Annotated in this window: 408 protein-coding genes, 9 tRNA genes, 3 rRNA genes, 10 pseudogenes and 1 riboswitch (1 of these 431 running past the window's edge); of the genes and pseudogenes, 176 read left to right on the forward strand and 254 right to left on the reverse strand. The window is 54.4% G+C overall.

Annotation, left to right across the window (positions count from 1 at the left end):
* The 3 genes in view from KW808_RS07545 to tyrS are tightly spaced (at most 45 nt apart) and all read left to right on the forward strand, a layout consistent with a single transcriptional unit that may run on beyond the window.
* Nucleotides 1–557 carry the 3' portion of a hypothetical protein gene (locus KW808_RS07545; RefSeq protein WP_003858673.1) on the forward strand. The gene continues 58 nt to the left of window position 1, outside the view, so the window shows 557 of its 615 coding nt (coding positions 59–615); its start codon lies off the left edge, out of view; the stop codon is at nt 555–557.
* Nucleotides 558–602: 45 nt separating this feature from the next.
* Entirely contained in the window at nt 603–782 is a 180-nt protein-coding gene (locus KW808_RS07550; protein ID WP_003861608.1) for a Trm112 family protein, read from the forward strand.
* Between the two features lie 27 nt (nt 783–809).
* Nucleotides 810–2,072 (forward strand): tyrosine--tRNA ligase, encoded by a 1,263-nt coding sequence (gene tyrS / locus KW808_RS07555; RefSeq protein WP_034983722.1) that lies wholly within the window; start codon nt 810–812, stop codon nt 2,070–2,072.
* A gap of 100 nt (nt 2,073–2,172) precedes the next feature.
* Here tyrS and KW808_RS07560 read toward each other — a convergent pair whose 3' ends face one another.
* A complete protein-coding gene (locus tag KW808_RS07560) occupies nt 2,173–2,640 on the reverse strand; it encodes a universal stress protein (protein WP_003861612.1) in 468 nt (155 codons plus the stop codon).
* A gap of 980 nt (nt 2,641–3,620) precedes the next feature.
* On the opposite strand from KW808_RS07560, the gene KW808_RS07565 reads away from it, so the two are divergent.
* The 14 genes from KW808_RS07565 (at nt 3,621) to xerD (ending at nt 21,040) form a co-directional block, all read left to right on the forward strand.
* Nucleotides 3,621–5,145, forward strand: a 16S ribosomal RNA gene (locus KW808_RS07565).
* Nucleotides 5,146–5,555: 410 nt separating this feature from the next.
* Nucleotides 5,556–8,639, forward strand: a 23S ribosomal RNA gene (locus KW808_RS07570).
* 115 nt (nt 8,640–8,754) lie between these two features.
* A 5S ribosomal RNA gene (rrf, locus tag KW808_RS07575) occupies nt 8,755–8,871 on the forward strand.
* The 16S, 23S and 5S rRNA genes sit together here, the layout of an rRNA operon.
* Nucleotides 8,872–9,001: 130 nt before the next feature.
* Nucleotides 9,002–10,294 (forward strand): tetratricopeptide repeat protein, encoded by a 1,293-nt coding sequence (locus KW808_RS07580; RefSeq protein WP_003863789.1) that lies wholly within the window; start codon nt 9,002–9,004, stop codon nt 10,292–10,294.
* Between the two features lie 11 nt (nt 10,295–10,305).
* Nucleotides 10,306–11,292 carry an HAD-IIA family hydrolase gene (locus tag KW808_RS07585; RefSeq protein ID WP_003863788.1) on the forward strand — a complete coding sequence of 329 codons (987 nt, stop codon included), beginning with the start codon at nt 10,306–10,308 and terminating at the stop codon, nt 11,290–11,292.
* Between the two features lie 3 nt (nt 11,293–11,295).
* Nucleotides 11,296–11,460, forward strand: coding sequence for a hypothetical protein (locus KW808_RS07590; RefSeq protein ID WP_003856298.1), 165 nt, complete (start codon nt 11,296–11,298; stop codon nt 11,458–11,460).
* Nucleotides 11,461–11,501: 41 nt separating this feature from the next.
* Nucleotides 11,502–12,323: a TlyA family rRNA (cytidine-2'-O)-methyltransferase gene (locus KW808_RS07595; RefSeq protein WP_003856296.1), complete on the forward strand. Its 822-nt coding sequence runs from the start codon at nt 11,502–11,504 to the stop codon at nt 12,321–12,323.
* Nucleotides 12,323–13,285 carry an NAD kinase gene (locus KW808_RS07600; protein WP_003863787.1) on the forward strand — a complete coding sequence of 321 codons (963 nt, stop codon included), beginning with the start codon at nt 12,323–12,325 and terminating at the stop codon, nt 13,283–13,285. Before KW808_RS07595 ends, KW808_RS07600 begins: the two co-directional genes overlap by 1 nt.
* An 81-nt stretch (nt 13,286–13,366) precedes the next feature.
* Nucleotides 13,367–15,148, forward strand: a complete 1,782-nt coding sequence (gene recN, locus KW808_RS07605; RefSeq protein ID WP_003863786.1) for a DNA repair protein RecN — start codon at nt 13,367–13,369, stop codon at nt 15,146–15,148.
* 59 nt (nt 15,149–15,207) lie between these two features.
* The gene (gene steA / locus KW808_RS07610) at nt 15,208–16,401 is read left to right on the forward strand and encodes a putative cytokinetic ring protein SteA (protein WP_003863785.1); all 1,194 of its coding nucleotides are present in this window, start codon (nt 15,208–15,210) and stop codon (nt 16,399–16,401) included.
* 9 nt (nt 16,402–16,410) lie between these two features.
* Nucleotides 16,411–17,376: a copper transporter gene (locus tag KW808_RS07615; RefSeq protein ID WP_003863784.1), complete on the forward strand. Its 966-nt coding sequence runs from the start codon at nt 16,411–16,413 to the stop codon at nt 17,374–17,376.
* 401 nt (nt 17,377–17,777) lie between these two features.
* Nucleotides 17,778–19,442, forward strand: a complete 1,665-nt coding sequence (gene pyrG, locus KW808_RS07620) for a CTP synthase (RefSeq protein WP_003856281.1) — start codon at nt 17,778–17,780, stop codon at nt 19,440–19,442.
* A 15-nt stretch (nt 19,443–19,457) separates the two neighbouring features.
* Nucleotides 19,458–20,129, forward strand: coding sequence for an NUDIX domain-containing protein (locus tag KW808_RS07625; protein WP_003863783.1), 672 nt, complete (start codon nt 19,458–19,460; stop codon nt 20,127–20,129).
* Entirely contained in the window at nt 20,126–21,040 is a 915-nt protein-coding gene (gene xerD, locus KW808_RS07630; protein WP_499652979.1) for a site-specific tyrosine recombinase XerD, read from the forward strand. The genes KW808_RS07625 and xerD overlap by 4 nt, the downstream gene beginning before the upstream one ends.
* A 16-nt stretch (nt 21,041–21,056) precedes the next feature.
* Here the strand turns inward: xerD and KW808_RS07635 are convergent, their stop codons facing one another.
* Nucleotides 21,057–22,589 carry an ATP-binding cassette domain-containing protein gene (locus KW808_RS07635; RefSeq protein WP_003863781.1) on the reverse strand — a complete coding sequence of 511 codons (1,533 nt, stop codon included), beginning with the start codon at nt 22,587–22,589 and terminating at the stop codon, nt 21,057–21,059.
* 451 nt (nt 22,590–23,040) lie between these two features.
* On the opposite strand from KW808_RS07635, the gene KW808_RS07640 reads away from it, so the two are divergent.
* Together KW808_RS07640 and KW808_RS07645 are read left to right on the forward strand one after the other, a co-directional pair.
* Entirely contained in the window at nt 23,041–23,913 is an 873-nt protein-coding gene (locus KW808_RS07640; protein ID WP_003856274.1) for a ParA family protein, read from the forward strand.
* 83 nt (nt 23,914–23,996) lie between these two features.
* Nucleotides 23,997–24,962: a segregation and condensation protein A gene (locus tag KW808_RS07645; protein WP_003863780.1), complete on the forward strand. Its 966-nt coding sequence runs from the start codon at nt 23,997–23,999 to the stop codon at nt 24,960–24,962.
* Nucleotides 24,963–25,171: 209 nt separating this feature from the next.
* Here KW808_RS07645 and KW808_RS07650 read toward each other — a convergent pair whose 3' ends face one another.
* Complete coding sequence (locus KW808_RS07650) at nt 25,172–25,735, reverse strand: GNAT family N-acetyltransferase (RefSeq protein ID WP_003856271.1); 564 nt, start codon at nt 25,733–25,735, stop codon at nt 25,172–25,174.
* A gap of 237 nt (nt 25,736–25,972) precedes the next feature.
* Here KW808_RS07650 and KW808_RS07655 point away from each other — a divergent pair, with 237 nt between their 5' ends.
* From KW808_RS07655 to der, 5 genes are all read left to right on the forward strand, one after another.
* On the forward strand, nt 25,973–26,842 hold the full coding sequence (locus KW808_RS07655; RefSeq protein WP_003863779.1) for a sulfurtransferase: 870 nt from the start codon (nt 25,973–25,975) through the stop codon (nt 26,840–26,842).
* 21 nt (nt 26,843–26,863) lie between these two features.
* On the forward strand, nt 26,864–27,442 hold the full coding sequence (scpB, locus tag KW808_RS07660) for an SMC-Scp complex subunit ScpB (protein WP_011014356.1): 579 nt from the start codon (nt 26,864–26,866) through the stop codon (nt 27,440–27,442).
* A gap of 99 nt (nt 27,443–27,541) precedes the next feature.
* Nucleotides 27,542–28,504, forward strand: coding sequence for a pseudouridine synthase (locus tag KW808_RS07665; protein ID WP_003863777.1), 963 nt, complete (start codon nt 27,542–27,544; stop codon nt 28,502–28,504).
* Nucleotides 28,501–29,211 carry a (d)CMP kinase gene (gene cmk, locus KW808_RS07670; protein ID WP_003863776.1) on the forward strand — a complete coding sequence of 237 codons (711 nt, stop codon included), beginning with the start codon at nt 28,501–28,503 and terminating at the stop codon, nt 29,209–29,211. Before KW808_RS07665 ends, cmk begins: the two co-directional genes overlap by 4 nt.
* Complete coding sequence (gene der, locus KW808_RS07675; protein WP_003863775.1) at nt 29,208–30,839, forward strand: ribosome biogenesis GTPase Der; 1,632 nt, start codon at nt 29,208–29,210, stop codon at nt 30,837–30,839. Before cmk ends, der begins: the two co-directional genes overlap by 4 nt.
* A gap of 82 nt (nt 30,840–30,921) precedes the next feature.
* Here der and KW808_RS07680 read toward each other — a convergent pair whose 3' ends face one another.
* The 3 genes from KW808_RS07680 to KW808_RS07690 all read right to left on the reverse strand — a co-directional run bounded on the left by KW808_RS07680 (nt 30,922) and on the right by KW808_RS07690 (nt 32,992).
* Nucleotides 30,922–31,590 carry a pentapeptide repeat-containing protein gene (locus KW808_RS07680; RefSeq protein ID WP_003863774.1) on the reverse strand — a complete coding sequence of 223 codons (669 nt, stop codon included), beginning with the start codon at nt 31,588–31,590 and terminating at the stop codon, nt 30,922–30,924.
* Between the two features lie 74 nt (nt 31,591–31,664).
* Nucleotides 31,665–32,165, reverse strand: a complete 501-nt coding sequence (locus KW808_RS07685; RefSeq protein ID WP_003863773.1) for a GyrI-like domain-containing protein — start codon at nt 32,163–32,165, stop codon at nt 31,665–31,667.
* A gap of 11 nt (nt 32,166–32,176) precedes the next feature.
* Complete coding sequence (locus KW808_RS07690) at nt 32,177–32,992, reverse strand: class I SAM-dependent methyltransferase (RefSeq protein ID WP_034983724.1); 816 nt, start codon at nt 32,990–32,992, stop codon at nt 32,177–32,179.
* Between the two features lie 83 nt (nt 32,993–33,075).
* Here KW808_RS07690 and KW808_RS07695 point away from each other — a divergent pair, with 83 nt between their 5' ends.
* The 3 genes from KW808_RS07695 to zupT are packed head-to-tail and all read left to right on the forward strand — an operon-like array spanning nt 33,076 to nt 37,243.
* Complete coding sequence (locus KW808_RS07695) at nt 33,076–34,632, forward strand: ABC transporter transmembrane domain-containing protein (RefSeq protein WP_413540401.1); 1,557 nt, start codon at nt 33,076–33,078, stop codon at nt 34,630–34,632.
* 20 nt (nt 34,633–34,652) lie between these two features.
* Entirely contained in the window at nt 34,653–36,398 is a 1,746-nt protein-coding gene (locus KW808_RS07700; RefSeq protein ID WP_003863769.1) for an ABC transporter ATP-binding protein, read from the forward strand.
* Between the two features lie 38 nt (nt 36,399–36,436).
* A complete protein-coding gene (gene zupT / locus KW808_RS07705) occupies nt 36,437–37,243 on the forward strand; it encodes a zinc transporter ZupT (RefSeq protein WP_003863768.1) in 807 nt (268 codons plus the stop codon).
* On the opposite strand, the gene KW808_RS07710 is transcribed toward zupT, so the two are convergent.
* From KW808_RS07710 to KW808_RS07730, 5 genes are all read right to left on the reverse strand, one after another.
* Nucleotides 37,240–38,790 carry a cation:proton antiporter gene (locus tag KW808_RS07710; RefSeq protein WP_003863767.1) on the reverse strand — a complete coding sequence of 517 codons (1,551 nt, stop codon included), beginning with the start codon at nt 38,788–38,790 and terminating at the stop codon, nt 37,240–37,242. The genes zupT and KW808_RS07710 overlap by 4 nt on opposite strands.
* 444 nt (nt 38,791–39,234) lie before the next feature.
* On the reverse strand, nt 39,235–39,423 hold the full coding sequence (locus KW808_RS07715) for a hypothetical protein (protein ID WP_003863766.1): 189 nt from the start codon (nt 39,421–39,423) through the stop codon (nt 39,235–39,237).
* A 66-nt stretch (nt 39,424–39,489) separates the two neighbouring features.
* Nucleotides 39,490–39,563 (reverse strand) — tRNA-Pro (locus KW808_RS07720).
* A 106-nt stretch (nt 39,564–39,669) separates the two neighbouring features.
* Complete coding sequence (locus KW808_RS07725; protein WP_003863765.1) at nt 39,670–40,059, reverse strand: YchJ family protein; 390 nt, start codon at nt 40,057–40,059, stop codon at nt 39,670–39,672.
* Between the two features lies 1 nt (nt 40,060).
* Nucleotides 40,061–41,200, reverse strand: coding sequence for a bifunctional alpha/beta hydrolase/OsmC family protein (locus KW808_RS07730; RefSeq protein WP_003863764.1), 1,140 nt, complete (start codon nt 41,198–41,200; stop codon nt 40,061–40,063).
* Nucleotides 41,201–41,434: 234 nt separating this feature from the next.
* Here KW808_RS07730 and secA2 point away from each other — a divergent pair, with 234 nt between their 5' ends.
* From secA2 to KW808_RS07755, 5 genes are all read left to right on the forward strand, one after another.
* Nucleotides 41,435–43,726, forward strand: a complete 2,292-nt coding sequence (gene secA2, locus KW808_RS07735) for an accessory Sec system translocase SecA2 (protein ID WP_003863763.1) — start codon at nt 41,435–41,437, stop codon at nt 43,724–43,726.
* A gap of 139 nt (nt 43,727–43,865) precedes the next feature.
* On the forward strand, nt 43,866–44,297 hold the full coding sequence (gene odhI, locus KW808_RS07740; protein ID WP_003856253.1) for an oxoglutarate dehydrogenase inhibitor Odhl: 432 nt from the start codon (nt 43,866–43,868) through the stop codon (nt 44,295–44,297).
* Nucleotides 44,298–44,454: 157 nt separating this feature from the next.
* Nucleotides 44,455–45,213, forward strand: a complete 759-nt coding sequence (gene ftsR / locus KW808_RS07745; RefSeq protein WP_003856252.1) for a transcriptional regulator FtsR — start codon at nt 44,455–44,457, stop codon at nt 45,211–45,213.
* 8 nt (nt 45,214–45,221) lie between these two features.
* Nucleotides 45,222–45,857, forward strand: coding sequence for a bifunctional nuclease family protein (locus KW808_RS07750; RefSeq protein ID WP_003863762.1), 636 nt, complete (start codon nt 45,222–45,224; stop codon nt 45,855–45,857).
* A gap of 178 nt (nt 45,858–46,035) precedes the next feature.
* Nucleotides 46,036–46,611 (forward strand): MerR family transcriptional regulator, encoded by a 576-nt coding sequence (locus tag KW808_RS07755; RefSeq protein WP_003856248.1) that lies wholly within the window; start codon nt 46,036–46,038, stop codon nt 46,609–46,611.
* Nucleotides 46,612–46,693: 82 nt separating this feature from the next.
* Here the strand turns inward: KW808_RS07755 and KW808_RS07760 are convergent, their stop codons facing one another.
* The 6 genes from KW808_RS07760 to KW808_RS07785 form a co-directional block, all read right to left on the reverse strand.
* Nucleotides 46,694–47,206, reverse strand: a complete 513-nt coding sequence (locus KW808_RS07760; RefSeq protein ID WP_003863761.1) for a DUF1707 SHOCT-like domain-containing protein — start codon at nt 47,204–47,206, stop codon at nt 46,694–46,696.
* 106 nt (nt 47,207–47,312) lie between these two features.
* The gene (locus KW808_RS07765) at nt 47,313–48,704 is read right to left on the reverse strand and encodes a hypothetical protein (protein WP_003863760.1); all 1,392 of its coding nucleotides are present in this window, start codon (nt 48,702–48,704) and stop codon (nt 47,313–47,315) included.
* 124 nt (nt 48,705–48,828) lie between these two features.
* Nucleotides 48,829–49,677: a hypothetical protein gene (locus KW808_RS07770; RefSeq protein ID WP_003863759.1), complete on the reverse strand. Its 849-nt coding sequence runs from the start codon at nt 49,675–49,677 to the stop codon at nt 48,829–48,831.
* Between the two features lie 56 nt (nt 49,678–49,733).
* Entirely contained in the window at nt 49,734–50,798 is a 1,065-nt protein-coding gene (locus tag KW808_RS07775) for a hemolysin family protein (protein ID WP_003856239.1), read from the reverse strand.
* The gene (locus tag KW808_RS07780; RefSeq protein WP_003863758.1) at nt 50,795–52,177 is read right to left on the reverse strand and encodes a hemolysin family protein; all 1,383 of its coding nucleotides are present in this window, start codon (nt 52,175–52,177) and stop codon (nt 50,795–50,797) included. Before KW808_RS07780 ends, KW808_RS07775 begins: the two co-directional genes overlap by 4 nt.
* A 70-nt stretch (nt 52,178–52,247) precedes the next feature.
* Nucleotides 52,248–53,594: a DEAD/DEAH box helicase gene (locus KW808_RS07785; protein WP_003863757.1), complete on the reverse strand. Its 1,347-nt coding sequence runs from the start codon at nt 53,592–53,594 to the stop codon at nt 52,248–52,250.
* Nucleotides 53,595–53,749: 155 nt separating this feature from the next.
* Between KW808_RS07785 and KW808_RS07790 the strand changes: the two genes are divergently transcribed.
* Nucleotides 53,750–54,007, forward strand: coding sequence for a ferredoxin reductase domain-containing protein (locus KW808_RS07790; protein ID WP_231107909.1), 258 nt, complete (start codon nt 53,750–53,752; stop codon nt 54,005–54,007).
* A complete protein-coding gene (locus KW808_RS07795; RefSeq protein WP_230622936.1) occupies nt 53,988–54,491 on the forward strand; it encodes a siderophore-interacting protein in 504 nt (167 codons plus the stop codon). The genes KW808_RS07790 and KW808_RS07795 overlap by 20 nt, the downstream gene beginning before the upstream one ends.
* Nucleotides 54,492–54,605: 114 nt before the next feature.
* Here KW808_RS07795 and gnd read toward each other — a convergent pair whose 3' ends face one another.
* Complete coding sequence (gnd, locus tag KW808_RS07800; protein ID WP_003863756.1) at nt 54,606–56,060, reverse strand: NADP-dependent phosphogluconate dehydrogenase; 1,455 nt, start codon at nt 56,058–56,060, stop codon at nt 54,606–54,608.
* Between the two features lie 140 nt (nt 56,061–56,200).
* Between gnd and KW808_RS07805 the strand changes: the two genes are divergently transcribed.
* The 4 genes from KW808_RS07805 to KW808_RS07820 are packed head-to-tail and all read left to right on the forward strand — an operon-like array spanning nt 56,201 to nt 58,792.
* A complete protein-coding gene (locus tag KW808_RS07805; RefSeq protein ID WP_003863755.1) occupies nt 56,201–56,665 on the forward strand; it encodes a PaaI family thioesterase in 465 nt (154 codons plus the stop codon).
* 17 nt (nt 56,666–56,682) lie between these two features.
* Nucleotides 56,683–57,267, forward strand: coding sequence for a class I SAM-dependent methyltransferase (locus KW808_RS07810; protein WP_003863754.1), 585 nt, complete (start codon nt 56,683–56,685; stop codon nt 57,265–57,267).
* A gap of 41 nt (nt 57,268–57,308) precedes the next feature.
* On the forward strand, nt 57,309–58,052 hold the full coding sequence (locus KW808_RS07815; RefSeq protein ID WP_003863753.1) for an ABC transporter ATP-binding protein: 744 nt from the start codon (nt 57,309–57,311) through the stop codon (nt 58,050–58,052).
* Nucleotides 58,049–58,792, forward strand: a complete 744-nt coding sequence (locus KW808_RS07820) for an ABC transporter permease (protein WP_003856226.1) — start codon at nt 58,049–58,051, stop codon at nt 58,790–58,792. The genes KW808_RS07815 and KW808_RS07820 overlap by 4 nt, the downstream gene beginning before the upstream one ends.
* A gap of 1 nt (nt 58,793) precedes the next feature.
* Here KW808_RS07820 and KW808_RS07825 read toward each other — a convergent pair whose 3' ends face one another.
* The 9 genes from KW808_RS07825 to KW808_RS07865 all read right to left on the reverse strand — a co-directional run bounded on the left by KW808_RS07825 (nt 58,794) and on the right by KW808_RS07865 (nt 68,822).
* Nucleotides 58,794–59,669: a MurR/RpiR family transcriptional regulator gene (locus tag KW808_RS07825; protein WP_074495288.1), complete on the reverse strand. Its 876-nt coding sequence runs from the start codon at nt 59,667–59,669 to the stop codon at nt 58,794–58,796.
* The gene (gene phnE, locus KW808_RS07830) at nt 59,647–60,495 is read right to left on the reverse strand and encodes a phosphonate ABC transporter, permease protein PhnE (protein WP_003863751.1); all 849 of its coding nucleotides are present in this window, start codon (nt 60,493–60,495) and stop codon (nt 59,647–59,649) included. The genes KW808_RS07825 and phnE (KW808_RS07830) overlap by 23 nt, the downstream gene beginning before the upstream one ends.
* Nucleotides 60,492–61,298: a phosphonate ABC transporter, permease protein PhnE gene (gene phnE, locus KW808_RS07835; RefSeq protein ID WP_003863750.1), complete on the reverse strand. Its 807-nt coding sequence runs from the start codon at nt 61,296–61,298 to the stop codon at nt 60,492–60,494. The genes phnE (KW808_RS07830) and phnE (KW808_RS07835) overlap by 4 nt, the downstream gene beginning before the upstream one ends.
* Complete coding sequence (gene phnC, locus KW808_RS07840) at nt 61,295–62,101, reverse strand: phosphonate ABC transporter ATP-binding protein (protein WP_003863749.1); 807 nt, start codon at nt 62,099–62,101, stop codon at nt 61,295–61,297. Before phnC ends, phnE (KW808_RS07835) begins: the two co-directional genes overlap by 4 nt.
* Nucleotides 62,102–62,134: 33 nt before the next feature.
* Nucleotides 62,135–63,187, reverse strand: a complete 1,053-nt coding sequence (phnD, locus tag KW808_RS07845) for a phosphate/phosphite/phosphonate ABC transporter substrate-binding protein (protein ID WP_003863748.1) — start codon at nt 63,185–63,187, stop codon at nt 62,135–62,137.
* 40 nt (nt 63,188–63,227) lie between these two features.
* Nucleotides 63,228–63,887: an HAD family hydrolase gene (locus KW808_RS07850; protein ID WP_230471393.1), complete on the reverse strand. Its 660-nt coding sequence runs from the start codon at nt 63,885–63,887 to the stop codon at nt 63,228–63,230.
* A gap of 197 nt (nt 63,888–64,084) precedes the next feature.
* Nucleotides 64,085–66,376 carry a bifunctional hydroxymethylpyrimidine kinase/phosphomethylpyrimidine kinase gene (locus KW808_RS07855; RefSeq protein WP_003863747.1) on the reverse strand — a complete coding sequence of 764 codons (2,292 nt, stop codon included), beginning with the start codon at nt 66,374–66,376 and terminating at the stop codon, nt 64,085–64,087.
* A 7-nt stretch (nt 66,377–66,383) separates the two neighbouring features.
* Nucleotides 66,384–67,190 (reverse strand): hydroxyethylthiazole kinase, encoded by an 807-nt coding sequence (gene thiM, locus KW808_RS07860; RefSeq protein WP_003863746.1) that lies wholly within the window; start codon nt 67,188–67,190, stop codon nt 66,384–66,386.
* Nucleotides 67,184–67,291: riboswitch (TPP riboswitch) on the reverse strand. (Overlaps the previous gene by 7 nt.)
* A gap of 127 nt (nt 67,292–67,418) precedes the next feature.
* Nucleotides 67,419–68,822, reverse strand: a complete 1,404-nt coding sequence (locus tag KW808_RS07865; protein ID WP_003863745.1) for an NAD(P)/FAD-dependent oxidoreductase — start codon at nt 68,820–68,822, stop codon at nt 67,419–67,421.
* Between the two features lie 421 nt (nt 68,823–69,243).
* Between KW808_RS07865 and KW808_RS07870 the strand changes: the two genes are divergently transcribed.
* Entirely contained in the window at nt 69,244–70,560 is a 1,317-nt protein-coding gene (locus KW808_RS07870) for an SAM-dependent methyltransferase (RefSeq protein WP_003856209.1), read from the forward strand.
* 11 nt (nt 70,561–70,571) lie between these two features.
* Here KW808_RS07870 and KW808_RS07875 read toward each other — a convergent pair whose 3' ends face one another.
* Nucleotides 70,572–71,960: an MFS transporter gene (locus KW808_RS07875; protein WP_003856206.1), complete on the reverse strand. Its 1,389-nt coding sequence runs from the start codon at nt 71,958–71,960 to the stop codon at nt 70,572–70,574.
* 271 nt (nt 71,961–72,231) lie between these two features.
* Nucleotides 72,232–72,708, reverse strand: a complete 477-nt coding sequence (locus KW808_RS07880) for a phosphoribosyltransferase (RefSeq protein WP_003856205.1) — start codon at nt 72,706–72,708, stop codon at nt 72,232–72,234.
* A 339-nt stretch (nt 72,709–73,047) separates the two neighbouring features.
* Here KW808_RS07880 and KW808_RS07885 point away from each other — a divergent pair, with 339 nt between their 5' ends.
* The 5 genes from KW808_RS07885 to KW808_RS07905 all read left to right on the forward strand — a co-directional run bounded on the left by KW808_RS07885 (nt 73,048) and on the right by KW808_RS07905 (nt 78,243).
* Entirely contained in the window at nt 73,048–73,620 is a 573-nt protein-coding gene (locus KW808_RS07885) for a manganese efflux pump MntP (RefSeq protein ID WP_003863744.1), read from the forward strand.
* Nucleotides 73,621–73,670: 50 nt separating this feature from the next.
* The gene (locus tag KW808_RS07890; RefSeq protein WP_003863743.1) at nt 73,671–74,669 is read left to right on the forward strand and encodes an arsenic resistance protein; all 999 of its coding nucleotides are present in this window, start codon (nt 73,671–73,673) and stop codon (nt 74,667–74,669) included.
* 67 nt (nt 74,670–74,736) lie between these two features.
* Nucleotides 74,737–75,222, forward strand: a complete 486-nt coding sequence (locus tag KW808_RS07895; RefSeq protein WP_003863742.1) for an RNA-binding protein — start codon at nt 74,737–74,739, stop codon at nt 75,220–75,222.
* A 620-nt stretch (nt 75,223–75,842) separates the two neighbouring features.
* On the forward strand, nt 75,843–76,508 hold the full coding sequence (locus KW808_RS07900; protein ID WP_034983738.1) for a DNA alkylation repair protein: 666 nt from the start codon (nt 75,843–75,845) through the stop codon (nt 76,506–76,508).
* Nucleotides 76,509–76,854: 346 nt separating this feature from the next.
* Nucleotides 76,855–78,243, forward strand: a complete 1,389-nt coding sequence (locus KW808_RS07905; protein ID WP_003863740.1) for a SulP family inorganic anion transporter — start codon at nt 76,855–76,857, stop codon at nt 78,241–78,243.
* 61 nt (nt 78,244–78,304) lie between these two features.
* Here the strand turns inward: KW808_RS07905 and KW808_RS07910 are convergent, their stop codons facing one another.
* The 5 genes from KW808_RS07910 to KW808_RS07930 form a co-directional block, all read right to left on the reverse strand.
* Complete coding sequence (locus KW808_RS07910) at nt 78,305–80,038, reverse strand: DUF262 domain-containing protein (protein WP_003863739.1); 1,734 nt, start codon at nt 80,036–80,038, stop codon at nt 78,305–78,307.
* Between the two features lie 259 nt (nt 80,039–80,297).
* Nucleotides 80,298–80,957 carry an LGFP repeat-containing protein gene (locus KW808_RS07915; RefSeq protein WP_003863738.1) on the reverse strand — a complete coding sequence of 220 codons (660 nt, stop codon included), beginning with the start codon at nt 80,955–80,957 and terminating at the stop codon, nt 80,298–80,300.
* Nucleotides 80,958–81,160: 203 nt separating this feature from the next.
* Nucleotides 81,161–81,352 (reverse strand): hypothetical protein, encoded by a 192-nt coding sequence (locus KW808_RS07920; RefSeq protein WP_003856198.1) that lies wholly within the window; start codon nt 81,350–81,352, stop codon nt 81,161–81,163.
* 3 nt (nt 81,353–81,355) lie between these two features.
* Complete coding sequence (locus KW808_RS07925; protein ID WP_003863737.1) at nt 81,356–82,108, reverse strand: YceI family protein; 753 nt, start codon at nt 82,106–82,108, stop codon at nt 81,356–81,358.
* Entirely contained in the window at nt 82,108–82,455 is a 348-nt protein-coding gene (locus tag KW808_RS07930) for a hypothetical protein (RefSeq protein WP_162176051.1), read from the reverse strand. The genes KW808_RS07925 and KW808_RS07930 overlap by 1 nt, the downstream gene beginning before the upstream one ends.
* A gap of 193 nt (nt 82,456–82,648) precedes the next feature.
* Between KW808_RS07930 and KW808_RS07935 the strand changes: the two genes are divergently transcribed.
* A complete protein-coding gene (locus KW808_RS07935; RefSeq protein ID WP_003863735.1) occupies nt 82,649–83,047 on the forward strand; it encodes an RNA polymerase-binding protein RbpA in 399 nt (132 codons plus the stop codon).
* Between the two features lie 236 nt (nt 83,048–83,283).
* Here KW808_RS07935 and KW808_RS07940 read toward each other — a convergent pair whose 3' ends face one another.
* Genes KW808_RS07940 through KW808_RS07950 form a run of 3 tightly spaced genes read right to left on the reverse strand, consistent with a single transcriptional unit; the run spans nt 83,284 to nt 86,330 of the window.
* A complete protein-coding gene (locus tag KW808_RS07940; protein WP_003856192.1) occupies nt 83,284–84,096 on the reverse strand; it encodes a polyprenol monophosphomannose synthase in 813 nt (270 codons plus the stop codon).
* A 32-nt stretch (nt 84,097–84,128) separates the two neighbouring features.
* Nucleotides 84,129–85,766, reverse strand: a complete 1,638-nt coding sequence (lnt, locus tag KW808_RS07945; RefSeq protein ID WP_003863734.1) for an apolipoprotein N-acyltransferase — start codon at nt 85,764–85,766, stop codon at nt 84,129–84,131.
* Nucleotides 85,767–86,330 carry an FxsA family protein gene (locus KW808_RS07950; RefSeq protein WP_003856190.1) on the reverse strand — a complete coding sequence of 188 codons (564 nt, stop codon included), beginning with the start codon at nt 86,328–86,330 and terminating at the stop codon, nt 85,767–85,769. It abuts the gene before it with no gap.
* Nucleotides 86,331–86,577: 247 nt separating this feature from the next.
* Here KW808_RS07950 and KW808_RS07955 point away from each other — a divergent pair, with 247 nt between their 5' ends.
* Genes KW808_RS07955 through KW808_RS07965 form a run of 3 tightly spaced genes read left to right on the forward strand, consistent with a single transcriptional unit; the run spans nt 86,578 to nt 87,799 of the window.
* Nucleotides 86,578–87,387 carry a hypothetical protein gene (locus tag KW808_RS07955; RefSeq protein ID WP_034983451.1) on the forward strand — a complete coding sequence of 270 codons (810 nt, stop codon included), beginning with the start codon at nt 86,578–86,580 and terminating at the stop codon, nt 87,385–87,387.
* Between the two features lie 2 nt (nt 87,388–87,389).
* Nucleotides 87,390–87,605, forward strand: a complete 216-nt coding sequence (locus KW808_RS07960; protein WP_499651905.1) for a hypothetical protein — start codon at nt 87,390–87,392, stop codon at nt 87,603–87,605.
* A complete protein-coding gene (locus KW808_RS07965) occupies nt 87,572–87,799 on the forward strand; it encodes a hypothetical protein (protein WP_499653003.1) in 228 nt (75 codons plus the stop codon). Before KW808_RS07960 ends, KW808_RS07965 begins: the two co-directional genes overlap by 34 nt.
* Here KW808_RS07965 and KW808_RS07970 read toward each other — a convergent pair.
* From KW808_RS07970 to KW808_RS07985, 4 genes and pseudogenes are all read right to left on the reverse strand, one after another.
* A pseudogene (locus KW808_RS07970) lies at nt 87,796–89,013 on the reverse strand (IS3 family transposase). The gene KW808_RS07965 and the pseudogene KW808_RS07970 sit on opposite strands and share 4 nt — an antisense overlap.
* Before the next feature lie 251 nt (nt 89,014–89,264).
* A complete protein-coding gene (locus KW808_RS07975) occupies nt 89,265–89,444 on the reverse strand; it encodes a hypothetical protein (RefSeq protein WP_003859976.1) in 180 nt (59 codons plus the stop codon).
* 58 nt (nt 89,445–89,502) lie between these two features.
* Nucleotides 89,503–90,021 (reverse strand): hypothetical protein, encoded by a 519-nt coding sequence (locus KW808_RS07980; protein WP_003859978.1) that lies wholly within the window; start codon nt 90,019–90,021, stop codon nt 89,503–89,505.
* A 486-nt stretch (nt 90,022–90,507) separates the two neighbouring features.
* Nucleotides 90,508–90,864: a transposase gene (locus KW808_RS07985; protein WP_003859980.1), complete on the reverse strand. Its 357-nt coding sequence runs from the start codon at nt 90,862–90,864 to the stop codon at nt 90,508–90,510.
* Between the two features lie 35 nt (nt 90,865–90,899).
* Here KW808_RS07985 and KW808_RS07990 point away from each other — a divergent pair, with 35 nt between their 5' ends.
* Entirely contained in the window at nt 90,900–91,058 is a 159-nt protein-coding gene (locus KW808_RS07990) for a hypothetical protein (protein WP_499653007.1), read from the forward strand.
* 167 nt (nt 91,059–91,225) lie between these two features.
* On the opposite strand, the gene KW808_RS07995 is transcribed toward KW808_RS07990, so the two are convergent.
* On the reverse strand, nt 91,226–92,533 hold the full coding sequence (locus tag KW808_RS07995) for a lipase family protein (protein WP_003859982.1): 1,308 nt from the start codon (nt 92,531–92,533) through the stop codon (nt 91,226–91,228).
* Between the two features lie 38 nt (nt 92,534–92,571).
* Here KW808_RS07995 and KW808_RS08000 point away from each other — a divergent pair, with 38 nt between their 5' ends.
* Complete coding sequence (locus KW808_RS08000; protein WP_003859983.1) at nt 92,572–93,357, forward strand: ferredoxin-like domain-containing protein; 786 nt, start codon at nt 92,572–92,574, stop codon at nt 93,355–93,357.
* Here the strand turns inward: KW808_RS08000 and cbiE are convergent.
* Nucleotides 93,323–94,603 carry a precorrin-6y C5,15-methyltransferase (decarboxylating) subunit CbiE gene (gene cbiE, locus KW808_RS08005; protein WP_499653052.1) on the reverse strand — a complete coding sequence of 427 codons (1,281 nt, stop codon included), beginning with the start codon at nt 94,601–94,603 and terminating at the stop codon, nt 93,323–93,325. The genes KW808_RS08000 and cbiE overlap by 35 nt on opposite strands.
* A gap of 75 nt (nt 94,604–94,678) precedes the next feature.
* On the opposite strand from cbiE, the gene KW808_RS08010 reads away from it, so the two are divergent.
* Entirely contained in the window at nt 94,679–95,167 is a 489-nt protein-coding gene (locus KW808_RS08010) for a Fic family protein (RefSeq protein WP_003859987.1), read from the forward strand.
* Between the two features lie 196 nt (nt 95,168–95,363).
* Here the strand turns inward: KW808_RS08010 and KW808_RS08015 are convergent, their stop codons facing one another.
* Both KW808_RS08015 and KW808_RS08020 read right to left on the reverse strand, forming a co-directional pair.
* Entirely contained in the window at nt 95,364–96,104 is a 741-nt protein-coding gene (locus tag KW808_RS08015) for an SDR family oxidoreductase (RefSeq protein ID WP_003859989.1), read from the reverse strand.
* Entirely contained in the window at nt 96,101–97,240 is a 1,140-nt protein-coding gene (locus tag KW808_RS08020) for a M24 family metallopeptidase (RefSeq protein WP_003859991.1), read from the reverse strand. The genes KW808_RS08015 and KW808_RS08020 overlap by 4 nt, the downstream gene beginning before the upstream one ends.
* Nucleotides 97,241–97,269: 29 nt before the next feature.
* Between KW808_RS08020 and KW808_RS08025 the strand changes: the two genes are divergently transcribed.
* Nucleotides 97,270–97,911, forward strand: a complete 642-nt coding sequence (locus tag KW808_RS08025; RefSeq protein WP_003859992.1) for a trypsin-like serine protease — start codon at nt 97,270–97,272, stop codon at nt 97,909–97,911.
* Nucleotides 97,912–97,915: 4 nt separating this feature from the next.
* Here KW808_RS08025 and KW808_RS08030 read toward each other — a convergent pair whose 3' ends face one another.
* The 11 genes from KW808_RS08030 to KW808_RS08080 form a co-directional block, all read right to left on the reverse strand.
* Nucleotides 97,916–100,705 carry a DEAD/DEAH box helicase gene (locus KW808_RS08030; protein WP_003859995.1) on the reverse strand — a complete coding sequence of 930 codons (2,790 nt, stop codon included), beginning with the start codon at nt 100,703–100,705 and terminating at the stop codon, nt 97,916–97,918.
* 25 nt (nt 100,706–100,730) lie between these two features.
* Entirely contained in the window at nt 100,731–101,675 is a 945-nt protein-coding gene (tatC, locus tag KW808_RS08035; protein WP_003856179.1) for a twin-arginine translocase subunit TatC, read from the reverse strand.
* Between the two features lie 193 nt (nt 101,676–101,868).
* Complete coding sequence (gene tatA, locus KW808_RS08040) at nt 101,869–102,216, reverse strand: Sec-independent protein translocase subunit TatA (RefSeq protein WP_003859997.1); 348 nt, start codon at nt 102,214–102,216, stop codon at nt 101,869–101,871.
* A 120-nt stretch (nt 102,217–102,336) separates the two neighbouring features.
* Nucleotides 102,337–103,320 carry a helix-turn-helix transcriptional regulator gene (locus KW808_RS08045; protein WP_003859999.1) on the reverse strand — a complete coding sequence of 328 codons (984 nt, stop codon included), beginning with the start codon at nt 103,318–103,320 and terminating at the stop codon, nt 102,337–102,339.
* A 2-nt stretch (nt 103,321–103,322) separates the two neighbouring features.
* Nucleotides 103,323–104,297 carry a helix-turn-helix transcriptional regulator gene (locus KW808_RS08050; RefSeq protein ID WP_003860001.1) on the reverse strand — a complete coding sequence of 325 codons (975 nt, stop codon included), beginning with the start codon at nt 104,295–104,297 and terminating at the stop codon, nt 103,323–103,325.
* A gap of 24 nt (nt 104,298–104,321) precedes the next feature.
* Nucleotides 104,322–105,734, reverse strand: a complete 1,413-nt coding sequence (gene pafA, locus KW808_RS08055) for a Pup--protein ligase (RefSeq protein WP_230622938.1) — start codon at nt 105,732–105,734, stop codon at nt 104,322–104,324.
* Between the two features lie 41 nt (nt 105,735–105,775).
* On the reverse strand, nt 105,776–105,970 hold the full coding sequence (locus tag KW808_RS08060; RefSeq protein ID WP_003856167.1) for a ubiquitin-like protein Pup: 195 nt from the start codon (nt 105,968–105,970) through the stop codon (nt 105,776–105,778).
* Between the two features lie 267 nt (nt 105,971–106,237).
* Nucleotides 106,238–107,782 (reverse strand): depupylase/deamidase Dop, encoded by a 1,545-nt coding sequence (gene dop, locus KW808_RS08065; RefSeq protein WP_003860003.1) that lies wholly within the window; start codon nt 107,780–107,782, stop codon nt 106,238–106,240.
* Nucleotides 107,783–109,366 (reverse strand): proteasome ATPase, encoded by a 1,584-nt coding sequence (arc, locus tag KW808_RS08070; protein WP_011265753.1) that lies wholly within the window; start codon nt 109,364–109,366, stop codon nt 107,783–107,785.
* Between the two features lie 32 nt (nt 109,367–109,398).
* A complete protein-coding gene (locus KW808_RS08075) occupies nt 109,399–110,235 on the reverse strand; it encodes a tRNA (adenine-N1)-methyltransferase (protein ID WP_003860005.1) in 837 nt (278 codons plus the stop codon).
* A 45-nt stretch (nt 110,236–110,280) separates the two neighbouring features.
* Nucleotides 110,281–111,543: a M18 family aminopeptidase gene (locus tag KW808_RS08080; RefSeq protein WP_003860006.1), complete on the reverse strand. Its 1,263-nt coding sequence runs from the start codon at nt 111,541–111,543 to the stop codon at nt 110,281–110,283.
* A 98-nt stretch (nt 111,544–111,641) separates the two neighbouring features.
* Here KW808_RS08080 and KW808_RS08085 point away from each other — a divergent pair, with 98 nt between their 5' ends.
* Both KW808_RS08085 and KW808_RS08090 read left to right on the forward strand, forming a co-directional pair.
* The gene (locus KW808_RS08085) at nt 111,642–112,478 is read left to right on the forward strand and encodes a RecB family exonuclease (protein WP_003856159.1); all 837 of its coding nucleotides are present in this window, start codon (nt 111,642–111,644) and stop codon (nt 112,476–112,478) included.
* 213 nt (nt 112,479–112,691) lie between these two features.
* On the forward strand, nt 112,692–112,952 hold the full coding sequence (locus KW808_RS08090) for a HigA family addiction module antitoxin (protein ID WP_003856157.1): 261 nt from the start codon (nt 112,692–112,694) through the stop codon (nt 112,950–112,952).
* Between the two features lie 152 nt (nt 112,953–113,104).
* Here the strand turns inward: KW808_RS08090 and KW808_RS08095 are convergent, their stop codons facing one another.
* From KW808_RS08095 to metH (KW808_RS08120), 6 genes are all read right to left on the reverse strand, one after another.
* On the reverse strand, nt 113,105–114,316 hold the full coding sequence (locus KW808_RS08095) for an MFS transporter (protein ID WP_003860007.1): 1,212 nt from the start codon (nt 114,314–114,316) through the stop codon (nt 113,105–113,107).
* Between the two features lie 428 nt (nt 114,317–114,744).
* A complete protein-coding gene (aspA, locus tag KW808_RS08100; RefSeq protein WP_003856153.1) occupies nt 114,745–116,325 on the reverse strand; it encodes an aspartate ammonia-lyase in 1,581 nt (526 codons plus the stop codon).
* Between the two features lie 110 nt (nt 116,326–116,435).
* Nucleotides 116,436–117,281, reverse strand: coding sequence for an ATP phosphoribosyltransferase (gene hisG, locus KW808_RS08105; RefSeq protein WP_003860009.1), 846 nt, complete (start codon nt 117,279–117,281; stop codon nt 116,436–116,438).
* A 16-nt stretch (nt 117,282–117,297) separates the two neighbouring features.
* Nucleotides 117,298–117,570, reverse strand: coding sequence for a phosphoribosyl-ATP diphosphatase (locus KW808_RS08110; protein WP_011897259.1), 273 nt, complete (start codon nt 117,568–117,570; stop codon nt 117,298–117,300).
* A 74-nt stretch (nt 117,571–117,644) separates the two neighbouring features.
* A complete protein-coding gene (locus KW808_RS08115) occupies nt 117,645–118,340 on the reverse strand; it encodes an HAD family hydrolase (RefSeq protein WP_003860010.1) in 696 nt (231 codons plus the stop codon).
* Between the two features lie 65 nt (nt 118,341–118,405).
* Nucleotides 118,406–122,071 (reverse strand): methionine synthase, encoded by a 3,666-nt coding sequence (metH, locus tag KW808_RS08120; protein WP_003860011.1) that lies wholly within the window; start codon nt 122,069–122,071, stop codon nt 118,406–118,408.
* 107 nt (nt 122,072–122,178) lie between these two features.
* Here metH (KW808_RS08120) and KW808_RS08125 point away from each other — a divergent pair, with 107 nt between their 5' ends.
* On the forward strand, nt 122,179–122,751 hold the full coding sequence (locus KW808_RS08125) for a hypothetical protein (protein ID WP_044395104.1): 573 nt from the start codon (nt 122,179–122,181) through the stop codon (nt 122,749–122,751).
* A gap of 22 nt (nt 122,752–122,773) precedes the next feature.
* Here KW808_RS08125 and KW808_RS08130 read toward each other — a convergent pair whose 3' ends face one another.
* Both KW808_RS08130 and KW808_RS08135 read right to left on the reverse strand, forming a co-directional pair.
* A complete protein-coding gene (locus tag KW808_RS08130; RefSeq protein ID WP_003860013.1) occupies nt 122,774–123,802 on the reverse strand; it encodes an ArsO family NAD(P)H-dependent flavin-containing monooxygenase in 1,029 nt (342 codons plus the stop codon).
* 8 nt (nt 123,803–123,810) lie between these two features.
* Nucleotides 123,811–124,158, reverse strand: coding sequence for an ArsR/SmtB family transcription factor (locus KW808_RS08135; RefSeq protein ID WP_003860014.1), 348 nt, complete (start codon nt 124,156–124,158; stop codon nt 123,811–123,813).
* 80 nt (nt 124,159–124,238) lie between these two features.
* Between KW808_RS08135 and arsB (KW808_RS08140) the strand changes: the two genes are divergently transcribed.
* From arsB (KW808_RS08140) to KW808_RS08150, 3 genes are all read left to right on the forward strand, one after another.
* The gene (arsB, locus tag KW808_RS08140; protein ID WP_044395107.1) at nt 124,239–125,351 is read left to right on the forward strand and encodes an ACR3 family arsenite efflux transporter; all 1,113 of its coding nucleotides are present in this window, start codon (nt 124,239–124,241) and stop codon (nt 125,349–125,351) included.
* Between the two features lie 16 nt (nt 125,352–125,367).
* Complete coding sequence (locus tag KW808_RS08145; RefSeq protein WP_003860016.1) at nt 125,368–125,790, forward strand: arsenate-mycothiol transferase ArsC; 423 nt, start codon at nt 125,368–125,370, stop codon at nt 125,788–125,790.
* A gap of 75 nt (nt 125,791–125,865) precedes the next feature.
* Nucleotides 125,866–126,507 carry an arsenate reductase ArsC gene (locus tag KW808_RS08150; protein WP_499651885.1) on the forward strand — a complete coding sequence of 214 codons (642 nt, stop codon included), beginning with the start codon at nt 125,866–125,868 and terminating at the stop codon, nt 126,505–126,507.
* A 169-nt stretch (nt 126,508–126,676) separates the two neighbouring features.
* Here the strand turns inward: KW808_RS08150 and KW808_RS08155 are convergent, their stop codons facing one another.
* From KW808_RS08155 to KW808_RS08165, 3 genes are all read right to left on the reverse strand, one after another.
* Nucleotides 126,677–127,057 carry a hypothetical protein gene (locus tag KW808_RS08155; RefSeq protein ID WP_003860020.1) on the reverse strand — a complete coding sequence of 127 codons (381 nt, stop codon included), beginning with the start codon at nt 127,055–127,057 and terminating at the stop codon, nt 126,677–126,679.
* A 24-nt stretch (nt 127,058–127,081) separates the two neighbouring features.
* Entirely contained in the window at nt 127,082–128,344 is a 1,263-nt protein-coding gene (mshC, locus tag KW808_RS08160) for a cysteine--1-D-myo-inosityl 2-amino-2-deoxy-alpha-D-glucopyranoside ligase (protein WP_003860022.1), read from the reverse strand.
* Nucleotides 128,345–128,552: 208 nt separating this feature from the next.
* Nucleotides 128,553–129,434 (reverse strand): undecaprenyl-diphosphate phosphatase, encoded by an 882-nt coding sequence (locus tag KW808_RS08165; RefSeq protein WP_003856127.1) that lies wholly within the window; start codon nt 129,432–129,434, stop codon nt 128,553–128,555.
* A gap of 55 nt (nt 129,435–129,489) precedes the next feature.
* Here KW808_RS08165 and KW808_RS08170 point away from each other — a divergent pair, with 55 nt between their 5' ends.
* The 6 genes from KW808_RS08170 to KW808_RS08195 all read left to right on the forward strand — a co-directional run bounded on the left by KW808_RS08170 (nt 129,490) and on the right by KW808_RS08195 (nt 135,460).
* Nucleotides 129,490–130,428, forward strand: a complete 939-nt coding sequence (locus tag KW808_RS08170; RefSeq protein WP_003856126.1) for an aldo/keto reductase — start codon at nt 129,490–129,492, stop codon at nt 130,426–130,428.
* A gap of 37 nt (nt 130,429–130,465) precedes the next feature.
* A complete protein-coding gene (locus KW808_RS08175) occupies nt 130,466–131,491 on the forward strand; it encodes a hypothetical protein (protein ID WP_193352737.1) in 1,026 nt (341 codons plus the stop codon).
* 11 nt (nt 131,492–131,502) lie between these two features.
* Nucleotides 131,503–132,618: a quinone-dependent dihydroorotate dehydrogenase gene (locus KW808_RS08180; protein ID WP_003860029.1), complete on the forward strand. Its 1,116-nt coding sequence runs from the start codon at nt 131,503–131,505 to the stop codon at nt 132,616–132,618.
* 851 nt (nt 132,619–133,469) lie between these two features.
* Nucleotides 133,470–134,279 carry a hypothetical protein gene (locus tag KW808_RS08185; protein WP_034983451.1) on the forward strand — a complete coding sequence of 270 codons (810 nt, stop codon included), beginning with the start codon at nt 133,470–133,472 and terminating at the stop codon, nt 134,277–134,279.
* A gap of 183 nt (nt 134,280–134,462) precedes the next feature.
* A complete protein-coding gene (locus tag KW808_RS08190; RefSeq protein WP_499651892.1) occupies nt 134,463–135,050 on the forward strand; it encodes a DDE-type integrase/transposase/recombinase in 588 nt (195 codons plus the stop codon).
* A complete protein-coding gene (locus KW808_RS08195) occupies nt 135,044–135,460 on the forward strand; it encodes an integrase core domain-containing protein (RefSeq protein ID WP_499651894.1) in 417 nt (138 codons plus the stop codon). The genes KW808_RS08190 and KW808_RS08195 overlap by 7 nt, the downstream gene beginning before the upstream one ends.
* 193 nt (nt 135,461–135,653) lie before the next feature.
* On the opposite strand, the gene KW808_RS08200 is transcribed toward KW808_RS08195, so the two are convergent.
* From KW808_RS08200 to metH (KW808_RS08220), 5 genes and pseudogenes are all read right to left on the reverse strand, one after another.
* On the reverse strand, nt 135,654–136,088 hold the full coding sequence (locus KW808_RS08200) for a hypothetical protein (protein WP_003856120.1): 435 nt from the start codon (nt 136,086–136,088) through the stop codon (nt 135,654–135,656).
* A 16-nt stretch (nt 136,089–136,104) separates the two neighbouring features.
* Complete coding sequence (locus KW808_RS08205) at nt 136,105–136,638, reverse strand: YbhB/YbcL family Raf kinase inhibitor-like protein (RefSeq protein ID WP_003856119.1); 534 nt, start codon at nt 136,636–136,638, stop codon at nt 136,105–136,107.
* A 46-nt stretch (nt 136,639–136,684) separates the two neighbouring features.
* A pseudogene (locus KW808_RS08210) lies at nt 136,685–138,477 on the reverse strand (ABC transporter ATP-binding protein).
* Nucleotides 138,478–138,801, reverse strand: a pseudogene (locus tag KW808_RS08215) (ATP-binding cassette domain-containing protein); the annotation flags it as partial.
* Nucleotides 138,797–142,099, reverse strand: a pseudogene (gene metH / locus KW808_RS08220) (methionine synthase); the annotation flags it as partial. The pseudogenes metH (KW808_RS08220) and KW808_RS08215, both read right to left, overlap by 5 nt.
* Before the next feature lie 107 nt (nt 142,100–142,206).
* Here metH (KW808_RS08220) and KW808_RS08225 point away from each other — a divergent pair.
* On the forward strand, nt 142,207–142,779 hold the full coding sequence (locus tag KW808_RS08225) for a hypothetical protein (protein WP_044395104.1): 573 nt from the start codon (nt 142,207–142,209) through the stop codon (nt 142,777–142,779).
* Between the two features lie 22 nt (nt 142,780–142,801).
* On the opposite strand, the pseudogene KW808_RS08230 reads toward KW808_RS08225, so the two are convergent.
* Nucleotides 142,802–143,827, reverse strand: a pseudogene (locus tag KW808_RS08230) (ArsO family NAD(P)H-dependent flavin-containing monooxygenase).
* 8 nt (nt 143,828–143,835) lie between these two features.
* Nucleotides 143,836–144,183 carry an ArsR/SmtB family transcription factor gene (locus tag KW808_RS08235; protein ID WP_003860014.1) on the reverse strand — a complete coding sequence of 116 codons (348 nt, stop codon included), beginning with the start codon at nt 144,181–144,183 and terminating at the stop codon, nt 143,836–143,838.
* Between the two features lie 80 nt (nt 144,184–144,263).
* Here KW808_RS08235 and arsB (KW808_RS08240) point away from each other — a divergent pair, with 80 nt between their 5' ends.
* The 3 genes from arsB (KW808_RS08240) to KW808_RS08250 all read left to right on the forward strand — a co-directional run bounded on the left by arsB (KW808_RS08240) (nt 144,264) and on the right by KW808_RS08250 (nt 146,529).
* Nucleotides 144,264–145,376 (forward strand): ACR3 family arsenite efflux transporter, encoded by a 1,113-nt coding sequence (arsB, locus tag KW808_RS08240; protein WP_044395107.1) that lies wholly within the window; start codon nt 144,264–144,266, stop codon nt 145,374–145,376.
* A gap of 16 nt (nt 145,377–145,392) precedes the next feature.
* Entirely contained in the window at nt 145,393–145,812 is a 420-nt protein-coding gene (locus tag KW808_RS08245; protein WP_499651898.1) for an arsenate-mycothiol transferase ArsC, read from the forward strand.
* A 75-nt stretch (nt 145,813–145,887) separates the two neighbouring features.
* Nucleotides 145,888–146,529: an arsenate reductase ArsC gene (locus KW808_RS08250; protein ID WP_499651885.1), complete on the forward strand. Its 642-nt coding sequence runs from the start codon at nt 145,888–145,890 to the stop codon at nt 146,527–146,529.
* A 169-nt stretch (nt 146,530–146,698) separates the two neighbouring features.
* Here the strand turns inward: KW808_RS08250 and KW808_RS08255 are convergent, their stop codons facing one another.
* From KW808_RS08255 to KW808_RS08270, 4 genes are all read right to left on the reverse strand, one after another.
* The gene (locus tag KW808_RS08255; protein WP_003860020.1) at nt 146,699–147,079 is read right to left on the reverse strand and encodes a hypothetical protein; all 381 of its coding nucleotides are present in this window, start codon (nt 147,077–147,079) and stop codon (nt 146,699–146,701) included.
* A gap of 24 nt (nt 147,080–147,103) precedes the next feature.
* Complete coding sequence (gene mshC / locus KW808_RS08260) at nt 147,104–148,180, reverse strand: cysteine--1-D-myo-inosityl 2-amino-2-deoxy-alpha-D-glucopyranoside ligase (RefSeq protein WP_499651900.1); 1,077 nt, start codon at nt 148,178–148,180, stop codon at nt 147,104–147,106.
* Nucleotides 148,177–148,362, reverse strand: coding sequence for a hypothetical protein (locus tag KW808_RS08265; RefSeq protein WP_499651902.1), 186 nt, complete (start codon nt 148,360–148,362; stop codon nt 148,177–148,179). The genes mshC (KW808_RS08260) and KW808_RS08265 overlap by 4 nt, the downstream gene beginning before the upstream one ends.
* A 208-nt stretch (nt 148,363–148,570) precedes the next feature.
* The gene (locus KW808_RS08270; RefSeq protein ID WP_499653056.1) at nt 148,571–149,395 is read right to left on the reverse strand and encodes an undecaprenyl-diphosphate phosphatase; all 825 of its coding nucleotides are present in this window, start codon (nt 149,393–149,395) and stop codon (nt 148,571–148,573) included.
* A 111-nt stretch (nt 149,396–149,506) separates the two neighbouring features.
* Between KW808_RS08270 and KW808_RS08275 the strand changes: the two are divergent.
* The 6 genes and pseudogenes from KW808_RS08275 (at nt 149,507) to KW808_RS08300 (ending at nt 155,473) form a co-directional block, all read left to right on the forward strand.
* Nucleotides 149,507–150,443: pseudogene (locus KW808_RS08275) on the forward strand (aldo/keto reductase).
* Nucleotides 150,444–150,480: 37 nt separating this feature from the next.
* Nucleotides 150,481–151,503, forward strand: a complete 1,023-nt coding sequence (locus tag KW808_RS08280) for a hypothetical protein (RefSeq protein ID WP_499651903.1) — start codon at nt 150,481–150,483, stop codon at nt 151,501–151,503.
* A gap of 11 nt (nt 151,504–151,514) precedes the next feature.
* Nucleotides 151,515–152,630 carry a quinone-dependent dihydroorotate dehydrogenase gene (locus KW808_RS08285; protein ID WP_003860029.1) on the forward strand — a complete coding sequence of 372 codons (1,116 nt, stop codon included), beginning with the start codon at nt 151,515–151,517 and terminating at the stop codon, nt 152,628–152,630.
* A gap of 850 nt (nt 152,631–153,480) precedes the next feature.
* Complete coding sequence (locus KW808_RS08290) at nt 153,481–154,290, forward strand: hypothetical protein (RefSeq protein WP_034983451.1); 810 nt, start codon at nt 153,481–153,483, stop codon at nt 154,288–154,290.
* A gap of 2 nt (nt 154,291–154,292) precedes the next feature.
* The gene (locus tag KW808_RS08295; RefSeq protein ID WP_499651905.1) at nt 154,293–154,508 is read left to right on the forward strand and encodes a hypothetical protein; all 216 of its coding nucleotides are present in this window, start codon (nt 154,293–154,295) and stop codon (nt 154,506–154,508) included.
* Complete coding sequence (locus KW808_RS08300; RefSeq protein WP_499651907.1) at nt 154,475–155,473, forward strand: IS3 family transposase; 999 nt, start codon at nt 154,475–154,477, stop codon at nt 155,471–155,473. Before KW808_RS08295 ends, KW808_RS08300 begins: the two co-directional genes overlap by 34 nt.
* 299 nt (nt 155,474–155,772) lie before the next feature.
* Here the strand turns inward: KW808_RS08300 and KW808_RS08305 are convergent, their stop codons facing one another.
* The 4 genes from KW808_RS08305 to KW808_RS08320 are packed head-to-tail and all read right to left on the reverse strand — an operon-like array spanning nt 155,773 to nt 160,214.
* Nucleotides 155,773–156,207, reverse strand: a complete 435-nt coding sequence (locus KW808_RS08305) for a hypothetical protein (RefSeq protein ID WP_003856120.1) — start codon at nt 156,205–156,207, stop codon at nt 155,773–155,775.
* A gap of 16 nt (nt 156,208–156,223) precedes the next feature.
* A complete protein-coding gene (locus tag KW808_RS08310) occupies nt 156,224–156,757 on the reverse strand; it encodes a YbhB/YbcL family Raf kinase inhibitor-like protein (protein ID WP_003856119.1) in 534 nt (177 codons plus the stop codon).
* Nucleotides 156,758–156,803: 46 nt separating this feature from the next.
* A complete protein-coding gene (locus tag KW808_RS08315; RefSeq protein WP_003862337.1) occupies nt 156,804–158,603 on the reverse strand; it encodes an ABC transporter ATP-binding protein in 1,800 nt (599 codons plus the stop codon).
* Entirely contained in the window at nt 158,604–160,214 is a 1,611-nt protein-coding gene (locus KW808_RS08320; RefSeq protein WP_230622939.1) for an ABC transporter transmembrane domain-containing protein, read from the reverse strand.
* A gap of 153 nt (nt 160,215–160,367) precedes the next feature.
* Between KW808_RS08320 and KW808_RS08325 the strand changes: the two genes are divergently transcribed.
* Both KW808_RS08325 and KW808_RS08330 read left to right on the forward strand, forming a co-directional pair.
* Nucleotides 160,368–160,453 (forward strand) — tRNA-Leu (locus KW808_RS08325).
* A gap of 591 nt (nt 160,454–161,044) precedes the next feature.
* The gene (locus tag KW808_RS08330; protein WP_003862331.1) at nt 161,045–161,656 is read left to right on the forward strand and encodes a GNAT family N-acetyltransferase; all 612 of its coding nucleotides are present in this window, start codon (nt 161,045–161,047) and stop codon (nt 161,654–161,656) included.
* A gap of 299 nt (nt 161,657–161,955) precedes the next feature.
* Here the strand turns inward: KW808_RS08330 and meaB are convergent, their stop codons facing one another.
* Genes meaB through KW808_RS08345 form a run of 3 tightly spaced genes read right to left on the reverse strand, consistent with a single transcriptional unit; the run spans nt 161,956 to nt 167,107 of the window.
* Nucleotides 161,956–163,047 carry a methylmalonyl Co-A mutase-associated GTPase MeaB gene (meaB, locus tag KW808_RS08335; RefSeq protein ID WP_003862329.1) on the reverse strand — a complete coding sequence of 364 codons (1,092 nt, stop codon included), beginning with the start codon at nt 163,045–163,047 and terminating at the stop codon, nt 161,956–161,958.
* Entirely contained in the window at nt 163,040–165,253 is a 2,214-nt protein-coding gene (scpA, locus tag KW808_RS08340; RefSeq protein WP_003862325.1) for a methylmalonyl-CoA mutase, read from the reverse strand. The genes meaB and scpA overlap by 8 nt, the downstream gene beginning before the upstream one ends.
* A gap of 3 nt (nt 165,254–165,256) precedes the next feature.
* Entirely contained in the window at nt 165,257–167,107 is a 1,851-nt protein-coding gene (locus tag KW808_RS08345) for a methylmalonyl-CoA mutase family protein (RefSeq protein ID WP_003862323.1), read from the reverse strand.
* Nucleotides 167,108–167,347: 240 nt separating this feature from the next.
* Between KW808_RS08345 and KW808_RS08350 the strand changes: the two genes are divergently transcribed.
* Nucleotides 167,348–168,112 carry a TVP38/TMEM64 family protein gene (locus KW808_RS08350; RefSeq protein ID WP_170844366.1) on the forward strand — a complete coding sequence of 255 codons (765 nt, stop codon included), beginning with the start codon at nt 167,348–167,350 and terminating at the stop codon, nt 168,110–168,112.
* A 94-nt stretch (nt 168,113–168,206) separates the two neighbouring features.
* Complete coding sequence (locus KW808_RS08355; RefSeq protein ID WP_003862320.1) at nt 168,207–168,806, forward strand: hypothetical protein; 600 nt, start codon at nt 168,207–168,209, stop codon at nt 168,804–168,806.
* A gap of 310 nt (nt 168,807–169,116) precedes the next feature.
* Here the strand turns inward: KW808_RS08355 and KW808_RS08360 are convergent, their stop codons facing one another.
* The 3 genes from KW808_RS08360 to KW808_RS08370 all read right to left on the reverse strand — a co-directional run bounded on the left by KW808_RS08360 (nt 169,117) and on the right by KW808_RS08370 (nt 171,809).
* A complete protein-coding gene (locus tag KW808_RS08360; RefSeq protein ID WP_003862318.1) occupies nt 169,117–170,415 on the reverse strand; it encodes an SPFH domain-containing protein in 1,299 nt (432 codons plus the stop codon).
* A 53-nt stretch (nt 170,416–170,468) separates the two neighbouring features.
* Nucleotides 170,469–170,897 (reverse strand): NfeD family protein, encoded by a 429-nt coding sequence (locus tag KW808_RS08365; RefSeq protein WP_003862316.1) that lies wholly within the window; start codon nt 170,895–170,897, stop codon nt 170,469–170,471.
* 66 nt (nt 170,898–170,963) lie between these two features.
* Complete coding sequence (locus KW808_RS08370; protein ID WP_003862313.1) at nt 170,964–171,809, reverse strand: DUF3097 domain-containing protein; 846 nt, start codon at nt 171,807–171,809, stop codon at nt 170,964–170,966.
* Nucleotides 171,810–171,855: 46 nt separating this feature from the next.
* On the opposite strand from KW808_RS08370, the gene KW808_RS08375 reads away from it, so the two are divergent.
* Nucleotides 171,856–172,641 carry an Rv1486c family protein gene (locus KW808_RS08375; protein WP_034983747.1) on the forward strand — a complete coding sequence of 262 codons (786 nt, stop codon included), beginning with the start codon at nt 171,856–171,858 and terminating at the stop codon, nt 172,639–172,641.
* Here the strand turns inward: KW808_RS08375 and KW808_RS08380 are convergent.
* The 3 genes from KW808_RS08380 to KW808_RS08390 form a co-directional block, all read right to left on the reverse strand.
* Complete coding sequence (locus KW808_RS08380) at nt 172,638–173,750, reverse strand: ferrochelatase (RefSeq protein ID WP_003862309.1); 1,113 nt, start codon at nt 173,748–173,750, stop codon at nt 172,638–172,640. The two genes, KW808_RS08375 and KW808_RS08380, sit on opposite strands and share 4 nt — an antisense overlap.
* A 73-nt stretch (nt 173,751–173,823) precedes the next feature.
* Entirely contained in the window at nt 173,824–175,767 is a 1,944-nt protein-coding gene (locus tag KW808_RS08385; protein WP_034983748.1) for a DIP1281 family NlpC/P60 protein, read from the reverse strand.
* 508 nt (nt 175,768–176,275) lie between these two features.
* Entirely contained in the window at nt 176,276–176,776 is a 501-nt protein-coding gene (locus tag KW808_RS08390) for an Rv1476 family membrane protein (RefSeq protein WP_003862307.1), read from the reverse strand.
* Between the two features lie 365 nt (nt 176,777–177,141).
* Here KW808_RS08390 and can point away from each other — a divergent pair, with 365 nt between their 5' ends.
* The 3 genes from can to KW808_RS08405 all read left to right on the forward strand — a co-directional run bounded on the left by can (nt 177,142) and on the right by KW808_RS08405 (nt 181,522).
* A complete protein-coding gene (gene can / locus KW808_RS08395; RefSeq protein ID WP_170844367.1) occupies nt 177,142–179,961 on the forward strand; it encodes an aconitate hydratase in 2,820 nt (939 codons plus the stop codon).
* A gap of 187 nt (nt 179,962–180,148) precedes the next feature.
* On the forward strand, nt 180,149–180,715 hold the full coding sequence (acnR, locus tag KW808_RS08400) for a TetR/AcrR family transcriptional regulator AcnR (protein WP_003856101.1): 567 nt from the start codon (nt 180,149–180,151) through the stop codon (nt 180,713–180,715).
* A gap of 48 nt (nt 180,716–180,763) precedes the next feature.
* The gene (locus tag KW808_RS08405) at nt 180,764–181,522 is read left to right on the forward strand and encodes a glutamine amidotransferase (RefSeq protein WP_003862305.1); all 759 of its coding nucleotides are present in this window, start codon (nt 180,764–180,766) and stop codon (nt 181,520–181,522) included.
* Here the strand turns inward: KW808_RS08405 and KW808_RS08410 are convergent.
* On the reverse strand, nt 181,515–182,180 hold the full coding sequence (locus KW808_RS08410) for an NAD(P)H-binding protein (RefSeq protein ID WP_034983751.1): 666 nt from the start codon (nt 182,178–182,180) through the stop codon (nt 181,515–181,517). The two genes, KW808_RS08405 and KW808_RS08410, sit on opposite strands and share 8 nt — an antisense overlap.
* Nucleotides 182,181–182,200: 20 nt before the next feature.
* Nucleotides 182,201–182,455: a PLDc N-terminal domain-containing protein gene (locus tag KW808_RS08415; RefSeq protein ID WP_044394473.1), complete on the reverse strand. Its 255-nt coding sequence runs from the start codon at nt 182,453–182,455 to the stop codon at nt 182,201–182,203.
* A gap of 55 nt (nt 182,456–182,510) precedes the next feature.
* Between KW808_RS08415 and KW808_RS08420 the strand changes: the two genes are divergently transcribed.
* The 3 genes from KW808_RS08420 to KW808_RS08430 all read left to right on the forward strand — a co-directional run bounded on the left by KW808_RS08420 (nt 182,511) and on the right by KW808_RS08430 (nt 187,095).
* A complete protein-coding gene (locus KW808_RS08420) occupies nt 182,511–182,780 on the forward strand; it encodes an ACT domain-containing protein (RefSeq protein WP_003862300.1) in 270 nt (89 codons plus the stop codon).
* 10 nt (nt 182,781–182,790) lie between these two features.
* Entirely contained in the window at nt 182,791–184,179 is a 1,389-nt protein-coding gene (locus tag KW808_RS08425) for a PFL family protein (protein ID WP_003862299.1), read from the forward strand.
* A gap of 237 nt (nt 184,180–184,416) precedes the next feature.
* Nucleotides 184,417–187,095, forward strand: coding sequence for a cation-transporting P-type ATPase (locus KW808_RS08430; RefSeq protein ID WP_003862298.1), 2,679 nt, complete (start codon nt 184,417–184,419; stop codon nt 187,093–187,095).
* Here the strand turns inward: KW808_RS08430 and KW808_RS08435 are convergent.
* Entirely contained in the window at nt 187,092–187,583 is a 492-nt protein-coding gene (locus KW808_RS08435; protein ID WP_034983753.1) for a DUF1990 domain-containing protein, read from the reverse strand. The genes KW808_RS08430 and KW808_RS08435 overlap by 4 nt on opposite strands.
* Before the next feature lie 348 nt (nt 187,584–187,931).
* Between KW808_RS08435 and KW808_RS08440 the strand changes: the two genes are divergently transcribed.
* From KW808_RS08440 to KW808_RS08450, 3 genes are all read left to right on the forward strand, one after another.
* Complete coding sequence (locus KW808_RS08440; protein ID WP_003862296.1) at nt 187,932–189,296, forward strand: HIRAN domain-containing protein; 1,365 nt, start codon at nt 187,932–187,934, stop codon at nt 189,294–189,296.
* A 1,211-nt stretch (nt 189,297–190,507) separates the two neighbouring features.
* On the forward strand, nt 190,508–191,059 hold the full coding sequence (locus tag KW808_RS08445; protein WP_003862295.1) for an Ltp family lipoprotein: 552 nt from the start codon (nt 190,508–190,510) through the stop codon (nt 191,057–191,059).
* 408 nt (nt 191,060–191,467) lie between these two features.
* Nucleotides 191,468–191,725, forward strand: coding sequence for a site-specific integrase (locus tag KW808_RS08450; protein WP_230622940.1), 258 nt, complete (start codon nt 191,468–191,470; stop codon nt 191,723–191,725).
* A gap of 219 nt (nt 191,726–191,944) precedes the next feature.
* On the opposite strand, the gene KW808_RS08455 is transcribed toward KW808_RS08450, so the two are convergent.
* The 4 genes from KW808_RS08455 to KW808_RS08470 all read right to left on the reverse strand — a co-directional run bounded on the left by KW808_RS08455 (nt 191,945) and on the right by KW808_RS08470 (nt 196,342).
* Nucleotides 191,945–193,576 carry an ABC-F family ATP-binding cassette domain-containing protein gene (locus KW808_RS08455; protein ID WP_003862292.1) on the reverse strand — a complete coding sequence of 544 codons (1,632 nt, stop codon included), beginning with the start codon at nt 193,574–193,576 and terminating at the stop codon, nt 191,945–191,947.
* Between the two features lie 65 nt (nt 193,577–193,641).
* A complete protein-coding gene (locus tag KW808_RS08460) occupies nt 193,642–194,637 on the reverse strand; it encodes a hypothetical protein (RefSeq protein ID WP_230622941.1) in 996 nt (331 codons plus the stop codon).
* Nucleotides 194,612–195,061 carry an NEW3 domain-containing protein gene (locus KW808_RS08465; RefSeq protein ID WP_230622942.1) on the reverse strand — a complete coding sequence of 150 codons (450 nt, stop codon included), beginning with the start codon at nt 195,059–195,061 and terminating at the stop codon, nt 194,612–194,614. The genes KW808_RS08460 and KW808_RS08465 overlap by 26 nt, the downstream gene beginning before the upstream one ends.
* A 96-nt stretch (nt 195,062–195,157) precedes the next feature.
* Complete coding sequence (locus KW808_RS08470; protein ID WP_231640524.1) at nt 195,158–196,342, reverse strand: sialidase family protein; 1,185 nt, start codon at nt 196,340–196,342, stop codon at nt 195,158–195,160.
* Nucleotides 196,343–196,543: 201 nt separating this feature from the next.
* Between KW808_RS08470 and KW808_RS08475 the strand changes: the two genes are divergently transcribed.
* Nucleotides 196,544–197,131, forward strand: a complete 588-nt coding sequence (locus tag KW808_RS08475; protein ID WP_003862290.1) for a hypothetical protein — start codon at nt 196,544–196,546, stop codon at nt 197,129–197,131.
* A 72-nt stretch (nt 197,132–197,203) separates the two neighbouring features.
* On the opposite strand, the gene KW808_RS08480 is transcribed toward KW808_RS08475, so the two are convergent.
* The 7 genes and pseudogenes from KW808_RS08480 to KW808_RS08510 form a co-directional block, all read right to left on the reverse strand.
* Nucleotides 197,204–197,617: a metal-sulfur cluster assembly factor gene (locus KW808_RS08480; protein WP_003856083.1), complete on the reverse strand. Its 414-nt coding sequence runs from the start codon at nt 197,615–197,617 to the stop codon at nt 197,204–197,206.
* Nucleotides 197,618–197,642: 25 nt separating this feature from the next.
* Nucleotides 197,643–198,092 carry a Fe-S cluster assembly sulfur transfer protein SufU gene (gene sufU / locus KW808_RS08485; RefSeq protein ID WP_003856080.1) on the reverse strand — a complete coding sequence of 150 codons (450 nt, stop codon included), beginning with the start codon at nt 198,090–198,092 and terminating at the stop codon, nt 197,643–197,645.
* The gene (locus tag KW808_RS08490; protein WP_003862289.1) at nt 198,092–199,357 is read right to left on the reverse strand and encodes a cysteine desulfurase; all 1,266 of its coding nucleotides are present in this window, start codon (nt 199,355–199,357) and stop codon (nt 198,092–198,094) included. Before KW808_RS08490 ends, sufU begins: the two co-directional genes overlap by 1 nt.
* Nucleotide 199,358: 1 nt before the next feature.
* Nucleotides 199,359–200,117 (reverse strand): Fe-S cluster assembly ATPase SufC, encoded by a 759-nt coding sequence (sufC, locus tag KW808_RS08495; RefSeq protein ID WP_003862288.1) that lies wholly within the window; start codon nt 200,115–200,117, stop codon nt 199,359–199,361.
* 123 nt (nt 200,118–200,240) lie between these two features.
* Nucleotides 200,241–201,419 carry a Fe-S cluster assembly protein SufD gene (gene sufD / locus KW808_RS08500; protein ID WP_003862287.1) on the reverse strand — a complete coding sequence of 393 codons (1,179 nt, stop codon included), beginning with the start codon at nt 201,417–201,419 and terminating at the stop codon, nt 200,241–200,243.
* A gap of 5 nt (nt 201,420–201,424) precedes the next feature.
* Nucleotides 201,425–202,870: a Fe-S cluster assembly protein SufB gene (sufB, locus tag KW808_RS08505; protein ID WP_003862284.1), complete on the reverse strand. Its 1,446-nt coding sequence runs from the start codon at nt 202,868–202,870 to the stop codon at nt 201,425–201,427.
* Nucleotides 202,867–203,581 (reverse strand): annotated as a pseudogene (locus tag KW808_RS08510) (helix-turn-helix transcriptional regulator). Before KW808_RS08510 ends, sufB begins: the two are co-directional and overlap by 4 nt.
* A 312-nt stretch (nt 203,582–203,893) precedes the next feature.
* On the opposite strand from KW808_RS08510, the gene mptB reads away from it, so the two are divergent.
* From mptB to KW808_RS08540, 6 genes are all read left to right on the forward strand, one after another.
* On the forward strand, nt 203,894–205,669 hold the full coding sequence (mptB, locus tag KW808_RS08515; RefSeq protein ID WP_003856069.1) for a polyprenol phosphomannose-dependent alpha 1,6 mannosyltransferase MptB: 1,776 nt from the start codon (nt 203,894–203,896) through the stop codon (nt 205,667–205,669).
* 6 nt (nt 205,670–205,675) lie between these two features.
* Nucleotides 205,676–206,698 carry an ABC transporter ATP-binding protein gene (locus tag KW808_RS08520; protein WP_003862280.1) on the forward strand — a complete coding sequence of 341 codons (1,023 nt, stop codon included), beginning with the start codon at nt 205,676–205,678 and terminating at the stop codon, nt 206,696–206,698.
* A gap of 8 nt (nt 206,699–206,706) precedes the next feature.
* Entirely contained in the window at nt 206,707–207,513 is an 807-nt protein-coding gene (locus tag KW808_RS08525) for an ABC transporter permease (protein WP_003862278.1), read from the forward strand.
* 119 nt (nt 207,514–207,632) lie between these two features.
* On the forward strand, nt 207,633–208,658 hold the full coding sequence (locus KW808_RS08530; protein ID WP_003862276.1) for a COX15/CtaA family protein: 1,026 nt from the start codon (nt 207,633–207,635) through the stop codon (nt 208,656–208,658).
* Between the two features lie 115 nt (nt 208,659–208,773).
* The gene (locus KW808_RS08535; RefSeq protein WP_003862275.1) at nt 208,774–211,125 is read left to right on the forward strand and encodes a TOTE conflict system archaeo-eukaryotic primase domain-containing protein; all 2,352 of its coding nucleotides are present in this window, start codon (nt 208,774–208,776) and stop codon (nt 211,123–211,125) included.
* 504 nt (nt 211,126–211,629) lie between these two features.
* Nucleotides 211,630–212,598 (forward strand): quinone oxidoreductase family protein, encoded by a 969-nt coding sequence (locus KW808_RS08540; protein WP_003862273.1) that lies wholly within the window; start codon nt 211,630–211,632, stop codon nt 212,596–212,598.
* Between the two features lie 70 nt (nt 212,599–212,668).
* On the opposite strand, the gene KW808_RS08545 is transcribed toward KW808_RS08540, so the two are convergent.
* Complete coding sequence (locus KW808_RS08545; protein ID WP_230622944.1) at nt 212,669–213,601, reverse strand: heme o synthase; 933 nt, start codon at nt 213,599–213,601, stop codon at nt 212,669–212,671.
* 852 nt (nt 213,602–214,453) lie between these two features.
* On the opposite strand from KW808_RS08545, the gene tkt reads away from it, so the two are divergent.
* The 5 genes from tkt (at nt 214,454) to pgl (ending at nt 221,144) form a co-directional block, all read left to right on the forward strand.
* Nucleotides 214,454–216,547, forward strand: a complete 2,094-nt coding sequence (gene tkt, locus KW808_RS08550) for a transketolase (protein ID WP_499651924.1) — start codon at nt 214,454–214,456, stop codon at nt 216,545–216,547.
* Between the two features lie 167 nt (nt 216,548–216,714).
* A complete protein-coding gene (tal, locus tag KW808_RS08555) occupies nt 216,715–217,797 on the forward strand; it encodes a transaldolase (RefSeq protein ID WP_003856053.1) in 1,083 nt (360 codons plus the stop codon).
* A 104-nt stretch (nt 217,798–217,901) separates the two neighbouring features.
* Nucleotides 217,902–219,446: a glucose-6-phosphate dehydrogenase gene (gene zwf / locus KW808_RS08560; protein WP_003862267.1), complete on the forward strand. Its 1,545-nt coding sequence runs from the start codon at nt 217,902–217,904 to the stop codon at nt 219,444–219,446.
* Nucleotides 219,447–219,460: 14 nt separating this feature from the next.
* The gene (locus KW808_RS08565) at nt 219,461–220,420 is read left to right on the forward strand and encodes a glucose-6-phosphate dehydrogenase assembly protein OpcA (RefSeq protein WP_003862265.1); all 960 of its coding nucleotides are present in this window, start codon (nt 219,461–219,463) and stop codon (nt 220,418–220,420) included.
* Nucleotides 220,421–220,436: 16 nt separating this feature from the next.
* Nucleotides 220,437–221,144, forward strand: coding sequence for a 6-phosphogluconolactonase (gene pgl / locus KW808_RS08570; RefSeq protein WP_003862263.1), 708 nt, complete (start codon nt 220,437–220,439; stop codon nt 221,142–221,144).
* Nucleotides 221,145–221,350: 206 nt separating this feature from the next.
* Here pgl and solA read toward each other — a convergent pair whose 3' ends face one another.
* The 33 genes from solA to pyrR form a co-directional block, all read right to left on the reverse strand.
* Nucleotides 221,351–222,493, reverse strand: a complete 1,143-nt coding sequence (gene solA, locus KW808_RS08575) for an N-methyl-L-tryptophan oxidase (RefSeq protein ID WP_003862261.1) — start codon at nt 222,491–222,493, stop codon at nt 221,351–221,353.
* A gap of 14 nt (nt 222,494–222,507) precedes the next feature.
* Nucleotides 222,508–223,656, reverse strand: coding sequence for an ornithine cyclodeaminase family protein (locus KW808_RS08580; RefSeq protein ID WP_003862260.1), 1,149 nt, complete (start codon nt 223,654–223,656; stop codon nt 222,508–222,510).
* The gene (locus KW808_RS08585; protein WP_003862259.1) at nt 223,653–225,011 is read right to left on the reverse strand and encodes an ammonium transporter; all 1,359 of its coding nucleotides are present in this window, start codon (nt 225,009–225,011) and stop codon (nt 223,653–223,655) included. The genes KW808_RS08580 and KW808_RS08585 overlap by 4 nt, the downstream gene beginning before the upstream one ends.
* A 423-nt stretch (nt 225,012–225,434) precedes the next feature.
* Nucleotides 225,435–225,668 carry a preprotein translocase subunit SecG gene (gene secG, locus KW808_RS08590; RefSeq protein ID WP_003856037.1) on the reverse strand — a complete coding sequence of 78 codons (234 nt, stop codon included), beginning with the start codon at nt 225,666–225,668 and terminating at the stop codon, nt 225,435–225,437.
* A gap of 104 nt (nt 225,669–225,772) precedes the next feature.
* Nucleotides 225,773–228,532 (reverse strand): phosphoenolpyruvate carboxylase, encoded by a 2,760-nt coding sequence (ppc, locus tag KW808_RS08595; protein WP_040072736.1) that lies wholly within the window; start codon nt 228,530–228,532, stop codon nt 225,773–225,775.
* Between the two features lie 185 nt (nt 228,533–228,717).
* Nucleotides 228,718–229,497, reverse strand: coding sequence for a triose-phosphate isomerase (gene tpiA / locus KW808_RS08600; RefSeq protein ID WP_003862254.1), 780 nt, complete (start codon nt 229,495–229,497; stop codon nt 228,718–228,720).
* Nucleotides 229,498–229,572: 75 nt separating this feature from the next.
* A complete protein-coding gene (gene pgk, locus KW808_RS08605) occupies nt 229,573–230,790 on the reverse strand; it encodes a phosphoglycerate kinase (RefSeq protein WP_003862252.1) in 1,218 nt (405 codons plus the stop codon).
* 216 nt (nt 230,791–231,006) lie between these two features.
* Entirely contained in the window at nt 231,007–232,011 is a 1,005-nt protein-coding gene (gap, locus tag KW808_RS08610; RefSeq protein ID WP_003862250.1) for a type I glyceraldehyde-3-phosphate dehydrogenase, read from the reverse strand.
* A 488-nt stretch (nt 232,012–232,499) separates the two neighbouring features.
* Nucleotides 232,500–233,483, reverse strand: a complete 984-nt coding sequence (whiA, locus tag KW808_RS08615; RefSeq protein ID WP_003862248.1) for a DNA-binding protein WhiA — start codon at nt 233,481–233,483, stop codon at nt 232,500–232,502.
* Between the two features lie 9 nt (nt 233,484–233,492).
* Complete coding sequence (locus KW808_RS08620; RefSeq protein WP_003862246.1) at nt 233,493–234,518, reverse strand: gluconeogenesis factor YvcK family protein; 1,026 nt, start codon at nt 234,516–234,518, stop codon at nt 233,493–233,495.
* A 16-nt stretch (nt 234,519–234,534) separates the two neighbouring features.
* A complete protein-coding gene (rapZ, locus tag KW808_RS08625) occupies nt 234,535–235,464 on the reverse strand; it encodes an RNase adapter RapZ (RefSeq protein ID WP_003856023.1) in 930 nt (309 codons plus the stop codon).
* Between the two features lie 21 nt (nt 235,465–235,485).
* Nucleotides 235,486–237,576, reverse strand: coding sequence for an excinuclease ABC subunit UvrC (gene uvrC / locus KW808_RS08630; protein WP_003862243.1), 2,091 nt, complete (start codon nt 237,574–237,576; stop codon nt 235,486–235,488).
* 7 nt (nt 237,577–237,583) lie between these two features.
* Entirely contained in the window at nt 237,584–238,165 is a 582-nt protein-coding gene (locus KW808_RS08635) for a PH domain-containing protein (RefSeq protein WP_003862241.1), read from the reverse strand.
* 86 nt (nt 238,166–238,251) lie between these two features.
* A complete protein-coding gene (gene ribH / locus KW808_RS08640) occupies nt 238,252–238,731 on the reverse strand; it encodes a 6,7-dimethyl-8-ribityllumazine synthase (RefSeq protein ID WP_003856018.1) in 480 nt (159 codons plus the stop codon).
* A gap of 11 nt (nt 238,732–238,742) precedes the next feature.
* The gene (locus KW808_RS08645; protein WP_003862239.1) at nt 238,743–240,011 is read right to left on the reverse strand and encodes a bifunctional 3,4-dihydroxy-2-butanone-4-phosphate synthase/GTP cyclohydrolase II; all 1,269 of its coding nucleotides are present in this window, start codon (nt 240,009–240,011) and stop codon (nt 238,743–238,745) included.
* Between the two features lie 10 nt (nt 240,012–240,021).
* Nucleotides 240,022–240,657: a riboflavin synthase gene (locus KW808_RS08650; RefSeq protein WP_003862237.1), complete on the reverse strand. Its 636-nt coding sequence runs from the start codon at nt 240,655–240,657 to the stop codon at nt 240,022–240,024.
* The gene (ribD, locus tag KW808_RS08655; RefSeq protein WP_003862235.1) at nt 240,658–241,644 is read right to left on the reverse strand and encodes a bifunctional diaminohydroxyphosphoribosylaminopyrimidine deaminase/5-amino-6-(5-phosphoribosylamino)uracil reductase RibD; all 987 of its coding nucleotides are present in this window, start codon (nt 241,642–241,644) and stop codon (nt 240,658–240,660) included.
* Nucleotides 241,645–242,304: a ribulose-phosphate 3-epimerase gene (rpe, locus tag KW808_RS08660; RefSeq protein WP_003862233.1), complete on the reverse strand. Its 660-nt coding sequence runs from the start codon at nt 242,302–242,304 to the stop codon at nt 241,645–241,647.
* Between the two features lie 45 nt (nt 242,305–242,349).
* A complete protein-coding gene (locus KW808_RS08665) occupies nt 242,350–243,873 on the reverse strand; it encodes an RsmB/NOP family class I SAM-dependent RNA methyltransferase (protein WP_003862231.1) in 1,524 nt (507 codons plus the stop codon).
* Nucleotides 243,870–244,817, reverse strand: a complete 948-nt coding sequence (fmt, locus tag KW808_RS08670; protein WP_003862229.1) for a methionyl-tRNA formyltransferase — start codon at nt 244,815–244,817, stop codon at nt 243,870–243,872. The genes KW808_RS08665 and fmt overlap by 4 nt, the downstream gene beginning before the upstream one ends.
* Nucleotides 244,818–244,836: 19 nt before the next feature.
* Nucleotides 244,837–245,346 carry a peptide deformylase gene (def, locus tag KW808_RS08675; protein WP_003856004.1) on the reverse strand — a complete coding sequence of 170 codons (510 nt, stop codon included), beginning with the start codon at nt 245,344–245,346 and terminating at the stop codon, nt 244,837–244,839.
* Between the two features lie 108 nt (nt 245,347–245,454).
* Entirely contained in the window at nt 245,455–247,521 is a 2,067-nt protein-coding gene (locus KW808_RS08680; protein ID WP_003862227.1) for a primosomal protein N', read from the reverse strand.
* A 26-nt stretch (nt 247,522–247,547) separates the two neighbouring features.
* Entirely contained in the window at nt 247,548–248,771 is a 1,224-nt protein-coding gene (gene metK, locus KW808_RS08685) for a methionine adenosyltransferase (RefSeq protein ID WP_003862225.1), read from the reverse strand.
* Between the two features lie 107 nt (nt 248,772–248,878).
* Nucleotides 248,879–250,141: a bifunctional phosphopantothenoylcysteine decarboxylase/phosphopantothenate--cysteine ligase CoaBC gene (gene coaBC, locus KW808_RS08690; RefSeq protein ID WP_003862223.1), complete on the reverse strand. Its 1,263-nt coding sequence runs from the start codon at nt 250,139–250,141 to the stop codon at nt 248,879–248,881.
* A 197-nt stretch (nt 250,142–250,338) separates the two neighbouring features.
* On the reverse strand, nt 250,339–250,626 hold the full coding sequence (gene rpoZ / locus KW808_RS08695) for a DNA-directed RNA polymerase subunit omega (protein WP_003855993.1): 288 nt from the start codon (nt 250,624–250,626) through the stop codon (nt 250,339–250,341).
* Between the two features lie 91 nt (nt 250,627–250,717).
* Nucleotides 250,718–251,290, reverse strand: coding sequence for a guanylate kinase (gene gmk, locus KW808_RS08700; protein ID WP_003855988.1), 573 nt, complete (start codon nt 251,288–251,290; stop codon nt 250,718–250,720).
* Nucleotides 251,291–251,297: 7 nt separating this feature from the next.
* Nucleotides 251,298–251,618, reverse strand: coding sequence for an integration host factor, actinobacterial type (gene mihF / locus KW808_RS08705; protein ID WP_003862221.1), 321 nt, complete (start codon nt 251,616–251,618; stop codon nt 251,298–251,300).
* Nucleotides 251,619–251,823: 205 nt separating this feature from the next.
* Nucleotides 251,824–252,660, reverse strand: coding sequence for an orotidine-5'-phosphate decarboxylase (gene pyrF, locus KW808_RS08710; RefSeq protein ID WP_003862219.1), 837 nt, complete (start codon nt 252,658–252,660; stop codon nt 251,824–251,826).
* Nucleotides 252,661–252,665: 5 nt separating this feature from the next.
* Nucleotides 252,666–256,007 (reverse strand): carbamoyl-phosphate synthase large subunit, encoded by a 3,342-nt coding sequence (gene carB / locus KW808_RS08715; RefSeq protein WP_003862217.1) that lies wholly within the window; start codon nt 256,005–256,007, stop codon nt 252,666–252,668.
* 5 nt (nt 256,008–256,012) lie between these two features.
* Nucleotides 256,013–257,194 (reverse strand): glutamine-hydrolyzing carbamoyl-phosphate synthase small subunit, encoded by a 1,182-nt coding sequence (carA, locus tag KW808_RS08720; protein ID WP_003862215.1) that lies wholly within the window; start codon nt 257,192–257,194, stop codon nt 256,013–256,015.
* Between the two features lie 129 nt (nt 257,195–257,323).
* Nucleotides 257,324–258,667, reverse strand: coding sequence for a dihydroorotase (locus KW808_RS08725; RefSeq protein ID WP_003862213.1), 1,344 nt, complete (start codon nt 258,665–258,667; stop codon nt 257,324–257,326).
* Between the two features lie 52 nt (nt 258,668–258,719).
* Nucleotides 258,720–259,658, reverse strand: coding sequence for an aspartate carbamoyltransferase catalytic subunit (locus tag KW808_RS08730; RefSeq protein ID WP_003862210.1), 939 nt, complete (start codon nt 259,656–259,658; stop codon nt 258,720–258,722).
* Nucleotides 259,659–260,237, reverse strand: a complete 579-nt coding sequence (pyrR, locus tag KW808_RS08735) for a bifunctional pyr operon transcriptional regulator/uracil phosphoribosyltransferase PyrR (RefSeq protein WP_003862208.1) — start codon at nt 260,235–260,237, stop codon at nt 259,659–259,661.
* 308 nt (nt 260,238–260,545) lie between these two features.
* On the opposite strand from pyrR, the gene KW808_RS08740 reads away from it, so the two are divergent.
* The 4 genes from KW808_RS08740 (at nt 260,546) to KW808_RS08755 (ending at nt 263,263) form a co-directional block, all read left to right on the forward strand.
* Nucleotides 260,546–262,072: a TIGR01777 family oxidoreductase gene (locus KW808_RS08740; protein WP_003855978.1), complete on the forward strand. Its 1,527-nt coding sequence runs from the start codon at nt 260,546–260,548 to the stop codon at nt 262,070–262,072.
* Nucleotides 262,073–262,139: 67 nt separating this feature from the next.
* On the forward strand, nt 262,140–262,619 hold the full coding sequence (locus KW808_RS08745; protein WP_003855977.1) for a YbjN domain-containing protein: 480 nt from the start codon (nt 262,140–262,142) through the stop codon (nt 262,617–262,619).
* Nucleotides 262,609–263,073, forward strand: coding sequence for a YbjN domain-containing protein (locus KW808_RS08750; protein ID WP_003862204.1), 465 nt, complete (start codon nt 262,609–262,611; stop codon nt 263,071–263,073). The genes KW808_RS08745 and KW808_RS08750 overlap by 11 nt, the downstream gene beginning before the upstream one ends.
* Before the next feature lies 1 nt (nt 263,074).
* Complete coding sequence (locus KW808_RS08755; protein ID WP_003862202.1) at nt 263,075–263,263, forward strand: hypothetical protein; 189 nt, start codon at nt 263,075–263,077, stop codon at nt 263,261–263,263.
* A 478-nt stretch (nt 263,264–263,741) separates the two neighbouring features.
* On the opposite strand, the gene nusB is transcribed toward KW808_RS08755, so the two are convergent.
* The 8 genes from nusB to KW808_RS08795 form a co-directional block, all read right to left on the reverse strand.
* Nucleotides 263,742–264,398 carry a transcription antitermination factor NusB gene (nusB, locus tag KW808_RS08760; protein ID WP_003862200.1) on the reverse strand — a complete coding sequence of 219 codons (657 nt, stop codon included), beginning with the start codon at nt 264,396–264,398 and terminating at the stop codon, nt 263,742–263,744.
* A 66-nt stretch (nt 264,399–264,464) separates the two neighbouring features.
* Nucleotides 264,465–265,028 (reverse strand): elongation factor P, encoded by a 564-nt coding sequence (gene efp / locus KW808_RS08765; protein ID WP_003855973.1) that lies wholly within the window; start codon nt 265,026–265,028, stop codon nt 264,465–264,467.
* Between the two features lie 84 nt (nt 265,029–265,112).
* On the reverse strand, nt 265,113–266,204 hold the full coding sequence (locus KW808_RS08770; RefSeq protein WP_003862198.1) for an aminopeptidase P family protein: 1,092 nt from the start codon (nt 266,202–266,204) through the stop codon (nt 265,113–265,115).
* Nucleotides 266,205–266,270: 66 nt separating this feature from the next.
* Entirely contained in the window at nt 266,271–267,368 is a 1,098-nt protein-coding gene (gene aroB / locus KW808_RS08775; protein ID WP_003862197.1) for a 3-dehydroquinate synthase, read from the reverse strand.
* 71 nt (nt 267,369–267,439) lie between these two features.
* The gene (locus KW808_RS08780) at nt 267,440–268,012 is read right to left on the reverse strand and encodes a shikimate kinase (protein ID WP_003855969.1); all 573 of its coding nucleotides are present in this window, start codon (nt 268,010–268,012) and stop codon (nt 267,440–267,442) included.
* A complete protein-coding gene (gene aroC / locus KW808_RS08785; RefSeq protein WP_003862196.1) occupies nt 268,002–269,225 on the reverse strand; it encodes a chorismate synthase in 1,224 nt (407 codons plus the stop codon). Before aroC ends, KW808_RS08780 begins: the two co-directional genes overlap by 11 nt.
* Before the next feature lie 78 nt (nt 269,226–269,303).
* Entirely contained in the window at nt 269,304–269,717 is a 414-nt protein-coding gene (locus KW808_RS08790; RefSeq protein ID WP_003862195.1) for a prepilin peptidase, read from the reverse strand.
* A 38-nt stretch (nt 269,718–269,755) separates the two neighbouring features.
* A complete protein-coding gene (locus tag KW808_RS08795; protein ID WP_003862194.1) occupies nt 269,756–270,061 on the reverse strand; it encodes an ArsR/SmtB family transcription factor in 306 nt (101 codons plus the stop codon).
* 54 nt (nt 270,062–270,115) lie between these two features.
* Between KW808_RS08795 and KW808_RS08800 the strand changes: the two genes are divergently transcribed.
* From KW808_RS08800 to KW808_RS08810, 3 genes are read left to right on the forward strand one after another with little or no spacing between them, the layout of a single operon-like run.
* Nucleotides 270,116–271,192, forward strand: coding sequence for a FecCD family ABC transporter permease (locus KW808_RS08800; protein ID WP_003862193.1), 1,077 nt, complete (start codon nt 270,116–270,118; stop codon nt 271,190–271,192).
* Nucleotides 271,193–271,205: 13 nt separating this feature from the next.
* Entirely contained in the window at nt 271,206–272,165 is a 960-nt protein-coding gene (locus KW808_RS08805) for an ABC transporter substrate-binding protein (protein WP_003862176.1), read from the forward strand.
* Nucleotides 272,162–272,917, forward strand: a complete 756-nt coding sequence (locus KW808_RS08810; protein ID WP_003862174.1) for an ABC transporter ATP-binding protein — start codon at nt 272,162–272,164, stop codon at nt 272,915–272,917. Before KW808_RS08805 ends, KW808_RS08810 begins: the two co-directional genes overlap by 4 nt.
* A 27-nt stretch (nt 272,918–272,944) precedes the next feature.
* On the opposite strand, the gene KW808_RS08815 is transcribed toward KW808_RS08810, so the two are convergent.
* From KW808_RS08815 to aspS, 7 genes are all read right to left on the reverse strand, one after another.
* On the reverse strand, nt 272,945–273,775 hold the full coding sequence (locus KW808_RS08815; RefSeq protein WP_003862173.1) for a shikimate dehydrogenase: 831 nt from the start codon (nt 273,773–273,775) through the stop codon (nt 272,945–272,947).
* A 16-nt stretch (nt 273,776–273,791) separates the two neighbouring features.
* Complete coding sequence (gene mltG / locus KW808_RS08820; protein WP_003862171.1) at nt 273,792–274,961, reverse strand: endolytic transglycosylase MltG; 1,170 nt, start codon at nt 274,959–274,961, stop codon at nt 273,792–273,794.
* The gene (ruvX, locus tag KW808_RS08825) at nt 274,958–275,506 is read right to left on the reverse strand and encodes a Holliday junction resolvase RuvX (RefSeq protein WP_003862169.1); all 549 of its coding nucleotides are present in this window, start codon (nt 275,504–275,506) and stop codon (nt 274,958–274,960) included. The genes mltG and ruvX overlap by 4 nt, the downstream gene beginning before the upstream one ends.
* A 211-nt stretch (nt 275,507–275,717) precedes the next feature.
* On the reverse strand, nt 275,718–278,384 hold the full coding sequence (gene alaS / locus KW808_RS08830; RefSeq protein WP_003862167.1) for an alanine--tRNA ligase: 2,667 nt from the start codon (nt 278,382–278,384) through the stop codon (nt 275,718–275,720).
* Nucleotides 278,385–278,498: 114 nt separating this feature from the next.
* Complete coding sequence (locus KW808_RS08835; RefSeq protein ID WP_003855936.1) at nt 278,499–279,878, reverse strand: replication-associated recombination protein A; 1,380 nt, start codon at nt 279,876–279,878, stop codon at nt 278,499–278,501.
* Nucleotides 279,879–279,931: 53 nt separating this feature from the next.
* Nucleotides 279,932–281,131 carry a phosphotransferase family protein gene (locus KW808_RS08840; RefSeq protein WP_003855934.1) on the reverse strand — a complete coding sequence of 400 codons (1,200 nt, stop codon included), beginning with the start codon at nt 281,129–281,131 and terminating at the stop codon, nt 279,932–279,934.
* A 190-nt stretch (nt 281,132–281,321) separates the two neighbouring features.
* Nucleotides 281,322–283,136: an aspartate--tRNA ligase gene (gene aspS / locus KW808_RS08845; RefSeq protein WP_003862165.1), complete on the reverse strand. Its 1,815-nt coding sequence runs from the start codon at nt 283,134–283,136 to the stop codon at nt 281,322–281,324.
* Nucleotides 283,137–283,380: 244 nt separating this feature from the next.
* Here aspS and ypfJ point away from each other — a divergent pair, with 244 nt between their 5' ends.
* Nucleotides 283,381–284,274: a KPN_02809 family neutral zinc metallopeptidase gene (ypfJ, locus tag KW808_RS08850; protein WP_413540397.1), complete on the forward strand. Its 894-nt coding sequence runs from the start codon at nt 283,381–283,383 to the stop codon at nt 284,272–284,274.
* Between the two features lie 51 nt (nt 284,275–284,325).
* On the opposite strand, the gene KW808_RS08855 is transcribed toward ypfJ, so the two are convergent.
* The 3 genes from KW808_RS08855 to KW808_RS08865 are packed head-to-tail and all read right to left on the reverse strand — an operon-like array spanning nt 284,326 to nt 289,544.
* Nucleotides 284,326–287,004, reverse strand: coding sequence for a DEAD/DEAH box helicase (locus tag KW808_RS08855; RefSeq protein WP_080708836.1), 2,679 nt, complete (start codon nt 287,002–287,004; stop codon nt 284,326–284,328).
* Nucleotides 287,005–287,034: 30 nt separating this feature from the next.
* Nucleotides 287,035–288,894, reverse strand: coding sequence for a YhgE/Pip family protein (locus KW808_RS08860; RefSeq protein WP_499651950.1), 1,860 nt, complete (start codon nt 288,892–288,894; stop codon nt 287,035–287,037).
* Nucleotides 288,894–289,544 (reverse strand): P-loop NTPase family protein, encoded by a 651-nt coding sequence (locus KW808_RS08865; protein WP_003862155.1) that lies wholly within the window; start codon nt 289,542–289,544, stop codon nt 288,894–288,896. The genes KW808_RS08860 and KW808_RS08865 overlap by 1 nt, the downstream gene beginning before the upstream one ends.
* 93 nt (nt 289,545–289,637) lie before the next feature.
* Between KW808_RS08865 and cssR the strand changes: the two genes are divergently transcribed.
* From cssR to KW808_RS08890, 5 genes are all read left to right on the forward strand, one after another.
* Nucleotides 289,638–290,234, forward strand: a complete 597-nt coding sequence (cssR, locus tag KW808_RS08870) for a transcriptional repressor CssR (RefSeq protein WP_003862153.1) — start codon at nt 289,638–289,640, stop codon at nt 290,232–290,234.
* A complete protein-coding gene (locus tag KW808_RS08875) occupies nt 290,218–290,934 on the forward strand; it encodes a hypothetical protein (RefSeq protein WP_003862150.1) in 717 nt (238 codons plus the stop codon). The genes cssR and KW808_RS08875 overlap by 17 nt, the downstream gene beginning before the upstream one ends.
* 91 nt (nt 290,935–291,025) lie before the next feature.
* A complete protein-coding gene (locus KW808_RS08880; RefSeq protein ID WP_003862148.1) occupies nt 291,026–292,141 on the forward strand; it encodes a CE1758 family FMN-dependent luciferase-like monooxygenase in 1,116 nt (371 codons plus the stop codon).
* Between the two features lie 26 nt (nt 292,142–292,167).
* On the forward strand, nt 292,168–292,848 hold the full coding sequence (locus KW808_RS08885) for an FMN reductase (protein WP_003862146.1): 681 nt from the start codon (nt 292,168–292,170) through the stop codon (nt 292,846–292,848).
* Between the two features lie 361 nt (nt 292,849–293,209).
* The gene (locus KW808_RS08890) at nt 293,210–294,559 is read left to right on the forward strand and encodes an L-serine ammonia-lyase (RefSeq protein WP_499651954.1); all 1,350 of its coding nucleotides are present in this window, start codon (nt 293,210–293,212) and stop codon (nt 294,557–294,559) included.
* Here the strand turns inward: KW808_RS08890 and KW808_RS08895 are convergent.
* The 3 genes from KW808_RS08895 to KW808_RS08905 form a co-directional block, all read right to left on the reverse strand.
* The gene (locus tag KW808_RS08895) at nt 294,556–296,244 is read right to left on the reverse strand and encodes a glycerol-3-phosphate dehydrogenase/oxidase (protein ID WP_034983767.1); all 1,689 of its coding nucleotides are present in this window, start codon (nt 296,242–296,244) and stop codon (nt 294,556–294,558) included. The two genes, KW808_RS08890 and KW808_RS08895, sit on opposite strands and share 4 nt — an antisense overlap.
* 68 nt (nt 296,245–296,312) lie before the next feature.
* Nucleotides 296,313–297,602, reverse strand: coding sequence for a histidine--tRNA ligase (gene hisS, locus KW808_RS08900; RefSeq protein ID WP_003862140.1), 1,290 nt, complete (start codon nt 297,600–297,602; stop codon nt 296,313–296,315).
* Nucleotides 297,603–297,647: 45 nt separating this feature from the next.
* Nucleotides 297,648–298,289 carry an MBL fold metallo-hydrolase gene (locus KW808_RS08905; protein WP_011014510.1) on the reverse strand — a complete coding sequence of 214 codons (642 nt, stop codon included), beginning with the start codon at nt 298,287–298,289 and terminating at the stop codon, nt 297,648–297,650.
* A gap of 130 nt (nt 298,290–298,419) precedes the next feature.
* Here KW808_RS08905 and KW808_RS08910 point away from each other — a divergent pair, with 130 nt between their 5' ends.
* From KW808_RS08910 to KW808_RS08920, 3 genes are all read left to right on the forward strand, one after another.
* Nucleotides 298,420–299,262 (forward strand): peptidylprolyl isomerase, encoded by an 843-nt coding sequence (locus KW808_RS08910; protein WP_003855913.1) that lies wholly within the window; start codon nt 298,420–298,422, stop codon nt 299,260–299,262.
* A 560-nt stretch (nt 299,263–299,822) separates the two neighbouring features.
* Nucleotides 299,823–300,365, forward strand: a complete 543-nt coding sequence (locus tag KW808_RS08915; protein ID WP_003862136.1) for a putative Ig domain-containing protein — start codon at nt 299,823–299,825, stop codon at nt 300,363–300,365.
* A gap of 199 nt (nt 300,366–300,564) precedes the next feature.
* Complete coding sequence (locus tag KW808_RS08920; protein ID WP_003862133.1) at nt 300,565–300,840, forward strand: hypothetical protein; 276 nt, start codon at nt 300,565–300,567, stop codon at nt 300,838–300,840.
* A gap of 96 nt (nt 300,841–300,936) precedes the next feature.
* Here the strand turns inward: KW808_RS08920 and KW808_RS08925 are convergent.
* The 4 genes and pseudogenes from KW808_RS08925 to KW808_RS08940 all read right to left on the reverse strand — a co-directional run bounded on the left by KW808_RS08925 (nt 300,937) and on the right by KW808_RS08940 (nt 306,858).
* Nucleotides 300,937–302,245, reverse strand: a pseudogene (locus KW808_RS08925) (ISL3-like element IS31831 family transposase).
* Nucleotides 302,246–302,385: 140 nt separating this feature from the next.
* Nucleotides 302,386–304,668 carry a RelA/SpoT family protein gene (locus KW808_RS08930; RefSeq protein ID WP_003855910.1) on the reverse strand — a complete coding sequence of 761 codons (2,283 nt, stop codon included), beginning with the start codon at nt 304,666–304,668 and terminating at the stop codon, nt 302,386–302,388.
* Between the two features lie 27 nt (nt 304,669–304,695).
* Nucleotides 304,696–305,253 (reverse strand): adenine phosphoribosyltransferase, encoded by a 558-nt coding sequence (locus KW808_RS08935; protein ID WP_003855909.1) that lies wholly within the window; start codon nt 305,251–305,253, stop codon nt 304,696–304,698.
* Nucleotides 305,254–305,256: 3 nt separating this feature from the next.
* The gene (locus tag KW808_RS08940; RefSeq protein ID WP_003859904.1) at nt 305,257–306,858 is read right to left on the reverse strand and encodes a periplasmic substrate-binding domain-containing protein; all 1,602 of its coding nucleotides are present in this window, start codon (nt 306,856–306,858) and stop codon (nt 305,257–305,259) included.
* 254 nt (nt 306,859–307,112) lie between these two features.
* On the opposite strand from KW808_RS08940, the gene KW808_RS08945 reads away from it, so the two are divergent.
* Nucleotides 307,113–307,328 carry a helix-turn-helix domain-containing protein gene (locus tag KW808_RS08945; RefSeq protein ID WP_003859902.1) on the forward strand — a complete coding sequence of 72 codons (216 nt, stop codon included), beginning with the start codon at nt 307,113–307,115 and terminating at the stop codon, nt 307,326–307,328.
* 14 nt (nt 307,329–307,342) lie between these two features.
* Here KW808_RS08945 and secF read toward each other — a convergent pair whose 3' ends face one another.
* The 8 genes from secF to KW808_RS08985 all read right to left on the reverse strand — a co-directional run bounded on the left by secF (nt 307,343) and on the right by KW808_RS08985 (nt 315,617).
* Nucleotides 307,343–308,554 carry a protein translocase subunit SecF gene (gene secF, locus KW808_RS08950; RefSeq protein ID WP_003859900.1) on the reverse strand — a complete coding sequence of 404 codons (1,212 nt, stop codon included), beginning with the start codon at nt 308,552–308,554 and terminating at the stop codon, nt 307,343–307,345.
* Nucleotides 308,555–308,556: 2 nt separating this feature from the next.
* Nucleotides 308,557–310,470, reverse strand: a complete 1,914-nt coding sequence (gene secD, locus KW808_RS08955) for a protein translocase subunit SecD (RefSeq protein WP_003859898.1) — start codon at nt 310,468–310,470, stop codon at nt 308,557–308,559.
* 288 nt (nt 310,471–310,758) lie between these two features.
* Nucleotides 310,759–311,124, reverse strand: coding sequence for a preprotein translocase subunit YajC (gene yajC, locus KW808_RS08960; RefSeq protein ID WP_003855900.1), 366 nt, complete (start codon nt 311,122–311,124; stop codon nt 310,759–310,761).
* A gap of 48 nt (nt 311,125–311,172) precedes the next feature.
* Nucleotides 311,173–312,264 carry a Holliday junction branch migration DNA helicase RuvB gene (ruvB, locus tag KW808_RS08965; protein ID WP_003855899.1) on the reverse strand — a complete coding sequence of 364 codons (1,092 nt, stop codon included), beginning with the start codon at nt 312,262–312,264 and terminating at the stop codon, nt 311,173–311,175.
* A 6-nt stretch (nt 312,265–312,270) separates the two neighbouring features.
* Nucleotides 312,271–312,891 (reverse strand): Holliday junction branch migration protein RuvA, encoded by a 621-nt coding sequence (gene ruvA / locus KW808_RS08970; protein WP_003859897.1) that lies wholly within the window; start codon nt 312,889–312,891, stop codon nt 312,271–312,273.
* Between the two features lie 39 nt (nt 312,892–312,930).
* Nucleotides 312,931–313,596 carry a crossover junction endodeoxyribonuclease RuvC gene (gene ruvC, locus KW808_RS08975; protein ID WP_011014519.1) on the reverse strand — a complete coding sequence of 222 codons (666 nt, stop codon included), beginning with the start codon at nt 313,594–313,596 and terminating at the stop codon, nt 312,931–312,933.
* A gap of 147 nt (nt 313,597–313,743) precedes the next feature.
* The gene (locus KW808_RS08980; protein ID WP_003859892.1) at nt 313,744–314,499 is read right to left on the reverse strand and encodes a YebC/PmpR family DNA-binding transcriptional regulator; all 756 of its coding nucleotides are present in this window, start codon (nt 314,497–314,499) and stop codon (nt 313,744–313,746) included.
* A 269-nt stretch (nt 314,500–314,768) separates the two neighbouring features.
* On the reverse strand, nt 314,769–315,617 hold the full coding sequence (locus KW808_RS08985; RefSeq protein WP_003859891.1) for an acyl-CoA thioesterase: 849 nt from the start codon (nt 315,615–315,617) through the stop codon (nt 314,769–314,771).
* Between the two features lie 108 nt (nt 315,618–315,725).
* On the opposite strand from KW808_RS08985, the gene KW808_RS08990 reads away from it, so the two are divergent.
* The gene (locus tag KW808_RS08990; protein ID WP_003859889.1) at nt 315,726–316,202 is read left to right on the forward strand and encodes a DUF3817 domain-containing protein; all 477 of its coding nucleotides are present in this window, start codon (nt 315,726–315,728) and stop codon (nt 316,200–316,202) included.
* Between the two features lie 38 nt (nt 316,203–316,240).
* Here the strand turns inward: KW808_RS08990 and KW808_RS08995 are convergent, their stop codons facing one another.
* From KW808_RS08995 to KW808_RS09075, 17 genes are all read right to left on the reverse strand, one after another.
* Nucleotides 316,241–316,705: a hypothetical protein gene (locus tag KW808_RS08995; RefSeq protein WP_003855892.1), complete on the reverse strand. Its 465-nt coding sequence runs from the start codon at nt 316,703–316,705 to the stop codon at nt 316,241–316,243.
* A complete protein-coding gene (locus tag KW808_RS09000; protein ID WP_003859886.1) occupies nt 316,702–317,787 on the reverse strand; it encodes a glycosyltransferase family 4 protein in 1,086 nt (361 codons plus the stop codon). The genes KW808_RS08995 and KW808_RS09000 overlap by 4 nt, the downstream gene beginning before the upstream one ends.
* Nucleotides 317,788–318,753 carry a phosphatidylinositol mannoside acyltransferase gene (locus KW808_RS09005; protein ID WP_003859883.1) on the reverse strand — a complete coding sequence of 322 codons (966 nt, stop codon included), beginning with the start codon at nt 318,751–318,753 and terminating at the stop codon, nt 317,788–317,790. It lies immediately after the preceding gene.
* A gap of 22 nt (nt 318,754–318,775) precedes the next feature.
* On the reverse strand, nt 318,776–319,435 hold the full coding sequence (pgsA, locus tag KW808_RS09010; protein WP_003859882.1) for a phosphatidylinositol phosphate synthase: 660 nt from the start codon (nt 319,433–319,435) through the stop codon (nt 318,776–318,778).
* Complete coding sequence (locus KW808_RS09015) at nt 319,435–320,073, reverse strand: ATP adenylyltransferase (RefSeq protein ID WP_003859881.1); 639 nt, start codon at nt 320,071–320,073, stop codon at nt 319,435–319,437. Before KW808_RS09015 ends, pgsA (KW808_RS09010) begins: the two co-directional genes overlap by 1 nt.
* Nucleotides 320,074–320,080: 7 nt before the next feature.
* On the reverse strand, nt 320,081–322,141 hold the full coding sequence (gene thrS / locus KW808_RS09020) for a threonine--tRNA ligase (RefSeq protein ID WP_003859880.1): 2,061 nt from the start codon (nt 322,139–322,141) through the stop codon (nt 320,081–320,083).
* A 270-nt stretch (nt 322,142–322,411) separates the two neighbouring features.
* Nucleotides 322,412–323,620, reverse strand: coding sequence for a Dyp-type peroxidase (locus KW808_RS09025; RefSeq protein ID WP_003859878.1), 1,209 nt, complete (start codon nt 323,618–323,620; stop codon nt 322,412–322,414).
* Nucleotides 323,621–323,646: 26 nt separating this feature from the next.
* Nucleotides 323,647–324,195 carry a copper chaperone PCu(A)C gene (locus KW808_RS09030; protein WP_003859876.1) on the reverse strand — a complete coding sequence of 183 codons (549 nt, stop codon included), beginning with the start codon at nt 324,193–324,195 and terminating at the stop codon, nt 323,647–323,649.
* A gap of 15 nt (nt 324,196–324,210) precedes the next feature.
* Nucleotides 324,211–324,807, reverse strand: a complete 597-nt coding sequence (copC, locus tag KW808_RS09035; protein WP_003859875.1) for a copper-binding chaperone CopC — start codon at nt 324,805–324,807, stop codon at nt 324,211–324,213.
* A gap of 377 nt (nt 324,808–325,184) precedes the next feature.
* A complete protein-coding gene (locus KW808_RS09040) occupies nt 325,185–326,228 on the reverse strand; it encodes a transposase (RefSeq protein ID WP_499651965.1) in 1,044 nt (347 codons plus the stop codon).
* A gap of 38 nt (nt 326,229–326,266) precedes the next feature.
* Nucleotides 326,267–326,680 carry a hypothetical protein gene (locus KW808_RS09045; protein WP_006285365.1) on the reverse strand — a complete coding sequence of 138 codons (414 nt, stop codon included), beginning with the start codon at nt 326,678–326,680 and terminating at the stop codon, nt 326,267–326,269.
* Nucleotides 326,681–327,016: 336 nt separating this feature from the next.
* Nucleotides 327,017–327,089, reverse strand: a tRNA-Gly gene (locus KW808_RS09050).
* A gap of 33 nt (nt 327,090–327,122) precedes the next feature.
* Nucleotides 327,123–327,197, reverse strand: a tRNA-Val gene (locus tag KW808_RS09055).
* A gap of 10 nt (nt 327,198–327,207) precedes the next feature.
* Nucleotides 327,208–327,278, reverse strand: a tRNA-Cys gene (locus KW808_RS09060).
* Between the two features lie 41 nt (nt 327,279–327,319).
* Nucleotides 327,320–327,392: transfer RNA gene (locus tag KW808_RS09065), tRNA-Gly, on the reverse strand.
* Between the two features lie 33 nt (nt 327,393–327,425).
* A tRNA-Val gene (locus KW808_RS09070) sits at nt 327,426–327,500 on the reverse strand.
* 33 nt (nt 327,501–327,533) lie between these two features.
* Nucleotides 327,534–327,606, reverse strand: a tRNA-Gly gene (locus KW808_RS09075).
* A 347-nt stretch (nt 327,607–327,953) separates the two neighbouring features.
* Here KW808_RS09075 and KW808_RS09080 point away from each other — a divergent pair.
* Nucleotides 327,954–328,025, forward strand: a tRNA-Val gene (locus KW808_RS09080).
* A gap of 100 nt (nt 328,026–328,125) precedes the next feature.
* On the opposite strand, the pseudogene KW808_RS09085 reads toward KW808_RS09080, so the two are convergent.
* Nucleotides 328,126–328,419, reverse strand: a pseudogene (locus tag KW808_RS09085) (anion permease); the annotation flags it as partial.
* Between the two features lie 109 nt (nt 328,420–328,528).
* Here KW808_RS09085 and KW808_RS09090 point away from each other — a divergent pair.
* From KW808_RS09090 to KW808_RS09130, 9 genes are all read left to right on the forward strand, one after another.
* On the forward strand, nt 328,529–328,888 hold the full coding sequence (locus KW808_RS09090; protein ID WP_003859871.1) for a glycerate kinase: 360 nt from the start codon (nt 328,529–328,531) through the stop codon (nt 328,886–328,888).
* Nucleotides 328,889–329,163: 275 nt separating this feature from the next.
* Nucleotides 329,164–329,463, forward strand: a complete 300-nt coding sequence (locus KW808_RS09095; protein ID WP_003859870.1) for a hypothetical protein — start codon at nt 329,164–329,166, stop codon at nt 329,461–329,463.
* Between the two features lie 38 nt (nt 329,464–329,501).
* The gene (locus KW808_RS09100) at nt 329,502–330,200 is read left to right on the forward strand and encodes a pyrimidine reductase family protein (protein ID WP_003859868.1); all 699 of its coding nucleotides are present in this window, start codon (nt 329,502–329,504) and stop codon (nt 330,198–330,200) included.
* Nucleotides 330,201–330,245: 45 nt separating this feature from the next.
* Entirely contained in the window at nt 330,246–331,502 is a 1,257-nt protein-coding gene (aftC, locus tag KW808_RS09105) for an arabinofuranan 3-O-arabinosyltransferase (RefSeq protein ID WP_193352738.1), read from the forward strand.
* Nucleotides 331,499–331,909 (forward strand): peptide-methionine (R)-S-oxide reductase MsrB, encoded by a 411-nt coding sequence (msrB, locus tag KW808_RS09110; protein ID WP_003857328.1) that lies wholly within the window; start codon nt 331,499–331,501, stop codon nt 331,907–331,909. The genes aftC and msrB overlap by 4 nt, the downstream gene beginning before the upstream one ends.
* Nucleotides 331,910–332,391: 482 nt before the next feature.
* On the forward strand, nt 332,392–333,201 hold the full coding sequence (locus KW808_RS09115; protein ID WP_034983451.1) for a hypothetical protein: 810 nt from the start codon (nt 332,392–332,394) through the stop codon (nt 333,199–333,201).
* 2 nt (nt 333,202–333,203) lie between these two features.
* Nucleotides 333,204–333,419, forward strand: a complete 216-nt coding sequence (locus KW808_RS09120) for a hypothetical protein (RefSeq protein WP_499651905.1) — start codon at nt 333,204–333,206, stop codon at nt 333,417–333,419.
* Nucleotides 333,386–334,012, forward strand: coding sequence for a transposase (locus KW808_RS09125; protein WP_499651972.1), 627 nt, complete (start codon nt 333,386–333,388; stop codon nt 334,010–334,012). Before KW808_RS09120 ends, KW808_RS09125 begins: the two co-directional genes overlap by 34 nt.
* Complete coding sequence (locus KW808_RS09130) at nt 334,009–334,380, forward strand: integrase core domain-containing protein (RefSeq protein ID WP_499651974.1); 372 nt, start codon at nt 334,009–334,011, stop codon at nt 334,378–334,380. Before KW808_RS09125 ends, KW808_RS09130 begins: the two co-directional genes overlap by 4 nt.
* Nucleotides 334,381–334,571: 191 nt before the next feature.
* Here the strand turns inward: KW808_RS09130 and hemQ are convergent, their stop codons facing one another.
* The gene (gene hemQ, locus KW808_RS09135) at nt 334,572–335,270 is read right to left on the reverse strand and encodes a hydrogen peroxide-dependent heme synthase (protein ID WP_003859864.1); all 699 of its coding nucleotides are present in this window, start codon (nt 335,268–335,270) and stop codon (nt 334,572–334,574) included.
* Between the two features lie 281 nt (nt 335,271–335,551).
* On the opposite strand from hemQ, the gene KW808_RS09140 reads away from it, so the two are divergent.
* Together KW808_RS09140 and KW808_RS09145 are read left to right on the forward strand one after the other, a co-directional pair.
* A complete protein-coding gene (locus KW808_RS09140; RefSeq protein WP_003859862.1) occupies nt 335,552–336,169 on the forward strand; it encodes a DUF3000 domain-containing protein in 618 nt (205 codons plus the stop codon).
* A gap of 10 nt (nt 336,170–336,179) precedes the next feature.
* Entirely contained in the window at nt 336,180–337,391 is a 1,212-nt protein-coding gene (locus KW808_RS09145; RefSeq protein ID WP_003859860.1) for a ribonuclease D, read from the forward strand.
* Between the two features lie 61 nt (nt 337,392–337,452).
* Here KW808_RS09145 and dxs read toward each other — a convergent pair whose 3' ends face one another.
* The 4 genes from dxs to dut form a co-directional block, all read right to left on the reverse strand.
* Complete coding sequence (gene dxs / locus KW808_RS09150) at nt 337,453–339,351, reverse strand: 1-deoxy-D-xylulose-5-phosphate synthase (RefSeq protein WP_003859858.1); 1,899 nt, start codon at nt 339,349–339,351, stop codon at nt 337,453–337,455.
* A gap of 149 nt (nt 339,352–339,500) precedes the next feature.
* The gene (locus KW808_RS09155) at nt 339,501–340,739 is read right to left on the reverse strand and encodes a class I SAM-dependent RNA methyltransferase (RefSeq protein ID WP_003857336.1); all 1,239 of its coding nucleotides are present in this window, start codon (nt 340,737–340,739) and stop codon (nt 339,501–339,503) included.
* Between the two features lie 76 nt (nt 340,740–340,815).
* Entirely contained in the window at nt 340,816–341,694 is an 879-nt protein-coding gene (locus KW808_RS09160; RefSeq protein ID WP_003859857.1) for a DUF3710 domain-containing protein, read from the reverse strand.
* A gap of 97 nt (nt 341,695–341,791) precedes the next feature.
* On the reverse strand, nt 341,792–342,241 hold the full coding sequence (gene dut / locus KW808_RS09165) for a dUTP diphosphatase (protein ID WP_003859855.1): 450 nt from the start codon (nt 342,239–342,241) through the stop codon (nt 341,792–341,794).
* Nucleotides 342,242–342,306: 65 nt separating this feature from the next.
* Between dut and KW808_RS09170 the strand changes: the two genes are divergently transcribed.
* Nucleotides 342,307–342,858, forward strand: coding sequence for a DUF3093 domain-containing protein (locus tag KW808_RS09170; protein WP_003859852.1), 552 nt, complete (start codon nt 342,307–342,309; stop codon nt 342,856–342,858).
* 71 nt (nt 342,859–342,929) lie between these two features.
* Here KW808_RS09170 and KW808_RS09175 read toward each other — a convergent pair whose 3' ends face one another.
* From KW808_RS09175 to KW808_RS09185, 3 genes are all read right to left on the reverse strand, one after another.
* Nucleotides 342,930–343,139, reverse strand: coding sequence for a hypothetical protein (locus KW808_RS09175; RefSeq protein ID WP_003859850.1), 210 nt, complete (start codon nt 343,137–343,139; stop codon nt 342,930–342,932).
* Between the two features lie 194 nt (nt 343,140–343,333).
* Nucleotides 343,334–343,627, reverse strand: a complete 294-nt coding sequence (locus KW808_RS09180) for a DUF4193 domain-containing protein (protein ID WP_003857344.1) — start codon at nt 343,625–343,627, stop codon at nt 343,334–343,336.
* 150 nt (nt 343,628–343,777) lie between these two features.
* The gene (locus tag KW808_RS09185) at nt 343,778–344,620 is read right to left on the reverse strand and encodes an inositol monophosphatase family protein (protein ID WP_003859848.1); all 843 of its coding nucleotides are present in this window, start codon (nt 344,618–344,620) and stop codon (nt 343,778–343,780) included.
* A gap of 69 nt (nt 344,621–344,689) precedes the next feature.
* Between KW808_RS09185 and ppgK the strand changes: the two genes are divergently transcribed.
* Nucleotides 344,690–345,442 (forward strand): polyphosphate--glucose phosphotransferase, encoded by a 753-nt coding sequence (ppgK, locus tag KW808_RS09190; protein ID WP_003859845.1) that lies wholly within the window; start codon nt 344,690–344,692, stop codon nt 345,440–345,442.
* Nucleotides 345,443–345,931: 489 nt separating this feature from the next.
* Nucleotides 345,932–347,416 (forward strand): RNA polymerase sigma factor, encoded by a 1,485-nt coding sequence (locus KW808_RS09195; RefSeq protein ID WP_003859843.1) that lies wholly within the window; start codon nt 345,932–345,934, stop codon nt 347,414–347,416.
* Between the two features lie 814 nt (nt 347,417–348,230).
* Here the strand turns inward: KW808_RS09195 and KW808_RS09200 are convergent.
* The 4 genes from KW808_RS09200 to KW808_RS09215 all read right to left on the reverse strand — a co-directional run bounded on the left by KW808_RS09200 (nt 348,231) and on the right by KW808_RS09215 (nt 352,274).
* Nucleotides 348,231–349,568, reverse strand: a complete 1,338-nt coding sequence (locus KW808_RS09200) for a DUF418 domain-containing protein (RefSeq protein WP_003859841.1) — start codon at nt 349,566–349,568, stop codon at nt 348,231–348,233.
* A gap of 85 nt (nt 349,569–349,653) precedes the next feature.
* Entirely contained in the window at nt 349,654–350,193 is a 540-nt protein-coding gene (locus tag KW808_RS09205; protein ID WP_003859840.1) for a hypothetical protein, read from the reverse strand.
* Nucleotides 350,194–350,325: 132 nt separating this feature from the next.
* Complete coding sequence (locus KW808_RS09210; protein ID WP_003859837.1) at nt 350,326–352,038, reverse strand: DEAD/DEAH box helicase; 1,713 nt, start codon at nt 352,036–352,038, stop codon at nt 350,326–350,328.
* Nucleotides 352,035–352,274 carry a DUF3039 domain-containing protein gene (locus KW808_RS09215; protein ID WP_003857359.1) on the reverse strand — a complete coding sequence of 80 codons (240 nt, stop codon included), beginning with the start codon at nt 352,272–352,274 and terminating at the stop codon, nt 352,035–352,037. Before KW808_RS09215 ends, KW808_RS09210 begins: the two co-directional genes overlap by 4 nt.
* A gap of 57 nt (nt 352,275–352,331) precedes the next feature.
* On the opposite strand from KW808_RS09215, the gene KW808_RS09220 reads away from it, so the two are divergent.
* From KW808_RS09220 to galE, 6 genes are all read left to right on the forward strand, one after another.
* Nucleotides 352,332–352,829 carry a DUF3099 domain-containing protein gene (locus tag KW808_RS09220; RefSeq protein ID WP_034983773.1) on the forward strand — a complete coding sequence of 166 codons (498 nt, stop codon included), beginning with the start codon at nt 352,332–352,334 and terminating at the stop codon, nt 352,827–352,829.
* Complete coding sequence (locus tag KW808_RS09225; RefSeq protein ID WP_003859833.1) at nt 352,822–354,351, forward strand: DUF7782 domain-containing protein; 1,530 nt, start codon at nt 352,822–352,824, stop codon at nt 354,349–354,351. Before KW808_RS09220 ends, KW808_RS09225 begins: the two co-directional genes overlap by 8 nt.
* Nucleotides 354,352–354,364: 13 nt before the next feature.
* The gene (gene dtd, locus KW808_RS09230) at nt 354,365–354,799 is read left to right on the forward strand and encodes a D-aminoacyl-tRNA deacylase (protein WP_003859832.1); all 435 of its coding nucleotides are present in this window, start codon (nt 354,365–354,367) and stop codon (nt 354,797–354,799) included.
* Between the two features lie 126 nt (nt 354,800–354,925).
* On the forward strand, nt 354,926–355,921 hold the full coding sequence (locus KW808_RS09235) for a sigma-70 family RNA polymerase sigma factor (RefSeq protein ID WP_003857368.1): 996 nt from the start codon (nt 354,926–354,928) through the stop codon (nt 355,919–355,921).
* Nucleotides 355,922–356,337: 416 nt separating this feature from the next.
* Nucleotides 356,338–357,024, forward strand: a complete 687-nt coding sequence (locus KW808_RS09240) for a metal-dependent transcriptional regulator (protein WP_003857371.1) — start codon at nt 356,338–356,340, stop codon at nt 357,022–357,024.
* Nucleotides 357,025–357,030: 6 nt separating this feature from the next.
* Entirely contained in the window at nt 357,031–358,020 is a 990-nt protein-coding gene (galE, locus tag KW808_RS09245) for a UDP-glucose 4-epimerase GalE (protein WP_003859828.1), read from the forward strand.
* Here galE and KW808_RS09250 read toward each other — a convergent pair.
* Nucleotides 358,017–359,150, reverse strand: coding sequence for a DUF4192 domain-containing protein (locus tag KW808_RS09250; RefSeq protein WP_230622947.1), 1,134 nt, complete (start codon nt 359,148–359,150; stop codon nt 358,017–358,019). The two genes, galE and KW808_RS09250, sit on opposite strands and share 4 nt — an antisense overlap.
* Nucleotides 359,151–359,494: 344 nt before the next feature.
* Between KW808_RS09250 and KW808_RS09255 the strand changes: the two genes are divergently transcribed.
* The 3 genes from KW808_RS09255 to KW808_RS09265 all read left to right on the forward strand — a co-directional run bounded on the left by KW808_RS09255 (nt 359,495) and on the right by KW808_RS09265 (nt 364,232).
* A complete protein-coding gene (locus tag KW808_RS09255) occupies nt 359,495–360,454 on the forward strand; it encodes a proteasome assembly chaperone family protein (RefSeq protein ID WP_003859825.1) in 960 nt (319 codons plus the stop codon).
* A 123-nt stretch (nt 360,455–360,577) separates the two neighbouring features.
* The gene (locus KW808_RS09260) at nt 360,578–363,118 is read left to right on the forward strand and encodes a DEAD/DEAH box helicase (RefSeq protein ID WP_170844368.1); all 2,541 of its coding nucleotides are present in this window, start codon (nt 360,578–360,580) and stop codon (nt 363,116–363,118) included.
* A 130-nt stretch (nt 363,119–363,248) separates the two neighbouring features.
* Entirely contained in the window at nt 363,249–364,232 is a 984-nt protein-coding gene (locus tag KW808_RS09265) for a hydrogen peroxide-inducible genes activator (protein ID WP_003859821.1), read from the forward strand.
* Nucleotides 364,233–364,345: 113 nt separating this feature from the next.
* On the opposite strand, the gene KW808_RS09270 is transcribed toward KW808_RS09265, so the two are convergent.
* Entirely contained in the window at nt 364,346–365,449 is a 1,104-nt protein-coding gene (locus KW808_RS09270; protein WP_003859820.1) for a DUF2189 domain-containing protein, read from the reverse strand.
* 112 nt (nt 365,450–365,561) lie between these two features.
* On the opposite strand from KW808_RS09270, the gene hrpA reads away from it, so the two are divergent.
* Complete coding sequence (gene hrpA, locus KW808_RS09275; RefSeq protein ID WP_003859818.1) at nt 365,562–369,470, forward strand: ATP-dependent RNA helicase HrpA; 3,909 nt, start codon at nt 365,562–365,564, stop codon at nt 369,468–369,470.
* 41 nt (nt 369,471–369,511) lie between these two features.
* Here the strand turns inward: hrpA and nrdR are convergent, their stop codons facing one another.
* Both nrdR and KW808_RS09285 read right to left on the reverse strand, forming a co-directional pair.
* Entirely contained in the window at nt 369,512–369,964 is a 453-nt protein-coding gene (nrdR, locus tag KW808_RS09280; protein WP_003857385.1) for a transcriptional regulator NrdR, read from the reverse strand.
* Between the two features lie 106 nt (nt 369,965–370,070).
* On the reverse strand, nt 370,071–370,493 hold the full coding sequence (locus KW808_RS09285) for a hypothetical protein (RefSeq protein ID WP_003859815.1): 423 nt from the start codon (nt 370,491–370,493) through the stop codon (nt 370,071–370,073).
* Between the two features lie 339 nt (nt 370,494–370,832).
* On the opposite strand from KW808_RS09285, the gene lexA reads away from it, so the two are divergent.
* The 3 genes from lexA to KW808_RS09300 all read left to right on the forward strand — a co-directional run bounded on the left by lexA (nt 370,833) and on the right by KW808_RS09300 (nt 373,637).
* Nucleotides 370,833–371,594 (forward strand): transcriptional repressor LexA, encoded by a 762-nt coding sequence (gene lexA / locus KW808_RS09290; protein ID WP_003857389.1) that lies wholly within the window; start codon nt 370,833–370,835, stop codon nt 371,592–371,594.
* 304 nt (nt 371,595–371,898) lie between these two features.
* Nucleotides 371,899–372,678, forward strand: coding sequence for a transcriptional regulator SugR (gene sugR / locus KW808_RS09295; protein WP_003857391.1), 780 nt, complete (start codon nt 371,899–371,901; stop codon nt 372,676–372,678).
* Nucleotides 372,675–373,637 (forward strand): carbohydrate kinase family protein, encoded by a 963-nt coding sequence (locus KW808_RS09300; protein WP_003859812.1) that lies wholly within the window; start codon nt 372,675–372,677, stop codon nt 373,635–373,637. The genes sugR and KW808_RS09300 overlap by 4 nt, the downstream gene beginning before the upstream one ends.
* Nucleotides 373,638–373,699: 62 nt before the next feature.
* Here KW808_RS09300 and ptsP read toward each other — a convergent pair whose 3' ends face one another.
* A complete protein-coding gene (ptsP, locus tag KW808_RS09305) occupies nt 373,700–375,397 on the reverse strand; it encodes a phosphoenolpyruvate--protein phosphotransferase (RefSeq protein WP_003859810.1) in 1,698 nt (565 codons plus the stop codon).
* Between the two features lie 416 nt (nt 375,398–375,813).
* On the opposite strand from ptsP, the gene KW808_RS09310 reads away from it, so the two are divergent.
* The 4 genes from KW808_RS09310 to KW808_RS09325 all read left to right on the forward strand — a co-directional run bounded on the left by KW808_RS09310 (nt 375,814) and on the right by KW808_RS09325 (nt 380,107).
* Nucleotides 375,814–376,608 carry a DeoR/GlpR family DNA-binding transcription regulator gene (locus KW808_RS09310; protein ID WP_003857397.1) on the forward strand — a complete coding sequence of 265 codons (795 nt, stop codon included), beginning with the start codon at nt 375,814–375,816 and terminating at the stop codon, nt 376,606–376,608.
* Nucleotides 376,605–377,597, forward strand: coding sequence for a 1-phosphofructokinase (locus KW808_RS09315; RefSeq protein WP_003859809.1), 993 nt, complete (start codon nt 376,605–376,607; stop codon nt 377,595–377,597). Before KW808_RS09310 ends, KW808_RS09315 begins: the two co-directional genes overlap by 4 nt.
* Entirely contained in the window at nt 377,594–379,660 is a 2,067-nt protein-coding gene (locus KW808_RS09320) for a fructose-specific PTS transporter subunit EIIC (RefSeq protein ID WP_046552185.1), read from the forward strand. The genes KW808_RS09315 and KW808_RS09320 overlap by 4 nt, the downstream gene beginning before the upstream one ends.
* A 177-nt stretch (nt 379,661–379,837) precedes the next feature.
* Complete coding sequence (locus tag KW808_RS09325; RefSeq protein WP_003857409.1) at nt 379,838–380,107, forward strand: HPr family phosphocarrier protein; 270 nt, start codon at nt 379,838–379,840, stop codon at nt 380,105–380,107.
* 680 nt (nt 380,108–380,787) lie between these two features.
* On the opposite strand, the gene KW808_RS09330 is transcribed toward KW808_RS09325, so the two are convergent.
* The 3 genes from KW808_RS09330 to hflX all read right to left on the reverse strand — a co-directional run bounded on the left by KW808_RS09330 (nt 380,788) and on the right by hflX (nt 384,253).
* Nucleotides 380,788–381,315, reverse strand: a complete 528-nt coding sequence (locus KW808_RS09330) for a GyrI-like domain-containing protein (protein WP_003859806.1) — start codon at nt 381,313–381,315, stop codon at nt 380,788–380,790.
* 78 nt (nt 381,316–381,393) lie between these two features.
* Nucleotides 381,394–382,683 (reverse strand): uracil-xanthine permease family protein, encoded by a 1,290-nt coding sequence (locus KW808_RS09335; RefSeq protein ID WP_003859804.1) that lies wholly within the window; start codon nt 382,681–382,683, stop codon nt 381,394–381,396.
* 40 nt (nt 382,684–382,723) lie between these two features.
* Nucleotides 382,724–384,253, reverse strand: a complete 1,530-nt coding sequence (hflX, locus tag KW808_RS09340) for a GTPase HflX (protein WP_003859802.1) — start codon at nt 384,251–384,253, stop codon at nt 382,724–382,726.
* 174 nt (nt 384,254–384,427) lie between these two features.
* Here hflX and KW808_RS09345 point away from each other — a divergent pair, with 174 nt between their 5' ends.
* Together KW808_RS09345 and KW808_RS09350 are read left to right on the forward strand one after the other, a co-directional pair.
* A complete protein-coding gene (locus KW808_RS09345) occupies nt 384,428–385,177 on the forward strand; it encodes a hypothetical protein (protein ID WP_003859800.1) in 750 nt (249 codons plus the stop codon).
* Nucleotides 385,178–385,372: 195 nt separating this feature from the next.
* Nucleotides 385,373–385,912: a hypothetical protein gene (locus KW808_RS09350; RefSeq protein WP_003859799.1), complete on the forward strand. Its 540-nt coding sequence runs from the start codon at nt 385,373–385,375 to the stop codon at nt 385,910–385,912.
* Here the strand turns inward: KW808_RS09350 and dapF are convergent.
* Genes dapF through KW808_RS09365 form a run of 3 tightly spaced genes read right to left on the reverse strand, consistent with a single transcriptional unit; the run spans nt 385,909 to nt 388,293 of the window.
* On the reverse strand, nt 385,909–386,742 hold the full coding sequence (gene dapF, locus KW808_RS09355; protein ID WP_034983780.1) for a diaminopimelate epimerase: 834 nt from the start codon (nt 386,740–386,742) through the stop codon (nt 385,909–385,911). The genes KW808_RS09350 and dapF overlap by 4 nt on opposite strands.
* 5 nt (nt 386,743–386,747) lie before the next feature.
* Complete coding sequence (miaA, locus tag KW808_RS09360; protein WP_003859797.1) at nt 386,748–387,653, reverse strand: tRNA (adenosine(37)-N6)-dimethylallyltransferase MiaA; 906 nt, start codon at nt 387,651–387,653, stop codon at nt 386,748–386,750.
* Nucleotides 387,654–387,672: 19 nt separating this feature from the next.
* Nucleotides 387,673–388,293 (reverse strand): hypothetical protein, encoded by a 621-nt coding sequence (locus KW808_RS09365; RefSeq protein WP_003859796.1) that lies wholly within the window; start codon nt 388,291–388,293, stop codon nt 387,673–387,675.
* Between the two features lie 176 nt (nt 388,294–388,469).
* On the opposite strand from KW808_RS09365, the gene KW808_RS09370 reads away from it, so the two are divergent.
* Both KW808_RS09370 and KW808_RS09375 read left to right on the forward strand, forming a co-directional pair.
* Nucleotides 388,470–389,831, forward strand: coding sequence for a DUF349 domain-containing protein (locus tag KW808_RS09370; RefSeq protein WP_003859794.1), 1,362 nt, complete (start codon nt 388,470–388,472; stop codon nt 389,829–389,831).
* On the forward strand, nt 389,832–390,857 hold the full coding sequence (locus tag KW808_RS09375) for a GNAT family N-acetyltransferase (protein WP_003859793.1): 1,026 nt from the start codon (nt 389,832–389,834) through the stop codon (nt 390,855–390,857).
* A gap of 326 nt (nt 390,858–391,183) precedes the next feature.
* On the opposite strand, the gene KW808_RS09380 is transcribed toward KW808_RS09375, so the two are convergent.
* Together KW808_RS09380 and miaB are read right to left on the reverse strand one after the other, a co-directional pair.
* Nucleotides 391,184–391,855 carry an Rv2732c family membrane protein gene (locus KW808_RS09380; RefSeq protein ID WP_003861637.1) on the reverse strand — a complete coding sequence of 224 codons (672 nt, stop codon included), beginning with the start codon at nt 391,853–391,855 and terminating at the stop codon, nt 391,184–391,186.
* Nucleotides 391,856–391,916: 61 nt separating this feature from the next.
* Nucleotides 391,917–393,497, reverse strand: coding sequence for a tRNA (N6-isopentenyl adenosine(37)-C2)-methylthiotransferase MiaB (gene miaB, locus KW808_RS09385; protein WP_003861639.1), 1,581 nt, complete (start codon nt 393,495–393,497; stop codon nt 391,917–391,919).
* Nucleotides 393,498–393,838: 341 nt separating this feature from the next.
* Here miaB and gluA point away from each other — a divergent pair, with 341 nt between their 5' ends.
* The 4 genes from gluA (at nt 393,839) to KW808_RS09405 (ending at nt 397,327) form a co-directional block, all read left to right on the forward strand.
* Entirely contained in the window at nt 393,839–394,567 is a 729-nt protein-coding gene (gluA, locus tag KW808_RS09390; protein ID WP_003861640.1) for a glutamate ABC transporter ATP-binding protein GluA, read from the forward strand.
* A 117-nt stretch (nt 394,568–394,684) separates the two neighbouring features.
* The gene (gene gluB, locus KW808_RS09395) at nt 394,685–395,572 is read left to right on the forward strand and encodes a glutamate ABC transporter substrate-binding protein GluB (protein ID WP_003861643.1); all 888 of its coding nucleotides are present in this window, start codon (nt 394,685–394,687) and stop codon (nt 395,570–395,572) included.
* A 121-nt stretch (nt 395,573–395,693) separates the two neighbouring features.
* Nucleotides 395,694–396,380 carry a glutamate ABC transporter permease GluC gene (gluC, locus tag KW808_RS09400; RefSeq protein ID WP_003857434.1) on the forward strand — a complete coding sequence of 229 codons (687 nt, stop codon included), beginning with the start codon at nt 395,694–395,696 and terminating at the stop codon, nt 396,378–396,380.
* A gap of 125 nt (nt 396,381–396,505) precedes the next feature.
* On the forward strand, nt 396,506–397,327 hold the full coding sequence (locus tag KW808_RS09405; RefSeq protein ID WP_462574637.1) for an amino acid ABC transporter permease: 822 nt from the start codon (nt 396,506–396,508) through the stop codon (nt 397,325–397,327).
* 32 nt (nt 397,328–397,359) lie between these two features.
* Here KW808_RS09405 and recX read toward each other — a convergent pair whose 3' ends face one another.
* From recX to KW808_RS09425, 4 genes are all read right to left on the reverse strand, one after another.
* Entirely contained in the window at nt 397,360–398,007 is a 648-nt protein-coding gene (gene recX, locus KW808_RS09410) for a recombination regulator RecX (protein WP_003861647.1), read from the reverse strand.
* A gap of 43 nt (nt 398,008–398,050) precedes the next feature.
* Nucleotides 398,051–399,181, reverse strand: coding sequence for a recombinase RecA (gene recA / locus KW808_RS09415; protein ID WP_003857444.1), 1,131 nt, complete (start codon nt 399,179–399,181; stop codon nt 398,051–398,053).
* Between the two features lie 274 nt (nt 399,182–399,455).
* The gene (locus tag KW808_RS09420; protein ID WP_003857447.1) at nt 399,456–399,671 is read right to left on the reverse strand and encodes a DUF3046 domain-containing protein; all 216 of its coding nucleotides are present in this window, start codon (nt 399,669–399,671) and stop codon (nt 399,456–399,458) included.
* Nucleotides 399,672–399,728: 57 nt separating this feature from the next.
* Nucleotides 399,729–400,448 (reverse strand): hypothetical protein, encoded by a 720-nt coding sequence (locus KW808_RS09425; protein ID WP_230622949.1) that lies wholly within the window; start codon nt 400,446–400,448, stop codon nt 399,729–399,731.
* Between the two features lie 155 nt (nt 400,449–400,603).
* On the opposite strand from KW808_RS09425, the gene bioY reads away from it, so the two are divergent.
* Genes bioY through KW808_RS09440 form a run of 3 tightly spaced genes read left to right on the forward strand, consistent with a single transcriptional unit; the run spans nt 400,604 to nt 402,542 of the window.
* A complete protein-coding gene (bioY, locus tag KW808_RS09430) occupies nt 400,604–401,209 on the forward strand; it encodes a biotin transporter BioY (protein ID WP_003861651.1) in 606 nt (201 codons plus the stop codon).
* Nucleotides 401,210–401,241: 32 nt separating this feature from the next.
* Entirely contained in the window at nt 401,242–401,934 is a 693-nt protein-coding gene (locus tag KW808_RS09435) for an energy-coupling factor ABC transporter ATP-binding protein (RefSeq protein WP_003861653.1), read from the forward strand.
* Complete coding sequence (locus KW808_RS09440; protein WP_462573876.1) at nt 401,931–402,542, forward strand: energy-coupling factor transporter transmembrane component T family protein; 612 nt, start codon at nt 401,931–401,933, stop codon at nt 402,540–402,542. Before KW808_RS09435 ends, KW808_RS09440 begins: the two co-directional genes overlap by 4 nt.
* A 76-nt stretch (nt 402,543–402,618) precedes the next feature.
* Here KW808_RS09440 and KW808_RS09445 read toward each other — a convergent pair whose 3' ends face one another.
* The 4 genes from KW808_RS09445 to pgsA (KW808_RS09460) form a co-directional block, all read right to left on the reverse strand.
* Nucleotides 402,619–403,449 carry a PspA/IM30 family protein gene (locus tag KW808_RS09445; protein ID WP_003857458.1) on the reverse strand — a complete coding sequence of 277 codons (831 nt, stop codon included), beginning with the start codon at nt 403,447–403,449 and terminating at the stop codon, nt 402,619–402,621.
* 229 nt (nt 403,450–403,678) lie between these two features.
* Nucleotides 403,679–404,002 carry a helix-turn-helix domain-containing protein gene (locus tag KW808_RS09450; RefSeq protein WP_003861658.1) on the reverse strand — a complete coding sequence of 108 codons (324 nt, stop codon included), beginning with the start codon at nt 404,000–404,002 and terminating at the stop codon, nt 403,679–403,681.
* A 57-nt stretch (nt 404,003–404,059) separates the two neighbouring features.
* Nucleotides 404,060–404,578, reverse strand: coding sequence for a CinA family protein (locus tag KW808_RS09455; RefSeq protein ID WP_003857462.1), 519 nt, complete (start codon nt 404,576–404,578; stop codon nt 404,060–404,062).
* A 15-nt stretch (nt 404,579–404,593) separates the two neighbouring features.
* Nucleotides 404,594–405,199: a CDP-diacylglycerol--glycerol-3-phosphate 3-phosphatidyltransferase gene (gene pgsA, locus KW808_RS09460; RefSeq protein ID WP_003861660.1), complete on the reverse strand. Its 606-nt coding sequence runs from the start codon at nt 405,197–405,199 to the stop codon at nt 404,594–404,596.
* A 193-nt stretch (nt 405,200–405,392) separates the two neighbouring features.
* Here pgsA (KW808_RS09460) and KW808_RS09465 point away from each other — a divergent pair, with 193 nt between their 5' ends.
* Complete coding sequence (locus KW808_RS09465) at nt 405,393–405,680, forward strand: YciI family protein (RefSeq protein ID WP_003857466.1); 288 nt, start codon at nt 405,393–405,395, stop codon at nt 405,678–405,680.
* 175 nt (nt 405,681–405,855) lie between these two features.
* Here the strand turns inward: KW808_RS09465 and KW808_RS09470 are convergent, their stop codons facing one another.
* From KW808_RS09470 to dapB, 7 genes are all read right to left on the reverse strand, one after another.
* Nucleotides 405,856–406,965 carry a TerC family protein gene (locus tag KW808_RS09470; RefSeq protein ID WP_003861662.1) on the reverse strand — a complete coding sequence of 370 codons (1,110 nt, stop codon included), beginning with the start codon at nt 406,963–406,965 and terminating at the stop codon, nt 405,856–405,858.
* A 386-nt stretch (nt 406,966–407,351) separates the two neighbouring features.
* Nucleotides 407,352–410,231, reverse strand: a complete 2,880-nt coding sequence (locus tag KW808_RS09475) for an FtsK/SpoIIIE family DNA translocase (protein WP_003861665.1) — start codon at nt 410,229–410,231, stop codon at nt 407,352–407,354.
* A 218-nt stretch (nt 410,232–410,449) separates the two neighbouring features.
* The gene (locus KW808_RS09480) at nt 410,450–411,085 is read right to left on the reverse strand and encodes a TIGR03085 family metal-binding protein (protein WP_003861666.1); all 636 of its coding nucleotides are present in this window, start codon (nt 411,083–411,085) and stop codon (nt 410,450–410,452) included.
* 94 nt (nt 411,086–411,179) lie between these two features.
* The gene (locus KW808_RS09485; protein ID WP_003857476.1) at nt 411,180–413,336 is read right to left on the reverse strand and encodes a ribonuclease J; all 2,157 of its coding nucleotides are present in this window, start codon (nt 413,334–413,336) and stop codon (nt 411,180–411,182) included.
* Between the two features lie 2 nt (nt 413,337–413,338).
* Nucleotides 413,339–414,244 (reverse strand): 4-hydroxy-tetrahydrodipicolinate synthase, encoded by a 906-nt coding sequence (gene dapA / locus KW808_RS09490; RefSeq protein ID WP_003861670.1) that lies wholly within the window; start codon nt 414,242–414,244, stop codon nt 413,339–413,341.
* A gap of 200 nt (nt 414,245–414,444) precedes the next feature.
* Complete coding sequence (gene thyX / locus KW808_RS09495) at nt 414,445–415,197, reverse strand: FAD-dependent thymidylate synthase (RefSeq protein WP_003861673.1); 753 nt, start codon at nt 415,195–415,197, stop codon at nt 414,445–414,447.
* A gap of 51 nt (nt 415,198–415,248) precedes the next feature.
* Nucleotides 415,249–415,995, reverse strand: a complete 747-nt coding sequence (dapB, locus tag KW808_RS09500; RefSeq protein ID WP_003861674.1) for a 4-hydroxy-tetrahydrodipicolinate reductase — start codon at nt 415,993–415,995, stop codon at nt 415,249–415,251.
* 180 nt (nt 415,996–416,175) lie between these two features.
* Between dapB and KW808_RS09505 the strand changes: the two genes are divergently transcribed.
* The gene (locus KW808_RS09505; RefSeq protein ID WP_003861676.1) at nt 416,176–416,877 is read left to right on the forward strand and encodes an AMIN-like domain-containing (lipo)protein; all 702 of its coding nucleotides are present in this window, start codon (nt 416,176–416,178) and stop codon (nt 416,875–416,877) included.
* Nucleotides 416,878–416,989: 112 nt separating this feature from the next.
* Here KW808_RS09505 and KW808_RS09510 read toward each other — a convergent pair whose 3' ends face one another.
* From KW808_RS09510 to KW808_RS09525, 4 genes are all read right to left on the reverse strand, one after another.
* Nucleotides 416,990–419,251, reverse strand: a complete 2,262-nt coding sequence (locus KW808_RS09510; RefSeq protein ID WP_003861678.1) for a polyribonucleotide nucleotidyltransferase — start codon at nt 419,249–419,251, stop codon at nt 416,990–416,992.
* Between the two features lie 242 nt (nt 419,252–419,493).
* Nucleotides 419,494–419,763 carry a 30S ribosomal protein S15 gene (gene rpsO, locus KW808_RS09515; protein WP_003857482.1) on the reverse strand — a complete coding sequence of 90 codons (270 nt, stop codon included), beginning with the start codon at nt 419,761–419,763 and terminating at the stop codon, nt 419,494–419,496.
* 173 nt (nt 419,764–419,936) lie between these two features.
* Nucleotides 419,937–420,887: a nucleoside hydrolase gene (locus KW808_RS09520; protein ID WP_003857483.1), complete on the reverse strand. Its 951-nt coding sequence runs from the start codon at nt 420,885–420,887 to the stop codon at nt 419,937–419,939.
* Between the two features lie 89 nt (nt 420,888–420,976).
* The gene (locus KW808_RS09525) at nt 420,977–422,002 is read right to left on the reverse strand and encodes a bifunctional riboflavin kinase/FAD synthetase (protein WP_011014798.1); all 1,026 of its coding nucleotides are present in this window, start codon (nt 422,000–422,002) and stop codon (nt 420,977–420,979) included.
* A gap of 31 nt (nt 422,003–422,033) precedes the next feature.
* Between KW808_RS09525 and truB the strand changes: the two genes are divergently transcribed.
* Nucleotides 422,034–422,927 (forward strand): tRNA pseudouridine(55) synthase TruB, encoded by an 894-nt coding sequence (gene truB, locus KW808_RS09530; protein ID WP_003861683.1) that lies wholly within the window; start codon nt 422,034–422,036, stop codon nt 422,925–422,927.
* Nucleotides 422,928–423,278: 351 nt separating this feature from the next.
* Here the strand turns inward: truB and KW808_RS09535 are convergent, their stop codons facing one another.
* The 9 genes from KW808_RS09535 to rimP form a co-directional block, all read right to left on the reverse strand.
* Nucleotides 423,279–423,932: a 4'-phosphopantetheinyl transferase family protein gene (locus KW808_RS09535; protein ID WP_003861685.1), complete on the reverse strand. Its 654-nt coding sequence runs from the start codon at nt 423,930–423,932 to the stop codon at nt 423,279–423,281.
* Nucleotides 423,922–424,728, reverse strand: a complete 807-nt coding sequence (locus KW808_RS09540) for a metallophosphoesterase family protein (RefSeq protein ID WP_003861687.1) — start codon at nt 424,726–424,728, stop codon at nt 423,922–423,924. Before KW808_RS09540 ends, KW808_RS09535 begins: the two co-directional genes overlap by 11 nt.
* 83 nt (nt 424,729–424,811) lie before the next feature.
* Nucleotides 424,812–426,125, reverse strand: coding sequence for an MATE family efflux transporter (locus tag KW808_RS09545; protein WP_003861690.1), 1,314 nt, complete (start codon nt 426,123–426,125; stop codon nt 424,812–424,814).
* Entirely contained in the window at nt 426,112–427,110 is a 999-nt protein-coding gene (locus KW808_RS09550) for a DHH family phosphoesterase (RefSeq protein WP_003861692.1), read from the reverse strand. Before KW808_RS09550 ends, KW808_RS09545 begins: the two co-directional genes overlap by 14 nt.
* A 5-nt stretch (nt 427,111–427,115) precedes the next feature.
* Nucleotides 427,116–427,565, reverse strand: coding sequence for a 30S ribosome-binding factor RbfA (gene rbfA / locus KW808_RS09555; protein ID WP_003861694.1), 450 nt, complete (start codon nt 427,563–427,565; stop codon nt 427,116–427,118).
* 207 nt (nt 427,566–427,772) lie between these two features.
* The gene (gene infB, locus KW808_RS09560) at nt 427,773–430,805 is read right to left on the reverse strand and encodes a translation initiation factor IF-2 (RefSeq protein ID WP_003861696.1); all 3,033 of its coding nucleotides are present in this window, start codon (nt 430,803–430,805) and stop codon (nt 427,773–427,775) included.
* Nucleotides 430,806–430,922: 117 nt separating this feature from the next.
* Nucleotides 430,923–431,261 carry a YlxR family protein gene (locus KW808_RS09565; protein ID WP_003861698.1) on the reverse strand — a complete coding sequence of 113 codons (339 nt, stop codon included), beginning with the start codon at nt 431,259–431,261 and terminating at the stop codon, nt 430,923–430,925.
* A gap of 197 nt (nt 431,262–431,458) precedes the next feature.
* Nucleotides 431,459–432,457: a transcription termination factor NusA gene (gene nusA, locus KW808_RS09570; RefSeq protein ID WP_003861701.1), complete on the reverse strand. Its 999-nt coding sequence runs from the start codon at nt 432,455–432,457 to the stop codon at nt 431,459–431,461.
* 33 nt (nt 432,458–432,490) lie between these two features.
* The gene (rimP, locus tag KW808_RS09575; RefSeq protein ID WP_003861703.1) at nt 432,491–433,027 is read right to left on the reverse strand and encodes a ribosome maturation factor RimP; all 537 of its coding nucleotides are present in this window, start codon (nt 433,025–433,027) and stop codon (nt 432,491–432,493) included.
* 54 nt (nt 433,028–433,081) lie between these two features.
* Between rimP and KW808_RS09580 the strand changes: the two genes are divergently transcribed.
* The 5 genes from KW808_RS09580 to KW808_RS09600 all read left to right on the forward strand — a co-directional run bounded on the left by KW808_RS09580 (nt 433,082) and on the right by KW808_RS09600 (nt 439,710).
* A complete protein-coding gene (locus KW808_RS09580; protein WP_034983788.1) occupies nt 433,082–433,900 on the forward strand; it encodes a DUF4439 domain-containing protein in 819 nt (272 codons plus the stop codon).
* 421 nt (nt 433,901–434,321) lie between these two features.
* Nucleotides 434,322–435,848, forward strand: coding sequence for a peptide ABC transporter substrate-binding protein (locus KW808_RS09585; protein WP_170844369.1), 1,527 nt, complete (start codon nt 434,322–434,324; stop codon nt 435,846–435,848).
* A gap of 178 nt (nt 435,849–436,026) precedes the next feature.
* Nucleotides 436,027–436,953: an ABC transporter permease gene (locus KW808_RS09590; RefSeq protein WP_003857497.1), complete on the forward strand. Its 927-nt coding sequence runs from the start codon at nt 436,027–436,029 to the stop codon at nt 436,951–436,953.
* On the forward strand, nt 436,946–437,980 hold the full coding sequence (locus KW808_RS09595) for an ABC transporter permease (RefSeq protein WP_003861707.1): 1,035 nt from the start codon (nt 436,946–436,948) through the stop codon (nt 437,978–437,980). Before KW808_RS09590 ends, KW808_RS09595 begins: the two co-directional genes overlap by 8 nt.
* Entirely contained in the window at nt 437,977–439,710 is a 1,734-nt protein-coding gene (locus KW808_RS09600) for a dipeptide ABC transporter ATP-binding protein (protein ID WP_003861710.1), read from the forward strand. The genes KW808_RS09595 and KW808_RS09600 overlap by 4 nt, the downstream gene beginning before the upstream one ends.
* A 91-nt stretch (nt 439,711–439,801) precedes the next feature.
* On the opposite strand, the gene KW808_RS09605 is transcribed toward KW808_RS09600, so the two are convergent.
* Nucleotides 439,802–441,568, reverse strand: coding sequence for a proline--tRNA ligase (locus KW808_RS09605; protein ID WP_003861711.1), 1,767 nt, complete (start codon nt 441,566–441,568; stop codon nt 439,802–439,804).
* Between the two features lie 87 nt (nt 441,569–441,655).
* Here KW808_RS09605 and yaaA point away from each other — a divergent pair, with 87 nt between their 5' ends.
* On the forward strand, nt 441,656–442,393 hold the full coding sequence (gene yaaA, locus KW808_RS09610) for a peroxide stress protein YaaA (protein ID WP_003861712.1): 738 nt from the start codon (nt 441,656–441,658) through the stop codon (nt 442,391–442,393).
* Here the strand turns inward: yaaA and KW808_RS09615 are convergent.
* From KW808_RS09615 to cobA, 3 genes are all read right to left on the reverse strand, one after another.
* Nucleotides 442,390–443,136, reverse strand: a complete 747-nt coding sequence (locus tag KW808_RS09615; protein WP_003861713.1) for a vWA domain-containing protein — start codon at nt 443,134–443,136, stop codon at nt 442,390–442,392. The genes yaaA and KW808_RS09615 overlap by 4 nt on opposite strands.
* 19 nt (nt 443,137–443,155) lie before the next feature.
* Complete coding sequence (locus KW808_RS09620; protein WP_003861714.1) at nt 443,156–444,259, reverse strand: magnesium chelatase ATPase subunit I; 1,104 nt, start codon at nt 444,257–444,259, stop codon at nt 443,156–443,158.
* A 175-nt stretch (nt 444,260–444,434) separates the two neighbouring features.
* The gene (cobA, locus tag KW808_RS09625; RefSeq protein ID WP_003861715.1) at nt 444,435–445,187 is read right to left on the reverse strand and encodes a uroporphyrinogen-III C-methyltransferase; all 753 of its coding nucleotides are present in this window, start codon (nt 445,185–445,187) and stop codon (nt 444,435–444,437) included.
* A gap of 54 nt (nt 445,188–445,241) precedes the next feature.
* On the opposite strand from cobA, the gene KW808_RS09630 reads away from it, so the two are divergent.
* Nucleotides 445,242–446,666 carry a protein adenylyltransferase SelO gene (locus KW808_RS09630; protein ID WP_003861716.1) on the forward strand — a complete coding sequence of 475 codons (1,425 nt, stop codon included), beginning with the start codon at nt 445,242–445,244 and terminating at the stop codon, nt 446,664–446,666.
* Between the two features lie 51 nt (nt 446,667–446,717).
* Here KW808_RS09630 and KW808_RS09635 read toward each other — a convergent pair.
* Both KW808_RS09635 and mqo read right to left on the reverse strand, forming a co-directional pair.
* Nucleotides 446,718–447,637 (reverse strand): annotated as a pseudogene (locus KW808_RS09635) (VOC family protein).
* 226 nt (nt 447,638–447,863) lie between these two features.
* Nucleotides 447,864–449,366, reverse strand: coding sequence for a malate dehydrogenase (quinone) (gene mqo, locus KW808_RS09640; protein WP_038584494.1), 1,503 nt, complete (start codon nt 449,364–449,366; stop codon nt 447,864–447,866).
* Nucleotides 449,367–449,763: 397 nt separating this feature from the next.
* On the opposite strand from mqo, the gene KW808_RS09645 reads away from it, so the two are divergent.
* The 3 genes from KW808_RS09645 to KW808_RS09655 all read left to right on the forward strand — a co-directional run bounded on the left by KW808_RS09645 (nt 449,764) and on the right by KW808_RS09655 (nt 453,178).
* Complete coding sequence (locus KW808_RS09645; RefSeq protein ID WP_003861718.1) at nt 449,764–450,780, forward strand: alpha/beta hydrolase; 1,017 nt, start codon at nt 449,764–449,766, stop codon at nt 450,778–450,780.
* Between the two features lie 138 nt (nt 450,781–450,918).
* The gene (mtr, locus tag KW808_RS09650) at nt 450,919–452,316 is read left to right on the forward strand and encodes a mycothione reductase (protein ID WP_003861719.1); all 1,398 of its coding nucleotides are present in this window, start codon (nt 450,919–450,921) and stop codon (nt 452,314–452,316) included.
* A 130-nt stretch (nt 452,317–452,446) separates the two neighbouring features.
* Nucleotides 452,447–453,178, forward strand: a complete 732-nt coding sequence (locus KW808_RS09655) for a hypothetical protein (protein WP_003861720.1) — start codon at nt 452,447–452,449, stop codon at nt 453,176–453,178.
* Here KW808_RS09655 and map read toward each other — a convergent pair.
* The 4 genes from map to KW808_RS09675 form a co-directional block, all read right to left on the reverse strand.
* Complete coding sequence (map, locus tag KW808_RS09660; protein WP_170844370.1) at nt 453,175–454,050, reverse strand: type I methionyl aminopeptidase; 876 nt, start codon at nt 454,048–454,050, stop codon at nt 453,175–453,177. The genes KW808_RS09655 and map overlap by 4 nt on opposite strands.
* 61 nt (nt 454,051–454,111) lie before the next feature.
* Nucleotides 454,112–455,980 carry a penicillin-binding transpeptidase domain-containing protein gene (locus KW808_RS09665; RefSeq protein ID WP_034983790.1) on the reverse strand — a complete coding sequence of 623 codons (1,869 nt, stop codon included), beginning with the start codon at nt 455,978–455,980 and terminating at the stop codon, nt 454,112–454,114.
* 54 nt (nt 455,981–456,034) lie between these two features.
* The gene (locus KW808_RS09670; protein WP_003861723.1) at nt 456,035–456,667 is read right to left on the reverse strand and encodes a response regulator; all 633 of its coding nucleotides are present in this window, start codon (nt 456,665–456,667) and stop codon (nt 456,035–456,037) included.
* Nucleotides 456,664–457,797, reverse strand: a complete 1,134-nt coding sequence (locus tag KW808_RS09675; RefSeq protein ID WP_003861726.1) for a sensor histidine kinase — start codon at nt 457,795–457,797, stop codon at nt 456,664–456,666. The genes KW808_RS09670 and KW808_RS09675 overlap by 4 nt, the downstream gene beginning before the upstream one ends.
* 110 nt (nt 457,798–457,907) lie before the next feature.
* On the opposite strand from KW808_RS09675, the gene KW808_RS09680 reads away from it, so the two are divergent.
* Nucleotides 457,908–458,867 (forward strand): ABC transporter permease family protein, encoded by a 960-nt coding sequence (locus KW808_RS09680; RefSeq protein ID WP_034983792.1) that lies wholly within the window; start codon nt 457,908–457,910, stop codon nt 458,865–458,867.
* A gap of 15 nt (nt 458,868–458,882) precedes the next feature.
* Nucleotides 458,883–459,575 carry an ABC transporter ATP-binding protein gene (locus tag KW808_RS09685; protein WP_003857536.1) on the forward strand — a complete coding sequence of 231 codons (693 nt, stop codon included), beginning with the start codon at nt 458,883–458,885 and terminating at the stop codon, nt 459,573–459,575.
* 593 nt (nt 459,576–460,168) lie between these two features.
* Here the strand turns inward: KW808_RS09685 and ispG are convergent.
* On the reverse strand, nt 460,169–461,350 hold the full coding sequence (gene ispG, locus KW808_RS09690; protein WP_003857537.1) for a flavodoxin-dependent (E)-4-hydroxy-3-methylbut-2-enyl-diphosphate synthase: 1,182 nt from the start codon (nt 461,348–461,350) through the stop codon (nt 460,169–460,171).
* Nucleotides 461,351–461,373: the final 23 nt, after the last annotated feature.

Raw genomic sequence — 461,373 nt, forward strand, 5'->3', positions numbered from 1 at the left:
CTATTGCAACGCTGATTATCGCGCTGCACTTAGTGATCGGACTCGGAGCATTTTGGCCTGTTGTCGCCATCGCCGGATACGGCGCTGCGGTGGCACTTACACCTAAAAACCCTCCGAAGAAGGAACTCCCTCCGGTTCAGGCAACTCCCGAGTTAGATAGCCCGGGTCTGCTTGCAGCTAGGTCTCAAGAACTCGTGAGAACTATGTATAGCCACGGTGCTGCAGCACCAGCGATCGAAGCGATTAAGAGGCTAGACAGCTCACTGCAATTGGTCATTGGTAACTGGACAAGCCTGACCAATTTTCCCGAGCACCAAGTCACCATTCGCTCAATTATCAACCAGTACATCCCAGGCATTATCGACGCTTACCTGAAGATCCCCACCCGCAACGATCCTCGGGCGGTCGAAGACCTCATTGAATCCTTCGACCTCCTGAACTCCGAGACGATGAAGATCTTCAATGCGATCCAAGAACAAGGCCTTAATAACCTTGAAGATCACGGTCGCGCACTGCGCATGCAATTTGGTCAACTGCCAGAAGAATTCCGGGAATAGCCACTCAATGCAGTTAAGTTTTTCCTGCCCGGTAGGATGGTCCGTATGAGTCTTGATCCACAGCTTCTTGAAGTCCTGGCCTGCCCAAAGGACAAGGGCCCACTTCGATATCTGGAGAGCGAACAGCTCTTGGTCAACGAACGCCTCAACCTGGCCTATCGCATTGACGACGGAATTCCGGTGCTTCTCATCGACGAAGCCACCGAGTGGACCCCCAACAACTAGAAGTACATCAAGGACATTTTTAACACCATGAACATCATTGACGAACTCTCCTGGCGCGGACTCATCAACCAGTCCACCGACCTTGAGGCCCTTCGCGAGGAAGCTTCAACCCCCATCACCTTGTACTGCGGATTCGACCCAACCGGTCCATCCCTCCACGCAGGACACCTCGTTCCACTGCTCATGCTGCGCCGTTTCCAGCAAGCAGGACACAACCCAATCGTGCTCGCAGGTGGCGCAACCGGCATGATCGGCGACCCCCGCGATGTCGGCGAGCGCACCATGAACTCCGCAGACACCGTCTCTGATTGGGCGGAACGCATCTCCGGTCAGCTCAGCCGCTTCGTTGATTTCGACGGCGAGCATGCAGCCCGTCTGGTCAACAACGCCGAGTGGACTAACGAAATGTCCGTAGTGACCTTCCTCCGTGATGTAGGAAAGCACTTCTCCCTCAACACCATGCTCGCCCGCGACACCGTCAAGCGTCGCCTCGAGTCCGACGGCATTTCCTACACCGAGTTCTCCTACATGCTGCTGCAGGCCAACGACTACGTTGAACTGAACAAGCGCTTCGGCTGCACCCTGCAGGTAGGTGGCGGTGACCAGTGGGGCAACATCGTTTCTGGCGTTGACCTCAACCGTCGCGTCAACGGCACCTCCGTCCACGCAGTGACCGTACCTTTGGTCACCGACTCCGACGGCAAGAAGTTCGGCAAGTCCACCGGCGGCGGAAGCCTCTGGTTGGATCCGGAAATGACCAGCCCATACGCTTGGTACCAGTACTTCATCAACGCATCCGACGCTGACGTGATCCGTTACCTCCGCTGGTTCACCTTCCTCACCCAGGAAGAACTTGCAGAGTTGGAAGTTGAAGTTGCAGAGCGCCCATTCAAGCGCGAAGCACAGCGTCGTCTTGCACGCGAAATGACCAACTTGGTTCACGGAACCGAAGCAACCGAAGCAGTCGAGCTTGCTGCTCAAGCACTGTTCGGCCGCGCAGAACTCCGCGACCTAGACGAAAAAACTCTCGCTGCATCCGTTTCTGAAACTGCAGTTGCAGAAATCAAGGCAGGGGAGCCACGCACCATCATAGATCTGCTCGTAGCCAGCGGACTTGCTGATTCCAAGGGCGCAGCAAAGCGTGCAGTCAAGGAAGGCGGTGCGTACGTAAACAACGAACGCATCGAATCGGATGATTGGGAGCCTTCCGCTGAAGACCTTCTTCACGGTTCATGGCTAGTACTGCGCCGTGGCAAGAAGAACTTCGCAGGAGTTCAGATCCTCGGCTAATAATCGCTGAACTGATTGCGGTTTTTCATTTGTCTGACTTCTGGAAAACCAAAAGGAGGGGTGAGCACCAAATTCTGGTGCCCACCCCTCCTTTTAGCAATTAATCCCTCGTGGTGTTCACGATGTAGAGATCGCAGTTAGCTGCTGCCGCGACATTACGGGAGATGCTTCCGAGAATGCGTTGCAAGCCCTGGGCCTTCTTGTTCCCCACAACAATTGCATCAGCATTGAGGTGCTCCGCCTGCTGAACCAAAACTTCAGCAGGCTGTCCCTCAACAGCAATCGCCTTGACCTGGAGCGTTGGCCAAGAGTTGCGCAAAATAGCAGCCACAGATTCAGCGGCTTCCTGAGCAGCTGCAGCCTGACCATCGGCCAGACGCTGGTAAGCATCGGAAGTCTTAACTGCCATGTTTCCGCTCTTAGCGGTCTGCATCGCTACAACAGAGCTGATGCTGTACGCAGAAAATACGTAAAGTTCTGCGTCAAAGCTGACCGCGAGCTCGGCAGCCTTCTCTGCTGCGGTAAGCGCAGTCTGGCTTGAATCAACGCCAGTAATGATTGTCTTCATGGTGCGGTATCTACCTTCCAGGTTGAATAAGGATGGAAACTGAGTTTCAGCTCACATCTTACTATTGTCCGAATGTCTAGTCATAGTCTTCGGTTCAAAAATGCTCTCAGAAGAATACTTCTAGTTTTTCGAGCGTTTGACTGGAAGCCTCTTCTTGAGGGGATTGGCGACGCGTATATCCCAGTAATGATGTGACGGATTCCAATCTTGGTATTGATCATCCCATATCTTTTGAGCGCATATGGGCGATTGATATGATCATTTAAATGATTGCATCGGCATAGCGCTGTCGACGCCTGGATGAGTAGGATTCGAAATCTTTGAGGCATGTTCAATCTAGATTTGGCCGACTTTTGCTGTCTCATGATCATGTGCGTGCAGGGGTCTGCGTTGAAATCGTGTTTAACCTGCAGGTTTGTTCTTGCGCGAGGGGCTGTGTAGATTAATTCGAGTCGCCAGGACAGCGCAGGAACTTCTGCACGGAAGGGAAAGCACATCAAGGTGACACGGAGATTAATTCGAAGTTGACTTCAAATTTTGAATGAACTACGATGAATCTTCAGCTGCTAAAGAGATTAAGGTGCAAATATTACCTCGATTTCCTAGTGTGCGTATGTTGTTTGAGAACTCAATAGTGTGCCATTTATTATTTTTGTCACTACCACTTTTAACCCCTTGAGGGTTTTGGTGGTGGGTCATGCCGGGTGGTGGATCGCCAATATTTATCCATCACTGTAAACAATAATCTTATTGTTGGCATGATGTTGTGGGTCTGCTTGTTCCCCGTCAAGGGACTAGGCCCACATGAAAGACACGATGATCCTTAATTTGGGTTGTGGTGTTTTTTTAAATCATTATTTTTTGATAATGCCAGTAACACCCCATTCTCCAACTGTCACCTTGTGTGTGGTTGGTGGGGGTGTTGTTGTTTTTGTCAGGTGTTGGGCTTTTCACGGCCTAAACAATCTTTTTTATTGTTTTTTGTGGAGAGTTTGATCCTGGCTCAGGACGAACGCTGGCGGCGTGCTTAACACATGCAAGTCGAACGCTGAAACCAAATGCTTGCATTTGGTGGATGAGTGGCGAACGGGTGAGTAACACGTGGGTGATCTGCCCTACACTTTGGGATAAGCCTGGGAAACTGGGTCTAATACCGAATATTCACACCACCGTAGGGGTGGTGTGGAAAGCTTTATGCGGTGTGGGATGAGCCTGCGGCCTATCAGCTTGTTGGTGGGGTAATGGCCTACCAAGGCGTCGACGGGTAGCCGGCCTGAGAGGGTGTACGGCCACATTGGGACTGAGACACGGCCCAGACTCCTACGGGAGGCAGCAGTGGGGAATATTGCACAATGGGCGCAAGCCTGATGCAGCGACGCCGCGTGGGGGATGACGGCCTTCGGGTTGTAAACTCCTTTCGCTAGGGACGAAGCCTTATGGTGACGGTACCTGGAGAAGAAGCACCGGCTAACTACGTGCCAGCAGCCGCGGTAATACGTAGGGTGCGAGCGTTGTCCGGAATTACTGGGCGTAAAGAGCTCGTAGGTGGTTTGTCGCGTCGTCTGTGAAATCCCGGGGCTTAACTTCGGGCGTGCAGGCGATACGGGCATAACTTGAGTGCTGTAGGGGAGACTGGAATTCCTGGTGTAGCGGTGAAATGCGCAGATATCAGGAGGAACACCAATGGCGAAGGCAGGTCTCTGGGCAGTAACTGACGCTGAGGAGCGAAAGCATGGGTAGCGAACAGGATTAGATACCCTGGTAGTCCATGCCGTAAACGGTGGGCGCTAGGTGTAGGGGTCTTCCACGACTTCTGTGCCGCAGCTAACGCATTAAGCGCCCCGCCTGGGGAGTACGGCCGCAAGGCTAAAACTCAAAGGAATTGACGGGGGCCCGCACAAGCGGCGGAGCATGTGGATTAATTCGATGCAACGCGAAGAACCTTACCTGGGCTTGACATGGACCGGATCGGCGTAGAGATACGTTTTCCCTTGTGGTCGGTTCACAGGTGGTGCATGGTTGTCGTCAGCTCGTGTCGTGAGATGTTGGGTTAAGTCCCGCAACGAGCGCAACCCTTGTCTTATGTTGCCAGCACATTGTGGTGGGTACTCATGAGAGACTGCCGGGGTTAACTCGGAGGAAGGTGGGGATGACGTCAAATCATCATGCCCCTTATGTCCAGGGCTTCACACATGCTACAATGGTCGGTACAGCGAGTTGCCACACCGTGAGGTGGAGCTAATCTCTTAAAGCCGGCCTCAGTTCGGATTGGGGTCTGCAACTCGACCCCATGAAGTCGGAGTCGCTAGTAATCGCAGATCAGCAACGCTGCGGTGAATACGTTCCCGGGCCTTGTACACACCGCCCGTCACGTCATGAAAGTTGGTAACACCCGAAGCCAGTGGCCCAACCTTTTAGGGGGAGCTGTCGAAGGTGGGATCGGCGATTGGGACGAAGTCGTAACAAGGTAGCCGTACCGGAAGGTGCGGCTGGATCACCTCCTTTCTAAGGAGCTTTATTAACCCACATCAGGCTGTGTCTGGTTGGTGGGTTGTTGGTGTTGGAACCCGTATGTGGTTGCCATCAACATATTTTTAATCGGGTGGAGATGACCCCTTAGGGTGACAAAAACACAGTCAATACTGTGATTAATAGGTGGCATGCTGTTGGGTGTCTGGAATGACATCGCTTGCATCGCACTGTGTGTGGTGTGTGTGGGTTGTTTCTAACATCGAGCATCGTCAACACGGGTAGAGAATGTTTGTGTTCTTTGGTTGTGGTGTCGGTGGTGTGTTGTGTGAGAACTGTATAGTGGACGCGAGCATCTTTATTTTTTGTTTTTTGTTGTGTGATACCGAACGCGCCCAAACATTGGTGAGGCTTGTCCTTGTTGGTGGTTGGGTTATAGTTTTTTGTTTGTTGTTTTGTAGGGCACACGGTGGATGCCTTGGCATATCAAGCCGATGAAGGACGTGAGAGGCTGCGTTATGCCTCGGGGAGTTGCCAACTAAGCGTTGATCCGAGGATGTCCGAATGGGGAAACCCAGCCGCAGTGATGTGTGGTTACCTGCCAGTGAATGTATAGCTGGTGTGGAGGTTGACACGGGGAAGTGAAACATCTCAGTACCCGTAGGAGAAGAAAACAATTGTGATTCCGTTAGTAGTGGCGAGCGAACGTGGATGATGGCTAAAACTTATGTGTGTGATACCCGGCAGGGGTTGCATGTAGGTGGTTGTGGGGCAATGACGTTCATATTCTGCCGGATGTGGGCATGTGCTGCGTGGTTAGTGGAAGTGGTGTGGAAACACCTGCCGTAGAAGGTGAGAGTCCTGTACACGAAGATCATGGTGGTGTGTGTGGTTGTTGATACCCCGAGTAGCAGCGGGCTCGTGGAATCTGCTGTGAATTAGCCGGGACCACCCGGTAAGCCTGAATACTTGATATGACCGATAGCGGATTAGTACCGTGAGGGAATGGTGAAAAGTACCCCGGGAGGGGAGTGAAATAGTACCTGAAACCGTGTGCTGTCAATCCGTCAGAGCACCCGTTTGTGGTGTGATGGCGTGCCTTTTGAAGAATGAGCCTGCGAGTCAGCGGCATGTCGCGAGGTTAACCCGTGTGGGGTAGCCGTAGGGAAACCGAATCCTAACGAGGGTGATTTTGAGTGGCATGTCTTGGACCCGAAGCGGAGTGATCTACCCATGGCCAGTGTGAAGCAGCTGTAAGAGGTTGTGGAGGCGCGAACCCACTTAGGTTGAAAACTGAGGGGATGAGTTGTGGGTAGGGGTGAAAGGCCAATCAAACTCCGTGATAGCTGGTTCTCCCCGAAATGCATTTAGGTGCAGCGTCGTGTGTTTCTTGCCGGAGGTAGAGCTACTGGATGGTTTAGCGGGACCAACATCTTAGCGACATCAGCCAAACTCCGAATGCCGGTAAGTCAGAGCACGGCAGTGAGACTGCGGGGGATAAGCTTCGTAGTCGAGAGGGAAACAGCCCAGATCGCCGGCTAAGGCCCCTAAGGGTGTGCTAAGTGGAAAAGGAGGTGGGGTCGCGAAGACAGCCAGGAGGTTGGCTTAGAAGCAGCCATCCTTGAAAGAGTGCGTAATAGCTCACTGGTCGAGTGATTCCGCGCCGACAATGTAGTGGGGCTTAAGTACACCGCCGAAGCCGCGGCAATGATCTTTTTGGATTGTTGGGTAGGGGAGCGTCGTGCATGCGTTGAAGCTTTGGGGTGACCTTGGGTGGAGTGTGTGCGAGTGAGAATGCAGGCATGAGTAACGAATGATGCGTGAGAAACGTATCCGCCGGATGACTAAGGGTTCCTGGGTCAAGTTAATCTTCCCAGGGTGAGTCGGGGCCTAAGGCGAGGCCGACAGGCGTAGTCGATGGATAACGGGTTGATATTCCCGTACCCGAGTATGAGCGACCATGGTGAATCAGTGATACTAACCATCCATAAGCACCCGCGAGAAGGTTTTGCTTTTTTGTGGTGTGTGGTTGCGTGGGACCTGATCTGGTAGTAGCTAAGTGATGGGGTGACGCAGGGAGGTAGCTCAGCCACTTATTGGATTGTGGTGTAAGCGTGTGGCACGCAGTGTAGGTCAAATCCGCACTGTTTTTGTGTGAGGCGTGATGCGGAGCCCGTAAAAGGGTGAAGTGGGTGATCCTGTGCTGTCGAGAAAAGCCTCTAGCGATGTTGATATTCGGCCCGTACCCTAAACCGACACAGGTAGTCAGGTAGAGAATACTAAGGCGTTCGGGTGAACTGTGGTTAAGGAACTCGGCAAAATGCCCCCGTAACTTCGGGAGAAGGGGGCCACGGCGTGTGAACAACTTTTCGTTGGGAGCGTGTTGTGGTCGCAGAGAATAGAGGGAAGCGACTGTTTACTAAAAACACAGGTCCGTGCGAAGACGTTTAAGTTGATGTATACGGACTGACGCCTGCCCGGTGCTGGAAGGTTAAGAGGACCGGTTAGTGACCTTTTGGTTGCGAAGCTGAGAATTTAAGCCCCAGTAAACGGCGGTGGTAACTATAACCATCCTAAGGTAGCGAAATTCCTTGTCGGGTAAGTTCCGACCTGCACGAATGGCGTAACGACTTCCCTGCTGTCTCAACCACAGGCCCGGTGAAATTGCAGTACGAGTAAAGATGCTCGTTACGCGGCAGGACGAAAAGACCCCGGGACCTTCACTATAGCTTGGTATTGGTGTTTGATTCGGTTTGTGTAGGATAGGTGGGAGACTTTGATCATATGACGCTAGTTGTGTGTGAGTCGTTGGTGAAATACCACTCTGATCGGATTGGATGTCTTAACCTTGGCCCATGATCTGGGTTGGGGACAGTGCCTGGTGGGTAGTTTAACTGGGGCGGTTGCCTCCTAAAATGTAACGGAGGCGCCCAAAGGTTTCCTCAGCTTGGTTGGTAATCAGGTGGTGAGTGTAAGTGCACAAGGGAGCTTGACTGTGACACTGACAGGTGGAGCAGGGACGAAAGTCGGGACTAGTGATCCGGCACCTACTTGTGGTTGTGGTGTCGCTCAACGGATAAAAGGTACCCCGGGGATAACAGGCTGATCTTCCCCAAGAGTCCATATCGACGGGATGGTTTGGCACCTCGATGTCGGCTCGTCGCATCCTGGGGCTGGAGTAGGTCCCAAGGGTTGGGCTGTTCGCCCATTAAAGCGGCACGCGAGCTGGGTTTAGAACGTCGTGAGACAGTTCGGTCTCTATCCGCGCGCGTTGAAACTTGAAGGAAGGCTGTCCCTAGTACGAGAGGACCGGGACGGACGTACCTCTGGTGTGCCAGTTGTTCCGCCAGGAGCAGGGCTGGTTGGCTACGTACGGGAGGGATAACCGCTGAAAGCATCTAAGCGGGAAGCCTGTTTCGAGATGAGGTTTCTTTTGAGGTTCCCTAGAGATTATGGGGTTGATAGGCCAGATCTGGAAGCACTGTGAGGTGTGGAGGTGACTGGTACTAATTTACCGATAACAACAAACCAATACTGGTTTGGTGTTGCGCAACGTAACGAAAACAGAACAATATGTGTTCGCGTCCATTATGCAGTGTCTGACACAGCACAACCAACCTGTTGGTTGGTGTGGTGTGTGGTTGTGTCGGTGGTGATAGTAGCAGGGAAACGCCCGGTCCCTTTCCGAACCCGGAAGCTAAGCCTGGTTACGCTGATGGTACTGCACTCGGGAGGGTGTGGGAGAGTAGGTTACCGCCGACCAAAAACTTAAAAGTGAAATAGAAAGAGTGTGATTCAATGGTAGAGGTATTTCATTTCCTCCCATTGGATCACACTCTTTTTGTCGTTCTATAATAAAGTCTTTACCCGGTTCTCAACATCAAGGAACAACATGGCTGATAACTTCGACCGCTCTCGTGACAACGATCGCTCAAGCGACCGCACTCCTCGTGGAGACCGCGGCGATCGCGGTGGCTACCGAAACTCCCGCGGCAACGATGACCGCGGAAACTACCGTCAAAACCGAGATGGTGAATCACGAGATCGCGGCGGATACCGCGGTGACCGTCGCGACAACCGCTCAGGTGAATATCGTCAACGTGACGATAGGCGTGACGATCGTAGGGACAACCGAAGCGATGACCGCCGCGGTGGTTACCGCTCCGATCGCAACTTTGACGATCGCAACAGCAACAGGCGTGATGATCGTCGCGGCGGCGACCGTTCATACAGCCGTAATGATCGCTCCGATCGTGGCTATCGTAGCAATGACCGCTACGACCGTAATGATCGTCGCGATGACAACAGGGACACCAGGGGTGGCGATCGCGGAGACCGTCGCTACGACAGGCGCGATGACCGACGTGATGATCGTCGCGGCGGACAGGGCCAGGGACGTCCAGATGGAGATCGTCGACATGCGAACCGTGCAGGTGCAGGTCGCGATCAGCAGCGTGATTCGCTGCATCCACAGCGCGCTGGTTTCCGTGAAGAGCGCTTGAACACTCGTCTCAATGAGCCTGATTTGCCGGGCGATATTGATATCAAGGATTTGGATCCTTTGGTCCTGCAGGATTTGAAGGTTTTGTCTAAGGACAACGCAGATGCCGTCGCAAAGCATATGATCATGGCTGCGACCTGGCTGGCCGACGATCCTCAATTGGCACTGCGCCATGCCCGTGCTGCGAAGGATCGCGCGGGTCGCGTGTCCGTCGTGCGTGAGACGAACGGCATTGCTGCTTACCATGCTGGTGAGTGGAAGGAAGCTCTTTCGGAGCTTCGTGCTGCGCGCCGTATGTCGGGTGGTCCTGGTTTGATTGCTGTGATGGCTGACTGTGAGCGTGGCTTGGGTCGTCCTGAGAAGGCGATTGAGCTGGCTCGAGAAGAGGATTTGAGCTCTTTGGATCAGGATAACCTGATCGAGTTGGCGATTGTTGTTGCTGGAGCACGCCATGATTTGGGTCAGCATGACTCTGCGATTGTGGAATTGCAGAAGGTTAATCCAAGCTTGAAGAGCACCGGTTTCACCCATTCTCGTTTGTCTTACGCTTACGCCGATGCGCTTGTTTTGGCTGGTCGTGGCGATGAAGCACGTGAGTGGTTCCAGCACGCTGCCACCTTGGATGAGGACGGCTACCTCGATGCAGAGGAGCGTATCGAGCAGCTCGATAATGGCAACAACTAGACTATTGGTCTATGAGTGTAATCACGGAATATGACAGCCTTCTTCTTGATCTAGATGGAACCGTCTACGAGGGCGGCCGAGCCATTGAGCACGTAGTTTCTGCGCTCTCTGGCGCCGGCCTACCCGTCATATATGTCACCAATAATGCCTCCCGCGCTCCGGAGGTGGTGGCTGCGCAACTCCGTGAGATTGGCCTTGCCGACACCACTGCGGACAATGTGATGACATCTGCTCAAGCTGCCTGCAAGATGGCGGCGGAGAAGATTCCCGCTGGATCCAAGGTGTATGTTTTGGGTTCAGAATCCTTCCGCGAGCTAGCTACTGAAGCTGGTTTTGTGGTGGTTGATTCGGCTGATGATAAACCTGTGGCTGTGCTTCACGGCCACAACCCTGAGACCGGTTGGGCTCAGTTGAGCGAGGCTGCGCTGTCAATTAATGCTGGCGCGCAGTATTTTGCATCAAATTTGGATTCCACCCTTCCCATGGAACGTGGTCGTCACATTGGCAACGGTTCCATGGTGGCTGCCGTGGTCAACGCGACTGGCGTAAAGCCTCTTTCCGCAGGTAAGCCAGGCCCCGCGATGTTCTATGCGGGGGCTAAAACTCTTAATTCTTCAAAGCCTTTGGCTGTCGGCGATCGTCTCGATACTGATATTGCAGGCGGAAACGCTGCAGGCATGGACACATTCCAGGTCCTGACCGGCGTCAGCGGCTACTACGATTTGGTGCGCGCCATTCCAGAGCAGCGCCCCACCTATATCGCCACCTCGATGCAGGATCTCTACAGCGATCCGGGCGAGCTCAAGCCAGGTGCCCAGGGCGGTTTTTCAGCGCTTATCGACGGCGACACCCTGGTCATTTCCGGCGGCGATGCCGGCGCAACTCCGGTTGCAGCACTCCGCACTGCGTTGGATGTGGCCTGGGCGGCCACAGAGCCAGTCACCGAGGTACGTGCTGATTCAGAGGCAGCTGCTACTGCATTGCAGAGCTGGTGGTAAACGGTGAATTCACCAAAGCCTCATGATCCTCGCGCAGCTCATGTGACCAACCCGGAAGAAATTGCGGGAAAAGTCAATGAGGTTTTAAGCCGCGAAGCAGAGACACTGCGAGATGAAGCCCTCAACCTTGAGGAAGCCCACCGCATCCTCAACGACGCATTGTCTTAGACACTATTTTTTAACCACTCACGAAAGAAGAACACCTCCAGATGGTTGCACGCAGAAGACTGGACGCAGAACTTGTTCGTCGAAAGATCGCACGATCAAGGGAACACGCGGTTGAAATGATCCGCGGTCGGCGCGTCTTTGTTGCAGGAATGCTTGCCTTAAAGCCCGCAACAGTCGTGGAACCAGAGGTGTCTATTCGTGTGGAAGAAGATGCTAGTGAAGATTGGGCATCCCGCGGTGCGCACAAGCTTCTTGGTGCGCTGGAATCTTTTGAGCCCTTGGGGCTCAAGGTCAAGGGCCGTCGCGTGCTAGATGCCGGCGCTTCGACAGGCGGATTTACGGACGTGTTGCTACGTCGAGAAGCGTCTGAAGTAGTGGCAGTAGACGTGGGCTACGGACAGCTTATTTGGCGCCTGCAAAACGACGACCGCGTGCGCGTGGTGGACCGCACCAACATCAGATACATGACGCTGGAAGACACCGGCGGAGAATGCGACATGATGGTGGGCGATCTCTCATTTATCTCGCTTAAACTCACGTTGCCGGCGATCGCCAAGGTCCTAAGCGACGGCGCTGATCTATTACCCATGGTCAAGCCACAATTTGAAGTCGGAAAAGACCGATTGGGCAGTGGCGGCGTGGTGCGCTCACCAGAGTTGCGCGCAGAAGTTACCGCGGATGTCGCGAAATTTGCGGCCACTTTGGGCCTGAGCTTGAAGCATGTTGTTGCATCCCCGCTGCCCGGCCCGTCAGGCAACGTAGAATACTTCCTGTGGCTGGTTAAAGATGGTGGCGCTTCAATGCCGGATGACCAGCAATTGTCGGCAATGATTGACACGGCTGTAAAGGAAGGTCCGCAATAATGACTGCATCCACGAACGCTGGGGAACTCAGGCGAGTTTTGCTGGTTCCACACACCGGGCGTTCTTCCAATATTGAATCCGCCATCTTGGCAGCCAAGCTGCTCGATGATGCGGGAATCGATGTGAGGGTGCTGATCAATGATGCAGATGATCCAATTGCAGAGCACCCCGTTTTAGGCCGTTTCACCCATGTCAGGCACGCTGCCGACGCTGCTGACGGCGCAGAACTAGTTCTGGTGCTGGGTGGAGATGGCACCTTCCTCCGCGCAGCAGATATGGCCCACGCTGTTGATTTGCCTGTTCTGGGCATCAACCTAGGCCATGTGGGATTCTTGGCTGAATGGGAGTCTGACTCACTTGAAGAGGCACTCAAACGTGTGATCGACCGCGATTACCGTATTGAAGATCGCATGACCTTAAATGTCGTTGTCCTAGACGGCGGTGGAGAAGAAATCGGCCGAGGATGGGCTCTCAATGAGGTCAGCATCGAAAACTTAAACCGCAGGGGAGTGCTCGATGCAACCCTCGAGGTAGATGCACGACCAGTTGCTTCCTTTGGTTGCGATGGCGTGCTGATTTCCACCCCAACCGGCTCCACCGCTTATGCATTTTCCGCCGGTGGTCCTGTACTGTGGCCAGAACTCGATGCCATCTTGGTGGTTCCTAATAACGCCCACGCGCTGTTTACCAAACCGCTGGTTGTGAGCCCAAAATCCACCGTAGCTGTGGAATCCAATTCAGATACTTCAGCAGCGATGGCCGTCATGGATGGTTTCCGTCCCATTCCTATGCCTCCAGGATCCCGTGTTGAGGTCACCAGGGGTGAGCGTCCCGTGCGTTGGGTGAGGCTTGATTCTTCACCGTTTACCGACCGACTTGTGAGCAAATTAAGGCTCCCCGTTACCGGTTGGCGGGGTCCGCAAAAACAGGCGGAAAATAAAGATCCCAGGTCAGCGGGGTAATTCGAAAACCATTCGAACAATTTTCGGGGATTTAGAAAAAACGTTCGCATAAATTGTTAGAACTGATGTACACTTTGAGGCATGCTCGTAGACATTGCTATTGAGAACCTCGGAGTTATTCCAGCGGCCTCAGCTGAGTTTAGCTCAGGTTTAACAGTGCTCACCGGTGAGACCGGCGCCGGAAAGACCATGGTAGTGACAGGTTTACGCCTGTTATCCGGCGGTCGCGCCGACGCTTCACGCGTGCGCACAGGATCCCCTCAAGCTGTTGTGGAGGGGCGCTTTGTTACGCAAGGCGTGCCCTGCGACATTGTCGAACGTGCAACCGGAATCGTTTCGAACGCCGGAGGTGCCGCAGATGAAAATGGAGAGTTTTTAGCTGTCCGTTCCGTCGGCGCCAACGGCCGTTCAAAAGCTCATCTCGGTGGTCGCTCCGTACCTGCGGCAACGCTGTCCGAGTTCTCTGATGAGCTGTTGACCATCCACGGTCAAAATGACCAACTCCGGTTGCTCTCCCCAGAACGCCAACTAGATGCCCTTGATCGTTTTGATCCAGAGCTGGCCCAACTGCGCAAAAACTACAACGCCAAGTACCTCACTTGGAAGTCCTTGGATAAAGATCTGCAGAAGCGCCTGAATAGTAGGCGAGAGCTGGCTCAAGAAGTCGATCGTCTGCAATTCGCGATTAATGAGATCGAGGAAGTCTCGCCACAGCCAGGCGAAGACGCCGAACTGGTTGAGCAGATCCGCAGGCTCCAGGACGTGGACACCCTGCGGGAGCAAGCTGCAACAGCATTGGCTGCGATTGATGGTGCCGGCTCTCTCAGCGACGCCATGGGTGGTGCCGGCGGCTTTGATGAATCCCAGGAGTCAGCCTCTGACCAGCTCGGCCAGGCGGAGTCCGCGCTGGCAGGCAGTGATGACTCAAAGCTGAAAGATATTGCCGTTCAGCTTGCGGAAATCACCAGCCAGCTCAGCCAAGTGTCTATGGAATTGGGCGGGTTCCTCTCTGATCTCCCCGCAGACCCCCAAGCACTCGATGACATGCTCACCCGCCAACAGCAATTGAAACTGCTCACGCGTAAATACGCTGCAGATATTGACGGCGTGATTGAGTGGCAGCGGAAAGCCCAAATCCGCCTAGACAGCATTGACATTTCCTCCGAAGCGCTTGACAAGCTGAAAGAAGACTCGAAAAAGGCGCAGGCCTCCATGATGCGTGCCGCTAAGAAGCTTTCAGCTGTCCGTGCAAAGGCAGCAACCAAGTTGGGGACAACTGTCACCGAGGAGCTTCAGGGCCTGGCCATGCAAAAAGCCCGCTTTGAGGTTGCTTTGACCTCCATTGAGGCGTGCGCCAGCGGTATCGACCAGGTGGACTTCCAGCTCGCAGCAAATGCCTTTGCACAGCCTCGTCCACTTGCATCCTCCGCGTCTGGTGGTGAACTTTCCCGCGTCATGCTGGCGCTCGAGGTGATCTTGGCTGCTGGAACCACGGGCACCACCTTGGTGTTCGACGAGGTTGATGCAGGTGTGGGCGGACGCGCAGCGGTGGAAATCGGTCGCCGCCTGGCCCGCCTTGCCACCAAAAACCAAGTCATCGTGGTCACCCACCTCCCACAGGTCGCTGCTTACGCCGACACGCACCTGCACGTTGCCAAGAATGTAGGAGAAGCCTCCGTGACCTCAGGAGTGGAGTCACTGACCTTCGACCGACGCGTGGAAGAGCTCTCCCGCATGCTCGCTGGCCTCGACGACACCGCCACCGGCCGAGCCCACGCAACGGAGCTACTCGAGCGTGCACAGCGTGAAAAGGAAGATATTAACGAGGAGCGAGTAGAACCACTTCTCGCCGCCAGTGCATAAGAGTTTTCTCGGAATTTTTTAGGCGCGCCTCCACCAAAGGTTGAGACTTTGGTTCCACAATGGGCTGCATGAGTCTGTTCAACCGCAAAGCCGACCTGCCCGGCCTGCAAGGTGCCACCCGAATCTGCACCCCGCAGGGCAAAGGGCTAAAGCGCCTGTCCGAAGGCGATCTCGCAATCATTGATGCACCAGATCTATCCAGGACCTTCGCCCAACGATTGCTAGCAGCAAAACCCGCCGCAGTCCTCAACGTTTCCCGGTTCACCACCGGATCGGTGCCCAACTTTGGACCGCAAATGCTTATCGACGGCGGCATCCAGCTCGTGGAAGGCTTTGGCCAGGAGCTGCTCGACGGCACCAAAGACGGTAAGAAAGGTCGCCTGACAGAGGATGGACAGCTCTTCTACGGCGAACGACTGATCTCTAACGGCAGTGTCCTCAGTGGACCTGCGGCTGAAAGTGCATTTGCAGACGCCCAGCAATCACTGCTGGACCGCATGGAAGCCTATTTCGGCAACACCATTCAGTTCATTCACTCAGAAGCACCGCTCCTGATCGATGGCCTCGGCATTCCCGATACCGGAAATGCCATTGAAGGCCGCAAAGTTCTCATTGCCTCACCAGGGGATAACCACCGCAGCAGGCTCAAAGAACTCCGCAGCTTCATCCGCGAATACGATCCAGTACTCATCGGTGTCGATGGGGCAGCAGACACCTTGGTGGAATTAGGATACAAGCCCGCGCTGATCGTCGGCAATCCCACTGGTATCGGCGCAGATGCGCTGCGCAGTGGCGCCAACGTAATTTTGCCAGCTGATCCAGACGGCCACGCTGTTGGTCTGGAGCGCATCCAGGATCTTGGCATCGGTGCGATGACCTTCCCATCCTCAGTAAATTCCTCCACGGATCTGGCGCTCCTGCTTGCGGATTTTCACAACCCGCAGATGATCGTCAACGTCGGCGGTCCTGTCACGCTTGATGGTGTTTTTGAAAACCGCGAGGATTCCGATCCCGCAGCGTTGTTGACGCGCGCCAAGCTAGGCACCAAGCTTGTCGACGGATCCGTCATCGCAAGTCTTTACACTGTGCGCAGCTCCAGCAACCTTGGATGGATGTGGGCACTGTTAGCCATTTTGGTGGTTCTTGCAGTCGTGATTGTTATCGCTGGCACCGCAGGATCAGGCTCTTTTACCGACAACCTCATTGACACCTGGAACAGCTTCGCGCTGACAGTCCAGGGTTGGTTCAAATAGGAAGGCAACATGGCTAAACGACGTGGAAGAGGCGCCGCAACCTTCGCCGCACTGGGATTTGGTGCAGCAGCCGGCATTGCCTTTGGAACTTATGTGCTTGCACCCAACCTTCCTGAAAACATTGACCCAAATGCACCAACATCAGCTGAATTAGTCGAGGCAGAGACCTTGGCTGAGGTTAATGCGGTGCAGGCCGATCAAGCAGACAGCATCATTGACCACATCGTGGAAGACGTGGTGGCTGGTACACTGACCGATCGCCCCGTACTGGTGATGCGCACCGCTGACGCTGAAGAATCAGACGTTGCCGATGTGTCATGGCTGTTGCAGCAAGCAGGAGCTATTAATGCTGGATCCATTACACTTGAGGAGAATTTCTTCTCCCAAGACGGCGCGGACCAGCTGAAATCAATCGTGGCAAATACGTTGCCTGCAGGCGCTCAGCTTTCTGAAACCCAACTGGATCCAGGAACTCACGCTGGCGAGGCACTTGGTGCCGCTTTGCTGCTCAACCCTGAAACTGGTGAACCACTAGCCAGTACTGCAGAGCGCGGACTATTGCTCAACGTGCTGCGCGACAACGGTTACATCTCGTACGAAGACGGCACCATTTTGCCAGGCCAGGTCATCGTGATGATTACTGGCGATAGCGACGGCTCAGGTGATGGTGCCTTCGCTGCAGAAACACAATCGCTGTTTGCTCGCGCACTTGACGCCCAAGGATCAGGCGTGGTGGTTGCAGGACGTATTCACACTGCTGCTGATACTGGAGTTATTGGACGGCTTCGTGGCAACCCTGATGCTGCAGAAAACGTCTCTACAGTTGATTCCGTGAATCGTACTTGGGGCAAGATGGCTACCGTGCTATCAGTTCGTGAGGAACTAGCCGGTAGGTCTGGAGCGTTTGGTTCCGCTGCCTCCGCAGACGCGGCAAGTCCGTCTCTCGATGGAACTGCAGCAGCGCCAGCGCAGTAGGTTTTCCAAGCCTTTAAAACGGAGTGTCTAGGCAAATGGATGCTCCGTTTTCTTTTACCGCGAAAATAATCTGTTGATCTATAGATAGATACCAGAAAAAGGGTCTCTGAACTGGCATTATTTTTAACCCCAATTGCTGTGTTATGCTGGGGTTCCGTAGGTTTGAAAAGTCGGAAACTTCTCCGAGCTTTCCCTGCGGTTTTTTGTTTCCCCTTTAGGCGAATCCACGTCAGTTTTGGGCAGACAATTAAAGCGGAGAAAGCCACGGAGGGGACCGTGGCCACGTGCCGGCAATTTGAACACACCGAACGTTTAAGTTTTCCGCACCGCCTGACTCGAAAAGATCTTTTTAAGGAACTGTTCGATGTTTAGGTTCAACCAGGAAGGTCGTCTCAGACATCATGACCTCTAGTCGAAAAGTCCGTCCCACCAAACACATTTTCGTCACCGGTGGAGTTGTTTCCTCACTCGGCAAAGGCCTGACCGCAGCAAGCCTTGGTCAATTGCTGATTGCACGGGGACTGTCGGTGACCATGCAGAAGCTAGATCCATACCTCAATGTTGATCCGGGCACCATGAATCCTTTTGAACACGGTGAAGTCTTTGTCACCGAAGACGGCGCAGAAACAGACCTGGATTTGGGCCACTACGAGCGTTTCCTCGATCGCAACCTGGGGCTCAACGCCAATGTCACCACCGGCAAGGTGTATTCCACTGTGATCGCCAAGGAGCGCAGGGGAGAGTACCTGGGTAAAACTGTGCAGGTCATCCCACACATCACTGATGAGATCAAAGCTCGTATTTTGAGCATGGGCGAACCAGATGCTCATGGCAACGCCCCAGACGTGGTGATCTCTGAGGTCGGTGGCACCGTCGGTGACATTGAATCCCAGCCATTCCTTGAAGCAGCTCGCCAGGTACGCCATGAAATTGGTCGTGAAAACTGCTTCTTCATCCACTGTTCTTTGGTGCCATACTTGGCTACCTCAGGTGAGCTGAAGACCAAACCCACCCAGCATTCTGTCGCAGAGCTGCGCGGCATCGGTATTTTGCCGGATGCTCTCGTGCTTCGTTGCGATCGGGAGGTCCCTCAAGGTCTGAAAGATAAGATCGCGATGATGTGCGATGTTGATTATGAAGGCGTTGTATCTTGCCCTGATTCCAGTTCTATTTACAACATTCCAGATGTCCTCTACCGCGAGCACCTGGACACCTTCATTATTCGTCGCCTGGGCCTTCCGTTCCGTGATGTTGACTGGAGCACCTGGCACGATCTGCTGGAACGGGTGAACAACCCACGCCATGAGCTCACCGTCGGCATCGTGGGCAAGTACATTGATCTTCCCGATGCTTATCTCTCAGTGGTGGAAGCTGTTCGCGCTGCAGGCTACGCCAATTGGACGCGCACCAACATCAAGTGGATTACCTCAGATGATTGCGAAACCCCATCTGGCGCCATGAAAGCGCTCAGCGGTTTAGATGCCATCGTGGTTCCCGGAGGTTTCGGTATCCGAGGTATCGAAGGCAAAATCGGTGCGATTACGTTTGCACGTGAGCACAAGATCCCGCTTCTTGGCCTATGCCTTGGCCTGCAGTGCACCGTCATCGAGGCAGCACGCCAGGCAGGACTAGAGCAGGCATCATCCACTGAGTTTGACCCAGCTGCAACGCAGCCAGTGATCGCCACCATGGAAGAGCAGAAAGCTGCTGTGTCGGGTGAAGCTGATCTGGGTGGCACCATGCGTCTTGGCGCATATCCTGCAACCCTGGAGGAAGGCTCCTTAGTAGCGGAACTGTATGGCACAACGGAAGTCTCCGAGCGCCACCGTCACCGCTATGAGGTCAATAATGCCTACCGCGCCCAGATTGCTGAAGGTTCAGATTTGGTCTTCTCCGGAACCTCACCTGATGGACATTTGGTGGAGTTCGTGGAGTACCCCAAAGAGGTGCATCCTTATCTGGTGGCGACCCAGGCGCACCCTGAGTACAAATCCCGTCCAACCCATGCTCATCCACTGTTTTACGGCCTGGTGAAGACCGCTTTGGAGCTGCGTGTCCACCCTTAGATCTACAATGTGATCATGGTTTCGAAGATGCACATTCCCGGTACCCATGAGTTCACGGTGACAGATACTGAACTGTTGTTAGAGTCCCCAATTTTGGGCGTTCGTCGAGATTCGTTGATAATGCCGGGTGGTTCCACTGCCCGCCGTGAAGTGGTTGAACACTTTGGGGCGGTCGCAGTGGTTGCCTTTGATGGTGAAAACATTGCGATGGTCAAGCAGTACCGTCGCAGCGTGGGGGATTCCTTGTGGGAGCTGCCTGCAGGTTTGTTGGATATTGCTGATGAGGATGAACTCACGGGCGCGCAGCGCGAGCTCATGGAGGAGGCTGGTTTGGAGGCCAGTGAGTGGTCCGTGCTCACTGATTTGATTACCTCGCCTGGTTTCTGCGATGAAGCGGTGCGTGTCTTTCTAGCCCGAGGCCTCACAGAAGTTGAGCGTCCAGAGGTTACAGGCGATGAAGAAGCGGACATGATTAACCAGTGGGTTCCGCTCAGTGAGGCAGTGGGAATGGTGTTTAGTGGCCAGTTGGTTAACTCCATTGCCATTGCGGGTGTCATGGCTGCTGATGCTGTGATTGCGGGTCGTGCGTCTGCGCGTGCCGTCACCGCGCCGTTTACCTATCGCCCTACGGCGTTGGCGCAGCGTCGAAAAGCGCACGGCATTGTTCCTGACATGAAAAAACTATGAAGGCTCGCGTTTTAGCGAACACATGGCTGACACATTTGGCCGTGGAGCGTGGCTTGTCGGCAAATACGCTGAGTAATTATCGGCGCGATGTGGAACGCTATTGCGACTGGCTCGAGGCAGCTGGGCTGGATGATATTCAAGATATCACCACTGCGAATGTTGAGAGTTATGTCAAGGATCTGCGCCGCGGGATTGACGGGCAGCAGGCGTTGTCCGCGTCCTCGGCGGGGCGCGCGCTCATCGTGGCGCGCGGGTTGCACAAGTTTGCATTGATGGAGGGAGAGGTAGCTGCGGACGTTGCGGCTGATGTGTCGCCACCGGCCATGGGCCGGCATTTACCTGACACGCTCAGCATCAACGAGGTAGCCCTGCTTATCGACGCGATCCCACATTCAGATATCGCTACTCCCGTTGATCTCCGTGACCGAGCGCTGGTGGAATTACTTTATGGAACTGGCGCGCGTATCTCTGAGGCGATTGGGCTGGCAGTTGATGATGTGTCGGAGATGCCTGAAGTACTGCGCATCACGGGCAAAGGTTCCAAACAACGGATCGTGCCTTTTGGTTCGATGGCACAACAAGCGGTCCGGGAATATTTGGTCAGAGCCAGACCCGCGTTGAGTAAAGGTAAAAGCCACGCACTTTTTCTCAACCAACGCGGCGGTCCGCTATCTCGGCAATCTGCGTGGGCAGTGCTGAAGAAAACGGTTGAGCGCGCAGGTTTAGATAAAGATATTTCTCCCCACACCCTGCGGCACAGCTTTGCCACCCATCTCCTCGAAGGTGGCGCCGATGTCCGTGTGGTGCAGGAACTCCTGGGTCATTCTTCTGTGACGACCACTCAGATTTACACGCACATCACAGCCGATAGCTTGCGGGAAGTGTGGCGCGGGGCCCATCCTCGTGCGTGAAAGCCCTTGCGAATTCTTAAGATTTCAACTCGATGTGCCTCCAATGAGCCGTATCGCGGAGTAGCTGTCGATCATGCGTTACCATGATCACTGCAGCCGTGGTCTTGTCCAGCCACTCTGTAAGTGCGGAAACCAAGTGCATAGACAGATGGTTCGAAGGTTCATCGAGAAGCAACAGTTCAGGATTGCCAGCTAACGACATGGCCAAATCTAGTCTTCTGCGATGACCAATTGAGAATTCCTGTAGGGCAAATCGGCTCTCCTCAACACTTAAAAGTCCCCACTTAACTGCGTGATCTCGTGCTATTGATGGCACCTCGCCGACAAGTGATTCTTGGCCGAGAACCCCAGTTCGGGCATGGTTTGCAACCGAACCACTTGCCGGAGTCAAAGCCCCAGACAAGACTTCGATGAGCGTTGATTTGCCAGCGCCGTTGTCACCAGTGATCACTATTTTGTCACCTGATAACACTGAATGTGAGCCTGGCAGACGCAAGCGGTGGGGTACAAAAAGGTCCGAAAAGTCCACCATGGGTTTATCTGGTCGCACTTTCAAGGTAGGCAGAAGCAATGGGGCCGGAGCCGGGGGAACGTCCAACGCTTTGTTATCCAACGCATCCTGTGCTCGCTTTAAGGCCTGCACTACTCCGGCAGCCCGAGATGCGCGAGTGTGTTTTCCCGTTCCTTTTGGAGGTTTCCACGAAGAATTCACACGCTGGCGTGCGTGCTCTAGATCCTCTTGCAATTGCTGTTGCGCAGTTTGTGCAGCGGCATAATCCTGCCTCCAAGTTTCAAGAAGCGCACTCCTTTGGCGTCGATAAGAATCAAAACCCTCATGATAGATCCGTGGTAGGCCGTCTGGGGTTGAATCAATATCGATGATGAAATCCGCGACATCTTTGATCAGTGCTTGATCATGAGAAACAACAAGTACCACACCTTTGTGGGAGGTTATGGCTTCGGTGAGATAGTTAAGCGCGCCCCGGTCAAGATGATTCGTGGGTTCATCGAGAAGCAAAATATCAGCATCGCCACCGATGAGGCAGGCCAGCCGTACCCGATACCTTTGCCCGATCGATAGCTCACTGAGTGCACGGGATCTATCGGTGATCGCGCCAAAGCTGCGCAGAGCTTTTTCTAATCGATGTTCAGCGTTCCATGCGTCAAGCACTTCAGCGGCATCAAGGGCTTGTTGATATCCATCAAGTGCGTGCGCAGTGTTTGTCTCAAGTAGAGCTCCAGCTCTCTCAAGCTCTTCGAGAGCATTTTTTGAATCACGAATTGCCTCATCGCAGATCTCTCCGACGGACAGATCACCTGCAGGCATGTGTTGATGAGCAATTGCTACCGTGCCATGAGTGAGAATCTCACCTGCAGATGGCGGGAATTCTCGAGCCAGTGCTCGCAGAAGTGTGGTTTTACCTCGACCATTCTCACCAACAATCACTGCGCACTGTCCAGAAGAAACAGTGATATTGAGCTTCGTAATTAACGGGGTTGAGGTGTATGACAGGGAAAGGTCCTGTAACCGAATATGGGTTTTAGCCATTAAAAAATTCCTTTAAAAGTGCTAGAAAGTCGCCCTGCGACCAGTTGTGGCAGGGGAAAATCAACGTGCAGAGACGGCACTGGGAGGCATGTGGCCTGCAGTGCGAACTGTGCAGCAGCAACATTTAAAGGAAATACAAATGCATTCCGCTTACTTTAATAAAGTGGCAAAGATAAAGCAATGACGGTAGGCAACGCTCAATTTGCAGAGCTGGTCAAGTTAAAAAACTTGACTCACTATTAGAGTTTGCATGAAACGGCGTGTGGGGCAACAGAATGAGTTAGACATCTATATCCTGAATGTATTGTGGTCGCGGAGACTAATGACAGTGCGATAATTTCAGGACTGTTAGTCGAGAGCTGTAAAGTCAAGGCTATATACTTCTCAAGTCGCGCCGAAATTTGTTAAATGACTATAAAAGGCAGTCCTAGTCAAGGAAGAAGGTTTGACTGTGAGTGATGCAGGGAAGAAGGACTCTTCCAAGGTGGAGATCGGACTGACCGGTCGACCCCTGCGCGAGTTGCCTGAGCCATCTCCTTTGGAAAAACATGGCCCAGCAACGATCATTGCCATGGCGAATCAAAAAGGTGGCGTTGGTAAAACCACGTCCACCATCAACCTCGGAGCATGCCTTGCAGAGGCGGGACGTAAAGTCCTGCTCGTTGACTTGGATCCGCAAGGTGCGTTGACTGCTGGTTTGGGAATCCACTACGACGACGTGGATATCACCGTGTATGACCTCATGGTGGACAACAATTCCACTATTGATCAGGCGATCCACCACACTGGTGTTCCTGATCTGGATGTCGTTCCTGCAAATATTGACTTGTCCGCTGCAGAAATTCAGCTGGTCAATGAAGTTGGTCGTGAACAAACACTTGCAAGGGCGCTGCGTCCTGTCATGAAGGACTACGACTTCATCATCCTTGATTGTCAGCCATCGCTTGGACTTTTGACGGTGAACGCTTTGGCGTGCGCGCACGGGGTTATCATCCCGATGGAGTGCGAGTACTTCTCACTGCGTGGCCTCGCATTGCTCACTGACACGGTGGAAAAAGTTGCCGATCGGTTGAACTTCGATCTGGAAATCCTCGGCATTTTGGTCACTATGTTTGACCGACGCACCTCTCACGCCAGGGAAGTGATGTCACGAGTTGTTGAGGTTTTCGATGAGAAAGTGTTCGATACGGTGATCACCCGAACCGTCAGGTTCCCCGAAACCTCTGTTGCCGGTGAGCCGATCATCACATGGGCACCAACATCACAAGGTGCGGAGCAGTACCGTTCCTTGGCGCGTGAAGTGATCAGCCGCGTCAACGACTAGGTTGTTTTCTAAAAACCACGCCTCCTTGTGCGGGCCTGTCAGTAGCTGTTATTGCAGGTTCATGCGTTAAGGTGTGGAAGACCATGACAAAAGTAGCGGAGCTGGACCAAGAGTGGTCCGAAGTAGATGACGCGGAATTAGACGCGCAAAGCGCTGGCACTTCTGATAGTTCCAGCACAGACGACTTCGCTGATGCAGAAAACACTTCTGAAAATCTGGGACCCATCGGCCCAGAACCACTCCCTGAACCAGATGGGGATGTTCCGGCATCGGGATTCCAAGTGCAGCTCGATAATTTTGAAGGTCCTTTTGACCTTCTCCTGCAGCTGATTACCAAGAAGAAACTTGATGTCACTGAAGTTGCCTTGGCCCAGGTGACAGACGAGTTTATTGCTTACACCCGAAAACTGGGTGAAACCAGCGATTTGGATGAGACCACAGAGTTCTTAGTGGTGGCCGCAACGCTGTTGGATCTTAAAACAGCTCGCCTGCTCCCGCGTGGTGAAGTCGACGATGAAGATGATCTCGAATTGCTCGAAATAAAGGATCTCCTTTTCGCCAGGTTGTTGCAGTATCGCGCTTACAAGCAAGTTGCAGAAATGTTTGCGCAATGGCAGCGAGATGCTCGACGCAGGTACCCGCGCGCTGTCTCATTAGAAACTCAGTTTGCCAACCTCTTGCCGCCCGTTTCCTTGGGTCATTCCTTAAAAAGTTTCAGCGAGTTGGCTGCTGTGGTGTTTCGTCCGAAACCCCCAGAGACGGTGAAAACAGATCACGTGCACCAAGTTGCGGTGTCAGTTCCAGAGCAAGCGGGCAGGATTCTTAACACGTTGAAACTTGCCGGAATTGATCATTATTTGAGCTTTCAGCTGCTCACACGTGATTGTACCGCGTCAATGGAAGTGATTGGCCGCTTCCTTGCCTTGCTGGAATTGTATAAGGCACGCGCTATTGAAACCTTGCAAGAAGAGCCACTCGGCGAGCTTAAAGTTTCGTGGACTGGCATTGATGTCGATCCAGCGGTCGTCGCGGCGAGTGACTGGGAGTAATCAGTTTTTCTTAAGGAAACGTTGCTGATTTAGTTTTAGTGACCTAAGCTACAAGAGCTGGTTTGCTGAAAAATGGATGACCTCGCAGTTTAACTGCGTTGTGTCATCTACGGCATGGAAAGGCTCCCACAGCATCTGTTTTGGAGAGGGCGGATGGTGTGGGAGCTTTTTGTAGCATCTCACCCCATGAAGGGGTGAGATTTTCTGGTCTATGGTCGTTGCTTGAGCATTTCAAGAATTTCATCCGATAGCGGACGGTCAGAATAAATTCTTACATCAGGCTCGTTGGGGTCATCTTCCGTTCCGACTCGTCGGCCCTCCCATACGGGGGTGAGTCCCAATTTTTCCAAAATATGGAATGAGGCAGGGTGGTTGGTAGTCACCCTGGCCGTGAGTGGGAGGCTGTCGTCGATACGCTTGGTGGCCAGTGTTGCGGCGTTGGAGATTTCCGTGGCGTATCCATTGCCCCATAGGTCGGGGCGGAGGCGGTACTTGAGGTCCCATACTTTTCCGTCGATGAGTTCAACGCCACCAACGCCAACGAATTCCGATGGGCGGTCACGGAGGTAAACACCCCAGGGGCCAAGGTCTTTCTTGCCCCAGCTTTCATTGGTGCGCTTAATGATGTCGCGCGTGGCACGCACGTTGGTGTGACGCGCCTGGGGACGGTGTTCCCAGATTCGAGAATCAGAGTAAATCTGGTGGGCCTCGTCTTCGAGCTCAACAGTGAGCGGTACGAGGATCAGTCTGTCGGTGCGTGTAATCGTAGCCATGAAGAAATGTTAGATCATGAGATGTCTTATATGTGATGGTTCTCACGACTGAAATCATTTTGTGACCTAACTTGTATTTTTTTGACAGCTTGATTGACGGGCGATGCGTTAAAGTGCACAGGTTGAGCCCTATTGAGGGTGGGAGAGTGCTACTATCTGCGGTTTTGTGAATTAAATGCTGTGAACTACCGCGAACTCCTCCCATTCAAGTGGTGTTAAGCACTAAGATGGCAGGTTATGACTTCTCTTAAAGTAACTTCGTCCGCAGATGCAACCAATAACAATGATGCCCATTTTCCTGAAGGTCCAGTGGTAACCGTTGACTGGTTGTCACACAACCTTGACCGGGATGATGTCATCGTGTTGTGTGCCACGATGGAGGATGATGAAATTGCACGTCAAGCGGGAATTCCGGGGGCATTTCTCGCTGACTTGGAAGGAGATTTCTCAGATCCACATTCCGAGCTTCCACACACCGCGCCACCGAATTTGGTGGGTTTGCTAGAAAGCTACGGCATTAGCACCGATTCCACGGTGGTTGTTTATGATCTGCACGGCCTCATGGTTGCACCGCGGGTGTGGTGGCTTCTCCGTGTTGCTGGATTAAGCAGCATTGGCGTGCTTGATGGCGGATTGCCAGCCTGGGTTGATGCTGGTCTTCCGACGGAACCGTTGTCGCTACCTACAGGTGGTGGAAGGATCAGCGCAGAACCACAGCCAGATTTACTCGTTGGTGCCTCCGGCGTCGAACGGGCGATCGCGCGCTCAAGCAAGGCAGTGATTGATGCTCGCAATGCGAGCCGATTCGCTGGCGTTGAAGAAGAGCCCCGTCCAGGCCTTCGAAAAGGGTCGATCCCTGGAAGTGTGAACATTCCCTTCACTGATATTTCTGATGAGCATGGTTTTGTCCGGCCAGCAGAAGAGCTGAAGGAATTGATCTTCAGCCGCACAAATGGAGCGCAGTCGTTGGTCTTTAGCTGTGGCTCCGGAGTCACGGCATGTGTTGATGCCTACGCTGCAGTTATCGCAGGTTATGACGACGTTGTAGTGTATGAGGGCTCCTGGGCGGAATGGGGCAACCCGGCAAACCAAAAGCCGATTGCTTAACGCCAGCTATGATAACCACTCATGAATGATTTCGATCCAGCACTGATTTCCGCGATGAGCCTTATCCCTCAGACGAGGTCGAGGATGGAATCAATCTTGTTGGTGGTCGATACCCCAGTTTCAGCACGCACGCTGGCTGGGGTGTTGGGCATTGACGTGCCTGCAACAGAGGCAATTTTGAAGGAAATGGCCTTTGAGCTTTCTGAACGGGGCAGCGGCATTGATCTTCGGGAAACGGCAGAAGGATGGCGCTATTACACCCGCCCGGAGAATGCGGACATCGTCGAGCAATTCCTCCTCGATGGAAACCAAACCAGACTGTCCCGTGCAGCATTGGAAACACTCGCGGTGGTGGCATATCGGCAGCCGGTCACACGCTCCCAGATTTCAGCAGTGCGCGGAGTAAATGTCGACGGCGTCATGAGAACCTTGCAGCTTCGAGGCCTAGTCAAAGAAGTCGATGTGGACGAATCAACGGGCGCGCACCGCTATGGCACAACGGAATTGCTGCTTGAGCTGTTGGGTATTGATTCTTTGGATAAATTACCGGATCTAGCACCGCTTTTGCCGGATGTTGACTCCATTGATGAAGACTTCTAAAGCATCAGTTAAAGCCCCGACTATTAAAATCTCCTAAAATAGGCTAGAATTCACGGGATTCAATTTCATACGTTTTCTCTCAAGATTAAGGACACTTACGTGACCCCACCCGCTCGCCGAGATGGCACACCGGACAAGAAGCAGAGCAATCGCTCTGGCGGATACCGGTCTTCAGTTCGTGGCTACAAGCCAGGATCATCCCGCCCAAACACACGCCAGCAGCCTCAGAAGAAGGATGAGATTCTTCTCTCCAACGCTAAGCCTGCCAAGAAGCAAAACGTAAAATCCGACGACGATTGGTCGATGGGTTTCTTAAACCGCAATGACTCTGACGGAGTTCGCCTGCAGAAGGTGCTTGCCCAAGCAGGTGTGGCATCACGTCGACACGCAGAAATCCTGATTGATCAGGGCCGTGTGGAGGTCAACGATCGTATCGTGACCACCCAGGGCGTGCGCGTGGATCCAAACAACGATGTCATCCGTGTTGACGGCGTCCGCATCCACATCAACGAGGACCTCGAGTACTTCGTGCTCAACAAGCCTCGTGGCATGCACTCCACCATGAGCGATGAACTTGGTCGCCCATGCGTGGGTGATCTGGTCAGTGAGAAGACTGCATCTGGACAGCGTCTGTTTCACGTCGGTCGCCTCGACGCGGACACCGAAGGTTTGCTGCTGCTCACCAACGATGGTGAGTTGGCTAACCGCCTCATGCACCCTAAGTACGAAGTGTCCAAGACTTACCTTGCTACCGTTCGCGGTGAAGCAACCAATAAGCTAGTCAGCGCTCTTCGTGATGGCGTGGAGTTGGAAGATGGCCCTGCCAAGGCTGACTTTGCGCAGATTATCGACGTATTCCAGGGCAAGTCCTTGTTGCGCATCGAAATCCACGAAGGCCGCAAGCACATTGTGCGACGCCTCTTCGATGAGCTCGGTTTCCCAGTCGAGCGCCTCGTGCGCACCAAGCTACACACCGTTCAGCTTGGTGATCAGAAGCCAGGTTCCCTTCGTGCACTGAACTCCTCTGAGCTGACCAGCTTATACAAGGTGGTCCAACTGTGACGGAAATTTCCAACATGCCTGCCGGTGGCCTCATCGTAGCCATCGACGGGCCGTCTGGCACCGGAAAATCCACCACATCCCGCGCGCTCGCAACCCGTCTCTCGGCCAAGTACCTAGATACTGGTGCGATGTACCGCGTCGCAACGCTTCATGTGCTTAACCAGGGGATTGACCCCGCAGATAGCGCAGCCGTGATCGCTGCAACCGCTGTATTGCCGTTGTCGATTTCTGACGATCCCGCCTCCACTGAGGTGTTGCTCGCGGGCGTCGATGTGCAAAAGGACATCCGCGGACCAGAAGTCACCCAAAATGTCTCCGCAGTGTCCGCGATCCCTGAGGTTCGTGAGAACTTGGTGGCGTTGCAGCGCGCACTCGCCGCCAAAGCACATCGCTGCGTCGTCGAAGGCAGAGACATCGGAACGGCAGTGCTTGTCGACGCGCCCATCAAGGCGTTTCTCACCGCCTCAGCGGAAGTCCGCGCCCAGCGACGCTTTGACCAAGACACCGCAGCAGGTCGCGACGTAGATTTCGACGCTGTGCTGGCAGATGTTGTTCGCCGCGATGAACTAGATTCCACCCGTGCCGCCTCACCGCTGAAACCAGCAGATGATGCACACATCGTGGACACCTCTGATATGACCATGGATCAAGTACTTGATCACCTCATCCACCTAGTGGAAGCCTCCGCTGAAAGGAGCAACCAGTGACTGATAAACACACCATGCCTGGTGAAGAGGACGACACCGTATTCGTCTACCACACCCACAAAGGCGAAATGGACGTCGAAGGTGCGTTTGCTGACGAAGAAGAACTAGCACCACACGGCGGTTGGGCTTCCGCAGATTTCGACCCAGCAGAATTCGGCTACGAAGACTCTGACGATGACTTCGATGCAGAGGACTTTGACGAAACAGAGTTCTCCAACCCTGATTTCGGCGAAGACTACTCTGATGAAGACTGGGAAGAAATCGAGACCGCATTCGGATTCGACCCAAGCCACCTTGAAGAAGCTCTCTGCACGGTCGCTATCGTCGGACGCCCAAATGTTGGTAAATCAACCTTGGTGAACCGCTTTATTGGACGTCGAGAAGCAGTCGTGGAAGATTTCCCCGGCGTCACCCGTGACCGCATCTCCTACATCTCTGACTGGGGTGGACACCGTTTCTGGGTTCAGGACACAGGCGGATGGGATCCTAACGTCAAGGGCATCCACGCATCGATCGCACAGCAGGCAGAAGTTGCTATGAGCACTGCCGATGTCATCGTGTTCGTCGTGGACACCAAGGTGGGCATCACCGAAACTGACTCAGTGATGGCAGCAAAACTGTTGCGCTCGGAAGTGCCAGTGATCTTGGTTGCGAACAAATTCGACTCCGACAGCCAGTGGGCTGACATGGCTGAGTTCTACAGCCTCGGCCTTGGCGATCCATACCCAGTGTCAGCCCAGCATGGACGTGGTGGCGCTGACGTTTTGGACAAGATCCTTGAACTCTTCCCAGAAGAGCCTCGCTCCAAGTCCATCGTGGAAGGCCCTCGTCGTGTCGCCCTTGTGGGTAAGCCAAACGTAGGTAAGTCTTCACTGCTCAACAAGTTTGCTGGCGAGACCCGCTCTGTCGTGGACAATGTTGCAGGAACCACCGTTGACCCCGTTGACTCCCTGATTCAGCTGGATCAAAAACTGTGGAAATTCGTGGATACTGCTGGTCTTCGCAAAAAGGTCAAGACTGCATCTGGCCACGAGTACTACGCATCACTGCGTACCCACGGTGCCATCGATGCAGCTGAGCTGTGTGTTTTGCTTATCGATTCCTCCGAACCCATCACCGAGCAGGATCAGCGCGTGCTCGCAATGATCACCGATGCCGGTAAGGCACTGGTTATTGCGTTCAACAAGTGGGATCTCATGGATGAAGATCGCCGCATCGATTTGGATCGCGAACTTGATCTCCAGTTGGCACACGTGCCTTGGGCAAAGCGCATCAACATCTCCGCCAAAACCGGTCGTGCACTGCAGCGCCTCGAGCCAGCAATGTTGGAAGCGCTCGACAACTGGGATCGCCGTATCTCCACTGGTCAGCTGAACACCTGGCTGCGTGAAGCAATTGCTGCGAACCCACCACCAATGCGTGGCGGACGTTTGCCTCGAGTGCTGTTTGCCACCCAGGCATCTACTCAGCCACCAGTGATCGTACTGTTCACCACCGGCTTCCTCGAAGCAGGTTACCGACGATACCTGGAGCGCAAGTTCCGTGAGCGTTTCGGTTTCGAAGGCACTCCAGTGCGAATCGCTGTGCGTGTTCGCGAGCGCCGCGGCAAGGGCGGAAACAAGCAGTAAAGCTTGATTTTCCCTAAAAGCACTTATCCCCACGTTGAAAATGACGTGGGGATAAGTGCTTTTTGTTCAAAAGAGCGGATTTCTAATCGTTTACGGTAATTCCTAAATGCCGTGCAAATGCTCCCGACAGGTCAGCAGCCTGCAGGGATGAGATCACGGTTCCGGACATGGACTCCACGCCACTGATGCGCTCGATATCTAAACCGCGAAGATCCACATTGCTGAGCACGGCATGATCAAAGGTGAGCGAATGCACCGTGCAGTCTTTAAAAGCGATGCGTTCTGCTCTGGCTTGGCCAAGATCAAGCTCGTCGATGACACAGTTCTCAAAGAGCACATCCCGTAACGATGCACCCCGCAGATTGACAAACGACAGCTTAGAATCAGAGATTTTCAAAGCTTGGACGGTTGCTTCATACATTTCGACGGCACCAAAGCGGGAGTCGGAAATCGTTGCGTTGCGCCAGATGGAGCGGGCTGCCTTAAAAGATGGAGCATTGGCTCTTTCGATGCGTGTTTCCACGAATTGAGCCCGGCGTAGCTCGGTTTCGTGTGCTTCCAGCCCAAGGAATTCACATTCAATGAAACCAGCACCAGAAAGATCGCGTTCGGAAATCTCGGCCTCGTTAAAACGGCATGACTCTATCTGCTCATTCGATTCGATGTCTTGAGGGTCAGCGTTGTCAAGGCCTGTTAGGCGAAGTTCTTTGATGCGTGGTGCTGCAACCTGTGGGCGGCGCGGTGATGCCATGTTTTATAAGTTCCTTGAATCTGGAGTGCTGGTCTTCGACCACCATACTCAAGGAACTTGACCAGAAAGCTTCTCTACTTCAACAGGACGTATAGATCAGTTTGGAGTGTTGCGGGATCCATGTCGGTGGAAGGCTCGGTGACATAGACCTCCCAACAAGGCATATCGATCTCATGGCCTGCAGATTCAAGAGCTTCCACGAATGAACCCCACGCTTGGCTTAGTCCGTCGAATGAGCCGATGTGGCTGATTCGCGCAATTTTTCCGGCAGGGATCACTGAGTTTTTCAGCACGATGCCGTTGGCGGCTGAAACATCTCCCTCAAGTGGTTGGCTGACTGGGATGCCCACTTCAAAGCTGACGGTGTCAGTTGGTTCGGAGGTGTACAGAGCAAATCCGGGGCCAATTGGCGCGATGCCCTTGGCACCCAAGGTGGGGAAGAGCACTTGGTAGGTTTGATCGAATGCTGCGGGCATGTCGTTCATGGGGTGGTTGTCAAAGACAGCGACGACGGTCGGAATCTCGTTGACAGTGAGGATCTCGGGTTCAGTGACTGGTGGATTCAACAGGTACATGGCGAGGGCTCCTAAAGATTGGAAGATCTGCCTGCCAGGGTACCGGAACGTGAAAGTAAAAATGCATCACAGCGATAGGGAAGTTCCACTGGATTGTCGGGACTGAAACCCAAATGCTCGTAGAGATACCACCGAAGGTTCTGATCAACACGCTCTTTGATTTTCTCTGACGCGTTTAACCAGTAGGACCTCGTGTGAGCGAGCTGGATGATTTCTTCAGGGGTGAGGTGCTGATTCCACGTGGTGCGAATTTCTCGATCAATTATCCAGGGAGCTGCGGTTTCTGGGGTGAATCCCGGCTTGAGTACATCGCCGGCATGCATAATGCGACTAAGTCGGTGTACCCACGCGATGGAGGTGTCCAGGTTATTCCACACGAGCAGGACTGCACCCTCAGGTGCAATCACCCGATCAAATTCCGCTGAGGCAGCCGTCACGTCAACCCAATGCCACGTTTGTGCGCACGTAATCAGATCAACCGCGTTGTCACGTATTCCTGTGTGTTCTGCTGTCGCTTGCCAGCAGGGAACCGCCGGAAGCGCGGAGCGAAACACCCGCAACATGTCCATGCTTGGATCAAGGGCTAGGACCTGATCAGCTGTTAGCTCACTGGTTAGTTTTCCGGTACCTGCACCGACATCCAGGACTCGGCCAAACCCACGGGCTAACTCCACGGCCTCAGCCGGATATCCAGGTCGGACATCGTGATAAGTCGTGCTGCCTTGGGTAAAAGCGCTGGCGCTGGTTGCTCGATGTTGAAGATCGCTAAACGCCGGAGCGTCTCGTTTTGATACTGGTGGAATTGGGGGATGAGCTGGATCATTCATATCAGATGTTAATCCTAGCGGGCTACCACCACCTTCACTAGCGATATATCGCTTAACGTGCTCATGAGATACAGTATCTCCTTGTGCAACAAACGAAATCCACACCTTTAGATAGGTATAAAAACCTCCCCGGGCCCGGCGCGCGACCGTCCAAGACGCCGGCGTTGGATTCCAAATTATGGACTCTCAAAGTGGCGTTGTCGCAGCGGCCGTGGAGCTTTGTGGCGTCTGCTGGCATGGCGGCGTCTTTTATCTGCAATGGGTTAACGCCTGTGATTGTGGGTAAGGCGGTGGATGAGGCTATTGGCACGAGCGATCTGCAGCGATTGTGGTTCTGGATTGCCATGTTGGCGGTTCTTTTCTTAACGGCGATGACGGTGAACTGGATTGCTCGGTACATGTTGGTGCGGAGCCAGCAGTTGGTCAGTCATGATTTGCGGATGTTGGTGACTGATCGGATTCAAGATCCGCGTGGTTTTGCTGGAAAAGAGCGCACTGCGGGTGGGTTGTTGTCGATTGCGTCGTCGGATACGCAGCGGGTGGGCGATATTGTCATGATGACGGTGTTCCCGGTGGCGGAGTTGGCGTCGATTATTTATGGCGCCGTGGTGATGTACAGCATTAATCCGTGGTTGAGTGTGGCTGTGTTGATTGGTGGTCCGCTGCTGGTTGTGGTGGCTATTCAGGTGTCGAAGCCGTTGCAGAAGCGTTCGGGTGCTCGTCAGCAGGCGGTGGCGCAGGCTGCGGCTACTGCAACTGATGTGGTGCAGGGCTTGAGAATTTTGAAGGGTTTGGGTGCGATTGTCACGGTGCGCCGTCGGTACGAGGCGATTTCTGGTGAGGCTTATCGGAAGACGGTTCATGCGGATGCTGCGGAAGCTCGCTTGAATGGTGTCACCGATGCGGCGGGCGCCATCTTTGTGTCCGCGTTGGGTATTGGAGCAGGATTTTTGGCGCTGCATGGTCAGATGAGTATTGGTGATTTGATCACGGTTGTGGGACTCACACAGTTTTTGATCATGCCGATGACCATGCTTGGTCGAAATGTGGCATCGCGCTGGGCATCGGCGGAGGCGTCGGCAAGGCGTATTAGGGGAGTGCTCGGTGCTGATTTTGAGAGAGTGTCTGCGCATGATGCGGACAAGGCTGAGGAGATTATCCAACAATTTGCCAAAGGTTTGACGGTTATTCGAGGCACTGATGAGCAGCTCGTTGAGGTATTAGAGCAGTTGCCACGTACTCGAGTGATTGTGGCTCCTCATGCGGCGGATCTTTTTGATCAAAGTGTCAGCGACAATGTGTATCCCGTGGCAGAGGTCGCGGAGAAAGCCATTGAAGTTGCCTCCTGTGACGATATTCCAGGTGGTAGTTCCAAGATTGTGGGCGAGGGTGGACGGTTGCTCTCGGGTGGTCAGCGTCAGCGCGTTGCACTGGCTCGGGCTATTGCTTTTGATCCAGAGGTGTTGGTGCTTCAAGATCCCACAACGGCAGTGGATTCTGTGACGGAGCAAAGCATTGCTCAGCAAGTGGCAGCACACCGTGCAGGAAAAGTGACCATTGTGTTTAGTGAGGCACCCGCGTGGAGTGCGGTGGCTGATCAACACGTTGAGGCAGCTGCTTTGCGGGAGGTTATGAAATGAGTGGGGAGACGTCGAAAAGCATGCGCTTTCCGTTGGCCAGCCTGCCGCAGGTGCGGCGCGAGGTGGCCCGGCAGGTGGGTCGTATTCCGCGGGCTAAGTGGTGGTTTTTAGGCGCGCTGGTGTTGCTGAGTGCGGGTGCTTATGCGTCGGTGCTGGTGCCGCAGGTGCTGGGGCGGATTGTGGATCTGGTGTCCGATGGCGCGCAGGTGCGTGATTTTGTTGAGCTCAGTGTGATTCTCATTGCGGTGGCAATTGCCGGCGCGGTGCTCAGCGCGTGCGGGTTCTATGTGGTGTCGCGGATTTCTGAGAAGATTATCGCCAATTTGAGGGAAGACATGGTGGGCACCGCGCTTGGGTTGCCCACCCACCAGGTGGAAGATGCGGGCTCTGGCGATTTGGTGAGCCGCTCCACGGACGATGTCTCCGAGCTATCCGCAGCGGTGACAGAGACCGTCCCGATTTTAAGTTCCTCACTGTTTACCATTGCCGCGACGATCATTGCGCTGTTTTCTTTGGACTGGCAATTTGTGCTCATTCCTGTCGTGGTGGCGCCGGTGTACTACTTCGCGTCCAAGCACTATTTGAGCAAGGCGCCGGATCGGTATGCGGCAGAACGCGCGGCGATGGCGGAGCGTGCGCGAAAGGTACTTGAGGCTATTCGCGGGCGTGCAACTGTGCGGGCGTATTCCATGGAAGATGCCATGCATAATCAGATTGATCAGGCGTCGTGGTCTGTGGTGGTCAAGGGTATTCGTGCGCGCACCACCATGTTGATTTTGAACATGTGGATGCTGTTTGCGGAATTCCTCATGCTCGCGGTCGCGTTGGTGATCGGCTACAAGCTGGTCATTGATGATGCGCTGACGATCGGCGCGGTTACCGGTGCCGTGCTGATGATTATTCGTCTGCGTGGCCCGATGAATATGTTCATGCGCGTGCTCGACACCATTCAATCCGGCTATGCGTCGCTGGCGCGCATCGTGGGAGTTGTTGCGGATCCGCCGATTCCTGTGCCCGACAGCGGTGTGAAAGCACCTCAGGGCAAAGTGGAATTGCGCAACGTCAGCTTTAGTTATGGCGATTCCTGGGCGGTGAAAGACATCGACATCACGATCAATTCCGGCGAAACTGTCGCGCTCGTGGGCGCATCTGGCGCAGGTAAGACGACGGTCGCCGCCTTGCTGGCGGGCTTGCGGGTGCCAGATCAAGGGCAAGTGCTTGTCGACGACTTCCCCGTCTCTCACCTCTCTGACCGCGAGCGTATCGCCCGCTTGGCCATGGTCAGCCAGGAGGTTCATGTTTTCTCCGGCACGCTGCGCCAGGATCTCACCTTGGCTAAACCAGATGCCTCCGATGAGGAATTAGCGCATGCTCTTGGGCAAGTTAATGCCCTTGACTGGTTGGAGAGTCTTCCAGAAGGACTGGACACGGTCGTTGGTGCGCGAGGAATCCAGCTAGAACCAGTGGTGGCTCAGCAGTTGGCGTTGGCCCGGGTGTTGTTGCTCAATCCGGCGATCGTCATCATGGATGAAGCCACGGCAGAAGCAGGATCGGCGGGTGCCAGCGCACTGGAAGAGGCTGCAGATGCAGTGACCAAGAACCGTTCCGCATTGGTGGTGGCGCACCGGTTGGATCAGGCATCGCGGGCTGATCAGATTCTGGTGATGGATAAGGGGGAGGTTGTGGAATCCGGTACTCACCAGGAGTTATTGGATCACGGGGGTATTTATCAGCGTCTGTGGACTGCGTGGAGTGTCGGAAGATAGTTGACTGTTCAATGCTTTGAACATTAGTATTCAGCCCTATGGATACCTCGACTGTGTTGTTCGCATTTGGACTCACCTTATTTGCCGGTCTTGCCACCGGCATCGGCGGTCTCATCGCCGTATCGCGCAAAACCGTCACCGAAGGATTCCTCGCAGGATCACTCGGCTTCTCTGTCGGCGTGATGCTGTACGTATCCTTTGTGGAAATTCTACCCGGCGCCTTTGATGAATTAACCAGTGTTTGGGGAGAAAAAGGCGGAAGTTGGGCCGCTGTTATCGGCTTCTTCGGTGGCATCGCGCTGATCGCCATCATCGACCGCTTAGTCCCCACGGCGATTAACCCCCACGAGCCCTCCACCGTGGGAGGCGCCGTTGAAGGATTCGAGCGCCGCAACCGCATGATGAAAATGGGCGTGCTCACTGCGCTGGCCATCGCGATTCACAACTTTCCCGAAGGTTTCGCTACATTCTTGGCCGGATTGTCCGATCCAATGATCGCGATCCCTGTGGCCGTGGCAATTGCCATTCACAATATTCCAGAGGGCATTGCGGTGGCGGTGCCACTTAGGGAAGCTACAGGGTCACGTCGAAAAGCATTAGGCTGGGCGACCCTCTCCGGCCTTGCTGAGCCCGCCGGCGCCCTCATCGGATTCCTGCTGCTCATGCCCTTTATCGGGCCAGAAGCACTCGGCCTGTGCTTCGCCGCAGTCGCCGGCGTGATGGTGTTCATTAGCGTCGATGAACTACTGCCCACTGCCATCTCCAGCGGCAAACACCACACCGCCATCTACGGCCTCATCGCCGGCATGGCAGTCATGGCAATCAGCCTGCTGCTGTTTATCTAGCGTTCAGCCGCAACAAGCATCCGGTCAATGTTGGTCAACACCTCATCAACGTAAGCCGGATTAACGCCGCGCTCCCGACGCGCCTTCAACAGCTCCTCCTGGGCCGCTTTGATTGCCCCGACACGCGCATGATGCGCGCGCTGATGCAGCTTATCGACGTTCTCCTGCAGTTCATCAGCGTCAATTTCTTGCGAGAACCAATTCTTGATCGCCACCATCTGCTCCATCGGCAACTCCGTGGTATCCACCAAATACGTTGTTGCGGCCTTATGAGCCCTCTCTGTCAGCGCGGCGATACTCTCATCGCCCGCAGCATCGGGACCCTTATCCAAGCTGAGCTTCCGCATCAGCCACGGCAACGCCAAACCAGGGCCCACCATGGTGATTAAGAGAACGACCAGCGCAATGACCTGTAACTCGTGGTGATACGGGAAAATATCCTCCGGAATAGACAGCACCAGCGCCAACGTCACCAAACCGCGCATGCCCGCCCACGTCATCAGCAACGATTCCTGCAGTCGAAGAGGCGCCCGCAATGAACTATTGGTCGCACCCTTCTTATCGATCTTGAAACGATTGCGCTTATACGCCGCGAACATCCACACACCACGGACAACGATCGCCACCACCGAGAGCACAATGCCCACGACCACGGCATGCCACAGCTCAGATCCGACTTCATCAATCGCAGTGCGCACATTCAGGCCGATCAAACCAAAGGCCACGCCAGTAAACAGCACCTCAATGGTTCCCCAGAACGCAGAACCCGTTAGACGATCCTCCGCACCAATTGACGCCCTCGAATTCATCTCCACTGCAGCGATCACAATGGCGATAACGCCCGAACCGCCGATTTCTTCCGCCACCACATAAATGGCAAACGGCAGCACCCACGTAAACGCATTTCGAGCCTCAACGGAACTCACGTGATCGGTAAACCACGCAGCCGCCCGGCCAATAACCAAGCCCAAAATAACGGCAGCAAGACACGACCACAAGAATTCCAAAACACCCGTTGACCAGGACAAATTCTCACCAGCGACCAGGGCAGCTAAAGCCACATGGAACGCCATGATGCTGGCTGCATCATTAAACAGACCCTCCGTCTGCAAAGTAGTAGTGATGCGCTTCGGGATTCCCGCAGGTTCCGCCACTGCATCAACAGCAACAGGATCCGGTGGAGCAATAGCCGCAGCCAACATGATCGCACCAGCAAGGCCAATGCCAGGAAGCAACAGCATGGATGCACCCGTGAGTGCCGCGATGGTCACGAACACCAACAACACCGACATCGTGATGATGGTAGACATCTGCGACCTAATCACCGCCCACGATGACTTCCTCGCCAGCGCCCACAGCAGCGGCGGAATGAAAATAGGCAACATCAGATCGGCCGGGATAGTAAATTCCGGCAAAAATGGCAACAACGCTCCACCTGCGGCGACAATAGTCATCAAAGCAGGCCAGGGGAGTCCGGTTTTATCGCCGATGGCCACCACAATCACGGTGGCGAGCAGCAATGTAATGAGCATGAACAATATCGTCATGAATAAGGTCTCTTCGGGTCAGGTCTGTCAGGTTTGTCAGTTTTTTCAGTAAACAGTTCCTATTTTTCGCTGATTATGCTGCTGCATGGGGGAGCGCACACCAATTGAAAGCAACTTCACAGGAAGTGTTCAGTTGTGAGTTTTTGGGGTGTCGTGTGGCGCCCGTTTAAGGGGTCGAATTTCTGCAATGGGTTCGAGTGTGGGTGCGCTCTGTTCAGGCACTTGTAGGCGATTCTGGAGCGTCGATTTTTTCGGGTTCGGGGTGGCATTTTTAGACGAGTGGAGCCATGTGTCCGTTTGAGACCAAGGAACGAGTTTCGCCCTGTCTGTTTGGTTTAATACGCACGTTTTGACGCGCAAGAACTGCAGATCGAGACCAAAGAGAGGTAGATTTTTGAGGTCTTTGGTCTCGATCTGCAGTCTTTGATTTTGCCCTAGCCAGATCTACTTTTCAGCCGTGATCTTGATGGTTCCTACCTCTGCGTCATAGGTTGAGTTCATCAACGCATGTTCCGCCTCGGCCGAAAGATCCATTTGGGATAGCGCACCTGCCCAATATCTTAAAATCCGTCCCGCTTCACCGGCAGGATCATCCGCAATAGCATCAAGATCGATATCAATGGTGAGTTTCATGTTTTATCCAGCCTGACAAATAGAGAAAACCTAGGGGAGAAAATACATCCTCACCTAGGCTAATTGTCGGACTGACAGGATTTGAACCTGCGACCCCTACACCCCCAGTGTAGTGCGCTACCAAGCTGCGCCACAGTCCGCCGTTGTGTTTTTGCCCATGAGGGCTGAACCAACGTGAATAGGTTACATCAGTGTGATCTGGAAAGTGAAATCCGCTGGCCATAACCTATTGCACGTGTGGGGAAACTAGTCGACATCTCCTGTGGAATAGACCCACGCGCCGTTGACCTTGCGGAATGTGGAGTCTTCTTCTTGGACGCCGGAGGCGAGCCCCTTGTAGAAGGCTTGGAATTTTACGGTGCCGGTGGAATCGAAGGGTCCACCGCCGGTGGTCTCGAGGATGTCGAGGCGGTAGAAATCAATTCCCACATCGAGGCCAAGTTCGCTTGGCCGGGTTTCTGGATCCCAAGTGTCAAGAAGGTACTGGGAATTTCCAACAGCAAAGGCGGTGAACCGAGATCGCATGAGCGCTTCAGCGGTGGGGGCCACCCATTCGCCGGAGTGAAAGCGGTAGCAGCACTCACCGTAGGTAAGGCCAGTTCCGCAGGGGCAGCGTTTACCCAACTCAAAATCCACGCTAGTTCACCTCGTCGTCGATGACGATTCCCTGCGCGAGCAGTTGGGTAATCGAGCAGGAATTAGATGCGGCCCGAAGTGAAGCACTGTCTGCATCGCTGAGGTTGCCGATCAAAGAGATCTTTCGGCGGAGTTTGATCTGGCCGTGGTCGGCTGATTGTTCCTGGGAGATCGTCACTTTGACATCGTCAAGGCCTTTGATGCGGTTGTCGATGGCTGCTTGTTTGATCGTTTGAGAGTTTGCAGCAGCAAGCGCGGAAACCAGCAGGGAAGTAGGGGTGAAGCCGAGGTTTTTGCCACCCTGGGATTTGTCGCGGTCGGTGATGAAATTGTGACCACCGGTGCGGATGGCTGCGCCGTATTTGCTGGCTTTGATGGTTGAGGCTTCGGCGACAAACTCCGGAAGATCCTCACAGACGTTTTCTGGAACTAGGTAGGGCTCGACCCAGTTCGCGATGATCCGGGCTGCACGCTGTGCGGTGCCATCTTTGGTGAGCAGGTGATCTGCCTTGTCCAAAGTCATCAAGGATTTAGGGTAGCGAGTGACTCTGAAGATGAGCTGCGCGTTGTCCACGCCGACGGTTTGGTCGGTGGGGGAATGCAGTAAAAGCAGTGGTTTGCGGAGCCTGCGGAGGTGATCTTCGGGGTTGACCTCTGCAAGGTCTTCGAGGAATTCGCGGGAAATGGTGACATCCCGGCCTCCGAGCTGCAGAGTGACAGCACCTTGATCATCTACATCACATATGCGATCAGCAAAGTGCAGGACTGCGTGCGCAGGATCAAAAGGTGCGCCTATCGTTGCTACTGCTTTGAGGCAGGAGATTTTGGTGGCAGCTTTCAGTGATGCTGCACCACCCAAGGAGTGTCCAATGAGCAACTGTGGAGCGGAGTAGTGTTCCGTCAACCACTGCGAGGCCGCCACGATATCGTCCACATTGGAGTTGAAGGTGGTTTTGGAGAAGTCACCTTCTGATTGGCTCAGTCCTGGGAAATCGAAACGCAGGCAGGCGACGCCGGATTCTGCGAGTGTTTTACTGACTCGCGCGGCGGCTGGCGTGAACCGTGAGCCGGTGAAACAGTGGGCAAACATTGCATAGGCAATGGGATCTGTATCTGGAAGATCTAACGTCGCGGCCATCATCAACCCTTGTGATGATGGCACCTTCACGCTAACTGAATGCACCGGGAGCAAACCTTTCGACAAAGCTATTTCATCATCACTTTATGCATATCTTTCGCGCAGGTCACCATGCGTGCGGTATGTCGTTGCACAACTCTTACCCACCAGTGCAATGTAGGTCACGTCGTATCACGTCTGAGGGTGATTGAGTAGGGTTAAACAGATGAATTCATTTAGCTCACCGGAGGTATAACCGTGGCCGGTTTTGATTGGTTTTGGAAGGCCCTTGGCGGCAAATCGGGCAGAAACCAAAAACGTAGCGTGGCAATTGTCAATCAGGTAGAAAACCATGCAGCGGAATTAGACGCGCTGGATGATGTTGCATTGGCGCAGCGTGCCAAGGATCTAGCCAGTGGTGGACGCATTGACAATCATGCGGAATTCCTCGCCATTTTGGGTGTGGCATCGCAGCGGACATTGGGGCTGAAGCCGTATCCGGTGCAATCACAGGCGGTGTTGCGTCTCATTGAAGGCGATGTGGTGCACATGGCTACCGGTGAGGGCAAGACTTTGGTGGGCGCGATGGCGGCCACCGGTCTGGGGTTGATGGGCAAGCGAGTCCATTCGATTACCGTCAATGATTATTTGGCTGTGCGCGATGCCGAATGGATGCGGCCATTGGTCGAATTTTTCGGTCTGAGCGTGGCGAGCATCAGCGAGAAGATGGATGCAGGGGAGCGTCGACAAGCATATAAAGCCGCAATTGTCTACGGACCTGTCAATGAAATCGGCTTTGACGTGCTGCGTGATCAGCTAATTACCCGGCGCGAAGACGCCGTGCAGCATGGCGCCGACGTCGCGATTATCGATGAGGCCGATTCCGTGCTTGTCGACGAGGCCCTGGTGCCACTCGTCCTCGCCGGCAACCAGCCCGGCCATGCGCCGCGCGGCAAAATCACCGATGTGGTGCGCTCACTGAAAGAAAACGACGATTACACCATCGACGATGATCGTCGCAACGTCTTTCTCACCGACAAGGGTGCCGCCAAATTAGAGCAGCAGCTGGGCATCAGCAGCCTCTACGACGATGAGCACGTCGGCTCGACGCTCGTGCAGGTCAACCTCGCCCTCCACGCGCAGGCACTGCTCATCCGCGACATCCACTACATCGTCCGCGACAGCAAGGTCTTGCTTATCGACGCCTCCCGCGGCCGTGTCGCCGACCTGCAGCGCTGGCCCGACGGCCTGCAAGCAGCAGTGGAGGCCAAGGAAGGTCTCGCGGTTTCTGAAGGCGGCAAGATCCTTGACACCATCACACTTCAGGCGTTGATTGGTCGCTACCCAATGGCATGCGGCATGACAGGTACCGCCGTGGAGGCAACCGATCAGCTACGCACCTTCTATGACTTGCATGTTTCTGTCATTGAGCGCAATCATCCGCTGAAGCGCTTTGATGAAGCTGACCGTATCTACGCCACCATGGCGGAGAAAAACCGCGCCATCATCGATGAAATCGCACTCCTTCACAGCACGGGGCAGCCAGTCCTGGTGGGTACCCACGATGTGGCAGAGTCGGAAGAACTCGCCACTGCACTGCGTGAACTCAACATCGAAGTAAGCGTTCTCAACGCCAAGAATGATGCCGAAGAAGCCCAGATCATCGCAGAGGCTGGCGATATTGGACGAGTGACCGTTTCCACTCAGATGGCCGGCCGCGGTACCGATATTCGCCTCGGTGGCGCCGATGAAGCCGACTACGATGAAGTGGTGAAACTCGGTGGACTCGCCGTTATCGGCACCGCCCGCCACCGTTCTCAGCGCCTGGACAACCAGCTGCGCGGACGTGCGGGACGACAAGGAGATCCAGGCCTGAGCCTTTTCTTTGTTTCCCTCGATGATGATGTGGTGGTCTCAGGCGGGTCAGGGGAGAGCGTGAGCGCGCAACCCGATGCCACCGGGCTGATTGACTCAGATCGCATCCGCGATTGGGTCGGACACTGCCAGCGCGTCACCGAAGGACAGCTGGTGGAAATCCACTCCCAGAGCTGGAATTACAACAAGCTCCTTGCCGATCAACGCGTGATCATTGACGAGCGCCGCGAACGCCTCCTCGACACCGCCTTAGCGTGGGAGGAACTGGCACAGCATGCACCAGCGCGGGCTGCAGAGCTTGAAGACCTTGATCAGTCCGTGCGGGAACAGGCAGCACGAGACATCATGCTGTACCACCTCGATTACAACTGGTCAGAGCACCTCGCGTTGATGGATGATGTCCGCGAATCCATTCACCTGCGCGCCATCGCCAGAGAAACCCCCCTTGATGAATACCACCGCATCGCTGTGCGTGAATTCAAGGATTTGGCACAACGCGCTGTCGATGATGCGGTGTCCACGTTCAAGTCTGTGACCATCGATCACGAGGGGGCACATTTGGATGATGAGGGCTTGGCGCGTCCATCGGCAACGTGGACCTACATGGTCTCTGACAACCCACTCGCGGGTAGTGGCAACTCAGTGATCAGTGGCATAGGAAATATCTTTAGATAACTCGAAAACTGTGAAATTCCAGTTCACGGCGTTTTTTCAGGAAATTCTAGGATCTTACGGAGGGTAACTCCGCACTCAACATCTACACAAAGGCTATGATGAAAATCGTTAAGAATAATGTCGACACGGAGGAAGTTTAATGAGCGACAACAACGGCACCCCGGAGCCACAGGTCGAGACCACCTCAGTATTCCGCGCTGATCTACTGAAGGAAATGGAGTCGAGCACCGGTACTGCTCCAGCCTCCACAGGAGCTGAAAACCTTCCTGCAGGATCTGCTCTTCTTGTAGTCAAGCGTGGACCAAATGCAGGCGCTCGATTCCTTCTGGACCAGCCAACCACGACCGCTGGTCGTCACCCAGAAAGTGATATCTTCCTTGATGATGTCACCGTTTCACGTCGCCACGCAGAGTTCCGCATCAATGAAGGTGAATTTGAGGTCGTGGACGTAGGATCCCTCAACGGAACCTACGTTAACCGCGAGCCACGCAACGCTCAGGTCATGCAGACCGGTGATGAGATCCAGATCGGCAAGTTCCGCCTGGTTTTCCTCGCAGGCCCTGCTGAGTAAAAACACTTCCTAGGAAAGTTCTTTGCAGTGTTTCACTGCAAACAGTGCGGTTGCAGGATACATACCTATCTTGCAACCGTTTTGTGTATAGAATGCCTAAAATAGTGGTACAAGTCCCTGTCCGCCCATTTAATTCACAGCAGGTAGCAGCAACATCGTGAGTGCACTCCGTAAAACATCCCCAAACGGCTCCATCGGCGCATCCGCCACCAGAACCGTTCCGGTGAAACCAACCAAGACCATGTCAATTGGTGTGGTACTTGAACGTCTAAACGCAGAGTTCCCCGATGTCACTGTGTCCAAAATTCGCTTCCTCGAATCAGAGGGGCTGATTACCCCTGAGCGAACCGCATCTGGATACCGCCGTTTTACGGAATCAGATGTGGAACGCCTCCGCTACATCCTGGTCACCCAGCGTGACAACTACCTTCCGCTGAAGGTCATCAGGGAACAGCTGGAAGCCATGGACAACGGCTCTGTCACCGCCATCCTTGGTTCCTCCTCGGAGCCTTTGGTCAGCCCGGAGAAGTTTCAGGCACCTGCGATTACTCGCCTCACTGACTCTGATGTGGCCGAAAAGGCTGGCGTCAACGTCGAATTGGTTGTTGATTTAGTCAACGCCCGATTGATTAAGCCGGACGCCGCCGGATTTTTCACCAACGATGACGTGGCGATCGCCAGCACCGCAGCTAGCCTGAAAGCAATGGGCTTTGATCTCCGTCGACTGAAATCCCTGGGAAATGCTGCATCGCGCCAGGCAGATCTTATTTCCCAAGTGGCATCTCCGATTGCGCAGGGAAAAAGCGATGTTGCCCGCCAGCAAGCTGAAGAAATGGCACAACAAATGTGCTCCCTAGTTGTGTCAATGCACGCCTCCTTGGTGAAAAACGCAACTCGCGAGCAGCTTGGATACTGATAGAAAAAATGAGTTTTGTTGAACTTGAATTCCATGGCATTCACACCATGGAACCAGATGGCTTTACCTGCGCGCTGTTCCGATGGGATGAAGGGAACAAAATCCTTCCCATCTGGATCGACGTTGATGACGCCCTAAAAATCCAGGCATATCTCGCTGGATTCAACCCACGAAGGCCAACGGCACATGAATTGCTCGCGGAAGCATTCCAGCGCCTCACTCCGTGGGTAGCCAGCCTGCAGATCGTCTCCCACTTTGAAGGCGTTTACATGGCTACCATCACTACCTCTGAAGATGAGCAATTTGATGCCCGCCCAAGCGATGTGATCATGCTGTCACAGCTGCTCGAGGTGCCAATTTCTATCGATGAGGAAATTCTGCAGCAAACTGCCTTCTATATCAATGATGAGGATATGGAGTCTATCTTTGACATCGTCATTGATCGCAGCAAGGCATCCGGACATCCTGATGGGGAATCTGCTTCAGGCGACGCTCAAGCAGATGCTGATTTCCAACAGTTGATGCAGAGCCTCGGCGTTTTTGAAGATGATCTCTTCAGCGCACCGGATTCTCCAGGCGACGGACTTGATGGCGACTTCGGCGAGGAAGGCCCCTCATCGGAAGAAAAGCCAGAGAATTCCTAAAATGTGACTAATCACACCCTCAGATTTCAACTTGCTGGGGGTGTTTCTGGCGTGTTAGCAGATTTTAGCTTGACTCTGGTCTAGGGTAGAGACCAGACTTATAGCTAAGTTGCATGCTTAGAATTAACACGCATGTTGTTTTGAATAAAACATGGGTGCTGAATAATCGGAGAAACTAGTGTACGAAGACAAGAACTACCAGGGAGAAATCTTCAACGGTGTCCCTGTTCAGGAGACCTTATTTGAGGTCGGCCCTGACGAACAGGTCGGCTACCGCGTCCCAACAGCCTGCCAAGTTGCGGGGATCACCTACCGCCAGCTGGATTACTGGGCACGCACCAAACTTGTCGTGCCAACCATTCGTGGTGCACGCGGATCAGGCTCTCAGCGCCTGTACTCCTTCAAGGACATCCTTGTTCTGAAGATTGTTAAGCGGCTGCTGGACACCGGTATTTCTCTGCAGAACATTCGCCTCGCCGTGGATAAGCTCCGCGACATGGGCACCAACGACCTGGCAGAGATCACTCTGGTTTCTGACGGCACCACCGTCTACGAGTGCCGATCCAACGAAGAGGTCATCGACTTGCTCGGTGGTGGACAGGGTGTGTTCGGCATTGCAGTTCCAGGCATCATGAAGGAACTCACCGGCGATATTTCTTCCTTCCCATCTGAGCGCATCGATGAGGAATTTCAGGCAGAGACCATCAACTTTCAAGATGAGCTCGCAGCCCGCCGGAGCCGACGCACCTCCTAAAAACTCAGCGCAGTAAATCTTCAAGCCCGTGCACCGTAGGTCTCTCCGAACCTATGGCGCACGGGCTTGATAGCTTTTGTGGCTATTGTTCCAACTCGCGTCGACGTTGTGCCGCAATGCGTAGGCGTGCTTCGCGTTCGCTTTGTTCCTTGCTGTGGAGTTCCTCAAAGAGTTTTTCATCGGCGTCATCTACTTTGAGCAAGAATCGCGCACCCGCGGAGGCCGCTCCGCCAAGGATGAACACAACCCAGAAATATGGCACGTTGAAAACAAACAAGCCTAGGAAGAACGAGACCATCACGACAGCCCAAATGGCGGAGTCGATCTGCTTGAGCTTCTTTCCTCGCTGTAGGACCAGGTCTAGTTCTTTCTCGGTATCGTCTTGTACGGGTGTCACGGCGGTGCTTGCCTGTTGTTCGGGAAGATCTGTGAACAAGACATCTATTTCACCGGCTGTGCGTGCGATTGCTGCGGCGCCGGTTCGGGTATCGAATTCGTCGATGTCGAGGTATCCGTCTGCAAAATATGACCCAAGTCGGTCGAGGGCTTGGGCTCGCTCGATGTCGCCTATTCGTTGGTGAGCCCTGTCGTTCATAGTTCAAGTATAAACACGTTTTCGAGTGCTGCTGGTGGTGCGAAAATCCAAAACTCCCATTTTGACAAGTGTTCATTGTCCAAATGGGAGTTTTTCAGCGGTCGGCTTAGAATCCGAATGCCTCGCGGAGAGCTGCATCGATCTGCTCGGTGGTTGTTGCCTGCGTAGCGGTGCCGTTGTGGCTGGTGGCGAAATCACTGAGCACGGAATCCACTGGATCGTGGCCTACATGAACAACGTGGAGTGAGATGTTGTCTGCGAATGCGGCGCTGAGATCATTCAAGAATGCTTCGTCGGTGTATTCACCAGCTGAGCCTGAGGTCACGATGACAACGCGCATTGGCTGTCCATCGGGGGAGCCTTCCTTGGCGATCTGGGTGGCAGCAACGACAGAAGCGCGGGTCAGCGGAACGCCACCGGTGCCGAGGCGAACAACTGCGCCGGCAGAGTTTTCTCCACCGGAGGAATCAGGGAAGGAAACGTTTGCGCGCCATCCCTTGGTGACTCCTGGGTTGAGTGGGGAAGAGTAGTTGTTTAGTGCTACCTGGTTGCCCTGTGCACCAGTTTCGCGGGCGAGGTTGGCCAGAGTCCGGGAAGTAACCGTGTGGTAGGTTTCCTGGCTGCCGTCAACAACTCGATCCATGTTGGATGAGGTATCCAGGTTGATGATGGTATCGGATGGGGAAGCAGCGGCGGGTTCGACCGGGGTCTCGCTTGGTTGCGCCTCAGTAGTTTCTGCCGCGGATTCGCTTGAAGCTTGGGTGAGAACACTTTCAAGCGCGGAGTTATCGGCGTTGCCGGTGTCGAAGCTGAAGCTACTGAAATCAGAGGCGGCGCGGGCTTGGTCTTCAGAGATACCGTTTCCAGCGTTGGTGGCAACAGCCCACACAGGTACTTCTGCGCTGTCTACTGCTTCAAAGGTGTAGCCCTCTGGAAGTTCTGCTCCTTCAACGGTGGCAAACGCAGGGGAGTCGGCAGCTCCAGTTGCGGTGACATCGGCGTCACGGTTGAGCGCAGCAGCGGCAGCTTCTGGGGTTTCAGCCAGCGCCAGCGCTACGGCTGCGGATGCTCCGGAGTTAGTGGCAACGGGAAGAGCTACCTGGTCAAGGGTGATTGTTGAGGCGTCGGTGCCTGAAGCAACTGCGAGGCCTGCCTGTGCGGAGCCAACCTGGGGCCAAGAGCTTTCAGAGCTGCTTGCTACGGCACCGGTTTCAGCAAGTGCGGTGGCAGCATCAGAACGAGAACCAGCGAACAGGTACGTGGCAGCGGGGACGTTGCCGTCCACAGCTTCCGCCTCAACACAGAAATCACGGCTGACAGGTGATGAGTCATTAAATTTGTTCACTAATTCTTCGGCTGCGGTGGAATCGCCACCAACGGGCAGACTCAAGTTTCCAGAGATGCACTCTTGTGAGGAGGTCGTGGTGGAGCCAGAATCATCTGAACGGTTAAAAAGCCACACCACAAGTGCCACGATGAGAGCGACGATGGCAATCAACGCAATGGTTAGCGATTTAGATAACCTTAAGTTTGAATTCCCACTTGAATGGCGTGCCACGTTTCTCCCTCGCTGTATTCCCCGAAAATCCGGACCAGAAACCTACATTGACAAGTCTAATTTTCTAAATACTAGCCTGTAGAGCTTGTTTAGTAATGGAGACAAGCCGGTCACGGATGGGTTTTGCTCGTTCAGACAGCTCGCGTTGTCTACTGACATATTCGGCTTTGCCCTCGGCGGTCTCAATGGGGACGTAGCCAAAGCCGTATCCGCGGACGTCGTAAGGCGAAGCCTCCATGTCCAAGATGCGGGTGTCGCGGGCTAGTTCAAACGCTTCCAAGAAAAGATCACCTGGCACAAGAGGGCCAAGCTTTGCGGACCATTTGTATAGATCCATCGTGGCATGCAGACAACCGCATTGATCGTTGCGTGGCTGATCTTCGCGGGTTAACACCGTGAGGTTCAACGGGATGGCTGGTGTGGTGAAGAATCGGTAGGCATCAAAGTGGGTGCATTTGATGTTGTGGCTTTCCACCACACGGTCGGTTTCCGATGGGGTAAGGCGCAGGGGAAGATCATGGCGGAGATCGTTTGATTTGTACACCATTGCCCATTCGTGCAGACCAAAACAATCAAATTGGGCGTGGTTGTCACGGGTGGCGGACAACAGTTCGTGGATGTAGCGCACAGAGGACCCACGGCGTTGCATATAGGAGGCCAGGTCAAGCTGGACGCCAGCTGCGTGATGGAGGGAGGCGTCGACAAGCAAAAAATCGCGCATGGTGGCATGCGGCGGTGTGCCTTCTAGGAACACGCCGATGCCGGGGTGCCAGGTTTTTAGGTGCGCGACGCGCACGGGGTAGTACTCGAAGAGGAAGTCGAAGACGGGGTGCTTGATATGCGCTTGTCGACGCTTCAAGTGGTCTTTGGTGAATGAATCAGCCCGCGCGTGGTGGGCGCGGGCTAGTTCCATCCACTCATCCTCGCTCAATACGCTGAGGTGAAAAGTGTCCAACACAGTTACTATTTCTAGTCGTCGGAGCTTTCGTGAGTCCAATCGTTGACGGTGCCCACGTATTCTTCGATGAGATCCTCCAGCGTAATCACGCCGAGAAGCTCACCTTTGAGGCGAACCTGAGCCATGTGCGCGGAGCGGTGGTGCATAAAATCCAAGACGTCATCCATGAGGCCGTCGGCATCCACATTGCTCAAAGGGCGCAGTGCAGAACGCGGAATGGTCTCGGAGGGATCCATCTCAGGATCAGCCAGACGAGGCAAAATATCCTTGATGTGGATATAACCCAAGTAGGATCCATCGCGGCCGGTGACAGGGAAGCGGGAGAAACCGGTCTCGCGGACTGCTTCCTCCAACTGGTGCAAGGTCGGGCCAGATTTACCGAACGCCAGCGTGCGAACGTCCTCATCCTTAATCACCAGTTCCTTGATGGAACGCTGCTCAGAGCGCAGCGCCTTGGACAGGCGGGCGTGCTCTTCAGCATCAAGGAGGCCTTCGGAACGGGACTCGGAAATCATTGATGCCAGCTGCTCTGGGTCCACGGTGGAATCCAGCTCGTCTTTTTGCTCCACACCAAAGGCGCGAAGGGTCAGACGGGCGATCCAGTTCATGAACTCGATCAACGGGCGGGTAATCTTCACAAACGCAATGAGCACTGGAGCAAGCCACATGCCTAAGGTTTCAGGGCCAGCAATAGCGATGTTCTTTGGCACCATTTCACCAAAGAGAATGTGCAACCAGGTAATGATCGCCAGTGCGATGACGAAGGAAATTGGGTGGATCAAATCATTTGGAACACCCCAGGAGGTGAAAGGCACCTCAATGAAGTGGGCGATCGCAGGTTCTGCGACTTTACCCAGAATCAGAGAACAGACCGTAATACCGAACTGAGCGCCCGCCAACATGATGGAGAGGTGCTCGGTTGCGTAGAGAACCTTTTCAGCTCCCTTTTTACCCTGGGATACCAGGGAATCCAGGCGGTCCCGGCGCGAGGAGATCAGTGCGAACTCCGCGGCCACGAAGAAGGCGTTGGCGGAAAGAAGGACGATAATTAGAAGGACAGTTGCCCAAATACTCACTTTTCGTACTCCTTTGCTTCTTCATGGGTGATGGGGGTGAGAACGGCTTTGTCGATGCGTCGATCTTCCATGACCGTTACTCGTGCGATCCAGCGTCCTGAGAAGCCGGATTCGAATTCATCCATGGTTGGGGTATCGGTCAGTGGGAGTAGGGCGACGTCCCCAACGCGAGGAATGGCGCCGACTGCGTACATGATCAAGCCGCCGAGGGTTTCGTAGGGGCCGTCAGGGGAGACGTACCCGACGCGTTTTTCGAGTTCATCGATGCGGACCAGGCCGGAGACTTCCCAGCTGGCGCCGAATTGTTGGAAATCGCGTTCGGCGTCGGAGTCGTCGTGCTCATCGTGGATTTCGCCGAGGATTTCCTCCACGACGTCTTCGATGGTGACCATGCCTGCGGTTCCGCCGTATTCATCGGCAACCAAAATAACTTGGGAGCCGGCGGAGCGGACAGCGTTGAGGACAGAGTCGCCGTCAAGGCTGGCTGGTACCACAGGAATCTTTCGGGCTAGATCGCGCACCATGGTGGTGGCGCGTTCTGCCTGCACTACAGAAAACGCGTCCTTGATATGCACCATGCCGATGGTTTCATCCAAGTCGCCTTCGGTGACTGGGAAGCGGGAGTGGCCCGTTTCCAGGGCAAGCTCGATCAAATCATTGACGGTGTCTGTGGCACGCAATGATTCAATGGTGGAGCGAGGTGTCATGAATTCATCAGCGGTGGCGTCACCGAACTGCAGGGATCGGTTGATCACTGCTGCGGTGTTTTGATCCAGTCCGCCGCTTTCCGCGGAGCTGCGTACCAAGGCGGTGAGCTCTTGGGAGGAACGGGCAGAGGCAAGCTCTTCGGCTGGTTCAATACCAAGTTTGCGGACAATAAAGTTTGCAGACTTGTTCATGCCGTTAATAAACGGCTTGAGAACCATGTTGAACCAATTGACAGGGTGGACAACAAAACGTGCCACGCCCAACGGGTTGGTGATCGCCCAGTTTTTGGGAACCAACTCACCAAAAACCATGGAGAGGGTAGTTGCCACCAACAGTGCGATGATGAGGGCTACTGCGGAGCTTGCTGATTCATTTAATCCCACCAGCTCAAGTGCTGGGGTGAAGAATTTGGCCAAAACCGGCTCTGCGAGGAAGCCTGTGGCAAGTGTCGTGATCGTGATGCCCAGCTGGGCACCAGAGAGCACGAACGACAGATTTTGATGATCCCTCTGCACTGCGCGGGCGCTGCTGTCGCCTTTTTGCTTCACATGTGTTTCTACAGTGGATTTTTCTAAGCCGGTGAGTGCGAACTCAATGGCCACGAATAGTCCGGTGCTCGCGGTAAGAAGCACGAAGCCTAGCAGTGAGAGGATGCTTATGAGTATGTCCATTAGCGTGGTTTAAGCTGTTGTCCTTAGAAGCGGTGAAAGCCTGTTCAGCTTCGCGTGCCGTGGGGGAGTTTTAGCTCTTGGGACCGTCTTTCCTTGAAGTCTGACGCCTCGGGTTGGAGCGGCCCGTTGATCTGGATCCGCTTTGTCCGCGCCTGCGTGGATTCCGGCTGGAACCTCTGGAATCAGAACGATTGTGGGTATTTTTTTGTTCCCGCTTTGGCTGCTGCTGTCCAGGTGCTGGAAGAGCAACGCCTGACGGGCGTCGTGCACCAGTAATTTTAGCCAATTCCGGGGAGTTTTCGTTGACTTTTACCTCAGCGGCTTTCACGCCGGCTTTTTGGAAAAGTTCACGGACTTCCTTGATTTGTTCGTCCATTACTAGAGTCACAACTGTACCGGAAGTTCCGGCTCGTGCAGTACGACCAGCGCGGTGCAAATACGCTTTGTGTTCTGCTGGGGGATCAACGTGCACAACAAGCGAGACGTCATCCACGTCAATGCCGCGGGCGGCGATATCGGTGGCCACCAAGACGGGGATTGATCCATCGGCGAAACCAGCCAAAGCGTTGGTGCGGGTGGACTGGCCTTTATCGCCGTGAATACCCACTGCGTTGACACCCACGCGGCGCAGTTTCTTCACCTGTCGATCCACACCGTGCTTGGTGCGCATGAACATGATGGTTTTGCCTTCACGTGCAGCGATGCTCAAGACAACGGAATTGCGAGGATCGCGTCCGCCAACCAGAAGTCGGTAGTGCTCCATGGTGTCCACTGCTGCCTGAACAGGAGCGGTGGAGTGTGTGATGGGGTTGTGGAGGTAGCGATCGACCAATTTGCTCACATCGCCGTCCAACGTTGCCGAAAACAGCAGACGTTGACCATTTTTAGGGGTTAGGTCCATGAGCTTTTTTACCTGTGGCAAAAAGCCCATGTCGGCCATCTGATCGGCTTCATCCAACGCTGTCACGGAAACATCAGCGAGGGAGAGCTTCTTCTGGTTGATCAAATCTTGGGCGCGGCCAGGGGTGGCAACCAAAATATCCACTGGTGTGGCAAGTGCGGTGATGTTGCGGTTGATGTTGACGCCACCGACCACCTCGAGGACGCGCAGACCCATAACGCGGGCGGGATCGTCGAGACGTTCACGCACCTGAGCTGCTAGTTCACGGGTGGGAACCAGGACAAGCCCGCGGGGGCGACCTGGTTTGGAGGCGCCCGAGCGCGCGAGTCGGGTGATCATGGGAAGCCCAAAGGTGAAGGTTTTACCAGAGCCGGTGGGTCCACGGCCGAGGACATCTTTGCCAGCGAGCGCATCGGGGATGGCTGCTTCTTGGATGGGGAATGCCTCGGTGATTCCCTGACTGCGAAGTTCGCGCACAATCTCGTCGGGAAGCTTGAGTTCTAGAAAGGTAGTCATTGCCCACTAACTCTAGTCGGTGCTGGTTGAAAAGTGATCATGGGAACTTTTAATCGCTGAGCTAGTGCTTTTGCGACACACCTCTTGCGAATGTTGATTAGGTTAGGCAAGCCATATTTACAGGGTGTTGTGCAAGCATAAGGGAGCAAGGAAACATGGGCAAGGGATTTACCGGCGCTATTTTGACCGTCATGAGCGTGAAATCGCATATCGCCACCACCACGGGAGAAACTGTGATCAATGACCGCATGGTGACCATTCATTTTCATTCCGAGACGCTGCTCAACACGGAAGGTGAAGTCCCCGGCGATTGGCTGCGTCTGTGGTTCCCGCACGAGAGCCGACCTGGAAAGCTCTACCAACGCGCCTACACCTTGACCAACGTGGATGCCGATGCCGGCCGGTACCTTTGACCTGGCTTTTGTGCTGCACGAGCCGCTGGGGCCCGCCTCGGCGTGGGCGACGCGCTGCGAGGCCGGGGAAAGCCTGGAAGTCATGCGCTACCCAGGAATTCCGTTCGCCATCCCAGATCCAGCGCCGCGTAGCTTCCTTTTCCTAGGCGATCTCACCTCTTACCCAGCGATCTGCTCGATTCTGGAGACCTTGGACGGTGAAATCCCTGCGACCGCGTATCTTATCGCCCACGATCCACTTGATTACACCTTCGATTTTCCCCAGGGCGAGCACATCACCGCGCAGTGGATTTCCAACGAACAATCCTTCATTGATCACATCGCTGACACGGATTACACCGATTTTTATACCTGGATCGGCGCGGAATCCTCCGAAACCCGTGCGGCCAAGAAGCATCTGCAGACCCACGCCGGCATGCCCAAGACGCACATGAACGCGCAAGGTTATTGGAACAAGGGCAGAGCCATGGGTAGAAGCAATTAAAAGATTTTTGCTTATCGACGCCCACCTCCGGCGAATCCCTGGCAGCACGCGAAAAACCCCTCACAACCTAAGGTGACTGTGAGGGGTTTTGGCGTTGTGTTAAAAGGAGAGCCTTTAAGCTTCCACCTCGGAGCGGTCGCCGGACCACTCGGTGTGGAAGGAGCCATCCTTGTCGATGCGCTTGTAGGTGTGCGCACCGAAGAAGTCGCGCTGTCCCTGGATCAGGGCTGCTGGCAGACGCTCTGCACGCAGGCTGTCGTAGTAGGACAGGGAGGAAGCGAACACTGGGATTGGCAGGCCAAGCTGGGTGGCGGTGACAATCACGCGACGCCATGAATCGATGAGGTCGCCGAGCTCGCTCTTGAAGTAAGGATCGAGCAGCAGGGACTCAAGTTCAGCGTTTGCATCGTATGCTTCGACGATGCGGTTGAGGAACTTAGCGCGAATGATGCAGCCGCCGCGCCAGATGGTAGCGAGGTCGCGAGGGTCAACATCCCAGTTGTTCTCGTCGGAGCCAGCCTTGATCTCGTCGAAGCCCTGTGCGTAAGCAACAAGCTTGGATGCGTACAGTGCACGGCGAACGTCTTCGACGAACTGTGCCTTGTCCACGCCAAGTGCTTCCAGATCGGTGAGGACACCTGCAGGTAGGTTGCCCTGTGCTGCAGCGCGCTGGCTGGTTGCGCCGGAGAGTGCACGTGCGAAAACAGCTTCGCCGATGCCGGTGGTAGCAATACCCAGATCAAGAGCAGCCTTGACGGTCCAACGTCCGGTGCCCTTCTGGCCTGCAGCGTCAACGATGACGTCGATCAGTGGCTTGCCGGTTTCAGCATCCACCTGGGAGAGAACCTCTGCGGTGATTTCGATGAGGTAGGAATCCAGGTCGCCTGCGTTCCATTCCTTGAAAACCTCAGCGATTTCAGCTGGCTGCATGCCTGCTGCGTAGCGGAGAAGGTGGTATGCCTCGCCGATGACCTGCATGTCCGCGTACTCGATGCCGTTGTGGACCATCTTGACGAAGTGGCCGGCGCCGTCTGGGCCGATGTGGGTGACACATGGGGTGCCGTCAACGTTGGCAGCGATGGATTCAAGCAGTGGTCCGAGGGACTCGTAGGACTTTGCTGGGCCACCAGGCATGATGGATGGGCCGTTGAGTGCGCCTTCTTCGCCGCCGGAGATACCAGCACCGACGAAGTGGAGACCGCGTGCGGAGATTTCCTTCTCGCGACGAATGGTGTCGGTGTAGAGGGCGTTGCCGCCGTCGATGATGATGTCGCCTTCGTCCATGGCATCTGCTAGCTGGTTGATGACTGCGTCGGTGGCGTTACCAGCCTGAACCATGATGATGGCGCGGCGTGGCTTTTCCAGGGATGCTACGAACTCTTCGACGGTTGCGGAAGGGATGAAGTTGCCTTCGGAGCCGTGATCGGCGATGAGCTTGTCGGTTTTGTCAGTGCTGCGGTTGTAGACAGCGACAGTGTTGCCGTTGCGGGCGAAGTTGCGGGCGAGGTTTGAGCCCATTACTGCTAGGCCTACAACGCCGATCTGTGCGAGATTATCTCCATTAGTCATGTTATTGATCGTACTTGACGGCATAGCCCGGTGTCAGCAAAATCGGCCTAAAAGGTGTGACCATTTGGGGGTAGTGGCCATTTTGCCAGGTCACATCAGGTGAAAATCCAACCATTTTAGGCCGACTAGAGTAATAAATTATGACTTCCCGCGATGATCAACCCCAAGATCTGCTTTCGCTTGCAGAACTTGCCGCCACCAGAGCTTTAACAACTGACGAACTTGAAGCACTCAACAACGCCAATTACGGCCTCGACCGCAATCTTGGACTGCGCTACACCACCATCGAACCCGGTCACGTGGTCAGCGAATTTCACGTGGCATCCAAGCACCTGCAAGTGGTGGGCTTGGTCAACGGTGGTGTCTACGCCGCCATCGCCGAATCCACTGGATCAGTCGCCAGCATGATTTCCGCCCCTGGAAAAATGGTCGTCGGCATCAACAACAACACCGACTTCATCTCTGCTGTGAGCTCCGGTGTTATCGTGGCCGAAGCAACGCCGATTCAGCTAGGTGGCCGCACCCATCTGTGGCAGATCGAATGCACCCACCGCGGAGAAGTCGTCGCACGAACCACACTGCGCACCATGGTGCTGAACAAGTAGCCCTATACTCGGGCACCATGACTACATGGAAAGAGCTCACAGATAACAACCCAGCGCACTCAGAAAACTACGCGCAGCGCTGGCGAAACCTCGCCGCAGCAGGCAATGATATTTACGGCGAAGCCCGCCTCATTGATGCCATGGCACCCAGGGGAGCGAAAATCTTGGATGCTGGCTGCGGCCAGGGTCGCATCGGTGGCTACCTGTCCAAGCAGGGCCACGATGTTCTAGGCACAGACCTTGATCCCATCCTGATTGATTACGCCAAGCAGGACTTTCCAGAAGCTCGCTGGGTGGTGGGAGATCTCTCTGTTGATCAGATCTCAGAGACTGATTTTGATCTCATTGTCTCCGCCGGCAACGTCATGGGCTTTCTCGCTGAGGATGGTCGCGAACCTGCACTAGCCAACATTCACCGCGCACTGGGTGTCGATGGCCGCGCTGTCATCGGTTTCGGCGCAGGACGTGGATGGGTCTTTGGAGACTTCCTCGAAGTCGCAGAACGCGTGGGCCTCGAGTTGGAAAATGCTTTTGAGTCTTGGGATCTTAAGCCTTTTGTCCAAGGCTCTGAGTTCTTAGTGGCGGTATTTACCAAGAAGTAACACCTCTATCTTGCACCTGATCTGGCGTAGACTCATAAGTTATGAGCACCGTAACGGCAGTGCAGGTCAACGGCCTAAAAGTTTCCGTATCGTCCGGTTTTTCACGCAAGAAAACGAAAACGATCTTGCATGATCTCGATTTCACCGTAGAGACCGGAAAGATCACGGGATTGCTGGGGCCATCGGGCAGCGGCAAGACAACTTTGATGCGCGCGATTGTGGGAGTGCAAAACTTCGACGGCACCCTTGAGGTGTTTGATCAGCCCGCAGGTGCTGCCTCTCTGCGCGGGAAAATCGGCTATGTCACCCAAAACGCCAGCGTGTATCACGATCTGTCGGTGATAGATAACCTCAAGTATTTCGGGGCTCTGGCTAAAGGAACCTCCACTCCACGCACCCCGGAAAAGATTATGGAGGTCTTAGACATCGCAGATCTTGCCCAACGCCAAGTATCAACACTATCTGGTGGGCAGCGCGGCCGAGTCTCCCTTGGATGTGCGCTTATTGCCTCACCAGAACTCTTGGTGATGGATGAGCCAACCGTGGGTTTGGATCCCATTACCCGGCAAGCGCTGTGGGAAGAGTTCACCACCATCGCAAAAGCAGGTGCTGGAGTGGTTATCTCCAGTCACGTGTTGGAGGAAGCCGCGCGGTGCGACAACCTCATTTTGTTGCGTGATGGTCGGATCATCTGGAGGGGAACACCCACACGCCTTCTAGAAGATACAGGCAAAAGCTCATACGAAGATGCTTTCTTGGCTGCCATTGACGGGGTAAGGTCATGAACCCTCACTATCTGCTTGCCACGGTCAAACGAGTCCTGCTGCAGCTGAAAGCCGATAAACGTTCCATCGCGCTGATTCTTCTAGCACCCGTGGCGTTGATGTCGCTGTTTTATTACATGTATTCCTCCACACCGGCAGGCACCCAGCTGTTTAAGACCATTTCCACGGTCATGGTCGCAGTGTTCCCCTTGATGCTCATGTTTTTGATGACGTCGGTGACGATGCAAAGAGAACGCAACGCTGGAACGCTCGAGCGCTTGTGGACCACGAACATTCACCGCGTTGATTTGATCGGTGGCTACGGGGTGGCGTTCGGCATCATGGCGGTGGCGCAATCTTTGCTCATGGTGCTCACCCTTCGGTATCTCCTGGGTGTGGAAACCGAATCGGAGTGGTGGATTTCTACGCTCATTGCTGCGATCACCGGTCTTATCGGAGTGTCTCTTGGCCTGTTGAGCTCTGCGTTTGCCAGCACTGAGTTCCAAGCTATCCAAACGCTGCCGTTGCTTATTTTGCCCCAGTTCCTATTGTGCGGTTTGCTGATCCCACGGGATGATCTGCCGGATGTGTTGCGCTGGGTTTCTAATGTGTTGCCGCTGTCCTATGCAGTTGATGCAGCGCTTGAGGCCTCACGGACGGGAATCGGACAGCAAGTAGTGGTCAACATTGCCATCTGCGCCGCGTTTGCCGTGGGCTTCCTGCTGGTGGCGGCGCTATCGATGCCGAGAAAGACCCGCTAGATTACTCTTCCAGCGAGGTGCCAATCATCGACATCGATGTGGCCCTCGCCTGGGCGGCTTCCTGGCCACGGTGAGTGATGAGCAGCTCGATTAATTGCTCAGAGACCAACATCAGCGCGGCCCGTGACGTTCGGGTGAGCTCATCTTGGAATGAGGCTGTCATCGGGGGAACGATCAAGGACACATCAGCGGCCACATCGATGGCGGAATGCGCAAAACATGTCATCGCCATAATGGTTGCTCCACCTGCACGTGCTGCTTCGATGGTCGCAAGCGTTGCTTTGCTGGCACCTGAACCAGAAATCGCGAAGCAGACAGAACCTTCACCTAATTGACGAGCCACAATCTGCTCCGACATGGAATCAGAATGCACTTCAGCTGAACGACCCATCGAGTTCAAACGCTGCGAAAAATCCAAACCCAACGGCGCGGACAGCCCATGAGAGGCCACGAGTACCCGGCGCGCAGTATCCAGCCCCTCAATACAGCGCGTGAGATCATCTTCGGTCAACGCAGAGGCCACCGTGCTCAACGACGCTTGAAAATCAGAGATCCCCGCCTGCAGGTGACCAAGCAACGAGGAGCTTAACGCTCCTTCAACCATGCTTCTCGACGCGCCCTGCGCCAGTGCCAGTTCCTGCGCCAGGGCGACGCGCAGCTGCGGGAATCCGTCGTAGCCTAAGGACTGGGCGGTGCGGATGACGGTGGCACGCCCAACCCCCACGCGATCTGCAAGGCCCTGAGCGGTCAGTTCGACGATGCTGGGGGCGTCGACAAGCATGACTTCGGCGACTTTGCGCTGATTAGGCTGCAGCGATGGCGCAAGCGTGGTGATGCGGATGCTTGGTGGAGCGTCAGTTGCTTGGTGCCACGACACGGTCACTAGCCCCCTTCATGATGCGGCGGCGGATGGTGCCGGAGATGAGATCGACGATCATCGTTGCGACAACCATGACGATGAGCAGCATGCCCACGGTGTCCCACTGCCTGTAGTTGGTGTAATTGGCAAGCATACTACCGATACCACCTGCACCAACGATGCCCAATACTGCAGAGGTACGGATGTTGATCTCAAAGCGGTACAGGGCAAAAGATGCAATGGATGGCGCAACCTGTGGCCACAACGCCCACCGCAGAACCTCCGGCGTAGTTCCACCCGCTGCACGCACTGCCTCTGACGGGCCGGTGGGAGTGGACTCAATGGCTTCATAGGTCCACTTTGCCTGTTGTCCAATACCGGAGATACCCAATGCGAGCGCACCCGTAAAAGGAGTTAGGCCGGTGACAGTTAGCAAAATAATTGCGATAACCACTTCGGGGAACGCACGAATCACCGCGAACACGAAACGTAAAACGGTACGCAGCCAATAAGGTCCCACCCCGCGGGCAGCCAACATTCCCAGAGGGACAGAGACCACCACGCATAAAATGGCACCCAACCACGCCATGGCGATGGAACGCCACATCTCCTGGACGGCGCGGCCAAACTTCGACCAATCGGGATCGCTAAACATCAGCTCTAAGTAATGCCACACCTGCGCGGGCATCTGCGGAAGCTCATTCCACTCGATCTTGAGCGTGCCGGTAGCTATAAGGACAATTAGCGCAGCGACAATTGCAACGATATTGCGCGCCAGTTTGTTGGGGCGCGCCGGGGGAGAGCTGGGGGCCGGTACTGTGCGGTGAGAGGTTAAGGTGCTCATACCAGCCTCTTTCGAAGTGCGTTGGAGATTACTTCAATGACAATCACCACGATGAGGATTTCCAGAATGATCACGGAAACATCCGCGTAGGCATAGAAAGTTCGGCGTTCATCAAGCAGCCTGCCGATGCCCCCTGCGCCCACGATGCCGAGGATGGCGGAGATGCGTACATTGAGCTCTAGGGTGTAGAGCCATTGGTTGGCAAAGAGCGGCATGACTTCAGGAAGTGCGGAGACTCGGTTGATTTGGAATTGTGATCCACCTGCTGCGCGTCCTGCTTCCATATAGGGATGCTCAGTGGAATCAATTGCTTCAGAGACAAGCTTGACCACGATGCCCAGGTTGAACAGAAACAGCGTCAAAATGCCAGGTAATGCGCCGACACCAACCATGGCGACCAAGATGGTGGCATACACCAAGTCGGGGACAGAGCGCACCACGTTAATGATGGTGCGGACAATGCCACGACCAATCGCACTGGTGTTGGTTGCCTGCGCTGCCCACAACGTCAAAGGCACCGATACGGCAGCAGACAAGACAGCTCCAACAAGCGCCATCTGCAGGGTTTCCAACATGGGAAGCCACGTACGAGGCAAGAACGCAAAGTTGGGCTGCAGCATTTGCAGGAGTTTGTTGGCACCATTGCGCCAATTCGCAGCGATGGAAGCGAAATCAAGCTCAATGCCACCTAGAGCTGGGGTTGCTGTTGCCACGGTGAAGACAACGATGGCGCCGATGATGAGATAGGTCTTTACCCCAGCCCGAGGCTTTTGCGGGATAGGTGGAGAAGAAGGCGTGGTCATGCGCGATCACCTAGCAGGTCTTTAGCCTGGATGGGGCGACCATAGATAGCTTCAAAGTCTTTATCGGTGGCCTCAGAGATGGGACCGTCATAGACAAGCTTGCCGGCACGCAAACCCACAAGCCTTGTGGTGTATTGACGAGCCAAATCAATCAAGTGCAAGTTCACCAACACGGTGAGGCCTTCCACGTTGTTGATGTTTTCTAGATCGCGCATCACGGAATGCGCGGTTGGCGGATCAAGGCTTGCCACAGGCTCATCTGCCAGCATGACAGACGGATCTTGCGATAAGGCGCGCGCAATAGCAACGCGCTGTTTCTGTCCACCCGACAAAGCACCAGCTCGGGTCCACACTTTGTCCAAAATGCCCACGGACTCCAACGCGTGAAAAGCAATCTGCTTGTCGTGCTCCGTGGGAAGCCCGAGGAGGTTACGCCACCACGCTGTGTGCGCGAAGCGGCCCACCAAAACATTCTGGAACACACTGCTGCGTTCCGACAGGTTGAACCCCTGGAAAATCATGCCGATCTGCCCACGGGCATCACGCAGTGCTTTCCCCTTCAAGGTGTTGATCTGATGCGGCCCCACCGTCACGGTGCCTTCCGTAGCGCGGACAAGACCGTTGATCGTGCGAATCAGCGTGGATTTACCCGATCCTGACAGACCCACGATGGCAACCATCTCACCGGGATTGATGGTGAGGGAAATATCATCGAGGGCTTTCGTCCCATTGGGATACGTCACCGACACATGGTCGAAGTTGATAGCCCAGGAGTTGGTGGTAGCCGAAGCATCAGAATTCATATGCGCACACCTTGAGTATTGGAAACAGGGAAATTAGTTGGAAAACTTCTTCAGGATCTCGCCGTAACGAGTGATTTCATCCTGTGCGGTATCAGCAGTCCAGTCAGACAGACCAACCATGTCGAACATGACATCCTTGGCTTCCTCGGAGGAATCTGCGTAATCATCCATCAACTCGGTGAGCTTTTCCACCAGGTCGGATGGAAGGGACTTGGACGCTGCGACGCCACCGTTAGGGATCATCTCGGTGTAGGCAAACGCTACGACATCCTCAGCTGCGTTAGGAGCCTCAGACAGCACGGTGGAACGCGCATCCCAGAAACCGAAGGACACTTCCGCGTCACCGTTCAGGACAGACAGCACAGCGTTGTTGTTGCCCTCTACTGGAACCTGAACAAAAGCGGAATCGGTATCCATGCCCAGATCCTGCATAGCGACGATAGGGTACTGGTAACCCGCAGGAGAGGTTGCAGCCTGCAGCGCTACCTTGTCACCGGACTCGATCTTTTCCAGCGCATCAAGAGCTGCTGGGCCCTCACCGGTAGCAGCCTGGCCCTCAGTTTCAATACCGTTGCAGTAAAGCATGTCTACATCGGACGCAGCATAAGACGCAGCCACTGGTGCATCGGTGCAGTACTTATCAGGATTGTTGGTGTAAGCCACAGCAGAGTACGAGGTGGCACCGAAACGAACATCACGCAGAATCAGCTGCGCATCGTACTGCTCAATCGCGTTATACAGGGAACCCGCATCAGTGATGATCACCTGAGCCTGATCAGCACCCAAAGCCTCAACGGTTGCAGCGTAATCAGATGCCACCACACCATTGACCTCAATACCAAGGTTCTCAGACAGGTAATCAGTCAAAGGAGCCAACGCTTCAGCCAAATCCTCACCCTCCGTGGAAGGAACAAGAGACAAAGTAATGGACTCAGGCCACTGGCTTGCAGCATCCGAAGAAGAAGACGCAGATGATGAGGAAGAAGACTCATCGGAAGAGGAACAACCAACTAGAGCAAGGGTAGAGATCGCAAGCGTAGAAACAGCAACACGCATGGACTTGGATGGCTTAGAGAGTTTGAACATGAGATCTTTAAAAACCTTTCAGCGACATGAGACAAGAAAGTTAAGAAGAGGAGACCCGGGAAGAAACCCAGGCAAGGAGAGGGAGATCAGCGATAGAATCTCCACGCATGGAGACCTTCGCTTCAGAAATGGTTGCTGTAGCTCCAACCAGAGCCGTATCTGCACCTAACTGCGCTGCAGGACTCAGATCGAATTCATAAATATCGCCCACCGCAAGCACCGGACCATCAAGCTGCAAATCAGAAATGATCGAAATCAACCCTGCAGGCTTACCCACCACAAAATGCAACTGATCAAACAAATCAGCAACACCCCACTGACGCAGCAAATCATGCACGCCATTTTCCGGGGCATTGGTAGCTAAAACCAACCGAGCATGACCTTTCAACGAGGACAAAATATCCTTAATACCCCGCACATGCTCAACAGGCGCTAAATCCGAACCAAGCAACTTCCGGCTCTCGCCATAAGCGACAGACATCGTGCCATCATCAATCCCTAATTCCGACGCCAACTTAGCCACAATGTCATACCCATCACGGTAAATACTCTGACCATCGTCATAGCGCCGAAGCTCCCTGCGCACACGCTCCAGAAAGTCCTTGGAACCCTCCGGTGCAACACACAATGCATACGCAAGGACAGGGCCATGGCCAATGGCAAGCGTGCCATCGAAATCAAAAACAATACTGGGTGTCACAAAAAGATCCTTGAATCGGGAAGAAATGGACGATGCGTTCATCATAAAATTTCTTCATGAACACAACGTCCAACCTTGAGTGAACGATCAATGACACCTACATGAACACTTGCCCCCAGCCCAACCCCACAGCTGCAAAAGCGCGCCGGGTCACCTCCTAATTGACAGAGATGGCCCGGCGCGCAGTGAGATCAGGTTTAGCTAGATCCAACCATTGTCCAACCATGGCGAGTTGCCTGATCAAAGAACTCGCGTTCATGAACAGAGGCGCTCAAGAATGCTCGAGCAGCATCGACGCGTTGTTCAGCACCCGCATTTTCTAGAGCGTTTTCTAGACGTGCGATAGCCGCACGGGTTCCAGCGATGAATTCTTCACCGGAGTAAGTGTTGAGCCAGTCCTTGTAGGGGTGCTCGTCGTGGTTTTGTTCAGCCAGCATCAATCCGATCTCTGCGTAGAGCCAGTAGCACGGCAGTACGGCCGCCACACCGCAGACGTAGTCCTCAGTGTAGGTGCGTGCGATGAGGAAGTCGGTATAGGCCATCGTGATGTGTGATGGTGCGGAGACTTCTTTCCCTGCCATATAAGAGCGGTGCAGTTCGGCTTCCACGACCAGGCATTCTGCAGCGCTTTGAGCCCATTCGATTTGTGCGTGTGAATCAGGTGCGATCGAAGAGAGTCGTGCCAATGCTCGGGAATATTGGGCGAGGTATTGGGCGTCTTGGTCGATGTAGAAATCGAACTCTGGGCGCCGGAGGGTGCCGTCGCCAAGCATGGTGATGAAGTCAGAACTGTTGATGTCCGCGATGATATCGCCACTTGCCTCCCACAGCGCGCGCGTGAAAGGCCCGGCAGGTTCGATGCGTGGAGCTGGGCTTTTTACCGTGGAGGGTGTGGTGAAACTTGCCGCGGTGGCGCCGTCTAGGCGCGGAGTCCGAAGGTGTGCCCAGGGAGTGGTTTCCGCCGCGTGGGTCATGCGTCGTGCCAGGTGACCGTGGTCGACAGGGCCGTTTCCAGTACCTACAGCCAAGTGATCGGCGTGGCGGAGCGCTTCGTTGAGCCAACGCGTGGACCACTCGAGGGCTTTTTCCACGCTTTCGCCGGCGGCGATCCTGGTGGCAAGTGACGCAGAGAGCGAACAGCCTGTGCCATGGGAGTTGGTGGTGTTGACACGCAGGTTTTCCACCTGGAACACCGAGCCGTCGGGGCGCACGACAGCGTTATCAGCAAGCGTGCCAGTCAGATGTCCACCCTTGACAATGACGATGGTGTCATGAGTCCGCGCAAATCCCTGAGCCTGAGCAATGGCCTCATCCATGGTGATGGCAGGAGCACTGTCGCACAACACGGCAAGTTCGGGGATATTGGGGGTGACCACATCGACGTGCACGGCTAGGCGGCGCAGCGATTCTTCAGCGCTCGCATCCAGTAGGCGATCACCGCTGGTGGCGATCATGACGGGATCAAGCACCACGGGACCGTGCTCGTGGGAGCCAAGCCACGAAGCCACCAGATCGACGGTGTCGGCAGAGCCCAACATGCCGAGCTTGATGGCATCGACGGTGACGTCGGAAAAGACCGCTTCCAGCTGTTCTTCCAAAAAGGTCAAGGGTGGGGTGTGGATCGTGTTGACGCCGTGGGTGTTTTGCGCGACCAGCGAGGTCACAACGCACATGCCGTAGCCGCCACCTGCTGCAATGGACTTCAGATCAGCCTGAATACCTGCACCACCTGTGGGATCAGTGCCTGCAATAGACAACACACGTGGGGCAGAAGGCGAATTCACGAAGGCTCCTTGGAGTTCTGTTTGAGAGAGTTCAGTTTGAGTTTCAGGCAAGAAAGTAGGTTGAAAAGCAGTCCGCAGGCGAGTTGCCGCAGCTGCTGGATTGGCGGCGGTCATGATTTCAGAGACCACGCACAGACCGTCGATGGGCGTAGCAGCGAGTTCGGCCGCGTTGCGTAGACCAACGCCTCCAATAGCTACTGATGCGATGCCGTGGTCTTGAGCTACAGCGGCGATCTCAGCGATGCCTTCCACACCCAATGCGGGTGCCGCATCTGGTTTGGTCGCAGTAGAGGCCACCGGACCAATGCCAATCACATCGGGCAATGCCACACCAGTCTCGGCGCACTGCGCGATCACAGCATGCAATTGATCCAGGTTTTCAATGCTCAAACCCAATTCAAGATGAGCTGGAAGCAGCTCCCGTGCTTGCGTATAAGGTGTATCGCCTTGACCAATGTGCAGGTGAAGACCCAGCTCAACGGCGATATCTAAGTAATCGTTGACAACAAGCGCCACCCCGCGAGCATCGCAGAGTTCTTTCAGCTCCCTTGCTGCCGCACGAACATCTTCCACGCCTGAGTTCTTATCGCGCAGCTGCACCACAGAAACTCCGCCGGAAATTGCGCTGTCAACAATTCCAGCTACTTTTTCTGGCCCGCCACCCAAAACGGGATCGGTGACCAGATACAAAGAAAAATCAGTCACGTACTTTTCAGGCCTCTCGCACATCAACCAACGAGGCCACAGCCTGGGCATCCACGTCATAAAGCGCATCAATAAACGCCACCGCAAAGCTGCCTGGCGCCGATGCCTTCTGTGCTGCAATCTGGCCAGCAGCACCCACATGTGCATGCGCAGCCAACACAGCATCGTGCGCGGAAATATCTGAGTCAACCGTGGCACCTAGATAGGCAGCTGTCAGCGCGCCCAAAGAGCATCCAGTGCCAATCACCAGCTGCAACATCGGATCCCCCGAACGCAACCACGTCACCCGATCCGCAGACACAATCAAGTCCTCCGCACCAGAGACAGCCACGACGCCACCAGTGCGCTTGGCCAACAATTGCGCCGCCTCCAACGCCACTTCCACGGAATCGGTCGCGTCTACGCCGCGCCCACCGGCACCGAGCCCCGCAAGCGCCACGATCTCTGAGGCGTTTCCACGAATTGCGGCAGGCTGCTTATCGACGATTCCCTCCGCATACTTGGTCCTCTCCGACAACCCACCCACAGCAACTGGGTCTAACACCCATGGTGTGTCAGCTTTTCGTGCACCCTCAATGGCCTTGGTCATGCCTTGGTATTGCTCCGCAGAAGGAGTTCCCGCATTGATGAGCACTCCATTGGCCACAGCGGCGAATTCTGCCGATTCAGCTGGAGTATCCACCATCGCAGGGGTCGCACCAGCGGCAAGCAACACATTGGCTGTGAATTGCATGACCACAGAGTTGGTCAAACACTGAACAAGAGGAGTGTTTTGTCGAACAAGAGTTAAAGAATCCAAAAACGAGTTAGCCACGTTAAGGCCATCCCTTCGCTAGTACGAGCTAGAGCAGGTTCAACGGGTGTTTTCTCAGCCTCCGGAATTTTTCCATCCGGTTGGCACCCCGTGCCTAGTATTCAGCCTAGCAAAGCGGAATTCACCTGCCGTACATCACACATCCAAGAATGCGGGCAGAATCAAAAAAGCGTGACTCCCGAGAATGTGGGGAGTCACGCTTTTTAACTACGCAGCGTCGTAAGAAAATTACTTTCCGCTGAAACGCTGGTTGTCGCGCAGCTCGATTGGAAGATCAGAAGATGCTTCCTCAAGCTCGTGAGCGAACTTGGACAGCGTGGTGCGTGAGTGGAGCTGCTGGCGGGTGGTTGCCAGGTTCCAACGCTTGCGGGACAGTGCGTTCAGGCCCCAGCTGATTGCGGAGACGAAACGGTTGCGGAAGCCAACCAGGAACATGATGTGAACAGCCAACCACAGAACCCAACCGATGAAGCCGGTGACCTCAACCTTGCCCATCTTCACCACTGCGGAGAAGCGGGAGATGGTAGCCATGGAGCCCTTGTCGAAGTAATCGAAAGCTTCGCGCTCGGTGTTGGAGCGGCCTTCAACCTCAGCTTCGATCTGCTCAGCAACGTACTCACCACTCTGGATTGCTACCTGAGCAACACCAGGGAGGTTGTTGTAGTTCATCATGTCGCCAACAACGAAGACGTTCTTCTGATCGCCAACAGACAGGTCATCGTTAACCATGACGCGGCCTGCGCGGTCGGTCTCAACACCGGTCTGCTCTGCGACGAGCTTGCCCAGTGGGGATGCCGCAACACCAGCGGACCAAATCTTGCAGAAAGATTCGATGGTGTGCTCTTCGCCGTCCTTGGTCTTGTAGGTGACCGAGGTAGCGTCAACGTTGGTGACCATAGCGTTCAGGCGAACGTTGACACCCATCTTTTCCAGGGTGCGCTGTGCGTTGCGGCCTAGGCGCTTACCGAATGGAGGAAGAACCTGTGGAGCACCATCAAGCAGGATGATCTTTGCGGAGTTGGTGTTGAAGTTCTTGTACTCACCAGCAAGGGTGCGGTGAGCCATCTCAGCCAACTGGCCAGCAAGCTCAACACCGGTTGGGCCAGCGCCAACAACGACGAAGGTGAGCAGGCGTTCGCGCTCAGCTGGATCCTCGCAGATCTCAGCGCGCTCGAAAGCACCGATGATGCGTGCACGAATCTCCAGTGCATCGTCGATGGACTTCATGCCAGGTGCGAACTCAGCGAAGTGATCATTGCCGAAGTAGGACTGACCTGCGCCAGCACCAACGACCAAGGAATCGTACTCAAAAACGCGGGTGAACTCGCCCAGGGAGGCGGTCACAGTCTGGGACTCGACGTTGATGTCGGTGACTTCGCCCTTGATGACGTTGACGTTTTCCTGGGAGCCCAGGATCTGTCGAGTGGAAGGTGCGATTTCACCGGAGGAGAGGATACCGGTTGCCACTTGGTACAGCAGTGGCTGGAAGAGGTGGTGGTTGGTGCGGTCAATCAGAGTGACATCGACGTCTGCCTTGGCCAGGTTCTTGGCAGCAAAAAGGCCACCAAAACCAGAACCGATGACGACGACGTGGTGACGGCCGCCTTCGGGGCGGGTTGGGTTAACTGACATATTTGTCAAAGTCTCCTGATCGTGGATCTTAAAGCTTGTGCGGTCTGCCGTGTTACGCGTGCAGCCGTTTAAGCGTTGTCGTGTTGAGCACGTGTACGCGTTAAACAATAGTACTTCCTACGGAAACAAACAGGATCGGGTCATGCTTTTCTGTCCGTTCGGAGAAAATCTTGCGAAATTCGCGCCCACTTTGAATAAGTATGCACGTTGGTATGGCATATGTCACGTCAAATGTCAGAACTTTTTATCCGTGCTGGATTAAAGGCGAAATATCGCCGGATTAAACCCACTTCGACGCGCCTTCACTCCCGAATCGTCATGCGCACGTACACTACTTTTAGCAGTTAACCCGCCGAACTTTCTTGATTAAGTAATCATTGAGCGTTCTTGGCATAAATCCCACTGGAGGTGCATCAAACGTATGGCAGAGGCACGTTTGCGCCATCTTGAACCCATTGATGTGGAAGAGTGGCCTGGGGTGGCGTCAGTGCCCAACCTAGCGTTTGCTGGTGCACGCGCACGGCAAGCAGAATATCGATTTGCCAAGGCCTGCAGCAACGCAGGTTTAGTTCTGCTAGGAAATGACCCGGATCTCATTATTGATCATGAGGAATTATTCTCACGTTTGGCCGCATCGGGCTGGCTGGGGCTCGCTGAGAGCTACATGGCAGGTGAGTGGCGCAGCGAGAGGCTTGCCGACGTCTTGACCGCTTTGTTGGGAACTGGGTTTAAACCCCGCGGCAAACTATCTGGATCGTTCACCCTGCCAGGACAAGCCGTGGATGCCGGAGGCGCACTACCCAATGAGCTCATTCGTTTAAGTTCAGGTGATGGCATGAGCGCATTTGGTGGAGTTTTTGCCTCCGGTGTTCCAACCACTTTACGTACCGCAGTGAAAAGCCATGTGCCGGGAGCTGGTCGCAATAGGGAGCCCGCATCTCACTTTGTGGATATCACCAAGATCTCGGAGCCTGTGGCCGTGGAGCGTGAAGACCTCGGCGAGGCTCAGCGCCGAGCAGCGTCCTTTTTGCTTGACGGCGCCAAAGTTAAAGCCGGAAGCCATGTGTTGGAGTTTCCCAGCAGTGGTGGAGCTTTAGCTATTTTGGCTGCTCGACGCCAGGGAACTGTTGACGCTTTAACGGCTGATCCCGCGCAAGTTTCAAGCCTGGAGGAGACGTTTGTGCTCGCCGGTGTGGAGGAGGATATTCACATCGAGGTCATTCCCCAGGCGATTCCCTCGCCACGCGAATGGGGTGGCGCCTACGATTCGATAGTCGCCATGGAGAAGCTAGAAGTGGTGGGCAAGCACGGTTCCAAGCGGTTTATTAAAGCTATCGACAGAATGCTCACCACCGGCGGCAACGTAGCCATGCAATCCTTGGTAGCTACTGACCAATGGGGTCCTGTGTGTTCTGAAGCGATTTCTTTGCTCAAGGCCTATATTTGGCCTGCGCTGCATTACCCAACTGTTGATGAAGTTCATCAGCTTGTTGATAGGGATTCTTCTCTGCGCGTGGTGAAGGAAACACACTTTGCGGGCCATTACCTAAAAAGCGTGCAGTTGCAACGTGAAGTGTTTGAAGGCCAGATACGCGAAGCGGCGGCAGATGGCTTTGATGCCGTCTACCGCCGCATGTGGGTGTATCACTACGCGCTTATTGAAGCCCTGTTACGCCTGGGATGTCTCAATGCAGTGCAATTTGCGTTGACGACAAGAAACAGAAGGGGGCGTCGATAAGCAAAAATCTTTTAGACCTCTCGGAGGTCGTGGTTTTTGTTTTCCTTCATCGTCAGCACCGCAACAAAGGTAATTGCGGTGACGATGATGAGGTAATAGCCGACGTACGCCACTGAAAACTCAGACACCAGCCACGTTGCGATGAACGGTGCAATAGCTGCACCGAGGATCGAGGAGACATTGTAGGCGATTCCGGAGCCCGTGTAGCGGACGTTGGTGGGGAAGAGCTCCGGCAAAATTGCCGACATGGGTCCAAAGATCAGACCCATGATGCTCATGCCCACGAACAAGAAGATGAACACGGTGGTCTTGGTGGCGGTCTCTGGATCCAGCAGCAGATTAAACGTCAGACCAAAGCCGAGAAGCAGCACAGAAGCCAAGGTCAGGGTGTTTTTACGACCCCACACATCAGCCAACCATCCTGACACAGGGATCATGATGGCGAAGAACACGATGGTGGCCAGCTGCAACTGCAAGAACTCAAAGTACGGAATAGACAGGCCGTTTCCGGTGCTGCGATTACCGATGCCATACGACAGAATCCACGTGGTAACCAGGTAGAACAAGGTATAAGTGGACAGCATGATCAAAGTAGCCTGCACAACAGGGCCAGGGGAAGTCTTGAACAGCTCCTTGAGCGGAGACTTCACCTTCTTGCCCTGATCAACAGCCTGCTTGAACACTGGAGTTTCCTCCAGTGAGAAACGCACCCACAGGCCAACTGCGATCATGATCGCCGAAGACAGGAATGGCAGACGCCAACCCCAGGTCATGAACGCGCCGTGAAGATCGCCGTCCTGATGGGCAAGCACACCGACCAGAATGAGCATGAAACCATTGGCCAAGAAGAAACCAAACGGTGCACCCAGCTGTGGCCACATTGCAGCACGAGCGCGGTGAGTGTTTTCCGCGTTTTCACCAGCCAGCAACGCAGCGCCAGACCATTCACCGCCAAGGCCCAGGCCCTGGCAGAAACGCATGAGCGCCAACAGCGCAGGTGCAATGATTCCGACCTGACCATAAGTAGGCAGCAGGCCGATCAAGATGGTGGCAATGCCCATGGTCAGCAGTGAACCGATCAAGGTAGCTTTGCGTCCCACACGGTCACCGAAGTGCCCGAAAATGATTGAACCGAGTGGACGAGCAACGAACGCAAGACCAAAGGTGGCAAACGATGCCAACAGGTTCACGGTTGGGTTGTCATTGGCAGGGAAAAACAGACTTGGGAAAACAACGACAGCTGCCGCAGCGTACGCATAAAAATCGTAGAACTCGATGGTTGTGCCGATGGTGGAGGCTGCTGCAACCCGACGTTTAGTTTTCTTGTCAATCACTAGGGTTGCCGTCTGCCCATCTGGATCAGAAGGATTCAACTCCGTGGAGTGATCAGTTGTGGTCACGAGTTATCGCCTCACACAATAATAGATTCCAATAATTACCCTTGCGATGTTTCCACAGGAGATTATTAGAGTCAATCCCATACAATGAGATGTTAGGCGCTATGGTTTCATATATTGAGATTTTGGGAGGGGAGACTGTGATGGAGCTTGGAACAGTTTTCTTGGTTGGATGATCGCGGGAAAAGTATGGGTAGATCTTTGGAATTTTTGGTAGAAAATGGAAAAAGTGCTGCTCACAGGATTTGCGAGCAGCACTTTTACGGGTGAAAAATTACTTAGAAGGCTCCACTGGAGGCAGGGTAGACCATGGGAAGTTAATCCACTTATCAGTCTCACGCCACACATACTCCGGCTTAAACACACTGTTTGGCTTGTGATAGATCACTGCAGTGCGTACTTCGACAACTTGGTCACCCAGGAAGTCCCTGACCAACTCAAGAGTCTTTCCGGTATCCGCGACATCGTCAGCGACGAGCACACGCATTCCCGAGAGATCAACAGCTTTTGGAGTTGGAGGCAGCATCATTGGCTCCTCCAAGTGTTCTCCAATATCGGTGTAGAACTCCACATTGATCACCGATACATTCTTGATACCCAGCGCATAACCAAGTGCGCCACCGATTAGAAGACCACCACGCGCAATGGACAGCACGCAATCTGGCTGGTAGTCATCAATAATTTCTTGGGCCAGCTCCCGCATTGCTGTTCCGAACATCTCATAGGTCAGAATCTCGCGTTCCTCTGTCATGTCTACATATCCTAGTCAATGATGCTTCAACGTTCTGCAATGAGATGAATGCTCACTTGATTTCTAGGGAAGTATATATAGAATCGTTAACGCCCAAGCAACGAAAAACTTGGCGCAACCACTTCCATTTCGAAGGGGAGTAGTTCCACACAAAGGCGATCTGACTCGTTTTTGTTTGAGGTATGTTCGACATACTGGAGCAGGTTAACCTTGCACCCGGCATACCACCTGAACAAGGCCTTAAAAAGGGGCTTTATCGGTTCAGGCGAGCGAGACCTTCGGCGTTCACACTTCGCCGGGGTCTATTTTTTATGCCCAGGCACGGCTCATGGGAGAACCATGCCCTTTCTACAAATCTTTCTGCTTTCCATCGGTGTCGCCGCCGATGCGTTTGCTTGTTCCGTTGTCCGCGGCACCGCCATTCAAGTTAACCTTTTCAAACGCGCACTTGTCCTGGCGGGCATCTTTGGTGTCTTCCAAGCGGCAATGCCTTTAATCGGCTGGGTTATCGGCCGTTTCTTTGCTGGAATTACCTTCATCGCCGAAATTGATCACTGGATCGCTTTTGCACTATTGGGTGTTGTCGGCGCCAAAATGATCTGGGACGCCTTCCAACCTGAAGACGATGAAACCATTGTCGATGACGGCCGCGTTCAATTTAGGCCAGCAATTATCCTGGGGCTAGCCACCAGCATTGACGCATTAGCCGTTGGCATGGGCCTGGCATTCGTGGAAGTCTCCATCCTCAAAGTGGCACTGTCCATGGGCCTCATCACCTTCGCACTTTCGCTTGTTGGCGCCTGGATCGGACACCATGGTGGAGGAAAGTTTGGCAAGTGGGCTACGATTCTTGGCGGAATAATCTTGATCGGAATCGGCGCAAACATCGTCTACGAACACCTCAGCGCGTAACCCTCGGCGCATTATCCTCAGACAGCTTTTAGCGCAAACAAGGAGCATCATTGAAACGGGTCGTTGAAGCGTGGGATAGATTTCAAATCCCACTGTATATCACGGCTCTTATCGCCGGAGCACTGGTGGGTTTGCAGTGGCCAGGCTCTACAGGGGGTTTCGAAATCGCCATTAACCCAGCGTTAATGGCGCTGCTTTATGCCACTTTTCTCGGTATTCCGATCACTCGGATTGGTGCAGCGCTGAAAGATCTGAGATTTCTCACAGTGCTCATGTCCGTCAATTTTGTTGCAGTGCCTCTGGTGGCTTTTGCGTTGAGCAGATTCATTGCGGGTGATGAGGCGCTTCTAATCGGATTTTTACTGGTGATTCTCGCGCCGTGCATTGATTACGTCATTGTCTTTGCTGGTTTGGCCAGGGCCGCCCAAGACAAGCTCCTTGCCGCCACGCCAATATTAATGCTTGTCCAAATCCTGCTGATCCCCGTCTTCCTGGCTGTTTTTGTGGGTTCAGATGCCCTTAGCTCAATCTCTTTCGGCCCATTTGTAGAAGCATTTTTCCTCCTGATTCTCATTCCACTTGTTGCCGCTGCGGGAACTCAGCAAGTGGCAAGAAAGTGGCAGGTAGGACGTACAATTATGGCTGCTGCAGAAGCAATCATGGTGCCTTTAATGATGCTGACGTTGTTCGCTGTCATCGCATCGCAAGTGGAAGCTGTGAGTGGTCAATTCACCGATATCGCCACAGTAGTGCCACTATATGTCGCCTTTTTGATGGTGATGATTCCAATTGGTGGCGGGATGTCCAAACTCGGTGGCTTAGGTTTCAAAGAGCAACGAGCCATCGTTTTTAGCGGAGCAACCCGTAACTCTTTGGTCGTTTTACCTTTAGCGTTAGCACTTCCTGCAGGCCTGGAAATAGCGGCCGTCGTAGTTGTCACTCAAACCCTCGTGGAACTGATTGGCATGGTTGTCTACGTGCGCATCATTCCTTTAATTTTCCATGAAAAACAGACATACAGGAAACTTTCAGGCATAGGGGAGTCATGAAACAGAACGGCAAGCTAAGGTGACATAGTCACTTAAACTAAACAAGAAGGGTGGAGGACCCAAGCACGTGAGTCTTTCAAACAAAGCTAAAGGAATCGTTGCAGTAATCATCGTCGCCTGGATCGTCGCGATGGCTGGCATGGTCGCGTACGCATCAAGCAATAATGCTGATAAGACCTTTCCAACTGCAGGTGCGCTAGAACAAACCGTCGCAGCATTTGATAGGCAAGGCCTTCAGGTCTCTGCAGTCGCACTGGCAGACATCTACGGCGATGAATACGTCTCCGCGGCGATTCTGTGCGAAGGAACTCCAACCGCAACACTCGAGCAGTCACTGGGCGTAGACCTGTCTGAGCTGAACCTGGACGAGTCTGGTGTTCCTTCGGGCGTGTCCTACTTGGCTCTGTCCAATCAGGATGGGGAAGTTGTCTACGACAAGATTGATCGTGCCAACGTTGATCTCTGCGCAACGCCGCTCAATGGTGCTTTCAGCGCTTACTCATTGATGCCAGTCGCTAAGGTTGGCGAGAACTCCTGGGCGATCGCCGCTTAGGGTTTTAAGGGTCAATCCGCCACACATATAGCCCGAGACGATAATGAACGTTATCCGATCGGGCTTTTTGCTGCCTATTTACGGGGAGAGTTTTGTCAATGTGACGTTAATGAGATGAGTATGGATATGGGTTGAAAACAGGGAAAAACGGCTAAAAGTGCGAGAAATGGGCTATTCGAACAAAAACAGCGGTTTCACCAAGGTTTCGTCACATTCGCACATTCGTCACAAGGGCGGTTACGTCACGGAGGTCAATTTGTCACAGGATTCGATTCGTCACAGCCGTCTTTACGTCACTGGAGCCATTACGTCACACCGGGACCTCAAATTCGCTCAAACGATATTCCGCACCCGGCAACGGTCGGTCGGGTGGCGCCACAAGAGTTGCCTCGCGAAGAATCTAAAAAGCTCTGCCGCAAAATTTGGAAGCAACGATTCCTGCCGGAGGAAAAATCTCAAGCGGCGGACAAGGTGCAGAGCGCAATGATGCGTGGAAATTTTCCATGCAGAGGAAAGCCGATAATGGGGCAGAACCCCTTCCCGCCAAAATGACATAATGTACATTATCGGACAATTATCCATATCTGGCCATGTCGCAGGCCGCTGGTAAGTTTAAGCCCATGACTTCAACGCTCGCCGAATCAACACTTGCATCCCTTAAAGAACTTGAGGATCCAAAGATCCTTGCCGTCAATGAACGTCACGGCGATGATCACGCGGTGAACCTCACCAAGCTTCGCGCCGTTGCCAAAGAGCTGAAAAAGAACCAGCCGCTGGCTCGTGAGCTTTGGGCAACCAACGATACGGCCGCACGTTTGGTGGCGTTGCTTATTTGCCGGCCCAAGGAATTTGATCAGTCTGAACTCGACTCGATGATCCTTGAGGCTCGCACACCGAAGGTTCTCGATTGGTTGATCAATTATGTGGTCAAGAAGAATCCTCATTGGAACGATCTCCGTGTGCTCTGGCTTGAGGATGCCGCCGAGAATGTTGCGGCCGCCGGCTGGGCTCTCAACACTCATGCCGTTATCACAAAGCCGGAAGCATTGGACGATTCCGCAATCCTTGACACCATTGAAGCTCAGATGAAAACTGCCGAGCCTCGCGTACAGTGGTCAATGAATGAATGTTTGGCGCAAATCGGCATCCATCGTCCAGAGCTTCGTGATCGTGCCATTGCCATTGGTAAGCGCCTGGAAGTTCTCAAAGATTATCCGACCCCTCCAAATTGCACCTCGCCTTTTGCTCCGATTTGGATCGAAGAGATGGTTCGCAGGCAAAAATAACCGACCTGTTCCCTATCTTTATTTCGTCACTCTGACATTAAACCTGATAATTTGTGACCCACCAAAACACCAGCTACCCTTATGTTTTCCCCCGCCTAAGGACCGCCTTGTTCCAAGTCGCCTGAAAGGCGCCAGCAAAGCTTTCGCGCTTGGTGGCTAGGCGCGTCGACAAGCGCCTAAATTTTTCTAGACTACCCAGATTAAGTGAGATTCTTTCGTGTCTTCGACAACTTCGACAACTTCGGCCACCCGACAAGAGCCGCTGAGCCCGACGGGTGTGCTTGCCTCGTTTAGGTTCGCGTTTAGTAGCCCGCGGAGGTTTCGCACCGAGGTTTTAGCTGGCCTCGTGGTGGCGCTCGCGCTGATTCCGGAGTCGATTGCGTTTTCCGTATTAGCTGGCGTGGATCCTAAGATGGGCCTTTTTGCGTCGTGCACCATGGCAATGACCATTGCGCTTACAGGTGGACGCCCTGCGATGATTTCCGCGGCGACAGGCGCTGTGGCGCTGGTGATTGCACCGGTCGTTCGGGATCATGGCGTGGAATATTTCCTGGCCACGGTAATTTTGGCGGGCATTATTCAGATTGCGTTGTCGTTGCTGGGTGTAGCCAAGCTGATGCGGTTCATTCCGCGTTCCGTCATGCTCGGATTTGTTAATGCGCTGGCGTGCTTGGTGTTTTTTGCGCAGCTGCCGCACCTGATCGATGTTCCGTGGATGGTGTATCCGCTGTTCGCGCTGGGTATTGGCATCATGCTGTTTTGGCCGAAGCTGACCTCGGTGATTCCGGCTCCGCTGATTGTTATCGTGGCCTTGACTGCGATCGTGTGGGTTTTCGGAATCAACATTCCAAACGTCTCTGACCAGGGCGAACTCCCCTCTTCCCTACCAGAATTCCTCATTCCCAACGTTCCGCTTACTCTTGAGACTCTAAGAATTATTGGGCCGTATGCGCTTGGAATGTCGCTTGTTGGGTTGATGGAATCGCTGCTGACCGCCAAGCTGGTCGATGATATTACGGAGGTTCACTCCAATAAATCCCGCGAAGCTGCAGGTCAGGGCATCGCAAACATTATCACCGCGTTTTTGGGCGGCATGGGTGGCTGCGCGATGATCGGCCAGACCATGATCAACGTGAAAAACTCAGGAGCCCGCACTCGCCTATCCACCTTCTTGGCCGGCGGCTTCCTGCTGCTCCTGGTGGTTTTGCTGGGCGATGTCGTGGGCAAAATCCCCATGGCAGCACTCGTGGCAGTCATGATTATCGTCTCCATCGACACCGCGGACTGGCATTCGCTGAACCCGCGCACCCTCAAATTCATGCCGCTGAGTGAAACGATCGTCATGTTTATCACGATCATTGCCACCCTCGCCACCGGAAACCTGGCAATCGGTGTCATCCTCGGAGTGCTCACCGCCATGGTCATGTTTGCTCGCCGCGTGGCCCACCTCGTGTCTGTGGAGCGCACCACCGACAACAACATCAGCACCTATACCGTCAAGGGCCAGCTATTTTGGGCGTCCTCGAACGATATGGTGTACTCCTTCGACTACTCCGACGAGGCCGAGCAGATCATCATCGATCTCACCGCCGCAGAAATCTGGGACGCCTCCACGGTAGCCACGCTGGACAGCATCATCCACAAATACGCCGCGCGCGACAAGAGCGTGGAGATCATCGGGCTCGACGGCCCCAGCCGCGATAGGCTTGAGCGCCTATCAGGCAAGCTGGGCTAAAAATTTGCTTATCGACGCGCCCCTCCACCTGCGCAATCCTTAGTTGCAGGCGAACTGGTTCTTAGTTTGCAAGGAGACCACAATCATTTAGTTCTTTCAGGAACATATGCAGAATTTGCTCATTGCGTGCAACGATGTCTTTCTCGACAAAATCTTCCTTTGAGGCTGCAAGCTTTCGTAGTTCCGCATTAGCGGTCCCCTTTCGAGCCTGCTCTGACTTCGCCTCCCTTCCTAAATAATGGGACTTTTTATCAGCAAAGCGGTAGTCAGAGGCCCGAATATTGATCTTTTTCTCGAGGATCGCTTTATTTCCTAAAGACTCAATGTTTTCTTTTCGGATGAGGCCATCCTCAAACTGAGCGCGTCGTTTTGCATAGATGTGTTCCAGTTCAAGCTTTAGATCGCTATCCAATAGTTTTTGGTCAGCGTCTTGGAAAGCCCACCAAACCAGCATGGACTTAGAAATCTGGCGACCATTGGTGAACTGGTAATTTCGATATTGAGCATCGACAGCAGTTGCCTCGAAACGATGATTTTCGAAGTTCACCGGCGTATTTCTCGTAATGCCAATCATTTCGGGGAAGACGGGTGTGCGCAGCGCGTTTACACCGGGGCGAATAATTGAATATGCCCAAATAAAGGCTGTGATAACTCGAAGGAATTTCTCGAAAGATTTTGGTTCAAGGTTTCCGTCGGCGTCTCTGTTATGCAGGTAGTACACAGACGTCAAGTAGGTCCACATATTATTCGGTGCATGACCAAGAACATACAGCTTACGAAGGATCGGCTCATCGAACCCTTCTTGATTATTTACCCGGATCCAGAAATCTAGAAGGGACTCAAGGTTATCTAGAGTCTCATCTTGTTTTAGTAATGCGTAGCCATTTGCCTCATAAAAGTCCCGCAATGCAATCGTTGAGGTATCTCGGATTCCCTGCTTTGCGCGCTCGAAGTACATATAGCGCGTGAAAAGTTCGTCTAATGGATTGCGGGAACTGGTAAAAGTCTCTTGGCTAGTTTCTTCTAACTGCTTCCACCGTGTGATGAAATCATCTTTCTCGCCTTTATCTGAGTAATACTTGTACATCTGGGATTTGAAGATGTCAGCATCTGCAAGTGGCAGACCCCGATCATTTAATGTCGAAAAAATGCGAAGTGCCGTTTGCTGAGATTCTGCCTCAATCGGGAGCAGGATCAAGTTATTAAGGATACGAATGGCGAGACGCGCTGTATAGTCCGGGTACTTTTCAATAAAGTTCCCGATTTCATCCTTGAAGAATTTAAACGCCTGTGCGTAACGGCTATTATGCTCGTTTGAAACTTCACCAACTTTGAGAATCTCTAGAAACTCATGCTTATCGTTATCTGAAGCTACTTCGGAGTCGATCTTAAGTTGATCTTGACGAGGTTTTCCAAATTCATCGGTTTTCCAGATGCACTGTGCGATGCGTTCACGAGTTGTTTGGCTTCTTTCATCCTGCATGTGGATGAAGCGAGCATAGAAAGCACGTAACAAGAGAAGCAGGGTTGTGAGGCGTTGCTGACCATCGATGATTTCGAGCTGACCAGAGGCATTGCGAAATGTGACGATAGGCCCAAGAAAATACTCTTCACCCTCGTCAAAGCCGTGTTCATTGTCTTCCGGGATGGCAAAACTTACAATGTCATCCCACAAAGTTGCACATTGGTCTTGGCTCCAAGCGTAGGGACGCTGGTAGTCAGGTATCAAGAAGTCAGAACGTTTATCGCTAAAAAGACCAAATACGGTCTTTTGATCAATATTGAGCTTCGCCACAATTACTCCTTATTAATAAGCCTGGGACAAAACTCTACACGACCACAGCTTCAAGAAGTTCTTGATAGACGTATGCATTTATTTAGTCAGATCCGTTGCTACGCACAGTCATGTGTGAAACTTCAGACCGAAAACAAACTGACATGAGAGGCTCCACTCCCGCAAGGCAGAGACGCTTTTGCAAGGATCCCAGTAAGTTAGGAGCTTGACTTACTTTCTTCGTAACCAGTCGGGAGTGGCTGCCCCAGGTGAGATTCCCTTAAGCAGGTTCAACAGAAGCTGCGAACTGACCTGATCCATCATCAAGCCAGCTGATCACACCTGCAGTGAATTGCTGAGTCCAACCATTTGTTGTTGCCTCTTCAGGTCCGGTTGGAAGTCCCACTGCCGCGGATAGACCGCCTTCGCCGATCCAGGTTTCGCCGATCATACCGACGAGTGTCTGCGCACCACCTTCTGCTGAGTTAACAACGTAGCCTTCAGGGAACGTCACCAATGACTCACCATTCGGTCCTTCTTCTACGGATTCAGGGGTACTGAATCCTGCAGCATTTGCAGCGGTGACGACGGCAGTTGGGATGCTGATGGTGGCCCCATCGGCGCTTTCTACTTCAGTGGTGTCTCCTCCAGCCGAGTCAGACCCGGAGGCGGATCCAGAGGTTCCGGAAGGCTCTGTGGTGGATGCGCTGGAAGTGCCGGATGTTCCAGTGGCATCGTTGATTGCAGATCCTGCAGCTGCGGTCGCGGATGAAGCAGCTGAGCTCGCGGCGGAGGTTGCAGAGTTGGCAGCATCTGTTGCGCTATCCACAGCATCTTCTGCGTTTGAGCAAGACGCAACACCAAGTGACAGTGCGACGGCAGCGGTACCTGCGAAAATGCGAGTACGCAGTTTCTTGTTTGGAAGAGTGCTCACGTGCATTGGCCTTTCTCGAATTGGGTATCAACAAAGTCCATTGTGGGTAAATCACTTGAGGAAATTCCACCACTCGGTGTGATCTTTAATACATAGAAACAGATCTGTTACCCTAATGAAATATAAGAATCGCGCCACCTGTATAAACAAAAACTCCCCAATACCGCCTGACTAAGGCGATAATGGGGAGTTTGAAACTCACAGGTGTCTTAAGTGTTGCGTTGTTTTTCTACTTCATCGCGAGTTTTATACGCGGTCCACAGTTGCCAACCACTCACTGCAATGAGCAAGAGCCCAATGAGGACGAAGATCCACATGGATTCCCACAGTACAAAGCCGGTGAATCCGATGAGCACGATGAGTCTGAACCACAGAGCTGGGATCATCCGTGATGCCATCATGGTTTATTTCTCCAATACGATTCGGACGTTGATCTCGCCGGTCTCATTGATCTTTGCGGCGATGAACTCTGGGGTTTCTACACCGAAGTCGAGGCGGTTGATTTCGATATCGGAAGCCACGATAACTTGGTCACCAGTACGAAGCACATCGAAGGTAGGCTCCACAGCCTTGGTTTCACCGTGGATGGTCAACTCGCCTGGGATGACAACCTGAGCAATGGATCCGGTGTCTGGGAGCGCAGAAAGATCAACGGAATCGGTAACCTCAAAGGTTGCTTCTGGGTACTGATCGGTGTGGAAGAGCTTAGTGCGCACGTTGATGTCGCGCTTTTCCTGATCGGTGGTGATGTGAGTCATGTTGACGGTAATCAGACCAGAGATCAGGGAGTTATCCTCGATGACCACTTCGCCAGTGACACCAGTGGTTGAGCCGGAGGTGATCTTTTCTTCGCCTGGCAGGATCTCAGCGAAGGTGAATCCAGCTGAGGTGGTGTTTGGAATACTTCCTGGGGCAACATCCCAGGTGCCGTTCATGTCGGTGGACGCAGGTGCCGCGCCATCAGCCTGGATTCCTTCGGTTTTCACACCAGGTCCCATGATGAGCTGGTACACGACAGGTCCCACTGCAATAGATGCCAAACCAACGATCAAGATGACAAAGATGACGATAATCAATGTCCGGAACTTGATCAGTGGGCTCTCCGCACGACTCGCGCCGCTAGATTTCTTGGAATCGTTTCCCTGCATGTTGCTCATTACCTCAACTTCTCAATATTCCGAGCTAATTCCACCATCTCCTGGCACAGCTTCGCGATATCGCGAGCCACTTCCCCTTCATTAACAGCGGTTGCGATATCTTCGGCGGCGCACCGGAGCTCAAAGAGCGAATCTTTGAGTTCGCTTGCCCGATCTGGGGACATAATCACTGCTTCTGCGGGAATACTTGTGCCAGAGACATTGTTGCGTTGTTCGTAGGCTCGTTGCCTACAAGCTTGGCTGCAGTATTTCCTTGGACGTCCCCTGCCTGTTGAGGCGACGTCTTTACCGCACCAGGAGCACTTTGTAGTCTGCTGGTTTGGTCTTAATTTCTGCACCTTTAACACCTTAGTCGATTGCCTCCCATACAACGATTCGGGGGTTTTGGCTATACTTATAGGTCTGATCACATTTCAAGGGCAGCTGTTGTGACTGGCAGCGTGTCGTTTTATTTGCACACTAGCAGGTAAACTGTGTGAGACGAATTCTTTTGCGGCAACTTGGAGGCCGCATTCTAGTGGGCAAAGGACTGATACCTAGATGGCAGATCGCGTTCTTCGTGGCAGCCGCATGGGCGCCGTGAGCTATGAGACGGATAGGGACCACGATCTGGCTCCTCGCCAGCTCGTGAAGTACAAGACCGCAGACGGGGAAATCTATGAGGTTCCCTTCGCTGATGATGCGGAAATCCCCGAGGAGTGGATGTGCAAGAACGGTAAGCTAGGCATCCTCATGGAAGGTGAGGGAGTCGAGTCCAAGCCGGTCAAGCCTCCACGTACTCACTGGGATATGTTGCGTGAGCGTCGCTCGATTGAAGAGCTGGATGTGCTGCTGGAAGAGCGCATCGAGGCACTTCGTAAGCGTCGTCGCAATGCAGCGAAACTGCTGAAGGCTCAGCAAGAGGCTGAAGAAGCAGAAAAGGCAGCTGAAGAGGTTTAATCTTCCTGCCTAAGATAGAAAAACTCGGTGTGATTTTCACACCGAGTTTTTCTATTTGCACGTGAGGCATTTATTGCTCGTCTAAGGCCTCGAAAACCTCTTAGAAGCGCCTCTGCGGAGGTATGACTTTTGAGGTATGGAGCCAAAATCTAAGCCCGACCAAACCACACTGCCCACGGACCTCAATAATCGGTTCCGTGGGCAGCGTGGTTTGGTTTCACTAACCGGCAAGCAGTTTAGAGCCAGGTGTTGCGCTTTTTGAAGTGCTTCCACTCATAGTTCAGCAGGCCGACCATTTCCTTGGACAGTTCCTTGGCCTGGCCACCGCGGTGCTTGAGGCCCCACTTGGTTACCTCGAGCAGGGAATCCTTGACAAAGCTGCCGTCCAGCTTGGATTCGCCGATCTCACGCTCGGTGAAAGTGATGGGAACTTCACGAACATCGAATCCGGCCTCAACTGCACGGTAGGCAATCTCAACTTGGAAAATGTACCCAGCGTTGGAGAGCTCATCAAGCGGCAGTGCTTCTAGCACTTCACGTCGAAAAGCGCGGTACCCTGCGGTCATATCGGTCAAGCCGGCGCCGAGCGCGACGCTGATGTAGACGTTGCCGCCCTTGGACAAGAGCCAACGGTTCTTGGGCCAGTTGACTACGCGGCCGCCTGGCACGTAGCGCGAGCCGATGACCAGGTCAGCGCCATTGGTGATCTCAGCGAGCAGCAGGTGCAGCTGTTCTGGTGCGTGGGAGCCGTCGGCGTCCATTTCGCACAGGACCTGGTAGTCGCGCTCCAGGCCCCACTGGAAGCCAGCCATGTACGCTGCGCACAGGCCGCCTTTGCCTTCGCGGTGGAGGACAAAAATGTGGTCGTCGTCAGCAGCAAGCTTGTCTGCGCGCTCGCCGGTGCCGTCTGGGCTGTTGTCGTCCACGATGAGTACGTGAACGTCAGGGGTTGCGGTGCGCACGCGATCCACGATGAGTGGAAGGTTTTCCAGCTCGTTGTACGTTGGAATAATCACCAGCGTCGTAGCATCTACTGCCTCACTGCTCATGGTGTTGTCCTCCTCGTCCCTTCGGGACGTTTTTATTTTGCTTTTCGACGATTAGCTGCTGCCTTTTTCGCAGGCACCTTCTTAACCCGAACTTGTGCGGGCCGAGCGGAACCTTTCGCAGACTTTGAACGGCTATTCATTCGAATGGCGAATAGTCCAGCTAATACACCAATGATAACCAACAGTAATTCAACATAGAAACCAACCCGCGCTGCGATGGTGACAGTGTCCTTGAGTGGAATGGACTCCGTCAAGGTGGCGGCCTCAAAAATTCGGGTGTTTTGGGAAATGCTTCCATCAGGGTTGACGATAGCCGAAACACCCGATGTAGCTGCAACAACCACCGCCCTATCAAATTCGATGGCACGCATCCTGCTCATTGCTAATTGCTGATACGTCATGTCCGTGAATCCGAAGGTGGCGTTGTTGGTGGGCGTGGTCAAAAATTCAGCCCCATTGGCGATGGCGTCGCGGCCAGCCCGGTCGAAGATGACCTCGTAACACGTCATCACGCCCACTGTCACAGCGCGGCCTAAGTTCGCAGCATTCATCTCCACTACGCCGGTGCCATCACCGGGCTGGAAGTTTCCAGCGGAATCAACGTAGGGCGAGAAAATTCTCAGGAATTCGCGAAACGGCATGTATTCACCAAACGGCTGCAAGAACTTCTTATTGTGGTACTCCGCGGCACCTTCAACAGGATCAAATACCTGCATGGTATTGCGTGGACCAACCTCATCGACGGTGATCGTGCCCACCAAAATAGGTGCCTGAACATGTTCCACTGCTCCATCGATAATGGCTCTTGCTTGTGCATCGGAAAATGGGTTGACGTCTGAGGAATTCTCCGGCCAGATCACCAAATCCACTTGTTCATCCAGCTTGAGGGTTTCCCGTGCGTGATTCGCCAGCACCGCGCGGCGCTGCGCATTGAAGTCCAATCCCATCCGAGGCACATTGCCCTGAATTGCGGCTACTTCGATGCTTTCATCGCTCGTGCCATTGCGGTCAACGTACAGGGATGACACCGCGCCGATAGCAATCACACTCGCGGTGATGATTGCGCCGGCCAGCCGCTTCTTAGAAATAATCACCATGGCCACACCCACGGCAGCCAGCACCGTGGAAAAAGTGACAAACGCTACCCCACCAAGCGCTGCGAGATTAGCCAACGGACCGTTAATTTGACCCCATGCCAGGCGAACCCACGCGAATCCATCAAATGGCCACGAGCTTCTTAGATACTCCACAGCCACATACATCGCCGGAAACAGGAGAACCTTCCAGTCCCTCCAACGCGCAATGAGCACGCCGAAAGCACCAAGAGCAATGGAATAAAGCGCCTCCACAACTGACAACGCGACATAAGGCAGTGAGCCAACAAACTCACCGATCCACGGCAACAGCAGCAAATATGTCACCAGGCCATGGACAAAACCTAAAAGCATGCCCTGCACAACAGTTGGGCTCGTGGACATCTGTTGCAAAAATGGGACTGGCTCATTCTTCTTCCGCCGCTTTTGGGGAACTCCCAGATCCCACGGCGCAAGGGAGATAAAAAATAATGCAGTGCCAACAATTCCCGCGACAAACCAGCCGATCGGTTCATTGGAAGCAAAGACAAAAAGCCCGCTCACAGCAGCAAGGGCGAGCCGAACAAACAGTGTCATTTATTTCTCACCGTCGGATTCATCTTTACCTTTGGTGAAATCTTCAGGCTTGAGATCAGAAGTCCAGGCTTGGATCTCGTCTTCATCAATCACGATCGGCTCATTTGATGGTTGTTGCGCACCACCATTGAATGCCGCTCCGAAGTTTCCGTAGGATGCCTGGGTGCGGTAACCATTAACGGCTTCAAAACCACGCACACCTAGGTTCTCGATGGCACTGCGCATGCGCTTGGCCAAAACCTTGCGGAACAGCGCCCTGGTTGGTGCAAAAATGAACAACAAACCGATAATCGAAGACACAAACCCCGGCATGGCCACCAAAATGGCACCAGCTGCGGTCAGTCCGATGTTTCCGGCGATCGCTCCCGCACTTCCCTGGCCCGAAGCCTGATGAATGGCGGCACTCTTACTAATGCGACGAAGCTCCACGCCGGCTAGAAGAAGTCCACCGACGAAGAACAATACGAGGAGACCCAAAGCCCAGCCGAAACCGAGCCACATGACGACACCAATGAAGGCGAGGATCTCAATAATGAAATATGGGATTGCTATTGCTGCAGGCACATGCCCCACCATACCTTTCGACAAGGACCAAATGGCTAATGGATCCCTGTGACCTAGAAAACTGTTGGGTGGAGACTTCCTGGCAGCTGCAGATGTGCAATGTGGGTGGTCTAGTTTCCTCAAACGTGCATTTGAGACCAAACGCAATACTCGATGAGAGCTGCTTGGTCTGAAACGCACGTTTCTGGGGTCAGTTCTCTCAGTGTCAGGTCAGTGGTGAACCACCATCCTTAGCAAGGAGTTCATCATGTCCATCCCCTTCTCAGTCCTTCAGGACTACCTGGATCTGATCAGTCCCGAAGCCTTACCCCAGATCCCACAGCCCCCGGCCCCTGCCCCCACAGCACCCCAGCTACCACCGGCGCCGGACCCACACAGCATCGAGTGGCCGATCTTCCCACCAGATCGAATCTCCGCCAACGGGCGACGCTACTACGAGCCACAAACACGACTCGAGTTCATGCGGATCTACACCACCCTGCCGCACGGCTACCGCCAGCCCTTCCTCACAGCCAACAACATCGGCCACTGCACCGTTCGAACCTGGCTAGCAGCAATAAGCACCTTCAGCCGGCTTCCCCATGCTTTTGATGATGCCCACCGCTTCGGGATCGAACGCACCACCCCAGTCGACGATGTCACCACACTAACGGCTGATGACAAACGTGACCTGGTCATAGGATACTTAGCTCAACCACACGGTCAGGGCCAGCAATTCCTCACGTTTTACCAACTCCGTAAGCACACCATCATGGCCTGGTGCGCCGCTATGACCGACGGGGACTTAGACGCTGATATCTCACCCCGCAAGATCGGGTTGATGACCACCCGAACCGTGGTCGAAATCGTTCGACTACGCCACATGATTGCCCAACAACTAGAAAGAGCCACGATCATGGAAAACGAGTACCTCAAAGAAATCGCAGCGCTGAAGAAAGAACTCGCGCACTACAAGCAAAAAGACCATCAGAATCAAATGGTGATCGATATCTTGGGAAAAGCTATTGGGACCAGGCCCAATCCTGGCGAGGGCTTAGACGAGGAGGACGCCACCTAAACGTGGATGAGCAACGCGCCTTTGATCAAGGACTCAAGGAAGAAAACACCTTGATCACAGATCTCACCACCTGTGCCAGGCTGAGCCATAACAAGGCATTACGGCTGATCAAGCTGTCGAAATCAACGGCGTATTACCGCAACAAGCGCGTCCCTGTCCTGCACCGAAACCTGTCCTGCAGGCCGTGCCAGCACCAACAGCACCTGGTGTGGAACTAGCAGCACCTGGTGTGGAACTAGCAGCACCTGGTGTGGAACCCACACCAGAGCCTTGGCAGGGGAAGGAGCCAGCAGTGTCGTCGGTGCGTCAAGCGTTGGCAGAACACGAACGCCAGTTCATTGTTGATGCGATCACCGCGTACCCACAACTGAGCGTTAGAGGGGTTGCCCGCAAGTGGTGGACACATAATTAAGCTACTTGTTGGTTTCCTACAGATCGAACAGGACAAGCATGATCCTGCTCAAACTGAACAGGAGGGATAAACCCGAGCGCGGAATGCCTACGCTGACGGTTATAAAACACCTCAATCCATCGAGCGACCTCACCACACACCTCATCACAAGTCACCCACCGACGGCGATCATAAAACTCATTCTTTAACGTTGACCAAAAAGACTTAAGCCATCGAATTATCAAAACACACCCCAGTCCGGCCCATCGACTGAGCGATCCCTAATTCCTGACACACCCGATACAACTGATCCGATGTGAACTGCGTGCCCCGATCAGCGTGAAAAACTTACACCTGGCACACCATGCCGCAACGTATGAGCCATCCGCAACGCACACTCAACAAGCCGTGTCGTTTGAGTATCATCCATAGCCCATCCCAGCACACGCCGTGAGCAACCATCACGCACGACACAGAGGTACAGCCAGCCCTGATCCGTTTTCAGATACGTGATATCGGAAATCCATACCCGGTTAAGTGCACCGGTATCAAAATCACGTTTCACCCAGTCAGGGATGTTATGTGACAACGTTCCAGGAATCGTTGTGACCGGCACCCAGGAACGCGGTGAGATCCCTTCAATACCTTGCCGGCGCATTGATTTCGCTACTGTTTTCCGATCCACATCAATTCCTTCATCGTGCAAGTCAGCGGTGATACGTGGCGCCCCATAGGTTTTATGGGACTTAGGTCCAGTACTGCAGAACACGTTCATCCAGGAAGCTCTGGAAATCTTGCCTGGGTTGGGGTTGTTTGTTTTTATTGGACCATTTATAAAACCCTGATCGTGATACTTTGAGCACTCGGGCCATGCGTACAATGCTGTAATTTGCCTTCTGAAACCTCCATGAGCTGGTAGCACTCTATTTTTGTCGCTTCGATGCAAGCAAGGCTGCTGCTTTTCTTAAAGCAACTCGTTACCGAGTTTGAGTTCAGCGACTTCTTTGCGGAGTCGGAGAAGTTCTTGGGCGTTCATTCGCGCTGATCTCTCCTGAAGGATCGACACCTTCGCCTGTGCGTTCGCGTTCTGCTTTGACCCATCGACCCAGCAGGCCGGCTGAAACGCCGAGTTCTTCTGCCACAGCTGAGATGGTGCGGTCTGTGTCAAGGACCAGGCGTGCGGCTTCTTGACGGTACTCGGGTGTGAATTTTCTTCGTGTATTCATGTTGAACATCCTTGCCTATCGGGGCGTGTCGCCCGACTAGATTGGGTCCACTATCCAGGGGCGAGGCCGAATAATATAGGTAGGTTGCTAAACTAGGTCTGTTGCAGCGCGGGGGAGAATTTCTCCCGAGCATGTTGATGTTGAGTGAGGTGTGACGCCTGGCGGCGCCACGGCAGTCAGGGTTACGTTGCTGCCGTGCTGGGTATAACCGCTGACCTGATTGCACTAGAATATCAAGCAATCCCAATTGCGTAATAAGATTACTTAGGGTTGGGCTCAATGATGCGGATCAATCCGATCACCAGCAGGGCTGTGGCCGCGTAACTGAACATAGTCGGGATGGCTCCCATGTCAGCGGTAAAGATCTGCAGCACGATGATGGCGATGAATGCAAGCGCTAAGACTCCCAGTGACATGCCGCCGCTAAATTTCTTAAACATTACGTCCACTCCTTATGTCGTGGTAGGAAAACTAAACAGGTGGGGTGGGTGTGCGAAGTTAGAGCACATATTCGGCAAAGATCCCGCCGCCGCAGCTCAGCAAGGCAATAGCTCCGACGCGACGCAGCACGAACTTAGCGGCCTTGTCCCACGAATTTACCTGGCTCTCAATCGCCTCCCATGCTGTGGTTGCGGCAAAGAAATCGATTCCCAAACAGGCGCCCACCACCCGTTTAATTTCATCTGTAACTGCATTCATCGGTTGCAGGGTTGGGAGGGCGACGTGGTCATAATCGATACGATTTCCCGCAGCGTCTAGAATAATGATCTTTTCTTCGGTGACATCCAACGCTACTGCCTCTTGTGGAAGTGGGGCAAGCCCCTGAGCTGTAAGGTTCGCATCAATATCAACCCGGTCCTGGGGCGTTAAGGTCACCGCGGTGGGGTTATCAGCTTGTACTGCGGTGGGGACTGCCTGTGCTTGGGCTACGGTGTTTGTTCCTAGTGCTACAGGAAGTGCTAGAGCGCAAACCATGACGATTCGCAGGGTTTTCTTCTGTGAAAACGTAAGGGACATAAATAAACCTTTCGGTACTTTCCGGGGGCATCTCGAACCCTATTAAAAGTATTAACCCTTTTCAACCCATGGAGATAACATATATATAAAGACCGAAAGGGGCGCATAACGGAAAAATTGCAGCTTTATTAACAGAAGGTTAACGCGTGGGATGGGTGGCAACGAGGTTGACGCTGAGTTGGTGGGAATGTCGTTGTGATGGGATGACGCACGAGTGGGGGTCGGGCCCGTTTCTGTATGTCGCGCGAACCGTGGCGAGTTTTTAGTTCGTGATGGTCCTTGAGGTCATTGCGTTGCTTGTTTTATCGAAAGCACAGATGCACCACTCCAGCGGACTTGAGCAAGCTTCGCGCCAGCGTCAACAGGTGAAGCACTAGTAGTGCTTCGTTAGCTCTTGTGAGACGGTTCGGGTAGTCGTAATGTCAGATTAAACCGGCCTGGGTGGGTGAGAGGGCATGAACAGGTGGCTCTCATAGATGCGAATATTCACAACCACACCTCAGGCAGGGTCCCGTCCGGATTCTTTGGGAGATTCCGGTTGGCTGGGCGCACCCGCACCGCAGCACACCTACTGGTCAACGTATTTTTGCTGCCCTGTCGCCACGACACGGGGCGGTACTGTGTGACCGGTAGTGATTGGGCCAGTTCCTGGGCCTGGATGGGCGGGGTCCGGTACCCAGGTTTCTTTGGCCGGCCGAACCCTGAATACTCGGGCGTGTCAAAGACCACGTCGCCAGGGTGCACGCTGGTTAATCCTTTGACCTGCACAACATAATCCAGCCTGCGGGTGGTCAACGCAGTACGAAACGCTCCATTGTCGCCGTATCCAGCGTCAGCGTCCACTTTTCAAGGGTAACCTCAGGAGGGCGGCTCATAGGTTGCGTGTGCAGGCGTTGGATGCCCATTACCGGCAGTTCCCGCAGCGGTATGTGGGACAGCCGGTGGTTCAGGAAGTTGCTGGTGTGGTGCGTCTTAATGGTGCGCGTGATGATGGGTCTGTACAGGAGAGGGTTGGTAGCGAGTTCGTGCATTATTAGGCCAAACGGAGCTGCAGTTTTGAGGTTCTTGGTCTGGAAATCACCTAGCGCCGAAACTTAGCTCCCGGACCCAAAATCCGAACCCCTCTAGAATCGCTTCTCCAGGCTTAAAAGCGCGCACCCCACACCAGTGGACATCGAGAGAATCCGAGCCTTTAAAACGGCACTCAGACAAGATGATCTATGAGCCATCCCGAGTACTTTTCCAGGTTTCTAAAATAGGGCCCGAAATGGTTGAGACCTGTGCGTCCTGGCACACGCGGCGCTTGGGATTCATGCCAGGTCAATGGCGTACCCTTGTCCGCCCACCTATCACGCAATTCCCTAATGGGATCAATGGGAATGACATCATCATTTTTAGAACCCCACAACAGCACTGGGATTTCTGGCGCCACACGACCCAGCTTTTGCTTCCCAAACTCAGCGACAACAAGTGGCAGATCGTCCAGAATGTCTGCCAGCGGCGTGCCCTGATGTGTCCACCCGCGGGAAGACGAGTAGCCACTGGCCAACAAGGAACCACCCGCGCAGCTGGTGATATTTTTCAGCACATCACTGACTCCGCGTTCATTTAACACCGACATGATTTCCTCAAACATCTCTGAAGAGTTCACTGCAAGTCCCGCGATGGCGTAGGCAATCACTCCGGTGAGCAATCCGCCGTCGACAGTGTCCAAGACGCGGAAGAGATCCACTGGTGGAGCGCCCACGACCGCTGCCTTTGGGCGGACATCAGGTGCGTAATCCTGCAATTGTGCAGCCCAGCCAGTGGCGCCGCCTCCTTGGGAGAATCCCCACAGGCCAAGCGGTGCCTCCGGTGAAAGGCCGAGTTGCCTTGAGGCGAGGACGGCGTCGAGAAGCGATTTAGCTGCGGCAATGGAATCGCAATAGTATTGGACGCCGGTTGTGGGGTCGCGGGGATAATCGATGAACACAACGTCAAGTCCGTGAGATAGAAACCAGAGGATGACGGGGAGTTCGTAAGCAATGATTGCATCGAAGGGTTTGTCATAGAATGCGTTGAGTCCGATGGCGCAGGTGTGGGAGGGATCGCAGTGCTGGGCGACGCCTTGGGTGGATGGAGCCATGGCGATCGCGGGGCGCGGGCCGATTGTCCAGGGGCGTGCGGAAAACAGGACAGCGCCGGTCGCAGTGATGGCTCGACCTGCGGAATCGCCGGTGATGTATTCAAAACGGTACGAACTCGCGGGGTTGGGCTCGCCGCGTGCGCCCAAAACTTTCAAGGGTGCAGCATTGACCAACGTGCCGTGTTTTAGACCGGGAACTCGAACAGCTGCGCCGAAATGTGGGACATCGTCAAAGCCGGGTTTCCGATCAGGACGCCGCGAGAGACCCATGATGCGCCGAAAGACTGCCTCACTTCCCTGCTGCACTAGCGGAGACATCGTGCGCCACCAGGCATCACATGACCCGGCGCGCAAGACCCGTGTGTCGTTGAGGTTGGTGTAGCCCATATCGGCCACATTAGTGTGCGCGGGTTAGGATTACGCGCATGTCGAGCGATGTTGTTTTTCAGTCTGTTTCTGTTGATTCTGGTGTGTCTGTGGGTACGGTTTCTTTTCCTGCGGGGCGTGTGGGGGCGTCTGAGTGGGAGATGTTGGCGGATGTTGCGGAGTCGCAGGGGGATGGTGCGATTTATGTGACGTCGTTGGCGCAGTGTCAGGTGCGTGGGGGTTCGTATTCTCATGCGGAGCCGTGTGCGACGGTGGTGGCGACTCCGGGGCATTTTGTTGCGCTCGCGCGGGAGATTGCGGGCGCGGTGCGCCGCGAGTTGACGGTGGGGTTGGATGCTGGTGACGGTGCGATTTTAAGGCAGAGCTTTGATGTTGGTTTTTTGCTTGTCGACGCCTCCTTCCACATTCATATCAATGGCGTGTCTACTGGGCAGTCGGTTGCGCCGGATGATGTAGTTGAGGTGGTGCGTGGTTTGGCTGATGCTTCGGAGTTGTCTGAGTTATCGGTGGAGGCTGTGTCGAAGTTGTGTACGCCTGTTGCACCGATAGCGTTGTCTGCTCCCAAGGGAAATCCAGCGCCTATTGGGTGGTTGGAGCATGATGGCGTGGTGTCGTTGGGTGCGGGTATTCCAGGGGGTCGCGTGGAGGCTCGTTTAGCGCGTTTTATTGCGGTGATTGAGGCGGAGACCACTATTACCCCATGGAATTCGTTGATCATTCATGATTTGCATGAGGGTGTTGCAGAACAGGTGGTGAAGGTTCTGGCTCCCATGGGGTTGGTTTTTGATGCTAATTCACCGCTTCTGGAGTCACCGGCTTTGTAACTCGCCATTGGTGCACGTCTGTGTCGTCGATGCGGATGTGTTTGATGATTCCGCCGTGTTGTTCTTGGAGTGTGTGAAGCTTTGCGATGTTGTCTTCCGTGGAGGCTTGCGCAATGAGCTTTCCTCCGGGCCGCAGCATCATCCATGCGGTTTCCGGAACTAGATCGATGCCTAGGCCTTTGTTCATGAAGATCGCATGTGGGCTTGCTGATTCTGGTCCCTGCACATAGCGGATATCTTTGAGTGTCTTGGGTGACAGAGGCTCTCTCACACTTAGGGTGGATACTCCCACTTTGCGAGCATTCCTTTGGCTTTGCTCGACCATGGAGGCAAAACTAATGGCATGCGCCTTGTTGCCGGCTGCGCGTAGCCAATCGCAGGCAAGTGCTGCTCCAATATCCCCGAAGGTCCACAGCATTTGTCCCTGGGTGGGTTCTAGAGCTGCCACGGTCAGTGCCCGAAGGTCTTCGTTTGATACGTCGCCTTCAAAGTGGGGTTTTGGCATTGCGGTGCGAGCTCCCACGGCAATCACATTGAGAACAGACACTGCAGCTGGTGGATGTGCGGCTGTACCTTGGGCAATTTCCTCATCAGTACTGCCCAAATCGCTGAGCACAGTCAGTGGAGTCTCCCCCAGTCCGAGTTCATTCAACAACGTGGCAACTTGAGCTGTACTGAATTCATCTTTACCCAAGACGAGGAATTGAGCGCCTGATTCAATAATCGGGATGAGTGTCTCAATGGGTTCTTGTCCTAGGTACACCACCCGTGTGCGGTTGACTGTCCAACCCAAGCGGGCGCAAGCAAGCGACGCGGATGATGGTCCCGGAATAACCGTGAGTCTATCCATCCCCAGCACATGGACCATTGCGGTGCCCACGCCGTAAAACAGTGGATCGCCAGAGGCCAGAACAGCTACATGCCGACCGAGGAACTCTTTAAACAAGGCATCTAAATCAGGATGCTTGGTATTACCCGGCCATGGGCGACGCTCTGCCTTAATGGCATCAGGTACGAGATTGAGCTGGCGCCATGATCCAATCACCACAGAGGCACGTTGTAATGCTTGCTGTGCCTTGAGGCCGAGCCCCTCAAACCCATCGGTACCAATACCAATCAAAGTAATTGATTCTGCTGGCGCTCTTGAAGCTGTTGCCTGTGCTGGATCCTGGGAGTCACCGACTACCGCAAAATGGGTGCGTTCATGACCGCGCTCTGTTCCTGGAGCGGAGTCGGGTGCTGACATCGGTTGGCTCATAACCACTAATTGTAGACAAATCCCCACGATATACATGGTGAATCCTGCATAGAATAAGTGACTGTGAAACCCCGACAACCACTGACTCTTATAGATCTCTGCGATGTCATCTATTCAGCAGGGCACGTATTCGATGATTTACAGTGCACGCGGGAAGACACCGCTGAGTTTCTTAAAGTCGGTTCGGCAAACGCCATTAGACATAACGCCATTGGGCATAGCGGCGATGTGGCCTTGCTGCAGGACCTTCGTGATGTAGCAGCGTTTTTTATCAACCAGCCGTGCGCGGAGTTAGACGCAGCATACCTCTGTGCTCTTAACTCCACGATCACCCGTAGTGGGCCGCTACATCCAGGGCGTTTACGCTCACCACACCAACACATTGGAGTGAGCACCAACTACGGGCGCCATGAACCCCCGGCGTTGAACACCAGGCAACTAGATGCAGTGTGTAGACGGCGCGCTCTTCCCGGTAATACGGTGGAAAACCGTGCCATCTCACTATTTATCGACTTAGCCCGAGCACAGCCGTTTGAAGACGGTAACAAGTGAACCGCGCTCTTTGCCGCCAACTCCATGCTGATTGCTTCCGCCTCGCCGTATCTACTTATTGCGCCAGTAGATGAGAAGGATTCATCGATAGCCAGAAGCTTCAATGATCATCTTGCACAGGCTTATCTTTCTGGAGAAGACGCGCCTGTCGCAACCGAACTCAGAGAGCATGGGCTTGTGAGGGCTGAACGGGTATCTAGCGTGGCATCTTCCGCCACACCGGACGAGGAACCATCCGCATAATCCAGGCGAGAACCCGCAGACGTCCCGGAATCCACAAGGTCGTGCTCCTCTTCTTAGAGGTATAAGCACTAACAACAGCTGCGGCAACATCTCGTGGATACACCGACATCGGAGCAGGCTTCATCCCCGTGGTCATAGAACCAATAACAAAGCCAGGACGCGCAATAATCAATCGCACGTGTGTCCCATGCAGGCTATCTGCAAGCCCTTGGCAAAATGCATCGAGACCAGCCTTGGTGGATCCATAGACATAGTTGGCCCGGCGCGCCCGCCACCCAGCAATCGAGGAAAACGCCACGATTGCCGCAGGTGCGGTTTGTGAGCGGAGCTCATCAGCAAGCACAGTGAGCATGGAGACCTGAGCGGTGTAATCCACGGTAGCGATCTCTACCGCATGGGTCTCATCGGTTTCCGCGCGTTCTTGGTCTCCCAAGATGCCAAAAGCAACCACGGCAAGGGAAATCTCGCCAGCTAGCTCTTGTGTTTTCTTCACAAGTTCTCGGTGCGTGTCTAGTACTTGGGCGTCAAAGCTTAAAACATGAACAGATGTGGCACCGCGCTGTCGAAGATCTTCCGCTAAGCCCTGTGCAGCCTCTGGTCGACGAGCAGCCAAAACAACGTCTTCGCCGTGACACGTCAACGTGGCAATCTCACCGGCAATGTCAGAGGTTCCGCCTAGGAGAAGAATGCTCAACGCAGTTCCTTGGGCTGGTTGTTGAGGGTTTCACAACCGTCTTCATTCACCACAACGATGTCTTCGATGCGCGCTCCGTGGATTCCTTCAATGTAGATGCCAGGCTCAATGGAAAAGGCCATTCCGGCTTCCAACACGAGTGAGTTACCCGCCATGATGAATGGCTCCTCATGGGTGGATAGACCAATGCCGTGTCCCGTGCGGTGAATGAAGTATTCGCCGTATCCAGCCGCAGCAATGTGATCGCGAGCAACAGCGTCCACTGATTCTGCAGTAACGCCAGGGCGAACATGCGCAACGGCTGCGAGCTGTGCTTCGTAGAGCACTTGGTAGAACTTAGCGAACTCTGGATCCGCATCGTCAGGGTTTCCGCCCACAATGTAGGTACGTGTGCAGTCAGAGTGGTAACCAGGACCGAAGGTGCCTCCGATATCAACCACCACGATGTCGCCATTGCGGAGGACTCGGTCAGAGAAACCATGGTGAGGGTTCGCACCGTTTTCAGCGGATCCCACAATCACGAAGTCCACCTCAGAGTGCTCTTCCAAGATGAGATCGTTGAGCTGTGCTGCAACCTCTGCTTCAGTGCATCCGTCTTGAAGAAGCTCCGGGACTTTGGCGTGGACGCGGTCAATGGCTGCACCTGCGCCACGGAGCTGCTCGATCTCTGCCTCGTCTTTAGAGACAAACAATTCTTTCAGCACCTGAACTGCCAACTCCATGCGGCAGGTGGAGCCCACCAGATTCTGGATAGGAATCAGGTGATCTGCCGTGATGGAGGAACCAATACCCAATGCTTCGAACTCTGAAACACCGAGAGCATCTACGGCCAACTCATGGGCATTATCGCCATCAACCCATCCGGCCACATTGATGTCTAGTCCTGGAATAGCAGACAGTGCTAAGTCTCCGCGGTCTACAGCGGGAAGAACAATGGTTGCGGTTCCTTCGCTGGGGATCACCAAAGCAGTTAGACGCTCATGGGTGGAGATCCAGCTGCCGGTTAGATACGCAAGTTCTGCGCCTGTACCGATGATCAAACCGTTCAAGCCAGCCTTGCGTGCGCCTTCTTGTGCATCCGCAAGACGCTGTGCATATACCGATGTGGGGAAATTGTTTGTTGAAGGATCACTCATAGTCTCCAACCCTAGTAGCCTAGGCAGGTGTGCGATCAAACCACACTGTCAGAATCAAATCTGCTGGACGCTATGCCAGCGGATTGTTGATCACGAAAAAGCATGTCACAGACACCTTTGTGCCTTCTGTAGCATCCATCTCAGAGCGCGCCACGTTTATTCTCACCGCCGATCACTTTTTGCGCAGCTGCTCGAAAGTAATTTATGTCCGGGGCGAAAATTTCACCGCAACAGCAACCACCAGCCTGTCTGTATTTGGCACAGATCTGGGTTTGATCAAATTAGACGGCAAAGCCCCCACCATGCCACTTCCACTTTTCGCAGATAAGCCACTTCGCGTAGGCATGAAAACCACCACGTTCGGATTCGGCGGTCTGCCATCAGCCACCGTTGCTAAAGAAATCCACGGGCGCGTTATCTCTGCCATCCCCCATGGCGTATCAAGAAACCGCATCACCCGAGTCCATCACGGTGCCTTGATCTTTAACTCCCCAGAAAAGGCAGTAAAGGGAGACTCCGGCGGACCTGTGCTGGTTAATGGACGCGTAGCAGGAATCCAATCAATGATCTCTGACCCCGGTGGATTTAACACCGGGGTCGCCACTGCCGCATCCCTTATCCAGCACATGCCTGCCTTAGCTCAAGCGCTTGAACTGCTCGAACATAGCTAGCTCGCTAGGAACCGATCGCCACAACTCCACGCCTAATCGCATCAATCGCCTGACGAGCATTCCGTGTGGTCTCATCAAGGTAGGCAGTCTTAGCAACCTGCTCTAGAAGATCGATGACTTGACGGCACCAGCGCACGAAGTCACCAGGGGTCAACTCCGCGCCGTTTTCCGCTGCCGCAGCCATGCAATATCCCAGCGGAGCACCTGAAGCCCACTGGTGGATCGCGGTGGCAAAACCTGCTTCCGGCTGGCGAGTAATTGGCAGACGGTGACGGCGCTCATCTTCAACCAGCTCACCCCAAATACGTTCCACGCTATTCATGGAATCAGCCATGGCCTCTGTGACAGCTTGAGCCTCACCACCGGTTTCGCGACGATTTTCAAACGTGCACATACTCACCACACCGGCGAGCTCTGCGGGATCAAGGTTGTCCCAAATACCACGCTTGAGGCACTGAGCAACCAACAGGTCTGCCTCACTGTGGATTTTCGCCAAACGCTCACCTTCATCAGTGATCACTGGATTATCTGGATTAGAGTAATCCACATAGTCCATTTCACTGAGCAGCGACAAAATGCGCTCAAACGTCCTACCGAGGGTTTCCCTGGCTTTATCCACATTGCCGGTTAACTTAGCCAGATCACGTTCTTTACGGATCATACGCTCCGCGGTGCGAGCCAAATGCTCCCGATCAGGCCAATGATGCGCCTCATGATCCCGAATAGCATTACGCAGTTTGGTCACTGCCTCATTGGGACGAACCCGAGCAAACTCCCGCATCTTGTTGGGTCGCTTGAAGTGCTCACGCCTAAACAGTTCCTGGACGCGCCGGGCATTGCGGCGAGGCTCTTCAATAGCTTGGCGAGGCAGACGCATATGCCCAATGGTGATCGGCGGATTAGTAAAGGATTCCGCATCCACACGACCTGACCAACCAGATTCAGTGGTCACCCATGGGCGGGGATCTCTGCTCTGATTAGCAGGCGTCATCACTACTGCGAGAACTGGCCGTTTTCTACCAGGCATGGCAATGACATCACCGATCTGCAGCTTGGACAGCACACGGACCGTTTCTACGTTGCGATCTTCGATGCTTTGCTTGCGATTGAGTTTTTCTTCCTCATTGAGCTCACGGCGAAGCTCCATGTAGTCGATAAACACCTCCACTGCGTCTTGATCTTCACGCACCGCAGGGTTGGTGGCAGCAATCTCTTTGTTCAGCTGGGCACGCAATTCTGCCACCTTGGCTTCTGCACGTTCAATTTCACGCACATCGCCCACGACGGAACCATCGGCTTGGAACTGTGCAAAAGATTTTTCCAAAAGGCGCAGCGAAGGCTCATAACCAATGGTTTTCAGCAAGTTAACCGACATGTTGTAACCCGGCTGGAACGTAGAGATCAGCGGGTAGGTACGCGTAGAGGCAAGACCTGCCACCCATCGTGGATCAAGTGCTGGTGACCACTGCACCACAGCATTACCCAACACATCGATGCCACGTCGACCAGCACGACCGGTCAACTGCGTGTACTGGCCAGGGGTGAGATCAACGTGGCCTTCGCCGTCAAATTTGACCATCTTTTCCAACACCACGGTGCGCGCTGGCATGTTGATTCCCAATGCCAGGGTTTCCGTGGCAAACACCGCGCGGACAAGACCTTTAACAAAGAGCTCTTCCACAATGTGCCTAAACGCTGGAAGCATACCGGCGTGGTGAGCTGCGAAACCGCGCATCAGTGCAGCACGCCACTGCTTAAAGTTCAGTACTTGAAGGTCTTCCTCGGGGATTCCCACCACGCCGGCGTCGACAATGCGTGCAATCTCTTCTGATTCTGCTTGATCCGTCAAGACCAACTTAGAGCGCAAACATTGGTACAGTGCGCCATCGCAGCCCGCACGGGAGAAGATAAACGTAATCGCTGGCAGCATGTTGATGCCCTTGAGGATGCTGAGCACTTCAGGCCGTCCCAGTGGCCTGTGGCGGTCTTGTTCCCGTGGCTTACCAGTGCGAGAATCCTGCTTATCGCCTTTGCTGCGTGCACGGAAGCCTTCACCAGAGCGGTATGCCGCGCGGCCTTGTTCGCTTTGCTTGCTGTTGAGGCGATCAATCGTTGCCTCTAACTCCTTGTTCACGCGTCCATCGGTGCCAGGCTCAAACAGTGGCATCACTTTGCGCTGCACCATCATGTACTGATCAAGTGGAACGGGGCGGTGATCAGTAACAATCACACGGGTATCGCCGCGAACAGTGGTCAGCCACTCACCAAACTCCTCTGAGTTGGACACCGTGGCAGATAGACCGATGATGTTGACGGAATCATCCAAGTTGAGGATCACTTCTTCCCACACCGCGCCACGGGAGGCATCAGCAAGGAAGTGGATCTCATCCATGACCACGTGGCTTAAGCGCTCAAGCGCAAAAGAGCCCGCGTAAATCATGTTGCGCAGCACTTCGGTGGTCATGACCACGATGTCAGCATCATGGTTAATGGAAACATCACCGGTGAGCAGACCAACGGCATCGGAGCCGTGTTTAGCCACCAAATCGTGGTACTTCTGGTTGCTCAGCGCTTTGATTGGGGTGGTGTAGAAACACTTTGTCCCCCGCGATAATGCGAGGGACACTGCGAATTCACCAACAATTGTTTTGCCCGCGCCGGTGGGCGCACATACTAAAACACCGTGGTCTTCTTCCACAGCCTGGCAGCCTTTGATTTGGAACTCGTCCAGATCAAAGCCCAGGTCTGCTATGAACTCTGAAAGGTGGGTGCCCTTTTCGGCAGAAAAACTCATGCCTTTAAGGGTACCTGGCTAGGCCCTAGAGCACGTCACCGAAGTCGGCGCGCCCGGGTTTATAGCTTATCGACGCCTCCCCACTTGGGTTCAGCATCCGCGAAGGCTCCACCGCCTCTGGGGTTTCGACTGGGCTTGGAGCATCTTCTCCACCAGTAGAAGTATCCAGTGGTGATGCAGAGAGGTCATCGCCATCAAGCCATTCTGGGCGCTTCTTGTCCCGGCGTTTGTCGTTGAAACGACAGAACTGCAGGGCAAGCTCTACCAGAACGGTGAGTGAAAGCGCCAACACCAACATGGTGAAAGGATCCTGGCCGGGTGTCATGAAAGCAGCGAACACGAACAAAATCATGATGATCATGCGTCGCTTATCTTTAATGGCATCGTAAGGCAAGATACCCACAATGTTGAGCATGCCGATCACCAGTGGAACTTCGAAGCTCACGCCGAAAATCGCCAACAACGCGAGCAAGAATCCGAAGTACTTATCACCAGTCAGGGCCGCTGCCTGGGTGTCTCCACCAATGGTAAGGAGGAACTCCAAACCATATGCAACGACGAAGTACGCAAGAACAGCACCGCCGACAAACAGCACAACAGCAATCGTGACGAAGATTGCGGTGTAACGGCGCTCATTCTTCATCAAACCTGGGGTGATAAAGCCCCACAGCTGGCTCAGCCACACGGGTGAGCCAAGAACCATACCCACCAACGCCGCTACTTTAAGGCGAAGCATGAATGGATCAAACGGGCCGGTTGCGAGCAGTCGACATTCCTCTGAGTCGCTCATGGCCCAGCGGGATTCAGCAGGCAAAGAACAGTACGGATCCCTCAGCAGCTCGCCCAAAGTGGGGATCTGCCAAAATGAGAAATCGTACCAAATAAAGCCGATAATGGTGCCCACGAGGATGCCCGCCAGAGCGATGAGAAGTCGGCGTCGAAACTCTTTGATGTGCTCAACAATGGACATCTCTCCCGTAGGAGACTTCTTCTTCTTTTTTGAGATAACTCGCCGAGGGCGCTTAACCACCTTGGCGCTTGTTGATTCAGCCAATTCCTTGAACGTCCTACCTGCGTTTTTATGTACAGACTACGACGCACCGCAACAAAAGGTAGCTGTTACGGTGCGATGACTTTATTTTTTAGATGCAAACCGCCCAACTTTAGGAGGTGCGGTTTGGATCCTCGTAGTTCTGACGGTAGTCAGGGGTCTGAGGGTTCTGAGGCTGCTGAACCTGCTGTCCCTGGTAGTGCTGCTCAAAGTTTGGCTGTTGCGCTGGCTGCTGAACTGGCTGAGGAGCCTCGATCTGGTTGGGCGCAATCTGCTGCTGCTGAGGCCGCTGCTGTTGTTCTGGGGTATCGCCGTCCTTGTTCATTTCTTTGACTTCAGACTTGAAGATGCGCATGGAACGGCCGATGGAACGAGCTGCATCAGGCAGCTTCTTCGCGCCGAACAGCAGAATGATCAGCAGGACAATGATCGCGATTTCCCATGGTCCGAGAGTGGGCATGTGGTCTACTCCAAATTCACATTAAACAAGCTTGTTCATTACTGGTAAATGTGGGGTGACCACGATTTCCAGAAATGAAACCCTTGCACATTGATTGATGTTGCGTCTTACTCTTGGGTGTTACTCTACGTGATGATCATACGCTGACAAACCACTAAGAGCCTTTTGCTTTATGCATTTCCGAAGATCTTCGGGACTAGTTACTTTCAAATGCTCAGCATGGCCAATCGCGAATCGGACGAACCAATCCCTAGAAAGCAGCGGAAAGTGGACTGTGTGCCAGCTGAATCCGTCGCTATCGCGAATCGGTTCCACCGTTTCATCCACCTCCATGGCCATGTAATTGCCTAACCACATTGCGTCCTCACGCAGCAATAACGTGGCAATATCGGAAGATTTTGCGAACTCAAAAGGATCGTCCGTGGATACTGAAACCCCTCGCGCCGGGTGCACTGCTTTGCTATCAAGAAGCACAATGCTTCGGATGCGATCAAGCCTAAACGTCCGCCATTGGTTCACAGCTTCTTCCCAGGCTTTGATGTAGGTTTCGCCTTCATGGGTGAAGATATGAGCAGGGCTGACTTGCCTCAGGCTGGTGTTGTCTGATCTGTGCGAGTGGTATTGGAAACTGACCTGCTGGTGTAAATCCATGGCGTCGCGGATGATCTCTAGAACTTCAGCGTCGAGGTCTTCTCCAGTGGAGTCGAAAACAGTCGAGGAATACTCCCCCATGATGGCGCGTAGCTTGTTCGCAGCAGATACGACCGCTTCCTGTTTTGCAATACCGGGGAGGGATTCCAGGGATTCAAGTGTCAGCAGCAAAACACCGGCTTCAGTTGGTGTGAGCCGCAAGGGTTTATCCATGCCTTGAGCATTGTGGATTTTTACTTCCTTGAAGGAATGATCAAGCTCCACCAAGTCACCTGGAAGAAGTCCTGGCAGACCACACATCCATAATCTGTTGAGGTCTTCCATGATTTGGGAGGAGGGTTGGCCAAGATCGCGCGCTGCTTCCATGACGGTACGGCCTTTATGCCTGGTGAAATACGGCAACAGATTAAGCTGGCGGGCAAGGTCGCTGATTTTGTTGGATGATTTCGGCATGTCTACACCACCTCGTTTTCGACTTTGCGCAGCAAGGCTATGACATCGTCGATGACGTCCTTGGGTTCTATAACGAGAGCTTCTGGCGCATGGGCTGCTGCGGTGCGCACCAGCCAATCTCGGTCAACGTCTTCTAAAAACCATGCCCCATCGGAGGTTTCTACCCCTGCGGCGCGCAGTTCCACTGCGCGGCCGGGTGTGATGCGCAGGGTGGCGTCGATAAGCACACTCTTTCTGCGTAGTTGGGCGCGCACCATGTCTTGGAGGTTGGTGCCTGCGGGCATGGGGTGGGTGGCGTCGGCGCCGAGGTTGATGTTGCGGACGCGGGTGATGCGGAAGGTGCGTGGCTCTTGGCGGTCGAGGTCGAATCCGACCAGGTAGATGCGGTCGCGCTCAGGGACTAGCCCCCAAGGATCCATGTGTCGAAGCGAAGGGGCGTCCTTAGGCGCGCGCCGGTATTCGAAGGTGATTTGTTTGCCCATTTGGCGGGCTTTGATGATCGCATCGAGGGTTTTTGCAGACAAGGAACCTAAATCGCCCGCATTGGTCAAGGCTGTGGACGTGGACAGATCACGCTGCGCGCCGCCGGCCGCCAATTTGGTCCACCCCGAACGCGCGAAGGCGCCGAGCTCCTGATTTTGGCCCATCTCCCCTGCCATGCCCAGCACGGCGGCCTCATCTGGGGTGAATTCGACCTCGGGGAGCTTATAAGAATCCTGGGCCAGACGGTACGCCTGCTGGCCTTCAGCTATGCCTGAGGTGACCGTGAACTGCTCAATCGGAACGCCAACTCTGCGCAGGTAAGCAAGATCGCGCTGCAGCTTCTTACGGAACGCCGTATCGGTAAGGCCTTTATAATCGCCGACATTGTCTCGAATCCACACCTGGGTCAAAAACTTCCGGGAATAGGAATTGGCGCTTAAAAACGCGAAAGTCAGATTAATCTGACGCTCGAGATCTTCCTTCCGATCCGACATCAAGGCCTCCGAAGTGCGAGCGGACTAACTGCGATAGCTCTCCGCATGAACGGTCATATACTCAATCAACTGATCAACCTCGGAATTCACTGCAGAAAAAGGATCCCCCAATTCCACCGATTGTGGCTCCGGTCGGTTGACCTTGTGACGCATCCAATCGACAGTCACAGGTACTCCCACAGTATCCGCCGCTTTAAGGATTCGCCCGCGCAAATGAGCACGTGTTGTATCAGGAGCGGTATCCACCGCAGCTAAAATCGCCTCATCAGTAGTCCACCGCTTGATCATGCCGCGGCTTTGCAGCACGCTAAATAGGCCTCTACCTGGCCTAATATCGTGATAAGTCAAGTCCACTTGGGCAAGTTTTGGATCATCCAACCCAAGGTTGCCGCGCTGAATGAAACGATCAATGAGCTTCTTCTTAATCACCCAGTCAATTTCTGTATCCACTTCGCTGAAATCACCGGACTCAATCGCTTTCAACATGCGACCCCACAGATCCAGCACGCGGGCCATCTCTGTGTTGGAGGTGCCAGAAAATTCTGGTTCGGGGCGCTGCTCCAACCACTTCGAGGCATGCTCAAAGACCACCTGCTGGATCTGCAAGGCAGTCATGGTGGTGCCATCTTTCAGGGACAACAGTGTGGATCCTGTTGCATCGCGGGAGATTTCCCTAATTGAGGCAATATCATTGGCAAGCTCTAAGCTGGGCAAACCGAAATCTGCCTCAATCATTTCCAGAACCAGCAACGTGGAGCCGACCTTCAACGCGATGCTGGGTTCTGCCATGTTGGCATCACCAACAATCACGTGCAGTCTGCGGTAAGAATGAGAATCTGCATGTGGCTCATCACGGGTGTTGATAATGGGGCGTGATCTAGTGGTGGCACTTGATACGCCCTCCCACACGTGGTCAGAGCGCTGGGATATGCAGTAGCCCAAGGGGAAGGATTCGCCTTTATCCAAAGGATTGGGGTGATGGATCCTGCCGGCGCCGCAGATGAGCTGGCGGGTAATCAGAAACGGCATCAGCCTTTTACCCAACGCCTTCAACGGCATGGAGCGACCCACAAGATAGTTTTCGTGGCAGCCATAAGAATTGCCCACGGAATCGACATTGTTTTTAAACAGGTACACCTGCCCAGCAATGTCTTCTTTCGCCAGCGACTCTTCGGCATCTACAGCCATGCGATCTGCAATAACATCGCCAGCTTTTTCAAAATTGATCAGCTGGGTCAAATTATCGCACTCGGCGGTGGCGTACTCCGGGTGGGAACCCACATCAAGATACAACCGGGAACCATTGGGGATGAAGATATTAGAGCTGGAATATTTCTCCACGATGGGACGAAACATCCTTCGAGCTATCTCATCTGGGCGAAGTTTTTTGGAATCACCATCAACAAAGGTGAGGCCATACTCCGTTTCAATGCCCATGATCCTGCGGGTCAATGCGGATTCCACGGTACTCACAGTGACTATTCGCCACCCTTTTGTACATAGGAACGGACGAATTCCTCGGCGTTGTTTTCCAACAGTCCGTCGATTTCATCCAGCAAGCTGTCCACACCTTCGGTGTTGATCTGAACCTGTCCAGATGCCTGTGCGGAATCCTCGGCGTTGTCCTCGTCACGTCCGCCGCCACCCATAATTTGGGTTTGCTTTGCGTTCACTACACTCACTCTCCTGCCGTAAATCGGTATTTCTTAGTTCTTCAGCCCACGTATTTAGACCTGGCCATTTAAGCCTGGTTGTTTAGGCCCAGTTTTTTTAGGCGTGCGCCTTAAAACCTAAGCTGAGAACCATCCACACTATGTAACAAACTTATTGTTAACGTTAATCCATCACACGTTAGCGCCGTCACATGGGTTAGTTGAAGGGGTTTGGCTCACCCCTGAGGTGATTCTAGGGACATCCCCTAACCACCTATTCAGGGTACCCTAAATAGCTTGGATGGCCGTGAGCGGGGTCAAGTTTTCCTTTTCAAGCCCCTCAATTAACTCATCAATCGAGGCGGATTTCTCCACCAACTCCCCTGCTTCCCCTCGGGTCAAGGTATCTAAACCGCTGGTGTGCACGCGGTATTCCTTAGCGCTGGAGGTAGCAACAATCAGCGATTCCCAGTTGGCTGCGAGCACTGATTCGCCAAATTTATCCATCACACGCCCGCGGAAGTATGCCCGCGAGTCCTGCGGTGGAGTGGCCGCTGCATCAGCAATGTCCTGCGCACTGCACATTGTTTTCATCCGCCCCTTGGATACCAGGGCGTGATACAGACTCTTCTGCGGATCAATATCGCTGTACTGCAGGTCAATGAGGAACATCTTGGGATCGTTAATGGACAGCCCACGCGCCTCAAAAGACTTGATCAAGGCAAGTTTTGCAGTCCAATCAAGGAGATGGCTGGTGGAGAGCGGATCATTCTCCAGGAGCCCCAGCACCTCACCCCACAGCGCAGTGACACGCTGTTCCACTGGGGTTTCTGCGAACGGCTGCACCTTGTCCAAATAGCGGCGCAGAATATCAATAGCGGTGAGCTCTGAACCATCCGCCAATCGCAGCTGGTGGGTAAGGGAAAGATCATGGGAGACCTTTGCTACTTCACTCACCGCGTTCTTCAGCTTGAGTTCAGAGAAATCCACCCCAGCCTCAATGGCATCCAGCACCAGGGAGGTCATGCCGAATTTGAGGAAATTCGCAGTCTGCGACATGTTGGCATCGCCGATGATCACGTGCAGGCGACCCCAGTGATCAGCGTCGGTGTGTGGTTCATCGCGGGTGTTGATAATGCCGCGGTTGAGTGTGGTTTCCAGTGAAATTTCTTGCTCAATGTAGTCAGCTCGCTGGCTGATCTGGAATCCGGGCTTATCGCCCTGAGGACCCAATCCCACGCGTCCGGCACCGATGATGACCTGGCGGCACACAAAAAATGGGATCAATGCCTGAGCCAGCACATCAAAATCCGTCTCACGTGAGTAGAGGTAATTCTCGTGGGAGCCGTAGCTAGCACCCTTGCCGTCGACATTGTTTTTGTAGATTTTCAAAGCTGGACACGGATCATGGCCGTCCAACACAGACCTATTCTGGCTGGTGAAACTCGCAACATCAGAGACGGCCTGCATGAGGATGTGATCACCGGCGGCATCGTAAACCATGGCATCCCACGCATTGGTGACCTCTGGGGAGGAGTATTCCGGGTGCGCGTGATCGACATAAAACCTGGCACCATTGGGCACAAACACGTTGGCCACACCAATGGCGTGCGGATCCACCACAGGGGCCTGGTGGTATCGACGCAGATCAAAGCCACGAGTATCGCGCAGTGGGGACTCTTGCGCATAGTCCCAACGCACCCGGTGCTCACCAAATCCACGCGCGGTGGAATACGCCACCACCGCGTGCGTGGAAGTAACGATCGGGCTTAAAAACGGTGCAGACGGTGTGGAAATGCCGTATTCGGTTTCCGATCCCATAAAACGCGCCATTTAGATAACCACCTCTGCGTGAGTAACCTGCTTGCCCTGGCGTCCAGTGATCCTGGACCATTCATCCGGGTTGGAGGTGTTTGGCAGATCTTCGCTCTGCTGGTTTTCATCATCAATCGCCTGGATGAGCTGCTCGGCGGTAAGGCCAACGCCGGTGCCGTCGATATGCGCCTTAATAGCCGATTTTTTAGCACGGTCAACAATGTTGGCGATCATCGCACCAGAGACAAAGTCGTGGTAGTTCAGTGTTTCCACCGAACCATCGATCAGCGTCAAACGCACATAAGGGCGCGGGGTGTACAGGTGATCCACGGCGCGATCAATGAGATCCTCGGCAGGTTCGGCCAGCGGAATCGAATCATTGATGTAGCGGGTGAAAATGTCATGTGCGCCCTGCTTGTTGGGGCGGTTGATGCGAATCTTGATGTCCAGGCGACCCGGGCGCAAAATGGCCGGGTCGATCAGCTCTTCACGGTTGGTAGCGCCCACCACGATGACATTGGACAGATCCTCCACACCGTCAAGCTCTGCCAAAAGCTGTGGCACCACGGTGGTTTCCATATCAGAACTCACACCTGAACCACGGGTACGGAAAATCGATTCCATTTCATCAAAGAAAATGATCACGGGGCGGCCATCGCCGGCAAGCTCACGGGCGCGCTCAAAAATCACTCGGATCTGTCGCTCTGTCTCACCGACGTACTTGTTCAGCAGCTCTGGGCCCTTGACGTTGATGAAGTACGAGGTGCCAGTCTCACCGATGCGGTTGGCCAAAGAATTAGCCACAGCCTTAGCAATCAGCGTCTTTCCACAGCCGGGAGGGCCGTACAGCAGCACGCCCTTTGGTGGATGCAGGTTGTAGGCGCGGTACATCTCTGGGTGCAAAAATGGCAGTTCAACGGCATCTTGAATCAATTCAATCTGATCATCCAAGCCACCAATATCTTGATAAGATACATCTGGCGCCTCTTCCAGCGCAAGCCTCGAAATTTCCGTCTTGGCAATCGCCTCAAAAGCGTAGCCTGCTTTGCGGTCAACAAGCAGGGTGTCACCGGGGCGCGGCAGCTTTGCGGTGCGATCCATCAACGGACCAGCAAGCTTGACGACGCGCTCCTCCCCCGAGCGATCTGAAACCAAAGCACGATCCCGGCCAATCATTTCCATCAACGTGGCTAATTCACCGGTTTGTTCAAAATCACAGGCCTCAAGAACTTGATTGCCTTCACCCAAACGAACCTGCACACCCGGCATCAAATCCGCGGCACACAGCATGGGAGAAACAGCCACACGCATGCGACGTCCACCAGCAAAGATCTCCGCATTAGAACCGTCTTTCGCGGTTTCCAAGAAAGTGCCATACACCGATGGTGGCTGAGCCATATCCTCCAACTGAGAAAACAACACAGACAATTTATCCCGAGACGACTTCAGCATCTCCGCGAGCTTGGCATTACGTGCCCCAAGATCAGAGTTGGTGCGCTTGAGCTGGCGCACCTCATCAGATAACCGGGACTGTTCCTCCCGGTTGAAGTCGCTAAAAGAATTAGAGGGCGAAGAATCAGTTGGTGAACTCATGGTCACCACTCTAACCCTTTACGCCCTCCAACTAGGTCTTTTTATCGACGTGCCTTACGCTGCGGACGAGGAGGCTCCACGCCATCAGCCAAACGCCTGGTCAACACCAAGAACGCGGTGTGGGCATTCATGCGGTGCTCAGGGCGTGTTGCCAAGCCCTCCACCTTCCAATCACGAACCAAAGATTCCCACGCGCGTGGCTCCGTGAAGCATTTTTGCTCGCGGATGCCTTCCATGACCTTCATCAGCTGTGGCACGGTCGCCACATACGTCATAAACACACCACCAGGGATGAGAAGATCCTTGCAGGTCTCCAGCATTTCCCACGGCTCAAGCATATCCAAGATGATGCGGTCAACAGGTCCGCCGAGATCCTCAACGGTGACTTCTTTCAGGTCACCAAGACGTGGATCCCAGGTTGCTGGACGCTCACCGAAGTACTCCTCCACGTTGGAGACTGCGTACTCCAGGTGATCCTCACGGATTTCGTAGGAGATGACATTGCCCTTTTCACCCACTGCACGAAGCAGCGCCATGGACAGTGCACCGGAACCAGCGCCAGCTTCCAGAACTCGGGCGCCAGGGAAAATATCGCCCTCGACCAGAATCTGTGCAGAGTCCTTTGGATAAATAACTGCAGCGCCACGAGGCATGCTCAGCACGTGATCAACCATGAGGTGACGGAAGCACAAGTAATCAGAGCCCATGGTGGAGTGGACAACAGTGCCCTCATCGGCGCCGATGATGTCATCGTGTGCGATTTGTCCACGGTGGGTGTGGTAGGTGGTTCCTGGTTCCAAAATGATGGTGAAATGGCGGCGTTTAGCGTCGGTGAGCTGAACGCGGTCGCCTGCTTGGAACGGACCTGAGTAGGGCATGAGCCCTCACTTTCTTCTGTGTGCTTGTCTTGATTGAACTCGGCGTTAATTTACCAGATAGGCTTCCAGGGCTTGTTCAAACCACATCAGATCCTTCACTCCGGCCATTTCGCGTGCGGAGTGCATGGACAGCAATGGAATACCGACATCGACAGAATCGATACCCAGGCGAGTCGCACTGATCGGGCCGATGGTGGAACCACACGGCACATCGTTGTTGCCGGCAAACACCTGGTGTGGCACACCGGCAATCTGACATGCCCTGATCCACATGCCTGAAGTGACTGCATCGGAGGTGTAGCGCTGGTTGGCGTTGACCTTCAATACAGGACCTTTACCAATGATGGGGTAATTAGCTTGATCATGCTTCTCGGGGAAGTTGGGGTGAATGGAGTGTGCCGCGTCAGCTGAGACCATGGTGGAACGGTTAAACATCCGGCGTCGCTCATCTTCATCTGCACCCAACGCGCGAGCAGTACGGTTGAGTACATCCTCCAACAGGGGGCCGCCGGCACCCGAGGTGGAATTACTTCCCACTTCTTCATGATCGAATGCAGCAAGAACCAAAATATCCGAACCAGTATCGTCAGATTGCGAAGCCGCAATCAATGCAGTCATGGATGGATGCACGCTGCTCAGGTTATCCAGGCGACCAGACGCCAAGAAATCCCCATGTGCGCCAAATACTTCAGCATCTTGGGTAGCCACCGTGATCAGATCATGGCTGACAATATCTGCAGGATCCACTACCGCAGCACCAGCAATGACATCCAGAATTGATACGTCGGGCTCACCAACAGCAAACACAGGCTGCAGGTGACGCTGTGGATTAAGGGTGAGTTGGGAATTAACAGTACGGTCCAAATGAATAGCCACGTGCGGGATGCGCAGAATCGGGCCGGTGTTGACAAGCTTGACGGACCCGTCGGCAAGCACAATGCGGCCTGCTAAGGCCAGCTCGCGATCCAGCCAGCTTGGCAGGATCGGTCCGCCGTAAACCTCGACGCCGGCCTGCTGCCAACCGTGTGAGGAAAGATCCCCACGGGGCTTTAACTTGAAACCCGGTGAATCAGTATGTGACCCAATGATGCGGAACCCGGAATCTGGCGAAGCATCCTCAGGCACCCACCACGCCACTACTGCTCCCCCACGCACCGTCACATGCCCACCAGGGCGGGCATCCCATTCATCGGTATCTTCCTGACGAATGAACCCCTCATGGAGCAACCTGCGCTCCACCGCCGCAGCCGCGTGATAGGAACTTGGGCTTAGGGCAATAAAACTTAAGAAATCGTCAGTTACATGCATAGAACAAGGGTAGCCAAATTCTTGGAAACAGCGCGGGCCCCCGAATCCACAATGCGAATCCACAATGTCACCTGAAGCCGTTAAAGTAGGTGATCATTATGACCAGCCCAGTTGAAAACGTTAAGAAAAAGCCACGCCCATTGGCGCTGTCACCGTCGCGCGCCGGGGATTACCAGCAGTGTCCCCTGTTGTATCGCTTCCGCGCGATTGATCGCCTGCCAGAGCCTAAGACCGTCGCCCAGGTCAAAGGCACGTTGGTGCACGCTGTGTTGGAATATATGCACAAGTTGCCGCGTGAAGAACGCGAATATCCAGCCATGGTGAAGCAACTCAAGCCCACCTGGGCGCAGATGTGTGAAGAAGACGCAGAGCTCAAAGAGCTTGTTCCAGAAGATGAGCTTTATGATTTCCTCGTGGATTCCCGCACCCTGCTGCGTGGCTACTTTGAAATGGAAAATCCTCAAGGTTTCGACGCCACCGAATGCGAAATGTACGTGGACACTGTGCTGCCCAACGGCGTTCCTGTTCGTGGTTTTATCGACCGTGTGGATACCGCCCCCACCGGCCAAGTCCGAGTTATCGACTACAAGACTGGCAAGAAACCAAAGCCACAGTGGAGCCAGCAAGCGCAGTTCCAGATGCTGTTCTATGCACTGGTCTACTGGCGCATGTTCAATGAAATCCCAGCTCAGCTTCGTTTAATGTACCTCAAAGTCAACGATTCAATGTTCCTCAACCCATCACGGGAGCAGCTGGAATTCTTCGAACGCGATCTGGGTGATCTGTGGGCAAAGATTGAAATGGACGGCAAAGCAGGCCATTTTCGAACGAAGACCTCCAAGCTGTGTGGCTGGTGCCCACACCAATCACTGTGTCCGGAGTATGGTGGGGTTCCACCCGAGTACCCCGGTTGGCCTGGCAGTACAGCAGACTAGCCTAGTCGTGAGTCAGTCTAAAGTTTGATATTTTGATGGTTAACAAAACGACTAGGGAAAATGTAGGTTAGGGACGCTTTACCTGTGTTGCGCGGGATTCAAACATGGATATCATTTTTAACAAGAACCTTTTTCAAACATTCTTTTTATAAGTTTTTTCCATATTGGTTGATCCCCCACCATCGGGATCCCTGATCCACGAAAGGAGTGTTCGTGGTAGCTCCGCAGCCCCGGAAACCGCAGCACCCTGGTGAGATTTTGAGTGAACGTTTCCTCGAACCCCGAGGAATCAGCCACTACGACCTCGCCAAAACCCTCCACATCACCGAAGCAACCATCACCAATTTCGTTGAAGGTCGCACCGACCTCACCATCGGACTTGCAGTACGCCTCTCCCGCTCATTTGATTTGAGCACACAGGAATGGATCGCACTGCAGCGCACCTTTGATCAGGCTCATCGTCGATCTGCTTAAAAGTTTTTAGCTTCATCGAAACACCCGCACTTGCCGGCTATAACGCCAGGAAGTGCGGGTGTTTTGCTCTTGATGAATTTCATAAAACGACAAAGCACCTCCATCCTCCGAGTTCGCCTTGGGGATGCAGGTGCTCAATAAAATGCTCTAACTTAGTGGCTAGCTTTCCTACCCAAAGCAACCAGGTAGAGCACGCCCGCCACAACAATCACTGCGGCCAAAGCTGCGTACATGACGTTGTATCCGGTCGCTGCAACCAATCCACCCAGCAGGATTGGGCCTAAGCCAATGCCGATGTCGGTGAACAGGAAAAGCGTGGAAATACCGGAACCAACCTGAGTGCTTGGAACTGAATCGACAGCAATGGCTTGTGCGGCCGGCATGATGGTGCCATAGCCCAAGCCGGTGAGTGCGCCAGCGAGAACAATGTGCCAGTCTTCAGTCGCCAAAGCCATAAGCCCCAGCGCGAGGGCGAAGCTGATCAAACCGAAGTAAATAACCGGGTTGTCACCATGCTTGTCCTGAATGCGTCCAAGGAAGAAACGCATGACCAGCATCGCAACCGCATAAGCGATAAAGAAAAGACCCGCTCCGGCGGTGAGGCCAGTGTCTTGCGCGAAGCCGTTGAGGAAGGTGATCACGCCTGCATAAGCCAGTCCGACAGCGAGCATGAAGAAACCAATGAGCATGACCGATGGGTGCACAACAGTCTTGATAGACCAGACTGGCTTTACTCTGTCGTGTTCCGCATTCTTAATGAACTCCGGCTTGCGGATCAAAACGGTGAGGATCAGGCCGAAAACACTGGTCGCAGTGGTAATCCAGAACAGGGTGTTGTAGTTGAAGTCATCGATAACAAACAGCGCAATTGCTGGGCCGAAAGCTGTAGCCAGTGTGGATCCGAGCGCGAAGTAGCCGGTGCCCTCTGCCCTACGGCTTGCAGGAATCACGGACTGCACAAGTGCCATCACGGCGGTGGAAGCAAGAGAATAAGAAAAACCGTGAACAAAACGCACAGCAACCAGCGCTGGTAGTGAGGCAGCTGGAATATAAAACAGTGATGCTACCGTTCCCAAGCCGACAAAGATGAGCAGGATCTGCTTCTTACCAAAACGGTCGGCCGCCCATCCCGCGAACACACGAGCCACGGTTGCGCCGATAACAAAGGAGCTGGCCGCAAATCCGCCAGCGGTCTCTGAAACGGCGAAGCTTTCCATCGCATACAGCGCCATGACTGTGATCAGGAAGTAGAAACTTAGGTACTGGGTCAAGTTGACGAGCCAGCCCAAAATAAACACTGGAGTGAACAGTGCCGTTGGTTGCGATGGGTGTGGTTTTATGTCCGTTCTTGCGGTGACCGCCACGCAGTCCTCCTATGTTGTTGATTGGCCAAATTGCAAAAATTCAATAGATACTTTAAGTATTATCATATTGCATTGTACAAAAGTGCAGGTGAAAAGGTCATCCAATGTCTTGAGAAACCTAATCGCATTCAAAATAGATTCATGTCACAAAATGCTTTTTGCTTTTCGACGGCTGCGCCCGATCAAAACAACCTCAACGTGTTGCCCCACCCCCTTCGCACCGTCCCATATGACCGAAAATCGATTTACTGGGAAGTTTCGGCCATATAGTCTGCTCCGCGTGTAGTCGCGTAAAAAATCTCGCCGACTCATCCAGCGATATCAATCTCTTAAACAGGCGCCTGCTGAATTCACCCACGAAAAAACCTGGGCAACCAGGTGAGATGAACTCTCAACCTAATTGCCCAGGTATCAGACGAGATCTTGGATTAGTTCTCCAAGTAGAGCCTTCCGCGGAACATTGGGTGCATGAGGTTCTCCTTGGATAGGACTGCCTCGAGCGTCTTTTCATCCATGAGCTTCTTTTCCAGGATGAGTTCACGCACTGGTCGACCAGTTTCGGCTGCTTCCTTACCGATCTGATCTCCAATGTCGTGGCCCAGGAATGGGTTCAGGTAAGTGATAATTCCGATGGAGTTATCAACGTAAGCACGGCAAACATCAGCGTTGGCGGTGATTCCTACGACGCACTTCTCACGCAAAGTCTTGGCTGCATTGCCCAGGATGCGCAGTGACTGGAAGAGGGATTCGCCAATGACTGGCTCCATGACGTTGAGCTGCAACTGGCCAGCTTCCGCAGCCATGGTGACGGTGAGATCGTTACCGAAGACCTTGAAGCAGACCTGGTTGACCACTTCTGGGATCACTGGGTTGACCTTGGCTGGCATGATGGAGGAACCAGCCTGGCGTGGTGGTAGGTTGATTTCGTTCAAACCAGCACGAGGACCAGAAGACAGCAGACGTAGATCGTTACAGATCTTGGACAGTTTCATGGCTGCACGCTTGATTGCGGAGTGCGCATGAACATATGCACCGGTGTCAGAGGTAGCCTCAATGAGATCACGTGCGGACTTTAGTTCCAGTCCGGTGACCTCAGACAGAGCAGCGACAACCTGGTGGCGGTAGCCTGCTGGAGTGTTCACACCAGTACCGATTGCGGTTGCACCAAGGTTGACCTCGAGGAGACGGTTGGCAGCTTCACGCAGCACGGTCTGCTCTTCTGCGAGGTTGTGCGCGAATGCTCGGAACTCTTCGCCCAAGCTCATGGGAACAGCATCCTGCAACTGGGTGCGGCCCATCTTGATGATGTCGACAAACTCATTGCCCTTGTGGCGGAACGCAACCTGAAGCTCATCAATTTCAGCGATGAGGGTCTGCAGTCCAGCGTAAATGCCCAGGCGGAAACCAGTTGGGTAGGAATCGTTGGTGGACTGGGACATGTTCACATCATCCATGGGGTGCAGGATGTGATACTCGCCCTTTTCATGGCCTAAGAACTCAAGTGCAAGGTTGGCAACAACCTCGTTGGTGTTCATGTTCAGTGAGGTACCTGCGCCACCCTGGAACACATCGATGGGGAACTGATCCATACAGCGTCCCTCAATGAGGATCTGATCACAAGCCCAGACAATTGCTTCTGCTTTTTGTGCTGGAAGTGTGTGCAGTCGGCGGTTTGCTAAAGCTGCGGCCTTTTTCACCTGGACCATGCCGCGAATGAAATCTGGGACGTGGTTGATGGTGGTTCGTGAGATTTGGAAGTTGTCCACCGCACGAAGGGTGTGCACCCCGTAATATGCGTGGGATGGGATCTGAAGTTCACCAAGCAGATCCGATTCGATTCGGAACTTTTTCTGAACCGTGGTTTTTGGTTCGACGACACGTTCCGAAACTGCAGCGCTGTCTGAAGACTGCGACTCATTCGTGGCGATTTGGTTCTCGCCGTTCACAATGTCTTCGGCTTTTGCGTCATTCTTTGAGTCTGCTGAAGACTTGTTGCTCGTCTTAGACATGTACTGCCTCTCACAAGTTGAAGGAAATCACGATGGTGCTGTGGATTATCCTACGTACTTGTAAGAGGCAGTGTGGGACTACCCCACTACATTTTCGGGGGTAGTTAAAACTAGATGCGGGCGATGCGGATTTCAGAAGCCAGGATGGCTTCAGCGCCGAGTCCAGCAAGCTTATCCATGATGGCGTTAGCTGACCTGCGTGGCACCATGGCGCGTACAGCAACCCAGTTGTCGCGTGCCAGTGGGGATACCGTTGGGCCGGATAGGCCTGGGGTTACTGCAGTGGCAGCGTCCAGGTTGTCGCGGTCGACGTTGTAATCCAGCATGAGGAAGTTCTGCGCGTGCAAAATTCCCTGGATGCGGCGAAGCAGGATCTGCTGCTCTGGGGTGACCTTTTCATCCTTGCGGCCAACAATGACAGCCTCAGAGGTACACAGAACCTCGCCGAAAGGTGCAAGACCTTGCTGACGCAGCGTGCGGCCGGTGGATACAACATCGGCGATGGCATCTGCGACACCAAGCTTGATGGATACCTCTACTGCACCGTCGAGGCGGAGCACCTCAGCGGAAAGCCCACGTGCTGCGAGGTCATCGCGAACAAGGTTGGGGTAAGAGGTAGCGATGCGCTTGCCGTCGAGCTTTTCGATGCTCCACTCTTCATCAGCTGGTGCTGCGTAACGGAAAGTGGAGGAACCGAAGCCGAGGGAAAGAACTTCGTGGACATCAGCCTGGGAATCGCGAGCAAGGTCGCGGCCGGTGATACCCAAATCGAGCTGGCCACCAGCAACGTAGATGGCGATATCTTTAGGGCGAAGGAAGAAGAATTCAACGTTGTTTGCTTCATCAAAAACGTTGAGGGATTTGGAATCTCCACGGCCTGCGTAGCCTGCTTCGGTGAGGATTTCCATGGCGCGCTCGGACAGCGAGCCCTTGTTTGGGACAGCGATTTTCAACATGATTGCTTTAAAACTCCTACAGGTTCTTGTAGATATCTTCTGGCTTCAGGCCGCGAGCAACCATGATGACCTGGGTCCAATAAATGAGCTGGGAGATTTCTCCGGCTAGCTCTTCATCGGTCTCATACTCGGCTGCAATCCAGACCTCTCCGGCTTCTTCGATGACCTTCTTACCTAGATGATGGATGCCTTTATCCAAGGCGGCCACGGTTCCAGACCCTTCAGGGCGGGTCTGAGCACGGTTAAGAAGTTCTTCGTACAGCGAGTCAAATGTCTTCACTCGGTACATTCTTCCACACAACAGTTATCAATGTGTGTTTGGGGGAGGATATTAGTCGAATAATTTCACTCCCCCACCTGGTTTTATTTTGCGACACCTGCCGGCTCGATCTGGTGGTACCAGGAAGTGACCATTTCGGCGGTGACACCTTCGAAGGAGTTTTTGCGGTGGAGGGAACGCAAAGGCACTACACCTTCTGGCGCTTGGACTTCTTCTGGGTGCAGACCAATGACGCGGCAACCTGCAGTAACAGCGCCCAGCATGCCGTTGTAGGAATCTTCGAACACAAGGCACTCTGATGGGTCAAAGCCCACACGTCGTGCTGCTTCGAGGTACATGTCGGGGGCTGGCTTTGCTGTTGGGACTTCATCACCAGCGATAGAACCGATAAAGAACTCATTTCCCACGGCTGCGACTGAACGGGTCGCGAGATCGCGCTCTGTGTTGGTGGTGACCAACATGGGGATCTCGAGGGCCTTCAATTCTGTCAAGAGTTCGGTGACGCCTAGATTTGGGACGAGGGATTCGTCGAAAAGCTCATGGACCCGGGCGAACATGCCAGCCCGGTAGCGCTCGTAGTCCGCGTCGCTCAATGTAATGCCTGCGTGCTCTGCGCATAAGCGCATGGTGCGCGGCAGGCTCGAGCCGACGGTGAGTTCCCGGAGCTCCGGGGTGAGGCGGCGGCCCATGGCTTCGCTGAGCTCGTAGGTAGCAATGCCCCACTGTGGCTCAGAGTCCACCATCGTGCCGTCCATGTCCCAGAAAATCGCCTTAATCATGCCGTCAACCTTAGTTAAAGTGGCACGATCTGCAATGTGCGGGAGAGTTTTCCCTCTCAAAGGTGTTAGACGTTAAAGTACTTTGCCTCTGGGTGGTAGAGCACAAACGCATCTGTGGACTGCTCTGGGTGCAGCTGGAGTTCCTCGGACAACTCCACGCCAATACGGCCTGGCTCGAGCAATTCCACCAGCTTTGCGCGGTCTTCCAGATCAGGGCAAGAACCGTAACCAAAGGAGAAGCGGGCGCCGCGGTAATCCAGGTCGAAGAACTTGGTCTTGTCCTCTGGATCAAAATCAGCGACAGATCCACCGTCGTTCAGCTTGAGTTCGCTGCGCACTCGGGAGTGCCAGTACTCGGCCAATGCTTCGGTGAGCTGCACGCCGATGCCGTGAACTTCCAAGTACTCGCGGTATTCATTGGCTGCGAACAACTCGTTGGCGAAATCAGCAATAGGATTACCCATGGTGACCAGCTGGAATGGCATGACGTCCACTTGGCCGTCCTTGACAGCTTGCTCGCGTGGGCGAATGAAATCCGCGATGCACAAGAACCTGCCGCGCTGCTGGCGTGGGAAGCTAAAGCGCATGCGTTCGGCTGCGTGTGGATCCGGGGATTCCAAGATCACCACGTCATCGCCTTCCGCGACCGCTGGGAAGTAGCCATACACCAAGGCCACGTGGTCCAAAATGCCCTCAGACTTCAGGCGATCCAGCCAGTAGCGCAGGCGTGGTCGGCCTTCAGTTTCCACCAAATCCTCATAGCTTGGACCCTCGTTGCCGCGGGTGGATTTCAGACCCCACTGCCCCATGAACAAGGCGCGCTCATCAAGGTTGCCCAAGAACTCCGCCAAGGGCAGACCCTTGACAATGCGGGTTCCCCAGAACGGTGGTGCCGCGGTTGGAGTATCGGTGGAGACATCAGAGCGCTCCGGAACAATCACGGGAGCCGCATTAGCTTTACGCTCCGCGGCAATCTTGCGGGAACGCTCATTACGAGCCTTACGTTCCGCCTTCTTCTTCGCCTGCTCAATAGCTTCTGGTGAGTTTGGATCAATTCCTTCACCACGCTTTTCTGCCATCACCTCATCCATCAGGCGCAGGCCCTCGAAAGCATCACGGGCGTAGTACACCTCACCGGTGTAGACCTCGTTGAGATCGTTTTCCACGTAGGTACGCGTCAGCGCAGCGCCACCCAAAATGACTGGGTAATTGGATGCGCCGGCGTTGTTCATCTCCTCAAGGTTTTCCTTCATCACCACGGTGGACTTCACAAGAAGTCCCGACATGCCGATGACGTCTGCTTTGTGTTCTTCCGCTGCTTCCAACATGGCGGACAGTGGCTGCTTGATGCCCAAGTTCACCACTTCGTAACCGTTGTTGGACAAAATGATGTCCACCAAGTTCTTGCCGATATCGTGCACGTCACCCTTGACGGTGGCCACGACGATTTTGCCCTTGCCCTCTGCCTGCGCAGATCCGGTAGCTTCTGCTTTCTCTTCCATGAACGGTTCCAAATAGGCCACCGCAGTTTTCATGGTTTCTGCCGATTGCAGCACGAATGGCAGCTGCATCTGTCCGGAACCAAACAGCTCACCCACGGTCTTCATGCCGTTGAGAAGGTCCTCGTTGATGATCGCAATAGGAGACTTCTCCTTCATGCCTGCTTCCAGATCATCCTCAAGGCCATTCTTATCGCCGTCGATGATGCGCTGTGCCAAACGCTCAAACAAAGGCATGGCAGCCAGCTGTTCAGCGCGAGCATCCTTGGCATCGGCAGCAGAAACGCCCTCAAACAGCTGCATGAATTCCTGCAGCGGATCGTAATCCTCGGTGCGGCGATCATAGACCATATCCAACGCCACTTCGCGCTGGCGATCATCAATGCGGTTCATCGGCAAAATCTTGGAGCTGTGCGCAATCGCAGAGTCCAGACCAGCCTCAATGCACTCATTGAGGAACACAGAGTTAAGAACCTGGCGTGCAGCAGGGTTCAGGCCGAAGGAAATATTGGACAGACCCAGGGTGGTGTGGATTTCTGGGTAGAGCTTCTTCAGCTCGCGGATGGCTTCGATGGTTTCAATGCCATCTCGCCTGGTTTCTTCCTGGCCAGTAGAGATCGGGAAGGTCAGGCAGTCCACAACGATGTCTTTGATATCCAGGCCGTAGCTGCCGGTGATATCGTCAATCAGTCGTTTAGCAATGCGCACCTTGTGCTCAGCGGTACGTGCCTGGCCTTCCTCATCAATGGTCAGCGCAACCACTGCGGCACCGTGTTGCTTCACCAGTTTCATGATGCGCTGGTAGCGGGAATCAGGGCCATCGCCGTCTTCAAAGTTGACAGAGTTAACGATGCTTCGTCCACCCAAGTGCTCAAGGCCTGTGCGAATAACCTCAGGCTCGGTGGAGTCAATCATGATTGGCAAGGTGGAGCTGGTAGCAAGAAGCGCTGCGAGGGTCGCCATATCGGCGGTGCCATCTCGTCCCACGTAATCCACACAAAGATCCAGCATGTGTGCACCATCGCGGGTTTGCTGCTTGGCAATATCCACACACTTTTCCCAATCGCCAGACAGCATTGCCTCACGGAATGCCTTGGAGCCATTTGAATTGGTGCGCTCACCGATCATGGAAATACCAGTTTCCTGGGACAATGGCACCGAGGTGTACAGCGATGCGACAGAGTCCTCTTCCTCCACCTCGCGGGAAGCCTGCTCAACAGGGCCTGCAGGGATCTTGGTTAGCGTGGAGGTTTCCTGCTCTGGAACACCCACCACCGCGTCGCGGACCGCACGGATGTGCTCAGGTGTGGTGCCACAACAACCACCCACCATGGACAGGCCATACTCAGAGACGAATCCAGCCAGCGCCTGCGCCAAATCCTCAGCCTCCAGTGGGTATTCCGCACCGTTTTTACCCAGCACGGGAAGACCCGCGTTAGGCATCACAGACACAGGAATATCGGCGTGCTTGGACAGGTAACGCAGGTGCTCGCTCATCTCATCTGGGCCGGTGGCGCAGTTCAGACCAATCATGTCGATACCCAAGGGCTGCAGCGCTGTCAACGCGGCACCGATCTCTGAACCCATGAGCATGGTGCCGGTGGTCTCTACGGTGACGTGGCAAATAATGGGCAAGAATGTATCAAGTTCAGCCATGGCATCTTGAACGCCGTGAACCGCAGCCTTGACCTGAAGCAAGTCCTGAGCAGTCTCAATCAAAAAGGCATCGCCACCACCGTCGATGATGCCAAGTGCTGCTTCCTTGTAGTGCCCACGCAAATCTGCATACGGTGCATGGCCCAACGATGGAAGCTTCGTTCCAGGTCCCAGGGAACCAACCACGAAACGCCGCATGCCGTTTCGGCCCGGCCCCATCTCATCAGCCACTTCCCTAGCCACTGCAGTGCCCTTGTAGGCAAGCTCACGGCAACGATCAGCGATGTCATAATCCGCCAAGTTCGGCAGGTTGCAACCAAAAGTATTGGTCTCAACCAAGTCAGCTCCCGCCTCAAAGTAGGCGCGGTGAATCTGCCTCAACACATCAGGGCGGGTGTCGTTGAGAATCTCATTACACCCCTCCAGATCAAGGAAATCCTTTTCCACGTCCAGGTCAAAGCCTTGGAGTTGGGTGCCCATGGCGCCGTCGCCGATCAACACATGGTTTGCCAACGCATCCAAAAATTCGGAGGAATGTGCGTTGTTGTGGGCTGGTGAAGTAACTGAAGTAGACATTGTGTAGACAGCTTAGTACGGATTAGGCAATTCCCGAACTTTTCATTCGCAATTCATTTTCAACACCGCCTAAGCAACACAGGCAAAGCGCCACTAGTCTCGGTCGCATGACTGACTTCACTCCGCAAGGCTCAACACCAGGCATGTCCCCTGAAGCTATCCTCAACGGCACCGGAAAGCCGTGGGAAGAGTGGCTAAAATTGCTTGACGACGTAAAAGCCACCTCTTGGACTCACACCCACATCGCAAAGCACATCGTGGACAACTTTGAGGTCAGCGGCTGGTGGGCTCAAGGCATCGCGATTGGTTATGAATACGAACGTGGCATGCGCAAACCCGGGATGACTAGCGATGGGTTCGCGGCCAATGCCTCCAAAACTCTCAACCTGCCGGTAGAAAAAGTGTGGAAACTCTTTGGTGACGATGGCCTGAGGGCACAGTGGCTTGACCCCACCTTGATTGAGAAAACCTCCGCCACCGAACCTAAAACGTTCAATGCCAAATGGTTGGCCGATGATTCTCGAGTGAGCGTCAACTTCACCTCCAAAGGCGACAATAAATCCAGCTTCGGCATCCAACACCGACGTCTGCCTGATCAAAACAGCATCCCAGTCATGAAAGCATTCTGGAAAGAACGCATCGCTGCATTAGTTGAGGTGTCAAAACAATTTTCGCTTTAACATTAAGTTCTTAGCCTTCAGACTATTTAACGACTTTGCCGACTGACGCGGCAATCTCTTTGGCTGCTCGCTTGGCATAAAGCCCGACCCCTGTGATAGTCGCAGACCCAGGTCCCGTCCAATCTCCGTAGCCTACTAAATAAAGACCAGGAACCTTTGGTTGTCCGTGTTTGAGAAGTTGACGAACTGGCCTAATCGCCGGCCGAAACCCTGTGCACCAAATTAGGTGATCAGCACGTATCTCGTCGAGTGACCCAAACATCGGAGTGGCAAATAGCTTTCCGGAGTCTCGAGCCCTGCGCACCTCCGGAAGCATGACAATGTCGCCGAGCTCGGAATCTGGCCCTGGGTCACGTTCACCTCGTTGAATAGCAAGAGCCCTCAAACGGTTACGCCTAAACAATTCCCTACCATCAACGTCATCTGGCATCCACCGTGGTTTATCGCGGGTGAACCATGTCACCTCACTCACTTCACTCAGCTCTGCTGCAATTTGAGCTCCGGAATTTGCACCTCCAACGATTGCAATGCGTTGACCTACGAAGGGGTGAACGCCCGGATAATTTGACGAGTGCCAATGAGTTCCAGAGAATTTTCCCGGAAAAGCTGGGACAAATGGCGCCGACCAAGTACCGGTAGCGGAAACCACGTTTTTAGCTATCCAGGATCGAGTTCCAGATTGTAAATGAAAGGCACCATTTACAAAATCAACCTTATCTACAGAAACTGATCGACTAACTGGAATTTCATAACGCCGTTCATATTCCGTCAGATAATCTACGACATGAGATGATGTTGGAAACCCGTCAAATTTGGGCATCGGCCAACCTGGAAGATTAGAAAAATCTGAAGTCGAAAACAGATGTAGCGAAGGCCACACATGCAGCCATGCACCTCCGGAGGCAGGTTGGTCATCCAAAATCAGAGTCTGCACTCCTGCGCGCATGAGATAATAAGCGGTAGCCAGGCCAGCTTGGCCTCCACCAATTATTACAGCTTCGTAATGGTCATGATCGTTTCCGGCGCCTTCAGTTTGCAAATGACTCATCATAATTCCATTCAGCCGATCTGCAATACCGTTCGCAATTCCGTAAATAGTTCCGGCCGTACTCGATGCAACACCACACGACCTTCAGGCACTCGTTCCAAAAATCCTGCCTCAGTCATCTTTTTAAGATGATGTGAGATTGTTGGTTGGCTAAGACCCATTAAGTCCGTGAGTTCATTAACACTTACAGGCCCGCACCCTCCCGCAGCCAGCTGAGACAGAATCCGTAGACGGACTGGGTCGCCCAACACCTTAAACAGATCGGCATAGTGTTCAGATTCATCACTGGACAGGGGTCCCGTAGCAAGGGTGCAACACTCGGTTGGATTGGCTAATTGAATTGTGTGGAGAGTGGTCATAAATCCACTATATATTGACGAATGTCGATATTGAAAGTATTTTGAATATCGACAGGTATCAATATACCGAAAGGTGTCGCATGACAAACTCAACTCAGACGCGGGCCAAGCCAGCCCGAATCTCATTTCTTGATAAATACATTCCACTTTGGATTATTTTGGCGATGGCGTTTGGGCTATTTTTAGGCCGGAGCGTTTCGGGACTCTCAGGCTTTCTAGGCGCAATGGAAGTCGGAGGGATCTCCTTGCCAATCGCTTTAGGCCTCCTTGTAATGATGTACCCACCGTTGGCCAAAGTTCGGTATGACAAAACTAAACAAATTGCCACTGATAAGCATTTGATGGGCGTGTCACTCATTCTCAATTGGGTGGTGGGTCCTGCCTTAATGTTCGCGTTAGCTTGGTTGTTCCTCCCAGACCAACCGGAATTACGAACCGGCCTGATTATTGTAGGACTCGCACGATGTATTGCGATGGTCTTGGTTTGGTCTGATATGTCCTGTGGAGACCGCGAGGCTACAGCAGTTCTCGTAGCCATTAATTCAGTTTTTCAAGTCGCAATGTTTGGTGCACTTGGCTGGTTCTATCTGCAAGTTTTACCATCCTGGCTAGGATTACCAACTACCACCGCTCAATTCTCTTTCTGGTCAATTGTGACTTCGGTTTTGGTGTTCCTCGGAATACCTCTACTTGCTGGAGTTTTCTCGCGAATTATTGGCGAAAAGATCAAGGGACGTGAGTGGTATGAACAAAAGTTCCTTCCGGCAATCTCTCCATTTGCACTAATCGGTCTGCTTTATACGATCGTCTTGTTGTTTTCATTGCAAGGGGATCAGATCGTCTCTCAACCATGGGCGGTAGTTCGTCTCGCGATACCATTGGTTATCTATTTCGTTGGAATGTTTTTCATTTCACTCATTGCGTCAAAACTATCTGGCATGAACTATGCAAAGTCTGCATCCGTCTCTTTCACTGCAGCTGGCAACAATTTTGAACTTGCGATTGCGGTGTCGATCGGAACGTTTGGCGCAACTTCTGCACAGGCTATGGCAGGAACTATCGGTCCCTTAATTGAAATTCCTGTGCTTGTCGCCTTGGTCTACACCATGCTGTGGCTGGGCCCCAAACTATTCCCGAATGACCCCACGCTGCCATCATCAGCTCGTTCTACCAGCCAAATCATCAACTCATAGCGAAGGAATCAACTTCATGAATAATCAACCTTCCGTCCTCTTCGTTTGCGTCGGCAACGGAGGAAAATCTCAAATGGCCGCAGCGCTAGCCAAAAAACATGCCGGAGATGCTCTTGAAATTCATTCAGCGGGCACCAAACCAGGTACGAAGCTAAATCAACAGTCCCTTGAGTCCATTGCTGAAGTTGGCGCAGATATGTCTCAAGGATTTCCTAAGGGTATTGACCAGGAGTTAATTAAGCGAGTAGACCGCGTGGTCATTCTTGGTGCCGAAGCTCAACTAGAAATGCCTATCGATGCAAACGGCACATTACAGCGCTGGGTAACTGACGAACCCTCTGAACGTGGAATTGAAGGTATGGAGCGCATGCGACTGGTCCGAGATGATATTGATGCTCGAGTTCAAAACCTCATTGCTGAACTAACTCAAAACGCGTAGTTGCTTTCTAATCTCTCCCATCTCCGACACCGCTAGATCTATTGGTTTCTCCGCAAAATCTTCGAAAGGAAGATCATGACCGAGCAGGCTGCCCCAAACTTGCACACCAATATTTTGAACCGTATCGCAAATGAACTGGCGCTGACGTATCAAGGAGTTTTCTCTTCAGAAACTATCAACCGCTATGTTTTTGAATCGTATGTGTCCTTAGCACGGACAGCAAAAATTCGTACCCACCTGCCAATTCTGGCCGAGCGATTTGCTAAAGACCGGCTACACGCGCTTGCGGTAGCTGAAGGAAAGGTCATTTCACTTGTGCCTCAGGTGCTATTCGTTTGCGTTCACAATGCAGGTCGTTCACAGATTGCTTCAGCTTTGTTGTCTCACTACGCCGGAAGTTCTGTGGAGGTACGTTCTGCCGGTTCTTTACCTACTTCTGAGGTTCACCCACTGGTGTTGAAAATCTTGTCAGAGCGAGGCGTAAACATTTCTGATGCTTTTCCGAAGCCACTAACCGATGATGTTGTTCGCGCGTCTGACTATGTCATCACAATGGGCTGTGGAGATGTGTGTCCGATATATCCAGGAAAACACTATTTCGATTGGGAACTCACTGATCCGTCTGATGAAGGTAGAGAAAAGATACAGGAAATAATTGAAGAAATTGATGGTCGAATCCGCGAGCTTTGGAAGAGTATCCAAGCAACGCAAAATTAAGAAATCAGGAGCCTGATAAGTTTCACTGCTCTACTTAAACCGTTATCGAGCCTCACATAGGGGAACTATGCGAGGCTCGATTGCTAGTTGGTTAAGCAGAAAGTGAATTCTCCAACAAAAGCGCCACCCCAGCCTCGACCGGAATGGCGCTTAAAAACTCCATTGAGCTTTACTCAAACTCAGGGAACGCTTCTGCAGAAAGATCTTCTGCACCAGTCTGCTTTGCAGCATCAAACATCAATTTAGTGATCTCTTCTTTTTCTTCAGGTTCAACAACAGCACCGTGGTGCTTGGTGTTGAACTTCTCCAGCTCATCAAGGGTGGACTGGGCGGAAGCGTTAACAGCATCAAGGTCTGGTGCTTCACCGAGCTTATCTAGGGAATCAAGGTAGTTTTCCAAGATGAAACGAAGATCTGGAAGTGCCTTGACATCGAAAGGTTCGTCCCAGAATTCCTTTTCGTCCTCTTTAAGGTATGAACCTGTTGCAAACTCTTCGAGAGTGGAGATGAATTCATCTACGGAAGGCTGGAAAGTGGCGCGAATGGTCATGAGATGTATTGTTCCTGAAATTTCCTAGAGCTGCACGCCCAGGAGGGCATCAATGGCTGCGACCACGATGTTTCCGACCTCGGTGAACTCTTTTGAACCTGCCGTGGTGTCGATACCCGCTGCCCAATTATCTACCGCTGCGAGCGCGCCCGGGGTATCAAGGTCAGCAGATAGGTGCGCACGGAGCTGCTCCACAACTGCAATGGCGTCTTCCCTATTGGTTGCAGCTCGTGCTGCCTCACGCCAGGTTGCCAGGCGCTGTTCTGCAGTAGCGAGGCTTTCTGCGTTCCAATCGCGGTTGCCACGGTAGTGGTTTGCAAAAACACCAAGGCGGATCGCGCCGGGCTCATGGCCTGCAGCGGTGAGTCGGGAAACAAATTCCAGGTTGCCCAAAGACTTGGACATTTTCACGCCGTCTTGGGATATCATGCCAGCGTGGACGTAGTGCTTAGCCATGCGCTCGACACCGTGAGCTGCTTCGGCGTGCGCTGCGGAGAACTCATGGTGAGGGAAGATCAGGTCAGAGCCGCCACCTTGGATATCAAAGCTGTGGCCTAGTCGGTTGGTAGCGATTGCTGAACACTCGATGTGCCAGCCAGGACGACCTGCGCCGAATGGGGATTCCCAGCATGGTTCACCTTCGCGGGCTGCGCGCCACAGGAGGGCGTCCATAGGGTTTTTCTTGCCGGGACGCTCTGGGTCACCGCCGCGTTCTGCGAAGAACTCTGCCATGGTCGCTGCGTCGTAATTGGACTCGTAGCCGAATTTGTCTGTGGCGTTGATTGATGCGTAGACATCTGGATATTCGGCGTCCTCGACGATGTATGCGGCGCCTTCGTCGAGAAGCGTCTTGACCATCTCAATGACCTCGTCGATGGACTCAATCGCACCGATGTAGTCCTTCGGCGGAATGATGCTCAGGGCTTCCATATCGCTGCGGAAGAGATTGATTTGGCTGGTGCCGAGGTCGCGCCAGTCGACGCCGTCGCGGGCTGCGCGTTCAAACAGAGGGTCATCGACATCGGTGATGTTTTGGACGTAGTGGACATCGTGATCATTGTCCAGCAGGATGCGGTAGATCAGATCGAAAGCGAGGTATGTCGCCGCGTGCCCCAAGTGTGTGGAGTCGTAGGGAGTGATGCCACAGACGTACATGCCAACCGGTGTGTCGGATCCGGCAGGTGGGGTTTCAACCAGGCGTACTTCCTGATCTGCAGTGTCGAACAATTCCAAAGGCACAGGCGTGCCAGCGAGAGCAGGTACTTCAGGTGTAGGCCAAGATTGCATGGGTTTTACTCTATCTTCTTTCCGTAATTATTTCCGCGACAAGCTATTTGCATGCGTTCAGCGCGGAGACACGTCCTAGAAACTTATGAAATTATGTTCGATACCGAAATGTCACCTAAAATTTCAACCAAGCCGCCAGTGCACCTATTCCACAAACCAAAAAATCCGCCAACACGAATGCGGCGGATTTTTAAGATGTACAGAAATTTTATGGGTTGAGCATGCCCAGTGCGAGCAGCAGCATCACGAGCAGACCTGCAGGAATACGGTATGCAGCAAACCAGCTGAAGGAGTGGTTTGCCACGAACTTCATCAGCCACGCAATGGAAATGTAGCCAACTACGAAGGCAACCAGGGTACCCACGGTGAGCTGTAGGCCGGAGGCAGCTTGTCCGGAGCTTGGCGCAAAAGCGTCAGGCAGGGAGTACAAACCGGAGCCAAGCACTGCAGGGATTGCCAGCAGGAAGGAGAACTTGGTGGCTACTTCACGCTTGAGACCAAGGAACAAACCAGCAGAGATGGTGCCGCCGGAGCGAGACACGCCAGGGATCAGCGCAAGACACTGTGCAAGACCCATGATGATGGCATCTTTCATGGTCAGCTTGTCGTAGTCGCGTTCCTTCTTGCCCATCTTCTCGGCCAAAATGAACACCAGGGAGAACAGGATCAGCACGGATGCAGTGATCCACATATTTCGCAGCGCCTCACGGATCAGGTCCTTGCCCAACACACCCAAGATCACGACGGGAATGGTGGCAACAATGATCATCCAGCCCATGCGGTATTCAAATCCGCGGCGTTCCTTATTGAATACGCCAGCGAACCAACCTGTGATGATTTGCCAGATCTCCTTGGCAAAAAACACCAGCACTGCGGCTTCGGTACCAAGCTGAACCACGGCGGTAAAGGACGCGCCGGCATCGGCACCCCAGAACAGCTCAGAGATGATTCGGAGGTGTCCGCTGGAGCTGATCGGAAGGAACTCGGTGAGGCCTTGAACGATGGAGAGCACAATGGTTTGTACCCAGCCAATATTTTCAGTTGCGGCAGGATCTGCTGCTGCGGCTAGGAGGGTTATCTCTTCATTCACCCGATCTACCGTACTACTTTGCATCCTCAGTAGTGTGGTGGGCGTGAAACAGCGAATGGTCGGTTCAAGTGGTTTGCGGGTATCCAGGCTCGGTTTGGGCACCTCAACATGGGGCTCGGGCACCGAGCTGGCTGAGGCAGGCGATATTTTTAAGGCGTTCATCAATTCTGGTGGCACGCTTATCGACGTCTCCCCCAACTACACCACCGGCGTCGCCGAAGAAATGCTCGGCACGATGTTGGATGCGGAAGTCTCTCGTTCGTCTGTCGTCATTTCCTCCAGCGCAGGTGTCAACCCAGCTCTGCCACTTGGCCGTCGTGTGGATTGCTCCCGCCGCAATTTGATTGCCCAATTAGATGTCACCCTGCGGGCATTAAACACTGACTATTTGGATTTGTGGTCTGTGGGCTATTGGGATGAGGGCACCCCACCGCATGAGGTGGCCGATACTTTGGATTACGCCGTGCGCACCGGCCGAGTCCGATATGCCGGTGTCCGAGGATATTCCGGTTGGCAGTTAGCGGTCACCCACGCTGCATCCAATCATGCAGCTGCCTCCGCCCGCCCCGTGGTCGTTGCACAAAATGAATACAGCCTGCTGGAACGCCGCGCAGAACAAGAACTCCTTCCTGCCACCCAACACCTAGGTGTCGGATTCTTTGCTGGCGCTCCTCTAGGGCAAGGCGTATTGACTGCTAAATATCGCTCCGAAATCCCCCATGATTCCAGAGCTGCATCCACAGGACGCGACGCAGAAGTCCAAAGCTACCTAGATAATCGAGGCCGCATCATTGTCGATGCTCTTGATACTGCAGCCAAAGGATTAGGCATTAGCCCCGCTGTCACAGCCACCACCTGGGTGCGGGATCGTCCCGGAGTGACAGCTGTCATCGTGGGCGCTCGCACACATGAACAGCTGTCACATCTTCTCAAGGCGGAATCGGTGACTTTGCCAACACCAATCACACAAGCCCTTGATGATGTCTCCCTGTGACTTGGTCCAATTACATTCACTGGTAATCTGAAACCTTGTGAATATGCGCCGTCGATCCCGTGTGTCCCGTTTGCTTCCCGCCACAGCTTTGCTGGCCTCAACTGCACTTCTTTTAAGTGCATGTACGCAAGGGGTAACGGACTCCCCGGATATGGGCAAGGCAACTCCCGCTGTCTCCCCCGCGGCAAGCAACCCGGATGGCCAAGTAATTGAGTTCGGCAACATCACTGACATGGAAGTCGCTGATGGTGACATCCTCGGTGTGCGCACCGAAGACGCACTCGCTATTGGTACAGTCTCCGACTTCGAAGCGGGTAGCCAGGTGGAACTGGACGTCGATAAGCAATGCGGAGATCTGACCGCAACCGGCGGCACTTTCGTGCTCCCCTGCGCCGATGGCGTTTATTTGATTGATGCCAAGGACCCGGATCTGGATGAGTTGCGTGCAACTGACAAGCCAGTCACGGTGGCAGCCTTGACCAGCGATGATCAGCTTCTGGTGGGCAATGGTGAAGATGAAGAACTCACCATCTACCGCGAGGGCGAAGAGCCAGAAACCTTCACCGTCGCGGGTCCCAATACCCAGCTCATCGCCGTTCCTGTCATTGATCGCCACGACGCCGTTGTGCGCACCTGGAACGAAAACACCACGATTCAAGATGTGGACTACCCCAACGACCGTGAAGGCGCGACCCTTCGCGTGGGACTCGGCGTTGGTCAAATGGCTGGTGGCGAAGACGGCCTGCTGGTGGTCTCTGATGAAATGGGTGGCCAAATTGCCATCTACAACGCTGATGATGTCATCCGACTTCAAATGACCGCCCCCACCGACGAGAACCCATGGGCCGTTGCCTGGGATTCTTCCAACGCGCTCGCCTGGATCACCTCACTGACCGAAAACACCCTGGTCGGATACAAAATCTCTGAAGGCGTGCCTGAGGAAGAACAGCGCTTAAACACCATCGCAGACGCGCAAAACCTCGTGGTATTAAGCGATTCCACCCTCGTCGTAGCATCCGCAACCGGCGACGGCATCCAAATCATCGACAACCCAGCATCTTAAAAAGGACACCCATGAGCAAGCAATCCCCCACCCGCAAGCTGCGTCAAACCGTCTACGATGCCAGCCTCAAAGTGATGTTCACCTTGCGCCCCGAACGCATCCACGGACTGATGAACAAAGCACTCGGAGTTGTCGACGGCGTCGCACCGCTAAACCGCACCATGGAAAAAATCATCGCAGTGCACGATGATTCCCTCTCCCAGGAAGTCTTCGCCGTCACCTTCCCACGACCACTAGGCCTCGCCGCAGGTTTCGACAAAAACGCATCAATGGCTGATGCCTGGGGTGCCGTTGGATTCGGATACGCCGAACTTGGCACCGTCACCGCCTCCCCACAGCCAGGAAACCCCACCCCGCGCCTTTTCCGTCTGCCTGCCGACAAAGCAATCTTGAACCGCATGGGATTCAACAACCTCGGCGCAGCAGAAGTCGCAACAAACCTGCGCAACCGGAAATCCACCGATGTCATCGGCATCAACATCGGTAAAACCAAAGTGGTTCCCGCTGAACACGCAGTAGATGACTACCGCCGTTCTGCATCTTTGTTAGGTGATCTTGCTGATTACCTGGTTGTCAACGTTTCCTCCCCCAACACTCCGGGTCTCCGCGATCTGCAGGCTGTGGAATCTTTGCGACCAATCCTCGCCGCAGTGCAGGAATCCACCACCGTCCCAGTCTTGGTGAAAATCGCACCAGACCTCTCCGACGAAGACATCGACGCCGTAGCTGACCTGGCAGTTGAGCTCAAACTCGCCGGAATCGTAGCCACCAATACCACCATTTCCCGCGAAGGCCTCAACACTCCTGCCGGTGAAGTCGAAGCCATGGGAGCTGGCGGAATCTCCGGAGCTCCAGTAGCAGCCCGATCTTTGGAGGTACTCAAGCGCCTCTACGCACGTGTCGGACAAGAGATGGTGTTGATCTCTGTCGGTGGAATCAGCACCCCTGAGCAAGCCTGGGAACGCATCACCTCCGGCGCAACCCTTCTGCAGGGATACACCCCATTCATCTACGGTGGCCCCGATTGGATCAGAGATATCCACCTCGGCATTGCCAAGCAGCTGAAAGCCCACGGTCTGCGCAACATCGCTGACGCTGTGGGCAGCGAATTGGAGTGGAAGAACTAAACAGACCAAACACACGTGCCAGGATCTTGCTGAAACAGCGGATCTTGGCATGTGTGTCTGTCTTTTGTCTGTTCTGGTGCCTCACATGCCGCTTTGGACTTACAACTTCAAAGACGTACTTTATTGCACAAAACGAACATTGAGTCCATAAAATCTCCATTTCGAGAACACCGCAAAATCAGGCAATTCTGCACGGAGCGCGCTTTCAATAATGTCACCTTGCGCTACCCACGACTCAACATCAGATCCAGCTTTCCACTGCGGACGCCCTTTGGGAGCATCTTCGGCATCAACAAAATTTGCTAACCAGTAGCGAGTCCACAGCTGGATTTTTCACTCAACTCGTTCGATAAACCTAATTCATCAGGATACGTCACAAACCGTACCCCTTTCCTCGGAAATGGCACCTTGTCCGCCCACAGCAAGTTTCGGTTTCCATATTCGAGATTTAAATATAGAGTTGGCTTCTTCATTGTGAATCATCCCCTAAGCGTGAACGACAGGCATTCCAGTCACCTGATTCTGGCTCATCACCAGCTCACGCAGTAACAACAGTATTCATCGACGAAACCACCTCAACGCTACTAGTCGATCAAAGGCTTTCTAACGGGTCGAGATTCTGGGTTAGGTGTTTGTATGGCGTTGTGGGTTTGAGGCCCTCAGAGACGATTCTGGAAGGCCACTTTCTTTTGATCCTGGCGGCGATTTTTCAGTGCTTGGTAGCGGAATGTCAATCGAGACCAAGCGTCCCCCGGCGGGTCCATTTTTTGGTCTGGAATGACAGTTTCGCTCTCTGGAAACTCTCAGTGTCAGGTCAGTGGTGAACCACCATCCTTAGCAAGGAGTTCATCATGTCCATCCCCTTCTCAGTCCTTCAGGACTACCTGGATCTGATCAGTCCCGAAGCCTTACCCCAGATCCCACAGCCCCCGGCCCCTGCCCCCACAGCACCCCAGCTACCACCGGCGCCGGACCCACACAGCATCGAGTGGCCGATCTTCCCACCAGATCGAATCTCCGCCAACGGGCGACGCTACTACGAGCCACAAACACGACTCGAGTTCATGCGGATCTACACCACCCTGCCGCACGGCTACCGCCAGCCCTTCCTCACAGCCAACAACATCGGCCACTGCACCGTTCGAACCTGGCTAGCAGCAATAAGCACCTTCAGCCGGCTTCCCCATGCTTTTGATGATGCCCACCGCTTCGGGATCGAACGCACCACCCCAGTCGACGATGTCACCACACTAACGGCTGATGACAAACGTGACCTGGTCATAGGATACTTAGCTCAACCACACGGTCAGGGCCAGCAATTCCTCACGTTTTACCAACTCCGTAAGCACACCATCATGGCCTGGTGCGCCGCTATGACCGACGGGGACTTAGACGCTGATATCTCACCCCGCAAGATCGGGTTGATGACCACCCGAACCGTGGTCGAAATCGTTCGACTACGCCACATGATTGCCCAACAACTAGAAAGAGCCACGATCATGGAAAACGAGTACCTCAAAGAAATCGCAGCGCTGAAGAAAGAACTCGCGCACTACAAGCAAAAAGACCATCAGAATCAAATGGTGATCGATATCTTGGGAAAAGCTATTGGGACCAGGCCCAATCCTGGCGAGGGCTTAGACGAGGAGGACGCCACCTAAACGTGGATGAGCAACGCGCCTTTGATCAAGGACTCAAGGAAGAAAACACCTTGATCACAGATCTCACCACCTGTGCCAGGCTGAGCCATAACAAGGCATTACGGCTGATCAAGCTGTCGAAATCAACGGCGTATTACCGCAACAAGCCGTCCCTGTCCTGCACCGAAACCTGTCCTGCAGGCCGTGCCAGCACCAACAGCACCTGGTGTGGAACTAGCAGCACCTGGTGTGGAACCCACACCAGAGCCTTGGCAGGGGAAGGAGCCAGCAGTGTCGTCGGTGCGTCAAGCGTTGGCAGAACACGAACGCCAGTTCATTGTTGATGCGATCACCGCGTACCCACAACTGAGCGTTAGTGGGGTGTTTAACATGTTGTTTAACAAAGGCATCTACCGCGCATCACTACGTACATGGTGGCGTGTTGCCAAGCAGCACAAGTTGTTACACAAAGACCGAGTCAGTGCCCTGTCCCCGGTGAAACGATCACCAACGCCACGGGTTAAGCCGAGGTTGGAAGCAACACAGCCTGGTCAGGTGGTGTGTTGGGATGTGACGTTCTTGCCGTCGCTGGTACGTGGTAAGACCTATGCGTTGCATCTGGCGATTGATTTGTTTTCCCGCAAGATTGTTGGGGCGAAGGTCGCGCCGACGGAAAATACCTCCACCGCGGTGGAGTTGTTAACGCAGGTGTTAGCGGATAATCCGGGTGTGGTGACGGTGCATTCGGATAATGGGTCGGCGATGACATCGACGAGGGTGCATGGTTGTTAGCGGATCATGGTGTGGCGTTGTCGTTGATTCGGCCGCGGGTGAGTGATGATAATGCGTTTGTGGAGTCGGTGTTTCATACGTTGAAGTATCGGCCGTTTTATCCGAAGGTGTTTGCATCGATGGATCAGGCCCGGGTGTGGGTGGAGGAGTTTGTGGTGTATTACAACACGGTTCATCCGCATTCTGGTGTGGCTGGGCATACTCCACAGTCGGTGTTTGATGGTAGTTGGAGGGCGGTGCATCGGTTGCGTGTGCAGGCGTTGGATGCCCATTACCGGCAGTTCCCGCAGCGGTATGTGGGACAGCCGGTGGTTCAGGAAGTTGCTGGTGTGGTGCGTCTTAATGGTGCGCGTGATGATGGGTCTGTACAGGAGAGGGTTGGTGGTGTAGCGTCGCTGTTAAGTGCTTGAGTTAGCACGTGTTCTTATCGCCCCCTGGTTCACAAACCCCTGGCAGCGAGCGGAAAAGTGCATTTTTAAGCCAAGGGCCCTCGGATCTTCGAGTGCTTTGGTCTCTTTTGCACAGCTGACCCAACCAGATCACCTAGAAACGCCAAAGGCCCCGCAAGTATCAAACCTGCGGGGCCTTTGAGGTACCTGTTTCCTATTTTGTTGACTTAGGAAGCTGCGCACGGCGGATAACCAAACCGCACAGCAAGGCAGCCACTCCCCACGCGGTGAGCCAGAACTGCTCCACGACATAAACCTGAATAGTTGGAAGCAAACGACTTACGATCACCAGGGCTACAGCGATGCTCAAAGAAATGATCTGTGTCTTTGAGCTTGGCTCGTACTTGCTGGTGGTAGCGAATGCGCCGAGAATGATCGAGGCAACGAGGATCAGAAGGAATCCTGGAGTGATCACAAACGGGCTCAGCATGCCGGCGGTAAACAGCTCAATTGCTGCAAACACCAACAAAACCAGACCTAAGGCTACGAAAGCTCCACCGATGCGGATTGCTGCCGGTACTTTACGCCAGCTGGCACGGCCTTCGAGGCTGGTGAGCTTTTTTAATGATCTTCCCGATGCTGAACTCATAATGTGACATACCCTACTAGTTCTCGTACCATCCCCACACAATTGACCTGCCAAGAGTGTGGAAATACAGGTTGAAGCCTAGAACAGTGGGGGTAGCGTCGGGGGCGATGTCGAGTTTTTCCACATCAAGTGCATGAACTGCGAAGAGGTAACGGTGCGGTGCGTGGCCAGCTGGAGGTTGCGCTCCGTAGAAGCCACGCTTGCCGGAATCACCCTTGAGGGAAACTACGCCTTCGATGCCGCCGAGGGTTTCATCGCCAGCACCGGTGGGAATCTCCGTGACAGTTGTGGGGATGTTAAATACTGCCCAGTGCCAGAAACCAGCGCCGGTTGGGGCATCTGGGTCGAGGCAGGTGATCGCGAGGGATTTGGTGCCTTCTGGAAGATCTGACCAGGACAGCTGTGGGGAAATATCGGTGCCACCGAGTTGGGCTTCGGCCAGCTTTGCACCGTTTTCCAAGTCGGTGGAGGTGAGGGTAAAGCTTGGCTTTTCACCAAGCGGTGCGTAAGGGTCTGGGCCTGGGAAACGATCGTCTTGGTAGGTGCTCATGTCTTCGTTTCTACCCCAAATCTCTAGAGTTTGTGGCGGATTCGAACTATTGAGCACTCCATCGTTGATACAGCTGCGCGTAGCGGCCATCAAGAGCAAGTAATTCCTGGTGAGTGCCGTCTTCGGTGATTGCGCCTTGTTCCATCACGATGATGCGATCGGCGACAACTGCTTGGTCAAGGCGGTGCGCAACAACCAAGGTGGTGCGGTTTCGTGCGATTTCTGTGGCGGCTCCAACATGCGGGCGTCATCGCTGCCGGCTTCACTGGTGGCTTCATCCATGATCAACACAGGTGGATTGCGGAGCACGATGCGGGCAAGAGAGATTTGCTGTTGGATTTCAGGGGTGAGTTCTTCGGCGCCGGCGCCAATTTTGGTGTCTAATCCGGATGGAAAGAAACGTCGAAAAGCAGTTGTCATTTGCCCGAGCCCGACCGACTCGAGCGCTGCGTGGAGCTGCGCGTCGGTGGCGTGCGCATTGGCCATGCGAAGATCCTCAGCCAGAGTGCCTGCGAAAAGGTGGACTTCCTGGCTGATCAGCGCAACCTGGCGGGTAGTCCACGTGTCGGAGACGGTGGCGGTGTTGATGTCCCCGACCAAAACGGCGCCGGAATCAGGGCGCTGCAGCCCCGCAATGACGCCCGCGAGCGTGGATTTTCCCGCACCAGAAGTACCGACCAGCGCTGTGGTTGTTCCAGCTTCCAAGACCAGATTGAAATCCTCCAAAATGGCCACATGCCGGGATATTTAAACGTCACGTCCTGCACAGTCACGGAGGGTGGTTCTGTGCAATCGGCAGGCTCAGACAGCTGTTCGGTGCGACGAGCCATCTGGGCAAGGGACACCGCGCGACCAAGAGAAGTAGACGCACTCTGAATTTCCGATGCGAAGAACAGCACGTTGAACACGTGAATTTCCATGCGCACAACCACGAAAACTGCTGCCGTTGCCGCTCCAATGCTCATCGCATCCTGGGCAACCCAAAACGCACTGAGCCCAAACACGCCAATTAGCAGCAGGCCATAAGCAATCGAACCAAGGGCGAGCAGACGAGTGAAAATCGGCGCGCGATCAGCTGTTGCTTGCACCGCAGTCCACGACGCTTGGCGCATCCGCTGCACACCCCACGCGCCGAGCTTGAGCACACGCAGTGTTTCAATGCCACGGATCGTATCGAGGAGCAGATTGTTTCGACGCGCCTCCGTACTGGACACAATATTTGTTGCCGAAGGAATAGCTCGCACGGCTTTCCGACCGCTGGGAATCAGCACCACAATCACTGCGATGAACAGGATCACAAAGGTCCAGTGAATGGTCATCAACGCGAACAAGGAGCTGGGCAGAATTAAAATCGTGATCACCAAACGCACACCTACCATGCCGACGATGCGCACAGTGTTATCGATGTCTTGCGTCAGGCGGCTAATCACGTTTCCCGTGCCCAATTCCATGACATCAGGAACCGGTGCACGCAACGCCGAAGACAGCGCAGCTTTCCGCAGATCCACCGACAGGCGACGTGCCAAGGTGTTGATCACCAATTGCAGCAGCGCGCGACCGGCAGTTTCTGCCAAAATTCCAGCGCCCACCAAACCAAGCAACCAGATCATTGCGGTCGATCCTGAACCGATCAGCGGCAACGACTGCCCATTGATCAGATCAACGGAATAGCCCAGTAGATTCGACGTGCCGACCATCGCCATGACCGTGACCACGCTAATAACCACGAAACTCACATACCACCAGGCCTTGGTAGCAAGGCATCGTTTTCAGCTCACGCCACGACTCCGCTAACGACGCCGGCTGCAGCGCATCCGCAACACGTGCATGCTGCGCCATCTACTTCACCCCTTCCGAAAAATCAGATTGCATCTGCTTTGCGACGCCGTGCCACGTCGGATTCGACGTAATGACGACGGTTTTCCGGCCTCGACGAAGCTTTTCGACGCGATGTGCCACTTCATCCAGGGTCACCGCATCCAACCCCGTGGTCGGTTCATCCAAAATGAGCACTTCAGGATCAGCAGCCAAGAATCGTGCCAAAGCAATCCTCTGGCGTTGGCCACCGGACAAGTTCAATCCGGCCTCGCCGATCAAGGTATCTGGAAGCTCAAACTTCCCCGGCATGTTCAGATCAGCACCCAACCGACTCAAAATGTGCTGCGAACAACTCGTTGGCGAAATCAGCAATAGGATTACCCATGGTGACCAGCTGGAATGGCATGACGTCCACTTGGCCGTCCTTGACAGCTTGCTCGCGTGGGCGAATGAAATCCGCGATGCACAAGAACCTGCGCTGCTGGCGTGGGAAGCTAAAGCGCATGCGTTCGGCTGCGTGTGGATCCGGGGATTCCAAGATCACCACGTCATCGCCTTCCGCGACCGCTGGGAAGTAGCCATACACCAAGGCCACGTGGTCCAAAATGCCCTCAGACTTCAGGCGATCCAGCCAGTAGCGCAGGCGTGGTCGGCCTTCAGTTTCCACCAAATCCTCATAGCTTGGACCCTCGTTGCGGGTGGATTTCAGACCCCACTGCCCCATGAACAAGGCGCGCTCATCAAGGTTGCCCAAGAACTCCGCCAAGGGCAGACCCTTGACAATGCGGGTTCCCCAGAACGGTGGTGCCGCGGTTGGAGTATCGGTGGAGACATCAGAGCGCTCCGGAACAATCACGGGAGCCGCATTAGCTTTACGCTCCGGCAATCTTGCGGGAACGCTCATTACGAGCCTTACGTTCCGCCTTCTTCTTCGCCTGCTCAATAGCTTCTGGTGAGTTTGGATCAATTCCTTCACCACGCTTTTCTGCCATCACCTCATCCATCAGGCGCAGGCCCTCGAAAGCATCACGGGCGTAGTACACCTCACCGGTGTAGACCTCGTTGAGATCGTTTTCCACGTAGGTACGCGTCAGCGCAGCGCCACCCAAAATGACTGGGTAATTGGATGCGCCGGCGTTGTTCATCTCCTCAAGGTTTTCCTTCATCACCACGGTGGACTTCACAAGAAGTCCCGACATGCCGATGACGTCTGCTTTGTGTTCTTCCGCTGCTTCCAACATGGCGGACAGTGGCTGCTTGATGCCCAAGTTCACCACTTCGTAACCGTTGTTGGACAAAATGATGTCCACCAAGTTCTTGCCGATATCGTGCACGTCACCCTTGACGGTGGCCACGACGATTTTGCCCTTGCCCTCTGCCTGCGCAGATCCGGTAGCTTCTGCTTTCTCTTCCATGAACGGTTCCAAATAGGCCACCGCAGTTTTCATGGTTTCTGCCGATTGCAGCACGAATGGCAGCTGCATCTGTCCGGAACCAAACAGCTCACCCACGGTCTTCATGCCGTTGAGAAGGTCCTCGTTGATGATCGCAATAGGAGACTTCTCCTTCATGCCTGCTTCCAGATCATCCTCAAGGCCATTCTTATCGCCGTCGATGATGCGCTGTGCCAAACGCTCAAACAAAGGCATGGCAGCCAGCTGTTCAGCGCGAGCATCCTTGGCATCGGCAGCAGAAACGCCCTCAAACAGCTGCATGAATTCCTGCAGCGGATCGTAATCCTCGGTGCGGCGATCATAGACCATATCCAACGCCACTTCGCGCTGGCGATCATCAATGCGGTTCATCGGCAAAATCTTGGAGCTGTGCGCAATCGCAGAGTCCAGACCAGCCTCAATGCACTCATTGAGGAACACAGAGTTAAGAACCTGGCGTGCAGCAGGGTTCAGGCCGAAGGAAATATTGGACAGACCCAGGGTGGTGTGGATTTCTGGGTAGAGCTTCTTCAGCTCGCGGATGGCTTCGATGGTTTCAATGCCATCTCGCCTGGTTTCTTCCTGGCCAGTAGAGATCGGGAAGGTCAGGCAGTCCACAACGATGTCTTTGATATCCAGGCCGTAGCTGCCGGTGATATCGTCAATCAGTCGTTTAGCAATGCGCACCTTGTGCTCAGCGGTACGTGCCTGGCCTTCCTCATCAATGGTCAGCGCAACCACTGCGGCACCGTGTTGCTTCACCAGTTTCATGATGCGCTGGTAGCGGGAATCAGGGCCATCGCCGTCTTCAAAGTTGACAGAGTTAACGATGCTTCGTCCACCCAAGTGCTCAAGGCCTGTGCGAATAACCTCAGGCTCGGTGGAGTCAATCATGATTGGCAAGGTGGAGCTGGTAGCAAGAAGCGCTGCGAGGGTCGCCATATCGGCGGTGCCATCTCGTCCCACGTAATCCACACAAAGATCCAGCATGTGTGCACCATCGCGGGTTTGCTGCTTGGCAATATCCACACACTTTTCCCAATCGCCAGACAGCATTGCCTCACGGAATGCCTTGGAGCCATTTGAATTGGTGCGCTCACCGATCATGGAAATACCAGTTTCCTGGGACAATGGCACCGAGGTGTACAGCGATGCGACAGAGTCCTCTTCCTCCACCTCGCGGGAAGCCTGCTCAACAGGGCCTGCAGGGATCTTGGTTAGCGTGGAGGTTTCCTGCTCTGGAACACCCACCACCGCGTCGCGGACCGCACGGATGTGCTCAGGTGTGGTGCCACAACAACCACCCACCATGGACAGGCCATACTCAGAGACGAATCCAGCCAGCGCCTGCGCCAAATCCTCAGCCTCCAGTGGGTATTCCGCACCGTTTTTACCCAGCACGGGAAGACCCGCGTTAGGCATCACAGACACAGGAATATCGGCGTGCTTGGACAGGTAACGCAGGTGCTCGCTCATCTCATCTGGGCCGGTGGCGCAGTTCAGACCAATCATGTCGATACCCAAGGGCTGCAGCGCTGTCAACGCGGCACCGATCTCTGAACCCATGAGCATGGTGCCGGTGGTCTCTACGGTGACGTGGCAAATAATGGGCAAGAATGTATCAAGTTCAGCCATGGCATCTTGAACGCCGTGAACCGCAGCCTTGACCTGAAGCAAGTCCTGAGCAGTCTCAATCAAAAAGGCATCGCCACCACCGTCGATGATGCCAAGTGCTGCTTCCTTGTAGTGCCCACGCAAATCTGCATACGGTGCATGGCCCAACGATGGAAGCTTCGTTCCAGGTCCCAGGGAACCAACCACGAAACGCCGCATGCCGTTTCGGCCCGGCCCCATCTCATCAGCCACTTCCCTAGCCACTGCAGTGCCCTTGTAGGCAAGCTCACGGCAACGATCAGCGATGTCATAATCCGCCAAGTTCGGCAGGTTGCAACCAAAAGTATTGGTCTCAACCAAGTCAGCTCCCGCCTCAAAGTAGGCGCGGTGAATCTGCCTCAACACATCAGGGCGGGTGTCGTTGAGAATCTCATTACACCCTCCAGATCAAGGAAATCCTTTTCCACGTCCAGGTCAAAGCCTTGGAGTTGGGTGCCCATGGCGCCGTCGCCGATCAACACATGGTTTGCCAACGCATCCAAAAATTCGGAGGAATGTGCGTTGTTGTGGGCTGGTGAAGTAACTGAAGTAGACATTGTGTAGACAGCTTAGTACGGATTAGGCAATTCCCGAACTTTTCATTCGCAATTCATTTTCAACACCGCCTAAGCAACACAGGCAAAGCGCCACTAGTCTCGGTCGCATGACTGACTTCACTCCGCAAGGCTCAACACCAGGCATGTCCCCTGAAGCTATCCTCAACGGCACCGGAAAGCCGTGGGAAGAGTGGCTAAAATTGCTTGACGACGTAAAAGCCACCTCTTGGACTCACACCCACATCGCAAAGCACATCGTGGACAACTTTGAGGTCAGCGGCTGGTGGGCTCAAGGCATCGCGATTGGTTATGAATACGAACGTGGCATGCGCAAACCCGGGATGACTAGCGATGGGTTCGCGGCCAATGCCTCCAAAACTCTCAACCTGCCGGTAGAAAAAGTGTGGAAACTCTTTGGTGACGATGGCCTGAGGGCACAGTGGCTTGACCCCACCTTGATTGAGAAAACCTCCGCCACCGAACCTAAAACGTTCAATGCCAAATGGTTGGCCGATGATTCTCGAGTGAGCGTCAACTTCACCTCCAAAGGCGACAATAAATCCAGCTTCGGCATCCAACACCGACGTCTGCCTGATCAAAACAGCATCCCAGTCATGAAAGCATTCTGGAAAGAACGCATCGCTGCATTAGTTGAGGTGTCAAAACAATTTTCGCTTTAACATTAAGTTCTTAGCCTTCAGACTATTTAACGACTTTGCCGACTGACGGCAATCTCTTTGGCTGCTCGCTTGGCATAAAGCCCGACCCCTGTGATAGTCGCAGACCCAGGTCCCGTCCAATCTCCGTAGCCTACTAAATAAAGACCAGGAACCTTTGGTTGTCCGTGTTTGAGAAGTTGACGAACTGGCCTAATCGCCGGCCGAAACCCTGTGCACCAAATTAGGTGATCAGCACGTATCTCGTCGAGTGACCCAAACATCGGAGTGGCAAATAGCTTTCCGGAGTCTCGAGCCCTGCGCACCTCCGGAAGCATGACAATGTCGCCGAGCTCGGAATCTGGCCCTGGGTCACGTTCACCTCGTTGAATAGCAAGAGCCCTCAAACGGTTACGCCTAAACAATTCCCTACCATCAACGTCATCTGGCATCCACCGTGGTTTATCGCGGGTGAACCATGTCACCTCACTCACTTCACTCAGCTCTGCTGCAATTTGAGCTCCGGAATTTGCACCTCCAACGATTGCAATGCGTTGACCTACGAAGGGTGAACGCCCGGATAATTTGACGAGTGCCAATGAGTTCCAGAGAATTTTCCCGGAAAAGCTGGGACAAATGGCGCCGACCAAGTACCGGTAGCGGAAACCACGTTTTTAGCTATCCAGGATCGAGTTCCAGATTGTAAATGAAAGGCACCATTTACAAAATCAACCTTATCTACAGAAACTGATCGACTAACTGGAATTTCATAACGCCGTTCATATTCCGTCAGATAATCTACGACATGAGATGATGTTGGAAACCCGTCAAATTTGGGCATCGGCCAACCTGGAAGATTAGAAAAATCTGAAGTCGAAAACAGATGTAGCGAAGGCCACACATGCAGCCATGCACCTCCGGAGGCAGGTTGGTCATCCAAAATCAGAGTCTGCACTCCTGCGCGCATGAGATAATAAGCGGTAGCCAGGCCAGCTTGGCCTCCACCAATTATTACAGCTTCGTAATGGTCATGATCGTTTCCGGCGCCTTCAGTTTGCAAATGACTCATCATAATTCCATTCAGCCGATCTGCAATACCGTTCGCAATTCCGTAAATAGTTCCGGCCGTACTCGATGCAACACCACACGACCTTCAGGCACTCGTTCCAAAAATCCTGCCTCAGTCATCTTTTTAAGATGATGTGAGATTGTTGGTTGGCTAAGACCCATTAAGTCCGTGAGTTCATTAACACTTACAGGCCCGCACCCTCCCGCAGCCAGCTGAGACAGAATCCGTAGACGGACTGGGTCGCCCAACACCTTAAACAGATCGGCATAGTGTTCAGATTCATCACTGGACAGGGGTCCCGTAGCAAGGGTGCAACACTCGGTTGGATTGGCTAATTGAATTGTGTGGAGAGTGGTCATAAATCCACTATATATTGACGAATGTCGATATTGAAAGTATTTTGAATATCGACAGGTATCAATATACCGAAAGGTGTCGCATGACAAACTCAACTCAGACGCGGGCCAAGCCAGCCCGAATCTCATTTCTTGATAAATACATTCCACTTTGGATTATTTTGGCGATGGCGTTTGGGCTATTTTTAGGCCGGAGCGTTTCGGGACTCTCAGGCTTTCTAGGCGCAATGGAAGTCGGAGGGATCTCCTTGCCAATCGCTTTAGGCCTCCTTGTAATGATGTACCCACCGTTGGCCAAAGTTCGGTATGACAAAACTAAACAAATTGCCACTGATAAGCATTTGATGGGCGTGTCACTCATTCTCAATTGGGTGGTGGGTCCTGCCTTAATGTTCGCGTTAGCTTGGTTGTTCCTCCCAGACCAACCGGAATTACGAACCGGCCTGATTATTGTAGGACTCGCACGATGTATTGCGATGGTCTTGGTTTGGTCTGATATGTCCTGTGGAGACCGCGAGGCTACAGCAGTTCTCGTAGCCATTAATTCAGTTTTTCAAGTCGCAATGTTTGGTGCACTTGGCTGGTTCTATCTGCAAGTTTTACCATCCTGGCTAGGATTACCAACTACCACCGCTCAATTCTCTTTCTGGTCAATTGTGACTTCGGTTTTGGTGTTCCTCGGAATACCTCTACTTGCTGGAGTTTTCTCGCGAATTATTGGCGAAAAGATCAAGGGACGTGAGTGGTATGAACAAAAGTTCCTTCCGGCAATCTCTCCATTTGCACTAATCGGTCTGCTTTATACGATCGTCTTGTTGTTTTCATTGCAAGGGGATCAGATCGTCTCTCAACCATGGGCGGTAGTTCGTCTCGCGATACCATTGGTTATCTATTTCGTTGGAATGTTTTTCATTTCACTCATTGCGTCAAAACTATCTGGCATGAACTATGCAAAGTCTGCATCCGTCTCTTTCACTGCAGCTGGCAACAATTTTGAACTTGCGATTGCGGTGTCGATCGGAACGTTTGGCGCAACTTCTGCACAGGCTATGGCAGGAACTATCGGTCCCTTAATTGAAATTCCTGTGCTTGTCGCCTTGGTCTACACCATGCTGTGGCTGGGCCCCAAACTATTCCCGAATGACCCCACGCTGCCATCATCAGCTCGTTCTACCAGCCAAATCATCAACTCATAGCGAAGGAATCAACTTCATGAATAATCAACCTTCCGTCCTCTTCGTTTGCGTCGGCAACGGAGGAAAATCTCAAATGGCAGCGCTAGCCAAAAAACATGCCGGAGATGCTCTTGAAATTCATTCAGCGGGCACCAAACCAGGTACGAAGCTAAATCAACAGTCCCTTGAGTCCATTGCTGAAGTTGGCGCAGATATGTCTCAAGGATTTCCTAAGGGTATTGACCAGGAGTTAATTAAGCGAGTAGACCGCGTGGTCATTCTTGGTGCCGAAGCTCAACTAGAAATGCCTATCGATGCAAACGGCACATTACAGCGCTGGGTAACTGACGAACCCTCTGAACGTGGAATTGAAGGTATGGAGCGCATGCGACTGGTCCGAGATGATATTGATGCTCGAGTTCAAAACCTCATTGCTGAACTAACTCAAAACGCGTAGTTGCTTTCTAATCTCTCCCATCTCCGACACCGCTAGATCTATTGGTTTCTCCGCAAAATCTTCGAAAGGAAGATCATGACCGAGCAGGCTGCCCCAAACTTGCACACCAATATTTTGAACCGTATCGCAAATGAACTGGCGCTGACGTATCAAGGAGTTTTCTCTTCAGAAACTATCAACCGCTATGTTTTTGAATCGTATGTGTCCTTAGCACGGACAGCAAAAATTCGTACCCACCTGCCAATTCTGGCCGAGCGATTTGCTAAAGACCGGCTACACGCGCTTGCGGTAGCTGAAGGAAAGGTCATTTCACTTGTGCCTCAGGTGCTATTCGTTTGCGTTCACAATGCAGGTCGTTCACAGATTGCTTCAGCTTTGTTGTCTCACTACGCCGGAAGTTCTGTGGAGGTACGTTCTGCCGGTTCTTTACCTACTTCTGAGGTTCACCCACTGGTGTTGAAAATCTTGTCAGAGCGAGGCGTAAACATTTCTGATGCTTTTCCGAAGCCACTAACCGATGATGTTGTTCGCGCGTCTGACTATGTCATCACAATGGGCTGTGGAGATGTGTGTCCGATATATCCAGGAAAACACTATTTCGATTGGGAACTCACTGATCCGTCTGATGAAGGTAGAGAAAAGATACAGGAAATAATTGAAGAAATTGATGGTCGAATCCGCGAGCTTTGGAAGAGTATCCAAGCAACGCAAAATTAAGAAATCAGGAGCCTGATAAGTTTCACTGCTCTACTTAAACCGTTATCGAGCCTCACATAGGGGAACTATGCGAGGCTCGATTGCTAGTTGGTTAAGCAGAAAGTGAATTCTCCAACAAAAGCGCCACCCCAGCCTCGACCGGAATGGCGCTTAAAAACTCCATTGAGCTTTACTCAAACTCAGGGAACGCTTCTGCAGAAAGATCTTCTGCACCAGTCTGCTTTGCAGCATCAAACATCAATTTAGTGATCTCTTCTTTTTCTTCAGGTTCAACAACAGCACCGTGGTGCTTGGTGTTGAACTTCTCCAGCTCATCAAGGGTGGACTGGGCGGAAGCGTTAACAGCATCAAGGTCTGGTGCTTCACCGAGCTTATCTAGGGAATCAAGGTAGTTTTCCAAGATGAAACGAAGATCTGGAAGTGCCTTGACATCGAAAGGTTCGTCCCAGAATTCCTTTTCGTCCTCTTTAAGGTATGAACCTGTTGCAAACTCTTCGAGAGTGGAGATGAATTCATCTACGGAAGGCTGGAAAGTGGCGCGAATGGTCATGAGATGTATTGTTCCTGAAATTTCCTAGAGCTGCACGCCCAGGAGGGCATCAATGGCTGCGACCACGATGTTTCCGACCTCGGTGAACTCTTTTGAACCTGCCGTGGTGTCGATACCCGCTGCCCAATTATCTACCGCTGCGAGCGCGCCCGGGGTATCAAGGTCAGCAGATAGGTGCGCACGGAGCTGCTCCACAACTGCAATGGCGTCTTCCCTATTGGTTGCAGCTCGTGCTGCCTCACGCCAGGTTGCCAGGCGCTGTTCTGCAGTAGCGAGGCTTTCTGCGTTCCAATCGCGGTTGCCACGGTAGTGGTTTGCAAAAACACCAAGGCGGATCGCGCCGGGCTCATGGCCTGCAGCGGTGAGTCGGGAAACAAATTCCAGGTTGCCCAAAGACTTGGACATTTTCACGCCGTCTTGGGATATCATGCCAGCGTGGACGTAGTGCTTAGCCATGCGCTCGACACCGTGAGCTGCTTCGGCGTGCGCTGCGGAGAACTCATGGTGAGGGAAGATCAGGTCAGAGCCGCCACCTTGGATATCAAAGCTGTGGCCTAGTCGGTTGGTAGCGATTGCTGAACACTCGATGTGCCAGCCAGGACGACCTGCGCCGAATGGGGATTCCCAGCATGGTTCACCTTCGCGGGCTGCGCGCCACAGGAGGGCGTCCATAGGGTTTTTCTTGCCGGGACGCTCTGGGTCACCATGCGTTCTGCGAAGAACTCTGCCATGGTCGCTGCGTCGTAATTGGACTCGTAGCCGAATTTGTCTGTGGCGTTGATTGATGCGTAGACATCTGGATATTCGGCGTCCTCGACGATGTATGCGGCCTTCGTCGAGAAGCGTCTTGACCATCTCAATGACCTCGTCGATGGACTCAATCGCACCGATGTAGTCCTTCGGCGGAATGATGCTCAGGGCTTCCATATCGCTGCGGAAGAGATTGATTTGGCTGGTGCCGAGGTCGCGCCAGTCGACGCCGTCGCGGGCTGCGCGTTCAAACAGAGGGTCATCGACATCGGTGATGTTTTGGACGTAGTGGACATCGTGATCATTGTCCAGCAGGATGCGGTAGATCAGATCGAAAGCGAGGTATGTCATGCGTGCCCCAAGTGTGTGGAGTCGTAGGGAGTGATGCCACAGACGTACATGCCAACCGGTGTGTCGGATCCGGCAGGTGGGGTTTCAACCAGGCGTACTTCCTGATCTGCAGTGTCGAACAATTCCAAAGGCACAGGCGTGCCAGCGAGAGCAGGTACTTCAGGTGTAGGCCAAGATTGCATGGGTTTTACTCTATCTTCTTTCCGTAATTATTTCCGCGACAAGCTATTTGCATGCGTTCAGCGCGGAGACACGTCCTAGAAACTTATGAAATTATGTTCGATACCGAAATGTCACCTAAAATTTCAACCAAGCCGCCAGTGCACCTATTCCACAAACCAAAAAATCCGCCAACACGAATGCGGCGGATTTTTAAGATGTACAGAAATTTTATGGGTTGAGCATGCCCAGTGCGAGCAGCAGCATCACGAGCAGACCTGCAGGAATACGGTATGCAGCAAACCAGCTGAAGGAGTGGTTTGCCACGAACTTCATCAGCCACGCAATGGAAATGTAGCCAACTACGAAGGCAACCAGGGTACCCACGGTGAGCTGTAGGCCGGAGGCAGCTTGTCCGGAGCTTGGCGCAAAAGCGTCAGGCAGGGAGTACAAACCGGAGCCAAGCACTGCAGGGATTGCCAGCAGGAAGGAGAACTTGGTGGCTACTTCACGCTTGAGACCAAGGAACAAACCAGCAGAGATGGTGCCGCCGGAGCGAGACACGCCAGGGATCAGCGCAAGACACTGTGCAAGACCCATGATGATGGCATCTTTCATGGTCAGCTTGTCGTAGTCGCGTTCCTTCTTGCCCATCTTCTCGGCCAAAATGAACACCAGGGAGAACAGGATCAGCACGGATGCAGTGATCCACATATTTCGCAGCGCCTCACGGATCAGGTCCTTGCCCAACACACCCAAGATCACGACGGGAATGGTGGCAACAATGATCATCCAGCCCATGCGGTATTCAAATCCGCGGCGTTCCTTATTGAATACGCCAGCGAACCAACCTGTGATGATTTGCCAGATCTCCTTGGCAAAAAACACCAGCACTGCGGCTTCGGTACCAAGCTGAACCACGGCGGTAAAGGACGCGCCGGCATCGGCACCCCAGAACAGCTCAGAGATGATTCGGAGGTGTCCGCTGGAGCTGATCGGAAGGAACTCGGTGAGGCCTTGAACGATGGAGAGCACAATGGTTTGTACCCAGCCAATATTTTCAGTTGCGGCAGGATCTGCTGCTGCGGCTAGAGGGTTATCTCTTCATTCACCCGATCTACCGTACTACTTTGCATCCTCAGTAGTGTGGTGGGCGTGAAACAGCGAATGGTCGGTTCAAGTGGTTTGCGGGTATCCAGGCTCGGTTTGGGCACCTCAACATGGGGCTCGGGCACCGAGCTGGCTGAGGCAGGCGATATTTTTAAGGCGTTCATCAATTCTGGTGGCACGCTTATCGACGTCTCCCCCAACTACACCACCGGCGTCGCCGAAGAAATGCTCGGCACGATGTTGGATGCGGAAGTCTCTCGTTCGTCTGTCGTCATTTCCTCCAGCGCAGGTGTCAACCCAGCTCTGCCACTTGGCCGTCGTGTGGATTGCTCCCGCCGCAATTTGATTGCCCAATTAGATGTCACCCTGCGGGCATTAAACACTGACTATTTGGATTTGTGGTCTGTGGGCTATTGGGATGAGGGCACCCCACCGCATGAGGTGGCCGATACTTTGGATTACGCCGTGCGCACCGGCCGAGTCCGATATGCCGGTGTCCGAGGATATTCCGGTTGGCAGTTAGCGGTCACCCACGCTGCATCCAATCATGCAGCTGCCTCCGCCCGCCCCGTGGTCGTTGCACAAAATGAATACAGCCTGCTGGAACGCCGCAGAACAAGAACTCCTTCCTGCCACCCAACACCTAGGTGTCGGATTCTTTGCTGGCGCTCCTCTAGGGCAAGGCGTATTGACTGCTAAATATCGCTCCGAAATCCCCCATGATTCCAGAGCTGCATCCACAGGACGCGACGCAGAAGTCCAAAGCTACCTAGATAATCGAGGCCGCATCATTGTCGATGCTCTTGATACTGCAGCCAAAGGATTAGGCATTAGCCCCGCTGTCACAGCCACCACCTGGGTGCGGGATCGTCCCGGAGTGACAGCTGTCATCGTGGGCGCTCGCACACATGAACAGCTGTCACATCTTCTCAAGGCGGAATCGGTGACTTTGCCAACACCAATCACACAAGCCCTTGATGATGTCTCCCTGTGACTTGGTCCAATTACATTCACTGGTAATCTGAAACCTTGTGAATATGCGCCGTCGATCCCGTGTGTCCCGTTTGCTTCCCGCCACAGCTTTGCTGGCCTCAACTGCACTTCTTTTAAGTGCATGTACGCAAGGGGTAACGGACTCCCCGGATATGGGCAAGGCAACTCCCGCTGTCTCCCCCGCAAGCAACCCGGATGGCCAAGTAATTGAGTTCGGCAACATCACTGACATGGAAGTCGCTGATGGTGACATCCTCGGTGTGCGCACCGAAGACGCACTCGCTATTGGTACAGTCTCCGACTTCGAAGCGGGTAGCCAGGTGGAACTGGACGTCGATAAGCAATGCGGAGATCTGACCGCAACCGGCGGCACTTTCGTGCTCCCCTGCGCCGATGGCGTTTATTTGATTGATGCCAAGGACCCGGATCTGGATGAGTTGCGTGCAACTGACAAGCCAGTCACGGTGGCAGCCTTGACCAGCGATGATCAGCTTCTGGTGGGCAATGGTGAAGATGAAGAACTCACCATCTACCGCGAGGGCGAAGAGCCAGAAACCTTCACCGTCGCGGGTCCCAATACCCAGCTCATCGCCGTTCCTGTCATTGATCGCCACGACGCCGTTGTGCGCACCTGGAACGAAAACACCACGATTCAAGATGTGGACTACCCCAACGACCGTGAAGGCGCGACCCTTCGCGTGGGACTCGGCGTTGGTCAAATGGCTGGTGGCGAAGACGGCCTGCTGGTGGTCTCTGATGAAATGGGTGGCCAAATTGCCATCTACAACGCTGATGATGTCATCCGACTTCAAATGACCGCCCCCACCGACGAGAACCCATGGGCCGTTGCCTGGGATTCTTCCAACGCGCTCGCCTGGATCACCTCACTGACCGAAAACACCCTGGTCGGATACAAAATCTCTGAAGGCGTGCCTGAGGAAGAACAGCGCTTAAACACCATCGCAGACGCGCAAAACCTCGTGGTATTAAGCGATTCCACCCTCGTCGTAGCATCCGCAACCGGCGACGGCATCCAAATCATCGACAACCCAGCATCTTAAAAAGGACACCCATGAGCAAGCAATCCCCCACCCGCAAGCTGCGTCAAACCGTCTACGATGCCAGCCTCAAAGTGATGTTCACCTTGCGCCCCGAACGCATCCACGGACTGATGAACAAAGCACTCGGAGTTGTCGACGGCGTCGCACCGCTAAACCGCACCATGGAAAAAATCATCGCAGTGCACGATGATTCCCTCTCCCAGGAAGTCTTCGCCGTCACCTTCCCACGACCACTAGGCCTCGCCGCAGGTTTCGACAAAAACGCATCAATGGCTGATGCCTGGGGTGCCGTTGGATTCGGATACGCCGAACTTGGCACCGTCACCGCCTCCCCACAGCCAGGAAACCCCACCCCGCGCCTTTTCCGTCTGCCTGCCGACAAAGCAATCTTGAACCGCATGGGATTCAACAACCTCGGCGCAGCAGAAGTCGCAACAAACCTGCGCAACCGGAAATCCACCGATGTCATCGGCATCAACATCGGTAAAACCAAAGTGGTTCCCGCTGAACACGCAGTAGATGACTACCGCCGTTCTGCATCTTTGTTAGGTGATCTTGCTGATTACCTGGTTGTCAACGTTTCCTCCCCCAACACTCCGGGTCTCCGCGATCTGCAGGCTGTGGAATCTTTGCGACCAATCCTCGCCGCAGTGCAGGAATCCACCACCGTCCCAGTCTTGGTGAAAATCGCACCAGACCTCTCCGACGAAGACATCGACGCCGTAGCTGACCTGGCAGTTGAGCTCAAACTCGCCGGAATCGTAGCCACCAATACCACCATTTCCCGCGAAGGCCTCAACACTCCTGCCGGTGAAGTCGAAGCCATGGGAGCTGGCGGAATCTCCGGAGCTCCAGTAGCAGCCCGATCTTTGGAGGTACTCAAGCGCCTCTACGCACGTGTCGGACAAGAGATGGTGTTGATCTCTGTCGGTGGAATCAGCACCCCTGAGCAAGCCTGGGAACGCATCACCTCCGGCGCAACCCTTCTGCAGGGATACACCCCATTCATCTACGGTGGCCCCGATTGGATCAGAGATATCCACCTCGGCATTGCCAAGCAGCTGAAAGCCCACGGTCTGCGCAACATCGCTGACGCTGTGGGCAGCGAATTGGAGTGGAAGAACTAAACAGACCAAACACACGTGCCAGGATCTTGCTGAAACAGCGGATCTTGGCATGTGTGTCTGTCTTTTGTCTGTTCTGGTGCCTCACATGCCGCTTTGGACTTACAACTTCAAAGACGTACTTTATTGCACAAAACGAACATTGAGTCCATAAAATCTCCATTTCGAGAACACCGCAAAATCAGGCAATTCTGCACGGAGCGCGCTTTCAATAATGTCACCTTGCGCTACCCACGACTCAACATCAGATCCAGCTTTCCACTGCGGACGCCCTTTGGGAGCATCTTCGGCATCAACAAAATTTGCTAACCAGTAGCGAGTCCACAGCTGGATTTTTCACTCAACTCGTTCGATAAACCTAATTCATCAGGATACGTCACAAACCGTACCCCTTTCCTCGGAAATGGCACCTTGTCCGCCCACAGCAAGTTTCGGTTTCCATATTCGAGATTTAAATATAGAGTTGGCTTCTTCATTGTGAATCATCCCCTAAGCGTGAACGACAGGCATTCCAGTCACCTGATTCTGGCTCATCACCAGCTCACGCAGTAACAACAGTATTCATCGACGAAACCACCTCAACGCTACTAGTCGATCAAAGGCTTTCTAACGGGTCGAGATTCTGGGTTAGGTGTTTGTATGGCGTTGTGGGTTTGAGGCCCTCAGAGACGATTCTGGAAGGCCACTTTCTTTTGATCCTGGCGGCGATTTTTCAGTGCTTGGTAGCGGAATGTCAATCGAGACCAAGCGTCCCCCGGCGGGTCCATTTTTGGTCTGGAATGACAGTTTCGCTCTCTGGAAACTCTCAGTGTCAGGTCAGTGGTGAACCACCATCCTTAGCAAGGAGTTCATCATGTCCATCCCCTTCTCAGTCCTTCAGGACTACCTGGATCTGATCAGTCCCGAAGCCTTACCCCAGATCCCACAGCCCCCGGCCCCTGCCCCCACAGCACCCCAGCTACCACCGGCGCCGGACCCACACAGCATCGAGTGGCCGATCTTCCCACCAGATCGAATCTCCGCCAACGGGCGACGCTACTACGAGCCACAAACACGACTCGAGTTCATGCGGATCTACACCACCCTGCCGCACGGCTACCGCCAGCCCTTCCTCACAGCCAACAACATCGGCCACTGCACCGTTCGAACCTGGCTAGCAGCAATAAGCACCTTCAGCCGGCTTCCCCATGCTTTTGATGATGCCCACCGCTTCGGGATCGAACGCACCACCCCAGTCGACGATGTCACCACACTAACGGCTGATGACAAACGTGACCTGGTCATAGGATACTTAGCTCAACCACACGGTCAGGGCCAGCAATTCCTCACGTTTTACCAACTCCGTAAGCACACCATCATGGCCTGGTGCGCCGCTATGACCGACGGGGACTTAGACGCTGATATCTCACCCCGCAAGATCGGGTTGATGACCACCCGAACCGTGGTCGAAATCGTTCGACTACGCCACATGATTGCCCAACAACTAGAAAGAGCCACGATCATGGAAAACGAGTACCTCAAAGAAATCGCAGCGCTGAAGAAAGAACTCGCGCACTACAAGCAAAAAGACCATCAGAATCAAATGGTGATCGATATCTTGGGAAAAGCTATTGGGACCAGGCCCAATCCTGGCGAGGGCTTAGACGAGGAGGACGCCACCTAAACGTGGATGAGCAACGCGCCTTTGATCAAGGACTCAAGGAAGAAAACACCTTGATCACAGATCTCACCACCTGTGCCAGGCTGAGCCATAACAAGGCATTACGGCTGATCAAGCTGTCGAAATCAACGGCGTATTACCGCAACAAGCGCGTCCCTGTCCTGCACCGAAACCTGTCCTGCAGGCCGTGCCAGCACCAACAGCACCTGGTGTGGAACTAGCAGCACCTGGTGTGGAACCCACACCAGAGCCTTGGCAGGGGAAGGAGCCAGCAGTGTCGTCGGTGCGTCAAGCGTTGGCAGAACACGAACGCCAGTTCATTGTTGATGCGATCACCGCGTACCCACAACTGAGCGTTAGTGGGGTGTTTAACATGTTGTTTAACAAAGGCATCTACCGCGCATCACTACGTACATGGTGGCGTGTTGCCAAGCAGCACAAGTTGTTACACAAAGACCGAGTCAGTGCCCTGTCCCCGGTGAAACGATCACCAACGCCACGGGTTAAGCCGAGGTTGGAAGCAACACAGCCTGGTCAGGTGGTGTGTTGGGATGTGACGTTCTTGCCGTCGCTGGTACGTGGTAAGACCTATGCGTTGCATCTGGCGATTGATTTGTTTTCCCGCAAGATTGTTGGGGCGAAGGTCGCGCCGACGGAAAATACCTCCACCGCGGTGGAGTTGTTAACGCAGGTGTTAGCGGATAATCCGGGTGTGGTGACGGTGCATTCGGATAATGGGTCGGCGATGACATCGACGAGGGTGCGGCGGTTGTTAGCGGATCATGGTGTGGCGTTGTCGTTGATTCGGCCGCGGGTGAGTGATGATAATGCGTTTGTGGAGTCGGTGTTTCATACGTTGAAGTATCGGCCGTTTTATCCGAAGGTGTTTGCATCGATGGATCAGGCCCGGGTGTGGGTGGAGGAGTTTGTGGTGTATTACAACACGGTTCATCCGCATTCTGGTGTGGCTGGGCATACTCCACAGTCGGTGTTTGATGGTAGTTGGAGGGCGGTGCATCGGTTGCGTGTGCAGGCGTTGGATGCCCATTACCGGCAGTTCCCGCAGCGGTATGTGGGACAGCCGGTGGTTCAGGAAGTTGCTGGTGTGGTGCGTCTTAATGGTGCGCGTGATGATGGGTCTGTACAGGAGAGGGTTGGTGGTGTAGCGTCGCTGTTAAGTGCTTGAGTTAGCACGTGTTCTTATCGCCCCCTGGTTCACAAACCCCTGGCAGCGAGCGGAAAAGTGCATTTTTAAGCCAAGGGCCCTCGGATCTTCGAGTGCTTTGGTCGAGTTAGCACGTGTTCTTATCGCCCCCCTGGTTCACAAACCCCTGGCAGCGAGCGGAAAAGTGCATTTTTAAGCCAAGGGCCCTCGGATCTTCGAGTGCTTTGGTCTCTTTTGCACAGCTGACCCAACCAGATCACCTAGAAACGCCAAAGGCCCCGCAAGTATCAAACCTGCGGGGCCTTTGAGGTACCTGTTTCCTATTTTGTTGACTTAGGAAGCTGCGCACGGCGGATAACCAAACCGCACAGCAAGGCAGCCACTCCCCACGCGGTGAGCCAGAACTGCTCCACGACATAAACCTGAATAGTTGGAAGCAAACGACTTACGATCACCAGGGCTACAGCGATGCTCAAAGAAATGATCTGTGTCTTTGAGCTTGGCTCGTACTTGCTGGTGGTAGCGAATGCGCCGAGAATGATCGAGGCAACGAGGATCAGAAGGAATCCTGGAGTGATCACAAACGGGCTCAGCATGCCGGCGGTAAACAGCTCAATTGCTGCAAACACCAACAAAACCAGACCTAAGGCTACGAAAGCTCCACCGATGCGGATTGCTGCCGGTACTTTACGCCAGCTGGCACGGCCTTCGAGGCTGGTGAGCTTTTTTAATGATCTTCCCGATGCTGAACTCATAATGTGACATACCCTACTAGTTCTCGTACCATCCCCACACAATTGACCTGCCAAGAGTGTGGAAATACAGGTTGAAGCCTAGAACAGTGGGGGTAGCGTCGGGGGCGATGTCGAGTTTTTCCACATCAAGTGCATGAACTGCGAAGAGGTAACGGTGCGGTGCGTGGCCAGCTGGAGGTTGCGCTCCGTAGAAGCCACGCTTGCCGGAATCACCCTTGAGGGAAACTACGCCTTCGATGCCGCCGAGGGTTTCATCGCCAGCACCGGTGGGAATCTCCGTGACAGTTGTGGGGATGTTAAATACTGCCCAGTGCCAGAAACCAGCGCCGGTTGGGGCATCTGGGTCGAGGCAGGTGATCGCGAGGGATTTGGTGCCTTCTGGAAGATCTGACCAGGACAGCTGTGGGGAAATATCGGTGCCACCGAGTTGGGCTTCGGCCAGCTTTGCACCGTTTTCCAAGTCGGTGGAGGTGAGGGTAAAGCTTGGCTTTTCACCAAGCGGTGCGTAAGGGTCTGGGCCTGGGAAACGATCGTCTTGGTAGGTGCTCATGTCTTCGTTTCTACCCCAAATCTCTAGAGTTTGTGGCGGATTCGAACTATTGAGCACTCCATCGTTGATACAGCTGCGCGTAGCGGCCATCAAGAGCAAGTAATTCCTGGTGAGTGCCGTCTTCGGTGATTGCGCCTTGTTCCATCACGATGATGCGATCGGCGACAACTGCTTGGTCAAGGCGGTGCGCAACAACCAAGGTGGTGCGGTTTCGTGCGATTTCTGTGGCGGCTTTTTCCAACATGCGGGCGTCATCGCTGCCGGCTTCACTGGTGGCTTCATCCATGATCAACACAGGTGGATTGCGGAGCACGATGCGGGCAAGAGAGATTTGCTGTTGGATTTCAGGGGTGAGTTCTTCGGCGCCGGCGCCAATTTTGGTGTCTAATCCGGATGGAAAGAAACGTCGAAAAGCAGTTGTCATTTGCCCGAGCCCGACCGACTCGAGCGCTGCGTGGAGCTGCGCGTCGGTGGCGTGCGCATTGGCCATGCGAAGATCCTCAGCCAGAGTGCCTGCGAAAAGGTGGACTTCCTGGCTGATCAGCGCAACCTGGCGGGTAGTCCACGTGTCGGAGACGGTGGCGGTGTTGATGTCCCCGACCAAAACGGCGCCGGAATCAGGGCGCTGCAGCCCCGCAATGACGCCCGCGAGCGTGGATTTTCCCGCACCAGAAGTACCGACCAGCGCTGTGGTTGTTCCAGCTTCCAAGACCAGATTGAAATCCTCCAAAATGGCCACGCCGCCGGGATATTTAAACGTCACGTCCTGCACAGTCACGGAGGGTGGTTCTGTGCAATCGGCAGGCTCAGACAGCTGTTCGGTGCGACGAGCCATCTGGGCAAGGGACACCGCGCGACCAAGAGAAGTAGACGCACTCTGAATTTCCGATGCGAAGAACAGCACGTTGAACACGTGAATTTCCATGCGCACAACCACGAAAACTGCTGCCGTTGCCGCTCCAATGCTCATCGCATCCTGGGCAACCCAAAACGCACTGAGCCCAAACACGCCAATTAGCAGCAGGCCATAAGCAATCGAACCAAGGGCGAGCAGACGAGTGAAAATCGGCGCGCGATCAGCTGTTGCTTGCACCGCAGTCCACGACGCTTGGCGCATCCGCTGCACACCCCACGCGCCGAGCTTGAGCACACGCAGTGTTTCAATGCCACGGATCGTATCGAGGAGCAGATTGTTTCGACGCGCCTCCGTACTGGACACAATATTTGTTGCCGAAGGAATAGCTCGCACGGCTTTCCGACCGCTGGGAATCAGCACCACAATCACTGCGATGAACAGGATCACAAAGGTCCAGTGAATGGTCATCAACGCGAACAAGGAGCTGGGCAGAATTAAAATCGTGATCACCAAACGCACACCTACCATGCCGACGATGCGCACAGTGTTATCGATGTCTTGCGTCAGGCGGCTAATCACGTTTCCCGTGCCCAATTCCATGACATCAGGAACCGGTGCACGCAACGCCGAAGACAGCGCAGCTTTCCGCAGATCCACCGACAGGCGACGTGCCAAGGTGTTGATCACCAATTGCAGCAGCGCGCGACCGGCAGTTTCTGCCAAAATTCCAGCGCCCACCAAACCAAGCAACCAGATCATTGCGGTCGATCCTGAACCGATCAGCGGCAACGACTGCCCATTGATCAGATCAACGGAATAGCCCAGTAGATTCGACGTGCCGACCATCGCCATGACCGTGACCACGCTAATAACCACGAAACTCACATACCACCAGGCCTTGGGCCGCGAAGGCATCGTTTTCAGCTCACGCCACGACTCCGCTAACGACGCCGGCTGCAGCGCATCCGCAACACGTGCATGCTGCGCCATCTACTTCACCCCTTCCGAAAAATCAGATTGCATCTGCTTTGCGACGCCGTGCCACGTCGGATTCGACGTAATGACGACGGTTTTCCGGCCTCGACGAAGCTTTTCGACGCGATGTGCCACTTCATCCAGGGTCACCGCATCCAACCCCGTGGTCGGTTCATCCAAAATGAGCACTTCAGGATCAGCAGCCAAGAATCGTGCCAAAGCAATCCTCTGGCGTTGGCCACCGGACAAGTTCAATCCGGCCTCGCCGATCAAGGTATCTGGAAGCTCAAACTTCCCCGGCATGTTCAGATCAGCACCCAACCGACTCAAAATGTCCTCGCAACTTGCAGCATGAAGAGCAGCCCTCAGGATCTCCGGCGCGATAGTGCCCATCGGATTCAAATTATCCTTCAGCACACCTTCAAACACGCTGACGCGGTGAGGAGCCACAATGACATCTTCACGAACCTGAAGCGCCTCCAACTCCCGATCAATCACATCGCGTGCCTCAGGTGTCGAAGGATCCCACACCGTGATCCCCTCTTCAAATTCAAAGGTGGCAGGCTGAGGTCGTGGCTTAGCGGCCGCCTTATCCAGTTCAGTGACTAAGTTTTGGACCCTTTTTGTCGATGCCTGTCCCCTAGCCCAAATCTCTGTCATCATGCCAAGCGACACACCCAACACAGTCAACGAAGGTGGCACCAGCAACGTCACCGAGATCATCTCACCACCAGTGATATCCCCGTCAAAAGCCAACAGTGACGCATAAGCCAAAAGACCCACAGAAAACACCGCTGGGACAAGTTGGCGCACAAAAGTCAGCAACGACTGCAGACGAACTTCCTTCAACATGATTGCCAAGGCTTCATCAGCCGCTGCGCCAAAGCGCTCCTCAGTTTGAGAAACAGCGCCCAAACCTTTCACCACCCTGGACCCCTGCGCCACATCGGTAGCCAAAGACACCGATTTCGACTCTGCCTCACGGCGTTTCGCGGAAATCTTAGTCAACGGAGTTGCCGTGAAATAGGAAGCCAACGCGGTAAACACTCCACCCACCACGAGTAACACCGCAATCAGCGGAGAAATCGGCGCAATAGAAATAGTCGAACCCAACAAATAGCCCACCATCATGATGGGAAAATTCAGCACCTGCTTCAACCCACCAATTTGAACCGAATCCTGATCGACCGTATTCAACACCTCACCAGGCGTCAGCGAATTACGTGGCGTAGTCACCAACTTGCCCGAAAGCTCCAGGCGCAAATTATGCACCACCCTGGCACTCGCCAAATCGGTCAACGCGTCAGCCGAGCCCTCCAGGATGTATATCACCCACAACAGCACAGCCAGCGCCACCGACACCACCAGCACCGGCATCAACTCACCTGAGCCAAACGCCCATTCCGAGCCACGACCAACCACCAGCGACACCACAGCACCAAACATGCTGGACACCAACATGCCGAACACCAACAGCCACGTAGCAGCAGGAAACGCCCACAGTAACGCCCAAGCACTTTTAACTGGCGTGGAGTTCTCCAACTTGGGAAGCAGGGGTGTGCCCTCTTGTGGAGACTCCGGAACAAACCAGGACCATGTGCGCATCCTGGGGAATTCATTTGTCATGGCGAAAACACTACCGCAGCTTTATACGGACAGTACTTACAAAGCTGTAAGTACAACTTTGTCTTTTTAGCTAATGACCTGCAGATTTGTGTTCAAGGAAAGATTCGGGCTATTGTTTATCTCGTGCCAAGGGCAATAAGCCCTAAACACCCAGCCCGGGTGGCGGAATGGCAGACGCGCTAGCTTGAGGTGCTAGTGTCCTATTAACGGACGTGGGGGTTCAAGTCCCCCCCCGGGCACAAATTAGTTAAATCACCCTGTACAAGATTACTTCTTGTACAGGGTGATTTTCTGTTTCTCCTACGGCTGCTTAAAAATAGACTGAATATTGCGACCAGCGCCGACCAATTTGTGTGCTAACAATGGGGGTTCAGATCGAAATTAATCTGCCCAGGTTTCACCGAGCAATAACTACCCTCCGCAACGGACACTGGTGAACAAATCGAGACGAGGCGATACAGATTGTGGTCTATTAAGACATTCTCATATTGGATTTCATCGCAAGTGCTGGTTTGGGCATTCTATTTCTTGGTACTCAGAGTATTCCTCGAAGATCAGTTTCCTGCTCCGGGTGAAAGCTATTTTTGGTTGTCGGTGCTCGTCAATTGTTTGTTCCCGTTGTTTTTAATAATCAGGTGGCAAAAACAATAATTGCCCATCAGGTTTTGATGCTTCTACCTAGCTCAAGACTTATGGCTTCTAGGAGCAGCTCCTGGAACCAAAAAGTGCCTCTTACTTCCCCTTGGGCTGTGATGACAGGACTTTGGCGCGGGGTTGCCTCTGACATCGTTTGAGCTCTCCATCCTTTTCATTTCGCTATTCTGGTATCCATGAGTCCCACCGTTTTGCCTGCTACACAAGCTGACTTCCCTAAGATCGTCGATGTTCTGGTTGAAGCATTCGCCAACGATCCAGCATTTTTACGATGGATCCCGCAGCCGGACCCCGGTTCAGCAAAGCTTCGAGCACTTTTCGAACTGCAGATTGAGAAGCAGTATGCAGTGGCGGGAAATATTGATGTCGCGCGTGATTCTGAGGGAGAAATCGTCGGCGTCGCGTTATGGGATCGGCCAGATGGTAATCACAGTGCCAAAGATCAAGCAGCGATGCTCCCCCGGCTCGTCTCCATTTTCGGGATCAAGGCTGCGCAGGTGGCGTGGACGGATTTGAGTTCGGCTCGTTTCCACCCCAAATTCCCCCATTGGTACCTCTACACCGTGGCAACATCTAGTTCTGCCCGTGGAACGGGTGTTGGCAGTGCGCTTCTTAATCACGGAATCGCTCGCGCGGGTGATGAAGCTATCTATTTGGAGGCGACGTCGACTCGTGCGGCTCAACTATATAACCGTCTGGGATTTGTGCCCTTGGGTTATATCCCCTCAGATGATGATGGCACTCCTGAACTGGCGATGTGGAAACCGCCAGCGATGCCAACTGTTTAACCCTGAAGGCGATTTAAGGGGTCGAGGATCTCAGAGTAGGCCACGGTGTGGGTGAGGCCTTTTCAAGGTCGCAGAAGCGATTCTGGACGGTCTCAATTTTGGGACTCATGGGTCAGATGTGATTCCTGCCAATTTGCTGATCAAGAACTCACCACAAACAGGCTCCAGGATCTGAAATCGAACGGATTTTTGCATAATAGCGACTCGGAACCGAAAAAATCCACCACAGACCGCAGGTTTTCTGAATTCTGTGGTGGATTTTCGCATATTTGTTCGCCCACCATCCAAACGGTGCCTTATTAGGCTTTGTCGAACGCCGCCAGGATGTTTTGGGCCGCCAACGTCGGGGTGGTGGAACCTTTGCGGAGGGCTCGTTCCATGTCTTGGCTCACTGCTTGAACACCGGGATCGTTTTCGAGACGCATGCGAATAGTTTCGTGGACCATCGACCAAGTCCATCCCACTTGTTGGTCACGACGTCGTTTTTCAAACTCCCCTGCCTCCACCATGGTTTTGTGATGGTCTTGGACATGTTGCCAAAAGGTGTCCACGCCGGTGCCTTCGACAGCTGACATGGTGATTGTTGGTGGATGCCAGAGTTCGTCGGGGCTGCGGACCATACGGAGTGCAGACGCGAGGTCGCGGGCTGCACGTTTTGCTGGTTTTTCGTTGGGGCCGTCGGCTTTGTTGATGGCCACCAATTCTGCCATTTCTAGGACACCTTTTTTGATGCCTTGGAGCTGGTCGCCAGCGCCGGACAGCGCCAGGAAGGTGAAGATATCCACCATGTGCGATACGGCGACTTCGCTTTGGCCGACGCCGACGGTTTCGACGATGATGATGTCGTAACCTGCAGCTTCGAAAACCACCATGGCTTCACGCGTTGCTTTGGCCACACCGCCAAGTGTTCCGGCAGAAGGTGACGGCCTGATGAAGGCGTTTTCTGCGTTGGAAAGCTTGGACATGCGGGTTTTATCGCCAAGGATCGAGCCGCGAGTTTTGGTCGAGGACGGGTCGATCGCTACGACTGCCACCTTGTGTCCCTGTTCAATCAGGTGCAGGCCGAAGGCTTCGATGAAGGTTGATTTACCAACACCGGGGACTCCTGTGATGCCGATGCGCAGGGCGTTTCCGGAATGCGGCAGCAGCTTGACCAGGAGTTCTTGGGCCAAGGCGCGATGGGCTGGCGCAGTGGATTCCAACAGGGTTATGGCACGCGCCATGAGGGTGCGGTCGTGTTGGAGGACGGCGTCGTAAAGCAATTGGACGTCGATGCGCTGCCTGGCGCGCTTGAGCGCCTCCGGAGCCACTGCGGTGCTGCGCCCTAAATCAGTGCCTCCGGTGGTGGTGAGGGTGCCTAGGTTGTCTTCTAGGAAACCGTGATCACTCATTCACATCCACATCCAGGTCAAAGCCCAGGTGTGCGGCGAGTCGGGTGATCAGATCGATCGCCGACTCCGCGATGACGGTTCCTGGAGGGTAAATCGCGGCGGCGCCCATATCGTAGAGATCCTGGAAATCGCCCGGCGGAATGACGCCGCCCACGGTGACCAGAATGTCATCGCGGCCAAGAGCTGCAAGTTCTTTCTTCAGCTCGGGCAGCAAGGTGAGGTGGCCTGCTGCCAGCGAAGACATACCCACCACGTGAACATCGGCGTCCACGGCGGCGCGGGCAGCTTCGGCTGGAGTTTGAAACAGCGGTCCAACATCCACGTCCATGCCCAGGTCAGCATAGGCAGACGCGACAACCTTCTGTCCACGGTCATGTCCATCCTGGCCCATCTTGGCAATAAAGATACGTGGGCGGCGGCCTTCCTCAGCCTCAAAGGCGTCAGCCAGGGCGATCGCGCGTTCGACGTTGCTCACTGTGCCTTCCTTTCCAACCTCATCTTTGTACACGCCAGACAGCGTCCTGATTTCTGCTTCGTGGCGGCCAAAGACAACTTCCAAAGCATCCGAGATCTCTCCAATGGTAGCTTTTGCGCGCGCAGCATCGACGGCAAGTTTGAGCAGGTTCTGATCCAAATCCCCTGGCTCTTTATGCTCGTTGCGGGCAGCAGCTGTCAACGCATCCAGCGCAGCCTTGACTTCTGCATCGTTGCGCTCTGCTTTCAGTTGCGCGAGTTTAGCCAACTGTTCTGCGCGAACCTTGGTGTTGTCAACCTTGAGGACTTCAATTTCCTCATCTTCTTCCACCACGTAGCGATTCACGCCGATCAGCGCCTGGCGGCCGGAATCAATGCGAGCCTGGGTGCGTGCCGCTGATTCCTCAATGCGCAGCTTAGGAATTCCCTGCGCGGTGGCCTGCGCCATTCCGCCGGCTTCCTCCACCTCATCGATGTGCTTGCGCGCGCGGTTAGCCAGCTCATTGGTCAACCACTCCACGTAATAGGAGCCCGCCCATGGATCAACTGGACGCACCGTGCCAGATTCCTGCTGCAGCAACAGCTGGGTGTTTCGGGCGATACGAGCAGAGAAATCGGTGGGCAGCGCCAACGCCTCATCAAGTGCATTGGTGTGCAGCGACTGGGTGTGGCCCTGGGTTGCAGCCATCGCCTCAATCGCGGTGCGGGCGACGTTGTTGTACACATCCTGCGCGGTCAACGACCAACCAGAGGTCTGCGAGTGCGTGCGCAGCGACTGCGACTTGGCGTTTTTCGGATCGAATTTTGCCACCAACTCGCTCCACAGCAGTCGTCCCGCACGCAGCTTTGCGATCTCCATGAAGGTGTACATAGAAATACCCCAGAAGAAGGACAGACGAGGCGCAAACTTATCCACGTCGAGGCCTACCTCTTTACCCGCACGGATGTATTCAATGCCATCGGCCAGGGTGTAGGCCAGCTCCAAATCGGCAGTCGCTCCCGCTTCCTGGATGTGATAGCCAGAAATCGAAATGGAGTTAAAACGTGGCATCTTCAAGGAGGTGTACTCAAAGATGTTGGAAATGATGCGCATCGACGGCTTCGGCGGATAAATATAGGTGTTGCGCACCATAAATTCTTTCAAGATGTCATTCTGGATCGTGCCCGCAAGCTGCTCCGGACCCACACCTTGTTCCTCAGCCGCCACGATATAGAACGCAAGAATCGGCAGCACAGCGCCATTCATGGTCATCGACACCGACACGCTGGACAAATCAATGCCATCAAACAGCTGACGCATATCCAAAATCGAATCAATCGCCACGCCGGCCATACCCACATCGCCGACCACGCGCTCATTATCCGAGTCATAACCGCGGTGGGTCGCTAGATCGAACGCAACCGACAAACCTTTTTGACCCGCAGCAAGGTTCCTCCGATAAAACGCATTGGATTCCGCGGCGGTTGAAAAGCCTGCGTACTGGCGAATCGTCCACGGCTGATTGGTGTACATAGTTGGGTACGGCCCGCGCATAAATGGCTTTTGACCTGGCAAAGAATCCACCGGATGTCCCGCCGCTTGCGCCTCGTCGCGGTCAGCCTGCGTGAATACGCGCTTGACATCAATGCCTTCGGGAGTGTTCCACACCTTGCCGGCGTCAACGTTGTGTGACTCCGATGCATGTGTCTCAGCAGTCAATGGGATATCTGAAAAATTAGGGATCGACGTCATGATTTAAGCTCCCAAAGCATCTAGCAGGTCAGCCAGCGTCGCCGCGGCATCAATTGTCATGTTCAAATAACCATCGGGCGCATGCGCGCTGCCCTCAAAGCTCTTCGGCGCGCCAGCAAGCAGGATGCGCTCAACGCCCGCTTCGCGGAGCTTTTCGACGGCTCCCTCCCCCGTTTCGGCATACTCTTGGTCCGTTCCACACACCACTACAATGCCTGCGGCCTGTGCAGCTTCTGCAAAAGCATCAGTGCCGGGAACAAGTTGACCCGGGTTGATTGCTTCAATGCCACCGGAAGCCAACAGGTTGGAAGTAAAACCAGTGCGAATATTGTGCTTGGACAACGGTCCCAGAGGAATCATCGTGATCTGTGGCCTCGCGCCGTTCTTTTCCAAGAAAGCATCCGAACGATTGCGCAGCGCTTCAAAATCCGCTGCCCATCGACGCACACCTGCAGGTTCTACCCGACGATCAGCTGGCAGCGGAGACTCCGCCAAGTTCGGGAACTCATTAATTCCAGTGAGCTTCTTCTTTCTCGACGCCACATCAGCGCGAGTCTGCTCCCACGTCTGATCAAGCATGGCAGTCACCGTGCCGGATGCACAAGCTGCACTGTATCCGCCCTCAGCTTCGATGCCACTGAACACAGCCCACGCCTTCTCCGCTAGATCATCGGTGAAGCTCTCCACGAAATATGATCCACCAGCAGGATCAACCACGTGACCAAGATGTGACTCTTCTAGCAACAACAAATTAGTATTGCGCGCGATGCGGTGAGCGAAATTCCTCGACACTCCAGGAACTCCATCTGGGATCGCATCATCAAAAGTACGAACCTCCACATCGGTTGCTCCACCGACGCCTGCAGCGAAAGCTGCAACAGTACTGCGCAGCATATTCACCCACGGATCACGCTGGCTAAACATCGCTCGTGCAGTCACCGCATGTTGTGGTGCTACGGCCAGCTCTGGAAAACCAAGCACCTCACACACCCTGGCCCACAGACGTCGAGCCACACGCAGCTTAGAAATCTGCGCGAACTGCTCATCGGTGACCGCAAAACGGAACGCCACCTGCTTAAGTGCAGCTTCCGTGGAAAGGCCTGCATCGACCAAGCGCCGGACATAATCCACACCGGCGGCGATACTTAGACCAATTTCTTGAGCATCCGACGCGCCCTGGTTGGAAAAACTGGAACCATCCACCAAGATAGCGCGCACATTCGCACGCTTGGAAGCATTCACTGCCAACTGAACTGCTTCTTCAATGGTGTCACTGTGCGAACCATCAACCTGCGCCGTCAAAGGACGAGAACCCAAGGTCAACGCAGCAAAAGGCGTTCCGGCTTCCTCCGCCAACGCATACAACGCCGCTGCAACCTCTGACGTGGATCCACCCGCATGAATCAGCAACGGAGCCATGTTGAGATACACGCCTTCGAGAGCAACTTTAAGATCAGCTGCCGTGAATTCCTCAGAGAACTCAAAACCCAATGTGGTGGTGCCAGAATTCAGAGCATTCAGCACCGCAGCGTTGATATTCTTCGGGCTGTCATGTCCGAAAGTCTCAGTAACACCCCAACCAACGCGTTCACCATCAACAGTGGTTCCCCTAGTGAAGGGAAACTCACCAGGAACCTCAGTGAATTTCCTCTGGGACTCATCTGCTCTGGTGTACAGCGGATTGATATCAACACCATCCGGTGTAGTGACGATGAGTTTCTTCCACACATCTACGGCAATGTCGCCGATGTCTTTCTTCTGTGTGCGCGCGAAAACACCGGCCACAGCCTTGTACCAAGTTTCGAGGTTCTCTGAAAGTTCCTCGGGCACCGCAGTCTTTGTGAGATCAGTCAACGTAGACTTACTTTCTCTTGCTTATGGATAGCTATTGGATTGCTTTTGTGTAGGGAGTTCACAAGCTTGTAAAGCCTTCACCTGTGTTTACCTACGAAAATTGCCGAACTTAATACCCTTCTGCGAACAGCTGAGCAGGGATCGGCACTAGCTTCTACTACGATAACGAGAACTTTGTTTCAATACATTCAAAATGGCGGAATATTTTGATCACGGGGGTGCAACTGTATGGTGTTTTCTATGCATGACAAAGGTGAGACCCAGGAGAATCCTGCGGACACGTCAGGACGCCTAAACACACCAATTTCCACGGTCTTCCACTTCTTTAGCTCACTTTTCCATGACGCTCTGCGCAGTGTTGCCCAGTGGAGTGCGTGGAAGAAAATCGCTGTATCGGTTGTCATCGTCGCAATTATTTCCGTAACTTTTCTTGTCGATGTCCCCCCGATTTCGGTTTATCGTGACTGGGCAAACAACGCCGGCGACGCTTTTGTCTTAGTTTTTTGCGCCTTTTATATCCTCATTACTCAGTTCCCTATCCCCCGCACAGTTCTCACACTGGCCTCCGGCGTGCTGTTCGGGCCGGTTCTTGGATCATTCGTGGCGCTGGGTTCCACCACAGTGTCAGCGGTAATCTCGCTCCTCATTGTTCGGGGTCTACTTGGCGATTGGATGGCGCCACGTTTAACGCACCCCGCAGTCTCACGCATCAATACCCGACTTGAGCAACGTGGATGGCTGGCGATTACCTCTTTAAGAATGATCGCCGCTATCCCCTTTTCCATCCTCAACTATGTTGCAGCCTTGACTAGCGTTCCTGTTTTTTCTTTTGCCATCGCTACCTTGATCGGATCTGCACCAGGAACCATCATCACCGTCGTTTTGGGAGATGCAGTCACAGGTTCTGGAAACTGGACCGCCGTTGCATTCACGGTATTTTTAGCGATTTTGGGTGTTTTAGGTATCTTTTTAGATCAAAAGATGCCAGTCAAGCCTGGAAAGTAGACAATATGAGGTAGGGTTGGAGAAGATTCTTTACTTCTTCACTCATTCGCCCTGACGGCGAATCCACTACAATAAACAAAGGGGGCAGCCACCCATGTGGGCACTGCATGCCAGATACCGCGGCCGAGACACACGACGAGCCGAATTGGTTAAAAGATTTGCAGAAGCTTTGTCCACCCTCGAAGGTGCTGGCCAGTTTGAAGTCATTGGTGTCGAAGACATCCGAGCACACATCACCTCACCGGTAACCACATGTGATGTTGTCATGGCGCTACTCGCAGCTGGCGATTGGGCAATCGGAATTGGTGTTATCCCCACCGTTGACGGAACAGTCGATGAATCCGATGAGGCCATCATCGAACAGGTAAAGAAAATTTCCTCTGATGCTCTGCGCCCCACCGCCAAGGCGGGAACGGTCAAGGTGAGGATCGCCGGAACCAAACGGGACAATACTCAAGCCTTCAACATCTCCGCTGCATTCACGTTGATTGGGCAAGTTCTGTCAAAGCGCACCATCGAAGGACGCGAAGCCACCGCACTCGTCCGTTCTGGACTGAATCAAAATGAGGCAGCCCAAGAGCTCGGTATTTCCAAGCAGGCAATGTCGCAGCGTTTGCAGGCGGCAGGTTGGCAGGCGGAATCTGCTGGTTGGCAATTGGCCGTAAACCTCATCGAGCAGGCTGGCAAGCGCTAGCGGGCGATTTAAGAGCCTGAGTTTGTGAGATAAGCATGAGAGTATGGGTCGACTCATTTCAGGCGCTGAGAAGCGAATCTGAGAGGTTGAAATTCCCAAGCTCTGTGGCGGTTTTTCTCACGCCATGTGGTAGACCTCACCAGGTCGATCGACTGGCCAGTCTTCGGTCATATAGGACGGTTTTTAGAAACTACACCAGCCAGATCGGCTCGAACGAGCGGGATTTTAGGCCTGTTCTTCATCAACATAGTTGTTTAGACACAAATAAGGCGGGAAACATCTAGTGTTTCCCGCCTTTTCTTATGCCTGATTAGTTTCCGTAAGGATTCTCTCGGTGTTGGCCGGAGTAATCTTCAGGGTTTGCCTGTGGTGCAGGGAATTCTTGGGCGAAGTTTGCGGTAGGAGGTGCTGCCTCAACCTCAGGTTGTGCAGTGGTTCCGTTTTGCAAAGCCTCCAATACTGCTTCAGGTTCAACGCGTCGTGCGGTCTTCTTGGAAAGGATCTCACCGGGTTCTGGATCGACTGGCTTGTTGGCCACGGCGTTTGCTGCGGCGACTGCTGCTGCGATTTCAGGGTCTGATTCGGTGGAGAACCAGTCTTCCACGTTGTCGGCGTTTGCGATGTCGCGGGTTTCTTCATCCACGGTGTTTGGTTCGTAGCGGAAGACACCTTCTGCATCCTTTGCGCCGAACTGCTTCGCAAAACCTTCCAAAGAATCGGAGAACTGGCTTGGGATGACCCACATCTTGGAGGCGTTGCCCTCTGCGATCTTAGGAAGCTTTTCAAGGTATTGATAAGCAAGAACCTCTGGGGTCAACTTGGCAGACTTGATTGCAGCGTTGACCTTTTGGATTGCTCGGGCTTCACCCTGCGCCTGGAGGTAGCGTGCCGCGCGTTCACCTTCGGCGCGCAGGATCATCGCTTGGCGTTCTGCTTCTGCGTTCAGGATGGATGCGTGCTTTTCACCCTCAGCTTGGAGGATCTTGGCTTGCTTTTCACCTTCGGCAGTTTTGATGTCGGCTTCGCGCTGACCTTCTGCGGTCAAAATGGTGGCGCGCTTTTCACGGTCTGCCTTCATCTGCTTTTCCATCGATTGCTGGATGGATGGTGGCGGATCAATTGCCTTTAGTTCCACACGGCTGATGCGCAGGCCCCATTTGGTGGTTGCTGCATCGAGCTCGCCGCGGAGGCGGCGGTTGATCACGTCACGTGAAGTGAGGGTTTCTTCCAGGGTCATGCCACCGACAACGTCTCGAAGTGTTGCTACAGAAATCTGCTCCACACCGACGATGTAGTTGTCCACGCCGTAGATGGCGCGCTCTGGTTCGTTGATTTGGAAGGTCACCACGATATCGATGGCCACGGTCAGGTTGTCTTGGGTAATAACAGCCTGCGGTGGGAATGAGACCACGCGCTCACGGGTGTCGATCCTTGCGCGTACTCGGTCCACGAATGGAACCAGCAGGGTCAGGCCACCTGAAACGGTGCGGGTGTAGCTACCAAGGCGTTCAATGACGGCGGCTTCACCCTGGGGAATCAGGGCTATGGACTTGATCACCACGACGGCGACAAAGACCAGGAAAACTATGGCGAGGATTAGTCCTGTCATCGTTACTCCAGTTTTAGTTGGGAATGGCCAGTACTATTTGATTGTTAAAAAATTTAGGCTTCTTTCCATACAATCGCGGTTGTGCCTTGGATATCAATGACACTGACAATTTCACCTTCCGCGAAGGTGTGTGTGGGATCCATGCTGCGGGCGGACCAAATTGAACCATCCAGGCGGACCTGCCCGCTGGTCGCTCCGACATCTTCGAGCACTTCAGCACGGTGGCCAACAAGTGCTCGTGGTGAAGAGTCCAGAACCTTTGGCTTCAGCAGACGCTTTCTAATGGCCGGCCTAATGAACATCAGTAGAGCAGCTGAGGCCACCGCGAAGGTGACAAATTCAGCCCATACTGGGACGCCAATGAGTGCCACACCAGCGGTTGCCAAAGCAGCTCCGCCAAGCATCAATAAGGTGAACTCTCCTACTGCCAATTCCAAGCCAGCAAGAACCAATGCTCCGATAAACCAAATTATTGCTCCCACGCAGGCCACCCTACATAATTTGGAAGGGCCAGGCAGGGCTCGCCACGCAAAAACACACCCGAAAAATCAGGCAAGGACGTCCTCTTTGCTCAAATCGTGGTTGGTCACAAAGTCCACCAAGCGTTCCACTGCCCCGATGAGGGTGTGGTCCAGATCGCGGAAGGAATTCACGGCGTTATACACACGGTGCCAGCCTTCTTTGGGGTCTGACCAGCCAACTCGTTTGCAGATGCCGGTTTTCCAATCCTCCCCGTATGGCACCTCAGGCCACGCCTTAAGCCCCAAACGCTCTGGTTTCACAGCAGCCCAAATATCGATGTAGGGGTGGCCGGTGACAGCGACATCCGCGGGTAGTGATTTAGTCATCCGAGTTTCTTTAGATCCCTCAACGAGGTGATCGGCGAGCACTCCGATGCGTCGTCCTGGCCCAGGCTGAAATTCCGCGAGACGTTCCTCGAGGTTGTCTAGACCTTCCAGGTACTCCACCACGACGCCCTCAACGCGAAGGTCGTGTCCCCACACTTTCTCCACGATGGCGGCGTCATGGATGCCTTCTACCCAGATGCGTGACGGCGCCGCGACCTTTGCTTGCGCGTTTTCTACACGCCTGGAACCAGAATTAGATTTCCGCGGCGCCTGCTTTTCCACAAAACGGGTGAGATTAACGATCTGCCCATCAATCATGAACGCACCCTTGCGCAGCTTGTACAGCGCATCGCGTCCGCGGCGGTCCTCGAGACGCACAAAATCACCATCGTAGGTGCGTTCAAAACCGGTCACAGCGCCGACGAAGCCATCTCCACGAACTTCCACCACAAGGCCTGGTTTTGCGGGCACATCGGGATACTCCGGCTGCTTGTTGCGGGAGTGTCCACCAAAAATATTGCCTGCATAGGGGTCTGAAAAACTCATAGCTCACCACCCTAGTCAAAGCACTGCACTACACTTCCCTAACACTATGGAAATTCGAGCAAACGTTTATTCACCGCTTCAAAATACTGCCGTCTGGCTAGGTGCGTGGCTCTATGAATTAGTGCCCACCGAAGATGTCATCGATGCGTTCGTCGATCTCGGCGGCCCGCACACCTTCGGCGACGGCGGGCTGCTCGATATGATGCGAACTTTAAAAGAATTAACAAGCACGCTTATCGACGCCCCCTTCCACGGTCCGATTTTAACTCTCGCACTCAGCGGTCCAGGCCAAGTGCCGGCGTTGCCGGCAGGTTCACGCGCTGCGGTCTTGGCCTCCGCCTCGAAGGAGGGGGCGTTGGTGCTGGGCGGCGTCGATAAGCAGCATTCTTGGGCGCTTGTTCCTACGCGCGGTAAGGATGCCACTGAGTGGAATTTGGTGGAGGTGGAGGGCTTTTTGCCGGCGATTGCGACTGCCTCGCCCGGTGAGGCGGATCAGCTGCTCCGTCAGGCGACAGATCAGGCGGCAAATATCATTGAGTCAAGTGGCTACGCTTCACTTGCGCCGAAATCTTTGAAGAATCCGCGACTAACCGTGGGCATGCTGTCAGATTTTTACGACACCCCGGGGCTTCCCTATGCAGTCCCAGAGAGGTCGGCGAAGCTTTTTGCGCGCGCAGATCGCGTGGCTGCCATCGCAGAGACCGTGCAGGAAACCATCGGCGATCACAGCCTGGATCCACAGTTGATTTCCCTGTGGAGCCATATTCGGACCGCGCGCATGGCTGGGGTGAGTTATGCCCTCGCAGAGTTTGCGAGGGACTATCACTCCTAGTTGGCAGCTGGCGCCGCTGAGCGAGCGTTGGGGTTCACCCGCGCGGTTTTATGCTTGGCGGTACCACAGCAGCCGTCGCCACACGGTGCGCCGTTGACGGAACTTCCGCGTGCTGGCAGCTTTCCAAGGCGCTCGATAACGCGCTTGAGCTCTGCCTCCTCGATGAGATCAACCACAAGGGCTGCGAATTCATCGGTGGGGCCAACGGTGTCGACGCGCTCGACCACCATGTTGCGCTTCTCGGCTTCTTCCATCAGCTCGGAATCAAGATCCCAAATGACTTCCATATGATCAGAAATAAAGCCTACAGGGCAGACAACGAGCGCTTTCTGACCCTTTTCGTTGAGCTCCACTGCGTGATCCACGATGTCAGGCTCCAGCCACGGAGTGTGCGGGCTACCCGAGCGGGACTGCCACACCACATCAAAATCTGACACACCAACAGCCTCAGCAATCAGTGCTGACGCTTCCTTGACCTGTGTGGAATACAAGGAACCATCCTCAGGGGTTCCCGCAGCATTGTCCGCAGTCAGTGGAATGGAGTGCGCGGTGAAGACCAGACGCGCCTCATCGCGCAGCTCATCGGGAAGCTTCGCGTAGGAATCCTGAACCAATTGAGCCATGGTGGAGACAAAACGAGGGTGATCGTAGAACTGACGCAGCTTGGTGAACGTGATCGACTGCCCCTGAGACTCCAGGTGCTTGATCATGCCCTTAATATCTTCCTGGTACTGCTGACAACCGGAGTAGCCACCCCAAGCGGAAGTTGCCAACACCAGCGCGTTTTTCACGCCGTCATCAGCCATTTGTTCAGCGGCCTCATTATCAAACGGCTTCCAGTTGCGGTTACCAAAATAAACAGGCAGCTTGTGATCGCGAGACGCCAATTCTTTTTCCACATTGGCGATAATTTCCCTGTTCAGCGCATTGATGGGGCTGATACCACCGAAGTGGTGGTAATGAACCGCCACATCATCTAGACGTTCCGGCGGAATCCCCCTTCCGCGAGTGACATTCTCCAAAAACGGACGAACCTCCTCGTGCCCTTCGGGACCACCGAAGGAGAGCACAAGGAGGGCGTCAAATGCATCCGATGTGCGTTCATTCATACGAGGATCGTACCAACTTTTGGTTGATATTGCATAAAAACGCATGAACCACATCAATATTCATAGGAGGAAACTAAATGAGGCGTACCACGCTCTCGGTCATTCCGCTCCAGCGAACAGGAGAAATCTTCACGACAGAACCCGAATTCGGAGCCTCAATCATCTGACCATCACCGAGGTAAATTGCCACGTGCTGAGACGCTCCCGGACCATAGAAGATCAGATCGCCACGTTGCATCTCAGAAGGCGACACCTTGGTGCCGTGCTGGTACTGGTAGCCCGTGTAGTGAGGAAGTGAAATTCCCACACCCGCAAACGCATACAAGGTCAGTCCAGAACAGTCGAAGCCAACCTTGTTGTAATCGCCGTAAGAGTCCGCCACGCCACCGTCACGGATACCCAGAGTTGGGCCATTAGCGTTACCGCCACCCCATGCGTACTGCACACCCAACTGGCTCATGGCGCGCGCAATCACAGTCTCAATCTGAGCGGAACGATCGCCGGAAATAACCTCTGAAGAATCATTGCCGGAGGAATCTGAATCTGAAGAATCAGAGCCTGTGGAATCGTTGCCTGTGGAATCATTGTCGCTGGAGTCGTTCTGGGAATCTCCAGACTCACCCGTACCTGGCTGCGTTGGGCCTTGGATGTCCGCAATGTCGGTTGGATCCGCGTCTTCATCAGTTGGGTAAGGATTTTGAGTAGTGGCATGGCTGGACTGGCTCGCCGCAATTAGAGCAGCCGCAGCGATGGAGGCTGCGGTGAGCGCCTGTTCACGCAGTGCCTGAGCTTGGGCATCGTTGGCCGCCTGAGCGTCAGCCTCACGTTGCGCCTGTTCCGCTGCTGCTTGAGCCTCTGCAGCACGCTGTTGCGCGGCGTCACGATCATTCGCTTCTGCCTGAGCAGCTTGCGCTGCCTGAGCTTGCGCGGCTTGTGCAGCTTGGGTTTCCGCAGCTTGCGCGGCTTGTGCAGCTTGGGTTTCTGCAGCTTGAGTTGCTTGTGCCTGTGCTGCCTCAGCTGCTTGCGCAGCTTGGGCTTCCTCCGCTGCCTGAGCTTGCTGGGCAGCCTCTTGAGCTTCAGCGGCTGCCTGTGCAGCAGCCTCATCGGCACGACGCTTCTCCTCCGCAGCAGCCTGAGCTTCCGCTTCCGCCTGGATGCGAGCCTGCTCTGCCTGCTGGAATTCCTCGTACTCAGCACGCTGACCTTGCAGATTATCCGCCTGCGCACGAGCGATGGCCAAGTTGCGCTCAGCCTCATCACGCTGGGCAACCAAGGTAGTGCGGTTGTTAGTCAAGACATTGAGCTGCTCGCTGTTTGCGGCAATTGCAGCCTCGGTCTGGACTTGCTTTTCGACGGCTTCCGCCTCACGCTGCTCAGCAACGATGCGGGCCTGGCGCAACACCGATTCCTTGTTGGCGTTTTCCGTACGGAGGCGATCAAGCTCTTCAACAGCTGCCTGCTGCTTTTCCGCACTGGTTCGCAGGTAAGTCTGACGATCTAGCGCATCTTCAGAATTTCCATTGCCCGAGATGCCGGAAAGCCCCTTGGAGGTTCCGTTTTGGCGATACGCTGCACGTGAAATCTCATCAAGGCGCTCTTGGGCTGCTTCGATCTGCGCTTGAGAATCATCGAGATCCTTCTTGGCTGCAAGAGCATCTTGGCGGGCCTGCTCGGCGATTGCCTGCGCATCATGCAAATCCACAAGGGACTTGTTCACTTCTTCACGCAGAGCACCCATTTCCAGCTCGACGCGGTTAATTTCCGCGTCAGTGCTGGACAAAGATCCTGCCAGGCGGGCGACTTCCCCATCGCCCGCCGAAACATTTTCCTCTGCCTGTGCAATGGCTGCGTCATCCGGATTCTGTGGCTGCGCCACCGCCGGAGTCATGGAACTAAGCAAAGCTCCGCTTACTGCAAGCGCAATCAATGCCCTGGTCAACGCGACACCTTTTACCTGGGTATGGGTACGTCGAAGAGCTGCCCGCACCCCAGGGCGAACTGAATCTAGATTGGCCACATGTTCTCCTGTTCAATCCGAATCCCTTCACATATCAAGTCTTGACGCTAGATACTTGCCAAGAATTGAAACGTAAAGACTCCGCGTTCCGTAGCGGAAACTATGGGCCACTCTCCTCTTCATTGCACCAACCATTCACCGATTTATTGCATCTCCAGCAAGCTTCCCCGTTTGCCCAAATGCTCATCAGTAAAAAGAGTGGAAGTTTCAAGGTTTAACGCTTGATAACTACTGTTACTCAAATTGATTCAAGTTTTGGAAAACAACCCATGAGTCGATATCTGAACATTAAGTCACCTTGGTAACTTTTGATACATCTTTCACAACAGTTACATAACAAAAGGCCAGAGCGTGCAAGGTTTTGCATGTTCTGGCCTGCATGAATGGCTGAGTTATGAAATTTTGTGATGTTTATCACTTTGTGGCACAAAGTATGTGAATTTTCCGCAATTTGGGAATTTTCTCGACACCTACCGAAAGTGCTATAAGTAAAGCTTTAGAACTTTACTTATAAAGATATTGCTTTTCGACGCACAGACACACCCGCAACAACCACGGCAATTGCCAAAGCAACCAACCCCCAAATCAGCAATTGACCCCAATCAATATTCCCCACCGTCGATTCCGTTACATCCTGCACCAAAAGCTCCGTTCCCAGCACGTAATCAGTGGTCCCAAGCAAATCATGCTGCCCTGACTCAAGCGCCGCCCTCGAATGAACATCACTCACCACCGCAGCCGACATTGGAGCCCGCACCACAACGGTGTCCAGATCCGTTTGAATCAACAGCTCCTGCGCAATATCCCTCAGGTCGGAAGTCATCACTGGAGTTTCATCAAGAATCACGACCCCTAAAGATCCAAAATCTGATTCCTTTGCATCTGTCACAACATTAATAAGGTCTTTTTCCAAAGTCGGAAACTGGTCGCCTGTGTGCTCCCCCATTGCCACGGCATCATCACCAAGCTCCGAAGCGAGCTGCTTGAGATCAATATTTTCTGGAATCATCTAAAAACCTTCATTAGTGTCGGGCTCACGAAAGAGCGGGAACCGACTTCACTCAATAAACAATGGGGGTGAGTAAGGGGGTGATAGAAAGTCACATCACGCACGTACCCATTTCGAGCAAATCCGACAAAACCGCTGCCTAGGGACATTAGACACGCTAGCAGGCCAAAATTCCATGACGTTATTGACGCGCCAAGAACCCCAACTTTCCCGCCAGAACGCTTGTACTGTTAGGATAATGAAGACGTAGGGTCCTTTTCCACAGTTCTGTGGAATGAGAATCCGATGTTTTTCTCACGCCGGCTCAGCCGAAGCAGACGCCGTCGCGAAATCTCACCCTAAAAAAGTTAGAATTGGAGCTCACTGTGACTGAAAGCAAGAACTCCTTCAATGCTAAGAGCACCCTTGAAGTTGGCGACAAGTCCTATGACTACTTCGCCCTCTCTGCAGTGCCTGGCATGGAGAAGCTGCCGTACTCCCTCAAGGTTCTCGGAGAGAACCTTCTTCGTACCGAAGACGGCGCAAACATCACCAACGAGCACATTGAGGCTATCGCCAACTGGGATGCATCTTCTGATCCAAGCATCGAAATCCAGTTCACCCCAGCCCGTGTTCTCATGCAGGACTTCACCGGTGTCCCTTGTGTAGTTGACCTCGCAACCATGCGTGAGGCAGTTGCTGCACTCGGTGGCGACCCTAACGACGTCAACCCACTGAACCCAGCAGAGATGGTCATTGACCACTCCGTCATCGTGGAGGCTTTCGGCCGCCCAGACGCACTGGCTAAGAACGTGGAGATCGAGTACGAGCGCAACGAGGAGCGTTACCAGTTCCTGCGTTGGGGTTCCGAGTCCTTCTCCAACTTCCGCGTTGTTCCTCCAGGAACCGGTATCGTCCACCAGGTCAACATTGAGTACTTGGCTCGCGTCGTCTTCGACAACGAGGGCCTTGCATACCCAGATACCTGCATCGGTACCGACTCCCACACCACCATGGAAAACGGCCTGGGCATCCTGGGCTGGGGCGTTGGTGGCATTGAGGCTGAGGCAGCAATGCTCGGCCAGCCAGTGTCCATGCTGATCCCTCGCGTTGTTGGCTTCAAGTTGACCGGCGAGATCCCAGTAGGCGTTACCGCAACTGACGTTGTGCTGACCATCACCGAAATGCTGCGCGACCACGGCGTCGTCCAGAAGTTCGTTGAGTTCTACGGCTCCGGTGTTAAGGCTGTTCCACTGGCTAACCGTGCAACCATCGGCAACATGTCCCCAGAGTTCGGCTCCACCTGTGCGATGTTCCCAATCGACGAGGAGACCACCAAGTACCTGCGCCTCACCGGCCGCCCAGAAGAGCAGGTTGCACTGGTCGAGGCTTACGCCAAGGCGCAGGGCATGTGGCTCGACGAGGACACCGTTGAAGCTGAGTACTCCGAGTACCTCGAGCTGGACCTGTCCACCGTTGTTCCTTCCATCGCTGGCCCTAAGCGCCCACAGGACCGCATCCTTCTCTCCGAGGCAAAGGAGCAGTTCCGTAAGGATCTGCCAACCTACACCGACGACGCTGTTTCCGTAGACACCTCCATCCCTGCAACCCGCATGGTTAACGAAGGTGGCGGACAGCCTGAAGGCGGCGTCGAAGCTGACAACTACAACGCTTCCTGGGCTGGCTCCGGCGAGTCCTTGGCTACTGGCGCAGAAGGACGTCCTTCCAAGCCAGTCACCGTTGCATCCCCACAGGGTGGCGAGTACACCATCGACCACGGCATGGTTGCAATTGCATCCATCACCTCTTGCACCAACACCTCTAACCCATCCGTGATGATCGGCGCTGGCCTGATCGCACGTAAGGCAGCAGAAAAGGGCCTCAAGTCCAAGCCTTGGGTTAAGACCATCTGTGCACCAGGTTCCCAGGTTGTCGACGGCTACTACCAGCGCGCAGACCTCTGGAAGGACCTTGAGGCCATGGGCTTCTACCTCTCCGGCTTCGGCTGCACCACCTGTATTGGTAACTCCGGCCCACTGCCAGAGGAAATCTCCGCTGCGATCAACGAGCACGACCTGACCGCAACCGCAGTTTTGTCCGGTAACCGTAACTTCGAGGGACGTATCTCCCCTGACGTTAAGATGAACTACCTGGCATCCCCAATCATGGTCATTGCTTACGCAATCGCTGGCACCATGGACTTCGACTTCGAGAACGAAGCTCTTGGACAGGACCAGGACGGCAACGACGTCTTCCTGAAGGATATCTGGCCTTCCACCGAGGAAATCGAAGACACAATCCAGCAGGCAATCTCCCGTGAGCTTTACGAAGCTGACTATGCAGATGTCTTCAAGGGTGACAAGCAGTGGCAGGAACTCGATGTTCCTACCGGTGACACCTTCGAGTGGGATGAGAACTCCACCTACATCCGCAAGGCACCTTACTTCGACGGCATGCCTGTCGAGCCAGTGGCAGTCACCGACATCCAGGGCGCACGCGTTCTGGCTAAGCTCGGCGACTCTGTCACCACCGACCACATCTCCCCTGCTTCCTCCATTAAGCCAGGTACCCCTGCAGCTCAGTACTTGGATGAGCACGGTGTGGAACGCCACGACTACAACTCCCTGGGTTCCAGGCGTGGTAACCACGAGGTCATGATGCGCGGCACCTTCGCCAACATCCGCCTCCAGAACCAGCTGGTTGACATCGCAGGTGGCTACACCCGCGACTTCACCCAGGAGGGTGCTCCACAGGCGTTCATCTACGACGCTTCCGTCAACTACAAGGCTGCTGGCATTCCGCTGGTCGTCTTGGGCGGCAAGGAGTACGGCACCGGTTCTTCCCGTGACTGGGCAGCTAAGGGCACCAACCTGCTCGGAATTCGCGCAGTTATCACCGAGTCATTCGAGCGTATTCACCGCTCCAACCTCATCGGTATGGGCGTTGTCCCACTGCAGTTCCCTGCAGGCGAATCCCACGAGTCCCTGGGCCTTGACGGCACCGAGACCTTCGACATCACCGGACTGACCGCACTCAACGAGGGCGAGACTCCCAAGACTGTCAAGGTCACCGCAACCAAGGAGAACGGCGACGTCGTCGAGTTCGACGCAGTTGTCCGCATCGACACCCCAGGTGAGGCTGACTACTACCGCCACGGCGGCATCCTGCAGTACGTGCTGCGTCAGATGGCTGCTTCTTCTAAGTAATTAGAAGACTTTTGATGTGGAGTTTCCTCCACATCAAAAAACGTAGGTAGCGAAGGGCCCCATCAACTAATTGGCCATGAATAACCTTTCATGGCCAATGTGGTGGGGTCCTTTCTAATACGCCAAATTTTTCAAACCCATCCTCTTCCATGCGTGTTTTCACCGCTATTTTCCATAGGAGTACATTGTGTCCGTAGCGGCAGGCGACAAACCAACAAATAGCCGTCAAGAAATCCTCGAAGGTGCCCGACGGTGCTTCGCTGAGCACGGCTATGAAGGCGCAACCGTACGCCGACTGGAAGAAGCAACAGGTAAATCACGCGGAGCGATCTTTCATCACTTCGGTGACAAAGAAAACCTGTTCCTAGCCCTCGCGCGGGAAGATGCAGCCCGCATGGCGGAGGTGGTGTCTGAAAATGGCCTCGTTGAAGTGATGCGAGGAATGCTGGAAGATCCTGAACGATATGACTGGATGTCAGTACGCCTGGAGATCTCCAAGCAGCTGCGCACCGACCCGGTATTCCGCGCAAAATGGATTGATCACCAAAGTGTTCTAGACGAAGCTGTCCGCGTGCGTTTGTCCCGCAACGTGGATAAGGGACAAATGCGCACTGACGTCCCGATCGAAGTGCTGCACACCTTCTTAGAGACTGTTCTCGACGGTTTCATCTCCCGTCTTGCCACCGGCGCATCCACAGAAGGACTGTCCGAAGTATTGGATCTGGTCGAGGGAACTGTCCGTAAACGCGACTAAACGACCCCTGATTCACACTTTCAGACTACAAGAACTAGACTAAGCGGTATGGTTTCAGTTCTTTTAGTTCAGCCCCGTCAGGGAGAAGCAGTCGCCGCAGCTGAGCGACGTGACTTTTTGCAGGCCACCGGCCTTAAGCCTCAAGGACTGACCTCCCGAATGTTGGATACCACCACTTCTCGAATTGGCAGTCTGGAAGGTTTCGACGGCGTGATTGTGGGCGGAAGCCCACTGAATGCCACCAACTTTGAGTACAGCGATTGGCAACGCCACGTCCACCGCGAATTGTCCTTGCTGATCAATCACCCACTGCCAACAATCTTTGTCTGCTACGGCAATACCTTTTTGACCTTCTTCTCTGGCGGACAGATTGGTCGCACACACCCCGAAGATTCCGGCGCCACCACAGTGTTGCTAACTGACGCCGGCAAACGAGACGTACTCACTCAAGACCTACCGGATAGCTTTACGTCCTTTACTGGTCACACGGAAAACTCCGTAGCGCCCGCCCCTGGACATGTGGTGTTGGCAACGGGACCAACCTGCCCCATCCAGATGCTGCGCGCCAACAAGAACACCTGGTCAGTTCAATTCCATGCAGATATGGATGCCGTAGGCATGAAAAACCGCATGGATTTTTACTCCAACTACGGCTACTTCTCCCCAGAAGATTATGACCGCATCATTGCAGAGCTACCCTCTGTTGACTCCATTTATGCCAACAGGGTGCTCCGCAACTTCGTGGAGGTCTGCGAAGGAATTCGTGTTGCTGATGGTGCTGAGCACCAACTCCCAGAGCTTAACTAATCGAGGAGACTGGTGATTCGCCATCCACGAAAGGCAGCACACGGGTTTGTGGGAAGTCGCGAACCACGAACTCGGTGATAACTTCCGCAACGAGGACTCTTGATGTGGTGCGGCCTGCGGCTGCTTCGTTGGTATCGGCGATCACCTCAACGCCATTGACTTCATCCAGAGTTAAGGCTGCTGGTGCGAGGATAAGGTAATCCAGGTTGGTGGAGCTTAGGTGCTCATCAGCGGCCTTTTTGGATTCTGCATATGGGTAGAAGGATGCTGAAGGATCAATGGTGTGCGTGGTGGATCCAATGTAGCTCACCATGATGTAGCGAGGTGCCTTCTCCCCTAGGCTAGCTGCACCATCAATGGATGCGATCGCGGCATCACGATCAATGGCATAAGTTGCATCCGCGCCGTTCTTGCCACCGTTTCCGGCGCTCCACACCACTACGTCGAAGTCCTTGAGCAGATCTGCCCAATCCTCCACGCTGAGTGTGGTGACGTCACGCTCTAAAGTTGTGGCGCCTAGCGCCTCAATTTCGGACCTGTGGTCCGGATTGCGGTACATGGAAGTGACCTGCACCGAGGCGTCGATAAGCATGGGGGTTGCTAGGAGGGCCACCTTGCCGTGGCCACCAATGAGTAGAGCTCGTGTTTTATTAGTCATGAGCGCCACCCTAACAACTCTTAGTTTTTCCTGCCGAAAGCCCAGTAGGCAGCGGGGCCAACACCATTGACGATGGTCAAAAGCGCCCATACCCATTTGGGGCCGCGGACTTTTTCAGGTGCGCGCCGACTCAGCGACACCCACACGGACACTTTGGTGGCAAATTCTGCGATCGCGACAGCAATGACTGGAAAACGCAGTTCAGTGGGCAAATCCAACCAATCAGCGCGCAATGATTTATATGTCTTGGACGAGCGATTAAATAGAGTTGGCATACCCCAAATGATAGACCCAAAGTGTCGTGTCCACCGCTCGTTGTAGCATGAACCCATGTTTGCAATCATGACTGTCACAGGGCAGGATCACACCGGAATTATCGCCGCAGTTTCCACCGCGTTGGCTGAGCTAGATGTCAATATTCACAACGTTTCCCAAACCATCATGGATCAATGGTTCACCATGATCTTGCACGTTGGTTTCGATGAATCGCTCTTGGATATCGCCACAGTTCAGGAACGCATGAAGCCAGTGGAAAAGGAACAGGGCTTGGTTATTCGTATCCAGTCTGAAGCCTTGTTCAACGCGGTTAATGAGATCTAGGGAGGCGCACATGGATGATTTTTCTGCATCGCTAGGTTTTACTGACCGTTCCTCGAGGGGAATTCTGGACACCATCGAGATGATTGAGAAGTATCGTCTTGATATTCGCACCGTGACCATGGGAATCAGCCTGTTGGAATGCGCGCGTGGCTCGATGGAAGAGACCGCGACGGCTGTTTATGATCGCGTGACGTCACAGGCTGCACGTCTGGTTGAGGTTTGTGAAGGCATTGAGCGTGAATTGGGCATTCCCATTGTGAATAAGCGCATCTCGGTGACTCCAATTGCCCTGGTGACTGCTGGTTGCAGTGGCGATCCCGTTGACGTTGCTCGAGCCTTAGATAAGGCAGCAAAAGATGTCGGAGTGAACTTCATCGGCGGGTATTCAGCACTGGTTGAAAAAGGTGGAACCACCTCCGATATTCGGCTGATCCGCTCCATTCCCGAGGCATTGAGCACAACCGATGTGGTGTGTGGATCCGTCAATGTGGCGTCGTCTCGCGCGGGTATCAACATGAACGCAGTCAATGAGATGGGCAAGGTGGTCAAGCAAGCAGCTGAATTGACCAAAGATCGCTCCGCCATCGCGTGTGCAAAGCTAGTGGTCTTTGCCAATTCTGTGGGCGATAATCCATTCATGGCTGGCGCTTTCCACGGCATTGAGGAGCCGGATTGTGTGGTCAGCGTTGGTGTCTCAGGACCAGGCGTGGTTAGTCGCGCGCTGGGCAATCTTCAAGGTGCCACCCTTGATCAAGTCGCAGAAGAGATCAAGAAAGCGGCCTTCAAGATCACTCGTACTGGACAACTGGTTGGTGCGATGGCCTCAGAACGCCTAGGAGTTCCTTTCGGCATCGTTGATCTTTCGCTCGCTCCCACTGCTGAAGTGGGCGATTCCGTGGCAAATATCCTTGAGGTCATGGGTCTTGACCAGGTGGGCACACATGGCACCACCGCGGCACTCGCACTGCTCAACGACGCGGTGAAAAAGGGTGGCATGATGGCCTGCTCACGTGTCGGCGGCTTGTCCGGATCCTTCATTCCAGTTTCTGAAGATAAAGGCATGATCGATGCGGTTCGCACAGGAGCAATTTCTATTGACAAGCTCGAAGCGATGACCGCGATCTGCTCAGTTGGTTTGGATATGATTGCGATCCCTGGCAACACCCCGGCGGAAACTATTTCGGGCATGATCGCGGACGAAGCAGCCATCGGTGTGATGAATCATAAGACTACAGCTGTGCGTGTTATTCCTGTTCCAGGAACTGTCCCTGGCGACGAGGTAGATTTCGGTGGCTTGCTGGGTTACGCGCCGGTCATTCCAGTAAATACCGTGGGAAATAGTGAGTTTATTCACCGCGGCGGCTTCATTCCAGCACCCGTTCACGGGTTTAGAAACTAGGAGATCCGGGGCCTTACCTGCCATTTTCCAAATTCAAAGGTTAAAGAGCTGTTCACCTCATCGTGGGGTGAGCAGATCTGCTGAGGCGTATCATGGACTTATAAAAGTTGAAGCATCTCCTCCGCGTTGAAGGTGGAGGGCTTTCGCCGCGGAATGGTCCCTCGTCCAGGTCTTTAATTGATGTCTTGACGTGATCTGGGCGGGCACGCGGCCAATCATGTGAAAGGTCTGTTTTAGGTGTCGTCCCCTCTCCCCGCTGCCGTCACATCAAAACCCGCCCACGCGCTTTCCTCTGATGAGGTGCTAGAAAATCTCGGGGTCCAGGACACCGGATTGACCTCCGCGGAGGCAACACAGCGTTTGGAAGCAAACGGGCCAAACGAGCTTCCTCAAACTCCACCTGAAACAGTCTGGCAACGGCTATTCCGCCAGGTCAACGATCCAATGATCTACGTTCTCATTGCCGCCGCGGTACTCACTGCGTTTCTTGGGCATTGGACAGACACCATCGTGATTGGCGCCGTTGTCATCATCAACATGATGGTTGGGTTCATCCAAGAGGGCAAAGCTGCGGATGCGTTGGCATCGATCCGCAACATGCTCTCCCCGGAATCCGCGGCGTTGCGCGATGGGGTCTTCCACAAAATTGATGCGGCAGAGCTGGTGGTCGGCGACGTTGTGAAACTATCCGCCGGCGATAAAGTGCCCGCTGACCTGCGCATGCTCGCCGCCACCAACCTGCACATTGAGGAATCCGCGCTCACCGGCGAGGCGGAAGCAGTGGTCAAAGGTACTGATCCAGTTGAAGCCGACGCCGGAATCGGCGACCGCACATCCATGGCGTTTTCAGGAACGCTGGTGCTCACAGGCAGCGGCACCGGCGTGGTCATCGCCACCGGTGCAGGCACAGAAATCGGGCACATCACTACCATGCTTGCCGACGTCGACTCCGTGGATACCCCACTGACTCGGTCGATGAAAAAGTTCTCATCTGCGTTAGCAATCGTGTGTGTATTTCTAGCCATCGTCATGTTGGTGGTGGCCGGTCTGGTTCACCACACACCTTTGGAAGAGCTCATTCTTTCCGCCATCGGCTTTGCGGTGGCTGCCATTCCGGAGGGTCTACCTGCGGTTATCGCCATCACGCTGGCATTGGGTGTGCAAAAGATGGCAGCTCGAAATGCGATTACGCGTCGGTTAAATTCTGTGGAAACACTTGGTTCTGTCACCACCATCTGCACGGATAAAACCGGCACACTCACCCGCAATGAGATGACAGTCCGCGCAATCGCCACCGGTACGAGTCTTTATGACGTCAGTGGAGCAGGCTACGAGCCTCTCGGGGAAATCCGCTTAAAAGACGGCGAGCAAGTATCCAAGCAGGATTTCCCAGATCTTTACGCCATGGCGTTGGTGGCAGCGAACGTCAATGATGCAGAAATTTACCAAGAAGACGGCTTGTGGAAGCTCTCCGGCGAACCCACAGACGGCGGCATTCGAGCCTTTGCGATGAAAACCAACGCTGAAATCTTGACCCGAACAGCCGAAGTCCCCTTCGATTCCGCATACAAATACATGGCGACGCTTCACACCATCGATGGAGCAAACACCATGCTGGTCAAGGGCGCTCCCGATCGTTTGCTCGATAGAAGTGTACAGCAGCGCAACGGTGAACCACTTGACCGGCCGTATTGGGAACAGCTCATCGAGGACCTCGCGTCCCAAGGCCTCCGCGTGCTGGCTGCGGCATATAAAGAGCTTCCCCACGGCACGTCAACAATTACTCCAGAAGATGTTGACCAGGGCGAACTCACCTTCCTCGGGCTCTACGGCATCATGGATCCGCCACGCGAAGAAGTCATCGAAGCCATGAAAGTGGTGCAATCGGCAGGCGTTCGCGTCCGCATGATCACCGGCGATCACTCCTCCACGGCCCGCGCAATCGCCCGCGAAGTGGGAATCCGTGGCCAGAACGTGCTCACCGGTGCGGAAATTACTGCGGCTACGGATGAAGAGCTGCAGGGACTCGTCGACAATGCTGATCTTTTTGTGCGCACCAGCCCCGAGCACAAGCTGCGCGTCGTGCGCGCACTGCAAGCTAACGGTGAAGTCGCGTCCATGACCGGCGACGGCGTCAACGATGCGCCAGCGCTAAAGCAGGCCGACGTCGGCGTCGCCATGGGTATTAAGGGCACCGAAGCCACCAAAGATGCGGCCGACATCGTGCTTGCCGACGACAATTTCGCCACAATCGCCGGCGCCGTGGAAATGGGCCGCACCATCTACGACAACCTGCGCAAAGCCGTCGTCTTCATGCTCCCCACCAACGGCGCCCAAGGCCTCGTCATTTTCATCGCGATGCTGCTCGGCTGGGAACTGCCCATCACCGCACTTCAAGTGCTGTGGATCAACCTCATCACCGCCATCACACTGTCCCTGGCGCTGTCCTTCGAGCCGGCCGAGCCCGGCATCATGAACAGAAAACCCAGAAACCCCAAGAGCGGGCTTATCGACGCCCCCTCCGTGCTTCGCATCGTCTATGTCTCCCTGCTGCTCGGCGGAGCAACGTTCTGGGCTTTCCTTGGTGCTCGCGACGCAGGTATTGACATCGACACCGCCCGCACCATCGCGGTCACCACCCTCGCGGTCAGCCAAGTGTTCTACCTTTTAAGCTCTCGGTACTTCGAAGTATCCGCGCTGCGAAAAGAACTCTTCACCACCAACCCGATCTCCTGGCTGTGCATCGCACTCATGCTGATCCTGCAACTGGCCTTCGTCTACCTACCGTTTATGCAAAGCACCTTCGACACCGCCGCACTGGCGCTTAGAGATTGGGTCATGCCACTGGTGTTTGGTGTTGTTGTCTTTGCGATCGTCGAAACCGAGAAGCTCATCAGGCGCCTCAAAGAGACTTAAGATTTCAGCCCCTCAAGATACTTGTCGGTGATCCTCAGCTGCACCCACCTCACCACGGGATTAGCCAGTTTCGCCCACCACTTCGCCGGCTTTGAGAACGCCACGATATGTGCAGTGACCTGGTCATTGTCAGCCATCGTGATCTCGAAAGCCTCTTCCCCACGCTCCACATGCTTCTCGAGCGTGCCGTAAATAAGGATAGCCCGGCGCGATCCTTGATGGGACTTGAGGACTCTGCAATACGAGCGAATACTCCAGAACTTGAGCTCCACGGTTGTATTGGTTTGAGTTACTGTGATCCCCGCGTATTGATGAGCCTTCCAAGAGAACAACTGTTGGACGGCGATTTGAAAGCACTCTTCCCCGTAACCAAGCACTAGTTTGCGATCAGTGATCTGCCAACCTTTTGATGCTTTAGCGTTTCCGATTAAAAGGTCTTCGGATGTACCGTGCAGGGACTCGGGGTAGCTCAAAGGGGATGTTTTCACTTTTCAAGGGTGCCATATTCAAGTGAGATCTATGAGGGTTTACCAGCCCAATATACGGCGATGGTTTTAGAGGCAATCATCACAAATCCTTATAAATTCCCCCAACTATCATAAATGATACTTCACCGTCCATTAGACTAATTTTGGCCTGTAAAGAGATCAACGTTCCACGATCACTCTTTTGAGTAGTCGCGGACTAGGAGCTGTTTGATGTTGTAGCTACATCACTAAAAAATCGACAGACCAAATTCAATGATATTTGCTCTGATTTTTGGTTCTCGTCTAATTTCATTATTTTGTCACGCCAGCCATCACGACTTCATACCCACCAATTGAAAGTAAAGTCCAATGTTTACCGCATCCATTCCTACTTATGAATTAGGGTCTTTCAGCAAGGGCTCCTACGTTGAGATCAAAGGAACTTACTTCTACCCTGACACGCTAAATACTTTATTTAGAAATTCTGGGGCAAAAGACAACGAAGAGTTCTTTGTAGACGTAACTCTTGTTCCAGAACCAGATAATCCGCATAGCACTCGAGGCCATGCCATTTCAGTCCGCTGGAATGATCTCGTAATAGGACATATTGCCTCGGATATGACTGAAAAATTCCAACAAGTGCGACGAGTTGCAGCTAGTGGCTACGATGCTCGAGTCTCTGCTCGGATTTGGACGAATACAAACTATAAGAATGAACGAGATTTTTGGGTATCTGTTAAGCTCCCCGACCCAGATTTCCTTGTTCCTCTTAATGATCCTCCCCATGACGGGTTTACCCTCCTCCCTTATGGAACAGCAATCCAAGTCACCAAGGAATCTGATCACATGGACGTGCTCTCAGAATTCGTGCCTCCATCTGGACAAGGTCAGATTCTCGTATCGCTACACATCATTAACGCAGGCGTGAGAAAAGAATGGGATGGCATTGAAGTTCGGCTCGATAATCAACGGATCGGAGAGCTTACAAAGGCCAGTTCAGAAAAATTCGCACCCGTAGTGCGACATTTCGATGACCTAGGACTTAGTACACTATGTCGTGCGCTCATCAAGGGGTCATCACTAGCTGCTGAAGTAACTCTATATGGAGCTCGTGCACATGAGCTTTCCGAAGAAGACTTAGAACCTAAAAGCTCTTCCCCATTGCCCAGGTTGGTTGAATACCAGTCAAATCCGTTTAATTATCAAGTCCCCAACAGGTGGCCCGGCGAGCAGAATCAACGTGCTCCTAAGTCGCAAAAGTCTTCTTCATCACCTTTCGCAGCGTATCGCGGGCCATCGCAACCTAGTAAATCACTCACACCGTTTGTAGCGCAGACACCTGCGCCTCAGCCTAGTGATCGATTTATTGATTGGGATTCATTGCTTCAACCGGACGGAACTCCAAGAGCTACGCCATTCCAAAGAGGAGTAACCCGCGGGTTAATTGGCAAGCATTTTTCGAATCAAAAATCTCCAAGAATTGACTTTGCAACGGTGGGGCAATGTGATGCAATTCTCCGAACTTTCGGAGAGCCGACCGACAAGCTTTATAAAGACGGCAGGACTTCTTGGCCTTTGTGGTGGGCGCTCATGGCGATAGTCACCCTTCTCGTCATGTTGCTGAACTTTATTCCAGGAATTGGTCCGATCTTCCCACTTATCGGATTGATCGTACTTGGTCATCACTTTTGGACTCGCCGAAAACTTAACCCACCATTCGGTAGATCAAAATAGATATTCTCATCAAATATCGCTGATGCAGCAAAACACCTGGGCACCAAAAGATCAAGCCTGATGGCGGCAAATCACTATCAAAGGCGGGATAGTCAAATGCGAGAATTCTGAAGGTTTTCCATTGCCACCACAGATCAATACTGGATAAAACAGCCTTGATCTGTGGAACCATCCTTAGAACCGAAGCTAGCGCCACAATTTTCATAACGCCATTTACATCGTTGGATTTCTTCCCAGGGTGGTTGACCACTCAAGCATGCAAGCGTCACAAATATTCCGGACATTCTGACTAATTTCCCTAGAGCTGTAGACAGCAGTCCTGATGAATCAAATGAAACGCCTTATCTCTGTCGTTGGGACTACATTTATCTTTGCAACTGGCTGCTCAGCAACCGATTCCGAGGTTGATTCGCCAGCTCCGACAAGTGAAGTTACAGTCTCTTCAATTATCAGATCTTTTGAACCCAATAGAAAAGAAGAACTCCTTAACAAGCTCGTAAGGTTGGCTCCTGTAAACCAAGTCAATCCACGCAGAGCTTCCCGTATCAGGAAATTACGATTTCCCAACTCCAGTCGACCTAGGTGAGCCAGATTCCGCTGAGATCTACACAGATAGCGGATCCTTCCAATTTGAAATATCCCCTGAAGTATTGAAAGACGCTGCATACTTCTGCACTGTGTACACAAAGAACGGCACCATCACTGATTCTTTTGCCGTTGTGAACTGGTAGGAAGCCTCACGGGGGCACCCGTTGCAAGATTCGAGCGGATTAATAGTATTCACAGACTTCAATCAGCGAAGATGAAGGTAGAGTCTCTGCGACTCCACATGGCTCATGTATGGGGAACACACCCGACATTCTCAAAAATCTAACGTGTCCTACATACCAGCCCCCTGACCTGATACTCGGAGTTCTTATATGAATTATCTATCCCTTAAACCTCTGCATCCGTTTGCGCTCATGATTCTGACTGCTGCCACTCTCACTGCTTGCAGCACTAGTGGTGAAACGATGTCTACGGAAACAGAGACCACCCAATCCACTAAGTCGAGTTCCATGATCGCTCAGCCTATGTAACCGGATGAGTGGGAATCATTAGACGATATTGGCAAATCAATAAATCAAATCAATGCGGGATGTGCCTTTGTCCTCGAAGAAGGCAGCGTTGGTGCCTGTGGCAGCCCTAATTATGGCTATTACAGCTTTTCTATGAATACCGCTGAGAATCCAAGTGCATCCGCTGAACATCGTCTGTCTACAGCGTTTGGAGAACGCGAAAAAGATGAGGCAGTATTTTTTGGCTCGACTTGGTCGATTCACTGCTTTGGAGATGAAGCAGTACAAGATTGCAAAAACCTTGAAAAAGTGTATGGCAGCGATGGTTGGGTCGACCTCCCCCCAGGAGACGTTCATACTCTCCTAGACGATATCGGAGCAGAGGAATCTGAAGCAGATGAAGTTCCAATTGAATGGCAAAACGCCCTGACTAAGGCAGACAGGTATGCAAACCGGCAACACATGTCTCAGGCACGACTCTATCGCCAATTAACCAGTGATGTTGGAGAGGGCTTCACTGAAGAAGCTGCCCAATACGCAATCGAAAATGTGAACGCAGACTGGAACGCTAACGCCCTAGTAAAAGCAAGAAATTACCAGGAGCGCCAAGCAATGTCAGTAGACCGCATTTACAGGCAACTTACTAGTGAACACAGTGAAGGGTTTACCCCAGAGCAGGCACAATACGCGATCGACAACCTATAAGGCATAAAGATCCCCTCCCCACCCAACAGTTTGGCGACCATGGGTGGAGAGGGGGAAAGAGTATCCAAAAAATAAGTTCCCTAGACACATGAAAAGTGTATCGACAATCGTCGACAGTCCCAGGAAAATTACGAAAAATGGTTGAAAAGTATTGTGCAAAGCATGCTTGCGAGACCCCGGAGGTAGACAACTATCCAGAACCGTTCGATTCAAAAAGAAGCAGCCACCTTCCTCCAGGAAGAAACCCGAAGTACCCATCGCGGAGAATACCTCAACGCCCAAGATAATCCAGTCAAATATCTCAAAACTGCCAATCTGCATCAGGTCAAACGGTCTGACATTACCGATACTGAAACACTGTAAAAGTAGGGTCCACATAACAAACGGGTGATGCACACTTCATCTCCGATGAACGAGTTGCAGGCCGCCGGAGAAAGGACGCCACCCGAAACTGCAACATCTGTGCGAACTATCCCTATTGCCGATGACCTCATCACGGTGCTTGACCACAGAGTTGCGGCGTCCATTCAGGGCGGGATCTTTGAAACCGCTCGCGGTGCTCCATACCGAATTGCTTCTGCCGACGGTGAATTAAGGAAGACAGTGACGCGCCTTCGTGAGTGCGTGACGTTCCACAGTTTCCGCCACCTGTATGCGTCGAGGTAGATCTCAGCCGGGTGTCTCGGTGAAGCAGGTTCAGAGAGATTTGGGGCATACGACGGTATCGACAACCTTGGACACTTATGTCCCCTTCTTCCCTGGCCTCAACAATCAGCCAGCAGCTGAAATAGCCCGCATGATGAAATTCATGCGGGCAACTTGCGGGCGGCTAAGTGCAGGAGTTTAAAACGAAATAGCCTTGAACAGCAGAAACAGGCCTAAATACTAGGCTAATTCTACGATCTCCATGTACTGATCATTCCAAAGATCCTCAGTGCCGTCGGGAAGCACGATGACGCGTTCTGGCTCAAGGGCCTTGACTGCACCCGGGTCGTGGGTAACCAGGACGACAGCGCCGGTGTAGGTGCGCAGTGCGTCGAGGACCTGTTCGCGGGAGATCGGGTCAAGGTTGTTGGTGGGCTCGTCGAGAAGCAGGACGTTCGCGCGGGAGGACACCAGGGTGGCCAGTGCGAGGCGGGTCTTTTCACCGCCGGAGAGTGTTCCTGCTGGTTGGTCGAGTTGTTCGCCGGAGAACATGAAGGAGCCAAGGAGGCTGCGGAGGCTTTGTTGGTCGGCGTCGGCGCAGGCCTCGATGGTGTTTTGCCAGACGGATTTGTCGGGGTCGATGGTGTCGTGTTCCTGGGCGAAGTAGCCGATTTTGAGGCCGTATCCGGTGACGATGCCGCCTTCGCCGTCGGTGCGTTCAACGCCGGCGAGGAGTTTGAGCAGGGTGGTTTTACCTGCACCGTTGAATCCGAGGACGACTACGCGGGAGCCTTTGTCGATGGCTAGGTCGACGCCGGCGAAGACTTCGAGGGAGCCGTACATCTTGGTCAGGCCCTTGGCGTTGAGTGGGGTTTTTCCACAGGCTGCTGGTTCTGGGAAAACGATGTTGGCCGCGCGGTCAGCTACGCGGATTTCGTCGAGGTTGTCGATCATTCGTTCCGCACGGGCGATCATCTGCTTAGCTGCGGCAGCCTTGGTTGCTTTCGCGCCGAGGCGTGCAGCCTGGTCCTTGAGGGCTCCGGCCTTCTTTTCGGCGTTTGCGCGCTCACGGCGTCGGCGTGCTTCATCGAGTGCACGTGCATCGACGTATTTGCTAAAGCCCATGTTGTAGACATCGGCTTCGCCGCGTACTGCGTCGAGGTACCAAATCTTGTTACATACGGCGCCAAGCAGTTCGACGTCGTGCGAAATCATGATCAGTCCACCTTCGTGCTTCGCCAGGAAGTCACGGAGCCAGGTGATCGAGTCTGCGTCCAAGTGGTTGGTGGGCTCGTCGAGAAGCAATGTGGTTTTTGATTTGCCGGAGCCGTTGGTGGCGGCGAAGAGGATCTGCGCCAGCTCGACGCGACGGCGCTGGCCGCCGGACAGGGTTTTAAGCTGCTGGTCGAGGATGCGTGCCTCGAGGCCGAGGTTGTCGCAGATCTGGGCTGCTTCGGCGTCAGCTTCGTAGCCGCCGAGCGACTGGAATTGTTCCTCGAGCCTGGAGTACTTGCGGATCGCGGCGTCGAGCTTGCCGGGGTCGGTCGCGGTTTCCATGATCTCCTGCTGGCGTTCCATGGAGGATCGCAGCTGGTCAAGACCACGGGCGGAGAGGACTCGGTCGCGGGCGGTTTGTTCGATGTTGCCTTCGCGGGAGTCCTGGGGCAGGTAACCGATTTCACCAGATGTGGTTACGGATCCTCCGTAGGGCTTGGTTTCGCCCGAGAGGATTCGCATGGTGGTGGTTTTGCCCGCACCATTTCTACCAACCAGACCGATACGGTCGCCTGGCTGTACCCGAAGGAGCTGACCTGGGGCATCGAGAAGGGTACGTGCGCCAACGCGCACCTCTAAATCATTGGTGACAATCACAACCGAACAGTCTATCAATTGAAGTTGCCAGGTCAATAAAGCTGCTTTTCGACGCCCCCAGCCACCTACAACTTAAGTAATCCGAGGACTGCACCGACGATGCCACCAAGCGCTGCCAGCAGCGCTAAAAGCGCGACAAAACTACCACCGCTAGAGCTTCCAGCAACACCAGTCGGTTCCTCTTCCTCACCAGCAAGTACTTTGAACGTGGTCTGAGCAGTCAATTCATCCAGCTCGGCTTCAACTGTTACTTCATATTCCTCGTCTTCAGTATTTACTGGCTTGAGGTCTAGCTGAAGCTTTGCGGTTCCTTGCGCGTTAGTTGGAACCACGTCCCGCTCAATACCGTTGACGCGAAATGTAATGAGAGTACCGATAGCCACCGGCGATCCATCGTGTGCTGTCGCCTTCGCTGCGATGACAATAGTCTTTGTTTGTCCATCAGAAACCACATCTGGATGATTCATGATCACCAAGGAGTTCTGCTGCACTTGTTCAGGCAGGACTGTAAAACGTGCCAAGGCATCACGCGCGATTGATCGTGGTGCATCTTCTGGAACGACGAGTCGGGCGCGAACCTCAAATGTGCGTTCAGGCTGCTCGCTTGCGATGTTGTCCACATCAATCGAGATGCTGGCATGCCCTTCCGCATCAACAGCTGCGGTATCAATGGGCGATGAATCTAGATAAAAGGCCACCTTAGATCCAGCTGGCAGATCTCCCTCTGAGGTGACATTAGCCTGGACCTCAACAGTTTGGCTCTGGCCGTTGGAATGAACTGGGTTGATGGGATCAACCGTTACGATTGCATCAGAGACAGCATCCTGTGTTCTATTGAGTTCAATTCGAGGCACATCAACGTTTTTGGACCATACCGTTTCGCCTGCGGAGTTAGTAAACGTCCATACCGTTGGAATATCCACGTATCCGCGTTCTACATCCAAATCGCTGACTTCATAGGTAGTCGTGGTGCAGTCATAGCTCTTATTCGCGCCTAAATTCTTGTAACGACAGTTGGGAGTACCCTGCTCTGGATCAAATCCGCGTAGGTTTGCAGGCATCCAGTTCTCGCCTTCCCCCCAGGCTTGGCACCGAATTAACCGTAACGTCAAACGGGTTGTTGATCGCAAAGTTAATGCTGATCTTCTCCCCTGCTACATAAGTGTCCTTGAGATTTGGAATGCTCACCTTCACTGAAGTTGGTGCAGGTTCTTGCCCACCCTGAACAGTGAGATTGAGACGACCCGTGTAGCGGTCTGCTCCATCAAGAATGGAGACCTCCACTGGAAGTTCACCGTTGTCGGCTACCAGCGGTGCTGTGACCTGAACTGGGATTGTGACAGATTCTCCAGATGGGATCGATACACGAACATCCTCAGCTTGCCATCCTTCGGGAAGTTCAAGGGAGACTGCTCGGTCAAAAAATGCGTTGTCGAAAGGATTGGTCAACGTGACATTCATAGTGGTGGTTTCACCTGCAGTCACGGGCGTTTCATCGGCGTCGACACCAATGCAGCCGGCCTCCAGCCACGACAGGTTGAACTGTGAGTAGAAGATGTCGATATTTGAGCCACTGTTTTCTCACAGCATGCCGATGTCACCGTTGAGAAGTGTTGCCATCGAGGTATATTGGATTGCTCCTGGTTCAAACACCTTGGACACCGGCCAGGTCTGACCATCATCACACGACATGCGGACGGTGCCATTGGTGCGGCCACTCGTGGTGGCAGTGTTGGAGAACAGCAGAACCTCTGCCTGCGCACTTCCCTCAGGTGCTGTCGGGAATACTCGAATCAGGGAAGCATTGTTGCGAGGATCCGGCACCTGGGTATCAAGAGTTGGCTCAGCCCAAGTGACGCCGCCGTCGGTGGAATAAGACACCTTGCGGTAAGTATCGGCTCCTGATGAACGACTGTTGTTCATCAGGGTTCCATCGCTGAGTTCCACGATTTTGTTTTCATCCATGGAGTTTCCCCAAGGAGCACTGGGGTACCACGTGGCGCCGTGATCATCACTCAGCATGGCAACTGCTGCGACTCGACCATTGGTCATGCGAGTTACCGATGGCTGGACCAATCGTCCCTTGTACGCGCCGTATTGCAGTTGGATGCCGTTTCCGGATGTGGCAAATCGGCTGTCCCAGGTGTCATCAGCAACCACTTGATCAGTAATGACGGTGTCTGCAACCCAGGTTGAGCCGTTATCTGATGATTTGGCGTAGGCAACATGGGCAACGTTGCGATCATCCGGGTCCGTGCCTGGTTGGGAGGTGAAGTATCCTGCATCGAATGACTTCACGTGGAAGTTAAAGACATCGCCCCTCTCCCAGTCCACAACGATGCTGGGATCGGAATAGCCAGTTTTGGGTTCGGCGGTGATACCTGCGGAAATGTCGTGCTGTTCGCCCCAGGTTGCTCCGTTGTCGGTCGATACCTTGCCCACGATGGAGTTGGGTTGTGGAGCATCTGAACAGTTGTTTGGGCGACCATCCCACGATGCGAGGACGTTGCCATTGGGTGCGACGCCAAGCGATGGGATGCGGTAGCAATCAAATCCGAGAGTTCCGCCGTCAGCGAGTTGTTGTGTTGAAAACTCTGGTTCTTCGCTGATGCTTGCTGTTGCATCGAATCCGTAGCCCGTGGGTGTTTGAGCTTGGGCCATTGGGATGGTGGGTAGTGCTGCGCCGATGAGTGCGGCTGCACCAAGCGCTGAGAATACTGCTTTATGCCGAGACAAAGGACCTGCTTTCTTGAATGGAAGACCCATCCAGATTAGAAGAATGATGTCAGATGTCTAATTGGGGGCATAGACATGCCTCCCCCACTTCACCCACCAGGACGGGTTGTGTGCGGGATTTTCTTATCCTACAAAACTAATGACACATTGTTGTGTGAATCACAAAGTTTTTTAAACTTCGAAAAACCACACGCTTGTGCGGGAAACTTCTCGCATAACTAGGGTGAGGGTATGACCTCCAAAGGCCAGGAATCTAGTTCAGACTCCACAGCAGGAATGGATTACATCATCCGATACTCGCTCAACGAGTTTCAGCGCGGAAGTATCGTGACGCGTTTTGAAACTCCCCCTGATAAACAGGAGGTGTTTGGGGTCTTAGAAAGATACGGCATTTCTTCCACTCAGGTAAGTGAATATTCCGTTTCCCCTGCACGCGGAGTTCAACAGGCTCTGACGCCGGTCCACCAGGACATTGTGGAGGCGCAACCTTCGGAGGATACTTCCCCACCGCCTCTAGACAGGCGGAAAAGGAAAAGTGGTTGCGGGTGGGTAGCTGTAGCTATCGTTGTCATTGCCTTTGTGACTCCAGCAGTGACGGCCGAGCGTTCTTACACCACTGGTCAAAGTCTCGCGCCGTCTGCCTCTAGAAACTTAAGTTTTGGAGAGCGATACGATTTTTGTGACGCCCAGTTGAGATATATCGCGGTATCTGATGAGAACTACTGGGATGAGGCGCCTGGGTTCTTTGAAGACCGCGTCTCCAATAATCCTATCCACCCCGCCAATCTTTCTTTCCTCGTTGGATGCATGTCTGACTGACGCCGAATATGCAACAACCCCGTGCCGCACAGGAAACCTGTGTGGCACGGGGTTGCGTCGATAAGCAGCCTTTTAAACCGCGAATCCTAGGGCCTGCAGCTGAGCGCGGCCCTCTTCGGTGATCATGTGTGGACCCCAAGGCGGCATCCATACCCAGTTCAGGGACATCTTCTCTGCAATGCCGTTGCCGACGATTGCGGTGCGTGCCTGATCTTCGATGACGTCAGTTAGCGGGCAAGCTGGTGAAGTCAGAGTCATATCGATGTGAGCTTCGTTGCCGTTGATGATGTAAATATCGTAGACAAGGCCCAGGTCAACAACGTTAATGCCCAGTTCAGGGTCAATAACGTCGCGCATGTACTCCTCAACATCGCTGGCCTTAGCCAGGTCTGCCTCGGACTGCTCTGGGCGCTCAGAGCTTTGTGCTTCAAAGGTGGAAGCGTTCTGGTCTTCAACCTCTGTCGTGTTCTCGGTGTGCTCGCTCATGGTTTCCTCCAATTAATACAGCGGGCTAATGTGCGTGCGCAACAGCGTCAGCGGTTGCCGCCTGGAAAGCCTTCCACCCAAGCAGCGCGCACTTCACGCGTGCCGGGTACTTGGCGACGCCGGAGAAAGCAACGCCATCTCCGATGAGATCTTCATCGCCAACAAACTGACCGCGGGAAACGATCATCTTCTCAAATTCTGTGAGCTTTTCCAGCGCCTTGTCGACGGGTTGGCCCACGATCTCCTCCGCCATGACAGACGTAGAGGCCTGGCTGATTGAGCAACCAACTGCTTCGTAGGAGACGTCCTCCACGGTGGAGCCGTCCTCAGACAGCTTCACGCGCAGAGTCAATTCGTCGCCACAAGAAGGGTTGACGTGGTGAACCTCAGCATCGAAAGGATCCCGAAGGCCCTTGTGCTGTGGGTTTTTGTAGTGGTCCAGGATCACCTCCTGGTACATCTGCTCAAGGTTCATTACTCAACTCCAAAGAATTGCTTGGCCTTCTCAATCGCTGCCGCGAGGCGGTCGATTTCTTCGAAGGTGTTATAGAGATAGAAAGATGCTCTTGCTGTCGATTGTACGTTCATGCTGCGGTGCACGGGCCACGCGCAGTGGTGGCCGACGCGGATATTCACGCCCTGATCGTCAAGCACTTGGCCTAGATCGTGTGGGTGAATGCCCTCGACACCGAAGCTGATTGCACCGCCGCGCTGCTCTGCAGTCAAAGGACCAGCAATGGTTAGTCCCTTAATTGCCGTGAGCTTTTCCAACGCGTAAGCAGTCAATGCGTGCTCATGCGCTGCGATTGCTTCCATACCGATTTCATTTAGCATGTCCACGGCAGCACCCAAGCCCACAACCTGGCTGGTCATCTGCGTGCCGGCCTCAAAACGTTGAGGTGCGGCAGCGTAGGTGGAACCCTCCATGGTGACAACTTCAATCATGGAACCACCAGTCAAAAATGGTGGCAGTTCATCCAAGATTGGGGACTTTGCATACACAACGCCCACGCCTGCAGGTCCCAGCATCTTATGGCCAGAGAATGCAGAGAAATCTACATCCAGCTCGTGGAAATTCACTGGCATATGAGGAACAGACTGGCACGCATCAAGCACCGTGAGAGCACCGACAGCCTTGGCACGACGAACCAACTCTGGAACATCAGCCACAGCACCGGTCACATTGGACTGGTGAGTGAAGGCAACGACCTTGACAGTTTCATCAAGCTCGAGTGAATCGAGATCAATGCGACCATCTTCAGTCACCTTGTACCACTTCAATGTCGCACCGGTTCGACGGCACAGCTCCTGCCATGGCACCAAGTTTGCGTGGTGCTCTAGCTCCGTGATGACCACGGTATCGCCGGCCTGGACACGATACTTACCGGAACGGTCATCACCCAAGGTGTACGCAACAAGATTGAGTGCTTCAGTTGCATTCTTAGTGAACGCAATTTCATGCTGCTCGGCACCAACAAAGGCAGCGATCTTCTCGCGGGCACCTTCATAAGCATCCGTTGCTTCCTCAGCCAGTTGGTAGGCACCGCGGTGCACGGGGGCGTTGGTGTGCAGCACAAAGTGCTCCTCTGCACGCCACACCCGCTCGGGTCGCTGCGATGTCGCACCTGAGTCCAGGTAAGCAAGCGGTTTCCCATCCCTAACAGTGCGCTTCAGGATTGGGAATTCATCCCGCACCTTATCCACATTGAGGGATCCATCTGCATTGAGGAAATCGGACATGTTACTTGATGAACTGGTCGTAGCCGTCAGCCTCGAGCTTGTCAGCAAGCTCAGCGCCACCGGTGGTCGCAATCTGACCATTCGCGAAAACGTGAATGAAGTCAGGCTTAACGTAGTTGAGGATGCGCTTGTAGTGGGTGATCATCAAGATGCCACCTTCGGTCTCCTGCTTGTAGGAGTTGATGCCCTCGGAAACAATGCGCAGTGCATCCACGTCAAGGCCGGAGTCGGTCTCATCCATGATCGCGAACTTTGGCTTCAGCAGATCAAGCTGCAGAACCTCGTGGCGCTTCTTCTCGCCACCGGAGAAGCCTTCGTTGACGGAGCGGTTGGAGAACTCAGGGTCAATTGCCAGAGCTTCCTGAGCGGTGCGGACTTCCTTAACCCACTCGCGAAGCTTAGGAGCCTCGCCGCGGATTGCGGTCGCTGCGGAACGCAGGAAGTTAGCAACGGAAACGCCAGGGATTTCAGTTGGATACTGCATAGCCAGGAAGAGACCAGCGCGTGCACGCTCATCAACTTCCATCTCCAGGATGTTCTCGCCGTCGAGGAGGACCTCGCCTGCGGTTACCTCGTAGCGTGGGTGTCCACCAAGGGTGTAAGCAAGAGTGGACTTGCCGGAACCGTTAGGGCCCATGATGGCGTGGATCTCACCGGAGTTGATGGTGAGGTTGACGCCCTTGAGGATTTCCTTAGGCTCAGCGGACTCATCGGACGGCAGGACCTGTGCGTGCAGGTTACGGATTTCAAGAGTGCTCATCTGTCACAATCTTTCAGGGTTGAAGCGAATTTTAAACTGAAGTATTAGCTGGGCCGGTTTTTCTACCGCCCAGCTTGGCCAAGTAACTGTGCTTAGCCACTTGGCTTAGTCACTTTGGCTTAATTACATGCCAAGAACTGCGAGTTCCGAGCTGACTCGGCTGTCCAATTCCTCGCGGATGGATTCAACTGGGACCTTGTTGATCACTTCGTTGAAGAAACCGCGGACGATGAGGCGGCGTGCTTCCTCTGCAGGAATACCACGGGCCTGGAGGTAAAACACGTGCTCGTCGTCGAAACGACCGACGGTTGCTGCGTGTCCTGCGCCAACGATCTGGCCGGTTTCAATCTCGAGGTTTGGAATAGCGTCTGCGCGTGCACCCTCGGTGAGGACGAGTGAGCGGTTAGCTTCGTAGGTGTCAGTGCCGTGGGCGTTTGAGCGGATGAGCACATCGCCAACCCAGCAGGTACGGGCATCTGGCTTGTCAGAGTTCTTGTCACCCTGAAGTGCGCCCTTGTACAAGACGTTGGAGCGACAGTTTGGTACAGCGTGGTCAACCAGCAGGCGCTGCTCGAAGTACTGTCCATCATCTGCGAAGTAGACGCCGAGCATTTCTGCGTCGCCACCTGGTGCGGTGAAACGCACGCGTGGGACGATGCGGACTACTTCTCCACCGAAGGTTGCCACGGTGTGGCGCAGGGTTGCGTCGCGTCCCAGCTGTGCTAGCTGGTTGCTCAGGTGAACTGCGTCGTCGTTCCAGTGGGTGTCGGTGATGACGGTCAGGCGTGCGTTGTCACCAACGATGAATTCGACGTTGTCAGCGTGGGTGCCGGATCCCACGTACCGCAGTGCGACGATAGCGTCTGCGCCCGCTTCAACCTCGATGGAGATTGCGCCGAAAGAGGTAACGCCTTCACCCTTGCCAGTAACCGTGATGGTTACTGGGGTTGGGTTGTGGGAGTTTTTGGCAAAGGTGACAACATTGCCCTGTTCCTTGGAGGTCCAGGCCTGAGCTGCGACGCGGTCTACTGGTGCGCCTGCGCGACCCAGTCGAGCATCGTCCTTTGCGACAACTTCGTGGCTTGCACCTTCTGCATCTGCAGGGATCTCGACGGTGACGTCAGAGGTGGTTGCAGGTGCGAACTCGCCGTTGTGGAGTCCGCGAAGACGGCGTAGGGAAATGAAACGCCATTCTTCGTCGCGTCCGCGTGGGATCTCAAAGTCCTCAACATTAAATGAGGAGAAGAGGTCGCCCTTGGTGTTGTGCGGGGTTGCGGCCTTTACGGTTGCTACTTCAGTCATTGGGCTTAGCCCACCGATCCTTCCATCTGCAGTTCGATCAGTCGGTTGAGCTCAAGGGCGTACTCCATTGGGAGTTCCTTAGCGATTGGCTCAACGAAGCCACGAACGATCATTGCCATTGCTTCTTCTTCCGCAAGTCCGCGGCTCATGAGGTAGAACAGCTGCTCTTCAGAAACCTGGGAAACAGTTGCCTCGTGGCCGAGTGACACGTGATCGTTACGGATGTCGTTGTATGGGTAGGTGTCAGAACGGGAGATGTCATCCACCAGCAGTGCGTCACACTCAACGTTGGAGGTTGAGTGGTGAGCGTTTGCGTTGATCTGAACCAGACCACGGTAAGCCGCACGTCCACCGCCACGTGCCACAGACTTGGACACGATGTTGGAGGAAGTGTAAGGAGCCATGTGGGTCATCTTGGCGCCGGTGTCCTGGAACTGTCCCTCACCTGCGAAAGCGACGGAGAGAACTTCGCCCTTTGCGTGTGGGCCAGTCATCCAGACAGCTGGGTACTTCATGGTGACCTTGGAGCCGATGTTGCCATCGACCCATTCCATGGTGCCGCCCTCTTCAACCTTGGTGCGCTTGGTCACCAGGTTGTAGACGTTGTTGGACCAGTTCTGAATGGTGGTGTAGCGGCAGCGTCCACCCTTCTTCACGATGATCTCAACGACTGCGGAGTGCAGGGAGTCGGACTTGTAAATAGGTGCGGTACAGCCCTCAACGTAGTGAACGTAGGCATCCTCATCAACGATGATCAGGGTGCGTTCGAACTGACCCATGTTCTCGGTGTTGATGCGGAAGTAAGCCTGCAGAGGAATGTCCACGTGGACACCCTTTGGCACGTAGATGAAAGATCCACCGGACCAGACAGCGGAGTTCAGAGCGGAGAACTTGTTGTCGCCTGCTGGAATGACGGTGCCGAAGTACTCCTGGAAGATCTCAGGGTGCTCCTTCAGTGCGGTATCGGTGTCAAGGAAGATAACTCCCTTTTCCTCCAGGTCCTCGCGGATCTGGTGGTAGACAACCTCAGACTCGTACTGAGCTGCAACACCTGCAACGAGGCGCTGCTTCTCGGCCTCAGGAATACCCAGCTTGTCGTAGGTATTCTTGATGTCTTCTGGGAGATCCTCCCAGGACTGTGCCTGCTTCTCGGTGGAGCGGACGAAGTATTTAATGTTGTCGAAGTCAATGCCTGAAAGGTCTGCACCCCAGGTTGGAACTGGCTTCTTATCAAAAATGCTCAGGGCCTTGAGGCGCTGCTGAAGCATCCATTCTGGCTCGCTCTTCTTCGCAGAGATGTCGCGTACGACATCCTCGCTGAGACCACGCTGTGCGGATGCACCAGCGTCGTCGGAGTCGTGCCAACCATAGTTGTACGGACCGATGGATTCAATGATCTGGTCATCGGTCAAGGGCTCGTTAACCCCTGGGTTCGTCGTTGCCGAAGTCATGATCCGCTCCTTTCATCAGGAGTGTTTGATGGGTGTCAATGGAATATTTGTTGTGCAGATGCCGTGGCCGTCCGCGATTGTTGCCAATGGTTGCGTGTGCTGCCCCAAAAGTTCTGAGACTGCTTGATGCTCTGCCTCACACAGTTCCGGAAATTCCGTGGCGACTGTAGATATTGGACAGTGATGCTGGCAGAGTTGCAATCCGTTTCGAGTGGCATCGACAGTTGCTGCATAACCATGCCGACTAAAAGCTTCAACTAAAGATTTGGCTGTATCTTCGATTGATTGATCTGTGACATCTGCCGGGGTAATACCCTCAACAATTGTTTCGATCCGCTTTCTAGCAAATTGCCTTACTGCATCATCTCCGCCGACCTCTCGAAGAGTGGCTAGAGCTGCCGCAGCAAGGGAATCATATTCATGGCCGAAGATTGAGCGACCTTTATCAGTAAGCCGATAAGTTTTTGCTGGCCTACCGCGCATTTTGGGCTCATATGGGTTCTGGCGCGGATTTGCCGCCTCCGCCAGATTTTCTTCAACCAAGTTGTCTAGGTGCCTGCGCACTCCCACAGTTGAAAGCTGAAGCTGTTCAGCAATATCTGAAGCGATCACCGGTGCACGTTCCAACAGGATGAGAAGAATTTTTCGGCGCGTATCACCGTCTCCGGTGTGCGCGTCGTTGCCTTTTACAACATCTCCCACTGGTGTCACCTCCTGCTTGATTTAGCTTTCACCTTTAGACAACACAAGTGTTCCCTAATTCTATTCCTGTGTCCAATCCCTTCCCCCCTACCAGCGCAAATAGACGTAGAAAAATCATCAATAAATAAAAACTAAGCGAACCCTAAGTCAACCAAAGGTAACCTTATTTATGCTGGCCACAGGTGGTGTGTTTTAAAACTTCATTCCAATTGCCGAAAATGAATATAATTTGAGATTTAGCTCACACTATCCCCCTTCGGGTCACCACCAGACTCTGATGCGAGGTAAATGTTCTCCGCTCCCTTGCGTAGAATGATGCGAGTGACGAAGGACGAGCAGATTCAACTCAATTCGAACGCCCCTGAAAACAGAAAATGGTTTCCTCGGGCACCTCGTCCCCTACGCCAATTTCTCGACACTTTGCCGCGCATCGGCACCGCTGGTTCCAGATCAGCAACCCTCCACGTGGAAGACGAGCAGACCCCTTTAGGGGCAACGCTTTTCGACGTCGCGACCGGCGCGAGCTCCATCAACGACCGCGATACCGACGCCTCAGGGCTTGAGCCTGAAAAGATTCGCCGGTTTGCATGGCTGCGCCTGATCGGCACCATGGGTGCGTTAATGATCGCGTTTGGTGCGCTGGGCGCGGGTGCACTTCCGGTGGTGAATAATCCGTATGTGGATTTCCCTGGCGGAAACTTCATGAGCCGAATGCTGCAGACCTCTTCCATGATCGTGCTCATCGGCGTGGGATTTTTGGTGCTGGCGTGGGTGTTAATGGCACCGCTGGTGGGTATTCCTTTTAAACGCAGCGGAAACAGAACAGCCAGCGTGAGTTTGTCCATGCTGCGCCGCACATTTGGCGCCTGGGTAGCGCCCATCATGCTCACCGCCCCACTGTTTACTCAAGACATTTATTCTTATCTGGCACAAGGCTCTGTGACCGCGCAGGGAATGGATGCCTACGCCGGTGGACCGCTTGAACTATTGGGGCCCGATAATCATCTGGCACGGTCCGTGCCCTTTATTTGGGCCCAGTCGCCCTCGCCCTACGGCCCTGTTGCGCTGAGCATCGCGGCGTCGATAAGCGTTATTACTAATGACAGCATCGTTGGAGGCGTGCTGGCGCACCGTATTGCGTCACTGCTGGGTGTTATTGCTGCAGGCTGGGCGATCACCATGCTGGCCAGGCGCTGTCGGGTATCTGAAGAAGCGTCCTTTTACCTGGGCGTACTTAATCCGCTGCTGATTCTGCACCTGATCGGCGGTATTCACAACGAATCCATCCTGTTAGGATTCTTGCTTGTGGGCCTGGAGCTCGGACTGCGTGGCACCGACCGGATTCAAACAGGGCTGTGGGGGCCTGCGTGGACATATATTGCACTGAGTGGCGTATTGATTTCTTGCGCAGGCCTGGTCAAGGTGACCGGCTTTATTGGGCTCGGTTTTGTGGGCATGGCCTTGGCCAGGGCGTTTCATGCACGTGGACATCGACACGTCGTTGCGATCGGCGTTGCAGGCCTCGTTCAAGTAGCAGCCCTGGTGATCACCGTGGTTGTTCTCAGTGTGATTACCGGAATCAGTTTGGGGTGGATCACAGGTCAAGGTGGCGCTGCGACGATCCGAAGCTGGATGTCTATGACCACCAACATTGGCGTTATTTCTGGATTCATCGGAATGAATTTGGGGCTAGGCGACCACACCGCAGCCATGCTCGTTGTGACCCGCGCAGCCGGAATCGCGGTAGCTGCCGCCTTCATGGTTCGTATGTTGTTTGCCACATATAGAGGTCACATTCACGCTGTGGGCGGACTGGGCGTGGCGACTTTCGTCCTCGTTATCCTCTTCCCCGTGGTGCATCCGTGGTACATGCTGTGGGCTATCGTGCCGCTAGCTTCCTGGGCAAACAGACTGTTCTTCCAGCTCGGAGTGATTGCCTACTCCACTGCCTTCAGTTTCTTTGTGCTGCCTCGCGGGCTTGCACTTCCAGCCGGAACTGTCTTTTCCATCTACTTTGGCGCAGCGCTCGGATTCAGCATTCTCCTATTAGTTGGATGGTGGAGTTTGAGGCGGAATCCAACCTTTGGTTTACACTGATCAACTGTGACTACTGATTTTTCGGCCTCTAGCTCTAATTTTGGAGCCGCAGAAGGCGCACTTGATGCCATACACCCCGTCCCACCAAACGATCCAGCAATCGTGGTGAACAACGTGGTAAAAAGATTTGGCACCAAGGAAGCAGTAGCCGGAATCTCCTTCGAAGTCCCCCGCGGTCAAGTTTTGGCCCTCCTGGGACCTAATGGCGCAGGCAAAACCACCACCATTGAAATGTGCGAAGGTTTTACCGCCCCCACCTCTGGCAGCATCCGAGTCTTGGGCATCGATCCAGCCACAGAACCAGACCAGGTGCGCCGACGCATCGGCATCATGCTTCAAGGTGGCGGTTCCTACAGCGGAATCCGCGTGTTTGAAATGCTCAAGCTTGCGGCGTCCTACAACGACAACCCACACGATCCTGAATGGCTGCTTGATCTTGTAGGACTGCGTGAACAACGCAAAACCACCTACCGACGTCTGTCAGGTGGCCAACAGCAACGCCTTTCTTTGGCCTTAGCATTAATTGGTCGCCCTGAGATTATCTTCCTCGACGAACCCACCGCTGGCATGGATGCGCAATCACGCAACATGGTGTGGGAGCTTGTCAACGATCTCCGCCGCGACGGCGTCACCATCGTGCTCACCACCCACCTGATGGATGAGGCCGAAGCACTAGCTGACCACGTGATCATCGTTGCCAACGGTCAAATCCTTGCCAGTGGCACACCTGATGAACTCACTGCGCAACGCGATCATCTTGAAATTAATGTCTCCGTAGAGACCACGAGCCCGCTTGATCTTGATCGCTTGGTGGATGATCTCAGCAGCTTAAACATCGGTGATGTGAAAGCACGAGCCAACCGGCCACTGCATTATTCACTTCGGACGCAACAAGCTACCCCGGATTCCTTGGCGCACATCGTCCAGGCTGTCGCCCGCCAAAACGTCATGATTCGCTCTTTGGATACGGGACACCGCTCATTGGAAGATGTCTTCCTGGACATCACCGGAAAAGAACTGAGGAGTTAACGCATACCATGTCTAAACCTTTTGAAAACTCTGCGCTCCACGGTTCTTCTCGATTCCCAGCTGGAACGTTCACCCCTGCTCCCAAACGAGCCACCCCGGCAAAAATGTTGGCTGCTCAGGGCAAGATGGAATCCCTGCTGTTTCTTCGCCACGGCGAACAGCAACTGCTCAGCATCATCATTCCCTTGGTCGCGCTCATCGTACTAGCGAATTTTGATTTCATCCCTGGTGAGAACTCCCTCGACAAGACTTTCCCCTTCGCGCTGGCCACAGCAGCCATGAGCGCTGGTTTTACAGGTCAAGCCATCAGCCTAGCTTTTGACCGCCGCTATGGTGCCCTCAAGCGCACCGGCGCCAGCGGTGTTCCCGCCTGGACGATTATTTTTGGCAAAGTCATCGCAGTCATTGCAGTCACCATTGTGCAGATCATCATTCTCGGTGTGACTGCACTGCTGTTAGGCTGGTCCGCACCTGTCGGTGGTGTGCTCTTTGGCATCGTGACCCTATTTGTGGGTGTTTCCAGCTTCACCGCGCTCGGCATGCTGATGGGCGGAACGTTGTCCTCCGAATTGGTATTGGCACTGGCTAACTTGATTTGGATTGTACTGTCCGGCCTTGCAGCATGGGCGGTCTTTTCCCCTTCCGTCAACGCTGAAGGAGTGCTGTCCATCATCCCATCCGTTGCGCTGTCCCAAGGTATGGTTGACGCATTCAACGGCGAACTTCCGTGGCTCCAGCTAGGAATTTTGGTGGGCTGGCTAATTATCACCGGCGTGGCCGCAAACAAGCTATTTAACTTCTCTGCGAGCCGCTAGATATACCCTTAGTCGGAAAATATCCTTAAAAGTTCCCGGGAGTTTCAGTGGCGAATACCACCACTTCCATACCGGGAACAATTGTATAAAACTAGCCATGACCTGCTAGGATCAGCGACGTGTCTACTTCAGTTGCTCCCTCAAATAATCCAGTTGAGTTGAAGCCCATTACTTTCTGGGCACCGACCATCAAAGTGCAGCGCATTCTCGCGCTCCTACTGTTGATTTTCCAGGGAGGCATCACCGTTACGGGCTCTATCGTCCGTGTCACAGGCTCCGGCCTCGGTTGTGATACCTGGCCACTATGCCACGAAGGTTCACTAGTCCCAGTCGCAGGCGCAGCACCATGGATCCACCAGGCAGTGGAATTTGGTAACCGCATGCTCACTTTCGTGCTTGCTGCCGCAGCGCTTGCGTTGTTCATCGCAGTTCTTGGCGCAAAACGCCGCCGCGAGATCCTGGTCCATTCCTTCATCCAGGGTCTGGGCATCATCTTGCAGGCTGTCATCGGTGGCATTACCGTGCTTGTTGATCTGCACTGGTACGCCGTTGCCTTGCACTTCCTGCCATCTATGATCCTTGTTTTCATGGCCGCGATTTTGTACACCCGCATCGGCGAGCCCGATGACGGCGAGATTACCACCACATTCCCCACGTGGATCCGCAATGTAGCTGTCATTGGTGCAGTAGCGCTCTCCGTGGTGTTGATCACCGGCACCATGACCACCGGTGCTGGCGTTCACTCTGGCGATGCATCAATCACCATGGATGATCGCCTCGATGTCAGCATCGACTTGATGGCCCATATCCACGGCTACAGCATGTACATCTACCTCTTCTTCACCCTCATCGTGGTCGCCGGTCTGTACAAGGCAAAAACCACCAAGCACAACAAGCAGCTTGGCCTCATGCTGATTCTGTTCATTGTGCTTCAGGCAGGTATCGGCATCTTGCAGTACCGCATGGGTGTGCCTCGCTGGAGCATCCCATTCCACATCGCAATGTCTTCTGTCGTTGTTGCCTTCACTTCCCTTCTGTGGGCGCAGGGTCGCATACGCGTCGGCGGTAAAGCCACCGTTACTGGTTCTGTTGATGGCGATATTAAGAACGACGAACTGGCGAAATCAAAGCAGCCTGTTAAGTAACACGCAGCTGTATCGGTAAAAGCCCAATCAAGGATTCTTGGTTGGGCTTTTCCATGCTTTCCATGCTTTTCATGCTTCGAACAGTCCAGAATAGCCCTGACCTAGACTTAGAGCTATGTCCGAACAAAGACTCGATCAGCTTGAGCGACGGCTTTCTGAACTGGAACGGGAGATCGCCGCGATTCGTCAGGAGATCCGCCAGGAACGCCTAGTGCTTCCGGAACCGGAACCTGTGAAAGTTGATACAGTCATCGCCACCGAAGCGACCGGAGTCAATGCATCGTCGGGTCCGGAGGCGAAGATCGCTTTGTTCATGGAGAGGTTTAGTGGTCGCCACGATGTGTATGCGCGGCGCTGGACCAGCAGAAAAACGGGCAAAAGTGGATGGTCGCCGGCTACTCGCCAGGGGTTTTACTCAAAAGACACCACACCGAAGGACTATCTCCCCTTCACCGTTGACACCGTCAATGCACATCTGCGCCGGGGCGGCGACCATATCGGTCTCTATGTGATGCTCCCCAACGACACGTGCAAACTTCTCGCCTGCGATTTCGACGATGGCACCTGGAAGCAAGATGCGGCCGCTTTCGTGTCAGCCTGCACCGACCACGGAATCGATGCGTTGGCTGAAATTTCTCGATCCGGCGACGGCGCCCACGTGTGGATATTTTTCGATACCCCAATCTCCGCGATGCTGGCTCGGCGCCTAGGTTTTGCCATGCTCCGCCAAGCCATGAACTCCCGCCCTGACATGGATATGTCTTCTTATGATCGCTTCTTCCCTGCTCAAGACACCATCGCAACGCGCGCAAACGGAAGCGCACGGCTGGGAAATTTGATCGCGCTACCCCTCAATGGCGACTGTAGAGCCCGCAACACCGCTGTCTTCGCAGATCCAGAAACGTGGGTCCCTTTTGAAGATCCTTTCGCAGCACTCGCCTCCACCGCACCACTAGCCACCGAAAAAATCGACCAGATCCTTGCCACCACGCAGGAAAAATTTGGCCCCGAACCCGAACACATCAAACGCCCCACCCGCGCCGAACTCAAACAGGTTAAAGCCAACGGCGAAACCATCAAACTCACCATCACCAACGAACTGTCCGTCCCCACCGAAGGGTTGCCCGCGGCCGTCATCGCGGAGATTAAACACCGGGCGGTAATCCCAAACCCTGAGTTTTATCGTCGACAAGCGCAAAGATTTTCGACCTTCGGCGTGCCGCGCATCGTCATCCGCTTCGCCCAGGCCGAGCAGCGCTTGCTGCTCCCACGCGGGCTTGTCGACGACACCCTCCGGATCCTCACCCTCGCCGGGTACAAAGTCAGCGTCATCTGGCCTCGGCAAACGCGGAAAACCATCGACGTGTCTTTCGAGGGCGAATTGCGGCCCATGCAACAAGAGGGAATCGACTCGCTCAAAGGCCAACGCACCGGCGTATTGGTAGCACCGCCGGGCGCTGGAAAAACAGTGATGGCCTGTGCACTCATCGCGAACAGAAAAATCCCCACCGCAGTGATAGTCAACCGTGCAGAATTGATTTCCCAATGGCGGGATCGTCTAGCGCAATACCTGAGCATCGACGCAGACTCCATCGGACAGATCGGCGCGGGCCGACGCAAAACCACCGGAATCATCGATCTCATCACCGTGCAATCCTTGAGCCGTAAAGATTCCGATCCGAAAATTTTGGAACAATACGGCCAAATCATCGTCGACGAGTGCCACAACATCGCAGCCCCAGGCTCCGAAGCCGCATTGAACCAGGTCAAGGCCCCCTACTGGCTGGGTCTAACCGCCACGCCGTTTCGTTCAGACCACATGGATGAAATCATCACCATGCAGTGCGGTCCTGTGCGCCACCGCATGGAAGTGGCAACAGACAATGAACAGCGCTTGATTCGCATCCACGAAACCGAATTCGACTCTGAGGAAACCACCGAAATCCAGGATCTCTACAACGAGCTCGCGGTCGATTCTGCCCGAAATGCGCAAATCACTGCCGAAGTGCACAAAGCGCTTGAAGCTGGCGACCGATGTCTAGTTTTGGTCAACCGAATTGCAGCCCTTGACGCTTTGACCAGCAGCATCACCGAATCTGGCGATCACACTGTCTTAGTGATGCATGGCCGCCAAACCCAAGAAGAGCGAGTTCATCTTCGTGCACAACTTGCCTCATTGAGTGAAAAGCAGGATCCGTTTGTGCTGGTTGCGATGAATAAAGTTGCCGGCGAAGGCCTTGACATCCCCAGCCTCAACACGCTGTTTTTAGCAGCACCGGTGTCCTTCAAGGGGCTGGTGATTCAGCAAATCGGCCGAGTTACTCGTGCAACCGGTGATCAAAACGCTCCTCCGGTGACTGCCACGGTCCATGATTTTGTTGATTCCAAGATACCGACGCTCAAACGCATGCATGGTCGCCGATTGCGGGCTATGCAAAAGGAAGGATTCGCTATTTCGGAGCCTTGAGAAGGACCAGAGCAAACCAGCGTGCCCACGGTTGGCCATTTCAGGATCCGTGGGCACGCTGGTTTGGTTTATCAACCTCGAAACCGGCCACAGCTGCCCACGAAACTCGATTTCGCGATCCGTGGGCACTCTCGTTTGGTTTCCTCGGAAAGCTACCCTCGGACGGTCAGAAAATGCCCTCTCAGAATCGCGTTTAAGAGCCTCTCACCCACTAATCCGCACAAATACCCGTTCCGCGATCCCAACCCCTTAAACGGGCGTATATTGACTTCCCTGCAATACAGCCCAAATCGACCAAACTAGTTGACCGAAAACTAGCCAGCCGAAAGATTTTCGGCCACATGGGACGGTTTTCAACCTCCGAAACCGTCCCACATGACCGATCACCTCAATGGCAGGCCCAAACTGGTCACCTGGTTTGGTCTGCACTCTAACTCCCCTCAAAAGGGCACAATTTGGTCAATTTCCCAACCTTGTCTTTCAGTCATGGTTAGTGTGGGAACCATGAAGGCAATCTTAGTTTCCCGCACCGGCGGACCCGAGGTGTTGGAGTTCACCGACACTGACGCCCCAAAGCCCACTGATGATCAGGTTTTAGTTGAAGTCGATATGGCTGGCGTCAACTTTATTGATACTTACTATCGCCAGGGTGAATATCACGCTCGCCTGCCGTTTATCCCAGGTTTTGAAGGCACTGGTCGGGTATTGGAGGATCCGCAGGGTTTGATTGTGGCGGGTACCAAGGTGGCGTGGTGTGATGCCATGGGTTCGTATGCTCAGCAGGTGTGTGTACCGCGGGATCGCTTGGTGGCGGTTCCCGAGGGCGTGAGTTCAGAAGTGGCTGCGTCGATGTTGATGCAGGGAATCACTGCGCATTATCTAACCAATGGTGTGTATGAGCTTCAAGAGGGCGATTCTTGCCTCATCACTGCTGGCGCGGGTGGTGTTGGATTGTTGGCTACGCAGATGGCGGCAGCCAAGGGAGTTCGTGTGTACAGCGTGGTGTCCACGGATGAGAAAGCTGAGCTTGCTTTGGATGCCGGTGCTTATGAGGTGTTTCGTTATTCCGATAATTTGGCGGAGCAGGTTCGTCGGCACAACGGGGGTCGCGGAGTTGATGTGGTGTATGACGGTGTCGGCCAGTCCACGTTTAATGAGTCGCTAGAGGCTGTTCGTCCGCGCGGCACTGTGTGTTTGTTTGGTGCGGCGTCGGGTCCTGTGGAGCCTTTTGATCCGCAGCTGTTGAACACTCACGGTTCGATCTTCTTGACCCGCCCAAGCATTGGCGCGTGGACGTCTGAGGAGGGCGAATTTGCCAAGCGTGCACAGGCGGTCACGCAGGCCATCGTCGAAGGCACCTTGCGGGTTCGCGTTACTGGCACATATTCGCTTGCCGACGCCTCCCTCGCCCACCGCGACCTTCAGGCGCGTAGCACGAGCGGTTCTTTGGTCTTGGAAATCCCGAAGGACTAAACACGCATAAAAAGATCCTGGTTAGCCTCGCGGTGAGGTTAGCCAGGATCTTTTCGTCGAAAAGCAAGCTTTAGAAGAAGGTGGTGGTCCAGCCGAGCATCTCGCCGATGGTCTCAAGGCCGAGGATCGCGTCGACGGACAATGCCACGAAGAGGACTGCCAAGTAGTTGTTGGACAAAATAAACAGCTTCAGAGGCTTGACCTTGCCGCCGTTTTTGATGCCGAGGTGCAGCTTGATGGCCATGAACAAGAAGGTGACGCCGGAAATGACGGCGATCGCTGCGTAGATCCAACCAGTTGCTGGGATGAGCAAGAAGGTGGTCAGCACAGTTGCCACGGAGTACCACACGATTTGTGCGGTGACCTGGACTGGGGTGCGCACGACAGGAAGCATTGGGACGCCAGCCGCCTTGTAGTCTTCGCGGTACTTCATGGCCAGAGCCCAGGTGTGAGGTGGGGTCCAGAAGAAAATCACCATGAACAGGACAATTGCCTGCCACCACTGCTGTGGAACGCCTGACTCAAACTGATCAACGATCACTGCCCAGCCGACGAGCACTGGCATACAACCTGCGGCTCCGCCCCACACGATATTCATGTGCGTGCGGCGCTTCAGCCACTTGGTGTAGACAAAAATGTAGAAGAAAATCGTGATCAACACGAAGATGCCGGCGAGCATCGAATCGCACAGCAGCCACAGCCACAAGAAGCTGGCCACTGTCAGGACCCACGCAAAAATGGAGGCGTCGCGGTTGCTCACGGTGTGGCGCACCAAAGGGCGAGCCCTAGTGCGTCCCATGCGCTGATCAATATCGGAGTCTGCCACCATGTTGAAGGTGTTGGCGGCGGCCGCACCCATCCATCCACCGAACACAGTCAGCAAGATGAGCACAATGTTGTTCTCACCGCGTTCAGCCTGAAGCATTGTGGGGATTGTGGCGACAAGGAGGAGTTCAATAACCCTGGGCTTCGTTAGCGCAATATAGGCCTTGATCGTGTCCAAGGGTTCTCCTCCAGAACGTTGCATTTTCAAATCACTCATATATTTAAGTTGTGAGTCCTTATTATTTAAATATCCCTGCGGTGAGTGTGCACCTTGCGTTGAAGGCCCAGACTCTGACAGAAGCGTCAGAGTGTTTACTCAAGACATTTTCTAAGACACACGGCAAATTAGTCGGATGAAGTTAATTAAAAGTTCCCGAATCAATCTTTTTAATGTTTTCAAACCATTTCAAGGTGTGCTGACCCAGGTGGACGCCAACCTTTAAAAAGCTTCAGACTTTTATTTCCACTTCATAAAAACTGCCTGTGACGATTCCGTTAAAGATTGTGCCAAATCACTGCGCAAAACTCGCGCGGAACCAGACCTTGCCATGCTATCGCCTATTCACACTATTTGAGTAATCGGAAATAGATGGGTGTAGACGCTTGATTGGCGGACGGTTCACAGCGGACGATTTCAGGCCCTCGTAGCTCGAGAGTTTGAAGGGGTCCGATTCGTTCCGTTCGTGACGCTTTGTGAGGTTTTTTGACGTTGCACCGTATTGCTTGCCGAACATTTTTCTTTTCCTTTCGGTTTTTCGAGAATTTTCACCTACAAAAGCCCACGTCACAGCTCCCAGACTTAAGATTGATCACACCTTTGGCACATTTGGACCACAGTTGGTTATAAAATGGGTTCAACATCACTATGGTTAGAGGTGTTGACGGGTCAGATTAAGCAAAGACTACTTTCGGGGTAGATCACCTTTGCCAAATTTGAACCAATTAACCTAAGTCGTAGATCTGATCATCGGATCTAACGAAAACGAACCAAAACTTTGGTCCCGGTTTAACCCAGGAAGGATTGACCACCTTGACGCTGTCACCTGAACTTCAGGCGCTCACTGTACGCAATTACCCCTCTGATTGGTCCGATGTGGACACCAAGGCTGTAGACACTGTTCGTGTCCTCGCTGCAGACGCTGTAGAAAACTGTGGCTCCGGCCACCCAGGCACCGCAATGAGCCTGGCTCCCCTTGCATACACCTTGTACCAGCGGGTTATGAACGTAGATCCACAGGACACCAACTGGGCAGGCCGTGACCGCTTCGTTCTTTCTTGTGGCCACTCCTCTTTGACCCAGTACATCCAGCTTTACTTGGGTGGATTCGGCCTTGAGATGGATGACCTGAAGGCTCTGCGCACCTGGGATTCCTTGACCCCAGGACACCCTGAGTACCGCCACACCAAGGGCGTTGAGATCACCACTGGCCCTCTTGGCCAGGGTCTTGCATCTGCAGTTGGTATGGCCATGGCTGCTCGTCGTGAGCGTGGCCTATTCGACCCAACCGCTGCTGAGGGCGAATCCCCATTCGACCACCACATCTACGTCATTGCTTCTGATGGTGACCTGCAGGAAGGTGTCACCTCTGAGGCATCCTCCATCGCTGGCACCCAGCAGCTGGGCAACCTCATCGTGTTCTGGGATGACAACCGCATCTCCATCGAAGACAACACTGAGATCGCTTTCAACGAGGACGTTGTTGCTCGTTACAAGGCTTACGGCTGGCAGACCATTGAGGTTGAGGCTGGCGAGGACGTTGCAGCAATCGAAGCTGCAGTGGCTGAGGCTAAGAAGGACACCAAGCGACCTACCTTCATCCGCGTTCGCACCATCATCGGCTTCCCAGCTCCAACCATGATGAACACCGGTGCTGTGCACGGTGCTGCTCTTGGCGCAGCTGAGGTTGCAGCAACCAAGACTGAGCTTGGATTCGATCCTGAGGCTCACTTCGCGATCGACGATGAGGTCATCGCTCACACCCGCTCCCTCGCAGAGCGCGCTGCAGAGAAGAAGGCTGCATGGCAGGTCAAGTTCGATGAGTGGGCAGCTGCCAACCCTGAGAACAAGGCTCTGTTCGATCGCCTGAACTCCCGTGAGCTTCCAGCGGGCTACGCTGACGAGCTCCCAACATGGGATGCAGATGAGAAGGGCGTCGCAACTCGTAAGGCTTCCGAGGCTGCACTTCAGGCACTGGGCAAGACCCTTCCTGAGCTGTGGGGCGGTTCCGCTGACCTCGCAGGTTCCAACAACACCGTGATCAAGGGCTCCCCTTCCTTCGGCCCTGAGTCCATCTCTACCGAGACCTGGTCTGCTGAGCCTTACGGCCGTAACCTGCACTTCGGTATCCGTGAGCACGCTATGGGATCCATCCTCAACGGCATTTCCCTCCACGGTGGCACCCGCCCATACGGCGGAACCTTCCTCATCTTCTCCGACTACATGCGTCCTGCAGTTCGTCTTGCAGCTCTCATGGAGACCGACGCTTACTACGTCTGGACCCACGACTCCATCGGTCTGGGCGAAGATGGCCCAACCCACCAGCCTGTTGAAACCTTGGCTGCACTGCGCGCCATCCCAGGTCTGTCCGTCCTGCGTCCTGCAGATGCGAATGAGACCGCCCAGGCTTGGGCTGCAGCACTTGAGTACAAGGAAGGCCCTAAGGGCCTTGCATTGACCCGCCAGAACATTCCTGTTCTGGAAGGCACCAAGGAGAAGGCTGCTGAAGGCGTTCGCCGCGGTGGCTACGTCCTGGTTGAGGGTTCCAAGGAAACCCCAGATGTGATCCTCATGGGCTCCGGCTCCGAGGTTCAGCTTGCAGTTAACGCTGCGAAGGCTCTGGAAGCTGAGGGCGTTGCAGCTCGCGTTGTTTCCGTTCCTTGCATGGATTGGTTCCAGGAGCAGGACGCAGAGTACATCGAGTCCGTTCTGCCTGCAGCTGTGACCGCTCGTGTGTCTGTTGAAGCTGGCATCGCAATGCCTTGGTACCGCTTCTTGGGCACCCAGGGCCGTGCTGTCTCCCTTGAGCACTTCGGTGCTTCTGCGAATTACCAGACCCTGTTTGAGAAGTTCGGCATCACCACCGATGCAGTCGTGGCAGCGGCCAAGGACTCCATTAACGGTTAATTGCCCTGCTGTTTTTAGCTTCAACCCGGGGCAATATGATTCTCCGGAATTTTATTGCCCCGGGTTGTTGTTGTTAATCGGTATAAAGGGTCTTAAGCACATCCCTTACTTGCCTGCTCTCCTTGAGCGCAGTTCAAGAACAATTCTTTTAAGGAAAATTTAGTTTCATGTCTCACATTGATGATCTGGCACAGCTCGGCACTTCCACTTGGCTCGACGACCTCTCCCGCGAGCGCATTACTTCCGGCAATCTCAGCCAGGTTATTGAGGAAAAGTCTGTAGTCGGTGTCACCACCAACCCAGCTATTTTCGCAGCAGCAATGTCCAAGGGCGATTCCTACGACGCTCAGATCGCAGAGCTCAAGGCCGCTGGCGCATCTGTTGACCAGGCTGTTTACGCCATGAGCATCGACGACGTTCGCAATGCTTGTGATCTGTTTACCGGCATCTTCGAGTCCTCCAACGGCTACGACGGCCGCGTGTCCATCGAGGTTGACCCACGTATCTCTGCTGACCGCGACGCAACCCTGGCTCAGGCCAAGGAGCTGTGGGCAAAGGTTGATCGTCCAAACGTCATGATCAAGATCCCTGCAACCCCAGGTTCTTTGCCAGCAATTACCGACGCTTTGGCTGAGGGCATCAGCGTTAACGTCACCTTGATCTTCTCCGTTGCTCGCTACCGCGAGGTCATCGCTGCGTTCATCGAGGGCATCAAGCAGGCAGCTGCAAACGGCCACGACGTTTCCAAGATCCACTCTGTGGCTTCCTTCTTCGTCTCTCGCGTCGACGTTGAGATCGACAAGCGCCTCGAGGCAATCGGATCCGATGAGGCTTTGGCTCTGCGCGGCAAGGCAGGCGTTGCCAACGCTCAGCGCGCTTACGCTGTGTACAAGGAGCTTTTCGACGCCGCCGAGCTGCCTGAAGGTGCCAACACTCAGCGCCCACTGTGGGCATCCACCGGCGTGAAGAACCCTGCGTACGCTGCAACTCTTTACGTTTCCGAGCTGGCTGGTCCAAACACCGTCAACACCATGCCAGAAGGCACCATCGACGCTGTTCTGGAGCAGGGCAACCTGCACGGCGACACCCTGTCCAACTCCGCGGCAGAAGCTGACGCTGTGTTCTCCCAGCTTGAGGCTCTGGGCGTTGACTTGGCAGATGTCTTCCAGGTCCTGGAGACCGAGGGCGTGGACAAGTTCGTTGCTTCTTGGAGCGAACTACTTGAGTCCATGGAAGCTCGCCTGAAGTAGAATCAGCACGCTGCATCAGTAACGGCGACATAAAATCGAATTAGTTCGATCTTATGTGGCCGTTACACATCTTTCATTAAAGAAAGGATCGTGACGCTACCATCGTGAGCACAAACACGACCCCCTCCAGCTGGACAAACCCACTGCGCGACCCGCAGGATAAACGACTCCCCCGCATCGCTGGCCCTTCCGGCATGGTGATCTTCGGTGTCACTGGCGACTTGGCTCGAAAGAAGCTGCTCCCCGCCATTTATGATCTAGCAAACCGCGGATTGCTGCCCCCAGGATTCTCGTTGGTAGGTTACGGCCGCCGCGAATGGTCCAAAGAAGACTTTGAAAAATACGTACGCGATGCCGCAAGTGCTGGTGCTCGTACGGAATTCCGTGAAAATGTTTGGGAGCGCCTCGCCGAGGGTATGGAATTTGTTCGCGGCAACTTTGATGATGATGCAGCTTTCGACAACCTCGCTGCAACACTCAAGCGCATCGACAAAACCCGCGGCACCGCCGGCAACTGGGCTTACTACCTGTCCATTCCACCAGATTCCTTCACAGCGGTCTGCCACCAGCTGGAGCGTTCCGGCATGGCTGAATCCACCGAAGAAGCATGGCGCCGCGTGATCATCGAGAAGCCTTTCGGCCACAACCTCGAATCCGCACACGAGCTCAACCAGCTGGTCAACGCAGTCTTCCCAGAATCTTCTGTGTTCCGCATCGACCACTATTTGGGCAAGGAAACAGTTCAAAACATCCTGGCTCTGCGTTTTGCTAACCAGCTGTTTGAGCCACTGTGGAACTCCAACTACGTTGACCACGTCCAGATCACCATGGCTGAAGATATTGGCTTGGGTGGACGTGCTGGTTACTACGACGGCATCGGCGCAGCCCGCGACGTCATCCAGAACCACCTGATCCAGCTCTTGGCTCTGGTTGCCATGGAAGAACCAATTTCTTTCGTGCCAGCGCAGCTGCAGGCAGAAAAGATCAAGGTGCTCTCTGCGACAAAGCCGTGCTACCCATTGGATAAAACCTCCGCTCGTGGTCAGTACGCTGCCGGTTGGCAGGGCTCTGAGTTAGTCAAGGGACTTCGCGAAGAAGATGGCTTCAACCCTGAGTCCACCACTGAGACTTTTGCGGCTTGTACCTTAGAGATCACGTCTCGTCGCTGGGCTGGTGTGCCGTTCTACCTGCGCACCGGTAAGCGTCTTGGTCGCCGTGTTACTGAGATTGCCGTGGTGTTTAAAGACGCACCACACCAGCCTTTCGACGGCGACATGACTGTATCCCTTGGCCAAAACGCCATCGTGATTCGCGTGCAGCCTGATGAAGGTGTGCTCATCCGCTTCGGTTCCAAGGTTCCAGGTTCTGCCATGGAAGTCCGTGACGTCAACATGGACTTCTCCTACTCAGAATCCTTCACTGAAGAATCACCTGAAGCATACGAGCGCCTCATTTTGGATGCGCTGTTGGATGAATCCAGCCTCTTCCCTACCAACGAGGAAGTGGAACTGAGCTGGAAGATTCTGGATCCAATTCTTGAAGCATGGGATTCCGATGGAGAACCTGAGGATTACCCAGCAGGTACGTGGGGTCCAAAGAGCGCTGATGAAATGCTTTCCCGCAACGGTCACACCTGGCGCAGGCCATAATTTAGGGGCAAAAAATGATCTTTGAACTTCCGGATACCACCACCCAGCAAATTTCCAAGACCCTAACTCGACTGCGTGAATCGGGCACCCAGGTCACCACCGGCCGAGTGCTCACCCTCATCGTGGTCACTGACTCCGAAAGCGATGTCGCTGCAGTTACCGAGTCCACCAATGAAGCCTCGCGCGAGCACCCATCTCGCGTGATCATTTTGGTGGTTGGCGATAAAACTGCAGAAAACAAAGTTGACGCAGAAGTCCGTATCGGTGGCGACGCTGGTGCTTCCGAGATGATCATCATGCATCTCAACGGACCTGTCGCTGACAAGCTCCAGCATGTCGTCACACCACTGTTGCTTCCTGACACCCCCATCGTTGCTTGGTGGCCAGGTGAATCACCAAAGAATCCTTCCCAGGACCCAATTGGACGCATCGCACAACGACGCATCACTGATGCTTTGTACGACCGTGACGACGCACTAGAAGATCGTGTTGAGAACTATCACCCAGGTGATACCGACATGACGTGGGCGCGCCTTACCCAGTGGCGGGGACTTGTTGCCTCATCATTGGATCACCCACCACACAGCGAAATCACTTCCGTGAGGCTGACCGGTGCAAGCGGCAGTACCTCGGTGGATTTGGCTGCAGGCTGGTTGGCGCGGAGGCTGAACGTGCCTGTGATCCGCGAGGTGACAGATGCTCCTACCGTGCCAACCGATGAGTTTGGTACTCCACTGCTGGCTATCCAGCGCCTGGAGATCGTTCGCACCACCGGCTCGATCATCATCACCATCTATGACGCTCATACCCTTCAGGTAGAGATGCCGGAATCCGGCAATGCCCCATCGCTGGTGGCTATTGGCCGTCGAAGTGAGTCCGACTGCTTGTCTGAGGAGCTTCGCCACATGGATCCAGATTTGGGCTACCAGCACGCACTATCCGGCTTGTCCAGCGTCAAGCTGGAAACCGTCTAAGGAGAAATACAACACTATGGTTGATGTAGTACGCGCACGCGATACTGAAGATTTGGTTGCACAGGCTGCCTCCAAATTCATTGAGGTTGTTGAAGCAGCAACTGCCAATAATGGCACCGCACAGGTAGTGCTCACCGGTGGTGGCGCCGGCATCAAGTTGCTGGAAAAGCTCAGCGTTGATGCGGCTGACCTTGCCTGGGATCGCATTCATGTGTTCTTCGGCGATGAGCGCAATGTCCCTGTCAGTGATTCTGAGTCCAATGAGGGACAGGCTCGTGAGGCACTGTTGTCCAAGGTTTCTATCCCTGAAGCCAACATTCACGGATATGGTCTCGGCGACGTAGATCTTGCAGAGGCAGCCCGCGCTTACGAAGCTGTGTTGGATGAATTCGCACCAAACGGCTTTGATCTTCACCTGCTCGGCATGGGTGGCGAAGGCCATATCAACTCCCTGTTCCCTCACACCGATGCAGTCAAGGAATCCTCCGCAAAGGTCATCGCGGTGTTTGATTCCCCTAAGCCTCCTTCAGAGCGTGCAACTCTAACCCTTCCTGCGGTTCACTCCGCAAAGCGCGTGTGGTTGCTGGTTTCTGGTGCGGAGAAGGCTGAGGCAGCTGCGGCGATCGTCAACGGTGAGCCTGCTGTTGAGTGGCCTGCTGCTGGAGCTACCGGATCTGAGGAAACGGTATTGTTCTTGGCTGATGATGCTGCAGGAAATCTCTAAGCAGCGCCAGCTCTAACAAGAAGCTTTAACAAGAAGCTTTAACAAGAAGCTTTAACAAGAAGCTTTAACAAGAAGCTCTAACGAAAAGCACTAACAAACTAATCCGGGTGCGAACCTTCATCTGAATCGATGGAGGTTCGCACCCGGATTTTTGGCTCAGCGTTAGATTCTCACCCTAAAACCGCGCACTTAAAAAAGTTAGCTTTCTATACGTGCACCGCCTCTTTGATTGGTTCATGCGAGGCGATCCGAAAGTCTTCGCTGTACAGCGGCGAGGTGTTTCCGACCGCTAGTTGTGCTGCGAGTTCGCCATAAGCTGGAGAGAGCTTGAAGGCGTGTCCGGATCCTCCGGTGAGCACAATGACATTGTCAACCGCGTCGATAATTGGAGATTTGTCTGCAGTGTAGGTGTCATAGTGGACGCTGAAACGGTTGGGCTCTGGGTTGACCCCTGGGAAGAGTTCGTGGGTTTTCCGACCAAATTCAGAGACTGCGTCCCGGTCGAGGCGGAGATCTTCATCTTCTACATGAGCGCTTAATGGAACGCCCCACTCATCCAATCCGGCAATTTTGATGCTGTACCCATCGACGCATGGTGCTCCAAATACGTGGAAGCCATCACGGTCACGGATGAAGCATGGCAGGTTTTCCGGCTGGAAGTCCACTGGGTTGTTGGGCAGGAACCAGGTGAGCACTAGGCGTCGCACTTCAAGCAGTGGCGCGATGGAGGGCACGAGCTCGCTTGTCCAACTGCCGGTGGTGACGATAACGCGGTCCACGATTGTGGTTTCTTCGCCTGCTTGGATGACTACGTGATCGCCGTTGTCTTCGATGCTGGTGATTTTTTGGTGATCGCGTACTTGGGCACCATTTGCCTTGGCTGTTTCGATTGCACTGAACACTGCTAGTTCGGGGCGCAGGGCTCCACCTTGAAGATCAACAATTCCAGCTTCATCATCGCGGAAGTCTAGACCTGGGTAACGCTTGCGCATCTGCGCGGCGGTAAGTCGTTCATGTGGCAGCTCATAACGTTCCACTGATTCCACCAGGCGTTGGAAGGGTGCTTCGTCTTCCTTGCCGGTGCTTAAGACACCGAAGTTGTGGAAGAGTTCGCGTCCGGAAATCTCGCTCAGTGATGACCATAGTGCTCGTGCGCGTTTGAGCAACGGAACGTAGGTGCTGCCTTCGTGGTAGGCCATGCGAAACAGTCGGGACTCCCCTGTGAATGCGCCGTAGCCATGGGAGATGCCGAATTGTTCAAAGCCGATGGCCTCTACACCTGGGATGTTACTTAAGTGCCACAGTGCCATGGAGCCGGTTGATCCAAGGCCGATTACCGCAATTTTCATTGTTGTTTCTTCTCTCAAGCCAGTGCGGGTGATTCCCACAGGTTCAATGTGGTGCCGATGCCTTTTTCCAGGGCGTTTTCATACACTTGGGTTGCCCAGGCGACGTCTTCTACTGGCATGCCGCCGACGGAATAGAGGATGATTTCCTCATCGTTGGTGCGTCCGGGTAGCTTGCCGGAGCAGATATCGCCAATCTGGGAAATCTTTGCAAGGTCGAGTTTCCCTTGCAGCGCCAGGTCGTACCAGTGGGTTCCTGGAATGCCGAGGAGTTGGTAGGCCTGTGGGCCGTATTCTTCTGCCCAGGCTTCGTAGAGCCCCATGTAGTCAACAACGAGGCGGGCGTCGTCAAGCAAATAAGCGTCGTCGAAGCGACCGGCGGCTGGAAGCAGCAGCAATGCGCCCGGCTTGAGCCATTCTTTTTTGAAGTATGGGAAGGCTGAGGATCCGGCGGCGTCCGTGGTGGTGGCGGCGATGACGATGTCGGCGTCTTTGACCACGTCTTCTTCAGATCCGACGGCGACCACTTCGATCTCGGGGAATTTTTCCAACGCCCATGTTGCAAAGGCGTTGATGCCGCGTTCGCTGCGTCCCTTGATCTTGATGGTGGTGATTCCTGGGCGCTCTGCGATGCACGCTTCGGTGATGGTTTTCGCCATGACACCAGGTCCGACGACGGCCAAGGTTGTCGCGTCGGCGACCGCTAAGTGCTTCACGCCCACGCCGGGAACCGCGCCGGTGCGGTAGGCGGACAGCAGGTTCGCGGACATGATGGCCTTCGGTGCACCGGTGACCGTGTCGTTGAGGACGAAGGTGTGGATCGAGCGAGGCAAGCCTGAGGCCTTGTTTTCCGCGTTGGATCCGTACCACTTCACGCCGGTGTTTTTGAATCGCCCGCCGAGGTATGCGGGCATCGCCATGAATCGGCGGTCGGGGCCGTCCTTGGGCATGCCTTCAAATTCTGGGTTTTCCGGGAAGGTGATCATCGCGCCATGCGAGTTGGAGTTCAAACCGGCCATTTTGTAGTCGCCCTGCGCCAAGAGCACAAGCGTTTCCTCCATGACATCGACGCATTGTGCGACGTCTTTGACTCCGGCCGCGATCATGTCCGGTTCGCTCAAGAACAAGAAATTGATGGCGGTTTCAGTGGTGTAGGTTGCGGTCATTTTGAGGCCTTTCGAGTATCAGCGATTTTTTGCTTATCGACGCCCACCTGCACGGCGTCGGGCACGGTTTCCTCGGGGATTTCAGGTCCGAAATTGGTGCGGGTTGCCATCCCAATTCCGTTGGAATTGAGGTGGTAGGCAGATTCCGCGTGTTCTGCGCGGTCAATGCCTTCATATTCGGCTTCGGAGGTGATGCGCAGAGTCATGAACTTGTTCAAGATCGTGGCAATCAACCAGGTGACGCCGAATGCGTATGCAAGGGTCACGATGATGGCCAGTGGTTCCCTCCACAGCAGGGAGAGTTCGCCACCGAAGAAGACTCCGGAAACTCCCGCTGGTGCTAGTGGATCGCCAAAGAGCATGACAAACAGTGCACCTGCAATGCCAGCCATTCCGTGGACTGCGAACACATCGAAGGAATCATCGACTCGGTGTCCCTTCTTCCAGCTAATTGCCCAGAAGGAGACAACTGCGCCGAGCACTCCGACGGCGAATGCTCCGAGCGGGCTCACTGCATCCGCGGCCGGGGTGATAGCCACAAGGCCTGCGATTGTGCCGGTTGCCGAGCCAAAGAAAGTGGGTTTTCCGCTGAACACACGTTCAACGAGCATGAAGCCCATCATTCCGCCAGCTGCAGCAATGAGAGAGGTAACGACCACGTAGCTTGCGAGGAAGTTGGCACCACCTGCGGTACCACCATTGAATCCGAACCAGCCCGCAATGATCAGTCCTGCACCAATCAAAATCAGTGGAAGGTTGTGTGGACGCACAGCCATGGAGTGGCGGCGTCCCAGCACCATTGCCAGCGCGAGTCCAGACGCACCCGCATTCATGTGCACTGCCGTTCCACCAGCAAAGTCGTGGAACTCAAGCACATTTTTCATCCAGCCACCCACGTAGCCGGACTCAGGATCATCGATAGCGAAAACCCAGTGTGCCAGTGGCGCGTACACAAAGGTGAACCACAGGATACCGAAGACCAGCCACGCTCCAAAGCGCATGCGCCCCGCTGCACCAGATGAAACAAGTGCGAGTGAGATTGCAGCGAACAGAATGTAGAAGCCGGCCCACATGAGGTCTCCGGTGCCGTCATCTTCCATGATGTTGCGGAAGCCGAAGTATTCAAGTGGATTTCCGATAATTCCCCACCCACCGATGGAGTTTCCTAAGACAAGTCCGTGTCCATAAATGATGTACACAAGGCTGATGATTCCAAGTGAGCTCATAACCATCATGAACGTGTTAAGAACGTGTTGCCCACCCAGCATGCCGCCGTAGAGCAGGGACAATCCGGGGAACATCAGGCTTACCAACGCAAAAGCTGCGAGAATCCAGGCTAGATCTGAGGGGTCCATGTTAAAGGCCTTTCAGCTAAGTGATGCTGTCGAGCGGAGTATTTTCTATTCCGCTATAGATAAACCTAGTCCAGTTTCTACCTATCATTCTATAGATTTCTGTTTTTATAACGAAGGTCACGTTTTTAGCCCGCACTTACACCACGTCTCCCCTGCTGAAAAATCCCCCATGGCAGCGTTTTAACCTGCGGTTTTATAGACTCCACGTTCCGTCGGGAAACAGTTCCCCTTTAAAGATGTCCTTAGGGAAAATTGGAATGTATGTGAATTAGGCATCAAGATTTTCCAATTTTGACCACCACTTTGCCGAAATCTTGGTGTCGAAAGTACACACCGAGCAACAGTGGGGAGACAGCAGGTCGACAAAACCCAAAAAAAGCGGCTCCCCTATGAAAAGGGAACCGCTCTTTTTAAGCTCGTGTCTTATGAATAAGCCTGGATGAGGTTGAGTGCGACAATGCACACAATCCAGATAACGGCAACCAAAATGGTGACGCGATCCAGGTTCTTTTCAACAACAGTGGAGCCCGAAAGATTGGACTGCACACCGCCACCGAAGAGGCTGGAGAGTCCGCCGCCTTTGCCCTTGTGCAGCAAGACGAAAACCGTCATGAGCAGGCTGGCGACGACGAGGATGATTTGAAGCGTCAATGCCATGTGGAAAATGTTCCTTTGCCGTTTGAGAACCCAGGTGAACCTTATTCCCACCTGATTTCGAATAACTTTAGACAGTATACACGAGTACTACCTACCCAGCAGGACTAGCCAGAGTTGCGCAGTGCAGTGGAAAGACCGTTCATGGTCAGCTGGATGTTGCGGGATACTTGCTCGCTTTGGTCGCCTTTTCGGTAGCGTCGCATCATCTCTACCTGGATCACGTTGAGTGGAAGCAGGTAGGGGTATCGGCGCTGGACGGATCGTGCGAGAAGCGGGTTGTCATCAAGCAGATCATCAGAACCGGTGATTACGCAGAACATCTTCTTGGTCAGGAAGTATTCCTCGCGGATGACGGCATAAACGCGCTCAGCTACTTCCCTATCTGGGATCAGGTCTGCGTAGAGCTTTGCCAAACGCAGCTCTGCCTTGGACATCACCTGAGCCATGTTATCCAACACTGAGGTGAAAAATGGCCAGGACTCGTTGAGTGTTTGTAGCTCGGCAATGCGCTGGGTGGCCTGCTCCCCTTCGCCAATCCATTGCTCAAGTGCGGTGCCGACACCAAACCAGCCCGGCAGCATGACACGAGACTGGGACCAACTGAGCACCCACGGGATTGCTCGCAAATCTTCCACCGAGGAGGTCTGCTTGCGTGAGGAAGGCCTGGATCCGATGTTGAGGGATCCAATCTCCTGCAGCGGCGTGGACTGGGTGAAGTAATCGATGAAGCCTTGATCCTCGTGCACCAAGGAGGCGTACTTCTTCAAGCTGAGCTCAGAGATCTCACTCATGATGTCGTACGCGCGTTGGTGATCGGTGAGTTCGGAGACGTCGAGAAGCGATGCCTCAAGCGTTGCTGAGACCAGAGCTTCGAGGTTTCGGCGCGCGGTTTCGGGGTTGCCGTACTTAGCGGAGATGATCTCGCCCTGCTCGGTGATGCGCACGGAACCTTGGACAGCCCCCCTGGGCTGGGCAAGAATCGCGTCGTAGGAAGGTCCGCCACCGCGGCCGACGGTGCCACCACGGCCGTGGAACAGGCGAAGCTTGACCCCGGCTGATCGGCATAGTTCGACGAGCTGCAGTTCCGCGTCGTAAAGCGCCCAGTTTGCGGAGAAATATCCGCCATCCTTGTTGGAATCGGAGTAACCGAGCATGACTTCCTGGACGTTGTCGCGCTGCAGGAGGTAGTTGCGGTAAAGATCAATTTTCCACAGTTCGTCGAGGATTCCGGCGCCGGCCTGGAGATCTTCGATGGTTTCGAACAGTGGGATGACATCGACGGTGCCGCGTGGGTTGTCGCCGTTGGCTGCAATGAGGCCGAATTCCTTGAGCAATACCATCGGCTCGAGCACATCGGTGACCGATGATGCCATGGAGATGATGCAGTGAGGCACCATCCGTGGCCCGAATTTCTTAACAGCCTCCGACGCGGTGCGGAAGATGCCGAGCTCGCGGTCGGTGACCTCGCTGTATTCATCTGAACCGTGCGGGATCAGCGGACGAGGGCTGCGCAGTTCCTTCAGCAGCACCTCAAGCTTCTCTGCTTCAGACAGCTCGCGGTAGTTTGCGGTGACTTGGGCGCGTTCGAAAAGCTCGGTGAGGACGTCCTCGTAGCTTTCGGAGTTTTGGCGCAGATCCAGTGCGTAAAGGTTGAATCCAAAGCTCTCGATGGCAGAAATCAGCACAGACAAACGATCATCGGCAATGAGAACGTCATTGGATTCACGCAGAGAATGATCAATGGTCAACGCATCGTTTAAGAATTCTTCCGGAGATGCGTATGGAGTAAAGACCTTGAACCACACGCCCTCAACGGCGTCCTCGCCGATCAGCTCGGCCGTCGTCGCGAGGATACGTCCGCGAACGCCATGGACGGCGCGTCGATAAGGCTCATCCACGCGGCTTGGCACGTCGTTGTGCCCGGCATCTGCCAGCGCAAGCAGCTGCGGGGTGACCTTATTCATGCGGTCCGACAGGCTGAGCTCATGCTCGAGGGAATGCAGCTGGCGTGCATAGTACTTGAGCACGGTTTCCGCAGCGCGGTGAGTGGAATACTCAACTGTTTCCGCGGTGACATAAGGGTTACCGTCGTGGTCTCCACCAATCCAGGAACCTGGCTTGACCACGGGCTTCAAAGGAACATCCTCGCCGAAACGCTCACGAAGCTCAACAGCCACATCACGGTTGATACGTGGAATCTCTTCCAAAAGGCTCAGCTTGTAGTAGCGCAGCCCTACTTCGATCTCGTCCTCGATACGTGGGCGGGCCACACGAATCAACGCGGTCTGCCACAAAATGGTGATGCGACGGCGGATGTTCTTCTCGATCTCATCCAACTTGCTTTGCGTACGAGCGGTAGGCTCCGCAGACTGCAAAGCGTGGCGTTCACGCATGTGGGTGGTGATCCACTTTTGCGCATCAAAAACAGTGCGGCGGCGAGTCTCAGTTGGGTGCGCAGTCAGAACCGGCGCCACCTCAGCATTGCGCAGCACATCGGCCACAGCTTCTGCGCCAACATTGCCCTCATTGAGTTTCAGCCAGGTGGCATCAAGAGTGCTGTCCGGAGGGGTGTCGCCTGCATCGAGAGCCTGTTCACGAAGCTCTTCATCGTAGAGGTCTTCCGCCAGGTTAGCCAGCAGAGCGAAGTGGGAAAATGCGCGAGCAATCGGTGTTGCCTTGGCTGGAGTAATGCCGTCGAAAACCTGAACCAGGCTATCCATTTCGGCGTTGCCCTTGGCGATATCAAAAGAAGTCAGGCGCGCTTGTTCGACCAGTTCATAAACCTCCTGGCCTTCTTGTTCCGCAATTACCTCACCGAGGATTTGACCGAGGAACCTGATGTCATCGCGTAAAAAATCAGTCATAACTACTTTAAACACTCTTTCACATTGAGGGTGTTGGCGTGCATGAGATAAAAAATCACCCAGCAAAACAGGTGTTTAGCTGGGCGATTGATTTCGATGGCTTTCATGGGCTCATCAAAACCGCACTTCTACAGTGCTTGTGCTTTAAGGCTGTGCTTTAAGGCTGTGCTTTAAAGCTCTGTACTTTAAGCAACGCTCGCAGCGTTGGCAGCCAGCTTGGCGAATGCTTCACCGTCGAGGGAAGCGCCACCGACAAGTCCGCCGTCGACGTCAGGCTGACCGACGATCTCAGCGACGGTTTCTGCCTTAACAGAACCACCGTAGAGAATACGCAGGCCCTCAGCGACCTCGTCGCCTGCAAGCTCCACGATCAGACCGCGGATAGCCTTGCACACTTCCTGAGCGTCAGCTGCGGAAGCAACCTTACCGGTGCCGATAGCCCACACTGGCTCATACGCGATAACGGTGTTGGCCAGTTCAGCAGCGTCCAGGCCAGCAAGGGACTTGCGGGTCTGCTCGACGACATACTCAACGTGGGTGCCAGCTTCACGGATTTCCAGTGGCTCACCAACGCAGACGATCGGGCTGATGCCGTTGGACAGAGCTGCCTTTGCCTTCGCAGCAACCAACTCATCAGACTCGTTGTGGTACTCGCGGCGCTCGGAGTGTCCAACGACAACCCAAGAGCAGTTCAACTTTGCCAGCATGCTTGCAGAAACTTCACCGGTGTACGCACCGGACTCGTGCGGGGAGACGTCCTGAGCACCGAAAGTGACCTCAAGCTTGTCGCCCTCAACGAGAGTCTGGACGGAGCGGATGTCAGTGAAAGGAACGGTGACTGCAACGTCAACCTTCTCGAAGTATTCCTTTGGAAGGGCGAATGCAAGCTTCTGAACAGTGCCGATTGCCTGCTGGTGATCCAGGTTCATCTTCCAGTTACCAGCGATAAGTGGCTTACGTGCCATGGGTGAAACACACCTTTCTTAAAAGTTTCCCGGTGGCCCTTTTGTTGTGTTGTCTAAAAAAGGGCCGTGTCGGATTTACTGAGCGAGAATTGCAACGCCTGGGAGTTCCTTGCCTTCAAGGTACTCGAGGGATGCGCCACCACCGGTGGAGATGTGGGAGAAGCCGTCTTCGTTCAGGCCGAGCACGCGAACGGATGCTGCGGAGTCGCCACCGCCAACAACGGAGAATGCGTCGTTGCCTGCAGTTGCATCGATGATGGCCTGTGCGATGCCGCGGGTGCCTTCAGAGAATGCTGCGAACTCGAACACGCCCATTGGGCCGTTCCAGAAGATGGTCTTAGCGGTGCTGAGAACCTCACCGAAGTTCTTGACGGACTCTGGTCCGATATCAAGAGACATCCAGCCTTCTGGGATGGAGTCCAGGTCAACGATCTGCTTCTCTGCGTCCTTGTTAAATTCGGATGCTGCAACCAGGTCAACTGGGAGAACGATCTTGTCACCGAAGCGTGCGAGCAGGTCGGTGCAGGTAGCCTTCATTTCTTCCTGCAGGAGGGACTGCTGAACATTGTGTCCCTGAGCTGCGAGGAAGGTGTAGCACATGCCGCCACCGACGATGATCTTGTCAGCCTTGGCAGCCAGCGCCTCAATAACACCGATCTTGTCAGAGACCTTGGATCCACCGAGAACCACAACATAAGGTGCCTCTGGTGATTCTGCGATCTTTTCCAGAACGGAAATCTCGGTCTCTACCAGTCCGCCAGCGTAGTGTGGCAGCAACTTTGCGATGTCGTAGACGGAGGTCTGCGCGCGGTGGACAACACCAAAGCCGTCAGAGACGAATGCGCCGTTGTCTGCTGCAAGAGCTGCGAGCTCCTGAGCGAAAGCGGTGCGCTCTGCCTCGTCCTTGGAGGTTTCGCGTGGGTCGAAGCGCACGTTCTCCAGGAGCAGGATGTCGCCCTCGGTCAGGCCGTTTGCGCGCTCGTGTGCGTCTTCGCCAACAACGTCTGCGGCAAGTGCAACGTACTGGCCAAGTTCATCGGAGAGTGCCTCAGCGACAGGTGCGAGGGAGTACTTCTCGTTGACTTCGCCCTTTGGGCGGCCAAGGTGAGCCATGACGATGACCTTTGCGCCACCTTCGCTCAGTGCTTTAAGGGTTGGTAGGGAGGCAATGATTCGGCCCTTATCGGTGATCTCGCGGTCATCGTTGAGGGGAACATTGAAGTCAGATCGAACGATGACGTGGCGTCCGTCTACGCCTTCGTCGAGCAAGTCCTTGAGGGTCTTAACAGCCATGCCGTACTCCTTGGAGATTTGATTGTTTAAAAAATTCTTCTGGTGCAATGTGATGCACTGTCCCAGATTGCCACACATTGTGTGGCGCTGGCACCGGTATTCAATTGTATTGATTAAAGACACAAAATAGCCCGGGGTGCGCCGAGGCACACCCCGGGCCATTGGGATGACACATCACCGTGAGCATCGATCGCCCACGTTAGCGATGTGAACTAATTAGAGCTTGGAAGCTACGAGCTCGGTCAGACGCAGGAGCTGGCAGGTGTAGCCCCACTCGTTGTCGTACCAGGAAACAACCTTGACGGTGTTGCCGGAGACCTTGGTCAGGCCAGCGTCGAAGATGGAGCCGTGGGAATCGTGGACGATGTCGGTGGAAACCAGTGGCTCTTCGGAGTAAGCCAGGGTCTCGCCGAACTCGCCGACTGCAGCTTCCTTGATTGCAGCGTTGATGGACTCAACGGTGACCTCAGACTTGGTGTTGAAGGTCAGGTCGGTTGCGGAACCGGTGATAACTGGAACGCGAAGTGCGTAGCCGTCAAGCTTGCCCTTGAGCTCTGGGAGAACCAGAGCAACAGCCTTAGCTGCACCGGTGGAGGTAGGAACGATGTTGACTGCTGCTGCACGTGCACGACGCAGGTCGCGGTGAGGTGCATCGTGCAGGCGCTGGTCGCCGGTGTATGCGTGAACGGTGGTCATGAGGCCGTTCTCGATGCCGAACTTGTCGTTCAGGACCTTTGCCATTGGTGCGAGGCAGTTGGTGGTGCAAGATGCGCCGGAGATCACGTTGTGGTTCTCAGGATCGTAGGACTCGTGGTTCACACCGTAAACGAAGGTTGCGTCTTCGTTGCTTGCTGGTGCGGAGATGATGACCTTCTTGGCACCTGCTTCGATGTGAGCCTTAGCCGCGTTTGCATCGGTGAAGAAGCCGGTGGACTCGATCACGATGTCAACGTTGTGTGCAGCCCAGTCCAGGTTCTTTGGATCGCGCTCTGCGTAAACAGCGATGCGCTTGCCACCAACGGTGATGGAGTCATCGTCGTATTCAACTTCCTGGCCAAGGCGGCCCATGATGGAGTCGAACTTGAGAAGGGTGGAAAGGGTCTTGTTGTCGGTGAGGTCGTTGACTGCAACTACCTCGAGATCGTCGCTGCGCTCTAGAACTGCGCGGAAGAAGTTACGTCCGATACGGCCAAATCCGTTAATACCAACACGAATGGTCATGTTGTGTCTCCTCTAAAGATTGTAGGAAATGCAATGTGTCAAGCAGTTAGGTCAATCAGAGCATCGGTCACTCAAGAATTCTTGAGCTGACAGAACCCAAGGGCGAGTATGGTGAATTTTTCCAACTCACGCACCAAACCTACTCACATTGGATAATTCGTCGAGTCAACTCCGTGTCAACCTGTCCTCAACTTTAGCGGGGAAACAAAGATTTCGCAGCGGATGCAAAATCATACAGACACATTCAAAAATGGACATTGACCCCAAACGGGGGTATTTCCAACACTTGCGCTAAATAGTTTTTGCAGGGAACGAACCTGAAATCGTTCGCACCGCGATCCGCTCCCCCGAATGGGGTTAATTATGAATTAGACTACACCCCCGTGAATCCACAAATTAAAGTCTCAGATTTGAAGCCAATGTGATGCAACTCACACTGGCTTCAATGGTAATCCCAATAGGCTCGGTCGTTTTTATGAGGCGAGCGACTAGATTTCTTCCAACAAATCTTCCGTCACAACAGAATTTGTATCAGGAATCTTCAGATCTTCGGCGCGCTTATCTGCCATCGTCAAAAGACGACGAATACGACCGGCCACAGCATCCTTGGTCATTTGAGGATCAGCCAACCGGCCCAACTCCTCCAACGATGCCTGACGGTGCTGCACACGCAGCTGTCCAGCCTCAGCCAAATGCTCAGGAACATCATCACCAAGAATCTTCATGGCGCGTTCTACCCTCGCTGCAGCGGCAACTGCTGCTCGGGCTGACCTGCGCAGATTGGCATCGTCGAAGTTGGCCAACCGGTTTGCCGGAGTTCGACTTTCCCGCTTGATGCGTTTTTCTTCCCACAACATGCGAGTTTTCTGTGCACCCATTCGAGTGAGCAGTGCCCCAATTGCTTCCGCATCACGAACATTGACGCGATCAAATCCTCGAGAATCTTTCGTTTTCGCCGCGATCCCAATTCTTCGAGCACATCCAACCAGTGCCAATGCTGATTCTTGACCAGGACACAACACCTCCAACGAAGAGGAACGACCTGGATCACTTAAAGATCCATTGGCTAGAAACGCACCGCGCCATGCAGCTTCAGCGTCACTGATTGTTCCGCTGACCACAGAAGGCGCTAGACCTTTAACCACATGTCCAGACCTGGTGACCAGTCCGGTGCGTCGCGCAATTTCATCGGCATTGTCAATGATGCGCACCAAATACCGTGGCGTTTTCCTGCTCACAGTCGGGTTCACGGTGTGCACATCGACTCGAGAGTTGTACAAACCTTGGATAAACTCCTGAAGCCTCATACCGACTTGCATGCTGTCCAAATTTGCTTCGATCACCAGCTTGCCGCCGACAGCTTGCATCTCACCAGCAAACCTTAAAATTGCAGACACTTCCGCAGCACGAACACTGTTTTTGGCCACATGGACCTGCGCCAATTCTTGTTTGATATCACTCGTCAGTGACACGCCTACTCCTTAACGCTTTCGTTCTCCAGCAAAACTTGCCAGCAACGCTGCACACAGCTTTGCTGGATCGTGAATACTGGTGAATCGACCACGGCCATCTTCAGCCTGGACATCATGGAAGGAGACTTCTGCACCAAGGGTGCGAGCAGCTCGTTCTACATGATTGCGTTCGGTTTGTGAGGACAGTGTCTTGGCATCGACAATGACTTGGTCAACCTGAAGGTTTCGAGCATGCTGGCGGAGCACATGGATGTGTCGTTCTGCAGAGAATCCCGCGGTCTCCCCTGGCTCGGACGTCAGGTTTAACACCACGGTTTTGGTTGCTTTTGTCTGCGCCAAGGCATCAACGATCTCTGGGACCAAAATGTGTGGAATCACAGAGGAGAACCAGGAACCTGGGCCAAGGGTGACCAAATCTGCATCGAGAATGGCCTCGATGGCAGCGGGGTTCGGTTCTGGATTGTCCGGAATGATTCGAACGCGGCGTACTTGCCCTGGGGTGGCAGCTACTGCCACTTGACCACGAACTTGGCGCATGACTCGAGCATCAGAGTCTAGACCTGATACTTCCGCTTCAAGATCCAAAGGTTCAGCACATACCGGGATGATGCGTCCTTTGGCTCCAGCGAGTTGAGCGATTTGATCAAGCGCATGCTGGGAGGTGCCCAAAATGTCGGTCAACGCCACGATCACGAGGTTTCCCAAGGCGTGACCAGCTAGCGCACCATGTCCACCGAAGCGGTGCTGCAGGAGGTTTTCCCACAATCCGCCTTCTTCGGCATCGGCGATCAAAGCTGCCAACGCCATGCGCAGATCTCCTGGAGGGATCTGCCCCAGCTCATGGCGAATACGGCCTGATGAGCCACCATCATCAGCAACTGTCACCACAGCGTTGATGGTTGTCGGTGAGCAGATTTGAGCTGCTCGAAGGGTCTGAAAAAGACCATGTCCACCGCCCAAGCTGGTGATTACACGTGGTCGCTCAAGTGGAGCTTCTTCTGGTGTGTCATTTGGGGCATCGAAGAAGGTTGTCAATTAGTTGGCCCCTTTCCTAGTGGCGGTTAATATCGCGGTGTACTACAGACACGTCGAGCGTGGTCTGATCTGCGATTCTTTTGGCTAGTTCTTCAGACACCGCAACTGATCTGTGGTGTCCACCGGTGCAGCCGACACCGATTGTGATGAAGTTTTTTCCTTCGTGGCGGTATCCCGGAAGCATGTCTTTGAGCATGTCCACAAAGTTGTTCAAAAATTCTTCTGCGCCTTTTTGGGAGAGCACATAGTCAGATACTGGCTTGTCCACTCCCCTAAATGGGCGCAGCTCTGGAACCCAGAATGGGTTCGGCAAGAAGCGCACGTCCACAACAAAGTCGGCGTCGCGTGGTGAGCCGTGTTTGAAACCGAATGATTCAATGGTGACGTGCTGGGTGCGCGTGGCGATTGTCCTAAACGAGGATTCGATGGCGCGGCGCAAATCATGCACGGACAGATCCGAGGTATCGATGACCACTGAAGCGTCTTCCTTCACAGGAGACAGCACGGTTCGTTCACGTTCAATACCCACCTGAAGGGTTTGGCTGCCCTGCAAAGGATGGGTGCGGCGCACATTATCGAATCGCTTGATCAGCACCTCATCGCGTGCTTCCAGAAATAACACCGTGGGATCGAGCTGCTTATCACGCAGCTCTGAAACAACCTGGGTGAGGCTTCCGCGGAATTCACGGGAGCGCACATCGCACACGACTGCAACTTTGTCGACGGGAGAATCTTCCCGAGCGCACATATCAATTAACTCCAGGATGATCTGTGGTGGAATATTGTGCGCCACATACCAACCCAAGTCTTCGAGGACTCGGGCTGCTGTGCTCAGACCTGCGCCTGACATACCGGTGATGATGACAGGTGTGAAATTGTCCCTGTACTTCACAGGATTTTCTTGTGCAGACTTATCAGTGTGCGTGACCCCAGTGGATTGAATCATGGTTACATCCTAGCGATCTACTTATTTTGACGCGTGAAGACCTTCATAGACAGCCTCCGCAAGTTTCGGGCCAAAGCCTTTCACTTGGGAAATGTCTTCAACGCTTGCCTCTTTCAGTTTTGCCACGGATCCAAAGTGCTTGACTAGTTCAGTGCGACGGCTCTGGCCAAGGCCCTTGATGCTGTCTAGCTCGGAAACACGCATGCGCTTGGATCGTTGCTGGCGGTGGTAGGTGATGGCAAAGCGGTGGGCTTCGTCACGGATTTGCTGGAGCAAAAACAGTGCTTGGGAGTTTCTCGGCAAGATGACGGGATCGGGGTCGCCGGGCAGCCAGATTTCTTCCAAGCGCTTGGCTAGGCCAATGAGCACCACGTCAACGATGCCTAATTCATCAAAGACTTCTTGGGCTGCAGCTACCTGCGGGGCACCACCATCGACGATGAAAATCTGAGGAGGGTATGCAAAACGCCTGGCGTCGGTGCTCATTTCCTCGACTTTTTCATCGCTGAAGGTCGAGCCGTCAAACTCTTCGACTTCGGGAACAGCAAGTTTGTCTTGGTTGTGGCGCAGGAAGCGGCGCCTGGTGATTTCCGCAATGGATGCCACATCGTTGGAATGTCCATCGCCTGCGGCTTCTTTGACTCGGTAGCGTCGGTAGTCCGATTTTCGAGGCAAACCATCTTCAAAAACCACGAGGGATGCCACCACATCGGTGCCCTGAATATGCGAAATATCGGTACATTCAATGCGCAGCGGAGCCTGTTCCATGTCCAGCGCTTCCTGCAATTCCTGCAGAGCCGCTGAACGCGCGGTGAGATCACCAACACGCTTGAGCTTGTGCTGTTTCAGCAGCTCTTTGGCGTTGCGCTCCACAGTTTCCATGAGCGCTCGCTTGTCACCGCGCTGCGGCACGCGCGCATCAACGCCAGCACCGCGCAATTCCTCCAGCACTTTCAGGGTTTGCTCAGCTTCATTGGGCGCAACTTGCACGAGGATTTCACGGGGCACGACCGAAGCGCGCGTCACCGGGGCTGCCTCTTCAAAAGAATGCTTATCGACGCCACGTCGCTCGATCACCGCAGCATCTTCCTTAGCCTCAGTTTCAGCACGCTCGACAGCATCGCCATAAAACTGCACGAGGAAATCTTGCATCAAAAATGGCAGTGCGGGATCTGTTTCCGGGGCATCGCCCTCAGGTTGGGTCGTAGCGTCGACAAGCAATCCGGCGTAGTCGCCGGGCTTTTCCACAACCCAGCCGCGCTGGCCGCGGATTCGGCCGCCTCGGATGTTGAAGACTTGCACGGCGGCTTCTAGCTGATCGGTGGCGAATGCGATGATGTCGGCGTCGGTGCCATCGCCAAGGACGACGGCCTGTTTTTCCATGACCTTGTCAATGGCTTCCAGATCATCGCGCAGGCGGGCCGCGCGCTCGAAATCGAGTTCCTCGGCCGCAGCCATCATGTCGGCGTTGAGTTTGCGAGTGACTTTGTCGGTGTGACCAGCCATGAAAGAGGTGAAACCGTCAACGATTTCGCGGTGTTCCTCTTCGCTCACGCGGCCCACGCACGGGGCCGCACATTTATCGATATAGCCCAACAAACACGGCCGGCCGAGGCTTTCGTGGCGGTTAAACACACCCTTTGAACAGGTGCGCATGGGGAAAACGCGGATGAGAAGATCAAGGGTTTCCCGCACTGCCCACGCGTGGGAATACGGTCCAAAATAGCGCACACCTTTGCGGCGCGGACCTCGGAAGAAGAACGCGCGCGGGAACCTCTCCCCTGTGGATACTGCCAGCATGGGATAGGTTTTATCGTCGCGGTATTTTACGTTGAACCGCGGATCAAAGCGTTTAATCCAGGTGTATTCCAGCTGCAGCGCCTCGACTTCGCTGGACACCACGGTCCACTCCACAGACGACGCTGCGAACACCATTTGGCGGGTGCGCGGATGCAGTTGGGTGACATCCTGGAAATAGTTCGACAACCGCGAACGCAAGTTTTTGGCCTTGCCCACGTAGATCACGCGGCGGTTTTCGTCCCTGAATTTATAAACACCCGGCTCCGTTGGAATTGTTCCTGGAGCCGGGCGATAAGTTGTTGGATCAGCCACAGCTTAATTAGTCCTCTGGCATGTACTTGTTTTCGAGGTCGCGGAAGGTCGCAACCGCGCGCACCGCATCTTCGCCATCGCGGGACTGGAAAGCCCACATGGGAACGAATTCAAAGTCTGGAAGCTCCAAACGTGCCACGCTGCTGCCCTTGGGGAAAGACATGCCGTAGATGACAACCCATGGGTAGAAACGAGTTCCGATGAAGTTACGCACCTCAACGCCGTCTTCGTTGGCACGCACGCGAGGGCGAGTCAGTCCCAAGAACACAAGAACGGAGAAGATGATGCCCAACGCTGGGAATGCCAGAGTGTCAACAAAGGTGACCGCTGCACCGGTGAAATCGACGTCCACCACGGCACCCATGAAGATGTGAAGGGCCATGATGACAACCACGGCTACCCACGCGATCTTTTTCAGAAACCTTGTGGTCACCTCCAGCTCCCATGGCTTGGTTGTGGTGGTGCCAGCGAAAGCTGCGGTGTATTCCTGAATTTCCGCATCGCTGAGCTGTACCTTTGGCTTCCCGACAGCGCCCGAATGTGCGTTGTTGATGTTGTTCGTTGCTCCGTCGGGGGCGTTGGTTGTCACGATTTCACAAATCCTTAGAACTAATTAGCGGTGGTGCGCATCCTGCTAGGCATTAAACCGAGGCGTCAAACCTTTTAAAGAACAGTCTAACCCTCAGTTGCACGAATTTGAGAAAGCACGAGGGCAGTATCGAGTGCAGCGACCATTGCCTCTGCGCCTTTGTCCTCTACAGAGCCTTCTCCACCGGAGCGTTCCACGGCTTGCTCTTCGGTGTTGGTAGTCAACACACCGTTGCCGATTGGGGTGGAAGTATCAAGAGCAATGCGGGTGAGGCCTTCGGTGACAGAGTCGCACACGTAATCAAAGTGTGGGGTGCCGCCACGAACGACACAGCCCAAGGCAACTACTGCGTCATGGGTGCGTGCCAGTTCTTGCACTACGACTGGAAGTTCCAGGGCGCCGATGACGCGGTATTCGCTCACCGTTGCTCCTGCTGCACGTCCCGCATCTACTGCGTGCTTGTGCAGGCGGTCGCAGATTTCTGCGTTCCACCGTGCGGTGACTACGGCGACTTTTAATCCGCTGGCGTCGGGGAGTTCGACTGCCGGCAATCCTTCTTTAGCCATTGTTGTGCTCCTTAGTTTTCTGGGTGCTCTTGTTCCCACAGTGCGACATCTGGGAGGTCATGTCCCATGCGGTCACGCTTGGTTTTCAGGTATCGAACATTGTCTTCATGAACAGCAACAGGGATGGGGGTTCGGCTGGCAATGGAAATGCCGTGGCCTTCAAGTCCCACCTTCTTGGCTGGGTTGTTGCTGATCAAGTTGAGCGAGCGCACACCCAAGTCGTAGAGAATCTGGGCGCTGGTGCCAAATTCGCGGGCATCGGCTGGAAGACCAAGTGCGAGGTTGGCATCGACGGTGTCGGCACCTTCATCCTGGAGTTGGTAGGCGCGTAGCTTGGCGAGCAGACCAATGCCTCGTCCCTCATGTCCACGCATGTACACCACTACTCCCCGACCAGCTTCCTGGATCAGGCGCAAAGACTCGTGCAGCTGCTGTCCACAGTCGCAGCGCCGGGATCCAAAAACATCACCAGTCAAGCACTCAGAGTGGACTCGAACCAGGACGTTTTCGCCACCGTCGGATGCCACGTCGCCGGCAACAATGGCAACAAGCTCGGTGCCATCGATGATGGAACGGTAACCAACAGCCTTGAACGTGCCGAAATCGGTAGGCAGCACAGTTTCCACCTGGCGCTCCACCAAAATTTCATTCTTGCGACGCCACTCAATGAGCTGCTCAATAGAGATCAGCTTCAGATTGTGCTCATCGCAGAAGCGGCGCAGCTCAGGAACCCGAGCCATGCCGGTGGGGTCCTCTTCACTGACCACTTCGCAGATAACACCTGCTGGGTGCAGGCCTGCAGCGCGAGCCAAATCGACAGCTGCTTCGGTGTGTCCAGCGCGCACCAAGACGCCACCTTCACGAGCACGCAGTGGCACCACGTGTCCGGGACGGGTGAAATCCGTGCGGTCGGCTTCTGGATCAGCAAGCAAGCGCAAAGTGTGGGCGCGGTCTGTTGCAGAAATGCCTGTGGTGCCGGTGTTGGCATCAACGGTCACGGTGTAAGCGGTGCCGCGGGCATCCTGGTTGTGCGCGGTCATCGGAGGCAGATTAAGACGATCTGCATCCTCTGCGGTTAATGGCGCACAGATGTATCCCGAGGAATAACGCACCATGAAAGCGACTAATTCTGGAGTGGCTAATTCGGCGGCAAAGATGATGTCGCCTTCATTTTCACGATCTTCATCATCTACCACCACGACGGCTTTACCCGCAGCGATGTCAGCGATGGCCTCTTCAACAGAATCTAATTGGCTGTGTGCCTGCTCATGTTCACTCACGTTGTCTAACCTAGTCTCTCGTCAAATCGGTGTAGCCATTGGGAGTGTTTCCAGCCACGCCGCGCGTCATCATGCGTTCGACGTACTTAGCGATCACATCAACCTCAATGTTTACGATATCCCCTACCGCCAGTCCGCCGTGGGTGGTGTCGCGCAAGGTGGTGGGAATCAGGGAAACCTCAAACCAATCATCGCCCAAAGACGATACAGTCAAGGATGTGCCATTGAGTGCGATGGAGCCTTTTTCCACCACATAGCGAGCCAAATCAGCTGGCAGCTCAAAACGCAGAACATCCCAGTTCTCTGAGCTGGTGCGCTTGATCAGCGTGGTGGTGGCATCAACATGGCCTTGCATGATGTGTCCACCCAGACGGCCATCGGCTGCCATGGCGCGCTCAAGGTTGACTTTGCTACCGGTGGATAATGCGCCCAGGGAGCTGCGATCTAAGGTTTCCTGCATGAGGTCTGCAGTGAAATGTCCCTCGTCAAAGGACGCCACTGTCAAGCACACACCATTGACAGAAATGGAATCTCCCAAATGCACACCCTCTAAAACGGTGGACGCGGAAATCTGCATCCGGATGGAATCTCCCAGATGTTCCACGCCTGCAACGGAGCCAAGCTCCTCGACAATACCTGTGAACATTTAGCGTTCCTTTCTCATCATTTCTATCAATACATCTGAACCCAACTGTCTCACGGACGTGGTGTCAAAACGCATAATCTGATCCATCGTGGTTTCTTGTGGCCAGTTAATCACTGATCGTCCAGCACCCAATAAAGCGGGGGCAACATAGGCCTGCACCTGATCAACAATGCCTAAGCGCAGCGCTGCCCCAGCTAACGTTGGGCCACCTTCGATCAAAAGGTCTCGGCACCCTTTATCCCACAGCGCTGATAAGGCCTCCGGTATTCCCGCGTACTGCTCATATCCCAAGCGGGCCAAGTTGGAATCTGCTGGAACCTCGCGGGAGCCAATAACAACGCGCCTGGGTTGATTTTCATAAAGACCATCTTCCGCACGCGCCGTCAAGGAGGGATTATCAGTCAAAGCAGTACCGGTGCCCACGATGATCGCATCTCTTTTACTTCGATCTTCGTGCACAAACGCCCGCGCATCCGGCCCGGTAATCCACTGGCTGGTGCCATCGGTGGCACCGGCAAAACCGTCCACGGTGGACGCAAACTTCAACGTGACATGGGGCCTGCCCAGACGCGTCGCAACCAGCCAGGGCTCCAGTGCCCTGATCCGCTCATCTAAAAAATGCGTATCGACGCCCGCCTCCGCCAAAAAGGCACCGCCCCCAGCGGCTGACGGGAAGGGATCCGCATTGGCGTAAAACACGTGTGCGATCCCGGCGTCGAGAAGCGCCTTGGAACATGGACCCGTGCGGCCGTAATGGTTGCACGGCTCGAGGGTGACCACCGCCGTGCCCCCGTTGGCACGCGCTCCGGCAGCTGCAAGCGCCACCACTTCGGCGTGCGGGCCACCAGGAGGTGCCGTGGCGCCAACGCCAACGACCTCGCCGTCGGCGTCCAAAATGACAGCGCCGACTGGCGGATTAGGGCTGGTGGTGCCTCGGACTTGATCTGACGCGTGGTGGGCCAGATCTAACGCGTGCGCAATATCCATTTAGTGCGCGAGTGCTCGCAACTCCTGGATCGCCTTGTTGGGATCCTCAGCGCCGTACACAGCGGAACCTGCAACGAAGGCATCCACGCCAGCGTCGGCAGCCTGCTTGATGGTCTTGGAGCTGATGCCGCCGTCGATCTCGATGACGGTGTTCAGACCGCGCTCATCGATGACCTTGCGCAGGGTACGAACCTTTTCCAGTTGTTCAGGCATGAAGCTTTGGCCGCCGAATCCAGGCTCGACGCTCATGACGATGACTTCATCGAAGTGCTCGAGGTCATCCAAGTAATCCTCGATGGGAGTTCCAGGGCGCAGGGAGAAACCTGCACGCACACCCTTGGAACGGATGTACTTAGCCAACTCAACGTGACCTTCGGTGGCTTCAACGTGGAAAACAATGCAGTCCGCGCCAGCGTCGATGTAGTTGTCCACCCACTTCTCTGGGTTTTCGATCATCAGGTGGACGTCTAGTTCTTTGTCCGTAACGCGGTTGACCGCAGCTGTGATATCCGCGCCAAAGCTCAAGTTTGGAACGAAGTGTCCGTCCATGATGTCGACGTGAATCCAGTCAGCATCAGGAACAGCTACCACCTGCTCCCCCAAGCGGGAGAAATCAGCAGCAAGAATGGATGGGGCGATTAGTGGAGTACGTTGTGCCATGCCCTAAATCATAGCCCTCTTGTCTACCCCACTTAGCTCACAGGTCTACTTCTTTCGCAGCACTGCCACAAACATCGCATCGGTGCCGTGGCGGTGTGGCCACATCTGCACTGATTTCTCATCACCGGTATCGGTCATGCCTGGCATGAACTCCGCAGCCTCAAGCTCTTCGATCTCCAGAGCCCCCAGTGCCTTGTCCACGATTCCGCGGGTTTCACGCAGATCAGGTGAACATGTGGAGTACACAATCACGCCACCGGAACGCACCTTGTTCACAGCGGATTCAAGCAGCTCGTACTGCAGGGTGTTGAGCTCAACAATGTCGCTTTCCTGCTTGCGCCAACGCGCCTCAGGGCGACGACGCAGTGCACCCAAACCAGAACACGGCGCATCGACCAGCGCGCGATCGTAACCACCGGTCAAGTTGATGGTGCGGCCATCGCCCACATGAACCTTGACGGGCAAACCACGCACGGACTTTTCAATCAGTCGGGCACGGTGATCAGAGACCTCCACGGCATCAACGGTGGCACGATCCATGCGAGCCAACGCACCAATGAGCGCCGCTTTACCGCCAGGACCTGCACACATATCCAGCCAACGGCCGGCATCGGTGCCCTCCACTGGAATTTCCACCAATGCGCGAGCAATCAGCTGAGAACCCTCATCTTGCACTGCTGCAAGACCATCCTTCACTGGCTCAATATCACCTGGGTCGCCACCCTCGAGGTACACCGCGTATGGGGAATACTTGCCCTCGTCACCACCGGTGATCAGCGCCAATTCCTCCGCACTGATCTCACCTGGGCGAGCCACCAAGTGCACCACTGGGCGCTCAGAGTCCGCAGCAAGCGCTGCTTCCAACTCATCTGCCGGGAGCACCTGTGAGAAACTCTGCGCAATCCAGCGTGGGTGCGCAGTACGGAACGCAACGCGAGCCAACTCTTCCGCGGGCTCCAATTCCTTCAACCACTGCTCTGGTTCCTTGCGCGTGATGTTGCGCAAAATTGCATTGGCAAAACCAGTGGCCTGGAATTTCTTCAGCCCACCGACCATCTTTACTGAAGTATCGACCGCAGCGTGATCCTCCACGCGGGTAAACATCACCTGGTACGCGCCCAAACGCAGCACGTCCAAAACCTCTGGATCAATATCAGACAGTTCACGCCCAGATGCGGCCTTTATGACCTCATCCAGCAAGCCGACATTACGCAAGGTGCCGTAGGTAATTTCCGTAGCAAAGGCCGCGTCACGGCCAGAAAGATTGTGCTTGCTCAGCAGTCGTGGCAACACCAAGTTGGCATACGCCTCACCGGTACGCACACGATCAAGCACCTCAAACGCAATTTCTCTCGGCTTATCGACGCCCAGAGCCCTCACTTCCCTGGCCTGCGCAGGGGGCTTGCGGTTTCCGCCGCCTTTGCCACTGCTTTGGCCCTGGCGCTGCCCCTGCCCCCGAGCCGGGGCCTTCTTTGACGGAGATTTACGCGCCTGCGGCTTCTGCTTAGCAGGTTCCTGCTGTGCTTTTGGAGTCCTGGAGCGGAATCCGCCGGATTTTTCTAGGCTCATTGGAATTTCGCTTCCTGATCAAGTTGGACACCACGCGCCCAGTCTGCTGCATTCATCATTTTCTTTCCCGGGGGTTGGATATTGCCCAGAACAATTGGTGTGGTGCCCGTTCCGACCACCACGGAGTTCTTTTGCGCCAGGATGGCGCCAGGCGCCAAGTCCGCTGCTACTTCGACCTCGCCTGAGTGGCTGATGGGCCCGACCTTGAGGCGGGCGTCGACAAGCGTGGTCCATGCGCCAGGTCCTGGGGTATGTGCCCTGATGTGGCGGTCGATGACCTCGGCGGGCTTCGACCAATCAATCTGCGCGTCCTGGGTGGTGATTTTTGAGGCGTACGTGGCCTCGCCTTCCTGGGCGCGCGGGGTGATTGTGCCCTGCTCCAGGCCAGTCATGGTCTCAACCAGCAGGTCACCGCCTGAATACGCCAGACGAGTAAGAAGATCATCCGCAGTATCGGTGGGCTGAATGGTGTCCTCGATGGTGGACAAAATCACGCCGGTATCCAGGCCCTCATCAATGCGGAAGGTCGTGGCACCAGTGATCTGATCGCCTTCGCGGATCGACGCCTGAACCGGCGCCGCCCCACGCCATGCAGGAAGCAAAGAAAAGTGCAGATTCACCCAACCGTGTGGCGCAACATCCAGCAAATCCTTGGTGATCAGCTGTCCGTATGCCACTACCGGCAAGCAATCGGGGGCAAGCTCAGCCAAGCGCTGACGGATTGCTTGGCCATCTTCCGTATCAGCCTTCAGGGAGGTGGGCTTTAACACCTCAATACCGTGCTGCTGTGCAAGCTCCGCGACAGCTGAAGGATGCAGCGTACGACCACGGCCGCGACGTGCATCTGGTTGCGTCAACACAGCGACGACCTCATGATCGGAATCAATGAGCTTTTGCAGTGCCACCACTGCAGGTTCCGGAGTTCCGGCAAAAACTAGGCGCATGAAGTGCCCTTTCCACTCATTATTTGTTAAACCATGCAGACGCGCGAATAACGCCCATGGCTGCTTTACGTTCAGCTGGATCAAGGCGCTTCAAAAACAGCACGCCATCAAGGTGATCAGTTTCGTGTTGGATGCACCTGGCCAACAGTCCATTGGCCACAAACCCCACCGGATTGCCGTCGCGGTCCTGGCCAGACAGCCGAACCGTTTCATAGCGGGTGGTCTCAGCCGAGACATCAGGGATGGACAAACAGCCCTCTTTGCCAGTCTGGGTGTCCTCAGTGAGAGGCTCCCACACCGGGTTGATCACATGTCCGCGCAATCCGCCCTCCTGGTGGGAGGTATCAAACACGAACACGCGCCTTAAAACACCCACCTGGTTTGCTGCTAGACCAACGCCACCGGCATCTTCCATGGTGTCAAACATGTCATCGATCAGGGTGGACAGTGATTCATCGAAGTCCACGACCTCATCTGCCCGACTCACAAGTACGGGATCTCCAAATAATCTGACTTCACGAACTGCCATGGTTGTGGGAAGGCTCCTTCAACGATAATTCCTACGGGTGGATGATCTTGTCTCCCCATCTTATATCCCACGTGGGACACAACCCCATTAGGCCTTTCACCAGCAGTTTTATCCGATGTGAATCGGATCCATCTGAATACGCAACGGCAAATCATTCTTCCTCACCGCACGCGCCACCTGGGCTGAGCGCAGCGCTCTACCCAACTCAGACCGCGGTCCCAATGGAGTTCTGATGAGAAGCCGCTGCGGCGGACCAAAGCGCTGCTCATCATATTCACCAGGCAAACTCACACCCGGTGGCAGATCAACAGGGCCGAGGACTTCAGCATGATCGGGAAGCTCCGCCAAATCCAAGAAACTTTCCAATGCAGCGGTAGCCCCATCGATTGCTGCCATGTGTACAGAAGGCGGGAACATAACCTCGCGTCGGCTAGCCAACTCTTGCGCTGCAGCACCTGCCATATCCCACCGAATCAACGATTGCACAGCAGGAAACGATGGATCTGCAACCACGATGACTTGACCCTGGTGCAGATGAGAATGCACCAGCGTGGCCGCCGCTGCCCACTTGTGCAGCGCGTCCTCCATGGCGCGCAGATCTTGCCGACCCATCAACGCCCAGGTATCCAGCAATAACAAGGCACCGTAAGCGCCCTTGTGCTCTGGTTTCTCCGATTTCTCTGGTCTCTCCGGCGAGTTGGCCACATAAGGTTCTGCACCTGGCGTGGACACCACAATGCTGGCTCGGTTTTCCACCGAATCCACCACCTTGTTGCCGCCAGAGGTAATTACCCGCACAGACGGGAACGCGCGGCCCAGTTCTTCTGCTGTGCGTTCCGTTCCCAGCACCACAGCACGCAGTTTTGGAGAGCCGCAGTTTTGGCACTTAAACCGCGAATCAGGGCGTCCGCACCATCGGCAAGTGGGCACTCCCGCTAGATCAGAGCTTCCCTGGGGAAGTCCCACAGGCCCATTGCAGTGCCGGCACCGCGCTGGGGTGCGGCAGTTTCCACACGCCAAGGTTGGCACGTAGCCTTTCCTTGGTACCTGGATAAGTGCTGGTTGATCACGTTCTAAGGCGCTGCGCACCGCATGAAACGCAATGCCAGGCAGCCGCGCTGATCGGGCCATTGGATCGCGTTCCATCTGGAAATCGGAATCGCCCACTGCCTGAATACGCGGCATCCTAGTGCGAATGGTATCCCTCGGTGCGATGAGATTGTGCATCCATCCCGATTCCACCAGCAATTGGGTTTCCGCGGTCCGCGCATGTCCCGCAATAATCAAGGAGCTTGCTTCCAAACTGGAACGCGTGGTCAGCACTTCCCTGGCGTGGGCATAGGGCGCTCTAGGATCAACGAGGTTGTCGTCGCCATCATTTAAAATGACGGCCAGTTTCAGATCCTTCACGGGTGCAAAAGCGGCACTTCTGGTTCCAATAATCAGTCGTCCCTGCCCACTGAGTACCGATAGGAAACGCCGATATCGTGCCTGCGGGCCAAGACCTGAATTAAGCACAGTGATTTGTTTCGCCGCAACCAATCCTCGAAGCGCAGCTTCCAAGCGGTCGAGATCGCGCTGATCAGGCACTACGAGAAGCGCTCCGCCGCCGTCTTTGACAACCTTGACCGCCAAAGAAGCCAAAGCCAGCGCCCAATCATCTCCGGGAGCAATCTGCCATGACGCCCGCGCAGTTGTTCCCGCCAAGACGGCGTCAACAAATGATTGACCATGCTGATACGCAGACCACGACGATAAATCGGGTTCTTTAACCTCGCCCAATGACTCCCACGACGTGGAGGTATCTGCCTCTTCCGCCCCAGCATGCCGCGCCGGTAGCGCCGAACGGATGAGATCCGAACGTACCCCGCCATAGCGATCACTGAGTTGCTCAATTAGCTTTGCTGTTTGAGGTGGATACACCACGATCGGCGAAATCACCCGATCCAGCCACATCAGCTTTCCCTCATGCGAGGTTTGCGCGGTGCGTGACATCACGATGGCATCAACTAAACGTCCACCAAAACGCACGCGCACCCGCACGCCAGGTTGCACATCATCGTGTTGGTCTTCGCTGATGCGGTAATCAAACAGTCGATCCAGGTGAGGTAACCCCAAAAGAGGTAAAACCCGCGCCACCGACTTTTCAGGAGCGGGGACGCGGGTTTTTGCCATGAATCCGAAGATACTACATCAGATTTTTAGGCCAACTTGAGGGCTGCGCGAAGTTCATCAACGCGGTCGATAGCCTCCCAAGGAAGGTCCAAATCAGTGCGACCAAAGTGACCGTAGGCAGCAGTGTCAGCGTAGATCGGACGAAGCAGATCAAGCTCACGGATAATTGCTGCTGGACGCAGGTCAAAGACCTCCAACACGGCAGCCTGAATCTGCTCGTCGCTCAGGCCTTCCTTGTTGGTGTCAAAGGTTTCAACGTAAAGTCCGACTGGCTTTGCGCGTCCAATGGCGTATGCAACCTGAACTTCAGCGCGATCAGCAAGGCCTGCTGCCACGATGTTCTTTGCTACCCAACGCATGGCGTATGCAGCAGAGCGGTCCACCTTGCTTGGATCCTTACCGGAGAATGCTCCACCACCATGGCGAGCCATGCCACCGTAGGTATCCACGATGATCTTGCGGCCGGTCAGACCCGCATCACCCATGGGGCCACCCAGAATGAAGGAACCTGAAGGGTTGATCAACACGGTGATCTCACCGGTTGCCAGATCCTCAATGCCTGCGTCTTTGATTACCCAATCAATGACGTGTTCGCGCAGCTGGGTTTCCAACCATGCACGGTCAACTTCTGGGTCGTGCTGGGTGGAGATGACAACGGTATCTAGGTGGCTTGGGCGGTCTTGCGCATCGTATGCGAAGGTGACCTGGGTTTTTCCGTCTGGACGCAGGTGAGAAACGATGCCCTCTTTACGAACCTGGGTCAGACGACGTGACAGTCGGTGCGCCAACGCGATAGGAAGAGGCATGTACTCTTCGGTTTCGTTGGTGGCGTAGCCGAACATCAGGCCCTGGTCGCCGGCACCTGCGCGGTCGTCTTCTTCAACGTCGCCGTTGGTGCGGGCTTCGTCGGAGTTATCCACGCCGTCAGCGATTTCCTGGGACTGCTCACCGATGGATACTGAGACGCCACAGGTGCGTCCGTCGAATCCAACCTCAGAGGAGTTGAATCCGATTTCGATGAGCTTGTTGCGGACTAATTGAGGGATCTCTACGTAAGCGCTGGTACGGACCTCGCCAACAACATGGACGATTCCGGTGGTGACCACAGTTTCCACTGCGACGCGCGACTGCGGATCTTTTTCGAGCAGCGCGTCCAAAATGGTATCGGAAATAGCATCACATATTTTGTCTGGATGTCCCTCAGTTACAGATTCACTGGTGAACAAACGGACGGCGGTTGGCTGAGCCACAAATACCCTTCTTTCGAAGAAGTTGAGAATAAATAGTCTTAAATACAAAAAACCAATATAGACCAAGCTGTCTAAAACTGCAATGTCAGTGGTCTAGCTGGATTTTTCTAGACTTCGCGATACGCCAGTGCCGCGTCCCAAATTTGCGCAGCAACCTCGATTTTGCTGCCGTGCTCCACATCGACTACCCCACCGTGAGCATCCAAAATCCAGCCCTCATTGTGCTTTTGTCCAAACACTTTGCCCATGCCCACCTCATTACACATGAGGAGGTCGCAGCCCTTCTTCTGCAGTTTCTTGCGCGCATACTCCAAGGCGGTGGTGTGCTCGTCGCCAGTTTCCGCAGCAAAACCCACGATGACAGGATTACTGTCCAGCTCTCCTGCTTCACGACGCTTCACCGTGGTAGCCAAAATATCCGGGTTTTCCACCAACGAGATGGTGCTCAATGCGTCTTCATCAGAATCTGAGCCCTTCTTCAACTTCGATGTCGCCTGCGATGCGGGCGTGAAATCAGCTACCGCTGCCGCCATGACGATGAAATCAGATTCGCCAGCTCGTTCCTGGACTGCATCAAACATGTCTTGTGTGGACACCACCGGCACGGTCTCTGCACCTGCTGGAGTGGACAGCTCCGCAGTATTTCCCGCCACGATGGTGACATGTGCGCCTCGTTGCGCTGCGATTTCACCCAATGCAAAACCTTGACGGCCCGAGGAACTATTGCCAATAAAGCGCACAGGATCAATATGCTCATGCGTGCCACCAGCAGTGATCAGCACTTTCTTGCCCGCCAAATCCTGAGGCAACCGCGCCCCGGCGTGCACTGCATTGGCTAAATCAACAATCTGCTCTGGATCCGGCAGCCGGCCAGGGCCTGTATCTTTACCGGTGAGTCGACCATGCGCAGGCTCAATCACGGTAATCCCCCGCTGCCTCAGCGTTGCCACATTGGCTACGGTAGCCGGATTAAACCACATCTCCGTATGCATGGCCGGCGCAATAACCACGGGGCACGTTGCCACCAGCAGCGTCGCCGCCAACAGATCGTCACCGCGACCTGCCACCACACGCGCCATCAAATCGGCTGTCGCCGGCGCAATCACGATCAAATCAGCCTCCTGGCCAACTTTCACATGCTGCACCGAATCCACCGCATCAAACACCGTTGTAGACACCGGATTGCCAGACAACGCTTCAAACGTCGCCTTCCCCACAAACTTCAACGCGGATTCCGTAGGAACCACCCGCACATTATCGCCCGCTTCTTTAAACGCGCGCACGATGTGACACGCCTTGTACGCTGCGATTCCGCCGGCAACACCAACAACCACGTTGCGGGGTGCGGAGGGGCTTGAAACATGGGTCATGGGCACAACAATCCTTCAAAGTAAGAGGCTGGCTGGGTTCCCACACACTCTACAAGATGCTTTTCGACGCCACCCCACGCTCTCCCTCGACCTCCGCTGTGCATAGGGCAAACCTGCCGCCAAAAATGCAAAACACCCACCGCAAGTGATAACTCGCGGTAGGTGATTTTTACAACTGTGTGAAGTTATAAGGTCTTTTAACCTTCCTCGTGGTCCAACAGACCTGCATTGATCTCACGCAGAGCAATAGAAAGTGGCTTTTCGCCTGGCTGCGGAGTAACCAATGGTCCGATGAACTCGAATACTCCCTCATCTGCCTGATGGTAGAAGCTGTTGATCTGGCGCGCACGCTTGGCTGCGAAGATCACGAGGGCGTACTTGGAAGTGACCTTATCCAGCAGTTCATCGATCGGAGGAGCGGTAATGCCCACTGGCGGATCGAAGACGGCCTTGGTGGCGTTGGTCTCGTTGCTCACGTTGGTCACTGACACCTTTTCAAAAGTATATGGACAGTAGTGTTAAGAGCGGGAAAGGTTGCTCAATCGGAAAAGCATACCCTACCGCTCTATGTTTTGGCTAAGCGCCGAGGAGAACATCCTCAATAGCCTTGACGGCTGTATCCACATCATCATTGATAATGACGTGCTTAAATTCGCTCTGAGCAGCCAATTCTTCGCGTGCGGTCTCGAGCCTGCGAGCAATAACGTCTTCGCTTTCGGTGCCACGTCCAGTGAGGCGTTCAACCAAAACTTCCCATGAAGGTGGAGCAAGGAAGATGGTTTCTGCATCTGGAATTAAGCTAGCGATGTTTCGGGCTCCTGCAAGATCAACCTCAACCAATACTGGCCGACCATTTTGGCGAGCCTCATTGACGGGACCTGCTGGAGTGCCTGAACGCTGCAAACCGCCGTGGATATCTGCCCATTCAAGCATCTCTCCACAGTCGATTTTGTCCTGAAATTCCTGTGCAGTGACATAGAAGTAGTCACGTCCATCGACTTCACCAGGACGAGGTGCCCTGGTGGTCATCGACACACTGAAATACAGGTTTGGAACGTCATTGCGGAGGCGATCAACCACAGTCGATTTACCGACCGCTGAGGGGCCCGCAAGAATTACGAGCCGTCCTAGTTGGTTATCGCCCGACACTGAAGAATTAATCCTCGAAGCCGAAACGCTCGAGAAGTGCGCGACGCTGACGGTCACCCAGTCCACGAAGACGACGGGTCTGAGCAATGCCCAGCTCGTCCATAATCTCCTTTGCCTTGACCTTGCCAACCTTAGGGAGAGCTTCGAGGAGAGCGGAGACCTTGGTCTTGCCGATGATCTCGTCAGACTCAGCCTTGTCCAGAACTTCCCTGAGGTTAGTGTTGCCGCGCTTCAGGTTCTCTTTGAGCTCTGCGCGTGCCTTGCGTGCCTCTGCTGCCTTAGCAAGAGCTGCCTTGCGCTGCTCATCAGTCAACTGTGGAAGGGCCACGGGGTTCCTCCGTTATCGTGTGGTTTTTAGTGACAAAAGGAATACCAAAGTATCCAGAAATCGAGGGTACACCTGGTTAATACCAAGGATGTCAGCCTGCGATTTTCGAATAGTCTAGCACTACTTTCACAAACACAAAGGTGGCAGAACCCCTAAAAGCTAAACCTGCAGGTCACAGGCTTGCAATTAAGGGCCGTTTCCGCGACTATGACCTGGGGAAACCAGGAAAGTCTGCAGCAGTTTTTGCCACAGAATTCTTCATTTCAGCGATATCTGGGCCTGTCGCCAAAATACTTCTAGAGACATTTGGGAACGCAAGATGAGCCATGTCTCCCGCAATCTCATCAACGTCGCTTGCCGTGCCGCCCTGGGCGCCGACGCCGGGCATCAAAATGGCGCCCCCGAGCGTCGATAAGCGTGGTGGTTTGGACAAGGTGGCGCCGATGACGACGCCAATGTTGCCAGCCTTGCCCTGGGCCATATAGGGCGCGTTAAGCGCCGCCGCCTGATCCACGATCTGCTGGGAAATGCTCACGCCGTCAGCGTTTTGCTGGTCCTGGAGTTCGCGGGCCTCAGGGTTTGAGGTCGCGGCCAAGACAAACACTCCCCTGCCGTGTTGCTCGGCAAGTTCGAACACTGGGTCCAAGGAATGAAAACCAAGGTAGGGAGAGACCGTCACCGCGTCGCTAGACAGCGGTGACGCTGGATCTAACCACGCTGAGGCATAGCCAGCCATGGTGGAGCCAATATCGCCGCGTTTGGCGTCAGAGACCACCAAACAGCCACGCTCACGCAGCGTCTGAATGGTTTCTTCCAAGATGGCAAAGCCAGCGGAACCGAAACGCTCATAGAACGCCACCTGAGGCTTCACCAATGCCACGGTGTCGGCGAAAGCCTCCACGCAGGCGCGGGAGAACTCCGCAAGTCCGTCTACGTTTACCGGCAGCCCCCAGGACGTCAGCAGGCTTTCGTGGGGATCAATGCCCACGCATAGCCTGCCACGGGTGGAGGCGGCGTTCAGAAGCTTCTCGCCGAATGTCATAGGGCTTAAGCCTTGACTGCGTGGTCGAGTTCCTGCAGCGCGCGGACGCTGACAACGCCCTCACGCAGGGCCTCAATGCCCTGGACAGCTGCGGTGACACCCTGAACAGTGGTGATCAGTGGAACACCCACGGTCACTGCTGCTGCGCGGATATCGTAGCCATCGTGGCGAGCGCCAGCAGAACCAGCTGGGGTGTTGAGGATGAGGTCAACTTCGCCTTCGCGGATACGATCCACGATGGACTTGCCCTCTACACCTTCGCGGATGTCGGAAGCCTTGAGCACAACTTCACACTCAATGCCGTTGCGGCGCAGCATGCCTGCGGTGCCTTCGGTGGCGAGGATCTTGTAGCCCATCAACGCCAGGCGCTGGATTGGCAGGATCAGGGTGCGCTTGTCGCGGTTAGCCACGGTCACGAAGACGGTGCCTTCGGTTGGCAATGCACCAAACGCGCCAGCTTCAGCCTTTGCATATGCAGCGCCGAAGTTGTTGGCCAAGCCCATGACCTCGCCAGTGGACTTCATCTCTGGGGAAAGCAGGGTGTCCAGGGTCTTTCCATCTGGGCGACGGAAGCGGTTGAACGGCAACACTGCTTCCTTCACAGCGATTGGAGCGTCCAGTGGCAAGGAGCCGCCGTCGTACTCGGTAGGAATCATGCCCTCATCTTGGAGATCCTTGATGGTGGCGCCCACTGCGATACGGGATGCTGCCTTGGCCAGGTTGACGCCCGTTGCCTTGGAGACGAACGGCACGGTGCGGGATGCACGTGGGTTTGCCTCGATGACGTAGAGGATGTCGTCCTTGAGTGCGTACTGGACGTTCATCAGGCCCTGTACGCCGATGCCCAGAGCCAGCTTCTTGGTTGCTTCGCGGACCTTCTCGATGTCCTGTGCGCCCAAAGTCATTGGAGGAAGTGCACATGCGGAGTCACCGGAGTGAATGCCGGCTTCCTCGATGTGCTCCATGACGCCTGCCAGGTAGACCTCGTCGCCGTCGCACAGTGCGTCGACGTCGATCTCAATAGCGTTGTCCAGGAAGCGGTCAACCAGCACTGGGTGGTCAGAAGACAACTCAGTTGCGCGGTTGATGTAATCCTCGAGGGAAGCCTCATCGTAGACAATCTCCATGCCACGGCCACCCAAGACGTAGGAAGGGCGAACCAGCACTGGGTAGCTGATCTCATCGGCTACTGTGCGAGCCTCTTCGAAAGAGGTTGCGGTGCCGAATGCTGGAGCAGGAAGCTGCTCGCGGTTCAGCAGTGCACCGAACTCGCCACGGTCCTCAGCCATGTCGATTGCCTCTGGGGAGGTACCAATGACAGGGACGCCAGCCTTCTTCAAACGATCTGCCAAGCCCAGAGGAGTCTGGCCACCAAGCTGGACGATAACACCTGCGACGGTGCCGGACTGCGCCTCAGCGTGGTAGACCTCCATGACGTCTTCGAAGGTCAGTGGCTCGAAGTACAGGCGGTCAGCGGTGTCGTAGTCCGTGGACACGGTCTCTGGGTTGCAGTTGACCATGACAGTTTCGTAGCCGACGCGGGAGAGCTCAAGAGCTGCGTGAACACAGGAGTAGTCGAACTCGATGCCCTGGCCGATGCGGTTTGGACCGGAGCCCAAGATCAGGACCTTTTCACGCTCAGTCTGTGGTGCGACCTCAGACTCAGCTGCTGGATCCAGCTCGTATGCGGAGTAGTGGTACGGAGTCTTAGCTTCAAACTCTGCTGCACAGGTATCCACAGTCTTGAATACTGGGCGGATGCCTAGGGACAGACGCAAGGTGCGTACGCCGTCTTCGCCAGCGAACTCTGGGCGAAGGGCTGCGATCTGCAGGTCGGACAGACCCATGAACTTTGCTTCGCGCAGGAGATCTTCGTTGAGGAATGGTGCGTCAACGAGCTTCTGGCGGAACTGCACGAGAGCTTCAAGCTCGGCGAGGAACCAAGGATCAATAGAAGATGCTTCGTAGAGTTCTTCCACGCTTGCGCCAAGGCGCATTGCCAGCTCAACGTCGTAGAGGCGGCCTTCGGTTGGGCGCTTGAGATCTTCCAGAACAGCTGCCTTATCGGTAGCGCGCTCCCCTGCGAAGAACTCATCAGGCTTGGTCCAGAAACCCTGCTGCTTGGTTTCCAGGGAACGCAGTGCCTTGTTCAGTGCTGCAATGTAGTTACGGCCCAGGGACATGACCTCACCGACGGACTTCATGGTGGTGGTCAAAGTGTCATCAGCGCCGACAAACTTCTCAAAAGCAAAGCGTGGGGCCTTGACCACGACGTAGTCGATGGTGGGCTCAAACGCAGCTGGGGTTTCACCAGTGATGTCGTTGGTGATCTCATCCAGGGTGTATCCGATAGCCAGCTTGGCAGCCATCTTGGCAATTGGGAAGCCCGTTGCCTTGGATGCCAGCGCGGAGGAACGAGACACACGTGGGTTCATCTCAATGGTGATGATGCGGCCATCAACTGGGTTGATGGCGAACTGGATGTTACATCCACCGGTGTCCACGCCGACCTCGCGGATGATGGCGATACCCTGATCGCGCATCTTCTGGAATTCACGGTCAGTCAGGGTCAGGGCAGGTGCCACGGTGACAGAGTCGCCGGTGTGCACGCCCAGTGCGTCGACGTTTTCAATGGAGCAGATAACCACAACGTTGTCTGCGGTATCGCGCATGAGCTCGAGCTCGAATTCCTTCCAACCAAGGATGGATTCTTCGATCAAGACGTTTGCTTCAGGAGATGCAGCAAGTCCGCCACCTGCGATGCGCTCAAGGTCTTCGGTGTTGTATGCAAGACCGGAGCCCAGGCCACCCATGGTGAAGGATGGACGCACGACTACTGGAAGGCCGAGTTCCGCGACAGTCTCATGGACTTCTTCCATGTTGTGGCAGACGCGGGAACGCGCGGATTCGCCACCGATGGTGGTGACAATATCCTTGAACTTCTGGCGATCTTCGCCACGCTCAATGGCATCGATGTCTGCACCGATGAGTTCAACGCCGTACTTTTCCAGGATGCCGAGGCGATCCAGCTGGATAGCTGCGTTAAGTGCAGTCTGGCCACCAAGGGTTGCCAGGACGGCGTCGATTGGGTGGCCCTGCTCGATTTCCTTAGCGAAAATCTTGTCGATGTATTCCGGCTCGATTGGCTCCACGTAGGTGTGGTCAGCCATTTCTGGGTCGGTCATGATCGTTGCTGGGTTGGAGTTGATGAGGGTGACGCGCAGTCCCTCTTCCTTCAGCACGCGGCAAGCCTGGGTGCCGGAGTAGTCGAATTCACATGCCTGGCCAATGACGATGGGGCCGGAACCGATGACGAGGACGTGGTTAATATCTGAACGCTTTGGCATGTTATTTATGCGCCTTTCTTCTGAGCGTCTGCATCCATCAGCTCAACAAACTGGTCAAACAGGGGGCTTGCATCATTTGGGCCGGCAGCGGCCTCTGGGTGGTACTGAACGGAGTATGCGCGTCCGGACTTCAGCGCAACACCTTCAACGACGCCGTCGTTGAGGCAGGTGTGGGTGACAATTGCAGTGCCGAAATCGGTCTCGAATTCCTGGCCTGCTTCACCCTTGAGTGCGAAGCCGTGGTTCTGGGCGGTGATGTCGATCTTGCCGGTGATGTGGTTCTTCACTGGAACGTTGATGCCGCGGTGGCCGAACTTCAGCTTGTAGGTCTCCATGCCGAATGCGCGGCCGAGGATCTGGTTGCCGAAGCAGATGCCGAAGAATGGAATGTCGGCTTCAAGAACTTCGCGGACGATATCAACCATGACGTCTGCTGCTGCAGGGTCGCCAGGGCCGTTGGAGATGAACACGCCTGATGGGTTGTACTGCTTGATATCCTCGAATGGGGTTTCAGCAGGCACGATGACGGTGCGGACACCGCGTGCAGAAAAGCGACGTGGGGTGTTTTGCTTAATGCCCAGGTCGTAGGCCACGACGGTGTGGCGCTCTTCGCCTTCAGCTTCGATGACGTAGGTTTCATCAGCGGAGACCTCAACGGAGAGGTTTGCGCCGGCCATTGCTGGCTGGTTCTTGACGATCTCTACGAGTTCTTCAACTGGGCGCTGTGCGTCAGCGCCGGAGAAGATGCCCGCTGCAATGGAACCTTCATTGCGCAGGTGGCGAACCAGTGCGCGGGTGTCGATTCCGCCGATGCCGACGATGCCCTGGTCTGCCATTTCCTGCTGCAAGGAGGTGGTGGCGCGCCAGTTGGACACACGTGCTGCGAGGTCGCGGATAACAAGGCCTGCAACCCAAATCTTGCCGTCGCGGGACTCGTTGTCCTCATCGTTCCAGCCGGTGTTGCCGATCTGTGGTGCGGTAGCCACAACAATCTGGCGGTGGTAGGAAGGATCGGTCATGGTTTCTTGGTAACCGGTCATGGCGGTGGTGAACACTGCCTCACCAAGGGTGGTGCCGATAGCTCCAAAGCCAAATCCGGTGAAGGTACGTCCGTCTGCAAGAACCAGGTATGCCGGAACGGATCCGATCTCGGTGACTCCCTGGTAGGTGGTGGTGTCTTTACTCACGGTGACTGTTGTCGCCTTTCGTGTGTCTGCCTTTTTAAAAGAAATTGGCTGGTTGATAACCCTGAATGTAGTTTATTCAATTCATTGCATTATATGCAATGTGGCGCGTGCATACTATGCACCCACCCGTTAAGCGTTTTGTGCAACTCCGTCTGCACAAGTCACCTTGCCACGAAGCACGGTGTGTGTGACCTTGGCACTGAATTCTTGGCCCTCAAATGGGGTATTTTCAGCCTTGGACGCAAAGTCTGCACCGGATGCTGTCCAGGTTTTTCCTTGATCAACAATCGCGAGGTTTGCTGGCTCACCTTCTGCGATTGGGCGACCCTGGCCTGGTAGACGGGTGATTTCTGCTGGGCGTTCACTCATCACGCGCGCAACAAAGCGCCAGTCTGCAAGTCCGGTGGCAACGAAGGTGTCCACGATGATGGACAGTGAGGTTTCCAATCCGAGCATGCCTGGCTTGGCGTTTTCGAATTCACAGCACTTATCTTCGGAACCGTGAGGAGCGTGGTCGGTTGCAACAACATCGATGGTGCCGTCGAGAAGCGCCTTCTTGAGCGCTTCGGCATCGCGGCTTTCGCGCAGTGGCGGATTGACTTTGTTGACCGCGTCGTAGGTTTCCAGGCGCTCATCGGTCAAGGTGAGGTGGTGCGGGGTGGCTTCCGCGGTGATTGGAATGCCCTGGGACTTAGCCCAACGAAGCAGCTCCACGGTGCCTTCGGTGGATGCGTGGCAGATGTGCACGCGGTTGCCGTAGTCACGAGCCATGATGGCATCGCGCACCACGATGGATTCCTCAGCCACACGTGGCCATCCGCGCAGACCCAGACGAGCTGCGTTTTCACCCTCGTGTGCTGAAGCGCCCTCAGTCAGGCGGTGATCTTCAGCGTGCTGGGCGATCAAAACGTCCATGCCCTTGGCGTATTCCAGCGCGCGGCGCATGACCTGAGGATCATCGACGCACTTGCCATCATCAGAGAACATGCGCACCTTGGCTTCAGAGCGAGCCATCATGCCGAACTCAGTAAGCTCCTTGCCCTCAAGACCCTTGGTGATGGATCCAACTGGGTGCACATCGCACAGGCCAATGTTTTGGCCCTTGAACCATACGGATTCCGCGATAACCGGCTGATCCATCACTGGAGTGGTGTTCGCCATGGTGAATACTGCGGTGAATCCGCCCTTGGCTGCGGCGGCAGAACCAGTGGCAATGGTTTCAGTGTCTTCGCGGCCTGGCTCACGCAGGTGAACGTGCATGTCCACGAAACCTGGAAGGAGAACTCCCCCATTGCCGTCGATGGTGCGGTCAGCCTCATGAGTGCCGCCGATAGCTGCGATCACACCATCTTTAACAAACACATTCGTTGGCTCGCCTTCGCCGTAGACCAAAACGTTGCTGATTAGGAGTGAGTCTGCAGGAGCCGGTGCCAGTGCGCCGGTTTCTGGATATTGGGTGTTGCTGTCAACCACTTCTTTAATCCCTCGTTACCTTTTCTAGAATTTCGCGATCAGATGGTCGCGATTAGATAGTCGCGTCAGAGCCTGCGACCAGGGCGAACAAAATGGCCATGCGCATGTGCACACCGTTGCTTACCTGCTGCAGTACCGCGGTGCGTGGTGCGTCTGCCACCTGGAAGTTGATTTCCATGCCACGAAGCATGGGGCCGGGGTGCATGATGATGGCGGAGTCCTTGAGGCGAGCTTCGCGCTCTTTGGACATGCCGTACAGCGTTGCGTACTCACGGTGTGAGGGGAAGAAACCACCCTGCATGCGTTCTTGCTGAACGCGCAGCATCATCACTACGTCGGCGTCGGCAATTTCTGCGTCCATGTCGTAGGAGAATCGGACTGGCCAGTTCTCCACACCAATAGGAAGCAGTGTCGGAGGAGCAACCAGCACTACCTCTGCGCCCAAAGTGGACAGCAGATCCACATTGGAGCGCACCACGCGGGAGTGCAAACAGTCGCCCACGATGACAACTTTGAGTCCCTCAATGCGGCCGGTGCGCTGCCGGATGGTTAAAGCGTCGAGAAGCGCCTGGGTGGGGTGCTGGTGCGAACCGTCACCCGCGTTGATCACGCTGGGGCCGTTGCCGCCTGGTGCGACGAACTGCGCAAGCTGCTGCGCGGCGCCTGAGGCTGGGTGGCGCATAATGATCGCATCCGCGCCGATTGCCGACAAAGTCAAGCCGGTATCTTTCAGCGACTCGCCCTTCTTCACGCTGGATGATGAGGCCGAAATGTTAATCACATCGGCGCTCATCCACTTTCCTGCGGTTTCAAAGGACGAACGGGTGCGCGTGGAGTTCTCATAGAACAAGGTAAAAATGGTGCGACCACGCAGCGTGGGCAGCTTCTTTACTTCACGTCCTTCGAGCACCTCCTTAAAGCGATCCGCTTCATCCAGCAATCCAACAATCTCATCTTTGGAAAGATCGCTAATGGATAGGAGGTGCTTCATCTAGGAATCCCCTTCAGAGTCTTCTCGGGTGAGCGTGACTGCATCGCGGCCGTCGATTTCTGTAAGCATGACGGAAACGTCTTCCGCGCGTGCGGTGGGGAGATTTTTGCCTACATAGTCAGCGCGAATGGGCAGCTGGCGATGACCGCGGTCAACCAACACAGCTAATTGGATATAGTTTGGGCGTCCAACGTCGCGCAAAGCATCAAGTGCAGCGCGGATGGTACGACCGGAAAACAGCACATCATCCACCAAAATCACGGTGGTGTTATCGATACCACCTGCTGGAATTGAGGTGGGCTGCAGTGCGCGGTGTGGTTTGTTTCGAAGATCATCCCTGTACAAGGTGATATCAACAGCGCCGGTATCTACCGAAACGCCGGAAAATTCTTCGATCTTTTCAGCGAGCCTACGGGCCAATGGGACTCCACCTGAGGGAATACCTAACAACATGACCCGATCCGCGTCTTTGGAATCAAGCGCGGTTTTCTCAATAATCTGGTGCGCGATGCGTGCGATGGTACGGCTGACGTCGTCCTCATTGAGGAGTTCTAGTACAGCACTATTACGTTCGCTCATCGTGACCTCCTTCCCCGCCTCTCTGTGCGGTCCGTTAAAGGATGTCCAATTTTGCAAAAACTCTGCAACGACCAGTTTCCTGGTTGTTGTCTGACACTATAGCGTACCGTGTCACATTCACCCCAAGATGCTGACTATGATCTTAAGGTAGTGCTCCACGGTGAAACACTGTTAACAACAGTGAAACACCAAAATGCTTAAAGCAGATGGTACAGCATGCCAGTCGAATCTGTGACAATTGATCGTTGTAGGACACCCGGTGTGTACCCACTGGGACCTCATAAATCCACTGACTTGGAGAAGCCCCTGTGAGTCTGACCACAAGCCATTTTATTCCTTTTCCCCGAGAAATGGTCTGGGATTGGCATACCCGTAAGGGCGCTGTCACACGTCTGACTCCGCCATTCGTCCCCCTTAACCCCATTGCGCAGGCAGAACGCCTCTCCGATGGCACCACCATTTTCAGCCTTCCTGCGGGACTTAAATGGGTGGCGCGCCATGATTTATCGGGATTTTTGAATGGTTCACGCTTCACCGACGTCTGTCTGACCGCCCCCGTAAAGGCCCTCGCAAACTGGCGTCACGTGCACAATTTCATCGACCAAGACGGCGGCACACTCATCACAGATTCCGTGAGCACCCGCCTACCGGCATCTACCCTCACAGGCATGTTTGCCTACCGCCAAAACCAGCTCATCGAAGACCTAAAATTCTTAAGTAGAACAAGCCCGCTTTTCGACGGCTCCCCCCTCACCGTAGCCATCACCGGCTCCAGGGGACTCGTCGGTCGCGCTCTGACAGCGCAGCTGCAAACCGGCGGCCACGAAGTCATCCAACTCGTGCGCAAAGAACCCAAACTTGGCCAACGTTTCTGGGATCCCCTCAACCCCGCACCTGACCTCCTCGACGGCGTGGATGTTTTGGTTCACCTTGCCGGCGAACCAATCTTCGGACGATTCAACGACTCCCACAAGGAAGCCATCCGCGAGTCCCGTGTACTCCCCACCAAATTCCTTGCAGAATTAGTCGCTGAATCGACACAATGCACCGCCATGATTTCCGCATCTGCTGTGGGATTTTATGGACACGACCGTGGCGACGAGATCCTCACCGAAGAATCTGAATCCGGCGATGATTTTCTGGCCGAAGTTTGCAGGGATTGGGAACATGCCACTGCTCCTGCCTCAGATGCAGGAAAGCGCGTAGCCTTCATTCGCACCGGCGTAGCCCTCAGTGGACGCGGTGGCATGCTTCCCGTACTGAAAACCCTCTTTTCCACCGGACTAGGCGGAAAATTCGGCGATGGCAGTTCCTGGTTCAGCTGGATCGCCATCGATGACCTTACCGATATCTACTACCGTGCCATTGTGGACGCCCAGATCTCCGGCCCCATCAACGGGGTAGCCCCCAATCCAGTCTCCAATGCGGACATGACCAAGATTCTGGCCACCAGCATGCACCGCCCCGCATTCCTCCAAATTCCTTCCTTTGGCCCCAAAATTTTGCTCGGAAGCCAAGGAGCCGAAGAGTTAGCCTTAGCATCCCAACGCACCGCACCAGCAGCACTGGAAAAGCTCGGCCACGTCTTCCGCTACACCGACATCGGCGCCGCCATCGCCCACGAACTTGGCTACGAACAACTCGCCGATTTCGCCCAACAGCAAAAAATCGAAGCCGAACGCAAACAAGAACGAGCCGAACTCAAAGCCGCCAAGAAGATCGCCAAAAAGGCCCCCGCTTTAGAGAAATCCCCCACCAACCTGGAAGATCCCGAAGAAGTAGAGCAAAGTATCCTCTCATCAATCCTCAATTTCCGCCGTAAGCGCAACGACTAAAACGACCATCTGTAGTGTGGTGGAAAAGTTACTTTTAAAAGGATTTTGGAAGGACTGAAACTCCCCAGTGCCTCACACACCCCCAGCACACGACCCCAACGACATCCAGGATTTTAGCCTCGATGCCGTTGCCGGGATTCTCCAGGACGAAAAACTGGACTACCGTATCGATGAACATGACGGTGAAAAAGTAATCCGCACCGGATTCATCAACGCCGCCATCAGCTTCATTCTCTTAGACGGCAGCTTAACCATGGAAGCTATGTGGCGAGGAGCCCCCTCCACCGACGCAGCCGCCCAAGTATTAGCGGCAACCAACGAGTGGAACCTCACCCAGTTCGCCCCCACCATTCGATTCTTCGAACTCAACGAAGGCACCCTCGCTATCAACGCGCTGCGCCACGTCGTTGTTTCCGCAGGTATGAGCCACAACCAGGTCGGCTCCTACGTTATGAGCTCCATCGAATCCGCTGTTCAATGCTTCGAATGGCTAGAACAACAATTCCCAGATCTAGTCACCTGGAAGGACGAACACAATGACCACTGATTCCACTTCTGCGACAACCCCAACCCCAAAGCCGATTCCAGTGACCATCGACCGAATCTCCCTCATCATGAAAGAATTCGGCATTGACCTAGCCATCGCCGATGAACAAGGCACCGGATCCCAAGTAGCCAGCGCCAACCTCAACGGCCATCACGTCATGTTCGCTGTCATCGGTTCAGTCCTGATCGTTCGTGCCGACCGCGCCACCGAAATGCCAGTCTCCGACGGCAACCCCGTATGGCATCTCGCCTGCAACCAAGTCAACTGTTTCAACTTCGCTGCCAAGGCTGTCGTAGTTGATCGCACCGACAACATCGTGATCCGCGCCGAGAAGGATGTCCCCATCGCCGCTGGGCTCAACGATATTCAGCTTTCCGCAATGCTGAAAAACGCCATCGATCACGTCCTCGCGATTCAAGATGCCGTAGCCAATGCAGGCAAGGAAATCGGCTAACATGTCGGACGAGTCCATCGAAGAGCAGGAAAAAGAACTCGCGACACTGATGGCTCAAATTGATGAACTGGAAAAGAAAGACAAGCAGAACAAGCTAATCATCGAGATTTTGTCCAAGGCCGTCGAAAAGAATGTGGCAGAGGCAGAAGCGAAAAGAGCCCGAAAATATCCACCCAATCCCCTGTGGTGAATTCTAAGGCGTCGAACTTTCCGAATGAATGTTTGGTATACCTCCATTGGTACTAAGCCGTTAGAGGCGATTCTGTTGAGTCGACTTCTTTGGGGTCAGGCACCAGAAATTGGGTGAGACCAGACCACACTGCCCACGAACCTCAAAAGTGAGGTTCGTGGGCATCTGTGTCTGGTTATGAGGGGGTCAAACCAGACACAGATGCCCACGTTCTAGAAACTCGCGACTGGTGGGCAGTGTGGTTTGGTCTCGGCTAGCCAATACCGAACCGGACCGGACAGGCGTGACAAGATTGACGAAAAAGTCGATCCTTTGGCACGTGTGTCCGGTTTTAAAGGCGATAAACCAAACGCACGTGCCAAAACTCCTGGAAATCGAAGAATCTTGTCACACCTGTCTGGTCCCCTCTCACAACGAAGCGCCACCCACCCCTAAATTTCTCCAGGGTGGGTGGCACATGGTGTTAGCCAGAAAAGATTTAGCTCTCGTCAGCCTTTTCTTCTGAAACCTTTGAAACTTCAGAGTCTTCTGCGACTTCGGAAACCTCTACAGTCTCTTCAGCCTCAAAATCTTCATCCGAGTCATCCAAAGCATCCGAGTCATCCCACGGCGCGACCGGAGCATCATCGAGAGATTCGGAAGCTTCCGCCAGAACTGCTTCTGGGTTGGCGGCGCGCTCGCGGAGGGTCTCCACCTTTGATGCCATGGCGTCAAGTGTCGCGTTGATGTAGGCACTGGATTTGTCTCCGGAGTATTCGGAGGCAATTTCCACGGCTTCAACGATTGCGGTGGTGACAGGAACGTCGGTGTTGTAGATCATTTCCCAGGAGGCGACGCGCAGGATTGCGCGGTCGACAGATGGGAGCCGTCCGAGAGTCCAGGTTTCTGCGATGTGTTCCGCGAGGAAGACATCGAGGGTATCGAGTTCAACGGCAACGCCATTGATGATGGTTTCGGTGTATTCCGCTACCGGTGCAACGATGGGGTTGGTATCGCGCGCCAACTTGTGGCGGTCATCGATGATGGCCACGGGATCAACATCGCGGGATTCCGCTTCAAATAGGATGTCTACGGCACGCATGCGCGCCTTGTAGCGGGATCCGTGTCGCTTGTAATCTTGTCGACGCTCGCTCACGTTTTGTTCTCTTTGTTCCTGTTCAATCAAAATGTTTCTGGCTGATTCTTAAAAGTTTTAAGAATCTTAGTTGTTAACGCGGGAGAGGTAGGAACCGTCGCGGGTGTCTACCTTGAGTACGTTTCCGGTCTCGATGAACAGTGGGACCTGGATTTCAGCGCCGGTCTCGAGGGTTGCTGGCTTGGTGCCGCCGGTGGAGCGGTCGCCCTGCAGGCCTGGATCGGTGTGCTCGACGCGGAGGTCGACAGATACTGGGAGTTCGCCGAAGAGTGCCTCACCTTCGTGGAAGGAGACCTGAACGCGCATGTTTTCAAGTAGGAAGCGACCAGCGTCGCCGAATGCGTCTGGGGACAGCTCGTACTGCTCGAAAGTCTTGTCATCCATGACGATGAAGGAAGTGCCGTCGTTGTACAAGTAGGTGACATCGCGGCGGTCGACGGTTGCGGTTTCAACCTTGACGCCTGCGTTCCAGGTCTTGTCGATGGTCTTGCCGGTCACGACGTCCTTGAGTTTGGTTCGCACGAATGCTGGGCCCTTGCCTGGCTTGACGTGCTGGAACTCGATGATCTGCTGCAGCTTGCCTTCGTTCTTGAGAACTAGACCGTTCTTGAAATCAGCGGTAGTTGCCACGGATGTGATCTCCCTCGTGGATTACGTGGATGGGGGTCTGCGCAAAGTGCTTGAAAAACGCGCAGACCGATTAGCTCACCTAGATTACACCACGATGAGGTCCTTACTCACCTTGGTGATGATTTCCGGTGCTCCTGAGGTAATAATCAGGGTGTCTTCGATGCGTACGCCGCCCTTTCCGGGGACGTAAATTCCGGGTTCGATGGTCAGTGTGGAGCCGGTTTCTAGGACTCCTTGTGAGGTTTTGGATGCGCTTGGGGCTTCGTGGACTTCAAGTCCGATGCCGTGGCCGGTGGAGTGCACGAAGTATTCGCCGTAGCCTGCGTCTTCGATGACTTTGCGGCACGCTGCGTCGATGTCGAAGAGGTTGGCGCCAGAGTAGGCTGCTTCAACACCAGCGAGTTGGGAGCGCAGGACGATGTCGTAGATTTCTGCTTCGAACTCCCCTACTTCGCCCATGACGAGGGTGCGGGTCATATCGGAGTTGAATCCGCGCGCGTGTGCGCCGAAGTCGATGGTGACTAAGTCGCCACGCTGGAGGATGCGATCGCCTGCGCCGTGGTGTGGTTTCGCGGAGTTAGGTCCAGAGGCCACGATGGTGTCGAAGCTGGGGCGTTCTGCTCCCAACATGCGCATGCGGTATTCCAGATCTGCCGCAACTTGGCGCTCTGATCGGCCTTCGGCGAGTTCTCCTGCTGCAAGTAAGTCTTCGAATGCTTGGGAGGCCAGTGCTGCGACATCGCGGAGGCGGTCTAATTCGAAGCTGTCTTTGGTCAGGCGAATGGATTCCACAACACCTGACACGGGGATCAGCTCGACGTCTTCCTGGGTTGCTTCACGCAGGCTGTCTAGCTGGTCCAGGGTGGTTTGTGCGGCTTCGATTGCTATACGACGCGGCCCTTCGACCTGCGCTAGCAGCGCCGTTGCCGAGGCACGCTCAATCAGCGCCTCGATGTCCGGGACTTCTTCTGCGATCTGGGTGGTGTAGCGACTGTCGGTGCAGATCTGCGCGGACAGATCTTTGTTCACGATCAGTGCGCCGTTGGAGCCGGTGAATCCGCTGAGATAGCGAACATGGATGGGGCTTGTCACCAAAATTGAGTCGATCCGTTGAGCTGCCAGTTTTGCGGCAAGTGCGCGACGACGAGTGGCAAAGCGGGTATCAGCCAAAGCCATGTTCTCTCCTTAAAAATTCACTGAAAGTGGGTAACTTCTAGTCCAAACTAGTAGATTACTCAACACTTAGTGGCTGATTGCCTCATAAGCACTCTGTAAATCTTGTTTTGAGGGCCCCTCAATGCGGGTAACCTCGCCCACGGCGGTCAGTGCGACGAAGCGGATGTTGCCGTCGCGGTTTTTCTTGTCGCGGGTCATGCCGTCGTAAAGCTCGTCGAAGGCTCCGCCTTCGTAGGAAGTGGGCAGACCGATGGCCGCCAGGATTGAGCGGTGGCGCTCGAGGAGGGGCGCGTCGATAAGCCCGAGCTTGTGGGAGAGGTTGGCGATGAACATCATGCCCACTGCAACGGCATTGCCGTGGCGCCAGCGGAAGTTTTCGCGGAGTTCGACGGCGTGGGCAAAGGTGTGTCCGTAGTTGAGGATTTCGCGCAGGCTAGATTCTTTGAGGTCTTGGCCGACCACGGAGCCCTTGACGGTGACGGAGCGCCAAATCAGTTCAGGCAGGTGGGAGCCTTCGACTTCTTTCTTCAGGCAGGCTGCGGGATCAGTTTCGTAAAGGCGCAGGATTTCTGGGTCGGCGATGAAACCAGTTTTGATGATTTCGGCGGATCCCGCGATGATTTCCGCGTCAGGCAGGGTGGCTAGGCGATCGGTGTCAATGAATACTGCGTCAGGCTCGTGGAACGCGCCCACAAGGTTCTTGCCTGCGGCGGTATTGATGCCAGTCTTGCCGCCCACCGCAGCGTCCACCATGGCCAACAAGGTGGTTGGAACCTGAATGACGCGCACGCCACGCATCCACGCAGCAGCAACGAATCCCGCGAGATCTGTGGCAGCACCGCCACCAAGTCCGATGACGATATCGCGGCGACCGAATGCTGCGCCACCCAATTCATCCCAGCACTGCCCCGCTACTTCCAAGGACTTGCCGTTTTCCGCATCGGGAACATTAAGGTGCAGGACCTTCAAACCAGCAGCGACTAGTGCTGCATCCAACTCGGATGCAATGTCATCCATGCTGGGCTGGTGCAAAATCGCTACCTGCTCCGCGCCTGATTCCGCTGCGCGCTGAACAATGAGCTCGTTGAGGCCGGAACCAATGTGGACATCATAGGGGGAAGATCCATTGACGTGGACGGTGTTGAAAATCTGCGCTGCGCTCATGGGGCACGTTGCCTTTCGCTTGTAATAGGAAGAAACCGGGCAGCCCAATGTTAATCAGGTGCCCGGTTTAATTAATCGATTTCTAGATGATGCAACACTGCTGCCACCACTTGCTGGGGGCTGCGGTTGTTGGTGCGAAGTCGGTAGGTTGCCACCTCTTCGTACAACGGGGTGCGCACTTTCACCAGGTTGCGGTAGTGCTCGGCGGGGTCGGCGGCTTGCAGCACGGGGCGGGAACGCTCGTTTGCGGTGCGCCTGATGCCTTCTTCTACTGGCACGTCGATCCAGACCACGTCGTGACCTTTGAGCAGTTCACGGGTGGATTCTGTCAGCACAGATCCGCCTCCCAAGCTCACCACTCCGGAGGATTTCAGTGCTTCGGCTACGTGGATGGCCTCGAGCTCGCGGAAGGCTGGCTCGCCGAGCTCGCTGAACACGGCGCCACAGGCTTTTCCGGTGGCGCGCTCAATCAGTTCGTCGGAGTCGACGAGTTCAGTGTTTAAGGCGCGCGCCAATCGACGTCCAATGGTGGATTTTCCAGCTCCTGGCAAACCCACAAGAACCACGATCGGGCAGGAGCATTCAGAGGTGTCATCTGATTGATGATCTAAGTGAATTTGATCATTCACTTCATTACGCTCCATCCTCTAAACCTTCGAATTTCATTCGTTCCTCAATGTTTTTGAGGTAGGTGTCAATGTTGCTCTTGGTTTCGCTCAGGGAGTCACCGCCGAATTTCTGCAGGACTGCGCGAGCAAGAACCAAGGTGACCATTGCTTCTGCAACGACACCGGCGGCTGGAACAGCGCACACGTCGGAACGCTGGTGGATTCCGGTTGCTGCCTTGCCGTTTTCCATATCAATGGTTTTCAGGGCGCGAGGCACAGTAGAAATTGGCTTCATGCCAGCACGAACGCGCAGGGTTTCACCGTTGGTCATGCCGCCTTCGAGGCCACCTGCACGGTTGGTGTTGCGGTATACGCCTTTGTCATCCAGGAACACTTCATCGTGGGCTTCGGAGCCACGTCGACGAGCTTCTTCGAAACCGTCACCGATTTCCACGCCCTTGATGGCCTGAATGCCCATGAGTGCAGCTGCGATCTGCGCATCGAGGCGATCTTCGCCAGAAATGTGTGAGCCCAAACCGATGGGCAGGCCTTCAACAATCACTTCCACGATGCCACCGAGGGTATCGCCGGCTTTCTTTGCGGCCTCGATTTCCGCGATCATGGACGCTTCGGCGTCTTTACCGAATGCACGAACCGGGGAATCATCGATCGCCTGAATATCTGCAAAGGTTGGCTCCGCGCCAGTGTAAGGCTCGGACGCACCAATGGAAATTACGTGGGAGAGCACCTCCACGCCCAAGGTTTCACGGAGGAAGGAACGAGCAACGGTCGCTGCTGCCACGCGAGCTGCAGTCTCACGGGCTGAAGAACGCTCCAGCACGTTGCGGGCATCATCGAATCCGTACTTGAGCATGCCTGCGTAATCAGCGTGGCCTGGACGAGGACGAGTCAGCTTTGCACCGCGACCCGAAGACATCGCCGCAATGTTGTCTGGGTCTTCCATGTCCAAAGCGTCAGAGGACATGATGGTGGTCCACTTATCCCACTCAGTGTTGCCGATCATGATTGAGATGGGGCTACCCAAAGTGAGGCCGTGGCGGATGCCGGTGAGGAAGGTCAACGCGTCTTGCTCAAACTTCATGCGAGCGCCGCGACCATATCCAAGGCGTCGGCGCGCCAATTGATACGAGACCTCATCTTTAGTCACGGGCACGCCTGCTGGCATGTGTTCAACCGTGGCGATAAGCGCCTGGCCGTGGGATTCACCTGCTGTAGTCCATCGAAGCATGCCTAGCATTATCGCACGAAAGGCCGCAGAAGACGTATCCAGCCCACCCCAAGGGCTTTTTAAAATTGCTTTTCGACGTCAAAAAGCGACATAACTGCAGGCACTAGCGATAACCATACTTGGACCATGGGGAATAAATTTGGGCCTTTTCACCCCTTTAACAGCCGCAAAAATTCCACCCAGTAAGACAGAAATTAACGATGATCCCACAATTGCCACCATGAGCGCCTGCATTCCCAAGGCTGCTACGGCTGTCCCCAAACCGAGAGCCAACTTGATATCTCCCCCACCAATTCCTCCCACCAGCACTGCCGTGAGGAAATAAATCCCCGCCCAAAAAAGCCCGCCGAGCATCCACTGCGGATGAGTAGTCAATGCCCATAAATTAATTAACAGTGCACCAGGAAGGGTGAGCACATCGGGCAGGCGCCGGCATTTTATATCGATGACAGCCAAGACTGCGCACCACAACCCAACTAGAAAAATTCCCATATCTTGGTTGGACTGCAGCGAGCGCTATTTGGTTCCCTTTAATGTCGGTGGGTGCCCCCGAGATGGTGAAGCAAGGTGTGGGTCGTGGCGTCGACAAGCTTATATCTTGTCACCCTCCCCTCCTTGAAGGACTCGACCACTCCGTTATCTGCGAGCAGTTGGAGCGCGGCGGAGGCCGTGGGCAGGGTGACGCCGACGATGTCCGCGAGCTCTGAGACGGTGGCTTCGCCGGGGCCGTGATAATGCAGCGCGATGAGGAGGCGGAGGCGCGTGCGATCGCCGAGCATTTTGAATGTTGGCGCCCACTCATCGGCGAGCTGTAGGAGATGAGGTTGATGCTCCATTGGTAATTTCTTTCGCTAATAGTCAAATGATCATTTGAGTGTTAGTGTTTTCTCATGCTTCTTTCCGCCCGCACACACACGAGTTTCCAAGAACTTGGACTCAATGCTAGTCGGTGCAAAGCAATCAACTGGACACTGGCACTGACTGTGGTGCTAATTGCCTCCATGTTTGTTGGCGTGCTCATCGGTGCATCCGGGACCTCAGTGTTTTCCACGTGGACCGTAATTAGCCACCATCTTTTTGGCACTGAGCTCGGTGGCTCCGACACTGCCGACGCCATCATTTGGGACATCCGCACCCCACGCGTCTTGCTCGCTGCCATTGTGGGCGCAGGCCTTGCCCTGGCAGGTGCCATCATGCAAGTACTGGTCCGAAACATGCTGGCAGACCCCTATATCCTCGGGGTGAACTCAGGTGCCAGTTGCGGAGCGGCTGCTGCCCTCTTGTTCGGTGTGGGAGCTGGATTTGGCGATTACGCCCTCCAAGGCAGCGCATTTTTCGGCGCAATGGCAGCTTCCGGATTGATCTTCTTCGTGGCTCGCGCAGCGGGGCGCATCTCCTCGACCCGCTTGTTGATGTCCGGCGTAGCGATCGGATACATGCTTTCTGCGGCAACAAGCTTTCTCATCTTCTCCTCCGACTCCGCCGAAGGCAGCCGCTCCGTGATGTTCTGGCTGCTTGGATCCTTAGGACTTGCCGCATGGAATGGGCCGATGGCGATCATCTTCCTCATCGTGGGCATTGCCCTGGCGTTGCTCATGGTGTTGGGTCCGCAATTGGATGCCTTAAACTCCGGCGATGAAACCGCACTAACCTTGGGAGTATCCCCTGATCGCCTCCGCATTCTCCTCCTGGTGATCACCTGCCTGCTGGTGGGATCCATGGTTGCCATGGCTGGCAGCATCGGATTCATCGGCCTTGTTATCCCCCACTTGGCCAGGCGTTTTGTCGGTGGCACACACCGCCTGATGCTCCCTGTTTCCGCGTTAATGGGCGCAATTTTGCTCATCTGGGCAGATATCGCCGCCCGAACCCTGCTTGCACCCCAAGAAATTCCCATCGGCATCATCACCGCACTCATCGGAGCACCCTTCCTCCTGATTCTGGTTCGCCGGATGCACACCTACTGATTTTTAAGGAATTATGCGTAAATTAGCCCTTCCCCTGGTTGCCTTCCTGACAGGAGGTTTAGCTGCATGCTCCTCAAGTGATGTGGTGGAAAGTCAAGGGATAACCGTTGAAAACTGTGGCTCGGTGGTGAATTTTGATAGTCCACCATCACAGATCGCCTTGATGAAAAGCGCCGCCGTACCCACGCTTGATGCTTTAGGTGTTTTGGATCGCGTGGTGGCCAAAGCTGGTGCCTTCCCAGCTGGGTATTACGACGCCGATTTATCGGAACGAGTCACGGACATCCCAACGCTGTCCAACAAGATCGACGCCAGCGGACACGTGTTGATCTCGAAAGAAGTCGTTGTTGCCGCCAACCCAGACATTGTTTTCGGCGAAACTGACACCATCAACCGCGCATCCATGGCATCCTCGAACATCCCGGTCGTGGAGGAACCAGCATTCTGTGGCAGCATCGACGGCGAGGTGAGTTTTGATGATGTCTGGTCACAAATCTCCACCTATGGCACCATTTTTGATCGCTCGACAGAAGCAGACGCATACATTGCAACGTTGAAGGAACGTGTTTCTGAAGTATCCTCGCGGGTTACTGACTCCGGAAAAACTGTGGCGGTGCTCTACCCCACCATCGGCGGCGGAGTCACCTACGCATACGGCCGCGGATCCATGGCCAACCCACTTGTTGCCGAAGCAGGCCTGACCAACGTTTTCGCAGACCAATCCGAACGCGTCTTTGAGGTCACGGCAGAAGAACTGATCTCCCGAAACCCCGACTACATCATCGTTTTACACAGCGACGGTTCCCCTTCAGACATCCTCGCAGAGGTGGGCAATCTCCAAGGGTCCAGCGCACTCACTGCTCTGAGTGAGAACAAAGTGCTGCCCATACTCATGAACTTTGCCGAACCCCCAACCCCGCTGGCCGTCGATGGCCTAGAAAAAATCATCGACTTTGTGGAAACCCACCCATGATCGAGGCCACACACCTACGCCACAGTTTTGGCGACAACATCGTCATCGATGACGTCACCCTCCATCTACCTGCACACGGCACCGTCAGCTTGGTCGGCCCCAACGGCAGTGGCAAAACCACCCTGCTGCGTGCACTATACGGAGCACTGCAACCAAATGAAGGGCACATCCACGTAGATGGCGTTCCACTAATAAGCTTGCACCGCAAGGACATCGCAAAAACCATGGCCGTAGTCATCCAAGAACATGACTCCGACCTCCCCATGACCGTCGCTGACCTGGTCTTACTAGGCAGACTCCCCCACCAAAAGATGTTTGCCGGCAACTCTCAAGCTGATCAGTTACTCGTTAAGGAAGCACTCACCCGAGTCGGCGCCATTCACCTGGCCGACCGACAATTCGGCGCACTTTCAGGCGGTGAACGCCAACGCGTCCTCATCGCACGAGCACTCGTACAAAACGCCACACACATCCTGCTCGACGAACCCACCAACCACCTCGACATCCGCTACCAGCACGAAGTCCTCCACCTCGTCCGCGAACTCAGCTCAAGTTCCATCATCGTCCTCCACGACCTCAACCTCGCAGCTGCCTACAGCGACCACATCATCCTCCTTGACCAAGGACGTGTGGTTACTCAAGGAACGCCCTCAGAGGTATTGACCCCAGAGTATTTGGAACCTGTGTATTGCGTTCGTGTTGAGCGCTTTGACCTAGGCGATGAAGTCCACCTTCGGTTCAAGCGTCACTAGGAGTTTTGTTGAGGAGGTGGCGGGGACTTAGTGTTCTTCTGAGATGCCTAAAGACTCTTCCAAAGCTTCACGCATGGCATCGCGGGGTGCATCCATTCCGGTGAATTGTTCAAACTGTCCGTAGGACTGGTGTGCCAGCATGACGTGGCCTCCGACAGCTTTGAGGCCTTTGGCTCGTGTGACTTCTACGAGTGGTGTTGGCCAGGGGTCGTAGATGACGTCGAGGACTGGGGCGATCGCAAGGGTGTCTTCGAGGCCTGCGATTGCTGCGGAGGGCACTGTAGAGACTACGACGTCGGCTTCGATGTGGAGATGCTCGAGCGGGGCGTAGGCCAAGGTGGTGGGGGTTTCGTCGAAAAGCGTTTGCAGTTCGGCGGTGCGATCGGAGCGGTTGAGCACCGTGATGCGGGCGACCCCGGCTTCGATGAGTGCCCAGATGGCGGGACGTGCGGTGCCGCCGGAGCCGATGACGATGGCGTGTTTGCCGGACAGTGATGCGCCGCCGAGGAGTTCACCGAGGGCTCCCCTGATGCCGTCGACGTCGGTGTTGTCTGCGCGCCATCCGGTTTCGGTGCGCAGAAGTGTGTTTGCGGAGCCGATGGCGCGGGCGCGTTCGGTTACTTCGTCGGCGAATTCGAGGGCTGCGAATTTGGACGGCATGGTGACGGAGAATCCGCGGTAGGTTTCATCAGCGCCGGAGACGATTCCGGGGAGCATGTCGCCGGTGCACTCAAAGCGGTCGTATTCCCATTGGTCCAGTCCGAGGGCTTTATAGCCGGTGTTGTGGAGGACTGGGGATTTGGAATGCTCGATGGGTGAGCCGAGTACGGCCGCCCGGTGAGTGATGTGAGAACCCAATTTTATTCGTTGATCCTTATCGGTTGCTGTCTAGAACGCCACTGTTCAAAGCTTGCTCAATGTCGGCTTCGTGCTCTTCGAAGGTGTCGTTGAACACGGTGGTTCCATCGGTGTCGATGGTGACAAAGTACAGCCAGGTTCCTTCTGCAGGGTTTTCCATGGCTTGGAGTGCTTCGGTGGATACTGCGGCGATGGGGGTTTGTGGCAGGCCGTCCATGGCGTAAGTGTTCCATGGGGTGACGGTCTGACGGTCTTCGTCGGTGGTTGCTACTTCTTGTTCAGACAGACCGTAGTTGACGGTGGAGTCGAATTGCAGCTGCATTGGCTCGGCGAGACGGTTCAAGATGACGCGGGCGACCTTATCAAAATCTCCTGCTGGTGCTTCGCGCTCGATCAGGGATGCTGCGGTGAGCAGCTCATATGGAGTAAGTCCAATGGCATCTGCACGGCCCGTGATGTCGGTTTCTTGGAAATGGTTTGCTGATCGCGTGATCAGATCGGTGAGGATTCCCTGGGCGTCGTTGGATGGATCCACCACGTATTGGCCAGGCATTATCAGACCTTCGAGGCGCTTTGGATCAGTTCCGCGAGCTTCCACAGCAGCGATTGCCCAATCTGGGACACCCAATTCTGCAGGCGACACGGTGGAGGCAACCTGCTGCAAATCCTCAGCGGTGATGCAGTTGGCGGAGCCTTCGGTGCAGGTCACGGCTGCGATCTGGGAGTAGATTCCCGCGCGGGTGTTTCCACCAACAACAGTGACGTCCATCAAGGTGGCGCCGCCGTGAATGTCGAGGAGATCAACCTGGTTGTCTGGATCAAGCAAAGCCGACACTGCAGCTGCTGCATTCATTTGTTCCTGCAGGCGGTAAAAACCTGGCTGCACACTACCCGCATTGGGGTTGTTGCTGGCCGCTGTTTGGAACGCTGAGTTGGTGGCCACGATATCGCGCTCTTCCAACTCTGGGCCGAGCTCTGATATGGAGGAACCTTCAGGGATTTCGACCAGCTGAACCACACCGTTTCCGGAGCCTTCATAGTCATGTGGCGTCCGGTTTGAGGTGGCTACACCGATATAGATAATGGCACCGATAATGAGGATGAGTGAAGCGATCGTCACGGCAATAAACCGTTGGCGTCGCTTTACGTAGACTGGCTCCATCCGGCGGTTTCGGATTTGGTTCATCCTGGGAAATTTCCCTTCTCGTCGAAATCTTGGGTGTCTGTGGATTGTGGTTCAAGGGCTCGGGTGCGAGCATCCAACCAGGTTTGAAGGATTTCTACTGCGGCAGCTTGATCAATAACTTTACGTCCCGCTTTTTCGCTGACGCCTGAAGCCCGCAAGGCTTGGGTGGCAACGACGGTGGTGAGGCGTTCGTCGCCAAGCCGTACCGGAATGTTCTTTCCAGCATTGGTGAGGCGCCGACGGACGCGGAAAGCAATTTCCTTTGCATGCTTCACACTGGCGGAGCCATTTCCCTGCAGATCTGTGGGTAGACCAACAATGACTTCCACGGCGTTATATTCCTCAACGATGGCGACCAACCGATCAATATCGGCCAGGTCTGGCCCTTTGAATCCAGTTTCCCGCGGAACGGTTTCCACAGGCATGGCAAGCTTGGCATCGCGGTCAGAGGCTGCCACTCCGATGCGCACGGTGCCGACATCTAAGCCAAGGCGCCGGCCTGGGCCTGGATCATCGTGACCGGGTGAATCGGCGGAAACCTTCATAGAAAAACCCGCTTACCTTTCCATTGTTTAGTGTTAAGAAATTAATGTGTTGCAAGGCACAAAGACAAATTTAGCTTTTAAGCATAGCCGTACGGAAGAAGACCCGTCTGATCTGTCCCCAAAATAGGACCCAAACCCTTCTAAAACATGCAATGCCGGGGTTCTCGTCGTGAGAACCCCGGCAATATTCTTTAGGGCCTAGACCTAAGGCTTAGAGTGCCTCGATCTCAGCGCGGACTGCGCCGAATGCGGATTCCAGGCCAGCAATGTTGGCGCCGGATCCTTGTGCGAGGTCAGCCTTGCCGCCACCGCGACCGTCGATGTAGGAACCAACGAGCTTAACCAGGTTGCCGGAGTGAGCTCCGCGAGCCACAGCGGCCTTGTTTGCAGCTACAACGAATGGAACCTTGCCGGCGTTGTCGGAGGCAATAACCAAGACGCCTTCGCGGTCGCCGAGCTTGTCCTTCAGGGTGGTTGCGATGGTGCGCAGGTCACCGGCGTTGGTGTTGTCCTTGACGCGCAGCAGCAAGGTGGTGACGCCACCGATCTCTTGAGCGTTGTTCAACAGGTCTGCGGTTTGTGCCATGAGCTGCTGACGGTGCAGGGCTTCGATTTCCTTCTCTGCTGCCTTCAGCTTGTCTACCAGCTGTGCGACGCGTTCTGGAAGTTCCTCGGATGGAGCCTTCAGGGAGCTTGCCAAACCTTCGGCGAGTGCGCGTTCCTTGGACAGGTAGTTGAAGGAGTTCAGGCCGGAGTAGGCCTCGATGCGGCGCACGCCGGAGCCGATGGATGATTCACCCAACAGTGCCACTGGGCCGATCTGTGAGGAGTGCGCAACGTGCGTACCGCCACAGAGTTCCATGGAGAAAGGTCCGCCGATTTCCACGACGCGCACGGTGCTTCCGTAGTTTTCGCCGAAGAGCGCCATCGCCCCCATTGCCTTGGCTTCCTCGAGTGAGGTTTCCACGGTGTTGACAGCCCAGTCGGTGTCCACGGCTTCGTTGGTGATCGCCTGGATTTGCTCGACTTGTGCTGGGGTGAGCTGCTCGGTGTAGTTGAAGTCGAAGCGCAGGTAGCCTGGCTTGTTCATGGATCCTGCCTGGACGGCAGTTGGTCCAAGAACCTGCCGCAGAGCGGCATGAATCAGGTGGGTTGCGGTGTGTGCCTGGCGTGCAGCATGGCGCCATTGCTTATCGACGCTTGCCACCACTTCATCACCTACCGCAAGTCCACCGTTTGCCACGAGTGCCTTGTGAACCCACAGTTTCTTACCGATCTTCTGCACGTCATGGACATCAAGCACGGTGTCTCCGAGCAGGATTTGACCACGATCGCCGAGCTGTCCACCTGATTCTGCGTACAGAGGTGACTGGTCGAGGATGACCTCAACTTCTTGACCTTCTGTGGCTTCAGAAATCTTGGCACCATCGGAAAGTAGTCCGAGGACCTTGGACTGGGAATCCAGTTCCTCAAAGCCGGTGAATACGGTTGGGTTGTTGTCGACCCATTCGCGGTAGATGCTCAAGTCGGTGTGGCCGTGCTTCTTTGCCTGGCTGTCAGCCTTTGCGCGGGAGCGCTGCTCTGCCATGAGGGAATCAAAGCCTTCAACGTCAACCTCAAGGCCTGCTTCTGCAGCCATTTCGAGGGTGAGGTCGATGGGGAAACCGTAGGTGTCGTGCAGTGCGAATGCCTGAGCACCGGCAACCTTGGTGGATCCTGCTGCCTTGATGGAGGTTGCAGCCTCTTCGAAGAGGTGGGTTCCAGAGACCAGAGTCTTCAAGAAAGCGCGCTCTTCGGTGACAGCCACACGCATGATGCGCTCACGGTTGTCGGCGATTTCTGGGTAGGACGGGGTCATGGTGTCCATGATGGTGTTCATGAACTGCTCCATGGTCTCACCAGTAGCACCGAGCAGACGTGCGGAACGGATAATGCGGCGAAGCAGGCGGCGCAGGATGTATCCACGGCCTTCGTTGCCTGGGGTAACACCATCGAGGATGAGCATCATGCCGGTACGAGAGTGGTCGGCGATAACGCGGAAGCGAATGTCAGAGGTGTTGTCAGAACCGTACTTGGTTCCGGTCAGGGTCTCTGCAACGTCGATGACTGGGCGCAGCAGGTCGGTTTCGTAGACGTTTTCAACATCCTGGAGGATGCAGGCAACGCGCTCGACGCCCATGCCGGTATCGATGTTCTTCTTTGGAAGATCGCCAAGGATTTCGAAGTTGTCCTTGCCAATACCCTGTCCGCGTTCCTTCTCCATGAAGACCAGGTTCCAGATCTCCATGTAGCGGTTATCGTCAGCGACAGGGCCGCCTTCCTTGCCGTACTTCTCGCCGCGGTCGTAGTAGATCTCGGAGCAAGGGCCACAAGGTCCTGGTACACCCATGGACCAGTAGTTGTCAGCCATACCCAGGCGCTGGATGCGCTCTGCTGGGACGCCGATCTTCTTTTCCCAGATCTCTGCAGCCTCGTCATCATCGAGGTACACAGTGACCCAGAGGCGCTCTGGATCAAGGCCAAAGCCGCCGTCTGCTACGGAACCAGTCAGAAGGCCCCATGCGTGGGTAATTGCGCCTTCTTTGAAGTACTGGCCGAAGGAGAAGTTACCTGCCATCTGGAAGAAGGTGTTGTGGCGAGTGGTGATACCCACTTCTTCAATATCCAGGGTACGAACACACTTCTGAATGGAAGTCGCAATGCCGTTTTCAAAAGGTGGGGTCTGCTGGCCCAGGAAGTACGGCTTGAATGGAACCATGCCTGCGTTAACGAACAGCAGGTTAGGGTCGTCGAGAATCAGTGACGCGCTAGGTACTGCCTGGTGACCGGCATTGACGAAGTGATTGGTAAAACGCTCCCTGATCTCATGGGTCTGCACAGCGGTATCCTGCCTTAGAACTTCTCGAAATGTTTTAGCGCATGCAAAAACACACGCCTAAAAATGGACTGGTGGTAACTTTACCCGTCTCCACTAGGTGTTGAGCAACCCGGGCTACTTGGTTCCGCGGATTATACGACGAAGCCTGCCAATGTACTCGGCAATCCGCTTCTCTCCACCGTGTGTGGTGGGCTCGTAATAGACCCGATCGCGCAGGTTCTCCGGTAAATATTCTTGCCGGACCACTCCCCTGGGATCATCGTGAGGATAGGAATATCCCACTGCATTTCCGAGCTTTTTGGCGCCTTCATAGTGACCATCGCGAAGGTGCGCGGGAACGGTACCGATGTGGCCTTGCTGAACATCAGTCAAGGCAGCATCCATGGCCATGATGACAGCATTGGATTTGGGGGCTAGTGCCAAATGAATGGTTGCTTGCGCCAAATTGATCCGCGCTTCTGGCATACCGATTAGTTGCACAGCTTGAGCTGCAGCAATGGCCACTTGCATGGCCGAAGGATCAGCCATACCGATGTCTTCACTTGAGTGAACCACCAACCGGCGGGCAATAAACCGTGGGTCTTCACCGGCATCAATCATGCGCGCCAAATAGTGCAAGGCTGCGTCTACATCGGAGCCTCTAATTGATTTGATCCAGGCACTGACCACGTCATAGTGCTGATCGCCATCGCGGTCATAGCGGACCACTGCGCGGTTAACGTTGGCCATGACGGTGTCAATATCTAAAACGCCGCCATCTTCTACCGCTTCTGCAGCAGCTTCAATGTAGGTCAGGCCTCGGCGGGCATCGCCACCGGCAAGAAGAACCAACTGGTCAACGGCCTCATCGGTGGCGGTGATTCGACCGGCAAGACCACGTTCATCCTCAAGCGCTTTGTTAAGGACAGTTTTAATATCCTCATCGCTTAAAGATTCCAACTGGAGCAGCAAGGACCTGGACAGCAGTGGAGACACCACTGAAAAGGAGGGGTTCTCAGTTGTCGCTGCAACAAGCAGCACGGTGCGGTTTTCCACTGCAGAGAGCAACGCGTCCTGCTGAGTTTTGGAAAACCTATGAACCTCATCAATAAACAGCACGGTGCGCTGCCCTAATTGCAGATCCATCCTCGCACGTTCAATAACGGCGCGGACTTCTTTCACACCTGAGGACAGCGCCGACATCGCCACAAAGCGATCGCCTGCAGCTGCAGAAATCAATGAGGCAATGGTTGTTTTTCCAGTGCCAGGAGGCCCATACAAAATGACGGAGGCATCCCCTGAACCTTCAATGAGCCGGCGAAGTGGCCTGCCCTCCCCCAGCAAATGCTGTTGGCCAACCACTTCATCAAGCGTCCTTGGCCTCATGCGGGCAGCAAGGGGTGCGTGTCCGCCTGGGTGAAAATACTTCGAGGCGGCTTTGGAATTGCTCACGCTGCTTGTGTTGCCTGCGGATCCCGGTGTTTCGGGCGTTTCAAAAAGTGAATCCTGGGCCATAGTGCACAGGTTAGTCGCTTGGCTGAAACAACCAAGCAACCAGTGCTCTTCAGCTAGTCATTTTTGAGGAACAAACGCACCACGTCGTCTGCGAATCGTGCCACCTCAGGGAACCTGGAATCCAGCCCGCGCGCTGCAAATCGCTGAAGCGCGGAGAACGTGTCGTGGAGGTCTTGCTGGACCAGCTCGTCATCTTCGGCAGATCGTGGAATCAACAGTTCATCAAGGTTGGAGACATCCAAAGTGGTGTTTCCATCTTCGGTGACGTGCAGCAGGTTAAGCATGCCGCTGATGGAGCCGAGCTTCATGAAGGCAACACTCGATAGTGCCCAGCCGATGAGAGCGGTCACGATACGTGCTTGGAGGCGCTCTTCATTGTTCACATTGGGCCAGATTCCACGGACTTCTTGGACCCAGGATTCAATGAGTTCGTCTACCTCATCATCAGAGATGGGACGGCTGAACACGAATTGTGGGAAACCTGCGATCACACAAGCAACATCAAAGGTGGCATCCCTGAAACCGGCAACTTCGTAGTCCAGGAAGTGGGTGCGTTCAGCCACGATGATGTTGTCGGGTGACAAATCAAAAGGTGTGAAGGCACGGTGGCGTCCGGAAATCAGGCGTCGCCGAGCTACGCGGGCAAACTCCTCGACGACTTCTGGAACGGTGACCCCGGCGTCGACAAGTATCTTTTTACCCACCTCAATTGCTGCGGGCAGCAACCTATCGCGGTTTTTCTGCATCTCAGCTGTGGCTGGGTATTTGGCCAGCATACGGTTGAGCAGAATGTTGAAGTCTTCTTCGCGGTCTGCGGTGGCGGCGTGCAGGCTGCCCAGCGATTGGCCGAGGTTGCGAAGGATCTGCATGCGTTGATCACCGGTACGCTGATCGATCAGATCCGCAAAGGTGTCGCCGTTGCCGGAATCTGAAATGACCAGGATGCGCTTGTCAATGTCATAGGCCAAAATGACTGGCCCTGGGCGGACATCTTCCGACAAGGAGGTGGTGAACTGGTAGGAGACGATTTCACGCACCAGCGCAGAATCATCAAAGACGTCTCCGGTGCTGGGCACGTACTTCAACACCACGGAGCGCTGTTGGAAGAATGGGGAGTTAGCCACCCTGGCACGCAGCACCGCGGAGGTGCCGGAACCGTTGAGCTGCTCCACGTCAGAAAGAGTTTGTACACCGCCGTAGCGTTTAGACAGCAAATCTTCTGCGATCGCAACAATTTCTTCGTGGCTCAGCATGGGCATTCTCCTTAATACATCCGCCAACAGGCACTGAACAGGTCCCCTAGCTTTACCTGTTCAAAAAAACTTCCGATTAACAATCAATGAATTTGATCGGCGCGGAAGCGCGTATTTCCTCATTCTATGGTACAGAGCACCATAGAAAATGGGGGTGAGTTAGATAACTTCACCCCCATTTCATTCTTAATTACTTCTCAGCAGACTCTTCAGCCTGTGCTTCCGCCTTAGGCTTTGGCTTGGCATCGATGCCAGCTTCCTTACGCTGCTGCGGGGTGATTGCTGCAGGAGCATCAGTCAGTGGGTCGATTCCGCCACCGGACTTAGGGAACGCGATGACGTCGCGGATGGAGTCAAAGCCGCCCAGCAAGGACACGATGCGGTCCCAGCCGAATGCGATTCCGCCGTGTGGAGGTGCGCCGAATGCGAAGGCGTCAAGCAGGAAGCCGAACTTCTCGCGTGCTTCTTCACCGGTGATGCCCATAACCTCGAAAACGCGTTCCTGAACGTCGCGCTGGTGGATACGGATGGAACCGCCACCGATTTCGTTGCCGTTGCACACGATGTCGTATGCGTAAGCAAGTGCGTCACCTGGGTTGGTGTCAAAGTTGTCCAGGAACTCTGGCTTAGGTGAGGTGAAGGCGTGGTGGACTGCGGTCCACTTGGAGTTACCCAGTGCAACGTCACCGGATGCGGTGGCGTCTGCTGCTGGCTCGAACATTGGAGCGTCAACGATCCAGGTGAATGCCCAGTCGCCTTCCTTGATCAGGTCGAGCTTCTTAGCGATCTCGCCACGAGCTGCACCGAGCAGTGCGCGGGAAGACTTGGTGTCTCCCGCTGCGAAGAAGATGCAGTCGCCTGGCTGTGCGCCAACGTGAGCTGCGATTCCTGCGCGCTCAGCGTCGGTGATGTTCTTAGCCACAGGTCCGGACAGCTCGCCGTCTTCACCAACGAGGATGTAAGCAAGTCCCTTAGCACCGCGCTGCTTGGCCCATTCCTGCCATGCGTCGAGCTGACGGCGAGGCTGGGAAGCACCACCGGTCATGACAACTGCGCCGACATATTCGTTCTTGAACACACGGAATGTGGTGTCTTGGAAGAACTCGGTGCACTCGGTGATTTCAATGTCGAAGCGCAGGTCTGGCTTGTCGGAGCCGTAGCGACGCATTGCATCGGCATAGGTCATGCGTGGGATTGGAGTCTTGATCTCATATCCGATCAACTTCCACACCTCAGAGATGATCTCCTCGCCCAGTGCGATGACATCATCCTGGTCCACGAAGGACATTTCAACGTCCAGCTGGGTGAACTCTGGCTGGCGGTCTGCACGGAAATCCTCATCGCGGTAGCAACGAGCGATCTGGTAGTAGCGCTCCATGCCAGCAACTTGCAGCAGCTGCTTGAACAGCTGTGGGGACTGTGGCAATGCGTAGAAGGTGCCTGGGCGCAGACGAGCTGGAACCAGGAAGTCACGTGCGCCTTCTGGGGTGGAACGAGTCAAGGTTGGGGTCTCGATCTCGGTGAAATCGTGGCTGTCCAACACGGTGCGTGCAGCCTTGTTGGCAGCAGAGCGCAGACGCAGGGCGTTCGCCTGAACTGGGCGACGCAGGTCCAGGTAGCGGTACTTCAGACGGGTCTCTTCGCCAACCTCACCAGCAGAGGAGGAATCCTCGATCTGGAAAGGAAGTGGAGCGGACTCGTTGAGTACCTCAAATTCGGTAACGCTGACTTCAATGTCGCCGGATGCAAGGTTAGGGTTTTGAGAGCCTTCTGGGCGCTCTTCGACGACGCCGGTGACGCGTAGGACGAATTCGCTGCGCAGCGCGTGTGCACGCTCAGCAACGTCCTCATTGCGGAAAACAACCTGGGCAATGCCAGTACGGTCGCGAAGATCGATGAAGATCACGCCACCGTGGTCACGGCGACGATTGACCCAGCCGGTCAGAGTAACTGACTGGCCTGCGTTTTCTTTACGAAGCTCGCCTGAGAGATGAGTGCGCAGCACGTTGGTGGAAGTCCTTCCGCTTGGTTTTGATCAGTCGATGGTTTCTGGAGCCTTAAACAATAAGCTCAACCACCCAAAAAGGGCGGGCATGCAGCCCAGAAACAGGCAACACACGCATTGTACCCGCCATCTGGTTTGCCTTGAACCTTGAGTGGTTTATTAGGTGCAGTCAGTTTTCGATTGCGTCCATTTTGTTACACCCGAACCTGTCGGTTTCCCTATGTAATGTGCCATGATTTCTTTCATGACCTTTCGTGATGATGTAACTCGATCAGGTGGAAATGCCCGCAAAAGTGGCGGCGGTGGCCGAGGGATGGCCGTTGGTGGCGGCATCGGTAGCCTGCTCCTAGTCGGGCTCTTCTTGCTCCTTGGCGGTAACCCTGCCGAGATCGACCAGGTTTTAGGTGGCGATCAAACCCAGATCGAGTCTGGAGAGTCCACCGGAGCCGGCGACTTTGATCACTGCCAAACCGGCGCAGATGCCAACGCCAGTGATGATTGTCGCCTTTACTACACCTCATTCTCCGTCAATGAAATGTGGCAGACTTTGCTTCCAGCTCAGGCTGGTATCGAATACACCGAGCCGACATTGACTCTTTTCGAAAACTCCACCCAAACCGGCTGCGGTTTCGCTTCTGCGTCCACTGGGCCGTTTTACTGTCCGTCAGACCAAGACGCTTATTTTGACCTGACTTTCTTCGATCAGATGCGTCAGTTCGGTGCAGAAAACGCCCCGCTTGCCCAGATGTACATCGTGGCGCACGAGTACGGCCACCACATCCAAAACCTCGAGGGCACACTTGGACTGTCCAATTACAACGATCCGGGCGCTGATTCCAACGCCGTCAAGATCGAGTTGCAGGCCGATTGCTACGCAGGCATTTGGGCTAATCACTCCAGCGAAGGCCCGGATCCGCTACTCCAACCCATCACCGAATCTGAGCTAGATTCCGCTCTCCTTGCTGCAAGCGCCGTGGGCGACGACAATATCCAGCAACGATCCGGTGGCGATGTCAATCCTGAAAGCTGGACTCACGGCTCATCGCAGCAGCGCAAAGACGCGTTCCTCGCCGGCTACAACACCGGCCAGATGAGCGCCTGCGACTTCCTCGGCCGGGGCGTCTACAACGACGCTTAAAGCATTACTTTTCGACGTCTCCCCACACCGATTAATTCCGGCCTTAGGCAACTAGCTTAAGGCCGTTTCTTCATCTTTAGGGCCAGTGGATTCAGTAAGCCCTAACCGTGCACGCTCCTCATCAATAACCCGTGCTGCCAGCTGTGATTCAGTGATATCCACAGCATCTGGAATCTCTGCGGTTTCAGATAGCCGGGCGTAGACGTCGAAGACGTGAGTTTTGCCTGCCAGGATTTCTAGCATGCGTTCGTCTGCGGTTTCGTCGCCGATGAGTCGGTGGACTTGGACGGTGGCGGTTTGGCCCATGCGGTGGACTCGGGCGACGGCCTGCTGTTCGATGGTTGGCTTTACTTGAGGTTCACAAATAATGCAGAGGCTCGCGGATTGGATGTTTAGGCCTACTCCCCCGGCGGTGATTTGGGCAATGAGGGCGGATCCGGGTTTGGAGTGGGACAGGGCGTCGACAAGCAATTGGCGCTTGGTGGCTGGCACGTCGCCGGAAATGCGGCCGATGACGCGCTCGCCTAGATGCTTTTCCAGTTCGTCGAGGACGTCGAGGAAGTAGGTGAAGATGAGGGCTTTGCGGCCGTGTTCTTCTGCTTCTTCGAGGAGTTCTAGGATGCGTTGCATTTTTGCGGAAGTTAGGCGTGGTGTTGGTGAGAGCATGGCGGAGCGGCGCATGCCCATCCAGCTGCCTTGGCGGACTTGGTCGTCGTAGGCGCTGCGGTCTTCTGGGGTGAGGTCGATCCAGTCGATGGAGTCGGTGCGCTCTGGGAGTTCGTCAAGCACATCAGCTTGATTTCTGCGCAGATAGGCTGGTGCGATGCGCTCGCGGAAATTCTCGGCCTGCATTTTGGACATGCCACGGGTGATCAGCTCCGGTTGGATGTAGCGCACGAGATTTACAAACTCTTCCACTTTGTTTTCTAGTGGTGTGCCGGTCATCAGAAGGGTGTATGGGGCGGCGTCGATAAGTTTGCGCAGTGCTTGGGTGCGTTTGGTGGAGGGGTTTTTGATCAGGTGGGCTTCATCGGCAATGACCAGACCCGGCGCAGGGATGTCCATGGTGCGGACGCCGTCGTAGGTGCAGATTGCGATTCCGTTGGTGTTAGACCAGGCGTTGATGGCGTCTTGTTTGTTGTCTCCGTGGGCGATGAATACGGGGAGGTTGAGGAAGCGTTTGCATTCGCGGGTCCAGTTAACAATGACGGATGCGGGTACGACGACGAGGGTGCGGAAGTCTTTTTCGGTGGCGGCAAGGTGTGCAGCTGCGGAGAGGGCTTGGACTGTTTTGCCGAGTCCCATGTCGTCGCCGAGGAGGGTTTTCTTTTGGATGATGGCGAAGCGGGCGCCGAATGATTGGTATCCGCGGAGGTGGAGGTCGGTGAGATGAGTTTTGTCGAGGGTGAGGTCTCTGATTTTTTGGAGGGTGGTGGCGTCGAGGAGTTCGTCTGCGCCTTCGATGTCGCGGCCGAGCAGCGTGGCTAGCAGGCCTTGGTAGTGAGCGGGACGGGAGATGTAGTCGTCCCAGATGTCGGCGGGTGGGGTGGTGATTGTTTGTGGGTGGAAGAGGTTGGGGTTTGCGTCGATCCAGCGGAGGTCGTCGGTGAAGTTGTTGAACTCAGGCGTTGCTGGGTTGATGACGATGTAGGGGTCGAGGCTTGGGGGTATGTGTTCTACGTAGTCGATGACGCGGGTGCGGCGGGCGCGTTCTTCGGGCGTGATGGTTTCGGTTTGGTCGAAGCGAGCCAGCACGTTGATTAGACGCATGGCGGGTTGGGTAGGTTCGTCGCCGATGGAGGTGTTTTGGCGGCGTAGTGCTTCTTGTTTGAGTGTTTCTGCTGCGGCTTTCATCCGCCCCGCGGTTTGGGCGCCGATACCTTGCACGGTGGTGAGGATGGAGGTGTGTGTTTTTAGGACGTCGGCGACGGTTGCGACGTGGATGGAATCGAGGGATCCAAAGCGCAGGCGGTGATCGGTGGCGGTGCGGAGAGCATCGACGGGGAGTTGTTCGAGGAGTATCTGTACGTGGAGCTCGTTGATGGATGTGAGGTGTTTCTCGGCTTCGCTTTTCAGCCGGTATTCGGAGTTAGGATCTTGGGCGTAGCGTTGAACTACCCGGCGCGCTTGGGCAAGGGTATGTCCGTCCCAGGGTTCGGCACTGAATCCAGCGATACCGAGGGCTGAGGCGAGTACCTGTTGTGCGCGTTCGATGTAGCGCTCTCCCACTCCATGAATACCTGGGAAAAGTGCAACGCCTTGTTGTTGGCGGGTGCGGGCAGCGTGGACGCCCTCGAGCATGCGGGAGACTTCGTGGGTGGTAGATGAAATCTCGTCGAGTTTGACCATGAGGTCGAAGACAGCTTGGTCGCCGGCTTGGACCTTGGTGGGGTTGAATAGTCTGCGGAACATGCCGCCTTGGCCCTCGTTGATGATCTGGCATAGGCGTGGGATCGAAGCGACTGATGCGACGTAATCGGTAAGGGTGGCTTCTGCATTCATGCCGTCTAGAAAGACGTTGACATACAGGTTGTCAGGCCAGGTGATGTTGCGGGATGGGATCAGATAGGTATCGGTGCCGAGTGTCCCTTTGTCCCCTACTGTGGCCGTTCCGGGTGTTTTCAACAGTCGGAGCACGTTGTTTGCTTGTTCGGCAAGGTTGATTGTGTGCTGTGCTCTATCTAGCAGTGCAGAGATTTGTGCCCGGTCCATAGCGTTTGATTCTGCCATTAACGCTATTGAACCGGGCGGGAAAAGCTTCTAGACCTTCAGTTCTGGGTGGTAATCCTTCATGCGAAGGACCTTGTTTGTTCTATTCGCCAGGGTGGAGATGGCAAGCATCAGTGCCCAGATGAAGAGCAGTACCCAGATTGCTTGCATGAAGCGTGGGTCATTGGATGGGGTTTCGTTGAAGATCATTTGACGCATGAGGTTGACTGCGTAGGTGATCGGGTCGTAGGTGTGGAACCAGTGGAAGAATGCTGGCTGGGTTTCTGGTGGGTATAGGCCACCGGAGGAGACTAGCTGGAAGGACATCATCACGATGGACAGCACACGGCCTGCGGAGGGTCCTGCCACGTTGTTGAACATATGGGTAATGGAGATGAATACCCATGAGATGGCGACCATCGCCATCCACAGTCCAGCTGGGTGAGCTGGATTGAGGTCGAGCAGGAAGTACAGTACTGCCCACATGATGGTTGCTTGGCCAAGGCCTAAGACTGTTGCTGGAAGGTAGCTTGCCAGGGTGCCTCGGAAGCCTCCCATGCGGGAGTCAAGTGCGCGGCGACTGATTGGGTGCAGGATCATCCAGGCAACGGTTGCTCCCATGAACAGGCCGACAGCCATGAAGAATGGTGCGAGACCAATACCGAAGAGCGGTGTGGTGTCTCCTGCTTGTTCTGTTTCAACTGGGGTTGCGATGGTGGTGTCTGCGCCGTCAGCGAAGGTTGGTACTTGGCTTGCGCCGTCGGTGAGTTTGAGGGCGAGTTCGCTGGAGCCTTCATCAAGCTGGACGGTGCCGTCGCGCAGTGCTTGTGCGCCAACAACTAGCTGTTCTGAACCTGCGGCCAATTGGCTGATGCCATCAGCGAGGGTGCGTGCACCGATGCTGAGTTGGCTGGATCCGTCTTTCAGGGTTTGCAGGCCGGCTGCTAGTTGCTGGGATGCGCTCACAGCGGAGTCCACGCCGGAGCGGTAGGTGCTGGAGGGGTCAGATAGTTCAGAGGCAATGGTGGCTGCGCCGTCGCGCAGGGTGATCAGCTGGGAGTTGATGTCTGGAACATAGGCGGTCAGTGGTGCTACTTGGTCGACAAGTTGGCCCACGCCATCTGAAACCTGGGTTGCGCCTTGGCCTAGTTGGGCGGTGCCCGCAGACAGGCTGGATAGACCGTCGGCGAGCGTTTGGCTGCCTGTAGCCGCGGAGCCGAGGCCGGTGTCGAGCTGGCTGGCGCCGTCGGCAAGCGATTGCGCACCTTCATTGGCACTTGCGATGCCGTCGCGCAGGGTGACCGCGCCGTCGGCAAGCTGAACGGCGCCGTCGTTGGCGGAACCGACGCCATCGCTGAGCGTAGTGGCACCTTCGGCGGCTTGGTTCATGCCGTCGCCCAAGGTGGAGAAACCGACGAGCATGTTATCCACAATGCGGACGCCGAATTCCGTGTCCATGGTCTCCACAACAGTGTTGACCACCTGGTTGCCCAGCATGGAGGCAATGAAGCCGTTGCTGTTGTTGAATACCGCGTTGACGGTTGCTGGCGCGGGTGAATCGCTGGTCACGCTGGCAATAGAATCGCTGAAGTTCTTCGGAATTTCAATGCCGAAATAATAGGTACCGTCGTTGATTCCCTCGCGGGCTTCCTCGGCGCTGACTTCAATGAATTTGATGTTGTCTTGCTCCAGGAGGTTCTCCACCACCTGGGCGCCGGCATCGAGTTCACCTTCGTCCTGATTGACCACGGCCACGGGAAGCTTGGACAAGCCACCGATGGGGTCATAGTAGGCAGAAACAAAGACGCCGCCGAAAAGCAACGGCAGCAACATGACCACAACAAACCCCAATGGTGGGAGTTTTCCGCGGCCAAATCGTTTCAGTTCTGAGCCAAAGTGTAAAAATGCCATTAGTTTCCAGCCCCCGTAATGGTCAAAGCGGTATCGGCCAAGGAATCAAAGTCTGGGTTGGTTGATACGACGACCACAGGGAGATCCTCTGCAACACCTTTCAATGCGTGCAACACTTCCGCACGCAATTCCATGCTGCGCACTTGATCGGGATCATCCACGACCAACAGTTGCGCCTCTGGCCGCGCCAGCAGCGCCAGCGCGATGCGCAGCTTAAAACGCTCGAGCACGCTGAGGTCGCCGATTAAGGTTTTAGGGTTCAGGTTCAGGCCAAGATGCTTTTCGACGTCAACCCACTGTCCCGAATCACTAATATCCCTGGGCACCATCAGGTACCAAGGGCTTGACCAGGCGAGTTGTTCACGGACAACGGTGCGCACAGTGACAAGTCGCTCGAGTGAATCGATTTCAGGGATGCCCGCCAAAGCCACATGCTTGGCCAGTTTGGTTGCCTTGATGGGTTCGCCGTTTAATTCGATGGTTCCGGTGGAGGCGCGCATGCGGCCGGAAAGTACCAAAGAAAAGGAACTGGATTGGGATTCGCGCCCGGTGCTCAGCAAGGTGAGCCCGCTGTCTGGAGCTATCTCAACATCGGCGAAGGGTGTGTCGCGGATGGAGAGCCCAGAGCTTCTCAAAAGAGGAGTATTCATGTATCTTCTTCCGTAAGTGGAGGAAACACTATCAGTTAACGTAGGCTATTTTAGAACCACCACCACCCCCGCTGTCAACTGGAGAACAAAAACATGAGAGCAGACGCACTAAAACGCCGCGAACACATCATCACCACAACCTGCAATCTCTACCGCACTCACCATCATGATTCGCTCACCATGGACAACATTGCAGAACAGGCAGGAGTGGGTGTTGCAACTTTATACCGAAACTTCCCCGATCGCTTCACACTGGACATGGCATGCGCCCAATACCTTTTCAACGTGGTCATCTCCCTCCAACTCCAAGCCATCAGCACCTTCCCCACCGACCCAGAAGGCGTGTGGACCTCCTTCAACCAACTACTTTTCGACCGCGGCCTAGGCTCCCTCGTCCCAGCACTTGCCCCAGAATCCTTAGACGACCTCCCCGACGAGGTCTCCGCCCTGCGTCGCACCACAGAGAAAAACACCACAACACTCATCAACCTGGCCAAGCAGCACGGACTCGTACACCACGACATCGCGCCGGGCACCTACATCGTCGGTTTGATTACCATTTCCCGTCCACCCATCACCGCACTGGCGACAATTTCAGAAAACTCCCACAAAGCACTCCTTGGCCTTTATTTGTCCGGTCTTAAACACGGCGCGATGGCTAACATCGAAAAACATGACGGAAAGCCCTGATCTAGCAGTCTCCTTTTTATCCGCCTTCAATGACATCGAAGCCCACCTTCGAACCCAGCTGCGCGCCAAACGCTCCGACAGTTTCAGGTGGATGGTACGTATCGCCGAGAAACAGCACCTGACCTCTAAAGAACAAGCAGAAACACTCGATGCTTTTGCAGAGCTTCGCAACGCAATTAGCCACGGCCAATACAACGATCTACGCCCCATTGCAGATCCCCGCCCCGACACCGTAGACACCATTGAGAAAATTCGATCTCTTTTACTCAACCCACCCATCGCCTTAGATGTGCTTCCCGCGCAAAAAGTTCGCTCCTACTCACTTGAAGATCCAGTGAGTAAAGCCTTAGAAGTTGTGCGAACCACAGAGATCTCCCAATTCCCCATATATAGCGGAACGGAATACGTGGCACTGCTAACTACCAACACGATCGCTCGTTGGGTCGCCTCCGATTTACATGACAACGCCCAGCTGGATGCACGCTCCATTAATGATGTGCTGGATTATGCAGAATCTTCCGACACAGCAGTCTTTTTGCCCCGCTCCTCAACGGCCCAAGAAATCATCGACATCATGACCGGCCCCAAACTCCCCTGGTCCGTCATCTTGACCGAGCACGGTAAACCCCACCAAAAGCCCCTGCGTGTTGTCACTGGTCGAGACATGCGAACACTGATGGACATGCTCAAAATCTATTAGTCATACCTATTTAGAATTTTTGTTGACGCGTCCATTAAAAACTGCTAGTTTGGTGACATATCAACAAACTTGGTTGGAAGGAAAAATTACCATGCAATTCGGCATCTTCACCATTGGCGACGTCACCGTAGACCCCACCACCGGCAAAGCTCCCACCGAAGGCGAACGCATCCACGCGATGACCCAAATCGCACTCAAGGCTGAAGAAGTAGGCCTCGATGTCTTTGCCACCGGCGAGCACCACAACCCACCATTTGTACCCTCCTCCCCAACCACACACTTAGCCTATATCGCAGCGAAAACCAAGAAGCTCCTGCTCTCTACCTCTACCACGCTGATCACCACCAACGACCCGGTAAAAATCGCCGAAGATTACGCCTTCCTCCAGCACCTCTCCGGCGGCCGTGTTGACCTCATGATGGGCCGTGGCAACACCGGACCCGTTTACCCATGGTTTGGCAAAGACATCCGCCAAGGCATCCCACTAGCGATTGAAAACTACCACCTCCTGCGCCGCCTCTGGCGCGAAGACGTAGTCAACTGGCAGGGCAAATTCCGCACACCGTTGCAGGGATACACCTCTACCCCAGCACCATTAGACGGCGTTGCACCATTCGTCTGGCACGGCTCCATCCGCTCCACCGAAATCGCAGAGCAAGCAGCCTTCTATGGCGACGGCTTCTTCCACAACAACATCTTCTGGAACAAAGAGCACACCGCCCAAATGGTCAACCTCTACCGCCAGCGTTTCGAACACTACGGACACGGCCAAGCAGACCAGGCCATCGTGGGACTCGGTGGCCAAGTCTTCATCGGCGATTCTGAAGAAGAAGCAAAGAAGACCTTCCGCCCCTACTTCGACAACGCCCCTGTCTACGGACACGGACCATCACTTGAAGATTTCTCCCGCCTGACCCCACTAACCGTCGGTACCGCTGAGCAAGTTATCGAACGCACCATGGAATTCGCCGACTGGGTAGGCGATTACCAGCGCCAGCTCTTCCTCATCGACCACGCCGGCCTGCCACTAGAAATGGTCCTTGATCAGATCGAACGCCTCGGCCACGATGTCGTCCCAGAGGTACGCCGCCGCATGGAGGAGCGTCGCCCAGACCACGTTCCATCCAACCCACCAACCCACCAGAGCCTGAAGGCCAACCGAAACAGCCCTCACTTCCAGATCAACCCTGGTCAGCCAACTGAGTAGTTTTTCTGAAACTAAGGAGACACATTATGCGAAAGCTCACTGTTGTTACCGCAGGCCTTTCTAACCCGTCCACCACTCGTTCCGTGGCGGATCAAATCACCAAGGCAGTCCAAACCGCTGTTTCTGCTCGTGGCGAATCCCTGGATATTGAAGTAATTGAAATCCGAGACCTGATCTTTGATCTCGCTACCTCATTCACAAGCGCCGGTATGAGCTCACCAGCACTTGACGCTGCAAAACAGCGCCTTGCTGAATCCGATGGCCTGATCGCTGTTACCCCAGTATTTACCGCGAGCTACTCCGGCATCTTCAAGATGTTCTTTGATGTCCTGGACCCCAAGACCATTGTGGGTCTGCCCACCATCATTGCGGCATCTGCTGGAACGGCACGCCACTCACTGGTTCTCGACCACGCCATCCGACCACTGTTTACCTACTTGCGAGCAGTTGTCGTACCCACCGGCGTGTTCGCAGCCACGGAAGATTTCGGCACTGAAGCTGGCGCCGACTTTGAACGTCGCGTGAACCGCGCAGCTGGCGAATTAGCGACACTCATGTTGCAGGATTACTCCAGTGTGGAAGGCCTTGGGGGCGCAACCGCGAACCAAGACGCTGACCTTTCCTTCCGTCGCACCACTGGCGTGACCCCGGGAGAGAACTTCAGCAGCTTTGCCGATCTTCTCAAAGGACACGACGGAAACGGCTAAATTCGCGGATCTCCGTTTAAGGCATTGAAGCATTTGGAGACCCCAAGACATGACCCAGACCCTGTAAAGCGCTTAAACGGCGTTTTAGAGGGTCATAGTTTTGGGACAAGTGTGACAAGTGTGAATCCTGAAAGCTTCCAGGGCAAGGATCCACCACAAACCGGCCATCGCCCTTTGGAATCGGTCCGAAAATTGCAGGTACAGAGCCTTTCACCGAGAAAATCCACCACAGATTGCTGAAATTTCATGATCTGTGGTGGATTCGTGCAACTTCAGACTCTCACGGAGGCGATGGACCAAAAACAACTACAATCAAGCAGATCACCTTGTACACCACCAGAGAAAAGGCCCACCCTCAGCCATGGCTATCAGTGTTGTTGATCTATTTAGCATCGGTATCGGACCATCATCCTCACATACCGTCGGCCCCATGAGAGCCGCCCTCACGTATATCTCTGAATTTCCCAGCTCGCATGTCGATATCACGTTGCACGGATCCCTTGCCGCCACCGGTAAAGGCCACTGCACTGACCGGGCGGTATTACTGGGTCTGGTGGGATGGGAACCAACGATAGTTCCCATTGATGCTGCACCCTCACCCGGCGCGCCGATTCCTGCGAAAGGTTCTGTGAACGGGCCAAAGGGAACGGTGTCGTATTCCCTGACGTTTGATCCTCATCCTCTTCCAGAACACCCCAATGCCGTTACCTTTAAAGGATCAACCACAAGGACTTATTTGTCGGTGGGTGGTGGGTTCATTATGACGTTGGAGGATTTCCGGAAGCTGGACGATATCGGATCAGGTGTGTCAACCATTCATCCAGAGGCAGAGGTGCCTTGTCCTTTTCAGAAGAGTTCCCAATTACTCGCATATGGGCGCGATTTTGCGGAGGTCATGAAGGATAATGAGCGCTTAATCCACGGGGATCTTGGCACAGTGGATGCCCATTTGGATCGAGTGTGGCAGATTATGCAGGAGTGCGTGGCACAAGGCATCGCAACGCCTGGGATTTTACCGGGTGGGTTGAATGTGCAACGTCGGGCGCCGCAGGTACACGCGCTGATTAGCAACGGGGATACGTGTGAGCTGGGTGCTGATCTTGATGCTGTGGAGTGGGTGAATCTGTACGCCTTGGCGGTGAATGAAGAAAACGCCGCTGGTGGTCGTGTGGTTACTGCTCCGACTAATGGTGCTGCGGGGATTATTCCGGCGGTGATACACTATGCGCGGGATTTTTTGACAGGTTTTGGGGCGGAGCAGGCGCGGACGTTTTTGTATACCGCGGGTGCGGTGGGCATCATCATTAAGGAAAATGCCTCGATCTCTGGCGCGGAGGTGGGGTGTCAGGGTGAGGTTGGTTCAGCGTCCGCGATGGCGGCTGCCGGGTTGTGTGCAGTCTTAGGTGGTTCTCCGCAACAGGTGGAAAACGCCGCGGAGATTGCGTTGGAGCACAATTTGGGATTGACGTGCGATCCGGTGGGCGGGTTAGTGCAGATTCCGTGTATTGAACGCAACGCTATTGCTGCCATGAAGTCCATCAATGCGGCAAGGCTTGCCCGGATTGGTGATGGCAACAATCGCGTGAGTTTGGATGATGTGGTGGTCACGATGGCTGCCACCGGTCGGGACATGTTGACCAAATACAAGGAAACGTCCCTTGGTGGTTTGGCAACCACCTTGGGCTTCCCGGTGTCGATGACGGAGTGTTAGCGGTACGGCTTTAACACGGCTTGGATTTTGTCTTGCTTGGCGAGGTAGGACTGGCACTGGGCGTCGATAAGCTCAGCTGACCACCCGGTGACCTGCGCCATTGCTTCGGCCGTCGCACGCACGGCAGCCGGTTGCACATAACCCAGCGTGCCGAGCACAATGCGACGATCCAGCACGTCCGCCAGGTCGACGGCCGCCTCCTCGGCGACAGCAAAAACGGCCTGCGCCGCGATATCAAGGTTGTCTGGGTCAAGTCGGCGCCCCAGGTCGGGTTGCTTTGCGACGAGATCCAGCACTTTTTCATGCTCAGTTCCATACAGTCTGGCCAGATGCACGCGGATTTCATCATCCACATCCAGCTCGGGGTGGCTGCGAAGCGCTGACTCAAAGGAATCACCCACGGACTCATACGCGCCAAAAGAAGTACTCAACGGCATCTGCCTGGAGTCAAAGTGGCGCAGCGGAGGTAACACCGCAGCTTGGTGCTCCACCACATGCTCAATCACCTTGTACCCCATCACGCGCGAAGTGGTCCACTTGCCGCCAGAGACAGACACCAAACCATCAATGCCCACGTTGGCGTGATCAGAAATATCGAAACGGCGAGAGGACGTGTAGGTGTCGGTGCCGTCATCAACAAGCGGGCGCACACCCACCAGCGTGGAGATGATCTCTTTGCGATCAAGCGGTGTAGCGCGTACCGAATCGATGGTCTCAAGCAGCAAATCGATATCGCTTTCATCTGCAGCCGCATCATCAGCGTCACCGTCAATCATGGTGTCGGTTGGACCAATAAGGGTGCGCCCCATCCACGGATTCACGATCACATGCTTGCCGTTTTTACCACGCACAAACACGCCACTCTGACTGCCCAAATCACCAGTGAGCAAATGCACTCCCTTGGATTGGCGCACCTTCAACTTGGTTACCTCCGCCAAATCACCCAACGCCTGCGCAACCCACGGACCCGCAGCGTTGATCACCACAGGGGCATACACCTCATGCGTGGTGTTGGTGACCTGATCAGTCACTTCTACACCCTTGACGCGGCCTTCTTCCACGTTCCGGAGAATGCGAGTGACTTTGGCGTGGTTAATCGCCGTTCCGCCATCTGCCGCAAAAGCTTTAATCACCGCGAGGAGGAGTCGTTCTGCATGGAGATTCAACGTATCATCGTGGCGCCACGCTCCCTTCAAGCCCTCCGGGTCAAGCCACGGGACTTCCTTGAGCAGTGCATTTTTAGGAATCCACCGGAAACGCGGCGAGTGGTTTTCCTTCGATTGCCCCTGGTTACGCTGCCACGCCATCGTTTCATACAACGCCACACCAGCACCCAACACAGGGGCTTTCGGCTCTGACCAATCAAACGCCGTGAGCATGAAACTGCGTGGAGCCACCAAATGCGGAGCGGCGATACCTAGGTACCGGCGTTCCTTCACGGCTTCCTGGACCACGCCGAAATCGTACTGCTCCAAATAGCGCAAACCACCATGAATCATCTTGGAGGTTGTCGATGATGTTCCAGAAGAATAATCTCTGGCCTCAAACATCACAGTGCGTAAACCGCGGCCTTGAGCATGTCGCGCAATCTGTACACCTGAGATTCCACCGCCAATCACAATGACGTCATAATTATCGCGAAGCGGAGTGCCAATCCGGCGGGATTCAAAGTGTGCGCTCGTCATAAAAGTGAGCCTAATAGGAAAACCGCCAACCCACATCGTGAATTGACGGTTTTTTACTTATGAATTATTTAAACAAGTTTCTCCTGCAAAAAGGCCACAACCTCGTCCAATGCGACATCGTGCTGCTCATGCGCACGCATATCCTTCACCGCGATGGTGTTGTTCTCCAGCTCCTGCTCGCCCAGCACCAAGGTGTACAACGCGTTGGAGCGGTCAGCGCCCTTCATGGCACCCTTCAGGCCACGGTCGCCGTAAGACATATCGGTGGAAATGCCCGCAGCGCGCAGCTTGTTCACGATTCCAGCAAGCGCCTTCTTGGCATCCTTGCCCAGTGGAACGCCGTACACATCAACGCGACGCTCAGCACCGACGGTCACGCCTTCAGCTTCCAGAGCCAACATGGTGCGATCCACACCCAGGCCATAGCCGATGCCAGACAGATCCTGTCCGCCAAGCTGTGCCATCAGACCGTCGTAGCGTCCGCCGCCACCAATACCAGACTGTGCGCCCAGGCCATCGTGAACGAACTCAAAACAAGTCTTGGTGTAGTAATCCAAACCACGAACCATGCGTGGGTTAATCACATATGGAACACCCATGTCATCGAGCAAACCAGTCACTGTTTCAAAGTGCTCACGGCACTCTGCATCAAGGTGATCCAGCATCAATGGTGCATCCGCAGTCATCTCTTGGACTTCAGGACGCTTATCATCCAACACCCGAAGTGGGTTGATCTCTGCGCGCTTGCGGGTTTCCTCATCCAAAGGAAGTGCAAACAAGAAATCCTGCAGCTTCTGACGATACTCGGGACGGCAGTGACGATCACCCAAGCTGGTGAGCTCCAGACGGAAATCCTTCAGCCCCAAGCTGCGGTACGAACGATCCGCCAACGCAATGATCTCCGCATCAAGCGCTGGATCATCCACACCAATGGCCTCCACGCCGACCTGCTGAAGCTGACGGTAGCGACCCGCCTGTGGACGCTCATAACGGAAGAATGGTCCCGCATAGTTCAACTTCACGGGAAGTTGACCGCGATCCAAGCTGTGTTCAATAACCGCACGCATCACGCCTGCAGTGCCTTCTGGGCGCAGCGTGACAGAGCGCTCGCCACGATCAGCGAAGGTGTACATTTCCTTGCTCACTACGTCAGTGGACTCACCAACACCACGCGCAAACAAGCCGGTGTCTTCAAAGATCGGCAGCTCAATATGCTCAAACCCGGCCTTATGTGCTTGATTAACAAAGGCATCACGGACTGCTAAAAACGCTGCAGATTTTGGTGGGGCGTAATCAGGAACACCCTTGGGTGCAGCAAATGACTGAAGCTTTTCAGACTTGGACTTGTTTTGACTCACGATTATTAACGATACCTATTCGAAGAAGTAGTACGGAACTTAGCCCTACAGTGCCAGCAAGAAAGGGTTACCAGTGCGTTCTGCACGCATGGTTGTGGTTGGGCCATGCCCAGGAAGAATCTGCAATGCATCATCAAGTGGGAGCACTGCCGTGCGTAGTGACTCATTCATGGCATCTGCATCAGACCACTCAAAATCAGTGCGACCAATAGAGCCCTTGAACAACACATCACCGCTAAAGCAGTATTCCTTGCCGACGATCAGCGTACAACCAGGTGAATGCCCTGGTGCATGCTTCAATGTGAATTCTTCGCCAGCCAAAGTAATTGTCTCACCGTCAACCAAATCACGCAGTGACTCAGGATCAGGCGACACCATGTTGTCGGCGTCGAAAAGCATGGCCGTCTTTGTTCCAGATCCCTTGTAGACCTCAAGAAAAAACGCATCATCAGGATGGATGTAGACCGGCGCATTGAAACGCTTTGCCACAACACCAGCATCACGGGTGTGATCAATGTGTCCGTGGGTGAGCACAATCTTGTCCACGCTCAAATTATTCGTGGTGATGTATTCCACCAAATCATCGTGGGCATGCATGCCAGGATCAATGATCGCGACCTCATTCTCCCCGCGCACCACATAGCAATTTGTTTTATACGGACCAGCCGCGAATCCGAGAATCTCCATGGATAAACAGTGTAGTGCGCAAGGGGCGCTCCCCCATCATTCCCTCAAGGTGTGAAGATACAGTTAGGATAGAAAAGAATTTTTTTGACGTTGGACATTCTCAAAATCAAGTAGCAAGGGATCAAACTCTGTGAGCACTAATAAGGAACGACGCCAACAGGCGCTTTCCCAGCTGGAGAAAGAAATCAAAAGCCGGGACCGCAAAGAAAAGACCAAGCCACTAACCGTGGTCTTTGCTTCCCTGGCTGTCATCCTGGTTGTCGTTGGCGGTATCTGGTACGCAGCTACCCGCAGCACCGAAGACGAAGTCATCACCGCTGATGAAACATCCACCACCGCAGAGACCCCTGACTATCAGCCACTGGCGCTGACCCGCACCACTGCGCTCGGCGACTCCGTGACCTGTGAGTACCCAGATGCTGGCGAGGCTTCCAAGGATGTCTCCAAGCCTGCTACTGAAAACGTGCCAGCAACCGGCACCGTGACCGTCAACCTGACCACTGCACAGGGCAACATCGGCATGGAACTTGATCGCTCCGTATCCCCTTGTACCGTCAACGCTGTTGAGCACATGGCTTCCGAGGGCTACTACAACGACACTGTCTGCCACCGCATCACCACCTCTGGCATTTACGTTCTACAGTGCGGCGATCCAAGTGGCACCGGCGCAGGTGGCCCAGGCTTCAGCTTTGCCAACGAATACCCCACCGATGAAGCAACTGACCTGACCACCCCAGTCATCTACGAGCGCGGCACCATCGCCATGGCCAACGCTGGCGCTGACACCAACGGCTCCCAGTTCTTCCTCAACTACGAGGATTCCCCACTGGCACCGAACTACACCTACTTCGGCCAGATCACCGAAGAAGGCCTTGCAACCCTCGATGCCATCGCAGAAGTTGGCGCTGAAGGTGGAACCGGCGACGGAGCACCAGCTCAAGAGGTTCGCATTGAATCCGCAACTGTTGCGTAAGTTCTAAGCCCCTCTTCTTTCAACACCGTGTTTCTTGGCCAGCTGCCAAGAGGCACGGTGTTTTTGCTGTCTTTGACTACTATTTCTGCCGCTGGATCACAGATTGCTTTTACTGGATGCCTCTTCTGGATGCATCGCAGGACAGTTCACTGGGCATTTCCAGGCCAGATCCCCAATCGTTTGCATCCTGTTAAATCCATGTTAACCGGACTTTTATCTTTATTTTGATCCGTTTTTGCCCCTAAACACTCTCAGGTTTCTCAGTGAAAATTGAGAATTGGTGTCGCATGACGCCCCATTTGCGCAGGCAGTAGGTAGTAAATGGTTAGATACTTTTAAAAAGGAGCCTGCCACCCCAAATAGGGGTAAAGGACTGGCATGTATTTTACAGGCGCCTGCAAGGAATAGTCCCAAGAAGTCGAAAACTAGTCACATTAGTCACAAAAATCACTTAAATAACATCTTGCTTGAATTTTCATCACAAAAGGCTTGCACGACTATAAAGCCCCGGTTAAGGTGATCAGAGAAATTCAACCTCTCTGAAATGAAGGATCCAGGAAATGAAGCTTTTCTCCCGCACCTCACTGGTTGCACTTGGTACCGCTGCAGCTATCACTCTCTCCGGCGTAACCGCTCCTGCATTCGCTGATGAGGTCCCCAACGCAGCTGTAAGTGCTCTTAAGACCGCTGAAGATAATGCCCCTGAGGCGCCAGGGGCTTCTGCTCCCCTGAAGCTTGAGCAGCCTGGCACCATCACCGGCGTCCCTGGCAAGGCGATCACCCCGGTCACTGTTCAGGTCATCGCAGGCGAAGCAGTATCCTTCACCTCAGGCAACCTTCCTTCTGGTCTCCTTATCGACAACACCGGAAAGATCACCGGTACTCCAAAGAAGGAATTCACTGGTCCCGCAAAGATCATTGCCAAGAACGAAGCAGGCGTTGAAGCAGAAGTTTACGTTAACTTTGATTTCAACGAAGAGCCTTCCAGCGGTTCCTCCGACACTGACAACATCAACGACTGGATCAAGATCATCACCGCAATTATCGGTGCACTAACCACCATCCTAACCTTCAGCACCAAGCTGGATTCTTTTCTGAAGTAATTCAAGACTTAACCGACTAATCCTTTGTGAACTAATTTTCACAAAGGATTTTTTGTCACTTCGGGCTTCTCCACCCCGAATTTCCTTGCGGTATTCTAAGCAAAATCTTAGCTTTGACCTGCACAAATAGTTGCAAATTGTCCCACGTATACATAAAGTAGCTTGCGTATTTAAAATTATGAACCTAAGGGGTTTAGCAATGAAGCTGTTTTCTCGTACTTCCCTCGTCGCCCTCGGCACTGCTGCTGCAATGACAGCAACCACTCTCTCTGCACCAGTTCAGGCTGAAGAAGTAACACCGGCCCAGGTTGTTTACGTGGCTGACGCAGCAGAGGAAGAAAACGGCAGCTCAAACGGCTCCTCTGACATTGATGTGGACCAGATTTCTGATTACATCCTCATCGTTACTGGCGTTATTGGTATTCTCAGCGCTGGCCTGACCTTCGCTACCGCTTTCGAACGCTCCATGCGATAGGTCCTAGCGCCACCGGAACGCTAAAAGCCTTGGGCTTCAACCACACGGTGGTTGAAGCCCAAGGCTTTTTCACAATCTAAAGGGGCTCTTCCTGTTTTAGAGTGCATTGATCTTATGGACCAACTGCCCTGAATGGATAAGGCACCGCAGAATGTAGTGGTTCAAATTACGGAAACCTAGAGCAATCCCACGCAAATGCTCCAACCGTCCGTTGATCGCTTCGACCGGACCGTTGGAGACACCAACATCGAAATACGCCAACACATCACCAAGTCGTTTAAACAAACTACGACCCAACTGCGCGAGTTCCTTATTCGGCCCCTTCAACACCCGAAGCTGATCAATAATGGTCCGCATTTTCTTCTTCGCTTCACGCTTATTACCCATCTGATAACAATCAATAATCGCCTGATACGCAAGCCACGCAAGCTTTAACACCCCGTAGTCTTTGTCATACGCCCACAACTGCTCCAAGCTTTCTTGCTGACGAGGACTCAACCACTTGTGCGTGGTCAACAAGGTCTTCCGGTTTTTATACAACGGATCCTGGCTTAAACCACGACGCTGGTATTTCTCCCGCTGGAGGCGTTGCCGGCAGGCGGTGAGCTTGTCACCAGCAAGTCGCACAACATGGAATGGATCCATCACGCGACGAGCAGAAGGAATGAGTTCTTTACTTGCTGTGGCGTAGCCTTGGAATCCATCCATGGACACGATCCGTATCTGATTGCGGAACTGTTCACCGCGGGAGCCAAGCCAGGACCGTAAAGCATCAGCACTACGACCTGGGACGACATCTAATAACCGGGCAGGACACCGTGAGTCATACCGATGCCCGGTCATATCGACAATCACGGTGACAAACCCATCACCATGCTTAGCCCTATTATGTGACCACTTATGCTCATCCACCCCAATGACATACACTCCATCAAGATGGTGAGGATCGTTATAGACCAGCTCACGGCACATATCGAGGGCTAGTTGGCAGGTTAAATCCCACCCTAGCCCAAGTGCTTTCGCGGTTGCGTGAACACTCATCCGGTCAATAGCAAGGCGTTGTAAAATCCAGCGGGTGACCCGGTGGGTGACCTTTACCGTGGTCAGCGCAGCTTAGTTCTGCTTGGAAATACTTTTGCTTACATGTGGGGTTGGTGCAGCGGTAGCGAGGTAGACGGATAAACAGTTTGGTGGGAAACCCGACGATGGGTAAATCAATGAGCATCCGGTGGGTGTGATGACGAAACACCCCAGGTTGGGAGCATTCTGGGCAGGTGGAGGTGTAGTCGAGTGCGTCTGCTTCGATCAGGGTGTAATCACCTGCATCGGAAGCGCCGGTGATGGTGAGTCCTAGTTCCGCAGTGCGGCAGATGGTGTCAGCGATGATGTTGCCGGTAGACTTCATGGGTAGAGCCTTTTGTTGGTGTTTGGTTAGCTTAGATACCTAAACCTTAACCCTGACAAAAGGCTCGTTTATTTTCGGGTCTACACCGCTCGCCCGGGTTCTGTGATGTACCCCAAAACCGGAAGGGCCTCTAAAGGCCTCTAGCCACCCGAGGTCACTCGGTAGACATCAAACACTCCTTCGGCATTGCGCAGCTGTGTCATCAGGGATCCCAACTGCTTGGTGTCAGAGACCGCAAAGGTAAAGCGCACGGTGGCTACGCGGTCTTCTGAGCAATGGGAGTTCATTGCGGTAACAGAGACTTTTTGTTCGTTGATTACGCGGGTAAGCTCAAAGAGCAGGCCTGCGCGATCAAGTGCTTCAAGCTGCAGTGTCGCTGAGAAGACTGAACCTTGGCCTTCCGAAGCCCAAGAGACGGAGACAATGCGTTCTGGCTCTTCTTTGAGCTTCTCCACGTTGGTGCAGTCTGTTCGGTGCACGGAGACGCCTCCACCACGGGTGACGAATCCAAAGATTTCATCTCCTGGCACTGGCATACAGCATTTAGCGAGCTTAGCCATGACATCTGGGCTGCCTTCGACCAGGATGCCGGTGCTGCTTTCCGTGGTGGCACGGGAGTTGACCAGCTCGCTGAATGGGGTGCGTGCAACCAATGCGTCTTCGGCATCTTCTTCGTCACCAAAGATAGCCATGAGGCGGTTGACTACGTGTTGCGCAGATACAGAACCGGAGCCGATGGCTGTGTAGAGCGCATCTACATCTGGGTAGTGCAGCTCTGTTGCCACCGTCTTCATGGAGGACGCGGTGAACAAGCGGTGCATTGGCAGGCCGCCACGCTGAATAACTGCTGCCAGCGCATCGCGTCCGGCTTCTAGGTATTCTTCGCGTCGTTCCTTGGCAAACCACTGGCGAATCTTGGCCTTTGCACGAGGTGAGACAACAAATTCTTGCCATCCCCTACTAGGTCCTGCGTTTTGGTCCTTGGAGGTAAAGACTTCAACACGATCGCCGGATTTGAGTTTCGTTTCCAAAGCGACCAGTTTGCCGTTGATTTTGGCGCCGATGCAGCGGTGCCCCACTTCGGTGTGCACCGCGTAGGCGAAGTCCACCGGGGTGGAGTTCACCGGCAGGTTGACCACATCACCTTTGGGTGTGAACACGAAGATCTGCTTGGAAGTCAGATCATAGCGCAGGCTGTCCAGGAACTCGTTGGGGTCGGCTGCTTCTTTTTGCCAGTCCAGAAGTTGGCGCATCCACGCCATTTGATCCACTTCGGCTTGCTCGCCACTGTGGCTGCCTTTGGTTTCTTTGTATCGCCAGTGCGCTGCAATGCCGAATTCGGCGTTGTAGTGCATGTCGTGGGTACGTGCCTGAACCTCCAGAGGCTTACCGCCAGGTCCCATCACGGTGGTGTGCAGGGATTGGTAGACACCGAAGCGCGGGGCTGAAATATAGTCTTTGAATCGGCCAGGCAGAGCATTGAACAGGGAGTGCACGACACCGATGGCGGCGTAACAGTTGTTCACGTTGTCTACCAGGATGCGGATGCCAACAAGATCAAAAATATCGTCAAAATCACGACCGCGAACGATCATCTTTTGATAGATAGACCAGTAGTGCTTTGGTCGACCAAGCACTTCTGCCGCGATGTTGTTTTCGCGCAAGCCACCGGTGACTTGATCAATAATTTCTTTGAGGTACCGGTCTCTAGAGGGCGCGCGGTCGGCAACAAGACGCACGATCTCTTCGTACTTCTTGGGGTACAAAATGGCAAAGGATAGATCTTCCAATTCCCATTTCACGCTGGCCATGCCCAGGCGGTGTGCCAAAGGAGCAATGACTTCAAGGGTTTGGCGTGCTTTTTTAGCTTGCTTTTCCGGCGGCAGGAACCGCATGGTGCGCATATTGTGCAAACGGTCGGCCACTTTAATCACCAGCACGCGGGGGTCCTGGCTCATGGCGACGATCATTTTGCGAATCGTTTCGGCCTCCGCCGCAGCACCTAGTGCGACTTTGTCGAGCTTGGTGACACCGTCGACAAGCCTGGCAACTTCTTCTCCGAAATCTCGGGTGAGATCGTCCAAAGAGTAGTCGGTGTCTTCCACCGTGTCATGCAACAAGGCTGCGACGAGCGTGGTGGTGTCCATGCCGATTTCCGCGGCGATGGTGGCGACAGCCAACGGGTGGGTAATATACGGATCGCCCGATTTTCGAATCACACCATCATGAAGACGTTCCGCGGTGTCATATGCACGTTCCAACACTTGTACGTCGGCGCGTGGGTGAAATTGCCGGTGGATGCTCAGCAGCGGATCCAGCACAGGGTTGGTGCGAACGCGGTTTCCTGTGAGGCTGCGGGCAAGCCTGGCTGACATGCTTCGCACACCCATGGAAGATTTTTGCGTGTTGCGCTCCAGACTCATTTTCCTGCCGCCTTTCTTTCGATCCTTCTACTGAGGATCTCTGACCACAATGACGGGCCTATCACCAAGATTATCCCTACCGCCGAGGCCTGGGACCTCAATGGCAAGAACATATCCGGAAACATGTCCGTCACACGATTCAATTAGTTTACGTGCAGCGCCCAAGGTGCCGCCGGTTGCCAGCACATCGTCGATCAAAACGATGTTTTTACCAGCAATGTCGATTCCTTCACTGGGCAGCTCGAGTGCTGCAGTGCCGTATTCAAGTTCATACTCCTGGGTCACCACAGGTGGGGGGAGCTTTCCCTTCTTGCGGATCGCCAGCACACCCAGACCGAGTTTGTAGGCAACAGCGGATCCGAGGAGGAATCCGCGCGCATCTAAGCCACCGATGATTTCTGCATTCAGTTTTTCTGCAGCTTCAGCCATGGCATCTACAACAGCTGCAAAAGATTCCGCGTCTCCCAGAACTGGAGTGAGATCTTCAAAAAGCACACCCTTTTCTGGGAAATCCTGCACATATCGGGTTTTCTTGTCCAGGGCCTCACGTGCCCTGTCGAAGGTGCTTAGAGCCTGTTCGCTCACTACTTAATCCTCACTTCTGGACCAACGGTCCATGTTCCAACCGATACCGGCTAGGTCTGTATTAACAACAACGTTACCGACTGTGCGATCTATCACAAACACTCGGGGTTGCGCTGCTAGTGGAATTGATGGGACTTCAGCCCACAATTGTTCTTCAGTGCGCCTCGTCGACTCCGCATCAGTTCCAATGGTATTGGCATTTTCATACTCCCGATGTGGATCCACTGTACGCAGAACAGCGTCAAGTGTCCCTTCGAAGTACTGCTCATAGCCCCATTCACTGACTTCGGTTCGACTGAGATCATTAAGACTAACAGCCTCCTGCGACGCATCGATAACGGTGATACCGGCAGGCTCACAACTTTGGCGAATCGCCTCCACCATTGCAGCCTTGCGCTCATCGGGTCCGTCGTAGCCAATACGGATGGATTGACCCGCCAACGCTGAGGCGGCATTAATATCCACCGCCATGTGCTGTGCTGGCAGATCACCGATTTGGTGCACGACCGGATTTTGGTGACGCACCGAGTGCACACCTACGGCAGGCACATCGATTCCAGAGATGCTTGACGACGCCGCAGCCACCGCTTCCTGGTCAACGCAGGCCGCAAATGCCTGCCGGGCCTCCGTAGCGTAAAACACGCCGGCACTGGCCAAGGTGAGCTGCTCAGTCAAAACACCGACCTCTTCCTTAATATCATAAGGATTCAATGGGTCATCGCGATTTACCCACGGCTCGCTCTCCCACGCCACAACATCTGCGATCTGAAGGTTTCCATTATCCGCAATGGCGCTGAGATCCGAGCCTTTAGGCCACATCGTGATTTCTGCTTCAACCGCCTGGTCGCCACTGTAAAACTCATTGCGTACCAGCTTGACTTCGCCGAATTCACCCACAGAATCCACCTTGTACGGGCCAAAAGCCGTCTGCAGCTCTGGATCAAACTGGGACAGCTGGAAACCTTCGCTCCACACACGAGCAGGTTCAGTCAACGCTTCAGGATCCTTATCCTTTAACGCCTGATTAAGCTCCTCCAAGGTCATACCTGCTTTGGAAGCAACGGCATGGGCTGGCAACAAATCGCCCTGCTCAAAAAGATAACGCCAACGCTCACCGAGGTCTTCCTTGAACACCACGGTGGCTACTTTAGAACCAGATACACAGTCCACTCGCTCAATCTGCGAGGTCAATGGCACATGGGACTGGAACAGTTCCGGCATCTGCCCAGCTGTCGCAGAGAGCAGAAAATCATCACACACCACAGGCTGACCATCTGAGTAGGTGGCATCTTCATTGATAGTGTAAATCACCTGGCGGTTAATACCCGGCAATACCTGCGTGGAAGCAAGATCAGTGTTGGGAATCATCTGCCCAGAAGGACCCTGAACATACACACCCGGATACACTCTGGCAGCCAAAAGACCAGCATCATTAGCCACTCCCAACAGCGACGCCGCGTTGGTTGTAGCCAGCGAAGAGTTAACTGCGTAGCCGAAAAGGCTTGTTTGGTGGCTGGTTGGTTCCGGTTCCCCATCACCACAGCTTGTCATCACTAACGCTGCAACCAACATGATTACCGCGCTGCGTGACTTCCGAAACAACATGTGTGAAGTACCCAGCCTTTCCCCGAATCGTAATAGGACTGTAATTATACGGTTTTTGCCCCAGCGACAACCAAATCTGGCAATACCTATATAACGACGTCCCGTAGCCGAATGTCTCCCCCCGTTACTTAAGTTCGAGATCACATGTTCAATTTCTCGGGCTCAATACCTTGCGCTCAATTTCCCAAGCTCAATTTCAGTCGGCGATGTCAGGCGGTGGATGCGACACCCTCTTCCTAAAGGAGTGTCCATCCATGACCAGCAAAGAACACCCCCTCACCCAGGAGGCCACCCGCCGGGTGGCCGGCGGTGAACGAGTAATCGATGTAGCAGAAAAACTCGGGATCCACCCATCCACAATCTACCTAGCGCTCAAACGCCGTGGCCTACCAGTCGGGGCCGGCGCACCTCACCGTGTTCTGAACCCACAAAAAATCCCGCAGAACGCGAGTCTGCGGGATTTTTCTTAGTTCACCAATTGGGTTTAGCTTCTGCCTGGTCGCCAGGTTCCACTTGATCGGTGATCATCCACAATGGGTTTGCTTACTGTACGTTTTGCAGGTGCTTCGGGGGTCACACCGTCAGTGTCGCTTTCGGTGCCGTGCGCGGAGGCGTCGGCGTTGGGCTGTGGGGTGGCGTCGATAAGCGTGATTTGTCCGTCGCGCAACTTCATAACGGAAGCGGTGTGCGCTTTGGTTTTGCTGAGGCGGTTTTTCAGGCTGACCAGCAGTGGGGTTGCCAGGAAGACGGAGGAGAAGGTGCCTTCGATGACGCCGATCAGCTGGATTAGTGCGAGGTCTTTGAGGGTGCCAACACCCATCATCCAGACGGCGACAACCATCAAAGCGATGATCGGAAGTGCAGAGATGATTGTCGTGGAGATCGAACGCATGAAGGTCTGGTTGACCGCCAGGTTGGCTTGTTCGGCGTAGGTTCGTCTGCGGCTGCCTTCGAAGCCTTCGGTGTTTTCTCTGACCTTGTCAAAGACCACGACGGTGTCGTAGATGGAGAAGGTCAGCACGGTGAGCAGACCGATGACGGTTGCTGGGGATACTTCGAGGCCGATGACGGCGTAGATGCCGGCGATGACGATGCCGTCAACAACAAGTGCTGCCATGGCGGCGATGGCCATTTCACGCTCGAGGCGGAAAGCAATGTAGATCGCTGCGATAACCAGGAAGGCAATCAGAGCCAACACCATGCGTTGGGTGATGGTGGAGCCCCATGATTCCGACACCGTGGAATTACCGATGGCATCTGGGCTTGGCTGGCCCTCAGAGTTTAGGGGTTGGTATTCCTCGTAGATCGCCAGGCGGGCTTTTTCTATATCCTCATCGCTGAGTCGCTCGGAGTGGATCTCTAGGGTTCGGGCGTCGCCGGAACCGACGATCTGCACGATTTCCGGAGTAATGCCGGTGGCTTCAGTAAAGGTTTCCTCCACCTGTTCGGTGGAGTAATCCGATGCTGGCATGCTCATCTTGGTACCGCCCTGGAAATCGATGCTCAGGGAGAAGCCACGGATGGCGATGAACAGGATCGAGATAACCAGCAAAATGCCGGTGATCCAGTACCACAGTTTGGTTTTGGCGATGAAGTCAATGCCGCCGTCACCGGTGTAGAGGCTGTTGAACCAACTGCGTTTTTTGGCTGGTTTTACGCTCTGAGTTGACAGTGATTCAGTCTGGGAATCAGTCATGGCTACTTCTCCTCCTCTTGGTTCGTATCGGTGCCAGGTGCTTCAGAATTGTCAGTGGAAGACTTGTCAGTGGAAGCCTTATCAGCTGCCGCATTCTTGGCATGGATCTTTTTCAGGTACTCAGGCTCATCCAATTCACCGTTGGCGCGGCGTTCTTCAACGAGCTTCATCACTCGTCCCATGCCGTTGACCGATGACTTGGCAAAGAATGGGTTGCGTGATGCCAGGATAACCAGTGGTGCCGTGATCAGGAAGGTGACAACGAGATCGAATACGGTGGTCAGGCCAAGGGTAAAGGCAAAGCCCTTGACTTCGCCGACCGCGAGCAAGTAAATCACGATTGCGCCGAGCAAGGTGACCATGTTGCCTGTGACGATGGTGCGCTTGGCGCTTTCCCATGCACGAGGTACTGCAGATCTAAAGGATCTTCCTTCACGGATCTCATCCTTGATGCGCTCATAGAACACCACGAAGGAGTCGGCGGTGGTACCGATACCGATGATCAAACCGGCGATACCAGCAAGGTCTAGGGAATATCCGATCCAACGTCCCAGCAGTACCAGAAGGCCGTAGACCAACACGCCTGCTGCAAACAGGGTGAACAGGGAAACGAATCCGAAGACGCGGTAGTAGGCGAACACGAAGATGGCGACCAGCGCGATGCCGACGATGCCTGCGATCAGTCCGGCCTTCAAGGATGCTGCGCCTAGTGATGGCGGAACGGTGGTGGTAGTTCCGCCGCGCTCGCCGTTTTCACCTGCGAAGCTCAGGGGCAGTGCACCGTAGCGCAGGTTGTTCGCCAGATCTTGGGCTTCAGTTTGAGTGAAGTCACCGGTGATGGATGTTGCAGAACCCACAGGGGTTGCTGACTGAATCACGGGTGCAGAAATCACCTGAGAGTCCAGGGTGATGGCAATCTGCTGCTGCAGGTACTGGCTGGTCAGAGAGGACCAAGTTGCAGAGCCTTCTTCCCCATCGCCGGATTTGAAGGCAAAGCTGATTTCCATCTGGCCGGTCTGGGCGTTGAATCCACCGGTGATGGGACGGTTGGTATCGATCTCATTACCGGTTAGGCGCGCACCATTTTCCTCATCGGTTTCGCCGTTGAGCAAAGGTGCAGGATCAAGTACATACACGCCACCTACAGCTGGATCACATGCCACCAATGGCAGGCGTGGATCATCGGTGCCGGCCAAAGGATCCATCTCATCAGTGGTGCACTGCATCAAAGAACTTGCAGCGATCTGGACAGTGGGATCGGTGGACTGGCGGTCGGTGCGCAGCATGTCCGTGATTTCCTGGCGTCGCTGTGTTGCCTCAATGGAGTTGGCTGGCTCATCCATAGGGGTCGCCGACACGGTGACGGGTTCTGGCTCAGTTGCTTCTTCGCCTTCCACCGCAGTGGTCGATGCAACAGCGGTGTTCATTTCCTCCAAGGAGGCATTTGCCTGCTCTTCGGTGATGACGCCGTATTCAACCCACCTGTTGGCCATCTCTTCCAGCTCTGGCATCAACGTGGTCATATCGGGCATTCCTGCCTGACCAACGGGACGGAACAGCAGCTGGGAGGTCTGTCCTAGGGATTGCGCCTGTGCGGTATTTTCCCCAGGAACAGTGATCACCAGGGTGTTACCGTCAGCGACCACGCTTGCACCTGAAACGCCCATGCCGTTCACACGGTTTTCCAGAATGGTGCGTGCCTGATTCAGCTGGTCCTGAGTTGGATCCTGCCCCTGCGGCACGAGGGTCACTCGGGTTCCGCCTTGCAGATCAATACCCAATTTTGGTGTGGCAGAACGATCGCCTGTCAACAGCACCAACGCATAAACACCAACGACGATGAGAACAAACAACGCTATTGCGCGTTTTGGCCATCGTTCCCAGGCGCTAGCGGCACTCTTTTTTTGCCGAGCCAAGAAAGTCTCCTTCAATTCCAATCAACCAGACAGCCACGCTTGTCGACGCCCACCCACTCCATGCACCACTCACCCACGCGAGGTGGCTTGGGTGAGTGCGACACGAGCGAGAAAGGCAAAGTAACGGTGCCTTCGGGATAGTGTTTAACCCAAAACATGCTACGCCATCTGCGTAGTTTTGCCTTCCCATACCCCTGTGAGTCTGGCTACCAATATGAGTAGATATATAAACAGCACCCTTGCCCACAGAAAGTAATGAGCAAAAGGGTGCTGAATTATTATTAATTTCTAACGATTCTCAGGATGTCCGTCAGTGCGTCCATCGAAACCATCGTTCGGCTGATCGTCTTCTGGCTGATCAAACAGCGTCGGCTCATCCAACACCTGAGGTTCATTGGCCTTGGACAGCACACGCACGATAGCAAGCTTTTCAAACGTGCTGATCATACCCGGCGCGATCTCTAGATCAACGGTTTCTGCAGTGGTGGAAATGACAGTTGCGTGCTGGCCCGCAGTGGTGACAATGCGGTCGCCTGGGACGACAGAGTCCTGCAGCTTTTGGATTTCAGTCATCCGTGCGCGCTGGCGACGGCTCATGAGGAAGGTGGGAACGATAAAAATGGCTAGAAGAACTATGAGGAAAAGGATGTCCATGGTTAGCTAGTTTGCCAGACCATGGAACATCCTGGCCACCTAAGGTGGCTAATAATCGCCGATGGTGCCTTCTGGTGGTTCCAGCCCCAGGTGTCTCCATGCAGCTGCGGTTGCCACGCGTCCCCGTCCGGTTCGTGCAATCATGCCGGCACGCACCAAATAGGGCTCGCATACTTCTTCCACTGTGCCGGGTTCTTCACCAACTGCAACCGCGAGTGTGTTCACGCCAACAGGGCCTCCGCCATGTCCGCGGATCAAGGCATCAAGCACTGCCCTATCCAGGCGATCGAGTCCGACTTCATCGACATCGAATACAATCAGCGCAGCATTGGCAGCACCCATCGTGATGTGACCATCCGCATGAACTTCAGCGAAGTCACGGACTCGACGAAGCAGTCGGTTAGCAATACGAGGAGTACCACGAGACCGCGAGGCGATTTCCACGGCGGCATCGTTGTCGATTCCGACATCGAGGATCTTAGCTGTTCGTTTCACCACTTTGGTCAGATCAGGCACATCGTAGAATTCCATCTGCGCGGTAAAACCGAAACGGTCACGCAGTGGGCCGGTGAGCATGCCCGACCTGGTGGTTGCACCAACGAGGGTAAAGGGTGGGATCTCCAGCGGGATTGAGGTAGCGCCAGGCCCCTTACCGACGATGACATCGATCCGGAAATCTTCCATCGCCATGTACAGCATTTCCTCGGCAGGACGTGCGATGCGGTGAATCTCATCGATGAACAGCACGTCCCCTTCCATGAGGTTGGACAGCATGGCAGCCAGATCGCCTGCGCGTTCCAAGGCTGGGCCTGAGGTCATACGCAAACTGGTGCCCAACTCCTGGGCGATAATCATCGCCATGGTGGTCTTACCCAGGCCAGGAGGGCCAGACAACAACACGTGATCGGGAACCACACCACGGTTTTTCGCGCCGGTAAGCACCAAACTCAGCTGATCGCGCACCTTCGGTTGGCCGATAAACTCGGTCAAAGACTTCGGACGAAGTGTTACTTCCGCATCGTATTCATCAGGCTTCAGGTTCGCATCTACGTTGGTATCAGCTGCACGGCCTTGACCACCGTTTCGACGAGGTGGAATTCCTCCCGGAATTTCAAACTCTGTTCTTTCCACATCGGACATGAGGGTCTACTTTCCGCTGAGTTTTGCCAATGCGGCACGAAGCGCGCCACTGGTGTCCAAGGATGGATCCGCCGCCAGCACAAAGCTCACTGCATCATCTGATTGCTTCTCGCTAAAGCCCAACCCCACCAGCGCTTGAGAAACCTGCTCCACAACCACCTCAGAAGCAATGTTCGCGTTAGGCAAGGAAATTTGCTCCCCTCCCTCATCCACGACACCGGCAGCAAAAGCTGCGACCTTGCCTTTAAGCTCCACGATGAGACGATCTGCCATGCGCTTTCCCACACCCGGAACCCGCTGCAAAGTTTTGGCATCGGCATTGGTGATCGCCTGAGAAATCTCCAGTGGGCTCAACACCGATTCACATGCCAAGGCCAGGCGTGGACCCAATCCAGATACTGTTTGCAACACGGAAAACATCTCACGTGATTCATTGTCAATAAACCCATAGAGTTTCATCGCGTCTTCGCGGACCACCATGGTGGTCAACACCAGTGCTTCCTCACCGCGGACCAACTGTGACAAGGTGTTCGGTGTGGTGACAACCTCATAGCCCACGCCATTGCATTCAATGACAGCAGAGCTCAGACCAATGTTGATAACAGTGCCACGAAGTGAGGCAATCATGAAGACACTCCTGAAAAATGTACTAGAACTTTTTAAAAACTAATTGGTGTCAGTTCGTTGAAACTGACTGGGATGAGCGGCTTTAGCAGGATCGGATGCATGGGATTGAGCTTGTTCCGCATTGTAAGTTGATTTCGCTTTACCCAATTTTCCTTGCTGCACACGCCGTCGCTTTTCCAACTCTTGCTCGGAGTACTGTGATTGCGCCCGCATAAGCATTGGCGCCCGCCAGCAGTGACACACCGCCAACGATAAAGCATCAGCGGCGTCAGCAGGTTTGGGTGGCTCACCAAGGCCCAGAATTCGAGTGATCATGACCGTCATCTGTTTCTTATCAGCGCGACCATTACCGGAGATAGCCTTTTTCACCTCACTGGGGGTGTACATGTGAACTGGCAATCCGCGTTCAGCAGCAGCCAAGATCAACACACCCACCGCATGCGCAGTGTTCATCACGGTGGAAACATTTCCGCGCTCAAAGACACGCTCAATAGCAATGACATCTGGGGTGTACTCATCCATCCACTCACCCACTGCTTTGCTGAGCCGAAGCAACCGCTCCGCCAACTCCGCATCTGGTGGGGTGCGCACCACACCTACCGACACTGGATACACGGTACGACCACGACCTGCTTGAACCACAGATAAGCCACAACGGGTAAGACCTGGGTCAATGCCCATTACCCGAAGCCCTTCGTGGTTCATATTCGTGTCCTCACTGATTCGTCGCTGATTCGTCGCTGTGCAGTTGCTATTCCATACTCATTTTTAGCACAAAATTGCGATCACCCCGCTATCCTCTGCGTTTTAGCTGCAGGGATAGCGGGGTGAACGGAGTGCGGAAAATACGAACTAGTCGTTTTCCAGCTCTGCCAAAACCTCATCGCTCAAGTCGATGTTGGTGTAGACGTTTTGCACATCGTCGGAATCTTCCAACGCGTCAACAAGCTTGAAGATCTTGCGTGCACCGTCAGCGTCCAGGGGGACCTGAACAGATGCCCGGAAGTCTGATTCAGAATCTTCTACTTCAATGCCAGCTTCCACGAGTGCGTCGCGAACAGCCTGAATGTCAGTTGGTGCGCAGGTGATCTCGAACAGATCGCCGTTGTCGTTGACTTCTTCAGCACCAGCTTCAAGAACAGCCATGAGCACGTCATCTTCACTAAGATCGCCCTTTTGCACGGTGACGACACCGGTGCGGGTGAACATGTAGGACACGGAACCGGACTCGCCCAAGTTGCCACCGTTTTTGGTCATTGCGGTGCGAACTTCGGTAGCTGCGCGGTTACGGTTGTCGGTCAGGCACTCGATAAGCATGGCAACGCCGTTGGGGCCGTATCCCTCGTACATGATGTTCATCCAGTCAGCGCCACCAGCTTCTTCGCCGGAGCCACGCTTGCGTGCACGTTCGATGTTATCGTTCGGCACAGAAGCCTTCTTGGCTTTCTTGATCATGTCATCAAGCGTTGGGTTCGCAGACGGATCTCCACCGCCTGTACGTGCCGCAACTTCGATGTTCTTGATCAGCTTGGCAAATTCCTTGCCTCGCTTGGCGTCGTTAGCAGCCTTCTTGTGCTTGGTAGTCGCCCATTTTGAGTGGCCAGACATATGCTCCCTTTCGTCGTCTAGCTTCCATCATCCACCGGAAAATGGTTTCTCACGCAGCCCAGAGATAGCTCAATACACCACCGAATGTGTGGTGCGCCGTGTGAAAATTTTAGACTCATGTTGCGGTGGCGAAAGCCGGGTAGCTTCCATGGAAACGGAGTTGGTAGTTGGAACTGATGAAACAGTATACGCCAAGGTCAAATGATGAAACTTAAAGGGCACCAATTTCTGTCGCGTTACCGGATTCAGATCTTCAAGTTCGCTGCATTTTAGTCTTTGCGCATCGGAATTGATTGCGCACCCTCGTGAAGTGTGCGGGTCATTCCCTCTTGATTGACAATAGCGACCAAATCTCCCTGCTGGTTGAAAAGCCGCCCGTGAGTCAAGGCTCGCCCACTTGAGGCCGATGGAGAACGCTGATCATAAAGCAACCATTCATCGACGCGGAAGGGACGCAGGAACCACACTGCGTGATCAAGTGAGGCCATCTGCATTTTCTCACCTGGGTGTGGCACCAGGGCACTATGCAGCAAAGTCATATCGGACAGATAAGTCAGAGAACACTGGTGGAAGGTGGGATTATCCGGAAGATCAGCGGTGCACCGAATCCACACGGCTTGCTCAGTAGCGGTGAAATCGCTGAGTTCTAATTGATCCTGCGGGATAATGCGGATATCCCATTCCGCCCATTCATCAAGCACTCGCCTACTTGAAATCGGCATGCGCTCCACGGTTCCCTTGATCTCATCAGGAGCTGGAACTTTACGCATCTTGTCCATGTGCTCAATGCCTTCATCCCCACGATGAAAGCTGGCCTGCATGCTGAAGATTACTTCGCCGTCTTGGATGCCACGCACCGAGCGGGTGACGTAGCTTTTTCCGTCGCGAACTCGATCCACTAAATAAATTGCAGGTGCTGTTGGATCACCAGGAGCTATAAAGTAGCCATGCAAAGAATGCACAGTAAAGGCTTTATCAACAGTATGCGTCGCTGCTACTAAAGCTTGGGCAGCGACCTGGCCGCCGAAAGTCCTGGCTAAATAAGATTCGATAACGGGACCACGGTAAATATCACGGTCGATTTCTTCCAAGGTCAAAATATCTTCAATAGTCTTCACTGATCACTCCCAATTAATCTATGCACTTCGGTGAGGTTACTCACAAAGACTAGCGCGCAAAGCCCAGCAATAAGGTGATGTTTCAACGATTAGGTTACGGTAGGGGCCATGACGCCACAGAAACTTCACCGTTTTGCAGCCCTATTAGAAATGGGTACCTGGACCCTGCTGATCATCGGCATGATCTTAAAATACAGTGGAGTAACAGACGCCGTAACCCCTATTGCCGGCGGTATCCACGGCTTTGGCTTCCTCTGTTTTGCAGCCATCACCATCACCGTGTGGATCAACAATAAGTGGACATTCCCGCAGGGTATCGCAGGTTTGATCGTCTCTGTCATCCCGTGGGCCGCATTGCCATTTGCATTGTGGGCAGACAAGAAGGGCCTGGTTGCCGGTGGATGGCGCTTTTCAGATCCTTCCGAAAAGCCACACACTTTCTTGGACAAGATCTTGGCCCAATTGGTCAGACACCCAGTCCGATCCGTTCTGATTCTGCTGGTGATCATCGCCATCGTCTTCTCTATTTTGCTGGCGATGGGACCACCTTATGATCCAGATGCCATCGCAAACTCTGTAGATTAAACAACAGCCTCCTTCACATGAAGGAGGCTGTTTCACATTTAAGTCAGCAGATCTGTATCGAGTAGTTCGAAGTACTCCGGCAAGGGTGCGGTGCCGCCGAGTCGGAAGGATCTGACCATCAATCGGGTTCGAAGATCGCGGGTGTCACTGACGGCTTCGTTGTAGAAGCGGTGGGCTAATTCCACGCGGGTGGCAGCGTCCACGATGGAATCTGGAAGGGTCTTCCCCTGTTTCAAGATGAGTTCAGAGATTTCTCGTTCGGCGCGGGCGCGTTGGGAGAAGCGGGAGTATTCCAGGGGAATTGCTTCAGCGCGTTTTGAGGCTTCTGCTGCATCGGGCAACAACGCACCTACTAGTGCTGCTCGGCGATCCAGTGCTGCTTGCAGGGCTTGTCTTGCTGAGTCGGTGCGGATGTGGAGCCGGTTGAGGCGTTGTGCTGTGAAATATGCCCACAGAACGGTTGCGGTGACAACGACAGCGATGAGGAGGTAAACAAGGGTCATCCAAGCCTCACTTTGTCGATCGCAATGGTTTCATAGACTGCCATGACCTGGGTGGATACTGTCGACCAGTCGTAGGCGTTTGCGCGCTTTAGCCCCGCGGCGATAAGCGTGGAACGGGAGGAGGGGTCGTCGATAAGCGCTTGAAGTTTTTTGGCTAAGTCGGCGTCTGAGCCGGTTTTAAATAGCACGCCCGCTGGCTGTGCGGCTTCAGAATCGGTGACCAGGGAGAACGCTTCTAGGTCGCTGGCGACGACAGCGCATCCCGCGGCCATCGCTTCCACTAGCACGATGCCGAAGCTTTCGCCGCCGGTGTTGGGTGCGACATAGATATCTGCGCGACCTAAGATTGCTGCCTTTTCCTCATCGCTGACGCGGCCCACAAAGTTGATGCCGGCGACTTCTCGCGGGGTGCCGCCGCCAATGACGGTGCAGGTAAACGGGCGATCCAGCCTGGTCAGAGCGCGCAGGAGGATGTCGAGGCCTTTGCGGGACTCATCGAGGCGACCCAAAAAGACGATCTCTACAGGATCATTCGGTTCGATTTGGCGCGCGGCCTTGAACATGGAGGTCTCTACCCCGTTAGGGATCAGTACAGGATCGCCACCGACTTGCTCCACCTGCCAGCGCCTCGCCATTTCAGACACGGCGATGCCTGCCCGCACTTTCTCCAGCATGGGCGAAAGCACTGGTAAGAAAGCCTTGAGCAGCTTCGATCCGCTACTGGAGGCGTGGTAAGTAGCAACGATGGGGCCTTCCGCAAAGCGTAGCGCCGCCATGGAAAAACTTGGTGAATTCGGTTCATGGATATGCAGCACATCGAAGTTGCCTTCGCGGAGAAACGTGCGCACGGCCTTGAACATTTTCGGCCCAAAACTCAAGCGGGCAACCGAGCCATTGTACGGAATCGGGATGCTGCCACCACCGCGCACCACGAAATCGGGCACCTGCGTATCCGCGCTACACGGACCAAGCACCTGAACCTCATGGCCTTGGGCAATGAAGGTTCGCGCTAAGTCAAGGATATGCGCTTGAACACCGCCCGGCTCATCAAAAGAGTACGGGCAGACCATTCCAATTCGCACCTAATTGTCCTCCTGTGATCTCACCGGCTCTGGAAAATCTGTCTGCGACCGCGAGCGCTTAAGACGCTCCGGATCCAAATCACCAAACCACAGGGGTTGGAGCATATGCCAATCGGCAGGGTGCGCCGTAATATTTGCGGCAAAAAGATGCGCGATCCGCTGCACCGTGTCAGATAAATTATCCACGGTCACAGCATCGGATACGCTGAGACCCCAGCCGTCGCCATCGAACCATGGATGCACCACGTGCAGCGCCGCACCTGTTTCAATTGCTAACTGTGCAGGTCCTGCTGGCATGGAGGTCTTCTCACCAAAAAACGTGGTTTCCACGCCGGAATGCCTCAGGTCACGCTCCCCGAGAAGGCACACGATACCTCCAGATGTCAGGCGCTCTTTCAGCTTTTCAAACGGCGGACGCTCGCCACCGGTGAGAGGCAGCACCTCAAATCCAAGGCTTTCTCGAAACTCCACGAACGCTTCAAACAAGCGTTCCGGCTTGACCCTTTCTGCAACGGTGGTGAATTGGCCATGATGGCTAATCAGAAAAGCGCCAGCCATATCCCAGTTGCCGCTGTGTGGAAGCGTCAAAACTACGCCCTTGCCGGCAGCCAAAGATTCATCCAACAAATCCAGGCCAACAGTTCCCTTACGCAGCCGCGCAATCAGCTCAGGATCTCGCGCAATTGCCGGAAGCCGGAATGCCTCCAGCCAATACCGCGCATAGCTGCGCGTTGCTTGCTTCACCAGCGCCTGCGTAACGTTTTCCGCACCGACCACCCGCGCCAGATTAGCGCGTAGCTGCCCCATGCCTTTTCCGCTTTTCGACGCCAGATCCGCCCCAAGGTCAAACACTCGGCGAGCAATAGGCAAAGGGAGCATCCGGACAAAACGCCAACCAGCCAGATAGCCTATAGCGCTTAAATTCTCCGCCCAATTTTCCGCTGTGCAGACATCCTTCGGCTTCATGCGATGCTCCCTCGGCTAATTTTTATTTGGTGTTGCTGTAATCTGCCTTCGCACCTGCTGGCGCCTTGGTAAATTCCTTAGCCAATGGGGACTTTCCAGCCATGACCAAGCGCTGCACAACAGTGTAAATACTGCCAGCTGCAAGGGCCCACAGTGCCACATCGATGGCATATGGAACGCCCATTCCGGTCAGCCCCAAACCAACAAGGCTGACAATCAGACGCTCAGGGCGTTCCACTAGACCGCCGTCCATGGTGAATCCGGAGGCCTCTCCCCTGGCTTTCACGTAAGAGATCACCTGGGAGGCAACCAAACAAACCAAGGAGGCAGCGACCAATGCCTGTGGTGCATCGTAGGAATACACCAGCCACCAGGTAATCGCACCAAATAGTGCACCATCAGTGATGCGGTCACACGTGGCATCCAAGGTGGCACCAAATTTGGTGCCACCACCTTGCATGCGAGCAACCGTGCCATCAATCATGTCGAAAGCCGCAAACAGGCCCGTCAAAACTGCCGCCCAAATCAAATGCCCCGTAGGAATCAGCAGCAAAGCCACCCCAACGGTGAGGCCAGCGCTGACTAAGGTGAGCTGATTAGGCGTCACCTTCAACTTGATCATCAATTTGGCAACAGGCTCAACAATAACCTGCGCAGGCTTACGTCCATGAAGTCCCAGCATCAGTGCTCCTTCGGTGCTGCGGTACGGATCGCTGAAGTCAGCGTTGGGTCGACAGTGCCTGGTGCCCCATCAATGGTGCCCCATGCTTGCGCAAGCATGGCCCTGGTTTGACGCAGGGTCTGCGGTAGCACTTTGACGCCGTCAATCACAGTCATGAAATTAGCATCACCCGACCACCTAGGCACCACATGGACATGAAGGTGATCTCCCACTGAGCCACCCGATGCTTTGCCAAGGTTTAAACCAACATTGACAGCATCAGGGTTTGACACCTGCTTCAGCGCCTTGATGGCCGTTTGGGTAAAGAGCATCAACTCCGCAGATTCTGCCAAGCTCAGATCCTCTAGATTCTTTTCCTTACGGAATGGGATCACCATCATGTGTCCAGCGTTGTAGGGATACAAGTTGAGCACGCAATATACCAACTCGCCCCGCGCAACGATCAGGCCGTCCTCATCACTCATTTTGGGAACCTCAATGAAGGGGTCCCGCTTGGCGGTAGTTGATTGCTTACCGCCAGATCGAGTGTTGATGTAGCTCATCCGGTAGGGCGCCCACAGACGTTCCAGTCTGTCGGGCTCCCCTAGACCTTGATCAACATATACATCCTGACCAACGTGGCTGTCAGATGAGTCCATCTCAGGGCTACCTGCGAGCTGCAATGGAGTCCTCGCTCGGCTGATCATTGATGCGGTCACCAATCCAGGAAGAAATCACAGCGATTGCCTCATCGACGGGCACGCCGTTGACCTGGGTGCCGTCCAAGAAACGGAAGCTCACTGCGTTTGCTTCCACATCGCGGGCACCGGCAAGCAGCATGAATGGAACCTTGCCGGTGGTGTGGTTGCGGATCTTCTTCTGCATGCGATCATCGGAGGTGTCCACGTCTGCGCGGATACCCTTTTCACGCAGCTGAGCGGTGATTGTCTCCAGGTGTGGAATGCAATCATCAGCAACTGGAATACCCATGACCTGGTGAGGTGCCAGCCATGCTGGGAAAGCACCAGCGTAGTGCTCCAACAACACGCCGAAGAAACGCTCGATGGAACCAAACAGTGCGCGGTGGATCATGATGGGCTGCTGCTTGGAACCATCAGATGAGGTGTATTCCAAGTTGAAGCGCTCAGGCATGTTGAAGTCCAGCTGCACGGTGGACATCTGCCAGGTACGGCCAATCGCGTCGCGTGCCTGAACAGAAATCTTAGGTCCGTAGAATGCGGCACCTTCTGGGTCTGGAACAAGTTCCAGGCCAGAATTGGTGGCCACACGGTTCAAGATTTCAGTGGAACGCTCCCAGATCTCATCAGAACCGACTGACTTCTTAGGATCGCGGGTGGAGAGCTCCAGGTAGAAATCATCCAAACCGTAGTCACGCAGCAGCGACAGGATGAAGTCCAGGACAGAGGTGAGCTCTGCTTCCAGCTGATCCTCGGTGCAGTAGATGTGAGCATCGTCCTGGGTGAAGCCACGGGCACGGGTCAGGCCGTGGATCACACCGGACTTTTCGTAGCGGTAGACGTTACCGAACTCAAAAAGACGCAGTGGAAGCTCACGGTAAGAACGTCCACGAGAATCGAAGATGAGGTTGTGCATTGGGCAGTTCATGGGCTTGAGGTAGTACTCTTGGCCCGGCTTGGTCACATTGCCGTCTTCGTCGAATTCCGCATCCACCTGCATTGGAGGGAACATGCCATCCTTGTAGAAACCAAGGTGACCGGAACGCTCAAAGAGATCCTGCTTGGTGATGTGCGGGGTGTTCACAAAGGAGTAGCCGGCTGCGATGTGGCGGCGACGAGAGTGATCTTCCATCTCATTGCGCACGATGCCACCGTTGGGATGGAATACTGGCAGACCAGAGCCCAGATCATCTGGGAAGGAGAACAAATCAAGTTCGGTGCCTAGACGGCGGTGATCGCGCTTTTCTGCCTCAGCGAGCATGGTCTGGTAGGCATCTAGGGATTCCTTATCCTCCCACGCGGTACCATAGATGCGCTGCAGGCCAGCGTTGTCTTGATCGCCTCGCCAGTACGCAGCAGACGAACGAGTCAACGCGAATGCTGGAATGTAGCGGGTGGTTGGAATGTGTGGTCCACGGCAAAGATCAGACCACTCCACCTCACTGGTGCGAGGGTTGACGTTGTCATACGCGGTCAGTTCGCCTGCGCCCACTTCGGTGGCTTCATCAGAGTTAGGATCAACGTTGCCCTTGTCCTGGATAAGTTCCAGCTTGTAAGGCTCGTTCTTCAACTCTTCCGCTGCAGCTTCAGCGGATTCATAGACGCGGCGCTCAAACTTCTGGCCGGTCTTGATGATCTTCTTCATCCGCTTTTCAATGGTCTTGAGATCTTCCGGAGTGAAAGGCTCAGCCACATCAAAGTCGTAGTAGAAACCATTTTCAATGGCTGGGCCGATGCCCAACTTGGTTCCTGGGAATTCTGCCTGGACAGCCTGTGCCAGCACGTGAGCGCACGAGTGGCGGATTACTGCGCGGCCGTCATCAGTATTTGCAGGTACAGCGGTGAACGTAGCAGTGGTTTCTGGGACGTGTGAAAGATCCTTTAGTTGGCCTTCAGCGTCTTTTGCACAAACGATAGCCTCTGGACCCTTGTTGGGCAGATCTAGTTCGCGCATTGCTGCACCAATTGCGGTGCCTGCAGGGACCTCAAAAACAACAAGGTTTGCTACTGCGGTATCTGTGGTGTTCACGAAAATTGCGCTCCTTCGTGCGCTCACGTGGGCAAACGGCATACCTGGCCGCCCCCACTAGTTCAAGGTGCGCAGCTGACCTGGCGCTCCCGATACGTCCAAAAGAGGGAAATATCGGGATTCACCGCAGATATATTAGGCAATATCTGATGTGGTGCGTGAGCTTCTTTGGCTTTGTCTACTTCAGTCGTCCTACTGATGACGCATTAGCAGTTAAAGAAACTCACAGCCGGTGGCCAACTGTCGTTCCACATCCTACCGCGTGGCGGGTTATAGAAGGAGTCCGGCACCCCAAAAATCATCCCGAGATGAATCATTCGGGTCGGTGCCTGGCGGGATGAAGAATACTGCGGAGCCAATGTGGGTAATCCACTGGTTCAGGCGGTCTTGCTCATCCAGCCGTTGTTGAATGGGAGTGAACTGCAGATCGGGGTTTTTCTGGAAGCAGATAAACACCAAACCAGCATTGGAGAGTTCCTCTGAAGTGGGATCTGGTGGCAGGTCATAGTTGAACACTCGTCGAAGAATCACCTGCTCCGGATTGCTTTCCGGTGCACGCGATCTAGCCATGTGGCTTGCCGGATCGATAAGCGGCAGACCATAGGAATCGCGGGCGGAGTAATCAGCCTCAGAAAACTCATCGCCACCACTAAGTGGCGCGCCGGTATCCAAGGTGCGTCCCACAGAAACTTCACGGGACGGGCGATCCAGAATTTCCCATTCATCCAAATTCATAGCAATACGACGCACAACCATGCAGCTGCCATCAATCGCCCAGTCCGGACCCTCAGAAATCCAGGCAGTTTGCTGGATTTCATCATCGGTACGGGGATTCACAGTGCCATCTTTTTGGCCAAAGAGATTCCGCGGAGTCTCATCCGTCTCATTCACACCATGGGCATTCATGAAACCCTGCTGCACCCACCGCGTAGCCGCATAATCCACACCAGAGCGAATCATATGCCTAGTCGCATGACTCAACGTCACCGGATCATCACTACAAATCTGCAGCACAAGATCCGCCTCGCCCCATTCCGGACGCAACTGATCCCGCTCAAATTCAGGAATCGGCTTCAACCACTCGGGACGAAGATCAACCTGCTGGGTCACGTCGAAAAGCGAAGCACCGAAACCACATGTAATGGTGAGGTTTGCCGGCGACGTCACCATCTCCGGCTCCAGGCTGCCCAGCGGCGTCTCTCCAGCGCACAGCGCGCGGGCATCTTCGGTCCACACGCGCATCAACCGCGTCACGCCAGCGCGATCCACGCCCGCACGCAGCGTAAACGCAACCAGATTCAAATTCGCCTGATGCGGCGTCGCAATGCCGGCCTGATGGCGGCCATCAAACTCCACCACCTGGCCTTTTAAGCTTATCGACGCACCGTCCGGCTCATTTTCCCCCGCACTGCACCCCGCCAACGCGGACGCACCAGCAATCAAGCCGGCACCCCCTAGGAAACCCCTACGAGAAACCATGTCTCTCCTTATATATAGTGGCCGGCTTAGTCGCCCTCGTGGCCTTCAGTTCCCAGATCGCCATAATCCTCATCACCAGCAGCAATGGTGCGCGCCGGGATCGGATCAAGCTTAACTTCAGAACCATCAGCCAATTCAAGAGTGACCGTCACTTCATCGCCAGCCTCGATTGGGTTCGCAAGCCCCATGATCATCAAATGATCGCCACCTGGTGCCAGCTCGATGCTCTCCCCTGCAGGGATCACAAAACCACCTGGCTTTTCCTGCATGACGCCATCAACAACCTCATGGACCTCAAAGCTGGCAGCATCAACATTCGCAGTAAAGCCAGTGACATTGACTTCAGCATCAGAATTGTTCACCAACGTAGCGAACACTGCCGTCATGTCACTGTCTTCCACAGACGCACGAACAACAGCGTTTTCCGTGGTGATCACAGCATCGCTTACCTGCGTGCTGCTGGAGGAAGTAGTCTCCACGCTCGTGGAGGTGGAATCACTTTGATTAGCAGGCGAACACGCCGCCATAACCAACGCACTGCTCAGTACAGCACCTGCGACAAAAAACTTCTTCATGGTGAATAAACCCTCTTATTTCTGGTTACGATTCTTTGCAATCATCATGACGATGGCACTTGCAACAACAAGCACCGCCACGATGCTCAAAACCCAATTCCACGGCGCAGGAATTCCAGAAGTTTCATCAGCAGTTTCAGTTGTCTCTGCTTCGGTGGTCTCTGAGGTGTCAGTGGTTGCTGCTGACTCAGTTGTCGTTTCAGCAGAGCCTGTCACCTCAAAAGAGATTGAACCTTTAGTAGCGTGACCATCAGAAGACGTGATCTGGAAACCCAAAATGTAGTTACCAGCTCCCGTCTGCACATCAGATGGCACTTCATAGCTCAAGTGCTGCCCATCAAGCTGAGGAGTTCCAGAAGTTAACACCTCTCCGGAATCCGCATTGCTCAATGCAACTGTTGTGAACAGATCCTGAGGAATACCGGAAAAATCCAACTCAATGGCCTCCGGGAACTCATCAACGACACTGCCATTTTCAGGATTAGAATCCACCACCACATCATGGGCAGCAGCCTGCGGAGCGACGAGCATCGACATCGCGCCAACGCCCAACACCCCAGCAGCTGCCACCAAGGTACGCAATTTTAGATTCTTCTCTGAAGCCACATTCAACCTCTCATAGATGGGCGAAACTTCCTTTTCGCCGTGGTCGGACGCATTAGTTTCATCTTTGCGCCCGGTTAGTTGTCGAAATCTTCCCCCACTTAGTTCCCCAGAGGGATATATCAAGCGGAGGTTACCAGTAGGTAAATAGAGTCTATCCAGCTTGGAGCCACTTTTCGAAGTCGTGTGATCTAGACTACGTTCCCATTCTGGGGGTGCCTTGAGCAGGTTCCGGGGTAGAACTCAAGGGCGGGAAGGCATTACCACATGCACCCATACACGAATAGAAAAAATGTGCGAATATTCACCACAAAAAGCGGATTTCCTGCTGGCTCGCGGCCTGTCAAGTAAATGTGAAGAATGACGTAGGATTTCTCAGATACTGATCACTCAATCAACAGATACTCATCACCGACCCGACTCGCATTAATACTCACCTTCCGCGCCGGCACCTTCACCCTCGGTGGACGATGAAACCTCTCCGGATGAGCCGCATAATAACGCCGCAACACACCCCGACGCTGCTGCGCGGTAGACACCCAACTGCCATCAAAGACCTGCTCCGGAATGAAATTCGCAATCCCGCTGTGATAATCCGTGGTGTTATACGCCGAAATCACCAACCCCAAACTCTCATCTGCATCAGTGATCGAATCATAAACCTCCAACCCCAAACGATGATGCTTAATCGTATGATTCACCGACTCACAATGCGGATTATCATTGCTAACCCCAGGCCGAATCAACGACTGCTCCACCCCATAACGCTCAAGCATCCTAGCCATATCCTTGCTCGTCATAATTGAACCGTTATCGGAATGCACCACCTCAACACGACCTAAACCTTCCTGCTTGATCGTCTCCTCGATCAACATGACAGCCACATTTTTGTCTTCACGTGACTGCAACGTCCACCCCACAATCTTGCGGGAAAACAAATCCATCACCACATGCAAGGCATACAACACCCGCGTATGTGATCCCTTCACCCACGTCACATCCCACACAAACACCTGACCAGGACCTGTCGCTGTCACCGTCGGCACAGTTGCTGGTTCACGAGTACGTCGCGCAGGTTTAACCACCGGATCACGCAAGGTCTGCGCAATCCGGTAAAACATCCGCTCACCAGCTAAAAGCCGCTCGCCACTATCAAGATGCTGGTAATAGATTTGTCGCACACTCAACCCCTGCTCAAACCCGGCAGACAGCAGCACGGCGATCTGGGCGCGGTCAGCATCACTGATGCGTTTAGACCCACTGCGCTTAGTATGCGGGATCGGGTTTTTCACCCGCGACCTGGGATGGTGTCGGTAGTAGTAACTAGATTCCGATAGCCCTAGAACAGCAAGTGCATTCTTTTTGGAATACCCGCTTCGGCGTAGACAGCTAATCAGGTGCTCTTCAAGATCAAGGTTGTTCTGATACATGCTGCGCTGTGATGTGGATAGTGTTGCGCCTCCTCGTCTTATTCCGCGCCATCCTTGTGCATTATCGCGATAGCTTTTCCCAACGCATCAATTGCGGTGTGGAGCTCCTCATTGTTTTTCTTCAGTTTCGCAATCGTTGTGTCGGAAGAATTATTCCGTGCCTCAGAGGCGTCGAGCTTGGCTTGCATTTCTTCGAGCTGGGCGCGCAGTGCGATGTTTTCGCGGACTTCCTTGAAGGTCATGCGTCCAGTCTGGCGTGGAATCAGCCCACGTTCAAGATCACCATCGGCCAGGCCCCTGCGCCATGTCGCAATCGTTGATGCTGACAGGTTGTGCTGGGCGAGGTATCTACCTTTCGTGCCGTGGGGGCGGGAGAGGTAGGCGATGACGTGGTCTCGTTTTTGCTCCGGGGTGAGCTCTGCTGTGTCGACGGTGGGAATGTTTACGGTCATGATGGATTGTCTCCTTAGCTGGTTTTGACTGCTTCACATTCAGCTAAACAGAAAGGGGCTGTGGTGGATATTTCCGCTTTATCTGCCTGCGTGTGCAACTTTAGGACCGATTTCTAGAGTCCAGCCTGGTTTGTGGTGGATCCTTGCCCTGGAAGCTTTCAGGATTCACAACTGCCCCACCGGCCCCAAAAGTGAGGGCCCCTAAAATCGCACCCAGCCGCCTGAATGACCTCAATCCATATATCGACCCATCTTGAGCACTTCGACCCCTTAAAACGCTTTTTAGGAAGCACGCAAAAACACCTATGAGCGTTAACCCATAGGTGTTTTAAATTGAGCGGATGACGAGACTCGAACTCGCGACCCTCACCTTGGCAAGGTGATGCGCTACCAACTGCGCTACATCCGCATGAACATTGATTAAAGAGGTTGTTCGTCCTCTTGGTGCGCGATACTGGGATTGAACCAGTGACCTCTTCCGTGTCAGGGAAGCGCTCTCCCGCTGAGCTAAACGCGCCAGAACTGCGAGGTGGAAACGGGAATCGAACCCGTGTGCACGGTTTTGCAGACCGTTGCCTCACCACTCGGCCATTCCACCGTGGCATAAATTTGCCTTTAGGTACGTGGTAAACATACCAGAGCGGATGACGAGACTCGAACTCGCGACCCTCACCTTGGCAAGGTGATGCGCTACCAACTGCGCTACATCCGCATGAACATTGATTAAAGAGGTTGTTCGTCCTCTTGGTGCGCGATACTGGGATTGAACCAGTGACCTCTTCCGTGTCAGGGAAGCGCTCTCCCGCTGAGCTAAACGCGCGGGACATTTCATCGATTGGCCCGGTGAAATGAGAGCGGATGACGAGACTCGAACTCGCGACCCTCACCTTGGCAAGGTGATGCGCTACCAACTGCGCTACATCCGCATGCACTACTTAGAACTTGTTCCTGTTTGTTCCGTTCTGTGCGGTGCTGGAATAACTTTAGACCGAACGCTCCCTCGAACACAAATCCCCAAGTCAATGCCACAAAAGCACAGGTAAAACCCCTAGTGAAAACCCACTTTCCAAATCACACGGATGTTATTTCGCAGGACAGCAAAGAAAACCTCGAATATTTGACCAATGCTCATCGCTCCAGATTCAGAAACGTGGTGACATCCGATTTCCATCTATTAGGTACAAGAATTTCTCTTCCATATAGAAGCTGGGTAAAAAATTGAACCGATTATGAATATTCAAAACTTCCGTGTTAACTTCTAAGCACACCGCAAGGTCCTATGGCTCAGTGGAAGAGCGTTCCGTTCACACCGGAAAGGTCGCTGGTTCGATCCCAGCTAGGACCACAACTAAACCCCCTGTAAACAGGGGGTTTTCGTCGTTTCATGACTATCTATAGCTTCTTCAGCTTTTCAAGGGATGAAGGTTCCAGCTCCTCGATTAACGTCAGCCAATTCCAACCATGGTTGCCACAGTTGGGAGGAAAAATACGATGAGAGCTCCCCCGATGATGTCAAAGCTAATTCCAGTGCGGATCATTCGAGCAATGGATACGCAGCCCGAACCGTAGACGATGGCGTTCTGCGGTGTGGAAATCGGAAGCATGAACCCAAATGAAGCACCGAATGTAGCCGCCATAGCCGGGATAACTGGATCAATACCGGCCGCTATGGCAAGTGGAACCACGATGGGAACGGTAACTGCTGCCGCTGCGGTATTACTCGTAGTTTCAGAAATTAGGTGTCGATGCAGCAATACGGAACTTTGCCAATGTGTTTGAACAAGCTCTCGGGCTCACCACCCTTGCACAAACAGCTGGAGCGGGCGCAGCGGGGGGGGCTTGGGTTTCATGGCAATGGCGTTGTTGTCTGCAGAGATGCGCTCCGGCGTGGACATGATTCTTAATGAAACCGGGGGTGAAAAGATGCTTGCACAGGCAGATTTAGTCATCACTGGAGAAGGACGCATTGATGCACAGACCCTCAGCGGAAAAGCTCCTACTGGAATCGCCAAACGGGCACGTGCGAAAGGAATTCCAGTACTGGCGGTTTGTGGGCAGAGCCTATTGGATCCAGCAATCTCAAATGAGCTATTTGAAGACATCTACAGCCTTACCGATTTCGAATCTGACATCAATGAATGCATTCGAAACCCGCTCCCAATTTTGGAAGGTATCGGTTTTAACATCGCCAAACATCATCTGAGTTAGCGATATTTCAGCAAACCGATGCTATTCGATGAGCCAGACAGCGCTCTGATCTTTCATCCGAGAGATCAGAGCGCTGTCTTATTCCTAAGAAATGGCCTGCAGCGGGGAGCACTCCCCGCTTTTGCGGTACTTCCATTTTGCCTGCTTTACGGTGAAGTTCATCAGCTACAAAGCACATGCCAGATAGCTGAAAAGGAAACCACTCCCCTCCTCGGAAAGCAGGAACCATTTTCTCATTCACACATCCTCTCACTATCACTGCAGTAACCATTGCAATGGCTTCCACTGCGGTGCTGGCTGCGGCATCACCAGCATCTGCAAAATGCGTGGATCCTAATAGACAGCAGGTCGGCCCACTTCTTGTTCAGGCTTCAAGTGAAAACACCAGCAGGGTTGATGTATGCAGCCAGATCGATCTCGGTACTTACTGGGAAGGAATCGACGGTCACACAGGAAAGTTCGGCATTCTCAACTTCAAGTACGCGGACAATAAGTTCTTTGTCCTGCACATTGAAGATGTCACGGGTCTTGGCCTAGGTTCCTCCAATCAGAACCCCACTGGTACCTTTGGATAACACCATTCCGTGTGAACAAGCTGGCCTAGACTTGAAACATGGTCGATATCTTGGAACTCATCGGTCCCCTACCTTCTGTGTCTACGCCAGAGTTAAGGGCAATCGTCGTGACTGCTATTAATGGCTCTACCACTATTAATGGCACGTCTGGTCAGCTTGGAAATTCCACGGATACGGAACTTCTGTTGGCGCTTCGCAGGTGGTCGGACGTGGTGTTGGTTGGGTCGAGCACGGTGAAGGCTGAAAATTATGGTGGCGTGGAGGTTTCGCCTGAAATCCAGAAGCAACGCCAGGAGTTGGGTCAGGAAGCGATTCCGCCGATTGCGGTGATGTCAGGGTCGTTGAATTTTGATGTGGATACCCGCTTTTTCCATGAGGCGGAGGTGCCGCCGATCATCATCACGGATAATTCCGATCAAACAAAGCAGCAGAGGTTGGTGGATGCTGGGGCTCAGGTTATTGAGGTGGAGACATTGACGGCGGAGGTTGGCGTCGAAAAGCTTAGGTCTTTGGGTTACGCCCGCATTGATTGTGAGGGCGGTGCAACGTTGTATGGGCAGATGTTGGCCGCCGATCTTGTTGATGTGTGGCATCACACGATTGATCCGACGTTGTCGGGCAGCGTGGAGCGCCCCACGGTGAAGGGCGGCGATGATGCGCCGCGCCGATTCACGTTGGAGCACGTCTTTGTCGATGATGACAGCACCCTATTCTTGCGGTATAAGCGCGCCAAGTGAGTGTTGGACTCTCCGGATCTGCTGGGGATTCGCTAGATTAGTCTCGTGAGTTTCTCCCCGGTAGCACCTTCTATATCAGCCCCCACGCCGCGTCGGAGCAGGTGGGATAGCATCGGCAACGCAGTCGCCTGGCCGTTGGCCATTTTATTAATGGCGCACCGCTTCTTCGTGCTTGCGATTAACGGCGCGGTCACCGACGATTTCACGACGGTTTATAGTGCTTTACGACGTTTCGTTGAAGGTATTCCGGTCTACAACGAGGTCTACCACTTCGTCGATCCGCACTACCTCTATAACCCGGGCGCCACACTCCTATTGGCACCATTGGGATATATCACCCATTTCACGTTGGCTCGGTGGATGTTCATCGCGGTGAACCTCCTTGCCATTGTTTTAGCGTTCGGGCTGCTGACCAGACTCTCCGGTTGGGCGCTGCGCAGCATGGTGTGGCCGATTGCGATCGCCTTGGCGATGCTGACAGAAACCGTGCAAAACACCCTCATTTTCTCCAACATCAACGGCATCCTGCTGCTCATGTTGGCGATTTTCCTGTGGTGCGTGGTGCACAAAAAATCCTGGTTGGGCGGACTAGTCATTGGTTTGGCCATTTTGATCAAACCCATGTTCCTGCCACTTCTCTTCCTACCTTTGGTGAAAAAGCAATGGGGATCGCTCATCCTCGGCATTTTAACCCCAGTGATTTTCAATGCAGTGGCCTGGTTCTTAGTTCCGGGAGCATCTGAATACGTCACCCGCACGATGCCCTACCTTGGTGAAACTCGAGATTTTGCCAACAGCTCACTCCCAGGCTTGGCCATCTATTTCGGAATGCCCACCTGGATGGAAATCACCTGGTTCCTCATCTTCGGCGCAATGGTCGGCCTCGCAGTGCTGGCACTCCTGAGATTCCGTAACACCGAGCCATACTTCTGGGCAGCAACCACCACCGGTGTACTCCTGACTGGCGTATTCTTCCTGTCCTCACTGGGACAGATGTACTACTCCATGATGATCTTCCCTATGATCTTCACCCTGCTCGGAAGCCGATCCGTATTCCACAACTGGGTTGCCTGGGTCGCCGCCTACTTCTTCCTCTCCCCTGACACTTTCACCTCCCAGCGACTACCCGATGTAGCCCGCTGGATGGAATTTTTCAGCGCCACCATTGGTTGGGGACTATTGATAGTGGTTACATTTGTCTCGGCGCTAATCTGGTTTATTGGTGATATCCGAGCCAAGGGAACTCCGAGCTCACCCATCACCACTGATCCACAGCACGACCATCTTGAGAGGACAGCATGACAGACTTCAAACTCATCAGCGATACCGAGTGGCGCGAACGCCTCACCCCGCAGGAATTCCATGTCCTCCGCGAAGCCGGCACCGAACCACCTCACGTCGGTGAATACACCAACACCACCACCGAAGGTGTGTACTCCTGTCGCGCCTGTGGCGAAGAGTTATTCCGCTCCACCGAGAAGTTTGAGTCCCACTGCGGTTGGCCTTCCTTCTTCTCCCCACTTGCTGGCGACAAAATCATTGAGAAGGAAGATCTTTCCCTCGGTATGCGCCGCGTTGAGATTCTGTGCGCGAACTGCGGCTCCCACATGGGTCACGTCTTCGAAGGCGAAGGCTACGACACCCCCACCGATCTTCGTTACTGCATTAACTCCATCAGCTTGAAGCTGGAAGAAAAGCCAGTTTCCTAAGCTTCCGAGCACGAAACGAGCCTTGGCCTTATGGCTGAGGCTTTTTCTCATTCTGGCGCTATTTAAGAGGCCCAATTTTTGGGATGGGTTCTTGTATGGATTCAGTGCGTTCAGGCGCTTAGACGCGATTCTGAGAGGGCACTTTTCATGGGCACCGGGGCAGGATTTGGGGCGGACCAAACGAGAGTGCCCACGGAACTGCTTTTTGGCGATCGTGGGCAGATGTGACCGGTTTTTACGACCTCAAACCAAACAGGAATGCCCACCAACTTCATTTCTAGGATTCGTGGGCATTGTGGTTTGGTCTGGGCCGATGAGGGGCCACTTTCTTCGGGTTCAAACGCCGTTTCTGTGCCGCCCAAGGCTGGCCTAGTGAAGGAAACCAAAACTCTCCCTGCCGAATCGGTCCTTGGTCTAAAACGACACTAATCCTCTCAGTGTCAGGTCAGTGGTGAACCACCATCCTTAGCAAGGAGTTCATCATGTCCATCCCCTTCTCAGTCCTTCAGGACTACCTGGATCTGATCAGTCCCGAAGCCTTACCCCAGATCCCACAGCCCCCGGCCCCTGCCCCCACAGCACCCCAGCTACCACCGGCGCCGGACCCACACAGCATCGAGTGGCCGATCTTCCCACCAGATCGAATCTCCGCCAACGGGCGACGCTACTACGAGCCACAAACACGACTCGAGTTCATGCGGATCTACACCACCCTGCCGCACGGCTACCGCCAGCCCTTCCTCACAGCCAACAACATCGGCCACTGCACCGTTCGAACCTGGCTAGCAGCAATAAGCACCTTCAGCCGGCTTCCCCATGCTTTTGATGATGCCCACCGCTTCGGGATCGAACGCACCACCCCAGTCGACGATGTCACCACACTAACGGCTGATGACAAACGTGACCTGGTCATAGGATACTTAGCTCAACCACACGGTCAGGGCCAGCAATTCCTCACGTTTTACCAACTCCGTAAGCACACCATCATGGCCTGGTGCGCCGCTATGACCGACGGGGACTTAGACGCTGATATCTCACCCCGCAAGATCGGGTTGATGACCACCCGAACCGTGGTCGAAATCGTTCGACTACGCCACATGATTGCCCAACAACTAGAAAGAGCCACGATCATGGAAAACGAGTACCTCAAAGAAATCGCAGCGCTGAAGAAAGAACTCGCGCACTACAAGCAAAAAGACCATCAGAATCAAATGGTGATCGATATCTTGGGAAAAGCTATTGGGACCAGGCCCAATCCTGGCGAGGGCTTAGACGAGGAGGACGCCACCTAAACGTGGATGAGCAACGCGCCTTTGATCAAGGACTCAAGGAAGAAAACACCTTGATCACAGATCTCACCACCTGTGCCAGGCTGAGCCATAACAAGGCATTACGGCTGATCAAGCTGTCGAAATCAACGGCGTATTACCGCAACAAGCGCGTCCCTGTCCTGCACCGAAACCTGTCCTGCAGGCCGTGCCAGCACCAACAGCACCTGGTGTGGAACTAGCAGCACCTGGTGTGGAACCCACACCAGAGCCTTGGCAGGGAAAGGAGCCAGCAGTGTCGTCGGTGCGTCAAGCGTTGGCAGAACACGAACGCCAGTTCATTGTTGATGCGATCACCGCGTACCCACAACTGAGCGTTAGTGGGGTGTTTAACATGTTGTTTAACAAAGGCATCTACCGCGCATCACTACGTACATGGTGGCGTGTTGCCAAGCAGCACAAGTTGTTACACAAAGACCGAGTCAATGCCCTGTCCCCGGTGAAACGATCACCAACGCCACGGGTTAAGCCGAGGTTGGAAGCAACACAGCCTGGTCAGGTGGTGTGTTGGGATGTGACGTTCTTGCCGTCGCTGGTACGTGGTAAGACCTATGCGTTGCATCTGGCGATTGATTTGTTTTCCCGCAAGATTGTTGGGGCGAAGGTCGCGCCGACGGAAAATACCTCCACCGCGGTGGAGTTGTTAACGCAGGTGTTAGCGGATAATCCGGGTGTGGTGACGGTGCATTCGGATAATGGGTCGGCGATGACATCGACGAGGGTGCGGTTGTTAGCGGATCATGGTGTGGCGTTGTCGTTGATTCGGCGCGGGTGAGTGATGATAATGCGTTTGTGGAGTCGGTGTTTCATACGTTGAAGTATCGGCCGTTTTATCCGAAGGTGTTTGCATCGATGGATCAGGCCCGGGTGTGGGTGGAGGAGTTTGTGGTGTATTACAACACGGTTCATCCGCATTCTGGTGTGGCTGGGCATACTCCACAGTCGGTGTTTGATGGTAGTTGGAGGGCGGTGCATCGGTTGCGTGTGCAGGCGTTGGATGCCCATTACCGGCAGTTCCCGCAGCGGTATGTGGGGCGGCCGGTGGTTCAGGAAGTTGCTGGTGTGGTGCGTCTTAATGGTGCGCGTGATGATGGGTCTGTACAGGAGAGGGTTGGTGGTGTAGCGTCGCTGTTAAGTGCTTGAGTTAGCACGTGTTCTTATCGCCCCCCTGGTTCACAAACCCCTGGCAGCGAGCGAATCAGGCCTTGAACCTTGCATTTCAGACCAAACCTCCCCCCAGAAACTGGCTTCCTTGGTCTCAACTGCAACTCTCCCCAACAAGAGAAGAGCCCTGGACCATTAGTCCAAGGCTCAATCGTTTAGAAAAGCAGCTTTTAAGGAAGAACCTTAATCAGATCTGCAATGTCGACGCGCTGTCCAGAAATAAATGGCAGCTCCTCACGGACGTGGAGGCGAGCCTCGGTGTAACGCATCTTGTGCATCAAATCGACAATGCGGTGCAACTCATCAGCCTCGAAAGCCAGCACCCATTCGTAGTCACCCAGTGCGAAAGCCGGCACAGTGTTGGCACGAACATCTGGGAATTCCACAGCAGCCTGTCCGTGCTCGCGGAGAATGCGGGAACGCTTCAAGGGCTCCATGATGTACCAGTCGTAGCTGCGCACGAACGGGTAAACAGTGATCCAATCCTTTGCTTCTTCACCCATGATGAATGAAGGCAAGTGAGCCTTGTTGAACTCAGATGGACGGTGGAGAGCGTTTCCGATCCAGAAGACCTCAGAAACCTGACCCAAAATGGTGGTGCGGCGGAAATCAGCGAAGGCCTTCTGAATGTCTTCGAATTCTTCTGCGTGCCACCAGATCATGTAGTCAGCGTCTGCGCGCAGGCCGGAGGCGTTGTAAATGCCACGGACAGTGACTTTGCCTTCTGCTTCAAGGTCGGCGAAGAACTTGGCTGCTTGCTCAGTGACTTCTCTGCGATCATCATCGAGCGCTCCAGGAATAGCACGGAACACCGCCCACTGAGAGTAGCGCTGCAGTTTGTTGAGCTGTTTAATATCGAGCTCGCTCACAGGGTAACTTCCTTTCGTGGATCTTTGCCAGTGTCAGTGGCCAGACCCTTTAGCGAATGAATCGTAGTGTCGGCTCTGCCGGCATGTTCCAACAACATGTTCCAACAAAACGCGCACCCAGTTATCCATCATAAGTTTGATTGCAAAGTTTTGGGTAAACACCCCTCGTTAAGTCCCCCTGAATTGGATAATTAGCAGGAGTGAAGTTGCATCAAAGGACAAACATAAAATAAACGGCGCGCCTCCCCAGAGTTACCCCAATAATTAGTAAATTGCAGATTGTGATCGATTCCGAAGCGACCTCTCAGCACAAGACCTCAGCTACCCCGGCAGAGAGCACTCCCGCGGAGTTTTCCGAAGCGGTTGAGTCTATGCACAGAGCGCGCCTGCGCCCAGAACTTACTTTGGGCACGATTAGGCCGCCTCAGCGCCTGGCGCCGTTTTCGCACGCCATTGGACTCGAAGTCGGAAATCAAGAAGAGTCAGACGATGTCTCCACCAACAGCGAAGGTGATTCCTTCGGTCGTTTGATTCTGCTCCATGATCCGGGTGCCGAAGAAACCTGGGAAGGAGCAATGCGCCTTGTCGCCTATATTCAAGCTGACATGGATCACGCTGTTGCTTCCGACCCGCTATTGCCGGAAGTAGCGTGGCAATGGCTTAACGAAGGTTTGGAACAAGCCGGCGCAGGATTTACCAACCTAGGCGGAACCGTAACCTCCACAACCTCGGTGCGCTTTGGTGAAATCGGTGGACCGCCAAGTGCCTACCAAGTGGAAATGCGTGCGTCCTGGACCGCGACTGGCACCGACCTCACCGCGCATGTTGAAGCGTTCGCAGCAGTGCTTGCCTCTGTTGCTGGACTTCCCCCAGAGGGCGTCACCGAACTACGAAGGTAGATTGGACACCATGGTTTCCGATCTTCTTCAACCCCGCGACGGCATTCCGCCTTTGCTATCTACCCCTGGTGAGTTCACTGCTGCAGCAGATCTCTTGGCTAGCGGAACTGGGCCCTTCGCCATTGATACGGAACGCGCGTCCGGTTTTAGATACGATGACCGCGCATTTTTGATTCAGATCCGGCGCCGTGGCAGCGGAACTCTCCTCTTCGACCCGGAGCAGGTCCGTCCTGAATTAACTCAGGCGTTAAAGCCGGTGCTCAATGGTCAAGAGTGGATTATTCACGCAGCAAGCACCGATTTGCCGAGCCTTGCGTGGCTTGATCTTCACCCCGGATTACTCTTTGATACAGAACTTGCAGGCCGCCTAGCCGGATTTGATCACGTTAATCTCGCTGCCATGGTGGAGCAAATTTTTGATCTCCACTTGCTCAAAGGCCACGGTTCGGAAGATTGGTCCAAGCGTCCTCTGCCGGAATCTTGGCTCAACTACGCAGCACTCGATGTGGAGATGCTGCTGGAGCTTGCCGATGTCATGGCTGAAATCCTGGATCAGCAGGGAAAACTCCCCTGGGCTGAACAGGAATTTGTCCATATTGTGGATCAATTCGCCACGATGACCGAGCCTGCAGAAACGTCCTGGCAGGACCTTAAAGGGCTGTCCACTCTCAAACGACCAGACCAATTGGTTGTGGCCCGTGAAATGTGGTTGGAACGCGACTCTTTCGCAGCCTCCCGCGACCTGGCGCCCGGTAAAGTGCTGTCCAACAAAGTCATCGTGGAAGTCGCCCGTGTTCTCCCCCGCACCCCGGCAGAATTGGCACAGGTCAAGGGCTTCCCCGGACGATCCCAGGGTGCCACCAAACGCTGGCTCCGCATCATCACCCGGGCGCTCAAATCCCCTCGCAGGAACTGGCCAAAGCCTCAGCAACGCAAGGACGGCATCCCAGATCGTCGCACGTGGGCGTCCTACTACCCAGAAGAGCACGAAGTGCTCCAAGAGATTAGAGCGCTTATCGACGACCTCGCCGCCGACATCAACGTTCCCGGCGAGAATATCCTTCAGCCTTCAACTCTGCGGGTAGCTGTGTGGATGGCTAAACACACCGGCGAGATCCATAATGCTGAAACACTCAACGCTGTACTTCGCGATTATGGTGCCCGCCAGTGGCAAATTGACCAGACTTTTCCGATTCTGTCTGCCAACTTGCTGAAGCTCTAAACCTAAAGCCCGCGGCTCAGGCTGCGGGCTTCGGTGCAGGGCGGCGTCGATAAGCAGGATTTTATTCCCCAAACAGGGAATCCAGCCATCCAACAACAGTGGTTTCAATGCCGTCGGCGTCGAGGCCATAATCGGCGAACACTTCACTGCGGGACGCGTGATCCAGGTACTTCTGGGGCACCGCGATTTGTCGGCGAGGGGTATCCACCTCAGAAGCGTTAAGCGCATCAGAGAGCAAGGATCCCACGCCGCCGTGGATGACGCCGTCTTCGATGGTGATCACGAGGTCATGATCATCAGACAGCGCGACCAAGGACTGCGGGATGGGGACAATCCAGCGGGGGTCAACAACCGTGACGTTCACGCCGTGCTGTTTAATCCTGGAAGCAACCTCTAGTGCGACAGTTGCGCGCTCGCCCACTGCAACAATCAAGACTGAGGGCGCATCGTCTTCAGTGGCATCTTCATATGCGAGGACATCCACGCCGTCTTCCAAGGTGTCGATAGCAACAATTGGAGTTGGCAAGTCGCCCTTGGGGAAACGCACAACTGTGGGGCCATCATCGATGGAAATAGCCTCATTGAGCAGCTCACGCAAGGAATCCTCATCACGTGGTGCCGCCACCTGCACGCCTGGAACGATCGAGGTCAGCGCCATATCCCAGACGCCATTGTGGCTCGCTCCATCCGAACCCGTGACACCTGAGCGATCAAGCACCAAAGTAACAGGCTGGTTGAGCATGCCCACATCCATGAGCAGCTGATCAAAAGCGCGGTTCAAGAACGTGGAGTAAATAGCCACCACAGGGTGTTTTCCACCCAATGCGAGGCCTGCGGCAGAAGTTACCGCGTGCTGCTCAGCAATGCCGACATCAAAGAATCGGTTGGGGAAATTGGCTTCGAACTTGGACAGACCGGTAGGACCTGCCATCGCGGCGGTGATGGCAACAACGTTTTCATTCTGCGCACCAATCTTGACCAGCTCATCGCTGAACACAGAGGTCCAACCGGGCTTTGATGCAGATTTAGGAGCTCCTGTGAGCGGATCGATGACGCCCGTGGAGTGCATCAATTCGTCCAAATCCTGCTCAGCAGGCGCGTAACCACGACCCTTTTCGGTGACCATGTGCACGATGATGGGGCCATCATAATCATGAGCGTATTTCAGCGCATTGTCGACAGCTTTTTGGTTATGTCCATCAACCGGACCCACGTATTTCATGCCCAGTTCAGGGAACATTTCGGTGGGAATGACGGTGCTCTTCACACCTTCTTTAAATGCATGGAGCGCTTCAAAAGTACGCTCCCCTACCCATCCCATGGATTTCAGGGATGTCTTGCCTTTTTCCATGAAGCGATCATAGAAAGGCTGCATGCGAAGGCCCGCAAGGTTTTCTGCGAACCCGCCGATGGTTGGAGAATAACTCCGGCCATTGTCATTGACAACGACAACAACTTTGCGGTCTTTAGCAGCAGCAATATTGTTCAGTGCTTCCCAACACATGCCGCCAGTTAGAGCGCCATCACCAACGACAGCAACGACACTATGCGTGGTGTCGCCATCCAACTGCTTGGCTTTAGACAAACCATCCGCATAAGACAAGGCCGCCGAAGCATGCGAAGACTCAGTCCAATCGTGCTCACTTTCAGCACGGCAGGTGTAACCAGAAAGGCCATCTTTTTGACGCAAAGAATCAAAATCTTTAGCGCGACCCGTCAGGATCTTATGCACATAGGACTGGTGAGAAGTATCAAAGATGATCGGGTCTTGAGGCGAATCGAAAACTCGATGAAGACCGATGGTTAATTCCACTACGCCCAAATTTGGACCTAAGTGGCCACCAGTTGCTGCGACTTTATCGACCAGGAAAGTTCGGATTTCTTTGGCAAGAGCGTCCAAATCCTCATCATTAAGGGCCTTTAAGTCAGCAGGTGTTGAAATACTGTTCAGAATTCCCATTGGCGCGAGTCAGACACCTTTGCTTCTCGGATGCGGACGGTTGTACAAGTATCGGGCTGGCGACACTTTTGTGCAGGTGACAAAACAAATGTGCACCTGCGGTGTTGGAGCTATATTACTCTGTCTCGATAGCCAAGGCTTAATCCGCCTTAGGAAACGCGGACAAATACACCAATAGTCTCAAAGTGGTGAGTTCCAGGGAACGCGTTAAAAACAGCCAATTGATCCATTTCGTAGCCGTTGAGCTTCCAATCGGCAACGTCGCGAGCGAAAGTCGCCGGGTCACAACCAATGTGGATAACCAGCTGAGGCTTAGCCTCCGCGATGCTCTTCAACACGTCACTGCCTGCACCGGTGCGAGGAGGATCCAAAACAACCACGTTTGGCGAAGGTAGTTGGGACGCCATGCCCTCTACCCGACCAGTGTGGAAAGTGACAGGCAAACCAGCCAACGCCTCTTCGCCAGCCTCCGCTGAACCTGGGGACAGCTCCACAGAGTGGACAGCTGCCTGCAGCTTGCTGGTGATAATCGGCGCGAACAGGCCGACGCCGCCATAAAGGTCCCACGCAACAGGGCCACGCTTATCGACGTCAACCAGTTCCAATCCGGTTAACGCTTCGGCGATGAACTCTGAATACGCCGCAGGGGCCTTGGTATGCGCCTGCCAGAAGGAAGAAACTGGGAACTTCCAGGTGTAATCGCCTACCTTCTGCTCCACCTCGCCAGTGCCTTCCAGCACCTTCAACACAGTTTCAGTACGACGACCACGAGGAGCCTTACGGGATTCCACAACGTGGCGCTGACCCGCATCATCAATAGCTGCAATGATCTCCACGCCAGGGGTGAAACGACGAGCACCCTCACCCACAAGGCCCTCAAGAAGCTCTGGCACAACCTGAGAACACGCAACCTCAGTAACCAACTCATTGGACTTCAGCTTGCGGAACCCGGCGCGACCAGACGCATCAACGCCAAGGCGGACGCGGGTACGCCAACCAGCTGTTGGCTCCAGATCATGAAGCTCAAATTCAGGAAGCTCATCGATTCCACCGATGCGCTCCAACTGATCACGAAGCACGCGGGACTTGATCTCAAGCTCCACAGTTGGGTTGAGTTCTGCATAGTCACAGCAACCAGCACCTGCTGCCGCTGCTGGGCAACGAGAATCGACACGATCAGCAGACGCGGTGGTTACCTTAACCACTTCACCGCGTGCCCACTTCTTCTTCAACTGTGCGATTTCTACATCCACGACATCGCCGGGAATGCCACCTTTCACGAAGATGACGCGGCCATCGTGGTGTCCGATGCCTTCGCCGCCGTGAGCCGGCCTGAGCACCTCAACGGAGATGATGTCGCCTTTGGCGAGTTCGACGGTGTCAGTCATGTGAGTGTAGTCCTCGTTTCACTTGAAAAAGTTTCTGTCCCGTTACTTGGAGCGGGACAGCGCAAAGAGTTTAACCCTACTCTGCGTTGGGGGTATTTCCCTGATCGGGGTTCTGATCTGGGGTTCCGTCACCTGCTGCAGGTTGCTGTGTTGCGTTTTGTTGAGCCGCGTTTTGCTGCGCTGCTCGCTGAGCCATGGCCTGCTGAACCTGCTCCGCCAGCTGCTTTGGAAGTGCCACTGGAAGTGGGCTGCCAGCCAGGATTGGGGCGTCGCCACGGTTCACAAAGGTACGAGCAATAACTTCCCGACCAAGATCGCGCATATCGTCGGCGCGATCGGATGGGCTGATCATGGTCATGCGCAGCATCCATCGTGGCCCATCTACACCTGCGATGCGGATCTTGCGGTCGTTCGCCTCACCGACGACTTCCCTGCCCCATGGGCCTTTTTCCACATGCACGGTCAGGCCGTCGCGACGCATGCCTTCAGCAATCTCCTTGGTGGCTTCGCGCCACTGTCCTGCGGAAGTTGGTGCTGCGAAAGCCACTGGGGTGATGCGACCAAATTGGGTGACCACGTGGAGCATGCGGGGGCCTTGCTCGCCCATTTCCACTTGTACTTCAGAGTTTTGTGGAAGTGGAACCTGAATGGAACCAAGATCTAGGACGCCTTTGGAAAAGTCCGAGAAATCAAAATCTTGGATGTTGACGGAACCAGCATCAAAAGGTCCCATATCGCCGTTGATGGCGTCATGTACTGGATCGGGTTCACCTGCTGATGGATCTTCATCCAAGACAGGCTGCTCGCCCAGGGAGCGCAGAGCTTCAGGCACGGACGCCTCAGCGCTGTCTGCTTCTACCGGAGCCTCAGGAGCGGCAGGTACCTCAGATACCTCAGGCGCTGCCGGGGTCTCGTCGACTACTTCTTTTTTCTTACCAAAAGGCCACAGAGCCATGAGATTCTTTTCCGTCCTTTGCTTTCGCGTTTCTAATCCGTTCCAGTGTAGGAGGATTGTGTATTCCTGCCACCCGATTTAAGCAGTTAGGGTGGATTTAGGCTGTTTTTCCGGTGGAACCGTATCCCTGGTCACCGCGCACGGTGTCGTCTAATTCTTCGACTTCTTCGAAATCCACAAGTTCCACCTTTTGGATCACAAGCTGCGCGATGCGGTCGCCACGAGTAATCATGATGGGCTTTTCTGGATCAAGATTGATCAGGCAGACCTTGATCTCTCCGCGGTAATCAGCATCAATGGTTCCCGGCGCGTTGACAATGCTGAGGCCTTCGCGTGCAGCAAGACCCGAACGGGGGTGAACCAATCCGACGGTTCCCAAGGGCAAAGCAATTGCAATGCCAGTGCCGACGATTTCGCGATGTCCCGGAGCAATCACAGCATCTGTGGTGGCATGAAGATCAACGCCAGCATCGCCACGGTGAACGCGCTTAGGCAGTGGAAGTTCTTTATCGAGTCGGACAATTTTAATAGCTGCTAAATCAGTCACAGTTTTTAGCGTACCTACCCTGCGGGAAATGACCTTAAATGACCCGTGGGATAGGATTGTCTATTGTGACTGATTCCCGACAATCTGATTCTGCATCTTCTGCTCCCTCCAGCAATAGCGCTGATGGAGTAACCACAATTTACAGGGAACGGCAGTGGGTGCCTTGGTACTGGTGGCTAGCTATGGCGTTTGTGGTCGCCCTGCTCACCGCCCAATTTGGTCTCAACCGAAACGAATATTGGATCTATATTCCAGCTGTGTTGTTGTCCATTGTTGGCGTGTGGGTGCTGGTCTCAATGTCCAATACGGTGATCACCGTCGAGCAAGACGCCGATGGCACCAGGTGGCTGATCGCAGGCCAAGCAAACTTACCGTCCGATGTGGTGTCACGCTCTCTAGCGGTGCCTGCAACGGCAAAGCGTAACGCGATGGGTCGACAGCTTGACCCGGCAGCCTTTGTGGTTTCCCACGGTTGGGTGCCAGAAATGGTGATGTTAGTACTTGACGATCCTGAGGATTCCACACCTTATTGGCTCATCGGTTGCAAGGACCCAGAAGCGCTGTTGCGTGCTTTTGTTCCTGAACAAGCCGATGCTGCGCTAGCGGATTTCCGCTAGTCGCTCTTCTTCATCTCGCGGTTGCCCTTAAATCGGCGATCGCGAGTTTTTTCTTTGTTGAGCAGTTCTGATTAGAGGTTTCTTCCAACCGAAGTCGGAATCTGCTCCCCTGTCTGCTTCATATCGTCGAGTACTTCAGCGACTAAGTTCCGCAGACCAGCCTCAGCTTCCTGCTGATCAGAAAACAGCCAAGACAGTGAAGGAAATTCGGCCACCGTAGCGAGAAACTCCTGATCGTCTTCAGACCAGGACACTTGGTAGGTGTGGTTGGTGATGTTCATGAAGGCCAGACCATTTCTCTCACTCGGATTTTCGGGTCACCTGGACTTAACCCGACTATAGCGACCTAACTACCGCCTCTGGTTGCTTTCAATGAAGTCTTACATCAGAACCCAAGCTCTCGAACAAGAAACCCCGTTTACCTCAACTGGTAGACGGGGTTAGTTAATTTCCAAAGCCACATACGTGGCCGGAATTATGCACAGTCAAGGCAGATGATGGATCCATCTGGCTCGACGTGTGACTTGCGGTTGTTGCGCTGTACAAGGAAGCAGCTTGCACAGGTGAATTCATCCGCGCGGCGTGGAACAACGTCTACGTTGAGTTCTTCGCCGGAGAGATCAACGTTGGGGATCTCAAAGGACTCGACGATTTCGCCATCGTCGTCCATGTCGCTGTTCGCGTTTTCTACTGCCTTCAAACCTTCGAGAGAGTCAGTCTCTAGTTCGTCTTCTACACGTCGACGGGGTGCGTCGTAATCGGTAGCCATCTTTTGTTCCTCCCGAGTGGGTGTCGTTCACTAGCCGTGCACGAACGCTTTTGCGTTGTGCAGCTTCATGCGCGCATAGTAAAGGAGTTTTTCCCTCTTGTCATACTGCCAGGTCAGAGGGGCAAAATTCGGGGTTAGTTTGAAGATGGTTTAACGGTCTAAAGCCTTAAATGCGCCGACTACATCAAAATGGGCGTTGGCGTCGTCGAAAACTCCGGGGGCAGCGCCGAAGCAAATCTCTCCAGAGGAGCCTGGAATGGAGAGCCCTGGGGCCCGCACAAAGGCGCCCGCTTCAGCGGCGATAAGGCTGCCAGCTGCGAAGTCCCAGCAGTTCAGGCCATGTTCGTAGTAAATATCTACTTGTCCATCAGCGAGGTGGCACAGGTCCAAAGCGGCGCTTCCCATGCGGCGAATGTCGCGCACAGTAGGCAAGATTTTTGTTAATAAATCGGCTTGGAGGGAGCGTCGTAAAGCGGAATAGCTGAACCCCGTAGCAACCAGCGACTCACTGACCACGGTGGCTGCTGAGGCCTTGAGCGGCACGATTTCATCGCGCTCGGGCAGATATTTGGTGGCACCTTCGTGGCGCGCGGCGGTGTACAGCACCCCGGTGACCACATTGATCACAGCACCTGCCACGACCTCGCCGTCGATCGCCGCAGCGATCGAGACGGCGTATTGGGGCAGGTCATAAAGGAAGTTGACGGTGCCGTCAATGGGGTCGACGATCCAGGTAACTCCGCTTATCGACGCCGTCCCCGTCCCTTCCTCGCCTATCAACCCGTCTTTAGGCCGAAGTTCCTGCAACCTATTGGCGATAAAATCTTCAGCCAAAGTATCTACTATCGTCACCGGATCGACTGTCGAACTTTTGGTGTTGGTGTATTCCCACAAATTGGTGAGTTCAGCACGCTTATCCCTGATACGTGCAGCGGTAAGCGTGGCAGTTTCCGCGGCGATGGCACGCAACTCATTAAACGATTGTTGTTCCATAAGACCATCATCGTTGTTTTTTTAGAAAATTGCCTGCCAAAAGCCGAAGTAATTTGTACACTTGGGCGCATGACTGAGACTGGATTTGGAATTGATATCGGTGGCTCCGGCATCAAAGGCGCCCGCGTTAACCTTAAGACCGGTGAGTTTATTGATGAACGCATAAAAATCGCCACCCCGAAGCCAGCAACCCCAGAGGCTGTCGCCGAAGTAGTCGCAGAGATTATTTCTCAAGCCGAATGGGAGGGTCCGGTCGGAATTACCCTGCCGTCTGTCGTTCGCGGGCAGATCGCGCTATCCGCAGCCAACATTGACAAGTCCTGGATCGGCACCGATGTGCACGAACTTTTTGACCGCCACCTAAATGGCCGAGAGATCACCGTTCTCAATGACGCGGACGCCGCCGGCATCGCCGAAGCAACCTTTGGCAACCCTGCCGCACGCGAAGGCGCAGTCATCCTGCTGACCCTTGGTACAGGTATTGGATCCGCATTCCTTGTGGATGGCCAACTGTTCCCCAACACAGAACTCGGTCACATGATCGTTGACGGCGAGGAAGCAGAACACCTTGCAGCAGCAGCCGTCAAAGAAAACGAAGATCTGTCATGGAAGAAATGGGCGAAGCACCTGAACAAGGTGCTGAGCGAATACGAGAAACTTTTCTCCCCATCCGTCTTCATCATCGGTGGCGGAATTTCCAGAAAGCACGAAAAGTGGCTTCCATTGCTGGAGCTAGACACTGACATTGTCCCAGCTGAGCTGCGCAATCGAGCCGGAATCGTAGGAGCTGCCATGGCAGTAAACCAACACCTCACCCCATAAGTTATCGAAAGGTGATTTTTGCCCAGGGTCTTGATTCACAACGCGCCTTGCTGTAGGAAAAACAGGCCCCTTTGTGACATCGGCGCAGTTGTTCAACTATAATGGAACGCTGATCGTGGACAAGAGTTAACCATGAGATTGATTCACCCCTTTAAGCCTCCAAAGAAGTAGTTGACTCAACGCATTTCGGCATTTAAAAAAGCCGAGAGCAAATGAGACTTTCCAGGAGAAGGCACCAGGGACATGAACAATTGATCGGCTGACCAACTCTATAAGAGATGCACCTCAAGTTTGGGGATACTTATTCGGCGTTTCTGGGGAACAAATACGTTTCCCTATTGTTGTATATAGGTATTCGCACTTAAGAAACATCTCTCATGGAAAGAAGCTAGGCGGAAAGGGCGTTAAGTACTTGCCATTTAATCCTCAGCATCACTCGGATCAGTCGGAGATGTCGATGAAAATGCACCAGGAGCCGTGGAGAGCAGCATGGTAGAAAACAACGTAGCAAAAAAGACGGTCGCTAAAAAGACCGCACGCAAGACCGCACGCAAAGCAGCCCCGCGCGTGGCAACCCCATTGGGAGTCGCATCTGAGTCTCCCATTTCAGCCACCCCTGCGCGCAGCATCGATGGAACCTCAACCCCTGTTGAAGCTGCTGACACCATAGAGACCACCGCCCCTGCAGCGAAGGCTCCTGCGGCCAAGGCTCCCGCTAAAAAGGTTGCCAAGAAGACAGCTCGCAAGGCACCTGCGAAAAAGACTGTCGCCAAGAAGGCCACAACCGCCAAGGCTGCACCTGCAACTGCCAAGGACGAAAACGCACCTGTTGATGACGACGAGGAGAACCTCGCTCAGGATGAACAGGACTTCGACGGCGATGACTTCGTAGACGGCATCGAAGACGAAGAAGATGAAGACGGCGTCGAAGCCCTCGGTGAAGAAAGCGAAGACGACGAAGAGGACGGCTCATCCGTTTGGGATGAAGACGAATCCGCAACCCTGCGTCAGGCACGTAAAGATGCCGAGCTCACCGCTTCCGCCGACTCTGTTCGCGCTTACCTGAAGCAAATCGGTAAAGTTGCCCTGCTGAACGCTGAACAGGAAGTCTCCCTGGCAAAGCGCATCGAAGCAGGCCTTTACGCCACCCACCGCATGGAGGAAATGGAAGAAGCTTTCGCAGCCGGTGACAAGGACGCGAAACTCACCCCAGCCGTCAGGCGTGACCTCCGCGCCATCGCTCGTGACGGCCGCAAGGCGAAAAACCACCTCCTGGAAGCCAACCTTCGTCTGGTTGTCTCCCTGGCAAAGCGCTACACCGGCCGTGGTATGGCATTCCTGGACCTCATCCAGGAAGGCAACCTCGGTCTGATTCGTGCCGTAGAGAAGTTCGACTACTCCAAGGGCTACAAGTTCTCCACCTACGCAACCTGGTGGATCCGTCAGGCAATCACCCGCGCCATGGCCGACCAAGCACGAACCATCCGTATCCCAGTCCACATGGTTGAAGTGATCAACAAACTTGGTCGCATCCAACGTGAACTCCTTCAGGAACTCGGCCGCGAACCAACCCCACAGGAACTGTCCAAAGAAATGGACATCTCCGAGGAAAAGGTACTGGAAATCCAGCAGTACGCCCGCGAACCAATCTCCCTGGACCAAACCATCGGCGACGAAGGCGACAGCCAGCTCGGGGACTTCATCGAAGACTCCGAAGCCGTCGTCGCAGTCGACGCCGTCTCCTTCACCCTGCTGCAAGACCAGCTACAGGACGTCCTAGAGACCCTCTCGGAACGTGAAGCCGGCGTGGTTAAACTCCGCTTCGGACTCACCGACGGAATGCCACGCACTTTAGACGAAATCGGCCAAGTTTACGGTGTCACCCGTGAGCGCATCCGCCAGATTGAGTCCAAGACCATGTCTAAGCTGCGCCACCCATCACGCTCCCAGGTCCTTCGCGACTACCTGGACTAAAACCCCAGTCGAGCTCAAGACCGGGCCACCACTGTTTTCCTCTGCGGGGAACGGTGGTGGCCCGGTTTTTCTGTTGCTTTGGTTCGGCTGGTCACAGTTCGGCTGGTCACAGTTCGGCTGGTCACAGTTCGGCTGGGGTGTTTTAAGTTTGATTTCACATTGCCGATTTCTTAACGCCGAGTTCTCGGATTCGAGACCTTACCTGCAATTTCACGGTTACAATTTCTCGTTATCACTTTCGCGTACTCAATTTCTTATGTTCAATTTCGGTCGGAAAAGTGCCATTTTCCGACATCACCTTGAGAAATTGAATACAAGAAATTGAGCGCAAGGTATCGAACTTGAGAAATTGAGCTTTAGCACTCACTCCCCTGTTTGATGAAGTCAGCAAAGCCAAAAGACGACTTCACATCTCCGACTTCTTAACAGCGACTTCTCGTGGCTGACTTCGCTACCTAAACCTGAGTTTCCTTAGCGAAGTCGTGTGATGAGAAGTTGAGTATGAGAAGTCAGCACACGTGAAGTCGCCTTTTCTCCCCGGCGCGCTCGGAGTAGCGTGAAAGGTGGAATGGAGCGAGGTGGGACGGCGCATCCCTTGGACTTTTCCCTCACTCATCTGGAGGCGCTGATGTGGAAAGGAGAAGGCTAGCCATGTTTATCAAGGTCATGCCGGAACCAGGCCTTGGTGGACTTATCCAGCGATTCATGCAGTGGATTAGTTGCATGAGTTTCGGCGAGTGCATGGTCATCCAGTAGCTAGAAAAGGCGCTCACCTCCAAAGCTTTGGAGGTGAGCGCTTTCTTGTTCGACTCGGCTAGTTGCCTTGAGTGTATTTGTCGGAGGCTTTGTCTAGTGGAGTTGTGCCAGGAATCTGTGGATTTGCAGCTGGGGTTGGGAGTTGTTTAGGTACGTAGGGATCTTGGAGTCCTTTTTTGCCGTAGGCGATGTAGCGGTGCATTGATTCGAATGGGCCTCGTTTGCCAGCTAGTTCGAGACCGTATGCTCCGATGAGGGTGAGAAGCCATACGCAGGTGGCTACGCCGGCTTCGGCAAGTATTCCTCCACCTTGGCCGAGTCCTAAGGTGTAGGTTTGCGTGAGGATCAGGAACAGGATGGATTGTCCGACGTAACCGCTCATGGATCGGGCACCGAGGGCTGCGATCATTTTGATGGGAAGTGGGAGGTGCCCATTTCCTTTGTTGATTTTTCTTTGTAGTGGCTGGACGAGCAGTGCCACTGCTGCAACGATGCCTGGTCCTGTCAAAGAGCCAACAGCTTGATTGAGACCGCTAAAGACCGTGGCTGTCTGTGCAGAAAATACTCCAATTTCGGCTAGTCCCCAGGGGACGCCAATCAGGACTGCGATTGCGATAAAGATCCACGTTGCAATCCATAGGGGTTTTCTAAATTCATCGACCCGAGAGAGGACTCGGTGGCGTGCTGCGATGTAGCCAACAATCATCACTGGCATGAGCATGAGGATTTCCACAGGAACTGATCCGATTTGAATTGGAACAGAGAGCAGACCCATGCCTAGGTATTCCAGGTAGGAATCAAAGGTCAGGTCAAGGCTAGCCATGGTATCAGTGGACACACCGAAGGACAGAGGTAGAACAACTCCGAGTGTGATGCCAACGATGACATAGATTGCTGACATGGAACCTGCGATCCACCACAGTGTTTTGTCTTTGAGGGTCATGAGCATGGCAAAAATCATGCCTACGACACCGTAGAAGAACATGATGTCACCCCAGAAGAGAAACACCATGTGGATGACGCCGAAGAGTGCGAGAAATCCGTATCGCCGAAGCAGCACTCCCCTGGCTGCTGTGTCGGGGTATTGACGTCGCCAGAGGCTGTACACGATCATTCCGACGCCATATCCAAGAAGCGTGGAGAACATCGGTAGGCCTCGGACATGGATGAACATGGCGGAAAAGACAGCGTAGATCTTTTCAAAGATGGAGTCATGAACAATGCCACCAAGTGAGGCCGCTGTGGATCCCGCAGGAGCAGCAATCCATGCTGTGGAAACGTTGGCCAGCGCAATGCCGAGCAGTGCGATACCTCGGGCAATATCTGGTGAGAGGATTCTGGTTTTCTGTGCAGTGCGCACGGCTTTGGTGTGTGTCGTTGGCGCTGAGTCAGACATACTTTCCTTAATACAAACGCTGGCTATCTCAAATGGAGAAAAGAAAACCCTATGACTTTTAGCTGTCACAGGGTTTCCAATCAAATTAAGCGAAGAGCTCTTGAATGCATTGTTCTTGAGCCGCGGGATCCGTGAGCGTTGCACACTCAGAAAGTCCAGAACTGCTGAAAACAACGAGTATCAACTTGACGCCAATCGCAAGGAGGATCAAGGTCAGAATCGACAGGATCAGACCGGTAATGGCAAAGCCCTTGCGCCTGTTTGCTGGTACGAAGTTCTTTGCTTTCACCAGCGCGATAATGGCCACGATGACGCCTGCGAGAGCGAGGAATGGAGAGAGGAAAGCACCAAATACAGTCACCAGAGTTACGATGGAGGCAATACCTAAGCCGAGTGCCCACGCTGCTGCGGTGTTCTTTGGTGCATTCAGAGGTGAGTTTTCAAAGCCTCCGGTATAGCCCGATCCGTAAGGATCTTGATATCCAGACTGCTGTGCTCCAGAAGAAGGCCCAAACGATTCCCCGTAAGGCGCTCCGTAGGGTTCCCCCTGGTTGGCGTTGAACGGATCATTCGAGTTTCCGCCATTGTTGTTGGGTTCACCATAGGGGTAATTCGGAGTGGTCATCAGCTGGCCTTTCCATCGACGTGGTTCAATAAATGCTGCACAAAGCTATGTATTTTTATGCCCAGACAAGGATACCCTCAACACCTTGAGCAGATGTTGAGGGTATGGATATTGCAACAAAAATGTTATGTGTTACCACTTTCGCAGGTAGTCAATGCGTGCCCGGAGTTGTTCGGCGCTACAAAGTGCCGTTGGTGGGCCACCGCAGTGTTTACGTGCTTCGGTGTGGATTGCGCCGTGTGGGCGGCCGGTGCGTCCAGAGGTGATAGACACGATGGTGTTGAGTTCTTTGCGCAGGCGCGGGATCTCATCACTGGCTACTTCTTCCACGGGTTTTTCGTGGATTTCGGCTTCGCGTTGCTGTTGTTTTTCCAATTCCTTGCGGCGTTTTTCGGCAGCGTCGCGGGCGTCGAGTTGTTCTTCTTGGCGTTTGCGGAGAAGCTCACGCATTTGTTCTGCGTCCAACAGTCCTGGGAGTCCCAGGTAGTCGGCTTCTTCGGCGGAGCCAGAGAAAGTGCCGGTGCCGTAGGTGGAACCGTCATAGATGAGGGAATCTAGTTCGGCTTCGGCGCCCAAGGATTCGTACTTCGGCATGTCATCCGGTTCGGATTCCTTGCGGTTGGCTTCTTGGAGGAGTTCATCGTCCCATCCTTCTTTGGGGCGGTGTGGTTTTCCAAGGACGTGGTCGCGGGAGACTTCCAGCTTTTCTGCGAGTTCCAGGAGTACTGGTACCGAAGGCAGGAACACGGATGCAGTTTCACCGGGCATGCGTGATCGCACGAAGCGGCCAATTGCCTGAGCGAAGAACAGTGGTGTGGAGGCGGATGTGGCGTACACACCAACTGCGAGACGCGGGACGTCCACGCCTTCTGACACCATGCGCACGGCGACCATCCACTCGTCGGTGGAGGCAGAGAATTCATCGATGCGCTCGGAAGCTCCGGCTTCATCGGACAAAATCACGGCCACGGGAGTAGATGATAAGGTGCCCAAGATTTTGGCGTAGGCACGCGCTGTCTTGGTGTCTGAGGCGATCACCAGACCACCTGCATCGGGAATGTTTTGGCGCAGCTGCATCAACCGGGTGTGGGCAGCTGACAACACGGCTGGGATCCAGTCACCTTTGGGGTCTAGTGCGGTACGCCAGGCTTTGGCTGTTTGTTCCGCATTGAGCGGTTCGCCCAACCGGGCTGCGTACTCTTCACCTGCACTGTCCCTCCAGCGTGCTTCACCCGAGTAGGCCAGGAAGACAACTGGGCGGACGACGCCGTCGGCAAGCGCTTCCGAATAACCGTAAGTGTGGTCGGACTTGGAAACCAGATGGCCTTCGTCGTCTTCCTGATAGCGCACAAATGGAATTTGTGAATCATCAGAACGAAACGGTGTACCGGTCAGCGCGAGGCGGTGCTCTGCATCGCGGTAAGCCTGGCTGATGCCGTCGCCCCAGCTCTTGGCGTCGCCGCCGTGGTGGATCTCATCCAAGATCACTAAACTGCGGCGTGCCATGGTCAACTGATAGTGCTTGAACGGGTGCATGGACACCTGCGCATAGGTCACACAGATGCCGTCGTATGCGGGATTAATGCTGCCGGAGTTTTTAAACTCTGGGTCCAGCGCCAACCCCACTCGGGCGGCCGCCTGCGACCACTGCACTTTCAGGTGCTCGGTGGGGACCACAACGATGATGCGGTCAACAGTGCGGGATGCTTTTAGTTCCGTGGCTACGCGCAACGCAAACGTAGTTTTACCTGCGCCGGGGGTTGCCACGGCGAGGAAGTCACGGGGTTTGTTTGCTAGAAAATTATCCAGAGCTGCGCGCTGCCACGCTCTTAGATTAGAACTCACTTCTTACGCATGCCCTTAAAGATTCGCTCACAGTCCGGGCACACTGGGGAGCCTGGCTTTGCTTGTTTGGTAACTGGGAAGGTTTCGCCGCATAGGGCAACAACCATGCGACCACTAACGGCGGACTCCACGATTTGGTCCTTCTTCACGTAGTGGAAGAACTTCGGGGTGTCGTCGCTTGTCGCGTTATCTTCCCTGACATCGGGACGTTCAATGGTCTTTGTTGTTGTTCTCACTTAACCCATCATGCCCCAGATTCCTCCGTTGTCACTAAACGGACTACCCTGTTCGGTATGAACCAGCGAAAAGACCGACCCGACGGAACGTCCGACGAGTCGGAGCATTCGCGAAAGAAGCGACTACGGAAGTTGTTTCACCGCAACGAAGTGCTTCTGATTACCGACAAGAAGCGCACGCCCATGCAAGATATGCGCCATCGGCGGCGTATTTACAACGTGATTCAGGCGTTGCGTATCCCCTTGCTTATTTTGGCGGGTGTGTCGTGGGTTATGTGGCATGCGTGGGTTTTGGCGATCATCATATTTTTTATCTCGATACCCCTTCCGTGGGTGGCTGTGGTGATCGCCAATGGGCATGGCTCTCCGCGTGATCCGCGTGAGAAAAATGTTTATAAGCCGGGGCTGGTGCGTGAGATGAATGAACGCGCGCAACTGGAGGCTCAACAGGCGCAGCAGCTAGAAAATCGCTCGACCGAGGTAGATATCAGGCGCACTTTTGATGGAATCATCATCGATGCTCAGGAAGAAAAAGACACCAATGACAATGACTAGAACTCCGCTCACTCAGGCTGCAGCGACGCTGAAGGCACGGTTCCGTGAGATCGGCTACACCACTTCGGGCATCAATAATGTGCTGGGCCCGGATTTCGTGGCTGCCATGCACGCCGGTCAGCCGGCCGCAGTGCGCTTTCACCTCGATTCCTTGCCGGAATCAGACCTCAACCTCGCCCTACGGGCGTTCGTGTTGAGGGACCAGGTGCGCGTCGAAAAGCTTGCTGCTTTGCTCGGGGAAGCGCTCAAGACGCTTGTCGACGCCGCTCTCGTTGAAATTTCCGGCGAGTACGCCCAATTCTTAATTGATATTCGTCCGCATTTGATTGCTGGGCGTCAGCAGTGGGTATTTTCTGATGCTGATGCGTCCATGACTCAACATGTTCCAGGCCCTGATCATGTGTTGGGTGTCGGTGCGGCCAGCCTGTCGTTGTTGCAAGCAACGCCGACCTCCCCCACTGGTTCCGTGTTGGATTTGGGTACTGGTTCGGGTATTCAGGTGCTTGGTCAGGCAGGTGCCGCGCAGGAAATCATCGCCACCGATGTGCATCCGCGCGCTCTCGATTTCGCTGAAGCCACGCTTGTTGATTCCGGCATTCCCACGCAGTTGGTGGAGGGCAGCTGGTTTGAACCGGTTCGCGGGCGCACCTTTGACCGCATCATCGCCAACCCGCCGTTCGTGGTGGGACCACCGGAAATTGGGCATGTGTACCGCGATTCCGGCATGGATCTAGACGGCGCGACCGCGTTGGTGGTCAAAGAAGCCTGCGCGCATCTCAACCCTGGTGGCACCGCTCACCTGCTCGGCGCATGGGTGCATTCCGCGGATCAATCGTGGCAGCAGCGCGTTGCAGAATGGTTGCCGGATAACGGTTATGTTGCTTGGGTTATTGAGCGCGACGCCGTGAGCCCCGCGCAGTATGTGGGCACGTGGCTTAGTGATGAGTCCCTCGATCTGCGTAGCCCCGAGGCAGCAGCACGCACCACCGCGTGGCTTAACCACTTTGAAAAAGCCAAGGTTCAAGGCGTTGGTTTTGGTTTCATCGCCATCCAACGTCTGGAGGAAAACGAGGCGGATGAGAAATCCGATATCTTGGCTGAATCCATGACCCAGTACTTCGAGGATCCTCTCGGCCCTGAAATTGAGGAGTACTTCACCCGCACCGCATGGCTTCGTGAACAAACTCGCGATTCCATTCTGAGCTCCCGCTTCAAAGTTCGCCCTGGCGTGGCCCGGGAACAAATCAGCCTGGCCGATGCGGAAGAAGGCATGGGCTTTAGTCCTGTCACGTTGAGGCTCACCCGCACCGATGGTCCTCGTTGGTCCCATGATGTTGATGAGCATGTGGCTTCCATCGTCGCAGGACTTAACCCACATGGACTCCCCTTTGAAGAAATCCTGGAAATGTACGCGATGGCTCAAGGTATCGAGGGAGAATCCCTGCACAACGGCGCCATTGCGGCGTTGGTGGATCTCATCCGCCACGGATTAGTGTTGCCCGCTGATCTTCTCGATTCTTAAATAAGGACTGTTTGTGAAAGCCGTTTTAACCCGTGTGAGTTCCGCCAGCGTCAGCGTGGATGATGAAATTGTTGGAGCCATCGATTGCCCCGACACCGGAGGCATTTTGGCGCTGGTTGGAGTCGGCGCTGCTGATAGCGACGACGCCTGGGAAACCATGGTGCGAAAAATTGCTGAGCTGCGCATCTTGGATGGCGAACAATCCGTCAGTGATGTCAATGCTCCCGTACTGCTTGTTAGCCAATTCACCCTGCATGGTCGCACCGCAAAAGGCCGGCGCCCATCGTGGTCTGATGCAGCACCTGGTGAGGTGGCTGAGCCGGTGATTGAAAAGATTGCACAAGGTTTACGTGAGCGCGGAATCACCGTGGAACAAGGACGATTCGGCGCAATGATGAAGGTCACATCGGTTAACGAAGGCCCCTTCACCGTTTTGGTCGAGTGCTAACCAGTCAAGCCTAAGAGCTTGAAACGCCCCAATGTGGGGGTGTTAAGAACTCCACAAAAGCGCTTGGGAACTTTTTGTGGAAGCAGTCCGTTGAACCTCTTGAACCGCGAATTTAGGAGGCCAGTTATGACAGCACCGTCCACGCAGGATCTCGCAACGACTGAACGTGAGGTAGATCCCGGCAGCAGAAGGGGCCAAACCAACGACAATCCCTCGCAGGACCTTGTTCGCGTTTACCTCAACGGCATCGGCAAAACTGCCCTGCTTACCGCGGAGGATGAAGTTGAGCTCGCACAGACCATTGAGGTTGGTCTTTATGCAGAGCACCTTCTGAAAAACTCTGAAGAGCCACTCACCCGCGCCATGAAGCGCGATCTAAAGGTTCTTGCCAAGGACGGCAAGAAGGCTCGTTCCCACCTCCTCGAGGCAAACCTGCGCCTGGTGGTGTCCCTTGCTAAGCGCTACACCGGCCGCGGCATGCCACTGCTGGATCTTATCCAGGAGGGCAACCTCGGACTGATCCGCGCGATGGAAAAGTTTGATTACTCCAAGGGCTTTAAGTTCTCCACCTACGCAACCTGGTGGATCCGCCAGGCAATCACCCGCGGCATGGCAGATCAGTCCCGCACCATCCGCCTCCCAGTCCACCTTGTGGAGCAGGTGAACAAGCTTTCCCGCATCAAGCGCGAGATGTACCAGCACTTGGGCCGTGAAGCCACCAATGAGGAACTCGCAGAAGAGTCCGGCATTGAAGAGTCCAAGATTGAAATGCTGCTTCGTCAGTCTCGCGATCCAGTGAGCTTGGACATGCCAGTCGGCGCCGATGAAGAAGCTCCTTTGGGTGACTTCATTGAGGATTCTGAGGCCACCGATGCAGAATCCGCAGTGGTTGCTTCCATGCGCCACTCCGATATCCGCGCGGTCCTTAACACTCTCGAGCCACGCGAGCAGGATGTCATCCGTTTGCGCTACGGCCTCGATGACGGTGTGCCACGCACCCTTGATCAGATTGGTCGCCGCTTCGGACTGTCCCGTGAGCGCGTCCGCCAGATAGAGCGTGAAGTCATGAGTAAGCTCCGCGATGGAGAGCGCGCATCACGTCTTCGTGAGTACGCCCAGTAAAAGCGTGAACTAACAATCGAAGCGTCGGGGCCCACCTACCGTGGCCTCGGCGTTTTAGTGGTTCCTGGACCATATTTTACCGGCGAGTCCCAAGGCGTGAGATGACAGATCAGGTAACTTTAGTTATTATTCGCTAGACTTTAATACGTTCAACTGAAGTAAAACCACGGATACGGGGAAGTTTTCTTTCCTATTAACAACATGCGCCAGCATCACTACTGTCGATGGAGATCCCTCATCAGTCGATCGATAGAAAAATCGGTAGACTATGTGAAAGTGTGTTCTCTGTCGAGCTCATTCTCCTTGAACATTTCACGTGTTTTAAGAAGTGTTTTTAAGAGAATACGCATTGAAGTAGTTTTCCCTGCTGGCAGCGGCATAAATTGAGTTTGGAAAAACAAGGAAGGCAGCCTCCTGTGAAGGATCTGGTCGATACCACCGAAATGTATCTGCGCACTATTTACGAGCTGGAAGAAGAGGGCATTGTTCCTCTGCGTGCTCGTATCGCAGAACGCCTTGAGCAGTCCGGCCCAACTGTCAGCCAGACTGTCGCCCGTATGGAACGCGACGGTCTTGTGCACGTCAGCCCCGACCGCAGCCTCGAAATGACTCCAGAGGGACGTTCCCTCGCCATCGCCGTGATGCGTAAGCACCGCCTAGCAGAACGCCTCCTTACCGACATCATCGGCTTGGACATCCACAAAGTCCACGACGAAGCATGCCGCTGGGAGCACGTGATGAGTGATGAGGTTGAACGTCGCCTCGTTGAAGTTCTTGACGATGTGCAGCGCTCCCCTTTCGGTAACCCAATTCCTGGCCTCGGCGAAATCGGTTTGGATCAAGCAGATGAGCCTGATTCCGGCGTTCGTGCCATCGATCTGCCTCTCGGTGAGAACCTGAAGGCTCGCATCGTACAGCTCAACGAGATCCTGCAGGTAGATCTTGAGCAGTTCCAGGCACTCACCGACGCGGGTGTTGAAATCGGTACCGAAGTAGACATCATCAATGAGCAGGGCCGGGTCGTGATCACCCACAACGGCTCCAGCGTAGAACTGATTGACGATCTTGCACATGCAGTCCGCGTAGAAAAGGTTGAGGGCTAACACACGATGAAGCTTCTGGTTACCGGTGGCGCTGGCTATGTTGGCAGCGTTGCTGCCGCTGTTCTTCTAGAACATGGGCACGATGTCACAATCATTGACAATTTCAGTACCGGCAACCGTGAAGCAGTCCCTGCTGACGCTCGCCTGATAGAAGGTGACGTCAACGATGTCGTTGAGGAAGTCCTTTCTGAAGGCGGATTCGAGGGTGTCGTCCACTTCGCTGCTCGCTCATTGGTAGGCGAATCAGTGGAAAAGCCCAATGAATACTGGCACGACAATGTGGTCACGGCGCTCACCTTGCTCGATGCAATGCGTGCCCTTGGGGTGCACAACCTTGTGTTCTCCTCCACTGCTGCTACCTACGGTGAACCAGACGTTGTTCCCATCACCGAGGACATGCCCACCCAGCCGACCAATGCTTATGGCGCAACGAAGCTGTCCATCGACTACGCAATTACGTCCTACGCTGCTGCCTTTGGTCTGGCTGCAACCAGCTTGCGCTACTTCAACGTTGCTGGCGCATACGGAAACATCGGTGAAAATCGTGAAGTTGAAACTCACCTCATTCCACTAGTGCTGCAGGTAGCAACCGGTCACCGCGAGAAAATCTTCATGTTCGGCGATGACTGGCCAACTCCCGATGGAACCGCGGTCCGCGATTACATCCACATTCTTGATCTTGCCAAAGCACACGTGTTGGCTTTGGAATCCAACGAAGCCGGTAAGCACCGCATTTTCAACCTTGGTTCCGGAGATGGCTACAGCGTGAAACAGGTTGTGGAGATGTGCCGTGAAGTAACCGGACATCCCATCCCGGCAGAGGTCGCACCCAGGCGTGCAGGAGATCCAGCAACACTAATTGCATCTTCTGAGAAGGCAAAGCAAGAACTGGGTTGGACCCCTGAGCACACTGATCTGCGCACCATCGTTGAGGACGCTTGGGCGTTTACATCCGCACTGGGCGATCGTTCCCATGCTGCAAAGAAGAAAGCTTAAGCTTTCGGATCGGGGACATGAAAGTCCCGCAATTGCTGGTTGCCGCGGAGGCAGGCGTCGATAAGCTTTGTTGTTTCGCCGTTGAACAACCCTTCGCGCAGCAGATTGCTCAAGTTGTGCCGCGGCGTGGCTTCGATGGCTGCTTCCAGCGCCGGTGAGGCCTTCATGCTCAGCCCCATGGCGATGACCGACAATGCGTAAAGGCACAGAGCATTAGATCGGAACTCGCCTGTGAAGGTACATGCCGCAGCGCGCAGGAGCAGCGCGGCTTCCCGAGGGAAGTCGACGCACAGGTGAAGGACGGCGTCGCGGAGAAAACTCCCTGCCATATAGGTGGCTACCGTCTGTAAAATATCCACCTCCCCCAAAAGGCCATCAAAATTTTCGGCGCCAGATGATGAATCAATGTAGTTGGCTTTGACGAATTCGAGCGCACGGGTAAGTACATCAAGCGAAGTGAGGTAGTAATAGCCCGAATCATCGGCATTAATCTGGTGCTGAATGTCCTCGGCCAGCGTGCGGGCGTCTTTTTCAAGCTTTTTGCGTTTCGACGCCGACACATGCGGATTATTTTGCTCAAACAGGGCGTACGCTTCATGTCGATTAAGCTCCGGCAATTGCCCTTCCTGAAGCATCCTCTTTGTTGCAGCGGCAGAACTAATCGGTGCAATCCGCCCAAATTCCCATTCAGAGATTCCGTGATCATCTGCTGCTAGTGCCTCTGGCTCCGGACCGAAGCACAGCATGTATGGCTCACTGCTGATCACTTCCTTGGTGTACCAGCAACCAGTGATGTTGACGATCCCCTGCTCAGCGGTGGCTAAAAGCTGCTCGAGGGTGTCATCGAGTGCATTGGGCGGAAGCTCTTTGGAAATAAGGAAAGCGAAAATCCGAGTTGGATTGAAAGAATCTACTGCTTGACCCACATCGGGCAACAATCTGGTGTCTCCCACATCAAGTCGGATCACAGGACCCAGCGTTAAAGTTGTGGCATCATCTTCCTGCATCATGCAGGCCAACACGATGGATTCAGAAGGGTAGAAACCGAGGATTCCAGGAATATTGGCCAGCAATTGGCCGGGGGTTTGAAGGACGGTTGTTGGTTCGTTTCGGTGTGCTTTAGCGGTCATGCTGCACAGTATGTCCGGACTTTGTGGAGATGTCTCCCCTGCTTCCTGCAGCGAGCGCGAAAACTGTGGATAACTGAAGTTATCCACAGGCACCTTTTCGATTTCCACCAAACCCGCACGTAGATCGAGTTCCCGTTTCATGAAATTGGTGGACGAAAACCAGGTTTGGAGTTTAGACTTGGCGAAATTCACGAAAACTATTTATTGCCGGGCTACCTGGATGAACATCGGTGTAATTTTAGGGATTATTTTCGAGGGTCCCCACGTTGTACTGAGCAGTTGCCAATACGGTTGCCAGTTCGAAATTTAAAAAATGGTGGCTTAGAGCTATAAAAGGAGGAAAAATGTCGGATAACAATGATCGTATGTACGAGCTTGAGTACCCGTCACCGGAGGTGAGTGGACAAACGGCCGGTGGCCCGACGCTCATCGTTGCCCTCCAAGGCTATGCCGATGCCGGACACGCCGTGGAGTCCAGCTCATCACACTTGATGGACGCTCTAGACCACCGCTTGATCGCATCGTTTAACAATGATGAACTTATTGATTACCGTTCCCGCCGCCCCGTGGTTGTCATTGAACACAATGAAGTGACCAGCATGGATGAGCTCAACCTGGGTTTGCATGTGGTGCGCGACAATGACAATAAGCCGTTCCTCATGCTTTCTGGCCCTGAACCAGACTTAAGATGGGGTGACTTTAGCAATGCTGTTGTCGATCTGGTGGAGAAATTCGGTGTGGAAAACACCATTTGTCTCTACGCAGCTCCCATGACGGTTCCTCACACTCGCCCCACCGTGGTGACCGCACACGGTAATTCAACTGACCGCTTGAAAGACCAGGTGTCGTTGGATACGCGGATGACTGTGCCTGGTTCAGCCTCGCTGATGTTAGAGAAGCTGCTAAAGGATAAGGGTAAGAATGTCTCCGGTTACACGGTGCATGTCCCCCATTATGTTTCTGCTTCTCCTTATCCTGCGGCTACCTTGAAGTTGCTGCAGTCCATTGCGGATTCAGCCGACCTCAACCTTCCTCTGTTGGCTTTGGAACGCGACGCAGAAAAGGTGCACCGCCAGTTGATGGAGCAAACCGAGGAGTCTTCAGAAATTCAGCGTGTGGTTGGCGCATTAGAACAGCAATATGACAGTGAACTGGAGCGTTACCGCAACAGGCACCCTCAGGCAGTGATGCCTGGTGAATCTGAGCTTCCAAGCGGTGATGAGATTGGTGCGGAGTTTGAAAAATTCCTCGCTGATCTAGATGATCAAGGCGGATCGGATCACAAAGAAACTCCGGAAGCTTAACTTAGAACCGGCCTCCTTATAAACCTCAGCGCGTCTCGTGTTTTCCACAGATGTGCTGAGGTTTTGCCGTTTTTTAATGCTGGTTACCCCCGGTGTCCCAGGCGTTAGCTAGTGTGGTTGATTGTGAACCTTTCTGAGATGCTTCCTGATCTTTCCGATGTCCCCGAGAGCTTGATGGATGAGTCCATTTTTGACAGCTTTTTAAGTTGGACCCGTGAGCGGGGTATTTCGCTGTACCCTGCTCAGGAAGAAGCAGCTTTAGGAATCTTGGCCGGGGACAATGTCATCTTGGCAACGCCTACTGGCTCGGGTAAATCCATGGTGGCTATCGCCGCCCACTTTATTGCCATGGCCAGAGGCCAGCGCAGTTTTTACACCGCCCCCATCAAGGCGTTGGTGAGCGAGAAGTTCTTTGCGCTGTGTGAGATCTTTGGTGCGGAAAACGTCGGCATGATGACTGGTGATGCAACAGTCAACGGCAAGGCGCCGATTATTTGTGCAACGGCGGAGATTGTCGCCAATATTGCCTTGCGTGATGGCTCTGGCGCTGCGATTGATCAAGTAGTGATGGATGAATTCCACTACTACTCAGAGCCAGACCGCGGTTGGGCATGGCAGGTACCACTGCTGGAACTATCACGCGCACAATTCCTGCTGATGTCAGCCACCTTGGGTGATACCGAATGGTTGGAAAAGGACCTGCAGCAACGCACTGGCCGCACAGCAAACTTTGTTGGAGGCACCGAGCGTCCTGTTCCCTTGGAGTTTTCCTATGTGTACACCCCAGTGCACGATACCATCGAGGAGCTGCTGAAAGATTCCAAGGCACCCATCTATGTTGTGCACTTCACCCAGCGTGATGCGATTGAACGAGCCCAAGCATTAACGTCCCTCACGGTGGTGAACAAGGAAGAAAAAGAGCGCATCGCTGAAGAGATCGGCGATTTCCGCTTCAGCACCACCTTTGGAAAAACGCTATCCAAGCTCCTGCGCCGAGGCATCGGAGTCCACCACGCTGGCATGCTTCCCAAGTACCGTCGTTTGGTGGAAAAGCTCTCCCAAACGGGTCTGCTGAAGGTTATTTGCGGTACTGACACCTTGGGTGTGGGCATCAACGTGCCTATTCGCACCGTGCTCATGACCGGCTTGGTCAAGTTTGATGGGTCTCGGGAACGTGTATTGAAGTCCCGTGAATTCCACCAGATCGCTGGCCGTGCGGGACGCGCTGGCTATGACACGATCGGCACCGTAGTTATCCAAGCCCCGGAGCATGAGATTGAGAACCACCGCCTGCGTGAAAAGGCTGGACAAGACCCCAAGAAGCTTAAGAAGCTGCGTCTTAAAGCCACTCGCCCCGGTGAGGTGACGTGGACCAAGAAGACCTATGAACGCCTCACCACTGCAGAACCAGAGCAACTGACCAGCTACTTCAAGGTCAGTAACTCCATGCTGCTCAATGTTATTGCCCGACCTGGCGATGGCTACCAGCACATGAAGCACTTGTTGCGGACCAACCATGACACCCGCACCAAGCAGAACAAGGACATCCTCACTGCTGTTGAGCTATTCAAGGGCTTGATCAATGCGGGCATCGTGGAAAAAGTCCCAGATGGACCCGACGCTACGGGTCGCATCTATGCCCTCACGGAAGAACTTCAGCGAGATTTCGCGCTCAACCAGCCCCTTGCGCCTTTCGCTTTGGCTGCACTGACTCTGCTGGACAAAGAGTCTGAAACCTACACCCTCGACGTGATCAGTGTGTTTGAAGCAATCCTGGAAGATCCCCGACAGATCCTCCTTGCGCAGCAAAAAGCACAGCGCGGTGAAGAGATTGAAGCTCTTAAAGCCGAAGGCGTTGATTACAACGAACGCATGGCCATCATTGAGGATGTCACCTGGCCAAAGCCACTGGAAGAGGAACTGGAAAGCGCCTTCGAGACCTTCCGTGAAGGACACCCGTGGGCAAAGGAATTTGAGCTCAAACCCAAATCCGTTGTGCGCGACATGATCGAACACGGCATGACCTTCTCTGATTTGGTGGCTACCTACGGTGTGGCCAGGTCAGAGGGTGTTGCGCTGCGCTACCTCACCGATGCCTGGCGTACTCTCCAACACTCACTGCCTACGGAAGCTCGCACCGAGGAACTTGATGATGTTGTGGTGTGGTTGGGCGAACTGATCAAACAGGTCGACTCCTCCCTGGTGGATGAGTGGGCTCAGATGGCGGATCCAGAAGCACCGATCAGCAAGGAAGCGCTGGAACGAGAGCTCGCCTTCGGCGTGGAAGACCCAACAGCACTTACCGCCAACCGCAGGGCATTTACCATCATGGTGCGCAACGCCATGTTCCGCCTTGTGGAGCTATTTGCTTATGAAAAGGAAGATCAGCTTAGTCAGATGACTGAATATCTGGATGAGGCTCCTGATTTCGGTGCTGCGATGGATGCGTACTTTGATGAATATGCGGATCTTGATACCGGCCCGGCAGCTCGTGGACCAGAGTTCTTCAAGGTAGAGCACACGGGAAGAATGTGGGAGGTGCGTCAGGTGGTGAAGGATCCAGAAGGTGATAATTCCTTCGCGTTTGTTGCCACCATTGATCTTGATGCCTCTGATGATGCAGGTGAGGTGCGTTTTGGATCGCTGTCGATTGACCACAACTAGGGGTTTGCGTCGAAAAGCAAGCACGCCTGGTGCCTGATTTGAGCGGTTTTACCTATGGCGCTTTGGCGCCGTCAAACTGTCCCAGCGATTTCATTATTATTTTCGTGCATTCACCGTTATAGTTATAGGCATGAGCAATAAAGAGTACCGGCCCACACTCGCCCAGCTTCGCACCTTTGTCACCATCGCAGAATGCAAGCACTTTGGTACTGCTGCCACCAAGCTGTCCATTTCGCAGCCATCCCTCTCCCAGGCACTTGTCGCATTAGAAACAGGCCTGGGAGTTCAGCTGATTGAACGCTCCACCCGCAAGGTCATTGTCACCCCAGCGGGCGAGAAGTTGCTGCCATTCGCCAAATCCACCCTTGACGCGGCGGAGTCTTTCCTCTCCCACGCCAAGGGCGCCAACGGTTCACTCACCGGACCGTTGACCGTAGGCATCATCCCCACGGCAGCTCCTTACATTTTGCCGTCAATGCTGTCCATCGTGGATGAAGAATATCCAGATCTGGAGCCACATATTGTCGAGGATCAAACCAAGCACCTTCTTGCGTTGCTGCGTGACGGCGCCATCGACGTCGCCATGATGGCCCTGCCTTCTGAGGCACCAGGCATGAAGGAAATCCCCCTCTACGACGAAGACTTCATCGTCGTTACCGCCGCCGATCACCCCTTCGCCGGCCGCCAAGACTTAGAACTATCCGCCCTAGAAGACCTCGATCTGCTGCTTCTCGACGACGGACACTGCCTCCACGACCAAATTGTGGACCTGTGCCGCCGCGCAGACATCAACCCCATTAGCTCCACCACTGCTGTCACCCGCGCATCCAGCCTTACCACCGTCATGCAGCTCGTCGTCGCCGGCCTTGGATCCACCTTGGTCCCAATCAGCGCAATCCCATGGGAATGCACCCGACCAGGACTGGCAACAGCCAACTTCAACTCTGATGTCACCGCAAACCGCTGCATTGGATTGGTGTACCGTTCCTCTTCTTCTCGCGCCGAAGAGTTCGAACAGTTTGCACTCATTTTGCAGCGCGCTTTCCAAGAAGCCGTCGCGCTTGCTGCCTCAACTGGCATCACCTTGAAGCAAAATGTCGCGGTAGCGCAGTAAGTTTTTCTAGAGGTTTTCCAGAGTCAGCTACAAGCAAAAAGCCCTTTCCATTGATGCACACCAACGTGAGATTCAAGGGAAAGGGCTTTATTGATTGCAGAATGCCTACTGCATTAGCGGCGCTCCACCGGAATATTTCCACCACTGATCTGGCGGTAAATATGAACGGTAGACAGCATCATTACTGGCAGCACGATGATCAGGCCGAAACCGATCGTGAAAATACCGATGATGAGTGTGGCAAACCCGCCAACCAGGGAGAACAGCAACAACATTGGGTAGTTGCGCAGCGAGTCCTTGAAACCAGTTTGAACAGCGCTTCCTGCAGTGTGGTGACCATCAGCTGTGTAGTACACCCAGTAGGAGTACAGAGGATTGATGAAGAACAACAGCAGGTAGACAATGAAGAACATGCCTAAACCGCTGTTATTGACCTCAACGGTACCGGCAGCGTCATTAAACGACACCAGATTTTGAGTGAGAAAAGTGGTGAAGGTGCCCAGGATGATGCCGAAGATACCCAGCCCCACCATCAGAATCACTGTTTGACCAACATTGATGGGTTTAAAGAAATCACCGAAGCGAACTTTGTGTCCATCAACAGAAAGCAGTGCACCGCGCATGACGCAAATGGTTATTGCGAAGGTGATGATTCCGATAACTACGTTCAACAGGGTCTCGGAAACCGAAAAACCAGAAGTCGTCGTGCCCGCATTAGGGTCGATCAAAAATGATAAGTAGCCAAGCAACCCACTCACAATCATGAACGCAAGGCCAAGACCGACGGTGCCCAAAATCCACACTGCTGGATTGGCAAACGTGGCTTTGAATCCGAAGCGAATCGCCCGCATGATGTCGACTTTGCCGTTGCTCGCTTCCAGCACCACGTCGTTCTGCGGTGAAGTAGCGCCATAACCTTGGTAGGAATTCTGGTACGGAGTCTGCGGGTATGGCTGACCGTAGCCTCCATATCCCGAAGCACTACCCGGGCCGAAGCCCTGACCGCTGCCCTGACCATTGCCCTGACCATTGCCCTGAGCGTTGCCCCGGCTGTTGCCCTGGCCGTTTCCCTGGAATCCTCCCGGCGCGTCCTCCGGATGCGAGGTCGGACCGTACTGGGAATCCTTATTTAGGTTCTGCCAGGATTGATCCCAGGACTGCTCGCGCGATGTGTCGTCGCCCTCACCGTTGTTGTTCGTCTGGTCGTCGCGGCTCATTGTTTTTCGTCGCCCTCCCTATAGTGATTAGTTCACCTCCAGACTACCTGGCACCGCGTGGGCTGCGTTCACTTGGACTTTCGACAAAGACAAGTAGAATTAGCCCCTAGTCATGACTACTTCTGAAACTGCCCCATCAAAGGCTTCCCTGTATGAACTTTTAGAGGGCGTATCCCTCTCCGACGAGCGCACGTTTAGGCGCCGACTGTCCAAAGCCCGCGCGCCCAAGGCGCTTGGTGCGATTAAGGCTGATATCGATAAGGCACGCTTGCTTATCGACGAAAAGAGCCAGTTAATTCCGTCTATCACCTACCCAGAAAACCTTCCGGTGAGTTCCCGGCGCGATGATATCGCCGAGGCTATCCGTGATAATCAGGTGGTTATTATCGCCGGTGAGACTGGTTCGGGTAAGACGACTCAGATTCCTAAGATTTGTTTGGACCTAGGCCGTGGCCGGCGTGGGCTCATTGGCCACACACAGCCACGTCGATTAGCAGCTAGGACCGTCGCCGAGCGCATCGCCGATGAAGTGGGGCAAGACATCGGCGAATCGGTGGGTTATGCGATTCGCTTTGATGATCGAGTTTCCTCGCATACATCCGTGAAGTTGATGACGGATGGTATTTTGCTTGCTGAAATGCAGCGGGATCGTTTCCTCAATGCGTATGACACCATCATTATCGATGAGGCGCATGAGCGTTCCCTCAACATTGACTTCATTTTGGGTTATTTGCGCCAGTTATTGCCTAAGCGCCCTGATCTTAAAGTCATTATTACCTCCGCAACGATTGACCCTGAGCGTTTCGCGGAGCACTTTGCTGATGCTTCTGGAAAACCAGCTCCAATTATCGAGGTCTCCGGCCGCACCTTCCCGGTAGAGATCCGTTATCGCCCGCTTGAGGTATTAGACGGCGATAAAATTATCGATACCGATCCCCTCGACGGCTTGTGTTCTGCTTTGGAAGAGCTCATGACCGAAGGCGACGGCGATATCCTCTGCTTCTTCGCCGGTGAGCGTGATATCCGCGATGCCATGGAGGCAATCGAGGCCCGACGCTGGAAAGGTGTGGAAGTCACTCCCCTGTTTGGCCGCCTGTCCAACCAGGAGCAGCACCGTGTATTTAGCCCGCACTCTGGTCGACGCATTGTGCTTTCCACCAATATCGCAGAGACATCCCTGACGGTTCCGGGCATTCACTACGTGGTTGATACCGGTACGGCGCGTATCTCTCGTTATTCAGTGCGCACCAAGGTGCAGCGCCTTCCGATTGAGAACATTTCCCAGGCCAGCGCAAACCAGCGTTCTGGTCGTTGTGGTCGTGTCGCAGACGGTATTGCGATTCGTTTGTATTCCGAAGATGATTTCAACTCTCGCCCAGAGTTCACCGATCCGGAAATTCTGCGCACCAACTTGGCGAGCGTTATTTTGCGCATGGCGTCGCTGCGTCTTGGCGATATTAATGATTTCCCCTTCGTCCAAGCCCCAGAGCAACGCTCCATCAGGGATGGTATTTTGCTGCTCCACGAGTTGGGCGCACTCACCGACGACACCCAAGCCGATGGTTCACCGCAGCTCACCCAGATCGGTAAAGACTTAGCCAACATCCCAGTCGATCCCCGGATGGCCCGCATGCTCGTAGAAGCCAACACTCTAGGCTGCCTGCATTCTGTCATGGTCATTGTGTCCGCTCTGACGATTCAAGATGTTCGCGAACGCCCCCTGGAATTCCAAGCCCAAGCTGATCAAGCCCACGCTAGGTTCAAGGACACCACCTCAGATTTCTTAGGCTTTTTGAAACTGTGGGAGTACATCGCCGATCAGCGCGATCAAAGCAGCGGCAATTCCTTCCGCAAGCAGATGAAAAAAGAATTCCTCCACTACATGCGTATCCGCGAGTGGTGGGATTTGGTGCGCCAATTAGAGCAGATTGGCCAGCAACTTGGTTGGGCAAAGAAGGAGCAGGTTGCAGGCACCGCCAGCCCTGACATCATTCACCAATCCTTGCTCACCGGTCTGCTCTCGCAAATCGGTTCCCGTGATGGTGAGAGCAAAGAATTCACTGGAGCCAGAGGTACCAAATTCTTGGTCTTTCCTGGTTCTGCGCTAACCAAGAAGCCGCCACAGTTCATCATGGCTGGCCAATTGGTAGAAACCTCACGTTTGTGGGCCCGCGATGTAGCCAAGATTGAACCAGAGTGGGTGGAAAAAGCAGCCGGCCCATTGCTCAAGCACCAATACTCTGAACCGTATTGGTCCTCAAAGCGTGGCGCTGCCATGGTGCACCGCAAATCAACGCTCTACGGTGTGACAATTGTTGCCGACAAGGTAGTTCCCTACCACACGGTTGATCCCGTGGCTGCGCGCGATATGTTCATCCGCCATGCCCTCATCGAAGGCGATTGGTCCACTCACCACCGCTTCTACCACGACAACGTGGCCAAATTGGAGGCAATCGGAGAACTTGAAGCCAAGGCGCGTCGCCGCGACATCGTCGTAGATGAAGACACCCTGTTCGATTTCTACGATGCCAAGCTTCCTAGCAACGCCACCACCACCCGCAATTTCGATTCCTGGTGGAAGAAGACATCACGCGTCACACCGGATCTTCTCGATTTCGATCCAGACAGTCTGATCAACGAAGACGCTGACGGCGTTAACGAAGAAGCCTTCCCCGACAAGTGGATTAAAGGCAGCCTGATCTTCGATCTCAGCTACCACTTCGAACCTGGCCACCGCGATGACGGCGTCACAGTCCTCATCCCCATTCCGGTGCTGGGTGGACTTGATACCGAAGGCTTCGATTGGCTTGTTCCAGGCTTAAGGCTTGATTTGGTGACCGAGTTAATCCGCACCATGCCTAAGGCTTTACGACGCACCGTTGTCCCTGCCCCGGATTTCGCCGAGCGGGCCTTGCCGTTACTGCGTCCCTACATGACACCACTGACCACCCAACTTGCCGATGCACTCCATACCCTGGGCGGCCAAGGAATCAACGCCTCTGATTTCGATCCTGCCAAACTCCCCGATCACCTGCGCATTTCCTATGCAGCAGTAGATCGTCGTGGCAAGATCATCGACCGCGACCGTGACCTCGAAGCACTAAAGAAACGCCGCGCGAACCAAATCAGGGCATCTGTTTCTAGCGTTGCTAAGGCATCCGAACAAGATGAAACTACGAAGTGGACCACAGATACCTTGGGCACCATCGATGAAGAAATTGAGACCACTGTCGATGGACAGTCCGTCACCGCGTACCCCGCCTTGGTTGTCACCCCGACTGGCGTATCCGTCAAGGTAATGCCCACCAAGGCTGCTGCTGATGCCTCGATGATCACCGCAACATTGACACTGTTGATGCGTGAGATTGAAGTATCCACAAAGCAAATGGTCAAGGGACTACCCTTGCAACAACGAGTCGCAGTGGACAACTATCCCCACGGCGGTGCCGAAGGACTGGTTTCTGATGCCCGTATCGCCGCAATCCGCGATTTGATGTTTGAACACGGCGGAGCTGTGCGTTCACCGGAAGAGTTCGACGTTCTTCTAGCCAAGGTGAAGCCGGAAACACCAGGAGTTGTTCGTCGAACTGTCGTTGAGCTAGCCCCAGCATTGGTTCACTATGCATCCGTTGTGTCAGAGCTGGAGTCCTGGTCTGGACCTGCCATTGACGATATGACCGCCCAGTTGGATTTCCTCTTGCCAAAGCAAGCCATCAGCATTCACGGCATCAGTAGGTTGAGGCACCTTCCGAGGTATCTGCAGGCGTTGACGATTCGCCTAGAAGAGATGAACCAAAATCCGGATCGTGACGCCGACCGTCAAGATGAAGTGAACTTCGTTGAAGAGCAGCTGGAGAAACAGCTCAGTAAGCTACCCGCTGCGCGAGCCAACACCAAGGAAGCCAAGGACATTGCCTGGCAGATTCAGGAACTAAGGGTCAGCCTCTTTGCACAGCGGTTAGGCACTCCCCGACCTGTATCGGCGCAGAGAATCCAGAAGGCTATTGCCAAGCTGCGATAAGCACTGCTTGAGATGAGGGACTAGTTAAGACTTTGTGTCTGCTAGTCCCTTCCTCGTCTGCGCATGAGGCGGATTTCTTTTTCAAAGTCGTCAGCACTGTCAAAAGACTTATACACAGAGGCAAAGCGTAGGTACGCTACCTCGTCGAGTTCTCTCAGTGGATCGAGAATGGCTAAACCAATATCGTTAGCGCGTACTTGAGAGCTTCCGTTGCTGCGGACTGTTTCTTCCACTTGCTGAGCTAGGCGTTTCAACGCGTCATCTGATACGTCGCGGCCTTGGCATGCACGACGGACACCGGTGACTACTTTTTCTCGACTGAACGGTTCAGTGACGCCGTTTCTTTTAACAACGAGGAGAACAGCTTTTTCGATGGTGGTGAAACGACCTTCGCATTTGCTGCACTCGCGGCGCCTGCGAATGGCACTTCCGGCGTCAATGACACGGGAATCAATGACTTTTGAATGATCATGTTGGCAAAATGGGCAGTACACTAACGGATCCTCTCCCCCTCACTTACTTCGACTTCAAGCATTCGCCTAAAAATAAGTGAATCGGCTGTTGTGCCTTTAGTTTATGCCAGCATTGATCTATTCCCGATTAGCGCCCGAGACTGACACCCACCATCTGGGTTTCGTAGTAGTTCTGGCTCACTTCTTCTTCCCCTGATTGGGAGAGCAAAATTCCGGCGAAAATAACCAGCCCAAACAGTCCTCCGCCCGCCCATTGTTTGAGGGATTCTTTAATCGAACGCGCGTCACTATTGCCACCTGTGGTGTTTTCTGGGTCTTGTTCACGCACCTGTTGCTGTGATGTTCGATAATTTCTTTCACCGTGTGGAAGAATGCGAAGACTTGATGGCTGATGAAAACGATCTCCATTCGAACAGTCAATCGTTCGAACATGCCTCTTTTTAGCTGATTTAAGACCGGCGCCTTCCCCCATCCAAACAGCAGCGGAAGGTACGACCACACCTTGACGCAGCTTACGTGAATCTAGCTCTTTACCCGCATAAACAGTCATTTCAAAACTCCCGCCTTAATTGTTTTCCCACATCTTAACTTTTAGCCACGACACGTTCGAACACCAATACCGTTCACATGTTCGACTAAGTTTCTATGTTCGATTTATAGCACCCCGTTCGAACGTTGTCTAGAGAAGATTTAAAAATCTCGAACACTCGTACCATTTCCGCAGGAAAACCTGTATGGTTGGAAACTAGAAATACTGACAGAGGTTCGAATAGCTCAGCATTCAGCTTCAGAAGTTCACACTGGATGAACCCTCATCAAGAGTGAACATGGAAGCGAACAGAGTTTTTAGTGCTTTAACGGGCACACAATGAGAGGAAGGGAACGGAAGATGGCAATCGAAAAGAAGCCAGCAGGTGCACGAGGCAGTCGCGGTAGCCGCACAGTTAAGACCTTGCCCAACGGAAAACCAGATCCAGCAAGTTTGTCAGATAGGCAGCGCAGGATTTTAGAGGTTATCCGAGATGCTGTGGTTTTGAGGGGTTATCCACCAAGCATTAGGGAAATTGGTGATGCTGCAGGACTTCAATCCACTTCTTCCGTTGCTTACCAGCTTAAAGAGCTAGAGAAGAAGGGCTTCCTGCGCAGGGACCCTAATAAGCCTCGCGCGGTGGATGTTCGCCACCTTCCAGAAACTGAAAGCCGTTCCTCCAAGGCTGCTACACAGGCAAAGAGCAAGGCCCCTCAGGCCGGGGTCCATGATCCTGAGTTAGCTGGCCAGACCTCATTTGTCCCAGTGGTGGGCAAAATTGCCGCTGGTAGCCCGATCACCGCTGAGCAGAACATCGAAGAGTACTACCCACTCCCCGCAGAAATCGTCGGAGACGGTGACTTGTTCATGCTCCAGGTTGTTGGCGAGTCCATGAGGGATGCTGGCATCCTCACCGGCGACTGGGTTGTTGTTCGTTCCCAGCCGGTAGCTGAGCAGGGCGAGTTCGTCGCGGCAATGATTGACGGTGAAGCCACCGTGAAGGAATTCCACAAGGATTCATCTGGCATCTGGCTCCTGCCACACAACGATACGTTTGCCCCAATTCCTGCTGAGAATGCAGAAATCATGGGAAAGGTTGTTTCCGTGATGCGCAAGCTTTAAGTTGCTTTTCAGGTTCCCGCCACAGTATGTGTTCTCACATATCGTGGCGGGTTTTGCTTTATATAGCCACATTCGGGGGTAATCGGGCAAATAAGTTTTTGCTGATCTAAAAAGTGAGTTTACCTGTGGGTTTTCGAAAACTCTGGGCCGGACAATAGAAAAACGCTGCCCGATTTTTTTGATTGACTCCCGATTTCACCCCTCCGCCGGCAACCAAATGAGGCTTTTGGGCGTTGGACAGTGAGACAATGGGTAAGAAATTCGGACATATTTAGTAAATTGGCTTTTTGCTTTAAGGAGTGACATGTACGCAGAGGAGCGCCGTCGACAGATTGCCTCATTAACGGCAGTTGAGGGACGTGTAAATGTCACAGAATTAGCGAGCCGATTCGATGTCACTGCAGAGACGATTCGACGAGACCTTGCGGTGCTAGACCGCGAGGGAATTGTTCACCGCGTTCACGGTGGCGCAGTAGCCACCCAATCTTTCCAAACCACAGAGTTGAGCTTGGATACTCGTTTCAGGTCTGCATCGTCAGCAAAGTACTCCATTGCCAAGGCAGCGATGCAGTTCCTGCCCGCTGAGCATGGCGGACTGTTCCTCGATGCGGGAACTACTGTTACTGCTTTGGCCGATCTCATTTCTGAGCATCCTAGCGCCAAGAAGTGGTCGATCGTGACCAACTGCCTCCCCATCGCACTTAATCTGGCCAACGCCGGGCTTGATGATGTCCAGCTGCTTGGAGGAAGCGTTCGCGCGATCACCCAGGCTGTTGTGGGTGACACTGCGCTTCGTACTCTCGCGCTGATGCGTGCGGATGTAGTGTTCATCGGCACCAACGCGTTGACGTTGGATCACGGATTGTCTACGGCCGATTCCCAAGAGGCTGCCATGAAATCTGCGATGATCACCAACGCCCACAAGGTGGTGGTGTTGTGTGACTCCACCAAGATGGGCACCGACTACCTCGTGAGCTTTGGCGCAATCAGCGATATCGATGTGGTGGTCACCGATGCGGGTGCACCAGCAAGTTTCGTTGAGCAGTTGCGAGAACGCGATGTAGAAGTTGTGATTGCAGAATGATTCTTACAGTCACTGCAAGTCCGTATCTGTTGAGCACCAATGAGCTTGACGGCACCATCGAAATTGGCGAAGCAAACAAAATCCGGCAGGTTTCCACTGTTGCCGGTGGTTTTGGCACCGGTGTGGCTGCCACCTTGTTTTATGGCGGCAATGAAACTTTTGCAGTTTTTCCCGCTCCAGAAATCTCTCATTACATGCGCCTGGTGACGTTTGCTGGGTTGCCTCATGAAATTATTCCGGTGGCAGGTCCCATCCCCATGCATTTGACCATGCGTGATGCAGAGGGCAATGAGACTAAGTTCAAAGACTCCCCCATGCCTTTGGATGTGTCCCAGTTGGCAATTCTTCGTGATCTAGTGGTGCGTCGAGCTGAAGATGCCGCGTGGGTGTTGTTGGGTGGCAATTTGCCGTCTATCGCGCCTGCTGCGTGGTTTGTGGATGTGGTGAGATCACTTCGCTTGTACCACCCTCATGTGAAGGTAGTTATCGCAGCAACTGGTGCTGCGTTGCGTGCGGTTATTCGACAGCTTGCAGCTACGTCCCCGGATGCGCTGATTGTGGCTGCGGAAGAAATCGAAATTGCCACTGGATTAGAACCCAAAACCTTGAGAGGTCCATGGGCAGAGGGAGATCTCTCCCCGACTGTGGCGGCAGCGCGCGCTTTAATTGATAGCGGTGTCACCGAGGTGTTGGTTACAAACAAGCGGACGGAATCTTTGTATGTTTCCGAGTCTGAATCACTGTTAGCCAGCTACGACAGCACCCCTGGTAAGCAGGGCGTGAATTGGCGGGAATCTTTTACTGCAGGATTCTTGGCAGCATCCAATGATGGAAAATCCACTGAGGACAGCGTGATCAACGCGGTTGCTTACGCCAACGCTGAAGGCAGTGAGTGGGACAACTACATTCCCACACCCGATAAGCTTCGGGCGGAGCACGTGGTCATCAAATCGCTTTAGACCACGCAAAAAGCCTCAAATTCCCACACAGGAATTTGAGGCTTTTTTAGCTCAACAGTGGTTTAGACTGCTGCGTCGATCACTGCGCGTACAGCATCGCGTGCTTCAGTTGCGCCTTCAGCGTCAAGTGCTGCTTCTGCTGCCTTCTTACAGGTTTCCAGGGTGACCTCTGACAGCTTTGCACCGACTGCTGCGAGAGCAGTGGATGCTGCGGACAGGGAGTTCACGCCAAGACCGGTGAGGACAGTTGCCAACAGTGGGTCTGCTGCTGCTTCACCACAAACACCGACTGGGGTGTTAAAGCGAGCACCTTCGTCACAGGTGTGCTTGATCAGGCGCAGGACTGCTGGCTGCCAAGGATCGGTCAGGTAGGCAAGCTCAGGAGACATGCGGTCCGCTGCCATGGTGTACTGGGTCAGGTCGTTGGTACCGATGGAAACAAAGTCCAGGTGAGGCATGATCTTGTCTGCCATCAGGGATGCTGCTGGAACTTCGATCATGGCGCCGGCGATTAGGCCACGCTCACGGCACATGTCAGCAAACCACTTTGCTTCATAAGCGGTAGCCACCATTGGAGCCATAACCCAGGTTGGGGCGTCGTCGCCACGGCCGAGTTCTTCGCTGGCCTTCGCAATTGCGTCGAGCTGGCGAGTCAGCAGTTCAACCTGTCCACGTGCGATACGCAGGCCACGAACACCCAGTGCTGGGTTCATCTCATCAGCCATCGATGCGAATGGAACTGGCTTGTCAGAACCTGCGTCGAGGGAGCGGACAACAACCTTGGACTCTGGGAATGCTTCAAGCACCTTTGAGTAGACCGCAGCCTGCTCATCAACGCTTGGCTCTTCGGTGGAGGAAAGGAAGCACAGTTCGGTGCGGAACAGGCCGATGCCTTCTGCTTCGGTCTGTGCAGCCTGCTGTGCAGAGTTGCCGTCTTGGACGTTGGCCAACAGCTGAACGCGGTAGCCGTCCTTGGTTTGTGCAGGACCCTTCCACTCGGCGATGCGAGCAGCGCGCTCGAGGGACTCGGAGACGAGCTTGGTTGCTTCAGCTTCGTCCGCGTTGCGGTCAATGGTGCCGAGGCTGCCGTCGATAAGCACCTTTTCGCCGGACTTGATGTCCTTGATGCCGGCGCCGGATGCGACGATGCAAGGCACGTTGAGCTGGCGCGCGATGATCGCGGTGTGGCTTGTTGGGCCACCCAGCTCAGTGACAAGTCCCACAAAGAGATCTGTGTTTAGTGCCGCGGTGTCTGCTGGGGAGAGGTCATCTGCAAAGAGAATGACCTGTCCGGAAACAGCTGGCAGACCTGGCTCTTCATCGCCACGAAGTTCTGCGATGACGCGGTCGCGGATGTCTCGCAAGTCTGTGGTGCGCTCCGCGATCAGGCCGCCTGCGGCTTCGAACATGGAGATGAACTTGGTTGTTGCGGCAACCACGGCGTATTCCGCAGGGTGACCACCCTTGACACCCTTGATGACAGCCTTACGCCAGCCACGGTCATTGACCATGCCAGCAGTAGCTTTAAGCACCTCAGCTGCTGGTCCTTCAGCAGCTTCGGAGCGCTCAAGCAAACGAGAAGAGACTGTGGCTGCAGCGGCGTCGAAACGCTCCTGCTCTGCTTCACGGTTTTCTTCGGCGACGACTTCGCCTGCTTGGGGTAGTTCGGGGCGTGGGGTAATCCACACCGCGCTTGCATAACGGACTCCACCGACAACGCCGGTGCCCTTCAGTACAGTGTCTTGATTCACATCAGCCACAGTAGCCACCCATCCTCACAATCATTGAGTTAATTTCCTCAAGATCACCACAAAATCAACAGTTGTGCAACTATTCAAACATTTGGATATTGACAAACAAACACATATCAACATAGCGTGTTGTTAAGCGATCACCATATTTCATACGTTGAGACCATCGTCACAAGTTGATATTCCACAAGCTTATCAATGCATTTGAAGGAGATTTAGCACCTTCTCCATAATAGTGACTGAGGCCACATCATGTGTTTTCCGCTCGCTTTATTTAAGATTTTCCCGCTTTAACCAGCACTTTTAATAACTTCATACGGTTCTTCCACAATCGGAATCAAAACAACACTGGTCAAAAACCAGTTTCCCGCTTGAACAAAATTCCTTCCACGTCAACACCAACTCCAACATCAGCGAGGTTAAGCATGGTCAGCCAAACGGAAAGACAGCATGCAATTGCTTCTTTACTGGCACCAACTGGTGCGGTGTCTGTAGGAGATTTAGCCGAGCATTTCCATGTGACAACCGAAACAGTGCGACGTGATCTTCGGATCATGGAGTCACTGGGTTTGTTGCAACGAGTTCACGGTGGTGCCATTAGCCCAGAGCCCACGGGTACGTCTCCCCCTCGGCTGAAACCTGCCTTGGTTAAAGGAATGCCACCGGAACCCCGTGTTTTAGAACTTGCAGAAACTGCAGTTTCCCTCATCACACCTCTAGCACGCAGCATTTTCCTGGATTCAGGTTTAGCGTGCACGGCGATTGCCACGGTGTTGGGGGATCCTCCAGAAGATGCCAGGTGGACTGTTGTTACAAGTTCCCCCGGCGCTGTGATTGCCTTGTCCGCGACAGATGCCACCTCCACGGTGGTGCTGCACGGGCAGGTTCACGGTAAGAGTTCTTCAATCATTGGGTCCACGGCAGTAGACATGATTTCGCAGTTGCGCGCTGATATCGCCTTCGTGGAGGTTGATGCGATTCAATCCGATACAGGTCTGTGCACGTTTTTCCCGGAGACGATTCCCATCAAGCAAGCCATGATCAAAAACGCGGCTTTCACAGTTGCTGTTCTCAGCCCGAGATCTCCCCAAGATCAAGAACTTCAACTTTTGAAGCACCCTTTTTCCACCTTGGCTGATTTTGATGCCCTTGTTACCGATGACCACACGCTAGATTTTCCAGTTTTGCCCGACCACAACTTTCAGGTGGTAACCCCATGATCATCACATTCACCCCAAACCCGAGTATTGATTCCACGCTGTCACTCGGCGAAGAGCTCTCCCGTGGATCCGTCCAACGACTTGATTCCGTCACCGCTGTCGCAGGTGGTAAAGGCATCAATGTCGCCCACGCTGTCTTGCTTGCGGGCTTTGAAACCTTGGCTGTGTTCCCAGCCGGCAAGCTCGACCCCTTCGTCCCACTGGTCCGCGACATCGGCTTGCCCGTGGAAACTGTTGTGATCAACAACAACGTCCGCACCAACACCACAGTCAGCGAACCGGACGGCACCACCACCAAGCTCAACGGCCCCGGCGCGCCGCTCAGCGAGCAGAAGCTCCGTAGCTTGGAAAAGGTGCTTATCGACGCGCTCCGCCCCGAAGTCACCTGGGTTGTCCTGGCAGGCTCGCTGCCACCAGGGGCACCAGTTGACTGGTACGCGCGTCTCACCGCGTTGATCCATTCAGCACGCCCTGACGTTCGCGTGGCTGTCGATACCTCAGACAAGCCACTGATGGCGTTGGGCGAGAGCTTGGATACACCTGGCGCTGCTCCGAACCTGATTAAGCCAAATGGTCTGGAACTGGGCCAGCTGGCTAACGCTGATGGTGAAGAGCTGGAGGCGCGTGCTGCGCAAGGCGATTACGACGCCATCATCGCAGCTGCGGACGTACTGGTTAACCGTGGCATCGAACAGGTGCTTGTCACCTTGGGTGCCGCTGGAGCGGTGTTGGTCAACGCAGAAGGTGCGTGGACTGCTACTTCTCCAAAGATTGATGTTGTATCCACCGTTGGAGCTGGAGACAGTGCTCTTGCAGGTTTTGTTATGGCACGTTCCCAGAAGAAAACACTGGAGGAATCTCTGCTGAATGCCGTGTCTTACGGCTCGACCGCGGCGTCTCTTCCTGGCACTACCATTCCTCGTCCTGACCAACTCGCCACAGCTGGTGCAACGGTCACCCAAGTCAAAGGATTGAAAGAATCAGCATGAATAGCGTAATTAATTCCTCGCTTGTCCGGCTGGATGTCGATTTCGGCGACTCCACCACGGATGTCATCAACAACCTTGCCACTGTTATTTTCGACGCTGGCCGAGCTTCCTCCGCCGACGCCCTTGCCAAAGACGCGCTGGCTCGTGAAGCAAAGTCCGGCACCGGTGTCCCCGGTCAGGTTGCTATCCCCCACTGCCGTTCCGAAGCCGTATCTGTCCCTACCTTGGGCTTTGCTCGCCTGCGCAAGGGTGTGGACTTCAGCGGACCTGACGGCGATGCCAACTTGGTGTTCCTCATTGCAGCACCTGCTGGCGGCGGCAAAGAGCACCTGAAGATCCTGTCCAAGCTCGCTCGCTCCTTGGTGAAGAAGGATTTCATCAAGGCTCTGCAGGAAGCCACCACCGAGCAGGAAATCGTCGACGTTGTCGATGCCGTGCTCAACCCAGCACCAAAAACCACCGAGCCAGCTGCAGCTCCGGCTGCGGCGGCGGTTGCTGAGAGTGGGGCGGCGTCGACAAGCGTTACTCGTATCGTGGCAATCACCGCATGCCCAACCGGTATCGCACACACCTACATGGCTGCGGATTCCCTGACGCAAAACGCGGAAGGCCGCGATGATGTGGAACTCGTTGTGGAGACTCAGGGCTCTTCCGCTGTCACCCCAGTTGATCCGAAGATCATCGAAGCTGCCGACGCCGTCATCTTCGCCACCGACGTGGGAGTTAAAGACCGCGAGCGTTTCGCTGGCAAGCCAGTCATTGAATCCGGCGTCAAGCGCGCGATCAATGAGCCAGCCAAGATGATCGACGAGGCCATCGCAGCCTCCAAGAACCCAAACGCCCGCAAGGTTTCCGGTTCCGGTGTCGCGGCATCTGCTGAAACCACCGGCGAGAAACTCGGCTGGGGCAAGCGCATCCAGCAGGCAGTCATGACCGGCGTGTCCTACATGGTTCCATTCGTAGCTGCCGGCGGCCTCCTGTTGGCTCTCGGCTTCGCATTCGGTGGATACGACATGGCGAACGGCTGGCAAGCAATCGCCACCCAGTTCTCCCTGACCAACCTGCCAGGCAACACCGTCGATGTTGACGGCGTGGCCATGACCTTCGAGCGTTCAGGCTTCCTGTTGTACTTCGGCGCAGTCCTGTTCGCCACCGGCCAAGCAGCCATGGGCTTCATCGTGGCAGCCCTGTCTGGCTACACCGCATACGCACTTGCTGGACGCCCAGGCATCGCGCCGGGCTTCGTCGGTGGCGCCATCTCCGTCACCATCGGCGCTGGCTTCATTGGTGGTCTGGTTACCGGTATCTTGGCTGGTCTCATCGCCCTGTGGATTGGCTCCTGGAAGGTGCCACGCGTGGTGCAGTCACTGATGCCTGTGGTCATCATCCCGCTACTTACCTCACTGGCTGTTGGTCTCGTCATGTACCTCCTGCTGGGTCGCCCACTCGCATCCATCATGACCGGTTTGCAGGACTGGCTATCGTCAATGTCCGGAAGCTCCGCCATCTTGCTGGGTATCATCTTGGGCCTCATGATGTGTTTCGACCTCGGCGGACCAGTAAACAAGGCAGCCTACCTCTTTGGTACCGCAGGCCTGTCTACCGGCGACCAAGCTTCCATGGAAATCATGGCCGCGATCATGGCAGCTGGCATGGTCCCACCAATCGCGTTGTCCATTGCTACCCTGCTGCGCAAGAAGCTGTTCACCCCAGCAGAGCAAGAAAACGGCAAGTCTTCCTGGCTGCTTGGCCTGGCATTCGTCTCCGAAGGTGCCATCCCATTCGCCGCAGCTGACCCATTCCGTGTGATCCCAGCAATGATGGCTGGCGGTGCAACCACTGGTGCAATCTCCATGGCACTGGGCGTCGGCTCTCGGGCTCCACACGGCGGTATCTTCGTGGTCTGGGCAATCGAACCATGGTGGGGCTGGCTCATCGCACTTGCAGCAGGCACCATCGTGTCCACCATCGTTGTCATCGCACTGAAGCAGTTCTGGCCAAACAAGGCCGTCGCTGCAGAAGTCGCGAAGCAAGAAGCAGCTGCGGCCGCCGTAGCCGCATAACCCTGATGTCTGGTCGGACATTGTTTTTGCTTCCGGCAACGTGGCAAAACGAGCAATGTCTCACTAGACTAAAGTGAGATCCACATTAAATCCCCTCCCTTGGGGGGTTTAACTAACAAATCGCTGCGCCCTAATCCGTTCGGATTAACGGCGTAGCAACACGAAAGGACACTTTCCATGGCTTCCAAGACTGTAACCGTCGGTTCCTCCGTTGGCCTGCACGCACGTCCAGCATCCATCATCGCTGAAGCGGCTGCTGAGTACGACGACGAAATCTTGCTGACCCTGGTTGGCTCCGATGATGACGAAGAGACCGACGCGTCCTCTTCCCTCATGATCATGGCGTTGGGTGCAGAGCACGGCAACGAAGTAACCGTCACCTCCGACAACGCTGAAGCTGTTGAGAAGATCGCTGCGCTTATCGCACAGGACCTTGACGCTGAGTAAACAACGCTCTGCTTGTTAAAAGCTCGTTAGAAGCTTGTTAAAAGCGGTGCCGCATCCGATTTGGATGTGGTACCGCCTTTTGCTTTTGTGGGTTTGATTGTTTTTAGTTGTTTTTGCGTGCCCGATAGTGTGTGGTTGATGCATGATGCTCTGTGTGCCGATTTGCGGGCCTAGAAATCCCCGATGGGTACATGTGAGGGATTCGTGCATTCAAGGCCTGAGAAGCGATTCTGAGCGGGCTAAATTTCCGGGCTTTGAGGCAGGTTGCTACAGCAACCAAACGAGAGTGCCCACGGATCTCGAAATCGAGTTTCGTGGGCAGCTGTGACCGGTTTTGAGGCCTGTAAACCAGACAGGAATGCCCACGGGTCCTCTTTTCGAGGTCCGTGGGCAGTGTGGTCTGGTTTTGCCCAGTCTCCAGGGTCGAAGTGCTTCGACCACCCCTCATGTTGGCAGCTCACCGTTAGATCTGGGTCCTCGGGTTAATTCCCTTAACCTCGTTGTACTTTCGACACCAAGATTTCCTGGTTTTGGCCATCATTTTGCCGAAATCTTGGTGCCGAAAGTACAGAAGAAAGTACAGCCTCCAAAAAAGGACCCACCCACTCCCCCAAATAAGAAAAATCCCCTACCCCAACGCGGAGCAAAGCGTAGGGACAGGGGAAATTCCGGGTGAATCTTTATGCAGACTTCACCGGTGCTTGGCAGACCTGAACATAAACTTCAGTGGCCAGTTGGTCGCAGGTATCAGCGGTGGCTGGGCCTTCGATGTATTCTTCCCAACCGATGCTGCTGGATGGCAGAGTGCATCCGAGGTCTTCGACTTCATCGAGGATTTCGTCCCAGACGCGCTCGACTCCATCGAAGGGGCCGGAGTGGCGGCTATGCATGGTTTTCATGTCGCGGAAGTGGTGGAGGACAACGTCATCGATGTCGCCACCGGATTGGCTCAGCGCGCCGCGGCGCAGGGATTCTGCTTGTGCGGGGCTGACGGGGAAACCAATCAGGATGTCTACGGTGTCAGAGACATCGCCAAAGTAGTAGGCGCGGGCAGGACCTTTAGGTTCGATGCCTTCTAGGCGGAGGAATTTCTTTACTTCCGCGTAGCCGCGTTTAAAGAGCTCAGGGAGATCCTCAGAGGAAAGGATTACCCGGATGCCCACGACGTCGTGAGCAGGGATCTTCTCAAACTGGGTATCAACGATCAAGGTAGTTTTCCTATACAGAAATGAACACGTCCCGCACGCGGAAACCGTGCGGGCCAAACTGCATACTTTAGCAGCGTACTAGAACTTTGCGTTCTTGCCTTCCCCAATGGAAAGGTACAGGCGCTTCATGATTGGGTACAGCACAATGATGCCTACAGAGCCCCACGCGATGCCTTCGAGAGTGACTCCGAAAACGGTGAGGGTGAGGTTACCAATGCCTGCAACCAAAGCAACGGCAGCCATGGTCAGATTCACTGGATTGTTGAAGTTGACCTTGTTGTCTTGCCAGATACGAATGCCGAGCATACCGATTAGGCCGTAAAGAACCAAACATGCCCCACCCAGCACGCCGGCGGGGATGGTGAAGATCAGTGCACCGAATTTGGGGATGAAGGCAAGGGCGATGGCAGTGCACGCGGCAACCCAGTACGCAGCGGTGGAATATACGCGGGTGGCCGCCATGACGCCGATGTTTTCTGCGTAGGTGGTAGTGCCGGATCCGCCGAAGGCACCTGCGAGGGTGGTGCCGAATCCGTCTGCGATTAGTGCATCGCCAGCGAGGTCGTCGAGGTCCTCCCCTGTCATCTCTGAAACGGCTTTGACGTGGCCGACGTTTTCAGCGATGAGCACGATAATGACTGGCAGTGTCACCAAAATGGCAGAGAGCTGGAATTCCGGCTTGTGGAACTGTGGCAGTCCGAACCATGCTGCTTCACGGATGGTGTCTGCTGCGCCTTCTGAGAGGTTGCCGGTGATAGCTGCGAAAACCCAGCCGATCACCACACCGATCAAAATGCCCAGGCGAGCGATCATTCCGCGGCCTGCAACGGTAGCGATCAAAATGGCAAAGAGGGTCACCGTGGCAACCAGTGGTTGGCTGGAGAAGTTTCCTGCCGCGGTTGGTGCCAGGTTCAGGCCGATGAGTGCCACGATCGCACCGGTGACAGCGGGTGGCATGACAGCATCAATAACGCGTTTGCCCGCTGCTTTCACCACAAATCCAATGGCGACGAGCACGAGACCTGCGACAAGAATGCCACCGATCTGCACGCCAATGCCATGGACTTGGGTTGCGGTTAAAGGTGCAATGAAAGCAAAAGAACTACCCAGGTACGAGGGTAGTCGGTTTCTGGTGATCAACAGGAACAGGATTGTTCCCAGACCAGAGAATAAAAGTGTGGTGTTGACCGGAAATCCGGTGAGTGTGGGAACCAGGAGCGTGGCGCCGAACATGGCGATCACGTGCTGCATACCGATTCCAATTGTGCGCCCCCAGCTCAGGCGCTCTTTAGGAGCGACAACTGCGCCGGGTTCGATCTTTTTGCCGTCTCCGTGGACGGTCCATCCCCATGTTGAAGTCACGAGCACTAATTATCGACTCCCAAGGGGGCTCTTGGGAAATCGACAGTTAGGCAGAGGTGGGTTCTACAATGTAACTCTGCAGCTCTTGGGCCAATTGGGTGGGGATACGCACATCCATCAAGGTGCCGTCTTCGGCGTAGTCTTCGCTGAGAACGGTGCCATGCTGGTGCAGGCGGGACACAATATCGCCACGGGTGAACGGGATTTTCAGCAGTAGGTGCGCGTCCCTGGAGTTGAGGAATAGTTCGATGCGAGCTTCCAGCTCCTTAATTCCCTCCCCTGTCAGCGCGGAGACAAACACCACATCGTCGACGGCGTGGCGTAGTTCTGCCAGCGTCAGCGGATCAGCTTGGTCAATTTTGTTCACCACGATGATCTCTGGTGGTGGCACCGCACCGGTGGATCGCACAATATCGCTAATCACGGTGTTCACAGCGTCGATCTGCTTCAGCGGGAACGGATCGGATCCATCCACCACGTGCAGCATGAGGTCCGCCTCCACGACTTCTTCCAGAGTAGATTTGAACGCCTCAACCAGAGAGGTCGGCAGGTGTCGCACAAAGCCGACGGTGTCCGTGAACACGACGTGTCGGCCGTCGGCAAGCTCGGCTTTTCTGGTTGTTGGATCAAGCGTGGCGAACAGCGCGTTCTCCACCAGCACACCCGCGCCGGTCATCGCGTTAATCAGCGAAGATTTGCCGGCGTTCGTGTAGCCGGCGATGGCGATCTGCGGCACCAGGGAGGCTGCGCGTTGCGCTCTTTTAATGCTTCTCGACGTATCCAGCCCCGAAAGTTCCCTGCGCAGGCGAGCCATATCCGATCGAAGACGACGGCGGTCTGCTTCAATTTTGGTTTCACCTGGACCACGCAGACCCACACCACCATTAGAACCTGCACGACCACCGGCCTGCCTGGAGAGGTTTCCACCCCAACCACGCACACGGCTAATCAGGTATTCCATCTGCGCCAACGCGACTTGGGCTTTACCTTCGCGCGATTTAGCGTGCTGGGCGAAGATATCCAGAATCAGCATGGTGCGGTCAATGACCTTGATATCAAGTTCGCGCTCTAATGCCACGAGCTGGGAAGGGCTAAGTTCACCATCGCACACCACGGTATCTGCACTAGTGGCTTCGATGATCTCCTTTAATTCCCGAACCTTGCCGGAACCAATGTAGGTTCCAGGATCTGGTTTATCGCGCTTTTGGTACAGCGTTTCAATAACCTCAGCGCCGGCGGTATCAGCCAACGCTGCAAGTTCCGCAAGGCTGGCGTCAATTTCTGCGGTGGTACCTTCGGTCCACACGCCCACTAAGATAACGCGCTCAAGTCGCAGCTTTCGGTACTCAACCTCGTAGCCATCTGCTGCTTCATCAGCGTGGATTTCGGTGTCCCGGCGACGTTGGGCATCGCGGGCCTCTAGGTCGAGATCACCAGTTGATGGTTCTTCAGCTCGGATAAATCCACTGAGATCAAAACCTGAGGTCTCGTCAGATCCTGGGCGCACGGTATTTTTGTGACCGCGGAAGGCCTGAGCGAGAAGTTCATCATGACTTAAGTTTTTCTTTTCATCCATTGTTTATCTATTGTTTCACGTCTGCTGTCGTCAAGGCTAGGTGTCGGGCAACGCCGTGAGCGATCAAGGCACCATAAACACCTAAATTGAGCGCTCTATTCCATCAACGCGGGGGCAATTTCTCACGTGTAGGAAAAGTGACTATTGCCTGTTAAGGGAGTTAGACTAATCGCCATGACTAGCGATCTGAAGACAATCGGTATGGATTTCGCCAAGTGGCAAGATGCAGTGGAAGCAGCAATTGCTTCACAGCGTCTCGAGGTAACAGGAGAGGTCCGTGGCGGCCAGCTCATCCAGTTCTCGGATGATTCCGGCGCCCAAATTAACATTCTGGCTGTCGAGCCTTTTGCCACCTTCGCCGGCTTTAACTCCGCAACAGTCGCTTACGGCCACGTCAGCATGATCAATGATGTGCTGTCCCTGGTCGATATCATCGATCCTTTCGGCACCCCTGTTGCCACCATTACCTGCAACCTTGCTCAAGGCCCACTGCTTGTTGATGAACCAGTGCAGCGCTGGCAGCAGATCCGCATTACTGCCCTGGGCATTGATGTTGAGGTCCACGACAATGCAGATGCTTACATCCGCAATGGTGGCGAAACTGTCGGCATGCTGGTTTCTGAAGGTGCAGAGAAGATTGCCAGCGGCAGCGGCGCTGTCATCCCGGACGCATCCGCAGAGTTTTCCGCACGGGTGTTGTCTGCGGAGTACCGCACCAACACTCTTACCGGCCAGCGTTTTATCCACGCAATAGTTGATGGACTCTTCGCTTTTGATGTGTGCCTTCCTGATGCACCAGAACTACCTGCCCGTGACAGCGTGTTGTCTGGCAAAGTCATGCTGACTGCTGCCGTTATCCCCACTGAGGTCACCGGCTGCGGTGGCGGCTGTGGCTCAGGTAGCTGTGGCTGCGGCGGACACTAAAATTCTGCACAATTTTTTAAGAGGACCCCAGTCCCGGGGTCCTTTTCCATTTTTTACCCAGTACTTGAAACGTGATATATGTCTATTCTGAAAATCATCGCATAGAATACTGGTGCAATCGTTTACGTTCGCTATTAATGTGACACGTATAAGCCGACACTTTTAACAAAGCGCAGAAGGAGTGAGAGCAAGAAAATGGGAGAACAACTTCCGTTTGCTAATGGTTCACGCTCCAACAAACTGCCGCTCATCGTCATCGGTTTGTGCTGCATAATGCTGATCCTGTGGCTTAAACTTCCCGGCGTACTGCTTGCCACCATCATTGGGGTTGCCACGATGAGTATGATGCGGATGCGCACCTCCACCCCAGAAACTGCCTCGCTGGTTACTTCTATTCGGCTGTCTGCGGAAGATATTTCCGATGTGCAACATGAGTGGCAGCAGTTTTTGACCTCCCCCGAGGCCGATGCGCTGGCTGATCGCACGCTTGTCCGTCCCGCACTGGCGGATCCAGATTGTGGCGATAAGGCTATCGAGAAATTTCATTATGAAATCAGCAATGCCAATCGCTTCTTGGGCAGGTTGGACGCTCGTCTGCAACAAAACCTCGTGGTCAGTGAGCTAGAAACACTTCTCAAAGTAACGGACGAGCGCGCACTAGAGCTGCGGGAAACGTGGCTGGATGCGCGTAAAGCGGCCCAGAAACTTGGGCCGAACTACAATCGCGAATCTTAGATCTGCACCTCACCGAGTGCGATGATGGTGCTTGGGCCGGTGAGTGTGGAGCCGTCGTCAAAGATCTGGACTTCTACTTCCCCACCTGGAACGCACACTTTAACTGTGCCTTCTCCCAATCCAGCATCAGCTAAAGCAGCACACGCTGCAGCAACGGTTCCCGTGCCACAGGAGCGGGTTTCGCCCACTCCGCGTTCCCACACGCGCATCGATACTGCGTCATCTTCTAATTCTGTGACGATTTCTACGTTCACACCGTGGGGGAAGAATTCCTGATCAAACGTAGGTGCGCGCAGTTCCATATCGGCAAGAGCCGACGCACTTAAGCCCGGCACAATGCACGCTAGGTGTGGGTTACCCATATCAACGCCAAGGCCAGCGAATACTTGGCCGTTGATGTCGCAGGTGGATAATCCCGTGACGTCAGGGATGCCCATATCAACGCGGACCTGTGCAGAATGTTGATCTGCCTGCAAAATATCAACGTGGCGGACACCGGCGCGGGTACCGATATCAAAGCTCGTATTATCAACAAGACCGCGGGAGTACAGCCAGTGCGCGAACAGGCGCACACCATTGCCGCACATTTCAGCCAAAGATCCATCGGCGTTGCGGTAATCCATGAACCACAGCGATGGGTCGACCGTGGAGCCTTCTACGTCTGCAGCTTTAACCACGCGGAGGATACCATCAGCACCGATCCCGGCGCGGCGGTCACACAGCGTGACCACCATTTCTGGAGTTAAATCTAGGCGCGCATCCTCATCGGGGATGATGATGAAGTCGTTTTCGGTGGCGTGGCCTTTGGCAAAGGGGATGGTCAAATTCACCCTCGCTATTGTAGACCCAAAATCTCCAAGGCTTGTGCGGTGGGATCGCCAGAGGCGTCGACCCAGGACACGCGGTGGTCTCTGTTGAACCAGCTGCGTTGGCGCCTGACATAGCGTCTGGTTCCGGTGACCGTGCGTTCGAAGGCGTCTTCCCAGGTCATCTCCCCTGCCATCGCTGCCAGTACTTGGGAGTAGCCGATTGCTCGTCCCGCGGTGGAGTCGGCGATGAGTCCTTGCTGCACAAGGTGTTCCACTTCGGCGACAAAGCCTTGTTCAAACATCCTGGCGGTGCGCTGCTCGATGCGTGGATTTAGCCATTCTGGAGTGGTTTTCAGGCCAATGATTCGAGTTCCCCAGCGAGGTGGCGCGTCTTTGGGCGGTTGGCTTGCCTGGAAGGGCTGGCCGGTTAGTTCAATGACTTCTAATGCTCGGACGGTGCGTCGGGGATCATTGTTTTCGATGACGGCTGCTGCTTCTGGGTCAAGCTGAGTAAGTTCAGCGTGTAGTGCTTCGACACCGATGTCTGCCAGGCGGGCCTCAAAGCGTGCGCGAACAGCGCTGTCGGTAGGTGGAAATTGCCAATCATCGACCAAAGATTGGACGTACAACATGGAGCCGCCAACCAAGATGGGGGTTTTGCCACGGGACATAATATCTTCCACATCGGCAACGGCGTCGGATTGAAACCTCGCCACTGACGCAGTTTCGGTAACGTCCCAGACATCGAGCTGATGATGCGCAATGCCTTCGCGTTCTTCGACAGTCAGCTTTGCCGTGCCGATGTCCATGCCTTTGTACAGCTGCATGGAATCCACATTGACTACTTCACCGTCAAGCTTGTGGGCTAGAGCAATTCCCAAAGCTGATTTTCCAGATGCAGTGGGTCCAACCACTGCGATCGGTGTTACCACGATCTAGATCTCCCTTAAGTTAAAAAGTCCAGCGAGCAACGTAGCGTCCCACGCCGTGGGTGTCGTCGCTGTCGAGAAGTTGAGCAGTTGACGCTTCTGTTGCCACGGCGGATAAGTCGAGCCAGAGCTGTGGTTCGCGGAGGGAGGCGTCGATAAGCGTGCTTGTGCTGGGCACTTCCCCGGGCTTTCCAGACAGCAATGAGTGGCACCAGGCGTCGATGTTGGACGCGCCGGGCACGAGTGCGGACGGCGCGCGGGTGGTCAAGCCCGTGGGGCCGTCAAGGGCAAGCACTGTAACCGTGTTGTCGTTGACGCTACCCAACCGATCGCGCACATGAGTTACACGCGATTCGAAACCACCCAGCGCGACACGCTGCAAAATTTCCGGCAAATAATGTCCGTCAGAAACCTGCACGCTCGGTGCACCCCAGGCCCGCAGATTTCCCGCATGCTTGGTAAACCACGCCTCATCCCGGGAGCCAACCAACTCGATCGGGCGATCATCATTGGCCAGTTCCGCATCAAAAACTGCACGTAACGACGCCAACAAGCGCGCCCCCGCAGCATCCGCTGGTGCCAGTTCAGGTACCAGCGCCGGACTTCCAGGCATGATAATCAGCGTTGCATTCACATCTTCCACCCTATCCTGCCCACCGAAATTGCTGGGCAAACACCTCTCCTGAGCGCGGTTTTTCAAGATAGTGCACCCTATCTGGCTGACACCTCCTATGGCACGCGGTATGTTTAATAAACGTAATTCGAGTTTCGGCGGCCGTGTCGCGCGGCCAGGACGACCCTAGCTTTTAAGGACCCACCATGACTGAGAACCAGACTCCCAGCTCCACCTCTGCACCAAAGCCGGGACCTCGCCCGGGCCCACGGCCAGGACCCCGACCTGGGGCTCAGGTTGCTGCAAAGAAAGCTGCGGTTGCTACACCTGCGCCAATCGCCAAAACTTCTAACGATCCTGCAAAGTTTGGTCGCGTTGAGGCCGACGGATCTGCTTATGTCACCACCTCTGCTGGCGAGCGTCTGATTGGTTCTTGGCAGGCCGGCACCCCTGAGGAAGGTCTTGCTCACTACGGCGCCCGTTTTGATGATCTGGCAACCGAAGTTGAGCTCATGGAACAGCGCCTAATCTCCCACCCTGATGATGCGACCTCCATCCGCGCGAAAGCTGAAGAACTCAAGGCAACCCTGCCCACCATCGCTGCGATCGGTGACCTTGATGGCGTTGAAGCTCGCCTGTCCAAGATCATCAACAACTCCGAGGAAGCCAACGAGCGCGCCAAGGAACAAAAGGCTAAAAACCGTGAGCGCGCGGTAGCTCGCAAGGAAGAGCTCGCTGTTGAGGCTGAAACCTTGGCAGAAAACTCCTCCGACTGGAAGGTTGCTGGCGACCGCATCCGCGCCATCCTGGATGAGTGGAAGTCCATCCACGGCATCGACCGCAAGACCGATGATGAACTGTGGAAGCGCTACTCCCGTGCGCGTGACTCCTTCAACCGTCGCCGCGGCGCACACTTCGCAGAGCTGGATCGCACCCGCGCATCTGCACGCAAACTCAAGGAAGAACTCGTTGAGCGCGCCAATGCTCTCAAGGAATCCACTGAGTGGAACGACACCGCCCGCGCATTCCGCGATCTCATGACCGAATGGAAAGCCGCCGGCCGCGCACCACGCGAAATCGACGACAAGCTGTGGGCGGCATTCAAGGGCGCCCAGGACTACTTCTTTGATAGGCGCAACGCCGTAGCCAAGGAACGCGACCAGGAATTCGAAGCCAACGCAACCGCAAAGCAGCAGCTCATCGACGAATACGACGCACAGATCAACCCCGAGCAGGGCCTCGACGGAGCGCGCAGCAAGCTCCGCGAACTGCAGGAAAAGTGGGAAGAAATCGGCTTCGTTCCACGTGGCGTTGTCCGCGAATTCGAAGAGAAGATCGCCGTGCTGGAAAAGCGCGTCTCCGCTGCTGAGGAATCCCAGTGGCGCCGCACCGACCCAGAAGCACAGGCACGCGCAGACCAGTTCTCCGCGAAGGTCGCCGAGTTCAACGCTCAAGCAGACGCCGCCGAAGCCAAGGGCAACTCCAAGAAGGCTGAGAAGCTGCGTGCACAGGCTGCACAGTGGGCAGAATGGTCCCGCGCCGCACATGAGGCAGTTGACCAGCTGTAAATGAAGTTCTCCAAATTAGCGGACCAGGTCTGGGGCGAAGAACCCGATGATCAGGTCCGCTCCTTTGTGTTCATGTCCAACCTGGATGCCCAGGAAACCGCCAACACCATGGACGTGTCCGTCTCCGTGGAGCGCATCCACGCCGATCTTTGCGACAACACTGAGCTCGCCTCCGAACTGCACTACGCGCCCGATGAATGGGACGAGGCCCAAGGCTGGGTAAAAATCAACTACCCGCTTATCGACGACACCGCCTCAGCCAGCCTCGACGTCGTCCTCGACGCCACCTTCCAGCCCCTACCGGGCCAGCCCTTTGAGGGCGAGGCTTTAACGCTTATCGACGCCCTCCTGCACCACGCCGAAAACGTTGCAGCCTCCAACCCCTGGAAGCGCACCACCTTCCACACCGCTCACATGCACCCTCCAGGGAGTAATGCGGATTGTGACTACTGCCTGGTGCTGCAACGCCGCGGATACGTTAAAGCCCACGAAGAAATCCAACAAACCATCGCGCTTCCTTCAGGTGACTGGTCCGCTGGAGAATTCACCGTGGTGGACGTTGAAGGCACCGCCTTCCCAAGCGCGCTGATCCCTAGCATTGTGGAACTCCAACACCGCGCAGCCCTCGATGTGCCCCACGGAAACTTAAGTGTTGCGCCTGCACAGTGGGATGAACACCGCTTGGCGCAACAATCTGAAAGAATCCTTAAAACAGGAACGAAACTGTTCACCGTACTGTTTGCCGAAGGATCCACAGTCGCTGCCATGTCCTCCATCGCGATTCCCCCAGGCTCCAACCCTGACATCGCCGAACAGGGACTGACCATCGTGCACCCAGATTTCAGAGGCCGCGGTCTTGGAACCGCTGTGAAATTAGCGGGACTGTCACTACTTTCGAGGTGCCACCCAGAAATTCAACGCGTAGCCACCTCAAATGCAGTAGACAACCATGCGATGCTGGCGATTAACCGCTCCATAGGGGCAACAGAGATCGCCCGAACCACCCTGTGGGAGAAGAAACTCTAGGTGATGGAATTCGAGACCAAGGACGCGGTTTTCTAGACTTCCTTTGGTCTCAAATGCACATTTCAAGAGCCGATTAGTGTCTTTTTAGGCCAAAAGCTCAGCGCCAGTAAGTGCGCTTGGTTTATTTCGACAGTTCGCAGCGAAGAGAGGGTAAAACTTGACCCCAACCTGAAAAAAGCGACCTCACACAATGGCTTCTAAGCGCCTAAACATCTAAAGGCGATACAAACACTCATTCGAGAAAAACGAGCCCTTAAATCGCATCCCAGGCGGGCACGGAAAAGCGGTTGACCACTTGTATCGTGATCAACCGCTTGAACTAGAACTTAAGCCTGCTCCCCTTGTGCATCCTGTTCACGCTCGCGGCGGCGGGCGATGCGGGCGCGACGATCGTCGACAAGCAAAGGATTATCTTCTGGGTTGCTTTGCTGCTGCTCAAGAAGTGCGCGCTGGGTAGCTGCAACACCATCAAGGTCTGGGTTCTCGGCGCGCATTTCAGCGATCTCCATTTGGCGATCACTGCGGGCCAAAATCACCGAAGATAGACCCCACACAGCAAGGATCGCTGCAATCACAGCAAGCATCATGCCAATGTTGACGAAATTCACTTGGGTGCTGGTGGTTGTTTGGCGCATCCAGATGGCAAACACAGCGAACACAAGAGTGACGCAGGAGAAAATCCATGAAATCCACGCCATCCACGTGCGCTTAAACACGACAGTGCCCAAAGAAAGCAGGAATACACCGATGGTGCCCAACCAGTAGAAACCGTACTCACCAAGGGTTATGCCGGCATCTTCCGCGACATTCGACAGCGTCAGAACCTGCCAGCCCATCACTCCACGGATATGTGGGAGGACGAGTGCGATGGCGAAAAGCACGACTCCCGCGATGAGATACCACTTCTTATCACCAAGTTCGAGAGTTTTTGCGGCTTGTTTCTCTAGTGCCGCAAGCTCTTTACCACTTAGCTTTTGATCACTCACGTTGTTGTTCATCTCCTCGTTGGCGCCGACTTTTTCATCGACTCCTATCGACCCTCTATTCTAGCCTGCAGTTTTAGTTAATGGAGCAGCAGGCAGATTCTGTGGCAGGAGCCACCTTTGGTGCGCCGATTTGTGGCAGTCCCAAGCCCACACCGATCGGTGCTGTGGTTGGAACTTGACCAACTGCAGAGTTGTCACCAGCTTTGGTGCGACGGTGGGTCTGCACACCGGAGTCTGCGATGAGGAAGAAAGGCTTGGCCTCAGTCACCGTGACAGTGACAAAATCGCCGGGGCGGATCTCACCATCAATGTCGCCCTCTGGAGCAAAGTGCACGAGGCGTCCATCGCATGCGCGACCACTCATGCGCTTGGTGGCATCGTTCTTGCGGCCTCCGCCAGCCTGGACCAGCAATTCGACGGTGGTGCCGATGAGCTTTTGGTTTTCTTCTTCGCAGACTTGTTCCTGAACGACCATGAGGCGCTCGTAGCGTTCCTGCACAACTTCTTTTGGAAGCTGGTTTTCATATTCCGCTGCAGGGGTGCCAGGGCGTGGGCTGTATTGGAAGGTGTAAGCAGAAGTAAAGCGTGCCTTCTTGACAACGTCGAGGGTTGCTTGGAAATCCTCCTCTGTTTCGCCAGGGAATCCGACAATAATATCGGTGGTGATGGAGGCGTGAGGGATCTTCGCACGGACCTCATCCAAGATGGAGAGGAACTTCTTGGATCGGTAGGAACGGCGCATCTCTTTGAGCACCTTGTCAGATCCGGACTGCAGTGGCATGTGCAGCTGCGGGCAGATGTTTGGGGTCTCTGCCATGGCGTCAATGACATCAGAGGTGAATTCTGCAGGGTGAGGGCTGGTGAAGCGAACCCGCTCGAGGCCTTCGATCTCACCACAGGCACGAAGCAGCTTGGAAAATGCACTGCGATCGCGCTCTAGCTCAGGATCAACAAAGTTCACGCCGTAAGCATTTACGTTTTGGCCAAGTAGAGTTACCTCGGTAACTCCCTGATCCACCAGTGCTTGTACCTCTGCGAGGATGTCTCCTGGTCGACGGTCCTGCTCTTTACCGCGCAGCGACGGAACGATGCAGAAAGTACAGGTGTTGTTACAGCCGACTGATACGGACACCCAACCAGCGTAAGCAGACTCGCGCTTTGCAGGAAGTACTGATGGGAATTGCTCGAGGGAATCGACAATTTCAACTTCCGCTTGGGCATTGTGCTCCGCGCGCTGAAGCAAGGTTGGCAAGGAACCAATGTTGTGGGTACCAAACACAACGTCCACCCATGGTGCTTTTTTCACCACGGTATCTTTATCTTTTTGCGCCAAGCAACCACCGACAGCGATTTGCATGCCTGGGTTCTTTTCTTTCACGCTGCGCAGGTTGCCCAAAGTGCCATAAAGGCGCATGTCGGCGTTTTCACGCACGGCGCACGTATTAAATACGACAAGATCCGGAGTGGTGTCCTCCGGAGCAGCAACGTATCCAGCCTCCTCGAGCAGGCCCGAAAGGCGCTCAGAATCGTGCACATTCATCTGACAGCCGTAGGTTTTTACCTCGTAGGTGCGAACCTGTCCCTCTGCGGTTTCTGGGAGGGTGGCTTGACCGGGATGTTGATTTACCTTTGCGTGGTTCAATTGCTGCGTCACGGTTGCTCATTGTATCCCTGTTGCGCGAGCTGACATAAACGCCTATTTAGGACTCTGAACTAACAAGGCTCGTCTCCGACCTTGCCTTGAGAATTCCTAGGCTTAGCGAAGTTTAACTTGGCCACATTCGCACGCTTATTTAACACGCAATATCTATCAGGTAATAGGTAAATTTTGGACAAGATCGGAGACTACCCCCAAACCTTGCCCCCTACCCACCTGCGAAAATGCTGGTAAATGTAGTGCTATTTGTTTCAAAATGGACTCATTCACACAATTGCGAACATTCTCAGCACAAACTGCTTTAAGCTACCCTTATGACGCAGACCACAAAATCCCCGATGATCAAGATGACGGGAGTGCAAAAATACTTCGGCGACTTTCATGCCCTTACGGATATTGATCTTGAAATTCCCAGAGGACAAGTTGTCGTCGTACTTGGACCATCCGGATCCGGCAAGTCAACCCTTTGCCGCACGATCAACCGTCTCGAAACCATCGAGGAAGGCACCATCGAAATCGATGGAAAGGTACTCCCAGAAGAAGGTAAAGGCTTAGCCAATCTCCGCGCCGATGTCGGAATGGTATTCCAGTCCTTCAACCTCTTCCCCCACCTCACCATCAAAGACAACGTCACTCTTGCACCCATCAAAGTGCGAAAGATGAAAAAGTCTGAAGCCGAAAAGCTTGCGATGAGCCTGTTGGAACGCGTCGACATCGCAAACCAAGCTGATAAATATCCGGCGCAACTGTCCGGCGGTCAGCAACAGCGTGTGGCCATCGCGCGCGCACTTGCGATGAACCCAAAGATCATGCTTTTCGACGAGCCCACCTCCGCCCTTGACCCTGAAATGGTCAACGAAGTGTTGGACGTCATGGCAAGCCTTGCCAAGGAAGGCATGACGATGGTGTGTGTTACCCACGAGATGGGATTCGCACGCAAAGCAGCCGATCGTGTGTTGTTCATGGCGGATGGGCTCATTGTGGAAGATACGGAACCAGATTCCTTCTTCACCAACCCTAAGTCTGATCGTGCAAAAGACTTCCTCGGCAAGATCCTTGCCCACTAGTTTTTGGCTGCGCCTCTATCTTCAGAGTCACTTCTTTCAGTGTCATTTTTCTCGGCCCTAATCCCCCGCTGGAGTTCAATCAGCGATTGCAACCTTTTAGATATATAAGGAGACAACATGTCTGCAAAGCGTACTTTTACCCGTATCGGTGCGATTCTTGGAGCAACTGCACTTGCCGGAGTTACCCTCACCGCCTGTGGTGATTCAAGCGGTGGCGACGGATTCCTCGCAGCCATTGAAAATGGTTCTGTCAATGTCGGCACCAAATACGATCAGCCTGGTCTTGGCCTCCGCAACCCAGACAACTCCATGAGCGGTCTCGACGTGGATGTTGCTGAATACGTAGTCAACTCCATCGCTGATGACAAGGGCTGGGATCACCCCACCATCGAATGGCGTGAATCCCCTTCTGCACAGCGTGAAACCCTCATTCAAAACGGTGAGGTAGACATGATCGCAGCAACCTACTCCATCAACGCTGGCCGTTCAGAGTCCGTCAACTTCGGTGGCCCATACCTGCTTACCCACCAGGCTCTGCTTGTTCGCCAAGATGACGATCGCATTGAAACCCTCGAGGACTTGGATGACGGTTTGATCCTGTGCTCCGTTTCCGGATCCACTCCAGCTCAGAAGGTCAAGGATGTCCTCTCAGGCGTTCAGCTCCAAGAATACGACACATACTCTTCCTGTGTTGAGGCACTGTCCCAGGGCAACGTTGACGCCCTGACCACTGACGCCACCATCCTCTTCGGCTACTCCCAGCAGTACGAAGGCGACTTCCGCGTTGTGGAAATGGAAAAGGACGGCGAGCCATTCACCGACGAGTACTACGGCATTGGCCTGAAGAAGGATGACCAGGAAGGCACCGACGCTATCAACGCCGCACTTGAGCGCATGTACGCTGACGGCACCTTCCAGCGACTGCTCACCGAGAACCTCGGTGAAGACTCCGTGGTTGTTGAAGAAGGCACCCCAGGTGACCTCTCCTTCCTCGACGCAAGCTAGTGTGACGGCTTTTAAAAGCCAGCTTTAAGAAATGTGCGTGGCGCTTAAAACCCCGAAAGCGCCACGCACAACCCATTTAAGTTCATGATTTATTCCCATCCTTAACAAGGAGCACCACCACATGAGCACTTTGTGGGCGGATCTGGGTCCGTCTCTACTTCCAGCTTTTTGGGTGACCATCAAACTCACCATTTATTCCGCCATCGGCGCCATGATTTTCGGAACCATCCTCACCGCAATGAGGGTCTCGCCCGTTAAAATCCTCCGCACGTTGTCCACGGCGTACATCAACACAGTCCGAAATACCCCACTTACTCTTGTGGTGCTGTTTTGCTCCTTTGGCCTTTACCAAAATCTCGGGTTGACTTTGGCGGGCCGTGAAAGCTCCACATTCTTGGTGGATAATAACTTCCGCTTGGCCGTACTTGGCTTCATTTTGTACACCTCAACCTTCGTTGCCGAGTCCCTGCGTTCGGGTATTAACACCGTGCACTTTGGGCAAGCAGAAGCTGCGCGTTCCCTAGGACTGGGCTTTGGCGCGACTTTCCGTTCCATTATTTTCCCGCAGGCTGTGCGCGCCGCGATCGTCCCTTTGGGCAACACACTGATCGCACTGACTAAGAACACCACCATCGCCTCTGTCATTGGAGTTGGCGAAGCCTCCCTGCTGATGAAAGCCACCATCGAAAATCACGCCAACATGCTATTTGTCGTGTTCGCGATCTTCGCCGTTGGCTTCATGATTCTGACCCTGCCCATGGGCCTTGGCTTGGGCAAACTCTCTGAGCGTTTGGCGGTGAAGAAGTAATGGCTAATACAGTTCGCGCAACAGTCCTCTACGATGCTCCTGGACCAAAGGGCCGTCGATTCAACCTCATCATCACCAGTCTCACGGTGGTTCTGGGATTGGCGCTCCTCTTCTGGATTGGCTCCATCCTTTCAGGCAACGGCCAACTCGATGCCAACAAATGGACTCCGTTCATCAATTCCCAAACCTGGACCACCTACATTCTTCCTGGTTTGTGGGACACGCTGAAATCTGCCGTGTTCTCGGTGATCTTGGCTCTGGTCATGGGTACCGCACTGGGTCTTGGCCGTATCTCTGAAATCAGGATTCTCCGTTGGTTCTGCGCCGTCATCATCGAGACTTTCCGAGCCATTCCGGTTCTGATCCTCATGATTTTCGCCTACCAGATGTTCGCCCAGTACAACATCGTGCCGTCGAGCCAGCTCGCGTTCGCCGCCGTGGTATTCGGTCTGACCATGTACAACGGTTCTGTGATCGCAGAGATTCTGCGTTCTGGTATCGCTTCCCTGCCTAAGGGGCAGAAGGAAGCAGCGATTGCGTTGGGTATGTCTTCTAGGCAAACCACCTGGTCAATCTTGTTGCCTCAGGCCGTGGCTGCAATGCTCCCAGCGTTGATCTCTCAGATGGTTATTGCACTGAAGGACTCCGCACTTGGTTACCAGATCGGCTACATCGAAGTGGTTCGTTCCGGTATTCAGTCCGCGTCTGTCAACCGCAACTACCTTGCAGCGCTGTTTGTTGTTGCGCTGATCATGATTGTTCTGAACTTCTCCCTCACCGCTCTGGCTTCTCGCATCGAGCGCCAGTTGCGTGCAGGTAGGGCTCGTAAGAACATTGTTGCCAAGGTCCCTGAGCAGCCAGATCAAGGTCTGGAGACCAAGGACAATGTCAATGTCGACTGGCAGGATCCTGATTATAAGGATCTGAAAACCCCTGGAGTTCAGTAACTCCCTTACCCCGGATGATTCCCATCCGGGGTTTAGTTTTTCAAATCCTCGATTCGCGCGTCTAGCGCTTCCCGCGCAAGGTCCATGGACATTCCAGCCGGAAATCCCCGCCGTGCCAGCGCACCAACCACGCGCCGAAGCGCTTTGTCGTAGTCGGCGCGGTCCTGCGGAATCTTGGTCTCTGAGCGCGCCTTTTTCACGGCCACCGCCCGCGCCGTGTCCCGCTCATCGGCCTGGTCGATTTGCTCAAGCGCCGCAGCACGCGTTTGCTTGTCGACGCCTTTTTCCTGCAGTTCGCGGTCCAGCGCACGCGAAGATTTTCCTCGCCTGGCAGCACGTTGCCGAACCCACTCAGTGGCAAAAACTTCATCATCAAGCAGTTTGGATCTGGTGAGATCGTCAATGACCTCATTGATGATGTCTTCCTCAAACTCCAGTGCTTTAAGTCTGGTGCTTAGTTCGTTGACTGATCGTGCGCGTTGGTTAAGCAGCAGCAGGGCACGTCTGCGTACGTTGGCTTTCTTTTCTTCTTTTTCATGGTCAAAGAATTCTGATTCGCCTCGCGCATGAGCGCGTTCAAAGTTGTCGAGTGCTTTTCTGAGCTTTTCAATCTTTTCGGCTTGGATATCCATCGCGTTGTTGCCCTTCGTTGACGAAAAAGCAGGAACAAGCCACATCATGGTTTAAGTGTGTGGATTGTCCCTGCTTTGTTAAAACTGGTGCTTAGTCTTCAGCGTCTGCTTCGGTGTCGGCTTCATCATCGAAGTCAACGTTAGGCACGAGCTCTACTGGATCGTCGGTGAGTTCATCTGAGGCTGCAGCGTACTTGCCTACTCCCAGCTTCTTGAAGATCTTATCTTCCAGCTCATCGGTGAGTTCAGGGTTCTCCTTGAGGGAAAGACGCACCTTTTCCTTACCTTGACCAAGCTGTTCGCCCTCGTAGGTGAACCAGGAACCTGACTTCTTCACAATGCCGTTGTCCACTGCCAAGTCAATGACGGAGGATTCACGGGAGATGCCTTCGCCGTACATGATGTCGAATTCAGCGATCTTGAACGGTGGGGAGACCTTGTTCTTAACGACCTTCAAGCGGGTGCGGTTACCAATGGCATCCTGTCCGTCCTTCAGAGTCTGGATTCGTCGAATGTCACAACGAACAGATGCGTAGAACTTCAGGGCCTTACCACCGGTGGTGGTTTCTGGGGAACCGAACATCACACCGATCTTTTCACGCAGCTGGTTAATGAAGATCGCGGTGGTACCCGAGTTGTACAGCGCACCTGTCATCTTACGAAGCGCCTGGCTCATGAGGCGGGCCTGAAGACCAACGTGGCTATCGCCCATTTCGCCTTCAATTTCAGCCTTTGGTGTCAGCGCAGCCACCGAGTCAATCACGATGATGTCGATTGCGCCGGAACGAACCAGCATGTCGGCGATTTCTAGTGCTTGCTCACCAGTGTCTGGCTGCGAAACCAGAAGCGCATCAGTATCTACACCAAGCTTGCGAGCATAATCTGGATCCAACGCGTGCTCGGCGTCAATGAATGCAGCGATGCCGCCGGCCTTTTGTGCCTGCGCAATAGCGTGCAGTGCAACGGTGGTTTTACCTGATGATTCTGGGCCATACACCTCAACGATTCGACCACGTGGGAATCCACCGATACCCAAGGCAATATCAATCGCGGTGTTACCAGATGAGATGGTCTGGATTGGCGGACGATTCTCATCACCCAGACGCATGACAGCGCCTTTACCGAAATCCTTCTCAATCAGGGCTAGTGCGGCATCAAGTGCCTTCTGACGATCATTCCCCTTGGCGGCAGTTGCCTTTGTTGCTGTCTTCTTGGGAGCCATTTTTAATTCCTCTTAGTTTTATTGACGTTGATGTGGACGAAAATTCCTACGGTTGCATCACTTCAGCACTGACTAAAACAGCACTGCAGCAGTGACCCCTACTTACTTAGACTTGAAGTTCAAGGATTTGGATCCCGACTTCACTGTGTTTTCATCTGTTCTTTTGTTTATGCCCGTTACTGTAGATGAACCCTAGGACACAACGTGCTCAAAAAACAGTATACACGCACAACTGTTCGAAATTCGAATTTTCATGCGAACTCCCTCGAACAAGCTAGAACCCTGGTTCATCCTTACCAAGTCGTCGCTCTTCGGGAACACTGAAATCAATGCACAGTTGTTCCCATACATCGCGCAGATCAACCCCGGTATCTACTGCAACATCTGCAGTGACGCCGAGGGCACCAATCACATGCGAGTGTGCAATCCACTCCCCTTTGGCTTCTCCGAATTCATCTTCAATGAGTTGCCGAAACTCCGATAAACGCATGGGGACGATAATACAGCGCAAGCACAGAAGTTACGTTTCCAATCTCCGACAGCGACCCTAAGAAGGGTCCCCGTCATGACCGTCTTCCAGGGCGGATGAATCCACACGCGTTAGTTCACCGACGTCATTATTCTCAAACTCATGAAAACTAGTTTCCCCCGAAAAAAGTACATGGACGGAGGATACTACCGTTTCTTTAAACATCGTGCGTTCTTCGACGTACTGGCAATAATACAAAGCGCAATCGGTTTCAAGGTCAACAAAAAGACCCCAACCAGCATCCTCATCTGTGAGATCTTGAGTAATCTTCAGGTACCGAAGATTATGCATGGTCATCGAAAATCCATTTGGAGGTGGCGGAGAGTAAAGCTCGTGCATTACAAAGTCCTTCCACATCACCATCAAGCCAGGAGCACCTCTCGGACGAATAATGAACTGATCTGATTCAAACCAGCCTTCAGAAGTGAGTTTGGGGGTATCGAAGGATTCTCTCGATTCACCATTGGCATAGGTTGTGACCTTGTGCTGTGCACCTGTCTGTGGATTACATCGAAAACTAAACCTAGTAGATTCTTCTCCAAAGTCTTCAACAGAACCCGAAATGCGATACTCCAACTTCGGCTTTCCACTCCTGAGCTTCATGCATATTCCCAGAACCTCATCCCGCGTGACTGGCGATTCGTCCACATCACAGCGAATGTTGGCTGCTACCCATTTTCCCACTGGATCAAAATTCATATTTCTTGCCGATCGTTTATAAGATTTAAGTAAATTCACAAAGAAACGCCACTGACACATCTGCCATATGCAACAATATCTACATATCTGACAGTTGGATCCAGTTGAGAAATTTCAGCCCCCATCCCCCACATGAACGCTGTTCAAAACATCCAGCTTGCTTGTTGAACACTGTTCAGGTGTATGATTTTTTCATGCCTACATCCTCTTCTCCTGCAACTGTGACTCCGCTAAAGAAGCATTCTTCACGTAAACAGCTCCAAGACATCGCGCTTATTGCAGTTTTTGCAGCACTGATCATTGTGCTTGCTTTTGTTTCCATCCCAGTTGGCACAGCGGGTGTGCCTATTGTTTTGCAGAATGCCTCCATCGTTTTGGCTGGCCTGATTCTTGGTGGTCGACGTGGTTTTCTCACTGCTTTGCTGTTCCTGGCACTCGGCCTGATTGGCCTGCCTGTCCTTGCAGGTGGTCGTACCACTTTGGCCGCACTTGCTGGCCCAACAGCTGGCTACATCGTGGGTTACCTCATTTCCCCACTTGTTGCAGGCATCATCGCTTACCTCGCACCTAAAAAGCGTGGCGCTGGAATGTTCATCGTTTTAGGCCTGGCGGGTCTCGCGGGTCTGATCACCCAATACGCTTGCGGCATCGTGGGTCTCGTCCTTCGTGCGGGTCTAAGCTTGAGTGAAGCAACAATTGCTCAAGGTGCCTTTGTGCTGCCAGATTTGGCCAAGATCACCGTCATGGTCATAATCGCCGCTGGAGTTCATGCAGCATTCCCTGACATCCGTAAGAAATAGTTCCAACCCACTTTTCCTCAGAATTGCAGTTCATGCCCGAGATCATTTTTGACAACACTGAAGTACGCTACGATGACTCGCTCATTTTAGAGCCCCTATCGTTAAAACTGACAGAACAACGCATTGGCATCATCGGGGCTAACGGCGGTGGAAAATCCACGCTCATCAGAATAATCAATGGTCTCGGTGAACCAACCACAGGGCGTGTTCTAGTTGATGGCCTTGACGTCTCGCATTCCGGACGGGAAGTTCGCAAGAAGGTTGGATTTGTCTTCTCTGACGCTGAAAACCAGATCGTGATGCCAACTGTGCGTGAGGATATTGCCTTCTCGCTTCGCCGGCACAAAATGCCACGCGCTGAAAAGGCGCAACGTGTCGACGAGATGATGGCGCGATTCAACTTGAGCGAGCATGCAGATCAATCACCGCACACCCTATCCGGTGGTCAAAAGCAGTTGTTAGCGCTGGCTGCAGTGCTGATTTTGGAGCCAGAAGTGATCATCGCTGATGAGCCCACTACCCTGCTGGATCTGCGCAATAGGCTGATGATCAAAGACGTGTTCAGTAAACTCGAGCAGCAATTAATCGTTGTCAGCCATGATTTAGATTTCCTCAGCGATTTTGAGCGGGTCATTTGTATCAATGATCATAAAATCGCTGCTGATGGCCCTCCGCAAAAGTCCATTGACCTGTACGTATCGCTTATGGCGGAACCTGCGAAATGAACAGTATTCCTTTAGGTTTTTACGTCGATAAGCAATCTGTTGTTCATTCTTTTCCTGCTTTGTGGAAATTCCCACTTCTGCTGTTTTTCATCATCGGCGGCTCCATCGCGGCTTCTACCCCGGTTCATGGGTTGATTTTGGTGGGGATTGCAGTGGTGTTTTACGTGCTGGCGAAGATTCCGCTGAAGGTCGCGTGGGAGCAGTTGTGGCCAGTGCTGCCGATTTTGATCATGCTCGGTGCGTTTCAGTGGTGGCAGCGCGGCTTTGATTTCGCGGCAACCACAGTGCTCACGCTGTTTTCTGCGGTGATGGCCGCCATGTTGTTGACGTTGACCACGCGGTTGGAAGCGCTCATGAATGCAGTTGAGCGGATGTTGCAGCCTTTTGCACGTTTTGGCCTGCCAGTAGAGACGATCACCTTGGCTATTTCTCTCACGATTCGGCTCATTCCGCTGCAATTAGCCACGGTGAAGGAAGTCCTCGATGTCCGTAAAGCTCGTGGCGCCGGTTTTTCTATCACCGCGTTTGGCACGCCTGTGATCATCAGATCAATAAAGAGGGCCCGCAATATCGGCGATGCTCTTCTCGCTCGTGGTGCCGGCGATTAAGTTCTTTCAACACATAGCAAAGGGGGGCTCGTACTAACGAAAGTACGAGCCCCGCTTTTAGTCTGCTGTGGCAGGTTTAAGCCTCGCCGCGCAGCTCACGCATGCGCTGTGCAACTGCGTCATCAGTGACGTTGTTGCCCGCTGCAGGAGCCTCAATGGACTCCTGCTTGTTACCAGCGGTCAGGGAACCACCAGCCATCTCAGCGCGGATCTGCTCAAGGCGGGAGTGTCCAGCCATCTGAACGCCAGCCTGCTCAACCTCAGCCATGCGGCCCTCAACAGAGTTGGACGCAAGCTCAGCCTGGCCAAGCGCGTTAGCGTAACGACGCTCAATCTTCTCACGAACTTGATCCAGGTTAGGAGTGCTGCCGGAGGTCAAAGAATCCATGGACTTCAGGGACTCGGAAACCTTTTCCTGCATCTTCGCCTGCTCCAGCTGGCTCAGAAGCTTGGTGCGCTCAGCAACCTTCTGCTGCAAAGCCATGGAGTTACGCTCCACAGCCTTCTTAGCCTGATCAGCCTGCTGCAGAGCCTGGTCGTGGAGCTGCTTGGTATCTTCAACGGACTGCTCAGCAGTAACCAGCTGTGCAGCGAAAGCCTCAGCGGCGTTTTCGTACTCAGTAGCCTTCTTGACATCACCGTCAGCGCGAGCCTTGTCAGCCAGCTGGATAGCCTGGCGGGTGTTGCCCTGCAGCTTCTCAATTTCAGCCAGACGGCGGTTCAGCTGCATTTCAAGCTGACGCTGGTTACCAATAACAGCTGCTGCCTGCTGGGAGAGCTCCTGATGCTGGCGCTGAGCATCTTCGATGGCTTGCTGGATCTGTACCTTAGGATCCGCGTTCTCCTCAATCTTGGAGTCGAACAACGCCATGAGGTACTTCCATGCCTTGGAGAATGGATTAGCCATGTTGAAAAGTGAGCCTTCCTAAATATCTGAAACAGGTAATTTCGCTGTATTCATTTATGCGATCATTATCCATGACGCCACGTACACCGGCACAACTGCCTTCACGCCACATGTAATTTTAGCGGTATGAAGTTAGCCGAACCTCGACGCCGTCCATATTAGCGCTATAAAGCCAACAATGGGCGTCGAAAAGCAATCTTTTACTGCTTTTCGACGCCCACCCATGCGCTTAGACGCGAGCGAGGTCTTCCTGTGCTGCTTGCAGCGCCATGGAACCTGCAGCTTCGATCAACACATCCGCAACGCTGGCCCCCAAAGCGTGGCACACGGAGGCAAGAAGCTCCGAGGACACCTCTTTGCGGCCTCGTTCCAATTCTGAAAGATAACCAGGTGACACACGTGAAGCTTCCGCCAGCTCACGCAAAGTAACGCCCTTGTCAGCACGGAAAGAACGAAGAGCTGCACCCAGAGCTTCGCGGAGAAGTGGCTCTGGAGCTTTCCGTGGGGCAGATTCTGAAATCGGCTTGTCTAGAAGGGTTGTATAAGTAACCATCGTTAGGTTCAACTCCCTTTCCCTAAAATTTGTTCCCAGTTTACCTGGAAACTTGAGTCACTGCGACTCAATATGGTCAATCAGCAGGCGAAAGCTTTGCTGTACAGCAGACTCTCTAATATGATGCCGTCCCAATTCAGCCAATATTACCTGTTGTTCACTTTCAAACGCACGATACGCGTCAATTGTTCCCGACGCCCCAAAATGCGCAGGACCAGCCACTCCGATCCACACTTCCCCCACCGGATGACCATCTTGTTCGCTGGGGCCAGCAACGCCCGTGAGCGAAACCGCCCAATCTGCCTGGCATCTGTGTGCGGCCCCCGTTGCCATCGCACGGGCGCACTGCGGGGAAACAACGCCGTGCGCGTCGATAAGCTCCTGCGGCACACCGGCAAGCGCAACCTTAAGCTCGGTGGCATAGGTGACCAGCCCGCCTTTAAGTACCACTGAGGCGCCGGGGATCTCTGCGATCGTCGCACTGGCAAGGCCGGCTGTGAGAGATTCACAAAACGCCAGCGTTTCACCGCGCGATTTCAACAGCTCCACCACTCGCCCCGCCAGATTCTCCGCCAGATTCTCCGACATGGTCTAGCTTTCTGCGGACTTTCGTGAATCCCACAGGTACTGCAGACCCGTGACTACGGTGACGATCAGCGCTGCATACATGACGATCTGGCTTGGAATATCCATCCAACTTGGGAAAGGGCACAGATACAAAGCAACAGCAACAGTCTGCAGAGCAGTCTTGAGCTTGCCTCCCTTCGATGCAGGCACAACATTTCCAGCGCGCAGTTGGAAGAAACGCCAGATAGTAATACCGAACTCACGCAACACAATCAACGCAGTGACCCACCATGGCAAGATGCCAATGATGTTGAAACAGACAAATGCTGTGGTCATCAGTGCCTTATCGGCAATCGGATCCGCGATCTTGCCAAAGTCAGTGACCAGGCCACGTGCTCGCGCAATATCGCCGTCAAGCTTGTCGGTGATCATGAGCAAAATGAAAACAACCAACGCCCACCAGGCAAAAGCATTGTTTTCCGTCTCACCTTTAAGCGTAAGCCACGCAAACAAAGGGATGACAATGATGCGCAAGCTGGTCAAGAAGTTCGGAAGGTTCCAGTTGGAAGGCTTGACCGCTTGATTGCTTGGATCTTGTGCGCCATTTACGCCTGCTGATACATCACTCACGGTGTTCCACCCTACCTGCACCCAAATTGAAGACTACGACTAGTAATGATTTCTCCAAAAAACTTGTCTCAAAGCTTGAGCCCACTCTATTCCTAAAAACCTCTCGACGGACGAAGCGCCACAAAAGCAAGAGAAGAATATAAGTGAACCAAATTCCGTTTAGTGTACGTCTAGACGCCTAAACTTACCTGTTATGACTTATTTTGCCGTGCTTTACACATACAACCCAGACAGCGAGAAAGTCGCTGAAGTTCGTACCGTCCACCGCGAGTTCATTGCCAACCTTCATGCGGAGGGCAAAATCGTTGGCTCCGGTCCTTTCGTGGACGGCGACGGTGGCGCGCTGATTGTCATCAAGTTGGAAGAAGGCTCCAACCTTGTTGATGCTGAAACCCTGATGAACAATGATCCATTCCACGTAGAAAACGTGCTGGACAACCGCGTCATCCGTAGCTGGAACCCTGTGACCAAAGATTTCTAGGCAACTTTTTCTTTAACAATTTTGGCGCTTGACTTGTATGAAAGTCAGGCGCCTTCTCGCTTGCCTAAACCAGCGTTGCTGCCTAATCCAGCGTTGCTGCCTAATCCAGCGTCGTATGGCTAAAGGGCCAGCACCGAAACTCCTCGGTGCTGGCCCTCTATTTTAAGTAATGCTGTTACTTCTTCTCTGAGGAGGTATCGGTAACGGTGGCGGATCCGGTTTCAGGCTCCTCACCGGTCTCCCAGTTGTCGCCCTCATACTTTGCAGCGTTCCACTTTGGTGGAATACCGCCCTGGTTTTCATCGCGCTTGTTCTTGATGATGGATGCGATGACGGTGATTGTCAGGACACCAATGATGAAGGCCAAGGAGAATACGGTGGAAACCTCAGGTACGGAGACGTTTTCACCACCGTTGATGAATGGCAGGTTGTTTTCGTGCAGTGCATGCAGACCAAGCTTTGCACCAATGAACAGCAGGATAAGACCCAAGCCATAAGGCAGGTAGACCAGGCGGTCAAGCAGGCCGTCAAGCAGGAAGTACATTTGGCGCAGACCCAGCAGGGCGAATGCGTTAGTGGTGAACACGATGTAAGGCTCCGTGGTGATGCCGTAAATCGCTGGGATAGAGTCCAGTGCGAACATCAGGTCAACCATGCCGATGGATACAAGTGCAACGAACAGTGGGGTCAGGTGCAGCTTGCCTCCGAAGCGGTGAGTGAGCTTGTCGCCGTGGTAGCCCTCAGTAACCGGAATGACCTTGCGCAGCGCCTTAATGATGAACATGTCGTTCGGGTCGGTCTCAGGGGTGTCTCGAACTTCGTCCCACAGGAGCTTCACAGCGGTGTAGATCAGCCAGATGGAGAAGATGTAGAAGACATCGGACCATGCTTCGATAATTGCAGCGCCGAGGAGGATGAACACGAGGCGGAAGACCAGAGCCAGTGCAATACCGATGAGGAGTACCTTTTGCTGGTACTTACGCGGAATCTTAAAGGCACCCATGATCAGCGCGAAGATAAACAAGTTATCAACGCTCAGTGCCTTCTCTGTCACGTAACCGGTGAAGAACTCGATGCCGTGCTGGTGTGGGTTACCAGGCTCGCCCCAAACGAACCACAAGAAGATGCCGAATACACAGGCAAGACCGACATAGAACAGGCTCCACCATGCGGATTCTTTAATGGTGGGCTCGTGGGGGGTGCGAACGTGGGAATAGAAATCGAAAATGAAGAAGCCAGTGATCACTGCGATAGTGATTAGCCATGTGGCTAAGTTTACTTCCATGATAAAAAGAACCTCCGGTTCTTGGTTAGACAATTTAAGAACCGGAGGTCTCCCCCACCCTTGTCCCTCAACGCATCTAACATGCATCTGAAAAACAAAATGGGCCAGTGTGACCGGGAATTCACAACCTAAAATTCTTTAAAGTTTGATTTCCGTGTTGACGATCAACGCTGCTTGTGGGGTACTCCCCTCCAATACGGGAAAACTATAACCCAGATGGTGGGAAATTGCTACCCCGTCACCGCCCCGAAGCTAAAACCCCAGACACTCAACCCGACTTAAGCAAAAAGAATCGGACATGCTCCCACAGTTCAAAGCAGTCTAAAACCGCAAACTGTGCGAACAGGCCCGACTCAACGATCCAGAGCCACTAGGCTCCTAAAGCCTTAACACACTCCCTTGGAAGGATCAGCCTGCACGACGGTGGTGTTGGCCGCTTCTTCAGCTTCCGCTGCCACCTCGTCATCCCAGGTCTCTTCCTTCGGTGCGTCGGCGGGGTCTGCACCTTTAAGCATCCACAAAATGGTTTCCAGCTCTTCTGGCTTGACCAAAACTTCACGAGCCTTAGAGCCTTCGGATGGGCCCACCACACCGCGGGTTTCCATGAGGTCCATGAGGCGTCCGGCCTTGGCAAAACCGATGCGCAGTTTGCGCTGCAGCATGGAGGTGGATCCCATTTGTGAGGTCACCACGAGTTCGACTGCTTCGAGGAGATCTTCCAGATCGTTTCCGATATCGGCATCGATCTTCTTAGCTTCGGAAGCCTTATCTTCGGTGACACCGTCGGTGTATTCAGGCTGGCGCTGAGCCTTGGCCATGTCCACGACCGCTTGGATTTCTTCATCGGTGACAAAGGCACCCTGGATACGTTGTGGCTTGCCGGCACCCTGTGGGATGAACAGCGCGTCGCCCATGCCGATCAGCTTTTCAGCGCCACCCTGGTCCAAAATAACGCGGGAGTCAGTTAGCGATGAGGTTGCGAAAGCCAAACGTGAAGGAACGTTGGTCTTGATCAGACCGGTCACAACGTCCACGGATGGGCGCTGCGTTGCCAGCACGAGGTGGATACCGGCGGCACGTGCCTTCTGGGTGATGCGCACGATGGACTCTTCGATTTCCTTCGGTGCGGTCATCATCAGGTCAGCGAGCTCGTCGACCACACACACGATGTATGGGTACGCACGGTATTCGCGCTTGGATCCTGGAGGGGTCTCAATTTCGCCAGATTTAATCTTGCGGTTGAAGTCCTTGATGTGGCGCACACGGGTTTGTTTCATGTCCATGTAGCGCTGTTCCATTTCCTCAACCAGCCACTGCAGTGCTGCCGCGGCCTTCTTTGGTTGGGTAATGATCGGCGTAATCAGGTGTGGAATGCCCTCGTATGGTGTGAGTTCCACCATCTTTGGGTCCACCAGAATCAGACGGACTTCTTCTGGCTTTGCACGCGTGAGCAGTGACACCAGCAGCGAGTTCACGAACGCCGACTTACCAGAACCGGTGGAACCAGCCACAAGAAGGTGAGGCATTTTCTGCACGGAGTAGGACACGAAGTCGCCTTCAATATCCTTACCCAAACCAATGAGCATGGAGTCTTTGTTTTCCACGGTGGCACGCGCATTGAGCACATCACCCAGGCGAACCATCTCACGGTCAGAGTTTGGCACCTCAATACCGACTGCTGATTTACCTGGAATTGGGGTCAGCAGACGAACATTCTCAGTCGCCACAGCGTAGGCAATATTGGATTGCAGGTTGGTGATTTTAGAAACTTTCACACCAGGTCCCAGCTCAATTTCATAGCGCGTGACTGTCGGACCACGGGAGAAACCAGTCACGGTCGCATCAACATTGAACTCACTGAACACGTCAGTAATGGCCTCGATCATGCGATCGTTGGTCTCTGAGTGAAGCTTCGCTGGCTCGCCTGGAATCAGCAGATCGGCACTCGGCAACACATAAGTGCTGTCGCCATCGCTGACAATGTCGGCAGGGGTCGGCGCTACAGGAGCAGGTGCCGCAGGCTTCTTCTCCACGACGGGATCCTTGCCCGATCGCGCAATAATCGCCTGACGCATGCTTTCCCTCGACGCTGCCACCGCATCCGACGCCGGCGCCGGCGCCAGATCTTCCTCGGTCACCGCTGGGAACTCATCAGTTTCGGTGACGCTCGGCTTCTTCAAGATGCTTGTCGACGCCTCCCTCTGCTTCACCTGCGGTTCCGCGGGGGCCTCGGCCTTCGCGTCATCCACGGGATACTTATCCAGCGACGCCGCTGGGCGGCGCGCAGGTGTTGGGGCTGGCGCAGGAACTGGTGCCGGTGGCGGAGTCAGAGGTGGGGTGCGACGTGGCGCAGCCTTAGGCAGCGCTCGGCTAGGGGTTCTACTTGGTGCACGACCGCTCGCGCGGGATTCCAACTCGCGTTCCACGTGTCCGTAGAGATCATCCTCTTCCTCGTCGAATTCATCTTCATCGCGGTTAAATCCTGCGAAGCCAAAGAAGCCACCCGCAAATTCGATGAACTCACGAATCGAAATTCCCGTGGTTTTCAACGCTCCCCAGAACAGCAGCAGAAGCAGGATCGGCACCGCCAAGAACACGGAGAATCCCAGTTCCAATGGGGTTCCAATCCACGCACCGATGGCACCGCCAGCGGTCTTTCGGCCCTCCCACTCAGCTGGGTTACCAGCAAAGAGGTGAATCAAGGCCAGCATGCACACGATGATCACACCGATGCCCAACATCACCCTGCCCTGAGCTTGACGCTCTGGAGTGTAACGAAGCATGAGCGCGACAGCCCACCCAATGAGGCCGACCGGCAAGATCCAAGCACCAGCGCCAATAGCGAGGTGGACGATATCGGCGATGAACGTGCCAATCGGTCCACCAATGCCTAGCCACACCGCAGCGCCCAAGACAATTGCAATACCAACCAGGCTCAATGCAATGCCGTCTGCGTGCTCTTCTACATAGGCAGAAGTGCGGTTTCCTGATTGCTCATCAAAATCCTCATCGAATTCCGGCTCAGGTTCAACAGCCTTGCTCCGCGATTTTCGTGTGGCGGGTTTCGTTGCGATCTCCTCCTCGAAATCATCAAAATCATCGAGTACATCTTCGTTTCGACGACGACCAAGTTCACCAATGGAACGGGTCATCTTACCCAAGCCACTCGCGGTGGCACCAAATAGCGTTCCGATACCGGATCCCACAGCGCGAAATGCGCTGCCGGTCCGTTCTTCGGAAGTATCAGCAGCGCGTCGAGCGGTCATCGATGTTGTAAACGCAGCAGTCTCTGACCGGCCACCCCGAGAGATGCTGGTTGTTGGTTTGCTTCGCCTGGTCGTCGCGGTGGTTTTTGGCCCCGTCGACTTTCCCGATGATCGTGAGCTTCCCCGCTTGGGTGCGCCGTTTCTGACAGTCATGGCCTTAACTCTAGTCGCTCAAACAACTCTATTCACAGAAGCACCACGCGATTCGTCCAAGTTTTCTATAAACTTCCCCGAACAACGCCCTCTTGGTTGCCTTCAAATGTTAGTTTCACAACATCACGGCCAGACAGCCACAACAGCAGCTCCCCTACCCCACCGCTAATCCGACAGACGTTTTCACCATCGGCCGACACTCCCCGACCTTCATGAAGAACAATCCTCGGAAAACCCACCGGAGCTAGAACCACGGGTCGCGGTGATTTGATCATTCGTGGAGCCAGAAGTTTTAAAATGCGGTGCAGCTCTTTGCCGTGCGCATGGTCCATGGGACGAACTTCTACTTCATCGCCTGGCTGCAACGCGCCACGCAGAACATCTTCATGGTGAATGAAATGCTCCATGCCATTTCCAATAGAGTCAAGGGCTCGCCATGGATTCAGCCCCTGTGGGCCTTCAGCCCACGCGTTGACAACGTCCACGTAAGGGCGGGTAAGCGCTTCTTCAAACTCTTCTTTTGCAGGATCCTGCTTGCCGGGAAGCATACTGCGCAGCGCTGCTCCTGGCTTCTGCTCACGGACATAAAGGTGTGCCGCAAGATCTTTGGTGGTCCATTCGCCGCACAAGGTTGGTGCGTCTGGCCCCTTTTCCAACAGTGATGCTTGAAGTGCTGCTCGTTCTGTTTGTGCGAGATTCATGCAACCAAGACTAGATCAATGTGTAGAAACGCGTTGAGCCCGCGGCACCCAGGTTGGGTGCTGCGGGCTCGCGACGTCGAAAAGCGAAATGCTTTTACAGGGACTCGCGTGAAGCGCGAACCTCATCGTCACCGATGTGCGTGGTTTCCGCAGTCATCGGAATGACGGTTGGCATGATGACCGGCTGGCGCTTCCACTTCTGCTCGACGAAGCGAGAGAGCTTGCGGCGCAGCTGCTGAACCATGCGGTAAGGATCGTTTTCACCTTCAGCTGCAAGATCATTCATGGTGGTTTCGGACAGCTCAGTGACCTCACCCATCATGGACTTTGCATCCTCAGAGAAACCGCTGGTCTGAACGGTTGGGCGCTCCAACAGACGGCCAGTGCGGTTGTCGATGACAGCAGTGATCGAGATCAAGCCACCCTCACCAAGCGAGGTACGGTCTGCAAGGATGTCCGCGTCAATATCACCCATGGTGACACCGTCGACGTAAAGGTTACCAACTGGAATCTGACCAACAACCTGTGCGCGACCGTTGACCATATCAACCACAACACCGTTTTGTGCAAGCACAACGTTGTCGCGGTTAACACCAGTGGAGATAGCCAGTTCCTTGTTGGCGCGCAGGTGGCGCCACTCGCCGTGGACAGGCATAGCGTTCTTCGGACGAGCGGCGTTGTACAAGAACAACAGCTCTCCGGAGTAGCCGTGGCCCGAGGTGTGCACCTTGGCGTCGCGACCGGTAACAACAGTTGCACCGATCTGAGCCAGCATGTTGATGACACCGAACACTGCTTCTTCGTTACCTGGAACCAGGGAGGAAGAAAGGATAATCAAGTCTCCATCACGGACAGTGATCTGTCGGTGCTCACGACGCGCCATGCGAGACAGCGCAGCCATAGGCTCACCCTGAGTACCAGTGGTAATCAGCATGACCTTGTGAGGAGCCATACGAGAAGCATCATCCATGGAAATAATGGTTCCGCGAGGTGCCTTCAGGTAACCAAGCTTCTCCGCGATCTCCATGTTGCGAATCATGGAACGACCGTTGAATGCAACCTTACGGTTGGACGCAACAGCAGCATCCACAGCTGCCTGAACGCGGTACACGTTGGAAGCAAACGACGCCAAAATGACGCGCTGCTTAGCATCGCCGACCAAACGCTTCAGGGTTGGAGCAACATCAGCTTCAGATCCAGAAACACCAGGGGTGGTGGCGTTGGTGGAGTCACACAGCATCAAGTCCACGCCCTCGTCACCGAAACGGGACAATGCAGGCAGGTCAGTTGGGCGTCCATCAGGAGGAGTCTGATCCAGCTTGATGTCACCGGTGTGGATGACCAAACCAGCAGGAGTCTTGATAGCAAGACCAAGGCAGTCTGGGATGGAGTGGTTAACAGCCCAGAAGCGAATGTTGAACGGTCCGCGGTCCTCATTGGACTGCTCATTGACCTCGATCAGCTTCGGACGCTGACGGTGTTCCTTACACTTAGCTGCAATCAGAGCCAAGGTGAAACGGGATGCCAAAATTGGGATATCGTTGCGCAGCTTCAGCAGCCAGGGAATAGCACCAATGTGGTCTTCGTGTCCGTGAGTAACCACCAATGCATCGACGCGGTGCAGGTGATCCTCAATTGGGCCGAAGTCAGGAAGAATCAGGTCAACGCCTGGCTCACCTGAAGATGGGAAGAGCACACCACAGTCCACGATGAGCAGACGGTTGTTGTACTCAAACACGGTCATGTTGCGACCGATTTCGGAAATGCCACCAAGTGCGTAAATACGCAGACCGTTTGCCGGTGCCTTTGGTGGCTCTGGCAGGCGCTGGGTCAGATCCGCACCCTGCATCGACTTAACAACGTTTCGGCGTCCGCCACCGCGGTTGCCACGGTTTCCGCCCTGACGGTTCTGGTTACCGCTGTTGTTGTTCGCGCCCTCATTGGCGTTTCCGGATCCACGACGTCCACGACCACCGCGACGGTTGTTGTTGGAACGGTTGCGGTTGTTGTTTCCGGACTCGCGGTTCTGGGAACCTTGAGCGTTCTGGGAACCCTGAGAATCTTGGGATCCTTGAGCACCTTGCGCAGCATCCCGATTGTCGTTTCCGGCGGTCTCAGCTTTTACAGCGCTCTGGTTAGAGGAAGCATCTGGTGCCTGAAAGACAGGGGTATCCACATGGTTTTCCTGACCAGCTTCTGGTGGGCCCGCCTTGCGGGTAACCTTCCGGCCGCGATTTCGGGAATCATTCATATTTATAGAACTCCAGCTTTTTTCATGTCTTCTCGGAGAGCCTCAAGTTCCTGCTCATTTGGAGCCATAATTGGAAGTCGAGGATCTCCTACGTTGATGCCCTGCAGACGCAGAGCAGCTTTTGCCAAGCTGACTCCACCCAAGCGACCTTGGGCAGCTACCAGCGGTGATAGTTTGGCGTTGATTTCCCGCGCACGGACGAGGTCGCCTTCCTCGAAGCTTGTGTACAACTCACGTAATGCTGTGGGGGCTGCATGTCCAATTACGGAAATGAAACCTGATCCGCCCAAAGCAAGCCAAACAAGGTTTAGTGGGTCATCGCCTGAATACCAGGCAAGTCCCGTTTCTTTGATCAATGACGTGGCTGCAACGAGGTCACCCTTGGCGTCCTTGACCGCCAAAATCGTAGGTAATTCACTCAGGCGTCTCATGGTATCAGACTCAATTGGAATACCTGACCGACCAGGAATGTCATAGAGACAAATTGGAACCTCTGTTGCTGCAGCAATTGCACCGAAGTGCGCCAGCAATCCCTCTTGGCTCGGCTTGGAGTAATAAGGAGTTACAACTAAAAGGCCGTCTGCGCCAGCAGAAGCAGCAGCTTCCGCAAGTTCCACAGATGTCCGCGTGTTGTTGGTTCCGACACCGGCGATGAGCTTCGCCCGATCCCCAACTTCCTCACGAACGGCCTTGAGCAGTTCTAGTTTTTCAGCGGCGGTTGTCGTTGGGGATTCACCAGTGGTGCCCGCGAGAACCAAAGAATCCAAGCCCTTATCAACCAAATAAGCCGCGACTTCGCGGCCAGCAGCGATATCGATGGCTCCGGATTCCGTGAATGGAGTAACCATTGCTACTCCAACGGTGCCGAAGTGCTCTACTCCGGTCTTAGCTGTTAAACCTGTGCTCATAGAGTTCAAGGTTACCTTCTTCCCTCATTTGGGGGTTAAACAACCCCGCAAAAAACCTAACAACTTTTGCATAACAATCGCCCAAGCCACATTCCGATAAGAACAATTGACATGAGCAAGAGGTTTTTACGGCTGTCTTTTACAGCCAAAAATGTTGTCTTAACTATATGAATTTTTAGCTCGTGGGTGTGAGCTTTGCGTTAAAAGTCCATGACATACGGGCTTGTTGCCATTTGCGATCCGTCTGCCAAAGTTTCAATCTCAAAATCACCGAAAACAGTTGGCGCTGCTACCTGCAGCTTTCTTAAACATCCTACCGCTACTTCGCGGATTTCGACGTCTGCATGTTCACTGGCTCGCATGCCAATGAAATGCCTCCAGGTGCGGAAGTTTCCAGACACCACGATTCTGGACTCTGTAGCGTTGGGCAGCACAGCGCGAGCTGCTTGACGAGCCTGCTTTTTCCTTAAAAGTGCATTCGGTTCATCGCCAAGTTTTTCTTCCAGCGCATTAAGCAGCTCATTGAAAGCGAACCGAGACTCATCCATGGCGTGCATGAAAAGTTCACGCAACTGCGGATCTTCATCGATGAGAGTGGGCACCACTACTTCCGATTCTCCGCTGTGCACGAAACGCTGAGACAGTTGAGAGAAGGAAAAATGGCGGTGTCGGACCAATTCATGGGTCGCGGACCGAGAAATGCCTCGGATATACATCGTGGCATTGGCATGCTCAAGCAAAGCAGTGTGCCCCACTTCCATGATGTGGCGCAGATACGCAGCATTGGAAGCAGTTCGAGGGTTCGGCTTATCAAAAGTTTCGTAGCAGGCACGACCCGCAAACTCGACGAGTGCTTCCGCGCCCTCAACATCAGTTGACCACTCAACATCAGCGGGTGGAGTAAAAGAACTGCACGCTATCAACTCCACGCTCAATTTAACTTGTTCGGCCACAGCCTTTAAACGCTCCTTTTAAAAAATTCCACCCGCTGCTGAAATGAGCCTTTACAGGCCTAGGTAATGCTCAAGTCCTACGACTAGGCCTGGGTGCTGTGCAATGTTGCGCACACCCACCAAGACACCTGGTGCAAATGAGTTGCGATCATAGGAGTCCTGCTTGATGGTCAAGGTCTGACCCTGGGTGCCAAAGATAACTTGCTCGTGAGCAACCATGCCGGACATGCGGACTGCATGAACTGGGATTCCATCTACGCTTGCGCCACGGGAACCCTCAAGTGCCTGCTCGGTCGCATCTGGCTGTGCGTCCATGCCTGCTTCTTTGCGTGCCGCAGCAATGCCCTGAGCAGTGTGGATCGCGGTGCCTGAAGGTGCATCCAGCTTGTTGGGGTGGTGCAGCTCAATAACTTCAGCTGATTCGAAGAAGCGGGCAGCCTGCTTGGAAAAGACCATGGTCAACACCGCAGAGATAGCAAAGTTAGGTGCGATCAGAACACCGACATTGTCTTTTCCTTCAAGCCAGGTGCGAACCTGCTCCAAACGAGCATCATCGAAGCCCGTGGTTCCAACAACCGCAGAAATGCCGTTGTTGATGCAGAACTCCAGGTTGCCCATCACAGCGTTAGGAGTGGTGAAGTCAACGACAACTTCAGCGCCGTTGTCTACCAGAAGGCTCAAATCATCGTCGACGCCGATCTCTGCAACAAGCTCCAGATCATCGGACTCATTGACTGCTGCCACAATAGTTTGACCAACACGGCCTTTGGCTCCGAGAACGCCAACCTTGATTCCCATTATTCTCCTTCATTTTCGTGGGGCGAAGAGTTTTTCAAACGCCCACCAGTCTAGACGTACCCATTCAGAAGGTGCTGATATCCATACCTAACTGACCGTTTTGGTCTGTGTTGTTAACGATTGTTCATCAGTTTGTTCCGTTCTAGGGATTAATCACACAGGTGGAACTATGTTTGAAATATGAGACTTAAGTTGCCCTTCACCGCCCGTTCCGCAGGTAGTTCCTTGGCGCTTGTGGTTTCCGCCTCTTTACTTTTAAGTGCTTGTGATGGAAGCGGCTCAACGCCTACAACCTCTGCTAGTCCTGCTCCAGTTGTGACAGAAACTGAAACCGCTAGCCCGGTCACCACAACTCGCACGCCTTCAGATGCTGCCCCGTCGCCTACCACTTCAGAGTCCACTGGTTCAGAGTCCACCAACTCCCCTTCCCCCACTGCTTTGCCGCCGTTGGGTTCCCCGTCGATGGATCAGAAGCAGCAGGCTCAAGTTGGTGACTCCGATATGTCGATCGCTGGCATCCGCGTTGCCGAGCACGAAACGTTCACGCGAGTTGTTTTTGATATCGCCGGTAATAGCCAACCTGGTTGGTGGGTCGATTGGGCCACTGATCCAATTCAGCAGGCGTCAGGTCTTCCAGTTGAGATGGCTGGTGATTCCTTCCTCAACGTCAATATTCAAGGCATTGGATATCCTGATCAGGTTGTCGTTCCAGGTATCGATACCGGATCATATCCTGGTGCAGGCATTGTTGAAGACATCAACTTCACCAGTACTTTTGAAGCCCGTTCCCAAGTTCTCATTGGTGTATCTGGTCAACCCCGAAATTACTCGGTCTCATTGCTGCAGGAACCAACCAGGCTTGTGGTGGACATCGTTCACTAGCACTGGAACGCCGTCAACTACAGATAGAAAAATGTGGCGCTAAAACCTCGCAATAAGGTTTTAGCGCCACATTTATTTTTAGCCCGATCTAGCCAGATCTAGCCAGAACTAATTAGTCCTCTTCAACAACTGGGACCAAGGAGATCTTGCCGCGGTTGTCGATGTCAGCGATTTCGACCTGAATCTTCTCGCCAACCTTCACCACATCGTCGACCTTTTCTACTCGCTTGCCGTTACCCAGCTTGGAGATGTGAACAAGGCCGTCGCGGCCTGGGAGCAAGGAAACGAATGCTCCGAATGCGGTGGTCTTAACGACGGTTCCGAGGAAGCGCTCGCCAACCTTTGGCAGCTGTGGGTTCGCCAGAGCGTTGATCTTTTCGATCGCCGCTTCAGCAGATGCGCCGTCAGCTGCAGAGATGAACACGGTGCCGTCATCTTCGATGGAGATGTTTGCGCCGGTCTCTTCGGTAAGAGCGTTGATGTTCTTACCCTTTGGTCCGATCAGCTCACCGATCTTTGCCACTGGGATCTTCACGGTGGTGATGCGAGGAGCGAACTTGCTCATCTCATCAGGTCCGTTGATGACATCAGACATGGTGTTCAGGATGGTCAGTCGGGCATCGCGTGCCTGCTCAAGCGCATCGGAGAGCACCTTGGAAGGAATGCCGTCCAGCTTGGTGTCCAGCTGAAGTGCGGTGATGAAGTCTGCGGTGCCGGCAACCTTGAAGTCCATGTCGCCGAATGCGTCTTCTGCGCCGAGGATGTCGGTCAGTGCAACGTACTCGGTCTTGCCGTCGATTTCACCGGAAACAAGTCCCATGGCGATACCTGCAACAGGTGCCTTCAGTGGAACACCAGCGTTGTACAGGGACAGAGTGGATGCACAGACAGAGCCCATGGAGGTGGAGCCGTTGGAGCCCAGAGCTTCAGAGACCTGACGGATTGCGTATGGGAATTCCTCACGGGATGGGATTACTGGCAAAACTGCGCGTTCTGCAAGTGCACCGTGGCCGATTTCGCGGCGCTTTGGTGAGCCCACACGACCGGTTTCACCGGTGGAGTATGGAGGGAAGTTGTAGTGGTGCATGTAGCGCTTCGCATCGCCTGGTGCCAGGGAGTCGATTTGCTGTTCCATCTTGAGCATGTCCAGGGTGGTGACACCGAGGATCTGGGTCTCGCCACGCTCGAAGAGGGAGGAACCGTGCGCACGTGGGATGAGCTCAACTTCTACTGCCAGGTCACGGATGTCGGTGACTCCGCGGCCGTCGATGCGGAAGTGATCGGTGAGGATCATGCGGCGCACGATGGCCTTCATGACAGCGTTGTATGCTGCACGGATTTCCTTGGACGCTTCAGCTGCTGAGCTGTAGGAAGCCTCGAACTTTGGAAGCAGTTCGGCTTCGATTTCTTCCATGTAGGCGTTGGTAGCGTCGTCGCGCTCTTGCTTTGCCTTCAGGGTCAGCAAAGAAGCTAGCTTCTTGGATACCTTGCGCTCCACTGCGGAGTACACCTCGTCGGTGTATGGAGGGAACAGTGGGAATTCCTTGGCTGCGTTTCCAACGCGCTGTGCCAGACCTTCCTGTGCGCGGCACAGGATGTCGATGAATGGCTTAGCTGCTTCAAGGCCGTCGGAGACGATCTTTTCGGTTGGTGCTGGTGCACCGTCTTTGACACGGTTGACAACGTTTTCGGAAGCGCCAGCTTCCACCATCATCACTGCGACGTCGGAGAAGGTCTTGTTGCCGCGCTTGCGCTCGACGAGGCGACCAGCCACAACGATTTCAAATACGGACTGCTCATGTTGAGCGTGGGTTGGGAATGCAACCCATTGGCCTTCTGGGTGCTTTTCATCAACAACCAGTGCCATGCGAACGCCACCGACAGCGCCGGAGACAGGAAGTCCGGAGATGCGGGTTGCTGCGGAAGCTCCGTTGATTGCTACGACATCGTAGTAATCCTCAGGGTTCATGGACATGACGGTGACAACGATCTGAACCTCATTGCGCAGGCCCTTAACAAAGGTTGGGCGCAGTGGGCGGTCGATGAGACGGCAAGCCAGGATAGCTTCGGTGGATGGGCGGCCCTCACGACGGAAGAAAGAGCCAGGGATGCGACCAGCTGCGTACATGCGCTCTTCAACGTCCACGGTCAGTGGGAAGAAGTCAAAGCCCTCGCGTGGCTGGTTGGATGCGGTGGTGGTTGCCAGCAGCATCGTGTCATCGTCGAGGTAGGTGGTCACTGCACCATCTGCCTGGCGGGCAAGTTGGCCGGTTTCAAAACGGATGGTGCGGGTTCCGAAGTCACCGTTGTCGATGGTTGCGACGGCCTCGATCAGGCCAAATTCGGTGTCTTCGAAGTACTTTACATCGCTCATATGCGAGTAGGTCTCCTCATGTTTAGTTCTGCTCGGCGATCATCGGTGTCGCCGCGAAGATTTCTGCGGTCTAGAACGGTAAAAACCTTACCAGTTCTCTCCAGTTTTCCCCACTATCAGTTTTAGCGCTACTCGACACGAGTTTTATTCACCAAAACCGGTGGCAGGAAACGCGAGAAAACCCGCTTCCCCACCACTTTAAGAGGCAAGGAAACGGGTTTAAAAGACTGGAAAAACCAGGCTTATCGACGCAGGCCGAGGCGTGCGATCAGATCACGGTAGCGATCAACGTTGTTGTCAGCCAGGTACTTCAGCAGACCACGACGACGACCAACGAGCAGCAGCAGACCACGACGGGAGTGGTGATCGTGCTTGTGGAACTTGAGGTGCTCGGTGAGGTTGTTGATGCGGTTGGTCAGAAGCGCGATCTGTGCTTCTGGGGAACCGGTGTCGGTCTCGTGGAGGCCGAACTCGGAAAGGATGGACTTCTTCTGCTCAGAAGTAAGAGCCATGGTGTCTCCTAAAAGTTATTTCAGTCCGCATGAAAAATTTTCACTCATTCATCCAAGATAAACCCGGATGATGTGTGTACTTTTCGCAACTGCTGCGGACCGCAGTCGCAAAACCACCTTGGAAGCTTAACAGCTTGGTGGTACTTCTCCAAAAACCTTCACCAAAGCTGCTTTTACTGCTGTGCTGCGACTCGGCCGATGCGGGTCATGAATTCAGAAAGGAAACGATCCACGTCTACGGCGACAGCTGCGCGGGAGGTGCGCACTGGATCGTTGAGGCGGACTTCATCGCCAATGGTGCGTCCACGGGTCTCGCCCTCAATGTCTACCTTGAGGTTGATGGGGAGCAAAGTGACCAGGCTTGGGTCCACTGCAACGCCTACTGCCAGTGGGTCGTGCAGGCCGCAACCGCCCAGGTGTGGTGCGGTGGTCTCATATGCCTTGATGTAGTAATCAGTCATGTCGGCCAGTGCGATAGCAGCTGGAGTGCCCAGTTCGCGCCACTGCGCAGTGTGCTTCTTGGTAAGAAGGGTCTGCAGGGTGACATCAAGACCGATCATGGTGACATCTGCACCGGAACGGAACAGATCGTTTGCTGCATCTGGGTCCTGGTTGATGTTTGCTTCTGCCCATGGGCTGACGTTGCCTGGGACAGTCAAGGCGCCACCCATGATGACCACGTGAGCCTTGGAAGCAAAGCTTGGATCCTTTGCGATTGCCGCAGACAGGTTGGTCATGGGGCCAGTTGCGATGATCACCAGGTCATCGCCGTGGGTGTTGACGGAATCAATGAGGAAATCCACTGCGCCGGGGAGTGCCTTTGACTCGCTTGCTGGCAGCTCGACTTCGCCGATGCCGTTTTGTCCGTGAATGAACGCGGAGATCTCAAGAACTTCAAAGCCATCCTTGGTCTGTGCGTGTGGCTCACCCAAGTACACAGGTACTTCTGGTGCACCGAACAGATCAAGCAGTGCCAGGTCATTGACTGCACCGGTTTCGAGTAGCACGTTACCGTAGGTGGTGGTGACACCAATGAGCTCTAGTTCAGGTGAGCCCAGTGCGTAGGCAAGTGCGAGGGCATCATCGATGCCGGTGTCGATATCAAGGATGGCTTTTTTGCTCATGCGTTTTTAACCTTTCAGGTTTTTATTTTTAAGGTCGGGCACCATCATAAGGCACCCGATGTGACAAGCTTGATGGCCGGTGACCGGCCTTAAGCGCTGGGCTGGGTGTCGGCGTCGAGAAGCAATTTGTCTTTGGCAAGGATATCGCGGGCGTTGGTGACATCGCGGGCCATGGCGTCTAGTAGCTCGTCGACGCCATTGAATTTGACCATGTCGCGCAAGTGTCCCACGAATTCCACCATGACATGGTGACCGTACAGGTCGGCTTCCTGGTCGAGGATGAATGCCTCGACGCTGCGTCGCTCATCGCCGAAGGTGGGATTGGTGCCCACGGAAATGGCAGTTTGGTAACGCACGCCTGGAACCATGGTGCCGTCGATATCGCGGGAGATTTCCTTGTCGATTTCGCGGTCATCGGTGATGGTGAACCAGCCTGCATACACGCCGTCGGCGGGCAGCGCCACAGAGGTCGGCAGGTAGAGATTCGCGGTGGGATAGCCCAATTCTTTGCCGCCACGGCCAGCACCACGGACAACTTCGCCGCGCACGGCATAGCGTCGACCAAGCGCCCAGTTCGCGCGCTCAACCTCGCCCTGATCCAAGTAATCGCGCACCAAGGTGGAGCAAATACGCTGGTCATCATCATGCAGCAGCGGAGCAATCGTAACATTCACGCCAAACTTTTGTCCCAATTCCCGCATCGTGGACTCAGTGCCAGCGCCATTGACACCGAAGGTGAAGTTCTCCCCCACCACAACTGAACGCGCATGCAGCGTATCCACGATCATGGTTGTGAAATACTCTTCAGCGCTCAGACCTGCGAGTTCTTTAGTGAAATCAATAACCAACGCAGCATCGACGCCACATTCCGCAGCCAAATTAAGGCGATAATCCAAAGGAGCCAAACGGGTTGGCTCTTTACCTGGCAAAAACACAGCGATCGGATGCGGGTCAAAGGTCACCATGACACAAGGCACACCCAGCTCCTCGGCCTGCTTCTTGGCCTCGCCGATTAAACTTTGATGCCCCCGGTGGAGCCCATCAAATACACCAATGGTGACTACCGATCCTTGAAGATCAGCCGGAACGCTGTCTAGTCCACTCCAAATATCCACTGTTTTAGACTACGGCATAGACTCAACAGACATGAATGCTCCTGCCCCTAAACCTGGACTCGTGATCGTCGACAAGCCCGCCGGAATGACATCCCATGACGTGGTGTCCAAATTGCGCCGCGCATTTTCCACCCGCAAAGTAGGCCACGCAGGCACCCTCGACCCCATGGCAACCGGCGTGTTAGTCGTCGGAATTGAGCGCGGAACCCGCTTCCTGGCACACATGGTGGCCTCCACCAAAGCCTACGACGCCACCATTCGACTCGGCGCCGCCACCAGCACCGATGATGCAGAAGGCGAGGTCATCTCCACAACAGACGCATCCGGCCTCGACCACAGCACCATCCTTGCTGAAATCGCCAACCTCACCGGCGACATCATGCAAAAACCCACCAAAGTCTCCGCCATCAAAATCGACGGCAAACGCGCCCACGAACGCGTCCGCGACGGCGAAGAAGTAGACATTCCCGCACGTCCCGTCACCGTCAGCGTCTTTGACGTGCTCGACTACCGCGTCGACGGTGAATTTTATGACTTAGATGTGCGCGTCCACTGCTCCTCCGGCACCTACATCCGCGCGCTCGCCCGCGACCTCGGCAACGCTTTGCAGGTCGGCGGCCACCTGACCGCGCTTAGGCGCACAGAGGTCGGCCCTTTTACGCTTAACGACGCGACCCCCCTCTCCAAACTCCAAGAGAATCCAGAACTCTCCCTCAACCTCGACCAGGCACTCACCCGCAGTTACCCAGTCCTTGACATCACCGAAGACGAAGGCATTGACCTGTCCATGGGCAAATGGTTGGAACCTCGCGGACTGAAAGGCGTCCACGCTGCAGTAACACCATCAGGAAAAGCCGTGGCGCTCATCGAAGAAAAGGGCAAACGCCTGGCCACCGTGTTTGTTGCTCACCCCAACACTCTTTAGTTGGTCTGCCAGAAGCCGATTTAAGAGGTCGAATTTCGCTAGATAGGTGTGAGTGTGGAAAGAGCGGTTTGGAGGGCTTAAACGCGATTTTGAGAGGGCACTATTTCAGGTGGGCTGTGGAAATAAACCAAAACCAACTCCGCCAATCCAAGCCTTGGTTTCAAACGCACTGAGAGTCCAGACCAGCAAAGTGTCATTGCAGACCAAAGACGCCCCGAAAAAGGGGCCTCTTGGTCTAATATTCACGGTTGCTGTACGTGTTGAAAGCTAGAAGCGGTTCTTAAACGCCGTGCCGTGCGAGGCATCCACCAACCTGGCTTTCAGCTCACCCAGGTATCCTCTCCATCCAGTTCAAGTCACTGCAGTCGCAGCTATGACATAACCATCACGCAGTACCCATTTACCTGAAATAAACGGCACTGGAGTTGGTCGAACCAGCAAATAGGACACAAAAGTGCCATCATCACGCAAGTCGATCTCAGCTTGTTCAAAACCAAGCCACCTATGCGTCAGCGGGAACCACGCTTTGTATGTTGCTTCCTTGGCACAAAACAGCAGGCGATCCGCGCAGTGCACACCTTGCTCCTCCAAGCGCTTAAGTTGAGGGATCTCCCCCACCCGAGCGATTGAACCCAAAACATCCTTGGGCAGCGGCTCCGCAGGTTCGGCATCCAATCCCATAGAACGCACCAACAATCGTGGCGCCACCACAGCAGCTCGGAATCCGTCAGTGTGGGTCAATGAACCAGACACCGAAGAAGGCCACAATGGCATTCCTCGTTCCCCACGCAAAATGGGATCACCGCTATCTCGTCCCAAAGCTTGGAGTGCCTGATGTGCACACCACCTGGCATCTCCAAACTCTGCTTTTCTAATATCAACCGAGTGCGCTACCAGTGCCTTTTCCAACGGATGCAACTGATGGAAATGGTCTAAATTAACAGCATCGCCAGTTTTCATGAAAGAAAACTTTGCCGAATTTGGAAACAAAGACTCATCCAGCATTGTCCACCTCCATCACTGGATATGGCCACACATGCTGCCCAGACCAATGCTCCCATTCGCGCGGATAACCCAACGACACTTCAATGTGTTTCACACCGTTGACGTTGGTTATTCCGGGTATATGCAGATGACCGTAAATAACGGCTTCCGCGTTGTAGCGTTCGGCCCATCCCCTGGTGTGGCGAGTACCGCACCACAATGCAAGTTCCTGCCAGCGCATCTGATAAGTCGGTTCCACCACCAGCGGCCAGTGGTTAATCAAAATTGTTGGCCCGTTGATCTTGCTCAAACGCTTAATGGAATAGGCTAAGCGATCCCAGCACCACGCTCGGATATCAACAAAAGGCGCAATAGAAAACTCATCAGTCATCATCACTTGACGATCCCGCGCCGCTTGCACAGCCTGCTCCACGGTGAAACCAGGTCGACGGAACGAGTAGTCATAGAGTGTAAACAACGGAACGATAGTAACCCCACCAAAGGTTAAATAAGGGTCCTCCGGAGTCAACACATCAATCTTTCGGCAGCCTTCAACGAGTTCAGAGTACTTATCGCGCCCCTGATAGCGGTCCGCGGAGCGAGAAAACAACTCATGGTTACCCGGAACCCAGATCACCTTGGCAAAGCGCCTGCGCAGACGTGCCAAAATTTCCAGCACCAATTCGGTGCGTTCCGCCACGTCACCTGCAACAATCAACCAGTCAGACGGATCCTTAGGCTGAATATTCTCAATTGGATCAGCGTTAGCTTTCACCGCTGCATGGAGGTCAGAAACCGCCCACAGAGTTGTGGTCACCTGTCACCTCCACATAGTTGTTGCTAAAAGTCTTTGTCCATTATGCCTGCAGTCCAGCAAATGTGGTTTGCCACGCGCCGAAGCTAACGCGCCCACTTCATAGACTTAAACCGCCAAATCACCGCAAATAGTCGGATCAGAATAAACGCCAGCAAACCACACCACACGCCTGTCAGCCCTGCATCTAATGCATAGGAAATCCAGACGCCTGGTAAGAATCCGACCACAACCGCCAAGATAGAGGCATTTCGGAGGAACACCGCGTCAGCAGCACCCAACAGCACACCATCAATAGCAAAGACAATGCCACCCAAAATGATCATCGCGACCATGATCCACCACGGGGAAGCAATCGCATCTAAAACGTCGGCGTCCTGAGTGAAAATACGCGGAATCCACGAGTGTAAGACCACGAACACCAAACCTAAGCCACCAGCGAAAATCAGAGAGTACTTAATCACCTGATTACCCACCCTGCGGGCGACCTTCGCAGTTCCAGCGCCCAGGGCTGCACCAGTTAAGGTCTGCGCCGCGATAGCTAAAGAATCCAGCACCAATGTGATGAAATTCCACAGCTGAAGCAACACCTGGTGGGCCGCCAAGGATGCCGTGCCAAATCGTGCAGCCACAGCGGCCGCGGAAAGAAAAGCAACCTGGAACGACATTGACCGCATGATCAAATCACGTCCAAGAACCAACTGATTTTTCATCACCGTCCAGCCCGGCTTCCACGAACCTTCGTGGTGCTTGATCAATGCACCCAAAAACAGCGAAGCAGTAATTGCTTCTGCAATGAGGTTTGCCCAGGCAGAGCCCACAAGTCCAAACTTAGCCACGAATATCGGAATCAAGATCGCGCCGGGGATGACTCCCGCCAAGGTGAAATAGAGTGGCAGCTTGGTGTTTTGAATACCTCTTAACCAACCGTTGCCAGCCATGATCATGAGAATTAGTGGCACCGCAAAAGCAGCAACCCGGAGCCAATGCCCTGCTTCTTGGGCTAGAGCTTCATCACCACTGAGCCACAACGCGAAAGTCGGGGCTCCAATGAGCATCAGCGTTAAGATGCCCAAGCCTACAAAGAGTGCCACCCAGGTTGCTTGCACACCTTCGGCAATTGCTCCCCGGCGATCACCCATTCCGAAAATTCTCGATGATCTCGCGGTAGTTCCATAGGACAAGAATGTCAGCTGTGTTGTCACTTGAGCTTGAATTGTTGTTGCTGCGCCCAACGCAGCCAATTCGAAGCCACCCAAAGTGCCAACAACCGCTGTATCCAACAAGAGATACAGCGGCATCGCAGCTAGAACACCCAGTGCGGGGAACGCGAGCCCGAAGATCTGCTTTGCAGAAACATCATGGGACTCATGCTCAAAGTCGTTGTTAGACATCGACATGCGCCGAGCTTCGCAAAGACTCCCCCAATGTAACGGTTGCTTCAATCAACGTATCGAGGGCTTCGATTTCCGTACCACGAGCGGTATAGCCTGCAGCAGGAATGTGTCCGCCACCGCCAAGATGCACTGCCAAGGAAGCGACACTCAAATTGGAGGAACGCAGTGACACGGTATAGACGCCACGTTCATATTCTTTGAATACTGCTCCGAAGTCTGCGCCTTCCACAGCGCGAACCATTTCGATCAAGCCTTCCACAACGGCGCGTGAACGGCCGTTGATGGTATCGAAGTCTGCCACGAGAACAGCAAGAGTATATGGCCCTGCTTCCCGCAGCTCGATCCGAGAGACAATCTGGCCAACAAGACGCAAATCGTCCACGGAGGTTTGATCAAGCAATGCTGATGAAATGGCACGAATGTCTAGACCGAACTCCATGAGTTCTTTAGCCATGTCATGCATGACTGGTCGACCCCACCTGAAGCACCCAGTATCGGTGAGCAGTCCAGCATAAAGGCCGTGGGCGATATCGGGAGTAATTTGCACCGACATCGCATCAAACCAGTCATATAAAATCGTGGTGGTGGATTCTGCCTCCACATCGATTAAGTTGACGGCACCAAACCCAGGATTGGTGGCGTGGTGATCAACCACCAATACTTTGTCAGGATTGTTGACGATGATGCTTTCAAACGCACCGGTGCGTTCGATTGACCCACAATCAACAACAATGATGAGGTCAGATTCCGTCAGTGAATCGCCAAAATTAATGTTTGATGCCCCAGGAATGGTGTACAAGTTCTCGGGCATCGAATCTAGCTGGCCGATTGCACCTACGGCGTCTTTACCAAGTTGCTGTAGTGCGGCCACTGTGGCAGCTACACTGCCGATTGCATCAGCATCGGGTCGCAGATGTCCCACAACGCTAACCGTGTGAGCTGCCTGGACTAATGCTGAAGCAGCATGAAACTGACTATTATCCGTCACTGGTGTTATTCCTCAGATTCAGACTTGGATGAAGTCTTGTAAGGATCTGCATCACCTGCAGGCGCTGCACCTTCGCGCAGTTTAGCCAGCTCCTCATCGCGCTTGCGAGCACGATCCAACAAAGCTTCCATGTGTGCGGATGCCTCTGGGACGGTATCGATGCTGTAAGTCAGGGTTGGGGTAAACCGAACACCCAGCTGCTGGCCAACGATCTTCCTCAGCTGGCCGCGTGCTCGGTGAAGAGCCTCTGCTGCTGCCTCAAGATCTGGTTCTTCTTCAATGGAAGCTCCACGAACGGTGTAAAACACCTTTGCATCGTGCAGGTCACCGGTCATGGTCACATCAGTAATTGTGACGAACTCAAGTCGGCGGTCCTTGATATCGCGTTCAATGGCGCTGGCCACGATAGTTTGAATGCGCTTTGCCATACGAGCCGCGCGGGCGTTGTCAGCCATGGTGGACCACTCCTCATCTTCACAGAGTCGAAATAATTCTTTTGGAATTCTACCCTGAATTGGAAAAATTTTAATAAGTTTATCTACCCTGCTATTCCTAGCTTAAAAGGTAGGAACAAAACAGGTGTGCAAAGGGGCTGGCCTTCCGTTGGAAAGCCAGCCCCACGTGCATGACCCCGGGCTAGTTATGCCCCGAGCCGGAAATGCTTAAGCTTCGCGTGGAACCTCAACCATTTCGTAGACCTCGATCTTGTCGTCGACGGAGATGTCTGGGTAAGACAGAACCATACCGCACTCGTAGCCTGCAGAGACTTCGGTGGCATCGTCCTTCTCACGGCGAAGGGACACGATCTTTGCATTCTCGGCGATGACGTTGCCGTCGCGAGTAATGCGGACTGTGGCGTTTCGGCGCACCTTGCCGTCTTCAACCATGCAACCTGCGATGAGGCCGACAGAGGAAGCCTTGAAGATCGCACGGATCTCAGCATGTCCGATAACGCGCTCTTCGTAGATTGGCTTGAGCATGCCCTTGAGGGCCGCCTCGACCTCTTCGATAGCACGGTAGATGATCGTGTAGTAACGAACATCGACGCCTTCTGCGTTTGCTTCCTCAGTTGCCTTACCTTCAGCGCGAACGTTGAAGGCGATGATGACAGCGTCGGATGCAGCTGCAAGGGTGACGTTGGTCTGGGTAACTGCACCCACACCGCGGTCGATGATGTTGAGCTGGACTTCATCGTCCATCTCAATCTTTAGCAATGCTTCTTCCAGTGCTTCCACGGAACCTGCGTTGTCGCCCTTAAGAATGAGGTTAAGGGTGCTATGTTCCTTAAGAACTGAATCCAGATCCTCGAGGGAGACGCGCTTGCGGGAGCGTGCTGCCAGAGCGTTACGCTTGCGGGCGTTGCGCTGGTTAGCAATCTGACGTGCAATGCGGTCATCTTCAACAACCAGAAGGTTGTCGCCGGCGCCTGGGACACCGTTAAGACCCTGAACCTGAACAGGACGGGAAGGTCCGGCCTCTTCAACGTCGCGTCCGTATTCGTCCACCATGCGGCGAACACGTCCGTAGGTATCGCCTGCAACGATGGAGTCACCGACGCGCAGGGTACCGCGCTGGACGATAACGGTTGCCACTGGTCCACGACCACGGTCGAGGTGAGCTTCAATTGCAACACCCTGTGCGTCCATTTCTGGGTTAGCAACAAGGTCAAGCTCAGCGTCTGCGGTCAGGCAGACAGAAGCGAGCAGCTCATCGATGTTCAGTCCCTGCTTTGCAGAGATGTCAACGAAGATGGTGTCGCCACCGTACTCTTCAGGAATCAATCCGTATTCGGTCAGCTGACCACGGATCTTCTCTGGAGAAGCTTCTGGCTTATCAATCTTGTTCACTGCAACCACGATTGGTACATCTGCAGCCTTAGCGTGGTTGATTGCTTCCACAGTCTGAGGCATAACGCCGTCGTCTGCTGCAACAACCAGAACCGCGATATCTGTGGACTTTGCACCACGGGCACGCATTGCGGTGAAAGCCTCGTGACCTGGGGTATCCAGGAAGGTGATGGTGCGCTCAGTGTCCTCGACATTTACCTTGACCTGGTATGCACCAATGCCCTGGGTAATGCCGCCGGCTTCGTCGGAGCCCACATTTGCCTTACGGATAGTATCCAGCAAACGAGTCTTACCGTGGTCAACGTGACCCATGACGGTAACCACTGGAGGACGCTTAGCAAGGTCAGCCTCGCCACCTTCGTCCTCACCGAACTGAAGGTCGAAGCTTTCGAGCAGCTCACGGTCTTCATCTTCTGGGGAAACAACCTGAACCTTGTAGTTCATTTCCTCACCGAGCAGCTGCAAGGTTTCATCAGAAACCGATGCAGTTGCGGTGACCATTTCACCCAAGTTGAACAGAGCCTGAACCAATGCTGCTGCGTCTGCGCCGATCTTATCAGCGAAGTCAGCCAAAGATGCACCGCGCGCGAGGCGGATGGTTGCACCCTTGCCGTCTGGCAAACGAACGCCACCAATGACGTTCGGTGCCTGCATTGATTCGTACTCGTTGCGCTTCTGACGCTTCGACTTACGTCCCCTGCGTGGAGCACCACCTGGACGGCCGAATGCACCTGCGGTACCGCCACGACGACCGCCACGGCCTGCGCCGCCACCGGTTCCGCCACCACGGTTGAATCCGCCACCAGCGCCACCGCCGGCTTGGCCACCACGACCACCCTTGCCAGGTGCCTTAGCAGGCATCTGACCTGGGGTTGGAGGCATCATTGCTGGGGATGGACGACGTCCGCCACCTTGACGCTCCTGGGAAGGTGCTCCCTGAGCACCCTGAGCGGAGCCACCCTGTGGGCGTGAACCGCCCTGAGGGCGTGGTCCACCCTGTGGGCGTGCTCCACCTGCGCCAGCGCCTTGACGCTGACCGCCGCGGTTACCCTGACCATCACGCTGTCCGTCGCGCTGACCATCTCGCTGGCCACCTGGACGACCCTGGCCCTGTGGACGTGGTCCACCGCCTGGGCGAGGTCCGCCACCAGGACGTGGGCCGCCACCTGGGCGAGGAGCTGGACGCTCGCCACCACCGGTGGAGAATGGGTTGTTAGCTACACGTGGTGCACGTGCGCCTGGCTTTGGAGCAGGCTTGCCCATTGGACGTGGCATGCCGTCTGGGCGAGGTGCTTCCGCGCCTGGCTTAGCTGCTGGCTCTGCCTTCTTAGCTGCATCGCCTGGAGTTGGGCCAGAAAATGCTGGCTTAGCGGCTGCTGCAGGCTTTGCCTGAACGCCTGGCTTTGGAGCTGAACCTGGCTTAGCGGCAGAAGGAGCTGCAGGTGCTGCTGGCTTTGCTGGAGCACCTGGCTTAGCGGCTGCTGCAGGCTTTGCCTGAACGCCTGGCTTAGGTGCTGCGCCTGGCTTTGCTGTAGAAGCTGCAGAAGGAGCAGCTGGGGCAGGCTTTGCTGCAGATGCTGCAGGTTTTGCTGGAGCACCTGGCTTTGGAGCTGCTGACGCAGCTGGTTTTGGCGCAGCAGGCTTTGCCACTCCAGGCTTCGCAGCGGTGTCGGACTTATCCGAACCGCTCGAACCGTAGTGCTCCTGCATCCTCTTCACAACTGGGGGTTCAATTGTGGATGATGCGGTTTTAACAAACTCGCCTTTATCCTTAAGGGTGGCAAGTAGTTCCTTGCTGGTAATACCGAGTTGCTTAGCAAGCTCATGTACACGTAGCTTTCCGGGCACTTCTCTCCTCTAGTTCTTGCCAGAGGTTCGAAGGCCCTTAAAAGGTAAGGGACCTTTGACCTCTAGCGTTAATTATTGACGTTCATCGCTGATGCTTCATCGTGTGCTCATCAGTGTTCAGTCTTCCTTACAAAAATCGGGTCCGGCGTTTTCCGCCAGGTACGTGCGTACGTGACCTGTATCCACGGTTGTGGACACCCTCAGCGCTCGGCCAAAGGCGCGACGCTGTTCAGCAAGGCCCAGTGCGTCGATGGAAGGGGTCAACCATGCTCCCCTGCCAGGCATCCGACGTTTCGGATCTGGAAGGATAACTCCCGGAAGCTCCGGGGATTGAACTACGCGGAGTAGTTCAGAATCAGGTTTACGTTCCCTGGTGGCAATGCAAGTACGGATCCGAATTGAGGTGCGGCTAGAAAACTGTCCAGATGAAGCTGTTACTGCATCGTCATGGAACATCTGCTGCGTTCAATCCCTTTCACCGTTTTTCATTTGACCAGAACGTGAATGCACGTCCTCCACAGCCCACACATGGGCCTTGAACAATATTACGCTACATTGACCCAAAATTGGAACCTGCAACTAATTACAAAGTTCCTATATGGCCTTGTGAGCCCAAAACCGGCACGAGATTTTCATGCCGGTTCAAGCGACTTTTAATCGATGTCAGAGTGGATGTCGATCTTCCAGCCGGTCAGGCGGGCAGCCAAGCGGGCGTTTTGACCTTCTTTACCGATTGCTAGTGAAAGCTGGTAGTCAGGGACAGTTACGCGCGCGGTTTGAGCTTCAAGATCGGTGACCTCTACGTTGACAACCTTGGATGGTGCCAGTGCATTTCCAACGAAGGTTGCTGGATCTTCGGAGTAATCGATGATGTCGATTTTTTCTCCACCGAGTTCACGCATGATGTTGGACACACGCTGTCCACGTGGGCCAATGCAAGCGCCCTTGGCGTTGAGGTTCTTCACCTTGGCTTGAACAGCAACCTTGGAGCGGTGCCCGGCTTCGCGGGAGATAGCAACAATTTCCACGGATCCGTCAGCAACTTCTGGGATTTCCAGTTCAAACAGTCGGCGCACCAGCTCAGGGTGGGTACGAGACAGGTTGATCTGGATGTCAGTGTTGCCCTTGCCCACGCCAACGACGAAGCACTTGACGCGGTCGCCGTGCTTGAGCTTTTCGCCAGGGATCTGCTCGGCTGGGAGCAAAACGCCGTCTTGGTTGTCCGCTTCGGTACCCAGCTGCACGATGATGATTCCGCGTTCAGCTGCGCGGGCATCTGCTTGAACGATGCCGGACACAACGGTGCCTTCATAATCTGCGTACGCATCGAATGCTCGGCTTGCTTCTGCTTCGCGCAGGGACTTAACGATCGCGTCGCGAACAGCGCGGGCGCTGACTCGTCCGAAGTTGGATGGGGTGTCGTCGTATTCGGAAGCGAGCTCTCCGTTTTCGTCGAATTCTGAGACGATGACGTTGACCGTGCCAGTTGTGGAATCGATGTCCACGCGTGGTTTCAGGTTCGCAGACGCAACAGTTTCGCGATTATCCATGTACGAATGCAAAAGTGCAGAGGCGATGGTGCGCAGCAAGTCTGGAACTGGGATTCCCTTTTCAGACTCGATGGCTTTTAAAGCCTGGACATCAATATTCACTTGTCTTCCTCTCAAGCTTCCACCACGTACTGTTTACGCGGTGGCTTCGTCGAATGTGCTTTCTGCGAGGGCAGTCTCATCCTGCGCAGGTTTAGCGAATTCAATTTCTACCACTGCTCGAGGGGAATGTGCTAATTCAAGGGTTGTGACCTCGAGCAACTTTTTATTCCGCTCGATCAAAACAACGTGAGTTTCGGCGTCGTTAAGCGCCCCGATGCGTGCTACGCGCTTTTTGCCATCCTGATCAAGCGCAACCAGGCGACCGCGGTTTCTGCGCCAATGGCGCGGCAGCGTCAGTGGGTTGTCCACGCCCGGCGTGGACACTTCGAGCGTGTAACCCGCTCCGAAGTTGAGCTCTCCGCGCTGCTCGGCGGCGTCGAAAAGCTCTCCGATTTCTTGGCTGAATACTTCCAGCTGGTCGAGATCGGGGCGGGAATCCGAATCTACCTTGATGGCGACGGCGGATTTTGGACCCGCTTTGGTCACTTTCAGGCTCTCGAGGTCGAATTTGTGGGATGCGGCGAGCGGCTCGATGAGCGCAGACAGAATTTCAGTGGTTGGAAAAGCCATAAAGACAAGGATAACCTGCCGGCAAAAATCATCGGGCTATTACACTGTGAAGCCATGCGTAGGCGTATCCCCTCTGTCCTTGGTGTTTCTCTTCTGGCTGCCTTTTTGGTGGCGTGCACCCCCTCCCCCAATCCGAATGCGGCGTTGGCCCAGATGTATCAGGATGCGCTTTTTGATTCCCAGGCGATGTCAGAGGCCGAGCCTGAGCTTGCCACTTTGCGCAGTCAGCACGCAGATGAATTATTGGCCGAGATTCGGCGTATTTGTGGCTTTGATGAAGGCCAGGTTCCGGAATCGTGCCAGGTAACGGTTCCTGCGATCGCTATTCTGCCCACCGATGATCCAGAGAAGTATGTCAACGACAGTCAGGCGTTGATCCTTGATAATTTGGATGACATTCCGGAAGATTCCGTGGCTTTAGTGGTTGAGCAATACATCGCGCAGGCGGAATTTGCTGAAGGATCTGAGGTGTCCGTTCCTGTTGATTTGGAGCTCACCGAGGCAGAATCAGCTGCTGCGAAGGATTTGGCGGACCGCGAGTTTTCCGCCGCGTGGTCTTTGGGCGTGGCTTTGGCTCAGCTTCCGGAAACCGACCGCGAGGAGGTGGAAACGGCGATCAGCAACCACCATGACCGCGCGTCGCAGCTGCAAATTATTACCTCCGGCACTACCCCAGCGCCAGGTTACGTGAGCGAGCTGCCCGACCCCACCGACGAGACTTCAGCGCGAAGCAACATTGAAACCGTCGAAAACAACGTCACCCAGGCCTGGCATGCAGCTGCAAGCGCCGCAACCACCGACGCCTGGCGTGTCTTCTGCGCGCACATCGCCGGCGATACCGCACGCGAATTAACGCTTATCGACGTCTCCTAGCAGTTTCACTGCCAATTTTTTAAGCCCAACCCTCTGCATAATTTTCTTTGAGCCGTGTAATATACACGGCTTTTCTGCTTTTAGGCTAAGTTTTCCTCCGCAAATTCACGAAAGTTTGCGCAATCGTTTTCGCCCACGCCTTCCGCAGTACACATTCCGTTCACACTATTTCGGGGGTAGGGCAAATAACGATTCATCTCACAAATTTCTATCAAACTATAGAAAGATATTTACATAATTGGCACAAACTCCCAGCTCGCTCCGAAAAACCTAGCAACTTAGTTAATTTTCCCTCACAAAAATTTAGGACACAGATCTCCATTCAAGTTTGGCTGTGACTCATGTCGCACATAGTATTTCAATCACCGGATCCGCACGATTGCAAAATCCTGGGGAATATTCATAACAACGGAGGTCACTCATGACTTTGAAGAAGTCTCTCGCTGTAACCACGGCGGCTGCACTTGCTTTGAGCCTTGCCGCTTGCTCGTCCGACTCCTCGTCCGACAGCTCCTCATCCTCATCAGGCAGCGAAGGCGGCGACAACTACGTCCTCGTCAACGGCACTGAGCCACAGAACCCGCTGGTCCCAGGCAACACCAACGAAGTAGGTGGCGGTCGCATCGTCGACAGCATCTTCTCCGGCCTGGTCTACTACGACGTCGACGGCTCCCCTGTCAACGATGTTGCAGAGTCCATCGAACTCGAAGGTGACAAGACCTACCGCATCACCATCAAAGACGGCCAGACCTTCACCGATGGCACCCCAGTTACCGCTGAGAGCTTTGTCAACGCATGGAACTACAACGTAGCTAACAGCACGCTGTCCTCATACTTCTTCGAGTCCATCCTCGGGTACGAAGAAGGCGTCGAGTCCATGGAAGGTCTCAAGGTTGTCGATGACACCACCTTCACCGTGGAACTAACCCAGCCTGAATCTGACTTCCCGCTCCGCCTGGGATACTCCGCGTTCTTCCCACTTCCAGATTCCGCACTGGAAGATATGGCTGCATTCGGTGAAAACCCAGTGGGCAACGGCCCATACAAGCTGCTTGAGTGGAACCACAACCAAGACGCCACCATCGTTCCAAACGAAGACTACGACGGCGGCCGTGCAGCACAGAACGACGGCGTCAAGTTCGTCTTCTACCCCACCTTCGAGGATGAGCTTTCTGGCCGCTCCATCAACCAGGCTTCCGCAGTGTTCCAGTCCTTCACCATCCCAGAGCGCCTCGAGCACTTCTCCGGTGAAGAAGGCGTTCTGCGTCGCCAGGCCATCTCCTTGGCCGTCAACCGCGACGAGATCACCCAAACCATCTTCGAAGGCACCCGCACCCCAGCGACTGACTTCACCTCCCCAGTCATTGCTGGTCACTCTGATTCCCTTACGGGCGCAGATGTTTTGACCTACGATCCAGATCGCGCAAAGGATCTGTGGGCACAGGCAGACGCAATTAACCCATGGTCAGGTGAATTCACCATCTCCTACAACGCTGACGGTGGACACCAGGCATGGGTCGATGCAACCGCAAACTCCATCCGCAACACCCTGGGAATTGATGCCCTGGGCAACCCATACCCAGACTTCAAGTCCCTGCGCGATGATGTCACCAACCGCACCATCAACGGCGCATTCCGCACCGGCTGGCAGGCAGACTACCCGTCCTTGGGCAACTTCCTCGGACCTTTGTACGGCACCGGTGCAGGCTCCAACGATGGTGACTACTCCAACCCAGATTTCGATGCCAAGCTCGCCGAAGCAGCAAACGCGGCCGATGTTGACGCATCAACCCCGCTATACAACGAAGCACAGGAAATCCTGCTCCAGGATCTCCCAGCGATCCCAACTTGGTACTCCAACGCAGTTGGTGGATACTCCACCAACGTGGACAACGTGGAATTCCAGTGGAACTCGCAACCTGCGTACTACCAGATCACCAAGAACTAGTAGCTTCGCACCACCCGCTCATCTTGTGTGAGCTCTAGAAGAAAGGCCCAGGTTAATGTTCACCCCGACCTGGGCCTTTCACCTTGAACACTTAAAACATAACTTCATCCGGCGCTTTATTAGCTTGAAGCGCCCCGCACCATAATCCATTCCCCAGCAAGCAAGGACACCCACGCTCATGCTTCGTTACGTCGGGCGACGTTTGCTCCAAATGATTCCGGTCTTTTTCGGAGCGACCTTACTGATTTACGCCCTCGTGTTCCTCATGCCTGGTGACCCAGTCCAGGCATTGGGAGGTGACCGCGGCCTAACCGAGGCTGCGGCCGAGAAAATCCGTCAAGAATACAATCTTGATAAACCCTTCATCGTTCAATACCTCCTGTACATCAAGGGCATCTTCGTCTTAGATTTTGGAACAACCTTCTCTGGTCAGCCAGTTATTGATGTGATGGCCAGGGCCTTCCCTGTCACCATCAAACTCGCCATCATGGCGCTGCTGTTTGAATCAATCCTCGGCATCATCTTCGGTGTTATCGCCGGTATTCGCCGCGGAGGAATCTTCGACTCCACCGTGCTGGTCCTTTCTCTGATCGTCATCGCAGTCCCCACCTTCGTCATTGGTTTCGTGCTGCAGTTCTTAGTCGGCGTGAAATGGGGCTTACTGCCCGTCACCGTAGGTTCCAACACATCAATAACGGCGCTGATCATGCCGGCTGTCGTACTGGGTGCAGTATCGTTCGCCTACGTTCTTCGCCTCACCAGACAATCCGTGAGCGAAAACCTCCGCGCTGATTACGTTCGAACCGCTCGAGCAAAAGGCATGTCCGGATTCAACGTGATGAACCGCCACGTGCTTCGAAACTCACTGATTCCCGTTGCCACCTTCCTGGGCGCCGATCTCGGTGCACTGATGGGTGGAGCGATTGTCACCGAAGGTATCTTCGGCATCAACGGTGTCGGTGGAACGCTCTACCAGGCCATTTTGAAAGGTGAACCCACCACGGTTGTCTCCATTGTCACTGTGCTGGTCATCGTCTACATCATCGCCAACCTTCTCGTGGACTTGATCTACGCCGTTCTCGATCCGAGGATCCGCTATGCCTAATAATGAATTCCACACAAACCACTCGTTGGGCCAAGATGATCAAACCCCAGATCAGGCTCATTTCTTCCCACAAGGACGAGGCGAGGCTCTAGTTCGACCAGGTCAAGAGCACTTCATCGCAGCCACTGATGAAACCGGACTTGGTGCCGTCGATGCTGTTGCTGATAACTCTGCACCAACCTCCATGTGGGGCGAAGCGTGGCGAGACCTTCGTCGTCGGCCACTGTTCTGGGTCTCTGCGGTGTTGATTATTTTGGCGCTTCTCCTGGCCGCAGTTCCGCAGCTGTTTACCTCAACGGATCCCCAGTTCTGTGTGTTGGCAAACTCTCTTGATGGTCCACAGTCTGGACATCCCTTCGGATTCGACCGTCAAGGTTGCGATATTTTTGCTCGTACCGTCTACGGTGCTCGTGCCTCGGTCGCCGTCGGTGTTTTGACCACGTTACTGGTCGCCCTCATCGGTACTGTATTTGGTGCTTTGGCTGGCTTCTTTGGTGGCATCATGGATACCATCCTCTCCCGCATCACCGACATGTTCTTTGCCATTCCACTGGTTCTGGCAGCCATCGTTGTGATGCAGATGTTCAAGGAACACCGCACCATCGTCACCGTGGTTTTGGTGCTTGGGCTTTTCGGCTGGACCAACATTGCGCGTATTACCCGTGGAGCGGTGATGACCGCAAAGAATGAAGAGTATGTCACCTCCGCACGTGCGCTTGGTGCATCAAAAGCCAAGATACTGCTGTCTCACATCATGCCAAACGCCGCGGCACCCATCATTGTGTATGCAACTGTGGCACTGGGAACATTCATCGTGGCAGAGGCGACGCTCTCCTTCCTGGGCATTGGCCTTCCACCATCAATTGTCTCCTGGGGTGCTGATATCGCGAAGGCACAAACCTCGCTTCGTACCCAACCCATGGTGCTGTTCTACCCCGCAATGGCACTTGCACTAACCGTTTTGAGCTTCATCATGATGGGCGATGTCGTCCGCGACGCTCTGGATCCTAAGTCGAGGAAGCGATGACCACCAACATCCCACAAACCCCCAACCACGAGGGTGAACAGCCACTGCTCGAGCTGAAGGATCTAAAGATTTCCTTCACCTCCTCCACCGGTGTTGTCGACGCTGTCCGTGGCGCAAACCTCACCATTTATCCTGGCCAATCTGTTGCCATCGTGGGTGAATCCGGTTCAGGTAAATCGACCACGGCAATGTCGATCATCGGTCTGCTTCCAGGCACCGGCAAAGTGACCGAAGGTTCCATCATGTTTGATGGCCAAGACATCACAGGCTTGAGTAACAAGCAGATGGAAAAGTACCGCGGTTCAGAAATCGGACTGGTCCCCCAGGATCCGATGACCAACTTGAACCCGGTATGGCGCATCGGCACCCAGGTCAAGGAATCCCTCCGAGCCAACCACGTGGTTCCAGGCTCAGAGATGGACAAGCGCGTGGCAGAAGTTCTGGCCGAGGCAGGTCTTCCTGATGCTGAGCGTCGCGCAAAGCAGTACCCACATGAGTTCTCTGGCGGTATGCGCCAGCGCGCACTGATCGCCGTTGGTTTGGCGGCACGCCCGAAGCTCTTGATCGCCGACGAGCCCACCTCTGCGCTGGATGTCACCGTGCAGCGCCAAATCCTTGATCACCTTGAAACACTGACCAAGGATATCGGCACCGCAGTGCTATTTATTACCCACGACTTGGGCCTTGCCGCTGAGCGCGCGGAGCACCTCGTGGTGATGCACCGCGGACGCATCGTGGAGTCCGGGCCATCATTGAAGATTCTGCGCAATCCACAGCACCCATATACCCAACGCTTGGTTAAGGCTGCGCCATCTCTGGCTTCTGCACGTATTCAAAGTGCGCAGGAACAAGGCATTGAATCTGCAGAACTGCTCTCTGCAACGGCCGTTGCTGAGGGCACTATTCCAGAGATGGAAGAAAAAGTTATCGAGGTGAAAAACCTCACCCGCGAATTTGATATCCGCGGTGCCCGTGGCGATAAGAAGAAGCTGAAGGCCGTTGATGATGTGTCCTTCTTCGTACGTAAAGGCACCACCACCGCACTTGTGGGTGAATCCGGTTCGGGTAAATCCACCGTGGCCAACATGGTGCTCAACCTTCTCGAGCCAACCAGCGGAGAGGTGCTCTACAACGGCACCGATCTCACGTCCTTGAGCAACAAGGAAATCTTCCAAATGCGACGCAAACTGCAGGTGGTGTTCCAGAACCCCTACGGCTCGCTTGATCCGATGTACTCCATCTACCGGTGTATTGAGGAACCGCTGACCATCCACAAGGTTGGTGGAGACCGCAAGGCACGCGAAGCTCGCGTCGCTGAACTTCTCGATATGGTGTCCATGCCCAGGTCCACCATGCGCCGCTACCCCAACGAGCTTTCCGGTGGACAGCGTCAGCGCATCGCCATCGCCCGTGCATTGGCACTGAATCCAGAAGTGATCGTGTTGGATGAAGCGGTTTCCGCGTTGGACGTGTTGGTTCAGAACCAGATCCTCACCCTGCTTGCAGAACTTCAGCAGGAACTGAAGCTCACCTATTTGTTCATCACCCACGACTTGGCCGTTGTTCGACAAACCGCTGACGATGTTGTGGTGATGCAAAAGGGACGAATCGTTGAAAAGGGTCGTACCGACGACATCTTCAACGATCCTCAGCAGCACTACACCCGCGATTTGATCAATGCGGTACCTGGTCTGGGAATCGAGTTGGGTACTGGAGAAAACCTGGTTTAACCCGCACAGCCTCACTAAACCCAAAAACACTTCTGCCCCGGTTCAAGAAATTCGATCTTGAACCGGGGCAGAGCTTTATTGTTCAGAAGAACTAGTTGCGGGCTTGAGCAACCATCTCGACGATCTGGGCGACAGCCTGATCTGCGTCGAGTTCGGACTTCTCGCCACCGCGGACACGGAGTTCAACCTTGCCTTCGGCGTAGCCACGGCCAAGAATCAAGGCGAATGGCATGCCAAGAAGTTCGGCGTCTTTGAACTTTACGCCAGGGCTAACCTTGGGTCGGTCGTCGAAAAGCACGTCCAAGCCTGCGGCAGACAGCTCAGCCGCAAAGCGCTCTGCTGCCTCGATGGCTGCGGCGTCTTTGTTAGCTGCGACGACATGGACCTGGTACGGAGCGACTTCGACGGACCAGTTGAGGCCAGCGTCATCGTGGCGCTGTTCTGCCAGGACGGCGAGCAAGCGGGTGACACCGAGGCCGTAGGAGCCCATGGTTGGGATGGCGCGCTTGCCGTTTTCGTCCAGGATTTGGACGTCGAAGGCTTCGGTGTACTTGCGGCCGAGCTGGAAGATATGGCCAATTTCGATGCCGCGAGCAAGGGTGAGGGTGCCCTCGCCTGCTGGTGCTGGGTCGCCTTCCTTGATTTCTGCAGCTTCGATGAAGCCGTCTGGGGTGAAATCGCGTCCGGCGACGAGGCCTACGACGTGGCGTTCCTTTTCATCGGCGCCGGTGATCCAGGAGGTACCGGTGACAACGCGAGGATCGGCAAGGACCTTCACGCCGTTCTTGGCCAGGCCAACTGGTCCGACGTAGCCCTTGACCAGGAATGGGTTGTCGGCAAAGTCGGATTCCACTGCGAGTTCAACTTCTGCTGGCTCAAATGATGCCTCGAGGCGCTTCATGTCTACTTCGCGGTCACCTGGAAGCAAGATTCCAGTGAGTTCTGCTTCTTCGGCACCTGGCTCGCGGACCTTCACCACGATGCACTTGAGGGTGTCAGCTGCGGTGACCTCGCGGCCCTCGATCTGCACGTCGATGGAGTTAGCCCAATCAACCAAAGCATCGATGGTTTCAGAAACAGGAGTTTCGTAGGTGACTGCTTCTGGCAGGCCTTCGATGTCACGCTCAACGCCTGGCTGGGTAACAACAGCTTCCACGTTTGCGGCGTAATTGCCGGAGGTAGAGCGCACGAAGGTATCTTCGCCGTTTTCAGATACTGCAAGGAATTCCTCGGAAGCGGATCCGCCCATGGCACCAGAGGTTGCCTGGCAGATGGCGTATTCCAAGCCAAGGCGGTCAAAGATGCGCTGATACGCTGCGCGGTGCTTTGCGTAGGACTCGTCCAAACCAGCATCCGAGATGTCGAAGGAGTAAGAATCCTTCATCACAAATTCGCGTCCGCGGAGCACGCCTGCGCGTGGGCGTTCCTCATCGCGGTACTTGGTCTGGATCTGGTACAAGGTGACTGGGAAGTCCTTGTAGGAGTTGTACAGATCCTTCACCGTGGCGGCGAACATTTCCTCGTGGGTTGGTCCGAGCAGGTAGTCGGCACCCTTGCGGTCCTTCAGACGGAACAGCGAATCGCCGTATTCTGTCCAACGCTGTGTGGTTTCATAAGGCTCACGTGGCAGGAGTGCTGGGAAGAGCAGCTCCTGTCCTCCGATCGCATCCATTTCCTCGCGTACGACAGCTTCAATGTTGCGCACTGCGCGCAAACCCAGTGGCAACCAGGAGTAGATGCCTGGGGCAACTCGGCGGATATATCCTGCACGGACAAGCAGCTTGTGGCTTGGAACTTCTGCATCTGCAGGGTCTTCGCGCAGGGTGCGCAAAAACAGCGTGGAAAGACGTGTGATCATAGGTGACAAATATACCCTCTCAACTTGGCTTCGACTGCCCTGCCCCCTCGATTTAAGAGGCAAGGCTTTTACAGTATCCTCTCATGCATGCTTATTGTGTTGCCTCCCTCAGAAACTAAGACCCACGGCGGTTCAGGAAAACCTCTGGATTTTCACCATTTGAGTTTCCCGTCGCTCACCAAGGCACGCCAAACAATACTCGCTGACCTGCAAGCTTTGGAGGTAGATGAGGCGCTGAAAGTTTTGGGCATTTCTGAAAAGCTGCGCCCTGAGGCCGAATCCAATCGCGCGCTGGAGACCAACCCTACGATGCCTGCGATTTTTCGGTATTCCGGAGTGCTTTATGATGCGCTCGACGCTGCAACGCTGCCGGAGAAAGCACTGGAACGCCTCGCCATCGGCTCGGCACTTTTCGGCATCGTCCACGCCACCGATCCGATCCCGCATTACCGCCTGTCCGGCGGCACAAAACTGCCCACCAAAACCGGCGAGCTGCCCACCATGAAGGCGCGTTGGGGCACAAGCATCAGCGAAGCGCTTATCGACGTCAACCAGCTGGTGATTGATCTTCGCAGCGGGACCTACCAACAGTTGGGTCGCGTAAAAGACGCCGTCACGGTACGCGTGGAATCAGTCATGGAGGATGGCTCCCGCAAAGTAGTCAGCCACTTTAACAAACACTACAAAGGTGAACTCGCCCGCGTGCTCGCGCTCTCTGAAAAAGAAGCACACACCGCCGAAGACGTAATGAGCATTGCGCAGGCCGCGGGCCTTGTGGTGGAGGAAAACCCCAACCACAAGGAAACCCTCACTCTGGTTGTCTAGGCGTTAATCACCATTTTGATGTGCTCGGAGTTAAGATCACGCAATCTCACGCACACACCACCGAGCATTTCAGCCAACACCCCGGCGCGCTCTTTGCGCACTTTGAGTCGGCCTTCGCAGTCAATGACCACGTTGCCGGACAGTCGTGATTTCACCACTGTTTCCGCCGCGGTGGCAATGCCTGCTTCGCCGGCATCGGAGGTGTCTTGGCCATCGGTCATCACCATGAGGATCGCGCGTCGGCCGGGTTCCTTTCGGCGTTCCCTTGCCATGAGATCCTTGGCCATGAGCAGCCCCTCTGCCAGTGGAGTGCGACCACCCATCGGCATATCCTTTAATTTCTGCTGAGCTTGCTCCACAGAATTTGTTGGATTCAACACCAGTGTCGGCTTGTTGCCGTTGACCGCGATAACCGCAACCTTGTCGCGGCGCTGGTAGGCGTCGTTAAGCATAGAGGTAATAGTCCCGGTGACCGCACGCACCCTGGAACGCGCAGCCATCGACCCCGATGTGTCGACGACGAACACGATGAGGTTGGCTTCGCGCCCACGGCGCAGCGAACCCCGCAGGTCCGTGGGCCGGAAATCGACCACGCCTTCAACAATGTTGGCGCCGCGTTCCGTAGCCGCCATGAGCGTGCCCACTAAGTTGATGCCGTGTCCACCCTTCATGGGGCGCACATCAGCGCCCTGGCGCGAATACGCCTTGGAACGCCTACCTGGGGTGGAGTCCTCCTCCCCCATGGACGCCAGGCGCAAATGCCTAGGAGCGAAAGGGGCCGCCGGATCCGGCAGTACCTACCTTTCCAGTAGTCTGCGCCTTCGCCTGCGCAGTTCCCTGCAAACCGTCTTCCTCGGTGGGATTGTCGGTATCGGTAAAGGCCTCTGCACCGGTTTCCTCATCGGTGATCTTGGCGGCAGGTCCTTTGTCTTCATTGTCTTTGAAGAAGTCCCGAGCTTCCTGCAGGGTTTCCTGAAGCTTGCGCTCCTCCATTTCTGGAGCATCGAAAGGATTACGGCGACGGCGGTGTGGCAACGCTAGGCGAGCTGCGATCTCCACGTCTTCTTCCGTAACCACAGTACGGCCAGCCCACGCGGCGTGAGCAAGTGCGGTACGCGTAATCACCAAGTCAGCGCGCATGCCGTCGACCTCAATACGTGCACACAGCCACGCAATCTGCGACAAGATCAGATCCGGCAACTCCACACCAGGCAACAAATCCTTAGCTGCCAGAATACGATTGGAAGTTTCCGCATCTTGCTCAGCCCACTTCGCCATGAACTGCTCAGGAGCGTTTTCAAAATCAAGCCGGCGGCGAATGATCTCCACGCGCACCTCAGGGTTCGTAGACGCAGCAACGTCCACAGCCAAACCGAAACGGTCCAGCAGCTGCGGGCGCAGCTCGCCTTCCTCCGGGTTCATGGTGCCCACCAACACGAAGTTTGCTGGTGAAGAATGCGAAATACCGTCACGCTCAATGCTGACGCGACCGCTTGCAGCTGCATCGAGCAGAGCATCCACCAGGTGATCCGCCAAGAGGTTGACCTCATCGACATACAGCACACCGCCATCAGCCTGCGCGAGCAAACCTGGCTGATATTCCGCACGGCCGGTGGTCAACACAGTTTCCATGTTGAGGGAACCCACCACACGATCCTCCGTGGATCCGAGAGGCAAGTTCACCAAAGGGGCATCACCTAAAAGACCGGCAAAAGCACGCACAGTGGTAGTTTTCGCTGTACCCTTCTCACCTCGAATCACCACGCCACCAATGCGTGGGGAAATCGCAGTGAGGATCAACGCAAGCCGAAGCTCGTCTTGTCCCACAACCGCGGAGAATGGATAGCGGATCTGTTGTGACGCCATTACTGTCCTTTAATGTGAGTTTTCTTGAGATTTTTTGGTGTGACCTGGCACATCCATAAAGTGAGACCTTAGTGGGTTTAACCACCCAACTTAAGGTTTTCACAAAACCAACAACAAATCCCTGGACAAGTGTCTACAAAAGGGAGGAAACTACCCCCATTCTTAGGCGATCTGCTTAGAGGCCAGCGACTTGTCCAATGACATACACAGCTGGAGGCTTAATCTCTTCCTCCACCATGACTGCACCCAATGTGCCCAAGGTGCACCGAACTGAGCGTTGTGCATCAGTAGTGCCTTCCTGAATAACAGCTGCTGGAGTATCTGCATCAAGCCCGCCGTCCATGAGCGCCTGGGCAATCGCCCCCGCATTTTTCACACCCATGATGATGGACAAGGTGCCACCCGATTTGGCCAACGCAGCCCAATCAACCAGTGACTTCGGATGGCCTGGAGGCAAATGTCCAGACACCACGGTAAAGGAATGCACCACTCCCCGATTAGTAATAGGAATACCTGCCGCCGCTGGAACGGACACCGCACTGGTCACACCCGGAATGACCTCGCATTCAATTCCATGCTCGGCCAAAAACTCCAACTCTTCAAAACCCCGACCGAAGACATAAGGGTCACCACCTTTAAGGCGAACCACCTTTAGTCCCTGCTGTGCGTATTCAACAAGCATCTCATTAGTACGCTCCTGAGTGACCTGCCGCCCATACGGAAGCTTGGACACATCAACAACAGTCTTCGAGCTGATGTCGCACAATTTTTCCAACTCATCAGTGGGCCCCAAGTGATCAGCCAAAATGACATCAGCCTCCTGAAGGCGATTCATCCCACGCACCGTAATTAAGTCCCATGCACCAGGACCTCCACCAATTAAGGAGACTGGCTGGATTATTGGCTGGTTTTCTTGGGAAATCGTCATGGGCATTAATCCTAGTCCCAACAATTGCCAGAACCCGAACACTAGGCTTGAACCATGAATACTGCACCTTTCAAACTCGAAGCTGACTTCGCATCAGCCCTGCCCACCATGGCAGCCCCCTGGCAAGGTGAGGAAGCCCCCAACCCTGAGCTCGTGATTTTAAATGACGACCTCGCCTACAGCCTCGGGCTTGATCCGACATGGCTTCGCACACCTGAGGGCGTTCAATTTCTTCTCGGACTCAACCCCGAGCCCTTAACAAAAGCAGTTGCGCAGGCCTATTCCGGCCACCAATTCGGACAGTTTGTGGCAAGCCTTGGTGATGGCCGAGCGCTTCTTCTCGGCGAAACCCGCTCAGCTGACGGCGTACTGCATGATATCCACCTCAAAGGATCTGGACGAACCCAATTCTCCCGAGGAGCCGATGGACGCGCCGTCCTTGGCCCCGTCTTACGCGAATACATCATCTCCGAAGCGATGCATGCACTTGGCGTTCCCACCACCAGGTCACTTGCAGTAATTAGCACCGGTAGGAAAATCCAACGAGGAAGCGTAGCCCCAGGCGCAGTCCTTGTTCGAGTAGCAACCAGCCTCATTCGAGTCGGATCCTTCCAATACTCCAACATCTCTGGTGGCATCGAACTATCTCAACACCTGGCGAACTATACGATCACCAGGCATTTCCCTTCGTTGGTAGCTGAACTATCCGCACCAACCCCCGCAACTTATGTATCACTGTTTAAAGCGATTCTTCAGCGCCAAGCAGACACCGTTGGAAAATGGACCAGGCTGGGTTTCGTTCACGGAGCCCTCAACACAGACAACACGTTGATATCCGGAGAAACTGTTGACTACGGCCCATGCGCTTTCATGGAGCGCTACCGTGGCGACGCGAAATTTAGCTCCATCGACACTTATGGTCGCTACAAATTTGAAAACCAACCTATGATCCTCGGATGGAACATGGCCCGCCTCGTAGAAACCCTCCTCCCACTCCTGGGCGCCACACCAGACGAAGGCATGACAGCAGCCCAAGAAGCTCTCGGAGAATTCGATGACCTCTGCGAACAAGCAATCCGAAAAGAATTCGCCACTGCACTGGGCCTTGACGAGTCAGACACCGGCACGGTAGAGCAGTTCCGTGAACTGCTCTACCTCCATAACCCCGACATCACCACGCTGCTGCGCGCACTCACCGACAACACCGCACCACCGAGTGGCTTTGAAGCATTCGTTCACGACTGGAAAACCCAAGACCCAGATATCGAAGCAATGCGAGCAGTAAATCCACTTTTCATTCCACGCAATCACCTCGTGGAAGCTGCTCTCGCAGACGCAGTTGAAGGGAATCTAGAAAAGTTCCACGAACTCCTCGCTGCTGTCACCAATCCTTTTGATCCAACTGCGGGCCCCGATGAACTACGCCTGCCAAGCGAAGAAGGATTTGAAGAAGACTACATGACCTTCTGCGGTACCTAGGACAGATGGTGGGGCAGACGTCGGGGTCGCTGCGTGGAGCGCTTAGAACTGCTAGAACTCCGCGATATTGATCTTCTTCATCGCAAGAAGCTTTTCATACGCGCCGGGTTTAGCCATGAGCTCCTCCATGTTGTCGGGAACAATCTGCCAGCTCACGCCGAACTTGTCCTTCAACCAACCACAAGCCTCAGCTTCTGGAACTGCCGAGAGTGCATTCCAGATGGCATCGAGTTCTTCTTGACCATGAGGTTCATACATCAATGAGACACCCTCACTGAAGGTGAAATCTTGCTCAACTCCGGAATCCATCGCGAAAATCCACTGACCGTCGAGTTGGAACTGGGAAAACATGAGGGCCTCAGGAGTGGCAGGACCTGTTTGCTGTCCATAAGGTGCACGATCACCAAGTTGGGAGTTCGGGAACACCTCAACGTAGTTTTCTTGAGCTGGGCCTGCCTGATTTTGGGCTGCCCCACCAAATAAGAGCGTTGGGATTACTGCGGGACCTGGCTTTTCTTCTGGGCGGCTGAGCATCAATTGCCAGCTCACACCATATTTGTCTTGTACCCACCCGTAGTATTCCGAAAATGGGTAAGTATCGACTGGCATCAGTGTGCTGCCGCCTTCATGGAGTTTTTCCCACACCGCATCAAGGTGCTCTTTGGCATTTTCATCACGCACCGCATCAAAATTCACCATGAAGCTGATCGATGGGTTGGGGGTGAACTCTTCACCAGCATTGATCAAGATGATCTTAAAGCCTGAGATAGCGAGTTCCACCGTCAAGGTTTTCCTGCGAAAGGCTCCTGGAAGTCCAGCAAGCCAGCTTCGGGATACTTAACTGTGGTGAGTACTTCTGCGCCACCCGGAAACTCAGAAAACGCATTGACGTAGAATTCGGCTGCTTCGTCTGCGGTGCCTTGGCACCAGATGTTTGGGGTGATTTTTTGCATGCCGCCAGGATAGAACACGTGGTGGACATGGCTTTTCGAATACGTAATTTGCAGTGCTCACAGTGGTAATTTGTGGATACCCAATAAATTATTGGTGTCGCCTAAATCACACTGGCAAAGAATACGCAAAGCACCCGACATGCCTTCAACTGTGTCAGTTCCAACCCATGAAGGCAGAGATTGTCTCCACAGGTGAAACCTCAACAGACATGTGCGGGTGCTTTAAAGAAAGCAGTTAGAAGATTTAGGCTTCCTCAAGCTTCAGGGTCTTCTGGGTGCGTGCCCACTGCTGCTCAAACAGTGCTGGCTCGGAAGCAAGCTTCTTGCCGTAGGAAGGGATCATGTCCTTCAGCTTGTCGCCCCACTCGATCATGCGGTCACCGAAGCAACGCTCAAGCAGCTCGATCATTGCGGAAGGTGCGATGGATGCTCCAGGGGAAGCACCGAGCAATCCGGCGATGGTGCCTTCGGAGTTGTTGATCAAGGTGGTGCCGAATTCCAGGGAACCGAACTTAGGGAATCCTGCAGGCTTAATAACCTGAACACGCTGTCCGGCAACGATGGTCTCCCAATCGCCGTTTTGTGCCTCTGGCATGTACTCGCGAAGAGCATCCATACGCTTGTCCTGGTCCTTGAGAACTTCAGTGACAAGGTACTTGGTCAGATCAAATTCCTGAGCAGCAACGCCAAGGTAGGAAGGAATGTTGTCTGGGCGGATGGACTTGAACAGGTCCAGGTAGGAGCCTTCCTTCAAGAACTTAGGGGTCCAGCCACCGTAAGGTCCAAAGAGCAGACCCTTTTCACCCTCGATAACGCGGGTGTCAAGGTGAGGAACAGACATTGGAGGAGCGCCAACAGATGCCTTGCCATATACCTTGGCTGCGTGCTGCTCGATCAGTTCCTCGTTGGTGCAACGAAGCCACAGGCCGGATACTGGGAATCCAGCGAAGCCCTTGACCTGTGGGATGCCTGCGCTGCGAAGCAGATCCAGTGCGTATCCGCCTGCGCCGACGAACACGAAGTTTGCCTTGATGGTCTTGGTGTCGCCAGTGTGTACGTTCTTGACGGTCACGATCCACTTTGCGCCATCAGCCTTGATGCTCTTGACCTCGTGGCCATAGCGGATTTCAGTGCCTTCAACTTCAGATGCATCCAGGTACTGCTTGGTCTGAGCACCGTAGTTGATGTCGGTGCCTTCATCGATCCAAGAGATTGCTACTGGATCAGAGAAGTCACGGCCCTTTGCCATCAAAGGCAGCTTCTCGGTGAAGGTAGCTTCATCGTCAGCGTAGGTCATGCCCTGGAAGAGTGGGTGATCCTTCAAAGCTTCGTAGCGAGCCTTGATGTATGCAACCTGGTCTGCGCCCTGGCCGAAAGATACGTGAGGAACAGGGTTGATGAATTCCTTAGGATCAGCCAGCACACCCTCTTCAACGAGGTGAGACCAGAACTGACGGGAAACCTGGAACTTCTCGTTGATTCCTACAGCCTTGGCAATTTCAACCTTGCCCTTAACCTCCGGGGTGTAGTTCAGCTCGCATAGAGCAGAGTGGCCGGTTCCTGCATTGTTCCACGGGGAGGACGACTCTTGTGCCGGTCCATCCAAACGCTCGAAGACGATCTGAGTCCAGCTTGGCTCCAGCTGACGCAGCATTGCACCCAGCGTGGAGCTCATGATACCGGCACCAATGAGAACTACATCTGCCTCATCGGTAATCCTCGGTGCGTTCTTCGGGGAATCTGACATGTTCAACTTCCTTTTATCTCCGCGAGTTCTCTGCCGAACACCAACACAAGGCGTCATCTCATAAATGATCGCCAGCACCCGAATGCAAGTGTTGGCCATATTTTTGACTGACGCGTGGGGCGTTACCCTTCTTGTTTCTTACAAGAAAGCGTGGGTACACATTGTCCGTGAATATAGAGTGTACGCCTGCCACCTCGAGCTGAATAAACAAGCACGGGATATTCCCCTTTCTCATGCGAATTCCTCCCCCGTGCTACCCCCTCCCCCAATTTGCAAAGTTAGTAAATGTGAAATTCGCAAACATGAGTAGTATCGCGGAAGTTTCACCACGTGAACACTTCAGTCGACTCGCGCACACCACACCAACAATCGACCTATCGTTATACATATGAATCAGATGCAGCAGTGGAAACCAGACTTCCTGGGAGAGGGCTACCAAAACCTCACCATCGAGCTCGGCGACGACCCGGATAATGAAACAGATGTTGTGACAACGGTTGTGCGCTACAACCCAGACAATCACGCGGACGAGTCTTTTGCTGCCCGCCCAGCGTTGCTGTGGGTTCACGGCATGACGGACTACTTCTTCCACACTGAATTCGCGGAGTTTTTCCACAATGCCGGTTTTGCTGTGTACGGCATTGATCTTAGAAAATGTGGACGCTCCTACCGTCCAGGACAGCAGTGGCACTACACCTCTGATCTTGCCCATTACTTCCCTGACTTAACAGCTGCTGCCGAGGTCATCTCTTCCACCCACCCTGAGCTAGTCCCCGTCGCCCATTCCACTGGTGGACTCATCGTTCCTCTGTGGATGTCCCAGATGCGCACAAGCAATCCAGCTGCCATTGAGAAGATTCCAGCGCTGGTCCTCAACAGTCCGTGGCTGGACATGATGTATCCACCACTGTTCATCAAGCTGATCACCCCTATGGTGAGGGTGTTGGGCAAACGCTCCCCCACAACCATCATCCCAGGCGGAGGTTTGGGAGCATACGGAAAATCGATCCATAAGAACTTTTACGGCGAATGGGACTTTGACACCACCATCAAGCCTGTAGAAGGACATAAAAAGAGCATCGGATGGCTTCGGGCAGTCATGGCTGGCCAAGCAGAAATCCATCACGACCACGTGAATGTCGGAGTGGACGTGCTCACGCTGTGTTCAAATAAGTCCTGGTTGAAGTCTGAATACACAGAGGACACCAACACTTCAGACGCGGTTTTGGATGTGAAACACATTCAAAAGTGGGCTCCTCATTTGAGCTCGCCATCGTCCAGGGTTGATGTTGAGATCATCGACAACGCTCGCCACGATATTTTCCTCTCAAGGAAACCCGCCAGAGATCACGCCTCTGAAGTACTCAACAACTGGCTGCAATCGAAGCTTTCCAGCCTCAAACCATCTCAATAACACCGCGAATTATAGACTGAACTGGTACTTGGGAAGCTTTTTATAGTCATATGCGTTGAGATACGTGGACGACAAAGCACCAGTTAGTTGCCTTCCCAGTCCAGCCCACATCCGATTTCTAAATTAGGAGCACATCTTATGTCTGAGCAGCCAGCTTCCATTAAGCATTATGACCTCATCATCATTGGTACCGGCTCTGGAAACTCCATTCCTGGACCAGAGTTTGATGATAAATCAATTGCCATCGTGGAAAAGGGTGCTTTCGGCGGAACTTGCCTCAATGTGGGCTGCATCCCTACCAAGATGTACGTTTACGCTGCGGATATCGCTCAAGAAATTCAGGAGTCTGCTCGCCTGGGTATCGATGCGACGGTCAACAGCGTGGATTGGCCTTCCATCGTCAGCCGCGTTTTCGACAAGCGCATCGACCTCATCGCGCAAGGCGGCGAGGCTTATCGACGTGGCCCCGAAACTCCAAACATCGATGTGTATGACATGCACGCATCGTTTGTTGATTCCAAGACAATCTCCACTGGTATTGCCGGCCAAGAACAGCTGATCAGCGGTACTGACATTGTAATCGCAACCGGCTCCCGCCCTTACATCCCTGAAGCTATTGCAGAGTCCGGCGCACGCTACTACACCAACGAAGACATCATGCGCCTGCCACAGCAGCCTGAATCTTTGGTGATTGTTGGTGGCGGTTTCATCGCTTTGGAATTTGCTCACGTTTTTGAAGCGCTTGGCACCAAGGTCACCATCCTCAACCGCTCTGACGTGCTGCTGCGCGAGGCAGATGCAGACATCTCCGCGAAAATCCTCGAGCTTTCCAAAAAGCGTTTCGACGTCCGCCTCAGCACTGCGGTCACCGCAGTACACAACAAGGCCGACGGCGGCGTGAAGATCTCCATCGACACCGGCGACGACATCGAGGCAGATATTTTGCTCGTTGCCACTGGTCGCACCCCTAACGGCAACCAAATGAACTTGGACGCCGCAGGCATCGAGATGAACGGTCGTTCCATCAAGGTTGATGAGTTTGGTCGCACCAGCGTTGAAGGTGTGTGGGCGCTTGGCGATGTCTCCTCCCCTTACAAGCTCAAGCACGTGGCCAATGCAGAAATGCGAGCAATCAAGCACAACCTCGCTAACCCTGATGACCTGCAGAAGATGCCACATGATTTCGTGCCTTCAGCTGTTTTCACCAACCCACAGATCGCCCAGGTCGGCATGACTGAGCAGGAAGCTCGTGAAGCTGGCCTCAACATCACCGTGAAGATCCAGAACTACTCTGATGTGGCTTATGGCTGGGCCATGGAAGATAAGGATGGATTCGTTAAGCTCATTGCCGATAAGGACACCGGCAAGTTGGTCGGCGCGCACATCATTGGTGCTCAAGCCTCAACACTGATCCAGCAACTGATCACTGTCATGGCTTTTGGAATCGATGCACGAGAAGCTGCAACCAAGCAGTACTGGATTCACCCTGCTCTTCCAGAAGTCATCGAAAATGCACTTCTTGGACTGGAATTTTAAAGTCTGAGATTTCGATCTGAATCCATTGAGGCATTAACCATATGTGGTTAATGCCTTTTTTGGTTGCGTAGAGTAGATGGGTACGCCTTCTCCACATCTTTTACTTGCGAAAGCGATCAGCTTAAAACACGTGTCCGGTTTTCTTAATCCCCCAGCTACACCCCATATTCGAACAGCGACTGCCAGCATTGCCACCGCAGTTGCCGTAGCGCTGTCAGTGTTTGCTGCGGCCCTCATTCCAGGAAGTGCTTTATATTCTGTGCTCACCGCTGGAGGTGTGGCACTTGGAGCAGCATCCGGTATTGCTGCTTTGCGTCATCGTGGAGGGCTGCGCTTTTTTCAGTGGTTGTCTGCACTTGGCGGAATCATCATCTTGCTGATTGGCATCGTGGTGGCGATAGCAAAAGTGGGAGCCTCGGCGAAACTGGGCGCATTAGGGCTCATGGCTTCGTATTACCTCATGCCGTCTGCAGCATTGGCGTGTTATGTCGGAGGACTTGGCCAATTGCCTGCCAAATGGATGGCGCCTGCTTTTATGGCTACTGCTGGTGCGAGTGCTGCAGGGTGGTTTTCATTAGGGGCTGATACCGGATTTGAACGGTTCCTCATTGCTGTTGCAGCGGTGTTTTCACTGATGGGATGTGTATACCCAGTGTGGGGATGCGTCGTAAAGCGTCCACGTCAAGTGGCTGCATGGCTGGTCGCGCTGGCGGCCCTGGTGCTTGGGGCGCTCATGCTTTTTATGGTGTGCATGGTGGTGGCGCCGGGTGTGCTGTGGCTGCAGCCCACGACGGTCGCATGGGGCTTTATGATTGCCGGGGTTCTTGCGACGGTCGCAGGCTTGTGGCCTAGGCGTTTTTAGACGGAATCGTCTGGGAGGGTGAGGATCTCATTGCCGTCTTCGGTGATGACAATGGTGTGCTCGAACTGCGCGCTGAACTTACGGTCAACGTTTTGGACAGTCCAATCATCTTCCCAGATCTCGTAGTCGAGGGAACCAAGGTTGATCATTGGTTCGATGGTCAAGGTCATGCCTGGCACGAGCAGATCGCGGTACTGGGTGTTGTCGTAGTGCAGCACCACAAGTCCGTTGTGGAATGTTGGGCCAATGCCGTGTCCCGTGAAATCGCGGACCACGTTGTAGCCAAAACGCTTTGCATAGGACTCAATGACACGTCCAATCACGTTGATTTCGCGGCCAGGCTTAGCTGCACGAATGGAACGCATCATGGCTTCTTCGGTGCGCTCGACCAGCAGGCGGTGCTCTTCAGAAACCTCACCGGCGAAGAAAGTTGCATTGCAGTCGCCGTGGACGCCATGCTTGAACGCGGTGACATCGATGTTAACAATATCGCCCTCTTCAATGACGGTGGAATCAGGAATACCGTGGCACACGATCTCATTGAGGGAAATGCAAGAGGACTTGGTGAAACCGCGGTAACCAAGATCTGAAGGGTATGCACCCATATCGCAGGTGTACTCATGCACAATGCGATCAAGTTCATCAGTGGTCACGCCTGGCTTGACGGCCTCGCCAGCGATTTTGAGGGAATTTGCAGCGATGCGAGATGTCTCACGCATCTTTTCGATGACCTCAGGGGTCTGCACAAAAGGCTCACCGATTGCTTCTTGGACTTCGTCCTTCCACACATATTCTGGGCGTTCAATATGTGCAGGTACTTCCCTGATTGGGGTAGGAATTCCGGGTACAAGTGGTGCGCGCTTTTTAGACATGGTCACCATGCTAGTCGCCTGAAGCGATGACAGGTAAAGCGGGTTGGATGGAGGCTATTTTTTAGCCGACTGGCTGCTCTTCAGCTTCACTGACTGCAAATTCTCCCCCTGCGCGAAGCTCATCGAGTTTCACAAAGAACTGATCTGTCACAGCAGCAGCCGCTTCGGAGCCTCCGCCCAACACCACGAGGGTGGCAAAAGCGATGTCATCTTCGCGGTAGCCGGTGAACCACGCATGGGAGCCTTCGTTGATTTCGGCTTCACCTGTCTTTGCGTAGATCTGGCCACCGGTTTGGCGCATGCCACGAGCGGTACCGTCATTGACCACGGATTTCATCATCCGCTGCACATTGGCAAGGACTTCTGGATCAAGCGCCAGAGCTTCTTCACTGGCAACAGTTTCATGTCCAGAAATCAGCGTCGGGGTGGGAACTGAGCCGGTTGCTGCAGTGGAGGCGACCAACGCCATGCCAAACGGGCTTGCGAGGTCAAGACCCTGACCGTAGCCAGATTCAGTACGATCCAACACGATGTCACCTGCAGGTACCGATCCCGTCATGGTGTCAAGGCCCGGGATTTGATAATCAATGCCAAGGCCAAACTGCTTAGCCACATTTTTCAGTTGGCCTGGCTCCAAGTTGGTGGAAATATCCGCGAAAGTGGTGTTGCATGAATTGGCAAAAGCATCATCCAATGAGGTGTTGCCCAAGGAGAAGCTGTTGTAGTTGGTGACAATTCGGCCGTAGATATTCATGGTGCCAGGGCATGGCACAATGCTGTCTGGATTTAATCCTTCATGCGCCAACCCCGCGGCTGCAGTGATGATCTTGAATGTCGATCCCGGTGGGTATTGTCCCATCAGCGCAACATCGCCGTCTTTGTCAGCTTCATCTGTTTGGGCCACTGCGAGGATTTCACCAGTGGATGGCCTCATGACCACCATCATGGCTTTCATCTCAGCGCGCAGGTCTACGGCTTCTTCCGCTGCTCGTTGGACGTTGTGATCCAGGCTGATCCTCACGCTGGGGGCAAGCTCTGGGGCGTCGTAGGCGATATCATCAATCACCGCACCATTGGAAGTGACAATGGAGGCGCGCCAACCATTGGATCCTTCTAATTCATCTTCCACAATGCGCGCAACGCGAGACACAATATCCGGAGCAAAACCTGGGTCGGTGGCTACCATGGATGCTTCCTCATTGAACGTCAGCCCCGGAATCCCCGCTAGATCCTGTTCCATGCGGGCACCCAAATTGGCATCAACTGTGGTGAGTGAATAGGTGGAATCGCCAAGATTGCTCATAATGTCTTCGACATCAAGGGTGTTCACATTCTCATCAGTCGCATGGGCTTCATTCAAATAATCTGCCACCCTCTTGACCACCACATCGGCATCCCCTGCGCTGGGGTCAACCAAAACTCGGTAGATACTTCCCGGCGCGAGAACCGGAGCTCCATCGGAGGAAATTACGTTGGCTCGCTGCGCTTCAATGGCGCGCAATTCCAGGTGCTGGTTGGCGCCCAGTTTGGGGTGCACGAGGGAAGGTTCCCAACGCACTGTCCATTCGTTGCGCATCTTGGTCAGCGTCATCGATGAGTCGTAGGAAACTTCTCTGTCTCGGGGAAGCTTCCACACCACGGAGAAATTGGCGGTGGCGATGGTGTCCCGGGAATCCACGGAATCCAAAGTCAGTTCAACGCTGTCTGCTTGCAGACCATCGAAACTGGTGCTGAGCATTTCTGTGGCAAGGTCAGCTTGGTCGGTGATGTCCGCAATAGTGTCGAAATCTTGCGATGCCCAAGCTTGAAGGAATTCCTCTGCGATGGGGTCTGCGGTATCAGGACGAGGTGTGCACGCGGTCAGGCTTCCTCCAGCAAATGCCACCGTCATGCACAACGCCATCAGTGACCTGCGCTGCACCTTGTTCATGGAGTGAAGATTAGCAGCGTGCGCTGGCGTGATCGGTTACCAACACGTGTGCGTCTAGATAATTCCGCGCTGTCTGGCTTCAGCTACCGCAGCTGTTCTAGAGGTGACATCCAGCTTGTTGAACACATGCCCCATGTGACTTTTCACCGTGGCCTCAGTGAGGAAAAGTTTCTTGCCGATTTCTCTATTGCTTTGCCCTTGCGCCACCAAGGACAGCACTTCAATCTCTCTGGCACTGAGAGCAGTCATGGGGTTGTTCATCCGCCCCATGATCTTGCTGGCGACCTGCTTTGAAAGCACTGATTCTCCCCGCGCGGCATCGCGAACACCGGCAATGAGATCTTCTGGGGAGCTATCTTTGAGCAAATACCCCACGGCACCAGCAGATACTGCGCCCACCACATCGCCGTCTGTGGAGTAGTTGGTCACCACCAGTACCTGTGGCGGGTTGTCCAGCGCACGGATGCGACGCGTTGCCTCTACCCCGCCGGCGACCTCGATGCCTGGTTGATCACCAAAACGCAGATCCATCAACACCACATCCACCCCGCCTTCCGCGGCGCGCGCAACGGCATCATCTGGGGTGCCCACCCTGTCCACTATCTCAAAATCATCTTCACTCGCCAGCAAGGAGGCAAGGCCTGCGCGAACAACGGGATGATCATCAGCCAACAGAATACGGATCACTTATCTTGGTCCTTTTCTGGATAGGGAAAACGGGCGGAAATTCCAGTTCCCGATCCGATTGTAGATTCAATAATTATTGTTCCGCCCAGCCCTTCAGCCCGGCGTTGCGCTGTGGGCAGTCCAATGGATTTTTTACGGATCACTTCTGCCACATCAAATCCCTGCCCATTATCGATGACATCCAGAAGTATTTGATCATCTTGATATGTCAGGGTCATTTTTGCAGAATCTGCCTGTGCATGCCGCACCACATTTCCCAGCAGCGTTTGGGCAATTCGTACGATCTCTGCCTCCATCGCATCAGGTAATACCCGTGGGGATCCGTCGACTTCAAACGTGATGTTCTGTCCCATCGGGGTGGTCGACGACAGTCTGGCCAACGCCACCGGCAGATCCGCCCCAATGAGTGGAGTCGGTTGCAGCGCAGCAATGATCTGCCTGGTCTCCGCCAAATTATCAGCTGTCGTTTGCCTGGCCAACCGTATATGGCTTAACGCCTGCGGATCATCCACCCGTTTTTCCGCCGCATGCAACAACATCTGAATCGAGGACAACCCCTGCGCCACAGTGTCATGTATTTCGCCCGCTATGCGGGCTCGTTCTGCCTGCTCGCCAGCGCTTTTCGACGCCCGGATCGCCGACGCACGTGCGTCGACAAGCTCCTTTAAGGCTTGTGCCAATAACTGAAAACACGTACCCATTACCCACGCCACCAACGCGCCAAGGATCGGACCGGTGACAACGCCAACAGAAAACCCCAGGTGCATAGCCAACGTAACCACCGCGATCGCCGTCAGTATTGCAATGATGATCGCGGATTTCAGCGGTGTCGTGATCAACACTGCGAGGAAAAACATCGGAAACACCAAATACCCAGGCTCCGGTCCATCCCAAATCAGGCTCGCCCACAACAAACTCAGCACAAGAAACCACGCCATAGGGTGATTCTTAAACGGCGAATTCGGGACCACACCCGCCACATAAACCACGCCATAGCCAAAAGCGAGCACCCACACACCCCAATGGCTGGCACGCCAACACACCAACACCAACAAAACGGCAATGAGTAAATGCAATCCCCAAATGAGAACTCTCTCAATTCGGGCGATGGTCGCTTGGCTAGTTTTCACGCCACCACGATAGATCAACTAAGTATGAACGCGAATCCGACTTTGGTCGTACTGCAAGAATCGACCAGAGCCCGATTAAAAAATGCCCCCTCGCAACGAAACTAGTAATCATGTTTCAAGGACTAAAAGAACTCACCGCAGCAAAAGGCCGCACGCTGCTGATCACCGTCACCGTCGGGCTGATCGCCGTGCTGGTTACTTTCCTCTCTGCCCTCACCGCCGGGCTTGGCCACCAATCAGTATCCGCACTGAAATACCTAGCGGGTGATAATGAACTTATCCTCGCCGATTCCGGATCCACCACGCTTTCCGCGTCCACGCTTTCTGATCAAGCAGTTGCCCAACTCGAAGACGAAGGCGCACAGATGCTGTGGCAGGTCCGCGACCGAGTAGCAGACACCCCCACCATGCTCCTCAACTCCCCTGACCTTGCGCCTGGTGAAGTATCCCTTCCTGCCGAACTCGCTGATTCGGAACTTGCTACTGCGCATGATGTAGTGGATTCTTCCAACGATCTGTACCTCGATCACCTGCCCGTGGTATTGATGAACACCTCCGATTTAGCCTCACTCGCGCAAGTCCGAGGCGTGACAGGACCAGCAGGCGCATTCGCCTCTGACGTTGCGCTCCCCTCCGACACCGTTGCGCTCTCTGGATCCGAACGGTGGAACGCATCCGCCTCCTACCAGGGCGAACAGATGTCACTCAACCTCATGATCGTCATGCTGTATGTCATCTCCGCACTCGTGCTCGGCGCATTCTTCACCGTCTGGACCATCCAACGCCTCCGCGGCATCGCCATCTCTAGTGCTTTGGGAGCAGCCCGCCGAGTACTTATCGCCGACGCTCTCGGCCAAGCCATCATTGTCTTAGGAATCGGCATCACCGCAGGCACATTGATCACAGTCATCTCCGCATTCGGCATGGGAGTCGCAATGCCCGTGGTCATCTCCTCCTCCACCACGCTCTTCCCCGCACTTATCCTCGCCGCAGCAGGACTCATCGGTGCCGCCATTTCACTCGGCCCCATCCTTCGCGTCGAACCACGCTCCGCACTCATGAACGCATAAGAAAAGGAACCTCACATGACTCTCCACGTTTCAAACCTCAACCTGACTGTCGCCGACGGATCCACCTCACGCACCCTGCTCAATAACATCACTTTTGATGTCCAACCAGGCGAAGTCGTCGGTATCACCGGCCCATCCGGCTCCGGAAAATCCACCCTACTCGCCGTCCTCGGCTGCCTCCAAAGCGCCGATTCCGGCACCGCGACGCTCGGCGACATCGACCTGCTCAACCCCCAAAACCGAGCTGCTTTACGACGCAACCACCTAGGCATTGTCTTCCAACAGCCAAACCTACTCCCCTCGTTGACTGTCCTCGACCAACTGCTGCTCATTCCCCGGCTCGGCAGAATCCTCCCGCCCAGCCGCAGCGCACGCACCCAACACAAGGACAAAGCCCTTTCACTTCTGAACTCCATCGGACTCGGCGACTTAGCAAAACGCAAGGTCAGCGAACTATCCGGTGGACAACAAGCCCGCGTCAACTTGGCCCGCGCACTGATGAACTCCCCCAAGCTCCTGCTTGTCGATGAACCTACCGCCGCCCTCGATCAACATTCCGCCAGCGAAGTCACCGAACTAATCGTCTCGATGGCCCACCAATACAACGCCCCCACACTGTTTGTCAGCCACGACATGGATGCAGTCAACACCCTTGACCGCAGCATCGAACTTGTCGACGGTCACCTCCTCACACCCCACACCCTGTAGCCAAACTAAACTGGCGTGCCCGCGGATCTCATTTTTTAGATCCGTGGGCACTCCTGTCTGGTGTTTTTTCCTGATGGGTCCTAATCAGCCATTTAAGAGGTCGAAAATCTGAATGGGTCAAAGTATGGTTCCGACCGTTTAAGTCGCTCAGAGGCGATTCTGAGCGGTCACTTTTTCCAGGCTCCGGTGCAGTTTTTCTGAAGTCCCGCCGCAGACCAAACCAGGTGACCGAAAAACTTCCGCCGATCGATTTTCGGCCAGATAGGACGGTATTGCTCAGCCAAAACCAAACCAGGTGACCAAGAATTCCCTCGGGAACTTTTCTTGGTCACCTGGTTTGGTTTCCCTCTGCCGCTTCAGGGAGGAACTGTCGAAATAGGCCAAAACCGCCTCCGCAGTCCTAGCTTTTGGTCTCCAATACACATTTCCCTCCGACCGACAAAGTGTCATTGCAGACCAAAGACGCCTCGAAAAAGGCGCCTCTTGGTTTAATACTCACGTTCCCCACCAGTCATCTGGTTTAGTTTACGGAATTTACCCATCAAAAAGCACCCGACTAACCAAACCAGTCGGGTGCCTTAATTAACCAAAACTTACTTGGTTACCTTCACTTCAGCCTTCATACCGGAAGCACTTGCTGCAGCGAGGACTTCTGGGTCCATTTCCTCTGCGATACGCATTGCTTCTTCGATGAGGGTTTCCACGATCTGGGATTCTGGGACAGTCTTGATGACTTCGCCCTTGACAAAGATCTGGCCCTTGCCGTTACCGGATGCAACACCGAGGTCAGCGTCGCGAGCCTCACCTGGGCCGTTAACAACGCAACCCATGACAGCGACGCGCAGTGGAACTTCCATGCCGTCGAGTGCTTCGGTGACTTCTTCAGCAAGTGAGTACACATCGACCTGTGCGCGGCCACATGATGGGCAGGACACGATTTCCAGCTTGCGTGGGCGCAGGTTGAGGGACTGCAGAATCTGGTCGCCAACCTTGATTTCTTCCACTGGGTCAGCAGAAAGAGACACACGGATAGTGTCGCCGATGCCCTGGGACAGCAGTGCGCCGAATGCTACGGAAGACTTGATGGTTCCCATGAACTTGGGACCAGCTTCAGTAACACCGAGGTGCAGTGGGTAGTCGCTTTGTTCAGCGAGCTGGCGGTAGGCCTCCACCATGAGTACTGGGTCGGAGTGCTTCACAGAGATTGCGATGTCGCCGAAGCCGTGCTCTTCAAACAGGCCGGCTTCCCACATTGCGGATTCCACGAGAGCTTCTGGGGTGGCTTTGCCGTGGTATTTGTCCAGGATGCGCTTATCCAGGGATCCGCCGTTGACACCAATGCGGATGGGGATTCCGGCGTCGCCAGCAGCCTTGGCTACTTCCTTGACGCGGCCGTCGAATTCCTTGATGTTGCCTGGGTTCACACGAACGGCGGCGCAACCTGCATCGATTGCCGCGAAGATGTACTTGGGCTGGAAGTGGATATCTGCGATCACTGGGATCGGAGACTTCTTTGCGATGATCGGCAGTGCTTCCGCATCAACAGTCTTTGGGCAGGCAACGCGGACGATGTCACAACCGGTGGCTGTCAGCTGTGCGATCTGTTGCAGGGTGCCGTTGATGTCGTGGGTTTTGGTGGTGGTCATCGACTGGACGGAAATCGGGTGATCCGAACCAACGCCCACTTTGCCGACCATGAGTTGGCGTGTTTTACGACGTGGCGCCAACACTGGAGGTGGGGTCGGAGGAAGGCCAAGGCCGATTGGGGTAGACAAGTTACATGCTCCTAGAAAAGGAA

The sequence above is a fragment of the [Brevibacterium] flavum genome (assembly GCF_019317305.1).
In the GTDB taxonomy this organism is placed as follows: Bacteria; Actinomycetota; Actinomycetes; order Mycobacteriales; family Mycobacteriaceae; genus Corynebacterium; species Corynebacterium glutamicum.

Coding starts and splice junctions, on each gene's coding strand:
- KW808_RS07635 (WP_003863781.1), bottom strand. CDS start 22,589: ATGGCTAAAACCCATATTCGGTTACAGGACCTTTCCCTGTCATACACC.
- secF (WP_003859900.1), bottom strand. CDS start 308,554: ATGACTGATTCCCAGACTGAATCACTGTCAACTCAGAGCGTAAAACCA.
- KW808_RS08380 (WP_003862309.1), bottom strand. CDS start 173,750: ATGAATGAACGCACATCGGATGCATTTGACGCCCTCCTTGTGCTCTCC.
- coaBC (WP_003862223.1), bottom strand. CDS start 250,141: ATGACCCATGTTTCAAGCCCCTCCGCACCCCGCAACGTGGTTGTTGGT.
- KW808_RS07805 (WP_003863755.1), top strand. CDS start 56,201: ATGACTTCCCGCGATGATCAACCCCAAGATCTGCTTTCGCTTGCAGAA.
- rpsO (WP_003857482.1), bottom strand. CDS start 419,763: ATGGCTCTTACTTCTGAGCAGAAGAAGTCCATCCTTTCCGAGTTCGGC.
- tal (WP_003856053.1), top strand. CDS start 216,715: ATGTCTCACATTGATGATCTGGCACAGCTCGGCACTTCCACTTGGCTC.
- KW808_RS07550 (WP_003861608.1), top strand. CDS start 603: ATGAGTCTTGATCCACAGCTTCTTGAAGTCCTGGCCTGCCCAAAGGAC.
- KW808_RS09115 (WP_034983451.1), top strand. CDS start 332,392: ATGTCCATCCCCTTCTCAGTCCTTCAGGACTACCTGGATCTGATCAGT.
- KW808_RS08135 (WP_003860014.1), bottom strand. CDS start 124,158: ATGACCACTCTCCACACAATTCAATTAGCCAATCCAACCGAGTGTTGC.
- ruvA (WP_003859897.1), bottom strand. CDS start 312,891: ATGATTGCCTCACTTCGTGGCACTGTTATCAACATTGGTCTGAGCTCT.
- KW808_RS08315 (WP_003862337.1), bottom strand. CDS start 158,603: ATGGCGCAGCATGCACGTGTTGCGGATGCGCTGCAGCCGGCGTCGTTA.
- KW808_RS09380 (WP_003861637.1), bottom strand. CDS start 391,855: ATGAACAACAACGTGAGTGATCAAAAGCTAAGTGGTAAAGAGCTTGCG.
- KW808_RS08415 (WP_044394473.1), bottom strand. CDS start 182,455: ATGCCAACTCTATTTAATCGCTCGTCCAAGACATATAAATCATTGCGC.
- recN (WP_003863786.1), top strand. CDS start 13,367: ATGCTCGTAGACATTGCTATTGAGAACCTCGGAGTTATTCCAGCGGCC.
- scpB (WP_011014356.1), top strand. CDS start 26,864: ATGAATGATTTCGATCCAGCACTGATTTCCGCGATGAGCCTTATCCCT.
- meaB (WP_003862329.1), bottom strand. CDS start 163,047: ATGAGTGATCACGGTTTCCTAGAAGACAACCTAGGCACCCTCACCACC.
- lexA (WP_003857389.1), top strand. CDS start 370,833: ATGGCAATCGAAAAGAAGCCAGCAGGTGCACGAGGCAGTCGCGGTAGC.
- KW808_RS08475 (WP_003862290.1), top strand. CDS start 196,544: ATGACCTCCAAAGGCCAGGAATCTAGTTCAGACTCCACAGCAGGAATG.
- KW808_RS07730 (WP_003863764.1), bottom strand. CDS start 41,200: ATGATGGCCGCGACGTTAGATCTTCCAGATACAGATCCCATTGCCTAT.
- KW808_RS07585 (WP_003863788.1), top strand. CDS start 10,306: ATGAGTGTAATCACGGAATATGACAGCCTTCTTCTTGATCTAGATGGA.
- KW808_RS08370 (WP_003862313.1), bottom strand. CDS start 171,809: ATGAGTTTTTCAGACCCCTATGCAGGCAATATTTTTGGTGGACACTCC.
- sufC (WP_003862288.1), bottom strand. CDS start 200,117: ATGAGCACTCTTGAAATCCGTAACCTGCACGCACAGGTCCTGCCGTCC.
- KW808_RS07690 (WP_034983724.1), bottom strand. CDS start 32,992: ATGAATGATCCAGCTCATCCCCCAATTCCACCAGTATCAAAACGAGAC.
- KW808_RS09145 (WP_003859860.1), top strand. CDS start 336,180: ATGGTTTCCGATCTTCTTCAACCCCGCGACGGCATTCCGCCTTTGCTA.
- KW808_RS09545 (WP_003861690.1), bottom strand. CDS start 426,125: ATGTCGATGTCTAACAACGACTTTGAGCATGAGTCCCATGATGTTTCT.
- def (WP_003856004.1), bottom strand. CDS start 245,346: ATGGCAGTTCGTGAAGTCAGATTATTTGGAGATCCCGTACTTGTGAGT.
- KW808_RS09615 (WP_003861713.1), bottom strand. CDS start 443,136: ATGGGGGAGGAGGACTCCACCCCAGGTAGGCGTTCCAAGGCGTATTCG.
- KW808_RS08450 (WP_230622940.1), top strand. CDS start 191,468: ATGAACGAGTTGCAGGCCGCCGGAGAAAGGACGCCACCCGAAACTGCA.
- truB (WP_003861683.1), top strand. CDS start 422,034: ATGAATGCTCCTGCCCCTAAACCTGGACTCGTGATCGTCGACAAGCCC.
- KW808_RS08050 (WP_003860001.1), bottom strand. CDS start 104,297: ATGTCGGATCGGAAGGAAGATCTCGAGCGTCAGATTAATCTGACTTTC.
- KW808_RS08110 (WP_011897259.1), bottom strand. CDS start 117,570: ATGTACCGAGTGAAGACATTTGACTCGCTGTACGAAGAACTTCTTAAC.
- KW808_RS07795 (WP_230622936.1), top strand. CDS start 53,988: ATGCCGGCCGGTACCTTTGACCTGGCTTTTGTGCTGCACGAGCCGCTG.
- KW808_RS09015 (WP_003859881.1), bottom strand. CDS start 320,073: ATGGACTCATCTGACAGCCACGTTGGTCAGGATGTATATGTTGATCAA.
- KW808_RS07710 (WP_003863767.1), bottom strand. CDS start 38,790: ATGACGATATTGTTCATGCTCATTACATTGCTGCTCGCCACCGTGATT.
- aspA (WP_003856153.1), bottom strand. CDS start 116,325: ATGTCTAAGACGAGCAACAAGTCTTCAGCAGACTCAAAGAATGACGCA.
- pgk (WP_003862252.1), bottom strand. CDS start 230,790: ATGGCTGTTAAGACCCTCAAGGACTTGCTCGACGAAGGCGTAGACGGA.
- cssR (WP_003862153.1), top strand. CDS start 289,638: ATGAGAGCAGACGCACTAAAACGCCGCGAACACATCATCACCACAACC.
- KW808_RS07750 (WP_003863762.1), top strand. CDS start 45,222: ATGAGTTTTGTTGAACTTGAATTCCATGGCATTCACACCATGGAACCA.
- KW808_RS09180 (WP_003857344.1), bottom strand. CDS start 343,627: ATGGCTACCGATTACGACGCACCCCGTCGACGTGTAGAAGACGAACTA.
- KW808_RS09535 (WP_003861685.1), bottom strand. CDS start 423,932: ATGCTGGATGAGTCTTTGTTTCCAAATTCGGCAAAGTTTTCTTTCATG.
- tatC (WP_003856179.1), bottom strand. CDS start 101,675: ATGTCCATTGTTGAGCACATCAAAGAGTTTCGACGCCGACTTCTCATC.
- KW808_RS07955 (WP_034983451.1), top strand. CDS start 86,578: ATGTCCATCCCCTTCTCAGTCCTTCAGGACTACCTGGATCTGATCAGT.
- galE (WP_003859828.1), top strand. CDS start 357,031: ATGAAGCTTCTGGTTACCGGTGGCGCTGGCTATGTTGGCAGCGTTGCT.
- phnE (WP_003863751.1), bottom strand. CDS start 60,495: ATGAGCACCTTAACCTCTCACCGCACAGTACCGGCCCCCAGCTCTCCC.
- KW808_RS08580 (WP_003862260.1), bottom strand. CDS start 223,656: ATGACCGCAACCTACACCACTGAAACCGCCATCAATTTCTTGTTCTTG.
- KW808_RS07935 (WP_003863735.1), top strand. CDS start 82,649: ATGGCAGATCGCGTTCTTCGTGGCAGCCGCATGGGCGCCGTGAGCTAT.
- pyrF (WP_003862219.1), bottom strand. CDS start 252,660: ATGACATTCGGCGAGAAGCTTCTGAACGCCGCCTCCACCCGTGGCAGG.
- KW808_RS09475 (WP_003861665.1), bottom strand. CDS start 410,231: ATGACCGCTCGACGCGCTGCTGATACTTCCGAAGAACGGACCGGCAGC.
- KW808_RS09270 (WP_003859820.1), bottom strand. CDS start 365,449: ATGAGCCGCGACGACCAGACGAACAACAACGGTGAGGGCGACGACACA.
- KW808_RS07885 (WP_003863744.1), top strand. CDS start 73,048: ATGCCCTTTCTACAAATCTTTCTGCTTTCCATCGGTGTCGCCGCCGAT.
- KW808_RS08170 (WP_003856126.1), top strand. CDS start 129,490: ATGGTCGGTTCAAGTGGTTTGCGGGTATCCAGGCTCGGTTTGGGCACC.
- KW808_RS08030 (WP_003859995.1), bottom strand. CDS start 100,705: ATGAGTTTTTCTGCCGAAAAGGGCACCCACCTTTCAGAGTTCATAGCA.
- KW808_RS07915 (WP_003863738.1), bottom strand. CDS start 80,957: ATGCACGTGAGCACTCTTCCAAACAAGAAACTGCGTACTCGCATTTTC.
- KW808_RS09420 (WP_003857447.1), bottom strand. CDS start 399,671: ATGCGTTTATCGGAGTTTCGGCAACTCATTGAAGATGAATTCGGAGAA.
- KW808_RS08255 (WP_003860020.1), bottom strand. CDS start 147,079: ATGACCATTCGCGCCACTTTCCAGCCTTCCGTAGATGAATTCATCTCC.
- ypfJ (WP_413540397.1), top strand. CDS start 283,381: ATGACCTTTCGTGATGATGTAACTCGATCAGGTGGAAATGCCCGCAAA.
- KW808_RS08800 (WP_003862193.1), top strand. CDS start 270,116: ATGCTTCTTTCCGCCCGCACACACACGAGTTTCCAAGAACTTGGACTC.
- KW808_RS09620 (WP_003861714.1), bottom strand. CDS start 444,259: ATGGCGTCACAACAGATCCGCTATCCATTCTCCGCGGTTGTGGGACAA.
- KW808_RS07790 (WP_231107909.1), top strand. CDS start 53,750: ATGGGCAAGGGATTTACCGGCGCTATTTTGACCGTCATGAGCGTGAAA.
- KW808_RS08810 (WP_003862174.1), top strand. CDS start 272,162: ATGATCGAGGCCACACACCTACGCCACAGTTTTGGCGACAACATCGTC.
- phnC (WP_003863749.1), bottom strand. CDS start 62,101: ATGAATTCTGATGCTTCGGCTACCACCAACTCCTGGGCTATCAACTTC.
- mshC (WP_499651900.1), bottom strand. CDS start 148,180: ATGACATACCTCGCTTTCGATCTGATCTACCGCATCCTGCTGGACAAT.
- gap (WP_003862250.1), bottom strand. CDS start 232,011: ATGACCATTCGTGTTGGTATTAACGGATTTGGCCGTATCGGACGTAAC.
- sugR (WP_003857391.1), top strand. CDS start 371,899: ATGTACGCAGAGGAGCGCCGTCGACAGATTGCCTCATTAACGGCAGTT.
- KW808_RS08145 (WP_003860016.1), top strand. CDS start 125,368: ATGAATAATCAACCTTCCGTCCTCTTCGTTTGCGTCGGCAACGGAGGA.
- gluB (WP_003861643.1), top strand. CDS start 394,685: ATGTCTGCAAAGCGTACTTTTACCCGTATCGGTGCGATTCTTGGAGCA.
- KW808_RS07615 (WP_003863784.1), top strand. CDS start 16,411: ATGGCTAAACGACGTGGAAGAGGCGCCGCAACCTTCGCCGCACTGGGA.
- KW808_RS09510 (WP_003861678.1), bottom strand. CDS start 419,251: ATGAGCGATGTAAAGTACTTCGAAGACACCGAATTTGGCCTGATCGAG.
- cobA (WP_003861715.1), bottom strand. CDS start 445,187: ATGACGATTTCCCAAGAAAACCAGCCAATAATCCAGCCAGTCTCCTTA.
- ribD (WP_003862235.1), bottom strand. CDS start 241,644: ATGGATATTGCGCACGCGTTAGATCTGGCCCACCACGCGTCAGATCAA.
- KW808_RS08565 (WP_003862265.1), top strand. CDS start 219,461: ATGATCTTTGAACTTCCGGATACCACCACCCAGCAAATTTCCAAGACC.
- KW808_RS08840 (WP_003855934.1), bottom strand. CDS start 281,131: ATGCTGAGCCACGAAGAAATTGTTGCGATCGCAGAAGATTTGCTGTCT.
- KW808_RS08480 (WP_003856083.1), bottom strand. CDS start 197,617: ATGAGCGAGCACACCGAGAACACGACAGAGGTTGAAGACCAGAACGCT.
- KW808_RS08125 (WP_044395104.1), top strand. CDS start 122,179: ATGACTGACTTCACTCCGCAAGGCTCAACACCAGGCATGTCCCCTGAA.
- KW808_RS07920 (WP_003856198.1), bottom strand. CDS start 81,352: ATGATGGCATCACGGATGATCCCAGCTCTGTGGTTCAGACTCATCGTG.
- mtr (WP_003861719.1), top strand. CDS start 450,919: ATGTCTGAGCAGCCAGCTTCCATTAAGCATTATGACCTCATCATCATT.
- KW808_RS09370 (WP_003859794.1), top strand. CDS start 388,470: ATGACTGAGAACCAGACTCCCAGCTCCACCTCTGCACCAAAGCCGGGA.
- bioY (WP_003861651.1), top strand. CDS start 400,604: ATGCCTACATCCTCTTCTCCTGCAACTGTGACTCCGCTAAAGAAGCAT.
- KW808_RS09320 (WP_046552185.1), top strand. CDS start 377,594: ATGAATAGCGTAATTAATTCCTCGCTTGTCCGGCTGGATGTCGATTTC.
- KW808_RS08540 (WP_003862273.1), top strand. CDS start 211,630: ATGAAGGCAATCTTAGTTTCCCGCACCGGCGGACCCGAGGTGTTGGAG.
- KW808_RS09345 (WP_003859800.1), top strand. CDS start 384,428: ATGACTAGCGATCTGAAGACAATCGGTATGGATTTCGCCAAGTGGCAA.
- KW808_RS07645 (WP_003863780.1), top strand. CDS start 23,997: ATGACAAAAGTAGCGGAGCTGGACCAAGAGTGGTCCGAAGTAGATGAC.
- KW808_RS08940 (WP_003859904.1), bottom strand. CDS start 306,858: ATGTTGTTTCGGAAGTCACGCAGCGCGGTAATCATGTTGGTTGCAGCG.
- yajC (WP_003855900.1), bottom strand. CDS start 311,124: ATGGACATCCTTTTCCTCATAGTTCTTCTAGCCATTTTTATCGTTCCC.
- KW808_RS07770 (WP_003863759.1), bottom strand. CDS start 49,677: ATGGAACTAGCCCGCGCCCACCACGCGCGGGCTGATTCATTCACCAAA.
- KW808_RS08425 (WP_003862299.1), top strand. CDS start 182,791: ATGGATGATTTTTCTGCATCGCTAGGTTTTACTGACCGTTCCTCGAGG.
- KW808_RS09485 (WP_003857476.1), bottom strand. CDS start 413,336: ATGAATGATTCCCGAAATCGCGGCCGGAAGGTTACCCGCAAGGCGGGC.
- KW808_RS08585 (WP_003862259.1), bottom strand. CDS start 225,011: ATGGACCCCTCAGATCTAGCCTGGATTCTCGCAGCTTTTGCGTTGGTA.
- KW808_RS07980 (WP_003859978.1), bottom strand. CDS start 90,021: ATGTCCCTTACGTTTTCACAGAAGAAAACCCTGCGAATCGTCATGGTT.
- KW808_RS09040 (WP_499651965.1), bottom strand. CDS start 326,228: ATGTATCAGAACAACCTTGATCTTGAAGAGCACCTGATTAGCTGTCTA.
- lnt (WP_003863734.1), bottom strand. CDS start 85,766: ATGACACTGTTTGTTCGGCTCGCCCTTGCTGCTGTGAGCGGGCTTTTT.
- KW808_RS08205 (WP_003856119.1), bottom strand. CDS start 136,638: ATGAGCACCTACCAAGACGATCGTTTCCCAGGCCCAGACCCTTACGCA.
- KW808_RS09605 (WP_003861711.1), bottom strand. CDS start 441,568: ATGATCACACGTCTTTCCACGCTGTTTTTGCGCACCCTGCGCGAAGAC.
- KW808_RS08930 (WP_003855910.1), bottom strand. CDS start 304,668: ATGAGTCTGGAGCGCAACACGCAAAAATCTTCCATGGGTGTGCGAAGC.
- KW808_RS07810 (WP_003863754.1), top strand. CDS start 56,683: ATGACTACATGGAAAGAGCTCACAGATAACAACCCAGCGCACTCAGAA.
- KW808_RS08020 (WP_003859991.1), bottom strand. CDS start 97,240: ATGAGTGATCCTTCAACAAACAATTTCCCCACATCGGTATATGCACAG.
- hrpA (WP_003859818.1), top strand. CDS start 365,562: ATGACTACTTCTGAAACTGCCCCATCAAAGGCTTCCCTGTATGAACTT.
- KW808_RS08115 (WP_003860010.1), bottom strand. CDS start 118,340: ATGATTAAGGCGATTTTCTGGGACATGGACGGCACGATGGTGGACTCT.
- KW808_RS07760 (WP_003863761.1), bottom strand. CDS start 47,206: ATGAACGACAGGGCTCACCAACGAATAGGCGACATCGAGCGAGCCCAA.
- KW808_RS09265 (WP_003859821.1), top strand. CDS start 363,249: ATGAGCAATAAAGAGTACCGGCCCACACTCGCCCAGCTTCGCACCTTT.
- KW808_RS07680 (WP_003863774.1), bottom strand. CDS start 31,590: ATGGCATCACCGCGCCGCCCACAGGTTGCAGCACCACGCATCAAAGAA.
- map (WP_170844370.1), bottom strand. CDS start 454,050: ATGTCTAAAAAGCGCGCACCACTTGTACCCGGAATTCCTACCCCAATC.
- KW808_RS08250 (WP_499651885.1), top strand. CDS start 145,888: ATGACCGAGCAGGCTGCCCCAAACTTGCACACCAATATTTTGAACCGT.
- gluA (WP_003861640.1), top strand. CDS start 393,839: ATGATCAAGATGACGGGAGTGCAAAAATACTTCGGCGACTTTCATGCC.
- KW808_RS08265 (WP_499651902.1), bottom strand. CDS start 148,362: ATGCAATCTTGGCCTACACCTGAAGTACCTGCTCTCGCTGGCACGCCT.
- KW808_RS09185 (WP_003859848.1), bottom strand. CDS start 344,620: ATGGAACAACAATCGTTTAATGAGTTGCGTGCCATCGCCGCGGAAACT.
- hisG (WP_003860009.1), bottom strand. CDS start 117,281: ATGTTGAAAATCGCTGTCCCAAACAAGGGCTCGCTGTCCGAGCGCGCC.
- ribH (WP_003856018.1), bottom strand. CDS start 238,731: ATGGCTAAAGAAGGATTGCCGGCAGTCGAACTCCCCGACGCCAGCGGA.
- KW808_RS09300 (WP_003859812.1), top strand. CDS start 372,675: ATGATTCTTACAGTCACTGCAAGTCCGTATCTGTTGAGCACCAATGAG.
- pgl (WP_003862263.1), top strand. CDS start 220,437: ATGGTTGATGTAGTACGCGCACGCGATACTGAAGATTTGGTTGCACAG.
- KW808_RS07625 (WP_003863783.1), top strand. CDS start 19,458: ATGGTTTCGAAGATGCACATTCCCGGTACCCATGAGTTCACGGTGACA.
- arsB (WP_044395107.1), top strand. CDS start 144,264: ATGACAAACTCAACTCAGACGCGGGCCAAGCCAGCCCGAATCTCATTT.
- KW808_RS09235 (WP_003857368.1), top strand. CDS start 354,926: ATGACAGCACCGTCCACGCAGGATCTCGCAACGACTGAACGTGAGGTA.
- KW808_RS08730 (WP_003862210.1), bottom strand. CDS start 259,658: ATGAAGCACCTCCTATCCATTAGCGATCTTTCCAAAGATGAGATTGTT.
- KW808_RS09595 (WP_003861707.1), top strand. CDS start 436,946: ATGCCTAATAATGAATTCCACACAAACCACTCGTTGGGCCAAGATGAT.
- secG (WP_003856037.1), bottom strand. CDS start 225,668: ATGGCATTGACGCTTCAAATCATCCTCGTCGTCGCCAGCCTGCTCATG.
- yaaA (WP_003861712.1), top strand. CDS start 441,656: ATGCTTATTGTGTTGCCTCCCTCAGAAACTAAGACCCACGGCGGTTCA.
- KW808_RS07700 (WP_003863769.1), top strand. CDS start 34,653: ATGCGCTTTCCGTTGGCCAGCCTGCCGCAGGTGCGGCGCGAGGTGGCC.
- KW808_RS09205 (WP_003859840.1), bottom strand. CDS start 350,193: ATGACCACTCCGAATTACCCCTATGGTGAACCCAACAACAATGGCGGA.
- xerD (WP_499652979.1), top strand. CDS start 20,126: ATGAAGGCTCGCGTTTTAGCGAACACATGGCTGACACATTTGGCCGTG.
- KW808_RS08750 (WP_003862204.1), top strand. CDS start 262,609: ATGACCACTGATTCCACTTCTGCGACAACCCCAACCCCAAAGCCGATT.
- dxs (WP_003859858.1), bottom strand. CDS start 339,351: ATGGGAATTCTGAACAGTATTTCAACACCTGCTGACTTAAAGGCCCTT.
- KW808_RS08880 (WP_003862148.1), top strand. CDS start 291,026: ATGCAATTCGGCATCTTCACCATTGGCGACGTCACCGTAGACCCCACC.
- KW808_RS09680 (WP_034983792.1), top strand. CDS start 457,908: ATGTTTCAAGGACTAAAAGAACTCACCGCAGCAAAAGGCCGCACGCTG.
- scpA (WP_003862325.1), bottom strand. CDS start 165,253: ATGACGTCGATCCCTAATTTTTCAGATATCCCATTGACTGCTGAGACA.
- KW808_RS07650 (WP_003856271.1), bottom strand. CDS start 25,735: ATGGCTACGATTACACGCACCGACAGACTGATCCTCGTACCGCTCACT.
- KW808_RS07865 (WP_003863745.1), bottom strand. CDS start 68,822: ATGTCAGTTAACCCAACCCGCCCCGAAGGCGGCCGTCACCACGTCGTC.
- ppgK (WP_003859845.1), top strand. CDS start 344,690: ATGACTGAGACTGGATTTGGAATTGATATCGGTGGCTCCGGCATCAAA.
- hflX (WP_003859802.1), bottom strand. CDS start 384,253: ATGGATGAAAAGAAAAACTTAAGTCATGATGAACTTCTCGCTCAGGCC.
- sufB (WP_003862284.1), bottom strand. CDS start 202,870: ATGACTTCGGCAACGACGAACCCAGGGGTTAACGAGCCCTTGACCGAT.
- KW808_RS08080 (WP_003860006.1), bottom strand. CDS start 111,543: ATGCATGTAACTGACGATTTCTTAAGTTTTATTGCCCTAAGCCCAAGT.
- KW808_RS09600 (WP_003861710.1), top strand. CDS start 437,977: ATGACCACCAACATCCCACAAACCCCCAACCACGAGGGTGAACAGCCA.
- KW808_RS08920 (WP_003862133.1), top strand. CDS start 300,565: ATGAAGCTGTTTTCTCGTACTTCCCTCGTCGCCCTCGGCACTGCTGCT.
- KW808_RS09030 (WP_003859876.1), bottom strand. CDS start 324,195: ATGAAGAAGTTTTTTGTCGCAGGTGCTGTACTGAGCAGTGCGTTGGTT.
- KW808_RS08650 (WP_003862237.1), bottom strand. CDS start 240,657: ATGTTCACAGGTATTGTCGAGGAGCTTGGCTCCGTTGCAGGCGTGGAA.
- KW808_RS08905 (WP_011014510.1), bottom strand. CDS start 298,289: ATGGAGATTCTCGGATTCGCGGCTGGTCCGTATAAAACAAATTGCTAT.
- KW808_RS09160 (WP_003859857.1), bottom strand. CDS start 341,694: ATGGCTCTGTGGCCTTTTGGTAAGAAAAAAGAAGTAGTCGACGAGACC.
- KW808_RS09480 (WP_003861666.1), bottom strand. CDS start 411,085: ATGAATCTCGCACAAACAGAACGAGCAGCACTTCAAGCATCACTGTTG.
- steA (WP_003863785.1), top strand. CDS start 15,208: ATGGGCTGCATGAGTCTGTTCAACCGCAAAGCCGACCTGCCCGGCCTG.
- msrB (WP_003857328.1), top strand. CDS start 331,499: ATGACAGACTTCAAACTCATCAGCGATACCGAGTGGCGCGAACGCCTC.
- KW808_RS07780 (WP_003863758.1), bottom strand. CDS start 52,177: ATGGACATACTCATAAGCATCCTCTCACTGCTAGGCTTCGTGCTTCTT.
- KW808_RS08790 (WP_003862195.1), bottom strand. CDS start 269,717: ATGGGAATTTTTCTAGTTGGGTTGTGGTGCGCAGTCTTGGCTGTCATC.
- KW808_RS09200 (WP_003859841.1), bottom strand. CDS start 349,568: ATGTCTGACTCAGCGCCAACGACACACACCAAAGCCGTGCGCACTGCA.
- KW808_RS08470 (WP_231640524.1), bottom strand. CDS start 196,342: ATGGGTCTTCCATTCAAGAAAGCAGGTCCTTTGTCTCGGCATAAAGCA.
- KW808_RS08490 (WP_003862289.1), bottom strand. CDS start 199,357: ATGTCCGATTTCCTCAATGCAGATGGATCCCTCAATGTGGATAAGGTG.
- KW808_RS09565 (WP_003861698.1), bottom strand. CDS start 431,261: ATGTTCCATGACGATGCAGTAACAGCTTCATCTGGACAGTTTTCTAGC.
- fmt (WP_003862229.1), bottom strand. CDS start 244,817: ATGCGCCTAGTTTTTGCCGGAACTCCGGAACCTGCAGTGGTGGCACTG.
- KW808_RS08185 (WP_034983451.1), top strand. CDS start 133,470: ATGTCCATCCCCTTCTCAGTCCTTCAGGACTACCTGGATCTGATCAGT.
- pgsA (WP_003859882.1), bottom strand. CDS start 319,435: ATGCTGGGACTTCATGGACGTAAGCCTGCGCAGGTTATTGTTGAGCCT.
- KW808_RS08665 (WP_003862231.1), bottom strand. CDS start 243,873: ATGAGCCTAGAAAAATCCGGCGGATTCCGCTCCAGGACTCCAAAAGCA.
- pyrG (WP_003856281.1), top strand. CDS start 17,778: ATGACCTCTAGTCGAAAAGTCCGTCCCACCAAACACATTTTCGTCACC.
- zupT (WP_003863768.1), top strand. CDS start 36,437: ATGGATACCTCGACTGTGTTGTTCGCATTTGGACTCACCTTATTTGCC.
- KW808_RS07685 (WP_003863773.1), bottom strand. CDS start 32,165: ATGTACCTGTTGAATCCACCAGTCACTGAACCCGAGATCCTCACTGTC.
- KW808_RS08285 (WP_003860029.1), top strand. CDS start 151,515: ATGAGCAAGCAATCCCCCACCCGCAAGCTGCGTCAAACCGTCTACGAT.
- KW808_RS09645 (WP_003861718.1), top strand. CDS start 449,764: ATGCAGCAGTGGAAACCAGACTTCCTGGGAGAGGGCTACCAAAACCTC.
- KW808_RS08355 (WP_003862320.1), top strand. CDS start 168,207: ATGTGGGCACTGCATGCCAGATACCGCGGCCGAGACACACGACGAGCC.
- gnd (WP_003863756.1), bottom strand. CDS start 56,060: ATGACTAATGGAGATAATCTCGCACAGATCGGCGTTGTAGGCCTAGCA.
- KW808_RS08805 (WP_003862176.1), top strand. CDS start 271,206: ATGCGTAAATTAGCCCTTCCCCTGGTTGCCTTCCTGACAGGAGGTTTA.
- ruvB (WP_003855899.1), bottom strand. CDS start 312,264: ATGTCCGATGTGGAAAGAACAGAGTTTGAAATTCCGGGAGGAATTCCA.
- cbiE (WP_499653052.1), bottom strand. CDS start 94,603: ATGTCAGCACCCGACTCCGCTCCAGGAACAGAGCGCGGTCATGAACGC.
- rimP (WP_003861703.1), bottom strand. CDS start 433,027: ATGGCTTTTCCAACCACTGAAATTCTGTCTGCGCTCATCGAGCCGCTC.
- KW808_RS08885 (WP_003862146.1), top strand. CDS start 292,168: ATGCGAAAGCTCACTGTTGTTACCGCAGGCCTTTCTAACCCGTCCACC.
- KW808_RS09520 (WP_003857483.1), bottom strand. CDS start 420,887: ATGAGCAAAAAAGCCATCCTTGATATCGACACCGGCATCGATGATGCC.
- KW808_RS08000 (WP_003859983.1), top strand. CDS start 92,572: ATGTCGAGCGATGTTGTTTTTCAGTCTGTTTCTGTTGATTCTGGTGTG.
- KW808_RS09580 (WP_034983788.1), top strand. CDS start 433,082: ATGCGTAGGCGTATCCCCTCTGTCCTTGGTGTTTCTCTTCTGGCTGCC.
- carB (WP_003862217.1), bottom strand. CDS start 256,007: ATGCCAAAGCGTTCAGATATTAACCACGTCCTCGTCATCGGTTCCGGC.
- KW808_RS09375 (WP_003859793.1), top strand. CDS start 389,832: ATGAAGTTCTCCAAATTAGCGGACCAGGTCTGGGGCGAAGAACCCGAT.
- KW808_RS08420 (WP_003862300.1), top strand. CDS start 182,511: ATGTTTGCAATCATGACTGTCACAGGGCAGGATCACACCGGAATTATC.
- KW808_RS08835 (WP_003855936.1), bottom strand. CDS start 279,878: ATGGCCCAGGATTCACTTTTTGAAACGCCCGAAACACCGGGATCCGCA.
- KW808_RS09450 (WP_003861658.1), bottom strand. CDS start 404,002: ATGGTTACTTATACAACCCTTCTAGACAAGCCGATTTCAGAATCTGCC.
- KW808_RS08245 (WP_499651898.1), top strand. CDS start 145,393: ATGAATAATCAACCTTCCGTCCTCTTCGTTTGCGTCGGCAACGGAGGA.
- phnE (WP_003863750.1), bottom strand. CDS start 61,298: ATGACCACGCCTTCTTCTCCACCTATCCCGCAAAAGCCTCGGGCTGGG.
- KW808_RS08405 (WP_003862305.1), top strand. CDS start 180,764: ATGGTTTCAGTTCTTTTAGTTCAGCCCCGTCAGGGAGAAGCAGTCGCC.
- KW808_RS08045 (WP_003859999.1), bottom strand. CDS start 103,320: ATGCCGAAATCATCCAACAAAATCAGCGACCTTGCCCGCCAGCTTAAT.
- KW808_RS07785 (WP_003863757.1), bottom strand. CDS start 53,594: ATGACTACCTTTCTAGAACTCAAGCTTCCCGACGAGATTGTGCGCGAA.
- KW808_RS07560 (WP_003861612.1), bottom strand. CDS start 2,640: ATGAAGACAATCATTACTGGCGTTGATTCAAGCCAGACTGCGCTTACC.
- KW808_RS09685 (WP_003857536.1), top strand. CDS start 458,883: ATGACTCTCCACGTTTCAAACCTCAACCTGACTGTCGCCGACGGATCC.
- tpiA (WP_003862254.1), bottom strand. CDS start 229,497: ATGGCACGTAAGCCACTTATCGCTGGTAACTGGAAGATGAACCTGGAT.
- KW808_RS09325 (WP_003857409.1), top strand. CDS start 379,838: ATGGCTTCCAAGACTGTAACCGTCGGTTCCTCCGTTGGCCTGCACGCA.
- KW808_RS08535 (WP_003862275.1), top strand. CDS start 208,774: ATGTCCGAACAAAGACTCGATCAGCTTGAGCGACGGCTTTCTGAACTG.
- KW808_RS08150 (WP_499651885.1), top strand. CDS start 125,866: ATGACCGAGCAGGCTGCCCCAAACTTGCACACCAATATTTTGAACCGT.
- arsB (WP_044395107.1), top strand. CDS start 124,239: ATGACAAACTCAACTCAGACGCGGGCCAAGCCAGCCCGAATCTCATTT.
- metH (WP_003860011.1), bottom strand. CDS start 122,071: ATGTCTACTTCAGTTACTTCACCAGCCCACAACAACGCACATTCCTCC.
- KW808_RS08350 (WP_170844366.1), top strand. CDS start 167,348: ATGCATGACAAAGGTGAGACCCAGGAGAATCCTGCGGACACGTCAGGA.
- KW808_RS08330 (WP_003862331.1), top strand. CDS start 161,045: ATGAGTCCCACCGTTTTGCCTGCTACACAAGCTGACTTCCCTAAGATC.
- rbfA (WP_003861694.1), bottom strand. CDS start 427,565: ATGGCTGACAACGCCCGCGCGGCTCGTATGGCAAAGCGCATTCAAACT.
- KW808_RS09100 (WP_003859868.1), top strand. CDS start 329,502: ATGGTCGATATCTTGGAACTCATCGGTCCCCTACCTTCTGTGTCTACG.
- KW808_RS08890 (WP_499651954.1), top strand. CDS start 293,210: ATGGCTATCAGTGTTGTTGATCTATTTAGCATCGGTATCGGACCATCA.
- ruvC (WP_011014519.1), bottom strand. CDS start 313,596: ATGAACCACGAAGGGCTTCGGGTAATGGGCATTGACCCAGGTCTTACC.
- KW808_RS08305 (WP_003856120.1), bottom strand. CDS start 156,207: ATGAGTTCAGCATCGGGAAGATCATTAAAAAAGCTCACCAGCCTCGAA.
- KW808_RS07880 (WP_003856205.1), bottom strand. CDS start 72,708: ATGACAGAGGAACGCGAGATTCTGACCTATGAGATGTTCGGAACAGCA.
- KW808_RS08860 (WP_499651950.1), bottom strand. CDS start 288,894: ATGGCATTTTTACACTTTGGCTCAGAACTGAAACGATTTGGCCGCGGA.
- sufD (WP_003862287.1), bottom strand. CDS start 201,419: ATGACTGAAGTAGCAACCGTAAAGGCCGCAACCCCGCACAACACCAAG.
- KW808_RS08200 (WP_003856120.1), bottom strand. CDS start 136,088: ATGAGTTCAGCATCGGGAAGATCATTAAAAAAGCTCACCAGCCTCGAA.
- KW808_RS09665 (WP_034983790.1), bottom strand. CDS start 455,980: ATGAACAAGGTGCAGCGCAGGTCACTGATGGCGTTGTGCATGACGGTG.
- KW808_RS08875 (WP_003862150.1), top strand. CDS start 290,218: ATGACGGAAAGCCCTGATCTAGCAGTCTCCTTTTTATCCGCCTTCAAT.
- KW808_RS07870 (WP_003856209.1), top strand. CDS start 69,244: ATGGCAGAGGCACGTTTGCGCCATCTTGAACCCATTGATGTGGAAGAG.
- KW808_RS08290 (WP_034983451.1), top strand. CDS start 153,481: ATGTCCATCCCCTTCTCAGTCCTTCAGGACTACCTGGATCTGATCAGT.
- dop (WP_003860003.1), bottom strand. CDS start 107,782: ATGGCGCGTTTTATGGGATCGGAAACCGAATACGGCATTTCCACACCG.
- recX (WP_003861647.1), bottom strand. CDS start 398,007: ATGATGTGGCTTGTTCCTGCTTTTTCGTCAACGAAGGGCAACAACGCG.
- KW808_RS09255 (WP_003859825.1), top strand. CDS start 359,495: ATGTCGGATAACAATGATCGTATGTACGAGCTTGAGTACCCGTCACCG.
- KW808_RS09470 (WP_003861662.1), bottom strand. CDS start 406,965: ATGGAAGTAAACTTAGCCACATGGCTAATCACTATCGCAGTGATCACT.
- KW808_RS08235 (WP_003860014.1), bottom strand. CDS start 144,183: ATGACCACTCTCCACACAATTCAATTAGCCAATCCAACCGAGTGTTGC.
- KW808_RS07580 (WP_003863789.1), top strand. CDS start 9,002: ATGGCTGATAACTTCGACCGCTCTCGTGACAACGATCGCTCAAGCGAC.
- KW808_RS09630 (WP_003861716.1), top strand. CDS start 445,242: ATGAATACTGCACCTTTCAAACTCGAAGCTGACTTCGCATCAGCCCTG.
- KW808_RS07600 (WP_003863787.1), top strand. CDS start 12,323: ATGACTGCATCCACGAACGCTGGGGAACTCAGGCGAGTTTTGCTGGTT.
- KW808_RS09310 (WP_003857397.1), top strand. CDS start 375,814: ATGGTCAGCCAAACGGAAAGACAGCATGCAATTGCTTCTTTACTGGCA.
- KW808_RS09315 (WP_003859809.1), top strand. CDS start 376,605: ATGATCATCACATTCACCCCAAACCCGAGTATTGATTCCACGCTGTCA.
- KW808_RS09590 (WP_003857497.1), top strand. CDS start 436,027: ATGCTTCGTTACGTCGGGCGACGTTTGCTCCAAATGATTCCGGTCTTT.
- pyrR (WP_003862208.1), bottom strand. CDS start 260,237: ATGAGCGAACGTAATAGTGCTGTACTAGAACTCCTCAATGAGGACGAC.
- phnD (WP_003863748.1), bottom strand. CDS start 63,187: ATGTTCAAACTCTCTAAGCCATCCAAGTCCATGCGTGTTGCTGTTTCT.
- KW808_RS08990 (WP_003859889.1), top strand. CDS start 315,726: ATGACGCCACAGAAACTTCACCGTTTTGCAGCCCTATTAGAAATGGGT.
- KW808_RS09445 (WP_003857458.1), bottom strand. CDS start 403,449: ATGGCTAATCCATTCTCCAAGGCATGGAAGTACCTCATGGCGTTGTTC.
- KW808_RS09225 (WP_003859833.1), top strand. CDS start 352,822: ATGACTAGAACTCCGCTCACTCAGGCTGCAGCGACGCTGAAGGCACGG.
- tyrS (WP_034983722.1), top strand. CDS start 810: ATGAACATCATTGACGAACTCTCCTGGCGCGGACTCATCAACCAGTCC.
- gluC (WP_003857434.1), top strand. CDS start 395,694: ATGAGCACTTTGTGGGCGGATCTGGGTCCGTCTCTACTTCCAGCTTTT.
- mqo (WP_038584494.1), bottom strand. CDS start 449,366: ATGTCAGATTCCCCGAAGAACGCACCGAGGATTACCGATGAGGCAGAT.
- KW808_RS09465 (WP_003857466.1), top strand. CDS start 405,393: ATGACTTATTTTGCCGTGCTTTACACATACAACCCAGACAGCGAGAAA.
- pafA (WP_230622938.1), bottom strand. CDS start 105,734: ATGGGCATTGAAACGGAGTATGGCCTCACCTTTGTTGATGGTGATTCC.
- KW808_RS08085 (WP_003856159.1), top strand. CDS start 111,642: ATGACCAGCCCAGTTGAAAACGTTAAGAAAAAGCCACGCCCATTGGCG.
- KW808_RS07655 (WP_003863779.1), top strand. CDS start 25,973: ATGACTTCTCTTAAAGTAACTTCGTCCGCAGATGCAACCAATAACAAT.
- KW808_RS08995 (WP_003855892.1), bottom strand. CDS start 316,705: ATGACCCTTGTTTACCTCCTCATCGCTGTCGTTGTCACCGCAACCGTT.
- KW808_RS09025 (WP_003859878.1), bottom strand. CDS start 323,620: ATGGTTTCTCGTAGGGGTTTCCTAGGGGGTGCCGGCTTGATTGCTGGT.
- KW808_RS08755 (WP_003862202.1), top strand. CDS start 263,075: ATGTCGGACGAGTCCATCGAAGAGCAGGAAAAAGAACTCGCGACACTG.
- KW808_RS08360 (WP_003862318.1), bottom strand. CDS start 170,415: ATGACAGGACTAATCCTCGCCATAGTTTTCCTGGTCTTTGTCGCCGTC.
- KW808_RS07925 (WP_003863737.1), bottom strand. CDS start 82,108: ATGAGCAACATGCAGGGAAACGATTCCAAGAAATCTAGCGGCGCGAGT.
- KW808_RS07900 (WP_034983738.1), top strand. CDS start 75,843: ATGACTTCAACGCTCGCCGAATCAACACTTGCATCCCTTAAAGAACTT.
- KW808_RS09350 (WP_003859799.1), top strand. CDS start 385,373: ATGGGAGAACAACTTCCGTTTGCTAATGGTTCACGCTCCAACAAACTG.
- KW808_RS09175 (WP_003859850.1), bottom strand. CDS start 343,139: ATGAACATCACCAACCACACCTACCAAGTGTCCTGGTCTGAAGACGAT.
- KW808_RS07975 (WP_003859976.1), bottom strand. CDS start 89,444: ATGTTTAAGAAATTTAGCGGCGGCATGTCACTGGGAGTCTTAGCGCTT.
- KW808_RS09585 (WP_170844369.1), top strand. CDS start 434,322: ATGACTTTGAAGAAGTCTCTCGCTGTAACCACGGCGGCTGCACTTGCT.
- tatA (WP_003859997.1), bottom strand. CDS start 102,216: ATGCCCACTCTCGGACCATGGGAAATCGCGATCATTGTCCTGCTGATC.
- KW808_RS08375 (WP_034983747.1), top strand. CDS start 171,856: ATGGAAATTCGAGCAAACGTTTATTCACCGCTTCAAAATACTGCCGTC.
- aroC (WP_003862196.1), bottom strand. CDS start 269,225: ATGCTTCGATGGACTACAGCAGGTGAATCCCACGGCCAGGCGCTTATC.
- KW808_RS08795 (WP_003862194.1), bottom strand. CDS start 270,061: ATGGAGCATCAACCTCATCTCCTACAGCTCGCCGATGAGTGGGCGCCA.
- KW808_RS08130 (WP_003860013.1), bottom strand. CDS start 123,802: ATGATGAGTCATTTGCAAACTGAAGGCGCCGGAAACGATCATGACCAT.
- KW808_RS09220 (WP_034983773.1), top strand. CDS start 352,332: ATGAACCAGCGAAAAGACCGACCCGACGGAACGTCCGACGAGTCGGAG.
- KW808_RS09045 (WP_006285365.1), bottom strand. CDS start 326,680: ATGACCGTAAACATTCCCACCGTCGACACAGCAGAGCTCACCCCGGAG.
- KW808_RS08980 (WP_003859892.1), bottom strand. CDS start 314,499: ATGTCTGGCCACTCAAAATGGGCGACTACCAAGCACAAGAAGGCTGCT.
- ruvX (WP_003862169.1), bottom strand. CDS start 275,506: ATGAAGGTTTCCGCCGATTCACCCGGTCACGATGATCCAGGCCCAGGC.
- KW808_RS08460 (WP_230622941.1), bottom strand. CDS start 194,637: ATGCCTGCAAACCTACGCGGATTTGATCCAGAGCAGGGTACTCCCAAC.
- KW808_RS09005 (WP_003859883.1), bottom strand. CDS start 318,753: ATGAAGCCGAAGGATGTCTGCACAGCGGAAAATTGGGCGGAGAATTTA.
- ppc (WP_040072736.1), bottom strand. CDS start 228,532: ATGACTGATTTTTTACGCGATGACATCAGGTTCCTCGGTCAAATCCTC.
- KW808_RS09435 (WP_003861653.1), top strand. CDS start 401,242: ATGCCCGAGATCATTTTTGACAACACTGAAGTACGCTACGATGACTCG.
- KW808_RS08320 (WP_230622939.1), bottom strand. CDS start 160,214: ATGACAAATGAATTCCCCAGGATGCGCACATGGTCCTGGTTTGTTCCG.
- KW808_RS08180 (WP_003860029.1), top strand. CDS start 131,503: ATGAGCAAGCAATCCCCCACCCGCAAGCTGCGTCAAACCGTCTACGAT.
- KW808_RS08155 (WP_003860020.1), bottom strand. CDS start 127,057: ATGACCATTCGCGCCACTTTCCAGCCTTCCGTAGATGAATTCATCTCC.
- KW808_RS08855 (WP_080708836.1), bottom strand. CDS start 287,004: ATGGCAGAATCAAACGCTATGGACCGGGCACAAATCTCTGCACTGCTA.
- KW808_RS07715 (WP_003863766.1), bottom strand. CDS start 39,423: ATGAAACTCACCATTGATATCGATCTTGATGCTATTGCGGATGATCCT.
- KW808_RS08895 (WP_034983767.1), bottom strand. CDS start 296,244: ATGACGAGCGCACACTTTGAATCCCGCCGGATTGGCACTCCGCTTCGC.
- KW808_RS07815 (WP_003863753.1), top strand. CDS start 57,309: ATGAGCACCGTAACGGCAGTGCAGGTCAACGGCCTAAAAGTTTCCGTA.
- KW808_RS08410 (WP_034983751.1), bottom strand. CDS start 182,180: ATGACTAATAAAACACGAGCTCTACTCATTGGTGGCCACGGCAAGGTG.
- KW808_RS09155 (WP_003857336.1), bottom strand. CDS start 340,739: ATGACTGACACCGTCGAACTCGCCAAAGGCGACATCATCTCCGTTGAG.
- rapZ (WP_003856023.1), bottom strand. CDS start 235,464: ATGATTCAATCCACTGGGGTCACGCACACTGATAAGTCTGCACAAGAA.
- KW808_RS08390 (WP_003862307.1), bottom strand. CDS start 176,776: ATGATTCCAGAAAATATTGATCTCAAGCAGCTCGCTTCGGAGCTTGGT.
- KW808_RS08445 (WP_003862295.1), top strand. CDS start 190,508: ATGAATACCGCTGAGAATCCAAGTGCATCCGCTGAACATCGTCTGTCT.
- KW808_RS08770 (WP_003862198.1), bottom strand. CDS start 266,204: ATGGCTTTGGCTGATACCCGCTTTGCCACTCGTCGTCGCGCACTTGCC.
- KW808_RS08865 (WP_003862155.1), bottom strand. CDS start 289,544: ATGAATACTCCTCTTTTGAGAAGCTCTGGGCTCTCCATCCGCGACACA.
- KW808_RS08780 (WP_003855969.1), bottom strand. CDS start 268,012: ATGGAGCGTAATGAAGTGAATGATCAAATTCACTTAGATCATCAATCA.
- dapA (WP_003861670.1), bottom strand. CDS start 414,244: ATGAGCACAGGTTTAACAGCTAAGACCGGAGTAGAGCACTTCGGCACC.
- KW808_RS08440 (WP_003862296.1), top strand. CDS start 187,932: ATGTTTACCGCATCCATTCCTACTTATGAATTAGGGTCTTTCAGCAAG.
- KW808_RS08525 (WP_003862278.1), top strand. CDS start 206,707: ATGTCTAAACCTTTTGAAAACTCTGCGCTCCACGGTTCTTCTCGATTC.
- KW808_RS09505 (WP_003861676.1), top strand. CDS start 416,176: ATGAGACTTAAGTTGCCCTTCACCGCCCGTTCCGCAGGTAGTTCCTTG.
- mltG (WP_003862171.1), bottom strand. CDS start 274,961: ATGAACCAAATCCGAAACCGCCGGATGGAGCCAGTCTACGTAAAGCGA.
- KW808_RS07595 (WP_003856296.1), top strand. CDS start 11,502: ATGGTTGCACGCAGAAGACTGGACGCAGAACTTGTTCGTCGAAAGATC.
- KW808_RS09195 (WP_003859843.1), top strand. CDS start 345,932: ATGGTAGAAAACAACGTAGCAAAAAAGACGGTCGCTAAAAAGACCGCA.
- dapB (WP_003861674.1), bottom strand. CDS start 415,995: ATGGGAATCAAGGTTGGCGTTCTCGGAGCCAAAGGCCGTGTTGGTCAA.
- aroB (WP_003862197.1), bottom strand. CDS start 267,368: ATGAGCGCAGCGCAGATTTTCAACACCGTCCACGTCAATGGATCTTCC.
- KW808_RS08945 (WP_003859902.1), top strand. CDS start 307,113: ATGACCAGCAAAGAACACCCCCTCACCCAGGAGGCCACCCGCCGGGTG.
- odhI (WP_003856253.1), top strand. CDS start 43,866: ATGAGCGACAACAACGGCACCCCGGAGCCACAGGTCGAGACCACCTCA.
- solA (WP_003862261.1), bottom strand. CDS start 222,493: ATGAAAATTGCGGTAATCGGCCTTGGATCAACCGGCTCCATGGCACTG.
- KW808_RS07820 (WP_003856226.1), top strand. CDS start 58,049: ATGAACCCTCACTATCTGCTTGCCACGGTCAAACGAGTCCTGCTGCAG.
- sufU (WP_003856080.1), bottom strand. CDS start 198,092: ATGAACCTTGAGCAGATGTACCAGGAGGTGATCCTGGACCACTACAAA.
- KW808_RS07995 (WP_003859982.1), bottom strand. CDS start 92,533: ATGGGCTACACCAACCTCAACGACACACGGGTCTTGCGCGCCGGGTCA.
- KW808_RS09250 (WP_230622947.1), bottom strand. CDS start 359,150: ATGACCGCTAAAGCACACCGAAACGAACCAACAACCGTCCTTCAAACC.
- rpe (WP_003862233.1), bottom strand. CDS start 242,304: ATGGCACAACGTACTCCACTAATCGCCCCATCCATTCTTGCTGCTGAT.
- KW808_RS09095 (WP_003859870.1), top strand. CDS start 329,164: ATGGCTTCCACTGCGGTGCTGGCTGCGGCATCACCAGCATCTGCAAAA.
- KW808_RS08225 (WP_044395104.1), top strand. CDS start 142,207: ATGACTGACTTCACTCCGCAAGGCTCAACACCAGGCATGTCCCCTGAA.
- KW808_RS08310 (WP_003856119.1), bottom strand. CDS start 156,757: ATGAGCACCTACCAAGACGATCGTTTCCCAGGCCCAGACCCTTACGCA.
- recA (WP_003857444.1), bottom strand. CDS start 399,181: ATGGCTCCCAAGAAGACAGCAACAAAGGCAACTGCCGCCAAGGGGAAT.
- KW808_RS08075 (WP_003860005.1), bottom strand. CDS start 110,235: ATGCCCTACTCAGGTCCGTTCCAAGCAGGCGACCGCGTTCAGCTCACC.
- mshC (WP_003860022.1), bottom strand. CDS start 128,344: ATGCAATCTTGGCCTACACCTGAAGTACCTGCTCTCGCTGGCACGCCT.
- KW808_RS07940 (WP_003856192.1), bottom strand. CDS start 84,096: ATGAGCAGTGAGGCAGTAGATGCTACGACGCTGGTGATTATTCCAACG.
- KW808_RS08680 (WP_003862227.1), bottom strand. CDS start 247,521: ATGGCAAAAACCCGCGTCCCCGCTCCTGAAAAGTCGGTGGCGCGGGTT.
- KW808_RS08915 (WP_003862136.1), top strand. CDS start 299,823: ATGAAGCTTTTCTCCCGCACCTCACTGGTTGCACTTGGTACCGCTGCA.
- KW808_RS09440 (WP_462573876.1), top strand. CDS start 401,931: ATGAACAGTATTCCTTTAGGTTTTTACGTCGATAAGCAATCTGTTGTT.
- KW808_RS09090 (WP_003859871.1), top strand. CDS start 328,529: ATGGCAATGGCGTTGTTGTCTGCAGAGATGCGCTCCGGCGTGGACATG.
- KW808_RS09285 (WP_003859815.1), bottom strand. CDS start 370,493: ATGACTGTTTATGCGGGTAAAGAGCTAGATTCACGTAAGCTGCGTCAA.